The 445,770-nt window shown below is 63.1% G+C and carries 447 protein-coding genes, 9 tRNA genes and 3 pseudogenes (2 of these 459 cut by a window edge); 249 read left to right on the top strand and 210 right to left on the bottom strand.

Features of this window, described 5'->3' with window-relative positions:
• Positions 1-147: the 3' end of a nuclear transport factor 2 family protein gene (locus tag ACMC5O_RS09190; protein ID WP_187709032.1), read on the top strand. 327 nt of this gene lie to the left of the window's left edge; 147 of the gene's 474 nt are visible here — the last part of the coding sequence; the start codon falls outside the window, past its left edge; its stop codon occupies positions 145-147.
• 4 nt (positions 148-151) lie between these two features.
• Here the strand turns inward: ACMC5O_RS09190 and ACMC5O_RS09185 are convergent, their stop codons facing one another.
• From ACMC5O_RS09185 to ACMC5O_RS09170, 4 genes are read right to left on the bottom strand one after another with little or no spacing between them, the layout of a single operon-like run.
• Complete coding sequence (locus tag ACMC5O_RS09185; protein ID WP_187709033.1) at positions 152-493, bottom strand: DUF1801 domain-containing protein; 342 nt, start codon at positions 491-493, stop codon at positions 152-154.
• 18 nt (positions 494-511) lie between these two features.
• Entirely contained in the window at positions 512-1,795 is a 1,284-nt protein-coding gene (locus ACMC5O_RS09180; RefSeq protein ID WP_187709034.1) for a dihydrolipoamide acetyltransferase family protein, read from the bottom strand.
• Positions 1,795-2,799, bottom strand: a complete 1,005-nt coding sequence (locus tag ACMC5O_RS09175) for an alpha-ketoacid dehydrogenase subunit beta (RefSeq protein ID WP_222949960.1) — start codon at positions 2,797-2,799, stop codon at positions 1,795-1,797. The genes ACMC5O_RS09180 and ACMC5O_RS09175 overlap by 1 nt, the downstream gene beginning before the upstream one ends.
• An 8-nt stretch (positions 2,800-2,807) precedes the next feature.
• Complete coding sequence (locus ACMC5O_RS09170; RefSeq protein ID WP_187709036.1) at positions 2,808-4,076, bottom strand: 3-methyl-2-oxobutanoate dehydrogenase (2-methylpropanoyl-transferring) subunit alpha; 1,269 nt, start codon at positions 4,074-4,076, stop codon at positions 2,808-2,810.
• Positions 4,077-4,162: 86 nt separating this feature from the next.
• Here ACMC5O_RS09170 and ACMC5O_RS09165 point away from each other — a divergent pair, with 86 nt between their 5' ends.
• A complete protein-coding gene (locus tag ACMC5O_RS09165) occupies positions 4,163-4,447 on the top strand; it encodes a DUF3297 family protein (protein ID WP_187709037.1) in 285 nt (94 codons plus the stop codon).
• Here ACMC5O_RS09165 and ACMC5O_RS09160 read toward each other — a convergent pair.
• Positions 4,420-4,641 carry a hypothetical protein gene (locus ACMC5O_RS09160; protein ID WP_426692741.1) on the bottom strand — a complete coding sequence of 74 codons (222 nt, stop codon included), beginning with the start codon at positions 4,639-4,641 and terminating at the stop codon, positions 4,420-4,422. The two genes, ACMC5O_RS09165 and ACMC5O_RS09160, sit on opposite strands and share 28 nt — an antisense overlap.
• 234 nt (positions 4,642-4,875) lie before the next feature.
• Here ACMC5O_RS09160 and ACMC5O_RS09155 point away from each other — a divergent pair, with 234 nt between their 5' ends.
• The 4 genes from ACMC5O_RS09155 to ACMC5O_RS09140 all read left to right on the top strand — a co-directional run bounded on the left by ACMC5O_RS09155 (position 4,876) and on the right by ACMC5O_RS09140 (position 6,434).
• Positions 4,876-5,013, top strand: coding sequence for a hypothetical protein (locus ACMC5O_RS09155; protein WP_187709038.1), 138 nt, complete (start codon positions 4,876-4,878; stop codon positions 5,011-5,013).
• A gap of 64 nt (positions 5,014-5,077) precedes the next feature.
• A complete protein-coding gene (gene pspA / locus ACMC5O_RS09150) occupies positions 5,078-5,785 on the top strand; it encodes a phage shock protein PspA (protein ID WP_187709039.1) in 708 nt (235 codons plus the stop codon).
• A gap of 17 nt (positions 5,786-5,802) precedes the next feature.
• Positions 5,803-6,204, top strand: coding sequence for a PspC domain-containing protein (locus ACMC5O_RS09145; protein ID WP_187709040.1), 402 nt, complete (start codon positions 5,803-5,805; stop codon positions 6,202-6,204).
• A complete protein-coding gene (locus ACMC5O_RS09140; RefSeq protein ID WP_425506890.1) occupies positions 6,201-6,434 on the top strand; it encodes a hypothetical protein in 234 nt (77 codons plus the stop codon). Before ACMC5O_RS09145 ends, ACMC5O_RS09140 begins: the two co-directional genes overlap by 4 nt.
• A 208-nt stretch (positions 6,435-6,642) precedes the next feature.
• Here the strand turns inward: ACMC5O_RS09140 and ACMC5O_RS09135 are convergent, their stop codons facing one another.
• Positions 6,643-8,787 carry a TonB-dependent receptor gene (locus ACMC5O_RS09135; RefSeq protein ID WP_426692740.1) on the bottom strand — a complete coding sequence of 715 codons (2,145 nt, stop codon included), beginning with the start codon at positions 8,785-8,787 and terminating at the stop codon, positions 6,643-6,645.
• A 100-nt stretch (positions 8,788-8,887) separates the two neighbouring features.
• Between ACMC5O_RS09135 and ACMC5O_RS09130 the strand changes: the two are divergent.
• Both ACMC5O_RS09130 and xth read left to right on the top strand, forming a co-directional pair.
• Positions 8,888-10,091, top strand: a pseudogene (locus ACMC5O_RS09130) (threonine synthase).
• A 449-nt stretch (positions 10,092-10,540) separates the two neighbouring features.
• On the top strand, positions 10,541-11,332 hold the full coding sequence (gene xth, locus ACMC5O_RS09125; protein WP_187709044.1) for an exodeoxyribonuclease III: 792 nt from the start codon (positions 10,541-10,543) through the stop codon (positions 11,330-11,332).
• Between the two features lie 22 nt (positions 11,333-11,354).
• Here xth and ACMC5O_RS09120 read toward each other — a convergent pair whose 3' ends face one another.
• Positions 11,355-12,245 carry a universal stress protein gene (locus ACMC5O_RS09120; RefSeq protein WP_187709045.1) on the bottom strand — a complete coding sequence of 297 codons (891 nt, stop codon included), beginning with the start codon at positions 12,243-12,245 and terminating at the stop codon, positions 11,355-11,357.
• Between the two features lie 150 nt (positions 12,246-12,395).
• Between ACMC5O_RS09120 and ACMC5O_RS09115 the strand changes: the two genes are divergently transcribed.
• Together ACMC5O_RS09115 and ACMC5O_RS09110 are read left to right on the top strand one after the other, a co-directional pair.
• Complete coding sequence (locus ACMC5O_RS09115) at positions 12,396-14,840, top strand: cation-translocating P-type ATPase (RefSeq protein ID WP_426692739.1); 2,445 nt, start codon at positions 12,396-12,398, stop codon at positions 14,838-14,840.
• Between the two features lie 66 nt (positions 14,841-14,906).
• Positions 14,907-15,062 carry a hypothetical protein gene (locus ACMC5O_RS09110; protein ID WP_187709048.1) on the top strand — a complete coding sequence of 52 codons (156 nt, stop codon included), beginning with the start codon at positions 14,907-14,909 and terminating at the stop codon, positions 15,060-15,062.
• Positions 15,063-15,067: 5 nt separating this feature from the next.
• Here ACMC5O_RS09110 and fixJ read toward each other — a convergent pair whose 3' ends face one another.
• From fixJ to ACMC5O_RS09090, 4 genes are all read right to left on the bottom strand, one after another.
• Entirely contained in the window at positions 15,068-15,685 is a 618-nt protein-coding gene (gene fixJ, locus ACMC5O_RS09105; RefSeq protein ID WP_187709049.1) for a response regulator FixJ, read from the bottom strand.
• A gap of 2 nt (positions 15,686-15,687) precedes the next feature.
• A complete protein-coding gene (locus ACMC5O_RS09100; RefSeq protein ID WP_426692738.1) occupies positions 15,688-16,794 on the bottom strand; it encodes a PAS domain-containing sensor histidine kinase in 1,107 nt (368 codons plus the stop codon).
• A 66-nt stretch (positions 16,795-16,860) separates the two neighbouring features.
• A complete protein-coding gene (locus ACMC5O_RS09095) occupies positions 16,861-17,199 on the bottom strand; it encodes a hypothetical protein (RefSeq protein ID WP_426692737.1) in 339 nt (112 codons plus the stop codon).
• 100 nt (positions 17,200-17,299) lie between these two features.
• On the bottom strand, positions 17,300-17,887 hold the full coding sequence (locus ACMC5O_RS09090; RefSeq protein WP_187709052.1) for a CC0125/CC1285 family lipoprotein: 588 nt from the start codon (positions 17,885-17,887) through the stop codon (positions 17,300-17,302).
• Positions 17,888-18,029: 142 nt separating this feature from the next.
• Between ACMC5O_RS09090 and ACMC5O_RS09085 the strand changes: the two genes are divergently transcribed.
• The 8 genes from ACMC5O_RS09085 to ppsA all read left to right on the top strand — a co-directional run bounded on the left by ACMC5O_RS09085 (position 18,030) and on the right by ppsA (position 29,137).
• On the top strand, positions 18,030-19,034 hold the full coding sequence (locus ACMC5O_RS09085) for a L,D-transpeptidase (protein WP_426692736.1): 1,005 nt from the start codon (positions 18,030-18,032) through the stop codon (positions 19,032-19,034).
• Positions 19,031-20,410 carry an MBL fold metallo-hydrolase RNA specificity domain-containing protein gene (locus ACMC5O_RS09080; protein WP_425506891.1) on the top strand — a complete coding sequence of 460 codons (1,380 nt, stop codon included), beginning with the start codon at positions 19,031-19,033 and terminating at the stop codon, positions 20,408-20,410. Before ACMC5O_RS09085 ends, ACMC5O_RS09080 begins: the two co-directional genes overlap by 4 nt.
• Positions 20,407-20,877 carry a pyridoxamine 5'-phosphate oxidase family protein gene (locus tag ACMC5O_RS09075; protein WP_187709054.1) on the top strand — a complete coding sequence of 157 codons (471 nt, stop codon included), beginning with the start codon at positions 20,407-20,409 and terminating at the stop codon, positions 20,875-20,877. Before ACMC5O_RS09080 ends, ACMC5O_RS09075 begins: the two co-directional genes overlap by 4 nt.
• 74 nt (positions 20,878-20,951) lie before the next feature.
• Entirely contained in the window at positions 20,952-22,280 is a 1,329-nt protein-coding gene (locus ACMC5O_RS09070) for an alpha/beta family hydrolase (protein WP_246444346.1), read from the top strand.
• Positions 22,281-22,352: 72 nt separating this feature from the next.
• Positions 22,353-23,102 carry an ABC transporter ATP-binding protein gene (locus tag ACMC5O_RS09065; protein ID WP_187709831.1) on the top strand — a complete coding sequence of 250 codons (750 nt, stop codon included), beginning with the start codon at positions 22,353-22,355 and terminating at the stop codon, positions 23,100-23,102.
• A complete protein-coding gene (locus tag ACMC5O_RS09060) occupies positions 23,099-25,462 on the top strand; it encodes an ABC transporter permease (RefSeq protein WP_426692735.1) in 2,364 nt (787 codons plus the stop codon). Before ACMC5O_RS09065 ends, ACMC5O_RS09060 begins: the two co-directional genes overlap by 4 nt.
• On the top strand, positions 25,459-26,667 hold the full coding sequence (locus ACMC5O_RS09055) for an efflux RND transporter periplasmic adaptor subunit (RefSeq protein WP_187709058.1): 1,209 nt from the start codon (positions 25,459-25,461) through the stop codon (positions 26,665-26,667). The genes ACMC5O_RS09060 and ACMC5O_RS09055 overlap by 4 nt, the downstream gene beginning before the upstream one ends.
• Before the next feature lie 61 nt (positions 26,668-26,728).
• Positions 26,729-29,137, top strand: a complete 2,409-nt coding sequence (ppsA, locus tag ACMC5O_RS09050) for a phosphoenolpyruvate synthase (protein WP_187709059.1) — start codon at positions 26,729-26,731, stop codon at positions 29,135-29,137.
• Here ppsA and ACMC5O_RS09045 read toward each other — a convergent pair.
• Positions 29,121-30,635 (bottom strand): thymidine phosphorylase family protein, encoded by a 1,515-nt coding sequence (locus tag ACMC5O_RS09045; RefSeq protein ID WP_187709060.1) that lies wholly within the window; start codon positions 30,633-30,635, stop codon positions 29,121-29,123. The genes ppsA and ACMC5O_RS09045 overlap by 17 nt on opposite strands.
• A 148-nt stretch (positions 30,636-30,783) precedes the next feature.
• Here ACMC5O_RS09045 and ACMC5O_RS09040 point away from each other — a divergent pair, with 148 nt between their 5' ends.
• Together ACMC5O_RS09040 and ACMC5O_RS09035 are read left to right on the top strand one after the other, a co-directional pair.
• Positions 30,784-31,218, top strand: a complete 435-nt coding sequence (locus ACMC5O_RS09040) for a hypothetical protein (RefSeq protein WP_187709061.1) — start codon at positions 30,784-30,786, stop codon at positions 31,216-31,218.
• Positions 31,219-31,221: 3 nt separating this feature from the next.
• Positions 31,222-31,665, top strand: a complete 444-nt coding sequence (locus ACMC5O_RS09035; protein WP_187709062.1) for a universal stress protein — start codon at positions 31,222-31,224, stop codon at positions 31,663-31,665.
• Positions 31,666-31,674: 9 nt separating this feature from the next.
• Here ACMC5O_RS09035 and ACMC5O_RS09030 read toward each other — a convergent pair.
• Positions 31,675-31,750 (bottom strand) — tRNA-Thr (locus ACMC5O_RS09030).
• A gap of 118 nt (positions 31,751-31,868) precedes the next feature.
• Between ACMC5O_RS09030 and ACMC5O_RS09025 the strand changes: the two genes are divergently transcribed.
• Both ACMC5O_RS09025 and ACMC5O_RS09020 read left to right on the top strand, forming a co-directional pair.
• On the top strand, positions 31,869-32,018 hold the full coding sequence (locus ACMC5O_RS09025; protein ID WP_187709063.1) for a hypothetical protein: 150 nt from the start codon (positions 31,869-31,871) through the stop codon (positions 32,016-32,018).
• Between the two features lie 44 nt (positions 32,019-32,062).
• Positions 32,063-32,449 carry a PaaI family thioesterase gene (locus tag ACMC5O_RS09020; RefSeq protein ID WP_426692734.1) on the top strand — a complete coding sequence of 129 codons (387 nt, stop codon included), beginning with the start codon at positions 32,063-32,065 and terminating at the stop codon, positions 32,447-32,449.
• Here the strand turns inward: ACMC5O_RS09020 and ACMC5O_RS09015 are convergent.
• Both ACMC5O_RS09015 and ACMC5O_RS09010 read right to left on the bottom strand, forming a co-directional pair.
• A complete protein-coding gene (locus ACMC5O_RS09015) occupies positions 32,443-33,567 on the bottom strand; it encodes an acyl-CoA dehydrogenase family protein (RefSeq protein ID WP_187709064.1) in 1,125 nt (374 codons plus the stop codon). The genes ACMC5O_RS09020 and ACMC5O_RS09015 overlap by 7 nt on opposite strands.
• Before the next feature lie 3 nt (positions 33,568-33,570).
• Positions 33,571-34,734, bottom strand: coding sequence for an acyl-CoA dehydrogenase family protein (locus ACMC5O_RS09010; RefSeq protein WP_187709065.1), 1,164 nt, complete (start codon positions 34,732-34,734; stop codon positions 33,571-33,573).
• A 190-nt stretch (positions 34,735-34,924) separates the two neighbouring features.
• On the opposite strand from ACMC5O_RS09010, the gene ACMC5O_RS09005 reads away from it, so the two are divergent.
• Positions 34,925-35,401, top strand: coding sequence for a hypothetical protein (locus tag ACMC5O_RS09005; RefSeq protein ID WP_187709066.1), 477 nt, complete (start codon positions 34,925-34,927; stop codon positions 35,399-35,401).
• 61 nt (positions 35,402-35,462) lie between these two features.
• Here ACMC5O_RS09005 and ACMC5O_RS09000 read toward each other — a convergent pair whose 3' ends face one another.
• From ACMC5O_RS09000 to ACMC5O_RS08985, 4 genes are all read right to left on the bottom strand, one after another.
• Complete coding sequence (locus ACMC5O_RS09000) at positions 35,463-36,650, bottom strand: hypothetical protein (RefSeq protein WP_187709067.1); 1,188 nt, start codon at positions 36,648-36,650, stop codon at positions 35,463-35,465.
• Complete coding sequence (locus ACMC5O_RS08995) at positions 36,625-38,046, bottom strand: MBOAT family O-acyltransferase (RefSeq protein WP_187709068.1); 1,422 nt, start codon at positions 38,044-38,046, stop codon at positions 36,625-36,627. Before ACMC5O_RS08995 ends, ACMC5O_RS09000 begins: the two co-directional genes overlap by 26 nt.
• A gap of 171 nt (positions 38,047-38,217) precedes the next feature.
• The gene (locus ACMC5O_RS08990; RefSeq protein WP_187709069.1) at positions 38,218-38,757 is read right to left on the bottom strand and encodes a hypothetical protein; all 540 of its coding nucleotides are present in this window, start codon (positions 38,755-38,757) and stop codon (positions 38,218-38,220) included.
• A gap of 7 nt (positions 38,758-38,764) precedes the next feature.
• Positions 38,765-40,246, bottom strand: a complete 1,482-nt coding sequence (locus ACMC5O_RS08985; protein ID WP_187709070.1) for a flavin-containing monooxygenase — start codon at positions 40,244-40,246, stop codon at positions 38,765-38,767.
• A gap of 83 nt (positions 40,247-40,329) precedes the next feature.
• Here ACMC5O_RS08985 and ACMC5O_RS08980 point away from each other — a divergent pair, with 83 nt between their 5' ends.
• Genes ACMC5O_RS08980 through ACMC5O_RS08965 form a run of 4 tightly spaced genes read left to right on the top strand, consistent with a single transcriptional unit; the run spans position 40,330 to position 45,102 of the window.
• Positions 40,330-41,571, top strand: a complete 1,242-nt coding sequence (locus ACMC5O_RS08980; RefSeq protein ID WP_426692733.1) for an acyl-CoA dehydrogenase family protein — start codon at positions 40,330-40,332, stop codon at positions 41,569-41,571.
• A complete protein-coding gene (locus tag ACMC5O_RS08975; RefSeq protein ID WP_187709071.1) occupies positions 41,558-42,313 on the top strand; it encodes an SDR family NAD(P)-dependent oxidoreductase in 756 nt (251 codons plus the stop codon). Before ACMC5O_RS08980 ends, ACMC5O_RS08975 begins: the two co-directional genes overlap by 14 nt.
• Before the next feature lie 19 nt (positions 42,314-42,332).
• On the top strand, positions 42,333-44,420 hold the full coding sequence (locus tag ACMC5O_RS08970) for a 3-hydroxyacyl-CoA dehydrogenase NAD-binding domain-containing protein (protein ID WP_426692732.1): 2,088 nt from the start codon (positions 42,333-42,335) through the stop codon (positions 44,418-44,420).
• Between the two features lie 52 nt (positions 44,421-44,472).
• Entirely contained in the window at positions 44,473-45,102 is a 630-nt protein-coding gene (locus ACMC5O_RS08965; protein ID WP_187709072.1) for a cytochrome b, read from the top strand.
• Here the strand turns inward: ACMC5O_RS08965 and ACMC5O_RS08960 are convergent.
• Entirely contained in the window at positions 45,062-46,246 is a 1,185-nt protein-coding gene (locus ACMC5O_RS08960) for an MFS transporter (protein ID WP_222949891.1), read from the bottom strand. The two genes, ACMC5O_RS08965 and ACMC5O_RS08960, sit on opposite strands and share 41 nt — an antisense overlap.
• A 54-nt stretch (positions 46,247-46,300) precedes the next feature.
• Between ACMC5O_RS08960 and ACMC5O_RS08955 the strand changes: the two genes are divergently transcribed.
• Positions 46,301-46,708, top strand: a complete 408-nt coding sequence (locus ACMC5O_RS08955) for a MarR family winged helix-turn-helix transcriptional regulator (protein WP_187709073.1) — start codon at positions 46,301-46,303, stop codon at positions 46,706-46,708.
• A 7-nt stretch (positions 46,709-46,715) separates the two neighbouring features.
• Here ACMC5O_RS08955 and ACMC5O_RS08950 read toward each other — a convergent pair whose 3' ends face one another.
• A complete protein-coding gene (locus ACMC5O_RS08950) occupies positions 46,716-46,940 on the bottom strand; it encodes a plasmid stabilization protein (protein WP_187709074.1) in 225 nt (74 codons plus the stop codon).
• A gap of 124 nt (positions 46,941-47,064) precedes the next feature.
• On the opposite strand from ACMC5O_RS08950, the gene typA reads away from it, so the two are divergent.
• Positions 47,065-48,882: a translational GTPase TypA gene (gene typA, locus ACMC5O_RS08945; RefSeq protein ID WP_426692731.1), complete on the top strand. Its 1,818-nt coding sequence runs from the start codon at positions 47,065-47,067 to the stop codon at positions 48,880-48,882.
• On the opposite strand, the gene ACMC5O_RS08940 is transcribed toward typA, so the two are convergent.
• From ACMC5O_RS08940 to ACMC5O_RS08925, 4 genes are all read right to left on the bottom strand, one after another.
• Entirely contained in the window at positions 48,879-49,907 is a 1,029-nt protein-coding gene (locus ACMC5O_RS08940; protein WP_187709075.1) for a medium chain dehydrogenase/reductase family protein, read from the bottom strand. The genes typA and ACMC5O_RS08940 overlap by 4 nt on opposite strands.
• Positions 49,908-49,966: 59 nt before the next feature.
• Positions 49,967-52,405: a DUF305 domain-containing protein gene (locus ACMC5O_RS08935; RefSeq protein ID WP_426692730.1), complete on the bottom strand. Its 2,439-nt coding sequence runs from the start codon at positions 52,403-52,405 to the stop codon at positions 49,967-49,969.
• 115 nt (positions 52,406-52,520) lie between these two features.
• A complete protein-coding gene (locus ACMC5O_RS08930) occupies positions 52,521-52,700 on the bottom strand; it encodes a hypothetical protein (RefSeq protein ID WP_187709076.1) in 180 nt (59 codons plus the stop codon).
• Positions 52,700-53,095 (bottom strand): EVE domain-containing protein, encoded by a 396-nt coding sequence (locus ACMC5O_RS08925; protein WP_187709077.1) that lies wholly within the window; start codon positions 53,093-53,095, stop codon positions 52,700-52,702. Before ACMC5O_RS08925 ends, ACMC5O_RS08930 begins: the two co-directional genes overlap by 1 nt.
• 209 nt (positions 53,096-53,304) lie before the next feature.
• Here ACMC5O_RS08925 and ACMC5O_RS08920 point away from each other — a divergent pair, with 209 nt between their 5' ends.
• Both ACMC5O_RS08920 and ACMC5O_RS08915 read left to right on the top strand, forming a co-directional pair.
• Positions 53,305-54,123: a cell wall hydrolase gene (locus ACMC5O_RS08920; protein WP_187709078.1), complete on the top strand. Its 819-nt coding sequence runs from the start codon at positions 53,305-53,307 to the stop codon at positions 54,121-54,123.
• 181 nt (positions 54,124-54,304) lie between these two features.
• Complete coding sequence (locus ACMC5O_RS08915) at positions 54,305-54,808, top strand: response regulator (protein ID WP_187709079.1); 504 nt, start codon at positions 54,305-54,307, stop codon at positions 54,806-54,808.
• A gap of 15 nt (positions 54,809-54,823) precedes the next feature.
• Here ACMC5O_RS08915 and ACMC5O_RS08910 read toward each other — a convergent pair whose 3' ends face one another.
• Positions 54,824-55,777 carry a UDP-glucuronic acid decarboxylase family protein gene (locus tag ACMC5O_RS08910; RefSeq protein ID WP_187709080.1) on the bottom strand — a complete coding sequence of 318 codons (954 nt, stop codon included), beginning with the start codon at positions 55,775-55,777 and terminating at the stop codon, positions 54,824-54,826.
• A gap of 204 nt (positions 55,778-55,981) precedes the next feature.
• Between ACMC5O_RS08910 and ACMC5O_RS08905 the strand changes: the two genes are divergently transcribed.
• Complete coding sequence (locus ACMC5O_RS08905; RefSeq protein ID WP_187709081.1) at positions 55,982-56,617, top strand: PEPxxWA-CTERM sorting domain-containing protein; 636 nt, start codon at positions 55,982-55,984, stop codon at positions 56,615-56,617.
• Positions 56,618-56,699: 82 nt separating this feature from the next.
• Here the strand turns inward: ACMC5O_RS08905 and ACMC5O_RS08900 are convergent, their stop codons facing one another.
• The 7 genes from ACMC5O_RS08900 to ACMC5O_RS08870 form a co-directional block, all read right to left on the bottom strand.
• The gene (locus tag ACMC5O_RS08900) at positions 56,700-57,971 is read right to left on the bottom strand and encodes a pilus assembly protein TadG-related protein (RefSeq protein WP_187709082.1); all 1,272 of its coding nucleotides are present in this window, start codon (positions 57,969-57,971) and stop codon (positions 56,700-56,702) included.
• Between the two features lie 107 nt (positions 57,972-58,078).
• Positions 58,079-58,363, bottom strand: a complete 285-nt coding sequence (locus ACMC5O_RS08895) for a hypothetical protein (protein WP_426692729.1) — start codon at positions 58,361-58,363, stop codon at positions 58,079-58,081.
• Positions 58,364-58,365: 2 nt separating this feature from the next.
• A complete protein-coding gene (locus tag ACMC5O_RS08890) occupies positions 58,366-59,628 on the bottom strand; it encodes a DUF1996 domain-containing protein (protein WP_426692728.1) in 1,263 nt (420 codons plus the stop codon).
• A 112-nt stretch (positions 59,629-59,740) separates the two neighbouring features.
• Positions 59,741-60,829: a cell wall hydrolase gene (locus ACMC5O_RS08885; protein WP_426692727.1), complete on the bottom strand. Its 1,089-nt coding sequence runs from the start codon at positions 60,827-60,829 to the stop codon at positions 59,741-59,743.
• Positions 60,826-61,578: a WecB/TagA/CpsF family glycosyltransferase gene (locus ACMC5O_RS08880; RefSeq protein WP_187709086.1), complete on the bottom strand. Its 753-nt coding sequence runs from the start codon at positions 61,576-61,578 to the stop codon at positions 60,826-60,828. The genes ACMC5O_RS08885 and ACMC5O_RS08880 overlap by 4 nt, the downstream gene beginning before the upstream one ends.
• On the bottom strand, positions 61,568-63,058 hold the full coding sequence (locus tag ACMC5O_RS08875; protein ID WP_187709087.1) for an exopolysaccharide biosynthesis polyprenyl glycosylphosphotransferase: 1,491 nt from the start codon (positions 63,056-63,058) through the stop codon (positions 61,568-61,570). The genes ACMC5O_RS08880 and ACMC5O_RS08875 overlap by 11 nt, the downstream gene beginning before the upstream one ends.
• Complete coding sequence (locus tag ACMC5O_RS08870; protein WP_425506892.1) at positions 63,058-64,494, bottom strand: tetratricopeptide repeat protein; 1,437 nt, start codon at positions 64,492-64,494, stop codon at positions 63,058-63,060. The genes ACMC5O_RS08875 and ACMC5O_RS08870 overlap by 1 nt, the downstream gene beginning before the upstream one ends.
• Positions 64,495-64,594: 100 nt before the next feature.
• On the opposite strand from ACMC5O_RS08870, the gene ACMC5O_RS08865 reads away from it, so the two are divergent.
• The 5 genes from ACMC5O_RS08865 to ACMC5O_RS08845 are packed head-to-tail and all read left to right on the top strand — an operon-like array spanning position 64,595 to position 68,705.
• The gene (locus ACMC5O_RS08865; RefSeq protein ID WP_426692726.1) at positions 64,595-64,915 is read left to right on the top strand and encodes a polysaccharide biosynthesis/export family protein; all 321 of its coding nucleotides are present in this window, start codon (positions 64,595-64,597) and stop codon (positions 64,913-64,915) included.
• Positions 64,912-65,205, top strand: coding sequence for a polysaccharide biosynthesis/export family protein (locus tag ACMC5O_RS08860; RefSeq protein WP_426692725.1), 294 nt, complete (start codon positions 64,912-64,914; stop codon positions 65,203-65,205). Before ACMC5O_RS08865 ends, ACMC5O_RS08860 begins: the two co-directional genes overlap by 4 nt.
• On the top strand, positions 65,205-66,452 hold the full coding sequence (locus ACMC5O_RS08855; RefSeq protein ID WP_426692724.1) for a hypothetical protein: 1,248 nt from the start codon (positions 65,205-65,207) through the stop codon (positions 66,450-66,452). Before ACMC5O_RS08860 ends, ACMC5O_RS08855 begins: the two co-directional genes overlap by 1 nt.
• Positions 66,449-67,873, top strand: a complete 1,425-nt coding sequence (locus ACMC5O_RS08850; RefSeq protein WP_187709091.1) for a GumC family protein — start codon at positions 66,449-66,451, stop codon at positions 67,871-67,873. The genes ACMC5O_RS08855 and ACMC5O_RS08850 overlap by 4 nt, the downstream gene beginning before the upstream one ends.
• 31 nt (positions 67,874-67,904) lie before the next feature.
• Positions 67,905-68,705, top strand: coding sequence for a CpsD/CapB family tyrosine-protein kinase (locus tag ACMC5O_RS08845; protein WP_187709092.1), 801 nt, complete (start codon positions 67,905-67,907; stop codon positions 68,703-68,705).
• Between the two features lie 16 nt (positions 68,706-68,721).
• Here ACMC5O_RS08845 and ACMC5O_RS08840 read toward each other — a convergent pair whose 3' ends face one another.
• A complete protein-coding gene (locus tag ACMC5O_RS08840) occupies positions 68,722-69,537 on the bottom strand; it encodes a SurA N-terminal domain-containing protein (RefSeq protein ID WP_187709093.1) in 816 nt (271 codons plus the stop codon).
• Between the two features lie 60 nt (positions 69,538-69,597).
• On the opposite strand from ACMC5O_RS08840, the gene ACMC5O_RS08835 reads away from it, so the two are divergent.
• Positions 69,598-69,885, top strand: a complete 288-nt coding sequence (locus ACMC5O_RS08835) for an XrtV sorting system accessory protein (protein WP_426692723.1) — start codon at positions 69,598-69,600, stop codon at positions 69,883-69,885.
• Between the two features lie 3 nt (positions 69,886-69,888).
• Here the strand turns inward: ACMC5O_RS08835 and epsI are convergent, their stop codons facing one another.
• Positions 69,889-70,578 (bottom strand): exosortase-associated protein EpsI, V-type, encoded by a 690-nt coding sequence (epsI, locus tag ACMC5O_RS08830; RefSeq protein ID WP_187709094.1) that lies wholly within the window; start codon positions 70,576-70,578, stop codon positions 69,889-69,891.
• Positions 70,575-71,483, bottom strand: coding sequence for an exosortase V (xrtV, locus tag ACMC5O_RS08825; RefSeq protein WP_426692722.1), 909 nt, complete (start codon positions 71,481-71,483; stop codon positions 70,575-70,577). Before xrtV ends, epsI begins: the two co-directional genes overlap by 4 nt.
• Positions 71,484-71,579: 96 nt before the next feature.
• Between xrtV and ACMC5O_RS08820 the strand changes: the two genes are divergently transcribed.
• Positions 71,580-72,743, top strand: a complete 1,164-nt coding sequence (locus ACMC5O_RS08820) for a glycosyltransferase family 2 protein (protein WP_426692721.1) — start codon at positions 71,580-71,582, stop codon at positions 72,741-72,743.
• 102 nt (positions 72,744-72,845) lie between these two features.
• On the opposite strand, the gene ACMC5O_RS08815 is transcribed toward ACMC5O_RS08820, so the two are convergent.
• The 6 genes from ACMC5O_RS08815 to ACMC5O_RS08790 form a co-directional block, all read right to left on the bottom strand.
• Positions 72,846-74,069 (bottom strand): glycosyltransferase, encoded by a 1,224-nt coding sequence (locus ACMC5O_RS08815; RefSeq protein WP_426692720.1) that lies wholly within the window; start codon positions 74,067-74,069, stop codon positions 72,846-72,848.
• Positions 74,070-74,083: 14 nt separating this feature from the next.
• Positions 74,084-75,286: a glycosyltransferase family 4 protein gene (locus ACMC5O_RS08810; RefSeq protein ID WP_426692719.1), complete on the bottom strand. Its 1,203-nt coding sequence runs from the start codon at positions 75,284-75,286 to the stop codon at positions 74,084-74,086.
• A 20-nt stretch (positions 75,287-75,306) separates the two neighbouring features.
• Positions 75,307-77,460, bottom strand: a complete 2,154-nt coding sequence (locus ACMC5O_RS08805; protein WP_426692718.1) for an NAD-dependent epimerase/dehydratase family protein — start codon at positions 77,458-77,460, stop codon at positions 75,307-75,309.
• Positions 77,457-78,599: a glycosyltransferase family 4 protein gene (locus tag ACMC5O_RS08800; protein WP_426692717.1), complete on the bottom strand. Its 1,143-nt coding sequence runs from the start codon at positions 78,597-78,599 to the stop codon at positions 77,457-77,459. Before ACMC5O_RS08800 ends, ACMC5O_RS08805 begins: the two co-directional genes overlap by 4 nt.
• A 4-nt stretch (positions 78,600-78,603) precedes the next feature.
• Positions 78,604-79,536 (bottom strand): glycosyltransferase family 2 protein, encoded by a 933-nt coding sequence (locus ACMC5O_RS08795; RefSeq protein ID WP_426692716.1) that lies wholly within the window; start codon positions 79,534-79,536, stop codon positions 78,604-78,606.
• 109 nt (positions 79,537-79,645) lie between these two features.
• The gene (locus ACMC5O_RS08790; RefSeq protein WP_426692715.1) at positions 79,646-81,019 is read right to left on the bottom strand and encodes an oligosaccharide flippase family protein; all 1,374 of its coding nucleotides are present in this window, start codon (positions 81,017-81,019) and stop codon (positions 79,646-79,648) included.
• Between the two features lie 268 nt (positions 81,020-81,287).
• On the opposite strand from ACMC5O_RS08790, the gene ACMC5O_RS08785 reads away from it, so the two are divergent.
• Both ACMC5O_RS08785 and ACMC5O_RS08780 read left to right on the top strand, forming a co-directional pair.
• Positions 81,288-82,613 carry an O-antigen ligase family protein gene (locus tag ACMC5O_RS08785; RefSeq protein ID WP_187709108.1) on the top strand — a complete coding sequence of 442 codons (1,326 nt, stop codon included), beginning with the start codon at positions 81,288-81,290 and terminating at the stop codon, positions 82,611-82,613.
• Between the two features lie 5 nt (positions 82,614-82,618).
• On the top strand, positions 82,619-83,716 hold the full coding sequence (locus ACMC5O_RS08780; RefSeq protein WP_187709109.1) for an acyltransferase family protein: 1,098 nt from the start codon (positions 82,619-82,621) through the stop codon (positions 83,714-83,716).
• On the opposite strand, the gene ACMC5O_RS08775 is transcribed toward ACMC5O_RS08780, so the two are convergent.
• The 4 genes from ACMC5O_RS08775 to ACMC5O_RS08760 all read right to left on the bottom strand — a co-directional run bounded on the left by ACMC5O_RS08775 (position 83,670) and on the right by ACMC5O_RS08760 (position 86,105).
• On the bottom strand, positions 83,670-84,149 hold the full coding sequence (locus ACMC5O_RS08775) for a retropepsin-like aspartic protease family protein (RefSeq protein ID WP_187709110.1): 480 nt from the start codon (positions 84,147-84,149) through the stop codon (positions 83,670-83,672). The genes ACMC5O_RS08780 and ACMC5O_RS08775 overlap by 47 nt on opposite strands.
• Positions 84,150-84,158: 9 nt before the next feature.
• Positions 84,159-84,629: a CAP domain-containing protein gene (locus tag ACMC5O_RS08770; protein WP_426692714.1), complete on the bottom strand. Its 471-nt coding sequence runs from the start codon at positions 84,627-84,629 to the stop codon at positions 84,159-84,161.
• Positions 84,630-84,784: 155 nt separating this feature from the next.
• Positions 84,785-85,426 (bottom strand): L,D-transpeptidase family protein, encoded by a 642-nt coding sequence (locus ACMC5O_RS08765; RefSeq protein ID WP_246444355.1) that lies wholly within the window; start codon positions 85,424-85,426, stop codon positions 84,785-84,787.
• A gap of 4 nt (positions 85,427-85,430) precedes the next feature.
• A complete protein-coding gene (locus ACMC5O_RS08760; protein ID WP_187709111.1) occupies positions 85,431-86,105 on the bottom strand; it encodes a PEPxxWA-CTERM sorting domain-containing protein in 675 nt (224 codons plus the stop codon).
• 196 nt (positions 86,106-86,301) lie between these two features.
• On the opposite strand from ACMC5O_RS08760, the gene ACMC5O_RS08755 reads away from it, so the two are divergent.
• From ACMC5O_RS08755 to virB11, 10 genes are all read left to right on the top strand, one after another.
• Positions 86,302-87,336 (top strand): mannose-1-phosphate guanylyltransferase, encoded by a 1,035-nt coding sequence (locus ACMC5O_RS08755; RefSeq protein ID WP_187709112.1) that lies wholly within the window; start codon positions 86,302-86,304, stop codon positions 87,334-87,336.
• A gap of 277 nt (positions 87,337-87,613) precedes the next feature.
• Positions 87,614-88,759: a DUF1996 domain-containing protein gene (locus ACMC5O_RS08750; protein WP_426692713.1), complete on the top strand. Its 1,146-nt coding sequence runs from the start codon at positions 87,614-87,616 to the stop codon at positions 88,757-88,759.
• Positions 88,760-88,764: 5 nt separating this feature from the next.
• Positions 88,765-89,370, top strand: a complete 606-nt coding sequence (locus ACMC5O_RS08745) for a lytic transglycosylase domain-containing protein (protein WP_187709836.1) — start codon at positions 88,765-88,767, stop codon at positions 89,368-89,370.
• A gap of 8 nt (positions 89,371-89,378) precedes the next feature.
• Positions 89,379-89,675, top strand: coding sequence for a TrbC/VirB2 family protein (locus ACMC5O_RS08740; protein WP_425506918.1), 297 nt, complete (start codon positions 89,379-89,381; stop codon positions 89,673-89,675).
• 5 nt (positions 89,676-89,680) lie between these two features.
• Entirely contained in the window at positions 89,681-89,953 is a 273-nt protein-coding gene (locus tag ACMC5O_RS08735) for a type IV secretion system protein VirB3 (RefSeq protein ID WP_281389410.1), read from the top strand.
• 10 nt (positions 89,954-89,963) lie between these two features.
• The gene (locus ACMC5O_RS08730; protein WP_187709114.1) at positions 89,964-92,366 is read left to right on the top strand and encodes a VirB4 family type IV secretion/conjugal transfer ATPase; all 2,403 of its coding nucleotides are present in this window, start codon (positions 89,964-89,966) and stop codon (positions 92,364-92,366) included.
• A complete protein-coding gene (locus tag ACMC5O_RS08725) occupies positions 92,363-93,550 on the top strand; it encodes a type IV secretion system protein (protein WP_426692712.1) in 1,188 nt (395 codons plus the stop codon). The genes ACMC5O_RS08730 and ACMC5O_RS08725 overlap by 4 nt, the downstream gene beginning before the upstream one ends.
• Positions 93,547-94,329: a TrbG/VirB9 family P-type conjugative transfer protein gene (locus ACMC5O_RS08720; RefSeq protein ID WP_187709116.1), complete on the top strand. Its 783-nt coding sequence runs from the start codon at positions 93,547-93,549 to the stop codon at positions 94,327-94,329. The genes ACMC5O_RS08725 and ACMC5O_RS08720 overlap by 4 nt, the downstream gene beginning before the upstream one ends.
• Before the next feature lies 1 nt (position 94,330).
• Entirely contained in the window at positions 94,331-95,413 is a 1,083-nt protein-coding gene (locus tag ACMC5O_RS08715) for a TrbI/VirB10 family protein (RefSeq protein WP_187709117.1), read from the top strand.
• Positions 95,410-96,420, top strand: coding sequence for a P-type DNA transfer ATPase VirB11 (virB11, locus tag ACMC5O_RS08710; protein WP_187709118.1), 1,011 nt, complete (start codon positions 95,410-95,412; stop codon positions 96,418-96,420). Before ACMC5O_RS08715 ends, virB11 begins: the two co-directional genes overlap by 4 nt.
• Positions 96,421-96,430: 10 nt before the next feature.
• Here the strand turns inward: virB11 and ACMC5O_RS08705 are convergent.
• Positions 96,431-96,504 (bottom strand) — tRNA-Gln (locus ACMC5O_RS08705).
• A 159-nt stretch (positions 96,505-96,663) separates the two neighbouring features.
• Between ACMC5O_RS08705 and ACMC5O_RS08700 the strand changes: the two genes are divergently transcribed.
• From ACMC5O_RS08700 to ACMC5O_RS08690, 3 genes are read left to right on the top strand one after another with little or no spacing between them, the layout of a single operon-like run.
• Positions 96,664-97,728, top strand: a complete 1,065-nt coding sequence (locus ACMC5O_RS08700) for a Ppx/GppA phosphatase family protein (RefSeq protein WP_187709119.1) — start codon at positions 96,664-96,666, stop codon at positions 97,726-97,728.
• Positions 97,725-98,372 carry an RlmE family RNA methyltransferase gene (locus ACMC5O_RS08695; RefSeq protein WP_187709120.1) on the top strand — a complete coding sequence of 216 codons (648 nt, stop codon included), beginning with the start codon at positions 97,725-97,727 and terminating at the stop codon, positions 98,370-98,372. Before ACMC5O_RS08700 ends, ACMC5O_RS08695 begins: the two co-directional genes overlap by 4 nt.
• Positions 98,362-99,657 (top strand): NRAMP family divalent metal transporter, encoded by a 1,296-nt coding sequence (locus ACMC5O_RS08690; protein WP_187709121.1) that lies wholly within the window; start codon positions 98,362-98,364, stop codon positions 99,655-99,657. Before ACMC5O_RS08695 ends, ACMC5O_RS08690 begins: the two co-directional genes overlap by 11 nt.
• A 4-nt stretch (positions 99,658-99,661) precedes the next feature.
• Here the strand turns inward: ACMC5O_RS08690 and ACMC5O_RS08685 are convergent, their stop codons facing one another.
• Genes ACMC5O_RS08685 through ACMC5O_RS08675 form a run of 3 tightly spaced genes read right to left on the bottom strand, consistent with a single transcriptional unit; the run spans position 99,662 to position 104,249 of the window.
• Positions 99,662-100,372 carry a DsbA family protein gene (locus tag ACMC5O_RS08685; protein WP_426692711.1) on the bottom strand — a complete coding sequence of 237 codons (711 nt, stop codon included), beginning with the start codon at positions 100,370-100,372 and terminating at the stop codon, positions 99,662-99,664.
• Positions 100,359-101,741 (bottom strand): M48 family metalloprotease, encoded by a 1,383-nt coding sequence (locus tag ACMC5O_RS08680; protein WP_187709123.1) that lies wholly within the window; start codon positions 101,739-101,741, stop codon positions 100,359-100,361. The genes ACMC5O_RS08685 and ACMC5O_RS08680 overlap by 14 nt, the downstream gene beginning before the upstream one ends.
• Positions 101,742-101,798: 57 nt before the next feature.
• Complete coding sequence (locus tag ACMC5O_RS08675) at positions 101,799-104,249, bottom strand: Rne/Rng family ribonuclease (RefSeq protein WP_426692710.1); 2,451 nt, start codon at positions 104,247-104,249, stop codon at positions 101,799-101,801.
• Between the two features lie 449 nt (positions 104,250-104,698).
• Between ACMC5O_RS08675 and ACMC5O_RS08670 the strand changes: the two genes are divergently transcribed.
• From ACMC5O_RS08670 to ACMC5O_RS08655, 4 genes are read left to right on the top strand one after another with little or no spacing between them, the layout of a single operon-like run.
• Positions 104,699-105,556: an N-acetylmuramoyl-L-alanine amidase family protein gene (locus ACMC5O_RS08670; RefSeq protein WP_187709124.1), complete on the top strand. Its 858-nt coding sequence runs from the start codon at positions 104,699-104,701 to the stop codon at positions 105,554-105,556.
• Between the two features lie 47 nt (positions 105,557-105,603).
• Positions 105,604-108,204: a penicillin-binding protein 1A gene (locus ACMC5O_RS08665; RefSeq protein WP_426692709.1), complete on the top strand. Its 2,601-nt coding sequence runs from the start codon at positions 105,604-105,606 to the stop codon at positions 108,202-108,204.
• 42 nt (positions 108,205-108,246) lie between these two features.
• A complete protein-coding gene (gene prfB / locus ACMC5O_RS08660) occupies positions 108,247-109,374 on the top strand; it encodes a peptide chain release factor 2 (protein WP_426692708.1) in 1,128 nt (375 codons plus the stop codon).
• Positions 109,364-110,065 (top strand): methyltransferase domain-containing protein, encoded by a 702-nt coding sequence (locus ACMC5O_RS08655; RefSeq protein WP_426692707.1) that lies wholly within the window; start codon positions 109,364-109,366, stop codon positions 110,063-110,065. Before prfB ends, ACMC5O_RS08655 begins: the two co-directional genes overlap by 11 nt.
• Here the strand turns inward: ACMC5O_RS08655 and ACMC5O_RS08650 are convergent.
• Positions 110,057-110,263 carry a JAB domain-containing protein gene (locus ACMC5O_RS08650; RefSeq protein WP_281389477.1) on the bottom strand — a complete coding sequence of 69 codons (207 nt, stop codon included), beginning with the start codon at positions 110,261-110,263 and terminating at the stop codon, positions 110,057-110,059. The two genes, ACMC5O_RS08655 and ACMC5O_RS08650, sit on opposite strands and share 9 nt — an antisense overlap.
• 322 nt (positions 110,264-110,585) lie before the next feature.
• Here ACMC5O_RS08650 and ACMC5O_RS08645 point away from each other — a divergent pair, with 322 nt between their 5' ends.
• The 3 genes from ACMC5O_RS08645 to ACMC5O_RS08635 all read left to right on the top strand — a co-directional run bounded on the left by ACMC5O_RS08645 (position 110,586) and on the right by ACMC5O_RS08635 (position 111,918).
• Positions 110,586-111,380, top strand: coding sequence for a thymidylate synthase (locus ACMC5O_RS08645; RefSeq protein WP_426692706.1), 795 nt, complete (start codon positions 110,586-110,588; stop codon positions 111,378-111,380).
• 98 nt (positions 111,381-111,478) lie between these two features.
• Positions 111,479-111,619, top strand: a complete 141-nt coding sequence (locus ACMC5O_RS08640; RefSeq protein WP_187709127.1) for an entericidin EcnA/B family protein — start codon at positions 111,479-111,481, stop codon at positions 111,617-111,619.
• 158 nt (positions 111,620-111,777) lie between these two features.
• Positions 111,778-111,918, top strand: coding sequence for an entericidin EcnA/B family protein (locus ACMC5O_RS08635; protein ID WP_187709128.1), 141 nt, complete (start codon positions 111,778-111,780; stop codon positions 111,916-111,918).
• Between the two features lie 77 nt (positions 111,919-111,995).
• On the opposite strand, the gene rpoC is transcribed toward ACMC5O_RS08635, so the two are convergent.
• The 4 genes from rpoC to ACMC5O_RS08615 form a co-directional block, all read right to left on the bottom strand.
• Positions 111,996-116,270, bottom strand: a complete 4,275-nt coding sequence (rpoC, locus tag ACMC5O_RS08630; protein WP_187709129.1) for a DNA-directed RNA polymerase subunit beta' — start codon at positions 116,268-116,270, stop codon at positions 111,996-111,998.
• Between the two features lie 85 nt (positions 116,271-116,355).
• Complete coding sequence (gene rpoB / locus ACMC5O_RS08625; RefSeq protein WP_187709130.1) at positions 116,356-120,525, bottom strand: DNA-directed RNA polymerase subunit beta; 4,170 nt, start codon at positions 120,523-120,525, stop codon at positions 116,356-116,358.
• A 282-nt stretch (positions 120,526-120,807) separates the two neighbouring features.
• Entirely contained in the window at positions 120,808-121,626 is an 819-nt protein-coding gene (locus ACMC5O_RS08620) for an acyl-CoA thioesterase (protein WP_187709131.1), read from the bottom strand.
• The gene (locus tag ACMC5O_RS08615; RefSeq protein ID WP_187709132.1) at positions 121,626-122,258 is read right to left on the bottom strand and encodes a TetR/AcrR family transcriptional regulator; all 633 of its coding nucleotides are present in this window, start codon (positions 122,256-122,258) and stop codon (positions 121,626-121,628) included. The genes ACMC5O_RS08620 and ACMC5O_RS08615 overlap by 1 nt, the downstream gene beginning before the upstream one ends.
• Before the next feature lie 120 nt (positions 122,259-122,378).
• Here ACMC5O_RS08615 and ACMC5O_RS08610 point away from each other — a divergent pair, with 120 nt between their 5' ends.
• The 6 genes from ACMC5O_RS08610 to ACMC5O_RS08585 are packed head-to-tail and all read left to right on the top strand — an operon-like array spanning position 122,379 to position 127,115.
• Positions 122,379-123,815 carry an efflux transporter outer membrane subunit gene (locus tag ACMC5O_RS08610; RefSeq protein WP_343070216.1) on the top strand — a complete coding sequence of 479 codons (1,437 nt, stop codon included), beginning with the start codon at positions 122,379-122,381 and terminating at the stop codon, positions 123,813-123,815.
• Positions 123,816-123,837: 22 nt separating this feature from the next.
• Positions 123,838-125,013: an HlyD family efflux transporter periplasmic adaptor subunit gene (locus ACMC5O_RS08605; RefSeq protein ID WP_187709133.1), complete on the top strand. Its 1,176-nt coding sequence runs from the start codon at positions 123,838-123,840 to the stop codon at positions 125,011-125,013.
• Positions 125,013-126,545: a DHA2 family efflux MFS transporter permease subunit gene (locus tag ACMC5O_RS08600; protein ID WP_426692705.1), complete on the top strand. Its 1,533-nt coding sequence runs from the start codon at positions 125,013-125,015 to the stop codon at positions 126,543-126,545. The genes ACMC5O_RS08605 and ACMC5O_RS08600 overlap by 1 nt, the downstream gene beginning before the upstream one ends.
• 10 nt (positions 126,546-126,555) lie before the next feature.
• On the top strand, positions 126,556-126,819 hold the full coding sequence (locus ACMC5O_RS08595) for a hypothetical protein (protein ID WP_187709134.1): 264 nt from the start codon (positions 126,556-126,558) through the stop codon (positions 126,817-126,819).
• Between the two features lie 3 nt (positions 126,820-126,822).
• Positions 126,823-126,981 carry a hypothetical protein gene (locus ACMC5O_RS08590; protein WP_187709135.1) on the top strand — a complete coding sequence of 53 codons (159 nt, stop codon included), beginning with the start codon at positions 126,823-126,825 and terminating at the stop codon, positions 126,979-126,981.
• A complete protein-coding gene (locus ACMC5O_RS08585) occupies positions 126,978-127,115 on the top strand; it encodes a hypothetical protein (RefSeq protein WP_187709136.1) in 138 nt (45 codons plus the stop codon). The genes ACMC5O_RS08590 and ACMC5O_RS08585 overlap by 4 nt, the downstream gene beginning before the upstream one ends.
• 287 nt (positions 127,116-127,402) lie before the next feature.
• Here the strand turns inward: ACMC5O_RS08585 and ACMC5O_RS08580 are convergent, their stop codons facing one another.
• Complete coding sequence (locus ACMC5O_RS08580) at positions 127,403-127,867, bottom strand: Rid family hydrolase (RefSeq protein WP_187709137.1); 465 nt, start codon at positions 127,865-127,867, stop codon at positions 127,403-127,405.
• 256 nt (positions 127,868-128,123) lie between these two features.
• Here ACMC5O_RS08580 and ACMC5O_RS08575 point away from each other — a divergent pair, with 256 nt between their 5' ends.
• Positions 128,124-128,627, top strand: a complete 504-nt coding sequence (locus tag ACMC5O_RS08575) for a GNAT family N-acetyltransferase (RefSeq protein WP_187709138.1) — start codon at positions 128,124-128,126, stop codon at positions 128,625-128,627.
• A 51-nt stretch (positions 128,628-128,678) separates the two neighbouring features.
• On the opposite strand, the gene ACMC5O_RS08570 is transcribed toward ACMC5O_RS08575, so the two are convergent.
• Both ACMC5O_RS08570 and gntA read right to left on the bottom strand, forming a co-directional pair.
• Entirely contained in the window at positions 128,679-129,263 is a 585-nt protein-coding gene (locus ACMC5O_RS08570; protein WP_426692704.1) for a DUF1989 domain-containing protein, read from the bottom strand.
• Positions 129,260-129,949 carry a guanitoxin biosynthesis heme-dependent pre-guanitoxin N-hydroxylase GntA gene (gntA, locus tag ACMC5O_RS08565; protein WP_187709139.1) on the bottom strand — a complete coding sequence of 230 codons (690 nt, stop codon included), beginning with the start codon at positions 129,947-129,949 and terminating at the stop codon, positions 129,260-129,262. The genes ACMC5O_RS08570 and gntA overlap by 4 nt, the downstream gene beginning before the upstream one ends.
• On the opposite strand from gntA, the gene ACMC5O_RS08560 reads away from it, so the two are divergent.
• Positions 129,883-130,272, top strand: coding sequence for a hypothetical protein (locus ACMC5O_RS08560; RefSeq protein WP_187710017.1), 390 nt, complete (start codon positions 129,883-129,885; stop codon positions 130,270-130,272). The genes gntA and ACMC5O_RS08560 overlap by 67 nt on opposite strands.
• A 120-nt stretch (positions 130,273-130,392) precedes the next feature.
• On the opposite strand, the gene ACMC5O_RS08555 is transcribed toward ACMC5O_RS08560, so the two are convergent.
• Positions 130,393-131,772 carry a sensor histidine kinase gene (locus ACMC5O_RS08555; RefSeq protein ID WP_187709140.1) on the bottom strand — a complete coding sequence of 460 codons (1,380 nt, stop codon included), beginning with the start codon at positions 131,770-131,772 and terminating at the stop codon, positions 130,393-130,395.
• A 379-nt stretch (positions 131,773-132,151) separates the two neighbouring features.
• On the opposite strand from ACMC5O_RS08555, the gene ACMC5O_RS08550 reads away from it, so the two are divergent.
• A complete protein-coding gene (locus ACMC5O_RS08550) occupies positions 132,152-132,448 on the top strand; it encodes a hypothetical protein (protein ID WP_426692703.1) in 297 nt (98 codons plus the stop codon).
• 395 nt (positions 132,449-132,843) lie between these two features.
• Here ACMC5O_RS08550 and ACMC5O_RS08545 read toward each other — a convergent pair whose 3' ends face one another.
• The 7 genes from ACMC5O_RS08545 to rplJ form a co-directional block, all read right to left on the bottom strand.
• Entirely contained in the window at positions 132,844-132,990 is a 147-nt protein-coding gene (locus ACMC5O_RS08545) for a hypothetical protein (RefSeq protein WP_426692702.1), read from the bottom strand.
• Positions 132,991-133,074: 84 nt separating this feature from the next.
• On the bottom strand, positions 133,075-134,190 hold the full coding sequence (locus ACMC5O_RS08540) for an extracellular catalytic domain type 1 short-chain-length polyhydroxyalkanoate depolymerase (RefSeq protein ID WP_426692701.1): 1,116 nt from the start codon (positions 134,188-134,190) through the stop codon (positions 133,075-133,077).
• Between the two features lie 245 nt (positions 134,191-134,435).
• A complete protein-coding gene (locus ACMC5O_RS08535) occupies positions 134,436-134,816 on the bottom strand; it encodes a response regulator (protein ID WP_187709142.1) in 381 nt (126 codons plus the stop codon).
• Between the two features lie 452 nt (positions 134,817-135,268).
• Complete coding sequence (locus tag ACMC5O_RS08530) at positions 135,269-135,460, bottom strand: hypothetical protein (RefSeq protein ID WP_426692700.1); 192 nt, start codon at positions 135,458-135,460, stop codon at positions 135,269-135,271.
• Positions 135,461-135,766: 306 nt separating this feature from the next.
• Positions 135,767-136,363 carry a polysaccharide biosynthesis/export family protein gene (locus ACMC5O_RS08525; protein ID WP_187709143.1) on the bottom strand — a complete coding sequence of 199 codons (597 nt, stop codon included), beginning with the start codon at positions 136,361-136,363 and terminating at the stop codon, positions 135,767-135,769.
• 386 nt (positions 136,364-136,749) lie between these two features.
• Positions 136,750-137,124 carry a 50S ribosomal protein L7/L12 gene (rplL, locus tag ACMC5O_RS08520; RefSeq protein ID WP_187709144.1) on the bottom strand — a complete coding sequence of 125 codons (375 nt, stop codon included), beginning with the start codon at positions 137,122-137,124 and terminating at the stop codon, positions 136,750-136,752.
• A gap of 60 nt (positions 137,125-137,184) precedes the next feature.
• Positions 137,185-137,697 carry a 50S ribosomal protein L10 gene (gene rplJ / locus ACMC5O_RS08515; RefSeq protein ID WP_187709145.1) on the bottom strand — a complete coding sequence of 171 codons (513 nt, stop codon included), beginning with the start codon at positions 137,695-137,697 and terminating at the stop codon, positions 137,185-137,187.
• Between the two features lie 397 nt (positions 137,698-138,094).
• On the opposite strand from rplJ, the gene ACMC5O_RS08510 reads away from it, so the two are divergent.
• Positions 138,095-138,979, top strand: coding sequence for a hypothetical protein (locus ACMC5O_RS08510; protein WP_187709146.1), 885 nt, complete (start codon positions 138,095-138,097; stop codon positions 138,977-138,979).
• A 45-nt stretch (positions 138,980-139,024) separates the two neighbouring features.
• Here ACMC5O_RS08510 and ACMC5O_RS08505 read toward each other — a convergent pair whose 3' ends face one another.
• Complete coding sequence (locus tag ACMC5O_RS08505; RefSeq protein ID WP_187709147.1) at positions 139,025-139,315, bottom strand: copper resistance CopC family protein; 291 nt, start codon at positions 139,313-139,315, stop codon at positions 139,025-139,027.
• A gap of 191 nt (positions 139,316-139,506) precedes the next feature.
• On the opposite strand from ACMC5O_RS08505, the gene ACMC5O_RS08500 reads away from it, so the two are divergent.
• Together ACMC5O_RS08500 and ACMC5O_RS08495 are read left to right on the top strand one after the other, a co-directional pair.
• Positions 139,507-140,538 (top strand): glycosyltransferase family 87 protein, encoded by a 1,032-nt coding sequence (locus ACMC5O_RS08500; protein ID WP_187709148.1) that lies wholly within the window; start codon positions 139,507-139,509, stop codon positions 140,536-140,538.
• Complete coding sequence (locus ACMC5O_RS08495) at positions 140,538-141,965, top strand: hypothetical protein (protein ID WP_187709149.1); 1,428 nt, start codon at positions 140,538-140,540, stop codon at positions 141,963-141,965. The genes ACMC5O_RS08500 and ACMC5O_RS08495 overlap by 1 nt, the downstream gene beginning before the upstream one ends.
• On the opposite strand, the gene ACMC5O_RS08490 is transcribed toward ACMC5O_RS08495, so the two are convergent.
• Together ACMC5O_RS08490 and ACMC5O_RS08485 are read right to left on the bottom strand one after the other, a co-directional pair.
• A complete protein-coding gene (locus tag ACMC5O_RS08490; protein WP_426692699.1) occupies positions 141,926-143,386 on the bottom strand; it encodes a hypothetical protein in 1,461 nt (486 codons plus the stop codon). The two genes, ACMC5O_RS08495 and ACMC5O_RS08490, sit on opposite strands and share 40 nt — an antisense overlap.
• Complete coding sequence (locus ACMC5O_RS08485) at positions 143,383-144,501, bottom strand: glycosyltransferase family 87 protein (protein ID WP_426692698.1); 1,119 nt, start codon at positions 144,499-144,501, stop codon at positions 143,383-143,385. Before ACMC5O_RS08485 ends, ACMC5O_RS08490 begins: the two co-directional genes overlap by 4 nt.
• Positions 144,502-144,673: 172 nt before the next feature.
• On the opposite strand from ACMC5O_RS08485, the gene ACMC5O_RS08480 reads away from it, so the two are divergent.
• From ACMC5O_RS08480 to ACMC5O_RS08405, 16 genes are all read left to right on the top strand, one after another.
• A complete protein-coding gene (locus ACMC5O_RS08480; RefSeq protein ID WP_426692697.1) occupies positions 144,674-145,459 on the top strand; it encodes a DUF2569 domain-containing protein in 786 nt (261 codons plus the stop codon).
• 413 nt (positions 145,460-145,872) lie between these two features.
• Positions 145,873-146,055, top strand: a complete 183-nt coding sequence (locus ACMC5O_RS08475; protein ID WP_246444364.1) for a Flp family type IVb pilin — start codon at positions 145,873-145,875, stop codon at positions 146,053-146,055.
• Between the two features lie 62 nt (positions 146,056-146,117).
• Entirely contained in the window at positions 146,118-146,300 is a 183-nt protein-coding gene (locus ACMC5O_RS08470; RefSeq protein WP_246444365.1) for a Flp family type IVb pilin, read from the top strand.
• Between the two features lie 92 nt (positions 146,301-146,392).
• The gene (cpaB, locus tag ACMC5O_RS08465) at positions 146,393-147,301 is read left to right on the top strand and encodes a Flp pilus assembly protein CpaB (RefSeq protein ID WP_222949901.1); all 909 of its coding nucleotides are present in this window, start codon (positions 146,393-146,395) and stop codon (positions 147,299-147,301) included.
• A complete protein-coding gene (locus tag ACMC5O_RS08460) occupies positions 147,276-148,820 on the top strand; it encodes a type II and III secretion system protein family protein (RefSeq protein ID WP_426692696.1) in 1,545 nt (514 codons plus the stop codon). Before cpaB ends, ACMC5O_RS08460 begins: the two co-directional genes overlap by 26 nt.
• Positions 148,810-149,094 carry a hypothetical protein gene (locus tag ACMC5O_RS08455; RefSeq protein WP_187709155.1) on the top strand — a complete coding sequence of 95 codons (285 nt, stop codon included), beginning with the start codon at positions 148,810-148,812 and terminating at the stop codon, positions 149,092-149,094. Before ACMC5O_RS08460 ends, ACMC5O_RS08455 begins: the two co-directional genes overlap by 11 nt.
• A 12-nt stretch (positions 149,095-149,106) precedes the next feature.
• Positions 149,107-150,741, top strand: a complete 1,635-nt coding sequence (locus ACMC5O_RS08450) for a pilus assembly protein TadG-related protein (protein ID WP_187709156.1) — start codon at positions 149,107-149,109, stop codon at positions 150,739-150,741.
• A gap of 4 nt (positions 150,742-150,745) precedes the next feature.
• The gene (locus tag ACMC5O_RS08445) at positions 150,746-151,237 is read left to right on the top strand and encodes a TadE/TadG family type IV pilus assembly protein (protein WP_187709157.1); all 492 of its coding nucleotides are present in this window, start codon (positions 150,746-150,748) and stop codon (positions 151,235-151,237) included.
• Complete coding sequence (locus ACMC5O_RS08440) at positions 151,234-151,845, top strand: TadE/TadG family type IV pilus assembly protein (RefSeq protein ID WP_426692695.1); 612 nt, start codon at positions 151,234-151,236, stop codon at positions 151,843-151,845. Before ACMC5O_RS08445 ends, ACMC5O_RS08440 begins: the two co-directional genes overlap by 4 nt.
• A 9-nt stretch (positions 151,846-151,854) precedes the next feature.
• The gene (locus ACMC5O_RS08435) at positions 151,855-153,057 is read left to right on the top strand and encodes an AAA family ATPase (protein ID WP_222949902.1); all 1,203 of its coding nucleotides are present in this window, start codon (positions 151,855-151,857) and stop codon (positions 153,055-153,057) included.
• A 3-nt stretch (positions 153,058-153,060) separates the two neighbouring features.
• Positions 153,061-154,446: a CpaF family protein gene (locus ACMC5O_RS08430; RefSeq protein WP_187709159.1), complete on the top strand. Its 1,386-nt coding sequence runs from the start codon at positions 153,061-153,063 to the stop codon at positions 154,444-154,446.
• A complete protein-coding gene (locus tag ACMC5O_RS08425; protein WP_187709160.1) occupies positions 154,443-155,444 on the top strand; it encodes a type II secretion system F family protein in 1,002 nt (333 codons plus the stop codon). Before ACMC5O_RS08430 ends, ACMC5O_RS08425 begins: the two co-directional genes overlap by 4 nt.
• A 6-nt stretch (positions 155,445-155,450) precedes the next feature.
• Positions 155,451-156,422 (top strand): type II secretion system F family protein, encoded by a 972-nt coding sequence (locus tag ACMC5O_RS08420; protein WP_187709161.1) that lies wholly within the window; start codon positions 155,451-155,453, stop codon positions 156,420-156,422.
• Position 156,423: 1 nt separating this feature from the next.
• Entirely contained in the window at positions 156,424-157,806 is a 1,383-nt protein-coding gene (locus tag ACMC5O_RS08415; RefSeq protein WP_426692694.1) for a LytR C-terminal domain-containing protein, read from the top strand.
• A complete protein-coding gene (locus tag ACMC5O_RS08410; RefSeq protein ID WP_187709163.1) occupies positions 157,803-158,621 on the top strand; it encodes a tetratricopeptide repeat protein in 819 nt (272 codons plus the stop codon). Before ACMC5O_RS08415 ends, ACMC5O_RS08410 begins: the two co-directional genes overlap by 4 nt.
• Entirely contained in the window at positions 158,618-159,106 is a 489-nt protein-coding gene (locus tag ACMC5O_RS08405) for an A24 family peptidase (RefSeq protein ID WP_426692693.1), read from the top strand. The genes ACMC5O_RS08410 and ACMC5O_RS08405 overlap by 4 nt, the downstream gene beginning before the upstream one ends.
• A gap of 71 nt (positions 159,107-159,177) precedes the next feature.
• On the opposite strand, the gene rplA is transcribed toward ACMC5O_RS08405, so the two are convergent.
• The 3 genes from rplA to ACMC5O_RS08390 all read right to left on the bottom strand — a co-directional run bounded on the left by rplA (position 159,178) and on the right by ACMC5O_RS08390 (position 161,358).
• Positions 159,178-159,876: a 50S ribosomal protein L1 gene (gene rplA / locus ACMC5O_RS08400; protein WP_187709165.1), complete on the bottom strand. Its 699-nt coding sequence runs from the start codon at positions 159,874-159,876 to the stop codon at positions 159,178-159,180.
• A 3-nt stretch (positions 159,877-159,879) separates the two neighbouring features.
• Positions 159,880-160,311: a 50S ribosomal protein L11 gene (rplK, locus tag ACMC5O_RS08395; protein WP_187709166.1), complete on the bottom strand. Its 432-nt coding sequence runs from the start codon at positions 160,309-160,311 to the stop codon at positions 159,880-159,882.
• A 126-nt stretch (positions 160,312-160,437) separates the two neighbouring features.
• Positions 160,438-161,358 (bottom strand): AAA family ATPase, encoded by a 921-nt coding sequence (locus ACMC5O_RS08390; protein WP_426692692.1) that lies wholly within the window; start codon positions 161,356-161,358, stop codon positions 160,438-160,440.
• Positions 161,359-161,501: 143 nt separating this feature from the next.
• On the opposite strand from ACMC5O_RS08390, the gene ACMC5O_RS08385 reads away from it, so the two are divergent.
• Positions 161,502-161,939 carry a cupin domain-containing protein gene (locus ACMC5O_RS08385; protein WP_426692691.1) on the top strand — a complete coding sequence of 146 codons (438 nt, stop codon included), beginning with the start codon at positions 161,502-161,504 and terminating at the stop codon, positions 161,937-161,939.
• A 15-nt stretch (positions 161,940-161,954) separates the two neighbouring features.
• On the opposite strand, the gene ACMC5O_RS08380 is transcribed toward ACMC5O_RS08385, so the two are convergent.
• The gene (locus ACMC5O_RS08380) at positions 161,955-162,218 is read right to left on the bottom strand and encodes a PilZ domain-containing protein (RefSeq protein ID WP_187709168.1); all 264 of its coding nucleotides are present in this window, start codon (positions 162,216-162,218) and stop codon (positions 161,955-161,957) included.
• 180 nt (positions 162,219-162,398) lie between these two features.
• Between ACMC5O_RS08380 and ACMC5O_RS08375 the strand changes: the two genes are divergently transcribed.
• Positions 162,399-162,596, top strand: coding sequence for a hypothetical protein (locus tag ACMC5O_RS08375; protein WP_187709169.1), 198 nt, complete (start codon positions 162,399-162,401; stop codon positions 162,594-162,596).
• 140 nt (positions 162,597-162,736) lie between these two features.
• Complete coding sequence (locus ACMC5O_RS08370) at positions 162,737-163,228, top strand: hypothetical protein (RefSeq protein WP_187709170.1); 492 nt, start codon at positions 162,737-162,739, stop codon at positions 163,226-163,228.
• On the opposite strand, the gene ACMC5O_RS08365 is transcribed toward ACMC5O_RS08370, so the two are convergent.
• The gene (locus tag ACMC5O_RS08365) at positions 163,225-163,482 is read right to left on the bottom strand and encodes a hypothetical protein (protein ID WP_187709171.1); all 258 of its coding nucleotides are present in this window, start codon (positions 163,480-163,482) and stop codon (positions 163,225-163,227) included. The two genes, ACMC5O_RS08370 and ACMC5O_RS08365, sit on opposite strands and share 4 nt — an antisense overlap.
• Before the next feature lie 97 nt (positions 163,483-163,579).
• Between ACMC5O_RS08365 and ACMC5O_RS08360 the strand changes: the two genes are divergently transcribed.
• Positions 163,580-164,158 (top strand): PEPxxWA-CTERM sorting domain-containing protein, encoded by a 579-nt coding sequence (locus ACMC5O_RS08360; protein WP_426692690.1) that lies wholly within the window; start codon positions 163,580-163,582, stop codon positions 164,156-164,158.
• Between the two features lie 58 nt (positions 164,159-164,216).
• Here the strand turns inward: ACMC5O_RS08360 and nusG are convergent, their stop codons facing one another.
• The 5 genes from nusG to ACMC5O_RS08335 form a co-directional block, all read right to left on the bottom strand.
• Positions 164,217-164,756, bottom strand: a complete 540-nt coding sequence (gene nusG / locus ACMC5O_RS08355; RefSeq protein WP_187709172.1) for a transcription termination/antitermination protein NusG — start codon at positions 164,754-164,756, stop codon at positions 164,217-164,219.
• Positions 164,757-164,782: 26 nt separating this feature from the next.
• On the bottom strand, positions 164,783-164,980 hold the full coding sequence (gene secE / locus ACMC5O_RS08350) for a preprotein translocase subunit SecE (protein WP_187709173.1): 198 nt from the start codon (positions 164,978-164,980) through the stop codon (positions 164,783-164,785).
• A 97-nt stretch (positions 164,981-165,077) separates the two neighbouring features.
• Positions 165,078-165,153 (bottom strand) — tRNA-Trp (locus tag ACMC5O_RS08345).
• 50 nt (positions 165,154-165,203) lie between these two features.
• A complete protein-coding gene (locus ACMC5O_RS08340) occupies positions 165,204-165,644 on the bottom strand; it encodes an ion channel (RefSeq protein WP_187709174.1) in 441 nt (146 codons plus the stop codon).
• Positions 165,645-165,696: 52 nt separating this feature from the next.
• Positions 165,697-167,514 (bottom strand): fatty acyl-AMP ligase, encoded by a 1,818-nt coding sequence (locus ACMC5O_RS08335; RefSeq protein WP_187709175.1) that lies wholly within the window; start codon positions 167,512-167,514, stop codon positions 165,697-165,699.
• Positions 167,515-167,564: 50 nt separating this feature from the next.
• Here ACMC5O_RS08335 and ACMC5O_RS08330 point away from each other — a divergent pair, with 50 nt between their 5' ends.
• The 5 genes and pseudogenes from ACMC5O_RS08330 to ACMC5O_RS08310 all read left to right on the top strand — a co-directional run.
• Positions 167,565-168,116, top strand: a complete 552-nt coding sequence (locus ACMC5O_RS08330; RefSeq protein WP_187709176.1) for a regulatory protein RecX — start codon at positions 167,565-167,567, stop codon at positions 168,114-168,116.
• 136 nt (positions 168,117-168,252) lie between these two features.
• The gene (locus tag ACMC5O_RS08325; protein WP_187709177.1) at positions 168,253-168,795 is read left to right on the top strand and encodes a cold-shock protein; all 543 of its coding nucleotides are present in this window, start codon (positions 168,253-168,255) and stop codon (positions 168,793-168,795) included.
• Positions 168,796-168,806: 11 nt separating this feature from the next.
• Positions 168,807-169,250 carry a DUF192 domain-containing protein gene (locus ACMC5O_RS08320; protein ID WP_246444710.1) on the top strand — a complete coding sequence of 148 codons (444 nt, stop codon included), beginning with the start codon at positions 168,807-168,809 and terminating at the stop codon, positions 169,248-169,250.
• Between the two features lie 49 nt (positions 169,251-169,299).
• The gene (locus tag ACMC5O_RS08315; protein WP_187709178.1) at positions 169,300-169,683 is read left to right on the top strand and encodes an NADH:ubiquinone oxidoreductase subunit NDUFA12; all 384 of its coding nucleotides are present in this window, start codon (positions 169,300-169,302) and stop codon (positions 169,681-169,683) included.
• Positions 169,684-169,829: 146 nt separating this feature from the next.
• Positions 169,830-170,063 (top strand): annotated as a pseudogene (locus tag ACMC5O_RS08310) (DUF2155 domain-containing protein); the annotation flags it as partial.
• Between the two features lie 35 nt (positions 170,064-170,098).
• Here ACMC5O_RS08310 and aat read toward each other — a convergent pair.
• Together aat and arsC are read right to left on the bottom strand one after the other, a co-directional pair.
• Positions 170,099-170,854, bottom strand: coding sequence for a leucyl/phenylalanyl-tRNA--protein transferase (aat, locus tag ACMC5O_RS08305; protein ID WP_426692689.1), 756 nt, complete (start codon positions 170,852-170,854; stop codon positions 170,099-170,101).
• 49 nt (positions 170,855-170,903) lie between these two features.
• Positions 170,904-171,251, bottom strand: coding sequence for an arsenate reductase (glutaredoxin) (arsC, locus tag ACMC5O_RS08300; protein WP_187709180.1), 348 nt, complete (start codon positions 171,249-171,251; stop codon positions 170,904-170,906).
• Positions 171,252-171,453: 202 nt separating this feature from the next.
• On the opposite strand from arsC, the gene ACMC5O_RS08295 reads away from it, so the two are divergent.
• Together ACMC5O_RS08295 and ACMC5O_RS08290 are read left to right on the top strand one after the other, a co-directional pair.
• Entirely contained in the window at positions 171,454-172,014 is a 561-nt protein-coding gene (locus ACMC5O_RS08295) for a YMGG-like glycine zipper-containing protein (RefSeq protein ID WP_246444377.1), read from the top strand.
• 32 nt (positions 172,015-172,046) lie between these two features.
• Positions 172,047-173,393, top strand: a complete 1,347-nt coding sequence (locus ACMC5O_RS08290; protein ID WP_187709181.1) for a L,D-transpeptidase family protein — start codon at positions 172,047-172,049, stop codon at positions 173,391-173,393.
• Positions 173,394-173,399: 6 nt separating this feature from the next.
• On the opposite strand, the gene ACMC5O_RS08285 is transcribed toward ACMC5O_RS08290, so the two are convergent.
• Positions 173,400-174,107 (bottom strand): energy transducer TonB family protein, encoded by a 708-nt coding sequence (locus ACMC5O_RS08285; protein WP_426692688.1) that lies wholly within the window; start codon positions 174,105-174,107, stop codon positions 173,400-173,402.
• A 125-nt stretch (positions 174,108-174,232) separates the two neighbouring features.
• Here ACMC5O_RS08285 and ACMC5O_RS08280 point away from each other — a divergent pair, with 125 nt between their 5' ends.
• The gene (locus ACMC5O_RS08280; protein ID WP_426692687.1) at positions 174,233-174,811 is read left to right on the top strand and encodes a hypothetical protein; all 579 of its coding nucleotides are present in this window, start codon (positions 174,233-174,235) and stop codon (positions 174,809-174,811) included.
• A gap of 424 nt (positions 174,812-175,235) precedes the next feature.
• Here ACMC5O_RS08280 and ACMC5O_RS08275 read toward each other — a convergent pair whose 3' ends face one another.
• On the bottom strand, positions 175,236-175,406 hold the full coding sequence (locus ACMC5O_RS08275; RefSeq protein WP_426692686.1) for a hypothetical protein: 171 nt from the start codon (positions 175,404-175,406) through the stop codon (positions 175,236-175,238).
• 408 nt (positions 175,407-175,814) lie between these two features.
• On the opposite strand from ACMC5O_RS08275, the gene ACMC5O_RS08270 reads away from it, so the two are divergent.
• Positions 175,815-177,683: an ABC-F family ATP-binding cassette domain-containing protein gene (locus ACMC5O_RS08270; protein WP_426692685.1), complete on the top strand. Its 1,869-nt coding sequence runs from the start codon at positions 175,815-175,817 to the stop codon at positions 177,681-177,683.
• A gap of 208 nt (positions 177,684-177,891) precedes the next feature.
• Here the strand turns inward: ACMC5O_RS08270 and ACMC5O_RS08265 are convergent, their stop codons facing one another.
• Positions 177,892-178,731, bottom strand: a complete 840-nt coding sequence (locus ACMC5O_RS08265; protein ID WP_187709185.1) for a DUF2306 domain-containing protein — start codon at positions 178,729-178,731, stop codon at positions 177,892-177,894.
• 61 nt (positions 178,732-178,792) lie between these two features.
• Here ACMC5O_RS08265 and ACMC5O_RS08260 point away from each other — a divergent pair, with 61 nt between their 5' ends.
• Together ACMC5O_RS08260 and ACMC5O_RS08255 are read left to right on the top strand one after the other, a co-directional pair.
• Positions 178,793-179,269 carry a helix-turn-helix domain-containing protein gene (locus tag ACMC5O_RS08260; RefSeq protein WP_187709186.1) on the top strand — a complete coding sequence of 159 codons (477 nt, stop codon included), beginning with the start codon at positions 178,793-178,795 and terminating at the stop codon, positions 179,267-179,269.
• Positions 179,270-179,362: 93 nt separating this feature from the next.
• A complete protein-coding gene (locus tag ACMC5O_RS08255; RefSeq protein WP_426692684.1) occupies positions 179,363-179,989 on the top strand; it encodes a PilZ domain-containing protein in 627 nt (208 codons plus the stop codon).
• A 139-nt stretch (positions 179,990-180,128) separates the two neighbouring features.
• Here ACMC5O_RS08255 and ACMC5O_RS08250 read toward each other — a convergent pair whose 3' ends face one another.
• The 7 genes from ACMC5O_RS08250 to ACMC5O_RS08220 all read right to left on the bottom strand — a co-directional run bounded on the left by ACMC5O_RS08250 (position 180,129) and on the right by ACMC5O_RS08220 (position 185,711).
• Positions 180,129-180,950 carry an alpha/beta fold hydrolase gene (locus tag ACMC5O_RS08250; protein ID WP_426692683.1) on the bottom strand — a complete coding sequence of 274 codons (822 nt, stop codon included), beginning with the start codon at positions 180,948-180,950 and terminating at the stop codon, positions 180,129-180,131.
• Positions 180,951-180,963: 13 nt separating this feature from the next.
• The gene (locus ACMC5O_RS08245; protein WP_426692682.1) at positions 180,964-181,227 is read right to left on the bottom strand and encodes a hypothetical protein; all 264 of its coding nucleotides are present in this window, start codon (positions 181,225-181,227) and stop codon (positions 180,964-180,966) included.
• A gap of 136 nt (positions 181,228-181,363) precedes the next feature.
• Positions 181,364-182,467: an ABC transporter permease gene (locus ACMC5O_RS08240; protein ID WP_426692681.1), complete on the bottom strand. Its 1,104-nt coding sequence runs from the start codon at positions 182,465-182,467 to the stop codon at positions 181,364-181,366.
• A complete protein-coding gene (locus ACMC5O_RS08235) occupies positions 182,464-183,597 on the bottom strand; it encodes an ABC transporter permease (protein WP_426692680.1) in 1,134 nt (377 codons plus the stop codon). The genes ACMC5O_RS08240 and ACMC5O_RS08235 overlap by 4 nt, the downstream gene beginning before the upstream one ends.
• Positions 183,594-184,553, bottom strand: a complete 960-nt coding sequence (locus tag ACMC5O_RS08230; RefSeq protein ID WP_426692679.1) for an HlyD family secretion protein — start codon at positions 184,551-184,553, stop codon at positions 183,594-183,596. The genes ACMC5O_RS08235 and ACMC5O_RS08230 overlap by 4 nt, the downstream gene beginning before the upstream one ends.
• 65 nt (positions 184,554-184,618) lie before the next feature.
• On the bottom strand, positions 184,619-185,329 hold the full coding sequence (locus ACMC5O_RS08225) for an alternative oxidase (RefSeq protein ID WP_426692678.1): 711 nt from the start codon (positions 185,327-185,329) through the stop codon (positions 184,619-184,621).
• A gap of 94 nt (positions 185,330-185,423) precedes the next feature.
• Positions 185,424-185,711, bottom strand: a complete 288-nt coding sequence (locus ACMC5O_RS08220) for a hypothetical protein (RefSeq protein ID WP_222949905.1) — start codon at positions 185,709-185,711, stop codon at positions 185,424-185,426.
• 265 nt (positions 185,712-185,976) lie between these two features.
• Here ACMC5O_RS08220 and ACMC5O_RS08215 point away from each other — a divergent pair, with 265 nt between their 5' ends.
• The gene (locus tag ACMC5O_RS08215) at positions 185,977-188,739 is read left to right on the top strand and encodes an ATP-binding protein (RefSeq protein WP_187709189.1); all 2,763 of its coding nucleotides are present in this window, start codon (positions 185,977-185,979) and stop codon (positions 188,737-188,739) included.
• A gap of 222 nt (positions 188,740-188,961) precedes the next feature.
• Here ACMC5O_RS08215 and ACMC5O_RS08210 read toward each other — a convergent pair whose 3' ends face one another.
• The gene (locus ACMC5O_RS08210) at positions 188,962-189,297 is read right to left on the bottom strand and encodes a hypothetical protein (RefSeq protein WP_426692677.1); all 336 of its coding nucleotides are present in this window, start codon (positions 189,295-189,297) and stop codon (positions 188,962-188,964) included.
• 138 nt (positions 189,298-189,435) lie between these two features.
• Here ACMC5O_RS08210 and ACMC5O_RS08205 point away from each other — a divergent pair, with 138 nt between their 5' ends.
• A complete protein-coding gene (locus ACMC5O_RS08205) occupies positions 189,436-190,992 on the top strand; it encodes a winged helix-turn-helix domain-containing protein (protein ID WP_187709192.1) in 1,557 nt (518 codons plus the stop codon).
• Between the two features lie 544 nt (positions 190,993-191,536).
• On the opposite strand, the gene accC is transcribed toward ACMC5O_RS08205, so the two are convergent.
• Together accC and accB are read right to left on the bottom strand one after the other, a co-directional pair.
• The gene (accC, locus tag ACMC5O_RS08200) at positions 191,537-192,895 is read right to left on the bottom strand and encodes an acetyl-CoA carboxylase biotin carboxylase subunit (RefSeq protein WP_426692676.1); all 1,359 of its coding nucleotides are present in this window, start codon (positions 192,893-192,895) and stop codon (positions 191,537-191,539) included.
• Positions 192,896-192,898: 3 nt separating this feature from the next.
• Positions 192,899-193,384, bottom strand: a complete 486-nt coding sequence (gene accB / locus ACMC5O_RS08195; protein ID WP_187709193.1) for an acetyl-CoA carboxylase biotin carboxyl carrier protein — start codon at positions 193,382-193,384, stop codon at positions 192,899-192,901.
• 133 nt (positions 193,385-193,517) lie between these two features.
• Here accB and thiS point away from each other — a divergent pair.
• Positions 193,518-194,528 (top strand): annotated as a pseudogene (thiS, locus tag ACMC5O_RS08190) (sulfur carrier protein ThiS).
• On the opposite strand, the gene ACMC5O_RS08185 reads toward thiS, so the two are convergent.
• The gene (locus ACMC5O_RS08185) at positions 194,521-195,333 is read right to left on the bottom strand and encodes a class I SAM-dependent methyltransferase (protein ID WP_426692675.1); all 813 of its coding nucleotides are present in this window, start codon (positions 195,331-195,333) and stop codon (positions 194,521-194,523) included. The pseudogene thiS and the gene ACMC5O_RS08185 sit on opposite strands and share 8 nt — an antisense overlap.
• 46 nt (positions 195,334-195,379) lie before the next feature.
• Here ACMC5O_RS08185 and ACMC5O_RS08180 point away from each other — a divergent pair, with 46 nt between their 5' ends.
• From ACMC5O_RS08180 to ACMC5O_RS08170, 3 genes are all read left to right on the top strand, one after another.
• The gene (locus ACMC5O_RS08180) at positions 195,380-196,033 is read left to right on the top strand and encodes a protein-L-isoaspartate(D-aspartate) O-methyltransferase (RefSeq protein ID WP_246444384.1); all 654 of its coding nucleotides are present in this window, start codon (positions 195,380-195,382) and stop codon (positions 196,031-196,033) included.
• Positions 196,023-197,345, top strand: coding sequence for an erythromycin esterase family protein (locus tag ACMC5O_RS08175; protein ID WP_246444713.1), 1,323 nt, complete (start codon positions 196,023-196,025; stop codon positions 197,343-197,345). Before ACMC5O_RS08180 ends, ACMC5O_RS08175 begins: the two co-directional genes overlap by 11 nt.
• Positions 197,346-197,431: 86 nt before the next feature.
• Positions 197,432-197,617 (top strand): hypothetical protein, encoded by a 186-nt coding sequence (locus ACMC5O_RS08170; protein WP_187710020.1) that lies wholly within the window; start codon positions 197,432-197,434, stop codon positions 197,615-197,617.
• On the opposite strand, the gene ACMC5O_RS08165 is transcribed toward ACMC5O_RS08170, so the two are convergent.
• Positions 197,614-199,275, bottom strand: coding sequence for a thiamine pyrophosphate-binding protein (locus ACMC5O_RS08165; RefSeq protein WP_426692674.1), 1,662 nt, complete (start codon positions 199,273-199,275; stop codon positions 197,614-197,616). The two genes, ACMC5O_RS08170 and ACMC5O_RS08165, sit on opposite strands and share 4 nt — an antisense overlap.
• A 125-nt stretch (positions 199,276-199,400) precedes the next feature.
• On the opposite strand from ACMC5O_RS08165, the gene ACMC5O_RS08160 reads away from it, so the two are divergent.
• Positions 199,401-199,739, top strand: a complete 339-nt coding sequence (locus ACMC5O_RS08160; RefSeq protein ID WP_281389478.1) for a UrcA family protein — start codon at positions 199,401-199,403, stop codon at positions 199,737-199,739.
• Positions 199,740-199,749: 10 nt separating this feature from the next.
• Here ACMC5O_RS08160 and ACMC5O_RS08155 read toward each other — a convergent pair whose 3' ends face one another.
• Positions 199,750-201,177 carry an NAD-dependent succinate-semialdehyde dehydrogenase gene (locus ACMC5O_RS08155; protein ID WP_187709196.1) on the bottom strand — a complete coding sequence of 476 codons (1,428 nt, stop codon included), beginning with the start codon at positions 201,175-201,177 and terminating at the stop codon, positions 199,750-199,752.
• A gap of 161 nt (positions 201,178-201,338) precedes the next feature.
• Here ACMC5O_RS08155 and ACMC5O_RS08150 point away from each other — a divergent pair, with 161 nt between their 5' ends.
• The 9 genes from ACMC5O_RS08150 (at position 201,339) to ACMC5O_RS08110 (ending at position 207,397) form a co-directional block, all read left to right on the top strand.
• Positions 201,339-201,638, top strand: coding sequence for an SCP2 sterol-binding domain-containing protein (locus ACMC5O_RS08150; RefSeq protein ID WP_187709197.1), 300 nt, complete (start codon positions 201,339-201,341; stop codon positions 201,636-201,638).
• 3 nt (positions 201,639-201,641) lie between these two features.
• Entirely contained in the window at positions 201,642-202,022 is a 381-nt protein-coding gene (locus ACMC5O_RS08145) for an ACT domain-containing protein (protein WP_426692673.1), read from the top strand.
• 78 nt (positions 202,023-202,100) lie between these two features.
• Positions 202,101-202,742 carry a glutathione S-transferase family protein gene (locus ACMC5O_RS08140; protein WP_187709198.1) on the top strand — a complete coding sequence of 214 codons (642 nt, stop codon included), beginning with the start codon at positions 202,101-202,103 and terminating at the stop codon, positions 202,740-202,742.
• A gap of 8 nt (positions 202,743-202,750) precedes the next feature.
• The gene (locus ACMC5O_RS08135; protein WP_187709199.1) at positions 202,751-203,227 is read left to right on the top strand and encodes a GlcG/HbpS family heme-binding protein; all 477 of its coding nucleotides are present in this window, start codon (positions 202,751-202,753) and stop codon (positions 203,225-203,227) included.
• A 53-nt stretch (positions 203,228-203,280) separates the two neighbouring features.
• A complete protein-coding gene (locus ACMC5O_RS08130) occupies positions 203,281-203,988 on the top strand; it encodes a CoA transferase subunit A (RefSeq protein ID WP_187709200.1) in 708 nt (235 codons plus the stop codon).
• Positions 203,988-204,647: a CoA transferase subunit B gene (locus ACMC5O_RS08125; RefSeq protein WP_426693522.1), complete on the top strand. Its 660-nt coding sequence runs from the start codon at positions 203,988-203,990 to the stop codon at positions 204,645-204,647. The genes ACMC5O_RS08130 and ACMC5O_RS08125 overlap by 1 nt, the downstream gene beginning before the upstream one ends.
• Positions 204,644-205,510: a retroviral-like aspartic protease family protein gene (locus ACMC5O_RS08120; protein WP_187709201.1), complete on the top strand. Its 867-nt coding sequence runs from the start codon at positions 204,644-204,646 to the stop codon at positions 205,508-205,510. The genes ACMC5O_RS08125 and ACMC5O_RS08120 overlap by 4 nt, the downstream gene beginning before the upstream one ends.
• A gap of 21 nt (positions 205,511-205,531) precedes the next feature.
• Positions 205,532-206,398, top strand: coding sequence for an N-acyl homoserine lactonase family protein (locus tag ACMC5O_RS08115; RefSeq protein WP_246444388.1), 867 nt, complete (start codon positions 205,532-205,534; stop codon positions 206,396-206,398).
• Positions 206,399-207,397 carry an NADPH:quinone oxidoreductase family protein gene (locus tag ACMC5O_RS08110; protein WP_426692672.1) on the top strand — a complete coding sequence of 333 codons (999 nt, stop codon included), beginning with the start codon at positions 206,399-206,401 and terminating at the stop codon, positions 207,395-207,397.
• Here ACMC5O_RS08110 and ACMC5O_RS08105 read toward each other — a convergent pair whose 3' ends face one another.
• The 3 genes from ACMC5O_RS08105 to ACMC5O_RS08095 form a co-directional block, all read right to left on the bottom strand.
• The gene (locus ACMC5O_RS08105; RefSeq protein ID WP_187709202.1) at positions 207,398-208,408 is read right to left on the bottom strand and encodes a hypothetical protein; all 1,011 of its coding nucleotides are present in this window, start codon (positions 208,406-208,408) and stop codon (positions 207,398-207,400) included. It abuts the gene before it with no gap.
• Between the two features lie 117 nt (positions 208,409-208,525).
• Entirely contained in the window at positions 208,526-210,235 is a 1,710-nt protein-coding gene (locus ACMC5O_RS08100) for a vWA domain-containing protein (RefSeq protein ID WP_426692671.1), read from the bottom strand.
• Positions 210,236-210,330: 95 nt separating this feature from the next.
• Positions 210,331-210,876: an RNA polymerase sigma factor gene (locus tag ACMC5O_RS08095; protein WP_187709203.1), complete on the bottom strand. Its 546-nt coding sequence runs from the start codon at positions 210,874-210,876 to the stop codon at positions 210,331-210,333.
• Between the two features lie 140 nt (positions 210,877-211,016).
• Between ACMC5O_RS08095 and ACMC5O_RS08090 the strand changes: the two genes are divergently transcribed.
• The 7 genes from ACMC5O_RS08090 to nadA all read left to right on the top strand — a co-directional run bounded on the left by ACMC5O_RS08090 (position 211,017) and on the right by nadA (position 216,044).
• Complete coding sequence (locus ACMC5O_RS08090; protein WP_187709204.1) at positions 211,017-211,349, top strand: DUF1476 domain-containing protein; 333 nt, start codon at positions 211,017-211,019, stop codon at positions 211,347-211,349.
• 2 nt (positions 211,350-211,351) lie between these two features.
• On the top strand, positions 211,352-211,594 hold the full coding sequence (locus tag ACMC5O_RS08085; protein WP_187709205.1) for a BolA family protein: 243 nt from the start codon (positions 211,352-211,354) through the stop codon (positions 211,592-211,594).
• Complete coding sequence (gene grxD, locus ACMC5O_RS08080) at positions 211,594-211,911, top strand: Grx4 family monothiol glutaredoxin (RefSeq protein ID WP_187709206.1); 318 nt, start codon at positions 211,594-211,596, stop codon at positions 211,909-211,911. Before ACMC5O_RS08085 ends, grxD begins: the two co-directional genes overlap by 1 nt.
• A 249-nt stretch (positions 211,912-212,160) precedes the next feature.
• Positions 212,161-213,426 carry a glycosyltransferase gene (locus ACMC5O_RS08075; protein WP_187709207.1) on the top strand — a complete coding sequence of 422 codons (1,266 nt, stop codon included), beginning with the start codon at positions 212,161-212,163 and terminating at the stop codon, positions 213,424-213,426.
• A 43-nt stretch (positions 213,427-213,469) separates the two neighbouring features.
• A complete protein-coding gene (locus tag ACMC5O_RS08070) occupies positions 213,470-214,315 on the top strand; it encodes an MBL fold metallo-hydrolase (RefSeq protein WP_426692670.1) in 846 nt (281 codons plus the stop codon).
• Entirely contained in the window at positions 214,300-215,034 is a 735-nt protein-coding gene (locus tag ACMC5O_RS08065; RefSeq protein ID WP_187709209.1) for a DUF4230 domain-containing protein, read from the top strand. Before ACMC5O_RS08070 ends, ACMC5O_RS08065 begins: the two co-directional genes overlap by 16 nt.
• Positions 215,031-216,044 (top strand): quinolinate synthase NadA, encoded by a 1,014-nt coding sequence (nadA, locus tag ACMC5O_RS08060; RefSeq protein ID WP_187709210.1) that lies wholly within the window; start codon positions 215,031-215,033, stop codon positions 216,042-216,044. The genes ACMC5O_RS08065 and nadA overlap by 4 nt, the downstream gene beginning before the upstream one ends.
• Here nadA and ACMC5O_RS08055 read toward each other — a convergent pair.
• From ACMC5O_RS08055 to ACMC5O_RS08040, 4 genes are read right to left on the bottom strand one after another with little or no spacing between them, the layout of a single operon-like run.
• On the bottom strand, positions 216,041-216,460 hold the full coding sequence (locus ACMC5O_RS08055; RefSeq protein WP_187709211.1) for a RidA family protein: 420 nt from the start codon (positions 216,458-216,460) through the stop codon (positions 216,041-216,043). The two genes, nadA and ACMC5O_RS08055, sit on opposite strands and share 4 nt — an antisense overlap.
• A complete protein-coding gene (locus ACMC5O_RS08050; RefSeq protein WP_187709212.1) occupies positions 216,457-216,972 on the bottom strand; it encodes an MAPEG family protein in 516 nt (171 codons plus the stop codon). Before ACMC5O_RS08050 ends, ACMC5O_RS08055 begins: the two co-directional genes overlap by 4 nt.
• Positions 216,973-217,021: 49 nt before the next feature.
• The gene (locus tag ACMC5O_RS08045) at positions 217,022-217,441 is read right to left on the bottom strand and encodes a DUF4112 domain-containing protein (RefSeq protein WP_187709213.1); all 420 of its coding nucleotides are present in this window, start codon (positions 217,439-217,441) and stop codon (positions 217,022-217,024) included.
• Positions 217,438-218,922: an ABC transporter substrate-binding protein gene (locus tag ACMC5O_RS08040; protein ID WP_187709214.1), complete on the bottom strand. Its 1,485-nt coding sequence runs from the start codon at positions 218,920-218,922 to the stop codon at positions 217,438-217,440. The genes ACMC5O_RS08045 and ACMC5O_RS08040 overlap by 4 nt, the downstream gene beginning before the upstream one ends.
• Positions 218,923-219,028: 106 nt before the next feature.
• Here ACMC5O_RS08040 and ACMC5O_RS08035 point away from each other — a divergent pair, with 106 nt between their 5' ends.
• The 3 genes from ACMC5O_RS08035 to ACMC5O_RS08025 all read left to right on the top strand — a co-directional run bounded on the left by ACMC5O_RS08035 (position 219,029) and on the right by ACMC5O_RS08025 (position 221,660).
• A complete protein-coding gene (locus ACMC5O_RS08035) occupies positions 219,029-221,014 on the top strand; it encodes a transglycosylase domain-containing protein (RefSeq protein ID WP_426692669.1) in 1,986 nt (661 codons plus the stop codon).
• A 139-nt stretch (positions 221,015-221,153) separates the two neighbouring features.
• Complete coding sequence (locus tag ACMC5O_RS08030) at positions 221,154-221,315, top strand: Flp family type IVb pilin (RefSeq protein WP_187709216.1); 162 nt, start codon at positions 221,154-221,156, stop codon at positions 221,313-221,315.
• 186 nt (positions 221,316-221,501) lie between these two features.
• The gene (locus tag ACMC5O_RS08025; protein WP_187709217.1) at positions 221,502-221,660 is read left to right on the top strand and encodes a Flp family type IVb pilin; all 159 of its coding nucleotides are present in this window, start codon (positions 221,502-221,504) and stop codon (positions 221,658-221,660) included.
• Positions 221,661-221,723: 63 nt separating this feature from the next.
• Here the strand turns inward: ACMC5O_RS08025 and ACMC5O_RS08020 are convergent, their stop codons facing one another.
• Entirely contained in the window at positions 221,724-222,326 is a 603-nt protein-coding gene (locus ACMC5O_RS08020; protein WP_187709218.1) for a PRC-barrel domain-containing protein, read from the bottom strand.
• 177 nt (positions 222,327-222,503) lie between these two features.
• Between ACMC5O_RS08020 and ACMC5O_RS08015 the strand changes: the two genes are divergently transcribed.
• Positions 222,504-223,484 (top strand): zinc-dependent alcohol dehydrogenase family protein, encoded by a 981-nt coding sequence (locus tag ACMC5O_RS08015; RefSeq protein WP_426692668.1) that lies wholly within the window; start codon positions 222,504-222,506, stop codon positions 223,482-223,484.
• Positions 223,485-223,532: 48 nt separating this feature from the next.
• On the opposite strand, the gene ACMC5O_RS08010 is transcribed toward ACMC5O_RS08015, so the two are convergent.
• Entirely contained in the window at positions 223,533-225,104 is a 1,572-nt protein-coding gene (locus tag ACMC5O_RS08010) for an ABC-F family ATP-binding cassette domain-containing protein (protein ID WP_187709219.1), read from the bottom strand.
• Positions 225,105-225,490: 386 nt separating this feature from the next.
• On the opposite strand from ACMC5O_RS08010, the gene ACMC5O_RS08005 reads away from it, so the two are divergent.
• Positions 225,491-226,612 (top strand): ScyD/ScyE family protein, encoded by a 1,122-nt coding sequence (locus tag ACMC5O_RS08005; RefSeq protein ID WP_187709220.1) that lies wholly within the window; start codon positions 225,491-225,493, stop codon positions 226,610-226,612.
• A gap of 126 nt (positions 226,613-226,738) precedes the next feature.
• On the opposite strand, the gene ACMC5O_RS08000 is transcribed toward ACMC5O_RS08005, so the two are convergent.
• A tRNA-Ala gene (locus ACMC5O_RS08000) sits at positions 226,739-226,814 on the bottom strand.
• 72 nt (positions 226,815-226,886) lie between these two features.
• Positions 226,887-227,207 (bottom strand): TIGR02300 family protein, encoded by a 321-nt coding sequence (locus ACMC5O_RS07995; RefSeq protein ID WP_187709221.1) that lies wholly within the window; start codon positions 227,205-227,207, stop codon positions 226,887-226,889.
• Positions 227,208-227,305: 98 nt separating this feature from the next.
• On the opposite strand from ACMC5O_RS07995, the gene cmk reads away from it, so the two are divergent.
• Together cmk and ACMC5O_RS07985 are read left to right on the top strand one after the other, a co-directional pair.
• The gene (gene cmk / locus ACMC5O_RS07990; protein ID WP_246444392.1) at positions 227,306-227,974 is read left to right on the top strand and encodes a (d)CMP kinase; all 669 of its coding nucleotides are present in this window, start codon (positions 227,306-227,308) and stop codon (positions 227,972-227,974) included.
• Positions 227,975-228,085: 111 nt separating this feature from the next.
• Positions 228,086-228,505 (top strand): hypothetical protein, encoded by a 420-nt coding sequence (locus ACMC5O_RS07985; protein WP_187709222.1) that lies wholly within the window; start codon positions 228,086-228,088, stop codon positions 228,503-228,505.
• Positions 228,506-228,544: 39 nt separating this feature from the next.
• Here the strand turns inward: ACMC5O_RS07985 and ACMC5O_RS07980 are convergent, their stop codons facing one another.
• Positions 228,545-228,910: a hypothetical protein gene (locus ACMC5O_RS07980; protein ID WP_187709223.1), complete on the bottom strand. Its 366-nt coding sequence runs from the start codon at positions 228,908-228,910 to the stop codon at positions 228,545-228,547.
• Positions 228,911-229,098: 188 nt separating this feature from the next.
• Here ACMC5O_RS07980 and ACMC5O_RS07975 point away from each other — a divergent pair, with 188 nt between their 5' ends.
• Positions 229,099-229,290: a hypothetical protein gene (locus tag ACMC5O_RS07975; RefSeq protein ID WP_187709224.1), complete on the top strand. Its 192-nt coding sequence runs from the start codon at positions 229,099-229,101 to the stop codon at positions 229,288-229,290.
• 272 nt (positions 229,291-229,562) lie between these two features.
• Positions 229,563-231,134: a putative bifunctional diguanylate cyclase/phosphodiesterase gene (locus ACMC5O_RS07970; protein WP_222949907.1), complete on the top strand. Its 1,572-nt coding sequence runs from the start codon at positions 229,563-229,565 to the stop codon at positions 231,132-231,134.
• Between the two features lie 14 nt (positions 231,135-231,148).
• Here the strand turns inward: ACMC5O_RS07970 and ACMC5O_RS07965 are convergent, their stop codons facing one another.
• The 4 genes from ACMC5O_RS07965 to ACMC5O_RS07950 all read right to left on the bottom strand — a co-directional run bounded on the left by ACMC5O_RS07965 (position 231,149) and on the right by ACMC5O_RS07950 (position 234,778).
• Complete coding sequence (locus tag ACMC5O_RS07965; RefSeq protein ID WP_222949908.1) at positions 231,149-231,331, bottom strand: hypothetical protein; 183 nt, start codon at positions 231,329-231,331, stop codon at positions 231,149-231,151.
• Between the two features lie 115 nt (positions 231,332-231,446).
• On the bottom strand, positions 231,447-231,779 hold the full coding sequence (locus ACMC5O_RS07960) for a hypothetical protein (RefSeq protein ID WP_426692667.1): 333 nt from the start codon (positions 231,777-231,779) through the stop codon (positions 231,447-231,449).
• Positions 231,780-231,880: 101 nt separating this feature from the next.
• Positions 231,881-233,557: a DEAD/DEAH box helicase gene (locus ACMC5O_RS07955; protein ID WP_187709228.1), complete on the bottom strand. Its 1,677-nt coding sequence runs from the start codon at positions 233,555-233,557 to the stop codon at positions 231,881-231,883.
• A 42-nt stretch (positions 233,558-233,599) separates the two neighbouring features.
• On the bottom strand, positions 233,600-234,778 hold the full coding sequence (locus ACMC5O_RS07950) for an NAD(P)/FAD-dependent oxidoreductase (RefSeq protein WP_187709229.1): 1,179 nt from the start codon (positions 234,776-234,778) through the stop codon (positions 233,600-233,602).
• A gap of 363 nt (positions 234,779-235,141) precedes the next feature.
• Between ACMC5O_RS07950 and rpsA the strand changes: the two genes are divergently transcribed.
• The 6 genes from rpsA to ACMC5O_RS07920 all read left to right on the top strand — a co-directional run bounded on the left by rpsA (position 235,142) and on the right by ACMC5O_RS07920 (position 240,433).
• The gene (rpsA, locus tag ACMC5O_RS07945) at positions 235,142-236,887 is read left to right on the top strand and encodes a 30S ribosomal protein S1 (protein ID WP_426692666.1); all 1,746 of its coding nucleotides are present in this window, start codon (positions 235,142-235,144) and stop codon (positions 236,885-236,887) included.
• 107 nt (positions 236,888-236,994) lie between these two features.
• Positions 236,995-237,291, top strand: a complete 297-nt coding sequence (locus ACMC5O_RS07940; protein ID WP_187709230.1) for an integration host factor subunit beta — start codon at positions 236,995-236,997, stop codon at positions 237,289-237,291.
• 33 nt (positions 237,292-237,324) lie between these two features.
• Positions 237,325-237,411: transfer RNA gene (locus ACMC5O_RS07935), tRNA-Leu, on the top strand.
• Between the two features lie 122 nt (positions 237,412-237,533).
• Positions 237,534-239,141, top strand: a complete 1,608-nt coding sequence (locus ACMC5O_RS07930; protein ID WP_187709231.1) for a putative bifunctional diguanylate cyclase/phosphodiesterase — start codon at positions 237,534-237,536, stop codon at positions 239,139-239,141.
• Between the two features lie 103 nt (positions 239,142-239,244).
• Positions 239,245-239,418 carry a hypothetical protein gene (locus tag ACMC5O_RS07925; RefSeq protein WP_426692665.1) on the top strand — a complete coding sequence of 58 codons (174 nt, stop codon included), beginning with the start codon at positions 239,245-239,247 and terminating at the stop codon, positions 239,416-239,418.
• Positions 239,419-239,743: 325 nt separating this feature from the next.
• Positions 239,744-240,433, top strand: a complete 690-nt coding sequence (locus ACMC5O_RS07920) for an FkbM family methyltransferase (RefSeq protein WP_187709232.1) — start codon at positions 239,744-239,746, stop codon at positions 240,431-240,433.
• 10 nt (positions 240,434-240,443) lie between these two features.
• Here the strand turns inward: ACMC5O_RS07920 and ACMC5O_RS07915 are convergent, their stop codons facing one another.
• Positions 240,444-241,754 carry an MFS transporter gene (locus tag ACMC5O_RS07915; RefSeq protein WP_187709233.1) on the bottom strand — a complete coding sequence of 437 codons (1,311 nt, stop codon included), beginning with the start codon at positions 241,752-241,754 and terminating at the stop codon, positions 240,444-240,446.
• Between the two features lie 221 nt (positions 241,755-241,975).
• On the opposite strand from ACMC5O_RS07915, the gene ACMC5O_RS07910 reads away from it, so the two are divergent.
• On the top strand, positions 241,976-242,686 hold the full coding sequence (locus tag ACMC5O_RS07910) for a hypothetical protein (RefSeq protein ID WP_426692664.1): 711 nt from the start codon (positions 241,976-241,978) through the stop codon (positions 242,684-242,686).
• A 52-nt stretch (positions 242,687-242,738) separates the two neighbouring features.
• Here ACMC5O_RS07910 and ACMC5O_RS07905 read toward each other — a convergent pair whose 3' ends face one another.
• Entirely contained in the window at positions 242,739-244,253 is a 1,515-nt protein-coding gene (locus ACMC5O_RS07905) for a hypothetical protein (RefSeq protein ID WP_426692663.1), read from the bottom strand.
• A gap of 148 nt (positions 244,254-244,401) precedes the next feature.
• Here ACMC5O_RS07905 and ACMC5O_RS07900 point away from each other — a divergent pair, with 148 nt between their 5' ends.
• Positions 244,402-244,713 (top strand): hypothetical protein, encoded by a 312-nt coding sequence (locus ACMC5O_RS07900; protein WP_187709237.1) that lies wholly within the window; start codon positions 244,402-244,404, stop codon positions 244,711-244,713.
• Positions 244,714-244,822: 109 nt separating this feature from the next.
• Here the strand turns inward: ACMC5O_RS07900 and ACMC5O_RS07895 are convergent, their stop codons facing one another.
• From ACMC5O_RS07895 to ACMC5O_RS07880, 4 genes are all read right to left on the bottom strand, one after another.
• Entirely contained in the window at positions 244,823-245,440 is a 618-nt protein-coding gene (locus tag ACMC5O_RS07895) for a PEPxxWA-CTERM sorting domain-containing protein (RefSeq protein WP_426692662.1), read from the bottom strand.
• 145 nt (positions 245,441-245,585) lie between these two features.
• The gene (locus tag ACMC5O_RS07890; protein ID WP_426692661.1) at positions 245,586-246,632 is read right to left on the bottom strand and encodes a glutathione synthetase; all 1,047 of its coding nucleotides are present in this window, start codon (positions 246,630-246,632) and stop codon (positions 245,586-245,588) included.
• Between the two features lie 6 nt (positions 246,633-246,638).
• A complete protein-coding gene (locus tag ACMC5O_RS07885; RefSeq protein WP_426692660.1) occupies positions 246,639-248,477 on the bottom strand; it encodes a flavohemoglobin expression-modulating QEGLA motif protein in 1,839 nt (612 codons plus the stop codon).
• Complete coding sequence (locus ACMC5O_RS07880) at positions 248,474-249,259, bottom strand: N-formylglutamate amidohydrolase (RefSeq protein ID WP_187709241.1); 786 nt, start codon at positions 249,257-249,259, stop codon at positions 248,474-248,476. Before ACMC5O_RS07880 ends, ACMC5O_RS07885 begins: the two co-directional genes overlap by 4 nt.
• Before the next feature lie 230 nt (positions 249,260-249,489).
• Between ACMC5O_RS07880 and ACMC5O_RS07875 the strand changes: the two genes are divergently transcribed.
• A complete protein-coding gene (locus ACMC5O_RS07875; RefSeq protein WP_187709242.1) occupies positions 249,490-251,556 on the top strand; it encodes an alkaline phosphatase D family protein in 2,067 nt (688 codons plus the stop codon).
• A 3-nt stretch (positions 251,557-251,559) separates the two neighbouring features.
• Here the strand turns inward: ACMC5O_RS07875 and ACMC5O_RS07870 are convergent, their stop codons facing one another.
• From ACMC5O_RS07870 to ACMC5O_RS07850, 5 genes are all read right to left on the bottom strand, one after another.
• Positions 251,560-252,015, bottom strand: coding sequence for a D-Ala-D-Ala carboxypeptidase family metallohydrolase (locus ACMC5O_RS07870; protein ID WP_426692659.1), 456 nt, complete (start codon positions 252,013-252,015; stop codon positions 251,560-251,562).
• A gap of 150 nt (positions 252,016-252,165) precedes the next feature.
• On the bottom strand, positions 252,166-253,113 hold the full coding sequence (locus ACMC5O_RS07865) for an isopenicillin N synthase family dioxygenase (RefSeq protein ID WP_187709243.1): 948 nt from the start codon (positions 253,111-253,113) through the stop codon (positions 252,166-252,168).
• Positions 253,114-253,211: 98 nt separating this feature from the next.
• Positions 253,212-254,444, bottom strand: coding sequence for a NupC/NupG family nucleoside CNT transporter (locus ACMC5O_RS07860; RefSeq protein WP_426693521.1), 1,233 nt, complete (start codon positions 254,442-254,444; stop codon positions 253,212-253,214).
• Positions 254,445-254,493: 49 nt separating this feature from the next.
• Positions 254,494-255,063 (bottom strand): TIGR00730 family Rossman fold protein, encoded by a 570-nt coding sequence (locus ACMC5O_RS07855; RefSeq protein ID WP_187709244.1) that lies wholly within the window; start codon positions 255,061-255,063, stop codon positions 254,494-254,496.
• Positions 255,064-255,068: 5 nt separating this feature from the next.
• Positions 255,069-256,055: an adenosine kinase gene (locus tag ACMC5O_RS07850; protein ID WP_187709245.1), complete on the bottom strand. Its 987-nt coding sequence runs from the start codon at positions 256,053-256,055 to the stop codon at positions 255,069-255,071.
• Positions 256,056-256,138: 83 nt separating this feature from the next.
• Between ACMC5O_RS07850 and ACMC5O_RS07845 the strand changes: the two genes are divergently transcribed.
• The 7 genes from ACMC5O_RS07845 to ACMC5O_RS07815 all read left to right on the top strand — a co-directional run bounded on the left by ACMC5O_RS07845 (position 256,139) and on the right by ACMC5O_RS07815 (position 267,014).
• Positions 256,139-256,807 (top strand): queuosine precursor transporter, encoded by a 669-nt coding sequence (locus tag ACMC5O_RS07845; RefSeq protein WP_426692658.1) that lies wholly within the window; start codon positions 256,139-256,141, stop codon positions 256,805-256,807.
• A gap of 216 nt (positions 256,808-257,023) precedes the next feature.
• Positions 257,024-259,681, top strand: a complete 2,658-nt coding sequence (locus ACMC5O_RS07840; protein ID WP_426692657.1) for a TonB-dependent receptor — start codon at positions 257,024-257,026, stop codon at positions 259,679-259,681.
• Positions 259,682-259,805: 124 nt separating this feature from the next.
• Entirely contained in the window at positions 259,806-260,432 is a 627-nt protein-coding gene (locus ACMC5O_RS07835; RefSeq protein WP_426692656.1) for a TetR/AcrR family transcriptional regulator, read from the top strand.
• A gap of 336 nt (positions 260,433-260,768) precedes the next feature.
• The gene (locus tag ACMC5O_RS07830) at positions 260,769-261,158 is read left to right on the top strand and encodes a hypothetical protein (protein ID WP_187709247.1); all 390 of its coding nucleotides are present in this window, start codon (positions 260,769-260,771) and stop codon (positions 261,156-261,158) included.
• A complete protein-coding gene (locus ACMC5O_RS07825) occupies positions 261,155-262,429 on the top strand; it encodes an efflux RND transporter periplasmic adaptor subunit (protein WP_426692655.1) in 1,275 nt (424 codons plus the stop codon). Before ACMC5O_RS07830 ends, ACMC5O_RS07825 begins: the two co-directional genes overlap by 4 nt.
• A gap of 13 nt (positions 262,430-262,442) precedes the next feature.
• On the top strand, positions 262,443-265,622 hold the full coding sequence (locus ACMC5O_RS07820) for an efflux RND transporter permease subunit (protein ID WP_426692654.1): 3,180 nt from the start codon (positions 262,443-262,445) through the stop codon (positions 265,620-265,622).
• Between the two features lie 12 nt (positions 265,623-265,634).
• Complete coding sequence (locus ACMC5O_RS07815) at positions 265,635-267,014, top strand: efflux transporter outer membrane subunit (protein ID WP_187709248.1); 1,380 nt, start codon at positions 265,635-265,637, stop codon at positions 267,012-267,014.
• Between the two features lie 7 nt (positions 267,015-267,021).
• Here ACMC5O_RS07815 and ACMC5O_RS07810 read toward each other — a convergent pair.
• Positions 267,022-267,095: transfer RNA gene (locus ACMC5O_RS07810), tRNA-Cys, on the bottom strand.
• A 189-nt stretch (positions 267,096-267,284) separates the two neighbouring features.
• Between ACMC5O_RS07810 and ACMC5O_RS07805 the strand changes: the two genes are divergently transcribed.
• From ACMC5O_RS07805 to ACMC5O_RS07780, 6 genes are read left to right on the top strand one after another with little or no spacing between them, the layout of a single operon-like run.
• Positions 267,285-267,935, top strand: a complete 651-nt coding sequence (locus ACMC5O_RS07805) for a protein-L-isoaspartate O-methyltransferase family protein (protein WP_426692653.1) — start codon at positions 267,285-267,287, stop codon at positions 267,933-267,935.
• 20 nt (positions 267,936-267,955) lie between these two features.
• Positions 267,956-269,419 (top strand): TolC family outer membrane protein, encoded by a 1,464-nt coding sequence (locus tag ACMC5O_RS07800; protein ID WP_426692652.1) that lies wholly within the window; start codon positions 267,956-267,958, stop codon positions 269,417-269,419.
• A 41-nt stretch (positions 269,420-269,460) separates the two neighbouring features.
• On the top strand, positions 269,461-269,850 hold the full coding sequence (locus ACMC5O_RS07795; RefSeq protein WP_246444401.1) for a DUF2497 domain-containing protein: 390 nt from the start codon (positions 269,461-269,463) through the stop codon (positions 269,848-269,850).
• 37 nt (positions 269,851-269,887) lie between these two features.
• The gene (locus ACMC5O_RS07790; RefSeq protein WP_426692651.1) at positions 269,888-271,936 is read left to right on the top strand and encodes a prolyl oligopeptidase family serine peptidase; all 2,049 of its coding nucleotides are present in this window, start codon (positions 269,888-269,890) and stop codon (positions 271,934-271,936) included.
• Positions 271,937-271,973: 37 nt separating this feature from the next.
• Positions 271,974-274,733, top strand: coding sequence for a valine--tRNA ligase (locus ACMC5O_RS07785; protein ID WP_187709250.1), 2,760 nt, complete (start codon positions 271,974-271,976; stop codon positions 274,731-274,733).
• 12 nt (positions 274,734-274,745) lie between these two features.
• A complete protein-coding gene (locus tag ACMC5O_RS07780) occupies positions 274,746-276,200 on the top strand; it encodes an MATE family efflux transporter (RefSeq protein ID WP_426692650.1) in 1,455 nt (484 codons plus the stop codon).
• Here the strand turns inward: ACMC5O_RS07780 and ACMC5O_RS07775 are convergent.
• Positions 276,197-277,084 carry a diacylglycerol/lipid kinase family protein gene (locus ACMC5O_RS07775; protein ID WP_187709251.1) on the bottom strand — a complete coding sequence of 296 codons (888 nt, stop codon included), beginning with the start codon at positions 277,082-277,084 and terminating at the stop codon, positions 276,197-276,199. The genes ACMC5O_RS07780 and ACMC5O_RS07775 overlap by 4 nt on opposite strands.
• A 64-nt stretch (positions 277,085-277,148) precedes the next feature.
• Between ACMC5O_RS07775 and hemB the strand changes: the two genes are divergently transcribed.
• The 3 genes from hemB to ACMC5O_RS07760 are packed head-to-tail and all read left to right on the top strand — an operon-like array spanning position 277,149 to position 280,145.
• Positions 277,149-278,141, top strand: a complete 993-nt coding sequence (gene hemB, locus ACMC5O_RS07770; RefSeq protein WP_187709252.1) for a porphobilinogen synthase — start codon at positions 277,149-277,151, stop codon at positions 278,139-278,141.
• A complete protein-coding gene (locus ACMC5O_RS07765) occupies positions 278,141-279,580 on the top strand; it encodes a pyridoxal phosphate-dependent decarboxylase family protein (protein ID WP_426692649.1) in 1,440 nt (479 codons plus the stop codon). Before hemB ends, ACMC5O_RS07765 begins: the two co-directional genes overlap by 1 nt.
• A complete protein-coding gene (locus ACMC5O_RS07760; RefSeq protein ID WP_426692648.1) occupies positions 279,573-280,145 on the top strand; it encodes a GNAT family N-acetyltransferase in 573 nt (190 codons plus the stop codon). Before ACMC5O_RS07765 ends, ACMC5O_RS07760 begins: the two co-directional genes overlap by 8 nt.
• On the opposite strand, the gene ACMC5O_RS07755 is transcribed toward ACMC5O_RS07760, so the two are convergent.
• Positions 280,142-280,651 carry a hypothetical protein gene (locus ACMC5O_RS07755; RefSeq protein ID WP_426692647.1) on the bottom strand — a complete coding sequence of 170 codons (510 nt, stop codon included), beginning with the start codon at positions 280,649-280,651 and terminating at the stop codon, positions 280,142-280,144. The genes ACMC5O_RS07760 and ACMC5O_RS07755 overlap by 4 nt on opposite strands.
• Before the next feature lie 98 nt (positions 280,652-280,749).
• Here ACMC5O_RS07755 and ACMC5O_RS07750 point away from each other — a divergent pair.
• From ACMC5O_RS07750 to ACMC5O_RS07740, 3 genes are all read left to right on the top strand, one after another.
• Positions 280,750-280,826 (top strand) — tRNA-Arg (locus tag ACMC5O_RS07750).
• Positions 280,827-280,902: 76 nt separating this feature from the next.
• Entirely contained in the window at positions 280,903-281,349 is a 447-nt protein-coding gene (locus ACMC5O_RS07745) for a DUF2231 domain-containing protein (RefSeq protein WP_426692646.1), read from the top strand.
• Positions 281,346-282,701, top strand: coding sequence for a PQQ-dependent sugar dehydrogenase (locus ACMC5O_RS07740; protein WP_426692645.1), 1,356 nt, complete (start codon positions 281,346-281,348; stop codon positions 282,699-282,701). The genes ACMC5O_RS07745 and ACMC5O_RS07740 overlap by 4 nt, the downstream gene beginning before the upstream one ends.
• A 29-nt stretch (positions 282,702-282,730) precedes the next feature.
• Here the strand turns inward: ACMC5O_RS07740 and ACMC5O_RS07735 are convergent, their stop codons facing one another.
• A complete protein-coding gene (locus ACMC5O_RS07735; RefSeq protein ID WP_187709257.1) occupies positions 282,731-282,889 on the bottom strand; it encodes a hypothetical protein in 159 nt (52 codons plus the stop codon).
• Between the two features lie 220 nt (positions 282,890-283,109).
• On the opposite strand from ACMC5O_RS07735, the gene ACMC5O_RS07730 reads away from it, so the two are divergent.
• Together ACMC5O_RS07730 and ACMC5O_RS07725 are read left to right on the top strand one after the other, a co-directional pair.
• Positions 283,110-283,364 carry a hypothetical protein gene (locus tag ACMC5O_RS07730; RefSeq protein WP_187710021.1) on the top strand — a complete coding sequence of 85 codons (255 nt, stop codon included), beginning with the start codon at positions 283,110-283,112 and terminating at the stop codon, positions 283,362-283,364.
• A 49-nt stretch (positions 283,365-283,413) separates the two neighbouring features.
• Positions 283,414-283,761: a hypothetical protein gene (locus ACMC5O_RS07725; protein ID WP_187709258.1), complete on the top strand. Its 348-nt coding sequence runs from the start codon at positions 283,414-283,416 to the stop codon at positions 283,759-283,761.
• Here ACMC5O_RS07725 and ACMC5O_RS07720 read toward each other — a convergent pair.
• The 6 genes from ACMC5O_RS07720 to ACMC5O_RS07695 all read right to left on the bottom strand — a co-directional run bounded on the left by ACMC5O_RS07720 (position 283,688) and on the right by ACMC5O_RS07695 (position 291,236).
• Positions 283,688-284,035, bottom strand: coding sequence for a hypothetical protein (locus ACMC5O_RS07720; protein ID WP_426692644.1), 348 nt, complete (start codon positions 284,033-284,035; stop codon positions 283,688-283,690). The two genes, ACMC5O_RS07725 and ACMC5O_RS07720, sit on opposite strands and share 74 nt — an antisense overlap.
• A gap of 98 nt (positions 284,036-284,133) precedes the next feature.
• The gene (locus tag ACMC5O_RS07715) at positions 284,134-285,387 is read right to left on the bottom strand and encodes an N-succinylarginine dihydrolase (protein ID WP_426692643.1); all 1,254 of its coding nucleotides are present in this window, start codon (positions 285,385-285,387) and stop codon (positions 284,134-284,136) included.
• Positions 285,387-286,403: an arginine N-succinyltransferase gene (locus tag ACMC5O_RS07710; protein ID WP_426692642.1), complete on the bottom strand. Its 1,017-nt coding sequence runs from the start codon at positions 286,401-286,403 to the stop codon at positions 285,387-285,389. The genes ACMC5O_RS07715 and ACMC5O_RS07710 overlap by 1 nt, the downstream gene beginning before the upstream one ends.
• Positions 286,400-287,605: a hydrolase gene (locus ACMC5O_RS07705; protein WP_426692641.1), complete on the bottom strand. Its 1,206-nt coding sequence runs from the start codon at positions 287,603-287,605 to the stop codon at positions 286,400-286,402. The genes ACMC5O_RS07710 and ACMC5O_RS07705 overlap by 4 nt, the downstream gene beginning before the upstream one ends.
• 50 nt (positions 287,606-287,655) lie before the next feature.
• The gene (locus ACMC5O_RS07700) at positions 287,656-289,101 is read right to left on the bottom strand and encodes a Ppx/GppA family phosphatase (RefSeq protein ID WP_187709261.1); all 1,446 of its coding nucleotides are present in this window, start codon (positions 289,099-289,101) and stop codon (positions 287,656-287,658) included.
• A gap of 5 nt (positions 289,102-289,106) precedes the next feature.
• Complete coding sequence (locus ACMC5O_RS07695) at positions 289,107-291,236, bottom strand: RNA degradosome polyphosphate kinase (protein ID WP_426693520.1); 2,130 nt, start codon at positions 291,234-291,236, stop codon at positions 289,107-289,109.
• A gap of 162 nt (positions 291,237-291,398) precedes the next feature.
• On the opposite strand from ACMC5O_RS07695, the gene ACMC5O_RS07690 reads away from it, so the two are divergent.
• Both ACMC5O_RS07690 and ACMC5O_RS07685 read left to right on the top strand, forming a co-directional pair.
• Positions 291,399-291,746 (top strand): hypothetical protein, encoded by a 348-nt coding sequence (locus ACMC5O_RS07690; protein ID WP_187709262.1) that lies wholly within the window; start codon positions 291,399-291,401, stop codon positions 291,744-291,746.
• A gap of 73 nt (positions 291,747-291,819) precedes the next feature.
• Positions 291,820-291,966 carry a hypothetical protein gene (locus tag ACMC5O_RS07685; protein WP_187710022.1) on the top strand — a complete coding sequence of 49 codons (147 nt, stop codon included), beginning with the start codon at positions 291,820-291,822 and terminating at the stop codon, positions 291,964-291,966.
• Between the two features lie 62 nt (positions 291,967-292,028).
• On the opposite strand, the gene ACMC5O_RS07680 is transcribed toward ACMC5O_RS07685, so the two are convergent.
• Positions 292,029-292,844: a formylglycine-generating enzyme family protein gene (locus ACMC5O_RS07680; RefSeq protein ID WP_426692640.1), complete on the bottom strand. Its 816-nt coding sequence runs from the start codon at positions 292,842-292,844 to the stop codon at positions 292,029-292,031.
• On the opposite strand from ACMC5O_RS07680, the gene ACMC5O_RS07675 reads away from it, so the two are divergent.
• Entirely contained in the window at positions 292,843-293,064 is a 222-nt protein-coding gene (locus ACMC5O_RS07675) for a hypothetical protein (protein ID WP_426692639.1), read from the top strand. The genes ACMC5O_RS07680 and ACMC5O_RS07675 overlap by 2 nt on opposite strands.
• A 132-nt stretch (positions 293,065-293,196) precedes the next feature.
• On the opposite strand, the gene ACMC5O_RS07670 is transcribed toward ACMC5O_RS07675, so the two are convergent.
• Entirely contained in the window at positions 293,197-293,748 is a 552-nt protein-coding gene (locus ACMC5O_RS07670) for a DUF1003 domain-containing protein (RefSeq protein WP_187709264.1), read from the bottom strand.
• Between the two features lie 405 nt (positions 293,749-294,153).
• Here ACMC5O_RS07670 and ACMC5O_RS07665 point away from each other — a divergent pair, with 405 nt between their 5' ends.
• The 3 genes from ACMC5O_RS07665 to ACMC5O_RS07655 all read left to right on the top strand — a co-directional run bounded on the left by ACMC5O_RS07665 (position 294,154) and on the right by ACMC5O_RS07655 (position 298,690).
• Positions 294,154-294,804, top strand: a complete 651-nt coding sequence (locus tag ACMC5O_RS07665) for an AcvB/VirJ family lysyl-phosphatidylglycerol hydrolase (RefSeq protein WP_426692638.1) — start codon at positions 294,154-294,156, stop codon at positions 294,802-294,804.
• Complete coding sequence (gene mprF, locus ACMC5O_RS07660) at positions 294,801-297,335, top strand: bifunctional lysylphosphatidylglycerol flippase/synthetase MprF (RefSeq protein WP_426692637.1); 2,535 nt, start codon at positions 294,801-294,803, stop codon at positions 297,333-297,335. The genes ACMC5O_RS07665 and mprF overlap by 4 nt, the downstream gene beginning before the upstream one ends.
• Positions 297,336-298,132: 797 nt before the next feature.
• On the top strand, positions 298,133-298,690 hold the full coding sequence (locus tag ACMC5O_RS07655) for a hypothetical protein (protein ID WP_187709267.1): 558 nt from the start codon (positions 298,133-298,135) through the stop codon (positions 298,688-298,690).
• Positions 298,691-298,771: 81 nt separating this feature from the next.
• On the opposite strand, the gene ACMC5O_RS07650 is transcribed toward ACMC5O_RS07655, so the two are convergent.
• A complete protein-coding gene (locus ACMC5O_RS07650; RefSeq protein WP_187709268.1) occupies positions 298,772-299,491 on the bottom strand; it encodes a hypothetical protein in 720 nt (239 codons plus the stop codon).
• A gap of 171 nt (positions 299,492-299,662) precedes the next feature.
• Here ACMC5O_RS07650 and ACMC5O_RS07645 point away from each other — a divergent pair, with 171 nt between their 5' ends.
• A complete protein-coding gene (locus tag ACMC5O_RS07645; RefSeq protein ID WP_426692636.1) occupies positions 299,663-300,364 on the top strand; it encodes an SOUL family heme-binding protein in 702 nt (233 codons plus the stop codon).
• Between the two features lie 7 nt (positions 300,365-300,371).
• On the opposite strand, the gene cysD is transcribed toward ACMC5O_RS07645, so the two are convergent.
• Genes cysD through ACMC5O_RS07630 form a run of 3 tightly spaced genes read right to left on the bottom strand, consistent with a single transcriptional unit; the run spans position 300,372 to position 305,146 of the window.
• Positions 300,372-301,274: a sulfate adenylyltransferase subunit CysD gene (cysD, locus tag ACMC5O_RS07640; protein ID WP_187709270.1), complete on the bottom strand. Its 903-nt coding sequence runs from the start codon at positions 301,272-301,274 to the stop codon at positions 300,372-300,374.
• Positions 301,271-303,793, bottom strand: a complete 2,523-nt coding sequence (locus tag ACMC5O_RS07635) for a DUF2309 domain-containing protein (protein WP_426692635.1) — start codon at positions 303,791-303,793, stop codon at positions 301,271-301,273. The genes cysD and ACMC5O_RS07635 overlap by 4 nt, the downstream gene beginning before the upstream one ends.
• Positions 303,794-303,808: 15 nt before the next feature.
• A complete protein-coding gene (locus ACMC5O_RS07630) occupies positions 303,809-305,146 on the bottom strand; it encodes a proton-conducting transporter membrane subunit (protein ID WP_426692634.1) in 1,338 nt (445 codons plus the stop codon).
• Positions 305,147-305,217: 71 nt separating this feature from the next.
• Between ACMC5O_RS07630 and ACMC5O_RS07625 the strand changes: the two genes are divergently transcribed.
• Complete coding sequence (locus ACMC5O_RS07625) at positions 305,218-306,096, top strand: LysR substrate-binding domain-containing protein (RefSeq protein ID WP_426692633.1); 879 nt, start codon at positions 305,218-305,220, stop codon at positions 306,094-306,096.
• Positions 306,097-306,245: 149 nt separating this feature from the next.
• On the opposite strand, the gene ACMC5O_RS07620 is transcribed toward ACMC5O_RS07625, so the two are convergent.
• Positions 306,246-307,100, bottom strand: coding sequence for a sensor histidine kinase (locus ACMC5O_RS07620; protein WP_187709274.1), 855 nt, complete (start codon positions 307,098-307,100; stop codon positions 306,246-306,248).
• Positions 307,101-307,381: 281 nt separating this feature from the next.
• A complete protein-coding gene (locus tag ACMC5O_RS07615; RefSeq protein WP_426692632.1) occupies positions 307,382-307,855 on the bottom strand; it encodes an RNA pyrophosphohydrolase in 474 nt (157 codons plus the stop codon).
• Positions 307,856-307,953: 98 nt separating this feature from the next.
• Between ACMC5O_RS07615 and ACMC5O_RS07610 the strand changes: the two genes are divergently transcribed.
• The 4 genes from ACMC5O_RS07610 to ACMC5O_RS07595 all read left to right on the top strand — a co-directional run bounded on the left by ACMC5O_RS07610 (position 307,954) and on the right by ACMC5O_RS07595 (position 313,177).
• Complete coding sequence (locus ACMC5O_RS07610; protein WP_426692631.1) at positions 307,954-309,831, top strand: 2-oxoacid:acceptor oxidoreductase subunit alpha; 1,878 nt, start codon at positions 307,954-307,956, stop codon at positions 309,829-309,831.
• A 73-nt stretch (positions 309,832-309,904) separates the two neighbouring features.
• The gene (locus ACMC5O_RS07605; RefSeq protein WP_187709275.1) at positions 309,905-310,915 is read left to right on the top strand and encodes a 2-oxoacid:ferredoxin oxidoreductase subunit beta; all 1,011 of its coding nucleotides are present in this window, start codon (positions 309,905-309,907) and stop codon (positions 310,913-310,915) included.
• Between the two features lie 14 nt (positions 310,916-310,929).
• On the top strand, positions 310,930-311,919 hold the full coding sequence (locus tag ACMC5O_RS07600; RefSeq protein ID WP_281389422.1) for a metal-dependent hydrolase: 990 nt from the start codon (positions 310,930-310,932) through the stop codon (positions 311,917-311,919).
• 10 nt (positions 311,920-311,929) lie between these two features.
• Positions 311,930-313,177: an SAM-dependent methyltransferase gene (locus tag ACMC5O_RS07595; protein WP_187709277.1), complete on the top strand. Its 1,248-nt coding sequence runs from the start codon at positions 311,930-311,932 to the stop codon at positions 313,175-313,177.
• Between the two features lie 40 nt (positions 313,178-313,217).
• Here ACMC5O_RS07595 and ACMC5O_RS07590 read toward each other — a convergent pair whose 3' ends face one another.
• The 5 genes from ACMC5O_RS07590 to purF form a co-directional block, all read right to left on the bottom strand.
• Complete coding sequence (locus ACMC5O_RS07590; protein ID WP_187709278.1) at positions 313,218-313,748, bottom strand: fasciclin domain-containing protein; 531 nt, start codon at positions 313,746-313,748, stop codon at positions 313,218-313,220.
• 88 nt (positions 313,749-313,836) lie between these two features.
• Positions 313,837-314,109, bottom strand: coding sequence for a hypothetical protein (locus ACMC5O_RS07585; RefSeq protein WP_426692630.1), 273 nt, complete (start codon positions 314,107-314,109; stop codon positions 313,837-313,839).
• 99 nt (positions 314,110-314,208) lie between these two features.
• On the bottom strand, positions 314,209-315,558 hold the full coding sequence (locus ACMC5O_RS07580; protein WP_426692629.1) for a peptide MFS transporter: 1,350 nt from the start codon (positions 315,556-315,558) through the stop codon (positions 314,209-314,211).
• A gap of 50 nt (positions 315,559-315,608) precedes the next feature.
• A complete protein-coding gene (locus ACMC5O_RS07575; RefSeq protein ID WP_426692628.1) occupies positions 315,609-316,322 on the bottom strand; it encodes an SDR family NAD(P)-dependent oxidoreductase in 714 nt (237 codons plus the stop codon).
• Between the two features lie 17 nt (positions 316,323-316,339).
• A complete protein-coding gene (purF, locus tag ACMC5O_RS07570) occupies positions 316,340-317,797 on the bottom strand; it encodes an amidophosphoribosyltransferase (RefSeq protein ID WP_426692627.1) in 1,458 nt (485 codons plus the stop codon).
• 129 nt (positions 317,798-317,926) lie between these two features.
• On the opposite strand from purF, the gene ACMC5O_RS07565 reads away from it, so the two are divergent.
• Together ACMC5O_RS07565 and ACMC5O_RS07560 are read left to right on the top strand one after the other, a co-directional pair.
• Complete coding sequence (locus ACMC5O_RS07565) at positions 317,927-318,316, top strand: MerR family transcriptional regulator (RefSeq protein WP_187709849.1); 390 nt, start codon at positions 317,927-317,929, stop codon at positions 318,314-318,316.
• 2 nt (positions 318,317-318,318) lie between these two features.
• Positions 318,319-320,115, top strand: coding sequence for an acyl-CoA dehydrogenase C-terminal domain-containing protein (locus ACMC5O_RS07560; RefSeq protein WP_187709282.1), 1,797 nt, complete (start codon positions 318,319-318,321; stop codon positions 320,113-320,115).
• Here ACMC5O_RS07560 and ACMC5O_RS07555 read toward each other — a convergent pair.
• The 3 genes from ACMC5O_RS07555 to ACMC5O_RS07545 form a co-directional block, all read right to left on the bottom strand.
• Positions 320,112-322,784 (bottom strand): EAL domain-containing protein, encoded by a 2,673-nt coding sequence (locus ACMC5O_RS07555; RefSeq protein WP_426692626.1) that lies wholly within the window; start codon positions 322,782-322,784, stop codon positions 320,112-320,114. The genes ACMC5O_RS07560 and ACMC5O_RS07555 overlap by 4 nt on opposite strands.
• Before the next feature lie 96 nt (positions 322,785-322,880).
• On the bottom strand, positions 322,881-323,807 hold the full coding sequence (gene cysK / locus ACMC5O_RS07550; RefSeq protein WP_187709284.1) for a cysteine synthase A: 927 nt from the start codon (positions 323,805-323,807) through the stop codon (positions 322,881-322,883).
• Positions 323,808-323,867: 60 nt separating this feature from the next.
• Entirely contained in the window at positions 323,868-325,142 is a 1,275-nt protein-coding gene (locus ACMC5O_RS07545; protein ID WP_246444409.1) for an MFS transporter, read from the bottom strand.
• A 102-nt stretch (positions 325,143-325,244) separates the two neighbouring features.
• On the opposite strand from ACMC5O_RS07545, the gene ACMC5O_RS07540 reads away from it, so the two are divergent.
• The 6 genes from ACMC5O_RS07540 to ACMC5O_RS07515 all read left to right on the top strand — a co-directional run bounded on the left by ACMC5O_RS07540 (position 325,245) and on the right by ACMC5O_RS07515 (position 332,505).
• Entirely contained in the window at positions 325,245-326,981 is a 1,737-nt protein-coding gene (locus ACMC5O_RS07540) for a DUF885 domain-containing protein (protein ID WP_187709286.1), read from the top strand.
• A 41-nt stretch (positions 326,982-327,022) separates the two neighbouring features.
• Positions 327,023-328,390, top strand: a complete 1,368-nt coding sequence (gene radA / locus ACMC5O_RS07535) for a DNA repair protein RadA (RefSeq protein WP_187709287.1) — start codon at positions 327,023-327,025, stop codon at positions 328,388-328,390.
• 74 nt (positions 328,391-328,464) lie between these two features.
• The gene (locus ACMC5O_RS07530) at positions 328,465-328,992 is read left to right on the top strand and encodes a CvpA family protein (protein WP_187709288.1); all 528 of its coding nucleotides are present in this window, start codon (positions 328,465-328,467) and stop codon (positions 328,990-328,992) included.
• Entirely contained in the window at positions 328,989-330,299 is a 1,311-nt protein-coding gene (gene cysS / locus ACMC5O_RS07525) for a cysteine--tRNA ligase (RefSeq protein ID WP_246444411.1), read from the top strand. Before ACMC5O_RS07530 ends, cysS begins: the two co-directional genes overlap by 4 nt.
• Positions 330,296-330,721, top strand: a complete 426-nt coding sequence (locus ACMC5O_RS07520) for an iron-sulfur cluster assembly scaffold protein (RefSeq protein ID WP_187709289.1) — start codon at positions 330,296-330,298, stop codon at positions 330,719-330,721. The genes cysS and ACMC5O_RS07520 overlap by 4 nt, the downstream gene beginning before the upstream one ends.
• Complete coding sequence (locus ACMC5O_RS07515) at positions 330,718-332,505, top strand: cation:proton antiporter (RefSeq protein ID WP_187709290.1); 1,788 nt, start codon at positions 330,718-330,720, stop codon at positions 332,503-332,505. Before ACMC5O_RS07520 ends, ACMC5O_RS07515 begins: the two co-directional genes overlap by 4 nt.
• Here ACMC5O_RS07515 and ACMC5O_RS07510 read toward each other — a convergent pair.
• A complete protein-coding gene (locus ACMC5O_RS07510) occupies positions 332,502-333,053 on the bottom strand; it encodes a shikimate kinase (protein WP_187710023.1) in 552 nt (183 codons plus the stop codon). The genes ACMC5O_RS07515 and ACMC5O_RS07510 overlap by 4 nt on opposite strands.
• 74 nt (positions 333,054-333,127) lie before the next feature.
• Here ACMC5O_RS07510 and ACMC5O_RS07505 point away from each other — a divergent pair, with 74 nt between their 5' ends.
• The 5 genes from ACMC5O_RS07505 to ACMC5O_RS07485 all read left to right on the top strand — a co-directional run bounded on the left by ACMC5O_RS07505 (position 333,128) and on the right by ACMC5O_RS07485 (position 338,422).
• On the top strand, positions 333,128-333,265 hold the full coding sequence (locus tag ACMC5O_RS07505; protein WP_187709291.1) for a hypothetical protein: 138 nt from the start codon (positions 333,128-333,130) through the stop codon (positions 333,263-333,265).
• A complete protein-coding gene (locus ACMC5O_RS07500) occupies positions 333,255-335,000 on the top strand; it encodes a hypothetical protein (protein WP_426692625.1) in 1,746 nt (581 codons plus the stop codon). Before ACMC5O_RS07505 ends, ACMC5O_RS07500 begins: the two co-directional genes overlap by 11 nt.
• A gap of 49 nt (positions 335,001-335,049) precedes the next feature.
• Entirely contained in the window at positions 335,050-335,892 is an 843-nt protein-coding gene (locus tag ACMC5O_RS07495) for a tyrosine recombinase (protein ID WP_246444743.1), read from the top strand.
• 33 nt (positions 335,893-335,925) lie between these two features.
• Positions 335,926-336,867 (top strand): acetyl-CoA carboxylase carboxyltransferase subunit alpha, encoded by a 942-nt coding sequence (locus tag ACMC5O_RS07490; RefSeq protein ID WP_187709294.1) that lies wholly within the window; start codon positions 335,926-335,928, stop codon positions 336,865-336,867.
• A gap of 97 nt (positions 336,868-336,964) precedes the next feature.
• A complete protein-coding gene (locus ACMC5O_RS07485) occupies positions 336,965-338,422 on the top strand; it encodes a M48 family metalloprotease (RefSeq protein ID WP_426692624.1) in 1,458 nt (485 codons plus the stop codon).
• Between the two features lie 27 nt (positions 338,423-338,449).
• Here the strand turns inward: ACMC5O_RS07485 and ACMC5O_RS07480 are convergent, their stop codons facing one another.
• Positions 338,450-338,629, bottom strand: coding sequence for a Flp family type IVb pilin (locus ACMC5O_RS07480; protein WP_246444418.1), 180 nt, complete (start codon positions 338,627-338,629; stop codon positions 338,450-338,452).
• A gap of 85 nt (positions 338,630-338,714) precedes the next feature.
• The gene (locus ACMC5O_RS07475; protein WP_426692623.1) at positions 338,715-339,464 is read right to left on the bottom strand and encodes an SAM-dependent methyltransferase; all 750 of its coding nucleotides are present in this window, start codon (positions 339,462-339,464) and stop codon (positions 338,715-338,717) included.
• Positions 339,465-339,485: 21 nt separating this feature from the next.
• Between ACMC5O_RS07475 and ACMC5O_RS07470 the strand changes: the two genes are divergently transcribed.
• The 11 genes from ACMC5O_RS07470 to ACMC5O_RS07420 all read left to right on the top strand — a co-directional run bounded on the left by ACMC5O_RS07470 (position 339,486) and on the right by ACMC5O_RS07420 (position 346,286).
• Positions 339,486-340,241: a ComF family protein gene (locus tag ACMC5O_RS07470; protein ID WP_187709297.1), complete on the top strand. Its 756-nt coding sequence runs from the start codon at positions 339,486-339,488 to the stop codon at positions 340,239-340,241.
• Between the two features lie 14 nt (positions 340,242-340,255).
• Positions 340,256-340,513, top strand: a complete 258-nt coding sequence (gene grxC, locus ACMC5O_RS07465) for a glutaredoxin 3 (RefSeq protein ID WP_187709298.1) — start codon at positions 340,256-340,258, stop codon at positions 340,511-340,513.
• Complete coding sequence (locus ACMC5O_RS07460; protein WP_187709299.1) at positions 340,513-341,340, top strand: carbon-nitrogen hydrolase family protein; 828 nt, start codon at positions 340,513-340,515, stop codon at positions 341,338-341,340. Before grxC ends, ACMC5O_RS07460 begins: the two co-directional genes overlap by 1 nt.
• A complete protein-coding gene (locus ACMC5O_RS07455) occupies positions 341,337-341,753 on the top strand; it encodes a DUF1178 family protein (protein ID WP_426692622.1) in 417 nt (138 codons plus the stop codon). The genes ACMC5O_RS07460 and ACMC5O_RS07455 overlap by 4 nt, the downstream gene beginning before the upstream one ends.
• A 35-nt stretch (positions 341,754-341,788) precedes the next feature.
• A tRNA-Arg gene (locus ACMC5O_RS07450) sits at positions 341,789-341,865 on the top strand.
• Between the two features lie 24 nt (positions 341,866-341,889).
• Positions 341,890-342,159 carry a DUF6356 family protein gene (locus ACMC5O_RS07445; protein WP_187709300.1) on the top strand — a complete coding sequence of 90 codons (270 nt, stop codon included), beginning with the start codon at positions 341,890-341,892 and terminating at the stop codon, positions 342,157-342,159.
• Complete coding sequence (locus ACMC5O_RS07440) at positions 342,149-343,471, top strand: FAD/NAD(P)-binding protein (RefSeq protein WP_426692621.1); 1,323 nt, start codon at positions 342,149-342,151, stop codon at positions 343,469-343,471. The genes ACMC5O_RS07445 and ACMC5O_RS07440 overlap by 11 nt, the downstream gene beginning before the upstream one ends.
• Positions 343,468-344,091, top strand: a complete 624-nt coding sequence (gene folE / locus ACMC5O_RS07435; RefSeq protein ID WP_426692620.1) for a GTP cyclohydrolase I FolE — start codon at positions 343,468-343,470, stop codon at positions 344,089-344,091. The genes ACMC5O_RS07440 and folE overlap by 4 nt, the downstream gene beginning before the upstream one ends.
• Before the next feature lie 140 nt (positions 344,092-344,231).
• Positions 344,232-345,068 (top strand): hypothetical protein, encoded by an 837-nt coding sequence (locus ACMC5O_RS07430; RefSeq protein ID WP_187709303.1) that lies wholly within the window; start codon positions 344,232-344,234, stop codon positions 345,066-345,068.
• An 83-nt stretch (positions 345,069-345,151) separates the two neighbouring features.
• A complete protein-coding gene (locus ACMC5O_RS07425; protein WP_187709304.1) occupies positions 345,152-345,697 on the top strand; it encodes a hypothetical protein in 546 nt (181 codons plus the stop codon).
• A gap of 85 nt (positions 345,698-345,782) precedes the next feature.
• A complete protein-coding gene (locus tag ACMC5O_RS07420; protein ID WP_187709305.1) occupies positions 345,783-346,286 on the top strand; it encodes a PilZ domain-containing protein in 504 nt (167 codons plus the stop codon).
• Positions 346,287-346,343: 57 nt separating this feature from the next.
• Here ACMC5O_RS07420 and ACMC5O_RS07415 read toward each other — a convergent pair whose 3' ends face one another.
• Both ACMC5O_RS07415 and ACMC5O_RS07410 read right to left on the bottom strand, forming a co-directional pair.
• Positions 346,344-347,798, bottom strand: coding sequence for a hypothetical protein (locus tag ACMC5O_RS07415; RefSeq protein WP_187709306.1), 1,455 nt, complete (start codon positions 347,796-347,798; stop codon positions 346,344-346,346).
• 136 nt (positions 347,799-347,934) lie between these two features.
• Complete coding sequence (locus ACMC5O_RS07410; RefSeq protein ID WP_187709307.1) at positions 347,935-348,423, bottom strand: hypothetical protein; 489 nt, start codon at positions 348,421-348,423, stop codon at positions 347,935-347,937.
• Positions 348,424-348,520: 97 nt separating this feature from the next.
• Here ACMC5O_RS07410 and ACMC5O_RS07405 point away from each other — a divergent pair, with 97 nt between their 5' ends.
• On the top strand, positions 348,521-350,752 hold the full coding sequence (locus ACMC5O_RS07405) for a winged helix-turn-helix domain-containing protein (RefSeq protein WP_426692619.1): 2,232 nt from the start codon (positions 348,521-348,523) through the stop codon (positions 350,750-350,752).
• Positions 350,753-350,919: 167 nt separating this feature from the next.
• On the top strand, positions 350,920-351,219 hold the full coding sequence (locus ACMC5O_RS07400) for a hypothetical protein (protein ID WP_187709310.1): 300 nt from the start codon (positions 350,920-350,922) through the stop codon (positions 351,217-351,219).
• 12 nt (positions 351,220-351,231) lie between these two features.
• Here ACMC5O_RS07400 and ACMC5O_RS07395 read toward each other — a convergent pair whose 3' ends face one another.
• Both ACMC5O_RS07395 and ACMC5O_RS07390 read right to left on the bottom strand, forming a co-directional pair.
• The gene (locus tag ACMC5O_RS07395; protein WP_187709311.1) at positions 351,232-351,420 is read right to left on the bottom strand and encodes a hypothetical protein; all 189 of its coding nucleotides are present in this window, start codon (positions 351,418-351,420) and stop codon (positions 351,232-351,234) included.
• A 531-nt stretch (positions 351,421-351,951) separates the two neighbouring features.
• On the bottom strand, positions 351,952-353,532 hold the full coding sequence (locus ACMC5O_RS07390) for a spinster family MFS transporter (protein WP_426692618.1): 1,581 nt from the start codon (positions 353,530-353,532) through the stop codon (positions 351,952-351,954).
• Positions 353,533-353,617: 85 nt separating this feature from the next.
• Between ACMC5O_RS07390 and ACMC5O_RS07385 the strand changes: the two genes are divergently transcribed.
• The 3 genes from ACMC5O_RS07385 to ACMC5O_RS07375 all read left to right on the top strand — a co-directional run bounded on the left by ACMC5O_RS07385 (position 353,618) and on the right by ACMC5O_RS07375 (position 355,146).
• Complete coding sequence (locus ACMC5O_RS07385; RefSeq protein WP_426692617.1) at positions 353,618-354,112, top strand: superoxide dismutase family protein; 495 nt, start codon at positions 353,618-353,620, stop codon at positions 354,110-354,112.
• A gap of 69 nt (positions 354,113-354,181) precedes the next feature.
• Positions 354,182-354,460 (top strand): antibiotic biosynthesis monooxygenase, encoded by a 279-nt coding sequence (locus ACMC5O_RS07380; protein ID WP_187709312.1) that lies wholly within the window; start codon positions 354,182-354,184, stop codon positions 354,458-354,460.
• 5 nt (positions 354,461-354,465) lie between these two features.
• Positions 354,466-355,146 carry a glutathione S-transferase family protein gene (locus ACMC5O_RS07375; protein WP_426693519.1) on the top strand — a complete coding sequence of 227 codons (681 nt, stop codon included), beginning with the start codon at positions 354,466-354,468 and terminating at the stop codon, positions 355,144-355,146.
• Between the two features lie 50 nt (positions 355,147-355,196).
• On the opposite strand, the gene ACMC5O_RS07370 is transcribed toward ACMC5O_RS07375, so the two are convergent.
• From ACMC5O_RS07370 to ACMC5O_RS07360, 3 genes are all read right to left on the bottom strand, one after another.
• On the bottom strand, positions 355,197-355,535 hold the full coding sequence (locus tag ACMC5O_RS07370) for a hypothetical protein (protein ID WP_187709314.1): 339 nt from the start codon (positions 355,533-355,535) through the stop codon (positions 355,197-355,199).
• A gap of 539 nt (positions 355,536-356,074) precedes the next feature.
• A complete protein-coding gene (locus ACMC5O_RS07365; protein WP_187709315.1) occupies positions 356,075-356,719 on the bottom strand; it encodes a hypothetical protein in 645 nt (214 codons plus the stop codon).
• Positions 356,720-356,921: 202 nt separating this feature from the next.
• Positions 356,922-357,128 (bottom strand): cold-shock protein, encoded by a 207-nt coding sequence (locus ACMC5O_RS07360; RefSeq protein ID WP_187709316.1) that lies wholly within the window; start codon positions 357,126-357,128, stop codon positions 356,922-356,924.
• A gap of 354 nt (positions 357,129-357,482) precedes the next feature.
• Between ACMC5O_RS07360 and ACMC5O_RS07355 the strand changes: the two genes are divergently transcribed.
• Positions 357,483-357,689: a cold-shock protein gene (locus ACMC5O_RS07355; RefSeq protein ID WP_187709317.1), complete on the top strand. Its 207-nt coding sequence runs from the start codon at positions 357,483-357,485 to the stop codon at positions 357,687-357,689.
• 54 nt (positions 357,690-357,743) lie between these two features.
• Here the strand turns inward: ACMC5O_RS07355 and ACMC5O_RS07350 are convergent, their stop codons facing one another.
• Positions 357,744-358,295, bottom strand: coding sequence for a YybH family protein (locus tag ACMC5O_RS07350; protein WP_426692616.1), 552 nt, complete (start codon positions 358,293-358,295; stop codon positions 357,744-357,746).
• A 227-nt stretch (positions 358,296-358,522) separates the two neighbouring features.
• Complete coding sequence (gene uvrA, locus ACMC5O_RS07345) at positions 358,523-361,507, bottom strand: excinuclease ABC subunit UvrA (protein WP_187709319.1); 2,985 nt, start codon at positions 361,505-361,507, stop codon at positions 358,523-358,525.
• A 196-nt stretch (positions 361,508-361,703) separates the two neighbouring features.
• Here uvrA and ACMC5O_RS07340 point away from each other — a divergent pair, with 196 nt between their 5' ends.
• On the top strand, positions 361,704-363,764 hold the full coding sequence (locus tag ACMC5O_RS07340) for a M13 family metallopeptidase (RefSeq protein ID WP_246444426.1): 2,061 nt from the start codon (positions 361,704-361,706) through the stop codon (positions 363,762-363,764).
• Between the two features lie 77 nt (positions 363,765-363,841).
• Here the strand turns inward: ACMC5O_RS07340 and ACMC5O_RS07335 are convergent, their stop codons facing one another.
• Positions 363,842-364,900, bottom strand: coding sequence for a phytanoyl-CoA dioxygenase family protein (locus tag ACMC5O_RS07335; RefSeq protein WP_426692615.1), 1,059 nt, complete (start codon positions 364,898-364,900; stop codon positions 363,842-363,844).
• A gap of 99 nt (positions 364,901-364,999) precedes the next feature.
• On the opposite strand from ACMC5O_RS07335, the gene ACMC5O_RS07330 reads away from it, so the two are divergent.
• Positions 365,000-365,290 carry a hypothetical protein gene (locus tag ACMC5O_RS07330; protein WP_187709321.1) on the top strand — a complete coding sequence of 97 codons (291 nt, stop codon included), beginning with the start codon at positions 365,000-365,002 and terminating at the stop codon, positions 365,288-365,290.
• A gap of 6 nt (positions 365,291-365,296) precedes the next feature.
• Here the strand turns inward: ACMC5O_RS07330 and ACMC5O_RS07325 are convergent, their stop codons facing one another.
• From ACMC5O_RS07325 to thpR, 4 genes are all read right to left on the bottom strand, one after another.
• Positions 365,297-366,610, bottom strand: a complete 1,314-nt coding sequence (locus ACMC5O_RS07325; protein ID WP_426692614.1) for a surface lipoprotein assembly modifier — start codon at positions 366,608-366,610, stop codon at positions 365,297-365,299.
• A 9-nt stretch (positions 366,611-366,619) separates the two neighbouring features.
• Entirely contained in the window at positions 366,620-367,612 is a 993-nt protein-coding gene (locus ACMC5O_RS07320) for a hypothetical protein (RefSeq protein ID WP_187709323.1), read from the bottom strand.
• Positions 367,612-368,574: a hypothetical protein gene (locus tag ACMC5O_RS07315; RefSeq protein WP_426692613.1), complete on the bottom strand. Its 963-nt coding sequence runs from the start codon at positions 368,572-368,574 to the stop codon at positions 367,612-367,614. The genes ACMC5O_RS07320 and ACMC5O_RS07315 overlap by 1 nt, the downstream gene beginning before the upstream one ends.
• Before the next feature lie 97 nt (positions 368,575-368,671).
• Positions 368,672-369,205, bottom strand: coding sequence for an RNA 2',3'-cyclic phosphodiesterase (gene thpR / locus ACMC5O_RS07310; RefSeq protein ID WP_187709325.1), 534 nt, complete (start codon positions 369,203-369,205; stop codon positions 368,672-368,674).
• Between the two features lie 121 nt (positions 369,206-369,326).
• On the opposite strand from thpR, the gene ACMC5O_RS07305 reads away from it, so the two are divergent.
• On the top strand, positions 369,327-370,073 hold the full coding sequence (locus tag ACMC5O_RS07305) for a Bax inhibitor-1/YccA family protein (RefSeq protein WP_187709326.1): 747 nt from the start codon (positions 369,327-369,329) through the stop codon (positions 370,071-370,073).
• A 55-nt stretch (positions 370,074-370,128) separates the two neighbouring features.
• Here ACMC5O_RS07305 and ACMC5O_RS07300 read toward each other — a convergent pair whose 3' ends face one another.
• The 5 genes from ACMC5O_RS07300 to ACMC5O_RS07280 form a co-directional block, all read right to left on the bottom strand.
• Positions 370,129-370,644: a GNAT family N-acetyltransferase gene (locus ACMC5O_RS07300; protein ID WP_187709327.1), complete on the bottom strand. Its 516-nt coding sequence runs from the start codon at positions 370,642-370,644 to the stop codon at positions 370,129-370,131.
• A 27-nt stretch (positions 370,645-370,671) separates the two neighbouring features.
• Positions 370,672-371,532 carry a dienelactone hydrolase family protein gene (locus ACMC5O_RS07295; RefSeq protein ID WP_426692612.1) on the bottom strand — a complete coding sequence of 287 codons (861 nt, stop codon included), beginning with the start codon at positions 371,530-371,532 and terminating at the stop codon, positions 370,672-370,674.
• A 3-nt stretch (positions 371,533-371,535) separates the two neighbouring features.
• Entirely contained in the window at positions 371,536-372,168 is a 633-nt protein-coding gene (locus tag ACMC5O_RS07290; RefSeq protein ID WP_187709328.1) for a glutathione S-transferase family protein, read from the bottom strand.
• Between the two features lie 125 nt (positions 372,169-372,293).
• The gene (locus tag ACMC5O_RS07285) at positions 372,294-373,970 is read right to left on the bottom strand and encodes a M28 family metallopeptidase (RefSeq protein WP_426692611.1); all 1,677 of its coding nucleotides are present in this window, start codon (positions 373,968-373,970) and stop codon (positions 372,294-372,296) included.
• A gap of 86 nt (positions 373,971-374,056) precedes the next feature.
• Positions 374,057-376,165: a prolyl oligopeptidase family serine peptidase gene (locus ACMC5O_RS07280; RefSeq protein ID WP_426692610.1), complete on the bottom strand. Its 2,109-nt coding sequence runs from the start codon at positions 376,163-376,165 to the stop codon at positions 374,057-374,059.
• A gap of 187 nt (positions 376,166-376,352) precedes the next feature.
• Here ACMC5O_RS07280 and ACMC5O_RS07275 point away from each other — a divergent pair, with 187 nt between their 5' ends.
• Genes ACMC5O_RS07275 through ACMC5O_RS07265 form a run of 3 tightly spaced genes read left to right on the top strand, consistent with a single transcriptional unit; the run spans position 376,353 to position 378,518 of the window.
• Positions 376,353-377,573: an NAD-dependent formate dehydrogenase gene (locus ACMC5O_RS07275; RefSeq protein ID WP_426692609.1), complete on the top strand. Its 1,221-nt coding sequence runs from the start codon at positions 376,353-376,355 to the stop codon at positions 377,571-377,573.
• A 49-nt stretch (positions 377,574-377,622) separates the two neighbouring features.
• Positions 377,623-377,988, top strand: a complete 366-nt coding sequence (locus ACMC5O_RS07270) for an ArsR/SmtB family transcription factor (RefSeq protein WP_187709329.1) — start codon at positions 377,623-377,625, stop codon at positions 377,986-377,988.
• Entirely contained in the window at positions 377,985-378,518 is a 534-nt protein-coding gene (locus tag ACMC5O_RS07265) for an SRPBCC family protein (protein WP_187709330.1), read from the top strand. The genes ACMC5O_RS07270 and ACMC5O_RS07265 overlap by 4 nt, the downstream gene beginning before the upstream one ends.
• A 67-nt stretch (positions 378,519-378,585) precedes the next feature.
• Here the strand turns inward: ACMC5O_RS07265 and clpA are convergent, their stop codons facing one another.
• Complete coding sequence (gene clpA, locus ACMC5O_RS07260; RefSeq protein WP_426692608.1) at positions 378,586-380,931, bottom strand: ATP-dependent Clp protease ATP-binding subunit ClpA; 2,346 nt, start codon at positions 380,929-380,931, stop codon at positions 378,586-378,588.
• Positions 380,932-381,080: 149 nt separating this feature from the next.
• On the bottom strand, positions 381,081-381,278 hold the full coding sequence (locus ACMC5O_RS07255) for a DUF1192 domain-containing protein (RefSeq protein WP_187709332.1): 198 nt from the start codon (positions 381,276-381,278) through the stop codon (positions 381,081-381,083).
• 71 nt (positions 381,279-381,349) lie between these two features.
• Between ACMC5O_RS07255 and ACMC5O_RS07250 the strand changes: the two genes are divergently transcribed.
• The 7 genes from ACMC5O_RS07250 (at position 381,350) to queA (ending at position 386,449) form a co-directional block, all read left to right on the top strand.
• Complete coding sequence (locus ACMC5O_RS07250; RefSeq protein WP_426693518.1) at positions 381,350-382,330, top strand: NAD(P)H-quinone oxidoreductase; 981 nt, start codon at positions 381,350-381,352, stop codon at positions 382,328-382,330.
• Positions 382,331-382,434: 104 nt separating this feature from the next.
• Positions 382,435-383,133 (top strand): DUF1013 domain-containing protein, encoded by a 699-nt coding sequence (locus ACMC5O_RS07245; RefSeq protein ID WP_187709333.1) that lies wholly within the window; start codon positions 382,435-382,437, stop codon positions 383,131-383,133.
• Positions 383,134-383,164: 31 nt separating this feature from the next.
• Positions 383,165-383,410 carry an exodeoxyribonuclease VII small subunit gene (locus tag ACMC5O_RS07240; protein WP_187709334.1) on the top strand — a complete coding sequence of 82 codons (246 nt, stop codon included), beginning with the start codon at positions 383,165-383,167 and terminating at the stop codon, positions 383,408-383,410.
• A complete protein-coding gene (locus tag ACMC5O_RS07235) occupies positions 383,400-384,314 on the top strand; it encodes a polyprenyl synthetase family protein (protein ID WP_187709335.1) in 915 nt (304 codons plus the stop codon). Before ACMC5O_RS07240 ends, ACMC5O_RS07235 begins: the two co-directional genes overlap by 11 nt.
• A gap of 18 nt (positions 384,315-384,332) precedes the next feature.
• The gene (gene coaD, locus ACMC5O_RS07230; protein ID WP_187709336.1) at positions 384,333-384,836 is read left to right on the top strand and encodes a pantetheine-phosphate adenylyltransferase; all 504 of its coding nucleotides are present in this window, start codon (positions 384,333-384,335) and stop codon (positions 384,834-384,836) included.
• Positions 384,833-385,402, top strand: coding sequence for a peptidylprolyl isomerase (locus tag ACMC5O_RS07225; RefSeq protein WP_187709337.1), 570 nt, complete (start codon positions 384,833-384,835; stop codon positions 385,400-385,402). The genes coaD and ACMC5O_RS07225 overlap by 4 nt, the downstream gene beginning before the upstream one ends.
• Before the next feature lie 9 nt (positions 385,403-385,411).
• A complete protein-coding gene (gene queA / locus ACMC5O_RS07220; protein WP_187709338.1) occupies positions 385,412-386,449 on the top strand; it encodes a tRNA preQ1(34) S-adenosylmethionine ribosyltransferase-isomerase QueA in 1,038 nt (345 codons plus the stop codon).
• Here queA and ACMC5O_RS07215 read toward each other — a convergent pair.
• The gene (locus ACMC5O_RS07215) at positions 386,434-387,189 is read right to left on the bottom strand and encodes a TSUP family transporter (RefSeq protein WP_187709339.1); all 756 of its coding nucleotides are present in this window, start codon (positions 387,187-387,189) and stop codon (positions 386,434-386,436) included. The two genes, queA and ACMC5O_RS07215, sit on opposite strands and share 16 nt — an antisense overlap.
• 47 nt (positions 387,190-387,236) lie before the next feature.
• Here ACMC5O_RS07215 and tgt point away from each other — a divergent pair, with 47 nt between their 5' ends.
• Entirely contained in the window at positions 387,237-388,364 is a 1,128-nt protein-coding gene (gene tgt, locus ACMC5O_RS07210; protein WP_187709340.1) for a tRNA guanosine(34) transglycosylase Tgt, read from the top strand.
• Here the strand turns inward: tgt and ACMC5O_RS07205 are convergent.
• Positions 388,361-389,698, bottom strand: a complete 1,338-nt coding sequence (locus ACMC5O_RS07205) for a DEAD/DEAH box helicase (protein ID WP_187709341.1) — start codon at positions 389,696-389,698, stop codon at positions 388,361-388,363. The genes tgt and ACMC5O_RS07205 overlap by 4 nt on opposite strands.
• A gap of 95 nt (positions 389,699-389,793) precedes the next feature.
• Positions 389,794-390,216 (bottom strand): hypothetical protein, encoded by a 423-nt coding sequence (locus ACMC5O_RS07200; RefSeq protein WP_426692607.1) that lies wholly within the window; start codon positions 390,214-390,216, stop codon positions 389,794-389,796.
• A 204-nt stretch (positions 390,217-390,420) separates the two neighbouring features.
• Between ACMC5O_RS07200 and ACMC5O_RS07195 the strand changes: the two genes are divergently transcribed.
• Positions 390,421-391,212, top strand: coding sequence for a SapC family protein (locus tag ACMC5O_RS07195; protein ID WP_187709343.1), 792 nt, complete (start codon positions 390,421-390,423; stop codon positions 391,210-391,212).
• A gap of 164 nt (positions 391,213-391,376) precedes the next feature.
• On the opposite strand, the gene ACMC5O_RS07190 is transcribed toward ACMC5O_RS07195, so the two are convergent.
• The gene (locus ACMC5O_RS07190) at positions 391,377-392,210 is read right to left on the bottom strand and encodes an N-formylglutamate amidohydrolase (protein WP_187709344.1); all 834 of its coding nucleotides are present in this window, start codon (positions 392,208-392,210) and stop codon (positions 391,377-391,379) included.
• Between the two features lie 96 nt (positions 392,211-392,306).
• On the opposite strand from ACMC5O_RS07190, the gene cpdR reads away from it, so the two are divergent.
• A complete protein-coding gene (cpdR, locus tag ACMC5O_RS07185; RefSeq protein WP_187709345.1) occupies positions 392,307-392,684 on the top strand; it encodes a cell cycle two-component system response regulator CpdR in 378 nt (125 codons plus the stop codon).
• Positions 392,685-392,704: 20 nt separating this feature from the next.
• On the opposite strand, the gene ACMC5O_RS07180 is transcribed toward cpdR, so the two are convergent.
• Complete coding sequence (locus tag ACMC5O_RS07180) at positions 392,705-393,427, bottom strand: hypothetical protein (RefSeq protein ID WP_246444440.1); 723 nt, start codon at positions 393,425-393,427, stop codon at positions 392,705-392,707.
• A gap of 92 nt (positions 393,428-393,519) precedes the next feature.
• On the opposite strand from ACMC5O_RS07180, the gene ACMC5O_RS07175 reads away from it, so the two are divergent.
• Positions 393,520-393,594, top strand: a tRNA-Val gene (locus ACMC5O_RS07175).
• A 134-nt stretch (positions 393,595-393,728) separates the two neighbouring features.
• Complete coding sequence (locus ACMC5O_RS07170; RefSeq protein WP_426692606.1) at positions 393,729-394,205, top strand: DUF2267 domain-containing protein; 477 nt, start codon at positions 393,729-393,731, stop codon at positions 394,203-394,205.
• Here ACMC5O_RS07170 and ACMC5O_RS07165 read toward each other — a convergent pair.
• The 8 genes from ACMC5O_RS07165 to ACMC5O_RS07130 form a co-directional block, all read right to left on the bottom strand.
• Positions 394,198-394,962: a prolyl oligopeptidase family serine peptidase gene (locus ACMC5O_RS07165; protein ID WP_187709346.1), complete on the bottom strand. Its 765-nt coding sequence runs from the start codon at positions 394,960-394,962 to the stop codon at positions 394,198-394,200. The genes ACMC5O_RS07170 and ACMC5O_RS07165 overlap by 8 nt on opposite strands.
• 62 nt (positions 394,963-395,024) lie before the next feature.
• Complete coding sequence (locus tag ACMC5O_RS07160) at positions 395,025-396,551, bottom strand: CpaF family protein (protein WP_187709347.1); 1,527 nt, start codon at positions 396,549-396,551, stop codon at positions 395,025-395,027.
• Positions 396,552-396,661: 110 nt separating this feature from the next.
• Positions 396,662-396,922 (bottom strand): ATP synthase F1 subunit epsilon, encoded by a 261-nt coding sequence (locus ACMC5O_RS07155; protein ID WP_187709348.1) that lies wholly within the window; start codon positions 396,920-396,922, stop codon positions 396,662-396,664.
• Positions 396,922-397,107, bottom strand: coding sequence for a glutathione S-transferase (locus ACMC5O_RS07150; RefSeq protein ID WP_187709349.1), 186 nt, complete (start codon positions 397,105-397,107; stop codon positions 396,922-396,924). The genes ACMC5O_RS07155 and ACMC5O_RS07150 overlap by 1 nt, the downstream gene beginning before the upstream one ends.
• Positions 397,108-397,113: 6 nt before the next feature.
• Positions 397,114-398,643 (bottom strand): F0F1 ATP synthase subunit beta, encoded by a 1,530-nt coding sequence (gene atpD, locus ACMC5O_RS07145; RefSeq protein ID WP_187709350.1) that lies wholly within the window; start codon positions 398,641-398,643, stop codon positions 397,114-397,116.
• A 27-nt stretch (positions 398,644-398,670) separates the two neighbouring features.
• Positions 398,671-399,558, bottom strand: a complete 888-nt coding sequence (locus tag ACMC5O_RS07140; RefSeq protein ID WP_187709351.1) for a F0F1 ATP synthase subunit gamma — start codon at positions 399,556-399,558, stop codon at positions 398,671-398,673.
• 1 nt (position 399,559) lies between these two features.
• Complete coding sequence (gene atpA / locus ACMC5O_RS07135; RefSeq protein ID WP_187709352.1) at positions 399,560-401,089, bottom strand: F0F1 ATP synthase subunit alpha; 1,530 nt, start codon at positions 401,087-401,089, stop codon at positions 399,560-399,562.
• Between the two features lie 2 nt (positions 401,090-401,091).
• The gene (locus ACMC5O_RS07130) at positions 401,092-401,646 is read right to left on the bottom strand and encodes a F0F1 ATP synthase subunit delta (protein ID WP_426692605.1); all 555 of its coding nucleotides are present in this window, start codon (positions 401,644-401,646) and stop codon (positions 401,092-401,094) included.
• 196 nt (positions 401,647-401,842) lie between these two features.
• On the opposite strand from ACMC5O_RS07130, the gene ACMC5O_RS07125 reads away from it, so the two are divergent.
• Positions 401,843-402,325, top strand: a complete 483-nt coding sequence (locus ACMC5O_RS07125; protein ID WP_343070224.1) for a DUF1203 domain-containing protein — start codon at positions 401,843-401,845, stop codon at positions 402,323-402,325.
• On the opposite strand, the gene ACMC5O_RS07120 is transcribed toward ACMC5O_RS07125, so the two are convergent.
• Positions 402,308-403,153 carry an endonuclease/exonuclease/phosphatase family protein gene (locus ACMC5O_RS07120; protein WP_187709354.1) on the bottom strand — a complete coding sequence of 282 codons (846 nt, stop codon included), beginning with the start codon at positions 403,151-403,153 and terminating at the stop codon, positions 402,308-402,310. The genes ACMC5O_RS07125 and ACMC5O_RS07120 overlap by 18 nt on opposite strands.
• A gap of 71 nt (positions 403,154-403,224) precedes the next feature.
• On the opposite strand from ACMC5O_RS07120, the gene ACMC5O_RS07115 reads away from it, so the two are divergent.
• On the top strand, positions 403,225-404,265 hold the full coding sequence (locus ACMC5O_RS07115) for a bifunctional transcriptional activator/DNA repair enzyme AdaA (RefSeq protein WP_426693507.1): 1,041 nt from the start codon (positions 403,225-403,227) through the stop codon (positions 404,263-404,265).
• A gap of 5 nt (positions 404,266-404,270) precedes the next feature.
• On the opposite strand, the gene ACMC5O_RS07110 is transcribed toward ACMC5O_RS07115, so the two are convergent.
• Both ACMC5O_RS07110 and ACMC5O_RS07105 read right to left on the bottom strand, forming a co-directional pair.
• Entirely contained in the window at positions 404,271-405,797 is a 1,527-nt protein-coding gene (locus tag ACMC5O_RS07110) for a hypothetical protein (RefSeq protein ID WP_426693506.1), read from the bottom strand.
• A 52-nt stretch (positions 405,798-405,849) separates the two neighbouring features.
• Entirely contained in the window at positions 405,850-408,012 is a 2,163-nt protein-coding gene (locus ACMC5O_RS07105; RefSeq protein ID WP_426693505.1) for a primosomal protein N', read from the bottom strand.
• A 57-nt stretch (positions 408,013-408,069) separates the two neighbouring features.
• Between ACMC5O_RS07105 and ACMC5O_RS07100 the strand changes: the two genes are divergently transcribed.
• The gene (locus tag ACMC5O_RS07100) at positions 408,070-408,372 is read left to right on the top strand and encodes an antibiotic biosynthesis monooxygenase (RefSeq protein ID WP_187709358.1); all 303 of its coding nucleotides are present in this window, start codon (positions 408,070-408,072) and stop codon (positions 408,370-408,372) included.
• A gap of 3 nt (positions 408,373-408,375) precedes the next feature.
• On the opposite strand, the gene purC is transcribed toward ACMC5O_RS07100, so the two are convergent.
• The 4 genes from purC to ACMC5O_RS07080 all read right to left on the bottom strand — a co-directional run bounded on the left by purC (position 408,376) and on the right by ACMC5O_RS07080 (position 411,801).
• Positions 408,376-409,155 carry a phosphoribosylaminoimidazolesuccinocarboxamide synthase gene (purC, locus tag ACMC5O_RS07095; protein ID WP_187709359.1) on the bottom strand — a complete coding sequence of 260 codons (780 nt, stop codon included), beginning with the start codon at positions 409,153-409,155 and terminating at the stop codon, positions 408,376-408,378.
• Between the two features lie 86 nt (positions 409,156-409,241).
• Complete coding sequence (locus ACMC5O_RS07090) at positions 409,242-411,266, bottom strand: S9 family peptidase (RefSeq protein WP_187709360.1); 2,025 nt, start codon at positions 411,264-411,266, stop codon at positions 409,242-409,244.
• 101 nt (positions 411,267-411,367) lie between these two features.
• Positions 411,368-411,577, bottom strand: coding sequence for a hypothetical protein (locus ACMC5O_RS07085; protein WP_426693504.1), 210 nt, complete (start codon positions 411,575-411,577; stop codon positions 411,368-411,370).
• Between the two features lie 29 nt (positions 411,578-411,606).
• A complete protein-coding gene (locus ACMC5O_RS07080; protein WP_187709362.1) occupies positions 411,607-411,801 on the bottom strand; it encodes a hypothetical protein in 195 nt (64 codons plus the stop codon).
• 154 nt (positions 411,802-411,955) lie between these two features.
• On the opposite strand from ACMC5O_RS07080, the gene ACMC5O_RS07075 reads away from it, so the two are divergent.
• From ACMC5O_RS07075 to ACMC5O_RS07060, 4 genes are all read left to right on the top strand, one after another.
• Positions 411,956-412,894, top strand: a complete 939-nt coding sequence (locus ACMC5O_RS07075; RefSeq protein ID WP_187709363.1) for a LysR substrate-binding domain-containing protein — start codon at positions 411,956-411,958, stop codon at positions 412,892-412,894.
• Between the two features lie 342 nt (positions 412,895-413,236).
• Entirely contained in the window at positions 413,237-415,462 is a 2,226-nt protein-coding gene (gene parC, locus ACMC5O_RS07070) for a DNA topoisomerase IV subunit A (protein WP_187709364.1), read from the top strand.
• Between the two features lie 163 nt (positions 415,463-415,625).
• Positions 415,626-417,287 (top strand): putative bifunctional diguanylate cyclase/phosphodiesterase, encoded by a 1,662-nt coding sequence (locus ACMC5O_RS07065; protein ID WP_187709856.1) that lies wholly within the window; start codon positions 415,626-415,628, stop codon positions 417,285-417,287.
• Between the two features lie 140 nt (positions 417,288-417,427).
• Complete coding sequence (locus tag ACMC5O_RS07060; protein ID WP_426693503.1) at positions 417,428-418,777, top strand: L,D-transpeptidase family protein; 1,350 nt, start codon at positions 417,428-417,430, stop codon at positions 418,775-418,777.
• Positions 418,778-418,973: 196 nt separating this feature from the next.
• Here ACMC5O_RS07060 and ACMC5O_RS07055 read toward each other — a convergent pair whose 3' ends face one another.
• From ACMC5O_RS07055 to ACMC5O_RS07040, 4 genes are all read right to left on the bottom strand, one after another.
• Complete coding sequence (locus ACMC5O_RS07055) at positions 418,974-419,822, bottom strand: outer membrane protein (RefSeq protein ID WP_187709366.1); 849 nt, start codon at positions 419,820-419,822, stop codon at positions 418,974-418,976.
• A 115-nt stretch (positions 419,823-419,937) separates the two neighbouring features.
• The gene (locus tag ACMC5O_RS07050) at positions 419,938-421,131 is read right to left on the bottom strand and encodes a CCA tRNA nucleotidyltransferase (protein ID WP_426693502.1); all 1,194 of its coding nucleotides are present in this window, start codon (positions 421,129-421,131) and stop codon (positions 419,938-419,940) included.
• Complete coding sequence (locus tag ACMC5O_RS07045; RefSeq protein ID WP_426693501.1) at positions 421,122-421,703, bottom strand: CoA pyrophosphatase; 582 nt, start codon at positions 421,701-421,703, stop codon at positions 421,122-421,124. The genes ACMC5O_RS07050 and ACMC5O_RS07045 overlap by 10 nt, the downstream gene beginning before the upstream one ends.
• On the bottom strand, positions 421,700-422,272 hold the full coding sequence (locus ACMC5O_RS07040; RefSeq protein ID WP_426693500.1) for a DUF1285 domain-containing protein: 573 nt from the start codon (positions 422,270-422,272) through the stop codon (positions 421,700-421,702). The genes ACMC5O_RS07045 and ACMC5O_RS07040 overlap by 4 nt, the downstream gene beginning before the upstream one ends.
• Before the next feature lie 45 nt (positions 422,273-422,317).
• On the opposite strand from ACMC5O_RS07040, the gene ACMC5O_RS07035 reads away from it, so the two are divergent.
• From ACMC5O_RS07035 to ACMC5O_RS07010, 6 genes are all read left to right on the top strand, one after another.
• Positions 422,318-423,049 carry an SDR family oxidoreductase gene (locus ACMC5O_RS07035; protein ID WP_187709368.1) on the top strand — a complete coding sequence of 244 codons (732 nt, stop codon included), beginning with the start codon at positions 422,318-422,320 and terminating at the stop codon, positions 423,047-423,049.
• A complete protein-coding gene (locus tag ACMC5O_RS07030) occupies positions 423,049-423,474 on the top strand; it encodes a dihydroneopterin aldolase (RefSeq protein WP_187709369.1) in 426 nt (141 codons plus the stop codon). Before ACMC5O_RS07035 ends, ACMC5O_RS07030 begins: the two co-directional genes overlap by 1 nt.
• A 177-nt stretch (positions 423,475-423,651) precedes the next feature.
• Positions 423,652-424,311, top strand: coding sequence for an energy transducer TonB (locus ACMC5O_RS07025; RefSeq protein ID WP_426693499.1), 660 nt, complete (start codon positions 423,652-423,654; stop codon positions 424,309-424,311).
• 50 nt (positions 424,312-424,361) lie between these two features.
• Positions 424,362-425,183: a MotA/TolQ/ExbB proton channel family protein gene (locus ACMC5O_RS07020; protein WP_187709370.1), complete on the top strand. Its 822-nt coding sequence runs from the start codon at positions 424,362-424,364 to the stop codon at positions 425,181-425,183.
• 77 nt (positions 425,184-425,260) lie between these two features.
• Complete coding sequence (locus tag ACMC5O_RS07015) at positions 425,261-425,752, top strand: ExbD/TolR family protein (RefSeq protein WP_187709371.1); 492 nt, start codon at positions 425,261-425,263, stop codon at positions 425,750-425,752.
• Between the two features lie 17 nt (positions 425,753-425,769).
• A complete protein-coding gene (locus tag ACMC5O_RS07010) occupies positions 425,770-426,201 on the top strand; it encodes an ExbD/TolR family protein (RefSeq protein ID WP_187709372.1) in 432 nt (143 codons plus the stop codon).
• Between the two features lie 63 nt (positions 426,202-426,264).
• On the opposite strand, the gene metC is transcribed toward ACMC5O_RS07010, so the two are convergent.
• Positions 426,265-427,452, bottom strand: coding sequence for a cystathionine beta-lyase (gene metC / locus ACMC5O_RS07005; protein ID WP_426693498.1), 1,188 nt, complete (start codon positions 427,450-427,452; stop codon positions 426,265-426,267).
• A gap of 44 nt (positions 427,453-427,496) precedes the next feature.
• Between metC and ACMC5O_RS07000 the strand changes: the two genes are divergently transcribed.
• Positions 427,497-427,772, top strand: coding sequence for a DUF167 domain-containing protein (locus ACMC5O_RS07000; protein ID WP_187709373.1), 276 nt, complete (start codon positions 427,497-427,499; stop codon positions 427,770-427,772).
• Here the strand turns inward: ACMC5O_RS07000 and ACMC5O_RS06995 are convergent.
• From ACMC5O_RS06995 to ACMC5O_RS06985, 3 genes are all read right to left on the bottom strand, one after another.
• Positions 427,769-429,025 carry a metal-dependent hydrolase family protein gene (locus tag ACMC5O_RS06995; protein WP_187709374.1) on the bottom strand — a complete coding sequence of 419 codons (1,257 nt, stop codon included), beginning with the start codon at positions 429,023-429,025 and terminating at the stop codon, positions 427,769-427,771. The two genes, ACMC5O_RS07000 and ACMC5O_RS06995, sit on opposite strands and share 4 nt — an antisense overlap.
• Complete coding sequence (locus ACMC5O_RS06990; protein WP_426693497.1) at positions 429,022-429,771, bottom strand: ThuA domain-containing protein; 750 nt, start codon at positions 429,769-429,771, stop codon at positions 429,022-429,024. Before ACMC5O_RS06990 ends, ACMC5O_RS06995 begins: the two co-directional genes overlap by 4 nt.
• Positions 429,772-429,935: 164 nt before the next feature.
• A complete protein-coding gene (locus tag ACMC5O_RS06985) occupies positions 429,936-430,490 on the bottom strand; it encodes a lipocalin family protein (protein ID WP_187709376.1) in 555 nt (184 codons plus the stop codon).
• Positions 430,491-430,655: 165 nt separating this feature from the next.
• On the opposite strand from ACMC5O_RS06985, the gene ACMC5O_RS06980 reads away from it, so the two are divergent.
• Complete coding sequence (locus tag ACMC5O_RS06980; protein ID WP_426693496.1) at positions 430,656-432,077, top strand: hypothetical protein; 1,422 nt, start codon at positions 430,656-430,658, stop codon at positions 432,075-432,077.
• Positions 432,078-432,100: 23 nt separating this feature from the next.
• A complete protein-coding gene (locus ACMC5O_RS06975; protein ID WP_222949918.1) occupies positions 432,101-433,093 on the top strand; it encodes a M14 family metallopeptidase in 993 nt (330 codons plus the stop codon).
• 95 nt (positions 433,094-433,188) lie between these two features.
• Here the strand turns inward: ACMC5O_RS06975 and ACMC5O_RS06970 are convergent, their stop codons facing one another.
• The 5 genes from ACMC5O_RS06970 to ACMC5O_RS06950 form a co-directional block, all read right to left on the bottom strand.
• A complete protein-coding gene (locus tag ACMC5O_RS06970; protein ID WP_426693495.1) occupies positions 433,189-434,547 on the bottom strand; it encodes a hypothetical protein in 1,359 nt (452 codons plus the stop codon).
• 25 nt (positions 434,548-434,572) lie between these two features.
• Complete coding sequence (locus ACMC5O_RS06965; RefSeq protein WP_425506898.1) at positions 434,573-434,848, bottom strand: high-potential iron-sulfur protein; 276 nt, start codon at positions 434,846-434,848, stop codon at positions 434,573-434,575.
• 132 nt (positions 434,849-434,980) lie between these two features.
• Entirely contained in the window at positions 434,981-435,286 is a 306-nt protein-coding gene (locus tag ACMC5O_RS06960; RefSeq protein WP_222949919.1) for a hypothetical protein, read from the bottom strand.
• Between the two features lie 150 nt (positions 435,287-435,436).
• Positions 435,437-435,601, bottom strand: a complete 165-nt coding sequence (locus ACMC5O_RS06955; RefSeq protein ID WP_187709383.1) for a hypothetical protein — start codon at positions 435,599-435,601, stop codon at positions 435,437-435,439.
• A gap of 156 nt (positions 435,602-435,757) precedes the next feature.
• Positions 435,758-436,027, bottom strand: coding sequence for an usg protein (locus ACMC5O_RS06950; RefSeq protein ID WP_187709857.1), 270 nt, complete (start codon positions 436,025-436,027; stop codon positions 435,758-435,760).
• 457 nt (positions 436,028-436,484) lie between these two features.
• Here ACMC5O_RS06950 and groES point away from each other — a divergent pair, with 457 nt between their 5' ends.
• The 4 genes from groES to ACMC5O_RS06930 all read left to right on the top strand — a co-directional run bounded on the left by groES (position 436,485) and on the right by ACMC5O_RS06930 (position 439,926).
• Positions 436,485-436,799: a co-chaperone GroES gene (gene groES / locus ACMC5O_RS06945; RefSeq protein WP_187709384.1), complete on the top strand. Its 315-nt coding sequence runs from the start codon at positions 436,485-436,487 to the stop codon at positions 436,797-436,799.
• Between the two features lie 49 nt (positions 436,800-436,848).
• On the top strand, positions 436,849-438,468 hold the full coding sequence (gene groL, locus ACMC5O_RS06940; RefSeq protein WP_187709385.1) for a chaperonin GroEL: 1,620 nt from the start codon (positions 436,849-436,851) through the stop codon (positions 438,466-438,468).
• 213 nt (positions 438,469-438,681) lie between these two features.
• The gene (locus ACMC5O_RS06935; RefSeq protein WP_281389424.1) at positions 438,682-439,176 is read left to right on the top strand and encodes a sterol desaturase family protein; all 495 of its coding nucleotides are present in this window, start codon (positions 438,682-438,684) and stop codon (positions 439,174-439,176) included.
• A gap of 3 nt (positions 439,177-439,179) precedes the next feature.
• Positions 439,180-439,926, top strand: a complete 747-nt coding sequence (locus ACMC5O_RS06930; protein ID WP_426693494.1) for a sterol desaturase family protein — start codon at positions 439,180-439,182, stop codon at positions 439,924-439,926.
• Here ACMC5O_RS06930 and ACMC5O_RS06925 read toward each other — a convergent pair.
• Genes ACMC5O_RS06925 through crtY form a run of 3 tightly spaced genes read right to left on the bottom strand, consistent with a single transcriptional unit; the run spans position 439,889 to position 443,375 of the window.
• Positions 439,889-440,764 (bottom strand): phytoene/squalene synthase family protein, encoded by an 876-nt coding sequence (locus ACMC5O_RS06925; protein WP_187709386.1) that lies wholly within the window; start codon positions 440,762-440,764, stop codon positions 439,889-439,891. The genes ACMC5O_RS06930 and ACMC5O_RS06925 overlap by 38 nt on opposite strands.
• A complete protein-coding gene (locus ACMC5O_RS06920; protein WP_426693493.1) occupies positions 440,761-442,239 on the bottom strand; it encodes a phytoene desaturase in 1,479 nt (492 codons plus the stop codon). The genes ACMC5O_RS06925 and ACMC5O_RS06920 overlap by 4 nt, the downstream gene beginning before the upstream one ends.
• A complete protein-coding gene (gene crtY, locus ACMC5O_RS06915) occupies positions 442,236-443,375 on the bottom strand; it encodes a lycopene beta-cyclase CrtY (RefSeq protein WP_426693492.1) in 1,140 nt (379 codons plus the stop codon). The genes ACMC5O_RS06920 and crtY overlap by 4 nt, the downstream gene beginning before the upstream one ends.
• A 50-nt stretch (positions 443,376-443,425) precedes the next feature.
• Between crtY and ACMC5O_RS06910 the strand changes: the two genes are divergently transcribed.
• The 3 genes from ACMC5O_RS06910 to ACMC5O_RS06900 all read left to right on the top strand — a co-directional run.
• Positions 443,426-443,851, top strand: coding sequence for a DUF2141 domain-containing protein (locus tag ACMC5O_RS06910; RefSeq protein WP_187709389.1), 426 nt, complete (start codon positions 443,426-443,428; stop codon positions 443,849-443,851).
• A 120-nt stretch (positions 443,852-443,971) separates the two neighbouring features.
• Positions 443,972-444,916 carry a 4-hydroxy-3-methylbut-2-enyl diphosphate reductase gene (ispH, locus tag ACMC5O_RS06905; RefSeq protein WP_425506922.1) on the top strand — a complete coding sequence of 315 codons (945 nt, stop codon included), beginning with the start codon at positions 443,972-443,974 and terminating at the stop codon, positions 444,914-444,916.
• Positions 444,913-445,770, top strand: partial view of a polyprenyl synthetase family protein gene (locus ACMC5O_RS06900; RefSeq protein ID WP_426693491.1) — the 5' portion only. Its footprint extends 57 nt past the window's final position; the window shows 858 of its 915 coding nt (coding positions 1-858); its start codon is at positions 444,913-444,915; its stop codon lies beyond the right edge, outside the window. Before ispH ends, ACMC5O_RS06900 begins: the two co-directional genes overlap by 4 nt.

Here is a 445,770-nt window from a genome sequence, read left to right as displayed (position 1 = left end):
GTCGTGCTGCCCACGACCTACCGGTTCAGCCAAGAGGGTACAAGGATGGCCGGCAAGGGGAGCATGACATTTGTGCTGATCCGATCCGGAAGGGACTGGAAAATCGCGAGCTGGACCTATTCGGGAGCAACGCCTGCGGCGGAATAGCGGCTTAGCGTGCGTTCCGTAGGACAGCTTCTTTGATTAGCGCCTTGAACGCCGCCTCGTCGACCTGTTCGCCCTCACGGATGTCGATCGCGCGGCGGGTTCCGGCGTCGAGGCTGGCGTTGAACAGGCCGGCCGGATCGTCGAGCGAAGCACCCTGAGCGAAAGTCAGCTTCACCTTGTCCCTATAGGTTTCGCCCGTGCAGATGATCCCGTTATGCTCCCAAACGGGAACGCCGTCGGGGTTCGATGGCTTCCGCCACTTCACGGTTTCCGTCGCTTCGGGGTCGGCCTGCCGGATGAGCTCACGGACCTTGTCGAGCGTCTCGACGCGCCAATCTTTCGCCATCAACCCTTCCCAATCCGACTAGGAAAGCAATCGCAGCGGATTTTCGAGCAGTGGCTTCAACGCCTGCATGAAGCTTGCCGCGTCCCAGCCGTCGACAACACGGTGATCGCAGGACAGGGACAGGTTCATCCGCTTGCGGACTTCGATCTCGTTGTCGATCGGGACGAGCTTGTCCTCGATCTTGTTGACCGCGACGATCGCGACCTGGGGCGGATTGACGACTGGTGTCGAAGTGATGCCGCCCATCGGGCCGAGGCTGGAAATCGTGAAGGTCGCGCCGCTGAGCTCCTCGCGGGTTGCCTTGCCGGATCGCGCGGCTTCGGACAGGCGTCCGATCTCTGACGCGAGCTGCCAGATAGACTTCGACTGAGCGTCGCGGATGGTGGCGACCATCAGTCCATTCGGCGTTTGCGTCGCCATACCCATGTGCACGGGTCCGTGGCGCGTCACGACCATCGCCTCGTCGTCGAACGTCGCGTTGAGCATCGGCCAGTCCGCAAGCGCGCGTGACATTGCGGTGATCAGGAAGGGAAGAAGCGTCAGCTTCGGATTGTCGCCGCGGTCGCGGTTCATCATCTGCCGCGCTTCCTCGAGCGCAGTGACGTCAAACTCTTCGACCAGAGTGAAGTGCTGGATGCGACGATTCGCCTCCGCCATGTTCTCCGCGATCTTGCGGCGCAGGCCGACGACCTTGATCGTTTCGTCATTGCGCGGAGTACCGGCGCCGCGCGTGGAAACGCTGCCGCCGTTGTAGAGCAGGTATGCGTCGAGGTCGGAGTGGCGGACGCGGTCGCCTGTGATCTTCACCTGATCAAGGTCGATGCCCAGATCGCGAGCGCGAGCGCGGACTGCAGGGGAAGCGAGCACATGCGGTCCGCCTGCTTCCTTCTTCGCAACTTCGGGTTCGACCCGGGGCTCCGGAGCGCGCGGCGGTTCCTTCGGTGCTTCGACCGCGGTTGTCGGCAGCTCTTCCGCCTGCGCGGGAGTCGGTTCGGCGGCCCCATCGGCAATCGGTACTTCCTCTGCCGCAGGAGCGGGCGCCGCTTGGGACGGCGCTTCGCCCTCGGTCTCGATCACCGCGAGCACTGACCCGATCGGGATCTGGTCGCCAACCTCACCCGCAAGCTGGACGACCTTGCCGGCCACGGGAGATTCCATCTCCACCGTCGCCTTGTCGGTCATCATGTCGGCGATCTGCTGGTCCTCGGCGATGGTGTCGCCGACCTTCACGTGCCAGGCGACGATCTCCGCTTCGGCAATGCCCTCGCCGATGTCCGGCAGCTTGAACTCATATTTCGCCATCAGTCTGCCATCACTTTCTCAAGCGCAGTCTTCATGCGCTTCGGACCAGGGAAGTACGCCCATTCGTAGGCGTGCGGATAGGGCGTGTCCCATCCTGTGACGCGCTCCACCGGCGCTTCGAGATGATAGAAGCAGCGTTCCTGGACGAGAGCGCTGAGCTCAGCCGCGAAGCCGGACGTGCGCGGCGCTTCCTGAGCGATCAGGCAGCGGCCGGTCTTTTCGACCGACTTCTCGATCGTCTCGATATCGAGCGGGACTAAAGAGCGGAGGTCGATCACCTCGGCGTCGATGCCCTGCTCGTTCACCGCGGCGAGCGCGACGTGCACCATCGTGCCGTAGGCGAGGACGGTCAGCTCATTGCCCTCGCGAACGACCGCCGCCTTGCCGAGCGGCACCGTGTAATGGCCTTCCGGAACCTCGCTCGCTGGATGCTTCGCCCACGGCGTGACGGGACGGTCGTGGTGACCTTCGAACGGGCCGTTGTAGATGCGCTTCGGCTCGAAGAAGATGATCGGGTCCGGATCCTCCACTGCGGCGATCAGCAGGCCCTTGGCGTCATAAGGCGTCGACGGGACGACCACCTTTAGGCCCGCGATGTGCGTGAACAGGCTTTCGGGCGACTGGCTGTGCGTCTGGCCGCCGAAGATGCCGCCGCCGTAGGGAGTGCGGATGACCATTGGCATCGTCCACTCGCCGGCGGTGCGGTAGCGCATCTTTGCGACTTCGCTGACGATCTGGTCGTAGCCGGGGTAGATATAGTCGGCGAACTGGATCTCGATCAGCGGCTTGATGCCGTAGGCGGCCATGCCGACCGCTGTCGCGACGATGCCGCCTTCGCTGATCGGGGCGTCGAACACGCGCTGCTTGCCGAATTCCTTCTGCAAGCCTTCCGTCACGCGGAACACGCCGCCGAAGAAGCCGATGTCTTCGCCGAACACGACGATATCCTCGTCGCGGCGCATCATCACCTTGTGGGCGTCGTTGAGCGCCTGGATCATGTTCATCGTCGGCATCAGCGATTCTCGTCCAGCGCCTGCTCGCGCTGCTCCGCGATGTGCCACGGCACTTCCGCGTAAACGTCCTCGAACATGCTGCCGATATTGTCCTTGCCTTGCTGCGGAAGGATGCCGAGCTTTTCGGATTCCTTCTGCGCAGCGCGAACTTTGGCGTCGGCTTCCTTGGTCAGTTCGTCGTGGCGCTCATCGTCCCACTCGCCGAGCTGGATCAGGTGTGCCTTCAGCCGTTCGATCGGATCGCCGAGCGGCCAGGCCTTGGCCTCGTCGGTCGGGCGGTAACCGGACGGATCGTCCGATGTGGAATGGCCTTCGGCTCGGTACGTGAAGAATTCGATCAGGGTCGGGCCCTGGTTCGTGCGCGCACGCTCGGATGCCCAGCGAACGGCGGCGTAAACCGCGAGCGCGTCATTGCCGTCCACCCGAAGCCCGGCAATGCCGTAACCGACTGCGCGCTGGGCGAAGGTCGCGCGCTCCGCACCTGCGATTCCCGAGAAACTCGAGATCGCCCACTGATTGTTCACCGTCGCGAGGATCACAGGCGCGTTGTACACCGCGGCGAAGGTCATCGCGGAGTGGAAGTCGCCTTCCGCGGTCGCTCCGTCTCCGATCCAGCCCATGCAGATGCGGCTGTCGCCCTTGATCGCTGCAGCCATTGCCCAACCGACCGCCTGCGGAAATTGCGTGCCGAGATTGCCCGAGATCGAGAAGAAGCCGTAGGCCTTGTCCGAATACATGATCGGAAGCTGGCGACCCTGCAGCTTGTCGCCCTTGTTCGAGTAGATCTGGTTCATCATGTCGACGAGCGGATAGTCGCGCGCGACGAGAAGCCCCTGCTGCCGATAAGTCGGGAAGTGCATGTCCTCGCGGTCGAGGGCGTTCTGGGCGGCGACTGCGATCGCCTCTTCGCCCGTGCACTTCATGTAGAAGCTGGTCTTACCCTGCCGCTGCGAGCGGTACATGCGGTCGTCGAAGACGCGCACGGTAACCATGTCGCGCAGCATCTTGCGAAGCGTTTCGGGATCGAGCTTCGGGTCCCACGGACCGACCGCCCGATTGTCCTCGTCGAGAACCCGAACGAGCGCGGTCGTCAGAGGATGCGTCTCGGACGCCGCAGCGGAAACGTCCGGCCGCGGCGCGGAACCGGCTGCGGGCACCTTCATCTTCGAAAAGTCGGGCTTGTCGCCAGGCCGGAACGGCGGCTCGGGCACGTGTAGTGCGAGCTTCGGCCTGTTCGGCTTTAGGGGCGCTGGATCCTTGTCGCTCATGTGGATGAGGCGCTTAGTCCGGAGTCACGAATGCGGCAACTAGCGCGCGTTGACCTCACAAGCGCCGCGAGGCTAGGGCGCTGGCCATGGCCGAAGACAAGACCGAACTTCCCGACCGCCTCTCGCTCGATCCGCGCAGTCCTTATTGCGACGCGGAAATTCTCAAGCGCGGGGTGGGCATCCGTTTCAACGGGCAGGAAAAGACCAACGTCGAGGAATATTGCGTGTCCGAGGGCTGGATCCGCGTCTCGGCCGGCCGCAGCCGCGACCGCTACGGCAATCCGATGACGCTGAAGCTCAAAGGGAAGGTCGAGCCCTATATCGAGCCGTCGCTCGGTGAGACTCAGGACGGAGAGGCGCCCGAAGGATAGTGCGGATTGCGGCGTTCCCGCCGCTTGTCCCACATTTTCTTCGCCGCCCATCCGGCCCCTAGCGCAAGCGCCAGCGGACCGAGCCCGCGTCGCGCAACCGCGGCAACGCCCGCGCCCAGGACTGCGCCCCTCAGCCCGCGATTGCGGCCTGCCATCTTCTCTCCGACATACGCTCCGGCAAGCTTACCCAACATCTGAACATCCTTTCGAATTGCGCTTGGTGCACCAACGCGGCAGGTCTCGCGCGGGTCCCGCAGGGCCGGTTGGGAATCTTCACCAAGCCTAGGTGGCAAATCCCGCCAACTCGCCGCTGAAATGGATCCCGTCTTAGCATTTTTCGCAGTTTTCTGGGATTGGCACGGCTCTTGTATCGTACCTGGCACCGGCCCGCGACTGATGAAGCGGACCGGCAAAAAGGGAGATTACAAATGTCCGGTCAGTCGCAACTTGCTCGTACGCTTACTGCTCTTGCAGCAGCGCTCCTGATGAGCTCCGTCGCGGTCAGCGCCGCGGTCGGTCCGGCCCAGGCAGTCGCCAGCCCCGTCGCAGTTTCGGCCAATGCGTGAACTCGAGATCATCGAAGCGAAGATTCCGGTGAGGACGCCCCGGTTGGTTAGGGAGCCCGAAACAATGACTTCCGGCAGCACGCAGCTCGCTACCTGGTTCAACGGCCCGGTCTTCAGCCGCGCTAGGGATATTTTCGCGGCGAACATGACCGAGCTGTTGGATCGGGCCGAGGACCCCGCCCGGATGATCCGCATGATTATCCTGGAGATGGAGGAAACCCTCGTCGAGCTTCGTTCCAGCGCGGCGCGCTCGATCGCAGACGCCAAGGAGATGAAGCGTGCGGTCGGCCGGCTGGAAGAGCTGCAGATCGGCTGGAACGATAAGGCCGAGCTGGCGCTGTCGAAGGACCGCGAGGACCTGGCGAAGCAGGCTCTCGTCGAGAAGCAGAAGGCGGCCGAAATGGCCGATGGCCTTCGCTCGGAGATGGAGCAGATCGAGCAGGTTCTGCGAAGCTACGAAGTGGACATCACCAAGCTTCAGACCAAGCTTCGTGAAGCTCGCGCACGGCAGAATGCCATTGCGGCCCGGATTGAAAGCGCGGTGGCCCGCGCCAAGGCCCGCGAAGTGATGCACGGCAGCCGTACGCTCGATGCATTCGCCAAGTTCGAGGTGCTCGAGCGTCACGCAGATTTCGCCGAAGGCCGCGCGGAAGCGCTGGGGATGACCGGCCCCAAGAGCCTTGAGGAAGAGATCGCCGAGCTCCGCGCCGCCGAGAAGGTCGACGCCGATCTGGAAGCCATGAAGGCCGCGATCGCGGCACGCACCAAGTGAACGAAAGGGGAAGGGCAATGGCCCGCTACAACTACCGCTACTCGATGGACCGCCGTGAGAAGAAGGTTGCAGGTGTCTGCTCGACGTTTGGCGAGGTGTTCAACATCGACCCGACCTTCATCCGGATCGGCTTCGTCGCTGCCGCGATCCTGGTCAGCTGGAAGCTCGCTCTGATCGCCTACGTCGGCGCGGGCATCTACATGCACATCCAGCGCAACAAGGCGACCCGCGGATACGAGCGGAGCCAGCTAAGCGACTACGACCGCATGGAGAATGTGGCCCGGGTTCGCCCGACCGTTCACGCCCTGCGGACGCAGCTCGACGAAACCGACCGCCGTCTGATGGCGATCGACGACCACATCAACTCAACCAATGATGAGCTGGCGCGTGAAATCGAGGCGCTGCGGGAGGAGAAGTGATGGAACCGCTGACGATTAGCATCCTGGCCGGTGGCATCTTCGCCGGGCTGAGCGCAGCAAGTGTTGCGGCTCTCAAGGGATGGCAGGGCTGGCTCGAGTTGAGGCGTTTCGAGCTAACCCATGCCGCAGGAGACCGGATGCTTCCTCCCGCGGGCAACCGCATCGAGGTCGCCGACCTTCGCGAACGCGTCCGCAAGCTGGAAGCCATCGCCGCGGGCATCGACCTTTAAGAAAAGTTTCCCCGGCCGCTCGCTCTCCCCAGCAAGCGGCGAGGCGGCCCGGCCAACCCCTTGAGCCGGGCCGCTTCACATTTGGTTAGCCGTAGTACCAGCCATTCAGGATCGCGAGCGCCAGGGCGGCGCCAAGCGCCAGGATTGCCAACGAGATCCAGATCCGCCGCACGCGGTCAGTTTAGCCGAGATGGACGGCGTTCGTCTTCTAAAAGCCCAATCGAGCGGTCAGGCGGATGTCGCGCCCCGCAAGCGGCGCGAAATCCTTGAGCAGGCTCGTGCTTCGTCGCGCCTCGACGTCGAAAAGATTGTTTGCCGCAAGCGACAGCGAAAGCTCCGGATTGGCGGAGAAGGGATGCCAATCGACCGAGGCGTTCACGAGCGTGTAGCCCGGCGCGTCGGTCTCGATCGGGGCAGTGCGGTTGTGGTCAAACGCATGTTCGACTTCCAGCCGGCCATCGACCGTTCCGCGGCTGCCTTCGATCGCGCCGAGAATGCGGAGCGGCGGGATTAGGGGGGCGGGGCCATAGTCTTTCACCGTCGCATTGACTGCATCGGCCTGGAGCTCGCCCTTCCACTTTACGCCAAACGCTTCACCAAACTTCGCCAGCGCCTGGGCCTCGAAGCCGTAATAATTGGCTCGGCCCTGGAGATATTGGAAAACGGGAAGATCCCCTTCCGTTTCGCCCGTAGGCGCCTGGAAGATGAAGTTGGAGAAGCGGTTGTAATAGAGGCTGGCATTCAGCGTGACGGGTCCCGACTGGCGATGCAGCACGGCCTCGACGCCGACGCTAGTTTCGGGATTGAGATTCGGATTGCCGACTTCGAACGACTGGCTGGCGCCGTGCGGGCCGTTCGAGAACAGTTCGTCGATCGAGGGGGCGCGTGAGCTTCGCGACAAGGTCAGCCCTGCGCGCCAGCCGGGCGAGAATTCGTACTGACCGCCCAGCGAGCCCGACCAGGTGGTGAAGTTGCGTGAGCGGTCGGGCGTCGCGAGCTGCTCGTCGGCGTCGGCGGTGAGCTTGCTGAACTCCACCCGAGCGCCGCCTTCGACCCGGAGCGGCCCGCTAACCAGGGTTTGCAGGGTGAAAAGCCCGGCCTGGCGCTGCCTGCTGTCGGGCAGGAACTTCTCGTCGCCTTCGATCCGTGCGTTGCGGTCGAGGTACTGCAAGCCGCTCGTTCCGCCCCACCCCGCGCGCTCGCTCTGGATCAGCTCGAAGCGGCCCTCGCCGCCCTTGCTGAAGAAGCTCGAGCCGATTGCGCCCGTGTCGTCGAGCTCGTCGTGATGATAGTCGGCATAACCGCCGCGAGCACGGATTTGGCTGAAGAATCCACGGACCGGAATCTCCGCGCGGAAGTCATAGCGGGTCTGTTCCTGGTCAATCGTCGGCGCTTCCGCTTCCACGCCCGAGACCAGCGAATAGCGGATCGGCACCTGGTAGGTCGCGAGGTGCCGGGTGATAGACGCGCCGATGTTCAGCCCGCCATCGACATAGGCAAGGCCGATGGCGCCTTCCTTGGATTCGGCGGCGGAATTGGGAAGCTTGCCCTTGAGGTCGGCGAGCGTCTGGATTTCGGGATCGGGACTGGCCAAAGCCTGCTCGCGAAGATCCTTCGAAAGGATATGGCCGCCTGTCCGCAGGTCATCGCTCTTCTGCCAATTGCCATCGAGATGGACGACGAACTTGCCGGCGAGGGGAACGTCTACGGACCCGTTGATGAGGCGCTCGTTCGCCGCCGTGCCGTAGCTCGCGAGAGCGGTCACCCCGACGGCATTCTTGGGAAGACGGCGCGGAATGCGCGCGTCGATCACGTTCACGACGCCGCCGATCGCGGACGACCCGAACAGCAGGGCCGAGGGTCCGCGAAGGACCTCGATGCGCTCCGCTGTGACGGGGTTGATGGAAATGGCGTGATCCGGCCCGGACGACGACAGGTCGAGGCTGCCAATGCCGTCTGTGAGAACCCGGACGCGGTCGCCGGATAGACCGCGAAGAACGGGCGCGGACGCGGCCGGGCCGAAGCTGGTCGCGCTGACGCCGGGCTGGCGAGCAAGGGTCTCGCCAATGCTCGGACGCACTTCGCGAGTGAGGTCCGCCTCGTCGAGAACCGAGATTCCGCCAAGCACGTCGTTCGCCTTGCGGCGCACGCCGGTCACGACGACGTCGTCGCTGTGGTCGTGATGCGCGTCATCGGCGTTGCCGGGCTGCGGCGCGTCGGCCGTCGCAGCCGAAGAGTCGCCCGACGTGGCACTCGTCGCGGACACATCGGTCCCAGCGACCGTCGTTTCGGCCCAGGCGGGGGATGCAAGGAAGGAGAGGGCTGCCGCGAGGGCCAGTCGAGAAGAGATCATCAGTCCTGATTTGCTACGGATCGAATCGAATCACGCGTACGTCGGATGTTATACTATTACAACCTCGCTTCGACGAACCGCGCGGGCTACGGGGCGGCCCATGTATGTGACCCATCTTGAATGCTCGCTTACAGGCGAGCGTTATCCCGCGGGCGAGCCCCACAATCTCAGCAAGGCGGGAAAACCGCTGCTCGTCCGATATGATTTCGAGCGGGCACTACGAACGCTGACCCGTGAAAGCCTGGGTCAGCGTGAAGCCGGGATGTGGAAGTGGCGGGAGCTGCTGCCGCTGCCCGAAGACGCCGAGCCGGTGAGCCTGGGCGAGCCAGAGACGCCGATCGTTTCCCTGACGCGAACTGCGGCCAAGGTCGGAGCTTCTAGTCTGCTGGTGAAGGACGAGGGCCGCCTCCCAACCGGATCGTTCAAGGCGCGCGGCCTGGCGATGGCGGTCTCGATGGCGAGGCAGTTCGGGATCAAGAGAGTTCTCGCTTCCGACCAACGGCAATGCCGGCGCGGCGCTCGCCGCTTATGCCGCCCGCGCCGGAATGGAGGCCGTGGTGGTCTGCCCGGCCGAGACGCCCGAAATCAACGTGCGGGAAACGGCCGCTTATGGCGCGCGCGTCTGGGTCGCGGACGGTCAGATCGATGAATGCGGTCGGCTGATCCGCGAGGGCGCGGCGGAAGGTCGCTGGTTCGACTGCTCGACGCTGAAGGAGCCGTACCGCCTCGAAGGCAAGAAGGTGATGGGCTTTGAGCTGGTCGAGCAGCTCGGCTGGAAAGTTCCTGACGCGATCTTCTATCCGACCGGTGGCGGCACCGGCCTGATCGGCATGTGGAAGGCGTTCGACGAGCTGGAAGCTGTCGGTCTCATCGGTCCCGAGCGGCCGCGCATGTACGCCATCCAGGCGGTCGGATGCGCGCCGATGGTCCGTGCATTCGAGCGGGGCGACGAGTTCGCCGAACGCTGGGAAGGCGCGGCAACGGTCGCGACCGGAATTCGCGTTCCCAGCGCGGTCGGCGATTTCCTCATCCTGCGCGCGGTGCGTGAGAGCGGCGGCGCGGCGATCGCCGTCGATGAGCAGGATATCCTGCAGGCGGTCGAGGACGTGGCACGCGACGATGGAATGCTGCTGTGCCCGGAAGGTGGCGCTGTCCTGGCGGGGTGGCGTGCCGCGCTCGCTCGCGGCCTGGTCACGCTCGATGAAACGGCGCTGCTGTTCAACTGCGCGAACGGAAACAAGTACCCGCTGTCGGACAATTCGCGGCGGCTTCAGCTCGCGAGCGCGAAGGCGGAGATGCTCTGAAACGTTGGAGCCCCGCCGGCACTGATGGCTGGCGGGGCTCCCGTACTTCTAATCCAATGATCTGCGTCCGGTCGCCGATCGCCAACTTTCGTCCGCGTTCCGCGTCATCATGACGCTGATCTGCGGATCCGAAGTACGACGCGACAACCCGCGCCGTCGGAACAGGTTCCAACTGCTGTTGCGTGGAGCAGCGATTTCATTGGGGGAGGCGATTGCGCCGCAAAAGGAAAACCCCGCCAACCGAAGTTGGCGGGGTCCCATGCTTCGCTTCCCTTTCGGGTCCTGAAGCACATAACAACAATAGCTGGCGACGACGGATGTTCCAGCGGATTCTGCATGGGTCCGCATAAATTCTGTGGATGTAATGGTGGATAAACCTGTGCGACTCGCGACAAGGCGCCGATTCAGCCCGCGATCGAACGGAGAGCCTTCATGATGGTTTCACGCTGATGAGCAAGAAACGCGCGCTCCGCATCGCCAGCTACAACATCAACGGCATCAATTCGCGGCTGCCCGTGCTGCTTCGCTGGCTCGAGGAGATCCGTCCCGACGTCGTTGGATTGCAGGAGCTGAAATGCACAGATGAGGCCTTTCCGGCCAAGGACATCGAAGCGCTCGGCTATTCGGCGATCTGGCACGGGCAGAAGAGTTGGAACGGCGTCGCCATTCTGAGCCGTGTCGGGGAGCCGGTCGAGACAGGACGCGGCCTGCCCGGTGGTCCCGATGACGTCCAAAGCCGCTACATCGAAGCCGCGGTCTGCGGCATCCTCATCGCGAACCTTTACCTTCCCAACGGCAATCCATGGCCGGGGCCGAAGTTCGACTACAAACTGGCCTGGATGGACCGGCTGCAGGCTCATGCGAGGCACCTTCTCGACAGCGGATTGCCGTCGATGCTGATGGGTGACTTCAACGTCATCCCGACCGAGCTGGACGTCTACAAGCCGGAGCGCTGGGCGAAGGACGCGCTTTTCTCGCCGCAGGCGCGCGCGAAGTTCGCGGAGCTGGTCGACCAGGGCTGGACCGACGCAATCCGCAAGCTCCATCCGGGCGAGCGAATCTACACCTTCTGGCATTACTGGCGGAACTCGTTCCAGCGCGACGCGGGTATCCGCATCGACCATTTCCTGCTCAGTCCGCCGCTCGTCAAGAAGCTGAAAGCGGCAGGCGTCGATCGCGAGCCACGCGGATGGGAAAAGACTAGCGATCACGCTCCCACGTGGGTCGAGCTGGCGGTTTGACGCTCAGAGCGTGAGCGAACTTTTAATGCGCAATCAGCAGCGGGACCGGGGAGGACTTGAGCAGGCTGCGGGTCACTCCGCCGAAGACGAACTCACCCACCCGGCTGTGGTTATAGCCGCCCATCACGAGATAGGCCGCGCCGATGGCTCGCGCGTGGGCGACGAGCGCGTCCGACACGAATTCCTTTGACGAGGCTTCCTCTGTGAACAGCTCGGCGTGGATGTCGTGGCGCGACAGATATTCAAGCAGCTTCGTGCCCGGGAACGCCTCTTCCGCCTTCTCTCGGATCTGGAGGATTCTCACCTGCGATGCGACCTTGAGGAGGCCGACCGCCGAGCGGACTGCGTTCGCCGCTTCGTAGCTTCCGTCCCATGCGATCAGGGCCGTTCCAGCCGGGTCTGGCGGGGTGCCGTCGTCAGCCGGGATGAATAGCGGCGTCCGCGCTCGATGGAGAAGCTCGCCCAGCAAACCGATCGTCGGCCCGGCAAAATCGGTCCGATGCGGCTCGCGTCCGGTCACGACAAGGTCCGTAAGCGCGGCCCTGCTGACAATCTGGCTGGCGATATTGGCGGTGGTTTCGACATAGTCCCAGGAGACGTCTTCGTTCCGCAGCTTTTCGTGGAGACTCTTGCGGATCCGCACAGCCTCCTCATCGACCGCGGCGATCACGTCGTTCATGACGAAGACTCCGCCGAAGCTGTCGAACGCGACGTAGGATTCGATCGGCGTGATGTGCACACAGCTGAGATGGGCCTCGCAAGCACGGGCAAGGGCCAGTGCCGTCTGCACCCGCGAATCCAGCGATTTGTCGTTCTGGACATGCAGCAGGATGGTCTTGACGCCTGCCTGCACGCGCTGGCCGCCAGCGGCTTTCGTGGCCTGCTCGGGCTCCAAGTAAATCTGTGTCGTCATCGATCGTCTCCCGACTCTCGGCGCAAATCACCGATCGTCCTGAAGCATCGACATCTCCGGGCCTGAACGTAATCAGGATATTCACGTAAGTTCGGACCGCCCTTCGACGGATAGCGACCAACGATGGATCTTGCGGCGCATCTTCATGGATTGTCCGAGGAGGAAGCCGCTTCGCGCCTTGCGCGATACGGCCGTAACATCGTTCGCGAGCCGAGGTCGCGCGCTCTCCACCAGATCATCTTCGGGACGCTTCGGGAGCCCATGTTCCTGCTCCTTCTGGCTGCCGCAGCACTCTACCTCACGATCGGCGATCTGGCGGAGGGCCTATTCCTGACCGCTGGCGCAATGCTGTCCCTTGGGCTGGTGATCTTCCAGGACGCACGCAGCGAAAGGGCGCTGAAAGCGCTGAACGCGCTGGCGGAGCCGCAGGCGCGCGTCATTCGCAACGGGGTCACGCGGTCCGTCCCTTCTGGCGAGCTGGTCCCCGGGGATATCGTCCTGCTGGGTGAGGGTGGGCGGATTCCAGCCGATTCCGTCCTCGTCGATGGCGACGCGCTCGAGGTCGACGAGTCCGCGCTCACCGGCGAGTCCAGCCCATCCACCAAGAAGCCGGCAGGCGCCCAGCTGCTGTCGGACGAGCTACAGCCGCCCGGCGAGGCGGAAACGAGTTCTCTCTTCGCTGCGACCTTGATCGTGCGCGGGCAAGGTGTCGCGCGCATCGTTCGCACCGGCACGTCCACCGAAGTGGGTAGGATCGGCGTCGAGCTCGGTGAAGCGGTCGAAGAACCGACTCTCGTGCAACGGGACGTTCGCCGGCTGGTCGGCATCATCGGCGTGCTTGCAGTCGGCTTCTGCCTGGCCGTGGCCCTGGTCTATGGATTGCTTCGGGGCGACTGGCTGGCCGGCGCGCTCAGCGGACTCACGCTGGCGATTTCGCTCGTCCCGGAAGAATTTCCGATGGTCCTGACGATCTTCATGGCGCTCGGCTCGCTTCGGCTGGCCCGGCACAATGTGCTGGTCCGGCGGTCTGCCGTCATCGAGACCCTCGGCGCGACCACGCTCCTCTGCGTCGACAAGACTGGGACCATCACCGAAAACCGGATGGCGCTACGGTCGGTATGGCGCTCGGGCCAGCGCTTCGAGCTGTCGGGAGGGCGGCCGGCCGGCGCCGATCCCGTCTTGCGCGCGGCGCAGATGGCGTCCGCGCTCCGCCCGCACGATCCGATGGATCTTGCTGTGCATAATGCCTGTTCGGAGCGGCCGGCCGGCTCGCCACTCAGGTCCTATCCGCTGCGGCCTGATTTCCTTGCCTTCGTCCAGGTCTGGCCAACTGCGGGCGGTGGTGTGCTCTATGCCGCGAAGGGCGCCCACGAGGCGCTGGTGCCCCTATGCGATGAGGAAAAAGGGGACGGGGCTGAGGCCGCGGCCCATGAGCTTGGCTCCGAAGGCATGCGAGTCCTGGCGGTTGCCACTGCGCAGTTTGCAGATGACCCGCAGCTCGAGCCCGCCGCAATCCGCTATCGTCTCGAAGGGCTCCTGGGCTTCGGGGATCCGGTGCGGAGTGATGTACCCCAAGCGCTGGCTGAAGCGCAGCGGGCCGGCGTGTCGGTCGCGATGATCACCGGCGACTTTCCCGCGACCGCGCTGGCTTCTGCGCGAGCCGCCGGCATCTCAACGACTGGCGGAGTGGTCACTGGAGCCGACCTCGCCAAGGCGGCCGACGTGCCGGTCGAAGCACGCATCTTCGCGCGCATCATGCCGGGCCAAAAGCTGGCCCTCGTGCAGGCATTCAGGCAGGCGGGCCACGTCACTGCAATGACGGGAGACGGGATCAACGATGCGCCCGCGTTGGCGGCCGCGGATATCGGAATTGCGATGGGGCGGCGGGGCACCGACGTCGCTCGCGAGGCAGCGGACCTCATTCTACTCGACGATCGCTTCGCTTCCATCGTCCGAGGAATAGCGCTCGGCAGGCGAATCTTCGCCAACCTGCGCCGGGCGATGACCTACATCACCGCCGTCCACATCCCGGTGGCGGGGTTGGCGCTGATCCCGATCCTCGTCGGCCTTCCGCCGATGCTTTTTCCGATGCACCTCGTGCTGCTCGAGCTGCTGATCGACCCGCTTTGTTCGATCGTGTTCGAAGGGGAGCGCAGCGAATCCGGCGCGATGCTGCGGTCGCCGCGCCGCCGCGACGAGCGGCTGTTCGGGCGCCGCGAGCTTATGTTGGCGATCGTCCAGGGAACGGTGGTGCTCGCGTCGGTCTTTGCGTTCTACGCTTGGCTGAATGCGTCGAACGTTGGAGAGCAGATCGCCAGGGCCGGTGCCTTCGTTGCGCTCGTTACCGGTCACCTCAGCCTCGCGCTGGCCGAAAGCAGCTCGCTCGGTCAGCCGCTGTTGGCTCGGGGGCGAGCCGTGTTCTGGGCGATCGTCGCCGGTGCGGTCCTGCTCGTCACCGCCTCGCTGACGGTTCCGTTCCTGCTCGAAGTGCTGCGCTTCGCCATGCCACCCCTCTCGATCCTGGCGATGAGCATGTTCATCGGGCTGGTATCGGGTGGATGGTCCGTCGTCCTGCGTTCACGCCCAATCCACTGACAAGCGAGTCCCGGCCGTGCTAGTCTGCCGACCTCTCGACTCGTGGGCTGGTAATGGAGGGCTGCGATGGAGGCGTTCGTCGCACGCGAAAACATCAAGCGCTTCAAGGCGCAGCTGCGCTCAACCGAAGACGAGGAGCAGAAGGCGACGCTGCGCAAGTTGCTCGATGAAGAGCAACTCCACCTTCAGCAGGTCATCGAGGCCCGGCACACGGGCGGCTGAGGCCGCTAGGACTGCTCCTGCGCTGCAAAGGCGAGACGCAAGGCTTCGGAGAGGCTCCGGACCTCCAGCTTGGTCATCAGGTTTGCGCGGTGGATTTCCACCGTTCGGGGACTGATCCCCAGGTCGTATGCAATGGTCTTGTTCGGGAGGCCCTGGGCTAGTCCGTCCAGCACTTCGCGCTCGCGAGGGGTCAGGACCTGAAGCCTGACGGCGGCGTCCTTCGCCTTTTCGCGTCCTGAATCCGCCCTCTTCAAAACGGCGAAGCCGCTTTCAATCGCGGTGATCAGGACGTCTTTTTCGAACGGCTTCTCGATGAAGTCGATCGCTCCCGCCTTCATCGCCCGAACCGACAAGGGAACGTCGCCGTGACCGGTCATGATGATGACCGGCAACGGCACTCCGTGGCTCCTGAGAGCTTCCTGGACTTCGAGACCGTCCATACCCGGCATCCGGATATCGAGCAGGATGCAGCCGGGCTCCAGCGCCTTTGATTCCTTGAGGATTTCTACGCCAGACGCGAATGAGCGGACCCGATAGCCAGAAGTCTTGAGCATGAAGCCGACGGACCGGCGAACGGAATCGTCGTCGTCGACCACATGAACGACTCTCTCGGCGTCACTCATTCTCAACTCCCCGCAGACGGTAAGGTGAAGTGGAAGGCGGTACCGCCGCCGGGCCGCTCTTCAAACCAGATCCGGCCGCCATGGCTCTCGACTATGGTTCGGCAGATCGAGAGGCCGATGCCCATGCCCGCGCTTTTCGATGTCACGAACGGCTGGAACAACTCCGCGATGACGCTTTCGCTGATTCCGGGGCCGGTATCCTCGACGGTGACGGTCACGTAATCCTGAGGTTCAGCCGAGGTTCGGATGATCAGCGATTTCTGATTGCTGTCGATCATCGCATCGATCGCATTTCGAATGAGGTTGGTCAGCACCTGCTGGACCTGGATTCTGTCGACGAACACGAGGTCCGCGTCGGGATCGAGCTGGACCTGGACCTCGATCCCATGTTCGCGCGAGCCGACCAGCGCCAAGGCATTGGCCTCAGTGATCAGCCGCCCGAGGGATTCGACGCGTTGTTCCGTCTCGCCCCGGCTAATGAAGTTGCGTAGCCGGCGAACGATCTGCCCCGCTCGCACGGACTCTTTTGAGGCCTCGTCGAGAGCCTCCTGGACCGTATCCAGGGTCTCGCGGTCCGAGCCATTGCCGAGGAGGTCGCGGGCCGCTTCACAATAATTGGCGATGGCGGTGAGCGGCTGGTTGAGCTCGTGCGCGAGCGATGAAGCAAAGGACGCCATCTCGCTCACTCGTCCGACGTGGGCCAGCTCTGACTGCAGGTCCTGCAGCCGTCGCTCGACGTTCTGGCGCTGCGTGATGTCGTGGATGAAGCCGGTGAAAATTCGCTTTTCGTCCAGCCAGGCTTCGCCAACCGACAATTCGATCGGGAATGTGTAGCCATCTCGATGCCGGGCGGTCGTCACCCGTCCAATGCCGATGATCTTGCGCTCACCGGTATCGCGATAGTTTTCGAGATAGCTGTCATGCCGTTCGCGATCCGGCGAGGGCATCAGCATGGACACGTTTTCGCCGAGCACTTCTTCTTCGTTGTATCCGAACATCCGTTCGGCGGCGGCGCTGAAGGAGAGGATATGACCGGTCTCGTCGATCACGACCATTGCGTCGGGAACGGTGGCCAGGATCGACCGAAGATGGGATTCGCTATCGCGCATTGAGACTGAGCTGGCGCCCGTGATCCGGTCCATGGGCGCGGACAATATCACCCAAGATCAAATTCGCTACGCTTGAGCGGAACTTCGGTTCGTGCCGCCGATGCTCGCAACCGTGAAGGGCTGCGTGGCTCCGTTGGCATCCTGGACGGTAACCTGATCGTGCAGGCCGAGTGGAACAGCCGGCATCCGATAGACATCCTCGCCCCGTTTGCGAGGGCAGCGAAACACCCAATGCCCGTCGGCGCGCTCGATGTGACCGAATTGATCTGGCTCGGACGACCAGGTCCGCAGCACCGTCGCCCGCAGGGGGTCGCGCGCAAGTTCGGCCGCGTCGATGACGCCGAGTTCGTCGAGGGGAACGCGAATGAGGAATGCCCGGCTGGGCGATGCTTTCGTGGAACTCACGTTCGGCGAGAGTTCAAGTCGGACAGTCTTCCAGATCATGCTGCTGCTCGTAAGGGGCCGAAGGCGCAGGCGTAATACGCAATGCTCCTAGGAGACCGGATCACGGGCGCTTCGGCAGGACGATGGTCGGGCCGAGGTCCGCCATCACCTTGCGAGCGTCGAACACGCGAGTGTTACCGGCAGGGATCGCGCCGCGGCCGAGGGCGATCTCGGCCTGCGCCTCGAAGGACTCGACCGTCGTCACATCCATGCTGTCCGCCCAGAAGGGCCCATAGCCGGGATACCAGTCGTGCCAGCCGAACCCGGGCCGGTAGTAACGCCAGGACGGAAGCCAGTAGCCGTAATCCGGACCGTACCAAGGCCGGTAGAAGGGGTCCGGTCGGGCATAGGTTCGGACGTCATGTTCGGTTCGCCGGTCGACGACGGTGAACCAGTCGTAACCGTTCTGGGTGGTGACTTCGGCGGCCCGATAGAGGAGGTAGCCCTCCACCCGGTCGCGGGATGTCAGTTCATTGCCGTGAAATCTCACGATGTAGCGGTCGAGCGCCAGGCGCTGCTCGGAGTAGCCGCCGTGAACGCCGCCGGCCATTTCCGGCCTGTACGGCTGGTATGGAGTTGCGGTGGTGCAGGCCGTTGCCGTCGCGATTGCGAGGGTCAGGGCGAGGCTTTTCAAGGGACGACTGATCATCCGGCCCGTTTCGCACCGATCGGGTGGCGTCTCGAATAAGTAATCTTCCGTAAAAGAGCCGCTCCTGCGTCAGGAAAATCACGTATCCTGAATTTTGCATGCCGCCCGCATTAGCGGACCGGAGTGAAAAGGAGCGTTTGGCTTGCCGCTATCCCTGTACGGTGCGTCGCCGCGTTGCCGGTCCGTTGCAATCGCCATCGGAATGGGCGTGTTGCTTTGGGGCGGAGGGGCGTCCGCGCAGCGGGTCGACCTTGGATCGGGCTCGATCGTCGAAACCGTCAAGAAGCTGCATGCAGGCGAATACGTCTGGGCTCCGGAGATTGCGCCTGAAGGCCCAACCCTCCTGATCGTCAACCTTAAGACCCAGCGCGCGACGCTCTTTCGCAACGGCGTTCCGATCGGTGCGTCGACGGTGTCCACCGGCCGCCCCGGCTATGACACCCCGACCGGAGTGTTCACGATCCTTCAGAAGCACGTCGAGCATTATTCCCGAAAGTACGACAATGCACCGATGCCCTACATGCAGCGGCTCACTTGGTACGGCATCGCGCTGCACGGAGGAAACCTTCCGGGATATCCAGCCTCCCATGGTTGCATCCGCCTTCCGATCGGATTCGCGAAACTGCTCTATGGATCGACACGCCTGGGAATGACGGTGGTGATTACCGACGAGCCTACGACCCCTCGGCTCGCGTCCACGCTGTCCGCCAGCCAGCCATTCAGCGAAGTGAATGGGAGTGAGGGCGGAACTTTCGTCTGGCAACCGGAGCGCTCGCCGTCGGGGCCGATCTCGATTGTCGTCAGCGTGGCGGACGGCAGAGCGGTCGTGCTTCGGAATGGTGTGGAGATCGGATCGGGGCCGGTCACCGTCGAAGGCCCGATTACGGGAAGCTGGGCCTATGCGCTACGCTCCGTGGACGCGGCAGGCCCGCACTGGATGCGCGTGTCCTTGTCGAAAGGTGGCGAAGACGGACGGGTCCCTCGCGAGGAATGGCAGCGGTTCAAGGCGCCGGAATCCTTCCGGCGGGCCGTCGCCGGCATTCTCGAGCCGGGCACCACGATCGTGGTCACTGCGGACTCTCTGAAAGAAGGGGCGACCGGCACGGGCTTGACCGTCATCGAAGCCGAGCCGACGGAGAAACCGTGACGCTGAGCCTTACCAGCCTGGGCGGAGCCGGCACCGTGACCGGTTCTAAGCATCTCCTGAATTATGACGGCCGCCGATTGCTGGTCGACTGCGGGTTGTTCCAGGGCCCGCGCGAGCTTCGCGAGCTGAACTGGCGGCGGTTGGAAGTCGAGCCGGCGAGCATCGATGCGGTCGTGCTCACCCACGCTCACCTCGATCACAGCGGCTACCTGCCGCGGCTGGTGAAAGACGGGTTCGACGGGCCGATCTACGCGACTCCCGCGACGATGGACGTGGCGCGTCTCATCTTGCTGGACAGCGCCTTTCTTCAGGAAAAGGACGCCGAGTTCGCGAACCGGCACGGCTTCAGCCGCCATCGGCCCGCGCTTCCCTTGTACACTCGCGCGGATGCCGAGCTCGCCCTTGAGAAGTTCAGGCCCGTTGCATTTCATGAACTGCACGATCTTGGCGGGGACGCGTCACTGCTGTTTCGGCGGGCAGGGCACATCCTTGGAGCGGCAACCGCGGAGATCCGTCTTTCGGGCCAGACGATCGTCTTCTCCGGCGACCTCGGCCGCTTTGGCGATGAGACGATGGTCGATCCCGAGCCAGTGCCGCATGCCGACTATCTCGTGATCGAATCCACCTACGGCGATCGTCTTCATCCGAAGATCGATACACAAAAGGTGCTGCACGATATCATTGAGCGGACTGCTCGACGCGGTGGAACGATCTTGATTCCGGCTTTCGCCGTCGGCCGGACCCAGTCGCTGCTCTACCATTTGTGGGCGCTCAAGATGCACGGAGAGCTTCCGCTCATTCCGATCTATGTCGACAGCCCGATGGCGACCAATGCCACCGATCTGTTGTGCGCGCACATGGACGACCATCGAATGCAGCCGATGGTTTGCCGGGACGCGTGCGCGATCGCGACCTACGTCCGCGACACGGACGGGTCCAAGGCGCTCTCGGCAAGTCCGGTGCCAAAGGTCATCATCTCGGCGAGCGGAATGGCGACGGGCGGCCGGGTGCTCCACCACATCAAGGCGTTCGGACCCGATCCGCGCAACACCATCCTGTTCGCCGGCTTCCAAGCGCCAGGCACTCGTGGCCGGGCTATGGTCGACGGCGTTCGCGAGGTGAAGATCCACGGACAATTTATCGAGATCCGTGCGGAAGTCGCGGACCTGACCAGCCTTTCCGCGCACGCCGATTCCGATCAGTTGCTGCAATGGATTCGAGGCTTTCAGGGGCCGCCGCGCGAGACGTTCATCGTCCATGGCGAGCCGGACGCATCGGCTTCCCTGCGTGATCGAATCGAACGAGAGTTGAAGTGGAACTGCACGATCCCGGCAATGGGACAGAGAAGCGAATTGGCTGAGGGAGAATTGGCATGAGCGCGGCTCAAGAGGGCAAGGCCATTCGAATATTGGACGGCCAGAGGCTCATGGCCGTATCGACGGTCCGCCCGGACGGCTGGCCGCAGACGACAATCGTTGGCTACGCAAACATCGGACTGGTCATCTACTTCCTCATCTTTCGGGCAAGCCAGAAGTTCGAGAACATCTCGAAAGACAATCGCGTTTCGATTGCCGTTGCGCCTGAGCCCCGGAATTTGGGTGAGCTTCAGGCGGTCTATGCCGGCGCTACGGCATCGGAGGTTGTCGATAGGGCGGAGCGCGACCAGGCTTGGCGGTTGCTCGTGGAGCGCCATCCGAATCTCACGGACTACGAATTGCCGTCGACGTCAGTGACGGCGTTGATGCGGGCAAACTGCAAATATGTCTCGGTTCTCGATTACGCGACCAGCTGGGGCGCGGCCGAGAAATTCACGGTCGAGGAAGAAACCGCCGGGTCATCCTAGGGAAGAATCCGTACTGACTGGTTCCGGCGAGTTGTGGGAGAGGCTCCTAGCCAAGCCGCACCAAGGAGCCGGTCATGGGCACCATCGCAATCCCCGACCCTACGCCTGTAGTGGTCGGTTCGAGCCATCTGGCAGGACTTCTCGTCGTGCCCCCGGACGCGAAGGGGCTGGTGATCTTCGCTCACGGAAGCGGCAGCGGCCGCTTCAGTCCCCGCAACAACCATGTCGCCCGCAAGCTACAGGAGTTAGGGTTCGCCACACTCCTGCCCGACCTGCTGAAGCTCGAGGAGGAAACAGACCGCCGCAACGTCTTCGACATTCCGCTGCTTGCCCGCCGGCTCAGGGAAGTCACCGAATGGGCCGAGAATTCGCCGGCGACGGTTGGCCTCCCTATCGCCTATTTCGGCGCGAGCACGGGCGCCGGCGCGGCATTGCTCGCAGCGGGCTTTTCGGATTCTAGTATTTCTGCGGTCGTTTCTCGCGGCGGCCGGCCAGACCTTGCGATGGCGGCATTGCCGTCCGTCAAGGCTCCGACCCTGCTTCTCGTGGGAAGTCGCGACACGCAGGTCATCGAGCTCAATCGGACAGCACTCGCCGAGCTGCGCTGCAAGAAGAAGCTCACGATAATTCCTGGCGCATCGCACCTCTTCGAGGAACCAGGAACGCTCGACCTGGTCGTCGATGAAGCGGCGGACTGGTTCAGCATGCATCTGGGCCCGCCTGAGCTGAAGGTTCGGCTTCCGTTTGCTGATCGCCGTGAGGCGGGACGTATGCTCGGGCAGGCGCTTGCGAGGTTCAAGGATCAGAAGCCGCTGGTGCTCGCTCTCCCGAGGGGTGGAGTGCCGGTCGCCTATGAGGCTGCCAAATCCATCGGGGCCGATCTCGACGTTCTTCTGGTGCGCAAGCTCGGCGCGCCCGGGCACGAAGAGCTGGGGATCGGTGCAATCGTGGACGGCGACAAGCCGCAGGTCATCCTCAACCCCCAACTCGTTCGAATGCTGTCCCTTCCTCCTGGATACATCCAGCGGGAAGCCGAGCAGCAATACGTGGAGCTCGAGCGCAGGCGGCGAGAATATCTCGGAAGCCGCGAGCCGCGATCCGTGGACGGCCGAACGGTCATCATCGTCGACGATGGGATCGCGACCGGCGGGACTGTCCGGGCAGCGCTGGAGGCCATTCGCAAGAGAAAGCCGGCAAAGCTCGTGCTTGCTGTACCCGTCGCCCCGGAGGATTCGCTCAGGGAACTAGAGCCCGAATGCGACGAGGTGGTCTGCCTCGCGACGCCCGACCCATTTTACGCTGTCGGCTCGCAATACGTCGATTTCACCCAGACGACGGACGCTGAAGTGAAGCAGCTTCTCGACGAGGCGCGCGGTACGGAGCGGCCGGTGGAGACTACCTAGGTAGCTGCCCCTATTCGGCCGCGCCGGATTGCGGGATAAACCTAGCCGCGTTGAAACTGCTTGGGGCGGCCGGTGCATAGGCGGAGTGGCGAGTCATCGTCTGGCCAGCAAGCTGCGCGGCAGTGCATCTACCGTATCGAGAAGCTGACCAAGACCTACGGTTCCGGGCCTGCGGCCGTTCATGCGCTGCGGGGCGTGGATCTCGACGTCGACGAAGGCGAGATGTTCGTGCTTCTCGGCCCCTCCGGGTCGGGCAAATCGACCTTCCTCAACATCCTCGGCGGGCTCGATAGGGCTACCTCCGGCCATGCGCATTTCTTCGACACCAATTTGACCGACCTGGATGACGACGGGCTCACCGAATATCGCCGGGAGAGCGTCGGGTTCGTCTTTCAGTTCTACAATCTCATCGCGTCGCTCACCGCGCGCGAGAACGTCTCGCTGATTACCCAGATCAGCAAGGATCCCATGGATCCGGCGGAAGCGCTGGCGATGGTCGGCCTGCAGGATCGCATCGATCATTTCCCGTCGCAGCTCAGCGGCGGCGAGCAGCAGCGCGTCGCCATTGCCCGCGCCATCGCCAAGCGCCCGCGCGTGCTGCTCTGCGACGAGCCGACGGGGGCGCTCGACAGCGCCACCGGAGTCCGGGTGCTCGACGCGCTCGACCGCATCAATCGCGAGATCGGAACGACCGTCTTCATCATCACCCATAATGCCGTAGTGGCCGAGATGGCAGATGATGTCGTGCTGTTCGGTGACGGCAGGATCGTCGACCGCCGAAGCAATCCTGCTCGCAAGCCTCCGCTGGAGCTTCGCTGGTGAGACTGTCGCCGCTGACCATCAAGCTTTTGCGCGACGTCTGGCGGCTTCGAGCCCAGGCGGTCGCAATCGCGCTGGTCATCGCGGCAGGCGTCGGAATGGTGATCATGTCGTTCGGGATGATCCGGTCGCTCGAAGCGACGCGAGCGTCCTATTACGACATCTATCGCTTCGCCGATGTCTTCGCACCCATCCGCCGGGCGCCATTGTCGGCCATCGCAACCGTTCGCCAGATCCCGGGCGTCGCTTATGCGGAAGGGCGCGTCAGCGCTGGCGCGATCCTCGACGTGCCCGGGATCGCGGAGCCCGTTTCCGCCCGGGTTCATTCGCTTCCGGATCCGAAGGGGCTAAACCTCCTCGTCCTGCGCGAAGGCCGCCTCCCGAACCCGGGCGCGACTGACGAAGTGGTCGCCAACGAAGCGTTCGCGAAGGCCGCGCGACTGTCGCCGGGAGATCGTTTCTCCGCTCTGATCTACGGAAAGCGCATCGACCTGCGGCTAACCGGGACGGTGCTGTCGCCGGAATATGTCTATGCGGTCGCGCCGGGGCAGATCTTCCCGGACAACCGCCGCTACGGCGTGATCTGGATGAACGAAGAAGCGCTCGCCGGTGCGCTCGACCTTCGAGAATCCTTCAACGAGGCGCTGGTACGCCTCGCCCCCGGCGCCGACCGCGCCGAGGTCATCCGCAAACTGGATATCGTGCTCGACCGCTACGGGGCGATCGGCGCCTACGGCCGCGACCTGCAGATCTCCGACCGGTTCGTGTCCAACGAGATCGAGCAGCTGGCGACCACTGTCGAAATCCTCCCGCCGATCTTCCTGGCCGTCGCGGCATTCCTCCTGAACATCGTACTCGCCCGCCTGGTCGAGACGGAGCGTGAGGTCATCGGACTGCTCAAGGCCTTCGGTTACCGTGATCGGGCGATCTTCTTCCACTACGGTCAGCTGGCCGTTCTTCTGTCATTCGGCGGACTGGTCCTAGGCGCCGGTCTCGGGACCTGGCTCGGCCGCGGACTTGCGGGCATGTACCAGCGCTATTTCGTGTTTCCCTTCCTAGAATTCCGGGCCGGGGCCGATATCTACCTGATCGGTATCGCAGCGACCTTGATCGCTGTTCTCGCCGGTGCGGCCCTCGCAGTTACGCGCGCTGCGAAGCTGACCCCCGCCGAAGCGATGCGACCTCCAGCGCCGGCGGATTTTTCCGGCCGATGGACCGCGAACGCCGCGCGGGCGCTAGTACCCGACGAACCCAGCAGGATGATTCTGCGCGGCCTTCTCCGCCGACCCCTTCGAAGCATGCTTGCCGTCCTCGGACTCTCCTCTGCGCTCGCGCTCTACATCGCGTCGGCGAGCGCAACGGACAATGTCGACCGGATGATCGAGCTGGCGTTCGGAAAGGCGGAGCGCGAGGATCTGGTCGTCACCTTCGCCGAGCCACGCGATGCCCGCGCACTTTATGAGCTGAGCCGGCTTCCCGGAGTGCTCCGGGTAGAGCCGTATCGCGCCACCAGCGCGCGATTGGTTGCAGGTCATCACGAAGTCCGCGAGGGCCTCGTCGGTTCCCCGCCGCAAAGCGACCTCAGCCGTGCGGTCGACCTCAAGGGCCGCGTGATCGAGCCTCCGCAATCAGGCGTCGTCATCTCGAGCAGGCTCGCGCGCCGCCTTGACGTCCGCGCTGGCGATCCCATCCGGGCGATCGTGACAGAGGGCGAGCGGCCGGTCCTAGACCTGCCGGTCTCGGCCGTCATCGACACGCCGCTCGGCTCGTCAGCACGGCTGGACCGGGCCAATCTTAACCGCATGCTTCGAGAGGGAGCGACGCTTTCCGGCGCCTATCTTGCTGTCGACAGCAATTACGGAGACTCTGTGTTCCGGGCGCTGAAGGAGACGCCGCAGGTGGCGGGGGTCACTTCGCAACAGGCAATCGTTCAGGGCGTGAGGGATACAGTCGCAGAGCAGATGGGTATCGTGACCTTGTTCAACACGTTGTTCGCGGCGCTCATCGTGCTTGGGGTCGTTTACAACAGCGCCCGCATTAGCCTCTCGGAGAGGGCGCGCGATTTAGCATCCATGCGCGTCCTTGGTTTTCGGAGAGGCGAAGTCGCCTACGTCTTGCTTGGCGAGCTCGGCCTGCTCGTGCTGATCTCACTCCCGATCGGCATCGGCCTGGGCATCGCTCTGACGCGGTACGTGACACAGCAATTCAGTGCCGATCTCTACAGCATCCCATTGGGATTCAATCCCCAGACGCCCGCCGAAGGCGTGCTTGCAGTGGTGGTCGCGGCGGCCGCGACTGCATTGCTGATCCGAAGCAGGATCGACCGACTCGACCTCGTCCGCGCATTGAAGACGAGGGAATGATGCGAAATTGGCTGACGGGACCGAGGCTGTTGCTCGCACTGCTTGTCGCAGCAGTCGCGCTAGCCGTCTTCGTTGCGCTTCGAGAGCCCGCAGTGAACGTCGAGCTGGGTCGTGCTGAACACGGTCCTCTCGTCGTCACGATCGACGATCTCGGGGAGACGCGGGTGACCAACCTCTACGTCGTATCCGCTCCGATCACCGGGCAGCTCTTGCGCGTCCCGCTGAAGCCCGGCGCGCAGGTCGTGCCGAGGCAAACCTTGCTCGGGAGGATCCAGCCGGTCGAACCCAGTCCGCTCGACGCGCGCGCCTATGCCCAGGCCACGGCGGAAATCCGTTCGCTCCAGGCGCAGCTTGCCGCATCGCAGTCGCGGGTTTCGGAAGCTCGCGCCGAGCAGATACTCGCCGAGCGGGAGTTCAGCCGGGCGTCCGACCTCGCCAACCGTGGCTTCGTTTCTCGGGCCAACGTCGACCGGGCGCGCGCGGCACGGGACCGCAGCCGCGCTGCCTTCGCCGAGGCCAATCAATCGGTCGCGGCAACCTCCCAGGGCCTTCAGGCCGCTCGCGCCGCGCTGATGGTCGCGGGGACGAAAGCCAAAGGCGCTGGAGCGGTCGACGTGACGTCGCCCGTCCCGGGCTTCGTGCTCCGCGTCCCGCAGGAGAGCGAGCGGGTTGTGGTCGCGGGAACCCCCCTGGTCGAAGTGGGCGATCCCGATCGGCTGGAAATCGTCACGGACCTTTTATCAGCTGACGCGGTCCGCGTTCGGCCGGGAGCGGAAGTCTTCATCGAGGACTGGGGTGGAGATCGTCCGCTCAAGGGCCGGGTGCGTCTGGTCGAGCCGTACGGATTCACGAAGATTTCCGCTCTGGGGGTCGAGGAGCAGAGGGTCAACGTGGTCATCGATTTTGCCGAGCCGCGCGAAGCCTGGCTGCGTCTGGGCCATGGGTATCGCGCTACGGTTCGCATCGTCGTCTCAGCCGCCCCCAATGTCTTGAAAGTGCCGATCAGCGCGCTCTTCCGCTCGGGGCGCGAGTGGAGCGTGTTTGTCGTGGATGCCGGAGGAAGGGCACGCAGTAAGCAGGTCAAGGCAGGCCGGATGAATGACGAGGAAGCGGAGATCGTCAGCGGTCTGGCCGCCGGAGAACGCGTGATCCTCCATCCGAGCGACAAGGTCGACGAAGGCGTCAGGGTCCGCGAGCGCGACTAAGCTCCCAAGCTAAGTAGACTTCCGCACTGACAGGCGCGGCTGGCGCGGTGATTGTCGCGCCATGGCAGACAACGACTCCACTCTTGTCGAGGCCGAGGCGGTTTTGCAGACCGGAGCTTTCGTTCTGCCTTTCGAATGCATTGGGATGGGCGACGTCGCCATAGTCGGCGGCAAGAATGCCTCCCTCGGCGAGCTGATTGGAACTCTCGGTGCACAGGCAATTCGCGTTCCAGACGGCTTCGCGACGACCGCCGACGCTTATCGGCTGCACATATCCTCCAACGGAATCGAACCGAGGATCAGGGATCTGCTTGCAAGCTTGCACGCTGGCGAAAAGTCGCTGCGGGACGCTGGCGCGGAAATTCGAGCGCTCATTCTCGCGGGCACACTCCCGCCGCCGGTCGAGCAGCAGCTGCGCGATGCCTACTGCGAATTGGGCCGGAAGACAGGTCGGACAAATCCCGCGGTAGCTGTTCGCAGCAGCGCGACCGCGGAGGACCTTCCCGGCGCGAGCTTCGCCGGACAGCTTGAAAGCTTCCTCAACGTGCAGGGCGAAGACGCCTTCATCGATGCCTGCCGGCGCTGTTTCGCATCGCTCTTCACCGACCGGGCGATCACCTATCGCGAGGCGAAGGGCTTCGACCATTTGCAGGTCGCGCTGTCGATCGGTGTCCAGCTCATGGTCCGCTCGGACCTGGGCGGATCGGGCGTCATGTTCACGCTTGACACGGAAAGCGGCTTTCCGCGCGTCGTGACCATCAATGCCGCCTTGGGCCTCGGCGAGACCGTGGTCCAGGGTACCGTCGATCCCGACCGGCTGATGGTCTTCAAGCCTTTGCTGCGGAACGGATACCGGCCAATCATTGAGAAGGTCCGGGGAGCGAAGAACCAGAAGCTCGTTTACGGCGCGGATGGACGCGGGACGGAGCTCTTGCAGACCAGCGAAGTTGAGCGCGAAAGCTTTGTCCTGAGCGATGATGAGGCCCTGCGGCTTGCTCGCTGGGGCGTCGCGATAGAAGCGCATTACGGCCGTCCGATGGACGTCGAATGGGCAAAGGATGGGGCTTCGGGCGAGCTGTTCATAGTCCAGGCGCGTCCGGAGACCGTGCATGCGGCCAAGTCCGGCACCAGCTTTGACGTCTATACATTGCAGGCAAAGGGGCAGCGCCTGGTCGAAGGCGTCGCGATCGGCGGCGCAATCGTCAGCGGGAAAGCCTGCATCGTCCGAAATCCCGAGGACATCGAACGGTTCGAGGACGGTGCAATTCTCGTCGCAGAGGCGACCAACCCTGACTGGGTGCCGATCATGAAGCGCGCGGCCGGAATCGTGACGGACCATGGCGGACCTACAAGCCACGCCGCGATTGTCGGGCGGGAGCTCGGAGTGACGGCCGTCATCGGCACCGGCAATGGGACGAGCGTCCTTCGGGCCGGCCAGGAGATCACCGTCTCCTGCGCGGAAGGATCGCGCGGAGCGGTCTATTCGGGAATCCTGCCGTTCGTGCGGGAAACGATCGACGTCGGAACACTCGGCGAGCCGCCCGTGGACATCATGGTCAACATGGCCAATCCGGGAGCAGCATTCGAATGGTGGCGGTTGCCGGCGAATGGCGTCGGCCTGGCTCGGATGGAGTTCATTATCGGCTCTGCGATCAAGCTCCATCCGATGGCCGCAGCGCATCCGGAGCGACTGTCCGCCGCCGATGCGGAAATGGTCCGCGCCCTGAGCGAGGGCTTCACGACGCCCGCGGACTATTTCGTCGACCGGTTGGCCGTTGGCGTCGCAAAGCTCGCGAGCGCCTTCCACCCGTATCCGGCTATCGTTCGCCTCAGCGACTTCAAGACCAACGAATATGCGGACCTGATCGGCGGTGAGGCGTTCGAGCCGAAGGAAGAGAATCCGATGCTCGGGTTCCGCGGAGCGTCTCGCTATTACAATGACCGCTACAAGGACGGCTTCGCGCTTGAATGCCGCGCCCTGAAGCGGGTGCGCGAGGAGATGGGCTTCACGAACCTGATCGTGATGGTGCCCTTCTGTCGAACAGTGACCGAAGCAGACCGGGTCCTTCAGGCGATGGCGGAGAATGGTCTCCGCCGCGGCAAGGATGGTCTCCAAGTCTACATGATGTGCGAGATACCCTCGAACGTCATCCTCGCGGAGGAATTCGCCAAGCGGTTCGACGGCTTTTCGATCGGCTCCAATGACCTGACCCAACTGGTGCTCGGCGTAGACCGGGATTCAGCCGATCTCGCAGACCTTTTCGACGAGCGCGACGAAGCGGTGAAGCGCATGGTTGGAGATGCGATCGACGGTGCGCACCGGGCCGGAATCAAGGTCGGGATCTGCGGACAGGCGCCGAGCAACTATCCCGAGTTTGCGCAGTTTCTCGTCGAGAAGCGGATCGACTCCATCTCGCTGAACCCCGACAGTTTCGTGACGACGGTGCGGGCGCTTACTTCGAAAGCGTGATCGCATCCCCGGCGCTCGCCGCATAGTCGAGGGCGTAATTGAGTTCCGCCGCCGTCTCGGCGTGAAGGGTAAAAAGCGGGTCGCCGCGATTGACGGAGTCGCCCAGGCGAGCATGGAGCCGAAGCCCGGCGGAGGGTGAGTCCGGGGCGCCCGCGAACTTCGCAAGGCGGGCGATCTTCCGATTGTCGACGGCTTGCACCGTTCCTGACCCCGAAGCCGTCACGATCCTGTGCAACCGAGCCACTTTTGGCTCGCGAAAGCCGCCCTGGGCCCGGCAGATGCTTTCGAACCTCCGCAAGGCCGAGCCGTCATCGAGCAATTGCCGGGCGCGTTCGTTGCCGCGACCTCTGCCGACGGCTCCACCCAGCTCGAGAACCGCAGCGGCAAGCGTAAGAGCCCGATCGCGAAGGTCAGCCGGTGCATCGCTTTCGCCACGCAGGACCGCGAGCACGTCCATCATCTCGAGCGCCGGCCCGACCGACCGGCCGACAGGTTGACGCCCGTCCGAAAGCAGGCAGTGGGCGGCCACTCCAAATCGAGCCGCAATTCCTGTCATGCGCTTGGCCAAATCGTGACCCGCGGCCTGGCTCCTGACTTTGGCGGTTGGACCGACGGGTATGTCCAGCACCAGCCGCTTCGCTCCCGCCGCGATTTTCTTCGACAGGACGGACGCGATCAGCTGCCCTTCCGGGTCGATGTCCAGCTGCCGCTCGACCCCGATGAAGATGTCGTCGGCGGGGCTTAGCCTCAGCGCTCCGCCCCAGGCGAGGCAGCCTCCTTCGGCTTCCACGACCTTGCGGATCGTATCGAGGTCGAGGTCGACCTTCGTAACAGTCTCCATCGCGTCCGCCGTGCCTGCGGGGGATGTGATCGCTCGGGAAGACGTCTTCGGAATCCGGAGGCCGGCGGCGGCCGCGATTGCGACAACGATCGGCGTGGTCCGATTACCTGGGAGGCCTCCGACGCTGTGCTTGTCGATGACGTCGAATTCCCAGTCGAGCCGGTCGCCCGCGCCGGCCATTGCGGCGGTCAGCGCGAAAGTCTCCTCGTCGTCGAAGGGGACCGCTGTCCCGGCGGTGATGAATGCTGAAAGCTGGACGTCGCTGTATCTTCCGGCGACCACGTCTTCGACAATCCGGGCCAAATCGGTCTGCCCGAGCGATCCGCCGAAGATGCGCCCGCGTACCGATCCCATGGATTCGACCGGAGGGAGGTGGCTGATCCGAACTCGCTCGTGCTCGATCCCGCCGAGCAATTCCCAGGCGGCTTCGGACAGGCCGATCTCGTTCGGCGCGAGCAATTCGTCCGCGCCCTGGAAAAGAATGGCCGCGACTTCGCGCCCGTCGGCTTTTAAAAGGACCTGGGACCTCGGTGCGAGGCCTTCCGAACGGCATACGGGACAATCGCTCCGCATGACGACGATCGGCTCCCGCTGCGTATGAAGCCCGATCCGCTTCGTCCTCAGGATCGCTCCAGACTGCTCGTGGCGGTCGTCCATGGCTCTCGCTGTTTCCATCCTTGCGTGGCTACATAGGCCACTACGGGCTCACGCTACGCAATGGTCCTTATCCGGATCAGGGCAATTACGGATTCGAACGCGCGCGCTCCGGGCCTAGCCACTCAGCCTCTGTATCTGCGAGGCGACGATGCGCACGGAACTGAAGTTCGGCATTCCAGACCTCGAATTGCCGCGCCTTAGCGGGGGCAAGGTCAGTCCTGCTGCATTCGCGGGGCATGCCCTTGTCGTGCTCTTCTGCCCGCGGGGGCGGGCTGCGGAGACCGCCGCTCTCGACCAATATGCGACGGCTGCGTGCGAGTTCTCCGGCTACGACGCATGGCTGTTGACCGTGATCGAGCAGGATGGCGTCTCGCCGGAGCCGAAATGCCCCTGTGCGATCGTTTACGATCCGCACGGGACGGCGTGGGAAGCGTTCCAGAAGGTTGCCGAACCAGACTTGAAGCTGGACCGTGACCAGGGCGCGACGTTCCTGTTCGCTCGTGGCGGGTCGCTCCACCACGCCTGGGCGGGCGTCGCATCACCCGAGCTCGTCATCCAATCGCTGGCCCGGCGAGAGGCTTGAGCCATGTTCAAGCGCATCTTGATGGCGGTCGACCTGAAGCGGCCGGAATCGTGGGAAAAAGCTCTCCCGGTCGTCCAGTCACTGGCGCATTGTTATTCGTCCGAGGTCACACTTTGCGCGATTGCAACCGCCGCTGAGGCGGTCGAAACCGGGGAGTGGTGGCCCAACTCCTATCAGGAGCGGATTGCCGAGAAGTACTCCGAGCTTGACGAAATCGCTGCTCGGATGAGGGACGGCATCAAGGTCCATGTCGAGGTCGGAACGGGCACGGTCGACAGTGGGCTTATCGACGTTGCCGAACGGATCGGAGCCGACCTCATCGTCTTGTCGCCGCACCACTATTCGATGCTCGACCGGCTTCTGCCGACGCATTCGGGAGGTTTGTCCCGAAACGCGGGCTGCTCGGTGCTCGTCCTTCGACCTGGCAAGGAGCAGCAGGCGACGTGACGGCGGTGCTGGTGCCGGATGCAGGATTCGAACCCGCGACCTTCGGTTTACAAAACCGCTGCTCTACCAACTGAGCTAATCCGGCCCTCAAACGCGCCTATGGCCACCGAGGCCTAGCGCGGCAAGGCTTTACCGTCTGTTTACCTTGTTGGGAGCATCCTCACTCTGCCGGGCTTGTGTCCGGCGCGGTAAGGAACGAGCACATGGTTTGGATCGCAATGACCATGTTTATCGCGCTGATTGGTTGGGGCGCGCGCTACTTCGGTTGGGATGACCCGGCCGGGAAAGTGCAACTCGCCTTGTTCACGAGTTTCATCCTAGGCGCGGTCTGCGGATACAAATCGAAGGACTGACCTTCGCGCTTGGCGCTGTTGCCTCGCTCGCCTAACGCACTCGGGTGCGTAATCTTCCACCCTATGTCCAGCTTCTGAAGCTCCGGATCGAGGATGGCGATCATGGGCCGTTGGTCGTGATGCCGTTCCACGACGATGTCGTCGGACGGCCGGGATATCTTCATGGTGGCGCGATTGCGGGCTTGCTTGAATTTGCAGCGTTCACGGCGCTTGGCCGAGAGCTGGGCGACGAGGGTGTAGTCATGAAGCCGATTACGGTCACCGTGGACTACATGCGGGGCGGGACGGCACGCGAGACCTTCGCCGCGGCGATCATCGAAAGGCTGGGGGCCCGCATCGCCAACGTCGAAGCCTTTGCCTGGCAGAAGGAGCGCTCACGACCGATTGCGAGTGCGCGGCTCAATTTCCTGCTCGATCGCGGCGATCAGTAGCCGCTGAGCTCCGCGACCTTGTTGCGGTGATAGTAGACGTCGCCGAACAGCTCGCCCAGCACCGCTTCGCGCTTGAGATAGAGGCCGATGTCGTGCTCGTCGGTCATGCCAATTCCGCCATGCATCTGGACGCCTTCACGAACGGCTAGGGATGCCACGTCCGCTGCCTTTGCCTTTGCAACCGCAACCGCAAGCTCGGCCCTATCGTCGCCGGAATCGATGAGCTCCGCGGCCTTGAGCGCCGCAGCACGAGCGATCTCGATCTCGCCGTGGAGATGAGCGGCGCGGTGCTGAAGCGCCTGGAATTCGCCGATCAGCTTCCCGAATTGCTTCCGCTGCTTGAGATATTCGACGGTCATGGTCGAAGCGCCGGCGGCGACGCCGACCAGTTCGGCAGCAGCACCAGCGCGGCCTGCATTCAGGGCCCGCGCCAGCGGCGTCCACCCATTGTCGACCTCGCTGACCACCGCGTCAGCGTCGAGCTCGACATTGTCGAACTTGATTCGCGCCGCCTTGGAACTGTCGGCCAGAGTTACGCTGTCGACTTCCGCTGCTCCCTTCGGGACAGCGAACAACGTCAGCCCGTCGCGGTCGCCTGGCGAACCGGAGGTTCTCGCAACCGTTAGGATTACATCAGCCGAATTGCCGTGGACGACGAATTGCTTCGCGCCATTGAGGACGAAGCCGTTTCCCCGGCGCTCGGCCGAGAGGCCAGTCTTTTCAGGGCTATGTCCGCGAGACTCGTCGACCGCGAGCGCGAGGACGCAATCCCCGACGAGGATACCCGGATACAAACGCTCGGCATGCGCGGTTCCTTCGATCGCACGTGCGCCGGCTACAGCGGTTGTCAGGAATGGCGAGGGCGTCAGGTTGCGGCCGATTTCTTCAAGGACCAATGCCGCTTCGACCGAGCCGAGCCCAAGGCCGCCCTGATCTTCGGGAATGCAAATTCCGGTGAGGCCGAGCTCGGCGAATTTCTTCCAGAGCTCCGTGCCGTAGCCGTCGGTGCAGCCGGTGTCGCGCCAATGACGGAGCTGCTTCGCCGGCCCGCCCTCGTCGGCAAGGAATCCCGCCGCGGTTTCCTTCAGCATTTTCTGGTCGTCGGTCAGAAGCGGCATGCGTCAGGCTCCCGGAAGGCCGAGGATGTGCTTGGCGACGATGTTGAGCTGGATCTCGCTCGTGCCGCCTTCGATCGAGTTACCCTTGGTGCGGAGCCAGTCGCGAGCGTTCTTGCCGTTCTTCGAGCGCTCGCTGTCCCACTCGAGCGCGTCGGAGCCGCCCGCGGCCATCACGAGCTCGTGGCGGCGCTTGTTCAGCTCGGTGCCGGCATATTTCATCATCGACGGGCTGGCGGGATGCGCTTCACCGGCCTTGAACATCTCGAAGAAGCGCTCGCTCATCGCTGCGAAGGCCAGGGCGTCTACATCGAATGCCGCGATGTCAGCCCGAAGCAGCGCATTGTCGGGTTTGAGCGCCGCGCCCAGTGAACCCGCGCCGAGGCCGCCCATTCCGCCGAGCCCCATGCCCGCGATCATTTCGCGCTCGTGGCCGAGGAGATATTTGGCGACGTCCCAGCCGCGGTTCACTTCTCCCACGACCTGATCCTTGGGCACCTTCACATCGTCGAAGAAGGTTTCGCAAAATGGCGAGTAGCCGCTGATCAGCTTGATCGGCTTGGTCGACACGCCCGGCGTCGTCATGTCGAACAGGACGAAGCTGATGCCCTGGTGCTTGGACTCGGTCGAAGTTCGAACGAGGCAGAAGATCCAGTCGGCCTTGTCGGCATAGCTGGTCCAGACCTTCTGGCCGTTGATCAGCCAGTGATCGCCTTTGTCCTCGGCCTTGGTCGCCAGCCCGGCGAGGTCGGACCCGGCACCCGGTTCGGAATAGCCCTGGCACCAACGGATTTCGCCGCGCGCGATCTCGGGCAGGAAATGCTTCTTCTGCTCCTCGGTGCCGAACTTGAGCAGCGCAGGCCCGAGCATAGAGATGCCGAAGCTGGTGAGCGGGGAGCGTGCGCCAATCCGCGCCATTTCTTCCTTGAGCACCTTGGTCTCGGCGGTCGAAAGCCCGCCGCCGCCATAGTCCTTCGGCCAGTGCGGGACGGTCCAGCCCCTCTCGGCCATGAGCTCCATCCAGTGACGCTGGGCGTCGCTCTGGAAGGTAGGGTTGCGGCCGCCCCAGCAGGCGTCGGCCTCGGACCGCATCGGCTCGCGCATTTCGGCTGGGCAATTCGCCTCCAGCCAAGCGCGCGTTTCGGACCGGAAGATGTCGAGATCAGCCATGGGTCGCCCCCGAGAAGGTTACAGAGGTCCGTGACCTCTTAGTTTGCTCGAATCAAGCCGTGGATTCGACCGTAACCGGCCGGATGGCGGATGCCGTAACGTCGCGCATGAACGACGAATAACGGAGGGGTTCAGCATGGGGTTAGCCCAAGGGGTGCAAAAGGGCCCCAATCTCATCGGGAGAGCCGAAATGCGTAAGTTTCTGATTCTCGCTGCGACTGCAGCTTCTGCCCTTGCAGTTGCGACCCCGGCCGCGGCGCAGTGGTATCCGCCGCAGTACAACAACTATCCGCCGCAATATGGCTACGGCGGGTACGGCGGCTACAATAATTACGGCAATCTGCAGTACCGGATCGACCGCTTGCAGAACCACATTGCCCAGTTCGACCGGGCGAACGTGATCAGCAATCGCGAGGCGCGTAGCCTCCGCGCTGCGACGTTCGATCTCGAGCGTCAGCTTCGTTACGGCGGGGGTGGAGCCTATGGCGTCGAGCGTCGTCTCGCGCAGCTCGAACAGCGGGTCGATTATATCGCCAGCCGCACTCGCTACGGTCGCTACGGTTACAGCAACTACAACAATCAGTGGAACGGTGACCACAACTGGAACCAGAACCACAATGACCGCAACTGGCGCGATCACGACGATGATGATGACGACGATGATTGATCTCGTCTGAAGTCGAAACGCCCGGCGGCTCGTGCTTTGGCACGGGCCGCCTTTTTTGTTGCTAAGTGCAGTCCACGCGGCTGAGCGAGGGCGGGGCATCGGGGCGCAACCGAAATCGCGGAGTGAGCTCGGTCAGCCGGCGCACATAAGCGTCCGTAAAGACGGTCGCGCATTTGCGGCTGAGATGCGACCATTCGGGCAGGTTCCAGCCATGGGCGGAGACCGGAAGATCGTCGGCATGAATGCCGATGCTATGCGTGTTGCGCAGAAGGAAATCCCAGCCCTTCGCTTTGGGCACCTGGGCTTCCTCGTTCACGCGAAGCTGCGGCGCGGACGGCGGTCGGATGAAGACGACGTCGCCTCCGCGCGCCCGAATCTTGTCGACGGCAGCCTTGGCGCGTGCGTGTCCATTCGCAATCAGCTCCGGCGTGTACGGAAATTTCTCCTTGAAGCCCTTCCAGGCCCAGCGGGTGCGGGCTCGCCAGGCGGGATCATATTCGACGCGGTCCCAGAGGTGCGTTGCACGATGCTCGCCGACCTCCTGCAGCTTCCAGATGTCGTCCATCGGGCCCTCGACGCCGGGCCGGAAATCGCGGTCTAGCCGATGGGCGAGGACGCTCAGCCGGTAATTGGAATCGAGGAAAGCGATCCTCCGCTGGAGGACGTGATCGATCTCGTTCGAAACGATCCTGTAGGGCGCCCTAAACTCGTGCCACTTTTTGACGTAGCCGCCGTACCCGTCGAATGGCTGGAAGAACATCGTGTCGGCAAGCCCGACGATAAGGACGCCCTTGAAATTGGGGTCGTCCGCCATGTTTTCCAGAAGCGTCAGGGCGCTGGTGCCGTGGATGGCGAGCTGGATCGGGCGCACGCCGGTCAAGGCTTCGAAGCGGTCGAGGTCGGTGTCGAACAGGATCCGGGAATCGCCGACAATCGCCGCCTGCGCTCCGGCCGCGCGCAATTTCTCATTGCTCCACGCGATTTCGCTGTTGTCGAGGTCGCCGGCGTGAAGGCCTATGCGTTCGCGCGCATTCACCTCGAGTCCAATCGCGCTGACGATGAGTGCGCCCAGAACGCCGATGAGTATTCGTCCCCACGGCTGTGCGGGGACATCCCGGGTGGGAACCGGCTGCGCTTGTCCTGGCCGATCCGATGCGGTCAGCCGAAGGCCGGCCGGCAACGCGCCTTCGCGCTGGAGGATGCCCTTGGGAACGGAGCCGGGGTCAGAACTGGAAGTAGATGAAGGCACTGCCTTTCCCCTGTTCCGCTAGGACTGCCACCGCCATGATCGCGAGGAGGCCGCCAACCAGCCAGGCGGGCGTTCGCTCGACCGCGATCTCGAGCGTCTTGTCGCGCATCCACCAGTGGGTTCCGACGATCGCAGAGATGATCAGCATGGCGTAGATCATCGGCAGAAGCGCGATCATCGGGACCGGCTTCTCGGCCAGGCCGGCCATCGACTGCAGCATCGTCGACGCGCCACCGAAGGTCTTCGCCCGGAAGAACACCCAGGTGATGTTGACGAGCACGTAGGTCATCAATCCGAGGGCCACGAATGCCAGCGGTCCGGGGGTCCATCCGGCGAACCTCGCCCTGAGCCAGCGCTCGACGGCTAGATAGGTGCCGTGCAGGCCGCCCCAGACGACGAACGTCCAGGCGGCGCCGTGCCAAAGCCCGCCGAGCAGCATCGTGCCCATGAGCGCAGTGTAGGTGCGTACGGGACCGTGCCGGTTTCCTCCAAGCGGGATGTAGAGATAATCCCGCAGCCAGCTCGACAGTGTGATGTGCCATCGTCGCCAGAAGTCTGAGAAGCCAACCGCCGCGTACGGGAAGCGGAAGTTGTCCGGCATCGCGAACCCAAGGCACATCGCAACGCCGATCGCGGTCGTCGAATAGCCTGCGAAATCGCAGAAGATCTGGCCGCTGAACGCCAGCGTCGCGACCCAGGCATCGAGCGCCATCGGGACGCCCTCGTGGGCGTCGTAGACCTTTTCGACGACCGGCGAGAGAAACCCGTCGGCGAGCACGACCTTCTGGAACAGGCCGAGGATCATCAGCGACAGGCCGAAGTACAATTGGTGGGCGGTCGCTCTGCGCTTGCTTGCAAACTGTGGGACCAGCTCGGTCGGCCGCATGATCGGACCCGCGACGAGGTGCGGGAAGAAGGTCACGAACAGCGCGTAATCGAGGAAGTGCTGGGCCGGCTTGGCGCGGCGGAGGTAGACGTCCAGCGTGTAGGACAAGGTCGCGAAGGTGTAGAAGCTGATCCCGACCGGCAGGATGATGTCCCACTTGGGCGGCTGGTACGCAATGCCGACCGAGGCCGCGAGCGTGACGAAATTCTCGAGCAGGAACTCGCCGTACTTGAAGTAACCGAGCATGCCGATGTTCACGACTACCGACGTGATCATCCAGATCTTGCGCGTCCGTTGGTGCTTGGCGCGCACCATCCATTGCGCCGCCCACCAGTCGACGACGGTCGACACCCAGAGAAGGATGACGAACGGCGGGTTCCAGGCCGCGTAGAACAGGTACGACGCGACAAGCAGGTTTATCTTCTTCTGGTGCCAGCTGAAGAAAGGCGCGTTGTGCATAGCCAGCACGAGCGCGAAGAACACCAGGAAGGTCAGCGAATTGAAGATCATCGCGGCAGTCTGCCGCGATCACCGGCCCGAGCTTTCATGCACTGCGCCCCCGCAAGTGTGCACGCGTCGACCTACGAGACTCGGCAGGCGGACGGTCGCAGGCTCGCACGGTTCCTAACCGCACACAATAACTTGCGGTCTAGCTGTTCTTAATGGCCGCCTGAGGTCGGCTTAGGCGAAGTCAGCCTTATAGATATGCCACTTGCGCTGCTCTTCGGTTGAGCCTGGCACGTCGTTGACGCGGCGAAGGGTCATCGTGCCGCGCGATTTGAACTCCTTGCCGTCCTTCAGGCGGCCGTAAAGCTGCACGGTGTAATCGACGTAGCTGGAGCCCGCCGCGCCCTCCATGCCCCCTGGGGCGCCGATGTTCGCGTGGATTTCGCGATACTTGCTCAGGTCGAGCTTTTCGGCGCCTTCGGACCAGAGCTTGTTCGCGTCGGCGGACTTTCCCTGCTCCGCTAGTGCGAAATAGGTCTGAAGGACTTGCCCGGCACCCTGGGCGCTCTTCGGGTCGATCGGGCTTTCCAAGACCGGAGTGCGGTCGTCAGGCAATCCGCCGGGTTCGCCCGGCGCAGGCGGATTCAGCGGTGCTTCCGGAGCCGGCGTATTGGTCGCAGGCAGTTTCGTCTCGGGCGCGTTTGCGACCTCATCCTGCGGGGTTTGCTGAGAGCAGGCGGCGAGGAACAGGGCGGGGAGGACGAAGCGCTTCATGAAGCCATTACGCGCGAACGGCCGTAGCGTTGCGGCTGAACTCCAGGTCCGCGTCCACCGGAACGAAGCGCATCGCGAGGCGGTCCTTCACGTAATTCTGGGGGACGAGCCATGGCTGCCGGTTTCCCTGCTTGGGGAGGGAGGGGAGCGCGCGCTGTACATAGCCGGAGCTGAAGGAGATGACCGGAATGCGCTCCATCCCTTCCTTTGGCTCCCGCGGAGTGCAGACGTCGAAGCCACGGCGAGCCATGTGGTTGAGGATCTTGCAGACGGCGCGCGCGGTAACGTCGCTGCGTAAGGTCCACGACGCATTGGTGTACCCGAACGACAGGAAGAAGTTCGGCACGCCGCTCAGCATCATGCCCTTGTAGATGAGGCGCTCCCCGGGCGTGACCGGTTTGCCGTCTACCTTGAGCGCAATTCCGCCGAAGAGCTTTACGACCAGGCCGGTGGCCGTGATGATGATGTCGGCCGCGACGTCTTCTCCGGATTCCAGACGAAGGCCGTCTTTGGTGAATCGCTCGACGGCGCCTGTGGCGATGGAGACCTTGCCGGAGCGCATCGACGCGAACAGGTCGCCATCCGGAACGAGACAGAGCCGCTGGTCCCATGGCTTGTACTGCGGGGTGAAATCCCGGTCGACCGGATAATCTTCCGGAAGCTCCTTGCGGATCATGTTCTTAATGAACGCAGCCGCGCGCTCCGGCCGCTTTCGCGCCCGCGAGTACATGTAGATGGTCAGGAGCACGTTCTTCCAGCGGATCGCCGAATGCGCCGCCTTGCGCGGCAGGATGCGCTGGAGCACGCCGGCAATGCGGTCACGGGCGGGTCGCGAGACGATATAGGTCGGCGAGCGCTGGACCATCGTCACGTGTGTGGCCTTTTCGGCGAGCGAAGGCACTAGCGTCACCGCCGTCGCGCCGCTGCCGATTACGGCGACTTCCTTGCCGGAATAGTCGAGCTCTTCGGGCCAGGCCTGCGGATGGACGATCTGCCCGCCGAATTCCTTCTCGCCCGGCCATTCGGGTCGGTAGCCTGCTTCGTAGTCGTAATATCCGCCGCAAGAGAACAGGAAGGTGCAGGTGAGGCGGCGAGTCTGGCCTTGGTGCTCCGCCTCGACGGTCCAGCGCCCCTCTTCGGACGACCAGGAAGCGCCGACGACCCGGTGCCCGAACCGGATTTGCTCGAAGATGCCGAACTCATGCGCAGTGTCCTCGACATAGTCGCGGATCGCGGCGCCTTCGACGATCGCCTGGTCGGACGGCCACGGCCGGAACGGGAATCCGAGTGTGAAGATGTCGGAATCCGAGCGGACTCCCGGATAGCGAAACAGGTCCCAGGTCCCGCCGATGCGGTCTCGCGCTTCCAGGATCAGCCAGCTCTTGCCCTTAGAGAGGGTCTTCAGGCGATAGGCGGCATCCACGCCGGAAATGCCGGCGCCAACGATAATCACATCAACATGATCGGTCTGCGGATCGTCCCGAGCCATCGCCTATCTCTTGCAGCCCAAGCGCCCCAAGCTTAGCGGAAATCAGCCGCAAAAGCGCATGCGGAACAAGGAAAGGCAACGCCTTGGACTTTGACCTTACGGAACGACAGGCTTCTTTCCGCAATCGCGTCCGCGATTTCATGGACGCCGAAGTCCGCCCGCGAGTCGAGGATTACCACCGCGACCAGAAAACCGGCGATCGCTGGAAGGTGATCGAGGTCATCGAGGCGCTGAAACCGAAGGCTCGCGAGGCTGGTCTCTGGAACCTGTTCATGCCGCCCGGCGGCGCGCTCCAGCACGTGGACGAGAGCTTCCCGTTCGAGGGCGAGCAGCTGACCAACCTCGAGTATGCGCTCTGCGCCGAGGAGATGGGGCGGATTCACTGGTCCAGTGAGGTCTTCAACTGCTCGGCCCCTGACACCGGCAACATGGAAGTGCTGCATCGTTACGGCACGCGGGATCAGAAGGACGAGTGGCTGAGCCCGCTCATGCGCGGCGAGATTCGGTCCGCTTTCCTGATGACGGAGCCGGGCGTTGCGTCGTCGGATGCGACCAACATCCAGTGCGAAATCCGCCGCGACGGCAATGAGTACGTCATCAACGGCAAGAAATGGTGGTCGTCGGGCGCCGGCGATCCGCGCTGCAAGGTCGCGATCCTGATGGGCAAGACCGACACGTCGGCGAAGGCGCACCAGCAGCAGTCGATGATCCTGATGCCGCTGGACGCGGAAGGCGTGACCATCGAGCGTCACCTGACAGTCTACGGCTATGACGATGCGCCGCATGGGCACATGGAGATCAAGCTCGACAATGTCCGCGTGCCGCCGTCGAACCTGCTTCTCGGCGAGGGCAGAGGCTTCGAGATTGCGCAGGGGCGGCTCGGGCCGGGACGCATCCACCACTGCATGCGGACGATCGGCGCAGCCGAAGAAGCGCTAGAGCTGATGTGCAAGCGGCTGCAGAGCCGCATTGCCTTCGGCAAGAAGATTTCGGAGCACAGCATCTGGGAGCAGCGCGTCGCCGAGGCGCGGATCGAGATCGATTGCACGCGGCTGCTCTGCCTCAAGGCAGCCGATTTGATGGACAAGGCCGGCAACAAGGCCGCCAGGGCTGAGATCGCGATGATCAAGGTTAAGGCGCCGCGAATGGCGCTTCAGGTCATCGACGATGCCGTGCAGGCGTTTGGCGCCGCCGGGGTCAGCCAGGACACGCCGCTCGCCGCGAGCTGGGCGGGCATCCGCACACTGCGCCTCGCCGACGGGCCTGACGAGGTCCACAACCGCGCCATCGCAAAGCTGGAGTTTGCCAAACATGTCCCGGCTTAAAGGCAAGGTCGCCATCATCACCGGCGCCGCGTCGGGAATCGGAGAGGCGACGGCTGACCTGTTCAGGTCCGAAGGCGCGACGGTGGTTGCTGCCGACCGCGCCGAGGGTGTGGACATCGTCTCCGTAGATGCGGGCTCGGAAGCGGACGTCGAGCGGCTCGTCGAGCAGACGGTGGCCGATCACGGCGGCGTCGATATTGTCTTTGCCAATGCCGGTATTTCCGGCGGGCTCGCGGGCCTGTTCGAGCAGAGCACGGCCGATTGGGAGGAAATCCTTCGGGTCAATCTGATCGGGCCTTGGCTCGCGATCAAATATGCCGCTCCCCACATGAAGCAGCGCGGCGGCGGATCGATTGTCTGCACAGCCTCGGTCGCTGGCCTTCGCGCAGGAGCGGGCGGAGTCGCCTATTCGGCATCCAAGGCGGGCGTCATCAACTTGGTGAAGACGGCCGCAGCGCAGCTCTGCGACAGCAACATCCGGGTCAACGCCATCTGCCCCGGCCTGATCGAGACCGGAATGACGCAGGGCATTTACGACATGGCTCGCGCGGCCGGAAAGCAGGAGATGATCGGGCAGCTCAACCCGCTCCGGCGCGGCGGCGAGCCCAACGAAATTGCGCAAGTTGCGCTGTTCCTGGCGTCCGACGAGTCCAGCTACGTCAACGGCCATGCTTTGGTCGCCGACGGCGGACTGTCGATCAGCCACCCGTTCACGCGGCAAGCCTACGGCTGCACGTTCTAGAGATTCATTGGAGAGCATCATGGCTACGGTCACCGAGGACAATCCCACCACCACCACCAGCCCGATTTCGACGAAGCGCCACGGCGACGTCTTGATCGTCCTGTCTAACAATCCGCCGGTAAACGCCCTCGGCGCGGCAGTGCGCCAGGGCCTGGTCGCGGCGATCGAGGAGGCTGAGACCGACGATGCAGTGAAAGCGGTTGTGATCGCTTGCGAGGGCCAGACCTTCTTCGCCGGAGCGGACATCACCGAGTTCGGCAAGCCGCCGGTCATGCCGTGGTTGCCGGAAGTCGTAGACCGTATCGAAGCTTGCTCGAAGCCGGTCGTTGCCGCAATCCACGGGACCGCGCTTGGGGGTGGTCTCGAGGTTGCGCTTGGCTGTCACTATCGCGTGGCGCTCCCGTCAGCGAAACTTGGCACTCCGGAAGTGAAGCTTGGCTTGCTGCCGGGAGCTGGCGGGACGCAGCGGCTGCCGCGTGTCGCAGGCGTCCGCAAGGCGCTGGAAATGTGCGCGACGGGCAATCCGATCGGTGCGAAGGACGGGTTCGATTGCGGGCTCATCGACCGGTTGATCGAGGATGACTTGATTCCCCACGCCGTCGGGTATGCCGAGGAAGTTCGCGACATCCGACCGCTGCCGAAGAGCAGCGAGCGCGAATACAAGATTAACGAGTGCGACCCCTCGGTATTCGAGAATTTCCGCAAGGAGAACGCCCGCAAGTTCCGCGGCTTCGAAGCGCCGGACGCGAACATCCGCGCCGTCGAGTTCGCTTGCAAGAAGCCCTACGCGGAAGGCGTCATCGAAGAGCGCAAGCTTTTCATGGAGCTGATGAGCGGCGTGCAATCGCGCGCCCAGCAATATTTCTTCTTCGCCGAACGCAAGGCTGCGAAGATCGAGAACCTCCCCGAAGGCACGCAGCCGCGCCCGATCCAGAAAGTTGGCGTCATCGGCGCCGGCACGATGGGCGGCGGCATCTCGATGAACTTCCTGTCGGCGGGTATCCCCGTCACTATCTTCGAGATGAACCAGGAAGCGCTCGACCGCGGGTCGGGCGTGATGCGCAAGAATTACGAAGCGACGGCCGCGAAGGGCCGAATGACGATCGAGCAGGTGGAGAAGGCAATGGGTCTGCTGACCCCGACGCTCGACTTCGCGGCGCTGGCCGATTGCGACCTCATCATTGAAGCGGTCTTTGAGCAAATGGACGTGAAGAAGGACATCTTCACCCGGCTCGACAAGACGGTGAAGCAGGGCGCGATTCTCGCCTCCAACACGTCCTATCTCAACATCGATGAGATTGCCGCCGTGACGTCGCGGCCGCAGGACGTGGTCGGGATGCACTTCTTCTCGCCGGCCAATGTGATGAAGCTGCTGGAGGTAGTTCGCGGTGCAAAGACGGCGCCGGACGTGCTCGTCACGGTGATGGGCCTGTCGAAGAAGATCCGGAAGGTCGCGGTCGTCGCGGGCGTCTGCCACGGCTTCATCGGCAACCGCATGCTGATGCCGAGGCAGGTGGAGGCGACCAAGCTCCTGCTCGAAGGCGCGACACCGGAGCAGATCGACCGCGTCCACGTCGAGTTCGGAATGCCGATGGGCCCGTTCCAGATGGCCGATCTCGCGGGCGTCGACATCGGCTGGCACCGCGACCCGAATCGTATCGAGAACATCCGAGATGCGCTCTGCGCGATCGACCGCTGGGGCCAGAAGAAGGGTGCGGGCTTCTATGATTATGACGAGAAGCGCCGCCCGAGCCCGTCGCCGGTCGTTCAGCAGATCATCGAGGATTTCGCGAAGAAGCAGGGCGTCGAGCGCCGCCAGATCAGCGACGAGGAAATCGTGGAGCGCACGCTCTACACGATGGTCAACGAGGGCGCGAAGATACTCGAGGAAGGCATGGCGCAGCGGGCCTCCGACATCGATGTCGTCTGGGTCTACGGCTATGGCTGGCCGGTCTATCGCGGCGGCCCGATGTTTTGGGCGGACACGGTTGGTCTGCAGAACATCGTCGATGGCCTGAAGCGCCAGGAAGAGCGGATGGGAAGCGACTTCAGCTTCTCGAAGCTGCTGCTCGACAAGGCAGCCGCCGGCGAGAAGTTCACTCGCTAAAGTGAACCCCTGCCGTCCGACCGCGTTTCCGTCTGATTGAAGGGAGAAGCCGATGACGAGCGTCCCCGAAACCGCTCCTCAGCGCGCGGTGCTGCGCTATTCGAATACGGCCGTCGCATTTCACTGGATCACGGCCGCATTGGTCTTGTTGCAGGCCTATCTCGGCTTCCGGTTCGGGCTATCCGAGCCGGGCCCGGGTCGTGACGAGGTCTTCATCTGGCACAAGAGCGTGGGAGCGCTGATCCTGCTGCTGGTGTTGGCCCGGCTGGCCTATCGGGTGAAGAACCCGCCGCCGCCTTTCCCGCCCGAGCTATCGGCGTTTGAGCGCCTTGCGGCAGTCTGGAACCACCGCCTGTTCTATACCTTGCTCATCGCCATGCCGATCGTCGGTTTCACCGCCGTATCGGGCTTTGCGAACGGCCCCACGACGCCGCTGGTTGGGGGCATTTCGGTGCCCGTGATCCCCGGCATCAGCAAGGGTACCGGCGAACTGGCGGGAGAAGTGCATGAGATGGCCGCCTATTTGCTCGTCGCGCTAATCCTGCTGCACGTCGCTGCTGCGCTGAAGCACCAGTTTATCGACCGTTGGCGCGGTTCGGCCCGAATGCCGCCGTTCAAGGCTCCGCACGACGAGCCCGTGGTTATCGGGCAGGGTCGCGGCGAGACTCTCCAAGAAGGCTGAGCATTGCGAGCGCGACGGCGGCCGCGCCGGCTCCGGCGAGGAAGGTCATCGACCCGCCGTCGCGATCCCAGATGAAGCCGGCGGCAAGGCTCGCAACCAAAGTGCCGATGCCGCTGACGAAGTAGTAAGCGCCGAAGCTCGTTGCGCGAAGGTGGTCCGGCGCCGCATCCGCAATCATCCGGGCGAAGATGCCCTGCGTCAGGGCCATGTGCGCTCCCCACAACAGGATGCCGACAACCAGTCCGACGACGCCAATGTCCTGGCCCAGAAGGAGGTTGGCCACGACCAGGACGCTCATGCCGGCAATCAGGATGTGGCGGGGGCTAAGCCGGTCGCTCAGTGCTCCGGCGGGATAGGCGAGAGCGAGGAAGCCGAGGTTGAAGGCAACCAACGCCAGCGGCGACAGAGTGGCCGACACGCCGATGTCGAGCGCCCGAAGGATGAGGAAGCTTTCCGAAAACCGGGCAAGCGAGAACAGAAAGGCCACTGCCAGGAGCCGACGCATTGGCTTGTCGAGATCGCGGAACCCGCTGAACAGCGGCTGCTGCTTGCCGTCCGGAAGGTGAACCGAAGGCTCCTTCACGGCCGCGAGGGCCAGTAGGAAGGACAATGCGGCGGGGATTGCCGCGATCCAGAAGACCGCGCGGATGTTCTCGAGGAAGAGATACATCAAACCGATCGCGGCGAGTGGTGCGATCAGGGCGCCTACCGTGTCCAGCGCCTGTCGCAGGCCGAATGCCCGCCCGCGTATTTCCGGCGGCGTTTCGTCTGCAATGATCGCATCGCGCGGAGCACCGCGAATTCCCTTGCCGACGCGATCGGCGAAACGCGCGCCCATGAGCTCGAGTGCACCCTGAGCGATTGGGAAGAGCGGCTTGGACAGGGCGGCCAGACCGTATCCGAGCAGCACCCAGGGCTTCCGCTTCCGGCTTCGGTCGGAAAGCCGGCCGGACGCGAGCTTGGCGAAACTGGCGGTCGCTTCCGCAACTCCGTCGATCGCCCCGAGCGCAACTGCCGGAAGTCCGAGCGTCACCGTGATGAACGCCGGAAGTAGCGCGTGATAGATCTCCGAGCTGAGGTCCATCAGCAGGCTGACGAAACCCAAAATCCAGACGTTGCGGGGGAGCTTCGGTTTCGGCTGCACGCAGCTTGCTAGCTACAAACTTGCCAAGCGGCAAACCGTTGCTACTCTGCAATCATGTTGTGGGGCTCTTCACCGGCCGCGGTCGCGGCTCGTTACGTAGCGGTTTCGCAGCTGTTCCTTGCGGACGGGCCTGCTGAACGCGCGGATCGGGCACGCCGCATTCTCCTGTCCGCAGTGGCTTCGAATGAGCCCGCCACTCTCAACCAGGTGGCGAAGACCGTCGGGCGAGGCGCTCCGGCCGTCAGTCGCTCGGTCGATGCTCTCGTGCGCGTTGGCCTGGTCGAGCGGGCCGCCGACCCGGACAATCGCCGCAGGCTCGCCATGCGGCTCACGCAGGCTGGACGGGACGTGCTTCAGCAGCCGTCCGAATCCGGCGCCCTCGCGAGCAAGCTCGAACGGCTCGCGCCGAGCGAAGTTCGGGCGATCGAGCGCGCCGTCGAAATCCTCGAGCGCGCCAAGTAGCTAAGGCCTAACCTTTCCCGCGGCGGCGTCGGGTCTCCCAGCCCTTCTTGGCTGCCGCGCTGCGGCTGCTCGAGCGGCCAGAGCCGCTGTTCTTGCCGCCCTTGTCCTGCTTGTTGACCGTTGCCCAGGCCCGGCGCTCGGCTTCTTTCTTGCTTACGCCGCGCTTCTCGTAGCCTTCCTCGATATGCTCGGCTTTGCGGTCCTGCTTCTCAGTGTACGCACCGCGAGGCATGATAACTCTCCTTCGCTGACGATTTCGCGCCATAAACGCTTGACGGCGGCGCGCGTTGCCTCGCTGCGTTGCAACATCCTCGCTCATTCACTATGTCCGCGGCTCACATTTTCCGGGATAAATCATGAAGCTCCGTAACGTGGCGATCATCGCCCACGTCGATCACGGCAAGACGACCCTTGTCGACCAGCTCTTCCGCCAGTCCGGCACCTTCCGCGACAACCAGCGTGTCGAGGAGCGGGCGATGGATTCGAACGACCTCGAGAAAGAGCGCGGGATCACCATCCTTGCCAAGTGCACTTCGGTGGACTGGCACGGCACGCACATCAATATTGTCGACACTCCCGGCCACGCTGACTTCGGCGCCGAGGTCGAGCGCATTCTCAGCATGGTCGACGGCGTTATCCTGCTGGTCGACGCGGCCGAGGGGCCAATGCCTCAGACGAAATTCGTCACGGGCAAGGCGCTGGCGCTGGGACTCAAGCCGATCGTCGTCGTCAACAAGATCGACCGTCCGGATGCGCGCCCGGCCGAAGTGCTCGACGAAGTGTTCGAGCTGTTCCTGAACCTCGAAGCCAATGACGAGCAGCTCGACTTCCCGACTCTCTACGCGAGCGGCCGCGCCGGCTACGCGGGCCTTGCCGACGATGTCCGCTCCGGCGACCTGACGCCGTTGTTCGACACTATTGTCAGCCATGTCCCGCCGCCACGCGTCGACGCGGGCCCGTTCCGCATGCTCGCCACCCTGCTCGACCGCGATCCCTTCCTCGGTCGCATTCTCACCGGGCGGATCGAGAGCGGCAAATTGACGACTAACATGCCGATCAAGGCGATCGACGTGGACGGCAATGTCGTCGAGGAAGGCCGCGCGACCAAGGTCTTCGCATTTCGCGGCTTGGAGCGGGTGCCGGTCGAGAGCGCGGAAGCGGGCGAGATTGTCGCCATCGCCGGCCTCATCAAGGCCACCGTTTCGAACACCTTTGCCGATCCGGCGGTAAGTGCGCCCTTGAAAGCGCGGCCGATCGATCCGCCCACGCTGGCCATGAGCTTTTCGGTCAACGACAGCCCATATGCTGGCCGCGACGGTGACAAGGTGCAGAGCCGCGTGATTCGCGATCGCCTGGAGCGAGAAGCGGAGGGCAATGTCGCCATCCGAGTCACGACCGCGCGCGACAACGACAGCTTCGAGGTCGCCGGCCGAGGCGAGCTTCAGCTTGGCGTGCTCATCGAGACTCTTCGCCGCGAAGGATTCGAGCTGTCGATCAGCCGCCCTCGCGTTCTGTTCCGCGACGGCCCGAACGGTCTCGAGGAACCCTACGAGACGGTCGTGGTCGACGTGGACGACGAATTCTCGGGCACGGTCATCGACAAGATGGCGATGCGCAAGGCGGAGATGACCGACATGCGCCCGTCGGGCGGGGGCAAGACGCGCCTGATCTTCAGCGCGCCGTCACGCGGCCTGATCGGCTATCACGGCGAATTCCTGTCGGATACGCGCGGTACCGGCATCATGAACCGGTTGTTCGAGAGATACGGCCCTCACAAGGGTCCGATCAGCGGCCGCCAGAACGGCGTCCTCATCTCGATGGAGCAGGGCAAGGCCGTCGCCTACGCGCTCAACGCTCTCGAAGAGCGCGGCATCCTGTTCATCTCGCCGGGCGACGACCTCTACGAAGGCATGGTCATCGGCGAGAATGCGAAGATCCACGATCTCGAGGTCAATCCGCTCAAGTCGAAGCAGCTCACCAACTTCCGCGCTTCCGGGCCTAAGGACGAGGGCATCCGCCTGACCCCGCCCCGCCGGATGACGCTGGAGCAGGCGATCGCCTACATCCAGGACGATGAGCTGGTGGAGGTCACGCCTAAGGTCGTGCGCATCCGCAAGCGCTTCCTCGATCCGCACGAGCGCAAGCGCCAGTCGCGGAAGATGGAAGCCGCCTAGGCGGCAGCCGGAAGGTCGGGGCAAAGCACGACTTTGCCCTCTAGACCGCCTGCCTCAAGACGGCGATGCATGTCGGCGACCTTGTCGAACGAGATCCGTTCCGCGACGCGCGGCCTGATCTCGCCGGATTCCAGCAGGCGGAACAGATGTTCGAGGTCTTCCCGGAACCATTCGGGATGGCGCACGCGCATTGCGTTGATCGAATAGAAGCGTGCTCGCTTTCCGCCGGGAAGGAATCTCCAAAGGTACAGGCGGGCAATGCCCGACAGGATCGAAAACATTCCCTGCTTGGCCTGCACGCCCGCGGAATAGCCGATCGCGATGAGCAGGCCGCCTGGCTTCAGCGCAGCGAACGAGCGACGATAACCGTCCTCGCCGATCCCGTCGCAAACGACATCGAAGCCGCCGGGAAGGACTCGCGTGAAGTCTTCCTTGTCGTAGTCGACCGGTGTCGCGCCAAGCTCGCGGATCAGTGCGGCATGCTTGCCAAAGGCCCCGCCCCACATTTCGACGCCGGCAAGCCTTCCAAGCACGAGAGCGGCCTGACCGACCGCGCCGCCAGCGCCATGGACAAGGACACGATCGCCTTTCTTCACTTTGGCTGAGCGATGGAGGAGTTGGTACGCAGTCATCCAGCTGAGGATGAGTGTGGCAGCCTCCGCCGGGTCGACACCAAGTGGCACCCGGGTGAGGTTCTTCGCTTTCAGTAAGCGATAAGTCGCGTTGGAGCCGACCACCGTCATGTCGGCGACACGGTCGCCGAACGCAAAGCCGGTCACCCCTTCGCCGACCTGATCGACATCGCCGACGACGTCATAGCCCATGACGAAGGGCGGCTTCAGGCCGGCGGTCTGCGGGTAGAGGTGCTTTCGGATCAGCACTTCGGTGTAGTTCAGGCTCGAAGCGAGTACGCGGATTCTGACTTCGCCGCGGCCGGCCGCCGGTGTTTCGATTTCAGCGGTGCGCAGGTTCTCCGGTCCGCCATAGCGGCTGAGCTGGACAACTTTATTGGTCGGCCCGGTCATAGAGCCTGCCCCGCAAGATGTTTCGGCGCGCCGTCAGCTGCGCGTGCGCCAATATACTCTTATCTCAGCCGTTCCGCGATCCTTCCGAGGGCCTGGCGCAGCGCCGAGGCGCGCGTTGCCGTAGCCGGATCGCTGCTCGACGTGGGTACGCCTGAAGCCAGCCCGCCGATCCGCGAGGCGAGCTGCGCGTCGGACCTCTTATGGCCGATCTCCGTGGCAGCCTGCGTGAGTGCCTGCCTGAGCATGGCGATTTGCTCGGGGGGAAGCGCCTTCGCTCGCTCGAGCTGATCGAGATAGGCGAGGGCGATTACGGGATGGTCGGGCCAGGTCACGGGGAACTGCTGCTGCGGGTTGAACCGTCCGCCGTAATTGGCGAGCGCGGCCGCGGCGATTTCGTTCTGCGTCAGTTGTGCACTTGGGGTGAGCGCAAGCACATCGAGCCCGCGCGCGATCTCCGTTCCGTAGATGCGGCCGTTGTACCAATAGGCCGACCAGTAGCCGCCAAGGACGTTATGCTCCTTGTCGATCGGGCCGCGGTCGAAATAGGCGATCTCGACCGGTTTCGTGGAGTCCGTGAAGTCGATGATCGAGATGCCGCCCTGGTACCAGGCCTGCACGAAGATATCGCGGCCCGGGACGGGGATGATCGACCCGTTGTGCGCGACGCAATTCTCCTGTTCCGTCTGCGCGGCTGGCAGCTTGTAGTGACTGCGAAACCGAAGCTTGCCGTCGACGATGTCGTACACCGCGTCCGCGCCCCAGTTGCGCGGATCCTGAACCCGGCATCGAGCCCGCGACCCGCCGCCCCATTCGTCGGTGAACAGGACCTTGGTCCCGTCATTGTTGAACGTCGCCGAGTGCCAGTAGGCGAAGCCGGGGTCGAACACGGCGTCGATGCGCTTGGGTTTGCGCGGATTCGAGATGTCGAAGATGATCCCGTTGCCGGAGCACGCGCCGGCCGCCAGCTTGCGCGCTGGGAAGACGGTGATGTCATGGCACTGGTCTGTGCGGGCTGTTGAATGCTCGGGGTCCTCGTGGTCGTCGCCGCGGTAGAGGCCAGCGAGATTGCCGGTGGCGGGATCGGCGAAGACGGCCGGGCTGTCGATGATCCGCGCGCGGGACGGGTTCGAGACAGGGATCTCGACTACGTCGATGCGGAATAACGCGGTGCGGGGATCGCCCGCGACCTCGCCCACGCAGCCCTGGAGTTCCTTCTCGTCCCGGACGACCGACGTGCCGGAAACGTAGACGATGATGGAGCCGTCCTTGTCAGGGCCGGACACGACCGAATGCGTATGGGAGCCACGGCACGTCTGAACCAGTCCGACCTGAACGGGCAGCGCCGGATTGCTGATGTCGAAAATGCGGAGGCCGCGGAAGCGCTCGGCGCTCACGTCATCGATGACGCCCTGGCGCCCGCAATCGACGCGGCCGCGTCGCTGTTCGACCGACATGATCATCAGATTTCCGACGATCGAAAGGTCACCCTGGCCGCCGGGGCAGATGGTCGAGCTGACCAGCTGCGGCGCGCCGGCGGTGTCGATCCGGTAGATGTTGAAACCATGGTAGTTGCCGACGGCCAGTAGGTTCCCTGAAAAGGCCATGTCGGTGTTGGCGAAGCTGAGCAGCGGGAAGCGCTCGTCCTTTTCGTCCGCCGGTTTGTCGGCATTCGCCTTAGCGTTCTTGTCCTTCGGCTTCTCGGGCGGGAGGCCCGCAGGATTGGCGGGATCGAGGAATCCGGTCGGCTTGGGCAGCGACGCGACGAGCCGGAGGTTGCTGATTGCCTGGCCTGCATTTGCAAAACCGGGCTTGAGGCTCGATCGGGGGTCTTCGGCCAACGCTGGGACCAGCGCGCTCATGCGCTTGATCTCGGCCTTCTGGTCGTTGATCACCTCGTTCACGAACTCGAACAGGACAGGGTCGTAGGCCGAGCCCGCACGGTCGAGCAGCTTGTTTGCCATCGTGACCGCGCCCTCGTGGTGGGCGATCATCCGTTCGAGGAACATCCGGTCGAACGCGAGCCCTTTCGCACCCGCCAAGGCCGCCATCTGCTCGGGTGTGGCCATTCCCGGTACGCCGTGGTCGGTCATGCCGGATGCGGCGTGCATCATGTGCATCGCATGAGCATCGGGTCCCGACTGGCCGCGCTCGCGGAGCCAGGTTTTCATGAAAGTCATCTCGTCTGCCTGCGACGCGTCGATGCGGCGCGCGACGGCGATGACTTCCGGCCGATTGGTCCGATCCTTCACCAACGCCGCCATGTCGATGGCCTGCTGGTGATGGGTGATCATCTCCTGCATGAAGCGGACGTCGTCTGGCGAGAAGCGCGTGTCGGCGATGCGGATCGCATCCTGGGGATTGATCGGCCTAGTCGGCTGTCCAGGTGCTCCGGGCTGAAGGATGGGCGCGTTCTGCGCCAGGGCGGCCCCGGCAAGGACGGTGCCACAAAGCAGGAACGAGCGCGCAAAGGCGAACACGGACGGCCGACGCAAGATCATGGATGCCCCCTCAATTACTCATTGAGGTGGCGTAACACGGCAAATCAACATTGGGGAGCAGAGTCGGAGGAGCTGGGGAGGCACGACGCCGCCCCGGCACACAGCCGTCTAGCGACTATCTCAATTTCGAGATCTTGAGCTTGTCGGTTCGCGCGCGGTCCTTGATCGATTCCTCGCTGCGCGTAAGTGCCTTGGCGATCGCCTTCAGCGACATCCCCTTGCCCGCCAGTTGGTGTAGCTTCTGGATTTCGTCCTGCCGCCAGGGCTGGCGGTGCCGTTCAAATCGTTCAGCCATCAGCCTGCCATTCCCAGTACGGTTTTCCATTCGTCGTCGCGGACGGGCGCGACCGACAGGCGAGACTGGCGGATCAGTTCCATCTTGGCGAGCTTCGGCTCCGCCTTGATGGCCTTGAGGGTCACGGGACCGATCGCCTTCACCGGCTCGACCCGGACCGAGACCCAGTCGGTGTCCTTGGGGTCGGGCTGAGCCTCTCGCGTAATCCGCATGATCCCAACGACCGCCTTGTCGGTCATGCTCGCATAGAAGAAGGCTTCATCGCCTTTCTTCATCGCCTTGAGATGCAGGCGCGCGGCGTTGTTGCGCACGCCGTCCCACTCCGTGCCCCCGTCGCGGACGAGATCGTCCCAGCTGTAGCTCGAAGGTTCGGATTTCATCAGCCAGTACGCCATATCCGAACCAACTATCGCGCCACTCGGCTTCGCGAAAGCGGCAGTTTCGAACCGGCGAGTCGAGCCGATCCATCGGCGAGTTGAGAATTAACCGTAATGTTCCGCAGGTTAACCCGCTTGCGGCTCGACTCGCCGTCCCTAGGGTTGGGTTAAACGAATGACGCCCCTATCTGGCCGTTAACGATTTGAAGCGGGTGAGCCAGCGCGAATTGAGCGCGGCTCCGGGCAAGACGGACGACCAACTCCGCAGGATTGATCAGGCGCAGAATGAGCGCCCGGTAGCGGTCGACCGCCAGTACAAAGAGAAAGATTTGAAGAGGTTCTTGGTGGGCCGCGGCTTGACCGCGGTTGCGGGGCTATTCCTTGTAGCAGCGTCCAATTCGGCCACGGCAGCTCCGCTGTCGGCGGGAACGATCGACGCAGCTGCAAAGCCGCTGGGCGCCGTGACGCAGGTCGTGCGGTCTGCGGCGAGCAGCCTGAGCACTGCGACCACGGCGGTCGTCTCGACGGTTTCGGGCGGGGTCATCCAGGCTCGTCCGGCGACGGCGGTCACGATGAGCCTCGCGCCATCGATCAATCGCGAAGCTGCCTGGCTCTATCAGAACGGCTGGCCGCTCTATGCGCTGGTCGACCGCTACAGCACCGGCGCACCGCTAGACGAAGAGGCGACCTGCCTTGCCACGGCGGTCTATTTCGAGGCGCGCGGTGAATCGGTCGAGGGACAGCTGGCAGTCGCGCGCGTGGTGATGAATCGCGCAGCGTCCGGCCGTTACCCTTCCAGCTGGTGCGCTACCGTCAAGCAGCCGTGGCAGTTCTCGTTCGTCCGCAACGGTCAGTTCCCGTATGTCGACTCCGACTGCGACGCCTGGCGGAAGGCCCAGGGGATCGCACGCCTTGCCATGAGCAACGCTGTGCCCAGCGTGTCGAACGACGTGCTCTGGTATCACGCGAATTATGTCGCCCCATCGTGGGGACGCCGGTTGACCCGGGTCAGCCAGATCGGCGCACACATCTTCTATCGCGCTTAATTTCATCGAGTTTTTAAGAGGGGAGGGCCGGGACGCAGAGCGCGTTCCGGCCTTTTCTTTCATCTGGGCGGGCCACCGAGTCGGTTCGTCGTAAACTTCGTTCAACGGGGATTCGCAGCGGGCGATTTTCGGTCGAGCATCCGATCCAGTGACTTTCTCCATGGGGATGGGGAGGAATTCGGTGCTCAAGATCTTAATTGTTGAGGACGACTCTCAGCTCGCAACGACGCTGAAGTATCTGGTGGAGGACAATCCCCGATATAAAGTCGTCGCGATCGCGGACGATGCCGACAATGCTGTCGCTGCAGCTGAGCATTTCGAACCGGATCTCGCTCTCGTCGATCTGCACCTCGCGCGCGGCAGCACCGGTTTCTCGGCGGCGGTCCGGCTCGGCGACTTCGACGTGCCGTGCCTTTTCGTCAGCGGCAAGGCGCCCAACTTTCCGATGCCCGACCTTGCGCTCGGGTGCCTGATGAAGCCGTTCACCGCCGAAGAAGTGCATCGGGCCCTGAACCTGGCGGAAGACAAGCTTCGCGGCCGCGAGACCGTCCGGCCTCGCATTCCCCAGAATTTGAAGATTTACGAGACTCCCGCTGCTTCGGACGTCCCGGAGGCGGGCTTCATTCCCTCGCGTCGTTCACTTCGCACACGCTTTGAGCACTGGATCGCCGGTCAGCACCACTAGGTGCACCGGCAGGGGTCACAGGAACCGCCGGAAGTAATCGATGGTCTTCACCAGCCCTTGCTCGAGCTCGATCGACGGCTGCCAGTCGAGGACTTCCTTTGCCTTCGTGATATCAGGCTGACGCTGCTTCGGATCATCCTGGGGCAGCGGTTCCTGCACGATCTGGGAGCTTGAGCCGATCAACGCGATGACCTTCTCGGCCAGCTCGCGCACGGTGAACTCGTTCGGATTACCGATGTTGATCGGCCCGGTCGTCTCCGGCCCCGTTTCCATCAGCGCCATGAGACCGCGGATCAGATCGTCGACGTAGCAGAAGGATCGCGTCTGGCTGCCGTCACCGTAGATGGTAATCGGTTCGCCCTTCAGCGCCTGCATGATGAAATTGGAAACGACGCGTCCGTCGGCCGGGTGCATGCGCGGACCGTAGGTGTTGAAGATCCGAGCAACCTTGATCGGAACCCCGTTCTGCCGGTGATAGTCGAAGAACAGGGTCTCAGCGCAGCGCTTGCCCTCGTCGTAGCAGGAGCGGATGCCGATGGGGTTCACATGGCCCCAATATTCCTCGCTCTGGGGATGGACTGACGGATCGCCGTATACCTCGCTGGTCGAGGCCTGGAGGATCTTGCAGCCGAGGCGCTTGGCAAGGCCGAGCATGTTGATGGCGCCATGCACCGACGTCTTCGTCGTCTGCACCGGATCGTGCTGGTAGTGGATTGGCGAGGCCGGGCAGGCGAGATTGTAGATCTCGTCCACCTCCACGAAGAGGGGGAAGGTTACATCGTGCCGCATGAACTCGAAGCTGGGGTTCGAGTGCAGGTGCCCGATATTGTCCTTGGTGCCCGTGAACAGATTGTCGACGCAGAGCACGTCATGGCCCGCGTCAAGCAGGCGGTCACAGAGGTGGGAGCCGAGGAAGCCCGCACCGCCGGTCACCATCACCCGCTTTCGCATATTGTAGCTGCGAGCCATTCATTCCCCTCCGACACTGCGGCTGCCTCTAAGTAGCGAGTTCCGATCTCCGGTCGCAACCATTCCTCTTAGCACGGAGCCGAATCCCATTTTGATACAAAGAATGTTAATATCTTGTTGAGGAACATTAAGATTTCGTTTAGCGTTTGGATTGGGTGCTCATTCTAACAGGGATGGGTCGTCGCTCACTCAACGAGGTGAAATATGCGTCGCTCAGTTTTCAAATTCCTTGCTGCTGCCTCCATGGCCGCGGCCGCCGCGTCCCCGGCTCTTGCCAAGGACACCCGGCAGATCAATCTTCCGCCGTCCGGTGGCACGACTAACTCGCTGACCGTTGTGTCGGCTTGCGACCTCAGCCTCCCGACGCCGGACGCCATCGCGTGCGCCGGCTACTACTCGGGGAACCTGCTTAACGGCAGTGCAGAGGATATCGCCAACCAGCAGGCGGCGATCGACTCGCTTCCGGGTGACTTCCAGTTCGACGGTAACTGGAATGCCCTGGCCGACAACACGATCCTGTCGCTGACAAACGGCAATCAGCTGAACTTCGGCGAGACCATGTTTGGCCTGACGATCATCGGTGCCCACTTCGGCAACGTCGCGGGTCCGGCAGGCAATGTTTCGGTCTTCTGGCTGTTCGACTTCGGCACCACTGGCGCCAACTTCGTCACGCTGGACGATCCGAGCGGTTGGTCGAACGCCACGCTGTACACGACCGGCTCGCCTCCGGGTGTTCCGGAGCCCGCGACCTGGGCGATGATGCTGCTGGGCTTCGGCGCAGCGGGCACGGCGCTCCGCCGCAGCCGCCGTCGCACCGGCGACCTGCTTCAGATCGCCTAAGCACACTCGATTGAGTGAGCACGCAGCTGCCGGCCTTCGGGCCGGCAGTTTTCGTTTGTTTGTGTTCGCTATGGGCGGGCCGTCAGCCGACCAGCCTGACTTCGGTTCCGCGGAAGTTCATGACGCTCGAACCCGAGCAGCCCGACGCGATCAGGACACGGCCCTGGAAGATCAGGCGTCGTCCGATGAACCGGGAGCATTGAATGTCGGGTGTGTATGTCGCGTCGACGCGCAGCGTCTCCGACGGGAAATAGATCAGCCCTTTGAGCTCCGAAAAACTGTTCCCGCCGATGATGTTCTCGGTCTCATCGTGGGCACCTGCCGAGCGGCGGTCCTGAAAGATCAGAATTCCGGCGTTCGGGCCCTGGGTTGGGGCGGCAAGCTTGACCTTTGCATGACTGTCGATCTGAACCTTGCCAACTGACCAGGGATCGGTTGCTGCCTGCTCACTCGTCAGGAAGATCGTGCAGGCCTTGCACGTCACTTCGGCCGTCGGCCCGATCACCAGATTTCCGCGATTGAGGATGTATTCGCCGTCGGCCAGCAGCACCGGACCGTCGATGAGGACGTTTCCGTAGCAACCGGCGGGCAACGTGACCCGTCCGCCGTTCGTGGAGGCCGCGTCCGCGTTGATCGTCACGTTCGGGCAGCCGGTATTGGGGATCAAAGGCGGATCTCGCTCGGCAAGCGGGTCCTTCTGCCGCACGCTGTAGGCGCGCACGCGCGACGACTGGATGCCATCTGCGTCGATTCCGCCGAATGCGACGATATTCTCGGCCTGAATTGTCGCGGAGCCATCGGCCTGAATGGCCTTTGGGGACGACGCGTTGGTCGCCAGACCACAATCCATCTCAACGTCGGCGCTTGGATCAATTTGCAGTCCGGTTTCCGAACCGGAGCCGATGGCGAAGGCGCAGAAATCGCCATTCTCGACAACGGTTGCCGTGGCCTCGACTGAAATAACGGGTGCGCGTTTGAGGAAGAGCGAGGCGAACGTCATCCTCGTAGGACTTGCGATCCGCACCCTGACTGCGAACGGATCATCTTTGTAAATGTCCGGGGACTGTTCCGCCGTGACCGCACGTCGCGGATCGAGTTCCGGGTTCGAAGCGATCGAGCGGTCGACTGCCCCTTCCATGTCACCGGCCTGGATCAGCCCGTAGACGCCCGCGAGTGCAGCAGAGTCTGCGGCAGCCTGGAGCTCGCGCTTGGCGTAGACCCATTGGACTGTGTCCACGGCGAGTGCCGCGCAACCCAGAAAAATCGGAAGCCCGATCGCCGCCAGCGCCAGCACATTGCCGCGGTCATCCCTGAGCAGGGCCTCAAGAGTTGTGGTGACCCGTCGAAACGTCATGCAACATGGTTAGGCGGTCAGGGTTAAAGGACCTTTATCCTCGCCGATGGTGAGGTGCCGGAAGCTTTCCTGATCATTGATCCGGGCAAGGCCGGCGAACGGCTTTGTTACGGCTTTGGTTTGGGTTCCGGATGATCATGACGATCGTCGGCCCCCGGTGCTTTCGGTGGCACCGTCGTCGGGACATCGATCGGTTTTCCCATCGCGGCGTTGTTACCGCCTTCGGCCAGCGCGGGATGGCGCTTCATCGCCTGGATGAGGGCCTGACGCTCGGCGTCGTCACGCTGGATTTCCGTCATTGGTGGCTTATGCGATTCGCAGGCCGCGAGCGCCGCCGCCAAGACAAAGAGTGCAAGACCCCTTGCCTTGGCGGGTGCGATCGCCAGGATCATGACTACGGGACGGGCACGAGCCGCGGGCTCGCCAGCCATGTGAAACCCGCATACTGCTTCATCTGCTTGCCGTTGCCGAGGTTGCCACCCGAGCAATTGAGCATTTTGTTGATGCAGTTGTCCATCCACATGCTCATGACCGTATTGTCCCAGGCCCCGAACCAGTCGGCATGGAACGTAGTTCCTGGCTTCGACGGGGTCATTCCGGCCATAGTGTCCGAAGACAGGCTCCACGTCACGGTCTTTCCCGCTTCCCAAGTGCCCGAGCGGTCGAGCGTGTCGTCGACCGTGTACCAGGCACCAAGCGTGAACGCCGGTATGACATAGGGGTGCGTCGACGGACACTTGTAATAGCCCCAGTCACCGTAGCTCCCGTAAGAAACGTGGCTCCGGTGATCCGGGCTGTCGAGGTTCTTGCCGTCCCAGCAGTCGGGCGCCTTGATGACCGCTCCGATCTGCGCCCCCGTCGGGCAGTTCTTGGCGGCCGTTACGAGATCCGGATAGGTGCCGGGCACGGCGCCAGTTCCCTGGCAGTTGAAGTAGAGCGACCCGGTCGGAGTCTTCGCCGGATCGAGCATGTTGTATCCGAATACGAATTTCAGTCCGTTCGGGAGCGGAACGCAATTGCCCTCCGCTTGCGGGTCGCCGCTCGTCAGCGAGCATTTCGGATCCGTGATCGGCCGGCGCTTGTAGTAGATTGCGACGAAATCCGGACGGACCACGCTGCCGCGGCCGTTTAGCATGGCGGGCATCCAGTACGCCGAACGATTCAACGGCGACATGCACGTGCTATCGCCTGCTCCCCTCAAGGATGCATAGGTCGAGTAGGCGTCGGCGGTCGTATTCCCGTAGAACTGGTGAAGGTGCGACTTTCCCGGTTGGCCCGGGAAGACGATGGGATCGTCGTAACGCAGCTGTCCCGCATTGCAGATGAAGCGGAACGCGCCAACGACGTCCGGGGCGGCGGATCCGGGGACGGTCGCGCTCACCAGCTCCGTATTGATGTCGAAGTTGCTGGGGACCATCGTTTCCTCGGTGTAGAAACTGTTGGTCGTGGTCGACGTGGTGGTCGTGGTTGTCGTGCCGCTCAGACTAGTGTCCGTAGTGGTGGTGGTTGGCGCGGGATCGGTCGTCCGACCCTTCTTCTTGGTAAGCCTCAACGGATCGAACTGGCCGCCGGTAACTTCCGGCGCCACCATAGTGACAATCAGCAGAGCAGCGACACCACCTGCCAGGGCCTTAAAGGCCGAGAAATCTTCGCCCATCTGTTTTGCCTCCCCAGACAAAAGCAGGGGCACATTCGGGCTTCCGGAGTTAAGATATCGTCACTCCGTAGGAAACTCTGGATTAACCGTGTTTTCGGTCGGGCGCGGCGGATCAGCAGCCGGCGCCGGTTCCTTGCACGCGAAGGTCGTTGGACGAGAGCGCTTTCATCCGTTTTGCTCCATCGTCAGGGCAGCCCTGTGTCGTCTTCGATGTTGGTTTGGAAGAGGTGGGTGGTGCGCTTGGCTCGCCGTCAACCAGCAACGTTCCCTGGAGAGCGTCGGCGACGAGCTGCGGCTTGGGCTCGCCGCTGGTGATCAGATCTCCTGCCGATACCCGAAGCGGATCCTCGACGGTCGGGCCCGACAGCATTGGCCCCGCGTTTTGAACTGCATCCAGCGCCACTTCCACGGTCGTGGGCGACGGCGGCAATGGCTCCGCACCGCTGTAGCGCTGGCGGAAAGCGTTGATTGCGCCGAGGCCGCCCTTGAGGCGATAGAAGATATGCCGCCCGATCTGCACCGATTTGTCGAGCGAGTCGGCCCAATACGGAAGGACGTAGTCGGCATGATAATGGGTCGAGTGACCCACCGGCGCGAATACCTTTCCGGCAAGGGCCTGACTGGCGATCCTTTGAGCCTGTTTCCATAGGGCAGGGATCGGAATTCTCGCGAGCGAGCCATCGCAGGTGAACGTGAACTGGCAGCCGACCGGCCGGTCCGAGCCCTGATAGACGACGCCGCAAACGCTTGCCGGATAGGCAGGGTGACGCATCCGGTTCAGCACCACTTGAGCCACCGCTCGTTCGCCATCGGCGCCGTCGCCCGCCGCTTCGTAATAAACGGCTTGGGTAAGGCACTCGAGCGCGCGCTCTCGCGATGTGGAGTCGGCTTTGAGGGTGAAGGCGGCCGCGGCACTGTCGGGCCGCTCCGAGAATTCTCGCTTCGAATTTTCAGCGAGCGCTTCTTCAGGCGAGATCGGCCGAAGGAGATCGGGGGGCGGGATGTTCAATTTCACCGTCACCGATCTCGAAAGTGCGGATGGCTTGTTCGAGCGCGCGATTTCGAATGGTTGTGACCCTGATTGCGAGAGCAGGATCGCTGCCCCGATGATGAGGAAGAGGACTGCTGCGCCTATTCCGCCGAAAATGAACAAGCGCCGGCGCTGGCGCTTTCTCCATTGTCTCGCCGCTTCGACTTTCATGCGGTTCTTTTTCGCCATCGAAGGGCGAGCAAGAAGATGGCTGGGCCCTCGACGAGATACCGGCGCCACAGACGCCGGGGATCGGTTAGCAGGCGGTGTGCCCATTCCAGCCCCAATCGCCGGGCCAGCACCGGAGCGCGTTTAGTCTGCCCGGTTATGAACTCGAGTGCCGCCCCGATGCAGAAAGCCATTCCACTCGCGGTTCCAAGTTTCGCCGCTTCGGCGGCGATCATCTCTTGCTGGGGCGAACCGACGCAAATGAAGCTGAAGCGCGCCTTCTGATCCGAGATGAATTCCGCGGCCGTCGTTCGCGCATCCGGGTTCTGCATCAGGCCCATCGGCGGGCAATGCTGGACGAACTGAATTTTCGGGTGCGCTCGCTGGAGGCCTCGGAGAAGCGCCGGGTCGCCGCCGACAATGGCAATCCGGTCCCCGCTTTGGATCACCCTGTCGAACATGAGTGCGGTCAGGTCGCTCCCAGGCAAGACCGGCAGGTGCACGCCGCGCCATCTCGCGAGCAGACCCAGGACCTTGCTGTCGCAGATACAGAGGTCGGCCCTGCGGTACGCTTCCTCAAGACCGTCTATCTGGCCGCTCCGCTTGTGAAGGCGAACCATGTGATCGACATTCGGAGTGACGAGGTAGCGGAACGGAGCGCCGGACCGGGTCTCCTCGATTCGGGAAAGCAACCGGTCGACCGAAAGGACATCGAAAGCGACGTCCAGAAAGTTCTCGCGGTCAGTAGGCATCGCGGTCGAAAAGCACCGCGCGAACGGTCGCAATCATGATCCAGAAGTCGAGACCCAGTGACCAGCGGTCAATATATTCCTTGTCCAGCTCGACCCTACGCTTCGCGCGCTCGACCGAACGGATTTCGCCGCGAAGGCCCTTGACCTGAGCGAGGCCGGTGATGCCCGGCCGAACGCGGTGACGCCCCGCGTACCCGCGTACTGCATCCTGATAGTAGCGGTCCCCGACCCGCATCTCGAGCGCATGAGGCCTCGGCCCCACGAGCGACATGTCGCCTCTAATGACGTTGATCAGCTGCGGTAGCTCGTCGACGCTCAGCTTGCGAAGGATCCGGCCTACCGGAGTCACTCGCGGATCGTCGCGTGTCGTCGTCTCGCGCGCGCCGAGGTCCGACTGGTCCGCGAACATGGTTCGGAACTTGAGGACGTGGATGATCTCGTTGTTGAAGCCTACCCGCGGCTGCACGAACAGCACGGGGCCAGGGCTCGAGAGCCGAACTAGAAGTGCCGCGAGACCAATGATCGGCGAAAGGAAGACGAGTGCAATCCCACCAAGGATAAGATCTTCGCCTCGCTTCACGAACTGGTTGATGTCGCGGAACGGCCGCTGCCACAGGTTCAGAACTGGAAGCGATCCAAGGAGATGGACCCGATAATCCGGGGCGAGCTCGATCGCCTCCGGCGGTATTAAGGACACGTCGACCGAAACGGCGCTCAGTCCGTCTACGATTTCGTGCAGTCGCTTGGTCGGCAGGTTTGGAACGCTGATCAGTACCTGGTCGACTTCGCCTCGCCGCGCGAGCTCGGCCAGTTCCTTGTAGCCTCCGATTAACTTGAGATCGTCGAGCTTGCCGATCTTGGGCCTGTCGTCCGCGACTCCGACGAAGCGCAGGTGAGGCAGATCGAGCGCGCCCAGCAATTGGCGTATCATTGCGATCGACTGAGGATCGGCGCCGTAGAAGGCGATGCGCTGCTCGATCGATCCACGCGCCGCCATGCGGGTGAGGCCGATCCTGATCAGCGGCCGGGACAATGCGAGGCAGAAGAGCAGCGAGACGAGATACAGCAGGCTGACACCGCGGGAATAATTGCCGATCATCCCGAACTGCCAGACGAGCGCCGACGCGAGGAGGCTGCTGACCGTCGCGTCGACGAGCGCGTCGCCTTCCTCATGCATCAGATTGACGAGCGTGCGGCGGTAGGCGCGCCTCGAGGAACGGATCAGCAGGAAGCTCGCCGAGAGGATGGCGAACGCAAAAACGTGCACCGAGTATATGAGCCGCTCGCCGACGAGGAGTTCGTAAGCGATGAGCGACATGGGGACGCTCAGGGCAAGGCATGCCAGGTCGCTCGCGAGGATGATCGGCCCGACGATGTTCGATGTGAAGCGCACTGGCCGCTTGCGCGAGTCAGTAGCCCGCGCATCGACTGCGGGATCAACTGGTTTCTGCACCACGATTGCGTCGTCAGCAGGTGGCATCAGATGAATTCTCGCACCAGCTCCGCATCCTGTTGATGTCGGTATTCCTCATCCACCGCCTCGGCGGCGTCTGGTCCGTCGGACTTGGCGACATGCGCACGCAGTGCCTCGTAAAGGTCGCGGTTGGCGGGAATCTCATGAAACGCATTCCAGAGTGTCCTGTCCAGCTGGCGGCTGTCACCAGCAGCAGCATAAGCACGCGCAAGCAAGAGACGATCGCGAGCCGACTTGGGCAGGACGCTTACTAGCCTTTGGGCATCGCTGATCGCCGCAATTGCCCTACCAGCTCTTATTTCGAGGTTAATTCGCGCGCGCAGCGCATAGACGTGATCGGGCTCCAGCTTCAGGATCGTGTCCAGCATCTGCTTTGCTTCAGCAGTGCGGCCGCCGATCGCCAGCGAGTCCGCGATGATCGCATTGGCGCTGGAGTTGGCTAGGCTGATCGGAAGGATGGGCCTGCCACCGGCCAGGTCGATGGCATCCTGAGGGCTGCCGACCTCATTGAAATAGCCCGCATAGGCCAGCCGCTGCTGCGGGCCGGCCGCCCTGCTGAATTGCCGCGCGGCGGCGAGTGCCTCCGGCGACCTCCAATGCTCCGCCCACAACCAAAGCACGGAATCCACTTGTTCGCCGGGCGCATCGGGCTTCAGGAAAGGCTGTGCCGCTCGCAGGGCGCCAGCGATATCCTTCGAACGAAGCCTTGCGTCCACGGCAGCCAGACCGGCATCCACATCCTTGGGATCCAGCTGTGCGACCCGGCTTGCCGCGGACGCCACCCCCGGCCAATTCTCGTAGCGTTCGTGGAGCGCCATGAGGGCCTTCAGGGAGCCAGCATCATCAGGGCGAACGACAAGCTGCTTTTCTAGTAACGAGGCCGCTTCTTCATGCTTCCCGCGCGCCAGCAGGATGCGCGCCTTCAGCAACTTGGCGCCCGGTTCGAACGGGAGTGACCGGAGCAATGCGTCGGCCTGCCGATCCGCTTCGTCCAGGTTCTGGCGCCTTAGTGCCGCATAGCCGTGGGCGAGCTTGACCGCCGGTGCGTCGGCGGAAATGAGTTCAAGCTGCCGAGCCTGCTTCTCCGCCACGTCGATGTCGCCGCTGAGCAACGCCAACTGTGTCAAGTTTGCAAGGACCTGCGCGTTCGTGCGATCTAGTTCATGCGCCCGGGTGTAAGCATAATAGGCGTCGCCGAGCGACCCCAGTTCGACCTGGACCTTGCCGAGTTCCTCCCAATAAGCGGGCTCGTCGTCCTTGGCGGCTACGACCTCGAGCAATGCCCGTCGAGCCGCGAGCAGGTCTCCGGACGCAACTGCGGCCTGATATTCCTCAAAGCCCGCACGGGCTTTTGACTCTGATGAACTGCAGCCGGCGAGAGCTACCGAAAGCGCCGTGGCGGCAATGCAACAAGCCGCAAAAAACGGGCTTCGGACCTTCATAATTTGTATATACTACTCTGCGAGTTATCGTTTTGTAACCTAGCATGCTGAACGACGAGACGATCTCGCGTGTGCGCGCGGACTGGCGAAAGGAGCCTTGGTGCGTAAAGCCTTTGTCGCATTGATTGCTGGAATCCTCTTCCAGACTGTTCTGCTCCAACCGCTAGCCGCCCAAACGCGGCGGCCAGCGCCTGCCCAGGCCACGGCCGGGCCCGCGTATCGTATCAATCCCGGCGACGATATCGAGATCATGGTGTGGGGCGACGACCGTCTTCAACGGACCGTTCGCGTCCTTCCTGACGGCACGTTCGCTTTCCCCTGGTTGGGCAGCTCGTCGCGGCGGGCCAGCTGCCTGCGGATCTGGAGCGGGTCATCTCGGCGGCTCTTCAGCCACAGTATCGTGGAGCGGTCCCCCAGGTGACCGTCAGCGTGAAGAACCCGAATGGTTACCAGTTCTCGATCGTGGGCAAGGTCAAGGCGCCGGGCACCTATACTCCTGGCCGCTACGTCAATGCGCTGGAGGCCGTTTCGATTGCGGGCGGGCCGACCGAATTCGCGTCGATGAGCAACATTTCCATCCTGCGCAAGTCGGGCACGCAATTGCAGACCATTCGAGTTCGCTTGAGCAATGTCCTCAAAGGGGACACACAGGGTCTCACTGAAGCAGACATTCCGTTCATCCAGAGCGGAGATACATTGGTGGTGCCGTGATGAATGCATTCCGCAAGCACTGTCTCGCCGCGACCGCAGGGGTCTTCGCAGTCTGGAGCGCTCCCGCGCTTGCCCAGGCGGCGGATCAGCCGACCGAGGGAGCGCAGCCACAGAGGTCGGCAAGCTACATCGATCTGACTGCGGGCCTCGGCTACTCGAGCAATCCGTTCCTGGAGTTCAACGGTGACGGATCTGCTTTCGGGCGGCTCGGAGCGCGCGGCGTACACGCCTGGTCTAGCGAGCGCGCTTCGACGAGCATTGCGGCGTTTGCCGAGGGCTCCACTTATTTCAACAAGTATGATTTCAAGAGCATCTTCTCCGTCACCGGTGACACTCAATACAAAGCGAGCGAAACCATCCGGGTTTTCGCCTCCGGCGGTGTCAGCGGCGATCTTTCAGGCCAGCTGAGCAATCGCTTCCTGTACGTACCGCCCGTCCCGGAAGTGCCGGACGTAACACTGCCGCCTCCGCCAGTCACGGTGCAGGATCCCGATCTCTTCTCCTTCGCAGGACGTCAGTACCGTTTGTACGGACAGGGCGGTGCGGCAATCCGGACCGGTCCACGCACCAACATCACCCTTTCGGGGGGCGCATCGCGGGTTTGGTTCACCGGCGATTTTCTCAACGATTATACGACCGTCTTCGTCAACGGCGCCTACAATCACCAATTGTCGGAGCGAACTTCTATTGGGTTCAGCGTCGGAGCCGACCGCACCAATTATGACAATTCAAGCGACCATTCGACGATCATCAGCCCGAGGCTGACGCTGAGCACGCGGCTCAGCGAGTATTGGGACATCCAAGGTGGCATCGGGGTCAGCTTCTCGAGGTTCCAACGCGACGGCGAAAGCGATCATTCCGCGTCGCTCGTGTTCGACGGATCGATTTGTCACAGCTCGGAAACGGAACGGCTGTGTGGGCGAATTGCGCGGAGCTCGCAGAGTCTCTCACGCGCGGCGCTCTCGAACAGTTCGTCGGTCAACGTAGATTGGTACAAGAGGCTCGACGACAAGCAGACCGTCCAGCTGTCGACCGGGGTCACTCGATACGTCACCGACGATCAGCTTACGAGCAACTTCAAGTCGCATTATTTCCGCATCGCGGCGAGCTACAGCCGCAAGATCAATGGCCGCCTTTCCGGAGGAGCAGACGTGAGCGGGCGCTGGCTTCGCCAGAATGGTCCCGATCCTGATGGCGACCTGACCGGTTCGCTGTTCCTCCGCTATCGTCTCGGAGATCTTGGATGATCGAGCCCGGAACGCTCGAGCGGGCGGAAGGCGGCGGCGCCTGGCTGATCAACCACATGCCGGCCATTCTCTGGCAGCGGCGGATGTACGTGATCGTGCCGTTCATCGTCGTGTTCCTCGTCGGCCTGATCACGGCCTTCATGCTTCCTACGCTCTATCGGTCGTCGGCGACGCTGCTTGTGGAGTCCCAGGATCTTTCGACGGATATCGTCGAAGCTCCGGGCGCTGGTGAGATTGAGAAGCGCATCGCGAAGATTCGCGAACAGGTCCTTAGCCGCGGCGACCTCATCAGCCTGATCGAGCAGAACGATCTCTATCCGTCCGAGCGGCGAACGAAGCCAATGTCCTATGTCGTCGACAAGATGCGGAAGGCGACGACGGTCGGAGCATTGGCAGGCGACATTGGACAGAGCGGGACGAGCAAGGAAAGCACCATCGCGATCACGATGAGCTACGACTACCCGGATCCGGGCAAGTCCCAGGCCGTGATGCAATCCTATGTGACCCAGTTCCTGAAAATGGACAGCGACGAGGTGGAGGATCAGGCCAACCTGACTGTCCGCTTCCTTCAGGAACAGGCTGGCAGGCTGCAGACCCAGATCCAGCAGATTGAACGGCAGATCACTGCGCTGAAGACGACGAATGGCGTCGTCCTTTCGGGCGCCGGCGCGCCGGTCTTCATGGATACGGGAAGCTACACGGCGCAGATCACCAGCCTTGAAAACGAGAACCGGCAATTGGTTCGCCAAAGCAAGACTGGCGGATCGGATTCTCAATTGGCGCAGGCGGAGGCCGCGCTCGCAGTCGCGCAGTCGACCTACAGCGACTCTCACCCGGACGTCATCGCGGCGCGAGAGCGTGTCGAAATCCTGAGGCAGGCGGCGCGGAACAGTGGCTCCACGTCGAACTCGATCGTCCAGGACCAGATCCAGGCCAATAATGCGGCGATCGCGCAGCTTCGGGCCGCTCGCGATGCGCTGGTCAATCGGGCCAATGTGGCCGCGGCGGGCCAGGCAAGAGCGCCCGCGATCATGGAACGAGCGTCCCAGCTCGAGAACCAGGCCAATGCGCTTCGCGAGCAGTACAAGACTGTCGCCGGCAATTTGATGAGGGCTCAGGGTGGTGCGCGTCTCGCCAACGAGCAGCGTGCGGAGCGCCTGTCGCTTGTCGAGCCCCCGAACCTGCCGGATCGCCCGCAGTGGCCAAATCGACCGCTGGTAATTGGAGCTGGTGCGGCAGCCGGGCTGGCGCTCGGACTAATACTCGCGCTGCTCATAGAATTGCTCAACCGGCCGATGCGGAGCCCGGCCCAGGTTCAGTCCATGGGGCTTCCGATCCTCGGCGTGGTACCAATTCTTCAGACCCGGCCGAGTAAGAAGCGCTTCGGACTATTCAGGAAGCGTGAGGCTCGCTTTGCATAATCCGTTCCACGAGACTGCTGGAGTGTCTTCCGTGAGCGCTGAGCCAGCAACGACTCTGTCCGTAATCCCGATCCCGGGCCGCGAAGGCGCCGTGGAAGTGCCGTGGGATGGTGAAACTGCGCGGGCGCGCGGAGTGTTCGGTTTCGACAGTATGGATACCCGTTCGCGGAGCTTCAATCTGATCAGGGCGCGGCTGCTAGAAATGAACATGAAGCGCGGCTGGCGGATGATCGGCGTCGTATCCGCGACCCCGAACGTCGGAAAATCGTTCATTTCCGCCAATGTTTCCGCATCGCTCAGCCGCGATCCGCGGTTCCGGACCTACGTGGTCGACCTCGATCTTCGCAGAGGCTCGCTCAGCGATTTCTTCGGCCTCGCGCCGGAAAGCGGACTTCGCGACTATCTGCAAGGTACGCCCGGCGTGGACGCGCCGGCGGTTTATCACCTCGAGGGCGAACGGCTGCTGATCATGCCGACCATGGCAGGGAAGATTCATTCGGCCGAGTTGCTGGCGGGCGAGCGTGCACAGACGCTACTTCGATCGATGCGGGTTTCCGACGAGAAGAACCTCTTCATCGTCGATCTTCCGCCAGTGTTCGCGAATGACGATGCATCGACGGCCATGGGCCGTCTCGACGCATACATTGTTGTCGCTGAGGAAGGTAAAACAAAGCAGCGCGAAATCCAGGACGCGGTGAACCTGCTGGGCGACGCGCGTCTAGCTGGCGTGATCCTGAACAAGTACCGCGGTGGTGTTGTGAGCGAAGGCTATGGCGTCGACGATTATTACGCGGCCGGGTACGGCCAGGCGGAAGCCAAGCCTAAGAGCTAGAAGCGGCTCCTGACCCTTATTTGGTGGGTGGAGCGAAGCCCTGCTTATATTCGATCTTGGCTGATTGACGGATCGTCTTCAGGCGGTTCTGCATCAGCTTTGCCGCCTGTTCCCGACGCATTGTAGCGACCGCGACCGACTTGGCCTGTTCGCCGGTAATCGGCGCAGCCTCGCGCGAAACGACTACGCTCGCGACGCCCAAATTGCCCACCGGAATGATGAAGGGTTCGGTACCTGCCGCCGTTGCAAGCTGGCCGAACAGATTGGGCGGGATGATTGCCGTGTCGAGCCGGTTCTTCTGGCGGACGAACGTAATGCCCGCGCCAGTGAGGACTGCGGCGATATCATCGAGCGTCTTCGACTGATCCAGCTTGGCTCTCACGGCCGGGTCGGTCGGCATCTGGAAGCGCAGCTGCTCAAGGTTCCACTGCTCGCGGTTTGCGAACATTTGCGGTCTGCTCGCCTCGAACTTCTGGATTTCCTCGTCTGATGGAAGTTGCGCCGTGTCGATCTGCCGCGTTGCGAGCATGCTGATCAGAAGATCTTCAGTGAGCTTGCGCTGCCGGTTGAGAAATTCCGGTGTCTTGTCGACGCCGTCGGTCTTTGCCTGCTGCGCAAGAAGCCGGCGATCGATCATCGCCTGCAGGACGCGTGAGCGCATCGCGTTCTTATCGGCGCCAACGGGAGTATTCGCACCGGTCAACTCAGAGTTGAGCTCGGCCGCGGTTATTTCCTCGCCATTGACGATCGCAACCGTTTGACCTTCCGCCTTCTTGTTGCAGGCGGACAAGGCCAGAGCCAATCCAACGCCAATTAGTATCGTCGAACGCACGCTAAGCCCCCACCATTTGAAAATCGCGTGGTATAAGGTCATAGCATGGAGGAATCGCCCATGCCACAGGCCATTAGGGTGAGGGGGGACATGGAAACCGTCTACGACTGGGTCACAGTTGGAATCTTCGCCGGGCTTGTAGTTCTCTTCATGCAGCGTTCGACTTCCGACGAAGTGCAGCATGAAAATGACTCGCTACTGCTTTATCTGGGTGCCGGGCTTGGATGCGCGGTTGCCAATTATATCGGCAACAAGGGACTGCATTTCATTGCAATTCCGCTCATTCTCGCGACGCTCGGCTTCATCATCTACTACCTGAGGCCGTTCAAAACCTGGCCGAAGAGATGACGCTCAGGCGATGAATACGCGCCGCACCTGCGGCGAGACTGAATTCATCAGCGACAGGATAAACTCATCCATCGACGCAAGTGCACGCGCCTTGTCGTTTCCGAAGGTCGATACGCGAACCATGATTGCGTCCGGTATGATCCGGCGCAGATTGTCCATTGCAACCACCATCCGCTGCTCTCGCCAGCTTTTCGGGAGGCGATCCCCGATGCGGGTCCAGTAGACCAGTTGCTCGGTTCGCGAGTCACTCGTCGCAGACATGCTAAGGGTCGGAAGGGCGCCCCAGGGCAATCCAACGACATGCGGCTCGATCGCCGACAATTGGTACCCGCCGGCCGTGTAACAAATCTCGGGGCGATGGATTTGCAGAATGCCGGTCTGCGTGGCGCTTTGCGCGACGAGGAGCATGATCGGCGGACCGCTTCCATCCGAGTAAACGCGTGTGACGAGTTGGCTGTAAAGCGCGCGGATCATCTGGTCCTCGGGAGGGACCACCAGGCCGCTACTGGAAACATAGTTCCAGCGTCCGATCTTATCCGGGATGACGCTTTCGAGCTTCTGCTTGCCGAGATAATCCAGATTCTTGTTGGGCAATCTCGCCGCCGCCACGCCCGCGACCGATGCGAAAGCGAGCCCAAGGCCGAACTTGCGCCTTGTCATCATTCGCTCGGGCCGTCCGATATCGTCGCTCATTGCGCGGCCCTTCCGGTCCGGAGATGCAGGACGCGCGTGAAAATGCTGTCAATTACGAAGACTGTCACCAAGGCGACCGCAAACATTGTGAGCCCGGCAAAGTCGTGGAGGAATCCCTGCGCAGCTGACTCGCCCATGTAATAGGTGATCAGGATCAGGATGATCACCCGGACAAAATTCGAGAAGACGGCGATCGGGATCACTGACAGGGCAATGACTGCAAAGGACAGGAAATTGCTGCGGTGACGCAGATATCCATAGAACAGGCAGATCGCACCCAGGCTGATGATCGAGTTCAGCCCCGCGCACGCGGCCGCGACCAGCAATTCAAATTGGGCGATCTGGATGGTCACCCCTGAACTCGCGATTGGATATCCGAGTGCGTGGAGAAGACTGACCGCCCATTGCGAGATCGCGATCTTGATCGGTTGGGTGATCGCCGCGACGACCGAATCCGGCGGAGGCAAAGTCAGCGCAAGGTACACTAGCGGAAACCAGATCGATCTGAGCAGCTTTCCGCCCACCAGCAAATAGAGGCCGGTGATCAGCGCGCTATACATTGCGATCGCCTCGATCTCGAGTATGCCGGTTACCCGCGCCAGCCCGTAGATCGCCAAGAACGGAATGAGCAGAGAAAGTCCGAGCGCGAGACTACCTGGCTCCCGGACGGCGTGGCTGCCTCTCAATTCCCGCCAAAGGAGCCAGGCACCGGTTGCAAGGACGATGGGCCCGTGACCGCCTTGTTCAGTCGTCCAGTTGAACCGGGCAACCTGTATCATGGTGGGCAGCAGGATTATTCCAACGCCTGCTATCAGCACCAGATCGGCGAGGCCGATCGAGCGTACGAAGCTGGTTTGAGGTTGCGCCTTGGCTAAAAGCAAAAGGGGTGCCCGATCTCCGCACATTCGCCTGATTGATTGTGCGAAAGAAAAGCTAAACCTAGTCTAAACCCGCCGCAAGCTTTCCGGATTGCTGTCGAAAATGAATTTGGGACACATTTCGTGATCGGGATCGTGATTATCTTGCTGGCACCTTTTGCGGTGTTGACGGCATTCTTCGTCGTCGAATTGATCGCGGGTCTGCCAACCAGTCGATTTCGGCGCGCGGGCAGCAAGCGGGTTTCTGCGGTGGTCATCGTTCCGGCTCACGACGAAGCTCTGGTTATCGGGCATACGGTGGCAGCTTTGACGTCTGTACTGCCGGAGGGCGTTCGGCTTCTCGTCGTGGCGGACAATTGCTCGGATACGACGGCAGGAATTGCTCGCTCGGCCGGGGCGGAAGTGATCGAACGGAATGAAGCAGACCAGCGGGGGAAGGGCCACGCGCTTGCATTTGCCGCCGAGCATTTAGCGAGCGATCCGCCCGATGTCCTCGCCGTTCTCGACGCGGATTGCCGGATGGATTCCCCGAGCCTGTTGGCATTGGTATCGGCGGCTGGATCCGGAAGCCCCGTGCAGGCCGTCAATCTCCTGCGGCCGGACAAGGCAAGCTCCCCGCTGGTCCAGATTTCGACCTTTGCATTCATGCTGAAGAATTTGGTCCGGCAGCGCGGCCTTCAAAGAATCGCAGGACGAGTGCATCTCACCGGGACCGGGATGGCGATGCCGTACGCACTCTTCAGCGCGTCCGGCGAAGTGCGGTCTAGCATTGTCGAGGACCTGGCGCAGGGGCTCGAGCTTGCCGAATCCGGGCACCATCCCGAGTTCGTTGCCGATGCGACGGTTTGGAGCTGCGCAAGCACTGAGGAAGGGACGCTCACGCAACGGCGCAGATGGGAAGGCGGTTTCCTCGCGACCTCCTTGCGGCAGGCCCCGAAATTGATCCTCAAGTCAGTTGTGAAAGGCGACGTCAGGGGCGTGCTCGCAGGCCTCGACCTACTTGTGCCGCCGCTCGCGCTCTTCGCGCTCTTGAACGTTGCCGCACTGGCGATTGCCTCGCTCTTGTCCTTGGCATTGAAGCTGGATTGGTGGCCGGTTCTCCTTCAGCTCGGCCTTCTCGTCGTGGCGCTCCTGGCGATCTTCGTCGTCTGGCTGCGTGAAGGACGGCAATTCATTTCCCTTGGAGTGCTGGCGCGACTGCCTCTCTATGCAATGTGGAAGGTGCCGATGTACCTCGGCCTCGCCAAGCGCGGGGCCCCCGGGGATTGGCTCCGGACGGGCCGCTGAGGGTTAGAGTTTCCGGATCGCGACCATCACGGCAATCACGCATCCGGCAAGCGCCAGCACGACGGCTTCTCTGAGACCGAACGTTAGGGACAGCTTTCTCATTCAGTTCACCGCAACGCTCGAGCCAAAGTTGTCGTTGAACAGCCGACCCATCTGCATCGCAGACTTGCGCGCATCGAATTCCGCCAGCACCTTTGCCTTGCCACGCTCGGCAACGGCCCCGCGAAGCGCCTGATCGTTCAGCAACCGCTCGATCTGTCCTGCGAGTTGGTCCCAGTCCGAAGGCGCGAAGAGCAAGCCGGAGAGCCCATCGTCCACAAGCTCGGGAATGCCCGCGACCCTACTAGCGACGACGGGAACGCCGAGAGCCATGGCCTCCATCAGGACGATCGGGAGACCCTCCATGAAGCTTGGCAGAGCAAGCAGGTCACTTTGCGCAATCTCCGCCAGTGTCCGCTCTTCCGAAAGCCTGCCCAGAAACGTCACTGCGCTGGCGATTCCAAGTTTTTCCGCGAGAGCTTTCAACGAAGCTTGATCAGGTCCGTCACCCACCAACCGCAGCCGGATGTCGGCTCGTGCCTTGTGAAGTCTCGAGAAGGCCCGAAGGAGTCCGGCCTGTCCTTTCTCGGGAGAGAGTCGTCCGACACAAATGATGGTCTTTGCTTCGGAGTCCCGCGGTCCGCTTCGCGGCAGTTGATCGAAGGGGAGCCCGCAGCGGACGACGTGCATCCTTTCCCAATGCTCGGGCGCTACCAGCCGCATTCCCTGCGCCCTTCCGAAGAAGGAGACGCAAGCGACAAACTCAGCAGCTTCGATCTTTCGGCCGAGCATGAGGCCGGCCGGATAATCGGTTTCAGAAATCCCATGCATGGTGAAGCTCCACCCGATGCCTAGCAGGCGGGTGGCCAGTAGCCCGACGGTCGCGGCGGAGTTCGCAAAGTGATTGTGAAGATGCTCCGTATTCCGGAGGCGCAATTCACGCGCAAGCAATACGCTTTCCGCGAAATGGGCGAGCCCAAGGAACAGCCCGCGGGCCCCCGGAGCACGATGGCCAAGCGCCAAACCGAACGTCTTCAGATAGGCGGCGGGCCGGGTGACGAAGGTTGCAAGGTTTGCGGCGGCAATCGCCAGCGGCGACTGTGCGAGGACATAGAAAGTCCGACCAGCTTCGGCCTTGTCGGCATCGGCGCTGGCTTCGCCGGAACCGGGCTTGCGGATGCTGAAGGTATCGATGGCGACGCCTTGCTCGCGCAACGCCTCGACCTCGCGCCGGATGAAGGTATGCGAAGCTGCCGGATATTGGCTCGTGAGATAGGCGATGCGCATTTCCGGCCCCTAGCTCAGCGTTTCCGTGCGTAAGGATCAAGCGCACGCCGCATTGCCGAGTACCAGCTGTTGCCGCGATCGTAGAATTGCGCCTGCAAGCCAGCACAGGCGCGCTGCTTCGAGGCATACAACTGGGGGTCATCGCTCAGCTTCACGATGGCTTCGCGATAAGAAGCGGGGTCGTCGGGTTTGGCTTCTACGGATGCGTCGCGCAGATAATCGAGCGCGGGGCAGACCGCGGAGGTCACCAATGGACGCGCTGCGAGAATTGCCTCGGAGCAGGTCATCTCAAAGCCCGCCTCATAGTTCGTCCGGGTCGGAACGATGCAAACGTGGCTGGAGCTCATCAGTTCGCTGACCTTCTCCGGATTGCTGAAGCCGTGGCACATTACCACGCCTTCTAGGCCAAGGTCGGTAACGCGTTGGCGGAGTGCCGCTAGCGCGCCGCCGCTTCCGCAAATGTCGAAGCGATACTCCCCCGGCCGCGCAGCTTCGAGCGAGCGTGCAATCTCCACGATATCGAAGACGCCCTTGTTCTCTTCGATCCGGCTCATGAAGAACGTCCGGAACGGCCGCCGCGGCAAATCATCGGGCGGCGAGATGTCAGCGAACTGGGCCGGCGAATAGGTCGGCAGGTGATCGAAGATCGGTACCCGATCCTTGTCGCGGCCCAGAAGCTGCTCGATCTGCCCGCGAATATCCCGCGACGTCGATAGAATGCCCTTGGCGTGACGCAGGATGAAGATCCGGTTCAACTCCAGCAGAAAGCGCCACGATTTCTTGACCGGTCGGAACTGCGGCCAAAGCACCGCGTGATAGGAAATGACGATCTTGGCGCCGAGCCAGCGCACCGGGGCGAGCGTCCACCAGAAGTTCTGGTTGCCCGTGAGCATAAGAATATCGGGCCTGAACCGGAGCAGTGTCGGCAGGAGTCGAAGGTGCCAAAGCAGTTGTGCTAGATAATAGCGGGCCCCGCCCGCAGAAGTGATTGGGCGGTTGTCAAACGTGAACGATCCGAGCTTCGTCACTCCCGGCTCATTGCCGTACCAGGTGACCACATAGCTTGCCGCGTCGAGGTCGGACGCAACCTGAAGGAACTGCTTCAAATAGTCCGTCCCGAAATATACTTGCGCCTCGGCCTTGGACCATTCGCGATAGATCTCGGCCGCGTTCGCGGGACCGCTGAGGAATGCGATCTTCAATCGCTTTTTGATCATTTAGCCCCGCCCCCGCACAATCATCCTCGCGCCATCAGCCAAACCGCCAGCGACCCTCCGATGCCTTCATCGATCATGCGCTGCGGATCGGAAATCGGCGTCCAGCCAAGCTCCTTGCGCGTACGGCTCGTGTCGAACACGGCCTTCTGGGTGCGCGACTCCCAATCTGCATAGCTGGGAATTCTGCCGCCGTCGGGATGGCCGACCGCGAGCTTGATGGGCCATTTTGCAAAGTCCGCCAACCAGAACCGCCAGATCGGCCGTGGATGGACTTCGACCTTGTAGCCGGCGAGACGTTCAAGCCCGGCGATATAGTCGCGCGCTGAAAGCAGCGGAATGTCGACCAGATTATAGGCTCGGCCTTCGACTCCGGGCGCTTCCATTGCCCGGATCAGGCCCGACGCGACATCTTCGACGAGGACCAGCGGCAGCTTGTTGTTGCCTTCTCCCCACGTTTCAACGACGCCTTCCGACGACCATTTGCCAACCCCCCAGTGGAATGGATTTCCGCCGCGGCCGATGACAATCCCGGGACGTGCGATAACGACCGGAAGGCCGTCCGCGCGATGCATGTCGGTCAGCAGGTTTTCAACCGCCGCCTTGGCACGTGCGTAATAGTTGCGGCGCCTGATGTTCGGATCGAGCGGCGTCCGCTCGGTAATCGTGCCAGCGCGGCTGCCAGCGTAAAGTGAATCGATCGTGCCGGTGTAGATCAGCCGCTTGATACCGTGCTTGAGACAGGCGCGGGCGAGCGTTCGCGCCGGCTCAACTTCGCGCTCGATGAACTGGTCCCAGGTTCTGGCGTCCGACGTGGCGAGGTGAAACACAAAGTCGATACCCGCGAGTATGCGCTCGAGATCTTCCTCGGACCGCATGTCGGCCCGCACGATTTCCAGGCGATCGCTACCGAGCTCTTCGAGCGGGAGGCTCGATCCACGCGCGGCCGCTCGCACGGCATGGCCCTTGTCGAGCAACTGCTTGATCAACTGGCGCCCGATGAAGCCCGTACCGCCCAAGACCAGGATCGTCGGTTGGAGCCCGGGGGAGGGGCCGACCCGGGTGGTCTCGACGCGGCCCTTGAGCTTCGCCTTCCGGATGATCGTCTCGCAGGTTTCGATGACGGATCGGCCCGTTTCGCCAGTAATCCGGCTATCCAGGCCTGCAGGCGAGCGCAGCCCGTCGTAGAAGGCCGCGATGCTGTTCATGATCGACAGCTGGTACGGGTTGCCACGGCGGCGCAGCTTGGCCTTCGTCAGAATGTAATCGGCAAGTGTCGAGCGGGCCTGCGCACTCACCTGCGACGCAATCGAGACGCCTCGCTTGTGCCGGTCGAAATCGGGACTTGCGGGTGTCCGCCTGTCGATCGTGCAGATGTTCGAATCCAGGTCTGCGAGCGCAGTGCCGAGGAGGCCCCGCACGGCGATGGTGCGCTGGGGAAATCCCGGCCCAAGCTCGATATTGATGTCGGCTGCGGTGCGGCCGACGCGCGTGTGAATTCGCCAGCGGCGGTAAGCGCGTGCTCCACCTGGCAGGACGATGTCGCGATCGGCAGCAACCTGGATTTCATCCGGAACGCCCAGCAGGTCGACGAGTCCGGAGACCGGATGTGGACCGATTTCCAGCAACGCATTGCCCGGCTCGCGGAGCATCCAGTTGCCGAACGGCCCGAAGCGAATGAAGGCGAGCTCCGCAAAGTGGTTGAACGTCACATGGTCAAGCGGTCCAAGATCGCCGTTTCGCACATGGTCGCGCAGTCGCTGGAATGCGCCTTCGAAAAGCATGCTGTGGTTGACGCCGATCGTCAGGCCCTTCGCACCGGCGAGATCAAGGAGATCGCGCGTCTCCTCGGCCGAAACGCACATCGGCTTTTCGATGAAGACGTTTGCTCCAGCCTCGAGCACCACCTTCGCAAGAGGGTAATGCAGATCGGGCGGTACCAGCAGGTGGACGACGTCGACGCGCTGTTCAGCCAGCAGGGTCTGCAGCGAGGAATAGGCCGGAACGCCGAGGCCGGCCGCGAACGCCTTCGCGACGGTCGCGTTGGAATCGCAGACTGCGACAAGCTCGACCTCGCGCGCGTTCTGGATTCCGCGCACGTGGAATTCGGCAATGTAGCCGGTTCCCACGATCGCTGCGCGAACAGGTCCGCCGGTCACGACATTTGGTGCGGTCAAGCCTGGGCTCCCTGGCGGATTGGGTCGGCGGACGGATGTGCGCGGGAATTCCCGGACCTGTCCAGAACGTCCTCGAAGAAGTCAACGTACTTCCCGGCGACAACTTTCCAGCTGTATCGGGCATGCGCCCACGCTGCCGCTTCGGCATCCACCATGGGCTTGGTCAACGCGTTCCGGATCGCATTCTTCAGGGCCGCTTCCGACGTCGTGTCGACAAGCATTGCGTGATCACCGAGGATCCAGCGCGTGACTTCATCGTCATGCGCGACGATTGGAATTCCGCAGCTCAGCGCCTCGATGTAGACGTTGCCGAAGGACTCCTGAATCTTGGTATGCAGGAAGAGATCGGCGCTCCGGTAAAGATCGGGCATCTGCTCGTGACTGAAGGTCGTGCGAAGGAAGCGCCCGGGAAGCCGCTCAGCAGCAAGCCGGTCCACCTCGTCGCGCAGCGGACCGTCACCTGCGACGACCAGAAGGGCATCCGGAACGCCGGCGACTGCCCGCATAGCTTCGATGACCCGTTTGCCGGGCTCGAGCGCGCTGACCATCAGGATGATTTGACGGTCGACCGGAAGGCCCAGTTCGGCCCTGCGTGCCGGCCCTGGAAGGAAGCGTAGCGGATCGACCCCGTTCGGAATCAATGTCGAATGCCAGCGCGCGCTATTGCGCTCATAGTAGAGCGGATTGGTGCAAATCAGTCCGTCACAGGAGAAGAAACGCGGTTCCGGCCCCCGTTTAAGCGCGGGCCAGTCACCGTTCTGAGTCACGAAGACATGGGCGGGCCGGCCTCCGCTGCGCCGGCGGCGCAACGCCCAGTTTGTGTAGGGATAGCTGCAGGTCATTGTCACATCCGCCTGCTCGACAATTGGCAATCGCAGCAGGCCGGCCGCGAAGGTCAGTTCCTCGTACATGAACTCGTGCCGGAGGAACGGAAGCTTCGGCCAGTGCTCGAACCGCTCTCGCGAAACAGCGGGGACGTGGACGAAGTCATAGGCGCGGCCGGGCCGGACCTCACCGGAGCCAACTAGAGTGACCTGGTGGTTCCCAGCCGCGGCGATTTGCTGCGCGATGGATTCGAAGACGACTTCGGCGCCGCGGCCGAACCGGTGCAGGCCAGGAAGAGCGAATAGGATGCGCATGGGCCTAGCGGTGATCTATTTCGACGCCGACCGAGCCAAGCAGCTTGCCGATTGATTGCAGGATCTGCGCGAGACAGAAACGGAACTGCGGCTTTTGCCCACGGGCGAGCCGCGACAATTGCCGCATTATTGCTCGCGCCAGCGACGCGCTGCCGTGAACGAACATACGGGACCGCTTCATTCCACTCTTGATGCAGGCAAGAGCGGCGCTGTTGCCATGCCAGAAGTGGACGTAGAGCTGATAGCCGAACGTGGCGCGCTCCGCGGACTCGTTTTCGTAAACGAACCCGTCTTTCGAAAATCTGATCGACAGCCCTGCCGCCCGCGCCGCGCGGAAGAAGACCATATCCTCTCCGCCGATCACTCCAAATTCTGGGGAGAACCGGATTTTGGGATGATCCCTCAGCCACTGGCCAGACATCATCGTGTTGAACGTTGCAGCTGTCGGCATTTCGCTCGCGTCGGAGAGTTCTTCGACGCCAAGATCGAGGAACGGCTGTTCCGTGATCCACCGCGGGGAGTTTTCGGGAACACGGCGGACCATGCGTCCGGTAACCGCATCGGCTCCTGTTTCCTGTTGAAGATTGAGCAGCGCCTCCAGCCATTGCGAAGGCGGCTCGCAATCGTCGTCGGTCATGGCGATCCAGTCGCCGAGATCGAGGGCGGTCGCGACTGCAAGATTGCGGGCCAGAGAGATATTTTTACGGCCGGAAATCCGATACTCCAGCCCAAGCTCGAAGCGGTCGGCAAAGGCGTCCGCAACGACGCGTGCCTGTCCGTCAGGTGTGTCGTCCACCAGCGCGACGCCCACGGCCGCACGATCCCGGACCTGCTCGGCACACACCAGCAGGGCCTCGAGCAGGCGCGTGAGCAATTCATTGCGCTTGTAGGTGCAGATGGCGACCGCAATGGCCGTCCTCCCCCCTATCGCTAGCATGAATTCTCCTGCGCTACCCTTGGTCCCGGTCTAACCGTTCGGCTTGTGGGGCGCCATTTCGAAATCTGCCAACGGGTTAGCCGTGCCAGAATCGGACGGTCGCCGATTGTCAGACCTTGCCAGCAATTTGCAGGAGGAATTGCGGGATCATGCCCTGGATTCCACCTCCAATTCCAAGCAGACGCGTAATCTCTCCAATCGCCAGAGCAGTCGCGGCAAAGGCGAAGGTGAGCGCGAGATCATCGCGACCGAAATGCAGGTGCTCCTTGTGGCTCAGCATCCAGAGGGCCGCATATTTCACGATCTCGCCCAGGCTGATGACAGCAACGGCTCCCATGAAGCCGAAATAGTGAAATGCCAGCGGGACCCCGATCAAATAGCTGATCAGCTTCGCCGTGTTGGAAAGCGCGGGGTAGGCGGGGCGGGCCAGCCCCATCAGGATGGAATCGTTCGTCGAGGTCAGGATTCCGAACCAGACCCCGACGCAGAGAACAGGAAGGATCAGGCCTGCCTGCTGGTAACGCTGGTCGTAGAGTAGATCGACGACGATCCCGGAGATTGCCAGAAACGAGCCTAGGATGACTGCGGCGGCCAGGAGCAATGTCCGCCTGCCATGAAGCAGCTTCTGCCGGAGTTCCGGAGGCGCGAGACCTGCCGCAGCGACAGTCGGGAAGAGCACGAAATTGCTCGCCCGAGCTACGAACAGGCTGACCATATCGGCCAGGCTTCGTGCGATACCGTAAACGCCGAGTTCCGAGAGGCTGATCACCTTCGCGAAATAGAGGCGATCGAAATTCATGGCGAAGAAGTAGACGATCGACGAAAGGAACACCCACTTCCCGAACTTCAACAGTTGCCGGGCGCTCTCAGGATCGATCATGAATCGGTGGCGCATACCCGGGATGAAGAGGAAGCTCCCGATCAGCGTCGCTGCCCCAGTGATGACGCTTCCAAGCACAAGCGCCCAGACCGTCGGCGTGAGGATCGCAAGCACGACATGAGCGACCAGCGAAACAACGCCGATGCCAATGTCGAAAAGATTGATGCGAGCGACCTGAAGCTGCTTCTGGATCAGTGGGCGAGCTGTGGAATCGAACCCGGTGAAGACAAAGAACAGCGAGGCCACCGGCAGGATCGCAGCCAATTCCGGATATTCGAAGAAGCGGGCAAGCGGGACCGCGAGCGCCATGCAAATGGCCGCCAACACAACTCCCCTGACGGCCTGCAAAGTCCAGGCAGTATCGTAGAAATCGGGATGATCGCCACGCGGGTTGCTGACGATGTTCTGCATGATCCCGACATCGGAAAGCAGCTCGACGCCGGTCCGGATCGAATTCACGACTGCCATGAGCCCGAATATTGGCGGCGCGAGAAGCCGGGCGAGGATGACGTTGTTGGCCAGCCGCAGAAGCTGAGCGCCGCCGTAGCCAACGCTCATCCAGCCCAGGCGGACGACGATCGACTTCGGCACGCCCAGGAACATCAGTGCTTCATTCCCCCTTGGCCCGAGACCGGATCGTCCGTTGCCAGTCTAAACTCGATCGTGCCCGGTCTCACAATGGACAGCCGGGCTAGTGGCAATCAAGAGAATAATCCGTGAGTTGCGGAGGGGGCACGCAACCATTGGGTTCGCTGCGAAGGCCGGGCGAATTTTAAACGATTCCCTGCAATGAAAAGCGCTTACCGACCGGACTGAGCGGCGATATGATCGTTCATCGGATCGAGTGGGGAGCTAGCGGGCAGCAACTGGCGTGAAATGGATCTTCCTTCTTGCGCTGATTATCGGGACGCCCGCGCTTGCGGGCTTCTTGCGGTCGCAGCCGCGCTATATCGTGCAAGCCTGCTTCGTCCTTGGCGCTACGATGTTTTTCCTGGCTCCGCGGCTATGGGCCGCGCCAATCGCCTGGCCGCTTTGGCCGGGTCTGGCTAGGGGCATCGAAGTCTCATTTGTCGATGCCATTTCGATCGCGCTGATCGCGTCGACGAAAAGCGTTCGAATACCTCTCTCGTTGAAGCTGGCGTTCGGGATCTATTGTCTAGCTGTCCTGGTCTCGACCTTCGTCGCTTACCAGTGGATCCCGGCGACGTTTTACGCCTGGCAGCTCTTCAGAACCGTGCTCTTGTTTATCGCGGTGGCACATGCTTGTGCGACCGTCGAAGAGGCTCCCGTCGCCCTGATTTCCGGTCTCGGCTTCGGTCTGATGATCGAGGCTCTGGTCGTGATCTATCAATATGTGACGGGAAATCCGCGACCCGGAGGAAGTCTCGGCCATCCGAATTTCATCGGCCTCAGCCTCGATTTCGTGGTCTTTCCCGCTGTCGCCCTCATGCTCGGAACCCGCCGAACCTATTGGCCCGCAGCGACCGCGGGTGCCGGGCTCATCATCGCCGTGCTCGGCGGGTCTAGGGCTACGATGGGACTGCTCGCCATCGGCGTGATCCTCACCGTGATCCTTTCGATCCGCCACGGGAAGACGTCACGCAAGAATGCTTTCGCAGGCATGCTTGCCATGCTGCTCATCGCGGCCGTTCCGGCGATGTTATGGGCGGCCAATCGTCGGACCGATGCCGCGAAGGAGTCGAGCGACTACGAGCGGTCTGCGATGAAGCAGGCGGCCAAGATGATAATCGCCGATCATCCGTTCGGCGTGGGCGCCAACCAATATGTCCTGGTCGCGAATACGGGCGGATACTCGCAGCGGGCGGGTGTCGCCTGGAACGAGGACAATCGCGCCGCCGCGGTGCACAGCACCTATTATCTCGTCACTGCGGAAATGGGCTTCCTGGGACTGGTCGGATTCGCCGCGACGCTCGTGTCGATTATCGTTCTCGGGTTCCGATTGCTCAGGCGGCATGTGGCCGGCGAACATGGTGAACTCGTTCCGGGCCTGCTCGCGACGATGATCGTCGCGGTTGCGCACATCTCGTACGAATTCGTCTTCATGGACTTCGTGCTGCACTATCTCTTTGCGATTTCCGCCGGCCTTCTCGTGGCGATCGCGGCACGTTCCAGATCGGCAGCGAGGAGCGGTGTGGCGCGCGCCATTCCCGGCGGCGCGCTGGCGCAGGCGAGCTAAGCCGCGTGCGTGACGAACGGGCGATGGACAGTGACGCGACGGACGAACAATCCGTAGCCCCGATCCAGGCTCAGCCCAGGCTGTCCACCCGAATCCCGGTTCTCGACGGTTGGCGAGCGACGAGCATCCTGCTTGTGCTGGGTGCGCACCTGCTCCCGCTGGGGCCGAAGGTCCTTGAACTCAACGAATTGTCCGGCGCCATGGGAATGGCGCTTTTCTTCACTCTCTCCGGCTTCCTGATCGTGCAGTTTCTGGCGGCCGGCGCACCCCTTGGCATCTTCGTAATGAAGCGCCTCGCGAGGATCGTGCCCTTGTCCTGGGCTGCCATGCTATTCTTGGTCCTGTGGCACCAGTACGACCCGGTAACGGTCGCCCGGAACCTGCTTTTCGTCGCGAACCTTCCGCCGGTCAGCCTGCTGATCGGCGGCGAGCATCTCTGGTCCCTTTGCGTCGAGATGCAGTTCTACCTGACGGTCGCGACGATCTGCCTTCTTTTCGGCCGGCGCGGCCTCTATCTGGTGCCCGTCCTTGCGATTGCAGTCACCAGCGCCCGGATTGTCGCGGGCGAGCACATCAGCATCGTCACCTGGCACCGCGTTGATGAGATCCTCGCCGGCGGCACCATCGCGCTCGTCTACGCAGGATGGTTCGGGGAACGCGCGTCCGGCATCCTCAGGAAACTGCCAGTCTGGCCATTCGCAGTCGCGTTGATCGTCTGCAGCCATCCCGATGCCGGGCCGCTGCAATATCTGCGGCCCTATGCAGCCGCGATCCTGGTCGGCTCTTCGCTAACGGGCGCGCCGGCATTCCTGCAGCGGATCCTCGTGTCTCGGCCGATGGCCTATGTGGCTGAGATTTCCTACGCCCTCTACGTCATTCACGGCGTGCTCTCGCATACCTGGCTCGGAAGCGGCGAGCGCCTGGAAAAATATCTGAAGCGGCCGCTACTATTCGGGCTGACGTTCGCTCTTGCGCATGTTTCGACACGCTATTTCGAGCAACCGATTACGAGGAGGGTCCGAGAGTTCGGGAAGCGCCGCCAGGCGGCGAGGCTGGCTACGAATCCTTCTGGTCGCGCAGAAGCATCTCGCCCTTCCGGATGACGATCTCGTCGATGTTCTCGAGGAACGGCTGGCCGAGCAGCGAAACATCGGCGCCCTGAACGACAACGGCCTTGGCGTTGCTTTCACGAATTGCGCCAAGCTGGATTTCGCTCAACTCGACATATTGGCCGCGCACGATCCCGGACGCGCCTTGACCGATCAGCTCGTATTTCGAGGGGTCCACCTCGATGCCGATTTTCCGTGCATCGTCTTCCGTAAGCGCGATCTCGCTGGACCCGGTGTCGACAAGGAAATGGACGCTGCGACCGTTCACCTCGGCATCCGCGTAGAAATGACGGTCAGAATTGCGCTCCAGCGTGACTTCGATCGCAGCCGGACTGATCGTCGGGGCATCGCTCTTGTGAAGCGGCCAGAACACGCCAAGCGTGGCGCCGCCAGCGATCGTTGCCAGGAAGAGGACGCGTTCGATCATCGCCCGGTTTCAGATTGGACGTTCACCGAGGACATTCCCGGCCTGTGTGTAGCGGCAGACCAGAAAGTCCTCGTTGCGCCCGCGCTCGAGAGCGCAGCCAACTGCACCGGTCTTCTCCCAGATCAGCTGAGTATAATGGCCGACATCCTCGACGCGGCCGGTGCGGCTGTTGTTGGGGAAGACACCGGCCTTGTAGGCGCGCTTCTCAGAGGCCCACAAACCGACCATCGCTTCCGGTTGATAGTAATTGACCGTGCCTGCCCAGAGATTCTCGCCTTCGGGGCCCGACCACCAAGGACTGTCCGGCGAATGCTCGAACTTGCCGGTTCGGGCGAGATAGCGAGCCCAGTCGCGCGCTGAGCGCGCAAGCACCGGATCCCAGCTAAGGGGGGCAGCGCCGATTGCATCCCGCTCACGATTTTGCGCGGCGAGGAGTCTCTCATCGAAGTTCTGCCGCGGTCCGACGCCGCCCACGAGCATTGGACTGGCCGAAGCCAGTGCAAGTACGGCGGCAACGCGACGCAGGCGCGAAAGAGACATGGAGCAACCTCGGTTGAGCTCCTGTCTTTTCGCAGGGGATGGTCACCAAAGAGTTTACGCGGACGATGAATTGCGGCCGCGATACGGAATTCGCGTCAGGATGCGCGCTGCTCGTCGTCAGACACGATCACGACCTGATCGCCCCTGGAGACCTGTCCGTACAGCTTCTGGGCGAATTCAAGCGGCACGCCGATGCATCCGTGCGTCGCGGCTCCCCACCGAACGTCGCTCCCGTGGATCGAGACGCCGTCGTTCGTAAGTCTCAGGGTATAGGGCATCGGTGCATCCCCATAGGTCACGGACTTGTGGTCCTTGATCTTGGCGATCACCGGAAAGACGCCGTCCGGAGTTTCCTTCTCTTCGGCACCGTAGAGGATCACGGCCGTGCCAATCTCGTGCCCGGCCCGGAAAACCGAAATCAGCTGTTGCTTGAGGTCGACTCGGACCCAGACCGGTCCTTTTGGAACGTTGCGGTCATTCCAGATGAAGTCGCCGTAATGCATCCGCTTTGGGACATTGAGGATCGACTGGACGTCGCGGTCGATGGCGCCTTCAGCATGAGCCTGGAACAGCTGCGCCTTCGTCAGGAAGATGCGATCCTTTCCGCCCCATGTCGGAAGTTCATCGTCCGTTGAGGCAACCGGGGCTGGGCGCTCGATAATCCGGCTCGACCATGCCGCAGCGGCAGCCGTGGTCAATCCCGCGAAGGCGAGAGCGACGACCATCCCGCGTTTCATGATGCTATCCTGTGACGATCGCTGCGACGGTGCGGCGGCGCCGGCGCATCACCCAGCCGGTCAGTCCAAAGCCGAGCAGCATCGTTGCCCAGGTGCCGGGTTCCGGAACCGCCGGCGGCGGAGGCGGAGGTGGCGGCGGTGGAGGCGGCGGCTCTTCCGGCGGTGGCGGTGGATTCGGGCCTCCGCCTCCACCTCCCGGTGGCGATGGAGGAAACAAGATCCCGCCCCCTCCACCGGGTGGCGGAGGGACGAGCAGCGGCCCGAGCCCGCTGATGGTCGGGGCAAATTGTGCCGGCTCCTGGAGCGTCGGGGCCTGCGGTGCGATGGCCTCGATGAATTCCTTGGGTGGCTCAGGCTTTGTGATCTTGCCGAGCGCACGCTGCTGGGGCGCCGGGGCCGCAGCCTTCTTCGTCTTGGTCAGCTCGCCCTTGGTCCGGTCGCCCGGCGAACGATCGGCCATCATCGCAAGGAAGCTCTTGGCTGTCTCGAACCCGGGAAGGGACGTTTCCACGCCCATGTACGCGGCAATCGACAGTGGAGCGGCGAGGACAATGGCCACCGCCCCGCTGACAGCAAGCGCCGTGTTCCGCCTCTTTGCGGCAGCAAGCTTCTCGCGGCGGGCGCGGCTAGTCGCGCTCAGACGCCTTCGAGATTGGCTTGGGATACGTTTGGCCGCCATGAAAATCCCTGAAAAGCGAGCCATCCACGCGCTCAAAAATACGTGCACGACTCCAAGTAACCATTAACTCAAAATTAAGCTCCCGAATCAACCGAAGAGTTTAATTCGTCCCGATTTTGAACAGAAATGTGTCGAGCTGGCGCAGTATCATTCAGCGGGATTTGGCCGGCTGCGCAGTGAACGATATGGCTGTGCGATGAAAAGCCTTGTTCAGCCTGTCATTCTCGCCGGTGGTTCCGGCACTCGATTGTGGCCCATCTCTACGGGAAACCGACCCAAACACCTCCTGGAAATGGTCGGCAAGGGGACGATGGTCGAGCAAACGCTCGATAGAGTGGGGGATCCCGACCTCTTCGCTCCTCCAATGATTGTCGGGGCGGCCTCCCAGGCGGACGATGTCGGGAAGCTGGCGCCGAATGCTCGGCTGATTCTCGAGCCCATTCCGCGCGGGTCGGCGGCCGCAGTCGCGTTGGCGGCACTAGCTACGGACGAAAACGCTATCATGCTCGTCCTTCCGAGTGACCATTACATCACCGATCCTGCGCCGCTGTACGAAGCAGTGCGGCGGGGTCTCCCGGCGGCTGAGGCGGGACATCTCATCACCTTTGGAATTGAACCCGAGCAGCCGGAGACCGGTTACGGTTACATCACCGGCGGCGATCCGATCGGCAACGGCGTGCTCGAAGCGAGCTCGTTCGTGGAGAAGCCCGCGAAGGAGGTCGCGGAGCAGCTTATTCGCTCGGGGAAGGCTTACTGGAACTCAGGCATGTTCATGTTCAGCGCGGCTGCGATGCGCCGTGAGCTCCAACGTCATGCGCCGGAAATCTATGGCGCGGCGAAAGCCGCGATGGAACGAGCCTCGGTCGAAGGTCAGGGAACTACGCCCGACCGCGACGCCTTGGCCGGCTGCCCAGTCACCTCGATCGACTATGCGGTGATGGAGCACTCGGACCGGGTCGCCGTCGTCCCCGTCCGATTGAGCTGGTCGGACGTCGGAAGCTGGGCGGCGGTCTTCGACCTGGCACCCAAGGATGCGGACGGGAACGTCCTGGGTGGAAGAGCGCACTCCCTGGGGAGTCGTGGCTGCCTGGTTCGATCAGATGGACCCGAAATCGTCACGATCGGCGTCGAGAACCTTGTCGTCATCGCGACCGCCGACCATGTGCTCGTGGTCCCGCTTTCCGAAGCCCAGCGCGTCCGGGAAGCCGCCGAATTGATGAAGCGGCGCTAAACCAATCGACAAGCAGGTCGATTCATGTCGGGAGCGATACAATTCGAGTTAGCGCAGTCCGTGTAATCCAATGCTTAATCGGATGTTTACGTTACTCTTACGGCGTTCCTCGTTTCGACTGTAAAAAACACCGACACGTCGCGGATAGGTCGCAAGACGCTTGTTGCTGCGACTCCGAACAGGTCACATTCTCACGGTAAGCTTCGTTAATTTCTAGACCCGGAGGGGGGTCATTCCTGATTTGCGCATGAATTTGAGGACGCTTGCCGCGTCACTAATGCTGTTTGCCGTTCTTACGGGATGCAAGGTTTCAGCCAAAGACAACTCGAGCCACGATACGACGACGTCCGACACAGCAGCGCCGGCCCCAACGCCAGCGCCGCCGCCGCCCACGTCGCCGACCCCCAGCCCGAGCCTGCTCGGCGAAGCGGCGATCGCTTCGAACTTCGACTACAACTCCGAGTTGGTTCCGGCCGGTGGCAATGGCGCAATCCCGCCTTCAGCCAGCCCGGACGTCGTCGGAGCATTCCGCTTTATCTGTAATGCCGGCCAGGTGCTTCGCGACGATCCGATCGTCTATCCAGGCCAGCCCGGCAAGAGTCACCTTCACCAGTTCTACGGAAACACGGGCGCGAACGCGTCCTCTACATACAACTCGCTCCGCACCAGCGGCCAGTCGACGTGCATGTCTCCGCTTAACCGCTCGGCCTACTGGATGCCGGCGATGCTGGATGGAGCAGGCAACGTTGTCCGCCCAGACTTCGTGAGCATCTATTACAAGCGCCGGCCGAAATCCGACCCGAAATGCAGCCTCTCGAGCGGCGATCCGCAGGCTCAGGGCAATTGCGTCAATTTGCCGAACGGCCTGAAGTTCATCTTCGGTTACGACATGCTGACGGGCAAATCGCCGACCGGCTTCCTCTGGTTCAATTGCCAGGGACCCGGTTCCGTCCCCGGCAAGTACAAGACGCTTCCGGAGGCCGCGAAGAATTGCCCGGCCGGTGCGCAGCTGGGTGCAGTCATCGAGGCTCCGGACTGTTGGGACGGCAAGAACCTCGACAGCGCGAACCACCGCGATCACGTTGCTTACGCTAGCTATGGCGACTGGGGCTACTTCAAGTGCCCGTCGACGCACCCGTACGTCATCCCGACTTTCACTCTCGGAGCATGGTTCACAACGGACTCCAACGTGGGGAACTGGCGCCTGTCTTCGGACGAGATGCTCCCGAGCTTGCCGCGCGGGACCACCTTCCACGCCGATTTCTGGATGGCCTGGGATCCGACCGTGCACCAGATGTGGGAAGACAATTGTCTCGACAAGAAGCTCAATTGCTCGGCCGGCGATCTTGGTAACGGCTGGCAGATGAAGCAGTTCGCCGGCTTCACCTGGAACGCGAATCCACGATTGGTCGCGGTGCCGTGAGCTTGATGCGGCATCTCGCGCTCGCGTTCGGCCTTGTGTGGGCGGGCGCGGCGCAGGCCGACGTGATCGAGATCGGTCCGAAGGGGTCGGTCAAGACCCTGAGCGATGCTCCGAACGCGACCTGGATGTCGGACGAAACACAGCAGACGACCGGGATTACGGACGATGTCGCCATCTTCCCGGACGGTGCCGTGACCGTCCTCAGCGACCGCATCACGGGGAACTACGCACAGGCGTTGCAGGACATCGCCAAGGCCAACGACATCAGTCCGCACCTGCTCGAGGCGCTGGTCTGGCAGGAGAGCCGTTGGAACCCGACGGCCATGTCTCGGGCAGGCGCAATCGGTTTGGCGCAATTGATGCCCGGAACGGCGCGTGACCTTGGCGTCGACCCGCGCGACCCGATACAGAATCTGGCGGGGGGTGCGCGGTACCTTCGTCAGCAACTGAACCGTTTCGACGGCGACGTTGAGAAGGCGCTAGCGGCCTATAACGCGGGTCCGGGGCGGGTGATGACGGCACGGGGGATTCCGTCGATTCCTGAAACGCAAGCGTATGTGCGCGCCATCGTCGCGCGCCTCGCGGCCAATTCGATTCAAGAAGGAAAATAGTAGTGAAGATTGTCAAAGCGACGGTCGCACTTGCCGCTGCCGCCATGCCGTCAGCGGCATTCGCGCAGGCCAATCCGCAGGGCTCGGGCCCGATCGTGTCGGCGCTCAGCTGGCTGCAGGGCACTTTGCTCGGCAATGTCGCAACTTCGGTCGCCGTGATCGCGGTCGCCATGGTCGGTTTCATGATGCTGACCGGCCGCCTCAACTGGCGCGTCGGAGCTACGGTGATCATCGGCTGCTTCATCCTGTTCGGATCGGCAGCGATCGTGTCGGGCATCCAGTCGACCGCGGCGGTCTCGGGTTAGCCTAGGTGCGCGCGCCGCTCTTTCGCGCCCTGACCCGGCCGCAAATGTTCGCCGGAGTGACGTTCAATTTCTTCGTGATCAATGCCGCGGTCACAACGGAGCTTTTTCTCCTGACCCGCTCGTTCCTGGCCCTTCCGGCGGCGCTGGCGATCCATGCCGTCGGATATTTCCTGTGCCTGCGCGAGCCCCGCGTCTTCGATCTCTGGCTGACCAAGGTCAGCCGCTGCCCCCGGGTGCGCAACTACAAGCGCTGGGGCTGCAACAGCTATTCGCCTTAAGGAGGCGCTAATGAAGTGGACCGGCCCTGCGCAGTGGATGAAGCGGGAAGCAAAGGCAGGCGATCGCCTGCCGTTCGACCGCCACATCGACGACGCGACGATCCGGCTTCGCGACGGTGCGGTGATGCGCACGTTGCACATCGGTGGGATGGAGTTCGAGACCCAGGATTCCGAACAGCTCGACCATGCCCAGGCGGTGCGGGAAGTGCTTCTGCGCAGCGTCGTCGACGCACGCTTCGTGCTCTACCATCACGTCGTTCGACGGCGGGTGACAGTCGCCTCAGGCGGCGAGTTCGATTCCCCCTTCTGCGCTGCTGTCGGCAAGCAGTGGGATGCGCGGCTGGCCGAGCGCCGGCTGTTCGTGAACGAGCAGTTCCTGACCATCGTTCGCCGTCCGGCGCGGGGCAAGACGGGCTGGCCCGAGCGCCTGCAGCGCCGCTTCAGCCGTCGCACCGAAGACGATCACGGCGCCATTCGCGACCTTGAAGCCGCGACGGCTTCGTTGCTCGCCGGCCTCGAGCCCTATGGTGCGCGCCTATTGTCTACCTACCGGACCGACACCGGCGAACTCTCGGAGCCGCTCGAATTCCTTTCGAGCATCTACAATGGCGAGATGCGGCCGGTCGCCATGCCTCCGGACGGCAGCGACCTAGGGCATCACCTTCCGTACAAGCGCGTGAGTTTCGGCCTCGACGCGCTTGAAGTGGGAGGCGCGAGCGGACGCAGCTTCGCGGCCATGCTCTCGATCAAGGAATATCCGGCAGAGACCCGTCCCGGCCTGATCGACAACATCCTCCGGCTTCCGTGCGAGCTGGTCCTCACGGAGACCTTCGCTCCGGCCGACCGGCAGATTGCGCGCGAGCGAATCGACCTCGCGCTCCGCCGTCAGAAAGCCAGCGAGGAAGACAGCGGAACCGAGCGACGGGAGATGCTCTCGGCACGCGACGCGCTCGGGGCTGGCCAGGCCGGTTTCGGCGACCATCACTTCAGCCTTCTCGTTCGTGCGTCGGACCTCGCCGAGCTCGATACGGCGATGGCGAATGCTGCAGCCGGCATCGCCGACATCGGCGCGATCGCGGTGCGTGAGGACGTGAATCTGGAGCCGCTCTTCTGGGGCCAGTTCCCGGGCAACGAATCCTACATCGTTCGCAGAGCGCTCATCTCGACCGCCAATGCGGCCGGCTTCATCTCGCTCCACGGCTATCCGGTTGGTCAGCCGGTCGGCAATCACTGGGGCGATTCCGTTTCCGTGCTCGAGACGACCAGCTCGACCCCTTATTTCTTCAACTTCCACGAGGGCGATCTCGGCCACTTCTCGATCATCGGCCCATCCGGGTCGGGCAAGACGGTCGTGCTCAACTTCCTCGCCGCGCAGGCGCAGAAATTCGGTCCGCGCACGATCTTTTTCGACAAGGATCGTGGCGCCGAGATCTTCCTTCGGGCTGCGGGCGGCCATTACTCGGTCCTTCGCCCGGGCGAGCCGACAGGCTTCAACCCGCTTCGCCTGCCGAACACTCCCGAAAACAAGGCCTTCTTGCGCGACTGGCTCGGCGTGCTCCTCAACGCCGAGGGGCCGGAGGAGCTTGCCTCCATCTCGGCGGCGGTCGACGCCTGTTTCGATCACGATCCGGCCTTCCGCCGGCTCCGCTATTTTCAGGAACTGCTCGGCGGCCGTCGCCGGCCGGAAGCGGGCGACCTTCAGTCCCGTCTGGATCCATGGGTCAACAATGGCGAGCATGCTTGGCTGTTCGACAATGACGAGGACCATCTCGACCTGAGCGCGCGCATCTTGGGTTTCGACATGACCGCGCTGCTGGACAGCCCGCGCCTGCGAACTCCGGCGATGATGTACCTCTTCCACCGCATCGACGAGCGGCTCGACGGCGAACCGACCGCAGTGCTGATCGACGAAGGTTGGAAGGCGCTCGACGATCCAGTCTTCGCCGCGCGCATCCGCGATTGGCTGAAGACGCTTCGTAAGCGCAACGCGATCGTCGGCTTCGCGACGCAGTCGGCGCGCGACGCTCTCGACAGCCGGATTTCGTCGGCGCTCGTCGAGCAGACGGCGACGATGATCTTCATGCCCAACCCGAAAGCGAAGGCGGAAGACTATTGCGCGGGCTTCGGACTGTCGGCGCATGAACTCGACCTCATTCGCTCGCTGCCCGCACACAGCCGCTGCTTCCTGATCCGCCATGCCAACCATAGCGTGGTTGCGCGGCTGGACCTGGCTGGAATGCCGGAACTCCTGCTCGTCCTGTCGGGCCGTGAGTCCACCGTCCGGCGGCTCGACGCAATCCGCGCCAACGTCGGGGACGATCCCGCCCACTGGTATCCGCTGCTGACGCGGGCTCCGTGGCCCGGCGGTCCGGATGCGGACGATGACGTGCTCTACATCGAGGCGGCTGAGTGAGCGGTTGCCCGACATTCGACGGCGCCGGCCCGTCCGGCATCGCCGAGGCGCTGCGCGTCGTCGACTGCATGAGCGGCGAGGCGGCATCGTTCGCTTTCGCGCGCCTATTCGGGACGGATGCTCTGCTCGGCCAGGCGCTGACGGCGGCGCTGACCCTGTACATCGGCTTCTACGCTATTGGATTGCTGACCGGCCGGACGTCGCTTTCCTTGTCCAGTCTGACCCCGCGGATGATGACGCTTGGCATTGCGCTGACGTTCGCGACCTCGTGGGTCGCCTATCAGTCCGTGATCTGGAACCTGCTGGTCGGTGCCCCCGACCAGATCGCGAGCCTGCTCATCGGCACGAACGGAAGCGCGACTTCATTGTTCGCCGACCGGCTCGACAAGATCTTCGTGGTCGTAGCGCAGGCTGCCGCCGCGACCGAAGCCGCCACGAAGGGTTTGACGGACACCGGCTCGATCGCGTCCGGACCGGACCTGCTTTGGCTGTCCGCTCTCCTGCTCCTGCTGGGAACGGTTGGAGTTCTGCTTGTCGCAAGGATCGCGCTCGCGGCAATGCTCGCGCTGGGCCCCATCTTCATCATCTGCGGCCTATTCGAGGGGAGCCGCGGCTTGTTTGAGGGCTGGCTGAAGGCAGCTGTCCTGTTCGCTCTGACTCCGCTTCTGGCGGTCCTGATCGGAGGAGCGACCATCGCGCTGCTCTCGCCGATGCTGGACTCCCTTGCAGCAGCGGGCGGCCAGGTCCCGCTCCGGCTGACCACGACGCTCTTCTTGGCCGCTGCCGTCTACTGCGCCCTGATGGCCGTGACCCTCAAGATCTCGGCAACAATGGTTGCCGGGTGGCGGTTGCCGTTCGGCGCAAGCCGCGAGCGCAAGACCTCGACCACTTCTGTGGAAGCCGTTCCGGGTCAGTCGCAGGTTCCGTCCGTCGGCCTCGAACCGGCTGCCGCGACCGCAAGCAACAGCGATCCTCGCGTCCGCGCGATCATCAGCGCCGCGTCGGGCGGGGCAGCGAGTTACGACCGCGCTCCCGCTCCCACCTATCCTCTTTATTCGAGCGCGAGCCAGACGGTGGATGCCACCACTGCCCCTGCGCCCGCACCCCGCACCGACCCACGGCTGGGCAGTCTCAGCCGCCAATATCGACCACGTAACATGCAGTTTCAGAGGACCAGCTCATGACGAAAATCCCGGCCGCCTTCCTGGCCCTGGCGCTTTTCGCCGTTCCTGCTCACGCAGCCGATCCGCGGCTCCAGAGCGTCCATTACCAGGCCGACAAGGTCGTCAAGGTTCAGGGCCGTCTCGGCTACCAATCGATGATCGAGTTCGGCCAAGGCGAGCAGATTGAGAATGTCGCCGTTGGCGATTCCTCAGCCTGGCAGGTGACGCCGAACAAGCGCGCCAACCTGCTGTTCCTGAAGCCGCTGATGGGCAAGGCGAAGACCAACATGACGGTCATCACCGATCAGCGCACCTATCTCTTCGATCTCAGCGTCGCCTCGACGGGCAGCACGCCGATGTACAACCTGCGCTTCACCTATGGCGCATTGCCCCCGCCAAGTGCGGAAGCGCCGCAGAAGAAAATTGCCTACCCGCAACTCCTCGCGGATGCGTCTGCCGCGGCTCCGGCCGTCGCCGCGTCTGCCGCGGCTCCGGCCGTCGCTCATCCCAAGATGAACTATGCGTGGAAGGGAAAGGGCGACAAGGAACTGCTTCCCGCCCGCTACTATGACGACGGCCACTCGCTCTACCTTCAGTGGAAAGCCGGGGCGCCGATGCCCGCCTTGTTCGACCGCGACGAGGAAGGCCGCGAAGGTCTTCTGAACTATCGCCAGCAGGGCTCCTTCGTAGTCGTAGAGGGCGTCCCGAACACGCTGGTCATGCGGCTCGGCAAGGACACGGCCGTATTGATCAATCGCAACCAATCAAAGTCGGACTCCATCCGGTTGGCGGGGCGCTAAGATGAAGAATTCTCTCATTCTGCTCGAGAAGCAGGAGCAATCCGATCCACGTATCGAGCTCGAGCCTGAAACGCTTGCGCTCGCCAAGCGGAATTCATTCCCGCTCGTTGCCCAGCGCACCTCGAAGAAGGACGGAATGGGCCTCGCGATGGGCGCCGCCGGAGCGCTGATGATCGGTGCGGTGACGTTCGTCGGGTTGTCCGGCGGTCGCGAGAGCGCTCCCAGCCCCAAGGCTCCCGCCGCGGCCACGCTTCCGCAGACTACTCCGGGAGCGGTCGCGCTGCCGCCGGAGGCTGTAACCCAGCTTGCGCCCGGAGCACCGCTTGCCGCTCCCGTTCCGGGACAAGGCCCGGTCATGACCGGCGAGCCGGCGGTTCCGCCGCAGCTTGTTCCGGGCGAGCCACTAAACACCCATGGCGGCCCGACGCTAATCGTCGACAACAGTGGCTCGAATGCGGGCACGCCGGCGGCCCTCGCTCCCGGCGGTGCGGGCGGTGACGACGCATTCGGGATCGCCAGCACCGACGTCGCCAGGGCCACGCGGATGAGGAACCCGGCCCAGACCGTATCGCAGGGCACTCTGATCCCGGCGGTTCTGGAAACGGCGATCAACAGCGACCTTCCAGGCTATGTCCGCGCAGTCGTGAGCAGCGATGTCCGCAGCTTCGACGGTAAGAATATTCTCGTTCCGAGGTCTTCGCGCCTGATCGGCCAGTACAAGAGCGGCGTCGCGAACGGACAGACGCGCGCCTATGTCATGTGGACGCGCCTGATCCGTCCCGACGGCGTCTCGGTCGCGCTTGCATCGCCTGCCGTGGACGAAACCGGCCAGACCGGTCTTACCGGCAAGGTTGACAGCCACTTCATGAAGAGGTTCGGCTCGGCACTCCTGCTGTCCATCGTTGGAACGGCTTCCACGCTCGGAAGCGGCGGAAGCGCGCTCATCCTTTCCGGCGGGCAAAGCGCTGCGTCGGTGGCCGCCTCGCAGAACGGCCAGATTCCGCCGACGATCAAGGTTCGTCAGGGTCAGCCGATCCGGGTCTTCACGGCCAAGGACCTCGACTTCTCGACGGTGGCTGGATGACCGTACCAGCGCCTGCGACCGCGCCGGCGGACGTAGCCCACCTCGGCGTCTATCTTTCCGCCTATCTGGCGCCGTTCCAGCAATGGCTGGCCGACGAGAATGTCACGGAGATCCTCGTCAACCAGCCGGGCGAGGTATGGACCGAGAGCGCCGGGAAGGCCGGCATGGCGCGGCACGAGGCTCCGGGCATCGACGATGTCCTTCTCAGCCGGCTCGCGGCCCAGGTCGCGCGTTTCAGCCACCAGGGCATCAGCCGCGAGCGGCCCTTGCTGTCGGCGGTGCTTCCGACCGGCGAACGAATCCAGATCGTCAGTCCGCCAGCGACGCGGCGCCACTTCGCGTTGTCGATCCGCCGCCACCGGCTGCTCGACGTTCCGCTGACCGCTTACGAGCGCGAATCGAAGGGTGCCTCTGCAAAGCCTTGGCACGAGCGAGCAGAGGAAACGAGCGACGTCGACTTCCTCAGCCAGGCAGTGCGCGGTGGTGCGACGATCTTGATCTCCGGAGGCACCTCGAGCGGCAAGACGACGTTCCTCAACGCTCTTCTTCGTGAAATTCCGGAGCACGAGCGGGTCATCCTAGTCGAGGACACGCCGGAAATACGCCTCGGAAATCGCAACGGCGTGGGCCTGATCGCCGTGAAGGGCGAGACGGGAGAAGCGCGGGTCACCACCGACGACCTGCTCCAGGCCGCGCTGCGACTTCGCCCTGACCGTATCGTCCTCGGCGAGCTTCGCGGTGGCGAGGCCGTCAGCTTCCTCCGCGCGATCAATACCGGTCACCCGGGCTCGTTCAGTACTATCCACGCCAACTCGCCGCAGGGCGCGTTGGAGCAGCTCGCCCTGATGGTGATGCAGAGTGGCCTCGGCCTCTCGCGGCTGGATACAATCGCTTACGTCCGCTCTGTCGTCGACCTAATCGTCCAGCTCGACCGGCAAGGCGGCCAGCGCGGGATTGCCTCGATCGAACGCACGTCGGACATCTTCAAAAGGGAATTCGGCTCTTAAGTCGATCGACTGGATGCCCCGCGTGGATTCGAACCACGATTGACGGAGTCAGAGTCCGTAGTCTTACCATTAGACGACGGGGCAATGCCGGCAGGCGGGCGGGATAGAAAGAGCCCCTTCGACTGTCAACGCCGCTGGGGCGAACCGAGCCGTCCGCTTGCTCTTAATCGCCTTTGCCGGTTAAATGCGCCTCAAGTCAGCCACCTGATCCAGGTGGTGAAGGATAGAAACGGGCGTTTGTTCATGGCGAATGGTATCGCCAGTGCGCCGGCTCCATCGCTGCGGCAGGATTCGCAGCCAGGTGCGCCGGCCTCGGGAAAACTGCCGGAGCGGCGGTCCCATCACTCTCGTCATACTTACGGAGCGATCGACCTCGGCACCAACAATTGCCGCTTGCTGATTGCCCGGCCTGTCGACGGCGGATTCACGGTCGTCGATGCTTTTTCCAGAATCGTTCGCCTTGGCGAGGGTCTCTCCCGGACCGGAGAGCTATCTCAGGATGCGATGGACAGGGCGGTTGGAGCCCTTTCGGTGTGCGGGGAGAAGCTGCGGCGCCGCAACGTCTCCCTCTCGCGCTCGGTCGCAACCGAAGCCTGCCGGCGGGCTGGAAACGGCGAAGAGTTTGTCGACCGCGTTCGGCGCGAAACCGGCATCGTCCTCGATATCATCGAGCCGCAGGAAGAAGCGCGCCTTGCGGTGCTGGGTTGCCACAAGCTGCTGGAGCCGGGTGACGGTCCCGCACTAATCTTCGACATTGGCGGCGGATCGACCGAGCTTGTCCTGATCGACCAGGAAGAAGGCATTCCCCGAATCCGCAGCTGGTGGAGCGCGCCTTGGGGCGTGGTCTCATTGACCGAGAGCGAGGGAACGGTCGCGCTCGAGGGCCCCGACCGCGTACAAGCCTATGGCCGCATGCGCGAACGCGCCCGCCGCGCCTTCGCAGGCTTCGCTTCGGCCCTTCCGAGCGATGTGGAGGGTATTCGCCTTCTCGGAACCAGCGGGACGGTGACCACTCTCGCCAGCGTCTATCTCGCTTTGCCCGCTTACGACCGCCGAGCGGTCGACGGCCTGCACGTTCCCGTGGATGCGATGCAGAAGATCAGCACGATGATCGCGGAAATGGATCACAACGAGCGCGCTGCGCTGCCGTGCATCGGCCGCGACCGTGCCGACCTAGTCGTCGCGGGCTGCGCGATCCTGGAAGCGATCGTTGAAATCTGGCCGGCGGAGAAGCTCGGCGTGGCTGACCGCGGCATCCGCGAGGGAATCCTTCGGTCGTTGATGGCGCGTGACGGTCACATTCTGTGAAGCGCATCCGCACCGCCAAGGGGCGGAAACCGTCGTCGACCCGCTGGCTCGAGCGGCAACTCAACGATCCCTATGTACGGCGCGCCAAGGCAGAGAATTACCGGAGCCGCGCCGCGTTCAAGCTGACCGAGCTCGATGAGCGTTTCGGCCTGCTGAAGGGCGCGAAGGCGGTCGTCGACCTCGGCATCGCTCCCGGAGGCTGGAGCCAGGTCGTCCGCCGCAAGGTGCCGCAGGGCAAGGTGGTCGGCATCGACCTGCTCCCGACCGATCCAATCGAAGGCGTCACCATCCTGCAGATGGACTTCATGGACGAAACGGCACCGGACCGGTTGAAGGAAGCGCTTGGCGGCGAGGCCGACCTCGTCCTGTCCGACATGGCGGCCAACACCGTGGGCCACCAGCAGACCGACCATTTGAGGACCATGGCGCTTGTCGAGGCAGGACTATTGTTCGCGACCGAGGTGCTTCGGCCGGGCGGAGCCTATGTCGCGAAGGTCTTGGCAGGGGGCGCAGACAATCAGCTCGTCGCCGAGATGAAGCGGCATTTCACGGCCGTGAAGCATGCCAAGCCGCCGGCGAGCCGCAAGGATTCGTCGGAATGGTACGTCATCGCCCAGGGTTTCAAGGGGCGTGATGGCGACTAGGGCGCGCGTGCACCGAATCCGGAATTCCGGATTGCGGCACGCGCTTGTCGAAGCCGCGAACGAGCTTGGGCCGGGCGTCGTAACCGGAGCGGCCGACGACGATCCCAGCGGCATTGCCGCCTATTCGCAGGCTGGCGCGCAGTTCGGCTACGGCCTCCTGTGGACGATGATCCTCACCTACCCGCTGATGTGCGCGGTGCAGCTGGTAAGCGCGCACATTGGCCGGGTGACCGGAGACGGGCTGGCGAAAAACCTGTCCGCGAGCTTCCCTAGGGCTGCCGTCACTTTCCTGGTCGCGGCCCTGCTGATCGCCAATACGATCAATATCGGGGCCGATCTCGCGGCGATGGCTGCTGCGACCGAGCTGGTCATCGGCGGGCGCACGCACATTTTTGCGGTTCTCTTTGCACTGACGACCGTGCTGCTCCAGCTGTTCGTCCCGTACCATCAATATGCGCGCATCCTGAAATGGCTGACCCTCAGCCTGTTCGCCTATGTCGGGGTGCTCCTTTCGGTTCACATCGACTGGTCAGCCGCGCTGATCGGAATGGTCTGGCCGGGTGAGATAGACCGGACGACGATCGTCACGATCGTCGCCGTCTTCGGTACGACCATCAGTCCTTACCTGTTCTTCTGGCAGAGCGCTCAGGAAGCAGAGGAGGTCAGCGACACGGGAGACAAACCTCTCAAGGATGTCCCGCGAGAAGCGCCGGCGCAGTTTCGAAGAATCCGGCTGGATACGTTCGTCGGGATGGCGTTCTCCAACCTGATCGCACTCGCCATCATCCTGGCCGCCGCGGCGACACTTCATCAGCAGGGCATCACCCAGATCAACACTGCGGCGGAAGCGGCTGAGGCATTGAGGCCGATCGCCGGCCAGTTCGCGTTTGCCCTGTTTGCCCTCGGGATCATCGGAACCGGCCTGCTCGCTGTGCCTGTCCTGGCGGGCTCGGCGGCCTTTGCGGTCAGCGAGGCGCGGGGATGGAAGCACGGCCTGGAATACAAGCCACAGCAGGCCGTGCGCTTTTATGCCATCATCGTTGCCGCAACGATGGCCGGTGTCGCCATCGACTTCCTCCACATCAATCCGATCCGCGCCCTGTTCTGGAGTGCGGTCTTGAACGGCGTAGTTGCCGTGCCCTTGATGGCCGCGATGATGATCCTGGTCGGGCGACGCAAGATCATGGGCCGCTTCGTGGCGGAGCCGATGGTCCTGGCCTTTGGCTGGGCCGCAACCCTCGTCATGGCTGCTGCGACGATCCTGTTCTTCGCGTCGCTGCTTTGAGGATTCAGGCCTTCTTCTGGGCGGCCTCGACAGCCTTCTTCAGAGCGTCGTATCCGACCGCTCCGCTAAGCACTCGGTCCCCGACCACGAACAAGGGTGTTCCCGTCGCGCCGAGCTGGCTCGCGAGGCTGAAGTTTTTCTTGAGCTCCGCCTCGATCGCAACGTCCTGGCTCGGCGTCGGCGGGATGTTCGCGATGCGAGCGGCTGCCGCATTCGTTTCCGGCGCGGGTCTCCCCGCCGCGTAGAGGGCGTCGTGGAACTGCTGGAACCGGCCGGCCTTTGATGCCGCGAGCGAAAGACGTGCGGCCACGACGCTGTCAGGTCCGAGGATCGGAAGCTCACGATAGACGACGCGGAGCTTCGGGTTCTCGCGAAGGAGCTGGTCGACGTGCGGGTTGCTCGCTTTGCAGTAGGGGCAGGCGTAGTCGTAGAATTCGACGAGAATAACTTCCGGCTTCTCCGCGCCCTTCCACGACGATCCGAACGGCGTCTCCAACATTCCACGCGAACTGGCGAGCGTCGGCGCATATTGCCGATCGCGCAATGCATCGGCCGCATCGACCAGGATCTGGGGATCGTGAAGCATGCCCTGTCGCACGATGCGACCGCTCATGAATTGCGGAGCGGCGACGAGCAGGACCGCCGTTGTCAGCACGGACCCGACGACACCCCCCACGATCGCCGAGACCAGCGGCGATCCCTTACTCTCTGTCACGGCCCTTCTTGTCCTTCTTCAGCTCGATCTTCGACACCATGGCGATGTCCTGGGCACGAAGATAGTCCGGAGTTCCGGCGGGAATCCCGCGCATGGCCATTTCGGCACTCGCCAGCGCGAGCTTCGGATTGCCCTCGAGATTGTTGCGCTCCGCCGTTGCTAGCGCTGCCCGAGGCGTATCGCCTTCGCTGTCGTAGATGATGCCCAGCTGGTACCAGGCAAACGGGTTCTCGTTGTCGACCGCGACCGCTGTCTTCAGGATTCCCTTCGCCTCTTCCATGTTCTTCTGGTTCTCGGTCGAGATCAGCGCGTGGCCGAGCATGGAGGCGATCAGGGGCGCTCGCCCGGACTTTTCCGTGGCCTCCCTCAGTGGGGCAATGGCTTCCGCCGGCTGCCCGGACTCGAGCAGGATCTGGCCCTTCAGCTCAAGGAAATAAGGGTCGTGCGGGTTCGTCTTCAGCAGGGAGTCCGCTTCTGCCAGAGCTTTGTCCGGATAGGCGCCGAGATGGTAGGCGTAAGCGCGGGCGTAGTGCGCCGGCACCGTCTGGTCGGTTTCCGGATACTTGCTGATCGCCTGCTTCGGATTGATGAACCCGACGAGCTTCGCCTTGACCCGCTGGAACCGCGCCTCGAGCGCGGGGTCAGTCGGCTTGTTCCACGCCGGGTCCTTCTCGAACAGGTTGGTCAGGATCGAGATTCGTTCGCTCGATAGCGGGTGGGTCCGGTCGTAGCTGTCGGTCGCGTAGATCGCGAGGCGATACTCCTGGTTCTGGAGCTTCTTGAAGAAGTCGAGGCCGCCTTTGCCGCTGATCCCGGCCTTGTGCAGGTAGCTCGCGCCAGCGAGATCGGCGCTGGTCTCCTGCGCCCGGGTGAAGGCCAGGAACTGACCCATTGCCGCGCGCTGGCCCATCATCATCAGGCCAAGACCGGCGTCGCCTGCACCTGCCGCGATTGCAATTGCGCCGAGCACCATGGTCGCGAGGGTGATCCCGGTCGCTTCCTTCATCCCTTCGCCCATTCGGATGGCGTGTCCGCCGGCGACGTGGCCGAGCTCGTGGGCGATGACGAACTGAAGCTGGTTCACATTGTCGGCCCGGGTCAGGAGGCCCGAGTTTACGTAGACGTTCTGGCTGCCGGCGACGAAGGCGTTGATCTCGTCGTCGTTGAGAAGGACGACCTTCACGCTCTTGTTGTCGAGGTTTGCGGCCTCGACCAGCGGCTTGGCGATGTCGGCGAAAAGAGCTTCGGTCTCCGTGTCACGGAGAATCGATGGCCCTTCGTCGGCCGCGACTGCGGGCCTCGCCGAGGCAAGGCCAAGCACCAGCGCCAGCATCAGCATCCGCACGAAGCGGGAAAGCGGCGAGCTCATGCCGCCGCCTTCCCATTCGCGGTCTGAACGCTGGATGAAAGCAGTCCCTTCAGCGGATCACCCGAAGGTGCGTTGCCACCAGCCGCGACGAGGTCCGTCACCCGAGTCATCGTCCGCTTCGTCATTGTCGGCGGTAGGCGCGGCAGCTTCCGGCGCAGGCGCGGGAGCCTCCGCTGTCGCCTTCTTTGCACGCGACTTGCGAGCCGGCTTGGCGGGTTTGGCTTCCGCCTTTTCTTCGGCGGCAGCAGGAGCGACGACCGCCTCAGCGGTTGCGTCGACCTTCTTTGCGCGGCTCCTGCGGGCCTTGGGCTGAGGCTCGGCCGGGGCCTCGACCTCAGCGATCGGCGGCTCCTCCGCCGTCGGCGTTTCAGCCATCGGCGAGCGCTCCGAAGCCACCTCGGCTTCCTCGGTGTTCACGTCGACCGCGGACTCGGAGCGCTTGCCACGACGGCGACGCCGCTTCTTGTCGCCAGCGGGTGCAGCCTCTTCCACGACGCCCTGCTCGGGAGCCCGCGGCTCCTCGCCTTCGGCGGCCGGTTCGACACCGGCTTCGTCGGCTCCCTCGGCGCCTTCGCCACCTTCGCGGCGGCCACGGCCACGGCCACCCCGGCGCCTGCGCCGACGGCGGCGACCCGGGCGGTCCTCTTGCGAGCGAGAGGTCTCGCGCTCTTCCTGTTCTTCTTCCTCGTCCCCGTCCTCGTCGGCTTCATCTCCGAGCAGGGCTTCGACTTCTTCGAGGTCCTCCTCGATCGGAGTCGGCTCGGGGCGACGCTGCGGAGCGGTCGGACGCGGACCCGAGCTTTCGACGCTCATCCGGGCGCCTTCGAGGCCCTCGTCAATCGCGACTTCGATCGAGACGCCATAACGCGCCTCGATCTCGGCGAGCTCGCTGCGCTTCTTGTTGAGAAGATAGATCGCGGCCTCGCGCCCGGCGCGGAGCAGGATCTTCTCACCCCGGCCGCGCGCGGCCTCGTCCTCGATCATGCGGAGCGCCGAAAGGCCGGCCGAGGATGCGGTGCGCATCAGGCCAGTGCCTTCGCAGTGCGCGCAGGGCTTGGTCGAAGCTTCGAGCACGCCGGTGCGCAGGCGCTGGCGGCTCATTTCCATGAGGCCGAAGCTGGAGATTCGACCGACCTGGATGCGGGCGCGGTCGTTCTTCAGCGCCTCCTTCATCGCCTTCTCGACCTTACGGACATGGCTGTTCTGCTCCATGTCGATGAAGTCGATGACGATGAGGCCCGCCATGTCGCGAAGCCGGAGCTGGCGGGCGATCTCGTTCGCTGCCTCGAGGTTCGTGGCGAAGGCGGTCTGCTCGATATTGTGCTCGCGCGTGGACCGGCCGGAGTTGATGTCGATCGACACCAGGGCCTCGGTCGGGTTGATCACCAGATAACCGCCCGACTTCAGCTGGACGACCGGCTGGTACATGGCCGAAAGCTGGTCCTCGACCCCGTAGCGCTGGAAGAGCGGCGTCGCTTCGGAATGAAGCGCAACGCGCCGCACATGGCTCGGCATCAGCAGCTTCATGAAGCCCCGGGCCGCCTTGTAGCCATCCTCGCCCTCCACGATCACGTCGCTGATATCGCGGTGATAGAGATCGCGGATGGCGCGTTTGATGAGATCGCTGTCGCGATAGATGAGCGCCGGTGCGCTGCTCTTCAGAGTGCGCTCGCGGATCTCGTCCCAGAGGCGGGCGAGATAGTCGAAATCGCGCTTAATCTCGGTCTTGGTGCGCGACAGGCCGGCCGTACGGACAATCAGGCCCATGGTCTTGGGCAGGTTGAGGTCCGACATGATCGACTTCAGACGCTTGCGGTCGGCACCGTTCGAGATCTTCCGGCTAATGCCGCCGCCGTGCGACGTGTTCGGCATCAGAACGCAGTAACGGCCGGCGAGGCTGAGATAGGTCGTCAGCGCCGCGCCCTTGTTGCCGCGCTCTTCCTTGACGACCTGAACGAGCAGGACCTGGCGGCGCTGGATAACGTCCTGGATCTTGTAGCGACGACGGAGGTTCTGGCGCTTCTTGCGAAGCTCGTCGGCGGCGGACTCGTCGACCGGCGAGCGGTTCGAGCCGGTGCCGGCTTCCTCGGCGCCGTTTTCGCCATTGCCTTCGCCGGTGCCGTTCTCGTCGGCTTCGGCCTCAATGGCCTCAGCCTCTGTCTCCTCGACATCGCCCTCATCGTCGTCCTCGGCGGCGCGCAGGCGCTCTTCCTCGGCAGCGTGCTCGGCCTCCTCGCGGAGCAGGGCTTCGCGATCGGCCTTCGGGATCTGGTAATAGTCTGGGTGGATTTCGCTGAAGGCCAGGAAACCGTGACGGTTTCCGCCGTAATCGATGAAAGCCGCCTGGAGCGACGGTTCGACTCTCGTGACCTTGGCTAGGTAGATGTTTCCTTTGAGCTGCTTGTGCTCAGCGGATTCGAAATCAAATTCCTCGATGCGATTTCCGGTCGCGACTGCAACCCGGGTCTCCTCCGGGTGGCGCGCGTCGATTAGCATGCGCGTTGACATTGAAAATTCTCCGGGCGCGCGAGCCGCTCCGTTCCGGGCGGGCGCGCGCAATTGAAATGGCCATTCCAGTCGGGTGTCGGCCGACGGTCATGGTATCCTGTTGAATTGTTGCCTCTGCTGCGTGAACCATCCCGGATTTTGCGGGAGACGCGACCCGCCGCTCTTCAGGGAGCGGGCGAGAGGCGTTTCTTGGCATCATGCAGCGTCAACCTGTGAAGCCGCATCCCCTGCGGGAGCGGCGCTTGATCCTTTGCCGCCGTTTCGGGGCTTAGGATTAATGCCGGTTAGCATCCCCCGACGGGTGCCGCAACTGGCTGGGAGAGGTCGGAACCGCTGGAATCCAGCAATAATTGCGCGTTAACCATGTTCGCGTGATAGGATGACTGCGGCAAATGCCGGGTAAGGGAATAATGGCGCCAAGGTCGAAACGGGCGAGAGCGGCAGTGGGCGTGGCGATCAGCATCGCTGGCGTCGCGCTTGCGGCTGCGGCGTTCGGCGCAAGCCAGCGCTCCGCGCCTGTCCCCGATGACGAGAAGGCCCTCGTCGGCGAGGCACGCTCGAACAGCCTTACGGTCGAGCTGGGATCCGCAGTCGGCGAAGTGAAGCTGACGAAGGCGAGCGCACCCGGCCGGCCGATCGTCGTCCTCGATCCGGGGCACGGAGGCCGCGACCCGGGGGCGTCCGGCGTATCCGGCTCCATCAGCGAAAAGAGTTTGACCCTGGCCCTGGCGCGCGAGCTTCGCGACAAGCTTGCGGAGCGGGGCCGCGTTCGCGTCGCTATGACGCGCGACGATGATCGTTATCTAACCCTGGATCAGCGTGCGGAAATCGCGCGGCGGCTCGGAGCGAGTGCCTATCTCTCCCTCCATATCGACAGCGCGCCCAATCCGGACGCCCGAGGTGCGACCGTCTATTCGCTTTCGGATGTCGCGTCGGACGCAGAGACCGCGCGGTTCGCCGAGCGGGAAAACAAGGCAGGCGAGGGCCTGTCGAGCGAGCAGGACGGTTCGGTCCGTGGAATGCTCTCAGACCTAGCATTGCGCGAACAGATGAATTCGTCAGCGACGCTCGCCGAGCGGCTCGTCCGGAAGTCTGCGGGCCGATATATGCTTCGCCCGAATCCTCATCGTTTCGCGGATTTCCGCGTGCTTCGTCACGCACAGGTGCCCGCAGTGCTCTTTGAAGCCGGCTATATCAGCAATACCGATGACGAGGCCCTCTTGGCCCAGCCGGAAAAGCGGGCGCAGATCGTCGCAGCTTTGGCGCAGGCGATCGAAGCCGACGTCGCATCACGCATCGTTCGGTGATCCTTTCCCTTTCGGCCTCGCCCCAGAGGCGCTAGAGGCGATTACGCATGCGTGCCGACCGTCTCAGTGCTTCCCAGTTCCAGCTTCCGGACCTCGTCGCTTTTAACCAGCGCGTTCGTGAGCGCATCGACCCTTGGTTGGAGAAGAAGTGGGTCCGAAGGGGTGGCATCTTGCTGCTTGCCGGATTCGTTCTTTTTTCCGGGATATGGCTCTATTTTGCGAGCGGGCTTCCGTCGTCTGAAAAGCTGCTCGCCTACCAGCCTTCGCTTCCCACGAACGTCCGGGGTTATGACGGGACGCCGGTCCAGACCTTCGCCCGCGAACGGCGCGTGGAACTTTCCTACGAAGAATTCCCGCCGATGGTGGTTCAGGCGTTCATTTCCGCCGAGGACAAGACCTTCTTTCGTCACGGCGGCATCGACTATCCCGGCCTGATCGGCGCGGTCTTCGATTTCACGACAAAGACCGCGACCGGCGGCGGGCGTGCACGTGGCGGCTCGACCATCACGCAGCAGGTCGCGAAATATCTGCTCCAGGACAGCAGCTACTCGATCGGCCGCAAGGCGCGCGAAGCCATTCTCGCGTTCCGGCTGGAATCGACGCTCAGCAAGGAACAGATCCTCGAGCTCTACCTCAACTCCATATTTCTCGGCCGCAATGCCTATGGCGTGCAGGCTGCGAGCCGCGCCTATTTCGACAAGGACGTCAAAGACCTGACGCTGCCTGAAGCGGCCTATCTGGCGGTCCTTCCGAAGGCTCCGTCCAACTACGATCCGGTCCGCGCGACGCAGAAGGCGCTCACTCGCCGCAACTATGTTCTGCGCGAGATGGAGAACAACGGCTACATTACGGCCGATCAGCGTGCCGCGGCTTCCGCGACCCCGCTCGGCACCATTCGCTACGGAAGCAACGAGAAGTTCCGTCAGCAGGGCGGCTACTTCATGGAAGAAGTGCGGCGGACTTTGCTCAAGAGTTACGGCGACAACGCAAACGATGGCCCCAACAGCGTCTACGCGGGCGGCCTCTGGGTCCGAACTTCGATGAACCCGGTCATGCAGGACGCAGCGGCGAATGCCCTGCGCGAGGGTCTCGCGCGGTTCGACGGCGGCCGCGGCTGGCGCGACCTCGAACTCAGCGTGGACCTGAATGGCGACTGGGCCGCGCAACTCGATCGCGCAGCGGTCGGCACCGGCTTTGCGGACTGGAAGAAAGCCGTGGTGCTCTCGAAGGATTCGGCCGAAGCGAGGATCGGTTTCACCAACGGCTCGACCGGATCCCTTCCACGGTCGGTCGCCGACTTGCCCAAGCGAGGCGGCGGCGGAACGGCGTTCGACAATCTCCGGCCGGGCATGATCATCATCGTCAAGCAGCTTGGCGCCAGCAGCTACGCGCTCCGCTCGATCCCTGAAGTTGGCGGCGGCTTCCTTGTCGAGGAAGTCCGCACCGGGCGCGTCCTCGCCATGCAGGGGGGCTTCGATGTCGTCGGTTCCAGTTACAACCGGGCGACGCAGGCGATGCGGCAGCCGGGGTCTGCGTTCAAGCCGATCGTTTATGAGACCGCGCTCGAGAACGGCCTGAGCCCAGCGTCGATCATCGTCGATGCTCCGTTCTGTACGTCGCAGGGCCCGGGCCTTCCGCAAAAGTGCTTCGTCAATTTCGATCGCAAATATGCGGGTCCGAAGACATTGCGCTGGGGTGTCGAGCAGTCGCGCAACCTGATGACGGTTCGCGCCGCGTCGCAGACCGGAATGCCCAAGATCACCGCCAATGCCCGTAAGCTCGGCGTTGGCGACTTCCCCAATTACCTGTCGATCTCGCTCGGCGCCGGTGAGACCACCGTGGCCCGGCTGGTGAATGCTTATGCCATCCTCGCCAACCAGGGGCGGGCGGTGAAGCCGACCACGATCGACTTTGTCCAGGATCGGACCGGCAAGGTTATCTACCGGACCGACAATCGCTGCGCGGTCATGGGCAATTGCAATTCTGCGGATTGGGACGGCAAGGCCATGCCGCGGCCGCCGTCGCGCGACCGCCAGCTGCTGGAGCCGATGGCCGCGTTCCAGATGGTCCACATCATGGAAGGCGTGATCGAGCGCGGGACGGCAACGATCCTTCGCGACCTCAACCGGCCGATGTTCGGCAAGACCGGCACGACCTCCGGCCCGACCAACGTGTGGTTCGTCGGTGGAACCCCTGACATCGTCGGCGGCGTCTACCTGGGTTACGACCACCCGCGTCCCATGGGCCACGGCGCGCAGGGCGGTCGCATCGCAGCGCCGATCTTCAAGCAGTTCGCGGAAGTGGCTTTCAAGGACATGCCGAAGGTTCCGTTCGTGGCGCCACGCGGGATACGCTGGGTCCGTGTCGATCGTGCGACCGGCCGCCGCGTGTTCGGGTCGTTCCCAGTTCAGGAAGATCCGAAGTCGGCGGTGATCTGGGAAGCATTCCAGCCACAGACCGAGCCGCGACGATTCCGCCGTTCACATGGGCTCAGCATCGCTGGCCAGCCGGAAGAGGGCGACGAGAACAATCCGGACAAGATCGCCGAACTGGAGCGCCGTCCTCGCGTTGTTCGGGCCCAGTCACGACGGACGTCCCAGCCGCAAGCTGCGGAGGCGGCCTTGCAAAATCAGGGTGCCATCTACTAGCTCGCGCCTAAGTCCACGCGTTTACAACGAAAGCAATTCACCATGCGCGCCGAAGCGCAGGCTCACGCCGACCAGATCAATGCTGCGCTCGACCTCTTGCGTCGCTTCCTCGATTGGGACCGCGCGCTGAAGAGGCTCGACGAGCTCAATGCGAAGGTCGAGGAATCGTCGCTCTGGGATGACCCCAAGGCAGCGCAGGAAGTCATGCGCGAGCGGCGGCGGCTGGAAGAGGCGATCAACGCCACGCGCTCCATCGAGCGCGAGCTAGCCGACACGTCCGAACTCCTGGAACTTGCCGAGGCGGAAGGCGACCAGGCGCTCGCCGACGATGCCGTCCGCAGCCTCGGTGAGCTCGCCGACCGTGCGGAGCGCGACAAGGTCGCAGCGCTTCTCGCGGGCGAGGCCGATGCCAACAGCAGTTATGTCGAGGTCAATGCCGGCGCTGGCGGCACCGAAAGCCAGGATTGGGCTGAAATGCTCCTGCGCATGTACACGCGCTGGGGCGAGCGCCACGGCTACAAGGTCGAGATGATCGACCACCATTCGGGTGAGCAGGCCGGCATCAAGTCCGCGACGATCCTGATCAAGGGCGAGAACGCCTACGGCAACCTCAAGGTCGAGAGTGGCGTGCACCGGCTGGTGCGCATCAGTCCGTACGATTCAAACGCTCGCCGCCACACCAGCTTTTCGAGCGTGTGGGTCTATCCCGAAGTCGACGAGGACATCGACATCCAGGTCGAGGACAAGGACCTGCGCATCGACACCTATCGCGCGTCGGGCGCGGGCGGGCAGCACGTCAACACGACGGATAGCGCCGTACGCATCACGCACATCCCGACGGGAATTGTCGTCGCCTGCCAGAACGAGCGTTCGCAGCACAAGAACCGCGCGTCGGCGATGAAGCAGCTCAAGGCTCGCCTCTACGAAGCCGAGCTTCAGAAGCGCGAGGCCGAGGCGAGCGCGCAGAACGCGACCAAGACCGACATCGGCTGGGGTCACCAGATACGCAGCTATGTCCTCCAGCCGTATCAGCTGGTGAAGGACCTTCGGACCGGTGTGACATCAACGGCGCCGAGCGACGTGCTCGACGGCGATCTCGACCGGTTCATGGCCGCGGCTCTTTCCCAGCGCGTTACCGGCGAGCGCGTCGAGGTCGAGGATGTCGAATAGGGCGCTCATCGCCCTGCTTCTGATTTCAGCAATGGGCGCCTGCCGCCAGGCGCCCGAACAGCCACGTTTCCCGAAAGCCGACCGTCCTGTCGCGCCGATCGTTGGGGACTCCTTCTCCACCGAAGACGCGCGCGATCGGGTGGGCGAAGCCGAACAGGTCATCCAGCTTGCGGGGGTCGTACCGGGCATGTCGGTGGCCGATATCGGCGCCGGCGAAGGCTATTACACGGTCAGACTGGCGCCGGTCGTCGGTCGGCGAGGCCGTGTTCTCGCCGAGGACATCGTACCGGAAATCGAGGATCGCCTCGTCCAGCGCGTCCATCGAGAGAGTCTCGACAATGTCGCGGTCAAATTAGGGGAGCCGGACGATCCGAAACTGCCGCCGCATTCGTTCGACCGCATCTTCATGGTCCACATGTACCATGAGGTAGAATCGCCCTACGCATTCCTCTGGCACATGCGCGATGCGCTAAAGCCCGACGGCGAGGTGATCGTCGTTGATGCCAACCGGGAGCCCAAACGTCACGGAATCCCGCCCAACTTGCTGAGATGCGAGTTCGCCGCCGTCGGGTTGAAGCTGATCAGGCTCGAGCCAATCGCGGAGGGCGAGAATTATTTCGCTTCCTTCCGCATGGCCGGCCCCCGCCCGGAGCCGGGCCAGATCAGAGCATGCAAGGAAGGCCTAAAGTAGGGCCAGCCGTCGGAAGCTGCTCCAGTGCGCGGCGGAAAGCACGAAATGATCGAGCAGTGTGCAGCCGATGCCCTGGGCCGCGCATGCCAAGCGTCGCGTGGCGAGGCAGTCGGAAACGCTGGGTCGCGGATCGCCGCTGGGATGGTTGTGGGCGAGAAGAATACCCGTGGAGGCGTGCAATGCCGCGTTTGCGATGATTGGACGGACCGGGAAGTACCGCCCGTCTCATCGCTTTCGTGACGGAACAGGTGAGGGCAATTCCAGTCCGCATCGACGTGAGCAACCGCAGGCACTCCCGAGCGGGATCGGACTCTGCGAAGCACTCGGCGAAGACCGGGCGGGCCGCTTCAAGTCCGTCCAGCTTGAGAGGCTGTGAGGCACGCTGATAGCGCATCGAAGCCAGCTATGCGGTGCAACTCGCGATATCGACGGAAATCAGGTTCATTCCGGACGACCATTCTGGTCGTCCAAATGGACTATCTCGCTTGGTCTGGGTCAGATCCGAGGCTAGGCTTTCAACATGCGCCAATACCTCGACCTTATGCAGCGGATCCTCGACGAAGGTGTCGAGCAGCAGGACCGCACCGGAACCGGAACGCTTTCCCATTTCGGGGCCCAGATGCGCTTCGATCTTCGCGACGGCTTCCCGCTGCTGACTACCAAGAAACTCCATCTCCGATCGATCATCGTGGAGCTGCTCTGGTTCCTGCGCGGCGATACCAACATTCGCTGGCTGCAGGAGCGCAAGGTCAGCATCTGGAACGAATGGGCGGACGAGGAAGGCAATCTCGGCCCCGTCTACGGCAAGCAGTGGCGGCATTGGCAGACGGCCGACGGCCGCGAAATCGACCAGATCAAGAACCTGGTCGAGCTCATCAAGCGCGATCCGTCGTCTCGGCGCCAGATCGTCACCGCCTGGAATCCAGGCGAGATCGACCGGATGGCACTCGCGCCGTGCCACTGCCTGTTCCAGACCCAGGTCGCGGGCGGCCGCCTCAACCTTCAGCTCTACCAACGCAGCGCGGATTTCTTCCTCGGAGTTCCGTTCAACATCGCAAGCTATGCCCTGCTGACCCACATGCTGGCCCGTGAGACGGGCAACGAACCCGGCGTATTCGTCTGGACCGGGGGCGATGTGCATCTTTACTCCAACCACCTTGAGCAGGCCCACCTTCAACTGACGCGCGAGCCCCGGCGGCTGCCGCAGCTCATTCTGAAGGATCGGGGACAGTCGATCTTCGACTATGAGCCCGAGGACTTTGCGTTCGAAGCTTATGAGCCGCACCCGCATATCTCGGCGCCCGTCGCCGTCTGAGGACGGTTCGCCGCGAACACCCGAGAAAATTCCGGTGCCGGAATGGAGCGCTTCCGAAATCGGCGCGTTACTAGTGACCGTCAAACGAGGAGTTTCGTATGGTCCAGAAGATTCTGACGGCGGCGCTTATCACTGCCGCGCTGGCGACCGCGGCCTGCAACACGGTCCGTGGTGCTGCCCGCGACGTGAATTCGGTCGCGAATTGCACCGAGAACACAATGAACGGTGGCAAGTGCTAAGGCACTAATCGCTCACTTCGAACAAAAGGAATGTGCCTCGTCGGGAAATCCCGGCGAGGCATTTTTCATGCCTCCAGGGCGGCTGATTCATCCGGGAGTCAGTCGACAAATGCACAACTTGACGTCATGTCGTTTCGCAAACGCAATGGAGGGTGGACATGAAATCTAAACTGGTGACCGCGGCGCTGATCGGGACCTGCCTGGCGCTCGCCGCATGCAACACGGTTCGCGGTGCCGCGAAGGACGTGGAGTCCGCAGCGAACTGCACGGAGAATACGATCAAGTCCGGCCGCTGCTGATCCATCGCTGAGACCAAAAGAAAAGCCCCGCCGGTTTGCGCCGGCGGGGCTATCTTTTTGCCCTCAAAGGCTAGCGACTACTCGGTGAGATAGTCGCCGGCATCGGCATCCGTGCCGTGGCCGCTCGGAACGACCTCGGCCAGCGGGTCTTCGCCCGTTCCGGCCGTATCGTCACGCGGAGAGCGTGCCTTCTCGGCAGCACGCAGTTCCTCGGCCGAATTCGGAGCGACCAGCGCCTCCTGCATGCGACGGTGCGTCGCACGGAGAGCCGCGTCACGGCTCGATGCCGCAACCCGGAGCTCCTTCATGCTGGAGCCGGTGCCCGCCGGGATCAGGCGTCCGACGATCACGTTCTCCTTGAGACCGGTGAGCGTGTCGACCTTGCCCTGCACGGCCGCTTCGGTGAGCACTCGCGTCGTCTCCTGGAAAGATGCCGCCGAGATGAAGCTGCGGGTCTGCAGGCTCGCCTTGGTGATGCCGAGCAGCACCGGCTTGCCTTCCGCGGGCTTCTTCTTCTTGTCGAGCCGCGAATTGACCTCGTCCATCTCCTCGCGATCGACCTGCTCGCCCTTCAGGAACGTGGTGTCGCCGTCGTCGGTGATCTCAACCTTCTGCAGCATCTGGCGAACGATCACCTCGATGTGCTTGTCGTTGATCTTCACGCCCTGCAGTCGATAGACCTCCTGGATCTCGCTCACGAGGTATTCTGCGAGCGCCTCGACGCCGAGAGCTTCCAGAATGTCGTGCGGGTCCGGAGAACCGCCAACGAGGTTGTCACCGCGCTTGACGTAGTCGCCTTCCTGCACCTCGATCACGCGCGACTTGGGCACCAGCTCCTCATGCGGAGTCGAGCCATCGTCAGGAACAATCGCGATCTTCCGCTTGGCCTTGTAGTCCTTGAGGAAGTTCACACGACCCGAGACCCGGGCAATGATTGCCTTGTCCTTGGGCGTGCGGGCCTCGAACAGCTCGGCAACACGCGGCAGACCGCCGGTGATGTCGCGCGTCCTTGCAGCTTCGCGCGGCATACGGGCGAGCACTTCGCCGGCCTCGACCTTCTGGCCGTCCTCGATCGCGACGATGGCGCCGGCGGCCAGGCGATAGACGCCCGCCTCTTCTGCCTTGTCGCCGGTCAGGGTCAGGCGCGGATGCAGCGAATCCTTCTTCGACTTCGCCATGTCGTCGGTGACGACGCGCTGGGCGATACCCGTGGACTCGTCGACCTGCTCGGTCATGGTCCGGTTCTCGATGAGATCCTGGTACTTAACCGTGCCGGCCCGCTCGGTGATGACCGGGCTGAACGACGGATCCCATTCGGCGATCCGATCGCCCTTGGTGACGATGTGACCGGTCTCGCACAGCAGATGAGCGCCGTACGGAACGCGGTGCGTCGACAGCTCGCGGCCATCCATGTCGAGGATCGCGATCTCGCCCGAACGCGACAGCGAGATGTGCCGGCCGCGCGGGTCGGTGATCGTCGGCATGTCACGGAACTCGATCGTGCCGTCGACCGGCGCTTCGAGGTTCGACTGCTCGTTGAGCTGCGCCGCGCCGCCGATGTGAAAGGTCCGCATCGTCAGCTGGGTGCCCGGCTCACCGATCGACTGGGCGGCAATGACGCCGACAGCCTCACCGATGTTCACCGGCGTACCGCGAGCGAGGTCGCGGCCGTAGCACTTGGCGCAGACGCCCTGCTTCGAAGCGCAGACCAGCGGGGAGCGGATCTTCACGCCCTGCAGGCCGATCGCCTCGATCTGGGCGACCATCGCCTCGTCGAGAAGGGTACCCTCGGGGATGACCACATCGCCGGTCTTCGAGTCGACGACGTCCTCGGCCGTCGTACGGCCCAAGACGCGCTCGCCGAGCGAAGCGATGGTGGCGCCGCCCTGCACGATCGCGCGCATTTCAAGCGCACGGTCGGTGCCGCAGTCGTCCTCGATAATCACGGCGTCCTGCGAAACGTCGACCAGACGGCGGGTCAGGTAACCTGAGTTCGCAGTCTTGAGCGCCGTGTCGGCCAGGCCCTTGCGGGCGCCGTGGGTCGAGTTGAAGTACTCAAGGACGGTCAGGCCTTCCTTGAAGTTCGAGATGATCGGAGTTTCGATGATCTCGCCCGACGGCTTGGCCATCAGGCCGCGCATGCCGGCAAGCTGCTTGATCTGAGCCTGCGAACCACGAGCGCCCGAGTGGGCCATCATGTAGATGGAGTTCAGGTCCGCCTGGCGACCGTCAGGGCGCTTCGGCGTCGCTGAAATCTCTTTCATCATCGCGGATGCGACCTGGTCACCGCAACGCGACCAGGCGTCGATCACCTTGTTGTACTTTTCCTGCTGGGTGATCAGACCGTCCTGGTACTGCTGCTCGTAATCCTTCACGAGTGCACGCGTCTCCTCGACCAGCTTCACCTTATCGGCGGGGATGACCATGTCGTCCTTGCCGAAGGAAATGCCCGCCTTGAAAGCGTGACGGAAACCGAGCGCCATGATGGCGTCGGCGAACAGGACCGTCTCCTTCTGACCGGTGTGACGATAGACGATGTCGATGACGTCGCCGATCTCCTTCTTGGTCAGGACGCGGTTGACCGTCTCGAAGGGCACCTTGTGGCTCTTCGGAAGGGTCTCGCCCAGGAGCATGCGTCCCGCGGTCGTCTCGAACCGCTTCATGTAGGTGTTGCCCTCCTCGTCCGTCTGCGGGACGCGGCTGACGATCTTCGTATGAAGCGTCACGGCACCGGCTGCGAGAGCCTGGTGGACCTCGGTCATGTCGGACAGAAGCATGCCCTGGCCCGGCTCATCCTCTTTCTCAAGGCTGAGGTAGTAGAGGCCCAGAACCATGTCCTGCGACGGCACGATGATCGGCTTGCCGTTCGCGGGCGACAGGATGTTGTTGGTCGACATCATCAGGACGCGCGCTTCCAGCTGGGCCTCGAGGCTCAGCGGGACGTGCACTGCCATCTGGTCGCCGTCGAAGTCGGCGTTGAACGCGGCGCAAACCAGCGGGTGAAGCTGGATCGCCTTGCCTTCGATCAGTACGGGCTCGAACGCCTGGATACCGAGACGGTGAAGCGTCGGAGCGCGGTTCAGGAGAACCGGGTGCTCGCGGATTACCTCGTCCAGGATGTCCCAGACTTCCTTGCGCTCTTTCTCGACCCACTTCTTCGCCTGCTTGAGGGTCATGGAAAGACCCTTGGCGTCGAGGCGCGAGTAGATGAACGGCTTGAACAGCTCGAGCGCCATCTTCTTCGGCAGGCCGCACTGGTGCAGCTTGAGCTCCGGACCGGTCACGATGACGGAGCGGCCCGAATAGTCGACGCGCTTGCCGAGCAGGTTCTGCCGGAAGCGGCCCTGCTTGCCCTTCAGCATGTCGGACAGCGACTTCAGCGGACGCTTGTTGGCGCCCGTGATCGTCCGGCCGCGGCGGCCGTTGTCGAACAGAGCGTCGACCGCTTCCTGAAGCATGCGCTTCTCGTTACGGACGATGATGTCCGGAGCGCGCAGCTCGATGAGCCGCTTCAGACGGTTGTTACGGTTGATGACGCGGCGATACAGGTCGTTGAGGTCCGAAGTCGCGAAGCGGCCGCCGTCCAGTGGAACCAGGGGGCGAAGCTCCGGCGGGATGACCGGAATGACCTCGAGGATCATCCATTCCGGACGGTTGCCGGAATCGATGAAGCTCTCGACGACCTTCAGGCGCTTGATGATCTTCTTCGGCTTCAGCTCCGACTTGGTGACCGCGAGTTCATCGAGCAGTTCCTTGCGCTCGCCTTCGAGGTCGAGATCCATGAGCATGATCTTGACGGCTTCGGCGCCGATGCCGGCGGAGAAGGCGTCTTCGCCATATTCGTCCTGCGCGTTGAGAAGCTCGTCCTCGGTGAGGAGCTGGTTCTTCTCGAGCGGGGTCAGGCCCGGCTCAAGAACGACATAGCTCTCGAAGTAGAGGATGCGCTCGAGCTGCTTCAGCTGCATGTCGAGCAGCAGGCCGATGCGGCTCGGAAGCGACTTCAGGAACCAGATGTGGGCGACCGGAGCGGCGAGCTCGATATGACCCATGCGCTCGCGGCGGACCTTCGAAACGGTCACTTCCACGCCGCACTTCTCGCAGACGATTCCCTTGTACTTCATGCGCTTGTACTTGCCGCACAGGCACTCGTAGTCCTTGATCGGACCGAAGATGCGCGCGCAGAACAGGCCGTCACGCTCCGGCTTGAACGTGCGGTAGTTGATGGTCTCCGGCTTCTTGATTTCGCCGAAAGACCAGCTGCGAATCTTGTCCGGGCTCGCAATGCCGATCTTGATCTCGTCGAACGTCTCCGGCTTGGCGATCGGATTTGCGAAAGGCGTCAGTTCGTTCATCTCGTTTCTCTTCCTCTAATCCCCTCGGTTCCCGGAGGGGCAGGGATGGGGTGGCGGGACGCTAGGCCCCGCCGATCTCGTTCAATTATTCGGCCGCGATTGCCGGCGGCTCATCCTCGGAGGCGACCGAGTCCAGCTCGACGTTCAGGCCAAGGCTGCGCATTTCCTTTACGAGAACGTTGAAGCTCTCCGGAATGCCGGCCTCGAAGGTGTCGTCGCCCTTGACGATCGCCTCGTAGACCTTGGTGCGGCCGATCACGTCGTCCGACTTCACCGTCAGCATCTCCTGAAGGGTGTAGGCAGCGCCGTAAGCCTGCAGCGCCCACACTTCCATTTCACCGAAGCGCTGTCCGCCGAACTGCGCCTTACCGCCCAGCGGCTGCTGGGTGACGAGGCTGTAGGGGCCGATTGACCGCGCGTGGATCTTGTCGTCCACGAGGTGGTGGAGCTTCAGCATGTAGATGTAGCCCACGGTCACCTGACGGTCGAAAGGATCGCCGGTGCGGCCGTCGTACAAGGTCACCTGACCCGACGTGCTTAGACCTGCCTTCTCCAGCATGGCCGAAACGTCGCTCTCGCGAGCACCGTCGAACACAGGGGTGCCCATCGGAATGCCGCCTACCAGGTTCGACGCCAATTCGATGATTGCTGCGTCGTCGCGCGCGTCGATGTCCTTCGTATAGGCATCGCCGTAGATGTCCTTCAGCTTCGCGCGGAGAGCCTTCACGTCCTTGTCGGCAATGTCCTTGCCGCGCTCGTGCATGCTGTCGAGCATCTCTTCGATCTGGCGCCCGAGACCGCGCGAAGCCCAGCCAAGGTGCGTTTCGAAGATCTGACCGACGTTCATACGCGACGGCACGCCCAGCGGGTTGAGCACGATGTCAGCATGCGTCCCGTCTTCGAGGAACGGCATGTCCTCGATCGGCAGGATGCGGCTGATGACGCCCTTGTTGCCGTGACGGCCGGCCATCTTGTCGCCCGGCTGAAGCTTGCGCTTCACGGCAACGAAGACCTTGACCATCTTCAGCACACCCGGCGGCAGCTCGTCGCCACGCTCCAGCTTCTCGACACGGTCTTCGAAGCGGCGGGTGATGACGTTGGCCGCCTCGTCGTACTGGCCCTTGAGGGCTTCGATGTCGGCCTGGCGCTTGTCGTCCTTGACGGCGATCTTCCACCAGTCGTGCTTATCCGTCGCCTCGAGCATGTCCTCGTCGAGCGTCGCGCCCTTCTTGATGCTTTTCGGAGCTGCGGTCGCGACCTGGCCGAGAAGCATTTCCTTCAGACGGGCGAAGGTCGCCCGGTTGAGGATGCCGCGCTCGTCGTCGGCGTCCTTCCTCAACCGGTCCTTTTCCTCGGCCTGGATGGCGCGAGTACGGTCATCGATGTCGATGCCGTGACGGTTGAAGACGCGGACCTCGACGATCGTGCCCGACACGCCCGGCGGCAGCCGCAGCGAGGTGTCGCGGACGTCCGAAGCCTTTTCGCCGAAGATGGCGCGGAGGAGCTTTTCCTCCGGCGTCATCGGGCTTTCGCCCTTCGGCGTGATCTTGCCGACCAGGATGTCGCCAGGCTCGACCTCTGCGCCAATGTATACGATGCCCGCCTCATCGAGGTTGCGAAGAGCTTCCTCGCCGACGTTCGGGATGTCGCGGGTGATGTCTTCCGGCCCGAGCTTGGTGTCGCGGGCCATGACCTCGAACTCTTCGATGTGGATCGAGGTGAAGACGTCGTCCTTCACGATCCGCTCGGAGATCAGGATCGAGTCCTCGTAGTTGTACCCGTTCCACGGCATGAACGCGACGAGCACGTTCCGGCCGAGCGCGAGCTCGCCGAACTGCGTCGAAGGACCGTCGGCGATGATCTCGCCGGCCTCGACCGTGTCGCCAACCTTCACCAGCGGACGCTGGTTGATGCAGGTGTTCTGGTTCGAGCGCTGGAACTTCATCAGCGTGTAGATGTCGACGCCCGATTCACCCGCGCGGAGGTCGCCGGTGGCGCGCACGACGATACGGGTCGCGTCGACCTGGTCGACGATACCGGAACGGCGGGCGGCAATGGCGGCGCCTGAATCGCGGGCGACAGTCTCTTCCATGCCGGTGCCGACAAGCGGTGCGTCCGCCTGAAGCAGGGGCACAGCCTGACGCTGCATGTTCGAGCCCATGAGAGCGCGGTTCGCGTCATCGTTCTCGAGGAACGGGATGAGGGAGGCCGCGACGGACACAAGCTGCTTCGGCGACACGTCCATCAGCGTGATCTGCTCGCGCGGAGCAATCAGGAAATCGCCGTTGCGCCGTGAGGAGATGATTTCCTCGGCAAAGGTGTTGTCCTTGTTCAGCTCGGCGTTCGCCTGCGCGATCGTGTGCTTCGCCTCTTCCATTGCGGAGAGGTAGACGACGTCCTTCGTCACCTTGCCGTCGACGACCTTGCGGTACGGCGTCTCGATGAACCCGTATTTATTCACGCGGCTGAAGCTGGCGAGCGAGTTGATGAGGCCGATGTTCGGACCTTCCGGCGTCTCGATCGGGCAGATGCGGCCGTAGTGCGTCGGGTGGACGTCGCGGACCTCGAAGCCCGCGCGCTCGCGGGTGAGACCGCCGGGCCCGAGCGCCGAAACGCGACGCTTGTGCGTCACTTCGGACAGCGGGTTGGTCTGGTCCATGAACTGCGAGAGCTGCGAGGAGCCGAAGAACTCGCGGACCGCGGCAACCGCCGGCTTCGCGTTGATGAGGTCGTTCGGCATGACCGTCGACACGTCGACCGAGCTCATGCGCTCCTTAACGGCGCGCTCCATGCGGAGAAGGCCGATGCGGTACTGGTTCTCCAGCAGCTCACCGACCGAACGGACGCGGCGGTTCGCGAGATTGTCGATATCGTCGATCTCGCCCTTGCCGTCCTTGAGGTTCACCAGCTCCTTGACCACCGCAAGGATGTCCTCGCGACGAAGGGTGGTGACCGTGTCCTCGACGTCGAGGCCGAGGCGCATGTTGAGCTTGACGCGGCCGACCGCGGAAAGGTCGTAGCGCTCGGAATCGAAGAACAGGCCGTAGAACAGCGCGTCCGCGGTCTCGCGGGTCGGCGGCTCGCCGGGGCGCATGACGCGGTAGATGTCGGAAAGAGCCGAATCCGCGTCCTCGTTCTTGTCGGCCTTGAGCGTGTTGCGGATCCACGGACCCGTGTTCACGTAATCGATGTCGAGCAGTTCGAGCGTCTTCACGCCCGCCTTGTCGAGCTTCTCGAGGTTTTCGGCAGTAACCTCGTCTCCGGCCTCGATGTAAATCTCGCCGGTCTTCTCGTTGATGAGGTCATGCGCCGAATAGCGGCCGAAGATTTCCTCGGTCGGAACGACGAGCGCCTTCATGCCATCCTTGGCCACCTGGTTGGCGCGGCGCGGGGTGATCTTCTCGTTGGCCTTGAACACGATCTCGCCGGTCTCGGCGTTGGCCAGGTCGTGCAGCGGCTTCTGGCCTCGCCATGCGTCGGCGACATACGGGATCTGCCAGCCGTTCTTGCCACGGACGTAGCTGACCGTGTTGTAGAACAGATTGAGGATTTCCTCCGGCCCGAGCTGCAGCGCCAGCAGCAGGGTCGTGACCGGCAGCTTGCGCTTGCGGTCGATACGGACGTTGACGATGTCCTTCGCGTCGAACTCGAAATCGAGCCAGCTGCCGCGATAGGGAATGACGCGGGCGGCGAAGAGGAACTTGCCCGAGGCGTGGGTCTTGCCGCGGTCGTGGTCGAACAGGACGCCCGGCGAACGGTGCATCTGGCTGACGATGACGCGCTCGGTGCCATTGACGATGAAGGTGCCGTTCTGCGTCATGAGCGGCATATCGCCCATGTAAACGTCCTGCTCCTTGATATCGATGACCGACTTGGTCTCGGTCTCCGGATCAATCTCGAACGTAGTCAGGCGAAGTGTGACCCGCATCGGCGCGGCATAGGTGAGACCGCGCTGGCGGCACTCGTCGGTGTCGTACTTCGGCGGTTCCAGCTCGTAGCGGTCGAAGTCGAGGTGCGCGGTGCCGGCGAAATCCTCGATCGGGAAAACCGAACGAAGCGTCTTTTCAAGGCCTGAGACATAGCCGATGGCCGGGTCTGACCGGAGGAACTGCTCGTAGCTCTCGCGCTGAACCTCGATGAGGTTGGGCATTTCCGAGATTTCGTGGACGTTGCCGAAAATCTTGCGGATGCGCCGCGAGTTGGTCTTGAGCCCGCTCGTCGTCTTACGAGGTGCGTCGATCGCTTTGGTCGCCATTGTCTTCCCTGCGCTGGAGCTGAAGCTCACGCACGGGAAGCGAGAGCCCAGCTCAGTTCTCCGGCCTCGGCCGGAGTTGAGTTTGGAGCGCTACCCCCGTTCTTCCTCCCCAATTCGTTTGGTCCGTGCGCTGTTCGGACCCTGTCCCGGGGAGGACGGGAAAAGCCCCGGGACGCACGAAATCGTGCGGCGGAGCCGTCTATTTGTTGGATGAAGCCGATATAATCCAATTTTTCCCCTTGTGAAGGGGGTCTTGCAGGAAATTTCAGAGAGGTCGGGGTGTCAGGCCGGATCCCGGTAATAAACGAGCTGGTGGCTCGTCGCGAGCAGGCGGCCATCGCCGCTCCAAAGCTCCGCGGATTGATCGTGAAACCCGCGGTCGAAGATGCGGGCGTCCGCAGTTCCGAGGATTGGATTTGAGCCAAGTTCGGCGAGGTCGTTTTCCGTCGCGTGAAAATAGGATGTGAGGGTGACCGTTCCGAACGGCACCATTCGCTGCCGGACGTGGATGATCCGCCCGAAGAAGATGTCGGTGAGAGCGGCGAGCCCGACGAAATCCATCGGCCGCGGCGGGTCCGAGGCAATCCAGAGCGTTGATCGCGCCGAAGACGGCTCCTCCCGTTGGTTGGCCCAGAAGGGCTCGCCTTCCGCGAAGCGCAAATCGAAACGTTCAATCCAGCCCGAACCCGGCCAGGGCATGCGGGGAAGACTTTCGAGTGAAGGCACAATGGGCGGTTCGACGGGCCGACCGGCAAAAGTCTCGGGCCGCTTCCCAAACATCGCCGTCGCCGTCGCGACGCACTCGCCTGCCTGGAACATGGTCATGGTCCAGTGCTGGGTCGAGCGATTGGTCCGCGCCGGCCTGGCAGTGATCTGCATCTCGCCCTTCGCGATGGCGGCGCAGAAGTTGACCGTCAGCGCGAGCGGCTCGCCCTCCCGATCTGGATGGGAGAATGCCGACTTGAACAGGAGCGCTGCGACAAGGCCGCCGAAGGGTCCGACCATGTTCCAGTAGGCGTCGCTCGTACGTGCAATCCAGCTGTCGTCGCCCTCTTGCTCAAGGTCCGTGGCGATGTCGAAGGGGTGGCGTTCGTTCGCCACTAGCCCTTCGCCCGCGCTTTCTTTTTCGGCTTCTCGGGGCCGTAGAGTTGCAGAAAGGCATCGGCAGCGAGTGTCGAGGCTCGATTGATTTCGACGAGGTCTGGACCGCGGATGGCGCCGAGCAGCCTCTTCTCAAACATGTCCCACTCGTTAAGACCCTTCCAGTGCATGGCGGCGACCCACGGGTCAGCACGCTTCAGAAGTCCCTGATCCATCATCAGTTCGAACCGTCTTGCAAGGCGTTGCCAGGCCGGCTCCAGCACTCTTTCGAAGAACTCCTTGCCGAGCGTAGAGTCAGAGGGCTGATTGGCGACCATGCGGACGTTAGCAATCGGTACGGATGACAAGCGGCGCGTCATGTAGGCGACGCCGAGCTTGATCAGGCCTTCCCGAAGATCGTCCGATGACAGGAACTCATTCATCAGCCGATCGGCTTGATCGGTCACGTCATAGAGAAGGACCGCAGCCAACAACTGCTCCTTCGATTTAAAGTAGCCGTAAAGCGTGGCCTTCGAGCCGCCGAGCCGCTCCGAAATCATCGACATCGAAGTCCGTTCGAAACCGTGCTCCTCGAAGAGCTCGGAAGCGACCCTGACGATCTCGCGCCGCTTTTCGTCAGTCCTAACCCGCATAACCGCGCATCACCCTCTCATTCCCCAATACTGTACATGGCGGTTCAGTTTAGCGTTGACAAGGGGCGAATCGTAAAATAAACCGTACCGTACAGTTACAGATCAACGGGAATATTACTGATGATGCGGTTTTCCACTGCGCGGAGCGTCCGCGCGGCAATGCTGTCGGCCACCCTTTTGACGGGCGCGTGCGCGTCCGTTCCGGACCTCGGTGCAAAGCCGGAGATCAGCGCACCAACGACCTTCGCGTCGAGTGCCTCGCTCGGCGGTTCGCAGGCAGCGTGGCCGGCAGACGGCTGGTGGCTCCGATACCGCGACCCGCAACTGGCGCGCCTCATAGACGAGGCCTTGATCAGTTCGCCCGACCTCGAGGCGGCCGCAGCGCGTATGCGCGCTGCCGACGGCTTCGCGCAGAGGGCAGGGGCCGCGCTCAAGCCGTCCATCGACGCCTTCTCGCAGCCTGAGCTCGCTAAGCAGAGCCAGAACCAGAGTGTGCCGGCGGCGATGATACCCAACGGCTGGAATGACAGCGGTTCGATGGGCCTGAGCCTGTCACTCGACCTAGACCTGTGGGGCAAGAACCGCGCCGCGCTCCGGGCGGCCAATGCCGACGCAGATGCCGCGCGCTACGAAATGGAAGCCACCAAGCTCGCGCTGACCACCGGAATAGCGTCGACCTATGCGGAGCTGGCCTCGCTTTATGCTCAACGCGACACGCTCGAGGCCGCCCTCGCGATCCGTACGGAGACGGCCAGGCTCGTCGCCCAGCGGACCGCGATCGGCCTCGATACTCGTGCGGAGCTGAAGCAGGCCGAAGCCCGTATCCCGCAGACGCAGGCCGACCTTGAATCGACTGACGAGGCCATTGCGCTGACGAGGAACGCGCTCGCCGCCTTGGTCGGTAACGGGCCGGATCGTGCGCTGACGATCGAGCGCCCGGCAGTCGCCGCCCTGCAGGCGCAGGGCGTCCCGGCCGACGCATCGATCGAGCTGATCGCTCGCCGCCCCGACGTCGCCGCAGCCCGCGCGCGTGTCGAAGGCGCGAACGATCGCATCAAGGAAGCGAAAGCGGCCTTCTATCCCAACGTGAATCTGAGCGCCTTGATCGGCTTGTCGTCCTTCGGGCTCGGCAATCTGTTCAACAGCGGCTCCGGAATTGGAAGCGTGAGCCCCGCGGTTTCCCTCCCCTTGTTCCACGGGGGCGCGCTCCAGGGCCAGTACCGCGGTCGACGCGGTCAATATGACGAGGCGGTCGCTCTGTACGACCGCCAGGTCATCGAGGCGCTGCACGAGACGGCTGACGCCGTGACGAGCCAGAAGATGCTCGTTTCACGGCTCGCCAACTCGCGCCGCGCGCTGGCCGGTTTTGAAGAGGCCAACCGCCTCGCCCGCCAACGCTACGAGCACGGCCTGTCCACGTATCTCGATGTGCTCACCGCCGAAGAAGGCGTGCTCGAAGCACGGCTGAATGTCGCGCAGCTCGAAACGCGCGCCTTCTCCCTCGACGTGCAGCTGATCCGCGCCCTCGGCGGCGGCTTCAGCGCCTCAATCCACTGACAAGAAACAGGGAATTGAAGAAATGGCTGAACGTGATCCCATTGAATTGCAGCAGGCGGAGAATCTCGAAGAGGTTTCCGTGCCTGATGCGGAAAGAGCTGCCGACGATGTCCGCAAGAAGCGCCGGAAGAAGGTTCTACTCGCCCTTGTAGCCGCGAAGCTCGCAATCGCCGGTGGCGCATGGATGTTCTTCGACGACGCGCATGTCGAAACCGACAACGCCTATGTCAGTGCGGACTCCGCGCAGGTGACCCCGCTCGTTTCGGCGGCCGTTACCGAAGTCGCAGTCGTCAACACGCAGATGGTGCACAAGGGCGACGTCCTGCTTCGTCTCGACGACAGCGATGCGCGCCTCGCGCTTGCCAAGGCCGAGGCCGAGTTCTTTAAGGCCCGGCGCCAGTATTCGCAGATGGCCGCCAACGGCGGATCACTCGCGGCGCAGATCAATGCCCGCGACGCCGACGTCGGTCAGGCGCGTGCTCAGCTTGCATCTGCCGAGGCGAACTTCGGCAAGGCTCGCATCGACCTCGCCCGCCGTTCGGAGCTTGCCGAGTCCGGCGCGGTCTCCGGCGAAGAGCTGACGAATGCCCGTAACGCCTATTCGAGCGCCGAAGCGAACCTCGCGCTTGCCCGCGCCGGCGTCGCCCAGGCGGCCGCCATGCGTGGCGCGGCCCGCGAAAGCTGGGCTGCGAACGAAGCGCTGATTGCCGGCTCGACCATCGACACCAGCCCGGAAGTCGCCGCCGCCAAGGCCAAGCTTCAGCAGGCTCGTCTGGATCTTGAGCGGACCGTCATCCGCGCACCGATCGACGGCGTCGTCACGAACCGCCAGGTCCAGGTCGGCCAGCGCATTGCGGCTGGCACCCCCGTGATGACCCTCGTCCCGATCGGGAAGGTCTATGTCGACGCCAACTTCAAGGAAGGCCAGCTGGCGAAGGTCCGGCCGGGTCAGGAGGTTGAGCTTGTCTCCGATCTCTACGGCGGCGACGTCGTCTACCACGGCCGCGTCGCCGGCTTCTCCGGCGGTACCGGCTCGGCATTCGCGCTGATCCCGGCCCAGAATGCCACCGGTAACTGGATCAAGGTCGTGCAGCGTCTGCCCGTCCGAATCACTCTCGATCCTGCCGAGCTAGCGAAGCATCCGCTCCGCGTCGGCCTCTCCATGGAGGCCAAGATCGACGTTTCCGGAGGCAAGTGATGCAGACGGAGACGTCGGCGCCGGCGATGAGCAAGGGGACATTGCTCCTCGCCTGCCTCGTGCTGGCCTTCACCAACTTCATGGTGGTTCTGGACACGACGATCGCCAACGTGTCGGTCGCGCACATCGCGGGCGGCCTCGGCATTTCATCGAGCGAGGGTACGTGGGTCATCACGTCCTACGCGGTCGCTGAGGCGATCTGCGTTCCCTTGACGGGCTGGCTCGCCCGCCGGTTCGGAACGGTCCGCGTGTTCGCGCTAGGCATGGCCGGGTTCGGCGTATTTTCCCTCCTTTGTGGAATGGCCTGGAGTCTCGGCTCGCTGGTCGCTTTCCGGATCGGGCAGGGGCTCTGCGGCGGGCCTTTGATGCCGATCAGCCAGACTCTGCTGCTGAGCATCTTCCCGAAGGAGAAGCATGCGCAGGCGACCGGTATCTGGGCGATGACGACAATCGTTGCCCCGATCCTCGGTCCGATCCTCGGCGGCACCATCTCCGACAATTGGGGATGGCACTGGATCTTCTTCATCAACATCCCGATCGCGATCATCTGCGCGACGGGTGCCGTCGTCCTGCTCCGCAAGGCCGAGACGAAGGTGGAGAAGGCGCCGATCGACACCATCGGCTTGATGCTGCTCGTCCTCTGGGTCGGAGCGCTTCAGCTGATGCTCGACCTCGGGCGCGAGCACGACTGGTTCGGCAACAACTTCATCGTGTCGCTCGCAGTGATCGCGGCCATCGGCTTCAGTTTCTTCGTCGCCTGGGAATGGTTCGAGAAAGACCCGGCGGTAAACTTGAAAGTGTTCCGCTACCGCGGCTTCACCGTCAGCGTCATCGCTCTGGTGTTCGCCTACGGCACGTTCTTCGCCAGTCTCGTGGTCATTCCACAATGGCTTCAGGGCGCACTCGGTTACACCGCGACCTGGGCCGGCTATGCGACCGCCTTCAATGGCGTCGCGGCGGTCATGATGGCCCCGGTCGTCGCCAAGTTGTCCGAGAAGGTCGATCCGCGCCTGCTGGTGTCGTTCGGCGTGCTCTGGCTAGGCGCGACCTCGCTGATCCGCGTCTTCTGGTGGACCAGCGATTCCGACTTCTGGACGCTTGCCTTGCCGCAGCTGATCCAGGGCGCCGGCATGCCTTTCTTCTTCGTGCCGCTGACCTCGCTCGCTCTGGGCGCGGTCGAGGAAAGCGAAGTCGCCTCCGCGGCCGGCGTGATGAACTTCCTGCGCACCATGTCTGGCGCGGTCGCGACAGCAATCGCGACGACTGTCTGGTACGACGGAGCTCAGGCGACCCGGGCCGAACTGTCGGGCGTCCTCAACGGGGCCCAGCAGACCATGCAGTCGCTGCAGATGCACGGCTACACGGTCGAGCAGTCCCGCCAGGTCGTGAGCAATCTCGTCGACGGCCAGGCGACCGCACTCGCCACCGGCTCAATCTTTACCACCGCGGCAATCGTGTTCGCCGCAGCAGCGTCAATCGTCTGGCTTGCCCCGCGTCCCAAGCACGCGGTCGCCGCCGGCCATGCTCACTAGGAGAAAGGAAGTGTTGGATTTGATGTTTGCCGCTGCCCTGTCCGGCATGCGGACCGTTGAGGCGGCCGATGACGGCCAGCCTATGGCGATCGACTATTCGCTCGTTCCGGGCACGCAGCCGAGGGCGCCGGAGAGAGATTGGCGGATGTGGGTCGGTTCCGACTTCACCTCCTTCAAGGATGAGCGGGACTGCCCGATCTTCTTCCAGAGGGAGCTGCCTGGGTTCGGAACGCTAAGCGTCCGTTCACAGTGCGCTGTCGAAAACGAGGAATGAGAAATGACAGCGAAAACGGAGCGGAAGATCGCGGCGGCCGGGATGGCCGGCGCCGTCCTGGCGATCCTCGCGGCGATGCTCGTCCTGTCAGGCTTGATGGTCGGACTCGGCGCTCGCGACGACCGCGTGCTCATGACGGCATCGACAGGAAACCACCGATGAACGGTCGTGCGGCAAGCAGGCTGGTCGAGGCCCTGATCGTCGGGGTTGCAGCCAGCGCATGGTATCTGCTGAAGCGGCGTCCAGCGCCGGTGCGCTCGGCCTATCCGGACCTCGCCGGAAACTTCGCACTCTAATTGACCGGGGTCATGGTGCGCCCATCTGCGCAGCTTAGGGACCGTCGCAATTAAGGTTCGGGTTAGCGCACCATGGCATGAAACTCCTGAGCCTCTGCCTTGGACAGCCGCCAATGCACGGTCGACCCACACAAAAGCGCCAAGCGCCGCGGCTGCAAATGTCAGAACCAGCAGTCCGCCAATTAGAGCAGAACGTGCATCGGGTACCCATTGGTACGCTTATGGCTCGCCGCATGTCGGCTTTCCACCCAATGCGGACATTAGATCGACAGCGCACGGCCCGATATTTATCTCGACTTCTGTTTTGGAACGTGCGCGACAACTGCGATTTCGACCAGCGCGCCGGGCTGAAGCAAGCCAGAGGTTCCGATAGCACTCCAGGCTGGCGGCGGCGATTTCATGTACCGGCTTTTCACCTTGGCGAAGGCGTCGATCTGTGCGGTCGGATCGGTGTGATAGGTACGCAGTTCGACGACGTCATCCCAGCTTACGCCTGCGCGCTGCAAAGTCTTGCCGATCGCGTCGAAAGCCCTGACGAAAGCGTTCTCCATGTCCTTCTCGCCGGGAGCGAGATAGGCAGGCACTCCGGAAACATAGACGACGCCATTGCTGACGACAGCGTCGGCCCAGCCGATCTGCTCCTGTAACTGACGCTGTCGCGCATTTTCGGGCATGATCACGACCGCCTGTTGGCGAGCACCTCCTGACTGGGCGGCCGCGGCAAAGGCCGCAATCGTCGTGAATAATACCAAGTGATCCTCCTTTACGATGTCTAGAGTTGCCTCTGCGTGGCCGGGAGCGTCTACTGGCACTTAGGCGCCGAGTGCCGCCAAAATCTCGTCATCTCCGCTTCATCCATTTCTTCCAGTTCATGTGTACTGGCTCGTGTCTGATCGAAGCGCTCAGTCGGCTAGATGAACTGTCTCCGGCCTTCGACGAAGTGTCGGCTTTCGACCCGAAGCTGACATTAGAGTCGACGCCTCTCTGGCAACCAGTAAACGGTCACCCATGCATATCCCTACGCTTCGCACTGAGCGGCTCGTCCTCCGTGCACCTTCGGTGACCGATTTCGAAACCTACCGAGACTTCTATGCCGATCGGTCGGCTTCATTGTTCTACGGCGGGCCACTGACAGCAGCGCAGGCGTGGCGGAAACTCGCGTACGACGTAGGTCACTGGACACTGCGCGGCTTTGGCATGTGGTCGGTAGTCGAGCAGGCGAGCAGCACGATGGTAGGCGGGTGCGGGATCGTTTGGCCAGAGGGTTGGCCGAGGCACGAACTGACTTGGTGGATAGTGCCAGGCGCACGTCGCAACGGTTACGCGGAAGAGGCGTCAAGAGCTGCGATCCGGTGGGCTCAGGAAGTGCTTGGTTGGAGCGCTGTCGAAACGCACATGGATGATCAGAACGAGCCGGCAAAGCGATTGGCGCAGAAGCTCGGCGGCACGATCATATCGCGCGACATGTTTCCGGACGGCCTCGAACGAAACATCTACGAAATGGCGCCCTGAGATCGAACCTTGGATGTCCGCTTTCCACCCTTGTAAAACATTGCGCCAATTCTAATCGGCGATGGAGAATCCAATTGGCTTGAAGCTGCCGCCATTGCTTGAATAGGCGGAGCAAGCTGTGAGCCCGATCACCAACGGCATCTCCGCTCGAAAGCGAATAAAATCCCCCGCTCTGCTTACCGGGGGCTCCACCCTAATCCTGCCATCGATTCCGACGGGGACGTTCATGAAGACGTTGAACGCGATTGGGATCATGTCCGGCTCGATGCCGTAGGGCGCCAGCGCATCCGCCAGATTTCCGAAGCACCCGCGATGAACGGGCTGATCCGGGTAAAAGTGGCGAAAGGTCGCTTCGCTGCAAGGAGTTAGAAGAAAATCGTGGATGCCAACCGTATCCTCGATGATGGACAGCATTGGGCGGGATCGATTGGAGTACAGGATGCTGCCGACTGTGAGCCTGATCGTCTCCGCATAATCGACCGTCCGACCGCTCGATATGACCTCTCGCACATCGACAGAGTTGTAGGCGAGCAAATCGGCAACTTGCACGCCTTCGATGTCCGTGACGGTCAATGTCTGGCCTTCATCCAGGCGAAATGCGACGCCGCTCCTTGGCGGGATTAGCTGCGCGGTCACTGTCCTTCGTCATTGCTGCGGCTGAACGGACAGACCCAGTCACTGGCGACCTGTCGTCCACTATATTGACGAGCCGCGCTCAACTCTCCGTGGCGCGCCAACATCGGATTGATCGACCCCGCTAGCACATCGTCTCGTTCCAGGATCGCCTTGCGGAGACCCTCGTACCGACCCGTGATTCTCAGTTGCTCAAACTGGTCATGGAGGTTCAGTACGATCGTCGGGTATTGAAACCGTCGCGCCGGGCGACTTGCGCCGGGATGCAAGCCCACAGCGAAGAAGGCCTCCCCACCAAAGCTCAAAGAGAAATGGGGATCTTCGGGATCGGTGCTGACTCGCTGGTCCGGAGCGATCCCCCGCCACTCATCCTTGTCGCTCATCGATTGGAGTCGTTCCCACAGAGCGTCTTCGAACTCTTCCTCTGCAAGGTCCAAGGGCCCCTCGAAGACGAATGCCAAACTGCGAAACAATCCGCGATCGCGCTTGTATTCCTGGGCCCATTTGCGTGCGATTTCGTGCAACCGCAGGTCGTCCCATGAGCTGGTGATCGATCGACAAGCGATGACTTTTAATGTGCCGCGGCCAAGAGCGGACTTCGCGCCGACGCACGGAAAATCGCGTGACCGGACGAATTCCGAAAAGTCGTGTTCAATGGCGTGCTGATTTTCGTAAGACCAATGGTACATCAGCCATGAACGAGCGTTGGAAGGAAGGGTTGCCGGAAGCAACCCACGCGCATTCAGTCGAGCCGCTCTTACATCCGCTTCCCACCAGTTGTGGATATTTCGGCGCTGAGACGCGGCTTATCGCGAGCGGCGGAACGCAAAGTCTTCCAATTCGCTTCTGTTGTATGAAGTTGATCGGTGCCGACGAATCACGTGCTCAGGCGAAGCACTGCCGCGAGCTTGCGATGAGCACGAAAGATGCTGAGATCGAGCTATTGTTTCTTCAAACTGCCGAGGATCTGGAACGACAAGCGGACCGGCTCGAAAACTCGCACTTAGGCTAGGCTAACGAAGACCTGCCGCCGCACGCAACAATGCCAGAACGAGGTGTGGCAGCTTAGAATGTCGGCTTTCCACCCAAAGGCGAACATTGGAGGTAGAGTTAGTTGGGGCTTCGGCAGGCCTCAGGAGACGTGGGCGACGGTCACTTTCGTGCCGGGGTCCTGGTTAGCCACATCAACGGTGGCATCCAGCTGTTTCGCAAGCGCTTTGACAATCCCTGTGCCAAGTCCCGGTTTTGCGTCGCTCTCTGCGGCCATGCCGTTTCCGTTGTCACCCACCGTCAGCGTCCAACCTTTGTCGCTCGACGAGTAGTCGACTTGAATCTGGCCCTTCTGGTTCCGGCCGGGAAAGGCGTGCTTGAGCGCATTGATGACGAGTTCGGTGACTATCAAACCAAGACTGACAGAAACATTGGCATTCGTGACCGTGTCGTCGACCTTGGACGATAGGGAGATACGGTTTGCATCGTCGATCATTGACGCGCCGATGCTGGCGCACAAGTCGCTGAGATATTTGTTCAGTTCGACCTTATCCGCACTCTTCATCGCCAGCTGCTTTTGCAGCGTGGCAATGGACATCACCCTCTGATGGGCGTCCTGAAGATGGGTTCGAGTTTCTTCGGATTGCACTCGGCGAGCGCTTTGCATGAGAACGCTGGCGATGATTTGCAGGCTGTTCGCTACGCGATGCTGCAGTTCCTGCAGGAGGATCTGGTTGCGCCGTACCAGTTCGTCCTTGAGCTTCTCGGCCAAACGCGCGGAGGTGATGTCCGTGACCGCGAGAACAATCCGAGGCTGCTCAGCGTCGCCATACTCGAGTTTGTGTGCGTTGAGCACTAGGCAGGCAGGCTCGTGCCCTTTGCGCTTGAGGTCCATCTCGTAGGCATCGATCGAAGCCGCGTGGTCGAACGTGGCGCGAAGCAGCGAGTTCAGCTGGGGCACATCCCATTCACCGTCACCCAGAGCCGCGAGCTTCGTCCCGTTTACGGTGGCGGGATCGATCCCGAACGCGCTGCAAAACGATCCGCTTGCACCGATGACGGTCAGGTCCTCAGCGAGCAACAGCAACGGAGCCCTCGATGAAACAATCAAGGCTTTGCCGAGAGCCGTTACTGTGTCGGCCACGGGGATGGTTTCCGTCATTACCTTTGCCTTTTCCGCTGTCGCCAGTGCCGATCGAACGGCTCTGGACACCACTTCCTTGGTGAATGGCTTCACGATTAGCGGATGGTGAGGCATGCGCTTTACCACATCGGCTGGGCTACCGGTGATAAAGATCACGGGTATGGGAGGGCCATCACATATTCGGTCCACCGCATCGATCCCGCTTCCGGGGTTCAGCTGCACATCCGCGGTAATCAGGTCTGGGCATCTCATGCGCGCCGCCACGAGTGCCTGCTCTGTCGAACCTACGACGTCGAACGAGGTGAACCCGCATTCCGCCAATATGTCCTCGATGGACATCGCGATTAATGGATCATCTTCGATGACGAGTGCGTGCATTGCGGCGCTCCTTGAGTAGGGAGCGTGCCATGGCTCTCCAGCACCAATACCAAACTATGTGACTGGTGATATCCCTTCAACGGATCGGACCACTGATCGTTGCAATGCAGCGGGCGATTGCGGCGGATGGCATCGCAAGCCGACGGGTCTGAAAAGCAACCAAATTTATGGCTCCGTACATTTACGGAATGATTGCCTCGGCGGGCGGAGCAATAGCACGCTTGCGAGAGGTTGTGATGAGGCAGGACGACGCTGAATACTACCGAAGGCGGGTGTTTGCAGGAACAGCGTGCGGCGCGGGATGCGACCTGCAGTGCTGCGTGCGAACGTGCGGATCGGCCGCAACCACGCCTATCGTCGCTACTGAGAGGAGGTCACGATGAGCAGCAACTTAAGGTCGGGGACCGTCGGCTTTGCAGTTGGCATCGCCTTGGCGACAGTGGCAGCGCAGGCGGCGCAGGCAACACAAGCTATGCAAGCTGAGCATCAGATGAGCTCGCCAGGTCCGAGTGCTTCTGGAGAAACCATGGACCAGATGCACAAGATGATGTCCGATCCTGCCAAGCGCCAGCAAATGATGGAGCGCATGGCCCAGTGCCGGGACATGATGTCGATGATGATGGAACACATGAAACATGCGGGGATGAAGTCGGATCCGTCCGCCCCACCCAAGTGAGAATCCCGCCATTGCGGACACTCTTCGACCGCAATTGTTATTGGCGTCAGCCCAAGCAGGGGCGCTTATGAGGCTAACGGGCGTAGTTGCCGCGATAATCCTATTGGCACTGACAGCTTACTATTTCAGCCGCCCTCATGCGAGGTTCGATACTCCGACGCTCGACTTCAACCACGCGCGCTAATGCGTGCCGTGAATTTCCGTCTTCCAGCCAAAGCAGCCATTCGAGAGTCCCGAGAACTCCCTGCCTCGCCGAGGTCGGAAAAAGCGGCCCAGGCGCTCTGCTCGTCGTCGGTGCGCAAATCCAGCTTCCATTCGCGTTGAGGCCGTCAACTGGAAGATTATCCGATCTTGAACTTCGGAACAGCCATCTCCTCTGCTGCTGGATATCTGCTTTAAGCGCCGTGCTTCGCGATGCTCCGCTTCACCATCTCGTCGATAGCGTTGTCCTCTGTGCGGGCGTCTTCGACGCGTTTGCTTGCCTTACCCTCAAGGCGCCGCTTCCTATCGTCCGAGGGTTCGACTGCGCGCTTCTTCCGCATGATCTGACCCTTTCGTAGCACTTAGGTCTTAACACGTTCATCGGTCGGCGACACATGACGCCACACGCACGTGAATGAGGTTCATCACATCAAGCCCGCAGCGCGTAAAGCATCTTCGATTGTCTTGGTGACGCCGCCAACGAGAGGATGCGAGGAAGGACGCTGCGACGATTCTCTCCCACACGCGGCTTGCGGCTCGCGATGCATGAGGACCGCCATCTCCGCCGCCTGAGCCCCGACTTCGCCGGATAACCCCCAAAAACGGCAGATCTGTCGCGTCGAGGAAATGCCAGCTTCAAGCATGTAAGGGCCGGTGACTTCGTCGGACTGTTCTCCCACTGTGCTGAGGGGCGTCCCGTGTCCCATGCCGACGATAACGTATTCTTCGACCACCTCTCTCCCTTCGGTGTTGCACCATACGCGATGGGGATAGCCGCTAACATGGTCGGTCCGGGTGGGAGCTTTCCCTACTCCATGAAGGGCGCCCCACTGGTGCACGAGATCTGCCGCGTTCCTGGGGTCGACAGTTCTGTCACTGCTGCCATGCCACACCGACAGCGTCGGCCACGGTCCGGAGTGGCTCGAGGCGGATCGGACAATTTGGGAGAGTTCTCCCGCGGCCGGACTGCCCTGTCCCCGCATCCGGTCGAACGCTTCGGGGATCGACTGCGCAGTGCCAAACGGTAGCCCAGCGATTATTCCGCCGCCGGCGAAGACATCCGGATAGGTGGCGAGCATGACCGCTGCCATTGCTCCACCCGCCGACAGACCGGTAATATACACACGGGCAGGATCGGTGCCGTGGCGCGCTTGCATCTCCGCCACCATTTGCCTGATCGACAGAGCCTCCCCGCTATCGCGGGTAGCGTCCGATCGTGAGAACCAATTGAAGCAAAGGTTAGGGTTATTGGACCTTTGCTGCTCCGGAAAAAGCAGGGCGAAACCATGCTCTTCCGCCGCGTGCGACCAGCCTGAGCTCCGATCGTAAACCGCCGGATTCTGCGTACATCCGTGCAGCACTACAACGAGAGGTGAGCCCCTGCGAAAGGTGCCAGGGACATAAGCCTTCGCATGGAGCGCGCCGGGGTTCGATCCGAACTGCTCAAACCCTGCAAGTCGGCTGTCTGCTCCGCCTGGGTCGGGAAAATTCAGCACTCGCATGGAAGACAAGCGGGTGATTGTATCGTGAAGGCCGCGCATCACGCATCTCCTGACCGAAAACGCCGAACTGGTTGATCAGCTCAAGATAAGGCCATTGCTGCGCTGCACAATAGAATTGCTGCAACGCAACATAAATTCCCGAGGTCAGGGATTGTCGCCGGATCGATACATCTGGTTGGGCTCAAGGTCGCGCGCACCGAGACCGCTTTGGGAGCCGATTTCACGACGAGGCGGAGGCTCAGCTAGACAAGAAATCATGTCCACGGTGGACGTTAAATGGAATATTACCTCCCGCGGCCATCCAACTTTTCTCGCACTAGGTCGACCAAACGGTCGGTGTGGTATGGTTTCGGAAGGAAGGTCCCGTGGTCCGGTATTTTGCTGTCGGGCACCCGCGCTTGGCCAGATGTGACAATCAACGCCATTTCTGGACGATCGCTGTTCACCTTATTGGCCAATTCCAAACCGTCCATCTCGCCCGGCATGTTTACGTCGGTGAAGATCAACCCAATCCGGGGATGTTCAGCCAGCACTCGCAGTGCTTCGCGGGCGTCTCCCGCTTCCCACGCCATGACCCCGCTCTCGACGATCGCATCGGCCGCAACGATTCTTACGAGCGGCTCGTCTTCGACGACGAGGACTTCACGAGGTGTTGAATGGGACATGCTCCTCCTAACAAAAGGCTCATGTCCCCGTTCCAACTGTTTCGGAGGCGCCACTTAGGACTGGCGGGCTAGAGTTGTTCTCACATATTTCAACTTGGTGGTCGGCCGGATCCTTCAATCGCACTCGGATCGGCTGGGAGCCGCATCAAACTCGAACGTTATCTCCCCCGCAGTTTGTTCCTTGATCTGCCGCTCGTAACAAGCCGCGAGTTCTTCGTGAGCCTGACGCGCTGCGTCGGAGCTCGCCGTCTGAGCTCGGCTCCGTTCGATCTGTTGCCGCCGAAATAGGTAATTCAGATCCATGCCCGATCCTTATCTTCGCGAGTACACACCCCTCGCCGGAAGAAAGTGAACGCCGGATGAGCTTGCAAATAGACGGGGCAGTATGGTCTCGACACACGACGCAAGGCGAAAGAAGGTCGTGGCTTGCGCATCTGAGAGAAACACGAAGCCTAAGCGGAAAGGCGACTAGGAAAGGCGATCCGGAGCGTAGGCCGAAGCTCGGCCTTGTCGGCCAAAGCCTGATATTGCCGAGCCAATTCTGCATGGATTGCCGCCACGTTGGCCCGCTCGGATTTCGAAGCCAGCGCGCGCTCAGCGATCGCTCGCCGGCGATAATATTCAGTATCGTTCGAAGACATCATTTATCTCCCACAGGAAGGGCGGGAGTGTGAATTCAACTCTCAGCGCCGCATTGCCAAATGAGGGCGGCGATGATGCGGAATAGCACAAACCCCGGCTATTAGCCCGACCATATTAAGATCAGTGTCGGAGCTTAGCTTGTCCAACGAAAGGCGGTGCAGGAGCCTGATCGTCGCCGTGATCGTATGTCGTTGAACTGGGTTGCGGGTGGGGCGTGTTTCGGCGGACGAAGGCTTCAGCTTCCTGCATCGTGGCGAACAGAGGTTGTCGCTCTGTGATCGTTCCAGCCGTTGCGCCGACGTCCCGGTTTACGGCACGACCAAAGTATCTCCGCTTTGTATCGAAGGTATATCATTTTGAGGGAACCGCGGGAGGTTGCCTTTCAACGCCGCGCCAAGTCGCGAGTGGAGAGTTTCCATCGTCTGACCGTTCTTTCGAAGGATCGATATATCCCCGACCTGTGCAAACTCCGTTGGCCCGCCAGCGATGCTGATCGCCTCTAGTGCGTTCACATATCTGCCCGGTGTGAATGTACCGGGACTCCTCACCTTACCGACGACTGAGAACTGATACCCGGACGGATTCTTCACGCTAACAGTGACTTGGGGGACGACGCCTCGATACTGTGGTCGCAACGCTGCGGTAATGTACCGCTCGAGGTCGGAGGGGAGTTGGCCGCCTGCCATAACCTGCCCGACCAGCGGGAATGCGAAACTACCATCGGGGAGCACTCTGACGGTTCGCTGGAGGCGATCCTCGCCCCAGACCATGACTTCAATTTCATCGCCTGGATTGATCCGGTACGCGGGACCGGCCGGCGTTGCGGGTAGAGATTGCTGGGCAGACGCCGCAGCAGATCCAAGCGCGAACAGAGTTCCGATTATAGTGCCCGTTCGACTTCTCATTCGCATAACCTTCTAAATTTTTCAGAGACTTGCGTTCAGCTAATTGCGGTTAATTGCGAATGAATGGAGCTCTGGAAGCTGGTGCTGACCTACGTCGTTCCCTTCAGTGGTCCCGAACGACATAACCAAAGGGGAAGCTGCCCCTGTATCGCCGGCGCACTGATCTCGGTCGCGTACGCGCGGTACCGGGAATGGATCTGAACAATGCCATGAAGCCGAACTCGGGCAGGGTGGTTCGCGCAGGCTTCGGACGTCAAAGCACAACTTGATTGCGATCAATGGGAGGTGGTTTCTCCCTTGGACGAATAGAAAAGGGGCGACCCCAGTGGAGCCGCCCCTTCCCATCCACGGGCGCTTCAAGACACCCGCGAAAGTCGTTCAGAAGCTTACTTGAGCTCGACGGTGCCGCCGGCTTCCTCGATCTGCTTCTTGATCTTTTCGGCTTCGTCCTTGTTGACGCCTTCCTTGACGGCCTTCGGAGCCGATTCAACGAGCGCCTTGGCTTCGCCGAGGCCGAGACCGGTGATCGCGCGAACTTCCTTGATCACGTTGATCTTCTTGCCGCCGTCGCCCGTGAGGATGACGTCGAACTCGGTCTTCTCTTCGGCGGCCGGGCCAGCGGCGGCTGCAGCGGCCGGAGCGGCGGCAACGGCGGCGGCGGCGGAGACACCCCATTTCTCTTCGAGAGCCTTGGCGAGATCCGCGGCCTCGAGGACGGTCAGTTCGGAAAGCTGGTCGACCAGCTTAGCAATGTCAGCCATTTGATACTCCTTTGCGGGGCTTCAGCCCCATATGTCGTGCGTTGATTGAAAAGGTCGGCCTTAGGCAGCCTGAGCTGCGTAGGCACCGAAGACACGGGCAAGCTGTGCGCCGGGCTCGTTGACGGTGCGTGCGATCTTCGTCGCGGGCGCCTGGATGAGGCCCACGATCGTCGCACGCAGTTCGTCGAGTGACGGAAGGGCGGCGAGCGCCTTGATCCCGTTCACGTCGAGCACGGTGTCGCCCATCGCGCCGCCAACGATTTCGAACTTGTCGTTCGTCTTGGCGAAGTCGACGGCCACCTTGGCGGCCGCGACCGGATCGACAGACGTGGCAAGCGCGGTCGGGCCCTTGAGAAGGTCCCCGATCGGCTTGTAGCGCGTGCCGTCCAGCGCAATGAGTGCAAGCCGGTTCTTCGCAACTTTGTACTGGGCGCCGGCGTCGCGCATCTTCAGACGCAGGTCCGTGGACTGCGCCACCGAGAGACCGTTGTTGCGAGTAATCACAACGACGCTTGTCTCGGTGAAGACTTGCTTCAGCTCGTCGACCAGATCGGCTTTTTGCGAACGATCCATGCCAACTCCGTATTTCGCCCGAAGCAAGCTTCGAGCGAGGTTCAACAAAAACTCGAGCGCAAGCGCCCAAGCACTTCGTGTCCGTGGGGAGTGGGTTTCGCTGGCGTTGCTTAAAAGCACTTTGCAACGCACGACGGGACACCCGCGGGCGTCTCCGAATGATTCCTGTCCCCGTCTAGGCTGCAAATTAAGGGGCTAGCCCCAGCAACTGTCTCGGACGGTTGCGCGCACCCGAAGGTCCGCGCGAACTGCGCCAGTTAGACGAGAGCGCTCGCAAGTCAAGTGTGGCGCAAAACGGGACAGCCTCTTCAACCATCAAAATTAACCAACATTGACAGTCGATTAGACGAGGCAGAGCATCCGCCAGTCGAATCGACGATCAACGAGGGGAAACGAAATGCGCGTTCAAGGCGTGCGCCTGGCGGCAATTGCCGCAGCTTCGGCTTTGGCTCTTGCCGTTCCAGCTTCTGCAAATCACAGCTGGGGCGGCTATCACTGGGCGAGCACCACGGCGGGGTCGCTGACCCTAGACGTGCTGACCTCGAATACCGCTTATTGGGATTCGGCGATCGCCGGTTCGGTTTCCGACTGGAACAGCCCCGTGGTGGGTGGCGCTCCCGACGTGCTCACGCTCCGCAGAACGGCGAGCAGCGCTGATCGCAAGCGGTGCAGTCCCATCGCGGGCAAAGCCCTGGTCTGCAACTACGCGTATGGGAAGCGCGGCTGGCTGGGCATTGCCAGCATCTGGCTCAGCAACGGCCATATCAGCCAGGCAACGACCAAGCTGAACGACAGCTACTACCAACCGGGAAGCAGGTATGACACGCCGGCTTGGCGCAACATGGTGGCTTGTCAGGAAGTCGGTCATGACTTCGGTCTCGATCACCAGGACGAGACGTTCACGAACACCAATCTTGGTACCTGCATGGATTACACGAACGATCCGACGGGCACCGCCGGCACGAACGGCACGAAGAACAATGAGCGCCCGAACTTCCACGACTATGAGGAGCTCGGGATCATCTACAACCACGCCGATTCCTTCAATTCGGCCGTTCTCGGAGCGGCGGCGACGAATTTCGGCGTCCGTGAAGTAGGCAAGGCGGTCGCGCCGGGTCTCAGCTCCGCGCCGGCCGGCGACAGCCCCGGCGACTGGGGTCGCGCAATCCGGAGCGACGCCGCCGGACGTCCGAACGTCTTCGTGAAGGACCTTGGCGCGGGGCAGAAGGTGATCACTCACGTCTTCTGGGCGCTCGAAACCAAACGTTCCGAAATCCAGTAACAGCCTCGTTTCATTAGAGCGGCGGGCTATCGGCCCGCCGCTTTTCTATCTGACACTGAAAATCAGGCGGCCCGAACCTTCCACTCCCGCCGCTGATGCTCTCCAGCGAGCTTCATACTTGCCGGTGCCGAGGTCGGGCAGCGGGATCGAATATTCATAGGTCTCTTCCGCGGAATCCACCATTGTCGGCATATCTCCGTCCGGTCCCGAAATCGTGACCTCGAGGAGGCGCGCTGGCTTGGAAAAGCGGAGCCGGAGCTCGTCGACGGGCCCAGTTACCGTTGCACCGGACTTCGGGTTGGAGCTTACGATATGCAGGCTCGCTGCGGTCTGCATGGGTTCAGCTTCCGTTGGCTGCGGGCTTGAGCAGGCACCCAACGCCAACCCTATGGCAATCGTCCAGCGGGAAAGCCGCGCTCGTTCGGTCACTGCTCCCATGCCATCTTAGTAACGCAAAACGAACTGTAATCGGATACTTGGTGAGTTAGAACGGGGCAGCCGGCAGTTGTCGGGACGGGGGAGGGTTCGTGCGGTCTCGCTATTCGATACGGCTGCTCTACGAGGCCGTCGTCGTCGTGGCGCTGGCGTCCGCCAGCCTATGGGTGCTGTACCTGTTGAATTCCTTCCAGCCCCTCGGCGCCGACTTCGCGCCCGTCTGGACCGCTGCCGCCCATCTTTCCTCGGCTTACGACATTGCTGCGATCACGCAGGCACAGCCCGATTTCACGAACCTGGGCCAGCGGCCCTTCGCCTATCCGCCGACGGCCCTGCTTTTGTTCGCGGCGCTGGGACTGCTGCCGTTTTGGCTCAGCTACGCAACCTTCACTCTTGCCGGCCTGTGGGTGTTCGTTTGGGCCGCGCTTCGGGCCGGCGCGGCATGGTGGGTCGTTGTTTTCCCTCCACTGCTCTTGCTAGCCCATATCGGCCAGCCGAGCCTTCTGGTTGGCGGCCTAATTCTCAGCGGGCTGGTGTTTCCGGCCTGCCGAGGTGTCGTGTTCGGCATTGCAGTCGCACTCAAGCCGCAGCTCTGCCTGTTTCTCCCTCTTGTCTTCCTGTTCGAGCGTGATCTTCGCGGAGCAACGATCGCCGCCGGAGTGGCGGCCGCCCTGGCGATCCTGGCGACGCTTTCGTTCGGATCTGACGCCTGGACACAGTGGATCGCGGCTGCGCGGGACCTGGTCAGCGTCGCCACGTCCAATCCGAAATTATCGCACTACATGATCAATTCGGATCCGCTGCTCTTCGCCGTCCCCGCCTTCGCGCTCGTCTGGGTCATGCGCAATTCGGAGCCGGCGTTCCTATTTGCAGCACTCATCGGGGCCGCGTTGCTCGTGTCGCCTTATGCCATGAACTACGAGACTGCCTTGCTAATCCCAGCATTCGTCTCACGGGCAAGGCCGTCGCTCTGGATCTTCGCCGTCTTGCTCGTCCTTGTCTGTTTCGTAAGTCCCCTTCCTGTGCTGGTCCTGGCCCTGCTTGCGCTGGTCCTGACGCAGGCGCGAGATGTCGCTGGACGAACCGCCGCACCAGAAGCCTGCGCTGAGTCAGTGGTGTCGTGATGGTTGCTCGGCAACCGCTCATTCGTCCCGAGCGCTACGGCTTCTTCGACAAGCTGCTGTTCGCGGTTTTCGTGCTTTTCCTGCCGCCGCTGCTGGCCAGCAAGCCCGGCCTTTTCGGCGACGGGGACGTAAGCTGGCATGTGGCGGCGGGCCGCTGGATCCTGCAAAACCGCGCGATCCCGACCACGGACCCGTTCTCGTTCACGATGGCCGGCCATCCCTGGATCGCGCACGAGTGGCTGTCCGAAGTCATCTACGCGAGCGCGTTCGACTTCGCGGGATTTGCGGGGCTGGCGGCAATCGTCGCGCTGGCGGTCACGGCGCTTCACTGGATCGTCTTCGCCCACTTGAGGAAGCGGGTCGGGCCGGTCGCAACACTGGTATCGTTCCTTGCGCTCGACCTGATCCTTGCCAAGTTCATGCTGGCGCGGCCGCACGTGCTCGTCTGGCCGCTTCTCGCGCTGTGGACCTCACTGCTCCTGGATTACCGGGACAAGGAGCAGGTCCCGCCGCTGTGGTTCGCGCTGCTGGTCACGGTGTGGACCAACCTCCACGGGAGCTTCCCGATCGCGTGGATCGTCGCGGCCCCGATCGCACTGGACGCAGTGATGTCGGCACGCTGGTCTCGGCCGGTCCTGCTGGGCTGGCTCACTTTCGGGATCGCGAGCGTCCTTGCCATGCTCCTCAATGCGAACGGACTGACGCAGCTGCTGCTGCCGCTCAACATCCTGGGAATGAAGTCCGTCTACCTTATCCAGGAATGGAACCCGAGTTCCCCGAGCATCAGTCCGCTGTTCTACGTCGTCTTGCTGGGAACGCTGGCGGTGGTGATGCTGAGAGGCGCGAAGCTCCGGCTGGGAGAGACGCTGCTCCTCCTCTTCCTGCTCGGCTGGGCCTTTTCCCAGATCCGGCATCAGAGCTGGCTGGTGATCGTCGCGACCATGGTTCTAGCGCCGCACCTCACGGGGGAGCGAGCCGCCGAGCCCCTGTTCCCGGACAAGCGGGTTCGCCGGCTCTGGGCTGGGGGAGCGTTGGCGGTCGTCGCGCTTCTTGCGCTTCTTCGGTTGTGGGTGCCTTTCGAACCGAAGCATAGCCAGACCACTCCCCAACAACTCCTCGCGCACGTGCCCGCGGAAATGAGGAGGGAGGCCGTCTTGAACGGCTACAACTTCGGCGGGCCGCTCATCCTTGCGGGCATCAAGCCTTATATCGACGGCCGGGCCGACATGTACGGCGACGCGTTCGTCCTTGAGTGGTGGGATATCGTCAGCGGCGACATGCCGAAGTTCGACAGGGCAGTTCGCAAATACGATATTCGTTGGACGCTGCTGAGCCCCAAGGAACCGCTCGTGAAGCAGCTCGACGCCTCGCCGCAATGGCGGCGCTACTATTCCGACAAGGTCGGCGTCATCCACGTCCGGCGCTGAGCCCAGGCGATCCCTGCAAGGATGAAAAGGCCGGCGAGCGAAAGGATCGCGCCCAGCCTTTCAGCAAGGGACGTCGACAACCGTAGCTCGCAGTCCTGCCCCTTGTAGCCCAGCAATTGCGTGCCCGGTTCCGGCGCGGTTTCTACCTTCTGTCCCGTACATTCGACTTCCCACGTCGGGAAGTAGAACAACCGGCCGGTGTGCTGCTTCGAAAGTTCCAGCGCCCATCGGGACGGCCAGGTGTACGGCCGCTCGCCCGGCGGGAGCATCTCGGGAACGTCGGGATGCGCGGGAAGCTCAGCGGTGGTCACTTCCGGACGGTTGGGATGCACCGCGAGGAACAAGGCGGACGGAACGAGGACCGGAACGACCGCGGCCGCGATGAGCACTCGCGGGAGAACGAGGTGGGCAACACCCGTCGCGATCGCGAACTCGGCGAGGGGGAGCAGGCGGAATGGAAACTGGACCGTGTGCAGGACGGGCAGGGTCCAGAAGCCGGGGATCAACCCCGCCGCCAGGACCAGCATGATGGCGGCATAGGCGCCTCGCACCCGTTCGGTCGTGAAGAGCAAAACCACGATCGGCATGATCAGAATCAGCATCACAGCCGCGACTGCGGATCGCATGTCGGGGTTCGGGCCCGGCGCGCCCCACGCCCAGAGGCTCCAGCTCTCCGGGTTGAAGGTCGCGAGCCGCCACAGGTTCGCTGTGTCGCGATAGGGCTCGAGCAACACCGCGGGCAGGAGGAAGATCGCCGACAGGAGAATGCCCAGCGTCACCGGTATGGCCACCCGCAATAGCTTCCGTGGCTCCTTCCAGCACAGCCACACGGCATAAGGCGCGATAAGGAAGATGCTCGCGAGAAGCGCCAGCGGCACGTGGGTCAGGATCATCGCCGCATACGCGATTGCGCCCAGCACGAAGCGCCCCTCGGCCGCCCGCTTGACGCCCAGCGCAACCAGCGGAATCAGCGCGATCGCGGTGAACTCGGCGAGCGCTCCGCGGCCGTAGAAGTCGAGCACGTGATAGGGCATCGCCATGAACAGCAAGGCGCCCAGCAGCGGCGACTTCGCCGTTTCGCGAAGCCACGCGTACATCGTGAAACCAGCTAGGGCGAAGGCGCAGCAGAACACGGCGACAATGCTCCAGTAGGTCGAAAGCCCCGCCAGCCCGAACAGGGCGCAGGCGTAGAAGGCGAGGGGCGGGTAATAATAGAAGACCGGCGAGCCGAGCCCGCCGTGCGACAGAGGCAGCCAGCGCGGATAGAAATTGCCCTTCGCAAGCTCGGCCGTGAACTGGTCCGCCCACACCCAGTCGATCCAGAAGCTGTCGTGCGTCATCTGCGGCGACAGCAGCGCCGGGACGGTCAGTGCGACTGCCAGCGCGACGATGGCCGCGGCGTGCTTCGCGGAGATGTTCAAGGCGCTTCCCGCATCTTCGCCTTCCAATGCCGGCGGAAGATGTCGATGCTCGCGAGAACCACGCCGACCTGTGAAAGCGTGGTGCTGAAAATCATGCCCGCGCCCGCCCAGGAAATGATCGTCCCGGACCGGTTCAGGAGCATGGGCGTGATCGCGACGATCAGCGCCGTCATGTCGTAGGACAAGGCATAGGGAAGGCCGAGAAGCCCGCCGAGGCAGAGCGCCGCGACCCGGTCCAGCGGCTCCAAGCTCGTCCTGAACACCTTCCAGACGAGTACTGCACCGAGAACCAGCCCAACAAGCATGACCGGCGTCTCGAGCCCGGCCTGCATTGCCAGCGACGCCGGGGTAACGGAGCGAATGCCGATGCCCGTCTGCCGCAGGACCTCGGTGAACTGCGGCAAGGAGGCTAGCCAGTCGAACCAGGGCTGGACACCCCACAGCAGCAGGGTCGCGCCGACGGCCAGAGCGCCCGCCGCGAACGCACTTCCCAGCGCCCGCCAATCGCGCGCCGCGATGAAGGCCACCGGAAACAGGAAGACCATCTGCGGCTTGATGGCCGCGGCAATGCCGATCATCGCCCCGCGCATGACGGCCCCCGGCGCGGTCAGTCCGCCGAGGATCAATGCCCCAACGATCAGCGACGTCTGCCCGGTCGCGACGGCGATGACGATCGCGGGACTGAGGATCGCGAGCGCGAGCTCACGCCAGCCGATGAGCGTGCGGGCCGCGGCGAGGAACAGGATGCTGCTTATGACGACCCAGCTTCCAAGCGCCATCGGGAACGGCAGCAACCCGAACGGCTTCAGCAGCAGCAGGGTCGTCGGCGGGTAGGCGAACGGCCCGACCTTGCCGATCGCATCCACCTGCGACCTCTCCAGCGCGGACCAGTTGTAGACGTCGGCGATGGGCGCCTTTGCGGCGGCCCAGAAAACGGTGAAGTCGCCGGCGAAGCGCGGACTCGCCGCCATCTTCATGATCACCCCGACGATGATGACCGCGCCCGCGCACGCGAGCGTCAGGAGGAGGATGTAGCCCCAGATCAGCTTGCGCGCGTCGACCCCGGAGCCGCGATTGCCGGCTGTCTGCGCCGTGTCCTTCCCCCCGCGACCCATGCACTCTCCCCCCGTCGAGCGGACATGAGACTAACAGGGTCGCGCGGTTCAGCAATCGCCTCGCAAGCACTGCCCGTCAGCCCATTGTGGAACTTCGTCGCTCTCCCGACTTTACCCCTCGGTAACGCCTCCAGGCTTATTGAACGCTAACACGGGTGAGAGGGTTGAGATTGTGAGTTTCGACATCGTGCGCCAGCGCATCGACGGCCGCCTCCGCGCTAAAGCGGCGGCGATGCTCGTTTCGATCGAGGGCGGCCTCGACCGGATCATGATGGGCTGGCTGCTGGTTGCCGGACTTGCGACCGCCACCCGCATCGCCTTCAGCCCGGTCAAGGGCACGATCGGCATCGAGGGTCTTCTTCCCTTGCTCCTGCTGGTTCTCGCGCCTTTCGCATCGATGGTGCTCGCGCTCCGCTGGTTCGCCGACGGCGAAAACCAGCCGCAGCCGCGCACCCGCCTCGCGCGCGTGGGCAAGTGGCGGACCATCCCTGCCGAGCAGGCGAAGCGGCACCACCTCTATGGCGCCGGCGGAATCATGGTCTCGCTGCTCGTCGGAATGCTTCTCAACGTGCCGATCCGCGCGCTCGAATATTGGGCGTCGATGCCCCCGATCATGGGACCCGTCCCGCAGTGGCTGAGCGTCCTGCACATGATGATGACGCTGGACGTCGTCCTGCTGACCTCGCTCTACACCATCGCCTTCGTGGCCGCTCTTCGCCGAGTGCCTCTGTTCCCAAGGCTGCTGGTCGCGATCTGGCTTGTCGACCTCGCAATGCAGCTGATGATCGCCCAGGCGGTTACCGGCGCTCCGGGTCTCCCGGCGCAGGTCGGCCAGGCGCTTCACGCTTTGCTCGACGGCAACGTCAAGAAGGTGCTGATCAGCGTCGGGCTTTGGCTGCCCTACCTGCTTCTGTCGCGGCGGGTGAACGTCACCTACCGGAGCCGCGTTGCCGCCTGAAACTGATTCGGGCCGAGTCGGCTAACGACGCGGAAAACAACAGTAAATTCATTACGGCCCGGACACCCTTCCTGTGTCCGGCGGGCCTCAATCTGTCCGATTTTGAAACAGGTTATCCACAGAGTGGAAAATAGTTACCGGCAAATTAATGACCTAGAATCAACGGTTTAACTTTCGTTAAGGTGACGGATTAGTTTAACGAGAATTAAATCCTCATGCTTGACAGAGTCCTAAGGCGAGCGCAGCCCTTGTGACAGCCGAGCGGCCTTGGGGGGCAGTTCGACGGTGTCCTGTTGGGTCGAAGTTGCTTTTCGTGACCCTGACATCGGCGAAAGGCGTCAGCCACTTTCCTCAGATCGCAAAGGCGAGTTCCGCGCCACGGTGCGGAAAGTACTCGAGGGAAGGAAATACACATGTCGACTTTCATCAAGATGATCCGTGACGAGTCGGGCGCATCGGCGGCCGAATATGCGCTCATTCTCGCCATCGTTGGCACCGGCATCGCCGTTGCGGCCCTGTTCCTGGGCGGCACCATCGGCAACGCTGTCAACGGCGCGGGCAACTGCATCAACAGCCCGAGCGCAGCCAACTGCTAATCGGGTGATTTCAGCGCAGCCGCGCCTTTCGGGGCGCGGCTGTAAGCTGGGAGGGAAAGCAAATGACCGCATTCATGAAGATGATGCGTGATGAGAGCGGTGCGTCGGCTGCCGAATATGCCCTGATCCTCGCGATCGTGGGTACCGGCATCGCCATTGCCGCACTCTTCCTTGGCGGGGCCATCGGCAACACGATGAACGGTGCAGGCACCTGCATCAACAACCCGAGTGCCGCGAATTGTTAAGCGTTCGGGGGCCGTTCCTTGGGAGCGGTCCCCACTATCTTGTTGGAATCAATGATGGCATGATCCGCAGGGATCATTTGGCGGGGGCCTAGATGAGACGGCAGACGATGATAGCGCTGGCAGTGGCGCTGGTTCTGGGGATTTTGGCGGTCTATCTCGCCAACGCTTACATTGGCCGAACCGACCAGAGGGTCGCGGCACTTCAGACAGGAACGACCAAGGTTGCCGTCGCAGCCATTCCACTGGACTATGGAACCGAGCTTACGCCCGACAAGGTTAAGTTCGTCGATTATCCGAGCGCCAGCCTGCCCGTCGGCATCTTCTCGAATTACAACCAGCTCGCGCCCACAGGTAAGAAGCGCGTCGTGCTTCGACCGATCGCGGTCAACGAGCCGATCATGGCGACGAAGCTGGCAGGCGAGGGCCTTGGCCCGTCGATCGCCTACCTCCTGCCCGACGGCATGCGCGCCGCGGCAGTCCGCATCAACGACGTGTCCGGCGTCGCTGGCTTCGTCCAGCCGATGGACACGGTGGACGTCCTGATCACGCGCTCGCTCCCGGGCGCCGAGAATCGCCAGGTGACCGACGTCCTGCTGCAGGCCGTCAAGGTCATCGCCATCGACCAGAACGCACAGGGTGCGGACGGCAAGCCGATCGTCGCCAAGACGGCGACCCTCGAAGTCAATCCGACGGACGCGCAGAAGCTCGCGCTCGCGCAGCAGGTCGGCCAGCTCAGCCTGGTACTCAGGAAGCCCGGCGAACAGCAGGATCTCGGCCGCGTCGCAACCGTCAGCATGAACGACCTTCGCTATTCCTATTACGGTGGCGCTGCGCCGGCCGCCGCGCCTGCGCAGGTCACCAGCGCGGCCGCTCCGCGCCGCGTCATCATCCGCCGGCCCGCGCCTGTGCGCTCCGCGCCGCCGCGGCCTGTTACCAATAGTGTCGAAGTTGTCCGGGGCACCACGGGCAGCAATTATGAAGTGGGGGGTTATGGGTCGTGATCTTTTGGGGAGGGTCGCGCTTGCCGCGGTAGCCCTCGCGGCAGTTGGCGTCTCCACGCCGGTCCTCGCTCAGGCCAGCGCCATCACGGTCGCTGAAGGGGTCCACGCCGGCGAAGTCGCCGTTCCCGTCAACAAGAGCCAGGTGATCCGGTCGGATCGGCCCTACGCCAAGGCGCTGATCGGAAGCCCCGAGATCGCGGACGTCCTGCCGCTGACGGACAGCTCGCTCTACGTCCTCGGCAAGAAGATGGGGACCACCAGCCTCACGCTTTACGACCGCAGCAACACGCTGATCGCGGTCGTCGATGTCGTGGTCGGTCCGGACGTCATCACACTTCGCCGCCAGCTTTCCGAGCTGATGCCGGTCGAAGGCATTGGCGCCCGCATCTCAAATGACTCGATCGTTCTCGAAGGCGTCGTTCCCGATGCCGTCGCGGCCGACCGTGCGGTCCAGATCGCCGAGAGCTATGCTCCGGGCAAGGTCATCAACCTGCTCTCGATCGGATCGTCGCAGCAGGTCATGCTCGAAGTCCGCTTCTCCGAGATCAAGCGCTCGGCGCTCAAGAACCTCGGCGTCAGCTGGTTCTTTGGAAGCGACGGCGGCAAGCTCGACGGCGTGATCGGCGGCGGCGCTGCTGTCCGGCCGATCATCGACCAGGAAACCGGCGCGATTACCGGCAGCCAGAAGACGCTGGAAGCCGTTCAGGGAAGCTACGGGATCGTATCCCGCGCCTTCCGCGCACTCGGTTCCAACTTCGAGGTCCAGCTCGACGCGCTCGAGCGCAAGGGCGCGGTGACGACGCTTGCGGAGCCGACCCTGGTCGCTCTGTCGGGTGAGACCGCGAGCTTCCTCGCCGGCGGCGAGTTCCCGGTTCCGGTCATCCAGAATTCGGGTGGCGGCGGTGGCGCCGGCGGTGGCGGTAACAACAATGCTATCACCGTCGAGTGGAAGCCGTTCGGCGTCAGCCTCGCCTTCACTCCGACCGTGCTTGCCGACGGCGTCATCAACATGGTGGTCGCTCCGGAAGTCAGCTCGATCGATCCGTCCGCGGCGATCGTCATCAACGGCCTGTCCATTCCGGGCCTGCAGACCCGCCGGGCGAAAACGACGATCGAGCTCCGTGACGGCGAGAGCTTCGCGCTTGCCGGACTTCTCCGCCGCGACTTCCAGGATACGGTTCGACAGATCCCGCTGCTCGGCTCGATCCCGATCATCGGCAGCCTGTTCCGCTCATCCGGCTTCCAGAAGGAAGAGACGGAACTGGTCATGATCGTCACGCCGCGGCTGGTTCGCCCGGTTCGCGCCGGCACGCTCCGCGGCCCGACCGATCGGGTCAAGCCGCCGAACGAGGCCGACCTGTTCCTAGGCGGCCGCACGGACACCGGCGTTCCGGTCGCTCCGGAATTCAATCCGCCGCCGTTCGGGCAGCCGCTTTCGGCTACGCCGCCTGCCGCGCCCGGTGGATCGGCACAGCGCAAGCCGACCGGTTTCGAGAAGGAGTATGGACATGTCCTCTAGGCTGCTTCTCGCGCCGCTCGCGTTCGGCCTCCTGGCCGGCTGCAATACCGTCAACCCGCAGACCGGATCGGTCGACCCGGGCTTTGGTGAGGCGGTCAAGTACGATCAGGCCGTCCAGACGATCGATCCGGACCCTGTCTATGCGGCCGACGCCGCACAGCCGGGCGACCATGGCGACAAGGGTGCCGCCGCGGTGAAGCGCTATCGGACAGATACCGTGAAGCAGGTTGAACAGGTGCAAACCACCTCGGGCAGCGGCAGCGGTCCCAAGTAAGGATGAGGAGAGATGCGGCGCTTGCTTCGGAACTTTCTTCGTAGCGATACGGGCAGCGTCGCGCCCACCGTCGGGCTGTCGCTTTTTGCATTGATTGCCGCCGGCGGGCTCGCGTTCGATTACGCGCGTGTCGCGACCATGGACACGGAGCTTCAGAACGCTGCCGACCAGGCGGCGCTCTCCGCGGCCACCCAACTCGACGGCGAGACCGGCGCGAGGGATCGCGCACGTGCAGCGGCAAAGACGCTGATCTCGAACTCGACTCTGATGGCCAACGACAACGCGGCCTCGGGCCTCGCGGTCGGAATCCAGGACGCGAACATCACCTTCTACGCGACCTATACCAACCCGACGACGTTCACTCTGGCTACGGGCGACGCCGACGCGAACATCGTCCAGGTGCAAGTCGATGCACGCACCGCGAATTACGCCTTCACCCCGATCGTCGCCGCCTTCGCAGGAACGACGAATGCCAAAGCCGTCGCGGGCCTCAGCAGCGCGATCTGCGGCGTGGTACCCTTCTTCATCTGCAATCCAACCGAGCCTGTCGGCAATACGGACGTCAATCTTCCGCCCGGTGGCGTGAACCCTGGAACAGGTATCGTCATGGCCGAGGGCGGAGCTCAATGGGGTCCGGGCAACTTCGGTTTCCTCGACCAGTTGGGCCAGGGTGCCAACACCGTCGCGGAGGCTCTCGCTTCCAACTCGCTGCTCGGCAATTGCTCCGGCACCGAGCAAGTAACGACCGAGACGGGCAATATCCTGAACGCCGTCCGCGATTCCCTCAACATGCGGTATGACTTCAAGCCGGTAGCCGCATCGACCTGCAAGAGCCCGCCATGCTCGCCGTCCTCCAACTCCACGAAGGACGTCGTGCTGGATAACGGGCTCAGCACGTGCGTCTGGAAGCAGAACCCGGTCACCGCCGTGGCCGACATGGCGAGCACTACTCCGCCGCGCTATTTTCCGAACTCGCCGATCGCCGATCTTCCGACGGGTACCGTTCCAGGGATCATGGGATACCCACGCGATCGCTGCCATTATTTCAAAACGACAGCCAATCCGGCGACCTTCCCGTTTTGCACTTATGGCCGCGTCGGCGACGGCAATTGGGACCGGGGCGCCTATTTCCGCACCAACCATCTCGGCGTCGATTACACGACGGAGCCGGGCCTCGATGCGAATGGCGACGGGATCGTGACTCGCTACGAAACCTATATGTGGGAGGCGGCCGATCCGACAAATCGCCTGCCGACCACCGGCAAGCCTGGCAATGGCGGCACGACGGCCTATGGCCAGCCCCAGAACCGCTGCCTCGCTCCAGGCGTGGCTCCCGATGCCGCCGGCATCGACCGCCGTCGCATTACTGCTGCGGTGGTAAACTGCCGCAGGGTCGCCGCCACGACGGGCCTCAATGGAAAGAGGAATTTGCCAGTCGCCGGCTTCATCGACGTATTCCTCGTCGAGCCGAGCATCGACCGCAACAAATGCCCCGGCTGCACCGTCAGCTACGGCGGCACGAACTACGACAATGCGTACGGAAGCCGGAACGACATTTATGTCGAAGTCATCGGCGCCTCGGGCACGGGTGAAGGCGGCGCAATCCCACAAATCAGCCGGCGCGACGTTCCGCGCCTGATCGAGTAGCGCCATGATCCGGCGACTTGCCCGCCAAAATTCTGGCTCAGCGGCCGCCGAAATGGCGCTGGTGACGCCGTTGCTCATCGCCTTGATGCTGGGTTCGATGGAGCTCGGGCATTTCTTCTATTCCGAGCATGTCGTCGTGAAGGCCGTACGTGACGGCGCCCGCTACGCCTCGCGCCAGGGCTTCACCAACTTCACCTGTCCCAACACCATCAATCCGACGGTCGTGGACAACACGCGCAGGGTGACCCGAACCAACCAGGTTGCCGCCGGCGGCACGTCCCGCCTCGCCGACTGGACCCAGGACACGTCCGTCACGGTGACGGCGCGGTGCGATACCTCGGGAACTTACGGGGCCTTCTACGACGGCCTCGGCGGGGTTCCCGTGGTGACGGTCAGCGCGACCGTTCCGTACACGTCGCTGGTTTCGTTCATTGGGATCAACTTCGCGGGGCTGAATCTCAATGCCACGTCGGAAGCGCCGGTGATGGGCTTATGAGAAAGCCCGTAAACATCCTGCGGCGCGACGACGGGGCGACGGCGGCCGAGTTCGCCATGGTCCTGCCGCTTCTGATCCTCTTCCTGTTCGGCATCATCGACGTCGGCCGGTACATGTGGACGCTCAATCAGGTCGAAAAGGCGACCCAGATGGGTGCGCGGATGGCCGTCGTCACCAACATGGTTCCCGGGGGCCTCGCAGCCAAGAACTACGGGGTGATATTAGGGCAGGGCGCCTCTATTCCGACGTCACAGTTTGGCGCGGCGTCATGTTCTGCCCCGGCGGGAACACTGACATGCACCTGCGTGACCAGTCCCTGTCCCACTCTGACACCGGTCGACAACACGGCCTTTACTGCGATCACCACTCGGATGAATCAAATTGCCGAGAGCGTGAGTCCGCAAGACGTGACCATTAGGTATGACAATTCGGGTCTCGGCTACGCCGGCGATCCGACCGGACCAGATGTCGCCCCCATCGTGACCGTCAGTGCGGTCGGCGTGGGATTCCAGTCCCTTATCCTGCAGTTCCTGGGCATCAATTTGCAGCTCCCGACGGTGAGCGCATCGCTGACGCTGGAAGACGGGCAGGGAAGCTTTTCGAATTGAGGTGTGCAGGTGAGCGTGATCAACCCTAACGAAACCGCCGGATCGTGGAAGGCGCATAAACGGGAAACTGCGGTGCAGTTGTACCTGAGTGGCGCCGACGGCGATGCCGCTGCCTTGATCGGTGCCCGCGTCGCGGGATTTCCGCTGAGCCTTTCGCTCGTTCCTTCGTCGGACAAGATCGACCCTGAGGATCTGGCTGGCAGCGCCGCCGCGGTCGTCCAGGTCGACCCGGGCGAGCCTTCGTCCATGAAGCGTTTCGAGGCCCTTGCTGCTGCAACGCGCACGCCGCTGATTGCCGCCGCCTACGACCCGCCGCTTGCACTCGTCCGTGCGCTGGTCAGGGCAGGAGCGCACGATGTGGTGCCCTTGCCGCTCGACGTCGCGGACCTGGAGACGTCGCTGCTTCCGATCCGCGACCAGATGGCTCGCGCTACGTCGTCCGCACAGTCGGCGAACGGCAAGCTCGTGTGCGTCATCAAGAGCGTCGGCGGGATCGGCGCGACGTCACTCCTGACGCAGCTCGCCATCCGCGCCGCAGAGAACGAAGCGCATTTCGGCCGCGAAGTCTGCCTGCTCGATCTCGACCTGCAGTTCGGCAATGCGGCGTTCCAGCTCGGGCTCCGGCCGCATCTGACATTCCTCGACCTGCTGGAGGCAGGATCGCGGCTCGACGGCGAATTGCTTCGCGCGACAATGACTACTCATCCCAGCGGTCTCAAGGTCGTCGCGGCCCCTTCTTCGCTGATGCCGCTTGACGCTCTTTCCAGCGAGCAGCTGATTGAGATCGTTGAAATCGCGAAGCGCGAGTTCGGGACGGTCTTCGTCGACCTCCCCGCGAGCTGGACCAACTGGTCCCTGTCCGCGCTGGCGCAGGCAGACATGGTTCTTCTCGTCACGGAGATGAGCGTGAGCGGCCTCCATCGGGCGCGACGCCAGCTGGATCTGCTCCGCGACCAGGATCTTACGTCTGTCGACCTCAGGGTCGTGATCAATCGGTTCGAGAAAGGCTTGCTTCGCACCGTTCGCGAGGCGGACGTCCAGAAAGCGCTTGGACGTGATGTTGCTTACACGATCGCGAACGACCCGTCCGTGATGCATCCGGCCATCGAGCGAGGCGTCCCACTCTCGGACATCAAGCGCAAGAGCGCAGTCGGCAGGGACATCGACATGTTAGATGCCGGCATTGCAGCAGCCTTCGGGCGGGAGCGCTAAGAGATGTGGCAGGTCAAGAAAAAGGCGGGTTCGGCGGTTCAGACCGAGTCTCCCAGATCCGCGGAAGAACTGCGGATCGTAACCGTCGGTGACGCTGGCGCTTTCGCGAACCGGGATGCGCACACCGACCTGAAGGTCGAGCTTCACCAGCGTCTTCTCGACGTGATCAACCTCCAGGCGCTCGACCAGATGTCGCGCAGCCAGATCGAGGCGGAAGTCGGCGACATCGTCTACGAGGAACTGGCGAAGCAGAATCAGGCGCTCAATAACAGCGAGCGCAAGTCGCTGGTCAGCGACGTCCTCGACGAACTCCTTGGCCTCGGGCCGATCGAGCCGCTCCTCAAGGACCCGACGATCACCGATATCCTGATCAACGGGCACAACTCGGTTTTTGTCGAGCGCTATGGCGTGCTCGAGCACACGAACGTCCGCTTCAAGGACGAGCGCCATCTTCTCCGGATCATACAGAAGATCGTGTCGGCGGTCGGACGCCGCATCGACGAGTCCTCCCCGATGGTCGACGCGCGCCTCGCCGATGGCAGCCGCGTCAACGCGATCGTCCATCCTCTGGCGATCGACGGCGCCTCCATGTCCATTCGTAAGTTCGCGCGGGTGCCGATCAGCATGGATCGCCTGATCGAGATCGGGAGTGTGCCCGCACCAGTCGCCGAGGTTTTGAAAGCCGTCGTGAAGTCGCGCCGGAACGTCCTGATCTCCGGCGGTACCGGCTCCGGTAAGACGACGATGCTGAACGCAATGTCCGCGTTCATCGACAACCGCGAGCGCATCGTCACGATCGAGGACTCGGCAGAGCTTCAGCTGCAGCAGGAGCATGTCGTCAGGCTCGAGACACGCCCGGCGAACATTGAGGGCAAGGGCGAGATCACGCAACGCGAGCTCGTCAAGAACGCGCTTCGTATGCGGCCTGACCGTATTATCGTTGGCGAGGTGCGCGCCGGCGAAGCATTCGACATGCTTCAGGCGATGAACACCGGCCACGACGGATCGATGACGACGGTCCACGCCAACACGGCCCGCGACGCATTGTCCCGCGTCGAGCAAATGATTGGCATGAGCGGCATCGACATCCCGGCACGGTCGGCGCGGGCGCAGATCTCATCCGCACTGAATGTCGTGATCCAGATCGGACGCCTTTCGGACGGCCGCCGCAAGCTCCTTAGCCTTTCGGAGTTGACCGGCATGGAAGGCGACGTCGTGACGATGCAGGAGATCTTCCGCTTCCGTCAGACTGGCATTTCTCCTGACGGCCAGGTTCTCGGAAAGTTCGAAGCGACTGGAATCCGGCCGAAGTTCATCGAACAGGTCATGGCCCACGGCGTGACATTGTCCGCGGATCTCTTCCGTCCTGATGCGAAGCTCGAGGGATGACTGACGCCTGGCTCAAAGCACTGATCCTGGGCTGCACGTTTGGTGCCGTCCTCCTGCTTGTCGAAGTGCTCGTGGGCTGGATGGCGAACAGCCGTTCGGAAGGTAGGGCGATCAACCTCCGCCTGAGGATGATCGCGGAAGGCCGCGATCGCGAGCAGACCATGAGCCTGCTTCGCCGTCGCGACAGCGCGCTTCCGACCGGCCTTCCACCACTGCTCAAGCATTTCGGACAGAAGTTCGAACGGATGCTCGTCGCGGCTCAGGTTACGATCCCGACCGGGCGACTGATGCTGATGATCCTCATCGCGCCGATCGCCATCTTCTTCGCGATTCTGCTGGTCATGGCGCTTCTGGGCATTCCGGTCGCGCTCGGCCGAATTGTGATGATTGGTACGTTTGCAGTTGTTGTGGGCGCATTCCTTCCGCTGATGTTCCTTCAGTTCAAGGCGAACAGAACCCGCAAGAAGATGCAGGACCAGTTTCCGACGGCGCTCGACGTATTCGTCCGCGGTTTGCGCGCCGGACACCCGATTGCCGCCGCGCTGGATCTTTTGACCGTAGAGATGCCGGATCCGATCGGCAGCCAATTCGGCGTCGTCGTCGACGAAGTCACCTATGGCGCCGAGCTTCGCGACGCGCTGCAGGCGATGGCCGACCGGTGGGATCTTGAGGACATGCGGATGTTCGTCGTCTCGCTTTCGGTGCAGAGCGAAACGGGCGGCAACCTCGCCGAAATTCTCGACAACCTTTCGACGGTGATCCGCGAGCGGCACTCTATGTACCTGAAGGTTCGCGCGCTCTCGAGCGAAGGCCGCATGACGGCCATTATGCTGACCGTGTTGCCAGTGTTCGCCTTTGCCATGTTGTTCCTGATGAACCCGTCTTTCTATCTGGATGTTGCCGATGACCCGGCCTTCATGCCGAGCTTCCTCGGACTGATCCTGATGTACGTCATCGGCTTCATCACGATCCGCAAGATGGTCGATTTGAAGGTCTAGAGTCGTATGACCGCGTTGCTCACCGAATATCCGCTTCTCCGCCTCGGCATCCTGCTGGGCCTGTTTGCGCTAGTCGTCGTCGGTGGTTATTTCGTGACCGCTGCAGTGACCGCGAGGCAGCTATCGCGGCGTCGCCTGATCGAAGGACCCGACAGCGGTCATCAGGTGGTGGGGGCATCGCTCCGTTCGCAGGCCGCCGAAAGCGCTTGGCTTAGGCTCGTCAACGGGATCGAGAAGGCAGGCCTTTCGCTCGTCGACACACGCGACGATTCGCTACGAAAGAAGCTCGCCGCGGCCGGTTTCACAGCGCCCTATGCACCGCGCATCTACACGCTGGTGCGTCTGGTAATGGTGATCGGCCTTCCGGTTTTGATGTTCGCCATTTTGTGGTCAACCGGCTCGTCGCCGGGAATTTTCAAAGTCTACGCCATCGTCGTGATTTCTGCGCTTGCGGGCCTCTACCTCCCGTCGGTCTTCATCGCTGCAAAGGCTGACCGTCGGCAGCGCGAAATCATCAACGGATTCCCGGACGCCCTCGATCTTATGCTGGTCTGCGTGGAAGCGGGCCTTGGCATGGACTCGGCGTTCGCGAGGGTCGGCATGGAAATGACGACTTCGCATCCCAAGCTCGCCGAGCAGTTCGGCGCAGTCGTGCTCGAGCTTCGCGCAGGTCGAAGCCACGAGGATGCTCTTCGTCGGATGGCTGATCGTGCTGGCGCCGAGGAGATCCGGGCATTCGCCACGTTGCTGATCCAGTCCTCAAAGCTGGGCTCCTCCATTGCGCAGACCTTGCGGGTCTATGCAGCCGAGATGCGTGAACACCGCCGGATGCGAGCCGAGGAAAAGGCTCACCGCTTGCCGGTGCTTCTATCAATTCCACTCGTCGGGTGCATGCTGCCGGTGATGATCGGCGTGTTGATGCTCCCGGCTATCATCAGGGTGATCAGGACACTGGTGCCGGCAATGGCAGGAGGCTGATATGAGACGGGGGGGCAAATTCCTGGTTTCTACGACGATGCTGGCGGTTGCTGGCTGTGGAGGCCAGCAGGGCAAGCTTGAGATCCGCTCGACCCCAACGCCGCTAGCCCAGGGCCAGCGCGCAGTTCCGTACCGCATCGCGGAGGCTCGGGGGCAGCTCGCGCTTGGGAACGTGGCCCTCGCGCTCGAAGCCTTCCGTCTTGCCCAGCGCGAAGATCCGAACAACCCCGACGCGCTCGTCGGTATCGCAACCTGCTACGACCAGATGGGCCGTTTCGACCTTTCCCGCCGCAACTACGAGGCGGCGCTCGCACTGGCGCCCAGCAGCACGGAAATCCTTGGCGCATTGGCTTCGTCGTTGCAGCTGCAGGGGCGGACTGAAGAGGCATTGGGCGTCCGCCAGGAAATCGCGGCCCGGGCAGCGGCTTCGGCCGCACTTGAGCAAGCGGTTGCGGAAGTTCCCGCGCCGATGCGGAGCGCTCCCGAGACCGAGGCTGTCCAAACTGCCGCTGCAGCACCGGCGGTCATCGTCCCCGTCGAGCCGGTGCAAGTCGCGGCTGCTCCCGCCGTCGAAACGGCTCCTGCTCCCCGGACATGGGCGGCGGCACCGGTCGCGCTTTCCGTATCGACACCCGAGAGGGTTGGAGTCGACGTCCCGGCGATCCAGACCGCGCGTGTCGAGATGGTGGCTGAAGCCCCGGCACCGGTTCCGGCTGAGACTGCAGCAGCGCCGGCAGCCGCTTCGAAGCCCGCCGTGCAGACTGCAGCCGTAGGGCGCTCGGTCACGATCAAGCTTCCACCACCCCGACCCGTTCAGTCAGTTCCTGCGTCAAAGCCCGCAGCAGCTGTTCCGCTCGCTCCGGCCATGCCTTTGGACGAGCCGCCCCAGGAGGCCGTATTCGTGCCCTTGAAGCCTTACGTGCGGCCGGTCGCGGAGCCTGTCGTGGCGGAGGAGCGCGGCCCGCGCCTGGAACGCATGTCGATGGGTGAGATCGCGCTCATCACCGTGCCCAAGCCAGTATGGCAGCCGACCACGGTGGCGCGGAACGATCGCACCACCACGCTTCGCTTCGTCCCGCTTCGTCAGGCCTATGCGCTGCCGGTCAAGGTCCGGCTGCTGAATGCGGCCCGAGTGGATCGTCTGGCGGCACGCACCCGCGTCTGGCTCGCGGCTCGCGGGTGGCGCGGCCTCTCGATCGGCAATGCGCAGGCAACGCGAACGCGCAGCGTGATCCTCTATCCGGCGAACCAGCGTGCGCTTGCGCAGCGGCTCTCCGCCCAGTTCGGCTTCCCGATCGCACGTCGCGCTTCGGGGTCGCACATGGTCGTGCTTCTGGGAACGGACGCGGCCAGCCGCAAAGCCCTGCGTACAGTCCGCACATGATCGCCCTTGCGGTTGCGTTGGCATTGGCGGGCGCCAAGCCTGCACCCGCAGCCGTTGTCGTTCCTCCGGTCCAGCCGCTGAGCGAGGCGTCCTACGCTATCAAGGCAGGCCGCCTCGAGCAGGCGCGGCTGATGATCGGCAACGCGATCAAGGCCGGCGCGAAGGGTACGGAGATCGATCGCCTTATTGCGGACCTCGCCTACGCTTCCGGCGATTATCAGTCCGCGCTTCCAATCTACCTGCAGCTGCTCGTCGCCAATAAAGGTGACGGGGTCATGTACGAGAATGCCGGTGTCGCCGCGATGCGGCTCGGCGATTTGGCTCAGGGCGAGAAACTGCTCGATCGCGCCACCACCTATCCGACGGCGACCTGGCGGGCCTGGAACGCGAAGGGCGTTGCTGCCGATTATCGCGCTAATTGGGCCGTTGCCGACCAGGCGTACGCTCAGGCTGCCCGGCTCGCACCTGATCGCGCTGAAGTGCTGAACAATGTCGGTTGGTCCCTGCTGGTCCGCGGCCAGTGGAGAAATGCCCTCGCGAAGTTCGAACAGGCGGCAGCGATCGACCCGAAGTCTCCGCGCATTGCAGCCAATCTGGAACTCGCCCGCGCGGCAGTCACCGAGGACTTACCGCAGCGACGGGCCGGGGAAAGCGAAGGCGACTGGGCAGCCCGGCTCAACGATGCAGGAGTGATTGCAAGAGTGCAGGGTAACAATCGCAAGGCCGTCGCGGCCTTCACGCAGGCAATTCAGGCTCGCAGCCAATATTATGCGAGGGCGGCAAACAATCTGGCAATGGCGCAGGTCGCCAAGTGAACCTGGCAATCGAGGCGCCGCAGTGGCTGGCGCTCTTACTCTCGGCCCTGTTGGTCGCGGCCGCCGTTGAAGACGCAATCCGCCTTCGGATCTCCAATATCACGGTCCTGCTGGTCCTGATCGGAGCGATTGTGGCCGCGGTGCTCGTTGGTCCCGAAATCAGCCTCTGGAAGAATCTGGTCGTCTTCCTTGGGCTGCTGGCGGTCGGGACGCCGATGTTCGCAGCAGGCAAGCTTGGTGGCGGAGACGTAAAGTTACTCGCCGCCGCGGGTCTCTGGTTCGACTTCGCCGGGGGCTTGTGGATGCTGATCTGCGTAGCAATTGCCGGCGGAGTGTTGGCGCTGATCGTCATCGCACTCCGTGCGTTCGGCTGGAGCGAGGGGCTGCGCCAACGCGTCGTCCTGCTCCGGCCCAAGGCCGGTATCCCCTATGGCGTTGCGATCGCTGCCGGAGCGCTCATCGCAATGGCGCTCGAGAGGGTGTGACCTGACCCAAAAGAAAAAGGGCCGAGCTCCCCTGGGGAACCCGGCCCTGTAATCGTCAGTCGCTGGAGCCTTTAGGCGCCCGCGATTTCCGTGCTGTCGATCTTGAGGCCCGGACCCATGGTCGAGCTGATCGCGATCTTCTTCACGAACTTGCCCTTTGCGCCCGACGGCTTCGCCTTGACGATCGCGTCCATGAAGGCAGTGAAGTTCTCCTTGAGGTCGCCCTCGGAGAAGCTCGCCTTGCCGATGCCGGCGTGGATGATGCCCGCCTTCTCGACGCGGAACTCGACCTGGCCCGACTTGGCGTCGGTGACGGCCTTGGTGACGTCCATGGTGACGGTGCCGAGCTTCGGGTTCGGCATCAGGCCCTTGGGGCCCAGCACCTTACCGAGGCGACCGACGACGCCCATCATATCCGGCGTCGCGATAACGCGGTCGAAATCGATCTGGCCGCCCTGGATGGTCTCCATCAAGTCCTCGGCTCCGACTACGTCGGCGCCCGCCTTGGTGGCTTCCTCTGCCTTCGCGCCCTTGGCGAAAACGGCGACGCGGACGGTCTTGCCCGTGCCCTTCGGCAGGTTGACGACGCCACGGACCATCTGGTCGGCGTGGCGCGGGTCTACGCCGAGGTTGAGAGCAACTTCGACGGTCTCGTCGAACTTAGACGTGGCGTTCTGCTTCACCAGCGCCAGCGCCTCGTCCACCGCGTAGAACTTCTCGCGGTCGACCGAACCGGCCTGTGCCTTCTGCTTCTTGGTCTGCTTCGTCATGGCTTAGCCCTCCACAACCTGGAGGCCCATCGCGCGAGCGGAGCCTTCGATGATCTTCGTTGCCGCCTCGATGTCGTTGGCGTTGAGGTCCTTCATCTTGGCCTCGGCGATTTCAGCGAGCTTCGAGCGCTTGATGGTCCCCGCGCTGACCTTGCCCGGCTCCTTCGAGCCCGACTTGAGGTTCGCTGCCTTTTTCAGGAGGAAGCTCGCCGGCGGCGTCTTCGTCGTGAAGGAGAAGCTGCGGTCCGCATAGACGGTGATGACCGTCGGGATCGGGGCGCCCTTCTCGAGTTCCTGCGTGGCGGCGTTGAACGCCTTGCAGAATTCCATGATGTTCACGCCGCGCTGACCCAGCGCCGGACCGATCGGCGGCGACGGGTTCGCGATGCCCGCGGGCACCTGCAGCTTGATATAGCCTGTGATTTTCTTTGCCATGTCACTCTCGTTTCAAGTTTAGCGGTCCAAGCGATCGCACGAGGCGACCTCCCGCAGCTTTTCCGATGATGTGTCGGAAGCCGGGGCCCATAGCAGATTGAGCCCGTGAAACAATGCCCGAGCGCTCTAGCGCTGGTCCTTGAACTGCGGCGAGGGCTGCAATGCCCTGGCGATGGCGACCGCGCGAGCCGGCTCGATCGGCTTGGAGGGGTAGGCGTCCAGCACGATCGACGGGACCAGCCGCTGCGTCAGGTCGGAATAGGTGAAGCCGGGAAGGCCGTTTCGAGGACCGGTTGCCGCCACGATTGCGTCTACGTCGGCATCGGAAAATCCGAGCTCCGCCAGTCGCGGTCCGAGGAGCGCGCGCCGCCCGTCATCGTCCGGGCGGCCGAAGATCAGATGCTCGGCGGATCGGCGCTTAACTGCCGGATCGAGCGCTTCGTACCGGTTCGTGCACATGATGACTGCCGCTGGCAGCCGCTCGTTCGCCAACCGGTCGACGCCCCGGATGAAGGCGTTGACGCCACTCACGTCCTCGTGGTGCATTTCGGCGGTCTCGCGGGACTGCGCGAGAGCATCGGCCTCGTCGACCAGGAGGATGACGGCTCCTTCGTTGCTGCCCTTCGCCTTCATCGCCGAAGCTTCCTTCACCGTGTAGTCGAAGGCGCCAGAGATGAGCTGCGTCATCTCTCCAACTTTGCCTTTCCCTCTCGCGGAAAGACTCAGGGGCAGTAGGACGATGGCGATGTGCTCTTGTCGGGCGACTGCATCGCCGATTGTCTCCGCAATTTCGGTTTTGCCTGATCCAACGTCGCCCCCGAGGATGACAAGGGGTGGCCGGTGAAGAACCGATTCAACCAGAAGCTTTGCACCCGGATGATGGTGATCGCCCCAGCGCCTCAGTCCCCGAGGGTTGACCAGCAGGGACAGGATCTTCGTCAGCTTGGCTTTGTGCTCATCCAGGCCAACCAGACGATCTAGTCGCTCGCGGGCCGTTGGATGCGGATAGGTCATCTTCCGCTCGAACAATGTCGCGAAGTCAATCATGCTTTTCCGCCAAAACTGATTTGTGACTTCATATGGCTCCGCGGCCCAGATCGGCAATGGATTGACTACAAGAATCCAGCCTGTCGATGTGCGGCGTATTCGTGGTATGATATTTCCGTGGGGCAACCACGGAGGCAAGCGCCATGAGAAGGCTTGTACTTGTCGGTGTCGTTGCATTGCTTGCCGGATCCGCGGTTCATACCGAGGCCAGGCCGGCGCTGACCTGGGGTCCGGCGCCGCCATCGCTCCCGAAAGGCGCGAAGCTCGCGGTCGTGTCAGGCGATCCGGGGCAGGCCGGGCCGTTCGTCATCCAGCTGAAGTTTCCGCCGGGTTATGCCGTCCCGCCGCATCGCCATCCGACGGATGAACATGTGACGGTGGTCCATGGCGCCCTGACGCTCGGGATGGGGCCGGTGATGGATGAGGGCAGGAGAACGGTCCTGGGCCGAGGGGACTCGGCCGTCGCACCCGCCAACATGAACCACTATGCATCGACGACCCAGGGCGCGACGGTGCAGATCAGCGCACGCGGTCCCTTCCAGATCACCTACGTGAATCCGGCAGACGATCCGCGGCTTTAGATTAGTGGCGCCACGCTAGAGCGATCGTAGAAACTGCAGACCTGCTCGTCCCCCGGAGGCCCATCGTACCTCGCCCGCAAGCTTGCCGAGCACATCGTGTTGCAGAGTGATGACTTCCCCTACGTTGAAAGCGGCGGACGTCTGCAACTGGCACCCGTCTCTGGAGATGTCCGTGACCACCACCTTCTCCTCAAGGCCGTTGGCTCGAGACGCCAAGATTTCAAGCGCAATGTCGCGGTGAAGCTCGCCTTCAGATGACGGGAAGTTGGCGTTCTGCATCGTCGTTCCTGATAAGTCCGAAGCTCAAACAGCATAGCGGAGGTCTATGTCTGTTCGAAGAAATGGCTTCGGCAAGTGCCGTTCTGGGACTCCGTTTCGAGCGATCTTGCACGGCCCGGTCTGCGCAACCTCCGCCTCCTGGGATCGTTTGAGCGTCCACAGGGGTGAATTGGAGGAAGTGTGGAGTACGTCGACGTCGCAAGCCTCGTCAGTTTTTTCGGGCTGTTTTTCGGCATCCTGATGTTGACCGGTGGGCTCTACGCCAGGCGTGGCGACAGGCTTCGCCACAGGGCGGGCGCGGCAGTGCTCGCGGGATTTACCGCCTTGCTCGGCCTGCTGGCGCTCGGCGCCGGATTTGTCGGCATTTTGCGGGGTTAAGAATCCGGCCACTTGGCCCGGACGCAGTGTCCGTATATCGGTAGTCATCAGTTCTTTGGGGGGAGGGACTTACGAGAGCGGAACTCATCTTTGCGGCCGCCTATACCTTGTGCGCTCTCGTCGCGTTAAAGGCATCGAGGATGCGGTCGGACCCCGCCACCGCGGGCACGGCTCCATTCTGGCTACGGATCGCGATCGTGTGCGGCCTTTTCGCGCTGCTCAGGGCATTTGACGCTCAGATGGCGGTCAGCGCCGCTGTCCGCGATTTCTCGCATTCGGCCGGCCTGACGGACTGGAAGCGGCCGGGCCCGTACATCATGATCGCGGCGCTTCTCGCATTCGGCGCAGCCATAGTCGGCCTGTTCCTGTTCCGGTTCCGAACCCTGCACCGATCGGTGCCTCTGGGTGCCTTCGCAATCATCGTGCTGGCGCTTCTGGCGGTTGCGCATAGTGCATCGCTTCATTTCACCAGCGTCGTGCTGCAAGCCATGATCGGCCCTTTAACGGTCAGCCGAATCATAGAGGCAGCATTGCTCTTGCTGCTTGGATATTCCGCGATCTGGTTCATCCGGGATGCCGGTCGACCGGAGCAAATCTTGGTTGCTGATCGAGGCCTTCCGTCCCAGAATTAGACATGATCGCTTACTGCTGATTTCAGGCGATGACGTCGCCACGATTCAGGTGTAAAATCAAGTTGTTGCTTCACGAACATTGTGGAGGCGATGGTGAACGCGATCATGGCCGTGGCAATGACGGCAAACGAGGTCTGTGCGAGCTTCAGAAAACTGAAGAGGCACGGCCGACCAATGAGCAACGGGACGAAGCGGCGATAGGCTGCTGAAAGCCTGGACATCGCGAACCGACGCGCGATGCGCGGTTGCAGCACTGAATCCTGAAACGAAACGCGCCGAATTTCCGACGGTTAACTCGCTTGGGTTAATGTGTTAGTTAAGCTGTAATCGACGATAGTCCGGGGGGAGACCATGAGATCGAGAATGCTGCACGCCGCCGTTGCGGCGGCGCTGATGTGCACCGGCACCGCGTCTCGCGCCGCGGATTTCATTTTCACATTCGGAACCGACTCTTCCGATCCGATCCTCAACAATGCCGTTGCCGGAACAGTGACCGGACGGATCCTCGGTCTGCCGGATGACGGCACGGCAGCTGCGATCCAGGTTCTGATCGACAGCTATTCGCCCGACGGGTCGCTAGCCTATCCGATCGACGCAACCTCTTGGTTCTCGCAATTCGAAAATTCATTCACAGTGGATGGCGGAGTGATCATTGCCGCGGCATTCCACGCGGACAACGACTTCTTCAGCCCGTCGCTCGACCGGCTCTACATTAATATTCCCATCTATGGGTCGGGCGGCACGAACTACGCGTCGCTGGGCTCGAACAACGGAACCTCCATCTGGAACAATCAGGGTTTCGGCGCAGTCACGTTCACCCGGATTGACGGGGCCGTTCCGGAGCCGGCCACCTGGGCGCTGATGTTGCTTGGTTTTGGTGCGGCTGGAATGGCTTTGCGCCGGAAGCGCGCTCAACTGGCGATCGCCTGACGCGAGCATAAAAAAGGGCCGCCGAAGCGGCCCTTTATGAATTCGGGATCGACTAGTCTTACTTGACGCGTTCGACCTGTTCGAACTCAAGCTCGACCGGCGTAGCGCGGCCGAAGATCGAAACGGACACCTTGACGCGGCCGCGGTCGAAATCCAGCTCTTCGACGACGCCGTTGAAGCTTGCGAACGGACCGTCGAGGACTTTCACCGCATCGCCGATCTCGTAATCGACCTTGACCTGCGCCTTCGGTGCGGCGTGGGCGGCTTCCTCCTTCGTCGAAAGGATGCGCGTGGCTTCCGCTTCGGTGATCGGCTGCGGCTTTCCGCCGGGGCCAAGGAAGCCGGTGACCTTCGGCGTGTTCTTGACGAGGTGATAGACCTGGTCGTTCATCGCCAGCTTGGCGAGGACGTAGCCGGGGAAGAACTTGCGGTCCGACGTGACCTTCTTGCCGCGGCGGATCTCGGTGACCTTCTCGGTCGGGACTTCGACGGCTTCGACCTGGCTTTCGAGGCCGAGGCGCGTGGCTTCGGACAGGATTGCGTCCTTCACCTTGTTCTCGAAGCCCGAATAGGCGTGGATGATATACCAACGGGACATGATGCTTGCGGTTTCCCTGTTTCGCGTCAGCCGACGAGGCCGAGCAGGAAGCGGACGATCGCGCTGAAGAACGAATCGACCGCGAAGAAGAAGAGGGCGAGCAGCGCCGTCATGATCAGCACCATGATCCCGGTGCGGACAGTTTCGTTCCAGGTCGGCCACACGACCTTGGAAGCCTCGCTGCGCACCTGCCGGATGAATTCGCCTGGTGAGGTCTTGGCCACCTGAGATTTACCTCTTCGAGATAGAAAAACGCTCCGCGAACCCGAAGGCCGGCGGAGCTGAAAGCGACTTAGCGATACCGCCTCGAGTCTTCAAGGCTGGCAGGAGTGGAGGGACTCGAACCCACGGCCCTCGGTTTTGGAGACCGATGCTCTACCAACTGAGCTACACTCCTGCGGCCGGGCAGCGACTTATGCGGCGAACGGCGGACGCGCAAGGGCGCGGTCAGTCAATTATCTTGCGCAGGGTTCGGACCATGAAGGCGGTCGACCAGCCGATGAGCACGAAGCCGATCAGCGATTCGAGTGCGCCGACCAGCCGCCATTCCTCGGCGAAGTTGGATGCAGCCGTACCGAGCGTCGCGTAGCAGGACGCGGAGTAATAGAGCGCCTCTTCCATGGACCGGAGCGCGCCGACGTATCGAAAGAAGACCGCGAAAATCAGGATTTCGATGAAGTGCAGCACGAAGAGAAGCAGGCCGTAGGTTCCCATCAGCGCGGCCGCGCGAAGACCGAACTCGTTGGGAATCGATCTCTCGTCGTGAAGGTGCAGCGCCCTCGAAATGCCGACCAGGCCGGAGCTGTGGATGAGGACCATAAGCAGGACGAAGCCCGCAACCGCAGCGAGTTGCAGGCCGAGATCGACGACGATCACTTCATCAGACAAAGCCTCGCTCCTTCAGCCGAGCAGGCTCAACGCGAGACGCCTGCGGTTGTTCTCAGGCGGCGATGTCGAAGGGCTGGATTTCACCCGACAGATAGAGATTGCGCGCCTTGGTCCGCGACAGCTTGCCCGAGCTCGTGCGCGGCAGAGACCTCGGCGGAACGAGCTCGACGATCGGCGTGATGCCGGTGATCGCACGGACGCGCTCGCGGATGTCGTCGCGAAGACGGCCGCGCTCGGTCGGATCGGACACGCGGCAATGGACGAGAACGGCGGGCGTTTCTTCGCCTGACGGCCCGGTGATCGCGAAGGCCGCGATGTCGCCGGACTTGAAGCCGGGCAATTGCTCGACCGCCCACTCGATATCCTGCGGCCAGTGGTTGCGGCCGTTGATGATGATCATGTCCTTGGCGCGGCCGACGATGAAGATGTAGCCGTCGGACATGTAGCCCATGTCACCGGTATCCAGCCAATTGTCCTTGAGGCAGGCCTCGGTCGCTTCCGGGTCGCGGTAATAGCTATGCATGACCGAGGTGCCGCGGACGAATACTCGTCCGATGTCGCGGTCGTGGAGGACGTTGCCGTCTTCGCCTCGGATCTCGATCTCCATGCCTTCGACCGGCTTGCCGCAGTTGACGATAGCACGATAGCGGCGGGGGCGACCGTCAGCGCCGCTGGCTCCGCCATTGAGCACTGTTTCTTCGACCAGCTCGAGACGAATGCCTTCGCCGGGCGGCATGAGCGAAACCGCCAGCGTGGCTTCGGCTAGGCCGTAGCTCGGGCAGAAGGCCGATGCTTGGAAGCCCGCGTCCGCGAATGCGTCCACGAACGCCTGCATGACGTCGGGACGGATCATGTCGGCGCCGTTGCCGGCGATCCGCCAGCGCGACAGGTCGAACCGGTCTTCGGCGCGCGTCTGCGAAGACATGCGGCGGGCGCAAATGTCGTAGCCGAAGGTCGGCGAATAGCTGACGCTGGTGCCTGGATTGCGAGTGATCATGTCGAGCCAGGCAAGGGGCCGGCGCGCGAAATCTTCCGTCTTCAGGTAGTCGACGGACATCTGCATCGCCATCGGCGAGAGCATGCAGCCGACGAGGCCCATGTCGTGGTACCAGGGGAGCCACGAAATGCAGCGATCGCTGTCGAGCACCTGCAGGCCAATTCCGTGAGCGCGAAGGTTCGACAGGAGCTGGCGGTGGGTAACGGCGACGCCGTGCGGGAAGCGGGTCGATCCGCTCGAATACTGGAGGTAGGCGACCTCATCCGCATCGGGGAGCGGAAGCTCGGCGGTGCCGACTTCGATTTCTGAGAGGCTGTCCCAGTCGCGCGCGGGCACGCCACGGTCGGTGCCGGCCTCATCCGCATAAGTGAGCAATTCAGGCGCGCAGAGGAAGAGCGACGGGTCGCTGCTCGCGAGCATCACCTTCAGCTGTTCAACATAGGCTTCACGACCGCCAAAGCTGGTCGGCAGCGGGAGGGGAACAGGCCAAAGGCCCGCGTAGACTGCGCCGAAGAAGCATGCCGCGAAATCCGCGCCGGTCTCGGCCACGAGCGCAACCCGGTCGCCAGGCTTCAGGCCCATTGCGATGAAGCGCTGCGCATGGGCGAGCGAATCCTCGCGCAGATCCGAGTACGGATAAGAGCGCTTGAGCTGACCTCGAGCATCGTGGAAATTCATTCCGCGGCGGCCCCGGGCGGCATAGTCTAGAGCCTCGCCAAGCGTCGCGAAGTCCGCGATGCGGCGGGGTTCTGCGTCCAAAGTCGCGGTAGCGCCTGCAGGAGCGAGGTCGGCTACGATCGTGGTGTTCCGGTCGAGCAAGCCTTCACCCTGGTCGTTAAATGCCCGCCAAAAGGCGCGGCGGAACTCCCGCATCGCTGCGGGCCGGGTTGTAGTGGTGTGCGAGTGTGGCACAATTTGGGCCAATGTACGCTCGCAAGTCCGCCAGACCGCGCAAGCCGCTGAACGGAGAGCGGCTTCATGAGCTTGCTCTTTTCTATCTCGGCAAGTTCGCGACCACCCGCGCGAAGCTCAGCACATACCTGAACCGCAAGGTTCGAGAGCGGGGCTGGGAAGGCGAGGGGCCGCCCGAAATCGAACGGTTGGTGGAGCGCCTGGCTGCGAGCGGGCTGATTGATGACGCCGCCTACGCGCTTTCCAAGTCCCGATCCCTGTCTGAGAGAGGTTATGGCGCGTCACGGGTCCGCCAGTCCCTCCGGATGGCCGGAGTCGAAGAAGAGGACGGCGCTGCAGCCCGTGAACTGGCCGCAGAGGAAGCCGCGGCGGCGGCTCTGCGCTTTGCCCGACGAAGGCGCATAGGGCCTTTTGCGGATGGAATTCCTGAGCGAAAAGAGCGAGAAAGGGCTTTGGCGGCGATGATCCGCGCCGGACACAGCTTTGAGCTGGCCCGCAAGGTAGTCGACGCTGAGCCGGGTAGCGAGATCGACCTTGAAGAACTTCGCGAGAAAGGTAGTTAAGTCGGTTTCCCGACACTCTGACACATGTTAGTGGAGCGTTGTGCAGCGCAAGAGAACAGCAACGGCACCAGAGCCACAACCCGAGCCCGCGCCCGCGCCCGAACCCGCGCCCGTGGCCGTCGATGAGCCACGTGTGATGGACAGCGAATCCGAAATGGATCCCGTCGTGGGCCGCGTGAAATGGTTCGACGCGACGAGAGGTTTCGGGTTCGTGGTTAGCGACGCGCTGGACGGCGATATCCTGATCCACTTCAGCGTCCTTCGCGAGCACGGACGGCGGAGCCTTCCAGAGGGCGCACTGGTCGAATGCGTGCCGATGCGGCTCGACCGGGGCCTGCAGGCGAAGAGAGTCATTTCGATCGACGTCGGCTCGGCAGTGACTGCGCAACCTCGTCCGAACCGCTCGACGACCAAGGATGTTGACCGTAAGGCTTTGTCCGAAGCTGCAGGTGAGTTCGAGCCAGTAGAGGTAAAATGGTTCAATCGCGTAAAGGGCTATGGGTTCGTCAATCGGGTGTCGGATCCCGAATCGCACGACATTTTCGTCCACATGGAGACGGTCCGGAATTCCGAGGTCGGGGATTTGGAACCGGGACAACGGATCGAAGCACGCATCGCGGAAGGGAAGAAGGGCCTGACCGCGGTCGAGCTTCAATTGGGATCGTCGGACGAGCACTGACAGCTGTGGCAATTGCGGCGACCAGCGCCTGCGGTTCAGCAACCGCGACCTCTGATGCCCCGCTGGAACAGTCCCCCGCCGGGCTCGAGCAAATTCCGCTGACAATCAAGACCGCAAGCGGCGAGCACCGCTTCACCGTCGAAGTCGCGCAGACGCCGGAGCAGCAGGCACAGGGCCTCATGTTCAGGCAGTCGCTCGCCGCCAACCAGGGCATGATTTTTCCGCGCGACCCGCCCGGGGACGCAAGCTTCTGGATGAAGAATACGCTCATTCCGCTCGATCTCCTGTTCATCCGGCCGGACGGGTCGATCGTGCGCATCGCCGAGAATGCAGTTCCGATGTCGCTCGATCCTATTCCATCGCTGGAGCCGGTCGGTGCCGTGCTCGAGATCAACGGCGGCCGCTCTGCCGAGCTGGGAATCAAGCCGGGCGACAAGGTCACCTGGCGCCACTGACGCCCGTGATGCTTGCGCTCGCCGCCCCGAGAGGGCAGATGCGCGGCCCATGGGATTCTGGTCTCGAACATTCACCTGGTGGAACGGTGCCACCTGGGGCACCGGCCTCTTCACCCGCCTTCATGGCGAGGAAGTCGCTCGCGATGATGCCGGCAACATCTACTATCGTGACAAGAAGAAACCGGCTTCTCGCTGGGTGATTTACAACGGCTCCAATGACGGCAGCCGCGTGCCGCCCGAGTGGCAGGCATGGCTCAAGGGCACGATCGACGATGTGCCGGACAAGGCGCTGCCGCCGAAGCGGAAGTTCGAGAGGCCGGCAGAGGTCAATCCGACCGGCACAATGGCCGCGTTCCGTCCCGACGGTTCGCTTTCCAAGGGTGGCCTCCGTCCGGCATCGACCGGCGACTACCAGCCCTGGACGCCAGACTGAGCGTGAATCGACTAGCATCGACCGGTGTGCTGCTCGGGCTGCTTCTCGCGGCCGGCTGCCAGCGCGGGCAGGACGAGAGCCAGGGCAACCGGGTCCAGCTTCCCAAAGCGGCCGCCGGTCCCGGGCAGCAGGTCGGCGTTACGCCGATGCAGGACCGGGTCGCGGTGATCGGCCTGCTCAACAAGCGCAACGGCATCGTCCGGGATCTTCAGATGAAGCCGGGAATGTCGGTTCGTGTAAAAGATGTGATCGTCCGCCTGCGTGCATGTGAAGCGACTGCGCCATGGGAGAATGAAAAGCTGACCGGCGCCTTTCTTCAGCTCGACGTTCAGCAGCCGGATTCGACCTGGCGGCGGGTGTTCTCAGGTTGGGTTTACAAGGAATCGCCGTCGCTCAACGTCGTCGAGCATCCGATCTACGATGTCTGGCCCAAGAGCTGTGCGATGACATATCCTTCCGCAGCCCCCGAACCGGCCGCGCCGGTCGCTTCGAACAACCGGTCGAGCGCCAGAAGGTCTGGGACGGGAGACCGTGCGGAACCCGCAACCGAGCCCGCGACCGAACCGTCGACCCCAGAGACCGCACCGGCGACCGAGCCCGTGCCTCCTCCACCGAGCGCACCGCCGAGTAACGCCACATAGGCTTTGCGGGAGATGCTCACCGCGCCGAGCGAGGCGAGGTGGGACGTCATGAACTGGCAGTCGAGAAGCGTAAACCCGCCCACCTTCAGTCGCGCGACCAGCCAGGCCAGTGCTACTTTCGAAGCGTCGGTCATCCGGCTGAACATGCTTTCACCGAAGAAAGCTCGTCCGAGCTTCACGCCGTAGAGCCCGCCGACCAGCTCACCGTCATTCCAGACCTCGACAGAATGGGCATGCCCCGACCCATGCAGTGCGAGCATCGCGCGCTCGATGTCGTCGTTGATCCACGTCTCGTCGCGGTCCGCGCAGGCGGCAATCACCGCAGGAAAGTCACGGTCCATCGTAACGGTGAAGCGGCCGGACCGGATTGTGCGGCGCAGCGATTTCGAAAGGTGAAATCCTTCGAGAGGAATTACCGCTCGCGATCGCGGCTCGACCCAGAACAGTTCGGACGCCTGGCGGCTGTCGGCCATCGGGAAGATACCGGCGGCATATCCCTGCAGTAACAGGCGTGGGTCGAGGCGACTCATCGTCTGGGAATATGAGCCGTTTTCAGGACCTTGTCAGGAGAGGCAAAGCCTAGAGGATTTCGCGTACGAGATCCTGCGGACGACACAGCCGAACGCCCTTGTCGGTCACGACCAACGGCCGATTGATGAGGATCGGATGCTCCATCATTGCGTCGAGGATTTCGTCGTCGGTGACATCCGGTCGGGTCAGGCCCAATTCGGAGGCGATCGGTTCCTTCGCGCGCAATCCCTCTCGCGGGCTGATGCCTGCGCGTTCGTACATTTGCCGCAGCTCTTCGCGGGTCGGAGGGGCCTTCAAATATTCGACGACATTCGGCTCGAAGCCGGTTTCCCGAATGATTTCAAGGGTTTTACGCGAGGTCCCGCAGAGCGGATTGTGGTAGATCGTTACGTTCATGTCACGGACACTTTCTAGTTCCTAGTCCGGCTTTCGCAACGGGCGTAGCCGCTGATGCGGTCCAATCTCACGGCGAACCATTGTCGCGTTGCCGGAACGATGTTGCTCAATCGTCGTTTCCTCGCGCGTGACATGCACCGTTCGCCGGGGGTTTCCGGGTCCCGGGGCATGGTCCGGAAGATCAACAATCGGGAGAAAAACGATGCAAAAATCAATTCTGGCAGTCGTACTGGCTAGCTCGGTCTCGCTGGCAGCTTGCGCAACGGACAGCCGCACGGCTGGTGACGTCGCGCAGGGCGCGGCGATCGGTGCAGCCGGCGGCGCAGCCGTTGGCGCAGTGGTGCCGGGTGTGAACGTGATCGAAGGCGCCGCTGTTGGCGCAGCGATCGGCGGTCTCGCCGGCGCAGTCTGGGCCGACCAGAACAATGACGGCTATGTCGACGGCTACGTGTCGAATGGCCAGTATTATGCTGGCACCCCGCAGGGTTACGATCCGACGCTTCGCCGCGTCGCGACCGGCGCTCTCGGTGGCGCAGCGCTCGGCGCAGTTGCTGGCGCGGTCATTCCGGGCGTCAGCACGCTCGAAGGTGCGGTGATCGGTGCCGCCGTCGGCGGTCTCGCCGGCGCGATCTGGGCCGACCGCGACAATGACGGCCGCGTGGACGGTTATGTCTACAATGGCCAGTACTACAACGGTGCGCCGCAGGGTGCTGCGCCCGCGCCGACATATACTCCGCCGGCACGCTCGGGTGAGCGCGGCTAATCGCCGGAGTACATGTGAACATTAGGCGTACAGTGCGCACCGGTCCCCAGCGGCCGGTGCGCATTCTTTCGAGGTTCGGCGGCGGCCTTGCAGCGATTGCGTTCGCGGCCGCCGCTCCTCTTTCGCCCGCCGGCGCGCAGAGCACTTTGCCGATTGCCGCGGCAGCTGCCGCGAACGGCGTTTCCGATTTCTACAAGGCTCGTGACGGCCGCCCGCTTTGGTTCTCGCAGAACGGCCGCCAGGCCGACGTCCTGCTAGAGATCCTGGCCAGCGCCGAACTCGACGGGCTGAGTCCCGACCGATACCGCGTCGAAGACCTTAAGCGGGTCGTTCAGGCAGCGTCCGATTCAGGAAGCTCACGCGCTATGCGCCGCGCGGACAAGCTGCTGAGCCAGGCGCTCGTTGACTATGTGCGGGATGTCAGGACCGCGCCCCGCACCGACACCATCTACGTCGATTCCGATCTGAAGCCGTCGCCGCCGAGCGCGCGCGCGATCCTCGATGCGGCGGCCAAAGCGCCGTCGCTCGAAACCTATGTCGCGGAGATGCGGTGGATGAACCCGCTCTACGCTCAGCTTCGGCAGGCGTTGGCGTCCGGTTCCTACAGCCCCGAGCAAAGCGACCTCATCCGCTTGAACCTGCAGCGTCTACGCGAGCTGCCTGCCGGTGATGGCCGCTACGTGCTCGTGAATGCGGCGGCCCAGCGGCTCTTCATGTACGAGGGTGGCGAGGCCGTGGACTCGATGCGCGTCGTCGTCGGCAAGCCGATCTATCCGACGCCGATGATGGCGGCCTACATCCGCTTCGCGAATCTCAATCCATACTGGTACGTGCCCGCCGACCTCGCGGCCGAGCGCATCGCCCCGAACGTAGTCAAACAGGGCCTGCCCTACCTTCAGCGCCAGGGATATGAGGTGGTTTCGGACTTCGTCGGCGAGCCGCAGATTATCGATCCGACCACCATCGACTGGCAGGCCGTCGCCGACGGCCGGCAGAAGGTGCTCATCCGCCAGCAGCCAGGCGCGCACAATTCGATGGGCCGCATCAAGTTCATGTTCCCGAACAGCGAGGGCGTGTACCTGCACGACAATCCCGAGCGCGAGCTCTTCGAGCAGGCGGCACGCCTCTACAGCGGCGGCTGCGTCAGGCTCGAATCCGCGTGGCGGCTGAGCCGTTGGCTGTTCGGACGCGACCTGACATGGAAGGGCGCGGGGGCCGAGGAAGAAGTCAAGCTCGATAAGCCCGTGCCGGTTTACATCACATACCTGACGGCAGTCCCCGACGGCTCGCAGGTCGCCTTCCTCGACGACGTCTACGGCCGCGACAAGGCGCGGCTCGCGCGGCAGGGCGATGGCGGGCTGATAGCGGCCGCGCGCTAGTCTGCGTCAGAGAGACCAGTTCGCCACGTAATCGAGCCGGTAAGGGATCGGCTGCCCGTCCGCGTCCAGCGCTGGCCGAAACCGCAACCGCCGGTAGATCAACGGGCATAGGCCGCTGTCGACGTAAGGGTCGCCGCTGGAACGTGTCACCCGGCATTCCGTCGGAACTCCGCTCGTATCGAGCCGGAGCGAAAGCATTGCGCGTCCGTAGGGCAGGCGCCCGCCCGTAAGGTCACGATAGTCGCCGCGGTTGAGATTGCGGATCAGCCGGGCTGGCGTGTAGCCGCTGAAGTCTCCCGAACCGCCGCCTCCGCGGCCGGATCCAGCGCCTCCCGCGCCCGGCCCGGTTCCTGCGGAGGCTGCCCCTGATTGCGCAGCACTTTCCGTGCCGGCGACCGGCGCGGCGACGACCGGTGGCTTGGCTGGAACGACGATCTTCGGCGTCGGTGCTACTACCGGCGTTGGTTCGGCCTTTTTGCCGGCTGCGCCTTCCACTTCTTTTGCGCGATCGGCCTTGGGTTGTGGGGGAGGCGGAACCGGAGGAGGCGGGGGCAGCTCCTTGATGTCGAACGTCTTCAAACTTTCGACGACCTGGCGGACGCTATGGACGTTCAGTCCAGTCAGGATCACCGCGCCAAGCACGACGTGAACGATTGCGACGCCCGCAAGCGCCTTCGCGCGATCTTCCCGAGCAGTGGCGGTGTAACTGGCCATCGACGCGTTCCCGATGAGCAACGCGTATCATGCGCGAAAGTTTTCGGATGCAGCGATTGTAGCGTCCGCCTTCGACCCATTGCAGACATTACGAAGGCGTGAGAACGTGGGCCGGGGCGCCTGCCATGGACACCTTCGAATATATCACCGCGCTTGTGGCCGTCGTGATTGGTTTGGCCATCGCCGATCTTGCGACGAGCCTGCATCGCCTCCTGCGTAACCGCAAACGAGTTCGCTGGGATTGGGTGGCGCCGCTATCCGCTCTGCTAATCCTGGCTGAACTGTTCAACCTGTGGTGGCGCTGGCACGGCTTCAGCGGAACGACCGCCGGTCAGGTTGTTCCTTATTTTCTCGCACTAATCCTCATTTTTCTCGCCGCATGTATTACGCTTCCCGATGAGGTGCCGGCGGACGGCATCGACCTAGCTCACCACTTCGACGAGAACCGAAGGTACTTTTGGTTTGTCTATGCGAGTTATGTCGCGTTGTTGATTGCGCTTATCTCGATACGCGACCTGCACAATGGACTCACGGCAAGAGCCCTCCTTTCAAGATACTATTTTGATTATCCATGGCTCGTCGCGGCCTACGCGATGATCTTCGTTCGCAAGCGCTGGATCAACGGCATCGTGATGCTCGCGTCACTCGGTTGGCTGGTGATCGGCCTCAATCTCTGGGGACGAACGCCCGACCTGCCCCTCTGAGACCGTTGCTAATCAAACAAGGAGTGTGGCTCTCGGCCCTTCATCAGAACAATGTCTGCTTTCGACCCATTGCAGATATTAGAACGCCTGCCGGGGCTAGGGCTGAAGTAGACCGACGGGAAAATGCCAGTCCGCGGAGGCACGGAAAAAGCGGCCCAGCCCTTTAAGGGACCGAACCGCTTTTCACCCTCGCTTGTCACGAGAAGAGCGACGCTCAATCCGCAACCAACGGGACAGGGGGGCGTCCCTGCGGACCGTAACCGATAAAGACCTGGGGAGAGTATTGGTTCCTACGGCGAGTCCGCATGGCGCCGTCGTTCGTTTCATGGGTCGAGGCCTGTCGGGGCTGCGTCTAGCTTAACGGGTGCCTCGACGGGCCTCACGCGGGACGAGGGCAGCCGGGCTCACTTCTGAATGCGAGGCCTCAGGCCAGACGGCTCTCTTCGTCCTTCTCGGACGGGTCCGGTGAATTCGTGTTGGCGGCGAGCCTTTTGCGGCAATCGTTCAGGATCGCCCGGCACCGCTTGATGCTGTCTTCAAGCTCGCTGTTCAGCTCTCTGAGGCGAGCCACTTCATTTTCGTCTTCGGTCGACACTTCGGAAACCCAATTCACCTGACCCGAAGCAGAAACACCAAGGGGACGAGGCCGTTCCTACGGCTGCTCAGGGTCTTCCTCGCTGTCGCTTTGCGGCAACTCAACACGCCACCGCTCAAGCGCCTCGTTAGCGTGCTCCCCGCAGAAGAGATCACCGTCGAGAATGACGCCAGCGGCATTGAGGCAGCCCTCCATCGAACACTGCGGGAGCTCCTGCCTCGTCATGGGCACGCCATTACCGACTAAAGTCCGTATCGATCTACTACTTTTGTGTGTGGGCTGCTGCGCGAAGTTCGCCCCCTAATGTCCACTTTCGACCCAAAGCAGGCAGGACCTAAATCGCAGCGCTTGGGCGCTCATCGCTAACCTGTCTTGGGTTCGCCACGATCGGCTGTTAAGCGGCCGGCCATGCTCAACATCAACGGTATCACGGTGCGCCTTGGCGGACGCACAATCCTCGACTGCGCCAGCGCTGCAATTCGGCCGCGCAGTCGTGTCGGCCTGATCGGCCGAAACGGCGCGGGCAAATCGACGCTGATGAAGGTCATCATCGGCCAACTCGAAGCGGACGAAGGCAACATCGAGATGCCACGCCGGACGAGGCTCGGCTATATCGCTCAGGAAGCGCCCAGCGGTGCCGCCACGCCGTTCGAGACCGTTCTTGCCGCGGACGTGGAAAGGGCGGAACTGATGGCGGAGGCCGACACCTGCGCCGACATGCATCGGCTGGGAGACATCCATGACCGACTGCTGGCGATCGACGCCTATGGCGCGCCCGCTCGGGCATCCCGGATCCTGCTGGGTCTCGGCTTTGATGGGGAGATGCAGGGCCGCCCGCTCGACAGTTACTCCGGCGGCTGGAAGATGCGCGTGGCACTTGCCGCTTTGCTGTTCTCCAAGCCTGACGTCCTGTTGCTGGACGAGCCGTCCAACCACCTCGATCTCGAAGCTACACTTTGGCTTGAAAACTTTCTCAAGTCCTACGCGGGAACCTTGGTCGTGATCAGTCACGAGCGCGACCTGCTGAACAACGTGGTCGACACGATCCTTCATCTCGATCGGGGTAAGATCACGCTATACGCGGGCGGCTACGACGACTTTGAACGGCAGCGGGCCGAGCGAGCCGCGCAGCTCGCTGCCGCCAAGGCATCGCAGGATGCGCAGCGGGCGCGCCTTCAGGACTATATCGCCCGGAACAGTGCTCGCGCCTCGACAGCGAAGCAGGCTCAATCCCGGGCCAAGATGCTGGCGAAGATGCAGCCCATCGCAGCTATGGCGGAGGATCCCAGCCTCAGTTTCGTCTTTCCCAGCCCGACCGAGTTGAAGCCGCCGCTGATCACACTCGAGATGGCAGCCGTCGGTTATGCGGAAGCGAACCCTGTGCTGCGCTCCCTGAATTTGCGGATCGATCCCGATGACCGCATCGCGCTGCTCGGTCGCAACGGCAACGGCAAGACCACGCTGGCCCGCCTCCTTGCCGCGCAGCTTGCGCCGATGGAGGGCGCGATCAACGCATCGGGCAAGATGCGCGTGGGCTACTTCACCCAGTATCAGGTCGAGGAGCTGCATGGCGACGACACGCCGTTGCAGCACATGAACCGCGCGATGGAAGGTCAAACACCTGGCGCCGTGCGCGCGCACCTCGGACGCTTCGGCTTCTCGGGCGACAAGGCAACGACGGCGGCAAGCAAGCTTTCCGGCGGAGAGAGGGCACGCCTGGCGCTGGCCCTGATCACGCGCGATGCGCCGCACCTGCTGATCCTCGATGAGCCGACCAACCACCTCGACGTGGATGCGCGCGAGGCGCTCGTGCAGGCGCTCAACGATTATGACGGCGCCGTCATCCTCATCAGCCATGACCGCCACATGGTCGAACTGACCGCGGACCGGCTCGTGCTTGTGGAGAACGGAGCCGCCGTCGACTACCCGGGCAGCATCGACGACTACATTGATTTCGTGCTCGGCCGAAACCAGCCAAAGGCGGAAGCTAAGCCGAAGGCGATCAAAGTGGATCGCAGGGCCGCCGCCAACTCGCGTAACGAAGCCAGTGCTCTGAAGAGGGTTGCATCGGACGCGGAAGCGGAAAGTGCGCGCCTCGCTGCCCAATGTTCGGCAATCGACCGGGCAATGTTCGATCCGGCGGGCGCGGACCCCAACCTCGCGTCGCTGCCGATGAGCGAGCTCGCGCGTCGCCGAGCGAAGCTGGGGGCGGCGTTGGCTCTCGCCGAAGCGCGTTGGTTGGAAGCGAGCGAGCAGCTGGAAAGCCTTGCGGCCTAGCCTGCGAAGCGGGGCCAGCCGCATGTTCGGCCTGCCAAGCCAATGTCTGCTTTCGACCCATTGCGCACATTAGCTCAGCGGCTGCTATGCGCTCTTCTCGGATACTCCGGGACGACTGACGCCATCGGGTAAGCAGACTCTCGTTCAGCTGGCGAGAAGGTGCGTCGCTTGACCGGTGCGGAGTTCCTTGCTCTCCCGTCCATAGCGCTCAAAGATAGGGGCTCCACATCATCAGCCAGGCGCCTACACTGCCGACGGCAATGACGAGCACGCAAATCACCAGCAGCGCCGCCACGCCGTAGCAGGCAAGTTCATGCTGTCGCGCCTGTGCCTGGATGTAGGCTTCGGTGATGGCCAGCGGGACCAGCGAGTTGCCGAAGGCGATGAAGAAGTCGAAGGGACCGTCCATCGATTTGCCGATGCCCGCTCCGCCGGCCGCAATCGCCCATGCCATGTAACCCACGCGCATGAACCAGACCGCACTGACCACCGCGAAGAGCCGCAGGGCCCACCGCCGGTGCTGGACGAAGCGGCGGGCCCGTGAGGATCGCCAGGAGAGGCCCGCGAAGGCCAATATCGCCAGGGCGTTAGCGGAAATGCCGACCGCGCCGACAACTGTGACATAGGTGCCCCTTCCCCAGACCAGCCACAGTCCTCCGACCGCCAGTGTCGCTGCCGTCATCATGTAGATGCGCCCGTTCCAGCGATGGAAAGTCGGCACCCGATTCCGGATTGCCGGCACAAGCTGCATCAACCCGCCTGCGGTGATCACGGCCGCCAGGATCACGTGAGCCGCGAAGAACAGGTTCCCGGTGAAATCGCCTTCCCTGAACCCGTCGATCAGTGGCTTTCGATTCCACTCCGCCCAGTCGCCGCGAAGGGTCGTCGGGTAGTAGAAAGCCAGAATGAAGGTGAGGAAGAGGAGCTGACCGATACCGATGGCGGCAAAGCAGCCTTGCGCCGCTCGATTCAGCCATCGGCGAGATCTGTTCCCGGCGCAGAGGTCCGGAAGAGGAGTTTCCCGAGGGAAGGTTGATGCCTGGTTCATGGGGCGGTCTCCTTGCGGTCGATGTTCGCCCTCTGTATTATCTATCTATTACACCCGCTCCATGACCGTGGAGGACATTGGTATGATCGTAGGTTGCACGGTGAATGACGTGGACGCGGCGCGGAGTGCCACCGCCAAGCGAACGGCGCGCGCACTCGGCGCGATCGGCTATGTCCTGTACGGTATTGCAAAGTCCGCTCGGCACCGGCCGTCACGCAACGGCCGGCCCACATTGATCATGAGGGTCGAAAGGGAAATATCGGCATCACTGTCCGTCCGATCTCCCACCATCGTCGAGGTTGCGGCCGCTGCCGGCTGTACGCGTCAGACCCTCTACCGGCGACTGAGGGCGTTGGGCACGAGCTTTGAAGAGATCAGGGCCGATCTCCTTCGCCGTCGCGCCCTTCATCTGATCCAGACGGAGCGTCTGTCGATCAAGGAAGTATCTTATCAGCTCGGCTTTTCGGAAGCTTCCGCCTTCTCGCGGGCATTCAAGCGCTGGACCGGGATGTGTCCCAACGCAGCAAGGCGCAACTGACCCAACCAACCCCTGTCTGCCTTCCACCCGATGCGGACCATTAGCGACTCCTTAGGCTTCGCACGCGACGCTGGGCCCAACATGGCTCGATCATTGTCGCTGACTAGTTTCGTCATGGAGAACCGCCTGCCCTGGGCCGAGGGAAGCTCGGCGGCACCCGCGGGGGCCGGGCGGTTCGACCAGGCCGTCATCATCGTTGGAGGTCAGCGGAGCCCGTGCAGCATCAGGAGCGTATCGTCGCTCGGCGCGACCCTCACCGGCCAGATCCGCACGCAACAAGGTGAGCAGCTGGCGATCGAGTTGGGCACGGGGCAGCGACCCGCGGCGTCCGTCGAGTGGGTTCGCCGCGACGAGGCAGGCGTCCGTTTCAAGCAGCCGATCGACGTGCTCGCGCTAATCAATCGCGCGCTCATCAGCCAGCCCGCCGAACGGCGCAGCATGCCGCGCGTCGAGCTGCGCTGCGGCGTTCGACTGAAATGGGGTGCCACCATCTGCGACGCGATCCTGCGCAACATTTCGGCACGCGGCATGCAGCTGGAGGCCGATGGCCTGCCGCCAAAGGGTACGTATCTGTCCATTCAGATTGACGGGCTCAACGTACCGGCCGGCGAGGTTATGTGGCAGAAGGACGGTCTCGTCGGCATCCAGTTGATGGAAGAGCTGCGCTGGACATCGCTGATGCCCTGGATACGAAAAGTGAGCGCTGGCGGAACCGCGTAAGGACAGATGCAATGGCATCTGCGAGCGTGCTCGAAATGTCCGCTTTCGACCCCGTTCGGACATCAGCCTGTCGCCTCCCGGCCAGAGGTTCACGCCCCACTGAAGCGAGTGAGAATCGATTGCGAATAGCTGCAGCTTGTTACGATGGTTGGCCCGTCGCTAACAGCACCGAATTCTGACACCAGAACAGCTCCAGCTCCTGCGCGACGAGATCTGGCGCTTCCACCGGCAGCATGTGCCCCTCTGTCGAGAAGGTCACTTCCTTGCACCGGGGTATGCCTTGTGCGGTCTCGTGCTGATCGGATGGCAGCACGACAACATCCCTGGCTCCGTTGATCAGCATTACAGGATCACGAACTTCCGCCAGATGATCGGTGAACCGAAATTCAGCAAAATGCTCCAGGAAAGAGCGATGGACCCCCGGCTCGATCAGTCCAACGTCATCGAGCGCTGCGGACATCACCTCAGTGGGCCGCAAGTACATCTGAGTGAAGACCGTTTCCATGACGGTCCGGTCCCGCCCATATAATTCAAAGGTCGGCACGGCTTCTGGCGGTAAGCTTCGACCCGCGACGGCGGGGGCCGTGGCCAGCAGACCATAACCTGCGAAGAGGCCTGGATATCTGGCTGCCGTCACCAGCCCGATGAGGCCACCGGTGGAATGGCCCACAAACAGGGCGTTCGAAAGCCCCAACTCCTTTGCGAAATAGGCCAGGTCATCCGCGACTCGGTCGAAGCTCCAAGGGCTTGTCGCTGATGCCGACGCACCATGCCCCCGGAAGTCGAAGGCAACGACGTTGAAACCACGCGAGAGGCGAGCGAGCAATTCAGCGTAAACGGCGCCGGTGCTACTCAACGCATAGCCGTGCACGAAAACGAGATACGGCAGGACGGGATCTGTCCCGTGCACCTTATATCCGATCTGCGATCCGTCGATCGTCATGTGATGAATGGTCGGCATGGTCCTGCGCCCGTCACTCGCCCGAGTGTTTTGTTGCGTCGGTCACCATTTCGTCGTGCCCACTCTTGTCGCTGAAGAAGGCCGCCGCGAAGAGACCGCAACCAAGAAGGATAGAAAGGAACACGCCCCCGATCGTGGCTAGGACCATGTGGAAGGAAAGCTCTCCAGTGGATCTCAGATAAAGAAGTGCGCCGATGCTGAAGACGGTGCCCGTGACAATGATCAATTTGATTGCCCGCCGGAAATCGGCAGTGGCATTTTCTCTATTCGCAGGCATCGAAGACTCCTTGCTGAAATGAAAGTAGAGGGAAACCGACAGCGATCCACGGGCCGCAGCGACTGCTGAATCCGCTTGTGGTTTGCTTGGCGACGGCCTCGCCAGGGACGCAGACAAAAAACGCGGCGGCGCTGCATCAGCGATTCACCCGATTGTGCGCGAGACGGAACCAGCCAAGCGTGGCATACAGCAGCGTCAGGCTCACCAGCACGCAAATGCTTGGAGCGACAGCGGCGAGCGAAGCTCCCATCTGGTTTAGCGGCACGAACATGTGCACTCCCGCCGTTGAGGGAAGGAGATAAGCGAGCACGCGGACGAAGCCTGGCATCTGGTCGAGCGGCCAGGCCGTTCCTGACAGGAAGAAGAAGGGGGCGGAGGTGGGACCCAGGATCACCATCGCGCGCTCGGATCGATCGAAGTAGCTGCCAAGCCACAGGCCCAATGCCGCGACCGCTGCCGATAACACCGGAACGGCCAGCAGCAGGGACGCCGAGTTTTCCGCTCGCGGAATGCCTTGTAGCCAGAATATCCAGCCGAAAAGGAACAGGCAGGTCAGCACGCCCACCGAGCTGAACGCGGCCCAGGTACCCAGGTACTCCGACGTCGTCATTCGCCAGCTTCCCGAGCGACGTCTGCCACCAATTAAGGTGGCTGCCCCAAACATCAGCGTTTGCTGAACGATGATGACGACCACCGCCGGGAAGACGTAACCTTCGTAGCCGCCGGTCGGGTTGAACAAGGGTTCGCGGACAATAGTGATCGGGGGGCCTGCCCTGGCGGGCTGACCTGCATCCTCCAGTGTGTCGAGCGCAAGGTGACGGAGCACGTCGGTTATTGCGTCGCCGAGGGTGCTCGCACGCAGCATGTAGCCGGCATTGAGCCAGATCTTCACCCCTGCGCCTGGCGCGCCGGTGCGCAGCTGGCGTTCCAGTCCTCGAGCAATCAGCACAAGCCCGTCAGGACCGCCCCTGTGCATCAAATCCCGTGCCTCGGCGATGCTTGCTGCATGATCAATGACGACGATAGCGCGCGTTGCCTCCAGGTCCCGGACCAGCTGGCGGCTGAGTGCGCTTTCGTCCTCGTCGACTACAACCACCGGAAGCTGCTGCGCGACCTGATGCGAATAGGGAGCTGGATAGTAGAAGGCGTAAAGTACGACCGCGAGCAGCATGGTGCCGATCAAGGTGCGCGAGGTGAGGATGACCCGCCACGCGGCCCGGAAGGCCTGCAGGACGCTCATCGAGCTCGCTCCTGGCGTGCGACGAGAGCGATCGTGCCGCCGCCTGCGACGAGCACGTAGGCGAGCAGCGCCAGCGACGGGCGAGCAGCGGCAGTCGGCACCTGGCCGCCGAATTGTCCCATTTGAAGCGCAAGGTAATGGGTGAGCGGAAGGAGCTGACTCCAGAAGCTGGCGAAAATGCCGCCGCCATTGAGGGGCAAGGTGGCTCCAGCATAAGCGAGCGCGGAGCCGGCATAGACGGCGCAAACCGATAGAGCGGTCGCGGTCTCCCGCGTTGCGGCGACGAGCAGCGCGGAGATCGCTGCGGTTGCCAGGTAGAACAGGCTCTGGCCGGCCACCACAAGCAGCAAGCTGCCTTCCACCCGCCAACCTCGCGCCAGCGTGATGTAGAGCAGCCAGAGAACGCCCCACAGGCTTGCCGCCGTGAAATAGGGCGTCAACTTGCCGAGCAGAGCCGGGGCTAAGGGGCCGTTTGCCCCAGCCCAGCGCGCAAGGGAGCGGGCATTGAGTTCGCGACCCAACGCCATCGCGCAGGTGACCGCCGTCACGAGATGCAACACTGCAGGAAAGAGCAGGGTGCCGAGGAACCACTCGAAGCTGTTTGCCGCATTGGTGAGCGGAATAACTTCAATGGAGAGGCGGCGGGCCGGGTCTGGCGGGAGAGCATGACCTGAAAGCTGATCGGTCACCAGCGTCCCGGTTGCGTCCTTCACCGCTGCTTCGGTGCCGCGCGCAAGCTGTGATCCCGCCGAGAGGAAGCTGGCATTGTAGAAGATGCGCACCACCGGCGTGCGACGCCGGGCGATGCCGGCGCCGAGATCACGTGGCAGGTGGACGAACCCCATCGCCTCGCCTCGGCGAACGGCGTCGACCGCCTCGCGCTCTGAAGCCCGGATGGCGGCAATTTCCACCATTGGCGAAGCCTCCAGCGCACTCAGGACCGTGCGGCTGGCGACGCTTCGGTCGTCGTCCACGACGACGAGCGGAAGGTGCCTCATGGCGCCTTGCCAGAACATCGCTGCCACCAGGAACAGCAGAACACCGGGGACCAGCGTCAGGCCGGCCAGGTCCCAACGGTCCCGCGCAAGGTGTCGAAGCTCTGCACGCAGCGCGCGTTCGAAGGCATTCATTGCGGCCACTCGAACAAGACGCTCATGCCCGGCCGCAGACCCGGGACTGCTTCAGCGGGGCGCAGTCGTATTTCGAACGCGCGGACGTCATAGCCCGAGGCCTCGCGGGTCGCGCGCCAGGTCGCAAAATCGCCGCGGGGCGAGATCTTGTAGACCCGGAATTTGGCATCGCGACCCAATGCAGGGATGCGCCCGCGCAGCGTCACGCCCATGCCCAGCCGGTTGAACCGGTCCTCACGAACGCTGAGCGTTACCCACGGGTGATCGATATCGATTACCTGATAAGCAGGGATCACCGGGCTGACGACTTCACCGGGCTGCACGAGTTTACGCGAAACCTCGCCGTCGATGGGCGAGAGCAGCCGGGTTTCGCGGCCCAGCGCGGCAGCGGTCCGCAACGCCGCTTCGGCAGCACGGACCTGCGCGTCGGCTGCCGCTTTGTCCTGCGCTCGAGGACCGGCGAGAGCCTTCATATATTGCTGGCGAGCAGCTTCCGCCTGCCTCGCAGTGCTTTCGCGCGCGGTTGAGGCTTCGTCGCGACGCTGGGCAGTGACGTAGCCATCGGAAAAGAGACTCGCCATCCGCTGATTTGTCGCCGCGGCCAGCTTGGCCGCCGCCTGTGCAGCCTGCCAGTTGGCATGGAGCGAGGCGATATCCTCGCTGCGGGCGCCTTCGGCGGTCTCGGAGGCGTTTGCGCGCGCAACCTCCACCGCGGCCTGCGCTTGGGCCTGACTTCCGGTAATCTCAGGGTTCGAGAGTGTCGCGAGCAGAGTGCCGGCGCGGACGCGCTGGCCCTCCTCGGCGATCAACCGGTCAACACGAGCGAGAGCCTTGGTGGCGACGTTGACTTCGTCGGCCTCGACCATGCCCTGCAGCTGCTCGGGCGCTGGACGACTGGCGAGCCACAGTCCCAGCGCTAGTAGCGCGGCGACCACTGCCCCCCCGGCTGTCGCCACGAGGGGGTTACGCCTGTGCACGAGAGCCGTCTGAAACTGGTCCACTGATGGTTGTTCCATGGCGTTCACCCCGTGATGCTGATGGATGCCCAGCTTGCTTGGGGCGTTCCCGCCTCGTGCGGGAGGGCGGCACTGATCGTGCTCGGATCCACCTCGATCCCGGCCAAGCTGTCAGCGAAGCAATGATTGGTGTCGCGGTGGTGCGCTTCGTCGGCCCGAATGATCAGGACCACGTCACGCAGCGTCGCGTCGATGGGCAGGTTCCAGTAGCGTCGGGCGATCTCCGGCGCGGGAACGTTCTCCACGCGGCCGGCATCGATCTCCTCCAGGTACAGAGTGTAGCTGATCACCGCCTCTTCCTCGAAATAGCCGACTACTCGGTGCGCGGTTCTCGGGCTGACCAGGTAGAGTAGGAAGAAGAAGCAATAGAATGCCCACTGAACGGTGAGCACGACCATTCGCTCGAGCCACGTCGGCTTTGCGAGAGCGATGAACGTCATGAGGTGCATGCGCTCATTCTCGGCCTCGTCGATCAGGGTGGCGATCCAGCCGTTGTCGTCGCACATGCGGCGGAGGCATTTGAGATGGGTGAGTGTGCCCCCCACCATCCCCGGCACTGCCGCAACGGTTTCCAGTACGATGGCGCGGTTGCCGTAGCGCTTCGCGAAGAAGGTGTCGGCGCAGAAGCGCAGCATCCTGGTGAAAGCAAGCGCGATCGTGTCGCACGCACCCACAGCTTTGCGGTGGGTGGCCGGGGGCGTACCCTCGCCATTCATTGATCTGTCCTTTGTTGTCAGAGCGGGGAACGGTTTTGCGGCGGCTCTGCCGAGCCGGCGCGCTTCGGTCGAAGGGCCGGATTGCACGGTGGGTTCACCACAGGCGGGTCTCGGCGATCTCCATCTCGCGCACGATCTCGAGCAGCTCATGGGCGAGATCGTCAGCCGTACAATTGGCGCGGCGGTCTCCGGTGAATGATACGCCGATGACGGGCTCGTTCCTCCACTCGCCCTTTCCGACAAACCCCCATCCGCGCTGCCGGAGACGCTGCCAGATGCCATCCGTGCGCGAGCCGAAACCGATGGTTACAACGTCGGGAGCGAGGTCGTGGAGCATCGTGGTTCCGCCAGCTGCCGCGCAGATCTCCGCGAAGCGAGTCACTGCTGCGGAATGCGGAGAGGGCGAAGCCCGATGCAGAAGACGCAGGAATCTCCGGCGCGGCCGGGAGTGTGCCTGCGCCGCGGAAGGCCCAGGCGATTTGATGGCCAAATGCTCCAATTGACGGCTCCTTGATACGTTCGCTGCTGATACGGGAACCGGGGCCGAGCTCCGACTTAAAGGGTGTAAAAAGCCGCTAATTTGCGCATATGCAGAGCGCTAACCTATCGGCGGAGGCGCGAGTGGGCTCAGCTCTGGCGGAGTGGCGATGAGCGAGCGCATCCTCCGCTTCGGCCCATTCGAGCTTCGGCCCGAGCGCGGTCAGCTGCTGAACCGCGGCGCTCCGGTCGGGCTCGGCTCACGTGCACTGGCAATCCTGACGCTCCTGGCCGAGCGCGCCGGCGAAATCGTCTCCGTGGGCGAGATCAACAGCCACGTCTGGCCAAACCTTTTCGTCCAGGACAATAATCTGCGGGTGCACCTTACTGCGATCCGTCGCGCCTTTCGTGCGGCTGGCGCTAACGACGTGGAAATCATCAACGTGCCCGGGCGAGGGTACCGGTTACGCTCCGAGGTGACGATTGAAGGCGATTCCGGCGCCGACGCGGGAGCAGGCTCCGGGCTGCGTCCGATTCCCATTCCCCTACAGGTCAACCGCTTGATCGGTCGTGCAGACTGCGTGGCATCGGTGGTCGAAAGCGTCGGTCGAAACCGGCTGGTGACGGTCATAGGACCGGGCGGAATTGGGAAGACAAGCGTCGCCCTTGCGGGACTGCACGCCTTTCCTGCCGGCACCGCCACCTGCTTCGTTGATCTTGCCAACTGCGCCTCGGTCGAGCACGTTGCGACAGCAGTGGCGGCTGCCCTGCAGAGCCCGATGGGGAGCGACGCGACCCCGGCTGTATTGATCGAACATCTTCGCGACGCAGACCTGATCCTGCTCCTCGATAATTGCGAGCATCTCGTCGACATCATCGCCCGGGTAGCCGAGACGGTGATTCAATCGTGTCCGCGGGTGAAGCTGCTTGCGACCAGCCGGGAGCCACTGCGAGTACCCGGAGAGGTGCTGCTCCATCTCCAGCCACTTCCTGTTCCCAGCCTGGCCGAAACGGCCGGTGCGATCTCCGAGAGCCCGGCGGTGAGGTTGTTCGTGGAACGCGCGCAAGCAAGCGCGGACATGTTCTCGATCACGGCGGACAATGCCGAGCATGTCGCGGCCGTCTGCCGATCGCTCGACGGCCTGCCGCTCGCCCTTGAATTGGCTGCGGCAGCCGTGCCGATGGTTGGCATCGATGAACTTTCAACGGGACTGACACAGCGACTTTCGCGAGTGGCCTTCGGTCGACGAACACTGGCTCGGCACGAGACGCTCGACGCAATGCTCGACTGGAGCTTTGAGCTACTTTCCCCCGCTCAACGCGTGGTCTTATGTTCCCTTGGCAGCTTCCGCTCTTCCTTTGATTTGGCAGGCGCGGTGCAAGTCGCCGCTCTCGATGACTGTGGAGAGGAAGAGACTATCCAGGCGGTGCTGCAGCTCGCGGCGAAATCTCTGCTGGTCGTCGAGACGACATCCTCAGGCGTGGCATATCGTCTGCTCGAGACCACCAAAGTTTACGCGCGCCGCAAACTCAGTGCTTCAGGCCAGTCGGAAATCGTCGCGCGCCGTCATGCGGAATGGGTTCGCGGCTTGCTCGAACGTGCGCAGGACGACTGGTTGGTACTTGATCGTCCGGCTTGGTGGGGACGTTACGGGCAGGCGATCGATGATGTCCGCGCTGCGCTGGCCTGGTCGCTTGGAGAAGCTGGAGACAAGAGGTTGGGCATCAGCCTCACGCTCGCCTCAGCGCCGCTCTGGATCGGCCTCGCGCAGTTCGCCGAATATAACCGGTGGCTGCTGAAAGCGCTGGCGACGCTGGAAGAGCTCGGGGAAACGGGCGGGCCGGAGGAGATCCAGCTCCAGATCGGACTGTGCGTGCTGCTGTTCAATGAGGATCGGCCCGGTGAGCAGTTCGTGCGCGCCGCGACGCGGGTACTGCGCATCGGTGAAAAGATCGGCGATCCGTGGGCCCGGGCAACCGGGCTTTGGCTGCTGTCCGGGCACCGGCAGATCCTGAGCGATCATCCGGGAGCGCTGGCCCTCGCGCGTCAGATGCTGCCGCCGGACAGCGGTGATCATGATCCCGATCTGTTAGCCTTCGCCCGGCGGGTAATCGCCTTGATGACCTTCCGGGCCGGCCGGATCGCGGAATCCGCAGCCATCGGCACGAAGCTTGTCGCTGATTTGACCGATCGCACGGCCTACGGCGCCGTGCTTCGCTACGATCACTATACTGTGGCTCGAAGCAATCATGCCCTAACCCTGGCGGTGCAGGGCCAGTTGGACTCGGCGCTGAGCCTAATCATGGACGCGGTAGCCGACGGAGCGCGACTGCGGAATCCGGCCTCCTTTTGTTATCTGCTGAGCAGCGCAGCCTGCCCGGTCGCACTCTGGGTAGGCGACCACGAACTCGCCAGGATCTATGCGGACCTGCTTGCCCGGGAGGCGTCAGACAATCGCTTCACCTATATGGGCGAACTTGCGACCTGGTATTCAAGGATCTTGGAACTGCGCACCGGGCAGCTGACGAGGCCCCTAGTCATCGACCAACTGCCGAGGCCGCTGCCGCACGACAAGGACGTATTCATCACCACCTGTGCGGCGTGCTGCGACGAGGAAGCTGTAGCGCGCGCGGAGGCGCTTGATCCGCACTGGGCAACGGCCGAAATCCTGCGAGCGCATGGTGAAATCCAGCTGGCCTCCGGCGATGAAGTGGCAGCGCGGGCCCTCTTCACACGGGCCCTGTCTATCGCAGAGGAGCAGGAGAGCTGGCTCTGGGCGCTCCGAGCAGCCACTTCGCTCGCACGCCTCGAGCCTCCGGACAAGGCCGCGCCGCCACTCGAAGCCGCCCTCGCTCGGGTCGAAGGCGGTGCGCGGTCGCTCGATCTCCGTTCTGCACGGATGCTCTTAAGCGGCCGGGTCGGTGAGCCTTAATCCGGCATCGGCGCAAGCTGTCGACGCGAAGGGCGCCTGCATGCCGTCAATGCCGGCACCCCGCGATCTTATCTTCCTACCCAACCCTGTCGCGGCAGCTTTCGACCCAAAGCGGACAAGAGCTACCAGCCAAAAGGGCCAGCGCGACAGCGGCACCCGAAGCCCAAAAACGGCAAGTCCAATGCTTGCCGAGGGACGCATTGCGCCCCTCGGCGGTCGACTTCAGTGCGTGCCGCCGGTGCGTGAGGGATTGCAGCCCTCGCCGGGGAACGCGAAGCCATAGCGTTGATCCGGATCGCTCGGGTCGTAGAGCCCGAACTGCGACATGAAGTATCCGTACGACTGAACCTGTCCGCCGGGATCGATCCCGGGAACTCCGTCGGGAGTATCGTTCAGCCCCGAATATGAGCAACGCGAGTTGCCGTTGCTGATTGTGCCGGGTGTGTTCTGGCCATTGCCGGTCGGGGGTGGCCCAGTGATCTCACCCGCCAGCACCGGCGATGAGATCAGGCTTATTCCAATCGCTAGTGCAGTCGTCTTGAACAACAGCTTGGTCATTACTCTCTCCTAAAGAGACTAACATTTGAGGCTCCACTGTCGGGAGCGGCGCGTATGTTGCGTTGGCTTTGGCTTGTATGGGATGATCACGAGCCGATGATTTGCCGATAGTTCACCGATTATTGGGGGTGACTGGGGATGGACGCTTTACGCGAGCGAGGATCGGGTACCTTGGCGCCCGCGGACCTTGCCCGCATGACCGACTTTCGATTGGGCGACGCGGCCGTCAGTCCATCGCGTCGAACGGTGACAGGCCCAGGCGGCACCGCCGCTGTCGAGCCGCGCGTCATGCAGGTCCTTGTCGTACTGGCTGAGCAGCCTGGGGTGGTTGTTTCGCGCGAGACCTTGTTCGAGCGATGCTGGGGTGGCGTCTACGTCGGCGAAGACAGCCTCAACCGAGTGATCGGTTCACTGCGGAGACTGAGCATCGACGTCGCGCGCGGCAGCTTCGAAATCGAAACGATCACGCGGACGGGTTATCGGCTGATCGGAAAGGTTACCCAAAGCGCGCGGGCAAGCTCCGACCGAAAGTCCGGCCATTTCACCCGCAGAGAGTTAGCCGGCGGCTCGCTCGGCGTAGTGGCTCTTGGCGCCATCGGCGGATGGGCTGCGGTCAATGACCTCAAGGAAAAGCGGTTCGAGCAGCTCCTGCGACAGGCTGATAAAGGTCTTGCCGGCGACGATCAGTTCTTCCGACCGGACCTGGCGCTGCGCGCGGCGGAGGAGGCCGTGCGCATCCATCCGGATAGCGCCCGCGCCTTCGGCTGGCTCGCGCTCAGCCGCAGCTACTTCGCACAAGTCGCGCCGCCATCCCGATCCGCCGAGGCTGTCAATTCGGCAGTCGAGGCAACGCAGAAGGCGCTGGCGATTGACCCACAGGAACCGAACGCGCTGCTCGCCTTGTTCGAGGTCCAGGGATCAGCGCTCGACTGGTGGTCGCGCGACCGGTTGCTACGCCGCATCATCGCTCTGCGGCCTGTGAACACGATGGCGATCGGCGAACTCGCTTCGCTCCTGCAAGCGGCCGGCCTGACCCGCGAGTCCTGGGGGTGGAACGAACGGCATGTTCGCACCGCGCCGCTCTCGCCGGTGCTGCTTGGCAGGCGCGCACAGAAACTATGGATCTTCGGCCGGGTGGCTGCCGCCGACAATGTCATCGAACAGCTGCGGGTTCAATTTCCCGCGAGTGCGTGGGTTTGGTCGGTCCGGTTCATTCTTTATGCCTTCACCGATCGGCCGGCGGCCGCCCGGGAGATGCTCGAGGCCGATCCGAAGATGATCGCCGGGGCAGCCGAGAAGCAGATGTGGCAAGCCTGCCTCGATGCCCTAGAGCAGCGGTCTAACGGCGCAATTGCAAACGCCCGCCAAGCTTGCCTCGCCATGCCTCAGAACCCCGGCGGGCTCGCGAGCGGCGGGGCAGTCATGGTTCTCTCCGCGCTCGGGGATCTCGACACCGCCTTCGAAATTGCGAACGGCTACCTGTTAGGCCGGGGGAAGACGGTTCGACGCAGCGAGACGGCTTACGGCCCCGACGTGGGGGACGCCCTGCACAGAATCGATACCTATTGGCTGTTCATGCCGCCATGCCGCGCCATGCGAGCCGACCGGCGGTTCCTCCCCTTGTGCGCCGGAGTTGGATTGGTTGAATATTGGCGGCGCAGAGCCATCCAGCCGGATTACATGCGCGTTGATTGATTGCGTATCTGGAGTAGCAGGCGCACGTCGCTTGGTGACATAATTGGCCCAACCCCTGCCGGCACACTTTGGGTACGAGCCGCTCAACGATAAATGTCCGCTTTCGACCCATTGCGGACATTAGCTTCCTGCTGTTTGATGCGCCGGAGATAAGCCTGAGGAGAGCCGATGCGGGGTCTTGTCGTTATGTTCGCCTCATCGTTGCTTGTTGGCTGTCGCGGAAACGTTCCACCAAATCCGAATGACGACGCTGACTGCGCCGTTGTCGCTAACGTGTTCGCGGAAATCTTGGCCCAGGATGTTCAGCAAATGCGCGCAGTTACGCCCGTGAAGCAGTGGTATGCGCACGCCCTGTCCCGTGCTGACAATCGACGAGCAGAGATAGTCCGCAGAACCATCCGCCGGGAACCGGGAGCCTACAAGGCGACATTTGAGGCTTGTGCCGAACGAGCGGAAAGGGACCCGCTCTTCAGCCGTGTCCCCGCATAATCGCTAATGTCAGCTTTCCACCCATTGCGGACATTAGGGCCTCGGCGGATTCCGACTACTCTGCAGCGACGCGCTGCTTTTCCAGCCACTGTTCCAGCCACTTGATGGTGTACTCGCCGCGCAGGAATTCCTCGTCGCGAACCAGCGCCTGGTGGAGCGGGATGGTCGTCTTCATGCCCTCGACCACAAACTCTTCGAGCGCACGGCGGAGGCGCATGATGCAGCGCTCACGCGTGGTGCCGTAGACGATCAGCTTGCCGATCATGCTGTCGTAGTAAGGCGGCACCCGGTAGCCGGTGTAGAGTCCGCTATCGACGCGCACGTGCATGCCGCCCGGCGCGACGAAATTCGTCACGAGACCCGGTGAAGGCGCGAAGGTCATCGGATCCTCGGCGTTGATCCGGCACTCGATCGCGTGGCCCTGGAGGTGGACCTGGTCCTGCGTGACCGACAGGCCTTCGCCTTGAGCGACGCGGATTTGCTCACGCACCAGGTCGATGCCGCTGATCATTTCGGTCACCGGATGCTCGACCTGCAGCCGCGTGTTCATCTCGATGAAGTAGAACTCGCCGTTCTCGTACAGGAACTCAATCGTGCCGGCGCCGCGATAGCACATGTCGCTCATCGCCTTGCGGACGATCTCGCCCATCCGTTCGCGTTCTTCCGGCGTGATGACCGGGGAGGGGGCTTCCTCGAGCACCTTCTGGTGCCGGCGCTGGAGCGAGCAGTCGCGTTCGCCCAGATGGATCGCCGCGCCATTGCCGTCGCCGAACACCTGGAATTCGATGTGGCGCGGGTCGGCGAGGTATTTTTCCATGTAGACGGTGTCGTCGCCGAACGCGGAGCGCGCCTCGGACGCCGCCTGGCTCATCAGGCTTTCTAGCTGGTCGTCGGACTGGACGACCTTCATCCCGCGGCCGCCGCCGCCGGAAGCGGCCTTGATCAGCACTGGATAGCCGATTTCCTTTGCGAGCTCGTGCGCCTCGGCGACGCTGGTCAACGCGCCTGCAGACCCCGGAACGAGCGGAAGGCCGAGCTTAGCGGCGGTGCGTTTCGCCTCGATCTTGTCGCCCATGATCCGGATGTGCTCCGGCTTGGGGCCAACCCAGATGATCCCATGACTCTCGACGATCTCGGCGAACTGCGCGTTCTCGGACAGAAAGCCGTAGCCGGGGTGGATTGCGTCGGCGTGGACGATCTCTGCCGCCGAAATGATGTTCGGGATGTTGAGGTAGGATTCGGTCGCTGAGGGTGGGCCGATGCAGACGGTCTCGTCGGCCAGGCGCACGTGCATCGCGTCGGAGTCTGCGGTCGAATGAACCGCGACCGTCTTGATCCCCAGCTCATGGCAAGCACGGTGGATACGCAGCGCAATCTCGCCGCGATTTGCGATCAATAGCTTTTTAATGGGCATGGCCTAGCCGAGCACCACCAGCGTTTGATCGAACTCGACGGGCTGGCCGTCGGCGACGTTGATCTTCTTCACCGTGCCGGCTTTGGGCGCCACGATCGGATTCATCACCTTCATCGCTTCGACAATGAGGAGGGTGTCACCGGCCTTCACAGCCTGTCCGACCGCGACGAACGGCTTCGCACCGGGCTCCGGAGACATGAAGGCGGTGCCGACCATCGGCGACTTCACGGGATCGCCGCCGACGTCTTCCTGTGGAGCTGCCGGCGCGGCAGCAGCCGGAGCCGCCGCAGGCGCTGCAGCCGCTGGCGCCGGAGCGGCTACAACCGCCGTCGGCGCGTCACGCCGTACCTTGATCTTCCGGTCGCCATCCTCGACCTCGATCTCGTTGAGGTCATTGGCGGTCAGCATTTCCGCGAGCTCACGCACGAGGGCAGTATCGACACGCATCGATGCGCCCTTGTCGGCGCCGCCCTTGCCGGTCTCGGCCATTCCGAATCCCCTAATTCACGCCCACACGGGCCAACTCGCGCCGCGTCTTACCGCCTCGCGCGGCGGCGTCCAGTGAAAGCGCGCCTGTCTTCAATTGCGCGGGAGGCCGTACGTTCCTATCTGCCCCGTACAAATGACGGTTGATCATACAGTCCAGGTCCGCATCAACGGCGAGCATCGCCGGGTGAATGAGGGCATCAGCATTGCAGAGCTCGTCAGCGAGCTTGGCTTCGATCCCATTCGGGTTGCCGTCGAGCGTAATCTCGAGGTCGTTCCGCGATCGACCCTGCGCGAAGTGACTGTGCAGGACGGCGATGATTTCGAGATCGTCCGGTTCGTCGGAGGCGGTTGAATGAACGTCGAAGCCCCAGTGAAAGCCGACACGTGGACCGTCGCGGGCCGTACCTTCACGTCGCGGCTGATCGTCGGAACGGGGAAGTACAAGAGCCTCGAAGAAAATGCGGCGGCGGTCGAAGCGTCGGGCGCGGAGATCGTCACGGTCGCCGTTCGCCGGATTAACATCTCCAACCCAAACGAACCGATGCTGACCGACTTCATCGACCCGAAGAAGATCACCTACCTTCCAAATACGGCGGGTTGCTTCACCGCTGACGATGCCATCCGTACCCTTCGCCTGGCACGAGAGGCGGGTGGCTGGAACCTCGTGAAGCTGGAAGTGCTCGGCGAGGCGAAAACACTCTATCCCGACATGCGCGAGACACTCCGCGCGACCGAAGTCCTCGTGAAGGAGGGCTTCGAGCCGATGGTCTATTGCGTCGACGATCCCATCGCCGCGAAGCAGCTTGAAGAAGCAGGCGCGGTCGCGATCATGCCGCTGGGCGCGCCGATCGGCTCCGGCCTGGGAATCCAGAACCGCGTGACAATCCGCCTGATCGTCGAGGGCGCCGGCGTCCCCGTTCTGGTCGATGCCGGCGTCGGCACCGCGAGCGATGCCGCACAGGCGATGGAGCTGGGCTGCGACGGGGTCCTGATGAACACGGCAATCGCCGAGGCGAAGGACCCGGTCATGATGGCTCGCGCGATGAAAGCCGCGGTGGAAGCGGGCCGGCTGGCCTATCTTTCAGGACGGATGCAAAAGCGCCGCTACGCCGATCCCAGCAGTCCGCTTGCGGGACTTATTTAGCCGCGGTCACGATGTGCGCCGTCATCGGCGCGCCGAATCCGTCCGGTCCTTCATACTCGCGCATGGCCTTCAGCACTTTCTCGTAGACCCGGTCGAGCGCGTCCGGCCCATAGTCGTCCATCGCCAGCTCGACACCCATCGGAGAACCGTAGACGAGCCCTCGCGCACCGTCCTCGGCTGACGAGCTGCGGCTGTCCAAGGTGATCGTATCGAGCTCGATGTCGTTGAAGCCGGCCGAGCGGAGATCTCTCTCGATCCACTCAGGGTCGTAATAGCTGAACGGTCCGCGCGTCATGAACTGGGGCGGGTTGTCGGGAAACAGCTCCCGCATGCTCTCGTTCGCGATGTTGCTGAGAATGTTCCGGTCGATCCGGTCCCACACCGCAAACAAATAATGCCCGCCGTCGCGAAGCACTCTGCGCGCTTCGGTATTTCCCTTCACCTTGTCCGGGTAGAACATCACGCCAAACTGGCAGACGACCAGGTCGAAGCTTTGATCTTCGAACGGAAGCTCGAGCGCATCGGCCTGCCGGAACGTCACATTGCCTGAAGAAACGCGCGTCGCGGCCACGTCGAGCATCGCCTGGTTGAGATCCGTCGCGACGATCCGGGCGGCCGGGAGCGCCTTCGACAATGCGTCCGTGACGACACCCGTCCCGGCGGCGGTCTCTAGAATGTCCCCCGGCTGAAACTCGGCCGCGCGCTCCGCCATCACCTGCGCATAAGGACGGAAGAGCAGCGGCACCAAATGCTTCTCGTAGTTCGCGGGTACTGACCCGGAAAACCGTACGTCCATCGTAGCCATCGGAACGTGCCTCTCCGATCTCGGTTCTTGTGCTGGAGGCGGGCTTATGCCTGAATTCGCCGAACTCCGCGAGCGCATGGTCCAGCGCCAGATTGAGGCGCGCGGAATCACGGATCCTGCAATTCTTGACGCCTTTCGGGAGGTGCCGCGGGAGGCGTTCGTCTCCGCCGATTATGCCTCTGCCGCTTATGAAGATCATCCGCTTCCGATCGAGGCCCGGCAGACCATTTCCCAGCCCTACATCGTAGCGCTGATGATCGCTGCGGCGGGCATAAAGCCTGGTGACAAGGTTCTCGAGGTCGGCGCGGGTTCCGGCTACGCCGCAGCGGTCATGAGCCGCATCGTGCGCGAGGTTATCGGGATCGAACGGCAGCACGATCTCGTCGAGGTGGCGCGGGAGAGGCTCAAGCGGCTCGGATATGATAATGTGCGCATCGTCGAAGGCGACGGCACGCGCGGTTGTCCGAGCGAGGCTCCGTTCGACGCGATTCTGGCGGCTGCGAGCGGAAGCCACATTCCAAAGCCGCTGCTGGGCGAACTTGCGCCGGGAGGCCGCCTTGTAATGCCGATCGGCGACCCGGGCTGGGCGCAGGAGCTCGTGAAAGTGACGAAGCTGCCGGATGGAAGGATTACGCAGGAAAGCCTCGGCGGAGTCCGCTTCGTGCCCTTGATCGGCGAGGAGGGCTGGAGTGAACGTTGACGCAGACCTGCAGCTTCTGCCCGAATTGATCCGGCGAGCTGCCGAACCGCTGCCCGATCTGGACGATCCGGCCTTCGGAGCCATGTTCGACCGCTTCGGCGATGCGCGGGTCGTCCTGCTCGGCGAAGCAAGCCACGGAACGAGCGAATTCTATCGGGCGCGGGCGGCCATTTCCAAGCGGCTGATCGAGCGTCATGGCTTCAACATCGTCGCGGTCGAGGCCGACTGGCCCGACGCCGCTACAATCGACCGCTACGTCCGTCACCGTCCGTGGCGTGAAGGCGAACTCCGCGCCTTCGAGCGCTTCCCGACCTGGATGTGGCGCAACTCCGACGTCGACGCCTTCATCCGCTGGCTTCGGGAGTACAACGAACAACGTCAGTACGAGCAGATGGCGGGTTTCTATGGCCTCGACCTTTACAATCTTCAGGCATCCATGCGCGCGGTCATCGACTTTCTCGAAAAGGAGGATCCGGAAGCCGCGAAGATCGCGCGCCGGCGCTACGCCTGCCTGGAGCCATGGGCCGATCATCCAGCAACCTACGGGCGAATGGCCATCTTCGAAGGCTATGCACGCTGCCAGGCGCCGGTGCTGGAGATGCTGCGCGACCTAATGCAGCGCAATTTCGATTGCCTCACGATCGAGTGCGATGAGTGGCTCGACGCTGCTGCTAACGCTCGGCTCGTGAAGAATGCCGAGGCCTATTACCGCGTCATGTACGAAGGCGCGGCGGAGAGTTGGAATCTGCGCGACACGCACATGTTCGAGACGCTCAATCAGCTGCTCGACGCGAAGGGACCGCGGTCCAAGGCGATCGTCTGGGCGCACAACAGCCACATCGGCAATGCCGCGCACACGGACATGGGCAAAAGTCGCGGCGAGTTCAACATCGGCCAGCTGTGCAAGGACATGTTCGACGCGAAAGCGCGGCTGATCGGCTTCGGGACGCATACCGGAACGGTCGCGGCGGCGGACGACTGGGACGAGCCGATGCGGGTCAAGCAGGTGCGCCCGTCGCTGGAGGGCAGTCACGAACGTATGTCTCACGACAGCGGCGTGAGCCGGTTCCTGCTGGACCTGAGGACGGAGGAGATCGGTCGCGAATTGCGGCAAGCGCTCGGCGAGGAGCGCCTCGAGCGGTTCATCGGTGTCATCTACCGCCCAGAGACGGAGCGCTGGAGCCACTATTCCGAATGTGTCTTGCATCAGCAGTTCGACGCCTGGGTCTGGTTCGACGAAACCGAAGCCGTGACGCCGCTCCCCGGCGAAATGCGTCCGGGCGAAGAGGAGACCTATCCGTTCGGCTTGTAATCGCCGGATCGGACTCTTTTCTTGCAGCAAATCAGCAGTCTCGATCGTTAACCAATTGTGCCGATGCCAGTGTAACGGAGGATGTGATGGCGCATCGCCGGCCCAAGTCGCCGGGCAGCTTCCAGGATGAGCTTGAGGGTGTAATCGAACGCGTTGCGCCGACCGGTTCGAAGCTGCCTGCGAAGCACGACAAGCCGAAGGAGCGGGGCGTTTCAGACCCTGCCGGATTGAACGACCGGCTCTTCTGGAGAAGGCCGGAGGAGAGGGCTTAGGCCCCCGCTTTCTCCCGGATTTTCGAGATCGTCGTCGCGTTGGTGATTTGCTCGACGTCGGTCTTGCAGTGGATCAGGCGGATGCCCTTCTGCTCCATCGCCCGATCGAGCGCCGGGGCGAAGTCCGCAGTCTTGTCGACCGTCTCCGCCCAGCCGCCGAACGCTCGGGCGAGCGCAGCGAAATCCGGATTGTTGAGCTGGGTTGCCGAGAGGCGCTTCGGATACTCGCGCTCCTGGTGCATACGGATGGTGCCGTACGCGCCATTGTCGACGATGATGACGAGCAGGTCCGCGCCATATTGCGCCGCGGTCGCCAGCTCCTGTCCGTTCATCAGGAAGTCGCCGTCGCCGGCGACACAGACGACCGGGCGGTCCTTGAAGCGCAATGCTCCCGCCACCGCTGCGGGTAGGCCGTAGCCCATAGTCCCCGACGTCGGCGCGAGCTGCGTCGGCATGCAGCCGTAACGCCAGTAGCGATGCCACCAGCCCGAGAAGTTGCCTGCGCCGTTGCAGATGATCGTGCTCGGTGGGAGTTTCTCGCGCATCGTTGCGACGCACGGGCCAAGATCGAGCGTCACGCCTTCGCGCGGCTTGGGCTCCGACCATTCGAGCCATTCCTGATGCGCCTGCTCGCCGCATGAGAAACGGACGAGATCGGGGTCGTTCCACTCGTCGATCATCTCCGCGAATTCGCCCATGTCGGCGCAGATCGGCAGGTCGGCATGATAGACGTGACCGAGCTCGTTCGGGTCCGGATGGACTTGCACAAGCGTCTGCCCGGGATGGTCGGGCGTGACGAGCGCATAGCCGTCGGTCGTTGATTCCCCGAGGCGGGCGCCGACCGCAAGGATCAGGTCTGCATCGCGAATGCGTTGCTGCAGCTTCGGATTCGGCCCGTACCCGAGTTGGCCCGCATAGACTCCGCACTTGTTGTCGATGGCGTCCTGCCGGCGGAACGCGGCAGCAACAGGAATTCCGTATCGGAAGGCGAAATTTGCGAAGTGGTGCGCCGCTCTCGGGCTCCAGTCGGCGCCGCCGACGATGGCGATCGGCGAAGCGGCTTCCTTGAGGAGCTCGAACAAGGCCTGGATCGCGCCCGGATCGGGCTCTTCTGCAACTGGCGGGACACGAGGGCGGTCCGCTGTTTCGACCTGGTCGCGAAGCATGTCTTCCGGCAATGCGAGCACGACTGGGCCGGGACGTCCGGCGGTCGCGACGCGATAGGCTCGGTAGATATATTCCGGAATCCGGCGGGCATCCTCGATCCGCGCGGCCCATTTCGCGATCGGGCCGAAGAAGGCCGGGAAGTCGATTTCCTGGAAGCCTTCGCGGTCGCGGTCGCCGCGCGCGACATCGCCAATGAACAGGATCATCGGGGTCGAGTCCTGGAAGGCGACGTGAACGCCTGCGGTCGCGTTGGTCGCGCCGGGGCCGCGGGTGACGAAGGCAATGCCCGGCCGACCGGTCATCTTGCCGTCCGCGTCCGCCATGTAGGAAACCCCGCCTTCCTGGCGGCACACGACCGTGTCGATCTCAGGCGCATCGTGAAGCGCGTCGAGGACGGCGAGAAAGCTCTCCCCGGGGACGGTGAAAATGCGGTCGCAGCCCTGGATCCTGAGCTGGTCGACGAGGATCTGGCCGCCGGTGCGCTTGGTCATGGCGCGCCTCTAGCGAGCGCCGCTTACGTCGTCACCCCCGCCCGCCTCATCCGGACAATCACCTATTCTGATCAGTCCTGTGAACCCGTACTCGCATACTTCCGAAATAGGGAGAATTGCGATGACTGTACGTCACCGTTGGATGCGCAAGCTTATTCGCAATGGAAGCGACCGCGGTCGCGCAGGCGCCAGACGAAGGGGACATTGTCGTCACCCGTAAGCTGCCGCCCTCTAAGGATCGCCTGGTTCGAGTCGTTTACATCGGCGATATCAATCTCAAGGACGCGGCCGGGCGGACCGAGATGGAAAAGAGAGTGAGCAAGGCGGTCGACTACATGTGCGCCATTCCGTCGCCGATTCCCGGGCAGGAAAAGGCGATGACGGCTCCTTGCCGCGAGGAAGCGTGGGCCAGCGCGAGGCCGCAGATGGAAGGCGCCATGGCGAGAGCCAACGCCCATAAATAGCGACGAAAAGCTAAGCCTGGTGGATCGCCTTGACCACCTGGTAACTTTCCATCCCTTCCTTGCCACCCTCTGAGCCGAAGCCGCTGTCCTTCACGCCCCCAAACGGCGCGTCGGCAAGAGAGATGGCAAATGTATTGATCCCGACCATGCCGCTCTCGACGAGGTCGCCGATCAGGTTCGCGCGGCGGCCGTTTTCGGTGAATGCGAATGCCGCGAGGCCGAAGGGCAGTCGGTTGGCCTGTTCAATCACTTCCTCGAACGTGTCGAACGGGCGCGAGACAGCGACGGGGCCGAACGGCTCCTCGTTCATGATCTCGGCTTCGTTGGGAACGTCGGCGAGCAAAGTCGGCTGGAAGAAGAAGCCGCCATCGCCGCGCTCGCCGCCGGCGAGGACGCGCGCGCCCTTGGCCTTGGCGTCCTGCACCAAAGCCTCGATCGCGCCCGGGCGGCGGCTGTTGGCGAGCGGACCCATGCGGGTGTCCGCTTCAAGTCCGTTGCCGATCTTCACCTTCTGGGTGCGCTCGGCGAAGCCCTTCACGAAGGCCTCGTAGATGCCGCTCTGCACGTAGAAGCGGGTCGGCGAAACGCAGACCTGGCCGGCGTTCCGGAACTTCTGCGGAACGACCATGTCTAGCGTCTTTTCAAGGTCGCAATCGTCGAAGATCAGGACCGGTGCATGGCCGCCGAGTTCCATCGTCACGCGCGTCATGCTGTCGGCGCAAAGGCGCATCAGATGTTTGCCGACATTGGTGGAGCCAGTGAAGCTGACCTTGCGGATGACCCTGCTGGCGATGAGCGTCTCGCTGACGAGGCCCGATTCACCGTGGACGAGCTGGGCTACGCCTTTCGGAATGCCGGCATCGGCAAGAGCGCGGAAAAGCTCGGTGCCGACACCCGGTGTTTCATGCGGAGGGCGCGAGATGACCGTGCAGCCGGCGGCGAGAGCGGCGCTGACCTTCTTGGCGAGCAGGTAGAGCGGGAAGTTCCACGGCGTGAACGTCGCAACCGGGCCGACCGGCTGACGGATCACTCGCGAGACCTGGCCTGCCGGGCGGACGAGGGTCCGGCCGTAGTCGCGCTTGGCGTCTTCGGCGTACCAGTCGAACAGTTGTGCGGAGGCGAGCGTTTCGGCCTTGGACTCGGCAAGGATCTTGCCCTGCTCCTGAGTCATGGTCGCGGCAATCAGGTCGACGCGTTCGCGCAGGAGCTGTGCCGCCTTGTGAAGGATCGCCCCGCGCTTCTCGACATCCATCGAGCGCCACTCCGGCCATGCGCGATTCGACGCTTCAAGCGCCTCGTCGAGGTCGGCCTTGGTCGCGTAAGGCACCTCGGCGATCGGGCTCGCGTTGACGGGGTTGAGGACGGTGTGGGCGTCGCGGCCTTCGCCGGTTTTCCAGATGCCGTCGATGAAGAGTTTGAGGTCGGTTTCGTATCCCATGGAGCGCCAGATAGGCTTCCGCGCCGCTCTAGCCAAGGAGAGTCATTACGGATGCGATGCGCGGCGAGCAGCCGTGCGGCCATGCCCCCGGCATGGTCCGCGTGCGGCTGCTTGTTTCGCCTGCAACACGAGGCTACCGCTTACTGACAAAGGAGAAAGCAATGACCAAGCAGGAACTCGTTTCGCGCATGCAGGAAGGTCAGGCCTGGGTGCCGGGCAAGCGAGTGAAACTCGACTTCGGAAGCGAGGGCGTGATCCTGCTCGACGGCGCGGCCAGCCAGGTCTCTGAAGAGGATGGTGCGGCCGACACGACGATCAAGGTCAATTGGGAAGACTGGCAGGCGATGGCCGCTGGCCAGCTCGACGGCATGACGGCGTTCATGACCGGCAAGCTGCGCATCGAAGGCGACATGTCGAACGCGATGCAGCTCCAGGGCGTTCTCGCAAAGCTTCGCTCCTGATCCTTGGCCGGGGAGCGCGATCTTTCCCGGCTTCTGCGGGGCTTGAGGCCAAGGCTCTACCCGGATCGCTACGCATTCGCTGCGGTCGTGGAGCCTTCGCTTGGGGCCGGCCAATTTGCACTCGTTCGTGAAGGCGAAGGCCTGACTTCGATCCATCCTGATTCGCAGGGGGAATGGGCGCGGATCAGCCTGGAGATCCATTCGAGCCTCGATGCGGTTGGCCTGACGGGCGTGATGGCGTCGAGGCTCGCCGACCTCGGCATCAGCGTGAACATCATCGCAGCCCTGCACCACGACCATTTGTTCGTCCCTTGGGATCGGCGTGAAGAAGCACTGGAGTGCCTGCGAAGTTTGCAGGGCCAGGCCGAAAACCGGTCCGCATAAGCAGAGCTTATCGGTTGCTTCGCTGAATCCGCTTGTCGAACCGCACGCCGCGGCCAAGGGAGGAGCCCGGAGGCCTCAATGCTGAAACTGTTCTACTCGCCGGGCGCTTGCTCGATCGTCAGTCACATCGCGCTCGAGGAAAGCGGTGCTGAATTCGAGCCTGTCCGGGTGACTCTCGCCCAGGCCGAGCATCTCAAGCCCGAATACCTTGAAATCAACCCGCACGCTCGGGTTCCCGCGCTGGGGACCGGCCACGGCGTGGTCACCGAGAATATCGCGATCCTCAACCTGATCGCCGACCTGTTCGGCAAGGACGGCTCGGTGCCGCGTGACGATCCCTATGCGGCGGCTCGCTGCAACGAGCTTCTCGGCTGGTTCGCATCCACAGTGCACATTTCCTTCGCGCAAATCTGGCGCGCAGCCCGCTTCACGAGGGACGAAAGCATCCATCCGGCGATTGTCGCCGGCGGACGCGAAAACCTTGAAAACCAGTTCGCAGAAATTGAGGCCCTGTCGGGCGAAGGATGGCTTGCCGGCGGGCGATTCACGGCCGCAGACTCATACGCGCTGACCTTCTTCCGCTGGGGGAGAAGGATCGGCATGGACATGGCCGCCTTTTCGCGCTGGGCTGCGCATTTGGAGCGCTTGCTCGAGCGGCCGGCGGTTCAACGCGTGCTGGAACGCGAGGGCCTTGCGCCCGCGGAGTTTCAGCCTGCATAGGAGGCGCGATGCGAGCCACAAGTCTCGGTCTGATGTTGGCAATCTCGGCATCACCGCTTCAGGCTCAGCAGGCGGCGCTGGACGCACGCACGGCGCAGGCGATCGTTGCTGGATGCGCGGCTCACGCGACGGCCAGGAACCAAAGCCACGCGATCGCGGTGGTTGATGTGGGAGGACACCTTGTCGCCGCGCTGCGCATGGACGGCAACGGCAGCGGAATAATAGATTTCTCGCTAGCGAAGGCTCAGGCAGTCGCGGCCTGGGGATTCCCGACCGCGCAGATGGAACAGGCGGCGAAGGAAACGCCGGGCTTCGCCAATGCTCCGCATGTCGTGACGGTACCTGGCGGCGTTCCCATCTGGTCGGCCGACGGCAAGACGCGGATCGGCGGCGTCGGAGCATCGGGTGAGGAGCCTGCCGATGACGCCGCGTGCGCTGAAGCCGGCATTCGCGCCGCCGGCCTCAGGAGCAGCCGCGTCCGTTGAATCCTTGACCCTCATCCGCGCGAACGGCAGAGGCGGGGCCCAAGGAGTGGCGGATGAAGAAGATCTATTCCAGCGCCGAAGAAGCTCTCGACGGCCTTCTGTTCGACGGAATGACGATTGCTGCTGGCGGGTTCGGCCTGTGCGGCATCCCGGAGCGGCTGATTGACGCGATCCAGGCGAGCGGCGTCAAGGACATCACCATTGCCTCGAACAATGCCGGCATCGACAACGAGGGTCTCGGCAAGCTCCTGCGCACCAAGCAGGTGAAGAAAATGATCTCGTCCTACGTCGGCGAGAACAAGGAGTTCGAGCGGCAATTCCTGGCAGGCGAGCTGGAGGTCGAATTCACCCCGCAAGGCACGCTCGCCGAGCGACTGCGCGCGGGCGGTGCGGGCATCGCGGGATTTTACACCAAGACCGGCGTCGGCACCGTCGTCGCCGAGGGCAAGGAAACCAAAGTGTTCGACGGCGAGACCTACGTCCTCGAACGCGGCATCCGCGCCGATCTCAGCATCATCAAGGGCTGGAAGGCCGACGAAAGCGGCAATCTCATCTTCCGCAAGACCGCCCGCAACTTCAACCAGCCGGCGGCAACCAGCGGCAAGGTGTGCATCGCGGAGGTCGAGGAGATAGTGCCAGTCGGATCGCTCGATCCCGACTGCATCCACCTGCCTTCGATCTACGTGAAGCGGATGATCCTCGGCGCTCCGTACGACAAGAAGATCGAGTTCCGGACTGTTCGTCAGCTGGAGGCTGCATGATGACGACCCATGACTTGCTGACGAAGGGCTGGACCCGCGACCAGATGGCGGCGCGCGCGGCGAAGGAGCTTCGCGACGGCTATTACGTGAACCTCGGCATCGGCATTCCAACGCTCGTTGCGAACAACATTCCGGAAGGCATGGAAGTGACGCTCCAGAGCGAGAACGGGATGCTCGGCATCGGGCCCTTCCCCTACGAGGACGAGGTCGATCCGGACCTCATCAACGCCGGCAAGCAGACGATCAGCGAGCTTCCGTCGTCCTCCTATTTCGACAGCGCGGCGAGCTTCGCGATGATCCGGGGCGGGCACATCGACCTGACCGTGCTCGGCGCAATGGAAGTCAGCGAGAAGGGCGACATCGCCAACTGGATGATCCCCGGCAAGATGATCAAGGGCATGGGAGGCGCGATGGACCTCGTCGCAGGCGTCAAGAAGATCATCGTCGTGATGGAGCATGTCTCGAAGAACGGCGATCCGAAGTTCATCCCGGAATGCACCCTTCCGCTGACGGGCAAGAACGTCGTCGACATGATCATCACCGACCTCGCGGTATTCCAGCGGCCGGACCACGACAGCCCGTTCAAGCTGATCGAGCTAGCTCCGGGAGTGACCGCGGAGGACGTCCGCCAGAAGACCACGGCGCATTACGTGGAATGAGGTGGCTCGCATCCTTGGTGGCGCTTTGCCTGCCGGTGCCCGCCCTGGCGGAGGTCCCGGTGCAGATTGCGCCAACAGGGCATGCGACCGTGCCGGTGACCGGCAGCTTCGGAACGGCCCAGTTCGTATTCGATACGGGCGCGGAAGCGAGCGCGGTCTACGCGGATTTCGCGGACAGCGCAGGGCTGACCGTAGCGGGAAGCGAGACGCTTCAGGGCCAGACGGGCAGCGATGAAGTACCCCTTGTCTCGCTCGGCAGCATTGGCCTCGACGGGGTTCAGAAGGATGGCATCAAGGCCGTCAAGCTCGACCCGCGCGCCGATGGAGTGAAGCTCGCGGGCATTGTCGGGCTCGACCTGTTCGGTGATCGAACGGTGGACTTCGATCTTCCCCACAAGCGAATTTCCCTGCTTGCGCAGGGTGCCCGGCCCGCGGGTGAAGACACCCAAAGCGTCGCCGCATCGACGACCACGGGCAATCTCCTCACCGTGCCGGTCACGATAGGTGAGGTGACTGCGACGGCAGTGATCGACACGGGGGCGCGCAAGACGCGCATCAACTGGGCGCTTGGACGGTTGCTTGGGCTCAACCCGGCGAAACTGGCGAAGGGCGACGTCATCCAGGGCGCGACAAACAAGGCGGTCGAAACGGGAGCCACGCACATTTCCAACGTTCGCCTTGGCAGCCGCGTGCTGGCCCATGCTCCGGTGCTGGTCGCGGATTTGCCCGTTTTCGAAACGTTTGGCGTCGCCGGCCGGCCGGCGATGATCCTCGGCCTGGACTGGCTGGACAGGACGCGGATGGTGATCGATTTCCCGGGGCGGAAAGTCTGGTTCGAAGCGGTCGAGGTACCGGCTACCTGAAACTCGAAGAAGGAAGAGCGTATGCGGACGATCGTGCTTGGACTGCTTTTCGCAACCGCGGCCATGACGGCCTGCGCGCCCTCCAGCTCCGAAGCCAACAATCAGGCTCCGGCCGCTGACGCACCGTCGAAGCAATCCGCGGCGCTTTCACTGACGCGGCTCGACTGCGGCCATGCCGACTTCAAGGACATGAACGGCTTCTTCTCGGATCGTCCGGGCGTCTATCCGCCCGGCCCAGGCAAGGTCACGGACAGCTGTTACCTGATCCGCCACGGCGATCAGATCATGGTTTGGGACACCGGTTTGCCCGCCGAAACCAAGAACAAGCCGATGAACCAGAATGGCATGGTTGCCTCGATCGACCGAACGCTGGCGGACCAGCTCGGCCAGCTCGGTGTGAAGCCGGCAGACGTAGGCGTGCTGGGCATCAGCCACATGCACGGCGACCACATCGGCCAGGCAGCGCAGTTCACGAATGCGCGGCTGGTCGTGGGTAAGGGCGACTTTGAAAGGCTCGCCGGCAGGCCGGAGGATTCGCTCAAAGGCTGGCGCGGGGCCGGCAAGAAAGTGACGCTGGCGACAGCCGACGTCGACGTATTCGGCGACGGTAGCGTCGTCGCGCTTCACCTTCCGGGGCATACGCCCGACCATCTCGCCTTGCTGGTTAAGCTCGCGTCGGGACCGGTGCTCCTGACCGGCGACCTCTATCATACGACGATCGCGCGTCAGAAGCGGGCAGTACCGGGGTTCAATACGAGCCGGGAACAGACTCTCCAGTCGATGGACAAGTTCGAGAAGCTCGCAAAAGACACTGGCGCGAAGGTGATTATCCAGCACGAACCGAACGACATCCCGCTGCTTCCCGCTTTCCCGGAAGCGGCGAAGTAGGTGCGGGCTCTTCTCAGCCATGAGCCCGGCGGACCGGAAATTCTTCGGCTAGAAGAGCTTCCCGATCCGGAGCCGGGATCGGGCGAGATTCTGGTCCGCGTCCGTGCCGCGGCAATCAATTTTCCCGACGTCCTCATTATCGAGGATAAGTATCAGCTGAAGCCGCCCCGGCCGTTCGCGCCGGGCGGCGAGATTGCCGGCGAGATCGAGGCCATCGGTGAAGGCGTTCAAGGCTGGACCGTCGGCGATCGCGTCATCGCGGTCACCGGTTTCGGAGGCCTAGCCGAGAAGGTCGTCGTCCCGGCGCGCGCCGCATATCGGCTGCCCGAGGAACGCAGCTTCGAGGAAGGCGCGGCGCTGTTGCTAACCTACGCGACGTCCATCCATGCCTTGCTCGATCGCGGAAAGCTTCAGGCGGGACAGACTTTGCTCGTGCTAGGCGCAGCTGGCGGCGTTGGCCTTGCGGCGGTGGAGCTGGGCAAGGCTTACGAGGCGCGCGTCATTGCCGCTGTTTCCTCGGAAGAGAAGGCGCAGGCCGCGCGCGACGCCGGAGCGGACGAGGCAGTGGTTTATCCGCAGGGGCCGTTCGACAAAGATGGCCAGAAGGCGCTCGCCCAGCTCTTCAAGGAGGCGGTTGGGCCCGCCGGCGCGGACGTCATCTACGATCCCGTCGGCGGCGACTACACCGAGGCGGCGCTTCGAAGCATCGCATGGGAAGGGCGCTTCCTCGTGGTCGGTTTCCCAGCCGGCATCGCGAAGCTTCCTCTCAACCTGACGCTGTTGAAGAGTTGCGACGTTTGCGGCGTGTTTTGGGGCGCGTTTGCCGCCCGCGATCCGAAGGCCAATGCAGCGCACGTCGAAACTCTCTTCAAGCTGTGGCGGCAGGGGATGATCTCGCCGAAGGTCAGTGCGACCTATCCCCTCGAACGGGCAGGAGAAGCGATCCGCGCGATCGCCGAGCGCCGCGTAATCGGGAAGCTCGTCGTCACGATCTACTAGCTAGGGCGTCACTTCGCGGACGCGGATCGGCCCTGGCGGCGAGCATAACGCGTTGAAGCAGGCCGGGGCGAACCAGAGCCTAGAGGAGCCCTTCGTCCGACCATCGTCGCGAGTACGCATGGCGTAGGGCTTCAGTCCGAGGATTTCGGCTTTGACCGCCGGCGTGAAGATCCGGTCGAAGTCGCTCTCGACCTCCCGACGCGAGCGGTAGGTCCTGGCTCCGCCTTCGGTGTTCACGGTGAGGGGAAATCCGACGAGCTTGCTGACTGCACGCCGGTCATCCGTCCTCAGTGCCGACTGCAGCCGCGACAGGAAATCGCCGTAGGTGTCGACTGTCACCAGCGGCGAGGACTTCCCGACGGCAACCTGCCGGTTCGCGCGATCCGATAAATCCGGTGAACGTATCCGCGACCCGGTTGCCACAATGTCCTGCGCGCCCGACTCAGCCGCATATCCTTCTCTCTCCGGCGCTGGAGCGGGCGGCGGTGGCGGGGGAGCCGGAGGAGGCGCCGCGGCCATTGCCGGCGCGGGCTCTTCATTGGCTACCTTTTGCGCGACTGGGGCCAACGTCATGGGCGCCGGACTGGGTTGGGCCTGTCGCGCTGCCGGCGCCTGTGGTTCGCTCGGAGCCTGATCGGCGACGGCTTGATTCTCGGAAGGCTCGAATGCCGCCAGGTTGTCCGCTGTGTCAGCCGCCTCCTGCGTCGGTTGAGCTGCTATTGAGGCGGTCGGTTGCTGAGGAGCTGGCCGCGGACCGTCGCGAAGCGTCGCGAGCGCAATCGGCAGGCCGACTACGGCTAACATTGCGGCCGTCGCGAGGGCACTCGCCGGGCCACGATGCGTGTTTGCCCATCCGAACAACCCCGGCCGCTCGCGTCCAGCCCGATCACGGGCCGTTTCCTCGACCCCGTCAAATTTCCGAAGCGCAGTATCGATCGCCGCTTGCCGCGCCGCGGGCCGCGGCGGCGGCGCCTTGGGCAGCAAAATGGGACCGTCGTTGCCGATCGCCATCTATCGCGGTCCATCGAAGAGCAGCATCGACAAACTCATAACCACAATCGCGGCCTCGTCGAAGGCGTCTTTTGGGCGGCCGCCGGCGCCGGGGGCTCGCGCCGGCGGCCACAAGCCCTAGCGCTCCAGCTGCGCCATGGTCTGGGCGCTCTTCGCGGCACGCACCAAACCGACAAACTCGGACCGGTAACCGAACTCGTCGGATCCCCGCGAAGCATTGGCGATCCTCAGCACGTCATCATAGCTGAGCGACCCGGTGTGCTTGCCCCCGCGGAGCAATTCCGCGAATCCGGCGACCGCAGTCGCGAACCTTGCGTCGCGCGGTGCGGCTTCGAAGCTGCGGGCTTCCATGCGCCGGTCGATCGGCGTCGAGATCAGTCGGCTCGTGTCCGACTTCGGCAGCTTGTACCGGATTTTCACGAAGCCGATCTCGTTGCTTCGGCTCGCGATCGATGCCGCCGTCTTGCCGTAGCGCAGGTCGGTCATTGTCCGCGGACCGCCGACCGGAACGATCTCGTAGAGCGCCGTGACGGTCTGGCCCGACCCGACATCGCCCGCATCGACCTTGTCATTGTCAAAGTCTTCGCGGTTGAGTGCCCGCGTCTCGTACCCGATCAGCCGATACTCGGCGACCGCCGCCGGGTTGAACTCGACCTGGATCTTCACGTCCTTGGCGATGGGGAACAGGGTAGAGCTTGCTTCCTCGACCAGCGTCTTCCGGGCCTCCGCGACCGTGTCGATATAGGCCGCTATCCCGTTGCCGTTCTGGGCCAGTGTCTGCATCAGCGCATCGTTGTAATTGCCCATCCCGAAGCCGAGTACGGACAGGAACACGCCCTTGCCGCGCTCGCGTTCGATATAGCCTTTGAGCTCGCCTTGGTCGGTGATGCCGACGTTGAAGTCGCCGTCGGTGGCCAGGATGACGCGATTGACGCCGTTCGGGTCGTAATTCTCCTTGGCCAGTTCGTAGGCCTGGCGGATGCCCTCTGCGCCGGCCGTGCTTCCGCCCGCTCCAAGCCGGTTAATGACCGAGCGAATCTTTTCCTTCTGGCTGACCGGCGTCGGTTCGAGCGCGGTCCCGGCATCACCTGCGTAAGTGACGATTGCGACGGTATCGCGCTCGTCCAGCTCGTCGAGCAGCATGTTGAGCGACTTCTGCACCAGCGGCAGCTTGTTCTCCTCCTGCATCGATCCCGAGGTGTCGATCAGGAAGACGAGATTGGCGTGCGGCCGCGTGGCGCGTTGCACCGAATAGCCCTTGATCCCGATGCGGACGAGCTTGCGGCCCGGCGACCAGGGACTGGGGAACATTGCGACGTTGGTGCTGAACGGCTGCGCGGTGCTCGCCGGCGGCGCATAGTCGTAGGTGAAATAGTTCACCATCTCCTCGGTGCGAACCGAGGCCGGCTGCGGCAGGACATTCTGGTTCAGCGAAGCGCGCACCCAGGAATAGGACGCGGTGTCGACGTCGATCGAGAAGGTCGAGACCGGGTCTTCACGCGCGATCTTGAACGCGTTCTCGACGAAGTTCGTGAACTTGTCGCGGCCGACATCGTGATAGGGCGGTGCCCAGATTCCAGGCGCCCGCTGCATGGCAGGAGCTGGCGGCGGAGGCGGCGACGGCAGTGTTCCGACGCGGAATTGACCCTCGGCCTCCAGATTTCCGACCTTAATGCGCGAGCCGGTCACGACCATGTCGTTTGCTTTATTGTCTTCGGCGACCGGTTCCTGTTGCACCGCGTCAGCCGTCTCGACTCCGCGCCCTGCGCATGAAGCGAGCAGAAGTGCTCCCAGCGCCAACCCGACGGGACGGTATGTGCACCCCATGAAAACCTCCCTCAAAACCAGCGGGCAAGATTGCTCGCCTGATCCTGAGACGTGCGTTCCCGGGATTTCCTTTGAGGGGTCTCGAAAAAATCTTCCTAGGTGTCGGTTTCCCCGGCCGCCGAGAGGATCCGGCGCACCTCATGCATGCGCCAGGAGACCGTCGCTTCCGCAACTTTGAGGATCGCAGCGGCTTCCGCATGGGAGAGCTGCTGCCCGGCGACGAGCACCGCCGTGTCCCTGAGCGCGGGCTTCAACTTGGCGATTGCGCTCTTCAGCCAGATTGCATCGTACAGGTCGCGGCCGTCGGGGGCCGCTGCGATCCCCGCGAGTACCGCCATCTTCTCGGTGAAGAGTCGAAAAGAGCCGCGCCTACGCCGCCAATCCCGGCAGGCGTTGAAAGTGATTCCGATCAGCCAGGTCGTGAATTTCGCTTCGCCGCGAAAGCTTCCGATCTTCTCGACCAAGGTGCAGCAGACGTCTTGGGCGATGTCGTCGGCATCCGCCCGGGATCCCGTCAGATGCCAGGCGAGCCCGTGGATCCGGTCGTAGTGCCGTTCCAGCAAGGCGGCGAACGCCTCGCGGTCGCCCGCGCACGCGGCGGAAACGAGCTTGAAATCTGGATCGCTGCCGATTTCCCCCACCCGTAGCCGCCCGCGATGACCCTCTCGCCGACAGGATTATTACAAAGTTGCCCTGACGGAATAGCTGTTTGGGCTGCTATGCGCGTTGCCTCAACGGCCTATCCCCCTTATTTCGCGGGTCAAACAAGCAAGGGACACCAATGACCCAGTTCAACGATCGCGAGCGCGCCTTCGAAACCAAGTTCGCGCACGACGAGGAAATGAAGTTCCGGGTGCTCGCCCGCCGCAACCGCCTCCTTGGCGAATGGGCGGCGCGCAAAATGGGCCTGTCGGAGGTCGAGGGGCAATCCTACGCCAAGGACGTCGTTCGTGCGGACTTCGAGGAAGCCGGCGAGGAAGACGTCATTCGCAAGGTGCTGGGCGACCTCACCGCGGCCGGTATCGAGACCAGCGATGCGGAAATCCGCCAGACGCTGGAGCACAAGACGGTCGAGGCCAAGCGCCAGCTGATCGAGGCACTCGGAGGACAATAATCGTGCCGATGGCGGCAAGCGACATTGAACGGCTCATCCGCGAGGCCATTCCCGACGCCGAAGTGACGATCAGGGACCTCGCGGGCGACGGCGACCATTATGCGGCCCGGGTGGTGAGCGCGAGCTTCGAAGGGCTCCCGCGAGTCAGGCAGCACCAGCGCGTCTACGCTGCGCTGGGCGGACGTATGGGCGGCGAATTACATGCGCTGCAGCTCGAAACGGCAGCGCGACAAGGAGAAGAGTAATGAGCGATGCAAACAATCGCATCGGCGAGATCGTGAAGAGCAATGAAGTCGTGCTGTTCATGAAGGGCACGCCGTTGTTCCCACAGTGCGGCTTTTCGAGCCGTGCGATCACCATCCTCGAGCATCTCGGCGTCCCGTTCGAGAGCGTCGACGTCCTCCAGGACCCGGAGATCCGCCAAGGCATCAAGGAATTTTCCGACTGGCCGACGATTCCGCAGCTCTACGTGAAGGGTGAATTCGTCGGCGGATCCGACATCATGCTGGAGATGTTCCAGAGCGGGGAGCTTCAGCAGCTGATCGGCGCCGAGGCGAGCTAAACTCGGGACAAACAAAAAGGGACGGTGAGCGGGACCAGAATAACCGCTGCACCGTCCCTTTCGTTGGCGTGGGACCAAGTGGACCCCAATAATGTAGCAACCGCCGTGCCAATTCGAATAAACGGCAGAAAACTGGTATTTTCTGAATTTTCAGTCGGGGGCGTCCGATCAAATGTGTAAAATGCTCCGACAATTTGGAGGCCGAACTGCGGTTGGCACTTTGTCGCTCCGTCTGTGTTGGACATGTCCATGAGCCGCGACGATCCTGAAATGACCAACCCGTTTGAGCCCGAGCGCCTGATTTGCGACCTTACGCAGAGCTGGTCGGAGGTCGGCGGCGGCGTCGGGACCTATTTGCGTCACAAACGGAGCCACATTCTCGGCAAGACACAGCACCGCCATCTCCTCATTGTCCCGGGTCCCGAGGACGCGGTGAAGGAAGAGGGCAGGGCGATCACCGCGACAGTCCGCTCGCCGCGAGTGCCGGGGAGCCCGAACTACCGCCTCATGATACGCAACGGTGCGGTGCGTGAGTTGCTCGAACGATTCCGTCCCGACCTGATCGAATGCCAGGACAGCTACAACCTTCCGTGGGCGGCGATCGCGCATCGCAAGCGCTTTCCGGAAACTGCATTGGTCGGTGGCTATTTCACCGACTTTCCCACGGTTTATGTCGAACGTCCCTTCTCCAAGGTCATGGGCGACACCTTGGCCGGCGCGGCAGGGCGACTTTGTTACCGCTACTGCGGCCATCTCTATCGCCGGTTCGACGCGGTGTTCGCGCTTAGTGAGAACGGCGGTGCGACGAAGCTGCGGTCCTACGGGGTCGAGAATGTCGGCATCGTTCCGTTGGGCGCCGAGCTCGGCGATTTCGGCCCGTCGCGGCGCGACGACAGACTGAGGCGTTCCCTCGGCGTCGGCGAGCAGCAGCCCCTGCTCATTTACGTCGGCCGCCTCGACCTGGAGAAGAAGCCGCAGATCGTCGTCGACGCTTTCCGAAAGCTTCCCGAAGCCCTGGGCGCCCGGCTTGTCCTCCTCGGCGAAGGGCCGCTCCGCGAAGATATTGCGGGGCTCAACAATCCACGGATCGTGACTCCCGGGTTCGTCCGCGACCGCCAGCAGCTGGCACGCTGGCTCGCCAGCGCCGACATCTACGTATCTGGAATGGCCGACGAGACCTTCGGTGTCTCGATCGTCGAGGCGCAGGCATCGGGACTCCCGGTCGTGGGCGTGGAAGCAGGTGCAATGGTCGACCGCGTAACCGATGAGATTGGCCGCCTCGGTCCGGTCGACGATTCGGACGCAATGGCGGCCAACATCCTGTCGATCTGGAACTCGGATCGCGGACGGATGAGCGCGATCGCGCAGGCCGAAGCTCGCCAATATAGCTGGGATTCCAGCATGGCCGCATTGTTCGGCCGTCTCTACCGCCACGCGTTCAAGGCGAGCGTCGAGCGGCAGTTGCAGTCGCGCGAACTCGCCCGTCACGCCTATCTCGGCGTGCCGGCCGAGTAACCCGCCCCTTTGCCGGTGACGGCGTCCATGGCAGAGCGGTCCCGTGGACGCCCCCTACGAACTCCTTGAGACGCTTGAACCCGGCATCGCCCGGGTGCTCGCGCACAACCCTTCGGCGTTCACTTATTACGGCACGCAGACCTACCTGGTCGGCGAACAGGAAGTCGCGATCGTCGATCCCGGCCCTGATCTTTCCGATCATGTCGAAGCCTTGATCCGGGCGATCGGGGGACGCCGCGTTGTCGCGATCATGTGCACGCACACGCATCGCGACCACAGTCCGGCGTCGCGTGCGCTGGCAAATCTGACGGGCGCCCCGATCATCGGCTGCGCACCGCTGGCGCTGGAATCCGTTGGGCCGCGCGCGGACGCCGCGTTTGACGGGGAATACACACCGGATCGAGTGCTTCAGGACGGCGAAAGCGTCGAAGTCGATGGACGTTCGATCGTCGCCGTCGCCACACCGGGTCACACGTCGAACCACTTATGCTTCGCGGTTGGCGGCGCGCTCCTGACCGGCGACCATGTGATGGGCTGGTCGACGACCGTCGTCGTTCCGCCCGATGGTGAAATGGCGGCCTACATGGCCAGCCTCGACAAGCTTCGGCAGCGCGAGGACCGCGTGTTTTACCCGGCGCATGGCCCGCCGGTGACCAATCCGCAGCAATATGTGCGCGGTCTGATGGGTCACCGTATGCAGCGCGAGAAACAGATCCTTCGGCTCGTCGGCGAGAAGGCACGCGACATTCCGGATATCGTCGCGAAAGCCTATCCCGGCCTCGATCCGAGGCTGGAGACTGCGGCGGGTGGTTCGGTTCTCGCGCATCTGCTGGACCTCGAGAAGCGCGGGCTCGTTGTGCAAAGCGAACAGCAATGGACAAGAACCTGAGGATCACGCCGAAACAGACAGCGATAGCTCTCGTCGTCTTCGTCCTCGTCGCTTGGGTCGCGACCTGTCAGTGGCGCGCTTCCGAAGAGCGAAGACGGGATGAGGAAATCGCAACCGCAGAAGGGCTTGCACAGGTCGTATCAAGCACGTTCGCGGGCCGAACGGATCTCAAAGTGTCGAACGTCAGCGGGACCATTGACGTCACCAGCGTCAACCACGGGACGATCTTCAATTCGAAGATGAAGGCCACCTTGCCTTATTCGGTCGACTACTTCGTCGATCTGTCCGGGCTCGGTGCCGATGACGCACGCTACGATCCGCAGACGAAGACCTTGATGGTAAGGATTCCGGACGTTCGGGTTGCCGAGCCCCATATCGATTTGACCAAGGGCAAGGTCGGCGATGCGGAAGGATTTTGGGTGTCGCGGAGAGCGAGCGCGAACCTCGTCAATCGAACGCTCAAGCTGACTCGCGAAAAGGCCGCGCAAAACGCCCGCAAGCCGGAGTATCTCGATCGCGCCAAGCAGGAAGCACGGGAACGTATCGCAGCGCTCCTTGACCTGCCCCTCAAGACCACCCGGTATGACGACGTAAAGGTGGTGGTCCGATTTGCGAGCGACGAAGACGCCGACGATCCTTCCTATCTGGACCTCTCGCGACCATATAATGAAGTGATCGCGGAGGCTGAACGCAGAAGGGCTGTCGAGGGGAGTAGATGACGATTCAATCGCAAAGCCTGAAGGGTATCGATCTCCTCGCCGAGATTGAGCGGCTGAAGCGTGAGCGCAACGCCGTGATCCTCGCGCATTATTACCAGAAGCCCGAAATCCAGGACCTTGCGGACTTCGTCGGTGATAGCCTCGATCTTTCGCGCAAGGCCGCGGCGACAGATGCCGATGTTATCGCTTTCTGCGGCGTCCGCTTCATGGCCGAGACGGCGAAGATCCTGTCTCCCCAAAAGACGGTGATCCTGCCGGACATGGACGCCGGCTGCTCGCTTGAGGACAGCTGTCCGCCCGACCAGTTCGCTGCCTTCCGGGCCGCGCACCCGGACCATATCGCGCTGACCTACATCAACTGCTCGGCGGCTGTGAAAGCGCTCAGCGACATTATCGTCACCAGCTCGTCGGCAGCGGTCATCCTCGACCAGATTCCGAAGGACCAGAAGATCATCTTCGGCCCTGACCGGCACCTCGGCGGCTATCTCGCCCGCAAGTTCGACCGCGACATGCTCCTCTGGCCGGGCGTGTGCATCGTCCACCAGGCGTTCAGCGAGACCGAGTTGCTGAAGCTCAAGGCCGAGTACCCGGACGCCCCGGTTGCGGCGCATCCGGAATGCCCGCCGCACATTATTGACCACGCCGACCATGTCGGCTCGACAAAGTCGATCCTGGACTTCGCGCTGAGCTCGCCGGCCAAGACGATCCTCGTCGCGACCGAGCCGCACATCATCCATCAGATGGAGAAAGCGGCGCCGGACAAGACGTTCATCGGCGTTCCGGGCGGCGACGGGAACTGCAACTGCAACATGTGCCCGTACATGGCGCTCAACACGCTGGAGAAGCTCTACGTCGCGCTCCGCGATCTCCAGCCGCGCATTGAGCTCACGCCCGAAATTATGGACCGCGCGCGCGTGCCGCTCGAGCGAATGCTGGAGATGGCGGGCCGGACAGTCGGGCAGGGCGACGTCGGCAAGCCGATCATCGATCCGAGGATCAGCGGCGACTAGGTCGCGACGCGAGCGATCCCCTCAAGCGTAACCGCATTATTATTGGGCAAGGTCGCGCAGCCGATGGCGGTGCGCGCGTGGCGGCCTTTCTCTCCAAGCCGCTCGACGATCAGCTCCGATGCAGCGTCGATGACCTTGTGCACCTGAGTGAAATCGTCCGTCGCGTTCACCTGTCCGCGAAGGAGCAGAATGCCGCCGATGTTCGCTTCATCTTGCGCGGCGATCGACAGGACGGCGAGCAGGTTGGCGGCAGCGCGGCGTGCCGCTTCGCGCCCGTCTTCCAACGATAATTCGGCCCCAACCTTGCCGGTGATCATCGTTCCATCACGCGCGGAGCTGATGGCGGACAAGAAGACGAGGTCGCCGAACTTGGTGAAGGGCTCGTACAGCCCGACCGGATCGGGCGGCGCCGTCACCCGGCGAGCCGCATCCAAAGCACCGCGACGTACATGAAAATGTTCATGTAAGCGGTCGAGGAGAAGCCGGGAGCCCGATAGAGCGGGCGGATACGATAGCCGATCCAGAAGATCGTCCGGCTAATCACGAACGTGATTGCGACCGCGGGAACGTAACTGATCCGATCGATCGGCAAGCTCACCGACAGCGCGGTAATGCCGACCAGGAAGCAGACGAATTGCTGCAACGTGTTGTCGGCAACGCGACCGTTGACCACCATCTTCTCGCTTTCCTTGCCGAGCGTCGGATCGATCGCTTCGCTGAGGAAGCGCTCGTTGCCGACGGCGACGAGCATGAAGAACAGCGGCAGCACCGCAACGACCGACCACCGCAAGGCATAGGCCAGCCGGTCGCCATTGTTGTCGACGACGTGCGGCTCCGGAAAATATGTTGCAATCGCCCAGACGAGCGCGACCATTCCGACGACGCCCGAAAGCGCGCCGATCGCGACGGTCTTCTGATCCTTGGTCATGTGCCGGCCCCCGCAAGCAGGCCGGCTTCATAGCACAACTGCTCTTCCGTCAGGAGGAGCGGGTCGCCTCGGCGTTGACCGTCGCGCCGGCCGGATGGTGCTTGTCGAGATGGCGCTTGATGATCCGCAGGTTGCGCGTGTTCGACTGGAAGAAGAAGTCCGGAATCGCGCCAACCCACGGGATTAACCCGAGCAGCCAGTCGACGCCAACATTCCCCGCCATGCGCGTCATCTGCCACTTGGTCATGCCGAGATTGCGCGCTTCCCAGGTCATGTAGGCGCCGAGCACCGCGCCTGCGGTGCTACCCGCGATCGGCACGAGATCGAGGATCACATCCAGACCGACCGCCTTCTTGGTCCCCGGGATGACGAACAGGCGCTCCATGATCTTCTCGAGCGCTTCGACCCGTTGCCGCACCGACGCCGGATCCGTTCCGAGGTGGCGTAGCGGCGATCTCTTGTCGGTCATTCTCCGCGCTCCCGGCCCAGTCGCTCGCCAAGCGACGTCAGCGTATGAAGCGCGAAACGGTTGGTTGCGAAGCCTTGCACGCGATCGGAAACGAGCGACCAGCGAATCGGAGCCGTCAGCGAGATAAACAACTGCTCCTCGTCCATCCGCTGGCCGGCCTGCGCGAGAAGGGCGTTGCGCTGTGCGGCGACCGTCGCGACCCGTGCGCCCTCCAGCAATTTGTCGGCTTCCGGATCGCAAACGGGAACTTCGCCACAGCGGAACGAGCGAAGATACCAGGCCGGCGAGATCGACGGAGCCACGGCGTCGAGCAGCCTGAAGTCCGCTGCCCGTCCGGGAGCCGCGGCCTCAACCGTGATTCCGAGCGCACCCCAGTCGCTTGCCAGCCGGCTCAGCAGAATTTTTGCTCCGGGAGAATTGGGCAGTTCGATCCGGATGACAGGCTTGTCGAGCCGCCCGAACATCTTTGCCGCTCTTGAGGCGAGATCCGCGCGTCGCTGGTCGATCGGCGTAGCCATCCATTGCGGCACGGCTGGGTCCGCAAGCCCATCGAGGCCGGGCTCGAGCAGCGTTGCCCTTGGCAGCAGGCCGGGCACGTTCAGTGCGTCGATGATCGCCTGGCGGTCGATCGCCTGGCTCAACAGCCGACGGATCTCCGGATCGGCGGCGGGGCCGCTCGCCCGCGCCGGGACCAGCCCGAACAGGCCGGCCGCGGGGTCGAACCGAAGCGCGTTCTTCGGCATTTCGTCCGCGCGCGTGTAGGGCAGGTCCCCGAACGTGCCGCCAACCACCAGGTCGGTGTCGCCTTTCAGGAAAGCCTGGACGGCCGCGGCGGCCGGCCTGCCGGACAGGGTCACTTCTTCCCGCGCGGTCGTTTCCTCATCCTCGTTGGAGGTAGTTCTCACCAGGTTGAGCGCATTGGGCTTGCTGTCCTCGGCGATCTGGAACGGTCCGGTCCCGACCGTTTCGCGGACGATTGCGAATTCGGGTTGCGCGAGGAGCTGGAGCAGATGCGGGCGCGGCGCCTTTAGGCTGATCTCGATGACCCGGTCGGTCATCGGGACGATCTCCTCGATCGCGCCCAAAGTATCTTTGAGTGAATTTTTGCTCCGGGCCGTGACCTGGCGGCGAAGCAGCCGCGCAACTTGCTGCGCAGTGATCCTGCGCCCGTCCGGCCATTCCGCCGTCTGCAGCCGGAAAATGTAGCTCAGCCCATCGTCGGTGACGTTCCAGCGCTCTGCGAGGCCAGGGACGATCTGACCGGAGGCATCAAAGCGAACGAGACCTTGCGCGACGTTTGCAAGAAGCACCGACTGCGGCTCGGTCAACGGACCGTTTGACGGGTCGACGATTGTCGGAGGATCGCCGATGACGACGACCTTCGTCTCTCCGCGGTCCGCCCTCTGGCAGCCGGCGACCGAAATGGCCGCGAGGATCAGCGATGCCGCAGCACAGGCGCGGCGGAATAACGGCAACCGCATGACTGCCGTTTAGCTGTAAGGCCGCATTCAGCAAATCTCTGGATATACCCGCCCGACTGTTTTAGTAATGTAAGTCACCTGAGGTTTTGCGGGTTCGGGAACGAGCGTGGTCGATAATGAGGGGATCTGGAGCCGCGGCGGCTCCAACGTCGAGGATCTGCCGGATCCCTTCGCGCCGGCCGGTGCACCACCCCGTGTCGGCCCCGATGGCCTTCCGCAGGAAAAGCCCAAGCGCCGGCGGCGCTGGCCGCTCGTGCTGTACGCAATCTCGGCAGTCTTCTTCGTCACCCTCATCTGGCTGATCGTGACCGCTCCCTTGTCGCGAGCGCTCGAGCCGCTCGATGATCCGGCGATCCTGCTCGTTTCGCAGGAGGGACAGCCGATCGCCCGCCGTGGCGCGATCAAGGAAGCGCCGGTCGACGTGACCAAGCTCAACAAGCTCACCCCCGCCGCTTTCGTCGCGATCGAGGATCGCCGCTTCTACAGCCACTGGGGCATCGATCCGCGCGGGATCGGGCGGGCCTTGGTCGCCAATATGCAGGCTGGCGGGGTCCGCCAGGGCGGCTCAACCATTACCCAGCAGCTCGCGAAGACGAGCTTCCTGTCTTCGAACCGGAGCATGAAGCGGAAGGCGCAGGAGGTGATCATCGCCTTCTGGCTCGAAGCCTGGCTGACCAAGGAGGAAATCCTCTCCCGCTACCTCTCGAGCGTCTATTTCGGCGACGGCGTGTACGGGCTACGTGCCGCCTCGAAGCATTATTTCGGCCGGGAGCCGGAGAATCTGAGCCTCGCGCAGTCGGCGATGCTTGCCGGTGTGGTCCAGGCTCCGTCGCGGCTCGCGCCGACGAACAATCTCAAGCTCGCGCAGGCGCGCAGCAAGCTCGTCCTGAACGCAATGGCGGACACCGGCGTGATCGGCCGCGGGCGGGCAAAGGCCACGTGGCCGGCTCGCCCGATCTATCGCTCCTCCAAGATTCCGACCGGAACATATTTCGCCGATTGGGTGGCGCCCGAAGCGCGAGATGCATTCGAATCCGACTTTGGCGAAGTAAAGGTGAAGACTACCCTGGATGCGGACCTCCAGCGGCTCGCGGTTCGCGCCGTTTCCCGGGCAGCGACCGGCGACATGCAGGCGGCTCTCGTGGCCATGCGTCCCGACGGCCGCGTCGTCGCGATGGTTGGCGGCAAGAACTACGGTGACAGTCCGTTCAATCGCGCAACGCAGGCGCGACGGCAGCCGGGATCGGCCTTCAAGCTGTTCGTCTATCTCGCCGCCCTCCGCGCTGGCTGGACGCCCGACAGCAAAATCGAGGATCGGCCGATCACGATCGATGGCTGGACTCCGGCCAACAGCGACGGTGTCTATCGGGGTGAGATTACCCTACGCGAGGCCTTTGCCCGCTCGAGCAATGCGGCAACGGTACGTCTTTCTGAAAGCGTCGGCCGTGCAAACGTTCTTCGGGCAGCGCGCGAGCTCGGCATTACGACTCCGCTGCCGAACAGTCCGAGCGTCGCGCTCGGGACAGCGGGTGTGAACCTGCTCGAGCTGACATCGGCCTACGCCGCCGTCGCCAGCGGGCGTTATCCGATTCGCGCGCGAGGGCTTCCCGCTGACGAGGAGGCCGGGGGCTTCTCCGGGCTGCTTCAGGGCGGCGGGCGAATGGACAACCGTCGCGACTGGGCGCCGATGCTCGACCTTCTCTATGCGGCTGCCAACAACGGCACCGGCCGGCGCGCCGCGCTTGCGGTGCCAACGTTTGGAAAGACAGGAACCAGCCAGGACAATCGCGACGCCTTATTCGTGGGTTTCGCAGGGAATCTCGTGGTCGGCGTCTGGGTCGGCCGCGACGACGACAAGCCGCTTGGCCGCAATATCAGCGGCGGGACGGTCCCGGCGCAGATCTGGCACAATTTCATGGTCTCGGCCGTGGCGGTCGACGGTCGAGCCGGGCCGCCGCTACCTGGCGAGTTCAAGATCCCCGAGCAGGTCAGGCCGCGCAAGGAGCGCGAAAGCCCGCTTCCAGAGGAATGGAGCAAGGGAGCCGAGCCCTTGCGAAAGGTTCTTCGCGAGATTGAGAAGCTATTCGAATGACGCGAAATAATTAACTTTTGGAAACTTGTCCTTTTAAGTCTTTTTCAACCCACGGCTTCTAATTCTGCTGTCAACCTTCGCGGGACTGCGAGGGTGGAGGAACGACGAGTTCCCGGGAAACAAGGACAGGAGACCAGAGATGTTCAAGCGCTTCGTCAAGCTGATGAACGACAGCAAGGGTGCAACGGCCATTGAATACGGCCTGATCGCAGCTCTCATCGCCGTTGCGGCGATTGGCGCGATGCGTGGTATCGGCACCAAGCTGAACACGACTTTCGGTAACGTTTCGAACGCTCTCTAAGAGCTGTTTTCGAAAAGTTCGGGCGGCGGCGTCGAGAGGCGCCGCCGCTTCTTTTTGTCGGTTAACGCGCGCTAACCTGCGCGCTTAATGCTTTTTCAACTCCCCGCGCCCTAAACCCATGGCTGACCTACGCAGCGTCTGCGGGTTGGGTGCGTGTCAGTCCCTAGTGGACCCAGGAGATCGGAAATGTCGAAGTTTCTGAAACTGATCAAGAATGAGAAGGGTGCCACGGCCATCGAATATGGTCTGATTGCGGCCCTCATCGCGGTTGCAGCGATCGGTGCGATGCAGGGCATCGGCACCAAGCTGAACACGACGTTCGGCAACGTTTCGAACGCTCTCTAAGAGCTTCAAACGTACCAAGTGAGCGGCGGCGTCCTCGCGGACGCCGCCGTTTCTTTTTTCAGCCTACCAGGCTTCGCGCATCCGTTCCCGATCGTACGCCCGGCTACGGTCGGACCCGATGTCACGGCGATCCTGCCAGCGCTCGTTCCTGTCCCAGCTGCCGGAACGCTTCAGCTGATCCTCAGTCATGTCGACGTGATAGCCGCTGAGCCGCGTGTCAAACTTCAGCTGATCCCATTCGATCGGGAAGTAGCGGTCGTCGAGGCCCAGGAAACCGCTGCTGTACTTCAGCACCGCGTAAACGACGCGCCCGCGGAACTTGTCGACCATGAAGTTATGGATCGACCCCAGCCGCTCTCCGTTGCGGGCGTAGACCGGAGTGCCCTCCACCTTGTTCGAGGAGATAAGCCGCTCGGTCTCGTCGGTCGGAATGCCGCTCTTGTAATCGTCGGACCCGAACGAGCGATCGTTACGATAGCGACTCCGACTGCCAGAAGTTTCATCGCCGAGCAGGCTTCCCCAGCTTCCTGAGCGCCGCCGCATTCTCGGTTCGTCTCGCTCTCCGCCGAAGAAGGCGCGATCGGAGCCGCGGTCCCTTTCGTCGAAGTCCCGATAGTCGCGTTCGCGGGTCATGAAGTCGTCGTCGCGCCAGTCTTGACGAGGCATGTTGTCCTCCTTTTCTCTTGCTGGATCTGGCTAGGTAGCCCGTTTGCGAACCGCCACACCCTTCAGAATCAATGACTTGAGACGTTTGCCGTTCCGCCACCGGTCGCGGGGCAGGGGCCTGCTGTCGATTGCCGTAACGCGCGCGGCTATACGCGGGTCATGGCGGGAATTTCGGCTATGTCCGCAATGGTGCTTGGGAGAGCGGGAGAGCCGCTGGCCCTGGAATCCCGGCCTATCCCCAAACCGGGGAATCACGAACTGCTTCTGGAAGTGGCCGCCTGCGGGGTTTGCCGGACCGATCTGCATGTCGCGGACGGCGACATTCACGGGCCTTTGCCGATCGTTCCCGGCCACGAGATTGTCGGACGAGTGATCGAGATCGGCCCCGAGGCCGGCGACTTCGCCATCGGCGATCGTGTCGGAGTCCCGTGGCTCGGAGGGACGTGCGGACACTGTTTCTTTTGCCTGGGAGGGCAGGAAAATCTCTGCGATGCGCCGACCTTCACCGGCTTCAGCCGGGACGGTGGGTTCGCGACCCATGTTGTCGCAGACAGCCGCTACTGCTTTCGGTTGCCGGAATCGTTCGGAGACGTGGAAGCGGCGCCATTACTGTGCGCTGGCCTGATCGGGTACCGCGCGCTCAAGCTTGCGGACAACGCAGAGCGTCTCGGTTTCTACGGCTTCGGAGCGGCTGCCCACATTCTCGCGCAGCTGGCCGTCTGGCAGGGCAGGCGCGTCTTCGCCTTCACGAAAAGCGGCGACCAGAAAGGCCAGGAGTTCGCCCGCTCGCTCGGCTGTGAATGGGCCGGCTCCTCGAACGAGAACGCTCCCGAAGAGCTGGACGCGGCGATCATCTTTGCCCCGGTTGGACCGCTCGTCCCGCTGGCGCTGAAGCGGGTCCGCAAGGGCGGGCGCGTCGTTTGCGCCGGGATCCACATGAGCGACATTCCCGGCTTTCCCTACGAGGACCTGTGGGGCGAGCGATCCATCCTGTCGGTCGCCAATCTGACCCGGACGGATGGCATCGAATTCCTCGAACTCGCCGGGAAGGCGCCGATCCGGACGCAAACCACGGTGTTTCCATTGAGCAAGGCGAATGAGGCCCTGGACCGACTGCGAAGAGGAGAACTCGAAGGGGCGGCGGTTCTGTTGCCCTAGTGCCTCATGTGCGCTTTCGACCCATTGCGGACATTTGAATCGCTCTCCTCAGCCCAAGCAAATCTCGCGCTCGATGCCGACCTTGTCGAGAAACGAGCGGTCGTGGCTGACTACGATAAGAGCGCCATCATATCGTGAAATCGCGTATTCCAGAGCCTCGATGCTGGATACGTCCAGATGATTGGTGGGCTCGTCGAGCAGCAGGAGTTGCGGCGGCGCGGAGCCCATCACGCACGCCAGCCCAGCCCTCAACCGTTCTCCGCCGCTGAGAGAGCTGGCTAAGCGCAGCGCGTCCTGATTGCGGAACGCAAACCGCGCCAGCACGCGATGCGCGTCATGGTCCGAAAGACCTTGCCAACGCTTCACATTCTCGAGCAACGAGCGATCGTCGCGCAGCAGGCTGACATGCTGGTCGAGATAGGCATGAGGAACGCCAGTCCGCACGGCGCCTCCGCTGGGCTCAAGAGCGCCGGTGATTAGCTTGAGGAGACTGCTCTTCCCCGCCCCGTTCTTTCCGTGGATCGCGACGCGCTCGGCGCCGGTCATGCTGAAGCTGAGCGGGCCCAACAAGTGGCGGTCGCCGATCTGGAGCACGACCTCCTCGAGCGATAGAACGACCCGGCTCGCCGGTAGCCCGGACGTGGGGAGCGAAAAGGATAACGGCGTTATCCGGTCCAGCGCGGCCCGTGCGACGTCACGCGCCTGGTCCGCTTGGCCGACGCCGCGGGCCACGACCCGCTCGGAGCGGCCCGCCGTCGCCTCCGCGCGACGCTTGGCGAGTCCCAACGAGATCTTTGGCGCGCTTCCGCTGGCGGCGTAGGCGCGGCCTCTGGAGTCGCGGCGCGCCTGCCGCTCGCGTGCCGATTGAGCCGCCCGTTTGGCCGCGCGAAGCTCGGACTCCGCGCGCTCGGCTGCCTGTTCGGCGCGGTCGCGCTCAGCACCGCGCATCGCCTCATAGGCGGACCAGCCGCCCCCAACCACGCGGATGCCGACCGGCGAAAGCTCGACGATGCGGTCCATCTGCTCCAGCAACGCGCGATCGTGGCTGGCGACAAGCGCTCCGCCGCTCCAGTTCGCAAGCATTGCCGACACGGCTTGCCGGCCAGCCGCGTCGAGATCGTTCGTCGGTTCGTCCAGCAGGATCAGGTCCGGCCCCTCCAGCAGAAGCCTTGCGAGCGCGAGACGCATTCGCTCGCCGCCGCTGAAGCTGGAAATCGGCCGATCGAGCGATGGCGAACCAAGTCCGACGCCCGCCAGCGCCTCGCCGATGCGCTGAGGCAAGAGCCAGTCGGCGGCGGCGAAATCCTCCGCCGTTCCCTGTCCCCGCTCGATCCGGTCAAGACGTGCTAGCGGCTCCGCCACCCGCAGAAGGTCTGCTGCGCGGCCGGATCCCTGTTCAGCGATCTGGCGCAGCGCTCCTATCTTTCCTCCGACCGAAATCGAGCCTGACCTCGGCCTCGCTCCCTGGACAATCGCCTGGAGCAGCGTGGTTTTTCCGGCCCCGTTCCGCCCGACGAGACCCACGCGCTCGCATCCGAGCGCCAGGGTCAGATCGGAGAAAAGCAGCCGCCCGTCAGGCGAGGAGAGCGAAACGGAGTCGAGAGTGAGTAAAGCGGACATGAGGAACCCGGACAGACATGGAGGGCAAGGTGGTGCGGCTCCGGTCCTGGTTCATCTCTTCCTCCGAATTTCAGCGCGCGTGCCTACAGAGCGCATCTCCGCTAGGCAAGGCGAACAAGATAGTCGGCCAGCGTCCACTTTCGACCCATTGCGGACATTAGAGTACCCCGGCGGCCACTCGCGCGCCGAAGCGGTCGTCGTTGGGTAGCCTTTCCTTTCCTAACCGTAGTTAAGTGCGACGGCTGATGACCGCGAACCGCTGCAACTTAACTAAAGACAAGTTGCTGGCGCACGCCGTTGGTGAGACACGGCGTCCGCGCTGAATGCACGTGACCGGTGTCGCGGAGTTTGGCCCCGTGCATCCTCGCAAGAGGAAGGGGGCTATCATGCTCAACCGGCATCGAATCTCGCGCCGTGTCTTGTTGACCGCAATTTCCACGACGTCTTTGCTCGCCATCGGCTCGCCGACTTTCGCAGCGCCAATCACGAAGCACGCAGGCGTCGCAAGCATCAGCATCTACGCGACCGGCTTCAACAATCCGCGCCAGCTCAAGTTCGGTCCGGATGGCAATCTCTATGTTGCCGAGGGTGGTCCAGGCGGCACAGGTTCGACCGTCGGGCAATGCGACCAAGTCGTCTTTCCGGTCGGTCCGTACAAGGGAAGCGCCACGGGCGGCCGAATCTCAAAGGTCGTCAATGGCGTGCGTACGACGGTGACGGACCGCCTTCCCAGCAGCTCCGCCAATGAAATCATCGGTGGTGACGTCGAGGGCGTCGCCGACATCGACTGGATCGGTAACACTCTGTACGCGCTCGTGGCCGGTGGGGGCTGTTCGCATGGAATCGCCAACCATCCGAACGGCATCTACCGAGTGAGCAGTAATGGATCGACGACCCTGGTCGCCGATCTTGGCGCCTACCAGCAGTCGAATCCGGTCGCGAACCCGGAAGCAGATGACTTCGAGCCCGACGGCACGTGGTACAGCATGATCTCGGTGCGGGGGGCACTCTATGCGGTTGAGCCCAACCACGGCGAACTCGATAAGATCACACCAGATGGTAAGATTTCGCGCGTCGTCGATATCAGCGCGAGTCAGGGTCATATCGTTCCAACGGCAATTGCCCAGCATGGCGTGTTCTACGTTGGCAACCTGAACACCTTCCCGATCCAGACGGGCTCTTCCAAGATCTTGAAGATCACCCCGTCCGGTCAAATCGACACGGTCGTCTGGGACCTTACCACGGTTCTTGGCGTCGCCTTTGACAATCGAGCCCGAATGTACGTTCTGGAGATGACGGTCGGAGCGCCGTTCCCGACGCCGGGGACGGGCCAAATCGTACGCATTACCGGATTCGGGAAGAAAGAGCTGATAGCAGACGGGCTGGTGCTTCCTACCGGCCTGACCATCGGTCCTGACGGCGCGCTCTACGTCTCAACCAAAGGTCTGGGTTTCGCACCCTCTCTGCCAGAAGGACCTGGGGAGGTGCTAAGGATTGTACCCGGTTGATCAAGCCGGTCCCTCGGACGGAAATGAGGCCGGAGCTACGTCCGCTTTCCACCCAAAGCAGACATTAGGCCGATAAGGAAAAAGGGCGCCGATGAAAGCGCCCTTTTTTATCCTGTATCAGAAGGATGGTGGAGCCGAGGGGGATCGAACCCCTGACCTTCGCAATGCCATTGCGACGCTCTCCCAGCTGAGCTACGGCCCCGATCCTTCACGCGCCTTAGGCGAAGTTTTCACGCCTGAAAACGGGGAATTTGGCTTCCCCGGGCGCGACTTTCTAGCTTTCGTCGTCTTCGGAGACGGGCTCGACGCCAAGATCGTCGTCGCCGGTGTCCAGGTCGACTTCCTCGTCCGCGCTGGGCTCTTCTTCCTCGTCGACTGCCAGATCCTCGGCCTCGAGGTCCTGGTCGGTCGCCACTTCCTTTTGCTTCGCCTCAACAGCCTCGAACGGCATCGGCTGCTTGGACTTCAGCACGGGCTCGGGAACCCATTCGGTGCCGCATTCAATGCAATGCACAGGCTCCTCGTTGCCGAGATCATAGAAACGGGTCGAGCACTTGGGGCAAGTGCGCTTGGTGCCCCATTCGGGCTTCACCATGTGGGTCTAACTCCAGTCAAATTCAGGTGGCCGCGAAACGGCGGCAGCGTTCGGGCGCGCGCCTTGCCATAGGCTATCCGCCCTGTCAAAGCGCCCGCTTGAATAGGAATTTCGGAATTCAGGACGGGTCGCGCAAGGGGTTCGTCATTGCCGTCGACGGACCGGCTGCAAGCGGCAAGGGCACGATTGCCCGCGCGCTCGCGAAGCATTTCGGCTTGCCCCACATGGACACGGGCCTTCTCTATCGGGCCGTGGCTCTGAAGATCTGGCGCTGGGGCGGCGATCCGAACATCGAGTTCGAGGCGCTCCGGGCGTGCGACAATCTCGGCTTCGACCCGGACGACGAAGAGCTGCGGAGCGAGCCGATATCCCGGATCGCTTCGAAGATTTCTTCCTATGCCTCGGTTAGGGATGCCCTGCTTCAGCGCCAGCGCGATTTCGCCGCGCAGGAGGGCGGGGCAGTGCTCGACGGCCGGGATATCGGTACGGTCATCGCGCCTGAGGCGGACGTCAAACTGTTCGTGACGGCCAGCGCGGAAGTCAGGGCCCAGCGCCGCGTGCGCGAGCTGCTGGAGCGCGGGATGCCGGGCCATTACGATGACGTGCTGCTGGACATCCGTGCTCGCGATGAGCGCGATGCCACGCGCGAAATCGCACCGCTCCTCCAGGCTCAGGATGCGGACCTTCTCGACACCAGCGACCTTACCGCCGAGCAGGCCATTGCGGAGGCTATCCGGCTGGTCGAGCACAAGCTCGCGAACGCCTGAACTCCGTTTGACTCTCCTGCTGTTGAGGCGCAGCACGTCCGCCGGCGCGTTCGGGGGAATTCTGCGCCGGTAGTGCTCCCCACCTGCGTCCATTCGAGCAGGGGAAAGCCAATGAAATACTTGATGAAATATGCGGCCGCAGCGGCGGCAGGGGCAATCGCCGCGACGTCAATTGCCTATGCCCAAGCCGCGAGCCCACCTCGGGCAATCATCTCCATCTATCATGCAGCGCCCGGACATCAGCAGGCGCTTCTTGAGTGGCTCGCTCAGCAGGACCGCATCGCAGCGGCTGCGGGCATTCCGGCGAGCCAGATCTATGCGCACACTGATGGCGACAGCTGGGACTATCTGATGATCGCTCCTGTGACGACCGATGCCCAGGATCAGGCCGCCGACGCCGCCGCTGCGAAGATGGGACTGCCGAGCGGGCCGAAAGTGGGCCTCGAGCTCCGCAAGCACATCCAGTCGCATACGGACACCTACGTCGTTGGGCCGCTGACGGCTGCCCAGATGCTCGATCGCTTGAAATAAGGGGAAGCCGGAGCGCCCGGTTTCGGCCGGGCGCCTTTCCTAGAATTTCATCGAAAGGCCGATGGCCGCCCGTTTGTTGCGCTTGGGCGCCATGTTCTGCGGCACGTCCCCGACATATCCGCGCATCTTGGGCGAGGTCTGGAAGATGCCGAGCCCGAGCACGGTGCCGCGCGCAATTTCCTTGCCGGCGATGATCCCGCGCCGCTGCTGCCAAATGCCATTGGGCTCGGCATAATCGATGACGGGGAACGAGAAACCCCGCCTCGCGATCTGAATCGGAGCTTCGCCGCCGACCCGCGAAAGAGAAGAAAGCGCGCTGGTGTTGGAGCTGCCGGCGGGCTCTGCGGCCGCCGGGGCGGTGCACGCGACTGTCGCTACAACTGCCAGGATCCTCAAGCGCGCCATGCGCGATCCTCCATCCATCCCCGCGGATAAACCACTGGTCGGGAAAGAGAGTTCCTCAAGAGTCTGCAGTGCAACGTTGCGGGACACACGTCCGCCGCATGAGCGTCACGAGCAAAGCGATATCCTCCCCTCGGGACTCGCTCGCGAATCCCGGCTTCCGAAGGAAATTGAGCAGGATTGGATCAGTCATGCAATTGTCGAACTTCTACCGCCAATCGTGGGATCGCGCGGACGAAGGAAAGCGCGGGCTATTGCTGGGGACGCGCCAGCAATTCAATGTGCGGCGCGATGCCCGTGCTTCTCCCGACTGCCTGACGACCGCCTACGTGGCGCGGTTGCGAGAGATCGGCGACATCATTGCTGGTCGGAAGTCGCGTTAGGGCTTGCGCCGAACCGCCCACACCAGCGCCGAGACACTGCTGATCAGTGCCGCAATCGCGAGCAGGGCGGGCGGATCGAGAACGAGCACTCCGGACCTCCTTTTCAGAGCCCGACACCGACTCCGCGCGCCCTTGTTCCCTATATGTTCCATATCTGCAATAGGAAAATTCCTAGCGCCTAAGTAGCAGAATTTTCACCTATGTTCGGTAATTCCGGAGCGGTGGACTGAGTGAAAAGAGGCCAGGACGTGCCGGATTCGAGGAGCAAGGCTGTGAGGATAGCAAGCAGCCATTTGATAACCAGCTGCGCCACCGCGGCGGCAATCATCCTGTTTGTCGCGCTCGGCAGCCAGGTCGTGCCCGCGGCCTTCGATGGCCTGCAGGTCCAGGCCCACGACAATGCGCTCTCGGTCGCATTCATCCTCAACATCGCCATCATCCTGTTCGGCTGGCGGCGCTCGAAGGATTTGAAGGAAGCACTCGATGCCTATGACAAGGCAGAGCGGCTGGCGGAACGCAACGCCAATACCGATCCTGCCACGGGCCTCGCCAATCGCCGCGAGCTGATGAGCGCGCTGGAACTCTCGCTGGCGGCGAAAAGCTCGGGTGTGCTGCTCCTGCTCGACCTCGACCACTTCAAGCGTGTCAACGACCTTCACGGTCACCTTGCCGGCGACAAGCTGCTCAAGATCGTCGCCGATGCGCTCGTCGACGAAGCCCCGGCGGACAGCTGCTGCGCCCGCATCGGCGGGGACGAGTTCGCAATCCTGCTGGACGGCGCGAGCGCCAAGGAAGCCGAGAAGGTCGCGCAGGGCATTCTGTCGCGGCTGTCGAAGCCCGTGGACCTGGGCACCGTCCGGGTCTTCGTTTCCGCTTCGATCGGCCTGTCGCAGGTCCGCAAGCTTCAGAAGGAGGAGGACGTCCTGCGCGAAAGCGATTTCGCACTGTACGCCGCCAAGCGTGCAGGCCGGAACTGCTTCGCCTGGTTCGATCCGGAGCTTGAGCGCGAGCTCACCGACCGTGTGCAGCTGGAAGAAGACATTCGCAGCGGCATCGAGAACGGCGAATTCGTCCCGTTCTTCCAGCCGCTGATCGACCTCACCTCTCGCGAGCTCGTCGGGTTCGAGGCGCTGGCCCGCTGGCGTTCGCCCACCCGCGGATTCCTGGAGGCCGAGACTTTCATCGAGGCGGCGGAGAAGACCGGCCTCATCGGCCCGCTGACCATCAGCGTGGTCGAGCAGGCGCTGAAGGAAGCGCGGGACTGGCCGCCGCACCTGAAGATCGCGATCAACGTCTCGCCGGTGCAGTTCCGCGACCCGCAGCTCGCCCAGCACATCATGAAGGTGGTGACCGAGGCCGGTTTCCCGGCGCACCGCCTGGAAGTCGAGATCACCGAGGCGTCCCTGCTGGAAGACCGCGAGCAGGTGCTGGCGACCATTGGCAGCCTGAAGAATGTCGGAATCAGCATCTCACTCGACGATTTTGGCACCGGCTACGCCTCGCTTTCCCAGGTCAACACGCTGCCAATCGACCGCATCAAGATCGACAAGAGCTTCATCAGCACCATCGTGAAGAGCGAGCAGACCGCGGCGATCGTCAACACGATCACCAGCCTTGGCCACACGCTCAATGTTCCGATTACCGCCGAGGGCATCGAGTCCGAGCAGGTGCGTAACGAGCTCGGCAAGTATGGCTGCGCGGAAGGGCAGGGTTATCTGTTCGGCCGTCCGCTCTCCGCCGATACCGTCCGCACGTTCCTTGATATGAAGGAGCGCAACGACGGCCGCGAGTCTCCTTCCGAAAGCGAGGAAGAGGCTCGCCCGAAGATCCGCCGCAGCTGGTAAAGGCGGCCCCCCTCCTAGGCCGCCTTCTCCCCGCCGCTCCACTGCTTGACGCGCCGTCCGCCGCACCACAATTCCTTGACCGTCTCGCCATGCCCTTCGGCTTGACGGATGGCGATCGCGTCATCTTGTGCGGCGAACCCCTCGACCCGGCCGAAGCGACCCCGGCGATCGAGGAAATATAACCTGTAGTACGGCACGGGATATCTCCAGCCCGGAGCGGAGGTCATCCCGCTTCGGGACCCGTCCAGAATCGGCCCGAAATGGTTAACGAATTCTTTCTTTCGGAGCTATCTAACTGACTTATCCACCGTTTTAGCGAGCAGTCCGCCTTCCGCCGGCCGATGCCTGGCCAAGACTCCGGTTCGAAATACAGTTGTAATAGCTGATCCAGTCGATGCGCCCGGTCCGCCGGAACGAGGCGCGGCGATTGCAGAACTGCACCTTCCACGCGGGCGGCTTGTTCTTCTTCACGAAGCCGAGCGAGCGTTTCATCGCCCGCTGCTGCTTCTCGATGCAGCTCTCCTGCCACTGGCAGACGAAGCCGATGTTCAGGAAGACGGGATCGCGAAGGGGCGGAAGCTTCGCATCGGCGCCCGACCCGGCGAACGCCAGGGCGACGGCAATGCCAACCAGCGGCAGCTTCATTCAGTGTCCCTCGACCACCCGGCGCGACCCGGACCCGACCATAACGCGCCAAGCCGGACATCGTCAAAGCGGACTCGATGCCGTTGCACTTACCGCGACTTCTATCTTGATTTGTCAGCTTGCCATTTGGGCTTCACGCGCGGGTGGCTCTTTGATGGTCGCACCTGCGGCGTTGGCGCTCCTCCGCGAGGCGGGGCCTGCTCGATCACCAAGCCTTCATCCTCTGGCGCGATCGTGGCCCGGCGCAGCGCCTTGATAAAGCCCGGCGTCGCGCGCTGGGTTACCTCGAAATAGCTTTCGTTCGCCGCCACCCTGATCGCTCCGATGTCGTTGCGGCCGATATGACCGTAGCGGCAGATGACCGGCAACAGCCAGCGGGGGTCGGCGTTGTGGCGCCTGCCGGCGTTGATCACGAACCAGGTCGATCCCTCGAACCCTGCTCGTGGACCCGGCTCGCGCTCTTCCTTTCCGCCTGATGCGAGGATGTCCTCGGGTGCCGGAAGGTCGGTGCGCAGCGCTCGAACGAGCGCGCCGGCGATTGCATCCGGGGTCAGCTTTTCCATCAGCTGCGCGGCAAGCTGCTGGTCTTCTTCATCAAGCTCGACCGGCGCGGAGAGCGCTTCGAGGAGGCGGTCGCGATCTTTCGTGCGAATCTGGTCGGGGGTCGGTGGCTCGATCCATTCGGCGTCGATGCGCGCCCGCTTCAGCATTGCGTCCACCGCGCGGCGCCGGCGGAACGGGACCATCAGCACGGCGATGCCCTTCCGCCCGGCTCGGCCGGTCCTGCCGGATCGGTGCTGAAGCGCCTCCGCATCGCGAGGAAGCTCGACGTGAATGACCAGCGAGACCGAGGGCAAGTCGATGCCCCGGGCGGCCACATCGGTCGCGACGCATACGCGCGCTTTCTTGTCGCGAAGGCTCTGGAGTGCATTGTTGCGCTCGCTCTGGCTATGTTCCCCCGACAAAGCGACGGCGTGGAAGCCGCGCTCGGTCAAGCTTGCATGAAGGCGACGGACCGCGTCGCGGGTCGCGCAGAACAGGATCGCGGTCTCGGCTTCATGCAGTCGAAGCAAATTGACCACCGCATGCTCGATGTCGGTTGGGGATACCGCGACGGCCTGATAGGCGATGTCGGCATGAGCCTCACTCTCGCCGATCGTCTCGATGCGCAGCGCATCCTTCTGGTAGCGGCGCGCCATCGCCACGATTGGTCGCGGCATGGTGGCGGAGAATAGTAAGGTCCGGCGTTCATCGGGCGTTGCGTCGAGGATTTCCTCCAGCTCTTCCCTAAAGCCCATGTCGAGCATCTCGTCGGCCTCGTCGAGGACTACGGCCCGCAAGGCGGAAAGATCGAGCGCGCCCCGTTCGAGATGATCGCGAAGACGGCCGGGCGTTCCGACGACGATGTGAGCGCCACCCTGCAGCGCGCGACGTTCCTTCATCGGGTCCATACCGCCGACGCAAGTTACCACGCGAGCTCCCGCCGGCGCGTAGAGCCACTGCAATTCCTTGCTGACCTGGATTGCGAGTTCGCGGGTCGGCGCGATCACCAGGCCGAGCGGTTCGCGGCTCCATGGTGCCTTGTCGCCTTCGAGCAATTGATCCGCGATCGCCAGGCCGAATGCCACGGTCTTGCCCGAACCGGTCTTGGCGGAAACGATCAGGTCGCGGCCATCAGCCTGTTCCTCGATGACCGCCGATTGGACCGACGTCAGCGTGTCATAACCGCGCGCGGCCAATGCCTCCGCGAGCGCGGAGTGAATTCTTGAATGTTGCATGGCGCCAGCGCCTACGCGGAATCGCGCCGGAGCGGTAGGGGACTAGAGAGATTGCGCAGCGGCGTGCGCGCTGGCCCAGGCCCATTGGAAATTATAGCCGCCAAGCCAGCCGGTGACGTCGACCGCTTCGCCGATGGCGAGAAGGCCGGGGACGCGTTTGGACTCCATCGTCTGCGATGACAGTTCGGCAGTGCTGATGCCGCCGATCGTGACTTCGGCCTTGGCGAAGCCCTCGCTTCCGTTAGGCGCGAATTGCCACTCGGCGAGGCGGTGCTCGGCGGCGTCGAGTGCGCGGTCGGGTATGTTTCCAAGCTCAAGGCCAATCCCGAGCTGGTCGGACAGCGTCTCCGCAAGCCGGTCGGGAAGCGTGCGCCCGAGCAACCGGCGAAGCGTGATACGCGGATCGTCGCGCTTTGCCTGACGAAGCCAGCCGGGGCGAAGATCGGGCAGGAAGTCGATCGTCACAGGATCGCCATGCCGCCAATAGGATGAAACCTGCAGGATGGCGGGCCCGGACAGACCGCGATGGGTGAACAAGGCAGCTTCCCGGAAGCTTCCGTTTCCGGCGCGGGCGACGACCTCGGCGGAAACGCCGGATAGCGTCTTGAACAGCGCCTCCTCCCCGGAAAGAGTCAGTGGGACGAGCGCGGGGCGCGGTTCGACGATCTTCAAGCCGAAGCTCCGTGCCACGTCATATGCAAAGCTGGTCGCACCGAGCTTTGGGATGGACAGACCACCGCTGGCGAGCACGAGTGCGGGCGCCTGCGTCACGTCTTTGCCGAGACTGACCTGGAACGATCCGTTACGGTGCTCGACGGTCGCCGCCTGACCGAATGCGGTCTCCACCTTTCCGGCGGCGCATTCGTCGAGCAGCATCGCGACGATCTGCTTCGATGAGCCGTCGCAGAAGAGCTGGCCGAGCGTCTTCTCATGCCAAGCGATGCCGTGCCGATCGACCAGGGCGATGAAATCCGCTGGCGTAAACCGGCTGAGCGCGGACTTGGCGAAATGGGGGTTGGCCGAGAGAAAGTTGCTGGCGGTTGCACCGATGTTCGTGAAATTGCAGCGGCCGCCGCCGGAAATCAGGATTTTCCGGCCAGGCTCCGGCGAGTGATCGACGAGCAGGATGCGGCGCCCGCGCTGGCCGGCCAGCGCCGCGCAGAACATTCCAGCCGCTCCGGCACCGATGATGATTGCGTCGAACGAGCTGGTTTTCGGCATGGACAAAGCCCTATGCGGCTATGTTCAGTGTCCGCAATGGCTTCCCGCGCTCCGCAAGCCGTCACCGGCGCGCATCGCTCCTTGCCCCCACGCCCCCTCTAGAGTAAGGCCCCCGGCGTCCGGCGGGCGGCTATTCCCCTCTGGACAGCCCGTCTCAATTGGCGAGCGCGTGCGGTGAACCGGCTTTCCGGCACCGGAACGCGCTTTTTGCATGATGGGCTGTCTTCGGGACCAGCCGCTCCAAAGGACGCCACCACGGGATGAGCCCGCGGCGGCAGTGCATTGAACCAGGTCCGCATGTGAAGGCTCGCCATGGTGGCGCGCTCGCGGCAGGCCGAATGAATACGAAAGACTATCCACTTTATGGCAACCACGACATTTCCGACCCGCGACGATTTCGCGGAGCTCCTCAACAAGTCGCTCGGCGGAGAGAACGAGACTTTCGAGGGCAAGGTCGTCAAGGGCACGGTGACCGCGATCGAGAACGACCTCGCGGTGATCGACGTGGGGCTCAAGTCCGAAGGCCGTGTGGCGCTGCGCGAGTTCGCCGCGCCCGGCCAGAAAGCGGAAATCAAGGTCGGTGACGAAGTCGAGGTCTATGTCGACCGCGTCGAGAATTCGCAGGGCGAAGCGATGCTGTCGCGCGACCGCGCTCGCCGCGAAGCCGCCTGGGACAGCCTCGAAAAGGAATTCGAAGCCGGCAACCGCGTCGAAGGCGTGATCTTCGGCCGCGTCAAGGGCGGCTTCACCGTCGACCTCGGCGGCGCCGTGGCCTTCCTGCCCGGTTCACAGGTCGACATTCGTCCGGTCCGCGACGTCGGACCGCTGATGGAGGTCCCGCAGCCGTTCATGGTGCTCAAGATGGACCGCCGCCGCGGCAATATCGTCGTGTCGCGCCGCGCCATCCTCGAAGAGACCCGCGCCGAGCAGCGCAGCGGCCTGATCCAGAGCCTCGAAGAGGGGCAGGTGATCGACGGCGTCGTCAAGAACATCACCGATTACGGCGCGTTCGTGGACCTCGGCGGAATCGACGGCCTGCTGCACGTGACCGACATCAGCTACAAGCGCGTCAATCACCCGAGCGAGGTGCTGAACATCGGCGACACGGTGAAGGTGCAGATCATCCGCATCAACCGTGACACGCAGCGCATCAGCCTCGGCATGAAGCAGCTCGAGACGGATCCGTGGGAAGGCGCGGCGGCCAAGTATCCGGTCGGCGGCGTGTTCCAGGGCCGCGTGACGAACATCACCGAATATGGTGCGTTCGTCGAGCTCGAGGCCGGCATCGAGGGCCTCGTCCACGTGTCCGAGATGAGCTGGACCAAGAAGAACGTCCACCCGGGCAAGATCGTCTCCACCTCGCAGGAAGTCGAAGTGAAGGTGCTCGAGGTCGATCAGGAGAAGCGCCGGATTTCGCTCGGCCTCAAGCAGGCCCAGGCGAACCCGTGGGAAGCTTTCGCGGCGACCCACCCGGTCGGCTCGACCGTTGAGGGCGAGGTCAAGAACTCAACCGAGTTCGGCCTATTCATCGGCCTCGAGGGCGAAGTCGACGGAATGGTTCACATGTCGGACATCGCCTGGGGCGTGTCGGGCGAGGAAGCTCTCCAGCTGCACCGCAAGGGCGAGACCGTTCAGGCGCAGGTGCTCGACGTCGACGTCGAGAAGGAGCGCATCAGCCTCGGCATGAAGCAGCTTGAGCGGGGCGGCGTTTCGGCCGGTGCGGCCGGCGGCAGCAGCGCCAAGAAGGGCGAGATCGTCACCGTCGAGGTTCTCGAGGTGAAGGACGGCGGGCTCGAGGTCCAGATCGCCGAGGGCGGCGCTTCGGGCTTCCTCAAGCGCACCGACCTCGGCCGCGACCGCGACGAGCAGCGTCCGGAGCGCTTCCAGGTCGGCCAGAAGTTCGACGCGATGATCATAGGTCTCGATCGTTCGAAGAAGCCGAACTTCTCGATCAAGGCGATGCAGATCGCCGAAGAGAAGCAGGCGGTTGCCCAGTACGGCTCGTCGGATAGCGGCGCGTCGCTCGGCGACATCCTCGGTGCGGCCCTGAAGGAAAAGCAGGCTGCTTCCGAGACTGCGACCGAGAAGAAGACCTCGAAGAAGAAGTAACAGTGTAAGGGGCGGCGACACTTGCGCCGCCGCCCCTTTCCTGACAGCGTGCATCCGCCTCTTGGGGAGAGGCGTCAGTCATTCGAAAACATACCTGCGGGGATGAGATGATTCGCTCGGAACTGGTGCAGAAATTGTGCGGCGATTTTCCCGACCTGACCCAACGTGAGGTCGAAGGCGTCGTGGGTGCCCTGTTCGATTCCATTACCGACCAGCTTGCAAAGGGCGGCCGTGTCGAGCTTCGCGGCTTCGGTGCATTTTCGACGCGCCAGCGCGACGCCCGTGTCGGGCGCAATCCGCGCACCGGCGACCCGGTGTCGGTCGACGCCAAGCGCGTGCCTTACTTCAAGCCGGGCAAGGAAATGCGCGAGCGCTTGAACTTAGGCGAGGTTACTGCCGAGTAGCCGGGGCGCCCTACCGTACCCGCGGCTGGACAAGCGGACGTGGCGGAACGGTAGACGCTGGGGACTTAAAATCCTCTTCCCGTAACGGGAGTGTGGGTTCGATTCCCACCGTCCGCACCAGCATCGAAATCCAGTGATGCCGGGGGCATCACGATTTCGAGGCTCCGTCGGATGGCGAGAAGGGGCATTTGTGCCCGCCTCTCAACGTAAATTATTAATCTTGTGCGCGTAACGAACCGTCTGTGTTCACGCGTTCGCTCTCGCTGAGAAGCCGCGCGCCGCTGGATAGCGCGCGCCACGACTGGGTCGTGCTTGGGACGGTCATCGCGGCCGTCGTCCTGCTTATCGGTAACGGCACTTCGTTCTTCCGTGAGCTGGCGCGAGCCCAGGCCATTCTCGGCCCTGGTGCGCAGGTCGCGGCAATCGCGCTGACGTTGAACGTCGCCCTGATCCTGTTCGGCTGGCGGCGTTACGTCGACCTGCAGCACGAAACGGAGCGCCGCATCGAGGGCGAGCGGCGAGCCGCTATCGCGGCGTCGACCGATGCGGTCACTGGCCTGCTCAATCGCAAAGGCTTCGCTGACGGCACCGAGGATCTTCTCGAGAAGGCCGAACAGGAGAATGCATCGCTCCTGATCGTGTCCCTGCAGCTGCATCGTTTCCGGTCGATCTATGACCGGCACGGCTACGATACTGGCGACGCTCTGCTCCGCGGCATTTCCGGGACGATCCTGGAAAATGCGGGGGAGGGCACGGTGGTCGCGCGCATGGGCGGCGACGAATTCGCTATCGCCAGCCTCCTCAAGAGTGAGGCTCGCGAAGAAGCGGAGAAGCGTGTCGAGTCCTTGCTCAGGCTCACCACTCGGCCGTTCGATATTGACGGGAAAATGATCCAGGTCGGCGCATTTGCCGGCATGGCCGCGGCCCGTCCGGGCGAGGTGCGTGTGCCGGACCTGCTTCGGCGCGCGGATATCGCCCTCGATGATGCGAAGTCGGGACGCGTCGTCCGGCCGATCTGGTTCGATTCCGCAATGGAGCGGGCGCTGATGGCGCACGGCGAGATCGAGCAGGGCATCCGCTTCGGCCTCGAGCACGAGCAGTTCCTGCCGTTCTTCGAGCCGCAGGTGGACCTGCGCACCAGCGAGATCACCGGCTTCGAAGTGCTTGCACGCTGGCGTCACCCGCTCGCGGGCATCATCTCGCCGGACCAGTTCATCCCGGTCGCCGAGGAAATCGGTGTAATTGATCGCTTGTCCGAGCAGGTGATCCGGTCGGCGCTGATCGCGGCGCGGGACTGGGATCCGTCGATCAAGATCTCCGTCAACATCTCGCCGTCGCAATTCTCGGATGGCTGGCTGGCCGAGCGTATCGTCCGCATCCTGACCGAGTGTAATTTCCCGGCCGATCGGCTGGTGGTGGAGATTACGGAGACGTCGTTGTTCGGCGACATGGATCTCGCGCGGAGCATCGTCACAAGCCTCAAGAACCAGGGCATCCGCCTGGCGCTCGACGACTTCGGGACCGGCTTTTCGTCGCTCTCTCACCTGCGCTCGCTTCCGTTCGACATCATCAAGATCGACCGATCCTTCGTGACCAACATCCACGAGAGCGGGCAGAGCGCTGCGATCGTTCGCGCGGTGGCCACGCTCGCCGACGCGCTCGAAGTGCCGATCCTCGTCGAGGGCATCGAGAACGAGGCGGCGCACGCCGCGGTGCTGGCGATCGGCTGTTCGAGCGGACAGGGCTGGTACTTCGGAAAGCCGATGGAGGCGGACCAGGCGGCCCAGCTCGTTGCCCGCCGGTCGGAGCCGTCGACGAAGGCGACGAATAGCTCGACCCGAGCCGCCTAACCCGATTTCGCAATCCTGAAGAACGTCCCGTTTCGAAACGGCGGGAGCGCATGTCTGCGCGGGGGCGTTGTGTGCATGGTTAAAAGCATCTTAAGAAGTTCCCATGCGTACCTTGCGTCCCGCGATTGCAATCGACCCACGCCTCTTCGGCAGGCGCATGCCCGGCTTCATCCTGGGCAGCGCCAAAGAAGGCGGCTTGGTCATCAGCGATGATCTCAAGCTGTTCGCGACAACCTTCGCGATCGGCTTCCTGTTCGTTTCCGTCCTAATCTTTTGATCCCGAGCCGTTTCGAAGCCAGCGTAGTTCGCTGATTCAGCTGAAGGCGGATCCGTTGACCGCGCGGGCGGCGGTAATGGCTTGAGACTGTCATTGCGGCGCAAGACGCCCTGCTTGATAAATGTAATCGATCGGTCCGCCGCGTCGGAGCTATGCCCGTGATACTCGGGTTGCTTTCGGGGGTTGTGGGGTATGGTAAGAGAGCCGGACGAAACCGATTGGTGGGTAATGACCGGCTGTCGAGGCAATCCCCCGAAGAAGCTCGAAAGTGCGCCTTCAGGCCGGGTAGCCTCGCCGACCGGCAAGAAGGGAAGCTCCTGCAAGGATGAATTGGCGGCGGCTTCTTTCCCGTAGGCGATACATCAGTCCCGAAGAGGAAGCCTACCGCCGGTTGCTAGCCAAGGGCTGGCGGCCGAAGGCGATCGTCGACGTCGGCGCCTATCAAGGAGATTGGACGCGTCTTGCTCGCCGGGTGTGGGCCAGTACGCCCGGCTTGATGGTCGAGGCCCAAGAGAGCAAGCGGCCGTATCTCGAGGCGCTTTGCAGCAAGGAAAGCGGCCTACGGTTTGAAATGGCTGTCCTTGGCGCAAAATCTGGCAAGTCCGTTGAGTTCTACGAGATGGAAACCGGCTCATCGATGTTTCCCGAGCGGAGCGACGTGCCGCGGACGGTCACGACGCTCACCACACGAACGCTCGACGACCTTACGGCCGGATTGCCCGACGGCCTGTTCCTGAAGATTGATGTGCAGGGGGCCGAACTGGAAGTTCTCGAGGGTGGGCAGGCAACGCTTGCGCGTTCTGGCCTTGTGCAGCTGGAATTGCCGTTCGTGGCTTACAATGAGGGTGCGCCGCCGCTCATGAAGACCCTCGGTTATATGGCCGATCGCGGTTTCACGCCGCTGGACATCAGCGGGTTCAGCCGGCCCAACGGTGTCGATCTCGCCCAGATCGATATGCTTTTCGTACCGGAAGATTCTTCGCTTCGGCGCCAGTTCTTTCACTTCCGCCAGTAAGGGCACTCGCTCAGTCGCAGGCGAGGTGGAGCTTCCATCCCAGCCAGGCTGCCACGATGCTTCCGAGCGCCACCAGGAACAGTGTTTCCGCGACGGACACGCCGACAAGAACGAGGCCTGTGAGCATCAATGTGGCAACGACCATCGCTCCGGAATTGACGATATTGTTGGCAGCAACGGTCCGCGCGGTCTCCGACTTGGGGACAGTGGTCGTGAGGAAGGCGTAGAGCGGGACCACGAACATTCCGCCGGCGATCGCGATTCCGAGCAGGTCGAGAACGACCGCCCATCCGAGCGGATGGCGCAGGAATTCGCGTGTGCCGACGAGCTCGGGCGATGCCGACCAGTCCTTGGCCAACACGTAAAGAAGCAGGACGAAGACGCCCATCATCAATGCGGACGAAGGCGCGAAACGGGCGGAAACCTGCCCTTTCAACATGCGGTTGATTGCGACCGAACCGATTGCGACGCCGACCGAGAAAACCGCGAGGAAAAGGGTGGCGACGCTCTGGTTGGCGTAGAAGACGTTCTTCACCAGGGGCGGGAATTGAGCCGCCAGCACGGCACCCATAGCCCAGAAGAAGCTGATCGAAAGGATTGCGAGGAAAAGCCTCCTGACGTGCAGCGTCGCGCTCACCAGCGTGACCGAGGCGCGCACGATGTGCCAGTCCATGCCTCTATGCGGATAGCCGGGAATTTCCGCATCGTCAGCCGCAAGGGCTTGAGGAACGAAACCGCCTGCTATCCGGCCGATCAGCGCGACCAGCAGGACACCGACGGCCGCGAACTCTGCGTGGAAGGTTCCGTCCGGGCGCTGCACCACGAGGATTCCGCCGAGGATCGTTCCGCCGAGGATGGCGATATAGGTTCCGGCTTCGACCAGCCCGGTGCCGCCGAGCACCTCATCCTTGTTCAGATGCTGCGGCAGGATCGCATATTTGATCGGCCCGAAGAAGGTCGAGTGCACGCCCATCGCGGTCAGCGCAACGAGCAGCAGCGGGATGTTGTGGAGCAACAAGCCGCCCGCGCCGAAAAGCATGATGGCGATCTCGGCCGATTTCACGATCCGAACGATCTTCGCCTTGTCCATCGCGTCGGCCAATTGTCCCGACAGGGCCGAAAGCAGGAAGAATGGCAGGATGAAGAGGCCGCCCGCGATCGCGCTGAACGCCGCTTCCTGCTCCGCGTCGCGGTAGATGCCGTAGATAACGAGCAACACCATCGAGGTGCGGAAGAGGTTGTCGTTGAAAGCGCCAAGGAACTGCGTCGTGAAGATCGGCAGGAATCGCCGAGTGCGCAGTAGGTGAAGGGAGTCCTGCATCAGCTAATGGTCAGCCGACTGGGCCTCTTACGCGAATCCATCGCGACGGCTGTAGCGGCTCTTGGGCCGGGGGCAAGGCGGAGTGGTTAAGCGGGGAGCGGCCACGAGCACAACGGGGCCGTGAAACCGATACGCTTCCGTTCCAATATTCAGCTGTGCGACAGCAGCACAATGCTTTGGAGGCCGCTCCACAGCGGTTTTACAGAGAGGGAGCATCATCGATGCACAGGTTGGTTGTTGCGGCGTTGGGAGTTGCAACAGTTTTGTCCGGCTGCATGGTCCGGGAAGCGCGGATCGCACTCGCGCCCGGGTTGGCTGAATCTGCTGAGCGCATCGAATTGACTGGGATGGGAGGAGGCCGAAGCGGGGACTTTCAGCTCGGCCAAGGATCGGGAACATTCACCAGGTCCGCCGAGCGTCTCGGAGTCTTCGACCCCCTGCTGGTGAGGCACCGCGGCGGAGGCGCTTTTCGCCTTCGAGAGTCGACTGACGGGATCGAACTGGCCGGCCGCTGTTCCTATCGCGAGGGCATCGTGAACGCCGGCCCCGTATCGGTCACGCCTGGCCGGCTCGTTTTCCACTGTGACTTCGCGCGAGGCGGACGTCGCATTGATGCGTCTTTCAGGATCGCCGACCCGAAGTCGGCGCTGGGAATGCTGCATGGACGCGACGAGCGCACTGGAATGCTCGTCTATGAAGGGCGGGAGATAGCTGTCCGTTCGATCCATCGGGACATTGCCGGAGGCCTGCCCACCTCCACTGCGCTGGGGTACAGTTTCTCGGCTGACGGCCGTGAGATCGGTGCGGTTGACCTGAACGGTCTCAACAAGACCTTGTATGTCCCGCGAAGCGGGCCGGACCGCGAAGCGGTGATCGTGGCATCGGTAGCGCTGTCTACCTTTTGGGATCCCGCGATCGTGCAACAAGACTGAGCAGCGGTTCGAATGGTCGTTTTCGGCGGGAAGCAGACACTGAAAAGCATTTCTAACGCAGGAGATAATCGGGTCTGACACCCCGACTGCGCCAGTATTCCGTCAGACCGATTCCGTTGCATAGTGCGAGGAAGCGCGGATCCCTCCGCATGCTCGCGCAAGGCGGGGTGAAGAGCCATTGGACTCCGTTACGCCAGGCTGTGTCGTTGGCGATTTCCTTGCCACCCTCACTTTGGGGCACGATCTTCCCGCGCCAGAGAAGGAATCCGTCGGCAATTTCGAAACTGGCGTCCACCTCACCGAGCGCCGCTAGAATCATGACTGCATGTGCGGCAAGTTCACCAGCTTTCCTGGCTGCATCGAGGCACGCATTGCGAGCCGTTGTGATCGTCATCGCTGATCGCTGGTCCAGCGCGGGGAGGCACGCTCCCCACAACGTGGCCAAGGCGGGGTCGAGCATATTCGGCTCACCCTTGAGCATCGCCAACGCGGCTTGCGCACGGTCCGTCAGCGCGAGAATCAGGAACCGAACCCACCACGTCCCACCGTCTGCGGGATAGAGGGCCCGCACCTGGTCCACGACCTTGTCAGCCTGCGCAACTCGCCCGGCAATCCAGAGCTTCAGTGCTCGCCGACCGAGCAAATCGGCCGAAAGCGGCTCGATCCTCAGAGCACGCTCGTTCCAGCTCCATGATTCCGCGTTGAGACCCGCCGACTGCAACAATCCGACAAGCTCGGTGATCGCGATCACGTTCGAAGGGTCGATAGTGATGATCTGCCGAAGCTTTCGGTCTCTCGATGCCCAGTCTAGGGTGGATCCCTGCAGCTCGAACATCGCGAGCAGCGCGTTCGGTTCTCGCGGATCGATAGAGAGCGCCTTCCGGATCGCTTCCTCGGTTGCGGGAATCCAAGGACGCTCCTCCGGTCCACCGGACAGGCTTTGAGCGTGCAGACTGCGTACGAGCGCCAGCAGGCCCCATGCCTTTGCGTCCTTCGGTCGGATCGCAACGGCCTTCTCAAGGCTCCGGGCGACGCCGTCGTCGAAGCGAAGATTTCGAACCGCCTCATGCGCTTGCTTCATTAGGCGTTCGAACTCGCGATCCGATCCAGAGCGGCCGGTCAACCATATTCCTGCCGCGCCGGCTGCGGCGATGGCAGCAGCGCTCGAGGCGAACAGTGCGCGCCGCGAGAAATTCGAAGGGGGAACTAGTGCGGGAGTTGATTGCAGAAGGGGCAGGATATCGCCGGAAATGCGATAGCCGGTCCGCGGGATGGTTTCGATTTCGAAAAAGCCGGGCGCGACGGCGGCCGGGATACGCTTCACCCGGGCCATGACGCGGTTAAGGCTTTCATTGCCCACGAGATTGCCGCCCCAGCATTGGTCGAATAGCTGGTCGCGCGTTACGACATCGCCGTCGGCGTCGAGCAGTAGCAGGAAGGCCTGCATGATCAGCGGCTGGAGGTGGATCGATCCCGCTGGTCCCGCGACCAGCCGCCGCGACGGGCTCACGTGTAAAGACCCGATCTGAAAATCGGATCGTACGGCGAGATCTCTTAGTTTCAGCATTTGCGGTTCGCTGCCAGGCGGCCCACCTTGATCACTGTATGATCACAAGTTGGTTTCTAGATGATCATCGCAATCCAAAGCAATTTCCATCCCTCTGCTCCCGCTCGACCAAGCGCCGGAATCAGTCGTGGGTCGGGCGAAGGAGGATATGATGAGAAAGCTTGGACTATTGATCGCTTGCGGAGCGGCCGTGCTCGGAACTGCTGCCATGGCTCACGATACGGCAACAGGCTTTTCAAGCCGTGGAGCTTGCGAAGCTGCAAGCGCGAGCATGAGCAATGCCGAGCAGGATTGGCTGGTCGAAACCTTTCCTCAGCTCTTCGACACGGCCGGGGAAGCGTCGAGCTTCCTGACAAAGGCCTGGACATGCGATCTCAATGCATCGGACGGTCAGTTCTATATCACCGACCACATCGAGGAAATTCTCGGCAGCAGATGGTTCGATCGGCGCAACCACTAGCCTTCAGGGCCGTCGCGACGGCGCTGGAAGGCCTCAGCGGTGACAAAGCAAAGGCGGTCCGACAGGGTGGACCGCCTTTGCCTTCGACACACCCTTCGGAAACGGCTCGCTACGCCAGTTGGGCGAAGTTCGGGCGCCGATTGCGCCGAAGTGCGTAACCCGCGATGGCGAAGCCGAACAGCATCATCCCCCAGGTGGCGGGCTCCGGGACCGGAGGTGCGCCAGGGGTGTAGATGGCTGCGTTGGAGAAGCCCTCGGGATGGTCGAGGATTATCGAACTGGCGCCCTCGGTGCCGAAGTCGAACAGCCAGAAGACCGACACATTACCGTCGGTACCGTCAACGTTTCCGAAATGCGCGCCGATAATGGTCAGGCCGAAAAGCGTCTGCCCGAAGTCGAGCACGTTGCCGCTCACCAATTGCATGATCTTGGTGGCGTCAACTGCCGCCCAATTGCCATCCCATTCGAAGTCACCGGGAAGCAATTCGATCGCGTCCTGGGCGTTCGCAATGTCTGTCGGGCTGCCATTGATGAGATTGCCAGCGAAATAGCCCGAGCAGGCAAGGGCGTCGGGGTTCGTCATCGTCGCGTCGCACACGCTCGTTACCGAAAGGAGACTGGAAGCGCTTCGATCAGGAAGGGTTGATCGGGTTTCCTTGGCGTAAGCGGAACTCGAAACCGCGACAGCGGCTGCGGATAACAGACCGATCATTAAGCGACGCAACATCACGCCTCCTCACTGGACACCGATACAAGCGTCCCCAGAGAGAGGGCCCGCCGCGCCAGTAAACAGTCGTTAACCATCTAAGTTCCCGCTGTTATTACATGATTCGAGTGTGTCATTTTTGGACAACATGCCACTCTAAGTGAGCTTACAAAATCGCCAGGTGCCGGTTGTCGAATGTCTGCGCGTACTGGCTGGCGATATCGACCTTGCGTTCGATCGCCTCGACTACGGTCTCCGAGAAGTCGACGCCGGCGAGCTTCGAGCAGGATTCGAGGTTTCCGGGCGAGAAGACGTTCACCTCGAGGATCTTGTCGCCGACGATGTCGACTCCGACCAGGAACATGCCGTCGGCCAGCAGCTTCGGGCGGATGATTTCCGCGACCTTCAGCTCGGTCTCGCCGATCTCTACCGCTTCAGCCTTTCCGCCGGCGTGGATGTTCGAGCGGATGTCGTCCTTGGCGGCGACACGGCGGAGAGCGGCATATTTGCCGTCACGCTGGAGCGGCTTGCCGTTCATGATAAACAGGCGGATGTCGCCCTTCTTCGCGGCGGGGACATAGGCCTGCGCGATGATGTAGCCGTCGCGGCCGATCGCCTCGATCATCTGGTTGAGGTTGGATGCGTTGTTCGGATCCAGCTTGAACACGCCCGACCCGCCGGAGCCCTGTAGCGGCTTCAGGATGATGTTGCCTTTGTGCTCCTTGGCGAACGCCTTGATGTCGGACGCATGCTTGGTGATGAGTGTCTCCGCGCGCGCTTCGGTCGGGAAGCTCTGAAAGTAGAGCTTGTTGATCGCCCGGCCGAGACTGTCCGGATCGTTGAGCACGATCACGCCGCGCTTGGCAGCCTCGCGTCCGAATAGGATTCCGGGCTCCATCGCCCATGGCCGATCGCTGTCGATCGACGGATCGTTGCGGAGCATGATCACGTCGACGTCGCCGAGGTCGACGCGCTCGATCTTGCTTTCATTACTGCTCTTCAGCGCTTTGAAGAACTCACCGCGGTCCTTGTACTTGCGCTTGGGCAGGAAGCGCCCATGCGCGAACAAGGTGTCATCGGGATTGAGGACGAAATCCTCAGGCGTGATGTAGCAGACGCCATGGCCCCGCATCATGGCCTGGTGGGCGAGCACGGTCGTTGTGTAATTCTCGTACTCGCGCTCGATGTCGTTGACGAAGAAAGCAATCAGCAATTGGGTTCACTCCGGATCGAGAAGCCGGTCAAAGGCGAGGCCTTCGCGAAGCCGGGCGATCCGACTTTTTGAATCATCCCGTTCAAGGAAATCGGGGACGAATACCGGCGCGTGAAGAAGTCCGCGCAGAAGCAATTCCTCAATGGCATCGACATGCTCCGGCGCGATTTTGCCCAACCAGAACGCGTCGAGCGACGCGCCGGTTGCGACGCGGTCCATCACCGCCCGGAAACCCTTGAGATAAATGGCGTCTTTCGCGAACCCGCCCGAACGGAAGACGCGTGCGCACAGATCGAACGCGACCCGTTTGCTGAATCCGAGGTCGTTCGTCAGCCGGCGATAGACGTCGATGAACTCCGCGCCTTCGATCATCGCTTCAACGGCGACCACACGGCCAGCCAGAAGCCGCAGCCGGGAGCTGGTCAGCCCGCCTACGGCCCATTCGGCGAAGACGCCGAGCCCCTCCTGGATTCCCTCATATTGCGCGAGACCGGTGCGGAAGATCGAAAGGCCTTGGGTTGAGCCGTTGAAGTAGGTCAGCAAATGGACGCTGACCTCATGGGAAAGAAGGGCGTCGAGACGCGATTCAGCCATCGACGTTGCGCTCGAGATCAGCAGCCGGTCGCCGGAGACCAGCAAACCAGATACGTCGTCCCGAACCTCGACCTTCGCTTGAAAGCGTTCGTCGATGGAACGGTACCGGCTGACGAGATCATTGGCCGCGGCGGCGACATCATGCGCGCCGATCTTCTTCCCGCGAGTCATGCCGGGCTTCACTGCGCCGAGGACGGCGTGTGCATCGCTCAGCAACTGCCGACTGACGGTGCCGTACAGGAGCATCGACGCGGGCCGGAACCCGGGCGTGTTGCGGGTCGCCAGCAGGGTGAGCTGGTAGTCGATCTCCCGCCTTTTCTCGCTGAGCAGACGCTCGAGCAAAGGGTCCTCGAGGCGCGACAGGTCGATCTCGTAAAGCTCGCGCTTGGCGATGTCCGGGTCGACCGTCAGCGGCCGGTAGCGGAACTTGGGCGGCTTCTCTTCACATTGGGCGAAGAAGCGCGCCATCGCGTCCTGCGAGTTGATCGGCGACAGCGACAGCAGGAAATCGAAGCTGTTGGCGATGTTGTCGAGCTTCCGGTCCGCCTCCAGGGCGGCCTTGAGGAATGCACTTCGTCCGAGTGAACGATGGTGCAGCGGCGGCGAGGATCCAGCGGCTGCCATATAGGCCGCGGCGGAGCGAAGGATCGCATCGGTTAGTGCGATCGCAAGGTCGTGGGTCAGCTGCGGATAGAGAGTGCCATCGGGCGCCCGGTGGATTTGGGGAATACACAGGTGGATGCGATCTGTGTGGTCCAGCTCCCCGAACAGACTGTGTTTAAGGTGGGCCGCCTTCACGTCCGGATGGCGCAGCTCGACCTTGATCTTCTCGATAGCCTTCGAAAGCGTGTTGAAGGCGACCCGCGCCCCCTTGCTTCCGGAATGCCCCACGCAAACATCGAAGTCGGGGAGCCGGGGGGAATCCTCCGCGTGCGGTTTCCAGTCTTCGTCGGCAAGCTCGAAAACGATGACCGGGCCGAGCTTTTCCCGGATGGCTGGAAGAACGGCATCGAGCGCCGCACGCGCCTCCGCATCTTCATCCGGAGACCAGATCAGATAGGAGGGACTGTTCATCGCCATCCGGCGGGCAATGCCGTTTTCGGGGTCCGATGAGCGGTGGAGGACAATGAAGGGCAGCCAGCGGTCGAGGTGGATGCGGCCGGCTTCGCCGACTTTCTTGCGCAACTCGCCACGGGGCCCGAAGCTCGCGAACCCGTCGGACGCCAGGCGGAGGGCGGCGCTGCCTGTCATCCCAACAGCCGGTCCGAGGTTTCGGCCATGAAGGCGACGAAGCGGCGCATTGCGGCAAGCTCGGCGGGGTCCGGCTCACCGGTCCATTCGTCCATGAAGAACTTCTTGAACTCGACCGCGATGGCGCAACCGCGTTCCGGGTAGCGCTCGTGGACAAAGCGGGTCTGGTTGCCCTTGCCCTGGAAAGCGACGTTCTCGCGGACGTCGAGCTTTCGCCCGTTGAAGTCGAATTCCCGCAGGGACTCCATCAGCGGGTCAATCAGGAACGCCCAATGATCGCGCGGCATAGAGAAGGTGCCGATGTTGATGTCGGGTGCGTCTTCCTGCAGCTGCGGAGCGCCGTCGGGCCCGTCGCGCCGGTGGTTGTAGCTGTGGATGTCGAGCAGAACGAAGCGAGGGTGGTGTTCCGCGACGCCGTCGAGCATCTCACCCAGCTGTCGGTAATAGTCGGCGTGCAGGTCGAGCGATCGTTGGACCAGGCCGTCATCGGGCTGTCCGGGCTTCCAGAGCTCAAGGCCCCAGCATTGGTCAGGCGTGCAATAGACGGCGCCCTCCGCCGGACGGTTGAGGTCGAACTCGAAGCGCGAGCGATGGACGATTGTGTGCGCGGGCACGTCTAACACGGCCTGCCCGGTGAACGGATCTTCCTCGCGCAGCCGTTCGGCATCGCCGAGCGCTACGGCCTCCGAGATTTCCGGCCGGAGGTCGTGCCCGTCATGGATCGCGGTCGCGACGATGCGGCCCGGCCCAGGCCGAATTGTCCAAGGTTCTGTAGCTTCCATTGGTGTGAAAGCGCATGGACCCTGCGTGAGTTTCCTAGGACGTCAGTCGGTGATGAACTCGTAGGCGTCGCCTTCACCGCGACGGGCGTTGATTCCGCGAGCGCGGCGGGACCCCGCATCTCCCGTAAATCCTCACCCGGCTGCCACGCCGTTTCGCGCACTGGAAGCATGAAGTCGGCTGTTGGTCGAAAGCCGGCTGTGCTCGAGGCAATTGTGACTAGCATCGCCCCATGACCAAGCTCGACAGACGCTCGTTCATTGCCTCCGCAAGCGCGCTCGGCGCAACGCTCGCTTGGGCAAAAACCGCCGCCGCGAAATCGCGCACAAACTGGACCGAACGGCGCGATCTCTATCCGGATGGCGTCGCCTCGGGTGACCCGGACGATCGTAGTGTCATCCTGTGGACGAGACGTCCGTTCGAGAGCGGCGATCGGCACCTCCTGGTTGCCGAAGTCGCGCTCGATCCCGACTTCAAGCGGGTCGTCTCGACGGCGCGCGCGCCGGTGCTCGCCGAATCCGACTGGACCTGTCGCGTGCTCGCTGCGGGGCTGAGGCCTGCGACCGTCTACTGGTATCGCTTCACCGATGAGAGCGGTGCCGGAAGCCGCATCGGCCGGACGATCACTGCGCCGACCGACGACGACGCTCGTGCCGTGAGCTTCGCCTTCGTCTCCTGCCAGAGCGTCAACGAGGGCGCTCAGAACGCCTATCGCCGGATGATCTGGGAGGACGAGCGAAAGCCAGAAGCCGAGCGCCTCGGCTTCGTCCTCCACCTTGGCGATTTCATCTACGAAGTCGTCGAATATCCGGAAGAGGTGGCGCACCGGTACGGCCGGACCGTCTACGACATCGGAAAGATCCCGAATTCGCGGAAAGTTTACAACTTCCACGTTCCGACCGATCTCGCTGGCTATCGCGTGGTCTATCAGGCGCACATCCGCGATCCGGATATCCAAGATGCCCGCGCGCATTTCCCGTTCGTCTGCATGGGCGACAATCACGAATTCTCGTGGAAAGGCTACCAGAGCTTCATCCAGTACGACGGCGATCCCGAGCCTGCGCAGGAGCTGCGCGTCGCCGCAAATCAGGCGTGGTGGGAATATATCCCGTCGCGGGTCCGCAAGGCATCGGGACCGGGTCTCGAGGCGTTCAAGGGGCCGAAGGTCAAGAACGCGCCAATCACCAAGTTCGACGTTGACGGCCTCGGAGATGAGCCGAACAACGTCGCGGCACTAGCCAGCATGACCGCCTATCGCGCGCTTCGGTACGGTCGAAACGTCGAGCTGATCATCACCGACATGCACGCTTACATGATGAAGGATCCGACCTCTCGCCCGGAGGTCGCGGCGCTCGACCCTCCGGATTTCCCGAACATGTTCCCGCAAGACATCTTGGAAGTGCTGGACGGCGGAACTGTGTTCAACGGCGGCAAGCCACCTGAAGTCATCATGGTGGGCGACAAGGCGGTCCCGAATTTCCGCAAGGACGAGCCGCCGATGACCTTGCTTGGGCGGCAGCAGAAGGCTTGGTTCAAGAGCAAGCTCGCGGAGTCCAAAGCGACCTGGAAAATCTGGGCGGCGACGAACGGCACGCTCGACTTCCGCGCCGATCCGCAGAACCTTCCACCCGGGCTTGCGACGAAGCCGTGGCCGAGCACCGGCTACGCCTGCTCCGGCGGAGGCGACATGAGCGGCAGCTACCACGAGCGGGCAGAGCTCTACGACTTCGTCCGCGACCGGAAAATCGGCGGGCTGGTCACCGTGTCGGGCGACCGCCACAGTTTTTGGGCCGGTTATTCGGCCAAGGCGCTTCCGCCGCAGAAGTTCGAGCCGATTGGTATCGCATTCATCACCGGTTCCATCTCCGCGCCGGGCATGGCGGAAGCGATGGAATATGGCCTCAAGAAGCATCCGCTGCGGCCGTTGTTCGCCGTCCAGCGGGAAGGAGGCAGGTACGAAGCGACCTGCAATCTGACGCTGAAACGGGGCGTCCGCAGCGCGCTCGAATATGCGAAGTCGGGTGACATCGAGACGGCTCGCCGCCTGACTAATCCCGACAATGCGCCGCACCTCGAGTTCATCGACATGGGCGGCCACGGTTATTCAGTCGTCACCGCAACGACCGACAGGGTGCAGACCGAGTTCGTCTGCATTCCGCGTCCAGTCACTCGCGCGACCACGCCCGACGGCGGTCCGCTTCGCTATCGCGTCCGGCACACGGCGGATTTGTGGAAGTCGGGGGAACGGCCTCGGCTGAAGCAGGAAGTGATCGAGGGCGATCCCTCGCTGTCGATCTAGCGACTAGCGTTCCGCAAGCTGCGGCGGCGGAAGGTCGATCCGCAGCGTGCCGTGATCGTCGGCAAGGATTTCCGGATATTTCGGCTTCTCGGGCTGCTTCACCATCGCCGCGGCGACCGTCACTTCAGGCTGAATCGGTACGATCGAGGTGTTTGCGAACGCGAAATGGCTGTGGTCGCCCTCATCGAGGGATTCCACCATCACATAGCCCGCGCGCTGGAGGGCGGCGGCGATCATGCCGTGAGTCACGCCCGGCTTGCGGGCGACATCGATCGCGCGGCCCTGCAGGTGATAGCTGTTGGCGACGCCGCCAACCTGGCGATTGTGCTCGACGCTCCGATAGATGCTCGTGATCGCGCCGAAGCTTGCGGCAACCGCGGCGGCCTTCGAGACGTCGAGGCGCGCTTGAGGCGGCGCCGGGACATCCGACGGCCTTGCAGCTAGTGCTGGCGATGCCATGGCCGCAACGGCCCACAGGCAAGCGGATAGCCGGTACATCAGACTCGTCACCGTCCTGCTTCGCGGAAGCGGGCGGAATGACCCTCGACGGCGCCTGAGTCCATGCCGTTATATGGTGGCTCGTCCCGAAGTGGGACGAAACGTTGAAAATCAGACCAGCTTGATCTCGCGCAGACGCTCTTTGAGATATTCGTCCGCAGTGATCGGAGGCCACTTGGGCTGCTCGCCGGCCGGCACCGTGCCCGGCAGCGGCTCGATCAGGTAATCCGAGCGGAAGTGCAGAAAGAAGGGCATCGAATAGCGCGCATGGCTAGCGCGATCAGGCTGCGGATTGACCACGCGGTGCGAGGTTGAGCGCAGGCGCCCGTTGGTCAGCCGCTGGAGCATGTCGCCAATGTTGATCACCAACTCGCCTGGCTTCGGCGACACCGGGATCCAGCGACCGTCCTTGGTCAGCAGCTCGAGGCCCGCTTCCTCGGCTCCGAGCAGGAGAGTGATCGTGTTGATATCCTCATGCGCACCGGCTCGGATGTGGTTGCCGGTCGGCTCGCTCTGCGGCGGATAGTGGAGAGCGCGCAGGATCGAATTTCCGTCGCGAACCGTGTCGGCGAAATAGTCCTCGTCGATCTTCAGGTAGCGAGCGATCGCGCGAAGCACCTTTAGACCGGTGCGATCGAAGGTCGCGTAGAGTTCGCTGAACGTGTCCTTGAAGCTCGGAACTTCCGATGGCCAGACGTTGTCCGGCATGTGCCCGCGGAACTTGTGCCCCTCCGGCAGGTCCCGGCCGACGTGCCAGAATTCCTTGAGGTCGTGCGCCTTGGCGCCCTTGGCGGTCTCGATCCCGAACGGCGTGTAGCCGCGCTGCCCGCCGCCGTCGGTCAGAAAATACTTCTTCTTCGTCTCTTCCGGCAGGGCGAAGAAAGCCTTCGCCTTCTCCTCGGCGCGATGGATGAGCTCGTCGGGTATGCCATGGTCGGCGATGATCGCGAACCCGTAATCCTCGAAGCTGCGGCCGAGCTTCTTGGCGAATTCGTCGGGGTTGCGATCGGCGTCCTTCAGCGACACGGACGCGATCTGGTCGGCAGTAATGGTGGCCATGATTGTCCTCTAAACTCCAATGCGGCCGAAGCGAAGCAGTGCGGAACGGCGGCGTAATGCTGAATTGCGTCGCTTCCCGTGCTCCGCGTTGACGAAGATCAAGGAAGCATCAGGCTCGCGAGCGCGGCGCTCATCAGGTTCGCGAGAGAACCGGCCAGCAGGGCGCGGATGCCGAGCCTTGCGATCACGGGGCGCTGGTTCGGAGCCAGGCCGCCGGTCACCGCCATCTGGATTGCGATCGAACTGAAGTTTGCGAAGCCGCAGAGCGCAAAGGTCACGATCGCCCGGCTGCGGTCGTTGAGCACAGCGGCGTTCATCTGGCCGAGATCGATGAAGGCGACGAACTCGTTGAGCACCAGCTTCGTGCCGAACAGGCCGCCGGCCGCGTTCGCCTGTTCCCACGGAACGCCGATCAGGAACATGATCGGCTGGAACAGATAGCCGACGATCCGCTGGAAGCTGAGGTCCGGAATCCCGACCATGTTGCCAAGCCCGCCGAGCAGGCCGTTGGCGAGCGCGACGAGGGCGACGAACGCGAGCACCATTGCGCCGACGGCGACGGCGAGCTTCACGCCCGTCTGAGCGCCCTGGGCCGCGGCCATGATAATGTTGGCCGGCTTCACGCCCTCTTCGAACGTTTCCGCCACGTCGACGTTCGCGTCTTCCGCGGTTTCACTGTCGCCAAGCTCGTCCGGCATGATGATCTTGGCCATCAGGATTCCACCCGGGGCGGACATAAAGGCCGCCGCGAGGAGGTAGGGCAGGTAGCTCTGGCCGAGCAGGCTCGCGTAGGCGGCGAGGATGGTCCCGGCGACGCCGGCCATGCCGACGCACATGACCGTGAACAGCCGCGACGGGGGCAGGGCCGCGAGATACGGGCGAACCACCAGCGGCGATTCCGACTGGCCGACGAAGATGTTGGCCGCAGCGCTCAAGCTTTCGACGCGGCTGATGCCGGTCACCCAGCCGATCGCCCCGCCGACCCAGCGGACGATCCGCTGCATGATGCCGAGATAGTAGAGGATCGCGACGAGGCTCGCGAAGAAGATGATCACCGGCAGAGCGGCGATCGCGAAGGTGTTGGCGAGGGGGTTGCTCGCGCTCGGGCCGAACAGGAATTCGGTGCCCCTGTTCGCATAGCCGAGTAGGTTCGCGACGCCTGCAGAGAGCGAATGGATCCCGGCGCGCCCCCAGCTGGTCCAAAGCACGAGCCACGCAATCGTAGCTTGCAGCGCGAACGCAGCGCCGACGACGCGCAGGCGGATCGCCTTGCGGTTGGACGACAACAGAAACGCGATGGCCAGGATCGCCGCGATCCCGGCGATGCTCATCAGATTCTGATTCACTAGGCGGCCCCTCCCCAGAGCACCGAAAAAACTCTTACCAGACCATGCCTTGCGTAGCGCGCCCGGCGGCTTCGTCCAGCAATTCCAATGCTTCTTCCGGCGTCGTCGCGACCAGCAACTGCTTCCGGCGCGAAGCGGACAGGAACCCGCTCTCGGTTGCATGGTCGATGAACTGGATCATCCCGTCCCAGAAACCGGCAACATTGAGCAGGCAGAACGGCTTGGCGTGATAGCCGAGCGCATTCCAGCTCCACGCTTCGAATAATTCGTCAAAGGTACCGATGCCGCCTGGCAGCGCGATGAAGGCGTCGGCGAGGTCGGTCATCTTCGCTTTGCGCTCATGCATGTTGGGCACGCGGAAAAGCTCGCTGATACCCGTGTGTGCGACTTCAAGATCGACCAGCGCATCCGGGATGACCCCGTATACGTGGCCGCCGAGCTCGAGCACGCTGTCGGCGATCAGTCCCATCAGGCCCAGCCTGCCGCCACCGTAAACGAGGTCGACACCCTGGTTGACCATCGCCGCGGCGGTCGCACGCGTCGCGTCCGCGAAAAGGGGATCGGTCCCCGGCGCCGAACCGCAATAGACTGCGAGGCGCTTCACGTTGTTCATAGCTGGACCAGCTCTTTGAGATTCGCTTCCGGCCGCGCACCGAAGTGCGAGATGACTTCGGCAGCCGCTTGGGCGCCGGCCTCGAGACAGCGTTCGAGCGGACGTGCCCGGCAACGCGCGGCGAGGAAACCGGCGGCGAAAAGATCCCCGGCGCCGGTGGTGTCGACCACTTTTTCAACCGGCGCCGCCGGGATCTCGACACGGCTCCCAACCTCGATCGCCATCGCGCCTGCGGGACCTCGTGTTACGACAAGGGTCGCGACCAATGGCGAGAGCTTGGCGAGTGCGCCATCGAGATCGCCCGCGCCGGCAAGCAGCATGGCTTCGTCCTCGTTGGCGAACAGCACGTCGACCATCCCCCCGTCGATCATCCCGAGCACGCCTTCCTTTCGGCCGGGGATGCACAGGCTCTCGGACAAGGTGAAGGCCACCGTGCGCCCGGCCTCATGCGCGATCTGCGCTGCGCGGAGCATTGCGTGGCGTGGGCGCTCGGGACCCCAGAGATAGCCTTCGAGGAAAGTGATCGAGGCGGACCGGATCATCTGCTCGTCGAGCCGTTGCGGAGCCAGCTCATGGCTCGCTCCGGGGCACGTGTTCATGGTGCGCTGCGCATCCGGTGTGACCAGGATCAGGCAGCGGCCGGTCGGAAGGCCATCGCTGATCGGCGGAGTCTCGAAGCGGACTCCGAGCGAAGTCATGTCGTGCGCGAAGATTGCGCCGAGCTGGTCATCCGCGACCTGGCCGATGAACCCCGCGTCGAGTCCAAGGGCTGCGACTCCCGCCATGCTGTTTGCGGCCGAGCCTCCGCTAATCTCTCGCGCGGGGCCCATCGCCGAATACAAAGCTTCAGCCTGTTCCGGGCTCAACAACTGCATTGAGCCCTTGGTGAGTCCGTTCGCGTCGAGGAAGGAATCCTCGCACGTCGCGATCACGTCGACGATCGCGTCGCCGATTGCGACAATGTCCAATGCTCCGGGATTCACGGGGGCGTCGCGTAGCGGCGGCTAAGCCGTTCGGTCAATTGCCGTTCTTGAAGTTCCGCGCAAACCGGCTAGGCCAACGCGCCATGACGACCGAAGTCCAGGCGGCTGCCAATGCGCCGCAGTCCGCCCGATCAATCCCCTTGTCGCTGTTCGCCTTCGCCATCTTCTATGGCGGCATGGTCTGCATCGCCGGCGTTCTCGGCAACAAGCAGGTCGCCCTTGGCCCGCTTGCGGTCGAGGCGGGTATTTTCGCCTTCCTGCTGCTGGTCGTGACGTCGAGCTCGGTTGCCGAGCTTCATGGCCGAGAGACCGCGAACCGGCTGGTGTTGATCGGCTTCATTCCGCTTCTCGTATCGCTCGCACTCAGCATCATCGTGCTTGCCGTGCCGGCATCGCCCGACATGGCGCCGGACCGCCTCGATGCGTTCAACACGATCATGGGCGGAACGCCGCGGATCTGGCTCGGCGGAATCCTCGCCTACGGGATTTCGACGTTCCTCAACGTCACTATCTTCAGCCGCCTGAAGGCGAGGGAAGGGGCCAAGCTCCTGTGGCTCCGCGCGGGGATTGCGAGCGTGCTTAGCCAGATCGTGGACACGCTGATCTTTATCACCGTCGCCTTCTACGGTGTGTTCCCGATCGCAGAGCTTTTGATGGGCCAAATGATCGCCAAAGTCGTTCTATCGGCCGTTCTCGTGCCGCCGGCGGTCTATGCTTTCGTCGCTCTTGGGCGGAGGCTCGACGCCCGCTGAGGCCCGCCACGACGGCCTTGGTTTCATGGCGACGTGTCGAATCTACAACAGTCTCCCAGATTCGAGAGTCGGCAGGTTACGGCTGTCATTCCGCTGTCTTAAAGGGCCCTTAGCGGCGGGGGTCGCACCAAGGCGTAAGCCTCGGGTCTGCAAGTTCATTTTTCATCGGGGTCTTACGTGAAGAAAGCATTTCTGCTGTGTTCCACGGCGGCATTCATGATGCCTGCCACGGCTTACGCTCAGTCCACCGGCTCGGTCGAATTCGACAAGGAAGCCATCGTCGTTACCGGAAGCCGCACCAAGGACGTCGGCGGCATCCAGACGCCTGACGCGGCGAAGTCCAAGGCGGTCGTCACCCAGGAAATGATCAGCCGCAGCGGTCCGGGCCAGACGGTTCTCGACACGATCAACATCGTCCCCGGCGTGAGCTTCCAGAACAACGATGCGTATGGCAATTCCGGCGGCACGCTGACGATGCGCGGCTTCGATTCGACACGCATCAGCTACACGCTCGACGGCATCCAGCTGAACGACAGCGGTAACTACAACATCTACTCGAACTTCTCGATCGATCCGGAACTCATCGAGCAGGTCAACGTGAATCTCGGCTCGACCGACGTCAACTCGCCGACCGCATCGGCCGTCGGCGGAACCATCAACCAGCGCACCCGCGTCCCGTCGGAAAACCCGAGCGGCCTCATCAACGCCTCGCTGGGGGAGTTCGACTATCGCCGCCTGTTCGCAATGGTCGACACCGGCACGTTCACGAAGTGGGGCACGCGCGCCTTCATCGCGGGCAGCACGTCAAAGTACGACAACCCGTTCAACAATTACGGGAAGCTCGACCGCCAGCAGTACAATGCGAAGATCTACCAGCCGCTGGGCTCCGGTGGCGACTTCGTCTCGATCGCGGGCCGTTACAACCAGGATCGCAACAACTTCTTCGGCTCGCTGCCGCTGCGCTGGGATCCGAGCCGCACCGTCGGTTCGGGAACGGGCAACCGCTTCCCGCGCAACAACGACGAGCGCGAGTATGACATCAATTATCCGTGCACCACGGCCGCGCCCCGCTTCGAAACCGTCGCCCAGATCCGCGTGGCGGGCTACGTTGACCCGGATGCTCCTAACACTTGCGGCACCGAGTTCGACCGGCGCTACAACCCGTCGAACAGCATCAACATCCGCGGCAACTCGAAGTTCTCGATTACCGATCAGCTGACCCTGACCGTCGACCCGAGCTTCCAGTACACCAAGGCCAACGGCGGCGGCACGTCCTCCGCGCGTGAGTTCGGATACGACATCAATCCGACCGGTGGGCGCGCCAACTGCTCGACTGCGGCGCCGAACGCGAACATCAACTGCGTCGGCGGCTACTTCGGCGGCAGCCCGTACCTGAATGGCGTCGACCTCAATGGTGACGGCGACACGCTGGACCAGGTCACCGTCCTGACGCCGAGCCAGACCCGCACGCGCCGCTATGCGGTCGTCGCGGGCCTCGCGTACGAGATCAGCAACGACCACGTCGTCCGCGTCACGTACACGCACGACTATTCGAACCATCGCCAGACGGGCCAGGTCGGTTTCGTGAAGGCCAATGGCGAGCCGGTCGACGTCTTCCCGGTGAACGATCCGATCGCGGCAGCGTCGGGCGTCAACCTCCAGAAGCGTGACCGCCAGTCCTACGCCATCCTCGACAAGTTCGCGGCCCAGTATCGCGGCCAGTTCGGTCCGCTACGCGTGGTGATCGGCGCCAGCATGCCGTTTTTCAAGCGCGACCTGGAGAACTTCTGCTTCACCTCGTCGGCCAGCGGCTTCGTCGAGTGCAGCGGACAGGACGAAGCGCTCGATGCGGTCATCGCAGCCAACAATCCCTACTCGTTCAACCCGACCACCGGTGTGATCACCGGCTTCGCGCCTCCGGGCCACCGCGTCCTGAAGTACCACAAGTTCCTTCCGGACGTCGGCGTGGTGTACAACGTGACGAACGCCGTTTCGGCCTTCGCGAGCTACACCAAGAACATCTCGGTCCCGAGTACGGACAATCTGTACAACGCCTTCTACTTCCCGGCGGGAACGGCGCAGGCGAAGCCGACTCCGGAAACGACGGACTCTTGGGATGCGGGCCTGCGTTACAGCAGTTCGAAGATCCAGGCGTCGCTTGCCGGCTGGTACACCAAGTTCAACGATCGGCTGGCCTCGGCCTACGACCCGGAACTGGACAAGACCGTCTACCGGAACCTCGGACGCGTGGATAAGTGGGGCATCGACGGCGAGATCGCGTACGAGCCGATCCGCGAACTGACGCTCTACGCCTTTGGCTCCTGGATGCGTTCGAAGATCAAGGAGAACATCCAGATCGGGCGCTTCGGAACCGGTGCGAACCAGGTCACCGATTGCGACAACGTCCCGGCAGGTGCGGCTCCGGCGGACATCATTCGCAGCTGCGCCTTCACGAAGGGCAATTATGAGTCCGGTTCGCCAAAGTATTCGTTCGGCGGTTCCGCCGTCGGCCGCTTCAGCATCTTCGAGCTGGGCGCGACCGTGAAGCGGACCGGCCCGCGGTACGTGTTCGACACCAATGTGCCGACCTATTCCGGTGCGATCGGAAGCGCGGCTGCCGTCGAGATCTTCCCGGCCAAGGCGCCGGCCTACACGCTCGTAAATCTCGATGCCCGGATGAAGCTGACGATGCTGAAGGGTCTCGAGAAGAGCTACTTCCAGCTCAACGTCTACAACCTGTTCGACGAGTTCTATGTCGGCGGGTTCAACGGCGGCCTGAACCAGGCGTTCAGCGGCACCAACTATGGCAACCCCAACTTCGTCCAGATCGGCGCTCCGCGCACGATTTCGGGAACGCTCAGCCTGGCATTCTAAGCCTCGGTACAAGCAAAAAGGGGGCGGCGTTTCACCTTCGGGTGGGGCGCCGTTTTCCTTTGCTCCGTGTTAAACAAAAGAAACAACTGGATTTTCGGCGCGGGCATATTATGTACCGTGCGATATGAATAAGCCTGAAGTCGTTTCCATCTGCGCTCCCGCCTGCCGTGGGCGTCCGCGCGAATTTTGCGTGGATGCGGCCTTGGCGCAGGCGCTCCGCGTATTCTGGGAAAAGGGCTACGACGGCACTTCGCTGAACGACCTGACGGAGGCGATGGGGATTACCCGCCCGAGTCTCTATGCCGCGTTCGGCAACAAGGAAGCGCTCTTCCGCAAGGCGCTTGATCTCTATGAGACGGAGAAGCTCGCCTACATCCGGCGCGCGATGGATCAGCCAACTGCGCGGGGCGTCGCCGAGGTCATGCTGCGCGGCTCGGTCGATAATGTGACGAGCTCCAATGAGCCCCACGGCTGCATGGGCGTCATTACCTCGGTTGCCTGTGGGCCGGAGTCGCAGACGGTGCGGGAGGAAGTCGTCAAGCGCGGCGAAGTGGCGAAGAGAGCGCTGATCGAACGCTTCGAGCGCGCCAAGGAGGAAGGCGACCTTCCGGCCCACGTCGATGCCGAAGGCCTGATGCGCGTCCTCATCGCGATGCTCCAGGGGATCTCTGTCCAGGCCAACCAGGGCGCCACCCGCGAGGAGTTGGACAAGCTCGTCGAAAGCGGCCTCGCCCTCTGGCCGAGCGCCTGATTTATACCTCCCAAAAGATTTTTTATCGGTCAGTATAGAATTATCGCTTGACGGGCCCTACCTGGCTTTATACTGAACGGTACAGAAAGATTGGAGCCATGTTCCGGCACCGCTCTTTTGACCCATCGACAGATAAAGGGGCGATGCGTCTGAACAGGTTTCCAGTCTTCCCGCGGGGCTGACACCCGCCAGTTTTCGTAACGAACCATAGCTGACCCACGTCGAAGCCTGGCGCTTCGTCGAACGGGATTTTTGCGCGCTGTGAAGAGCCGGCCGCCGGGAGCATCGCTCCGGCGAATGACCGTGCTCGCCCGCCGCTAGTGAGAGGAGCAAAGCATGGCCTACCTGGCAAAGATCGAAACACAGGATTCACGGCCGGTCGCGCTCCCTGCGATCGCGGCAAACAACAATACGAGGCCGAACTTCTCGCCTCTCGAATGGTCGATCATCCGTCTCGCCCGGATCGACCGGCTGTGGACGATCCGCACCGCCGGCCGCCTGCGCCGCTTCTGGAACTGGTTCGTGGGCCGGGGAAATCCCGAGCTCGCCAATCCGAAGCTCGAGGCGCTTCGCCGAATGGCCGTCCTCACATGGCATTTCGGCTTCACCGTCCCCGGTGAAGACGTCTCCGAATTCATCTCCGCCGGCTTCTCGCCGGACCAATACGAACTGATGGCCGCCAGCATCAATGCGGCCCTCAGCAGCCCGCGAAGGATTCCCGCATGAACATGTTCACCGAAGTGAAGGCCGACGACGGCCTCCAGCGCACCCTGCGAGTGAAGCTCGCAGGCCGCCCTCTCTGGCAACGCGCCGGGCTCATCGGAACACCCCTCGTCGCCCTAGCCGCGGCCGTCACCTTCTGGAACAGCGATCCCTCCCCCGCAGCTGCTCCACCACTCCCCTCAGTGACGGTCGCGGCACCCCTCGAGCAGAATGTCAGCTTGTGGGACGATTATGTCGGCCGGTTCGAGCCGAGCCGAAGCGTCGAGGTCCGTCCGCGCGTCTCAGGCCAGATCATCGCCGTGCACTTCACGGACGGAGCGATCGTCCAGAAGGGCCAGCTGCTCTTCACGATCGATCCGCGTCCGTTCACGGCCGCGCTCGCCGAGGCGAGGGCAGGGGTTGCGACCGCACGCAGCGAGCTCAACCTCGCCGAGACCAACCTAGGCCGCGCCCGTCGCCTGCTCGAAGCGGACGCGGTGTCGCAGGCCAATGTCGACCAGCTTACCGCTCAGGTGCAGACCGCCCGCGCTGCCCTCGCGGCGGCCCAGGCTCGGGTCCAGCAGCGAGCGCTCGACGTCGAGTTCACCCGCATCCGCGCTCCGATCAGCGGCCGAATCTCCGACCGCAAGATCGACGCCGGAAACCTAGTTGCGTCGGGTGTCGACGGCGGTACGCTGCTGACGACCATCAATGCGCTCGATCCGATCTACTTCACGTTCGACGTTCCGGAATCCCTCTACCTGAAGGATTCGCGGGAGCGGCGGGCGGGAGCTCAGGGCGACGTCGCCGAAATCCGCTTGCAGGACGAAGCCACCTACAACTGGCGCGGAAAACTGGACTTCACGGACAATGGCATCAGCCAGAATTCGGGAACGATCCGGGCGCGCGCGGTCGTTCGCAATCCCGACCTGTTCCTGACGCCTGGCATGTTCGGAAACATGCGTCTCGCCGATGGCGGGACGACTCCGGCGTTGCTGGTGCCCGATGCGGCAATCCGCACCGACCAAGCGCGCAAGATCGTGCTCACGGTCGGCAAGGACGGAACCGTCGCCGCCAAGCCGGTCGAGACCGGCCCGCTTGTCGGCGACCTTCGCGTCATCCGGTCCGGCCTGACCCGCGCCGACCGCGTCGTCATCCAGGGTGTCCAGTTCGCCATGCCCGGCAGCAAGGTAAAGCCGCGCGTCACGCAGGTCCGCGTTGCCGAAGGCGCAGCTCCGGCGGCCGCACCCCCATCCAGCCCGAGCGCCTCACAGGCGACTTTGGCGGCCAGATAAAAGAAGCCCTCCAATGCAGCTCAGCCACTTCTTCATCCGGCGCCCGATCTTTGCCGGCGTGATCGCGATCATCATTACGATCGTCGGCCTGTTCGCTTATTTCGGACTTCCGGTTTCGCAGTTTCCGAACGTCGTTCCCCCGACGGTGACGGTCAGCGCCAACTATCCGGGCGCGTCCGCCGAAACCGTCGCTGACACGGTCGCCGCGCCGATCGAGCAGCAGATCAACGGCGTCGACAACATGCTCTACCAGTCGTCGCAATCGACCGGCGATGGACGGGTGACGATCACCGTCACCTTCAAGCTCGGCACCGACCTCGACACGGCGCAAGTGCTTGTCCAGAACCGCGTTGCGCTGGCGCAGCCGAGCCTTCCGGAGGAAGTGCGCCGGCAGGGCGTCGTCGTCCGCAAGACTTCGCCGTCCTGGCTGATGGCCGTCAACGTGCTTTCGCCCGACGGCTCGCTCGATCGCGGCTATGTGTCCAACTACGCGCTGACCCAGCTCAAAGATCGCCTTTCCCGCGTCGACGGCATCGGCGACGTCTCGATCTTCGGCGCCCGCGATTATGCGATGCGCGTCTGGATCGATCCGGGCCGCGCCTCCACGCTCGGTCTAACGGCCGGCGAAGTGGTCGACGCGTTGCGCAGCCAGAACGTGCAGGTTGCCGCCGGCACCGTCGGTCAGCCGCCGTTCGACACCGGCGCGGCGCAGCAGCTAAACGTCGAGACCCAGGGCCGTTTCAAAACGGCCGACGAGTTCGCAAACATCATCATCCGGACCGATCCGAGCGGCGCGATCACAAGACTTCGCGACGTCGCCCGGGTCGAGCTCGGCGCCGAGGATTACGGCGTCAACGCCTACCTCTCCGGCAAGGATTCCGTGATCCTCGGCATTACCCAGCGTCCGGGCACCAATGCGCTCGCGGCGGCTGAAGGCGTCAAGGCCCAGCTCGCCGAGGCTTCGAAGATGTTTCCGAAGGGCCTCGAATACCGGATCATCTGGAACCCGACCGAATTCATCAGTGAATCGATGACGGCCGTCCAGGAAACGCTCCTCGAAGCGATGCTGCTGGTCGTGCTGGTGATCATCGTCTTCCTGCAGAGCTGGCGAGCGGCGATCATCCCGATCGTCGCCATCCCGGTCTCGCTGATCGGCTCCTTCGCGGTGCTGGCGGCGCTCGGCTACTCGCTCAACACCTTGTCGATGTTCGGCCTCGTGCTCGCCATTGGAATCGTCGTCGACGACGCGATCGTCGTGGTCGAGAACGTCGAGCGAAATCTCGAGCACGGCTTGAGTCCGAAGGAAGCGGCGCACCGCTCGATGGACGAGGTGTCGGCCGCGCTCGTCGCGATCGTCCTCGTGCTTTGCGCGGTGTTCGTTCCGGTCACCTTCCTGACCGGCATCACCGGCGAATTCTATCGCCAGTTCGCGGTCACGATCGCGGCCTCGACGATCATCTCGCTGCTGTTGTCGCTGACTCTTTCTCCGGCGCTTGCCGCACGGCTTCTGAAGCCGCGAAGCGATCATCGCGCTGAAGCGGGTGTGATGGGCTTCGTCCATCGCGCAGGCGACTGGTTCAACACCAACTTTGCGCGGTTGAGCGAGTGGTACGGCAACTTCACGCGCCGGATCCTCAACGCTCCAAAGCGCGCGCTGACCGTCTACGCGGGCCTCGTCGGACTGACGCTGGCCGTCTTCTGGTACACGCCGTCGGGCTTCATCCCGGCGCAGGACCAAGGCTATGCGCTCGCCGCCATCCAGCTTCCCCCCGGAAGCTCGATCGAACGTACGGACGCGGTGCTCAAGAAGGCCGTCGACAAATTGCTCAAGGTGCCGGGCGTCGACCAGGCCGTGATGTTCTCGGGCTTCGACGGAGCGTCGGGGACCCAGGCGTCCAACGCCGGCGCAGCCTATGTCACATTCAAGCCGTTCGACGAGCGGGCAGGGACCGACCGCACCGAGCTCAACATCGAGAATGACATGCGCGCGGCGCTTGCGGACATGGACGAGGCGTTCGTGTTCGTCATCCCGCCGCCCGTCATCCAGGGCGTCGGCAACGGCGGCGGCTATCGCATGATCGTCCAGGACCGGCAGGGCGCCGGCTACCAGGCGCTCGAGCAAGCTGCCCAGCAGTTGATCGGGCAGGCGCACCAGGAAAAGGGCCTCGCCAACGTCTTCACCTTGTTCAACACGGCGACGCCCCGAGTCTATGCCGACGTCGACCGGGCGAAGGCGGACATGCTCGGCGTCCCACCTGAGCGCGTGTTCGAAGCGCTGCAGGTCTATCTCGGGTCGGCCTACGTCAACGACTTCAATCTGCTCGGCCGCACCTTCCACGTGACGGCGCAGGCGGATGCCCAGTATCGCGACGACGCGTCCGACATCGGCCAGCTGAAGACCCGCTCGAACAGCGGGGCGATGGTGCCGATCGGGACGGTCGCGACCTTCTCGGACAAGACGGGCCCGTATCGCGTGACGCGCTATAACCTGTACCCCGCGGTCGAGGTCGATGGCGACACCGCGCCCGGTTACTCTTCGGGCCAGTCGCTCAAGACGATGGAAAAGCTAGCTTCCGGTCTACCCCAAGGCTTCGCGACGGAATGGACCGACATCGCGTACCAGCAGAAGCTTGCGGGCAGCATTGCCGCGGTGATTTTTGCTCTGTCGGTGGTGTTCGTATTCCTCGTGCTGGCAGCGCAATTCGAAAGCCTTCTGCTTCCGCTGTCGATCATCTTGATCGTGCCGATGACGTTGCTTGCGGCCATGACCGGTGTGAACCTGCGCGGGCTGGACAACAACATCCTGACGCAGATCGGCCTGATCGTGCTCATCGCGCTCGCCGCGAAGAATGCGATCCTGATCGTCGAGTTCGCCAAGCAGGCGGAGGAGCGCGGTCTCGCCGTCATCGATGCGGCGGTCGAAGCGGCGCGCTCGCGGCTCCGCCCGATCCTGATGACCAGCTTCGCCTTCATCCTCGGCACCGTGCCGCTGGTGATCGCGAGCGGGCCGGGTTGGGAGCTTCGCCAGGCGCTCGGAACGGCGGTCTTCTTCGGAATGATCGGAGTGACGGCCTTCGGCCTCGTGTTCACCCCGGTGTTCTACGCCGCGACGCGGTCGCTCGGCGAAATGCTGAAGCGCCGCCGCGGCGACCGGCCCTCGGACGAGCAGTTGACGCTGCTTCCGGCGGAATAAAGGAACCTCTCAATGAAGACGTTTGCGACACTCGCGTCGGCGCTCGCCTTGGCCGCTTGCGCCACCGGCCCGGACTATGTCCGCCCGGCCGGCACGACGGCCAAGGCCGGCCCGTTCGTCGCGGCCAATTCGCCGGCGATCCAGCCGCTCGCGCCGGTGCCGGACAATTGGTGGCGGCTTTACAACGACCCAGTCCTCGACGGCCTGATCGCCGACGCTCTGGCGCACAATACGGACGTCCGCGCTGCGGTAGCCCGGCTCGCCCGAGCCAGGGCGTCGCTTCGGGAAACCAAGGTGGGTCGCCTGCCACAGGGCGGAGTGAATGCTTCGGCAACACGCGGCCGCGATGAGGGTAACTCCGACGCCTCGACCAGTTACTCGGCGGGCCTCGAAGTCGCCTACGAGGTTGACCTGTTCGGCCGCGTGGCTCGCGGTGTTGAAGCAGCGCGCGGAGACGTCGGTGCTGCAGAAGCGGATGCGGACGCTGTTCGTGTTGCAATCGTGTCCGACACGGCGCGGGCCTATGCCGACGCGTCGAGCGCTGCCGAGCGTCTCGCGGTCGCGGAGCACATCGTCGAGCTGCTCGACCAGTCCCTGCGCCTCACCGAGAAGCAGGTCGAGATCGGCCAGACGACGCGGCTCGACACCGCCCGCATCGCCGCGCTCCGCAACCAGCGGCAGGCAGAGATCCCAGCGATCGCCGCAGAGCGCGACGGCGCGCTGTTCCGGCTGGCGACCTTGACCGGACGCGCGCCATCCGAACTTCCCGCCACCGCCGGTGCGCGCACGTCATCGCTCAAGCTCGACCATCCGATCCCGGTCGGCGACGGAGCACAGCTGCTTGCGCGCCGCCCGGACATCCGTGCGGCCGAGCGGAGGCTGGCGGCCGCAACCGCGCGGATCGGCGTCGCCACCGCCGAGCTCTATCCGCAGATCACACTCGGCGGATCGCTCGGTTCGAGCGCGGGAAGCATCGGCAATCTCTTCAGCAATCCCGTCGGTTTCCTGCTCGGCCCGCTGATCAGCTGGTCGTTCAGCGACCATGCGCGAGCCCGTGCTCGCGTGGCGGGCGCCGAAGCAGGCAGCCAGGAAGCGCTCGCTCAGTTCGATGGAACGGTGCTTCGCTCGCTCGAAGAAACGGAAACCGCCCTGTCGATCTATGCCAACGCACTCCGCCGGCGCGAGGCCCTGCAGGCGGCGCGCAACGAGGCCGAAGTCGCAGCGAAGATCGTCCGCGCCCAGCAGCGCGAGGGGCAGGTGGATTCGCTCGCCTTGCTCGACGCCGAGCGGACGTTCGCGGAATCGGAAGCCAAGCTCGCCGACATCAACGGCCAAGTCGCGTCCGCGCAGATCAACCTCTTCCGTGCCTTGGGCGGGGGCTGGAGCGCTTAGGGAAAAGTGGAGGCCCGAGCCGGAATCGAACCGGCGTGCAAGGATTTGCAGTCCTCTGCGTAACCACTCCGCCATCGGGCCGGAGCGCTGCCTTTCCCCGCCTTTTCGAAGCTGGTCAACCCTCCGCGCGGCGATGGCGTGTCGAAACGCAGCCGATCCACCAGTCCGCCCCCACTTTCGACCAACGGCGACCGGCTACCCTTGGCGATGAGGGATTGGGCGGATAAGACCAGCCTTGCATCCAAGGTGTATTAGCATAATATAACAGTCATGACCGTTCACGCTCCCGTTCCAGATTTTGCGGCCGCGCGTCAGGCGATGGTCGATTCCCAGCTTCGCCCCGTCGGCGTGAACGATCCCGCCGTGATCGAGGCGATGTCGGCCATCCCGCGCGAGAAATTCGTGCCCGACGAGCAGAAGCCGTTGGCCTATGTCGACGGCCCCATTCCGCTCGGCGACGGGAGGGCGCTGCCGCCCCCGGCCGTGCTTGGTCGGCTGCTGACTGCGCTGACCGCCCTGCGCGGCGAACGCGCGCTCGTGGTGGGCGCCTCGACGGGTTATTCCGCCGCGGTCCTTGCGAAAATGGGCCTGAAGGTCACTGCGCTCGAGTCATCGGCTGCGCTGGCAGCGATCGCTCGCGGCAATGGCGTCGAAGCGGTCGAGGGGCCGCTCGCCAAGGGTCACGGCAAGGCTTCGTCCTACGACCTCATCCTGATCGACGGAGCAGTCGAGCAAATCCCGGACGCCTTGGTCGACCAGCTGGTCGAAGGCGGACGGATCGGCGGGGCAATTGTTGAGCAGGGCATTACCCGGCTATTCATTGGGCGCAGGGTAGGCGGGGGCTTCGGCTTTCAACCGATCGCCGATGCATCGACTCCGGTCCTTCCCGGTTTCGAGCGGCCCAAGGCCTTCACATTCTAGATTCTGGAGCTTCGCGACACGTGATCCGCAACATCGCCTTCGCAACGATTGCCGCGGCCTTGCTGGCCGGCACCGCGTCGGCCGACACGCTGCGTGAGGCGCTCGTGTCGACCTACAATGCCAATCCGACGATCATGGCGCAGCGTGAAGCCCTGAAGGGCACCGACGCGACTGTCGCGATCGCCCGGGCGGGGAGCCGTCCGCAGGTCAGCGCAACCGCCGGGTTCAACCAGGATCTGACCAAGACCGGGGGCGGCAACGGCCGCAACTTCTCGGCCGGAGTCGATGTCAGCTACCCTTTGTTCAACGGCGGTAGCGTCAGTAGCCAGATCAAGGCCGCCAAGACCCGTGTCGAAGCGGGCCGGGCGACGCTTCGAGCCGTCGAAGGCGATGTCTTCACGGAGGCGGTCGCTGCCTACATGGACGTGATCCGCGACCGCGCGATCGTCGAGCTGAACACCAACCAGGTTCAGGTTCTGTCGACCAACCTGCAGGCGACGCGGGATCGGTTCGAGATCGGCGATCTCACCCGAACCGACGTCGCACAGTCGGAGGCGCGCCTCGAGCTCGCCCGCTCGAACCTCGCGACTGCTCGCTCGCGCTCCGCCGGGAGCGAGGAGAATTACCGCCGGGTGATCGGCCATTCGCCGGATACGCTGGCGCCTCCGCCGCCGCTTCCGCCGCTCCCCAAGTCGCCGGAAGAAGCGGTCCACATCGCGCTGGCGAGCAATCCCGATCTGATCGCGATCAACCAGCAGGCTCGCGCAGCCGGGCTCGACGTCAACGTTGCCAGCGCCACCCGCCTGCCGACGGTCGAAGCGTTCGGCGCGGGCCGCTACACTGACTATCTCGGTACCGAGCAGGACCAGTTCGGTCCGTTCGCAGCTGGAAGCACGACCGCGACGAGTGCGGGCGTCCAGGCGCGTATTCCGCTCTACCAGGGAGGTCTGCCGGCAGCACGTGTGCGTCAGGCTCGGGCCATCCAGTCGCAGATCCTCGAGCAGGCCGTTGGAACGGAGCGCACGGTCGTTGCGAACACCCGCTCGGCCTTCGCCGCCTACATGGCTGCACAGGAGGCAATCCAGTCGAACCAGACTGCCGTTTCTGCGAACGAGCTTGCGCTTGAAGGCGCTCGCGCGGAGCAGAGCGTCGGCACCCGCACCGTCCTCGACGTCCTCAACGCAGAGCAGGAGCTTCTGAACTCGCAGGTCGCACTCGTGACGGCTCGCCGCGACGCCTATGTCGCCGGCTTCCAGCTTCTGAACGCAATGGGTCAGGCGGAGGCGCAGGACCTCGGCCTCGACGGCGGTCCGCTCTACGATCCGCTCGGCAATTATCGCCGCGTCGCGGGCAACTGGAACGACTGGGCTGGCGAGAAGGTCACGGCGCCAGTCTCGACCCGCACCGTCACTCCGGCCGAGCAGGCTGGAACGCCCGTCACGCCGCCGCCAACGACGCAGAGCGTGACTCCGCCGAAGCAATAAGCGATATCGGCTAAATGATTGCGTCTGGCCGCGAACCTTCGATGGAAGAAATCCTCGCGTCGATCAAAAAGGTGATCGCGGAGGACAAGGATGCACGCGCTGCGGAAACCACCGCAGATCAGATCGAACAGGACAATGAGCACGAAGGTGAAGACGTCCTCGAACTCAATGAGGAGCTAGCGCCCACGGCGGACCTCGGCCCGCCGCTTCTCAAGGATACCGCAGCCGCCGCCAGCCGCAGCGCGTTCGACCAGCTGAGCACGGTCGCTGCGTCCGTGCCCGCTGCCCCGCCACAGGCCAATCCGCTCGAAGAGATGATCCGCGAGATGCTCCGCCCGATCCTGAAGCAATGGCTGGATGATCATCTGCCGCGACTGGTGGACGAGCATGTTCGCCGCGAAATCACGCGCATCACGGGGCGGCCCGTCTAACTCTTGCGCCACGCGGAGGCTTTGCTACGCCTCCGGCATGATCAAGACGTCGCTGTTCGTGGCCGCTTCCGCCGCCTCTCTCGCCCTCACTTCGCCTGCCACTGCCCGACCGATGACCGCCACTGACATGCACATGATGCATCGCGTTGGCGCTCCGGAGCTCTCGCCGGACGGCAAGTGGGCGGTGTTCACCATTTCCGACACCGACTTGGCGGCGAACAAGCGAAACAACACCCTCTATCTACTCGACCTGACTATGTCGGGAGCGGCACCGAAAGCCGTGACGGGCGCGCAGAAGGGTCACGACGCCGTGTTCGGCGTGGACGGCGCGCTCTACTTCCTGATGGCGGTCGGCGAGCGCGACCAGCTTTTCCGGATGCCGATCGGCGGCGCTCCGCAGCAGATGAGCGACTTCGGCGCCGACGTTGCCGGGTTCAAGCTCGCTCCCACCGGCGACCGCGTGATCGTCTGGGCCGACCAGAAGGACTGCCCGGACCTCGCCTGCGCGGCGACGACCTTCCCGGCAAAGCCTGCGGGCACCGGTCGCACTTACGATAAATTGTTCGTTCGGCACTGGGATAGCTGGGCCGAACCCGGCACCAGGTCGCGCATTTATTCCTTCCCGATCGAGGGCGGAAAGCTGACGGGCGGGGGTGTTCGTCTCACCGACAATCTTGAGGGAGATACGCCGTCCAAGCCCATGGGCGGCGGCGAGGAGATCGCGTTCGCGCCCGACGGCAGGACGGTTTACTTCGCGCTTCGGGAGGCCGGTCGTATCGAGCCGCTTTCGACCAATCTCGACATCTTCGCGAGCCCTGCCGACGGCAGCGCTCCGCCGGCCAACCTGACCGATGCCAACGAGGGCACGGATAACCTGCCCGCTGTCTCGCCGGACGGGCGGACGCTCGCCTACTTCGCGATGGCCCGCGCAGGCTACGAAGCCGACCGCCAAGTTCTCCAGCTCCGCGACCTCGCCACGGGCCAGACGCGCGCTCTAACTCAAGGCTGGGACCGCTCGGTCGGCTCGATCGAATGGGCCCGCGACGGAAAGAGCCTGCTCGTGACCGCCGAGGACACGCTCGAACAGCCAGTGTTCCGCGTCGATGCCAAGAGCGGCAAGGTGACGCGCCTTACCCGCGACGGGCACTTCGGCAACGTCCGCGCGCTACCGAACGGCGGCGCAGTCGCGACCATGAACAGCATCATGGCGCCGGACGAGATCTACCGCCTGGATCGCAGCGGCAAGGCCGTGAAGATGACCAATGCCAATGGCGCGCTCCTCGCTGAGCTCGACCCGGTCACTTTCAAGAAGTTCAGCTTCGCCGGCGCCAACAACGATACGGTTTGGGGCTGGACCCTGAAGCCGGCCGACGCGACCGGGAAACTGCCAATCGCTTTGCTGGTCCACGGCGGACCGCAGGGCACGTTCAGCAACAGCTGGTCGTACCGCTGGAACCCGCGCGTCTTCTCCGGGCCGGGCTATGGCGTGGTCACAGTCGATTTCCACGGATCGACCGGTTACGGCCAGGCCTTCACGGACTCCATCAACAAGAATTGGGGCGGTTGGCCGCTGGAGGACCTGCAGAAGGGGCTCGCCTACGTCACTGGGCATGAACCACAGCTCGACGCGGGCAATGCCTGCGCGCTCGGCGGCTCATACGGCGGCTACATGATGAACTGGATCGAAGGCCGCTGGCCCGACCGGTTCAAGTGCCTCGTCCAGCATGACGGAATCTTCGACGCTCGCGCCATGGCCTATGAGACGGAAGAGTTGTGGTTCGACGAATGGGAGCACGGCGGTAAGCCGTACTACGAGGATCCCGCGGCATTCGAGCAGTGGAACCCGGTCAATTACGTCAGCGCCTGGAAGACGCCGCAACTGGTTATCACCAGCGAGAATGACTTCCGCGTCCCTTATACGCAGGGGATTGCGGCGTTCACGGCGCTCCAGCGGCGCAACATCCCGTCGCGCCTGCTGATTTACCCGGACGAGAACCACTGGGTGCTGAAGCCCAAGAACTCGATCCAGTGGTATGACGAGGTGTTCGGCTGGATGAACCGCTGGATGGGCAAGCCCGCGCAGTAAGGTTGATGCTGCAGCGCGGCATCGCTAACCGCCGCGCATGAGCGAATTGCCGAAAACCTTCGATCCGTCCGCGATCGAGCAGCGCTGGTATGAGCATTGGGAGTCCAAAGGACTCTTCCGGCCCGCGCGGCCGGACGAGGAGCCGTGGACGATCGTCATGCCGCCGCCCAACGTCACGGGCTCGCTGCACATCGGCCATGCACTCGACAATACGCTTCAGGACGTTCTGACCCGGCGCGAACGCATGCGCGGCAAGGACGCGCTCTGGGTGGTCGGGACGGACCATGCCGGAATCGCCACGCAGATGGTGGTCGAGCGCAATCTCGAAAGCCAGGGCGTCAAGCGCGCTGAGATCGGCCGCGAGGCCTTCCTTGAGCATGTCTGGGAGTGGAAGGCGCAATCGGGCGGCTCGATCACTCGCCAGCTTCGCCGTCTCGGCGCGTCATGCGACTGGGCGAATGAGCGGTTCACGATGGACCCGGGCTTTTCGAAGGCCGTCATCAAGGTTTTCGTCGAGCTCTACAATCGCAAATTGCTCTATCGCGCCAAGCGCCTCGTGAACTGGGACCCCAAGTTCCAGACAGCGATCAGCGATCTCGAAGTCGAGAACCGCGAAGTGCAGGGCCACATGTGGCACTTCAAATATCCGCTCGCCGACGGTGAGACCTATACCTACGTCGAGAAGGACGAGGACGGGAACGTCACGTTCCAGGAGACACGCGACTACATCTCGATCGCCACCACACGACCCGAGACCATGCTCGGCGACGGCGCGGTTGCGGTTCATCCGGACGACGTGCGCTACCGGCCGATCGTCGGCAAGCTTTGCGAAATCCCGGTTGGGCCGAAGGAGCATCGCCGCCTGATCCCGATCATAACCGACGACTATCCGGATCCCAATTTCGGTTCGGGCGCGGTGAAGATCACCGGCGCGCACGACCTCAACGACTATGGCGTCGCCCAGCGCAACGGCATTCCGATGTACCGGCTGATGGACGGCACCGCGCACATGCGCAGCGACGGGCCGTCCTACGAGGAGTCCGCGAAGCGTGCCGTCGAGATCGCTCGCGGGGCGACGGCAAGCCCCGAAGAGGTGGACGCGCTGAACCTCGTGCCCGAGGAATATCGCGGGCTGGATCGCTACGACGCTCGAAAGGCCGTGGTGGCCGACATCGACGCCGAGGGCCTGATGGTAACGGTCGAGGACAAGCTCATCATGCAGCCTTTCGGCGACCGGTCGGGGCTGGTGATCGAGCCGATGCTGACCGACCAGTGGTACGTCGACGCCGAAACGCTGGCGAAACCGGCGATCGAGGCAGTGCGGTCGGGCGACATCGCGGTCGTGCCGGAGACCTGGAAGAAGACTTGGTTCAACTGGCTCGAAAATATCCAACCCTGGTGTGTTTCCAGACAGTTATGGTGGGGCCACCGCATCCCGGCATGGTTCGATGCAAGTGGCAATGTTTTTGTCGCGGAAACATTTGAAGAAGCGCAACAACAGGCTGGCGAGGGCGTCGAGCTCCGCCAGGACGAAGATGTTCTCGACACCTGGTTCTCCTCGGCGCTGTGGCCGTTCGCGACGCTCGGCTGGCCGGATGCGACCGACGACCTGAAGCGACACTACCCGAACGACGTCCTCATTTCCGGCTTCGACATCATCTTCTTCTGGGATGCCCGCATGGCAATGCAGGGTTTCGAGTTCATGGGCGAGCGCCCGTGGAAGACGCTCTACCTCCACGGCCTGGTCCGCGATGCCAAAGGCCAGAAGATGTCGAAGTCGAAGGGCAATACGGTCGATCCGCTGGGTCTGATCGACAAATACGGCGCCGACGCCTTGCGCTTCACGATGGCGGCGATGGAAAGCCAGGGCCGGGACATCAAGCTCGATGAGAAGCGGGTCGAAGGCTATCGCAACTTCGCGACCAAGCTGTGGAATGCCGCGCGCTTCCTGCAGATGAAAGGCGTTGGCGCGAGCCAAAGCATCGCCGCGCCCGAGGTCGAGCTTCCGGTCAATCGCTGGATCATTGGCGAGGTCGTCGAAACGCTCGCCCTGCTCGACAAGGCGTTTGACGAGCTACGCTTCGACGACATGGCGAACGCCATCTACCACTTCACCTGGGGCACCTTCTGCGACTGGTACCTGGAGCTGGTGAAGGGCGCGTTCGACGAGGAAACCAAGCGTGTTGCCGCCTGGGCGTTCGACCAGATCCTGGTCATGCTCCACCCGTTCATGCCCTTCGTTACCGAAGAGCTGTGGAACGCGAACGAGCGGCCTTACGAATTGATCGTGGCGAAGTGGCCGGAGCCGCAGGCTCAAGGTGACCCGCGCGCGAAGGCGGAAATCGAATGGCTGATCGATGTCGTCAGCGAGGTTCGCTCAGCTCGCACCGAGCTCAACGTGCCGCCGTCGGCCAAGCTGCACCTATTCGCGACGAACGCGCCGGATGAGATCGCCGATCGCCTCGATCGCCTTCACGCCATGCTGACGCGTCTGGCGCGGCTGGAATCGATCCAGCTTTCGCCGTTCGACGGTGCTGGCGCGGCGCAGGTCGTGGTTGGAGGAACGACCTATGCCCTTCCGCTGGGAGGCGTGATCGACCTCGCAGCCGAGCGCGGACGCCTGTTGAAAGCCGTAGGAGCCGCCGAAAAGGAACGCGACAATCTTGCCCAACGCCTGAATAACCCGGCCTTCACCGAGCGCGCCAAGCCGGAGGCCGTCGATAAGGCCCGTTCCGACTATGCCGAGAAGTCCGCTGAGGCCGAACGTTACCGCGCTGCGTTGGAGCGGCTCGGCTAGAGGAGTTTCTGAATGGCGGACGCGGCATTGCGCGGACGGGGCGACCTGACGCAGGGCAGCATTGGTCCGACCCTGCTCAAGTTCGCCATCCCGACGCTCGCCTCGTCGATCCTCCAGTCGCTGAACGGCACGATCAACGCGATCTGGGTCGGCCGCTTCCTCGGCGAGCACGCGCTTGCCGCGACGTCCAACGCCAACATGGTCATGTTCCTGCTGACCGCCTTCGTGTTCGGCTTCGGAATGGCTTCGACCATCCTCATCGGCCAGTATTGGGGCCGGAAGGACGTCGACGAGGCGCGCAAGATCTTCGGCACCGCCGCGGGCGCGTTCGGGATCATCACCATCCTCATAGCGATAGCGGGTTGGTTCCTGTCTCCAGCCATTCTCCACGCGCTCGGGACGCCGGGCGACGCGGAGCAGCTCGCGCTCGAATATCTGCGGGTGATTTTCCTCGCCATGCCGGCGCTGCTGCTGTTGACCCTCCTGATGATGGCGCTGCGCGGGGCAGGGGACAGCCTGACGCCGCTCTGGTTCATGATCGTCGCCGTCGTCCTCGACAGCGGCCTCAATCCGGTCTTCATCCTTGGCCTCGGCCCGATCCCGCGCATGGGAATCGCTGGCTCGGCCATGTCGACGCTCGTCGGCAATTACCTCGCCCTGATCGGCCTACTGATCTACATGTACGCGCAGGATTTACCGCTCCGGCTGCGGGGGCGGGAGCTTTGCTACCTCTGGCCCAATTTTGCGATCCTCAGGACGATTGTCACCAAGGGTCTGCCGATGGGCATTCAGATGGTCGTCATCTCGATGTCGGCACTGGCGCTCGTCAGCCTCGTAAATCGTGAAGGCGTAGATACGACCGCAGCGTTCGGCGTGGCGATGCAGCTGTGGACCTACGTGCAGATGCCGGCGATGGCTCTCGGTGCTGCGGTTAGCGCGATGACTGCGCAGAACATCGGCGCGGGCCGCTGGGACCGGGTCAATGCGATCACACGGTCGGGGGTCATCTACACATTGCTGATCACCGGGGCGCTGATCGTCCTTCTGACGCTGGCGGATCGTACCGTGCTGGCGCTGTTCATGGGTAGCGACAGTCCCGCTCTGCCGATCGCCCGCCACATTCACATGCTGGCGACCTGGAACTTCCTTTTGTTCGGCGTGACGATGGTTCTGTTCGGGACCGTGCGCGCGAACGGCGCGGTGTGGGCGCCGCTGATCATCCTCGCCGTCGGCCTGGTGGCGGTCAGGTTCGGATGGATCCTCGCGACCTACGAATGGCTGGGTGCCGACGCGCTGTGGAGCAGCTTCCCGGTTGCTTCGGCTGCCAATATGCTTCTGGCCGTCGCCTACTATTTCAAGGGCGGCTGGCGAAAGGCGCGAATGGCCGTCCAGCCGAGCGTGGACGAGTGCATCGAAGAAGCGGAGGCCACTCGCGAACCGGGCGGCGCGCTCAATCCGGCAGGCTAATCGCGCGGGGCAGCGATCGTCACGCCATCCGGCAGTGCGCTGATCTTGAGAGGAGTCTCGGCGCCGACTTCGCCGTCGATCGAGACTTTCATCCTCGGCTTAGTGCTGAGCGTGAACTCGCTGGCGACGAATTCGCGGACCGTCTGGTGCCGTGCCTTTAGTTTGACGGCAGACGCGAAATAGCTCCAGCCGAGCTTGGCTACGCTCCGGCCGGTGACGACCTGTACGACGATCTCGCCGCTCTTGAGGTCGGCATTCTCGATCAGCTCGATCCCGCCGTGAAAGCGGCCATTGGCGATGCGCACCTCGGTTGCCCACATGCGCACCGTGCGCTTGCCGTCCTCCAGCTTGACCCGGAAAGCGCGGAAGTTGGCCGCCGACCATCCGGCCCAGATGAGGTAGCCGAGCCGCCCGAGGGTGCGCTTCAGGCCGTGCGGCACGCTTTCCGCGACCTTTGGCGCCAGGCCCATCGCCGCTGCGTTGAGGAAGTAATCGCCATTGATGCAGCCGACATCGATCTCCCGCGCTTCGCCCTTGGCGATCACGTCCACCGCGCCGTCCAGGTCGAGCGGCACGCCCATCGTCCGCGCAAAGCTGTTGGCGGTGCCGAGCGGAAGCAAAGCGAACACCACGTCCGTGCCGATGAAATAGTCGACGAACGAGGACAGCGACCCGTCGCCGCCGCCGACGATCACCATCGGCGCCTTCTCCAGCGCCTGCTTGACCTCTGTCTCCATGGACTTGGCGGTCTTGCATTTCTTGGCGGCGAGCAGTTCGATCCCGGCGGCGATCAGCTTGTCGCGCGCCTCCGCAAAGAGGTCGGCGCCCTTGCGGCTCCCCGCGTTGACCACGAGGATCGCTTGCTTCGGTAGAGATTTGCCCATCCGTGACCTCAATGTTCGGCGTGCCCTTTCTTTCCCCCGCACTCCCAGTCTATCTGCGCGCGCAATGACAGCGTCCTATCCAGCCCTGCGCATGCGCCGCGGCCGTTCGAGCCCCTGGATGCGCGACATGCTTGCCGAGAATCGGCTGCATCCGAGCGACTTCATCCTGCCTCTCTTCATTTGCGAAGGCTCCGGCTGCGAAGAACCGATCGGGTCGCTGCCGGGCGTCAGCCGCTGGAGCATCGATCGGATCACCGCCAAGGCCAAGGAAGCAGCGAGCCTCGGAATCCCGTGCATCGCGCTGTTCCCGAACACGCCGAGCGAGCTTCGCACCGAAGATGCGCGTGAAGCTCTCAACCCCGACAACCTCATCTGCCGTGCGACCAAGGCGATCAAGGATGCGGTGCCGGAGATCGGGGTCCTGACCGACGTCGCGCTCGACCCTTATACGGCGCACGGTCACGACGGGATCGTCGACGAGACCGGCTGGGTCATCAACGACGATACCGTGTCGATCCTCGTCGACCAGGCAGTCGTGCAGGCCGAGGCTGGCGCGGATATCATCGCGCCGTCGGACATGATGGACGGACGCGTCGCCGCGATCCGGTCGGCCCTGGAAGAGGGCGGACACCATAACGTCGCGATCATGGCCTATGCGGCAAAGTACGCTTCGGCCTTTTACGGACCGTTCAGAGAGGCGGTTGGCTCGCTCGGCCGGCTGAAGGGCGACAAGCGCGGCTACCAGATGAACCCCGCCAACATCGAGGAAGCGCTGCGGGAGGTGGAGCTGGACCTAGCGGAAGGCGCAGACTTCGTAATGGTGAAGCCGGGACTGCCCTATCTCGACGTCGTCCGCCACGTGAAGGACGCGTTCGGAGTGCCGACCTTCGTCTACCAGGTGAGCGGCGAATATGCGATGATCGAGGCGTCCGCTGCTGCGGGCGCCGGCGACCGCAACGCACTGATCCTGGAAACGCTGATGGCCTTCAAGCGCGCCGGAGCTACCGGCGTTCTTACCTACCACGCACTCGACGCCGCGCGGCTGATCCAGAGCTGATGCCGGAAGACCTGCGCACCGCAATCCTCCGGTTGCGCGAGGCGGCTTCCCCGCTGGAGCCGGACGCCGAGGCTCGCCGTTCGCTTGGAAAGCAGGCTCTGGATCATGCCCTGGCCTATCTCGAGCAGGTCGAGACGGCATCGACCAACCGGCCCTGGTCGGAGGTATTCTCGCAGCATCTGGAGCCCGAGTTTGCCGAGCAGGGTCGCGATCCGGCACGAGTGCTCGATTACGTTGCGGAATGCGTCGACCGGCCGGGTTTCGCCACCACATCGCCAAGGTTCATGGCCTACATCCCGGGCGGGGGACTGTTCCACTCGGCGCTAGGCGACTTGCTTGCGGCCGCTTCGAACAAATATTCGGGTTTCGCCTCGGCAAGCCCCGGTGCGGTGCGCATCGAGAATGCCTGCACGCAATGGCTGGCGAGCGTCATTGGCTATCCAGAGACCGCGGCGGGGACGCTGACCAGCGGCGGAAGTATTGCCAATTTGACCGCCGTTGTCGCCGCGCGAGAAGCTCGCGATCCGGACGGCGGCGGCGCGGTCTATACGACCCGCTTCGCCCATTATTGCATCGAAAAGGCGCTCCACATCGCGGGAAGGGGCCGATCGCCTCGCCGGCAGATCGAGACCGATGCGAGCCACCGCATGTCGGTCGCGGCGCTCGAGGAAGCGCTTGAGGCGGACGTGCGCAACGGCATCCGCCCGTGGCTGGTCGTCGCGTCGGGCGGGACGGTCGACACGGGCGCAATCGATCCCCTGCCGGAGATTGCCGAACTCTGCCGCAAATACGGCGCATGGTTTCACGTCGATGGGGCTTACGGAGGGCTGTTCGCGCTATGTGACGAGGGCCGCGAGCTGCTCCAGGGCATCGACCAGGCCGACAGCGTCGCGCTCGATCCGCACAAGACATTGTTCCTGCCCTACGGGACAGGCGCAGCGCTGGTCCGCGACGGGAGGCACCTGACCGAGGCCTTCAGCGCCACCGCCCATTACATCAGCCCTCTCGGCGAGTCCGAAGTCGGGCCGTCGCCCGCCGATCTGTCACCCGAGCTGACGCGCCATTTCCGCGCAATGAGGCTTTGGCTTCCGCTGCAGATCGCCGGCGTCGCCGCCTTCCGCGCCGCCCAATCGGAGAAGCTTGCGCTCGCCCGATATTTCCACCAGCGGCTGTCCGAGATCGACGGCTTCGATCCCGGTCCGGCGCCGGACCTGTCCGTCGTCGCCTTCCGCTATGTGCCTGAAGGCGGCGATGCGGACGAATTCACGGAGCGACTGCTCAAACACCTGCAGCAGGAAGGCCGCGTCATGATGAGCGGCACCCGGATCGACGGCACCTACTACATCCGCTGCGCGATCCTCTGCTTTCGCACGCATGTCGAGCATGTGGACCAGGCCATAGATGCCATTGTCGAGGGAGTGAAAACACTGAATGGCTGAGATTGTCGCGGAGACCGAACGGCTCCGCCTGCGTACATGGGATCCGGAAGACCTCGACGAGTTCGTCCGCCACACCAACACCGAACCGGTCATGCGGTGGCTCGGCGGCGTCTGGCCGCGTGAGAAGCATGAGGCCGCGCTTGGCCGCATCGAACGGTACCAGCGCGAATTCGGCCACACCTTTTGGATCGTCGAGCGAAAATTCGATGGCGCTCTGCTCGGCTTTTGCGGGTTGAAGAGGGTGAACAGCGAAGGCGCTCCGAACCCCGGCGATTTCGAGGTGGGCTGGCGCCTGCGCGAGGATGCGTGGGGGCAGGGCTATGCGAAGGAAGCCGCAATCGCGAGTCTCGACCTCGCGTTTGAGACGTTCGGAGCACCGCACGTCGTGGCGCTCACCGTCCGGCAGAATGAGGCCAGCCAGGGCCTGATGAAGCGCCTACGCATGAACCGCCGCGAAGACATGGACTTCCAGAGCACCGACATGCCCCCGGAGCTGAACCCGGTGATCACCTATAGAATTGATGCGGATGAGTGGCCTGCAGCCAGGGCCGCTGCACTCGGTTAGAGGCCGAGGCGCTTCTCGATCGCGTCGATGCGGTCGGACTGGTTGCGGTCGATCGCCGATACTGTCTTCGCGGCCTGCTGGATCGCGGCGAGGTTGCCCGCGGGAATCCCGCCCTTCGTTTCGAGAGCGATGGACGCGAGCGCGTCTATGTCCCCCAGCGCACGAGTCGTCGGCGCTCGCGCGGCCTGTGCGGCAGACAGGGCCTGCTGCGCCGCGATCCAGCTTTCGCTCTGTTGCTTGCCGGCAGCCTCGGCGAGCCGCTCGGCATCACCCACCGCGCTCTGGAAGGCGGAATCGCCCGCCTGCGCCTGGTCGACCAGGAAGGCGAGATGGGCGGAAAGAGAGGCGTCGGCCGGTCCGACCTGCACTTCGCTGGGAATCGGGATGCGCGGATCGATCGCCTCGGCGGCCCGCGGCGCCAGCGATGGCGTCGGGCCTTCAGGGGAGGTCGAGCAAGCGCTGACGAGGCCAAACGACGCGATTACGAGCGAAAAGCGGGTCCGCATGGGCCATGCTGTAGGAGCGGGCCTCATCGCCTGCAATCTCGGGCTTGCCTCTCCGGCATCAGCCTCCTATGTCGCGCCCCTGCCGTTTCCACGGCCGCGCGCCCGTAGCTCAGCTGGATAGAGCATCAGACTACGAATTTGAGGGTCGGACGTTCGAATTGTTCCGGGCGCGCCATTTTCCTCACGTCATTGTTGTTGGAACCGCTAGGCGGCTTGGCCGTAGTGCGCACGCCACTTGAGAGGCGATGTGTATGGCTGAGTATCTTCCCGGGGATGAGCCCGTTCGGGTTAGCCACGGCGCGCTCGACACGCTTCATGCGCTCTTGGGTGCGCTTCCGATCGCCTATTTTCTTTTGGCCTTCCTGATTGACGTGACCTACGTCCGCTCGACCTATTTCATCTGGCCGATCTTCTCGATCTGGCTGATCGTCGCCGGCCTGGTTGCGGGCGGCCTCGCGGTCCTCATCGGCATCTTCGACTGGCTGGCTAGCCGCCGCTCGACCCGTGCGCGAGGCTCGGGATGGCATATGCTCCTGACGCTCGCCGCCTTGCTTCTCGGCCTCCTCAATGCCTTCGTCCACAGCCGGGACGGCTGGACCGCCGTCGTACCCGAGGGGATCATCCTCTCCGGCGTCACGACATTGCTGCTGATCGTTGCGGCCTTCCTGGGCGTCGTGACGTCGAGGAGGGCGGCATGATCGGCATCCGAAGCATGTTGCTGGCCGGGCTCGCCGTGTCGGCGCTCGCCGCTTGCAGCGATCCCAAGTTCGACGATTCGAGCCAGTTCGGCTCGAACCCCGTTCTCCCCGAACCGAAGCAGTTCCTGGTCCCGCCGATCAACGTCATCCCGGGACCCGGCTGGGAGAAAGGACATACGCCCGACGTTGCGACTGGCCTTGAGGTGAAGCCCCTGGCGACGGGGCTCAGTCATCCACGATTCCTGTATGTCCTGCCCAACGGCGACATACTCGTCGTGCAGGCGAAGCCGCCATCCGAGCCGGTCAAGAAACCCAAGGATATCGTCTTCAACTGGGTGTGGGGAAGTGCCGCAACCAGCAAGGGCGGGGCGCAGCCGGCCAGCAAGATCACTCTCGTCCGCGACGCGAACGGCGACGGGAAGCCGGAGCTCGAGACCACGCTTCTCGACAATCTGAACGCGCCGTTCGGGGTCACTTGGGTCGATGGCACGCTCTACGTCGCCAACACCGATGGCGTGGTGGCCTATCCTTATGTTCCGGGGCAGGTGAAGGTCGGTGGTCCCGGCCGCATGCTGACGCCGCTTCCGGCCGGGATCATCAATCACCACTGGACCAAGAGTCTGGTGGCAAGCCCGGACGGGTCGAAGCTCTACGCAACGGTCGGATCCAACAGCAATATCGTCGAAAACGGGTTCGACGCCGAGCTGGGCAGGGCGGCCGTCTGGGAGATCGACCGGAAGACCGGTGCAGCGCGCGAGTTCGCGAGAGGGCTCCGCAATCCCAACAGTCCAGCCTTCTATCCGGGGACGAACACCTTCTACGTTGTCGTGAACGAGCGCGACGAGCTCGGCTCGCATCTCGTTCCCGATTACCTGACCTCGGTCCGCGATGGCGGTTTTTACGGTTGGCCCTATTCCTATTACGGCCAGCACCTCGATCCGCGCGTGCGGCCTCAGAATCCGGAAATGGTCGCAAGGGCGATCAAGCCGGATTACGCGCTCGGCTCGCACGTCGCTCCGTTGGGGCTCGCTTTCTACACGGGCGACCTGATGCCCCAGTTCAAGGGCGGGGCCTTCATCGGCGAGCACGGAAGCTGGGACCGCTACACGCCGTACGGCTACAAGGTCGTCTATGTCCCGTTCTCGGGCGGGCGGCCGTCAGGAAAGCCGGTCGATGTCGTCACCGGCTTCGTCGACGCGAAGGCGGACAAAGGATTCGGCCGGCCGGTGGGAGTCGCGGTCGACAGATTCGGTGCTTTGCTGGTCGCTGACGATTTCGGGAATGTGGTCTGGCGGGTTACGCCGTCAGGATGGCGTCCGAGCGAGCAGCCTCAAACTGCACACGCCACCTGATCTTTTATTAGAAAGTTTCTGCAGGCCTTTCAGGCGCTGGCAGGAATAATCGCATAAACCTGGGCACGTTCCGCGAAATCCGCGGCGAGCTTGGAATGCCAGGCACGGGCCTGTTCCGTCATTGCTCGTTGTGCCGCCATACGCTCTTCAACTGCCCTGCGACGATAGTAACGCTCGTTCGACTCCATGGTCCACGCCTCCCCAAAGGCTCCTTCCCCACAGATGCACGATGCGTACGGATCACTAAGACTAAGTTAATATCCACAGGGAGTCCGACGAACCGCCGGTTTCGTCCCGCCCTGACACAGGTTGTGGCGGAGGGGCGACAATACTGCCGCAATTGCGGATTATCCCCGAAACCTAACGACTCATCGCTCGTTGGAAGGCGAAAGGCTGGAAGGAATGAAGATGTTGAATCCGATTGAATCCCGCCGCGACCCGTTCAACCCCGCTGTTCGCGGCTATCACGCCGTGTACCGGGAGAATGAAGTGAATCACTGCCCGGGTTGCGGGCGCACGCACTGGTATCTTGGCCGCATGCTCGCCGAATGTGCGTTCTGCGGAACCGCGCTTCCGCTGCAGGAAGCCTATTGCAACGGCAATCGCGCCACGGTCATCGGCTGGAGCTCGCGCCCCAGCTACCAGGAGCTGCAGGCGGCCTGAGTCGCTGAAGTAATTTCCTGTTAAGCGCGGGCGCGATTATATTGCCCGCGTGAACAGGCTTATCGCCCTGACGATTGCAGCTTGGGCCGCGGTGGCGCCAATGCCCGCCGTGGCCCAAGGTGCGTCTGGCTTCTCGGTCGTCAACGCGACCGGCCTCAACATGTCCGGCCTGACGATCAGGCGTTACGGCACTGAGGGGTGGAGGAACCTCGGCACCGCTCCGTCACCGGGCGGGCGGGGGACCATCAACTTCAAGGATCCCGATTGCGCGTTCGACATCCAGGCGACGCTTCAAGGTGTCGGCCCGGTCGTCTGGTCCGGCGTCAATCTCTGCGAAGTAAAAACCGTGATCCTGAACCGAAACGCGTCGGGCGCGATTTGGGTCGATTACGAATGAGCTGATGCCGCCGCCGCGCAACCGGCGGCGCGTGACGGCCAATCTTCAGGGCAGCAGGCGCAGGCGTCACCGAATCCAGAAGCTTTGCGCCGGCGATGAACACGACGCCCGTGCAGGCGATCGCCAGAAGCACGCCGCCGTTGCCCGGATAGAGTTCGAGATAATGGCGAGCCCGTTCAACAGCACCCACAGCGATTGCGTAGGTCACCAGCCAGGCTTCGGTACGGGTCTTGATCGTGAACAACCGACCAATTTTGCTGAGCATCGTCATCATTAACACCTGAACGAGTCAGGCGCAGTTTTGAGCCGTTCCCACCCTAATGAACAGGGTTACGATAGGGTTAAGAAGGGGATTCTGTCTCGTTTCGGGATTCAGGCGAGCTGGGTCAGATCGAGCCCTTCAAGAAGCGCCTTTCGAGCGGCTTCAACATCCTTGATGAGTGCTGGCTTCTGCAGGTCCGCTGTGTCGATTTCGACCGGCCAATTCCGGCGGACGACCTCGGAGAGCCGGTCCAGCTTGCCGTCGTCGACCATGAAGCGCGGATCGACGGTTTCAGGGTCCGCGACGACGCGGAGGCGCAGGCAGGCGGGGCCGCCGCCGTTGGCCATCGACTGGCGCACGTCGACGACCTCGACGCGGCGGATCGGACCGTTGCTGGCGACATGCTTTTCCAGCCAGGCCCAGACGGTCGGAGTCTCGCGGGCCTCGGTCGGGACGACGAGGGTCATCTCGCCGTCGGGAGGCGACACCAGCTGCGCGTTGAAGAGGTAGGATGTGATCGCATCGCCGATCGGAACGTCGGCCGACGGCACTTCAACCAGCTCGAAGCCGGGGAGGCGCTTTTCGCAGAAAGCGAGCACCGCGTTGCGATCCGCGAACGCCAATTCGTGCGCGAACAGGACGTTCTCGTTGGCGACGGCGACAACGTCATTGTGGAAGGCGCCGGCGGCGATGGCCTCCTCGGACTGCTCGACGAACAATGTGCGATCCGGGTCGAGCCCGTGCAGCTGTGCAATGGCCTTCGAGGCTTGCAGATGCTGGCGGGCAGGGAAGGCTCCGCCAGTCACGCCGTAGACGAAAAGCTCCAGCCCCTGCTCGCCATGCTTCGACGTCAGCCGCATGTGATTGGCCGCGCCCTCGTCGCCGAACGCGGGCGGAACAGGGTCGTGAACCGCGAAATGCTTTCGGTCACCGAACGCGATGCGGAGCTGCGCAAGCGTGCCCGGCCATTCGTGGCTGCGGTGCGGCATGGTGCGAAGGTTCGCGACCGTCAGGTGCGTCTTGCCGTCGTTCGTGTCGGGTGCAGGGGAGACGGTCGCAGCGTTCGCGGCCCACATCGCCGACGCCGACATGGCGGCCGCCGCAAGCACCGGCTCGCATTCCTCGATTGTCGTCCCGAGCGCCGAGAGCCAATCGCGGTTCGGCCGTGAAAGCGGGACGAAGATCCCCTGCGCAAGCCCGAGCGCAAGGTTGGCGCGCATCTTGTCGAGGCCCTGCAGCGCAGCAGCGCGCGGCTGAGAAATCTGGCCTGCATTCTTCGTCGAGGCGAGGTTGCCGAAGCTCAGCCCCGCATAATTGTGCGAGGGGCCGATGATCCCGTCGAAATTGATCTCGCGCAGGGCCATCAGCGCTTCACGGCGAGGACCGTGTCCCCTTCCTTGACGCCGAGCAGTTCGGCGGCCTCGGGATCGATGCAGAGACCCTTGCGGCCAGCGCGACGCGTCGATGCGAGGCAGGCCCTGAAGTCCTTGAGCCGGCCGAGTGCGAGGAGCATCTTCGTCTTCCCGCCCGGCGCGATCTCCTCGATCGTCTCTTCGTCGGATTCCTCGATGGTCCGGATGTCGTCGGTGTGCGCGGTGACCGTCGGGCCGCCATCGAAGATGTCGATATAGCGGTCGAAGACGAAATTCTCTTCCTCGAGCATGCGCAGGGCCGCCCGGCCGGTCGGATGCGGAAGGCCCATCACCGCCCGCGCCTGCTCGCTCAGAAGCGACACGTAGATCGGCGTCTTCGGCATCAAATCGGCGATGAATTGAGTCCCGTGCACCGCATTGAACTCGTCGGCCTCCGGAAAGGTCATGTCGAAGAAGCGGCCGGCGAGACCATCCCAGAACGGCGAATTGCCGCCCTCGTCCATGACCCCGCGAAGCTCGGCGAGCACGCGATCGCCGAAGCGCGCGCGATGCTGCTTGATGAAGAGGTAGCGGCTTCGCGCGATCAGCGATCCCCAGCCGCCTGCACGCGCCTGCGGATGGAGGAACAGGCCGCCGACTTCCGATGACCCTTCGAGGTCGGTCGTCAGGGTCAGCATCTGGTTACGGAACGTCTTGCCCAGCTCGGGGCTGGTCTGGGTCAGGGTGCTCACATGATAGGAATAGAAGGCCTGCCGGACCCCGACCTGTCCGAACACCTGGCAGGTGCCCCGGATGATCTTGGCCTTGGGGTCTTCAAGGACGAAGACGTAGAGGTCGTCCGACTGGATGTCCTCGGTTCGGGAGAAGCTTTCCTCCGACCGCGCGAGCTTCTCGACCAGGGTCGCGCGGTCGGGCGGAAGGTTGGTGAAGCCGCCGCCGGTCAGTTTCGCCATTTCGTAGATTGCCCCGAAATCGTCGGGGGTTGCGGGACGAACGCGGAACGTCATGTCGCGCCTCCGGCAAGCCGCAGGATGGTGAGCGCCGACAAGGCCGCGCGCTCCTTCAGGCTTTCGACGATCAGAAATTCCTCCATGCTGTGGATCTTGCCACCGCGCACGCCCATTGTGTCCACCACGGGCACGCCGCACGCGGCGATGTTGTTGCCGTCGCAAACGCCGCCGGTCGATTGCCAGCCGATGGCCTGGCCGAGGTCGGAACCGGCCTGCTTCACCAGGCCGAACAAAGCCTCCGCTTCGGGAGTCATCGGCTTCGGCGGACGGGCGAACCCGCCATGAATGTGGATTTGAACCTCGCGCTCGCTCGAAACGAGAGCGATCGCCTCGTCGATCATTGCCTGGGCGATGCGCTGAAGTTCCGGCGTCGCGGGACGCATGTTCACGCGCAGGATGGCGATATCGGGGACGACGTTCGACGGCGACCCGCCGTCGATCCGTGCCGGGTTTACCGACAGACCCGGTTGGCGCATCGCCTCGAACAGCAAAGCGAGATGCGCAGCGGCGGTCAGGGCGTTGCGGCCATCCTCGGGATTGCGGCCGGCATGGGCGGAGCGACCGTGAATGGTGATTGCAAAATTGCCGCTGCCCGGCCGTGCGCCGGCGAGTGTACCGTCGGGCAAAGCGGATGGCTCGTAAGTCAGCGCTGCCTTCTTGCCGCGCGCTGCCTCCGCAATCAGCGGAGCCGATCCGAGCGAGCCGACTTCCTCATCGCTGTTGATGATGACTTCGTAGCCGAGGTTGGTCGCGCCACTTGTTTCAATCGCCTTCAGCGCCGCGAGCATGACCGCAATGCCGCCCTTCATGTCGGCTGTGCCGGGTCCGTTGATAACCCCTTCGTCGAGCCAGCGCGTTTCCTGGAACGCGTGATCAACCCCAAACACCGTGTCCATGTGCCCGGTGAACAGCAGCTGGACCGGAGCTTCGGGCCGCACTTTCAGGTGCAGGTTGCGGCCATGGGCGATGGCGATCGTCTTGCCCGCCGCGTCCACCGCGTCGACCGGGGCGGGATCGACAAGCACCGCGCTTCCAGGAAGGGCCGAGAAGGCATCGCCGAGCAGGCTTGCCATCCGCGCAAGCCCGTCGAGATTGCGCGAGCCGCTGTTGACTGCGGACCATGCAAGGACTTGCTCGAGCATCGGCTCGGCGGATGCTCGTCCAACGGCCTGTTGCTCAGTGGAAGTAAGCGCCCCCATGCGGGAGGCTCCTAGCGGGAGGCACGCGCGAACGCCACACCACTTACCGGTCAGATGAACGCCGCGACCTCCGCCTTCCGATCGAGGGCGTCGGCAAGCCGCTGGAGCCGCCGGCGGACAGCATCGCCCGCGAGCGATTCCTCGCGGTGCGGTACGCATAATGTGACGGCGGTCCTGCTGAGGTTGAGGCTGGTCTTTTCCAGTACCGAGGCAACGCCGCCACTGATCCGCTGGCCGAGCCGCATCGCCAGCCCCCAGCAGTGCGCGCGCTCCAGTTGCTCGGGCTTGCAGAGCTGCGTCAGGCGCGAGTCTGGCAGGCGTTCACGCCCAAAGTTCGACGACAGAGCCTGCGCCATGATCACCCGGCCCGGCGCATCGACCGCGGTCCAGTCGCCGTGGAGCGCCATTTCGACGCCGCGGTCAGCCCGGAACATCGGCGCGGCCTGCCATGCGACGTCGGCGAGCAGGCATGATGCGAGGTTCAGTCGCTTTAGCTTAGGCGGATCGTCGAACAGAGGTGAGATCCATTCGTGGAGTAGGCCTCCGTGCTCGCCGAAGCGACGCTCGCCGCCGCCCGCATCGCGAGCGGCCTCGACCAGTGGATCGAGCTGCCGCATTTTCTCATCGAGCTGCGAGTAGAGCAGCCCTTCACGCAGCCCGAATGCCGAAACGATCAACTCGCTCGGCTCCAGCGTCCTGACGATCTGCTCAAGCAACATGGCCGCAACCGGAGCGCTTGCGAGACGTGCGCTCGAAAGGCCGCCCTCGAAAATGGTTGCGAGATCCGCCAGCTTGCGAAGCTCCGCCGCGCGCTCGGGCTTCATTCGATAATGGTGCATCGCTGGCAGTGGAAAATCGGTCGTGATCATGTCCATCTTCGCGAGCGCACGCCACGAGCCGCCGACCATGTAGAAGGGCTTGTCACGGGCTGACTTCAGGAGCCCGGCGTCCTTGATTCCCCGTCGAAGGACGTCCCGCGCGGCCTGCTCGCCGGACTTGCCGAGCCCGACGCGCAGCACGCCAAGCGGAAGCGATGTCGCGTGGCCCGTTTCGCCATCGCCGACTTCCGTCAGCTCAAGGCTGCCGCCGCCGAGGTCTCCGACCACTCCGCTGGCACCGGGGAAGGCGGACAATACGCCCAAGCCGGAATAGCGCGCCTCGTCGAGCGCGCTGACGATCTCGCATTTGAGGCCGAGCTTCTCGACCTCGCGCACGAAGTCCGGACCGTTCCCGGCGTCGCGAACGGCCGCGGTGGCGACCACGCGAGCGTCCTTCACGCCCATGTGCCGAAGCAGGAGCTTGTACCGGCTCAGCGCCGCGAGCGCCTTTCGCTCGCTGTCGTCGGAGAGATTTCCGTCGTCGCGAAGGCCCGCGCCCAGTCCCGCCATCACCTTCTCGTTGAAGATCGGTGTGGGGGCGCGCTGCCGCCCGGAATAGACGACAAGTCGCACGGAGTTCGAACCGATATCGACAACTGCGACGGGCTTGCGCGCCAAGGCCGCTACCGGCCCCGCTGGAAGCGCAGCTTCGGAACCTTGCGGCCTTTCTTCAGCGCCTGCCCGCGGCCGGACAGCGACGGGTTGCTCATGAAATATTCGTGCAGGTTGAAGGCCTCGTTCGGCTTGGGCCGCAAGCGCTCGTAGGATCCGTCGGGCAGACATCGCCAGCTCTGCTCATTGTCGATGAGGTTGGCGACCATCACCTGGTCGAGCAGCTGGGCGTGGACGGTCGGGTTCTCGATGGGGAGCATATATTCGATCCGCCGGTCCAAATTGCGTGGCATCCAGTCCGCCGAGCTGATGTAGACCCGCGCTTGCGGGTGCGGCAGCTCGTGCCCGTTTGCAAAGCACCACATGCGCGCATGTTCCAGAAAGCGCCCGACGATCGACTTCACGAAGATGTTTTCCGACATTCCGGGAACGCCCGGGCGAAGGCAGCAGATGCCGCGGACGACAAGGTCGATCTTCACCCCGGCGCGGCTCGCGTCGTAAAGCTTGTCGATGAGCATCGGGTCGACGAGGGCGTTCAACTTCGCCCAGATGCCGTTCGGTTTCCCGGCCCTGGCGGCGGCGATCTCGGCATCGATCAGCTTCAGCAGCTCAGCTCGCATTCCCTGTGGCGAGATGACGAGCTGACGCAGGTTCTTCGGCTCGAGATAACCAGTGATGTAATTGAACAGCTTGGCGGCATCGCGGCCAAGCTTGGGGTCCGCCGTGAAATAGCTGACGTCCGTGTAGATGCGAGCGGTGACCGGATGATAATTGCCCGTCCCGAAGTGGCAGTAGGTGCGATAGCCCTTGGTTTCGCGCCTCACGACCATCGACACCTTGGCGTGGGTCTTCCAGTCGATGAAGCCGTAGACGACCTGCACCCCGGCGCGTTCCAGCGCATTGGCCCACATGAGGTTCTGCTCTTCGTCGAACCGCGCCTTGAGCTCGACGACGGCGGTGACGGCCTTGCCGGATTCGGCAGCGTCGATCAGCGCCTTGATGATCGCCGACTGCTTGCCTGCCCGGTAGAGCGTCTGCTTGATCGCGACGACGTCCGGGTCTGCGGCCGCCTGCCGAACGAACTCCACCACGACCTCGAAGCTCTCGTAGGGGTGGTGGACGAGAATGTCCTTCTCGCGGATCGCGGCGAAGCAGTCGCCGCCATGCTCGCGGATGCGCTCGGGGAAGCGCGGATCGAACGGCGTGAACTTGAGGTCGGGGCGGTCCTCTTCGACGATCGCCGCGAGGTCGGTCATTCCGATGAAGCCGCGCGTCTCGGAGATGATCGCGGTTCCTGCATCGAGACCTTCCTTGACGAAGCGCACCAGCCCGTCCGGCATGTCCGGCTCGATCTCCAGCCGGACGACGCGGCCGCGACGGCGGCGCTTGATGGCGGTGCGGAAATATCGAACCAAGTCTTCCGCCTCTTCCTCGACCTCGATGTCGCTGTCGCGGATGACCCGGAACGCGCCGCCGCGAAGCAGCTCATACTTCGGGAACAGATATTCGGTCTTCCGCCGGATCAGCGTCTCCAGCGCGATGTAGCGCGCTTCGTGGCCGGGGATGCGGATGAAGCGGGGGACCGCGACCGGAAGCATCAGCAGCTCGCGCATATGCGCTTTCCCCCGCTTCAGCTCGAAGATCAGCGAAAAGCCCTTGTTCGGGATGAACGGGAAGGGGTGCGCAGGGTCGATCGCCTGCGGCGTCAGCAACGGGAAGATCTGCTCGCGGAAATGCTGATCGAGCCAGTCCTCTGCCTTCTTGTCGAGCGGTTCGTCGCCGATCACGACGACCTTCGACCTCGCGAGTGCCGCCTGGAGGGTGCGCCATACCTCTTCCTGGTCGTCGAGCAGCCGGTCGGCCTCTTTCTCGATCGCGGCCAGCTGCTGGCCCGGCGTCAGCCCGTCGGCGGAATGTTCTTCGACCCCGAGAGCCTGGTGCGCCTTGAGGCCCGCGACACGGACCATGAAGAATTCGTCGAGGTTGCTCGCCGAGATCGACAGGAAGCGCAGTCGCTCCAGCAACGGATAGTTGGCGTTGCACGATTCCTCGAGGACCCGGCGGTTGAACGCCAGCCAGCTCAGTTCCCGGTTGAAATAGACCGGTTCCGACATTGCAGGTTCTGCCGCAGCAACGGGCATTTCCGTCGGCGCCGTGGAAGCCATTCGCCTCTCGCGTTTAACTGCCGGCATATGTTGGTATTAACAGGCCGGGCGGTGGATGTCGCTGAACTGAAACAGAGTGACATTACAAACGTGTGACGACGGTGTGAAAATAGGCGTGCGTCAGAAGGAGAAGCAACCGTGGCCAAGGACAAGGACGACAAGAAGAAGTCGAAGTCGAAAAAGAAAAAGGCCGACGGCAAGGCGAAGGTCGCGAAGGTCCTGAAGGGCGCGAAGAAGATCGCCCAGAACCCCATGGCTGCGGAAATTGTTGCCGCGACTCTGGTCGCAGCAGCCGCCGCGCTTCGGAATCCGAAGAGGGCCCAGGCCCTCGCCGTCGAGGCCGCCGACGACCTCAAGAAAGCCGCAAAGACCGGGGTGGATGGCGGAGCGCTCTGGCAGCTTGCGCTTGATGTCGCGCGGCGAAGCATCGACGCAATCGGCGTGGAGGCTGACGAGCCGAAGAAGGGCGGCGCAAAGAAGAAATAGCGACGCCGTCTGACCGAGCTTATGGACTCCCCAGTGTGTTATCACTATAATACACTTTGAAAGGAGCAATTCGATGCTCGAGAACCCGGTAGCGAAACGGACGGCGATTGCAGCGGCCATCGGCGCAGTCGTGGCCATCCCGCTTCCATTCATCGGCCCGATTCTCGGCGCCATCGTCGGCGGCGGGATCGGCTATTTCACGGCGGACAAAAAGGCGTGATCCGACTGGTTCGGTAAATTCCTAATGTCCGCTTTGGGTGAAAAGCGGACATTGAGGCACTATTAGCGAACGTCTCGTGCAAGACGGAACCCGACCCCGCCGCTACGGTAGGCATTCAGGGCGGGCCCTGGTCCTGGCGGCGGAGCAAAGCTTCGTGCGGCTGAACGGATCCAGCGGACCTGCTGCGCCCAATCGCCTCCCCTCAAAACCCTGTGAGCACAGGTCAGCTTGCCGTTGAGATCCGCCAAATCCCCCGTGGCCTCAATGTGCTCCGAGTTGACGTAAGCCGAGCCATCTATTGGCGTTTGCGCGTAATTGGGAGCGAAGCAATCCTCGACCCATTGCATGACGTTCCCATGCATGTCGTGGAGCCCGAAGGCGTTAGCGGGAAAGGCACCGACGGGCGAGGTATTGACCCACTTGTCCCTTCCGCTCGCCAGACCGCCGCAACATTCCTCAGTACCGTGGTTGGCAAATTCATGGCTAGCACCGGCCTTCCAGGGATAGGAAGTAGTGATCCCTGCGCGGGAGGCATATTCCCACTCGGCTTCGGAGAGCAGTCGGTAACGCTTGCCCGATCTGCGGCTTATCCAGCGTGCATAATCCTTGGCATCCTGCCAGCTGACGCAAACTACGGGATCTCGATCGGTCTGCGAGAACCCGACGTCATTCCAAGAGGCTTTCTTCTCGCCGTCTGGGCCCTCTTTGCCCGTCCACTGGCACCCGAGCGGCGTCGCGCGCCGTGTAGCCCGTACGAACGCAGCCCATTCGGAACGAGTCACGTGGAACTTGCCTGCGGCGAAGCTGCGCACCCTTACCGCGTGACGCGGCTGTTCGAGAGCGTCGGCGGCCGGGTCCGAAGCCGCAGAGCCCATCATGAACTTGCCACCTGGAATAACCACCATCTCGGGGCAGCCAGAGCAATCGCGAAAGCTACTCGGCTGTGTCGAGGCCCTAGCGGACGCGGCAGGAGCGCAGGCAAAGGCGCTCCATCCCGCCACGGCGCTGATCACCAGACTTCTTGTGAACATGCGCTACCTCCGGCCGGATACTGTGCAGTACCACTGCCTGGCTGGCGTGACCATCTTGGGAGCGTGACTGCTCATGTGCGCAAGATGCAGACAAGTGCCCGCAAACAGACGGGAGCAAACCCAGCACAGCTAATGTCCGCAATGGGTCGGAAGCAGACCTAAAAGACGCTAAGGGTCCTGAATGGGTGGGCGGACGACCTCAGGACACTGGCTCCTGTGTGTCTTTGAGGGCTTCCAGCACCGCATCCGGGTCGGCAGGTGCAGAGAGAGCGTCAGCATGCTGATCCGATCGGTTGGGCATGCTCGGGTCATCGCGGCGCAGCTCTTCTAAAAGTCCAATAATCTTCGCGGATTTTTGCTCGCTGAGGATCGAAAGCTCCAAGGTGAGTTGGTCGCGTAGTCCGGCCAACTTGTCCTCTCGGCGCTGGGTCGTGAGGATGAGGACCGTCATATATAAAGCCGTGAGCGTCACGGCGCCCTGCAGCCAGAAGAACGGAGGTTCATCTAGCGGCCTTCGCCCAGCGTCAATCAACCCAAGATTGATCCCAATCCACCCGAGGACCAACAGTGTCAGCAGTGCCAAGAACGCCGGCTGCCCGGCACGCCGGGTGAGTTGCTCGATCAGACGCTGTAGGCGCGTAGCATCCGCCTCATGCGTGGCGTGGAAGCGAGCAACCGCTTGGATCGTATCCTCGACGTGAGCCGGAACGGCCTGGCTCACCTCAGGTGCTGATTGGGTATCGTGTGTCACTGATTAATCCTCCAAGGTTTCACGGCAACAACGATCCAGTTGGTCAGAATCGCGCTTTTTTAATGGCTTGCAGGATCACTGCCGGGTAAGTCTTAGCCAATCACGTCGTTCAGAGCGAAAGCAGGCCTAAGTCGCCAATGTCCGGAATGAGTTGAAAGTTGACGCTACGCTTATGGCAACGCTGGGTGGAAAGCGGACACTGCCAGCGAGGAGGCCCTTCAGAGGAGGCGAGGAACTCCACGCAATACTCGAGGACCGACGTGATATACATACTGAGCTATGCGCCGCTCATCGCCTTCCATGCGAATTGTGGTGCCATCATCGAACGATGAGGCAGCTGTGCGTCGAGAACGCTTCCGAGCCGCAGGATTGGCTGCGTTGCTGATTGTGCTCTGCAGCGCAGGTTTGTTGCTCGTTCTCTTCAATACGCATCACATCGGTTTCGAGGACCGCGTCACGCAGAGGCGCGAGCGAGAGGCTGCAGTCTTTTTTTCCGGCGACGCCGGTTTCCTGGGCGAAGGAAGAAGTGTCGCCGGAGTGTTCGAGAGCTTCGGGCTCCCGGTATATGGCGTCTCTTCCCTGGCGGAATTCAGGGAACGGCAAAGCGTCTCAGAAACTGCTCAGATCGTGAACGATGCGGTTCGTGCCGCCAAACGGAGGTACGGCGCTGACCGCATTCTGCTGGTCGGTCACAGTTTCGGGGCGGACGCGGTCGGAGTTGCCGTGCCGCAACTCGCACCGGACGTTCGGAACTCACTTACGGCCGTCGCACTGATCGTGCCAAGTCAGCCCATCTACCTGAGAGCCGACCCCACGGGAATTTCATACCGAGGACCACCCGACGCCGAGCTCGATCCGCTGTGGTCCGTTAGATGGGTTCCGATTACCTGCATCAAGGGTGAGCAAGAAACGGATAGCGCCTGTCCCGCCCGGCCCGCTCCTAACGTCCGGGTCATCACGCTTCCCGGTGGGCATGCACTGCATCATGATATGAGCCGGCTCGCGACGGCACTGGAGGAGGGGCTTGGAAGCGCCGCAGTGAGACCTGTGCCTTGAGCAGCGCCGCACCGAAGCTCGCGCCCCCACGACTGACGTTGCAGGTCGGCGCCTTGATACTTGCTTCGGTGATCGCGCTTCTCGCGTTCGAAGTGATCGATCACATGGCGCGGGACCTGCACCCGGCTGAGCTCCGCCACGCAATAGGCGCAATTGGGCCGTGGCGCGTGGCCGCGGCGTTGATGCTCACCTGCGCCAGCTACGTGACGCTGAGCTTTTATGACGCTTTCGCCTTCAGGCTTCTCAAGCGCAATCTAAGTTGGCGGCAGACGCGCTTCGCCGCCTTCTCCAGCTATGCCATTAGCAACAATCTGGGACTCGCGCTGATTACCGGAGGCTCTGCCCGCTACGCGCACTACAGCCGCTTCGGGCTCACCCCGAGCGAGATCACACGCGTTGTTCTGCTCTGCTCCGGAGCTTTCTGGACGGCGCTTTTGCTACTCTGCAGCCTGGTTCTATTAACGGGGCCACCGGGGCACAGAGCCCCTTTACCGGCGCCCTTGGACGTCAGACTCCAGACGGTTGCCCTGGCCATGCTGTTCGTGCTGGTCGCGACATGGTGCCTGGCATTCGGTGTGAAGCGCGTGCGGCGGTGTCTCCTCGGCACTGGCGAAATTGACCACGCGGCACTGATCGCACTTCAAACTGTCGCTATTGTTGACGTACTCTTCGCTGCGGGTGCCTTGTTCATCCTCGTCGCTGGTGACAGCGCGGACCTGCAACAGCTGGCTCTGGCCTATGCTCTCGCGATCGTCGCCGGCGTCGCGTCCCATGTTCCAGGCGGCATGGGTGTTTTCGAAGCATCCTTCCTTTTGCTGGCGGGGGGGCAACAGGCGAAGTTGTTCGCGGCGGTTCTGCTCTACCGCCTCATTTACTACCTTCTGCCGCTCACGGTCGCTCTGATCATTCAGGGTGCCCGATGGGTCCCGCGCATTGCTCCGACCACGCAGGCTTCAGCCACCGCCGTAGCGCGTCTCGGACGCACGTCGATTCCGGCATTAGCAGCGGCTTTCACCGCCTTCGCAGGTATCGTACTGCTTCTATCTGCTGCCACGCCTGCCGTCCCCCATCGCCTCGTCTTCGTCGAGCGCTTCATCCCGCCTTTGCTCGTGGAGACGTCGCACTTTCTAATCAGCCTGCTCGGCACAGTGCTGCTTCTGCTGGGCCCGGCATTGTTCGCTCGCCTTCGAAGTGCGCTGATACTCGCGACCGGCCTCTTGGTCGCCGGCGCGCTCCTCTGCTTCACCAAGGGCATCGACTATGAGGAGGGCATCGTCCTCGTCATCGTTGCAGCCTTCCTGCAGATGAACGCTGGTAGCTTTTACCGGAGCGCAGGTATCGGCACTGCCCCGCTCGGAGCACTATGGTGGGGGGTGGTGCTCTCCGCCGTCGCCATTGTGGGAGTGACTTTATTCGCCACGCAATTGCGTGGTGTGGCTGAACTCACCTGGTGGTCATTTGAATTCGGTCACGAAGCATCGCGGTCTTTGAGAGGCCTGCTTGCCGCAACAATCCTGCTCGGCGCTGTCGGCTTGCGGCAGCTTCTTACGATACCCGCACCCGGCGGGTCCGGACCGTTGCTTCCGGACAAAGTGCTCGAACGCTCATTATCCGGGGCGGAGCGCACCGATGGCATGCTCGCTCTCACTGGGGACAAGCAGTTCCTGGTTGCTCCGGAGCAGGACGCATTTCTGATGTACCGGGTGCAACGGCGCACTTGGGTCGTCATGGGTGACCCAGTCGGCCCTAAGGAGAGGTGGGCGGACCTGGCCTGGCGGCTGAGGGAGAGCGCCGACCGTGAAGCGGGCCTCGTGTGTTTCTACGAGATCTCCGACCGCATGCTTCCGATCATCGTTGATCTTGGCTTGGTCCCCATCAAGTATGGCGAGGAAGCTCTGATCGACACGCGGTGCGCTCCCCGTTTCTCGCGCTCCGTTCGCTCCTCGATTCACAGGGCCGAACGGGAAGGTCTCGAGTTCGCAGTCCTCCCGGCAGCCGAGCTCGATCATTGGTTTCCTGTTCTCAAGGACGTGTCGGACGACTGGCTCAGTCAGAAGCACACTGATGAGAAGACCTTCAGCTTGGGCAGGTTCGACACGGATTACCTTCGCCACTTCGACTGTGCTGTCGTGCGCAAGGACGACAACGTGGTTGCCTTCGCGAATCTGTGGACTTTGCCCAACCATCGGGAAGCTTCGATCGACCTAATGCGCCGCCGTCATGATGCGCCCGCGGGAACGATGGAGTTCCTGATCGCCAAGTGCATCATGCTGGCGGCCGAGCAGGGTTTCGAGAGATTCAGCTTGGGAGTGGCGCCTCTCGCGGGCTTGGCTAATCGGCCCTTGGCGCCTCGCTGGGCGCGGCTGGGCTCTACGGTCTATCGGCACGGGCAGCGCCTCTACAGCTTCAAGGGCCTTCGTGAGTTCAAGCAGAAATTCCGGCCGCAGTGGGAAGGCCGGTACGTCGGAACGCTCGGCGGGTGGCGCGGATGGCTATCGCTCCTCGACACCGCGCGGCTGATTGGCGACTGAGGGCTGCAAGTTGCGGCGAAAATGAACCCGTTTTCATCCGCGTTCCAGCGCCGCGCCAGAATGAAAAGCGCATAGGCTGCACCGGCGATTGGTCCAACAAGGAGTTTTCGAAATGAGACAGCTTCTAATTCCTGCAGCGGCGCTGGCCTTGCTCGCGAGTCCTGCTGCCGCAGCCTGGGCGGGACAGCCCGCAACCGCTTCACATGAGAAAGCCGCCTCAACCAGCAAGACGCCGTCGGCCAAGATGGGCCGGGCCGAGTCTCAGTGCCTTAAGAATGCGCGCTCGAAGTACGAGGCGGGCTCGACGCGGAACCGTGCCGAGGCAAAGTGCAGGCAGGGCTCGCATATGAAGCACCGCAAAGCTGCACGGCCAACCGAACCGGCTAAGCAAAAGGGCTGATCTGTTGGTCCTGCACCCGCGGCTTTAATGGCGGTTAGGGCGGCCTGCTACTTCGGCAGGCCGCTCTTCCTTCTGGGAAGATTGGGGTGAAGTCTCGCAACTGACCACCCCTGGATCTCGTAAGGGCTGAACGTCGCCACGAACGATGTTGGTATCATCGCCCCTCTTGGGCGGACGATTCCGATCACGGTGCTCGTGGCAGATGCAACAGCGTCATCGGAGGAGTCGGCAAAAGTCATTTCGGAGATCGCGCGAGCGGCAACAGAGCATTTCCACGAATGCCCTTTCAGTCATAAACTGCTTTGGGTGGAAAACAGACGGTTGAACTGTGCGCTGATCCTTAACCCTTGCGCGCCTAGAGCCCCTCCACCTTCACGCGTACTCAGGGGTTTGTGAGATGAATGGTCGGATACTCGGCGTGTGTGCGCTGCTAAGCGCCGGTGCCGCGCGGGCGGAACCAGTCAGCGAAACTTATGCGACCGTCGGTGAGTGGGAAATTACAGCGGGAAACCACGGAGCATGCGTGATGCAGCGCTCTTATCTACTCAAAGACAACGGTGACCAGCAAACACTCGTCGTCTTCTACGATGCGCAAAAGAAAGGCGCCGTGCTCGGATGGGGCACCCGCAAACCAAAGCTTCCGCCCCTCAGTGACTCGCTCGACTTCGACCTCTCTTTTAGCCGGAAAGGATCGTCGCTGAACGAGACGTGGGGAAGCCAGCCATTTCAAATCGAAAAGGTCGGCGATGAATACAGATATAGCCATGTCTTTAAGGGCTCTGCAGACAGCGACCGCTTTCTTCGCGATCTCGGTTCCAGCGAGATGCTGGCGTTATGGCTGGGGCCAACCGTGATGATGGCCCGCTATCTTAACGCATCAGAGGCGGTCGAGAAGCTGCGCGAATGCTCGTCCAAAGTCGTGGGATTAGATACCAGCGCTCGCTTGCAAAAATAGCCGCTCCTGAAGTCAGCTCGGAGGTGACAGCGGACGCTCGCCTAATGGCAACTTTGGGTCGAAAACAGACATTCGGAAGCTTCAGCTCTTGGCGGCACCGCTGCCGGAATCGATCGCCCTTTTCGGAACAAAGATGGACTCGCACAGATCGATCTCGGCGAGGAATTCCTTTGTCAGATTGTCGGGTTGGACTGGGCTGATTCCCAGTTCGTCGGCGATCTTCTTCGAAACAGGCATGTTCCCTGCCCAGGTTCGATCTACCGAATATGCCATCGCCAGATTGCGGTAGATCGCCCGTCGGTCGTCAATCGACACCGGCCCGGCGAGTTCGTAGCCCTTGATAGCGAGCCATGCCTCGCCCTCCTCCTCTAGGCGCTTTGAATTGCCGTCGAGCTCGTCGTAGAACTCGGCATATTTCTGGCGGGCCTTCGCCGGCACATAGGCGAAGATGGTTCCATCCCGAGAGTCCCAGGCGCTGCGATAGGGCGCCATGGTTGGGGCTCCGTAGACGCTGATTTGCGGCAATTCTTGACCGTCCTGCGCCTTTCGAACCCAGTTCAGCAGTTCCTTGATACGCCGCATATTGCAGGCGCTTCCCCGGCTTCGAACGTCGTAGACGAACAGGTTCAGGCCGATCTCGTGATCGATGGTCCGCCTGAACTCGCGGACTTCGGCACGCATTTGCAAATTCTCGGCAAGCTGCTGCGCGCCCAGCGCCAGCAAGACGCCAAGCACGATAACGCCAACCTCACCCGCGAAAACGCGCCAGCCTTTCAACGGACGTGGAAGACGAATGCGCATGCGCTCGGGCCCTCAAGCGTTGCGGCAGCGTAACAGAAGCGTTTGTGGTCGCAATGGATTGAAAGGGATCTTCGCTAATGTCCGCAATGGGTCGAAGGCAGACTTTAGACACCGTACTGTTTTTGGGGACGGAACGCAGGCTCCACGAAGCCTTCTCCACCTTTATAAGTATTGCACGGCTGCAATGTCGCACCCATCTCGATCTCGCCAGCAAAGTGGAACTTGACAGTGAATCCTCTCAGTAAGGTCATAACAGGGACTGCGGCGGCCGCACTCGCTGGCGGAATTGGCTACTATCTGTATGAGCGGAACACGGAGCAGCCGAGCTTTCAACTCATCCTGAAGGATGGGCGCTTTGAAATCCGGGATTATCCGAAACTCCTGGTTGCGGAGACGGTGTCGCGCGGCTCCCGAAATGGCGCCCTCAAAAACGGTTTTCAGAAGCTCGCCGCTTATATCTTCGCGAAGTCGCGGGGCGGCGACAAAATCCCGATGACTGCGCCGGTGGTACAGGATCGTGAAAAGATTCCAATGACCGCTCCTGTCATGCAGGATGAAGCAGGCCAAGACGGTTGGCGGACGCGGTTCATCATGCCCGCAAGTCACCACCGTGAAACGCTGCCACAGCCGCCAGAAGGCGTGACAATCAGCGAGTTACCGTCCCGCAGAGTGGCGGTCATCCGCTTCAGCGGCCGTGCCGACGATAATGCGGTCGCCCAGATGGAATCTACCTTGAGAAAGTGGATGTCATCGCGCGCCCTTCGCGCAAGCGCGCCCGCCGAGTACGCCTTCTATAATTCGCCCTTCATCCCCGGGCCTCTAAGGCGCAACGAAGTACTCATTCCCATCGAGCTGGCTGAAGCTCACAAGTAGCCATCGATTAGAAGTAGCCTTCCGCTTTCTTCCGCTCCATTGCTGCCGCCTCCTCGTGGTCGATCAGGCGGCCGGCACGCTCAGAGGTTCTGTCGATCAAGGTCTCCGCAATGATCTGTTCCACGGTCATAGCCGGACTTTCGATCGCCGCGGTCAGAGGATAGCAACCGAGCGTCCTAAACCGAATCTTGCGAGCACGCGGCGTTTCGCCAGGCTCGAGACGCATGCGATTGTCGTCGGCCAGGATAATGCTCCCTCCACGCTCGACGGTCCGGCGCTCCTGGCTGAAGTAAAGCGGTACGATCGGGATTCTCTCCCTGTGGATGTAGAGCCAGACGTCAAGTTCGGTCCAATTGGACAATGGATAAACGCGGATCGATTCGCCTCTCGCCTTCCTGGCATTAAGAACGTTCCAGATCTCGGGCCTCTGGCGTTTCGGATCCCAGCGATGTGTGGCTGTGCGGAGTGAGAAAATGCGCTCCTTGGCTCGGGCCTTCTCCTCGTCTCTGCGAGCTCCGCCGAACGCCGCGTCGAAGCCGTACCGGTCGATCGCGCGTTTCAGCGGCTGGGTAAGCATGTTGTCGACATAGATGGATGTCGGCGTATCGAACGGGTTGATTCCCCGCTCAGCAGCCTCGTTGCTCGACTCTACGAGCAGTTCCAGCCCATGCGCGGCCGCCATCCGGTCGCGGTGCGCGAGCAGGTCGCGGAAGTCCCAACCCGATGCGATGTGCAAGAATGGAAACGGCGGACGTGCCGGGTAGAATGCTTTCAGCGCGAGCTGGAGCAGTACCGAGCTATCCTTGCCAACCGAGTAGAGCAGAACGGGTCGTTGCGCCTCGGCGACCACTTCACGAAAGATGTAAATGGACTCTGCCTCGAGCCGATTGAGATGGCTTAGCGCGTTCACGCGTCGACTAGTCGCGCACCGAGGGTTTCGCCTTCCTGTTCCTCGATTTTCAGGCCCGGTTTCGCGAACTCTTTGACTGTGCGCCAGCAGCGAAATCGCCCTGTGTTCGGTTCGACTGCGATGAGCTGCACCCAACCATTGCCGAACAGGCGCTGGAGGATGGCGTTGCGATCGATGATCTCCTCCAACCGGTCGAGCGGCGCCTCGACGATGGTCAGCAGCCTCTGCGGGACATGATAAGGTACGCCCTGATCATCGTAGAGCGATTGCCGCGGCAGCCCAACCCGAAGATCGCCGCCATTGCCCTGCACGACGCCAATCCCACCTAGGACGTTGTGGGTGATCTTATCGCCTGCCCCGAACCGGCTATTGTCGACGGTGGAGAAAAGATATTGGCAATTGATCCATTGAGCCACGATCATTGGCGCGGTGAGGATGACCTCGAGTGCAGCTCCAGTGGGGTCGCTCGCCCAGTTGTAGCTGTGCAGGAACACCCGTCCCTCAAGATTTGCGTCTTTGGTCAGTTCTCTCGGCCCGACGATGAACGCGGCATTGCCTGCCAGGCCCCACTCGGGACGGACCTCGCCCCAATGCTGGGATCCGACGAGCAGGTCGCGAGCGGAGCGACCAAGCCTTTGGCCGCGTTCTTCCCGGCACCGGTCGCCGGCGGTTGAAAGGTCTGCCTTGAGGTTGGCCAGATCCTGCTCGTGGGTCGCGGGAATGAGCTGCGTATCGAAGACTCTCACGAAGTCGCGCGTCGTGTCGTGCTCGGCTCCAACGAATACGGTGTCAGCCGGGATTTCGACGGAGTCTTCCGCCAAAGCTTTGCGGACGTCCGCATCGTTCAAGATTGCCGCTAGCAGCCGTGCGTTTTCGCCGCCCCGATGTCCGCCGCAGGCCCCGCAGTCCAGGGCGCTCGCAAACGGGTTGTTCACGGCGTGACTTCCGTGACCGACCAAGACGACAAGCCGAGCCAGGTTTGTTCCGAGGCCAGTCATCGAGAAGAGCGACCGAGCATAGTCGACCTGGTCGGAAAGAGGGATCCTGCTTCGGTCTGGCGCGAAGCAACTCTCATCACGCCCGCTCAGCGATTTCAGGGAGGGACCGACGCAGCTTTCGACCATCCGCGCGGCTGCAAGCGGCCCGGTCGCCTCGGCAGCGGCGAAGGATGTTCCGATCCCATTCTTGATCGCGTCGAAGATGCGCTGTGCAGAGGATCGTCTGAGCTTTTTCGCCCATGATTTCCGGGCTCTGGTTTCCTGCCCAACTGCAGGCCCTTTGACGACCGCGTGCGCGGGCCTGAGGAGGACTGGGAGCAGATTCCGGCTGGAGGCCCCATCGGCAGACGTCAGCGATATTGGAAGACCGAAAAACCCGGCGTAGCCCAGCGTCTCGTAGGTGCCCTGGCTTTCGATGGCACGACGGAAAGGTTCCGAACGAACGTCGATACAAAAGACGAGCTGCGCCGTCGGCCGGCCATCGGCAGGCGAAGTGCTGGCGCTGCCGCGGATACGCTGGACGATAGAGCCTCGAAACGTGCGCTCTGCCGCCTCCATGAACATGAGACCCAAGTCGTCCTCATGGAGAGATCCAATTTCCCGCAGTGCGCAGCGGCCTTCCGCATGCAGGCTCCGCTGGTCCGCGCCGATGTCGAAATGGCCCAAGAGTTCCTCGGTTGCATCGACATGAAGCTCGTCCGCCCGCCAAGTCCAGCGATCGGGTGCGCTGCGCAGAACGAAAGTCCACAAGGCAAGTAGATCCGCCGCGGAAGCAGGCGCATCCTCGACCAGGTCTCGACCCGCGTACTCATTCCGCCAACGAATGTGGCCAGCCCAGCCAGGGAGGCGTGCGACCAGTTTCTTCAGCACGGCGCCCCATTGATGAAAGGGGATGCCGAGTTCGCGCAGACCGGCTTCAATCTCGCGGAGGGGGTCTTCAGCAAACTCACCCGGGGGAGATGCGTCGGTGACGATCTCCGCAAGGCGCCTATCGGCTGACAGAAGCGGGATAACGGCTCGATAGAGACCCGCGCGACGGCCGGGCATCAGAGAACCTGAGGTCTGGGAGAAGAAGGCGCCGCACCATTTGGCGATCAGCGCGTCGGCGGGAGCGAAGCGGTCCTCGTCCTCAAATTGCGAGCGCGGCTCGATGTCCAGCAGCCGAGCCAATAGCAGGTCAAGTTTCGAGACATTGGGACCGATCAGGGCGAACGCTTGTTCGAGTCCGCCGAGCCGCGTGATGGCAACATCACGTAGCGCGGAGCGGTCGATCCGCCCGTTCTCGACCAGTTGACGCCAAGAGTTGAGCGGTAGCGTCGCTCGCGCATTGAACGTCCGCGCCGCATCCTTCACGGCCTCAGCAAAGGGGCGATCCTCAAACGAGCACAGAGGATTGACCGCAATTGCGGATTGAAGCGGCCATAGTGGCGGGACGATCCGCCCAGCTTCTTCGACCAGCCTGGCGACATCGGGCGCGGCAGCTAAATGCTGGAAATTGCCTGCGGGGATCGGTTTGTTCATGATAGGGTCTCCGTTTTACCGGGCGTGAAGCACGCCCGCGTTCAGCAGGACGAGGTAGAGAGGTCGGGGAAGGCCACGGGCGGCGAAGCGTTGCTGGACAATCCAGCCGATCGCGATGACCGCCGCGATGGCGATCGGAACGGCGATGGGCATCTGGTGCGATGCAGGCCCCTCCAGGCGGCTATCAAGTGTCTCCGCTACCAGCAGGCTCATTCCGAGCAGAGGGACCACCAAGGCGATCGCCACCCATCGCGTTTTGCCGGCGGCTAAAATCGCCACGGCGAGCGTCATCAGTGCAAGGAACATGCCCACGAGGCTGACCTGCTCGAGCGGGGTAACGAGATACATCACCGTAGCGGCGGCCGAGGCGCCGAGCAGCACGAGCACTGCGGTTCTGGCACTGAACTCAGCGCGGTCGCGCCGCACAGGCAGGCCGATCGTGGAACCCGCGTTGAGGAAGAGCCACGATTTGAACAAAGCGTGGCCGATAATGTGCCAGAGCGCCGCGCCGTATGCGCCGAGGCCGCAAGAGAGCACCAGGAAGCCCATTTGCGCGACGGTCGATCCGGCAAGCACTCCCTTCACGTCGGCTCGGACGAGCATGATGCCCGTCCCGTAAATGGCCGCGAGCAGTCCGGCTGCGATTGCGGCGAACTGAGCGATCGGCGTCGCCTGAAGCACGTCACCAAAGCGAATAAGCAGGAAGCCGCCAGCGTTGACGAACCCGCCGTGCATGAGTGCGGAAACCGGCGTTGGAGCCGACATCGAACCAAGCAGCCATCCGGAGAACGGGGGCAGAGCCGAGCGCGCCATGGCGGCAATCAGGATCAGCAGGCTCGCGGTTATGGCGATTTGCGGGTTGCCCCCCGCCGCTGCTGCAGCCACGCCCAGCTCAAGCGAACCGGAATTCCAGTAAAGCAGCGCGAGTGCCCCAAGGAGCGCGACGTTCGAAACAGCGAATGCAACATTACATCTACGACGCGCCTGCATCGCTTCACTGCAGCCCGCGACATGCCCCACGAGATTGGCGAGAACGGCACCGCTGACCAACCAGGCTAATGCGAACGCGATGATGTTCGGTGCCCAGGCGAGCACAAGCAACGTTGCTACGAAGCATGCCACGAGAAGCGCGTAGCGGGATTGATGGGCGTCAGCTCTCATGTGTCGCTCTGAGAACTGCAGAACCACCGTGCTGATGAACAGCGTCAGCGCAGACATCGAGAGTGCAAGGATGTCGACGGCCTGGCCCGCCGCAGCCACGCCGGCGAAGGCGAATGAGCCCAGGATCAGAGCGGCAAAGCTGACTCGCGATGCGACCGTCAGCCAATCGATGCGGGTGATGAACTGGATCATGCGACAGCAGGTCGCTCAGAAGTTACAATTGAACAAACGAGTTATTGCAATGCCAATGATTGATGACGTAAATGATGCTGATGCTCGCGAGGAACTTGGATCTCGATCTCCTGCGCTGTTTCAGTATCATCGTTGAGGAGGGGGGATTTACGCGCGCTGGCGTTCGGCTAGGGCGGACACAATCGACTATTAGCCTCCAAGTGAAGCGCCTCGAGGAACAGGTTGGACGAACCCTGTTCGAGCGAAGCCCAAGGTTGCTGAAGTTGACGCCTGACGGCGAGCGGCTGCTCGGTCCTGCCCGCGAGCTTCTCCGGCTTCATGACCAGACGATTGCCAATCTTCTCGAGCCGGAAGTTGCCGGAACCGTCACGCTGGGCGTTCCAGAGGATTTTGCCACCGCACATTTGCCCAACGTCCTCCAGCAATTCGCCGAAGCGCATCCTTTGATCGAGCTCGAGGTGACTTGCGACCTTACCCTGAACCTCCTCGACCGGTTCAAAGGGGGCGGCTTCGATCTCGTTCTCGTGAAGCGCGAACCCGCTGCGCCGATCGAAGGCGTGCGCGTGTGGCGCGAAGCGCTCCTGTGGGTGGCCAGGGAAGGCTACCGCGTCCGTGACGGAGAGGTGATCCCATTGGTCGTCTCGCCCGAGCCGTGCGTATATCGCAAACGCGCGACCATGGCGCTGGATGCGGTCGGGCGGCCTTGGCGGATTGCCTACACATCCACCAGTCTCGGAGGTGCTCAGGCCGCGGTCAAAGCAGGGTTGGGCGTGACGGTATTACCGAGGGAGATGATCCCAAAGTCGTTGATTGCCGTGCCGGCCGACGCGGGCCTGCCGGAGCTCTATGAAACGGAAGTTGCCCTACTCAATCGGCCGAACATCTCATCGCCCGCGCGTAGGCTAGCGGAGCATATTCAGGACGCCTTAGAACGCGAGCGTCGCCAGTAGCGCTCAAGGCCGAACGGGAGAAAGAATGCCTGACAGTGGATTGCCAGTCCGAAAATGTATGAGACGAGGCGGGCAGTTTATGTCTGTTTTGGGTCGAAAGCGGACGTCCCTTTCGGGTGGAAAGCCGCCACTAACTCCTTATGCAGCGACTAACGTGCGCGGATCGTGCATCGAATGCCGTCGGCCTCGTACTCCAACTCAGCGCCCATTGCGGCGCGCTTCAAAAGCCGCGAGCCGAAACCACTCGTGGTCGGACGTGTAACGGGTGGGCCATCATGCTCCTTCCACTCGATCACAAGTGTGCCGTCATTTGTGGTCCAAGTCACAGCGACGCGTCCCTTGGGGTCGCTCAACGCCCCATATTTGACCGCATTGGTGGCGAGTTCGTGCAATGCGATTGTCAGTGACACCACATCCTGGCTTCCCAATGAGCGCGCGGGTCCGGAAAGACAGAATGGATCTTGTTGACCTCTGAATGGCTGAACAGCAGCCTCAACTACCTCCCTAACATCGGCGGATGGGCGCGCCACGTGACTGTTCAGAAGTTTGTTGGCTGCTGCGAGCGCGTGCAGCCGACCAGCGAATTTGAGGAACTCTGGGGTTTCGCTCCCAAAACTCTGAAGCGCCATTGACTGCACAATCGAGAGCGAGTTCTTGAGTCGATGCGACAGTTCTGAGGCAAACAGCTGCTGATTTTCGGCTCGCTCCTTCGCATGAGCTAGCTCCACGACTAATCTGCGCTGTTCACTGCGCCGATACAGTTCCGTCGTGCCGAGAATGACGGAAGTAACCATGAAGTAGCCCGTCATTGCGATGATGTCGTCTGGCGCAAGTGTCCGCGTTTCCGGCCAAAGGATGAAGCGCCACGCCAGGGCACCGCCGACGACCATCGTCGTAAAACCTGCCCAGAGGCCCGCTGCCATCGTCACGACGCAAACGCCGATGACAACCGAGAAGGTCGGCAGCAGGTCAGGCTCAAACGGAAGCAGCCATCGGATACCCACTGCTACTGCGCCTACTACGCCACCGATGATGAACTGGCGAAATAGCGGTGTCTTAGCGGCCGTTAGGGAGTGCGGAGGGCCTAGCCCTACAGGCGAGCTTTCGCTCGAGCCTGCACCACCAGAAAACTCTGCCCAACGGTTCATTGCCACCCCGCACCATGCCAGCGACGCAGAACAGGCGACTCAACCCTCAGGAACTAGCGTATAAGTGTGAGCGATACGGCTGCGCAACAAAGCTGGGATCGATTTTGCTAATGGCAGAAATGGGTCGAAAGCTGGCGCTAGAGATAGTCCGCGAAATGTTGCAGAATGCGCCGGTACAGGTCGCGTTTGAACGGCACGATCAGGTCGGGGAGGTGGTCCGGGTCGATCCATTTCCAGTCGCGGAATTCGGGATGCTCGGTGGCGATGTTCACGTCGCTGTCTTCCCCAAGGAAGCGCGCGAGGTACCAGTCCTGTAGCTGGCCCTTCCACTTGCCGCCCCAAAGCTTGTCGCGAAGCTCTTCGGGGAGATCGTAGCGGAGCCGGTCGGGATGCGCGCTCAGCCGCTCGACAAGGCGGGGCGGGATCCCAGTTTCCTCTTCGAGCTCGCGTAGCGCGGTCGCCCAGGGCTCTTCGCCCTTGTCGATGCCGCCCTGGGGCATCTGCCAGGCATCGTCCGTATTATCGATCCGCGCCCCGACAAAGACTTTCCCTTCGCTATTGAGCAGCATCACGCCGACCCCGCGGCGGTAGAGATGATCGTCGTCGGCCATGAACCCGCCTTAGCGCGAGCATTAGAAGTGGCGAAAGAGGCGTCAGAGTCTTAAAGAGGCGCGCAGAAGAAACTCTCAGCGTTTGTAAGGACTCGCACGTGGCCACCGCCACCCATCTCATCACTGAGGAAGAAGCCGCCTCGCACCCAAGCGCCGAGGCCGTCGTCGTCCGTTTCGCGGGCGACAGCGGCGACGGCATGCAGCTCACCGGCGGACAATTCACACTCTCGACGGCGCTCGCGGGCAACGACCTCGCGACCTTCCCCGATTTCCCGGCGGAGATCCGCGCTCCGCAGGGGACGACGTTCGGAGTCAGCGCCTTCCAGATCAACTTCGGCTCGACCGCGATCGAGACCGCGGGCGACCAGCCCGACGTGCTGATCGCGATGAACCCGGCGGCGCTGAAGGTGAACGTCGACCAGCTTCGCGAGGGCGGGCTGATCATCGCCGACGAGGGCGAATTCTCGGCGCGCAACCTCGCCAAGGCGGGCTATGCAGAGAACCCCCTGGAGGACAGCAGCCTCGCCAAGTGGCAGCTGGTCCACTTCAACATTTCGCAGCTGACGCTCGATGCCGTGAAGCCGTTCGGCCTCGGCAACAAGGAGGCGCTGCGCTGCAAGAACATGTGGACGCTGGGGCTCGCGCTCTGGATGTTCGACCGCGACCGGCAGCCGATCGTCGACTGGCTCAACGCCAAGTTCGCCAAGGCGCCGGAGCTCGCCGAGGCGAACATCGCGGCGCTGAATGCCGGCCACGCTTATGGCGAAACGGTCGAGATCGGCGGCGTCCACCGGCACCATGTCGCGCCCGCGCCTGCGGAGCCCGGCCTCTATCGTACCGTCACCGGCGCGGAATCGCTTGCACTCGGTCTCGTCGCGGGTGCGAAGCTTGCAGGCTTGCAGATGTTCTTCGGAGGCTATCCGATCACGCCTGCGTCGGCGCTTCTGCATCACCTGTCGCGCCTGAAGGAATTCGGGATCACGACCTTCCAGGCGGAGGACGAAATTGCCGCCATCTGCTCGGCCATCGGCGCGAGCTATGCCGGCCAGCTTGGTATTACCTCGTCGTCGGGCCCGGGCATCGCGCTGAAAACCGAGGCGCTCGGCCTTGCGATCATGACCGAGCTTCCGCTGATCGTGGTGAATTCGCAACGCGGGGGGCCGTCTACCGGCCTTCCGACCAAGACCGAGCAATCCGACCTCTACCAGGCGGTCTACGGCCGCAACGCGGATGCTCCGCTGCCGGTCATCGCCGCGCGCTCGCCAGCCGACGCATTTGAATGCGCGATCGAGGCGGTGCGTATCGCCACGCGCTACATGACGCCGGTCATGCTCCTGACCGACGGTTATATCGCCAATGCGGCGGAGCCGTGGAAAGTGCCGGACATGAGCGGCTACGAGCCGTTTCCAGTCAGCTTTTTCGACAAGGCTCCGGCGGAAGGTGAGGCCGTCATGCCGTTCGCCCGCAACGGCGACCTAGCACGTCCGTGGATCAAGCCCGGTACCGAGGGCCTCGAGCACCGCATCGGCGGCATCGAGAAGCAGCCGGGCACCGGGAACATCGACTATTCGCCGGCCGCTCACCAGGAGATGACAGACACACGCGCGGCTAAGGTCAACAAGGTCGCGGAGAGCATTCCCGATCAGGACGTCTGCATCGGCAAGGCGGGCGCGAAGCTTGCGGTCGTCGGCTGGGGCTCGACCTTCGGGCCGATCCACCAGGCGGTGCGCCGCGCGCTGAACAAGGGTCAGGACGTCGCGCACGTGCACATCCGCCACATCTGGCCGATGCCGTCGAACATGGGCGACTTGCTCAAGAGCTTCGACAAGATCATCGTTCCGGAGATGAACACGGGCCAGCTCAAGACCGTGCTCCGCGACCAGTTCCTCGTCGACGCGAAGCCGCTCAACAAGGTCAGCGGCCACCCCTTCCGCATCGCCGAGATCGAAGCGGCGATCGAGAAGGCGCTGTCATGAAACCGATCAATCCCTGGCCGATGATCATCATGCTGATCCTCGTCTGCGTCTTGATCTACTGGGTACTGTACCGATGAACGAACTGACCAAAGTCACCACCGCCAAGGACTGGGCGAGCGACCAGGAGGTCCGCTGGTGCCCGGGCTGCGGCGACTATGCCGTTCTGAAGGCCGTGCAGCGGACGATGCCGGACCTTGGCGTCGCGCGCGAGAAGACGGTGTTCGTCAGCGGCATCGGCTGCTCCAGCCGCTTCCCCTACTACATGGCAAGCTACGGCTTCCACACGATCCACGGTCGCGCTCCGGCCTTCGCGACGGGGATCAAGCTCGCCAATCCGGAGCTCGACGTGTGGGTCATCACCGGTGACGGCGATGCCCTGTCGATCGGCGGCAATCACACGATGCATGTGCTTCGCCGCAACCTCGACTGCCAGATCCTGCTGTTCAACAACGAAATCTACGGTCTGACCAAGGGTCAATATTCGCCGACCAGCCGCGTCGGCACGCGCTCGCCCTCGACGCCGTTCGGATCAGTCGATCGGCCGGTGACGCCCTGCATGTTTGCGCTCGGTTCGGGTGCGCGGTTCATCGCTCGCGGGATCGATGTTCATAAGAGCCTGCCGGACGTGCTGAAGGCGGCTCACGCGCACAAGGGCGCGAGCTTCGTCGAAATCTACCAGAACTGCGTCGTCTACAACGACGACGTCTTCGCCAGCTTCACCGAGCGCAGCGTCGCGCAGGAGAAGCAGCTCTGGCTGCAGCCCGGCGAGAAGATGCTGTTCGCCAACGGCGAAAAGGGCCTCGCGCTCGACTGCGACCGGCTGTGCCTGAAGATCGTCGATGGCAGCGATCCATCGGTCATCGTCCATGATCCGAAGAACAAGGGCATTGCGGCGATGTTGATCGAAATGCCGCAGGGCTTCCCGGTTGCGCTCGGCGTCATCTACGAAGACCCCGCTCCGACCTTCGAAAGCGCGGTAATCGAGCAGAACGCCGCCGCCGCATCGGGCAAGAAGGCCGATCTTCAGGCCTTGGTCTCGAAGGGCCAGACCTGGCAGGTCGAGAAAGAGCCGCACAAGCTCTGACCCGCTAGCCCAGCTTGGACAATCTCACCCACTCGATGGCCGGCTGGGCGCTGGGCCAGGCCGGTCTCAAGACGAAGACGCGCAAGGGCCTCGCCGCGCTGATCCTCGGCGCGAACATGCCGGACATCGATGTCTTCTTCGGCAATGCTCCGTGGGACCCGCTGGCGATCCACCGCGGCTTCACGCACGGAATCATCGGCGGAGTGCTGGTCATGCCGCCGATCCTCGCGGGATTGCTGTGGCTGCTCGACCGCTGGCAGGTCGGCCGCGGCAAGGGCTTCAAAAGCGGGCTGACGATGCACTTCGGCTGGCTGCTCGCATTGTCTTACATCGGCGCCGCCACGCATCCATTGCTCGACATGCTGACGACCTATTCGGTTCAGCTGCTCTCGCCTTTCTCGAATCGTTGGTACCACGCCGACGGCCTGTTCATCATCGACGTCTGGGTCTGGCTCGCGCTCGCGCTCGGCATCGGAATTTCCAAGGTGAAGGAGAAGAAAGGCCGTCCGTGGACGCGGCCGGCGCGGATCGCTGTTGCGTTCGTGCTATCCTATGTCGGTGTGAACCTCGTCATCACGGACAGGGCCAATGCCTCGGTCCGGGAATGGGCCGGGAGCCGCCCGGTCGAAGCGATCTTCGCCTCGCCGCCGCCGGTCGAGTTCTGGCGCCGCGACCTCGTCTGGCGAGAGGGCAATTGCTACCACCGAAGCAAATATGATCCGCTCGGTGGCGGGTTCGGGATGGTGACCACCTGTCAGCCGACGAACATGGGCGATCCGCTTGTTCGCGAGGCTATCCGGCAGGATCCCCGGCTTCGGAAGTTCCTGAAATGGTCGATCCTTCCGCAGGCCGATACGATCCGGGAGCGCTGCCAGGTCCGCGTTGCGATCGGCGACGCCCGTTACGGAGAGGGCAGGCGGTCGCGGCTTGCGCGTGAGACGGTCTTGCCGGTCGCCGCGCCGGGCTGCGCGCAAAACCTCGACAATAGCCGCTCGAATTCATAACTGGCGCGTCATGAGCTCGCGTGGTGCGCATCTGGTGCAGGGCGACAAGCGGTTCACGACAGGCGGCGGCCTGCTCGCGCGGCTTTTTGCGCCCGGATTCACCACCGTCCTCGACCTGATCGACCGGAAGCTTGAGAGCGGCGGCATCGACGCCACTATTCCGGATGGTACGCGCCGGCGGTTGGGATTCCGTGGGGCCGGCCCGGCAGCGCGGATCGAGATCAAGAGCTGGCTCGCCGTCGTGCGCCTGGCCATTTCCGGATCGGTCGGCTGGTACAAGGCGTGGGAGCTTGGCGAATGGACGTCGCCGGACCCGGTGCCCCTGTTCCAGCTGTTCAGCTCGAACGCCGTCTCGCTGGGCGAGCTCGGCAGGGCAAAGGGGCCGTTCCGCTGGATCAACGCGCTTGCCCACCGCCTGCGCGACAACGACCCGCGCCGAGCGAAGGAGAACATCTCCGCCCATTACGACCTTGGCAATGACTTCTATTCGGCCTGGCTCGACCAGACGATGACCTACAGCTCGGCACGGTTCGGGTCGGCTGAAGAGACGCTGGAGGACGCCCAGCTCCGCAAGGTTCACGACCTGCTCGACCGGCTCGGAATTGGCGAGCAGTCGAGGCTCCTGGAGATCGGTTCGGGCTGGGGAACGCTTGCGATCGAGGCGGCGAAGCGCGGCGCGCAAGTCGTCGGCCTGACCCTGTCCGCCGAGCAAAAGGCCTGGGCGGAGCAGCGCATCCGCGAAGCGGGCCTCGCCGACAAGGTAGAGATCAGGCTGCAGGACTATCGCCAGGTCGCAGAGCAGTTCGACGCCATCGCCTCCGTCGAGATGGTCGAGGCGGTCGGCCAGCGCTGGTGGGGCGCCTATGTCGACTGCATCGCCCGCAACCTGAAGCCCTGCGGCCGAGCCGCGCTGCAGTTCATCAGCATGGATCACGGCCTGTTCGACCGCTACGCACGCAACGCCGACTTCATCCAGACCTACATCTTCCCGGGCGGCCAATTGATCGACGAACCCCGGTTCGAAGCGCTCGCGAAGCAGCGCGGCCTCTCATGGGAGGCGCGCGTGGGATTCGGCCTCGACTATGCCGAGACGCTCAAGCGCTGGCGCGACCGCTACGACGCCGCCGTAGCGGCCGGAAAGCTGCACGAGTTCAACGCCGCCTTCCACGGCCTCTGGCGCTATTACCTCATGTATTGCGAGGGCGGCTTCCGCGGCGGCGCAATCGACGTCGCGCAGGTAACGATGGTGAAGGCCTGACCGCCGCGTAGCCCGCTCACCACGCGGCGGGAGGCTAAGCTCAGCCCGGAAGAACGACCGTATCGATGACGTGGATGATGCCGTTCGATTGCATCAGGTCCGTCTTGGTTACGGTTGCAGTGCGATTGTTCTCGTCGACGAGGATGACCTTGTCGCCGTCGAGCTTCGCCGTAAGTTGCGAGCCTTCGACGGTGGTGAGCTTTGCAGAGCCGCCGCCGGCCTGAATCTGCTGCACGAGCGCGGCGGCAGTCACCTCACCGGCCACCACGTGATATGTCAGGATCTTGGCAAGCTGATCGCGATTTTCCGGCTTCAGAAGATTCTCGACCGTTCCCGAGTCGAGCTTGGCGAAGGCATCGTTCGTGGGCGCGAAGACCGTGAACGGTCCTTTGCCGGCAAGGGTATCGGTTAGCTTCGCAGCCTTTACCGCGGTTACCAGCGTCTTGAAGTCAGGCGAGGCCGAAGCCGCCGCGACGATGTTGCCCTTGGGTGAGCCGCTGCCGGCGAATGCCGGAGCTGAGATGATCAAGGCGGCAGCCGCTGTGGCTGCGAAATAGCGGGATAACGACATTGGGAAGTCTCCAGAATTATCTTCGGAGGTTCCCAGTTATGACTCGTTGGCCGCCCCAGCCATACGGCACTTCGGGCATTCCCCGGGCTCAGGCCTTCGCCCATTCCTTCGATTTCTCGACGATCGTCACCTCGCGAAGGAGCGCGTCGACGCTCTCGGTCAACTCCGGAAGGAAGCTGATCTGGTGCCGTGCCCCGCGATAGGATTCGACCATCAGCAGCGCGTCGAGCAGGATCGGGACGACCACGCTCTCGGGGTCATCCAGTTCCGCGAGTGCCCGCAGCTTCTCGATTGCCTTGCGCCTTGCTGCTTCCGGATTCGACAGCGCCGCCGTCCGTCCGATCATCCAACCCATTTTCATGTGACCTCCACTTGAGGGCCACGATACGCCTTGCTGCACTGCAGTGAAGTTCGAGCGGTCTTACTGGCGGAGCGTCTCGCCGATACCGCTGTTAGACGATCAGTTGGAACAGAGGCCGAGCGCCGTCGCCAACGATTTCCTCACGGCGAGGATCAGCAAGGAGCCGCCGAAGGCGATCCCAGCGACTAGCGTCCAAAAGGCGACGTTGCTCATTTCCCCGTAGAAGCTGCCGACCCATCCCATTAGCACGGTGCCGAAGAAGAGGGAGAGGAATGATCCGCCGATCATGGTCGAGTTGACTTTCGCAGGAGCGGATTTCGAAATGATCGCGAGCGCCACTGGCCAGTACCACATGAACGCAAAGCCCATTCCGAAATAGCCGGCAAGCGCCCACAAGACCGAGACCTTGCCGTCGGCATCCGCCATGAGGCAGCCGGCGACGAATAAGAGCGCCGATGCGCCCGTCATCGCGAAGCCGATGAGCAGCTTGGTGAGGGCCTCCGGCTCGACGTTCCGGCGCGCTTGCGACGCCCAGAGCCCGACGAGGACCGGCGCGATAATGATGCTCGCGAAGCTGTCGACGGAATTGAACCAGCTTGCCGGAATCGGACCGAGGCTGACCTTCTCGTCGATCCATACGATCCCGACGTTCCAGATCATGGTGTAGGATATCAGGGCGGGGATGAACGTCGCGATCAGGAACAGGATCGCCCAAACCCTTTTCTTCTCAGCGGTGGTGAGCGGCGGAAGCTTGGATCGCGCGGACTTTTCCGCTTTGCTGTTGGGCAAATAGCGCTGGCCGCCGAGATAGATGGCGAGAGCCACAAGCATGAGGACTGCGGCGAGGGCGAACCCGGCATGCCAGCCGTAGATGGCGGCGACCGTTCCGGTCCCAAGCGGGCCCGCGACTGCGCCGATGTTGATGCCGGTCGAGAATATCGTGAAGCCGCGTTCGCGAAGGGATTCGGAAGTGGGCGGATAGAGCTTGCCGACCTGCGCTGAGATATTCCCCTTGAGGAAACCGGACCCGGCGATCAGCAGCAGCAGGGCGAGCAGAAAAGTATCGTCCCGCGACATTGCGAGATGGCCGGCCGCCATCAGCAATGCTCCAAGCGTAACCCCTCGCTTCGTCCCGATGAACCGGTCCGCGATCCAGCCGCCGAGAAGCGGCGTGAAGTAAACGAGGCCGCCGTACCAGCCGTAGATGAGGGATGCGAAGGCCTGATCCGACATCGGCCCGCGGAATTCGAAAGCATGGCGGAGCGTCGCAAGACCGATGACGTGCTCGGCATGGCCGGGAAGTAGAAGCTGCTTGACCATGTACAGCGCCAGCAGCGCAGTCATGCCATAATAGGAGAACCGCTCCGCGAGTTCGGTTACCGAAAGGATCGCAAGCCCGGGCGGATGGCCACGGAGCGTCTTGCCCGTGATGCTGCTTTCCTCGTGCATGCTTGCCCCCTCCGGGGACCGTGCGCTTGCGAAGAGGAAGTTGGCAAGCCCTAGGGCGCGCGCACCAGCTCGCCGGTCTGCGCAACCGATGCCAGGCGTTCCAGGATGAAGGCCGCGACGGCTTCAGGCGGCTTCACGCTCTCCGGCTCTTCGCCGGGGAAGGCTAGCTGGCGCATGCGGGTGCGGGTCGCGCCCGGGTCGACGATCTGCACGCGGATCTTGCCGGTATGCTCCGTCTCGTCGGCATAAGCGCCGAGAAGGTTCTCCAGCGCTGCCTTGGAAGAGCCGTAGGCCCCCCAGAAGGCTCGCGGTTCGTGGCCGACGCTCGACGTCACGCCGATCACGTCCGCCCGCTCGGCCTTGCGCAGCATCTGGTCGAACGCGGCGATCAGCGCTTGGTTGGAGCCGACATTGAGCGTCAGAATCCGCGAATATTCCTTGGGGTCGATATGCTCGACCGGAGTGAGCGAGCCGAGCATGGCCGCGTTGAGGACGAGGATGTCGAGAGCGCCCCACCGCTCCGACACGGCTGCGCCCAGCTTGCCGATGGCTTCGCCGTCGGTGAGGTCGAGCGGCGCGATCGTCGCGCTCCCGCCAGCCGCATGGATGCGGTCCTCGACCTCTTCCAATGCCTTGGCGGTGCGGGCGACGAGGATGACGTGCGCGCCCTCTCGGGCGAGAGCTTCGGCAGTCGCGGCGCCAATGCCGCGGCTTGCGCCGGTGACAAGCGCAAGCTTGCCGGAAAGCGGTTTCGAATCAGACATGGAGGCGCGTGTAGCGGCTAGCGCGCGGCGACCAAAGACAGGGTCGAGCCCGGATCGTTTTCCTCAGCGTCGGTCAGCCGCGTCGGATACTCCCCGGTGAAGCAGGCGTCGCAACGCTGCGGCTGCTGAGCGTTGCGCTGGTCGCCAAGCGCTCGGTACAGGCCATCGATCGAGATGAAGGCGAGGCTGTCGGCGTTGATGTAATCGGCCATGCCCTCGACGCTCATCTGCGCGGCGAGCAACTTCGCCCGCTCCGGCGTGTCGACGCCGTAGAAGCAGCTGTGTCGCGTCGGCGGCGAGGCGATGCGCATGTGCACTTCACGGGCCCCGGCATCGCGCATCATCTGGACGATCTTCACGCTGGTCGTTCCGCGCACGATGGAATCGTCAATGAGGACGACGCGCTTGCCGCGGATAAGCGCGCTGTTGGCGTTGTGCTTCAGCTTCACGCCCAAGTGGCGGACTTCCTGGCTCGGCTGGATGAAGGTCCGGCCGACATAGTGCGAGCGGATGATGCCAAGCTCGAACGGAATGCCGCTTTCCTGGCTGAAGCCGATCGCTGCCGGAACTCCGCTGTCCGGAACCGGAACCACGAGGTCGGCTTCGACCGGGGCCTCGCGGGAAAGCTCCGCGCCGATCTTCTTCCGGACTTCGTAGACGGATGTGCCGTCGACGATCGAATCCGGGCGCGAGAAATAGACGTGCTCGAAGATGCAGGGGCGGGGCTCTGCCATCTCGAACGGGCGGAAGGAGCGGATGCCGCTACCATTGACGATCACTAGCTCGCCGGGATCGATCTCACGGATGAAGCTTGCGCCAATCACGTCGAGCGCGACCGTTTCCGAAGCGAAGATGGTCGCTTCGCCCAGCTTGCCCATGACGAGCGGACGAATGCCCAGCGGGTCCCGGCAGGCAATCAGGCCTTCTTCCGTCAGGACGACGAGCGAATAGGCGCCTTCGACCTGCTTCAGCGCGTCGATCAGCCGGTCGGTAGGGCTCGCGGCCTGCGATGTCGCGACGAGGTGGATGATCACCTCCGTGTCGCTGGTCGACTGGAAGATGGAGCCGCGGCGGTTGAGCGTGCGGCGCAGCTTCATCGCGTTGGAGAGATTGCCGTTATGGGCAACGGCGAAGCCGCCGTCGTTCAGCTCGGCGTAAAGGGGCTGGACGTTTCGGAGCGCGGTTTCGCCGGTCGTCGAATAGCGAACGTGCCCGATGCCTGCGCGGCCGAGCAGCTTGCGCATGATATCGTCTTTGTCGAAATTGCCGGCCACGTGCCCCATCGCCCGGTGCGAATGGAAATGGGCGCCGTCGTAGCTGGTGACGCCCGCCGCTTCCTGGCCGCGATGCTGCAGGGCGTGAAGCCCAAGCGCGACGAAGCTCGCGGCGTTATCGGCACCCCAGATGCCGAAGATTCCGCACTCTTCGTGCAGTGTGTCCCCGTCGAGGGGTTCGAACGGATTTGTGGTGAGCATCGTCCCCGAGCCAGCGCTGCTAGAGCCGTCATATAGGTGTGGGGTGGCGCTTTGTCGCCCCCTGCCTGAACCTCAGTTGAAATCCTCACGCCAGTTGACGTTTACGTGAACGTAAAGCATAGCGCCGCCATGGACGCGGAGAGGCGTTTCTATTCGATCGGGGAGATGTGCGACGCGTTCGGCGTCACCGCCCGCGCGCTCCGATTCTACGAAGACGAAGAGCTGATCGCGCCCGAGCGGCGCGGCACCACGCGGCTCTATACCGATCGCGACCGCGCCCGGTTGACCTGGATCCTCCGCGGCAAGTCGGTCGGCTTCAGCCTCAACGACATTCGCGAACTGCTCGACCTCTACGATGTCGGGGACCAGCAGCACACGCAAATGCTCGCCACCCGCGACCGCTGCCGCGAGCGGGTCGTCGCGCTCCGCCGCCAGAAGAAAGACATCGACGCCACGATCGCCGAGCTCGAAGAGTTCTGCGGCTTCCTCGACGAACGCCTCGACCAGAAGGACAGCTAGACATGCCGACCTACACAGCTCCGGTGCGCGAAACGCGCTTCATCCTCGAGGACGTGCTGGAGATCGGGCGCTTTTCGAACCTTCCGGGCTTCGCCAACGCGTCGCCGGATATCGTCCAGGCGATCCTCGAAGAGGGCGGCAGGTTCTGCGAGGAAGTGCTCCAGCCGCTGAACCGCGTCGGCGACGAAGAAGGCTGCAAGCGCAACGACGACGGGTCGGTGACGACTCCTCCCGGTTTCAAGGATGCCTGGGATCAGTTCGTCGCCAACGGCTGGACGACTTTGTCGGCTCCCGAGGAGTTCGGCGGGCAGGGCATGCCCCACGTCGTCTCGACGGCGATTTCCGAGTTTCTCTGCTCGGCCAACCACAGCTTCGAAATGTACAACGGCCTGACGCAGGGCGCGATTGCAGCGCTGCTGGTGAAGGGTACCGACGAGCAGAAGGCGAAATATCTTCCGAACATGGTCAATGGCCGCTGGACCGGGACCATGAACCTGACGGAGCCGCACTGCGGCACCGACCTCGGCCTGCTCAAGACGCGCGCCGACCCCAACCCGGACGGCAGCTATTCGTTGACCGGCACCAAAATCTTCATCTCGTCGGGCGAGCACGACCTCAGCGAGAACATCATCCACATGGTGATCGCCAAGATCGCCGGCGCACCGGACAATGTTAAAGGCATCTCGCTGTTCCTGGTGCCCAAGTTCCTCGTCAACGAGGACGGCAGCCTTGGCGAGCGCAACGGCGTCTCCTGCGGTTCCATCGAAAAGAAGATGGGCATCCACGGCAACTCTACCTGCGTCATGAACTACGATGGGGCGAAAGGCTGGCTGGTCGGTGAGGCCGAGAAGGGCCTTGCCGCCATGTTCATCATGATGAACGCCGCGCGCCTTGGCGTCGGCTTGCAGGGGCTGGCGCAGGGCGAGGTCGCCTACCAGAATGCGGTCGCCTACGCCCGCGAGCGCCGGCAGGGCAGGGCGCTCCACAAGGACGCGCAGGATCAGAGCGCCAAGGCCGATCCTCTGTTCGTCCATCCCGACGTCCGCCGGATGCTGATGGAGATGCGGACGTTCAACCAGGCAGCGCGTGCGCTGATCCTGTGGGGAGCGTTGCAGGTCGATCTGTCGCGCAAGGCGCCGACCGAGGAAGAGCGGCAGGCGGCCGACGACCTCGTCTCGCTCATCACTCCGGTCATCAAGGGCTATCTCACCGACAAGGGCTTCGAGGCTGCAGTGCTCGCGCAGCAGGTGTTCGGCGGCCACGGCTACATCCGTGAGCACGGCATGGAGCAGTTCGTCCGGGATGCCCGGATCGCGCAGATCTACGAGGGCACCAACGGGATCCAGGCGATGGACCTCGTCGGACGCAAGCTGGCCAAGGACGGCGGCCGTGCTGTGCGCGCCTTTTTTGCAGCCTTGGCGGAGGACATCGCCGTCGCGAAGGCAGCCGGCGACCCGGCTGGTATGGCAGCCGCGCTCGAGCCGGCAGTCGGAGAGCTTCAGCGTGCGACGATGTGGCTCGCCCAGAACGGAATGACCGATCCCGACAATGCGGGGGCGGGCGCCTATCCGTACATGGAGTTGATGGGCCTCGTCGTGCTTGGCTGGATGTGGCTGAAGATGGTGCAGGTCTCTGGCCCGCTCGCCGCCAACGGCTCGGGCGATCGCGACTTCCATGAGGCCAAGCTGATTACGGCGCGCTTCTATGCCGAGCGTGAGCTTCCGCTAGCGTCTGCGCTCCGCCGTCAGGTCGAGGCTGGCGCCGAGGCAATCATGAAGCTTCCGGAAGAGGCCTTCTAGGACGCTGCTTTCTGACCGACGTACCAAGGCTGGAGCATCTGGACGTCGTTGAGCTTTTCCTTCTTCGGAGCGAGCCTCGACATCACGAAGACGTCGTTGAACTGCACGCCGAACTTGCCGGACTGAGCCCAGCGGACCGTGCCCTCGATCGGGCCTGCGCCGACGATGTCCATCGCAACGCGTGTGCCCGGAGCGACCGCGCGGCTGCATTCGACCAGCGCGCCCATCGCCGAGATGTTGCGGAGCCTGACCTCGCAGACTTCTCCGTCGATCGACGCCATCGCCCGGCGCATTAGCCGCTGGCGGGGCTCGCGCAGGGACTGATAGCCGTCGGGAACTACCGTAGTCTTTGAGGCCAGCGCGCGCGCCGACTCCCCTTCCATGGGCTTGCCGAAGATGTAGCCCTGGATGTGGCTGCAACCGAGATCTCGTATCAGGTGCAGGTCGTCATGGGTTTCGACGCCCTCTGCGCAGGTCTCCATCTGCAGGCTGTCGGCGAGCGTGACGATTGCGCGGATGATGGCGCTGTTTCTGCTCGTTTTCGACGCCGCGCCGCGGACGAAACTCTGGTCGATCTTGATCTTGTCGAACGGCGCTTTCTTCAAATAGCCGAGCGAGCTGTAACCGGTGCCGAAGTCGTCCAGCGCCAGGCGCACGCCAAGATCCTTCAGCTTGCCAAACGTGTCGTCGGTGGACTCGCCTTCCGCGAGGAACACGCCCTCGGTGATCTCCAACTCCAGCCTGTTCGCCCGGACGCCGGTGCGGGTCAGCGCGTTGGACACGATCTCTACGATTCCCGGATCGTTGAACTGGATCGGGGATAGGTTGACCGCGATGCGCACCTGGTCGGGCCAGCGGGCCGCCTCCTCGAGCGCGGTCTCGAGCACCCAGGTCCCGATACGCGGGATGAGGCCGCATTCCTCGGCCAGCGGAATGAACTTGTCGGGCGAGATCCGGCCCCGAACCGGGTGATCCCATCGCACCAGCGCCTCGAAGCCGGAGATCTCTTCGCCGGCGGTGCGCACGATCGGCTGATAGGCGACCCAAAGCTCGCCTTTGTCGATCGCCTGCCGAAGGTCGTTCTCGAGCACCTGGCGGTCCGATGCCTCCGTGTGCATGGCCTGCTCGTAGAAGCAGTGCTTGCCCCTGCCAGCATCCTTCGCCGCGTAGAGCGCGAGATCGGCGTCGCGGACCAGGCTGTCGGCTGTGCAGCGTCCAGGATCGCCGATGGCGATGCCGACCGATGCGCCGATGACGACCCGGTGTCCTTCGATGCTGTAAGGCCGCGAAACCTGCTCGATCATGGTCCGAGCGAGGGATTCCAGAAGTCCGATGTCGACCTGGCCCGGGAGCACGGCCTTGAACTCGTCCCCGCCGAGGCGCCCAACCTGCCCGTGATCACCCATCGCCAGTTTCAGCCGGTCCGCGACCTGCCGGAGCAGTGCGTCGCCGACCGGGTGGCCGAGCGTGTCGTTGACGTTCTTGAATCGATCGAGATCGATCAGGAACAGCGCGCAGCCTTTTTGCCGGCTCGACGCGTTGCGAAGCGCCTCGTCGAGCGTCTGCCGCATCATCGCTCGGTTTGGCAGGCCGGTCAGGGAATCGAAGCGAGCAAGCCTCGTGATTTCCTGCTCGGACCGGCGCTGCTCGGTGAGGTCGGTGCCGATGCCTCGAAAGCCGAGGAAGCGGCCGCGCTCGTCGAAGATCGGATTGCCGGACAGCGACCAGTGAATGTCCTCGTCGCTGGCCGCCGTCACCACCACGTCGGAGAATGGGAATCGCGCCGAGAGGTGGAAACCGAGCGTCTTGCCGTGGCTGGTCTCCGCCGACAGCAGGTCGGAAAATTGCCGGCCCAGGAGCTCCGGCGCTTCGCAGCGGAAGTCGTCCGCAAGCTGCTGCGAGACATAGGAGAGCGTGCCTTCGGCGTTGGTTTCCCAGAACCAGCCGCGGCCGCTGTTTTCGAATTCCTCGACGAAGTTGAGCGCCTTGCGGGCTTCGGCATCGAGGTTGAGCCTCCGGCGGCCGGCCCGCATGAAGCTGCGCGAACCGGCAATGCTGTAGGCAACCAGCGCCAGCGACAGGATCTCCACCGCGACCGGCACTAGCGGGCCTTGCGAGAGCATGATGGCTGCGAACGCCGACGTGAGCATGTTGGTGATGATCAGTGGCGGGGACTGGATGGAAACGACCGCGCCCATGGCGATGCCGGCGCTCATTGCTATCGGTGCGGCGGCGATCGGATAGATAAACTGATCGTCCTGAACCGAGATTCCGAACCAGGTCCAGAGCACCCCGACGATGGCGAGATAGACGCAAAGGCCGCGAACGACCGTATGCGATGAAAGGTTGAGCCGCTTCCGGTTCATCAGCAGCGCGGCCGCAACGATGTCGCAAAGGATGACGAGCGCTGCCGGAATCAGGGGGTTGTCCGAGGAAATGCCGAAAACACGCGTCTGGAAGAGCGCCGTGCATGCGCCGACGATGAGTAGGTGCGTGACGCCGAGCAGAAGGGCGACATGATCGAGACCGCCAACGCGCCAGTCGGACAGCGAAGCTTCGTCGCTGGTTTCGGGCGCGCGCACGCCAAACCAGAGCGCCTCCCTTATGGAGACCGTCTGGGCTTCTCCTCCGACATTTTCGACCGCTCTCGCGAACCGAGCTCTGCGCATTCCAGGACCTTCATCGCGGGTTTGCCCCGCTAACGAAGGTTTTTAAGCCGGAGGGCGTTAACACCCCGGCTAAGGAACAAGGTTAAGGGCCCTTTACTAACTTTCCTCAGGAAGGAAGTCCGGCACCGATAAATAGCGCTCGCCGGTGTCGTAATTGAAGCCGAGGACGCGCGAATTATCGCCCAATTCCGGTAACTTCTGCTTGATGGCGGCCAGCGTCGCACCCGACGAGATGCCGACCAATATGCCTTCTTCGCGAGCGGCGCGGCGCGCCATTTCCTTCGCGTCCGCCGGATCGACCTTAATTACTCCGTCAAGCAAACTCGTATCCATGATCGCCGGAATGAATCCTGCACCGATTCCCTGGATCGGGTGCGGGCCCGGTTCGCCGCCCGAAAGGACGGGCGAAAGCGTCGGCTCGACCGCGAAGACCTTCAGGCCGGGCCATTCCTTCTTCAGCACCTCGGCGCAGCCAGTGATGTGCCCGCCGGTGCCGACGCCGGTGATCAGGGCATTAGGCGGATTGTCGCGGAAATCGGCGAGGATTTCCTGCGCGGTCGTGCGGCGGTGGACTTCGAGGTTCGCCGGATTCTCGAACTGCTGAGGCATCCACGAATTGGGCATCGCCTCGATGATTTCCTGGGCGCGCGCGATCGAGCCCTTCATGCCCTTCTCGCGCGGGGTCAGGTCGAAGCTCGCGCCATAGGCCAGCATCAGGCGGCGGCGCTCGATGCTCATGCTGTCGGGCATGACGAGGATGAGCTTGTAGCCTTTCACTGCAGCAACCATCGCGAGGCCGATGCCGGTGTTTCCAGAGGTCGGCTCGACGATCGTCCCGCCCGGCTTCAGCTTGCCGCTGCGCTCGGCGTCTTCGACCATCGAAAGCGCGATACGATCCTTGATCGATGCGCCGGGGTTGGAACGCTCGGACTTGATCCAGACCTCGGCCTTGTCGCCGAACAGGCGATTGATCCGGATGTGCGGCGTGTTTCCGATGGTCTCGAGGATGCTGTTCGCCTTCATGCCGAGGCTCTCCTTCTGGTTCGAGGCGGCTAGTTCGGGTTTACGCTCTTTACTTACAAGTCAGGCCCCGCCCGCAATGACGGTTGCTTCTTCGGGCGGAGGTTCGTCGGGAAGCTCGAAAGTGCGGGCGCGCCGAAGCTCAGGGAACAGGCCGGCCCAGATCAGGGTGACGACGATGGCTGCAGCGCCGCCGGCGACAGTCGCAGCGACCGGTCCGAGCAAAGCGGCGGTGAATCCGCTCCGGGTCTCGCCAAGTTCGTTGGAAGCCGAAATCGCAAGCGTGGACACGGCGGCAACGCGCCCGCGCATTTCGTCGGGCGTGTGGAGCTGGATGAGCGACTGGCGGATATAGACGGAGAACATGTCGGCCGCCCCGAGCAGCGCTAGCATCGCTAGCGACAGCGGATAGAAGGTCGAAAAACCGAAGATCGCCGTCGCCGCGCCGAACACGACGACCGCCGACAGCATCTTTACGCCGACATCGGTCCTGAGCGGGCGGATCGAGAAGAAGATTGCCGTGAGCGTCGCACCCGCCGCCGGAGCCGCACGGAGCGGCCCGAGCCCATCGGCGCCGACCTGGAGGATGTCGCGGGCATAGACGGGCAACATTGCCGTTACCCCGCCGAGAAGCACCGCGAACAGGTCTAGCGTGATCGCTCCGAGCACCAGCCGATTGCGGCGGACGTAGGCTAGACCGTCGGCCATCTGCTTGAGCGGGCTTCCGGGCTTCAGCGCCGAGCGCTGGATCGGTCCTATCGTGAACAGGCAGACCGTCGAGAAAGCAAACAGGATTGCGCTGAACGCGTAAGGAAAATGGGGCGTGACATCGTAGAGGATGCCGCCGATCGCCGGGCCAGCGATCGCACCGGTCTGCCAGGCGGCCGAGCTCAGGGCGATGGCTTGAGGGAGGATCGCTTTCGGGACGAGATTGGGCGCCAGTGCTCCGAGCGCAGGACCCGCAAACGCCCTCGCGACGCCAAGCAAAGCGGCTACCCCGAACAGGATCGGGATGCTGATGAACCCGCCCCAGGTCGCGCTGAACAGGATGAGCGCGCACAGGCATTCCAGCGAGATGACCGCCCGGGCGATGTAGCGGCGATCGAGCCGGTCGGCCGCCCATCCGCTGATGGGCGTGAGAACGAACAAGGGCACGAATTGGACGAGCCCGACTAACCCCAGCTGGAACGCCGCTTCGCGGATGTCCATCGTCTCGCGGGCGATATCGTAGACCTGCCAGCCGATCACGATGACCATCGCCATCTGCGCGATCGTCGTCGCCAGGCGCGAAAGCCAGAATGCACGGTATGCGGGGATACGCAGCGGAGCAGGGATCACGAGGCTGCCCCTAGTGACGGATGTGCGACGCCGCAATCTGCCCATGCGCTTGCCGTCCCTGGTGGCGGGCTCTACGCGGGCCGCGCCAAGGAGAGAGGTGTAATGCGCAAATTCCTGATCGCGTCGGCTGCTGTTGCGGCCGTGGCACTCGGCGGCTGCCGGGTGCAGGAGACTTCCAATCAGACCGGAACGTTGGCCGAAACGCCGTCCGGCGACTGGCCGGCCTTCGTCAACGGCTTCATCGAGGCGGCGTTCAAGGCCAACCCCGGTTTCGCGGTAATGCAGGGCCGGCACGAATTTGACGGTCAGATCGCGGACCTGTCGCAGGCCGCAATCGATGGCGAAGTCGCCCGCCTGAAGAAGGTGATCGCCGACGCGGAAGGCTTCTCCAACGACAAGCTGACCAAGGAGCAGCAGTACGAGCGCGACTACCTAGTCGCGGTGGCCAAGGGCCAGCTGTTCTGGATCGATCCGGCCGGCGCCGACCAGCTACACAACAATCCGGCCGCCTACCTCAATTACATCGACCCGTCGGTCTACATCACCGTGCCCTATGCGCCGAAGGAACAGCGGCTGAAGGCGTACATCAAGTTCCTCCAGAACGTCCCTCGCGCGACCGAGCAGATGCGCGCGAACATCAAGACGCCGATGGCGACCAGTTTCGTCGACTATGCGGCCAAGGCGTTCGGCGGCTTCGTCGAATATTATCCGGGCGACGGAACGGCAGCCTGGAAAGGTGTCGGCACAGACGAAGACCAGAAGGCGCTGAAGACCGCGTCCGACAATGCCGTCAAAGCGATGAAAGACACCGTAGCGTGGGTCGAAAGCCAGCGCGCCTCCGCCAAACCGAACTTCGCGCTGGGCAAGGAAAAGTACCAGCGCATGCTCGCCGACACGGAGATGGTGACGACCCCGGTCGCGGAGCTCGAGAGGATCGGCCGAGCGGACCTCGAGTCCAACCAGAAGCTGCTGAAGGAAGCCTGCGCTCGCTACGCGGCCGGGGCGACCATCGAAGGCTGCATGGCCAAAATGAATTCCGACAAGCCGGTAGGCGGGCCGGTCGCCGAGGCCCGGCGCCAACTCCCGATGCTGAAGCAGTTCATCGTTGACCACGACATCGTGACCATTCCCGGGCCGGAAGAAGCCAAGGTCGAGGAAGCGCCAGCCTACAACCGGCAGAACGCGGCCTACATCAACATTCCCGGGCCGTACGAAAAGAACCTGCCGTCGGTCTATTACATCGCGCCGCCCGATCCGACCTGGACCAAGGCGATGCAGGATGCCTACATCCCTGGAAAGTCGGACCTTCTGTTCACTTCGGTCCACGAGGTGTGGCCGGGTCACTTCCTCAACTTCCTCCACGCCAACCGTTCGAAGAACATGTTCGGCCGGGTGTTCGTCGGTTACGCCTTCGCGGAAGGCTGGGCGCACTACACCGAGGAAATGATGCGCGTGTCGGGTCTCGGCGACGGCAAGGACGAAGTGCTGATCGGCCAGCTGTCCAACGCGCTGCTGCGCGACTGCCGCTTCCTGTCATCGATCGGCATGCACACCGGCTCGATGACCCAGCAGCAGAGCTACGACCTGTTCCGCAATCAATGCTATCAGGACGAGGGCAATGCGAAGCAGCAGGCGGCGCGCGGGACCTACGACCCGGCCTATCTCAACTACACGATGGGCAAGCTGATGATCCGCAAGCTGCGCGACGATTGGGCCGCCAGCCGTGGCGGGCAAAAGGCGTGGAAGCAGTTTCACGACCAATTCCTCAGCTTCGGCGGTCCGCCGATTCCGCTGGTCCGTCAGCAGATGATGGGCAGCAAGGCCGAGGCGGTATTTTGACGCCTTGTGTTCCTGCTTCGTTCCAGTAGGATAGGAGCAGGATGGCCAAGCCGAAGACCCGTTACGTCTGCCAGGCCTGCGGGTCGGTGACGGCCCGCTGGCAAGGCCAGTGCGCGGACTGCGCGGAGTGGAATACGTTGGTGCAGGAGGCTGCCGAGGTCTCCAGCATCTTTGCCGCCAAGCACAACCTCCAGGGCGGCGGGCGGCAGATTCAGCTGGTCGGCCTCGATCATCCGGTCGCGCTGCCGGAGAGGATCTCGACGGGTATCGCCGAGTTCGACCGTGCGATCGGTGGCGGAATCGTTCCCGGCTCGGCGATGCTGGTCGGTGGCGATCCGGGCATCGGCAAGTCGACGTTGCTTTTGCAGGTTTGCGCCGATCTCGCGTCGAAGGGCCGGAACGTCATCTATGTCTCGGGCGAGGAGTCAGCTGAGCAGGTTCGCTTGCGCGCCGTGCGGCTCGGCCTCGGTAAGGCGCCGGTCCGGCTCGCGGCGGCGACTTCGGTGCGCGACATCCTCACGACCCTGGGCGACAATGGCGGTGCCGATCTGCTGGTCATCGATTCCATCCAGACGATGCACTCGGACCTGATCGAGGGCGCGCCCGGCACGGTCAGCCAGGTCCGCGCCTCCGCCCAGGAGCTTGTCCGTTTCGCGAAGGAGCATGGCACGGCCGTCGTGCTCGTCGGCCACGTCACCAAGGACGGAACCATCGCCGGCCCGCGCGTGCTCGAGCATATGGTCGACACGGTGCTCAGCTTCGAGGGCGAGCGCAGTCATCAGTATCGCATTCTCCGCGCGATGAAGAACCGCTTCGGGGGTACCGACGAGATCGGCGTGTTCGCGATGGAGCGGGAAGGGCTGACCGAAGTCCCGAACCCGTCGGTCCTGTTCCTCACCCAACGCGGCGAGCCGGTCAGCGGCACAAGTATCTTTCCTGCTCTCGAGGGCAGCCGCCCAGTGCTGGTCGAAATCCAGGCCCTGACTGTCCGCCTCGCCAGCGGTGCCACACCGCGCCGCGCTGCGGTCGGCTGGGACAGCGGCAGGCTGGCGATGATCCTCGCCGTGCTCGAAGCGCGCTGCGGTCTCAGTTTCGCTACTGCGGAAGTTTATCTCAACGTAGCGGGCGGTTACCGCCTGACCGATCCGGCCGCCGACCTTGCCGTCGCCGCAGCGCTCATTTCGGCGCTGTCCGAACGCCCGATCCCCAACGAATGCATCATCTTCGGCGAGATCGCCCTTTCTGGCGAGATCCGCCAGGTCGCGCATTCCGGCCTCCGCCTCAAGGAAGCTGCAAAGCTCGGTTTCGAGAAGGCGCTTGTCCCGTCCGGAGTAAAGGGCGCAGACGGCATCGCGACCGCGCACTTCGGAAACGTTCGAGCGTTGGTGGACCAGATTCTGGGTCGCTGACCGACGAAGAGGATTACGCCCTGAGGGATCGACGGCTCGCATTGCCTGAAAGACTTCGCTAGCGGCGCTCTGGAATGAGCGCGCTCGACATTTTCGTCATCGTCCTGCTGGGTGGGGGAGCCATGATCGGCTTCGTCCGCGGGCTGGTGCACGAAATGCTGTCGCTGCTCGCTTGGGTGGTAGCGATCGTCATGCTCCGCATGTTCCACACACCGGTGTCGGAAGCGCTGGTCGGTCCTGTCGGCACGCCGACCGGCGGGGCGGTGCTTGCCTTCGTGATCCTGTTCCTGCCGAGCTTCCTGTTCATGAAGCTGCTCGCGCGGTCGCTTGGGAAGAAAAGCCGAACGTCGGTCCTCGGGCCGTTCGACCGGGTGCTCGGCGGCGGCTTCGGGATGCTGAAGGGACTGCTCGCCGCGACCCTCTTCTTCCTGGTCGCCAACCTCGCGACTGACCTCATCTACGGGCCGGACGAGCCGAGGCCGGAATGGATGCGCAACTCACGCACCTATCCTTTACTGAACGCCAGTGGCCGCGCCGTGGTCGACTGGGTCGAAACGCGGCGGAAGGGCTCCGCGAAAAGCATCGAGGACAATAAAGAGTGATCCGCCTTCATGACACGATGAGCCGCGAGAAACGGGCGTTCGAGCCCGCCGACCCGGAGCGGATCACCATGTATGTCTGCGGACCAACGGTTTACGGGCGCGCACACATCGGCAACGCCCGTCCGGCGGTCGTGTTCGATACGCTGGCGCGCCTGATCCGGCACGAATATGGCGCGGACAGCCTGGTCTATGCCCGCAACGTCACCGACGTCGACGACAAGATAATTGCGTCGGCGGAGAAGCAGGGCGTCGACCCTTCGGTGATCACGAAACGGTACGAGGATTTCTACCTCGCCGACATGGGCGCGCTTGGCGTGAACCCGCCCGACATTGCGCCGCATGCGACGCAGGAAATTCCGGCGATGGTCGCGATGATCGAGCGGCTTATCGAGACGGGTAATGCCTATGAGGCGGAGGGGCACGTGCTCTTTTCCGTCCCGAGCGATCCCGATTACGGCGCGCTGAGCAAGCGCGACCGCGAGGCGATGATCGCCGGAGCCCGAGTCGAGGTCGCGCCCTACAAGCGCGACCCGGCCGACTTCGTCATGTGGAAGCCGAGCGGGGAGGGCGTGATCGGCTGGGATTCGCTGTGGGGCAGGGGCCGCCCGGGCTGGCACGTCGAATGCTCCGCGATGATCGAGCGGCATCTCGGCGAGACGATCGACATCCATGGCGGCGGGCTCGACCTCATCTTCCCGCACCACGAGAACGAGATCGCGCAGAGCCGCTGCGCGCATGAAGGCAAGCCCCTCGCGCGATATTGGGTGCACAATGGCTTCGTCGACATGGGCTCGGAGAAGATGTCCAAGTCGCTTGGCAACATCATCACGCCTGCGGAGCTGCTGGAGCAGGGCCATCGCGGCGAGACGCTTCGGCTGGCCTTGCTGTCGGCGCACTATCGCCAGCCGCTGGCCTGGACGGACGATCTGGTCGCGCAGGCCAAGGCGACGCTGGATCGGCTCTATCGTTCGGTCGGCGATGCTGAGGCGGGCGACGTCGATGCCGGTGTGGTCGATGCGCTTTCTGACGACCTCAACACGCCGCTCGCATTGTCGAGGCTGTCGGCGATCGAAGATCCTGCGGTACTCAAGGCCAGCGCTGCCCTGCTCGGATTGCTGCAGGCCAGAGCGGACGAATGGTTTCAGGGCGGAGGCGACGCTGGCGAGATCGAATCCCGCATTGCCGAGCGGGCAGCAGCCAAGAAAAACCGCGACTTCGCGACGGCGGACCGCATCCGCGATGAGCTGAAGGCCGACGGCATCCTGTTGGAGGATTCGGCCTCCGGCACTACTTGGCGCAGGGAATGAACGCTCCGCTCTACACGACCGACATCCTGCGGCTGGCGGCATCGCTGCCTACTCCGCGCCAGCTCGATCGGGTGGACGGGACATCTGAACAACGTTCGCCGACCTGCGGGAGCACGCTTCGGTTGCAGGTCCAGCTCGATGAGCAGGGTCGTATCGCGGAAGTCTCGCAGGAAGTTCATGCCTGCGCTTTCGGGCAGGCTTCCGCATCGATCCTCGCTGCGAACGCTGCGGGAAGATCTTCTGAAGAGGTTGTCGAGGCGCTGACCGACCTCGAAAGCTGGCTCTCGGGCAGCCGCGTAGATCCCGGCAGCTGGCCCGGGCTCGACGCGCTTGCCCCGGCGCGGTCACGTCGCTCACGGCATGGCGCAATCCTGCTTCCGTTCAGGGCACTGGCCGCCGCAATGACGGGCGCCCGCGGATGAATGACGTTCCCGAGGTCGTCACCGGTAACCTGCTGGTTGACGGCGCGCTTATGCTCGGAGCGGCGCTCTTTTTCGTCACTGTGTTCCGCAAGCTCGGGCTCGGTGCGACTCTCGGCTACATCGTCGGCGGAGCGATCATCGGTCCCTACGCGCTCGGCCTGATCGGCGAAGCGGATTCGATCATGGCGGTGTCGGAAATCGGCATCGCGCTCCTCCTGTTCCTTGTCGGACTGGAGCTCAATCCGGGCAGGCTCTGGCGACTGCGCAAGGACATCTTCGGCCTCGGGCTGATGCAGGTGATGGTCTGCGGATTGGCATTGGCCGTTCTCATCCATTTCACGCTGGGGTTCAGCATCGAAGCGAGCATTGCCATCGGCCTGCCGCTCGGCCTGTCGTCGACCGCGCAGGTGCTTCCGATGCTGCGTAATACGGGCCAGCTCAACCATCCGCGCGGCGAGCGCGCCTTTTCCGTCCTGCTGTTCCAGGACCTGTCGATCGTACCGATGATCACGATCATCGCCGCCATGTCGCGGGCGCCGGTGGATCCGACCGCGCCGTCGGGCGGAATGCTGGCGCTCTATACTGTGGGCGCGATCGTCGGGCTTGTCCTGGCCGGGCGGTTCCTCCTCAATCCCTTGTTCCGACTGGTCGGCCGCCTTGGCGAGCGCGAGCTGTTCGTCGTCGCAAGCCTGTTCGCTGTGATCGGGAGCGCCGCGCTGATGCACTGGCTGCATCTATCGACCGCGCTCGGAGCCTTCATCGCCGGCGTGATGCTCGCGGAATCGCCTTATCGCCACGAGCTGGAGAGCGATGTCGAGCCGTTCCGCTCGATCCTGCTTGGGCTGTTCTTCCTTTCGGTCGGGATGCTGATCGACTTCAACGCCGTCGCCGCGCGGCCCGGACTCGTGTTCGGCCTCGCGCTGGGAATCATCGTCGTAAAGGCCATCGTGATCGCCGGCCTCGCCTATTTGTTCGGGATGAAAAAGGGCCGGGCGATCTGGCTCGGCCTGCTGCTCAGCCAGGCGGGCGAATTCGGCTTCGTCCTGTTCGGTCAGGCGGCAAGCGCGCAGCTGATCACCCGGGAAGCCGCGTCGCTGTTCGCGGCGGTCGTGACCCTCACCATGGTCTCGACTCCGTTCCTGATGAGGGTGATCGAGTGGATCCTGGAGCGGCTGCCCGAGCCCGCGGTCGATCTGGACGGCCCCGAGTTCTCGCCTGAAACCAACGTCATCGTCGTTGGCTATGGCCGGTTCGGCCAGACTGTCGCGCAGATGCTGATGGCCAAGCGCATTCCGGTGACCATCATCGACAGCAAGCCGTCGCAGATCGAGCTGAGCGAGGAATTCGGGACCAAGGTCTATTACGGAGACGGGACCCGCGTGGACCTGCTCCGCACGGCCGGCGCGGAAACCGCCGAAGGCATATTGTTCTGCCAGAACCCGAAGGAACTGACCCGCGACAAGCTGGAGGCCGTGTTCACGTCCTTCCCGCATGCCGCGATCATGGTTCGGGTCTACGACCGGCTGCAGGTCATCGAGTTCGACGGGCTGGATCTCGCAGTGTGCGAGCGCGAGCTTTACGAGAGCGCGATCTCGATGGGCCGGGAGTCCCTGATCAAGCTCGGCATCCCCCGTCGCGAGGCGGAACGGGTCGAGCGCGAATATCGGGAGCGGGACCTCGAACGGCTGGATGCGCAAACGGTCACCGGCGACCTGCACGCGAAGTTCGACCGCAGTTTCGGAGTCGACCGGCCCCTTTCGGACGAAGCGAAGAACCCCGCCTAGGGCTTTGCAGCGCCGTCGAGGTGCGATTCGAGCGCGCTGACGATCGATTCGACGACGTCGTGATGCGCTCCGGCGCCGCTGGTGATCCGGATGTGCGCCTCCGCGTAAGATGGACCCCGGTCCTTCGCCAGGCGCTCCAGCGTCCCCTTGGGGTCGCCGTTGCGGAGCAGTGGGCGCGTGTCCCTCCGCGCCGTCCGGTCGGCGAGCACATCGACCGGCGCATCGAGCCAGACGGTGATCGCGCGCTCGTTGAGTAATTTGCGGGTGCGCGGGTCGACGAAGACTCCGCCGCCTGTGGCAATCACTTTGACCTCGTCGTCGATTAGGCGGGCTACGAGCCGGCGCTCTCCGTCCCGGAAATCAGCTTCGCCGTAGCGGTCGAAAATTTCAGCGGCCGAATAGCCTGCAGCATCGGCGATCGCTGCGTCGGTATCGATGAAGGGAAGGCCCAGCCGCTTCGCCAGGCGGCGTCCGACAGTCGACTTTCCCGCACCCATCAGGCCAACGAGAACGATCGGACGGTCAAGGCGGTCTGTCAGCTTTCCCACGCTCGGGGCTATACAGCGGGCGGGCGGGGCGGCAAAAGCGGTCGCATTCCCGACCCAAGCAAACGCGAGTTAAGATGCCGCGAGCCGTGATTGTCCTCCTTGTCCTCGTCCTTCTCGTCGTTGGACTGATGTTCTTCTTCTCCAGCCGGGCAGGCGAAGTTCCGACCAAGACCATCGAGACCGAGGTGACCGCACCGGCCAATGCCAGCTAGCCGACTGCTCGTGGCCGCAGCCGCGGCTGCAATTGCCCTTCCAGCGCTCGCACAGGATGCGACTCCGCAGTCAAACGCCGCGGCTCCTGCGCCTGCGCCTGCGCCGGGCCCGGCTGCTCCGCCGGGATCCGCAGGTGAAAGCGAAACCGGAGTCGTCGAGCTAAATGCCGATCAGCTGACGGAGGTCGAGCCGCCTCCTCCGCCTGTTGAATATCCGGCCTTTGCACGGCGCGACCCGCGGCTCGTGGGGCGTCTCGACCCGGTCGAGCTTGGTCTCGGCGCCAGTCCGTGGCGTGGAGCGAGTGGCGCATTTCTGGGCTCGCTGATGCGGCGGATGGATACTCCGCTCGCGTCGCGCTGGGCGCATATCGCACTTCGCAACGCGCTTCTCTCAAAAGCGCTCGCACCGCGGAATATAAACCCCGTGGACTGGGCCGCCGAGCGTGCCTGGCTCCTTCTGAAGATGGGCGAGGCGGACGCGGCGCGGATGGTTGTGTCCGGTGTGGACACGGACCGATTCACTCCGCGCATGTTCCAGGTCGGGGTGCAGAGCGCGCTGGCCAATGCGGATCCCGCGGCGCTCTGCCCGCTTCAGGATGGCATCCAGAAGACCGATCGCAACATCGTCCAGATTGTCGACGCCATGTGCGCAGCGCTCGCGGGCGAGCCGGAGACCGCCAACGCGCAGATCGACGCAGCGCGGCGGCGCGGGCGGATGCAGGGCATCGATCTCGAGCTTGCGCAGAAGGTCATCGGCGCCGGGGCGAACACGAATCGCGCAGTGGACATCGACTGGGGCCCGGTCGATCGCATCGACAATTGGCGGTTCGGTCTCGCGACCGCGACTGGAATGACCTTCCCGGACCGGCTCATCAAGGGCGCCCCGACCCAAATCCGCGCCTGGCAGGCGGCGTCGCCGATGATCGCTCCGCAGGACCGTCTCGCATCGGCGCAGATCGCTGCGGGGCTCGGCGTCTTCTCGTCGCAGTCGCTCGCCGACCTCAACGCGCTGATTTACGATTCAACCGACCCGGACGACATTCCCGGAACCGCAGCCTTCCAGCTGCGGCAGGCCTTCATCGGCAAGGACCAGGACACGCGGCTCGGCGCGATGCGGAAGCTGTGGAGCGCGTCGTCCGATTACCTGGAGCTTCAGGGCGCACGCGCCATGCTCGGCCGCGCGTCAGCGATGGTTGAGCCGACCGCGGACCTCCAGTCGGACGCTCCGAACCTCATCGCATCGATGCTGGCCGCTGGCTACGACAAGGACGCTGGCCGCTGGGCCCGCGCGGTCAGCCAGATGGACGACCAATATGCGGACCAGGCTTGGGCGATGCTGGCGCTTGGCGCTCCCGACGGGACGCCCGTCGATCTCGGTGTCCGCCGGATCAATGCCTTCATCGACCGCGACAATAGCGACGGGAAAAGGCGCAGCGCTTTGCTGATCGCAGGCCTCGCCGGGCTGGGACGGATCGATCAGGAAACGGCGAGCCGGCTGAGCACCCGTTTCGGGCTTCGAATCGGGCATCGCTCGATCTGGACCCGGATGATCGACCGTGCGGCGTCGCTCGGCCAGGCCGGGACCGTGCTCGTCCTGACCGGCACCGGGATGCAGTCGGCGACCTTCGACGAGACCCCGCCCGCCCACGTCTTCCACTCGGTCGCCGCCCTGAAGCGCACGCGGCTGGAGTTCACGGCGCGAATGATCGCGGCGGAAGCGCTCGCGCGCACGTGACCTTGGGGTGAACCTCGAAGACAAGGCGCTGGTTGATCGCTTCCTCGACATGATGGCTGCCGAGGCAGGTGCATCCCGGAACACCTTGGCGGCTTATCGGACGGATCTCGAACGAACCTCGGAATCGCTCGGCGGAGTCCTTGGCGACGCGGATAGCGGCGCGCTGTCGGAGCTCGGCAAGAAATGGAGCGACCTCGCGCCATCGACGGTGGCCCGCCGGTCAGCGGCACTGCGGCGCTTCTACGGATTTCTGTTCGACGAGGGCATGAGAAAGGACGATCCGTCGGCCGCGCTTCCGCGCCCCGCCTTCGAGAGGCCGCTTCCGAAAATACTCGATTCCGACGAGGTCTCGGCGATGTTCCAGGCGGCCGAAGATCGCGCGTCGAGCGGCGAGCATCTCGCCCTTCGCAACCTCGCGCTTCTCGAACTGCTCTATGGATCCGGCCTTCGGGCGACCGAGCTGGTCAGCCTTCCACGCGGTGCGGTGCGCGTCGGTCAGCCGTTCCTGATCCTGCAGGGGAAGGGTTCGAAGGAAAGGCTAGTCCCAATCTCCAGCCGCGCCGAGCAGGCGGTCGTCCGCTGGCGCGAGGAAGTGCCGTCGTCGTCGCTCTGGCTTTTCCCGAGCGGCAAGTCCCATCTCAGCCGGATGCGCCTTTACCAGATCGTCCGAACCATGGCGGCAGACGCGGGAATCCCGCCCGAGCGCATTAGCCCGCACGTGCTTCGCCATGCCTTCGCGACGCATCTCCTGTCCGGTGGCGCCGATCTTCGCGTCGTCCAGTCGCTGCTCGGCCATGCCGACATCGCGACCACGCAAATCTACACGCACGTCGACAGCGCGCGGCTGATCGAACTGGTGAATACCCGCCATCCGCTCGCCGACCGTCGTTGACGTAACGGAACCTCCACCCTACCCGAACGCGCAATGCAGACGTACCTCGATTTCGAGAAGCCGATTGCCGAGCTCGAAGCCCGCGTGTCCGAGCTCAAGGAAACGGCGAACTCCGGTGAGCTCGACCTGGACGCGGAGATCGGCAAGCTTGAGGCCAAGTCGGCCAAGCTGCTGCGCGACACCTATTCCAAGCTGACCCCCTGGCAGAAGGCGCAGGTTGCCCGGCACCCGGAGCGCCCGCACTTCAAGGATTATGTCGCGGGCCTCACGAGCGATTTCGTGCCGCTCGCGGGGGACCGGTCGTTCGCGGACGATCCCGCGATCGTCGGCGGGCTCGCGACGATCGACGGCCGCAAGGTCCTGCTGCTTGGCCATGAGAAGGGCGACGACACCGCCTCGCGCCTGAAGCACAATTTCGGGATGGCGAAGCCGGAAGGATATCGGAAGGCCATCCGCCTGATGCGACTTGCCGACCGCTTTGGTTTGCCGGTCGTCAGCCTGGTCGACACTCCGGGCGCCTTTCCCGGCGTCGAGGCCGAGGAGCGCGGGCAGGCTGAAGCCATTGCACGCTCGACCCAGGAATGCCTCGAGCTAAAGGTGCCGATGATCGCCGTAATCGTCGGCGAGGGTGGAAGCGGCGGCGCGGTCGCAATCGCGGCTGCGAACCGCGTGCTGATGTTTGAGCATGCGGTCTATTCGGTGATCTCGCCGGAGGGCTGCGCCTCGATCCTGTGGCGGACCGCGGACAAGGCCGCCGACGCTGCCGAGGCGATGAAGATCACGGCGCAGGACCAGCAGGCGCTGGGCGTCGTCGACCGGATCGTGACCGAGCCGCTCGGCGGTGCGCACCGCGATCCCGACCTTGCGATTCGGAACCTCAAGGAAGCGATTATCGAGGAGCTGAAAGGCTGTTCCGCGCTGGGCGGGGGCGAGCTCCTGCGGCAGCGGCGCGCCAAATATCTGGCTATGACCTGACGGTCACAACAGGAACCCACCGCCTTAATCTCACGTTCAAAGACGCGAGGGTCAGTTACGTGGCCGTAGCGAATGTGAAAGGTTGGTTATGCGTTCCATGTTCCTCCTGCTCGGCACTGCCGCGATGGTGGCGTCGCCCGTAGCGGCCTCGGCCCAGATCGCCGGCCGTGGGATCAATCCGCGCTATGTGCAGGAAGCCCAGCAGGATCACCCGAAGCTGGTGGAGGAGTTCGGCGGCGCCGAAACCGGGTCGCGCGCGGCGTACATCAACAGTGTCGGCCGCCGCGTCGCGGCCTATTCGGGCGTGTCCCCGGGCGCATACCGCTTCACTCTCCTCAATTCGGCGGTCGAGAACGCCTTCGCCGTGCCCGGTGGCTACGTCTACATCACTCGCCAGCTGATGGGGCTGATGGACAATGAGTCCGAACTGGCCTTCGCGCTCGGCCACGAAGTTGGCCACGTCGCCGCCAACCATGCGCAGGCGCGAGAATCCTATGCGCAGCGGAGCGGAATCTTCGGCGTGCTTGGTGCCATCCTTGGGAGCGTAATCGGCGGCGGATTCGGAAGCGCGGTTGCGCAAATGGCGACACAGCGTTCCCAGCTGGCGACGCTCAGCTTCTCGCGCGATCAGGAGTATCAGGCGGACACGCTTGGCCTGAGGTACCTCGTCTCGGCAGGCTACGACCCTGCCGGCGCAGCCGGAGTCCTTTCGGCAATCACCCGGGCAACTGCGCTTGAAGCCCGAGTGCAGGGCCAGGACAGCCGCCAAACGCCGGAATGGGCCAGCACTCACCCCCTCAGCGTGAATCGCATGCAGCGCGCGCTCGCCGAAGCGCGGCAGACCGGGCGGTTGGGGAGCGGACTTCGCAACCGCGACCAGTTCCTGAGCCAGCTCGAGGGCGTCTACGTCGATGACGATCCCGCGCAGGGCGTCATCGAAGGCCGGACTTTCACCCATCCCGACCTGCGGATCTTTTTCGCAGTGCCGCAGGGTTATCTGATGCAGAACGGCACGACCGCCGTCTCGATCAGCGGAACGGCCGGGAAGGCGCAATTCAGCGGCGGCCGCTACAACGGCTCGCTCGAAAACTACATCACCCAGCTGCTCAGGGAGCTTGCGGGCAACGAGGTCCAGCTTTCCGTGCCCCAGCCGCAGCGGACCATGATCAATGGCATTCCCGCCGCCTACACGACGGGGCGCGCGGCAACGTCGTCAGGAACGGTCGACGTCAGCGTCTTCGCCTACCAGTGGAGCCCGAACACGGTTTATCACTTCGTGATGATCACCCGCGGCGGGCAGGGTGTCGGTCCGTTCGTGCCGATGGTGGAATCGATCCGGCGGATCACTCCAAACGAAGCCGCCGCCATCCGTCCGAGGATCATCGACGTGCATACCGTCGCGCCGGGCGAGACGGTGCAAGCGCTCGCGAGCCGAATGGCCTATCGGACCTTCCAGCTCGATCGATTCCTGGCGCTCAATAATCTGGCCGTCAACTCGAGGCTGGTGCCGGGCCAGAAAGTGAAGCTGGTCGTTTATGGGTCCCGGCGCGCCTGAACGCGGCCCCTGGCGCCGGGAACTCCGTTACGAGTTCTGCACTGCCTGTGAGATGTTGCTCCACATGCCACCGGCGCCGCCGCCCATTGCGCGAAGGCCACCCATCATCGCGATGACGATGAGTGCAGCGATCAGTCCGTACTCGATCGCCGTTGCGCCCTTCTGGTCGGTGCGCAGTCGCCGAAAATTCCTTCGGATAGCGTCCACGCCACCCTCCTCTGGTCCACGTCCACGACAGCCGATTACACCATTACGGGTTAACAACTGATGCGGCGCAGAGGTTAATACCGCTTCATCCATTTCCCGGAACAGCGGACGTCCAGGCGGCAAAGTGGAGCAGCTCGAACATCTCGGTGACACGGCCATCCTCGGCTCCGGACAGGAACTGTCGGCTTGCCGCGGCGATCGCTTCGCGGGTCAAAGGGCGACGAGCGCGCGATGCGAGGATGTTGGTCGCTCCCATTGAGCGCAGGTCGCGAACAAGGTCGGCCAGGCCCTTGTAGCTCACCTGGACGCGGTCCACGTCGACCACCGGCATTGTGAAGCCTGCCGACGACAGGAGCGAGGTGAAACCGGCCGGCTCGATGCGCGGATGCACGTGCGGCGTCGCGGCGCCCATCTTCTCATCGGCAGCCCGCATGGCGGATCGGAGGGCGGGCAAAGTGTCGCCCCCCGGAACCGCACCGATGAACAGGGAATCCTCGCGCAGAGCGAAGCGGATGGTCAGGAGCGCGCGCGGAAGATCGTTAACGGTATCCAGCTCCCCGACCGCGACGCACAGGTCGTACGAGCCGGGTTCGAGCTGCATCAGCCCATCCGTTTCGAAGAGGTCGACCTGGTCCGCGATCTGCAGGAGCCGTTCTCGCCAGCCCGGGTTCGGCGGACCGACCAGAAGCCCCGAGCGAAACCGACGCTGCACTAACGACAGGCGCTCGATGATGTCCTCGAACGCACGTTCATGCAGGAACAGCTCCAGCCCGCGCCGGAGCGCGCGTTTCCGGCGTAATGCCCGCAGCTTCTGTTCGAATAGCTCGTCTGCCACGGGGCGCTTGTGCGGCGGAGGATGAGCGGCGACAAGGACGGAGTGAGGGCGGGTGAGACTATTCGGTTCGCATTGAAGCAGGTGCTGGATTTCGCCCTGCCACCCCGTTGCGCGGGCTGCGGCACCATCGTCGCCGACCTGCACAGCTTCTGTCCGGAATGTCGGACCAGGGTCGAATTCCTCGGCGAGAGCGGCTGCTCGACCTGCGGAATCCCGCTGGAGGCCACGGACGCAGACACGTGCGGCTTTTGCATCGCCAAGCCGCCTCGCATCGGGCGCACACGGGCGGCGCTCGCCTATGACGAGCTTTCGCGAAGCATTGCGCTGCGCCTGAAACACGGGCGGAAAGTCGCGCTTGCGCGAACGATGGCGCGCTACATGGCGCCGCTGGTCCGATCGGATGGTGAGCCTCTTCTGGTGCCGGTTCCCTTGCATCGAAGCTGCCTGTGGTCGCGCGGGATCAACCAGTCAGCGCTGGTCGCCCGGGAACTTGCCAAGATGACCGGCCCGCGCACTGATCCCTGCCTCCTGAAGCGCGTGAAGCGGACGCCGGCGCTCAAGGGCATGAGCCCTCGCCAGCGACGGAAATTGGTCGCGGGCGCATTCAAGATGAAACCCGAGGCGGACCTTCAGGGGCGTACCATCGTTCTCGTCGATGACGTGCTGACGACCGGAAGCACCGCCAATGCCTGTGCGCGAGCGCTTGAGCAGGCAGGCGCCGGTCGCGTCGAACTGGTCAGCTGGGCGAGGGTGATCAAGCCGATGCAGTTGAGTTGAGCAGGAGCGAACGAGTGGCCCGGGTGGAGATTTATGTGAAGTCGACGTGCGGCTTTTGCTTTCGGGCGCTTCAGCTGCTCGAATCGAAGGGCGTCGACTATGAAGCGCACGAACTGACCTGGGGTAGCCCATTGCGGGAAGAGATGATCCAGCGCGCCAAAGGACGCACCACCGTGCCCCAGATTTTCATCGACGGGCAGCACATCGGCGGGTGCGAGGATCTCTATGCGCTGGACCGCGACGGCAAGCTGGAGCAATTATTGGCGGCCTGATGGTCAAGATCGCACTCTTCCAGTCGAATACGGGCATCGACCCCGCCGCCAATGCCGCGCGCATGGTGGACGCAATCGATCGCGCCGCGGACGCCGGCGCCGCAATGCTGTTCACGCCCGAAATGTCGGGGCTCCTCGATCGCGACCCCGAGCGGGCCGCGCACAACGTGCGGCTCGAAGAGAATGACGAAGTGCTCGCCGCGGCGAGAGAAGCGGCCCGCGAGAAGGAAATCTGGGTCCACATCGGTTCGCTCGCGGTGCGTACCGAGGGACGGCAGCTCGCCAACCGTGCCTTTGTAATTGACCCGCGAGGCGAGGTCCGGGCGCGCTATGACAAGATCCATCTGTTCGACGTCGATCTTCCCACGGGCGAGAGCTGGCGCGAGAGCAACGTCTACAAGCATGGCAGCGAGGCGGTGATCGTCGACGGTACGCCCGTGGGAAAGCTGGGCCTTACCATCTGCTACGATTTGCGCTTCCCGGCGCTGTTCGCTCGCCTTGCGGAGGCTAACGCCGATGTGATCGCAGTTCCGGCAGCGTTCACGGTCCCGACCGGAAAGGCGCACTGGGAAGTGCTCCTGAGGGCGCGCGCGATCGAAGCCGGCGTGTTCATCGTGGCTGCAGCGCAGTCAGGTCATCATGAGGACGGTCGCAACACCTACGGCCATTCGCTGGTCATCGATCCGTGGGGCGAGGTGTTGCTCGACATGGGCGAAGGAGCCGGTGTGAAGACGGTCGAGGTCGATCTGAGCAGGATCACGGACGTGCGCAGCCGCGTCCCGGCGCTCAGCCATCGCCGGCCCATCCACGAGGCGGTCGCGCGATGATCGTATTCGATCTCAAGTGCCTCGACGGCGGAGAAGTCTTCGAGGGCTGGTTCAGCTCCGGTGCCGACTTCGACGAGCAAACCGAGCGCGGGTTGCTGCAATGCCCTTATTGCGGGTCGGCGAAGGTCGAGAAGGCGCCGATGGCGCCGCTCGTCGGCCGGTCGGATGGGCCGCGCTCGGACGTGAAGGGGATGATGGCCGAATTGGCAGCGCTGCAGACGAAGATGCTCAGCAATTCGGAATGGGTCGGCGACAAGCTTCCGGAGCAGGCGCGCGCCATGCACCTAGGAGAGATCGAGCCGCGCGCGGTCCATGGCAAGGCGACCGCCGAAGAGACAAAGTCGCTGATCGAGGAAGGGGTGCCGCTTCTCCCTCTCCCGCTTCCGGTGGTGCCGCCCGGCCAAGTGAATTGATAAAGCCGCGCCTCTTGCCTATTCCGGCGCTCGGCGGCTCCGTAGCTCAGCAGGATAGAGCGTCGGTTTCCTAAACCGCAGGTCGGGGGTTCGAGTCCCTCCGGGGCCACCAAATTGGTTCACAGCGGACAGGGCAATGGCTGTAGAACAGCACAAATCGAAGGGCGGAAACCTCTTCACTGACCATCCACGATCTCTCGGAATGACGTGGGCTCAGCATGGCGCCGGAGCGGCCAAGATCGGTTTCGAGCTGCTGGCTGTAGGGGGTGCTTGCCTGATCCACGCGATTGTACCGGGCTGGTTCACCGAAACGGCAGGCAGGAAGATTGTCGACCTCAGCGAGCACATCAAGAAGCGGCGCATAGGGGCGAAGAACCCGGAGCAATGGTCTGACTATGACATCTGACCGGCACCTGCCGGTCGCGATCGTCGGTGGCGGATTTTCGGGCACCATGGTTGCGGCGCATCTCGCGCGCAAAGGCATCGAATCCGTCCTGATCGACGGCGCGGGCCGAGCCGGCCACGGTGTCGCCTATTCAACCCGAGAACCAGCCCACGTCCTCAACGTCCGCGCCGAGGTGATGAGCGCCTGGGCGCACGACCTCGACCATTTCGTCCGGGTTGCGGAGGCGGACGGCGGGCATCGCCGCGACTTCGTTCAGCGGCAGCAGTTCGGGCGCTATCTGCGCGGAATCCTCAAGGACACGATCGACAGCGGCTGCCTGCGGCTGGTCGAGCGACAGGCCGTTGAAGCCGAGCCGGGCGAGGACGGCTGGACGCTCCAGCTGGACAATGGCGAAGAGCTCCGGGCGAGCGGACTCGTCTTGGCGATAGGCAACCAGCCGCCCGAGCCGCTGCCGTTCGGACGTGACAGCTCGCGGGTCATTCACAATCCGTGGAGCGGGGACGCCCAGGCGGCGGTCGAGGACCTGGCCGCGAGCAACGAGGACGTCCTGCTGGTCGGAACCGGCCTGACCATGGTCGATGCCGTGCTTTCGCTCGACGCGGCCGGGCACCGCGGACGGATTGTCGCGCTGTCGCGGCGGGGATTGATACCGCGCGGGCATACGGACTCCGCCCCGGCACCGGTCGCCGCCGAGGACGTACCGCACGGTCATGTCCGAACGATCTGGCGCTGGCTCCGCAAGCGCGGCGCGGAAGTCGGCTGGCGCTCGGCCGTCGACGGGCTCCGGCCGCACAGCCACCGCCTCTGGCAGAGCCTTCCGCTGCACGAGCAGAAGAGATTTGCCCGTCACGCCCGGCCCTGGTGGGACGTTCATCGTCATCGCATCGCCCCGGAAGTCGCTGAGCGACTGCAAGGGCTGATTGCCGAAGGCCGGCTGCAAATCGTCGCTGGCCGTATCCAGTCTGTGACGGACGATGATCTTGGGCTGACAGTGGCTTACCGGCGGCGTGGGGCGTCGCGGCTCGACGAAGGCTGCTTCGCCTATATGATCAACTGTACCGGGCCGCTGGGAACCATTTCCCGCACGCGGGATCCATTGCTCAAGGGAATGCTCGCCGATGGACTGATCCGCCCCGACAACCTCGGGATTGCCCTCGACGTTGACGAAAGGTCGCGCGTAGCCGGATCCAACCGGGCCTGGGCGATGGGGCCGCTGACCAAAGGACGGTATTGGGAAATCATCGCGGTTCCCGATATCAGAGGGCAGGCGGCAGCGGTCGCGGACGATATTGCGATGGAGCTTGGGCGATGAGCGCGTTCGAACATGGCGAGCCGGAGGACGGCGACCTCGTCGAATCCTCTTCAACCGGCAAGATTCCGGAAGACGTGAGCGAGGCCATTCGGACCCTCATCCGCTGGGCCGGCGACGATCCCGAACGCGAGGGTCTACTCGATACTCCCCGGCGCGTTGCCAAGGCGTGGAAGGAATATGCGCGGGGTTATGAGGAGGATCCGGCGGTCCATCTCAGCCGCACGTTCCACGAGGTCGGCGGCTATGACGAGATCGTGCTGCTGAAGGACATTCCGTTCCAGTCGCACTGCGAGCACCACATGGCGCCGATCATCGGCAAAGCGTCGATCGCCTATCTGCCGGGCGACAAGGTGGTCGGCATCAGCAAGCTTGCGCGGGTACTCCACGGCTTTTCCCGCCGGCTGCAGGTGCAGGAGCGGCTGACGGCGCAGGTCGCGGACGCGATCTGGAATCATCTTCAGCCGAAGGGCGTCGCGGTCGTGATCGAAGCGAGCCATGCCTGCATGACCGCTCGCGGCGTTCAAACCCCCGGCGTGATGATGACTACCAGCCGGATGATGGGGACTTTCCGCGCCGACGAGCGGAGCCGCCGCGAAGTGCTCGCGCTGATGGGATACTAATCCGCGTTTACTTTCGATTAATTACAGATAATCTCCCGCGCCGGACGACCTCGCCCACCTGTCGAAATGACGGGGCCGACCAACCGAGCGGGCGGCCAATTGTGGCAGACCCCTCGTGTAGCTGAAGGGGGTACTTCCACATGAGATTGATGACGTGCACCGCCATCGCCGCCGCGATGATCCTATCTCTTCCGGGCTGTAAGCAGCAGGAAAGCGCCGCCGGCAACGAAGCTGCTTCAACCGAAGCGGCCGGCAGCCTTGCAGCGCTGAACGGCACCTGGAAAACCGATCGCGAAAGCGTGAAGTTCGAGCAGAAGCCCGACGAATATCTGCTGAAGGATGGCAGCTACAGCTGCAACACCTGCATCCCGCCGCTGACGACGCCGGCCGACGGTCAATTCCATCCGGTCAAGGACCGGCCGTACTACGACAGCATGTCGGTGAAGGTCGTCGACGACAAGACGGTCGAGTTCCATCGCAAGAAAGGCGACAAGGAAGTCTCTTCCAACGTCCTCACGGTCTCCGCCGACGGCAATACGGCAACGGCAAAGTTCCACGATGCAACGGTAACGCCCGCAGTCGACGGGCAGTCGACACTTAAGCGGGTTGGGCCTGCTCCGGCCGGTGCTCATGCCATTTCGGGTCAATGGACGCCGGAAAAGGTGAACGAGTATTCCGAAGAGGCGCTCAACGCGACGTACAAGATCGAGGGCAACAAGGTGAGCTGGTCCGGCCAGGGACAGTCCTACACTGCTGAAATCGGAGGTCCGGCGGTTCCGATCACGGGAGACATCGGAGGAACCACCGTCCAGGTCACTCAGGACGGCGGTGCGCTCAAGGAAACCTTTACCCGCGACGGCAAGGTCGTGAACGAGACGGCGACGACGGTATCGGCCGACGGAAAGTCGCTAACTTGGGTGAGCAGCGATCCTCGAGACGGCTCGAAGGTCACTGGCACGGCCAACAAGACCAACTGAGTTGGGGAGGCGCGCCGGGCGGTTCGGGGGATCCGTCCGGCAGCTCCCATGGAGACCATCCTCGCAATCCGCGTTGAATGGCCATGGCAAAGAAGCCTGAGCGCAAGCAGAAGCTGAAGGTCTTCGTGACCCCGATCGGCTTCCACGACGCTTATGTCGCGGCGCCAAGCCAGAAGGCCGCGCTCGAAGCTTGGGGCGCGGATTCGAACATCTTCGCGCAAGGGATCGCGGAGCAGGTCACCGACCCGAAGCTAATGGAAAGGCCGCTCGCCAGTCCCGGCAAGGTAATCAAACGGGTGCGGGCAAGCGCGGACGAGCACTTCGCCGAACTGGACCGGGCGGCGCCGAAGAAGGCGAAGGACAGCGGCAAGGTCGTCGCGCTCAAGCCGAAACCGAAGTCCAGGCCGAAGCCGAAACGGGACGAGCTCGAGGCTGCCGAAAAAGCGCTCGAGAAGGCCGAGAAGAAGCAGCGCAAGAAGCTCCGCGAGATTGACGATGAGCTGCAGGCGCTCGAGCGCAAGCGCCGCGATCTACAGCGAAAGCATGAGGCCGAGCGGGACTGGCTGTCCGAAAAGGCGGAACAGGCTCGTTCGAGCTACGAACGGGCCATGCGCGACTGGAAGGGCTAATCCGGCAATCATCGCAAATCCCGGCCGCCAACAACCATTTGTTCACCCTCATGGCGCATCAGGAAGGCGGGAAGAGCGTATATAGATGACTCTATCAGTCCAACTTGCTGAACCGCAGACCGACCGCAGGCGGGCGAATCGCGCTGCCCTGCGCCTTAACGCCACGATGCGCGAAGCCGGCCGAAGCCGGGTCCAGGCGCGGCTGATCGATATTTCGACTCACGGATGCCGGATCGAGTGCGCTTCGGGCGCGTCTTCCGACACGTGGGTATGGCTCAGCATCGCGGGGCTGGAGACGCAATATTGCCGCGTCGTCTGGCGCCACCAGGAATTTGCAGGGCTGGAATTCGTGACTCCGTTGGCCGAGCCGGTGCTCGAGCGGCTGCTGTCCGACCAGCATCACTTGAGCGAGGCATCGATCAACGAACTGCGCGACATCGCCAGCCGCACTCACCGCCTTGCGAACAAGGACAAGAATACGGACGCCGAACTTCTCGCCGAGCTGTCCGACAAGTGCGCGGTCGAAGCGGTGATCGAGGGGCTACGGCTCGGCGAGGCCGAAGCGCAGTCCAACAACTCCAGGAAGTAATAACGGACAAAGAAGAGGGGCGCCGCCCGGGTGAGCGACGCCCTTAATTGTTCGTGATCAGGCGGCCTTTGCCTGCCCGTTGAGGATCGGCGCGATTCCGCCTGCTTCCTCGATTCGTGCGGCGAGCGACCCGCGCGGCAGGTCTTGCTTCAGCGCCCAGGCGAGGACCGCTTCGAGCTGCGAGATGGTCGCATCGTCGCACATGCCGTCGAAAGCGAGCTTCACGACGGGCTTCATCGGCGAGCGGAGCTGGATCTTCAGCCCTTGGTCTTCGACGAGCTTGAGATATTCGTCCGCGCTTTCCTCGGCATCGAGAGCGAAGTCGTAAGCTGCGCTCAGGCCTTCGTAGAGAGCGAGGTTGCTGCGGATCTTTGCCATCCGGGCTTCGTCGGCCTTCGAACGGACTTCGGCCAATTTGTTCTGCAAGGTTCCCTCCGGTCCACTGGTTACGACAACAGCATCTTTGGCGATCGCTTCGGCAGATTTCTCGACAGGTTCTTCGGCAATTTCCTCGTCATGGATGGGGTCTTCGACCACTTCTTCCACGACGGCTTCTGGTTCCGGCGCCATCTCTTCCTCGAATGCCTCTTCGGCCTCGACTTCCGGTTCCGGCTCCGAAGCGACTTCGGGTTCGGCTGATGCTTCCAGCTCGGCTTCCTGCTCGACGGCTTCCGGCTCGGACTGAAGCTCGTCCTCGGTGGAGGGGAGCTTCGGATCCATCTTCACGATGTTCCCGTAGAAGCCCTCGACGCCGGCCAGGGCATCGAAAATCTTAGCGGAGAAGCCAGGGCGCCTGGGTTTCGCTTCGGGTTCCGGCGCCGGCTCGGGCTCGGCTTCAAGGACTTCGGCTTCGGGCTCGACGACCTCGGCTTGCGGCTCTTCGAGCTCGGCGGATTCCTCGACCAGCTCAGCGGCCGGTTCAGCCGCTTCTTCGACAGGCTCGACGATTTTCTCTTCGGCGACTTCGGCAACTTCGGCGTCCTCGGCCGCCACTGGCTCTTCGGCGGCAGCGCCGGCGCCTTTCAGGCTGACGAAGCCATAAACGTAGTCGATCCACTTTCCGGTCGAACTGAACGGCAGCAGCGTGATCCAGCAATGCGTCGTCGAATCGCCTGACGGGAAATTGTCTTCAAAAGCGATCGGCTGGCGTGAGCTGGCGACGATCGGAAGCTGGTTGGCGATGCAGGAGAGAAGGGAGGGGCGCGCAGCCTCGCTGATCCTTTCGATCTTCTGGTTGCCGTCCTTCAGGGCGTGGCCAAGGTGGCGGATATCGGCATCGTCGCCGCCGCCCATGACTTCGAGGAGGATGCTGCAGGGCCCCGCGTCGGAGATTTCGAGGGGGTCAAGGTCGCGGATCGGCGGAAACGGGCGGTCTCCGCGAATGGAAAGCCAGTAGTTGAAGACCGTAGCGTGCCGGCGCCGTTCCGCAGGAGAAATCTCCTTGAACGCGTCCAACAGCGCCTCGGCCGATGTATTGTCAACTGCCTTCATGTCGCCAACGGGCGCACCCATCGAACCCTCCGCGTATCTACCCCGCGCATGGTTTGCCCGCGTGACTCTTAGAAAAGGTTAAAGCGGTGGCGACTTTGACGAATTCTGGGGACAGCCGACGAGTATCCTTGGCTGCCCCCGCAGGCCTTCAGCGCCCTCAGAATGAGCAGTTGTTCGGCTGTGGCTCATCGTTCCGCCTGGTCGATCCAACCGGAAGGAATTGCGTCGCGACCGTTTCCGCAGCCGCTCCGGATTCATTCTTCAGCAAATGAGCATGGTCACCGCTGTCGACGAAGCCCTCGCCGGCGCGGTAGATTTTCGGCTGGCACAGGGGATCGTCGCTTTCGTACACGGTGATCTCACCGAGGGTCACCGTGATCAGGCTCGGCCCCGGGTGCGAGTGCCAGCCGCTCTGTCCGCCGATAGCGATCGAATTCCGGACGACGTAGATGTCGGAGTCGTCCTTCGTGTCGATTTTGACGTCCCACTTGTCTGTCTTGTCGCCCTTCACCTCGAGCGGTGGGAAGGCGCCTTTGAATGTTTGCACGGCGCTGAAGCCGGAGGCCGGGGTTGCAAGCGCCGGCGCGGAAATCCAAGCCGAAGCGAGCAGGGTTCCGGTAGCAAGCAAGATTTGGTGATGTTTCATCGCTGCTCTCCCACATAATTCCAGTCACGAAGACTGTGCTGCTGGATGTTAATCTGCTAGGTCGGCAGCATGATTTATTGGTGATCTATTGCCGATCATGGACGATCTTGTACATCCAACGACGAGCGCGCGCATCGATCTCGCCAACGAGCGGGATTTCGACATTGGAAATATTAGGATCAGACCGGCAGAACTTGCCGTAATAGCCAATGACGAGCGTCACGAGCTGCAGCCTCGGGTGATGCAGGTCCTTGTTGCGCTTGCGCAGGCCCGTCCATCGGTCGTGTCCCGGGACAAGCTGATCGAGCAGTGCTGGGAAGGCCGCATCGTCGGCGACGACGCACTCAACCGCTGCATTCTCGCTCTGCGCCATCTCGCGCAGGAGATCAATCCGCAGCCATTCGCGATCGAAACCGTGGCTCGCGTTGGCCACCGGCTGATCGAGAACGGCGCCGAACGGGAGGCGGCACCGCAAACAAGCCGATCAGGACGATGGCGCCTGGCCGCGGCTGCGCTGGTCCTGTTCCTCGTCGCTATAGCGGGGCTCGTGTTCTGGCAGCAGCGCGGGATCGCTTCGGAGTCGGCCTCGATAGCGGTCTTGCCGTTCCGGAACCTGTCGAGCGGCGAGCCCTATTTCGCGGAGGGCGTAGGCGAAGAGATCATGGGGCAGCTCGCTCGCGAGCCTGCTTTCCGCGTCGCAGGCAGCGCTTCGGCGGCGCAGTTCAGCGGCCCAGCCGACCCGCGCAAAATCGGGCGTGCGTTGAACGTCGACTATATCCTCGAGGGCAGCGTGCGGCCGGACGCCGACCGGGTGCGCATCAATGCCGCTCTCATCCAGACGAAGGACGGAGTGCGGCTCTGGTCCGAGACGTATGACCGAAAGCTCGACGACATCCTGGAAGTGCAGGGTGCGATCGGCCAGGCGGTGGCGAGCGAGCTTCGGAGAGCGCTGGTCCATTCATCGGCCGCGCGCGTGCGGGTGAATGGCAAGGCGTACGCGCTCTATTTGAATGCGCGCGGCATTCTCCGGTCGGGCAATCCGGAGTCGGGCCGCGACGCTGTCGATCTGTTGCGTGAGGTCATTCGGTTGGATCCCACCTTTGCTCCCGCCTGGTCGAGCCTGGCGCAGGCCTTGATGCTCGATGGCTCGACTAAGGGAGACGAAGGGCTGGTCGCCGTGCTGCCGCAGGCCCGAGATGCGGTGGGTCGGTCCTTGCGCCTGGATCCCAACGATCCCGATGCGCATGCAATTCTCTCGATACTGCTCGGTTCGGACGGTCCGGAAGCCATCGCGCACCAGCTACGTGCCGCGGCGCTCGATCCCACGTCCGGAGAGGGTCTCCTGCGGCTCGGGCTCTCGCATCAAGCATCGGGCGAGTGGGCGGAAGCGACAGCAGCCTTCAGCCGTGCTCATAAGCTAGACCCCGTCTGGTCAGACCCAGTGCGCGTCATGTTGGATCATGTGGCGCAATTGGGCGACCGTCGCGCCGCCGAAGCCGTAATCAATGAAGGGATGACCGACGATCCAATGATCAGGCAATTCGCGCTTGCCCGGGTCGCGCGCCTGGTCGGCGACTTTTCGGAAGGCGCGCGTGGGTGGTCGGCGCTCGCAGAGGGGCAGACGCGATGGGCGTCGCCGTCCAAGCTGAGCCTGCAAGATACGTTGTTTATGCTGAACCTATCGAAGGACCGGCCTTCGCGCCCGGCAAGGCCCTTCGTCGGACAGGCCCGTGTAATACCTGCGCGAATCTGGATAACCGCTCCCCCGTCACCCGCGGAGTGGCAAAAGCGGAATCGGTCGTGGGCCGCCGAACTCGTATATCGCGATCAGAACGTGATAGCCGCGAAGCTGATGTTGCGCGCCGGACGGGCGCGCGAACTTGCCGCCACGTTTGACACGCCCACGGGACTGCTGGGCGTGCGCCACGGACAGGCGCTTGGGACCTGCTATCTTCAGAGCGCTGCCATTGTCGCGGCAGCACTGCGCGATGTTGGCCGTCGCCCTGAAGCCGACGCATTGCTCCGCGAAGCCGATGGGCTGATCCGGCGAGCCTATGCTCGTGGGAGGGTCCCGCTGTGGTTCGAGGACGATGCGGCCGGTGTCTGGGCCCTGCAGGGTAAACGCGCGGCCGCGGTTGCTGCGCTTGAACGGGCCCTGCGTCGGGGCTCTGTCCACGCGACGCGGACTGATCTCCTAAAACTGGAGGATGAGCCGGCCTTGCTTCCCCTCCGCGGCGATCCGGGGTTCGAAGCCGTGCGGTCCAAGTACGAAGCGCATTTTGCCAGGGAGCGGCAGGAGACAGCGCGGGTACTCAAGATTGCGGTCTGAGACCGCGTCCGGAGCAGTTCGATCGGATCGTGGTCTGTGTCGATCCGGAGCCGATCGCCGGATCGCGCGGACGCGATGGCGAGACGCGGTCGAGAATTCCGCGATGGTGCACTTTAGTTTGCAATCTTGATCAAGGTTGTGGAAGGAGGAGATGATTGGAGTGAGCGATGATCTTTCTTCTCGCCGCCGTCGTGCAGACCGTAACCGTGCAGCGTTCGGACGTCATCGACCTCACCATTCCTCAGCCGTGCGAGCAGACGAAGGCGGACCAAGAGGTCGTCGTTTGCGCGAAGCGGGGTGAGAGTCCTTACAGGTTGGGGGAACTGCCGCCGGCGAAGCGCCAGGCGCTGCCTGACGCGCAGGTGAAGATTGCGGGCGGCGTGAGCGCGGGGGCAGAGACTGAAAGCATCGATGTCGGAGGCTTTTCATCCAACCGGCTGATGTTGCGGTTCAAGATGAAGTTCTAAGGTCGGACCGAGTCAGTTATCACCGTAACAGATGTCGCAGATGGCGACTTCATCGGTAATCACACTCTCGTTGACCCCGAAGGAATTGTGGTAACTTGCACAGATCGCAAGCGGTGGAGGTCTATAGTTCACCGGCGGCTGCAATTCCTTGGCGAGCGTCGCTTTGTGCCAAGCTTCGAACTCTTCTTGGGAAAATGCCATCGCGACCTCCGATCAAGTCGGATAGCAGTGGCTGGTTAATCAAGATCGTATGAGAGGAAGCGGCCCGGTCCGGGGGGGCATTGGCCGGGCCGCTCCAGGCTACTCAACGGGGATGGGAAGCATCCGGGGGTCGAAAACCCCTGAAATCCGCCAGAGTTCCTACAGTTAATGGGAGCAGAGCGCTGGACCGCGCCCTTCGAAGCGGTCCGGACCGCCATTTGGGGGCGCCGACCGGACCGCTTCCCCTACCGTTACAATGGGCAACGCACGGAAGGGGAGCCGCGCCACCGCCCTCCTGAGCCGGTGGCGAGACTCGGGCGATTCCGTAGCGCAAGGCCACGGAAGTCGCGACTAACAAAAATCAAGAATTGCGAGGGGTAGGACCCGCACCCATCGGAGGTGTCGAAGCTCTAAGGGCGGCGAGTCCCGTGCGCATTCTACACCTCCGTGAATCACGACGAAGTTATCCTCGGATAAGGGAAAGAAGATGGATTTTGCCGACTCGCGGCCTGTGAGCGGGTCCGTAGTGATCTAGGCAGTCGCAGCGCGCTGTTCGCGGGTTGCTTCCAGTTCGCCGATCTTGCGCGAGGCAATCCAGAGCGCCGCCAGTGTGAACGGCGGGACGACGTAGAGCGAGAAGATTCCCGTCGCCAGGCTCCCGGTCAGCGCAGCGACCTTCCCGGCGAAATACGGCCCCAGCGCGAGACCGACCAGGGACGTGCCGAGCACGTAGGTCGCGCCCGCTGTTCCGCGCATGCGTGGAAGAACCACGTCCTGAAGCGTTGCTATCGCTGCTCCGACCCAGAGCGCGCTGCAAAGGCCGACGTATGGGGCAACGATGTAGAAGTTCGCCAGATTGTCCGTCGTGAAAAGGAAGAAGACGGCGGGTGCGGGAAGGATGATCGCGGCCATGTTCACGTAGAGACGGCCGGCGGCGTGACGCTGCCGGAGCTTGTCGCTGACGATTCCGCCAAGGATCACTCCGATTGCCGATGCGGCTGCCGCGCTCCAGCCGAAGATGGTCGAGACTTCCTCCGCTGCCGTAACGCCTTGCATGATCATCGCTGCGTCGGTTGGGCCGGTATAAAACGTCCTGAGGACGTAAGGCGGGATCCAGAAAGCCACGGCGTAGGTCATGAAGCTGATGCTTCCGAAGGCGATGGTCAGCGTGACGACCATGGGCGTTCCCCACAGCAGCCTGTGGGTGGCAGGATCGCGGCGCTTCAGCGACTGGGTCCAGCTGAAAATCGCGTAAATGCCAGTCCACCATGCGATCCATTGCGGCCAGTCCCCCGTCAGCGTCGCAAGTGCGAATGCGCCAGCAGCGCAAACTGCGAGGGCGATGAGGTTCGGAACGAGGACACCGAGCCTCGCAGCGCTGATCAGCGTCAACGGCGGGAGGATCGCGGCGAGTTCGCGCCCGAATTCACTCCACGCGTTCGGGCGGACAATGTCGGATGGATGGCCGTCGATCGCACCGCGCAAAGGTTCCCTCAGGCTCCAGATCCAGGCTGCGAGAACGAGGCCGGGAAGGCCGACCGCGAGAAAGGCCGCCTGCCAGGGCGCGAGACCGAGCGGGGCGCTCAGCGCATCAGGAAATCGCCGTCCCCATTCCGCCAGCACGTACCCGCCGATGGGGAGTGCGATTCCTCCGCCGATGTAGAGGCCGCTGGAGTAGATCGACAAGGCAGTCGCGCGGCGTTCCTTCGGGAAATAGTCGGCGATCATCGAATAGGCGGCGGGTGACGCGCTCGCCTCGCCGATGCCGACGCCGATGCGTGCGGTGGCGAGCATGCCGAAGCTTTGGGCAAAGCCGGACATTGCGGTCATCGACGACCAAAGCGCGAGGCCGATGGCCATCAGTCGGCCGCGGTACCAGCTATCTGCCAAGCGACCGAGCGGTATGCCGAAGAGTGAATAAAAGACCGCGAAGGCCGTGCCGTAGAGGAAGCCGATCTGCGCGTCGTCGAGCTTCAGGTCCGCCTTGATGCTCTCCGCGAGGATGGAGACGATCTGGCGGTCTATGAAGTTGAAGACGTAGACGACGACGAACAGGATGAGCGCGTACCAGGCGTACGCGGTCACACGGGGGCCGCCAGCTTCCTTATTCATAGCTCGCGCTCTCCCTCACGAACTCGACAAAGATGACGGGGCGGCACAGAAACGCAAGCCGGCCTATTGCTTGAGGGAGAAGCCCATGTTGCGTTCGAGTCTGCTTGTATTTGCACTGGCCGGTTGCGTTCCGATGGCCCCGCCAGATGCCGTGGTCGCGACAGCAAACCTTCTCGACAGCAATGGAGCAGCGATTGGGACTGTGCGCATGTTCAGCGAGCCGACGGGGATCATGCTGCGCATCAACGCGAGCGGATTTCCAGCCGGACAGCATGGCGTCCATCTCCACTCGGTCGGAAAGTGCGAAGCGCCGAAGTTCACGAGCGCGGGGCCGCACTGGAACCCAACCGAGAAGAAGCACGGGCATCGGAATCCCGCCGGCTACCACATGGGCGATCTCGGGAATCTCGGCGTCGGAGCGGACGGAAAGCTGGTCGTCGCGTTGCTCGTGCCTGAAGCAACTCTCGACGGAATCCGCGACGCGGATGGAACGGCACTGGTGCTGCACGCGAAGGCGGACGACGAGGTAACGGACCCAAGCGGGAACAGCGGCGACCGCATCGCCTGCGCGGTGCTCTGAGTCGTCTTTCGCGAGGGTGCGCAGAGGTCTATTAAGCGCGGCGCTGACCTCATCGAAAGGGGGTGCGCAATGACCGCATTCAACACGGTTCGATTCAACCTGAAGCCCGGGCGCGAGCAGGAGTTCCTGGATGCGCATCAAAAGGCCGACCGCAACTGGCCGGGCCTGAGGCACGCCAACCTCATCAAGACCGGCGACCAGAGCTACTGCATCATCGGCGAATGGGACGACATGGACAGCCTCGCCAATGCGCGGCCGTTCATGCTGCAGACGCTGGAGACGTTCCGCGACACGCTGGAGGGTGACACCGACCCGGTTTCAGGGCCGGTCGTGCTCGAAGTGAAGTAGCCCGCCTGACGCGGGTTAAATTCTACGACTGGAAGTACTCGCCCTTCTGCATGAAGGTGCGGGCGATCCTCGATTACAAAGGCGTGCCGTACGAGCGCGTGACCCCGCTCGGCTCGACGATGCTGAAGCTTCGGCGACGGGGGAAGACGGGCAAGGTGCCGGCCGTCGAGATCGACGGGGAGTTGATCGTCGATTCCACAGACATCGCCTATGCTCTCGACGAGCGCTTTCCGGACCCGCCGCTGCTGCCGACGGACGCGCGCGAGCGCGGGCTTTGCCATGCGCTGGAGGATTGGGCGGACGAGAGTCTCTATTTTATCGGGCTTTATTATCGGTGGTTCGAGGCGGAGGGACGCAAGGCGATCCCGGCTGCGTTCGGCCAGTCCTTGTCGGGGCGAGCCCTCTATTGGTTCTACCAGCGGCGGATCCTCGGGCAGGTGCGAGGGCAGGGCACACTCCGCAAATCGCCGCAGCATGTCCGCAGGGACCTCGAGCGGCACCTGGATGCGATCGAGGGGATGCTGGCGGCACGACCGTATTTGTTGGGCGACCGGCCGTATCTTTGCGACTTCGCGCTTTGGGGGCAGCTCAATTATCTGAACCGGACGCCGGTCGGCGGACAGGCGATCAGGCCCCGACAGACGATTGGGTCGTACATCGTGCAGATGAAGCCGGCGGCCGAATAAAGAAGCCCGGCCGGATCGCGCCGGCCGGGCCCTTCGGGAGAAGAAGTGTATTATTTCTTCTGCTTCAGTTTCTGGCGATTGACGATGTCCGCAAGCGCCTTCGAGCCGCTCTTGGCGGTGCAGGTCGCATCGCCGTTCTTGCGCTGCTCGGCGAGTGCGGCGACGGAAAGGTCGCAGACGTTTGCGGCGACGCTGATCGGCGCCTGTACGGTGACAGGAACGCTGAGGTTGTTCAGCGCCGCGATCTGAGTGTCGTTGAGGAAATTGTTGAGCAAGGTCACGTCCTGAACGGTGACGTTGACGAGGCCCTGCGAGTTGCCAACCTGGCCGACTGCCGGAGCGGAAAGGGTCGCCGCGGCAATCGCGGCGGCAAAAATCATCTTACGCATGTTCAACTCCTGTCTGGGCAAAGAACAGACGCGGACGGTCCCGCGCTTCTGCCCACCTCAATTCCGAGGTGTGCGAGGTTGAACGGCCAAGTACTTGATTGTTTTCGTCTTTGCGGTGGGTTGAGGCATCGTTGAGGCATGCCGCAACCGGCACAAATCTATCGCTTCCTCTCAAGGCGAATAACCAGGCGCGACTGAGCCCAGAGCTCGCAGGGGTGCCCGTCGACCATGTTTTTCGCAGCCTCGATCGCTGTCTTGTCATCCTCCGCGGCGATCCACTCCGCGGACGAGACTTTCCCCACCCCATCGAGGCAATAAAGCCTGTAGGTTCCCACTGTTCTAAACCTTCGTATCCGTGCCGCCGAAGCGACGTTTCGGATGGCCAACGAGCCGTTACGCAGACGGTTTGACCGGTTGCGACGAGCCGTTGCGAGGAGTCGCCGATTGGCGGATTTATTGGATTTCTTTCGGGTCCGGACATGCAAACGGCCCGGCCGGATCGCTCCGGCCGGGCCGCATGTTTTACGCGTTACAGGCGGTTAACCGCGGTAGGTGTTGGCGCGGCGGATTCGAACTTCGCTGACGGCGCCGCGATAGTCGACGTTGCAGCGGAAGCTCAGGTCGCCGGTCGCTGCGTAGCCCTGGTTGTGATAGCCGTACGCCTGGCCATTGGGCGGATAGGATCCGCCGTTGCTGTCGATCAGGCCGGAGACGCGGAGGCCACTGCGGCGGCGCTCAACGTTGGTGATCGCGGTGACGCGCATGTTCATGCCGTAGCCCTGGTTGTAACCGCGATTGTTGTTGTAGCCGTAGGCGTTGCCATAGGGCTGGCCGTAGCCATTCTGCGGGCGATACTGCGCGTTGGCCTGGGTCATTGCTGCGCTCGCGCATTGCTGAACCGCGGTGCGGTCGCTCACGTTGTAGCGATTGCCGAGCAGCTGGCCGATGATCGCGCCGAGACCGCCCTGGTTCTGGTTCTGGTAGCCATATCCATAGGCCTGCTGACCATAACCCTGCTGATAGCTCTGTTCGGGGGGATAATATCCGTAGCCCGGCTGGCCGGGAGCTGGCTGCGGGTAGGCAGGCTGCTGCTGGGGATAGCCGTAGGGGTAGGGCGTCTGCGCCATCGCCGGAGCCGCAAGGCCGCCAATCACCGCAGTTGCGGTCAAGAGTTTCGTGAACATTGTCATGGAAAAATTCCTCGTCTCGCCCAGGAAATGCCGGCGAGTTCAAATAAAGAACGAACATCGGCACGAAGAGATGCATGAACCTAAAACAACAAAGCCCGGACAGCGGCGAGGACTAAAGTCACTCAGCAGCTGCCCGGGCTCGGCCCCTTGCGAGCAAGAACGCGGGCGGGGAATACTTCCCCCGCCCTCTGACCGATTAGACCGTCTGTAGATTCAACGCACAGGGAGCGTTGTTATTGGTGCCCGTCTCATAAGAGAGACGCTGGCCAACCGTCGGGAGACGATCCTTTTCCCAGCCAATCGCGCTCTTTTCGAACGGGATGATGTCGCTTCCCACTTCCGGCTTGATTTCGCCGTGGCCCTTGATGGTGTCGAACGACTTTACGGTGCCAAATAGCTTCATGCTGAGTTCCTTTGTGGGCACACGCCAAAATTGGCGCGGTGCCTGCTAGGAGACGTTAAAGAGGGAGGAAGGTGCGACTTAGCGCCAAAAACCGTCGATTGCGACTGGTAGCCACACGTAAATGGACTTCTATTCGGCAAATGACAAGTGGCAATCCCAAAATAAATTCAAGCAAACTCGCAATATAATTCATCCATGTTCGTTCAGAGATAACTAGTAAATCTGTACGAGATGCCTTATATCATCCTCGTAATCTGTTGATAAGTACGCATCCAAATGATTGGATAAGCTGTCTTGTCCTTCAGACCACGGGACGTTCAATCGGGAATGTTTCGGCAATCAGGACATTTTCCCATGAAATATTTTGGAACCGTCAAGTCGTTTGACGAGAAAACCGGTCACGGCTTCATCATTCCCGAAACCGGTGGCGAGGCTCTCCGGTTCGCGCAAGGCACGGGGTCCTGGACCCACGTAGCTCCGCCGCGGGCAGGCCAGCGCCTGTCGTACGATGTGCACCACACCAACGGTATGCCCAACGCCGTAAACCTCGCTACGATCTGAGCCGCGCTGCGACGCGTCCGGAAGCGAAACTGACCGAAGCTCACCTCCCGGGATTTACTCCCGTGCCGGGCGGTCTCTCACGAGCATTTCGTGGAGCATGCGCCACTGGCCGTCGGCTTCCTTCCGCCAGATCATGACGCCGCGATACCAGGTCGGCTGGTCGTTGCCGGCGGCGTAGCGGGCGCGGATCTGGACGTAGGCGAGGTTGCCCTGGATTTCGGTGCGGATGGGCTTGATCGCGGTGTCGTGAAGCGGGCCGAGCGTGCGCGCGACCTCCGTGAGCTCGGCGCGGCCGGTGACCGGCGCTCCATCACCTTCCTGGAACACGGCGTCCTTCGTATAGTCGCCGACCCAGGCCATCGGGTCATTGCCCTGGAGATGGGCAATCAGCCTCGCTTCGGCCGCGCGAAGCTCTGCCGTCGCTGAGGGCGCAGCGGGCGCTTCTTCCTTTGCCGGTGAGCAGGACGTGGCCGCAGCCAGCGCGACAAGCGCGATCATGAGCTTCATCGTCTCCTTCCCCCTGACACGAAATGCCGAGCGCAGGCGAGCGCTTTTGCCGTAGCAGATGCGAACCAGTGCGTAGAGCCATTGAACGCCGGTCGGCATGCGAGCGAACAGTCTAAACCAAGCAGCGAGGGGCGTCAGGAAGCGAAGCTGGTCTGAAGCTCACCACGATTTGGTTTACAAACCAGTCCGAGACCTCACCAGTGAAGAGCGGCGCAAAGTCGCATTTACGGCCGCACAAGCTTGGGGCGCCGATACCATATTCGATGACTTGGTTCGTGCACTGACGACCAATGACAACTCTGCATTCGACTAACTGGCAGCGGTTCTCACTTCGCCGCAATCAAATCCGGCTGATCCTCATCCGCTAACGCCTTCGCCGTCTTCCGCTTCGTCTTCTTCGGCGCGCTCTCAACCACTTCTGGCTTCACGCTCGCGCGTTCCAATAGCGGCTTCAAATACTGGCCCGTGAATGAGTTCGCGCTCGCGGCGATCGCTTCCGGCGTTCCCTCAACCACAATCTTCCCGCCATTCACGCCTCCGCCAGGGCCAAGGTCGATCACGTGGTCGGCGGTCTTGATGACGTCGAGGTTGTGCTCGATCACGACGACTGTGTTGCCGGTCTCGACCAGGCGGTGGAGCACCTCCAGAAGCTTACGCACGTCCTCGAAATGCAGGCCGGTGGTGGGCTCGTCGAGGATGTAGAGCGTCTTGCCGGTGGCCCGCCGCGACAATTCCTTCGACAGCTTCACGCGCTGCGCCTCGCCGCCGGACAAGGTCGTCGCCTGCTGCCCGACCTTGATGTAGCCGAGGCCGACTTCCTGAAGCATGCGCATCTTGTCGCGGATGCCGGGGACGGCCTTGAAGAATTCGACCGCATCCTCGACCGTCATGTCGAGGACGTCGGCGATCGACTTGCCCTTGAACTTCACCTCCAGCGTCTCGCGGTTGTAGCGGGCGCCGTGGCAGACGTCGCAGGTGACGTAGACGTCGGGCAGGAAGTGCATCTCGATTTTCAGCAGGCCGTCGCCGGTGCATTTCTCGCAGCGGCCGCCCTTGACGTTGAAGCTGAAGCGGCCGGGCTTGTAGCCGCGCGCCTGGCTTTCCGGCAGACCGGCGAACCAGTCGCGGATCTGGGTGAAGGCGCCGGTGTAGGTCGCCGGGTTGGACCGCGGGGTGCGGCCGATCGGCGACTGGTCGATGTCGATGACCTTGTCGAGGTTGGCGAGGCCGTCGATGCCGTCGCACGGGCCGCAGACGATGCGCGCACCGTTCAGAACGCGGGCGGCGCCGGCGTAGAGCGTGTCGATGGTCAGCGAGGACTTGCCCGAGCCGCTGACGCCGGTGACGCAGGTGAAGGTGCCGAGCGGGAACTTCGCTGTCACGTCCTGGAGGTTGTTGGCGCGGGCGCCCTTCACGGTGACGAACTTGCCGGTGCCCTTGAGGCGCTTCTTCGGGAGCGGGATTTCGCGGCGGCCGCTCAAATAGTCGGCGGTGATGCTGGTGGTGCAGGCGAGAAGCTCTTCGAGCGTTCCCTGGCAGACGATTTGGCCGCCATGGACTCCGGCGCCCGGGCCCATGTCGATGACATGGTCGGCGTGGCGGATCGCGTCCTCGTCATGCTCGACGACAAGCACGGTGTTGCCGAGGCCGCGAAGGCGCTTCAGCGTTTCGAGGAGGCGGTCGTTGTCCTTCTGGTGAAGGCCGATCGATGGTTCATCGAGGACGTAGAGGACGCCCGAGAGGCCGGACCCGATCTGCGACGCGAGGCGGATGCGCTGGCTCTCGCCGCCTGAGAGCGTGCCCGACGTGCGGTCGAGGTGGAGATAGTCGAGGCCGACATTGTGGAGGAAGCCGAGGCGCGCGTTGATCTCCTTCAGAATAACGTGCGCGATTTCCCGCTGGACTGGGCTGAGCTTGTCCTCGAGGCTGCCAAACCAGGCGAAAGCGTCGGCAACGGAGCGGCGTGAGGAGAGGGAGATGTCCTCGCCGGCGATCTTCACGCTGAGCGCCTCGGGCTTGAGGCGGGCGCCTTGGCAGACCTCGCACGGGCGGCTGGCCTGGTAGCGGCTGAGCTCCTCGCGCATCCAGGTGGATTCGGTCTGCAGCATCCGGCGATTGAGGTTGCCGATGACGCCTTCGAACGGCTTCTTCACCTCGTAGGACTTGCGGCCGTCGACGAAGCGGAGGGTGACGGCGCGGCCCTTGGTGCCGTGGAGAATGACGTCCTGCGCCTCCTCCGGAAGCTGGCCCCAGGGCGTTTCGAGGTCGAAGTCGTAGGCGCGTGCGAGCGAGCTCAGCACCTGCATGTAATAGGGCGAGGGCGGATTAGACTTTGCCCAGGGGACGACCGCGCCCTTCTTGATCGAGAGCGCGTGGTTGGGGACGACGAGGTCCTCGTCGAAGATCAGCTTCTCGCCGAGGCCGTCGCAGGCGGGGCAGGCGCCCTGCGGTGCGTTGAAGCTGAACAGGCGCGGCTCGATCTCGGCGATGGTGAAGCCGCTGACCGGGCAGGCGAACTTCTCGGAAAAGAGGATGCGGCCGGGGGCGCCGTAGTCGAGCTTCATGCCCGACTGCTGCTCGGGCTCGGCCGGCGGGTCGGCCGGGTCGAGATAGGCAAGGCCCTCGGCGAGCTTCAGCGCGGTCTCGAAGCTGTCGGCGAGGCGCGGCTCGATGCCTTCGCGGACGACGATGCGGTCGACGACGATTTCGATGTCGTGCTTGTACTTCTTGTCGAGCGCCGGCGCGTCCTCGATGTCGTGGAACTCACCGTCGATGCGGACGCGGGTGAAGCCCGCCTTCTGCCATTCGGCGAGCTCCTTGCGGTACTCGCCCTTGCGGCCGCGGACGACGGGCGCGAGCAAGTAATGGCGGCTGCCGTGGGGCAGCGACATCACGCGATCGACCATCTGGCTGACCTGCTGCGCCTCGATCGGGAGGCCGGTCGCCGGCGAATAGGGAATGCCAACGCGCGCCCAGAGCAAGCGCATGTAGTCGTAGATCTCGGTGACCGTTGCGACCGTCGAGCGCGGGTTGCGCGACGTCGTCTTTTGCTCGATCGAAATGGCGGGCGACAGGCCGTCAATATGCTCGACGTCCGGCTTCTGCATCATCTCCAGGAACTGGCGGGCGTATGCCGATAGGGACTCGACGTAACGACGCTGGCCTTCGGCGTAAATGGTGTCGAACGCGAGCGAGGATTTGCCCGAGCCGGAGAGGCCGGTGATGACCGTCAGGCTCTCGCGCGGGATGTCCACGTCGACTGCCTTCAGATTGTGCTCCCGCGCGCCGCGGACGGAAATATGGGTCAGCATCAGCCGGTTTTCGTTCCGTTTATGTTCTGGTTAAACGAGCCACCGCTGATGGTCAACGCGGCTTATCCGAATGTGGGTGCGGCGGATGGATTCCGCAACTCATCGACGCCAGCCGCACCTTTGTCGACGGCGGGTGGCGGCTCCGCGCTCGAGTGGAGAACTAGCTCCAATCAAATCAAGCGTTTGGGGGCAAGTCATGATTCTCCGTTCTTCTCGCCGTGCGCCGCGTCTTTGCGCGATGCTGCTCGCGTGCAGCGCCGTCGGAGCGGTTTCCGCGTCGGCTCAACCGCCGGCATCCGCCGTATCCACAACCGAAATGGCAGGATCGGCGCGCGTTCACTTCGGCACTTGGGGCGTCGACCTCTCGACCCGCGATCTCTCGGTGAAGCCGGGCGACGACTTCCAGCGCTACGCCGCGGGCAAGTGGATGGACGAGACCGACATTCCTGCCGACAAGTCGTCGAACAGCATCGGCTCCGAGATGAGCGATCGCAACCAGGAGCAGCTGCGCGAGATCGTCATGGGCGCCCCAGCCGACAGCCAGCTCGGCGCCTTTTACAAGAGCTACATGAACGAGGCGCTGCTCGAGCAACTCGACATGAAGCCTCTGCAGACCGACCTCGCCCGCGTTGACGCGATCCAGAACAAGGATCAGTTCCGAAGCTTCATGGCGTCGACGGTCAAGGACTTCGGATCGACCTTGTTCACCCTGCAGGTCATCCCGGATCTCGACAATCCAACGATCAACATCCTCGCCGTTGGAACGTCCGGAATGGGCCTGCCGGACCGCGATTATTATCTGCTGGACAAGTACAAGCCGCAGCGCGACGCCTATCGCGCTTACATCGAGCGGACTCTCGGCCTGGTCGGCACGGCCGATACGTCCGCCAAGGCCGACCAGATCATGGCCTTCGAGACGGAAATAGCGAAGTTTTCGTGGAGCCAGGCCGATCTTCGCGACATCGACAAGCTGAACAACCCGATGACCCCGGCTCAGCTGGCTGCGTACGCGCCGGGGATCGACTGGAACCGGTATTTGACCGAGTCCGAGACGATGGCGCCGAAGATCCTCGTCGCCGACAACACCGCGATCAAGGCGCTGGCAGCCCTCTACGCGAAGACTCCGCTTGAGACGCTCAAGACCTGGCAGCGCTTCAAGGTTGCGAGCCAGGCCGCGCCCTATCTCTCCAAGAGGTTCGTCGACAGCAATTTCGAGTTCTCGAAGGTGCTGACCGGCGCGAAGGAGCTTCGGCCACGCTGGCGCCGCGGCATCGACCAGGTCGACGGCCGCCTCGGCGAGCTTCTCGGCCAGACCTATGTCGAGCGGTATTTCCCGGCGCAGTCGAAGGCGATGATGGAGCAGCTCGTCCAGAACCTGAAGCTGGCTGCCGCCGAGCGCATCAAGGCCAACAGCTGGATGGAGGAGTCGACCAAGCAGGCGGCGCTGAAAAAGCTGGCCAAGATGGACGTGATGGTCGGTTATCCCGAGAAATTCCGAGACTATTCGAAGCTCGAAATGCGGCCCGACGACCTTTACGGCAACGTGAAGCGTAGCTCAGCATTTGAGTGGGAGTATCAGCTCGCGGACCTCGGCAAGCCGGTCGACCGGAAGAAGTGGGCCATGAGCCCCGCGACCGTTAATGCCTATAACGGCGGGCTCGAGAACAAGATCGTCTTCCCGGCCGGAATCCTCCAGCCGCCGCTGTTCGATCCGACGGCGGACGCCGCCGTCAACTACGGCGCCATCGGCTCGGTGATCGGTCACGAGATCATGCATGGCTTCGACGACCAAGGCCGCAAGATCGACGAGAATGGCGCGGTCCGGGACTGGTGGACGAAAGCGGATGCCGAGCGGTTCAAGGCGCTCACGACGGAGCTGGGTAAGCAATACGCCTCTTACGAAGCGGCTCCTGGCGTCTTCATCAACGGCGACCTGACGATGGGCGAGAACATCGGCGACATGTCGGGGCTGGAAGTCGCGCACCTGGCGTACAAGATGTCGCTGAACGGCAGGGAGCCGCCGGTTATCGACGGCCTCACCGGTGACCAGCGCTTTTTCCTGGCATACGCGCAGGGATGGCGCGGCGAACAACGCGACGAGTCAATCAAGACGCAAGTCGCGTCCGATCCGCACAGCCCGCGGCGATATCGCATCATCGGGCCGTTGCGGAACCTCGACGCCTGGTACGCGGCATTCGGTATCGGGCCGGATTCAAAGTTTTACATCGCCCCGGACAAGCGCGTCCGGATCTGGTGATCGGCAGCTCGTTCCCCGACTGCCGAGGGGAGTGCGCGGTCGAGCATCGTCGGCCGCGCGCTTCCTTTTCCTTTAGGCTATAGAGGCCAACGACCTGCGGACTGCCAGTGCTGCTTCGCCCAGCCGCGCCGGTCCATCCAATCCACGATCTTCTGCAACCACTCGGCGCGGCGCATGGCGATCGGCTTCCATGAAAGCAGGTCCAGCCCCGTCCACGGGAGGAATGGTGAACGCCTGCTGTATGCCCAGATCTCGATACGCAGGGTAGGCCGGTCCGACGAGGCGCGTGCGTGGAATCCGCAGGTATCGACCGCCACCAAGGTGTTCGCGGGGACGCTGAAATGCGTCGGCTGGGGAAGTCCGAGCTCAGGCAGTTCTTCTGGCGAAATTCGGAACGATCCGCGTTGCGAAAGACGATCGCCGGTCTTCAGGACCTCGACGCTTTTTCGGTGTTCCCATGAGATCCGCTCGTCCGAGAGGCGGTGCGAGCCCGCGACGTAGGTCAACGGGCGTCCGTCCTCCGGCACGTCGGTGAGGAATATCCAGGCTTTGAGCGAGGGCTGGAACGTGTCTGAATGCAGCTGAAGCTGCGGGTCCGGCGGGCCGTCGGAAACGCCCCCGGCAATCGCCTGGAGATAGTAAAGCGGCGTGCTTCGGGTGCTCGCCACGTAGGCCATAAGGCCCTTCCAATTCGCGCTGTCCAGGACAGCGGCGAGGCCTGGCAGGCGGCGCAAAACGCGCGGCCCGATCGGGATGCGCGTAGTGACAGTGTCGCCCTGCTGCTGGCTGCGGCATTCCAGCCTGGGATCGAGCAATTCCGTCTGAATTTCCTCGAGCAGGCGAGGCGGAAGGAAGTCGCGCACGACGACGAAACCGTTTCGGTCGAACTGTTCCTTCCAGTCGGCCGGAAGGCGTTGGGCGAGGCGCGCACGGCGCGAGCGGGCCAGAGCATGCGCCAGCTTGAGACGCCAAACATGCAGTCCGGAGGCATTCAGTCGCTGCGAACCGAGGATCGGATTGTCCGCGAAGCTCTTTGCCCCGGTGAGCAAAGCCAGGACCCAGAACGGCGCACGCCACCATTGAGATCCGGCTCGCGCGGGAGGTGCGGGTAGTGCGACGACTTTGATCGGGCCCATCGCTTCCTTAGGAAGTGATCCAGCATCCGATTCTAATTGTTCTGGTAATATTCGGGCCGAACTGAACACTGTACCGATCTGAGTTCGAGTATTTGAGGAATGATCGATCATATAATCGTCGCGATCCTGATCCAACTCATTGTGAGATTTATTTCAGGAAGTTGGACCGCTGGCACCGCAGCGGCATTCACCTGGTTCCTTTCGAGGGAGATCGCCCAAGCGGAGTATCGCTGGATCGAGCAGTTCGGCGGAGGGCTGCGCGCGAACATGCCTTGGTGGGGCGGGCTCGATTTACGCGTTTGGCAGAAGCCCGATCCATGGCTCGACTGGATCGTGCCGACCGGCGTTTGCGTTGCAGTCGCGGTCGCGGCGCGCAGGATCAAGCGATAGGGTCGGCTAGAACGGACGAACCACTCCGAACTCCGTCCGAGTGCGCTTGAAATCGTGAAATTCGATCGTGCTGTGATTCCGTTCGATCACCAGCCGCGTGACCGGAGCGAAGCCGGCGAAGGTAAACTGGCGCAGGGTCGCGCCCAGACTCAACCGATAGTAACGGTCGCTGCGCTTATCGGGGAAGAGCGCGAGGCGATCGTCTGCCCGAAGCCGGCCGAAATCCACTCCTGCCGTAAATGTCGTTCGGCCAATGTCGCGCCACGCCATCACGCCCGCTCGCCAGCCGCGCGTGGAGTATGCGGGGTCCCTCGCAACCTCCCGGTCGGCGGACAAACTGAGCGCGGCGCCCATGGACGCGGACAAGGCGCGTTCGAATGCGATCTCGCCCGAGAAGCGCTTGCCGTCCTGCAGATCGTTCTGCTGATTGTTGTTGAGCGTCGCGCTCGCTCCGATCCGCAACTGGCTTCGACCATCTACCGGTAGGGTCCAGGTTCCCTTCACCCGTGCGGAGCGGAGATACGGGTCCTGCCCGAACCATCGCTGGGTAGCGCCAAGCTCCAGCTGGACGCGGCTTCGGCCGGCAAGGAACTCGGGCCCGGCCGCCACGTCGAGCGCAATGTCGTTGAATTCCGACTTCTTGTAGAGGTCTGCGAACCCGCTCGCGCGAACCAATATGCTTGATCCCTCGCCGAGGCCGAACCGGCGGTAGGCTTGCCCCCGTAGCGCGAGTCCGAGTCCGGACTTGGCTTTGCTGTCGTCATCGATCTCGAAGTCGCCGAGAACTGTCCCGAGCGTGTCCGACCGGGTTGACCGACTGATGTTGCTGTCGGGAGCAATCGTGATCTCGAGGCTTGCGCCCATCGGGCGAGCGCTGCGCAGAGCATCCGAATATCGGTCGACGAGACGAGCGACCCTCGATGGCAGCCCTGATGCCTGAGCCGAGCGTAGTTCGCGCCAGGCAGCGTCCTTGTCCCCCATTAGGTCGAGCGCGCGCGCGAGTTCCAGCCGCGCGCCGATGGCGTCCGGGCGCTCGTCCAGGAGCGTCCGGAACAGGGTTGCCGCGCTTTCCAACTGCCCAGCCTTGGCCAGCAATTTGGCGTGCCGGAACAGGGCCTCGGCGCGGACCTGCTTGTTCGGATCGTGCGCGAGCGCTTCGTATGCTGCCTCCGCAACGCGAATGTCTCCCCGTTCCTGCGCCGCATCCGCCAGCGAAAAGACCTGTTCCATGTTGAGCCGGATCGTGCGCGGGGCCCCGGCCGGAGCCGCTGGCGCTGCCAAGGCCGCGACCGCACCGGCGAGTTCAAGCCAGGGTTCCACGGGCAGGCCTCAATTGCCCCGCTTGGCGATCCAGGCGCCGAAGGCCTGGTGGGTCTGGCCGTCCGGGGTAACGGACTCGCCGCCCCTGTCGAACACGAACGGCAACGCCCAGGCGCCGATCGTCTCCTCGGCAGACGGACCCGTGAATCTTCCGAGGAAGAAGTTCTGGCCAAGGGCATTGGTGTCGAATCTGCCCGAATATGTCGTGCTTCCCGCGGAATAGACCGTGTCCCGGAACGCCCAGGTCCCGATCTCCACGGGATTCATGCCGTCGGGTAGCGAGAGGGTCATCGAACCGCCGAGAGTCCCCGCACCGAAGTTGAAGTTCAGCTCGACGGTCCCGTCTACGTTGAGCGGGAAATAGCCGCCGTAAAGATTGTCGGCGACCATGATGTCCGTGCTACCTGCGGAATAGCCTTGAAAGGTTGCAGAGCCCGTCGTTGGGACGGCGCCTTCGGGGGTCGGGATGCCGAACGCGACGTAACCCCAGCGCGAGGCCGCGGACGAGCCCCAGCTTCCGAGCTCAGAATAAGTGAAGCCCCGATCCCTCGCGCTCGTAGTTACCAGGAACGCGAGGTTCATCGCGACGTCTTGCGGCTGGAAGTAATTGTTGTCCGACGTCGGGCCGACGATGCCCTTGTAGTGGACAAGTTGGTCCCAGCCGGCGCCCGGAAGCTCGATCTCGTAATAGCCGCCCGCGTTGTACCGGATGTGCGCCTGGTCGCCGTCGTTGGTCGAGATCGGTCCGAACGTCGCGGTCTTGCTGTCGTAGGTGTCGAGGTTGCCGCCCGGGCCAGCGACCGAGGCTCCGACCGACGCATATTCGATTGGCGCTGGGTTGGCGAAGATCCTGACCGGCGGCGGTGTTGGTGGAGGCGGAGGCGGAGGCGGTGGGGTAGGCGTGGACGCAACACTCGTTCCGCCACCACCGCTGCCTCCGCACGCCGACAAGGCGAGTCCCGCGGCTGCTGCGAACATCCAGCGATTTGACCTGCTCGTCATCACTGCCCCCTTTTGGCGATCCACGCGCCGATCGCCTGATGAGTGCCGTCCTGAAAATTGAATGGGACCGCCCAAGCGCCAATGGTTTCCTCCGCGCTCGGTCCCGTGAACCGGCCGAGGAAGAAGTTGTTGCCGGACAGGCTGGTGTCGAAGCGACCGGAATAGGATGTGCTTCCAGGTGAGAAAACGGTCTGGACGAAGTTGTAGTCGCCGACTGGCACCGGGCCCCATCCGCTACTCAGGGCCATCGACATGGAGCCGCCGAGCGTTCCAGCGCCAAAGTCGAAATTCAGCGCGACCGTTCCTTCGACGGCGATAGGAAAACCGCAGTCGCAGGATGTAGCCGGGAGGTCTGTCGCACCGAGGATCTGACCCTGGAAACTTGCGGCGCCGGTGACGGGAACACCATCCGCGGGAGTGGGCGTTCCGAAAGCAACGAAGCCCATGTCGACCGTCTGAGCAAAGTCCAGGTCAGGCCGGGCCCACTTCGCCATCTCCGAGTAGCGGTAGCCGCTGTTTCGGGAACCGGTGATGACGAACGACCGGTTCATCTGCGATTGCAGCTCGAAGACGGTGTTGCCGGAGGTCGGATTGGTGATGGAGTCGTCGTGAATCAGCCGGGAGAATCCATCACCGGGCAGCTGCACTTCATAAAAACCGTCCGCTGTGTAGCGAATTTTCGGCTGACTGGATTCCGCGCTCGTTATCCCCGTGAATTGAACGTCGTAGGGAGGGGTGGAGAGGTCGCCGATGTTGGACCAGACCCCGACGGATGCGTAATCCTGCGGCGTTGGATTGGTGAAGATCGTGACAGCCTCTGCCTGGGGCGGCGGAGGCGGTGGCGGCGGAGGAAGCGGCGTCGGCTCCGGCCGGAACGCGGTGCCGGTGCCACCGCCACCGCACGCGCTGAGTGCCAAGGCGGCAGAGGCCGCGAACAGCTTCGTTGCACCTCGAATTTCCATTTCGTCCTCCCGCAATGCGGAAGTTCGAGAGGTATAGCGGTCGCGGCCTGACCACGATGATGATCTGCCGATGTTTTCATGATCATCTCGTGATGGCTCAAAGCAGGGCGAAGTCGGCCACCTCCTCATAATGCGGGCCGTGCCGTGACAGCTTGCTTTCGAAAAGGATGAAGCGGTCGACGTCGAAGGGCTCCGAATGCAGGTCGGAAGTGCGTCGCAGGAAGGCATCCACCGCTTCCGAGTTGCGGCGGTTCCAGCGTGCGAGCGTGATGTGTGGCAAGAAAACTCGATGCTCCGGTTCCAGCCCGACCTGCTGAAGCGCGCGCTCGACCTTGGCGGCGAGGCCGACAACCGGCGTTTTCGGTTCGATACCCGCCCACAAAGCGCCGCCGTTCCGCTTCTCGAATTTGCCGGTGCTGCTGATGCGGATCTGGAAGTTCGACGAGCGAACGCGATCAAGTGCGGCGGCGATGTCGTTCGCCACCGGACGCTCGACTTCTCCAATAAACCGTAACGTCAAATGAAGTTGCTCGTCGCCAACCCAGCGCAGCGCAGGACTGTCGTCCATCGCGTCGATCAGCAGGTCACGGGCGTCTTCGGGCGGCCGGATAGCTACGAACAACCGGTGCATTGCTTCCTTTCATCCAGATGAACGGTTGTTCAATCTGTCCGGTTTCGCTTGAAAGCCCTTCTAGTATCCACGATATTCGTTTCGGGAGCACGGGCCCTTAGCCCGTCCGATAGGAGAGAGAATGCAGAACCAGTTTGACCCACGCACGACGACCGGCGTGAATACCACCGCAACGGTTGGTGTTCCGCGCGCGGCCCGCGACGCTGGGCTCCGGTCCTACATGCTGTCAGTTTACAACTACATGGCCTCGGGCGTGCTGCTGACCGGCATCGTCGCCCTGCTGTTCGCACCTTATGCTGCGGACGTTCTCGTCAGCGCGAGCGGTCGTGGCCTCAGCGGCCTCGGCTGGATCATCACGCTGTCGCCGCTGGCCTTCGTCATGGTCATGAGCTTCGGCATCAATCGGATCTCGACCGGCACGCTGCAGTTGCTGTTCTGGGCGTTCGCCACGGTGATGGGACTGTCGATGTCGACGATCTTCATCGCCTATACCGGAACATCGATCGCGCAGACCTTCTTCGCGGTGGCCGCGGCCTTCCTCGGCCTCAGCCTCTACGGTTACACGACCAAGAAGGATCTCAGCGGTTTCGGCACGTTCCTGATCATGGGCGTTGTCGGCCTTCTGGTCGCGATGCTGATCAACCTGTTCCTACAGTCGCCTGCGATGCAGTTGGCGATCAGCGCGATCGGTGTGCTGCTGTTCGCGGGCCTGACCGCCTACGACACGCAGAAGATCAAGAGCATGTACGCCTACGTCGCGGGTACCGACATGATGGGCAAGGTCGTGATCATGGGGGCGCTGAACCTCTATCTCGACTTCGTGAACATGTTCACGTTCCTGCTGCAGTTCATGGGCGACCGCCGCTAAGGCATCGCTCGCAGCGAGAAATAAGAGGGGCCGGCGGGAAACCGCCGGCCCTTTTTCACGGGCGGCGTTGGCGCCAGCCGCCGGCGTCCAGCTCGAGATAGATGCTGTCGCACCACTGGTCCGCGATCAGCCATGTGCGTTCCTTCCGTCCGGTCTCGTGAAAGCCCAGTCGGCCAAGCAGCTTCAGCGAACTGCCGTTTCGCGGGTCGACATCGGCGTCGACCTTGGGCAGGCCATGAACGCTAAAGGCACGGTCGAGCACGGGCGCGAGCGCTTCCCGCGCGAAGCCGCGTCCCCAATGCTCGGGATGGAAGATGAATCCGATCTCGGGAAAGCGCCAAAGTCCGGCCTTGCCGATCAACTGACCTTCAAACTCCACGATGAAGTCCTCGCCCTCCGAAGGCTGAATGGCGATCATCGAGGCGAGCCAGTCGCGCGTCTGATCCAATTTCTGATGCGGAGGCGACGACCAATAGGCCATGGCTCGCGGATCGCTGAGGATCGCGTGCAGCCCTTTGAGATCGTCCGCTCGGGCGGATCTCAGCAGAAGACGTTCGGTGCGGAACTCCATGGCTCCGCGTAGCAGCAGGCCGCCGGGCTAGGCGAGATGCTGCTTGAAGAAGGCCAACGTCCGCTTCCACGCCAGTTCGGCAGCGTCCTTGTTGTACCGCTCCGCGGACGTGTCGTTGTGGAAGGCGTGGTTCACCCCGTCATAGAGGTAGAACTTCACCGGCTTGCCCGCCGCGCGCAGCGCCTCGACCCAAGGGAAGGACGTGCGGTTCACTCGCTCGTCCAGCCCCGCATCGTGGATCAGCAGCGGAGCCTTCACCTTCGAGGCTTCGGACGGATCCGGGGCAGGGCCATAGAATGGCACTCCGGCATCGAGCTTGTCTCCGGCCGCGACGGCGAGGCGGTTCACGAAACCCCCGCCCCAGCAGAAGCCGACCGCGCCGACCTTCCCGCCGCGGCTCGATTTGGCGAGCTCGTCGAGCATGGCGACCGCATCCGAGACCGATTTGTCTAGATTGAGCTTGCCAATGGCATCTCGCGCCGCGTCCTCATTCGAAGGCGTTCCGCCCGACAGCGACAGAAAATCCGGCGCGACCGCGCGGAAACCGGCGACGCCGAGGCGGCGTGCCACGTCGCGGACATAGTCGTTGAGGCCTCGATTTTCGTGAATGACGAGCACCGTCGCCTTCAGCGATCGGGTCCGAGGCTCGGCAACATATGCCTTGTACCCGCCGACCAGGTCTTTCGTGCGCGTGATAAGTCTCTTGTCGTCTGCGGGCACGATCGCCGCTGCAGCAGGGGAGGCGGCGATCGCGCCGATCAGCGCGTCGGCGGCCGCCACGCTTCCGGCAAGCGCGACCATCCGCGTCATGAAGACACGACGGTCGAAACCCTCGTGCGTGAAGCGATCGTAAAGAGCGATCGCGGCCTTCCTGAGCTGCGGGTCCATCGCTTAAGCCGGTTGTGGCTGCTGGGCCTTGGCTACCAGCTGGCTGTCGATGTCGCGGGCTCGGCGATAGGCGTCGCGATCCGTCATCCGCCGCGCATAATCGACGAAGGTCGGTCGGGCCTCGAGCAGGTTGAAGGCGAGCATGAAATTGACGTTGGCGCCGACGAAAAGGTCGGCGGCAGTGAAGTGGTCAGCGGCGATATATTCGCGGCCCGTCAGCGCCTTCTCCAGCGTGTTGATGGCTAGGTCGTAATTGCCGTAGCCGAACATGCGTTGCCGCTCCGGCGTCGGCTCCCATCCCGCTGCCTTGTTGCTGAAGGCGGCTTCCACTGGCCCCGACGTGAAGAATATCCAGCGATAGTAATCCGCGCGATCGGACGGCGGTGGGGCCAGGTTCGCCTCCGGGAAGGCGTCGGCGAGATAGCAGCAGATTGCGGCAACCTCGGTGACGACCTTACCCTTGTGCTTGATCGCCGGAACCTTTCCCATCGGGTTGATCGACAGATAGGGCTCGGCCTTCATGGTCGAAGCGTAGTCGAGAATTTCCGTGTCGTAGGGAGCGCCGACCTCCTCCAGCATCCAGCGGACCGTCTGCCCGCGCGATTGTGGATTGGTGTAGAAGACGAGGTCAGCCATTTCCGCTCTCCCTGATTTAGAACAAAGCGCGAACTACTCCTCTGCGCGGCTACGCTCAAGTCTGCCGGGCATGGACGCCGAAAGTTTCATCCCGAGGACGGTCCAGCCCGGCGCAGGCTTGTTTCTTAGCCGCGTTCTCCGCCGCTTCCGGCGCGATCCGCCCCGCTCTGGTCGCGGGTTGCACGGAATTCGCTGTCAGACGACCAGTTCGGCCATTCGCGCGAGTTGGCGAGCCGTTCACCGAGCATGTGAAGCAGCTGGGCGTCCTCGGCCTGGCCGCGGAAGTCCCAGACCGACTGAAACTCGTCGTCCGGCTGGTGATAACGCTTCTCGGTGTATTCGCGAGCGATCGCCTCGCCGCGCGCCGTTCCTCCGTTCACCAGATCGTTGCCGGCTTTGAAGCTGATCGCCGGAACGCCGGCCTTCGCAAAGGAGAAGTGGTCGGAGCGATAGAAGCCACCGCTTTCAGGATGAGGATCGGCGGTGAAATAGCGGCCCTGCTTCTTTCCTTCGGCGATCAGGTCGTCCAGCAGGTCGAGTTTGGCAGTTCCCGAGATACTGAAGTTCTTCTCGGGGCCGTTCAGGCCCATCGAATCGGTGTTGAGGACGCCCACCGTCTTGCTCAGCGGATAGAGCGGATTGGCCGCATAATATTCCGAGCCGAGGAGACCTTTCTCTTCTGCGGTGACCGCAAGGAAGACGACCGAGCGGTCGGGACGCGGGCCCTTGGCGAAGGCGCGGGCCTGCTCGATCAAGTGCGAGATGCCCGACGCGTTATCGAGCGCGCCATTGTAGATGTTGTCGCCGTTCGCATCCGGCTTGCCGATGCCGAGATGGTCCCAATGCGCCGAATAGATCACCGTCTCGTCCGGGTGCGCCTTTCCAGGAAGCAGCCCGACGACATTGTGCGACGTGATTGTCTCGACTTTGGCGTTTGCAGTCGCGCTAACCGTCGATTTGAGGTCGAGCGGCTGGAAGTCGCGGCGCTTGGCGGCCTGCTTGGCCTGCTCGAAATCGAGCCCGGCCTTGCGGAACAATTCCACCGCGACATCGCGCTGGATCCAGGTCTCGAAAGGAGTGTGTGCGGCGGCAGGGTCTTTCCGGACGATGTCGAACTGGACGTTCGTGTTCGAGTTCTTGACCGTGTTCCAGCCGTATGAGGCAGGCGCTGTTTCGTGGACGATCATGACGCCGGCAGCGCCGCGCCGCGCCGCTTCCTCATACTTGTAGGTCCAGCGGCCGTAATAGGTCATCGCCTTGCCGCCGAAATCGCCTTCGCCTCCCTCGAAATCGGGATCGTTGACGAGCACGACGATTACTTTGCCCCGCACGTCCTGGCCTTTGAAGTCGTCCCAGCTGCGCTCCGGCGCCGACACGCCGTAGCCGACGAAGACGAGGGGCGCATTGTCGATGCGGATTTGGTTCTGACCATTCTGCGGCGCACGAACCGAAATCTCATTGCCTTGAGTGAGGCGCATGCCGCCGCCGGCATTCTGGATCGTCACCATTGGGTCGCCGGCAATCTCGGACTGCAGAAGCGGCACGCGCTGCGTCCATTGGCGCTGGCCATTCACGACTTCGCCGCCCGGCTGGAGCCCGGCCGCTTTGAACTGGCCAACGATGTAGTCGATGGTCTTCACCTCGGCGCGCGTATTGACGCCGCGGCCCTCGTAAGCGTCCGACCCGAGCGTCTGGATGTGCTGCGACAGGCGCTGCGGGCTGAAGCTGCCCGTGTCGGCGGCAACGACGGGAACCGCCACAAGCGCGATTGCGGTCGCGGCGAACAGATGAACGATTTTCACTCCACACTCTCCCCAGAGGCACAAGGCAGGAATCGGCGGCACGTCAGGAGATGACCCAGCCGCCGAAACAGTTGCAAACCCGATACTTATTGCGCGGCGGCTGGGGAAGTGCCGTTGGTCGAAACGACGCTGCTGGCGTCGGGTTTCTTCCGGAAGCGATCGAACCAGGCGATGATAGCGCTCGCTTTCGCGGCGGACTGGCTTGGTCGTGACGCAATTCCGCCGTGGCTCGCCTCGGGAACTTTCACGAGCGCCGTCGGCACGCGTTGGAGCTTGAGCGCGGAGTAGAGCTGCTCGGCCTCGCTAACCGGAGTGCGGTAATCGGACGCGCCGACGACAACGAGCGTCGGGGTCTTCACATTGGCCATCAGGCTGAGCGGTGAGCGCGACCAATAGGCCTGGTAATTCTCCCATGGCAGCGAGCCCATCCAGTACGGGGCGAAGAAGGGCGTTCCATCCGAGGTCAGCGACATGCTGGTCCAGTTGGTCACCGGCTTCTGCGATGCCGCCGCCTTGAAGCGATTGGTCTTGCCCACGATCCAGGCGGTGAGGATGCCGCCGCCCGATCCACCGGTCACGAAGAGGTTGTCGGGATCGGCCACGCCGCTTGCGACCGCGGCATCGACGGCCGCCATGAGGTCGTCGAAATTGCTCGCCGGATAGGTCTTCTCGATCCCGTCCGCGAAGCCCTGGCCGTAACCGGTGGACCCGCGGGGATTCGTGTAGAGCACCGCATAACCGGCCGCGGCATATTGCTGATAATCGGTCGAGAAGTGCGGGCCGTAAGCGGCGTAGGGTCCGCCGTGGATCTCAAGGATCGTCGGCACGCGCTGACCCTCCTGATACGTTGGCGGCAGGAGAAGCCAGGACGGCACCTTTGCGCCATCCGGTGCGGTCGCGACGAACGATCTCAAGGTGCCCAGATTCTTTGCGCCGAGATTGAGATCGTTGAGCCGGGTGAGCTGTCGCTTTGCCCCGCCGCTCGAGATCGCGACGTCCGCCGGCCTGTCGAACGTGCTGGTCGTGAAGGCGATCGTGCCGTTCTTCGCGACGGTGAACGCCCCGCCGGCATAAGGCCGATCATAGCCTGCATCAGCGGCTTCATGCGTGATCGGCCGAACGCTTCCGTCCAGCCCGATGCGCGACACGGTGAGTGATCCGCCTTCTTCGTATCCAGCGTAGATTGCGCGGCCGTCCGCGGACCAGTGGATCTGGTTGATCCCACGGTCGAGGTTCGGCGCGATCAGTCTTGGAGAGCCGCCATTGGCGCTCATCACGTACAGGCTGGCCTGCTCATATCCCTTCATGTGATCGTCGAAGCCGAGATAGGCGATGCTCCGGCCGTCCGGCGAGGCCGCAGGAGCCGCGTCCGGGCCGTTGCGGCTCGTCAGCGCGGTGACGTTGCCCGTGTCGAGATCGAGCTTGTACACCTCGCTGTCGACGACGGTCATTTCCCAGTCGGGCTTGCGGACCGCGCTGAACAGGATCGCGCGACCGTCCGGCGTCCATTCCGGAGCGCCGTCATGGTACGCGCCGAAGGTGAGCTGGCGCGGTGCGCCGCCGTTCGCATCGACCATGAAGATCTTGTCGAAGCCGGGCTTCAGGTAACCGGCGTCGTCGGTTCGGTAGGTGACCTTGTCGAGGATCTCGAGCGGCTTGGCCCATTGCGCGCCCTCCGGCTTGTCGGGAGCCGAGCCGAGCTTTGGACCCTCATCGGGGACGTTCATGAGATAGGCGATGCGGCGGCCGTCCGGTGACCAGGCGATGCCCTGCGGGCTATCGGGAAGCCCGGTGACCCGGACCGACTGCCCGGTATCCATCCAGCGCACGAAAAGCTGCGGCGCTCCGCCTTCGCCCGTGGAGGCATAGGCGAGGCGGCGGCCGTCCGGCGACCAACGCGGGCTGAAATGATCGCCCGTTCCCGCGACAAGCGGCCTTTGCTCTCCAGTCGCGACGTTGATCAGCCAGATCGACGAGCGCGCCTTGTCGGTCATGATGTCGGCGGAGCGGCGCACGTAGGCTACCGTCCGGCCGTCCGGGCTGATCTGCGGATCCGACGCCGCGCTCAAGTCGAACAGGTCGCGGCCGGTGAAGACTGGGCTCGGGCCTTCGGCCGGAGCGGCTGCCGCCGGCGGGCTTAGAACTGTCGCTGCAAGCAGGAGGGCGAAAGGCGCAAGTCGGCGGGCATTGGGCATGAAAGGAGCTCCCCTCCGGATGAAGGCGCGCACGATTCAACTTTCGCGGGCCCGCGACAAGCGTCTTCGAAACGAACGTGCCGAAGCTCCTTGAAGCTGGTATGAGACGCGCCGCCAGCGCCACCGCCGTGGACGACCCGAGAGTATCCCTGTGCCGTCCGCCGCAAGGACCATGAAAGGCACATCCATGGCGAAGATCTTGTGCGTCCTCTACGACGACCCCGCCGACGGCTATCCGACCAGCTACCCTCGCGACGACCTGCCGCACATCGAGCGCTATCCCGACGGCCAGACGTTGCCGACGCCAAAAGCGATCGACTTCCAGCCTGGGCAATTGCTCGGAAGCGTTTCGGGAGAGCTTGGCCTGAGGAAATTCCTCGAATCCGGTGGCCACCAGTTCGTGGTCACATCGGACAAGGACGGGCCGGATTCCGTGTTCGAGCGCGAGCTCGTCGATGCCGATATCGTCATCTCGCAGCCGTTCTGGCCCGCGTACATGACCGCCGAGCGCTTCGCCAAGGCGCGGAACCTCAAGATGGTCGTGACCGCAGGCATCGGGTCGGATCACACGGACCTGCAGGCGGCCGCCGAGCGCGGCGTGACCGTCGCCGAGGTCACCTACTGCAACTCGATCAGTGTCGCCGAGCACGTCGTCATGATGATCCTCGGGCTGGCGAGGAATTACCTTCCGTCCTGGGAAGACGTGAAGGCGGGCGGGTGGGACATCGCTGAATGCGCCGCGCGATCCTACGACATCGAGGGAATGCACGTCGGGACGGTCGCCGCAGGCCGTATTGGATCGGCGGTGCTTCGCCGATTGAAACCGTTCGACGTGCATCTGCATTACACCGACCGGCATCGGTTGCCGCCGGAGGTCGAGCAGGAGCTTGGCGTCACCTTCCACGAATCCGCTGCGGACATGGTCCCGCATTGCGACGTCGTGACCATCAATGCGCCGCTGCATCCCGAAACGGAGAACCTGTTCGACGAAGCAATGATCGCCCGGATGAAGCGAGGCGCCTATCTCGTGAACACGGCGCGCGGAAAGATCGCGAACCGCGACGCGGTAGCAGCCGCGCTCAGGAGCGGCCATCTGGCGGGCTATGCCGGCGACGTCTGGTTCCCGCAGCCGGCGCCCCGTGACCATCCGTGGCGGACGATGCCGCATCATGGGATGACGCCGCACATTTCCGGGACGTCGCTGTCAGCGCAGGCTCGTTATGCGGCGGGTACCCGGGAAATCCTCGAATGCTTCTTCGAGGGTCGGCCGATCCGCGATGAGTATCTGATCGTCCAGGGCGGCAAGCTCGCGGGCACGGGTGCGCACAGTTACAGCGAAGGTGATGCGACTGGCGGGTCGGAAGAAGCCGCGCGCTACGAAATGCCGAACCCGATCCCGGCTCAGTAAGTTCAACCGAAAGGTTGACAATCAAATAGGCGGGTCCTAATTCAACCAAATGGTTGAACTTGATGAGCCGCGGCTGGATGTCGTCTTTCATGCTCTCGGCGATCGCACTCGTCGGGTCATGCTCCGGGAGCTCGCGGGTGGGGAGCGCACCGTCGGTCAACTGGCCGAGCCGTTCGATATTTCCCTCGCTGCGGCGTCAAAGCATATCAAGGCACTTGAGAATGCCGGCCTGATCCGACGCGAGGTTCGTGGCCGCACCCACTGGTGCAGGCTGGAGCCCGGTCCGCTTGCAAGCGCTGACGAATGGCTGCGCTTCTACGAGCACTTCTGGACTGGACGTATCGACACCCTGGAGCGCCTGCTTCGCGAAGAGGTCGCTTCTCCCAATTCCAAATCAAAAGGAGAAAATCGATGATCGATTGGACGACCAAGGATGCGTACGGCGTACTCGTCGAGCCCACTACGCTGAAGATAGAACGGGTTCTGCCCGGCCCTATCGAGCGAGTGTGGAGCTATCTTACGGACAGCGAGATGCGCAGAAAGTGGCTTGCATCCGGCGAGATGGAGCTCGCGGTCGGAGCGCCGTTCGAGCTAGTGTGGCGCAACGACGAACTCACCGATCCGCCCGGACAACGGCCGAATGGCTTCGGCGAAGAGCACCGCATGGAAAGCCGGATCACGGAAGTAGACCCGCCGAAGAAGCTGTCGTTCGAGTGGGGCACGACCGGCGGAGTGACATTCGAGCTCGAACCCGATGGCAACGGCGTGCTCCTGACCATCACTCATCGGCGCCTGCCAAGCCGCGACATGCTGCTTAAGGTCGCAGCAGGCTGGCACGCGCACCTCGACGTGCTGGAGGCGGTATCGGCTGGCGAACGGCCGGCGGAGTTCTGGCAGAACTGGGAGCGTCTGAAGGACGATTACGACAGCAAATTGCCTGCCTGAGATCGTTTGAAGGCAAGATAAAAGGGCCGGGAGACGATCCCGGCCCTTGGTTCATTTGAAACTTGCCTTATTCGGCTGCCGTAGTCTCGTCGCCGGCTTTGCCCTTGGCCGTTGCCTTCGGTTTCGCCTTTCCGCCCTTCGGCTTTGCAGCCTTCGGAGGTGCCGGGACGATCTCGAACGACGGGGCATTGTCCTTGATGCGGACCTTGACCTCGCCGCCGTTGACCAGCTTGCCGAACAGCAGCTCTTCGGCGAGCGGCTGCTTGATCTTCTCCTGGACTAGCCGGGCCATCGGACGAGCGCCGTAGAGCTTGTCGTAGCCGCGGTCCGTCAGCCACTTGCGCGCCTCGTCGTCCAGCTCGATGTGGACGCCGCGGTCGGCAAGCTGCAGCTCCAGCTGGAGGATGAACTTGTCGACGACACGGGCGACAACGGCCGGTGGCAGGTATGCGAACGGAACGATCGCATCCAGCCGGTTGCGGAATTCCGGCGTGAACATCTTCTTGACCGCATCCTCCTGCGCATCTTCGCGTGAAGCGGCGCCGAAGCCGATGCTCTCACGCGCCATGTCGGACGCGCCGGCATTCGTGGTCATGATCAGGACGACGTTCCTGAAATCGACCGTCTTGCCGTGGTGGTCGGTGAGTTTTCCGTTGTCCATCACCTGCAGGAGGATATTGAACAGATCGGGGTGCGCCTTCTCGATCTCATCGAGCAGCAGCACACTGTGCGGATGCTGGTCGACCGCGTCGGTCAGCAGGCCGCCCTGGTCGTAGCCGACATAGCCCGGAGGAGCGCCGATGAGGCGGCTCACCGAGTGCCGTTCCATGTACTCCGACATGTCGAAGCGCTGGAGCGGAATGCCCATGATCGATGCCAATTGGCGAGCGACCTCGGTCTTGCCGACGCCGGTCGGACCGGAGAACAAATAATTGCCGATCGGCTTGTCGGGCTCGCGAAGCCCTGCCCGCGACAGCTTGATCGCCGAGGCGAGCTTCTCGATTGCAAGGTCCTGCCCGAACACGACGCGCTTCAGGTCGGCCTCGAGGTTCTCGAGGACGCGCTTGTCGTCGGTCGAAACCGACTTCGGCGGGATCCGCGCCATGGTTGCCACCACGGCTTCGATTTCCTTGGTCGTAATGACCTTCTTCCGGCGTGACGGCGGGACGAGCATCTGCATCGCGCCGACCTCGTCGATCACGTCGATCGCCTTGTCCGGCAACTTGCGGTCATGGATGTATCGCGCGCTGAGCTCGACCGCCGACTTAATGGCGTCAGGCGTATAACGGACGTTGTGGTGGCCCTCGAACGAGGAGCGCAGGCCGGCGATAATCTTGATCGTGTCTTCGACCGTCGGCTCGTTGACGTCGATCTTCTGGAAGCGCCGGAGCAGCGCCCGGTCCTTCTCGAAGTGGTTGCGGAACTCCTTGTAGGTCGTCGATCCGATGCAGCGGATTGCACCCGACGAGAGTGCGGGCTTGAGCAGGTTCGATGCGTCCATTGCTCCGCCGCTGGTGGCGCCAGCACCGATCACCGTGTGGATCTCGTCGATGAAGAGGATCGCGTTCGGGAGCTTCTCGAGCTCGGAAACGACCGATTTCAGCCGCTCCTCGAAGTCGCCGCGATAGCGCGTGCCCGCCAGCAAGGCGCCCATGTCGAGCGCATAGATGGTCGCACCCTTTAGCACGTCGGGAACGTCGCCCTCGATAATCTTGCGTGCGAGGCCCTCGGCAATGGCGGTCTTACCGACGCCGGGATCGCCAACGTAGAGCGGATTGTTCTTCGACCGGCGGCAGAGGATCTGGACCGTGCGATCCACCTCGGCGCTGCGGCCGATGAGCGGGTCAACCTTGCCGGCGCGGGCCTTCTCGTTGAGGTCGATGGTGAACTGCTTGAGGGCAAATTCCTTCTTGCCCTCCTTCTCGCCGCTCTTCTCTTCGGCGCCGCCGACCTCGCGAGGTTCGGGGGGCGTTTCGCCCTTGCCGACGCCGTGGCTGATGTAGGTCACGGCATCGAGGCGGCTCATGTCCTGCTGCTGCAGAAAATAGACGGCATAGCTCTCCCGTTCGGAGAAGAGCGCGACGAGCACGTTGGCGCCCGTGACCTCGTCACGGCCCGACGATTGGACGTGCAGAATCGCGCGCTGGACGACGCGCTGGAAGCCGCTCGTCGGAGTCGGGTCGGTGCCGGTGTCGGCGACCAAGGCCCCAAGCTCATTGTCGAGATAATGCTTCACGGCCGCGCGAAGCTCGTCCCGGCTGACGCCGCATGCGGTCATGACCTTGGACGCATGCTCGTCGTCGATCAAGGCGATCAAAAGGTGCTCAAGGGTCGCGTACTCGTGACGGCGACGGCTGGCCTCAGCCAGTGCGTTGTGCAAGGTCTGTTCGAGTTCGCGAGCGAAACTGGGCATTTAGGTTTTACTCCTGCCCGGTCCCCGGAATGGGCCGGGCTCTTCACGAATGTCATACGCGGCAAACGAGCAATCAAGAGGCTTGGGCCTCATTATCCCCAATTTATCGCGCCTAAAGGTTATCCCGGCCTGTAGGACCGGAACCCGCATTACTTCTTGAACAGCTCTTCGGCGGCGGAGCGGTGTTTCGTGGCTCGGTCGATATGGGCTTCGACGCGGGCAATCTCGGCTTTCAGAGCCTCGATGCGGGCATGAAGCTCCTCGATCGAGATTGGGTCGAGATCCTGCTTTGCAAGCTCTACCAGCGGGTCGCCCGGCTTGCTCGGGAAGAGTTCCTCGAGGTCCATCGGTGAAACGTTGACCGATGCGGCCGTGGTGTCAATAAGCGCGCGCAGTGACCAAAGCCGTTCCAGCTTCCATGAAGGCGATCGTCGCCCCCCAGCCGGATGGCGCGGAGGAGCTTGCGGTAGTCGAACGGCCGGTCCCGCGGGTCGGGGCAGGCGAAGTCCTGATCCAGGTCGCAGCCGCGGGCGTGAACCGTCCAGATATCCTTCAGCGTCGCGGTCTTTATCCGCCGCCGCCTGGCGCGCCTGACATCCTTGGCCTTGAGATCGCGGGTACGGTCGTCGAGGCGGGTGAGGGGGCCGGCGATCTGATCGGAAAGAAGGTCTGCGCGCTCGTCGCCGGTGGTGGTTACGCCGAATATTGCGTTGCGCCCGCCGGGACCTGCTTCGTCGTTCCCGAAGCGCTTTCGCTGGCCGAAGCAGCCGCAATGCCGGAGACCTTGTTCACAGTCTGGGTGAACCTGTTCGAGCGCGGCTATGCAGCGGAGGGAGACACGGTGCTCGTCCACGGCGGGACGAGCGGCATTGGCACGATGGCAATCGCGCTCGGCAAATTGTTCAATCTCAAGGTCATCGTGACCTGCGGAAGCGACGAGAAATGCGCGCGCGCGCTGGAGCTCGGTGCTGCGGCCGCGATCAATTACCGCACGCAGGACTTCGCTGCGGAGGTGAAGAGCTTCACCGGAGGGCGCGGTGTCGCAGTCGTCCTCGACATGGTCGGCGGCGATTATTTGCCCCGCAATCTCGCCTCGCTGTCCGAGGAAGGACGCCATGTCTCCATTGCTTTCCAGCGCGGAGCGAAGGGCGAGGTTCTGCTTCCGGATGTCATGCGGCGCCGGCTGACACTGACCGGCTCGACGCTCCGGCCGCGCTCGGTCGAGTTCAAGACGATGGTCGCGGACGAGATCACGCGGACCGTATGGCCATATGTCGAGGGCGGCCGGCTCAAGCCTGTCATTGACAGCATTTTCCCCCTCGATCGCGCCGCCGAAGCCCATGCGCGCATGGAAGCCGGGGACCATGTTGGCAAAATTGTCCTGGATGTCGCGAACTGACCGTCTTTGCCTTGCCGTAGGGCACGGGTCGGTTTACATCGCCCGCAACGCTGGCCGCTCCGGAAGGGGCGGCCCTTATTGTTTCTAAAGACCGGAGAAACCCAGTGGCCCAGCCCCTGATGCCCCATGCGACCGCCGCCTGGCTGGTGGAAAATACGTCGCTCACGTTTGAGCAGATCGCCGAGTTCTGCGGGCTGCATATCCTCGAAGTCCAGGCCATTGCCGATGACACGGCCGCGACCAAGCTGACCGGTCGGGATCCCGTGCGTGCAGGCGAACTGACCCACGAGGAAATCGAGAAGGGCCAGAAGGATTCGAGTTACGTCCTTCAGATGCACAAGGCGCCGGACCCGGTCCGCCGCACGCGCGGTCCGCGCTACACGCCGGTGTCGAAGCGTCAGGATAAGCCGGACGGAATCGCCTGGATCATCAAGAACCATCCGGAAGTCAGCGACGGGCAGATCGGCAAGTTGATCGGCACGACCCGGACGACCATTGCCGCGATCCGCGAGCGTTCGCACTGGAACATGGCGAACATCACGCCAAAGGATCCGGTGACGCTCGGTCTGACGAGCCAGCGCGAGCTGGATGCGGCGATCGCGAAGGCGCAGAAGGCCGCAGGCGGCGCGGCGCCGACCGACGAGCGCTTCGAGAGCGACCGCGACGCGCTGATCGTGCAGCTCCGCGCCGAGCGCGAGCAGCATCATCGCGACGCGGAGGCCGCGCTTGCGGCTGCCGAAGCTGGTGAAGATGCTCCGTCCGACGAGATCGTCCCGGGCATCCGCGACCCGTTCAAGCGTTGATTTAAGCCTGTCGGAGGGTCATTCCTCGTCCATGGACGCGCCCGAACAACAGAGCGAACTGAGCTTCGAGGCGGCGCTTGCGCGCCTTGAGGAAATCGTGCGCCTGCTCGAGCGTGGCGAGGCTCCGCTCGATCAGTCGATCGAGCTTTACCAGGAAGGGGACCGGCTTCGCCGTCATTGCGAGGCGCGCCTGAAGGCGGCTCAGGAACGGATCGAGCAGATTGCCTTTGGGGCCGACGGGCGGCCATCCGGCGTCACCCCCTTCGATGCCGGTTGAGACGGTCGACCGGGCGCGGCTCGAGCTGGACGCCGAGGCCGAACGGATTCGCGGCGAGATTGATGAGCTGTTCGGACGTCTGCTCGTGTCGCGCAACGATGGCCGCGACGATCTTTACGCGGCGATGCGCCATGCAGCGATCGGTGGCGGAAAGAGACTTCGACCACTCCTGACGGTTGCCGCATCGCGGCTGTTTGGCATTGCGCGAGATCGGGCCCTGCGTGTCGGAGGAGCGATCGAGGCGATCCACGTCTATTCGCTGATCCATGACGATCTTCCGTGCATGGACGATGACGACGTTCGTCGCGGGAAGCCGACCGTCCACAAGATGTTCGGCGAGGCGGCCGCGGTTCTCGCCGGGGACAGCCTTCACGCACTTGCATTCGAAATCCTTGCCGATCCCGAAACCCATGAAGATCCTTTCGTCCGGTCGGACCTTGTCCTGGCGCTGGCAAAGGCCTCGGGGCCTTCGGGCATGGCGGGAGGCCAGATGATGGATCTCGCCGCCGAGGGAAAATCGCTCGACCTTTCGGCGATCACTAGGCTCCAGCAGCTGAAGACCGGAGCGCTCATCGAATATGCGGTCGAGGCGCCCTGTATCATGGGCCGGCTGCCTTCGGAGGCGAGGACGCCATATCGCGGTTACGCCCGCAACATCGGGCTCGCATTCCAGATCGCCGATGACCTCATCGACCATGCGGGCGACGCCGACGCGGCCGGCAAGCGCACCGGCAAGGACGCGGAGGCGGGGAAGGCGACCTTCGTATCGGTCCTAGGGCCCGAGCGCGCTGAGCAGCAGGCGCGCTTCCTCGTCAGCCAGGCAATCGAGCATCTCGCGGACCATGGAGCCGAAGCCGATTTGCTGCGGGCGCTCGCGCGGTTCGCTATAGAGCGGAACCACTGAGGCGGACTGGGGAGTAGCATGACGGAACGCATCGGGGTTTATCCGGGCACGTTCGACCCGATCACGCTCGGGCATATCGACATCATCCGGCGCGGCGTGCACCTCGTCGACCGGCTCGTCATCGGCGTCACGACAAATCCGTCCAAGGAGCCGATGTTTTCACTTTCGGAGCGGCTCGCAATGGTTCGGCGCGAGGTTGCCGGTCTTGCCGACGGCAAGATCCAGGTCATCGAGTTCAACTCACTGCTTATGGATTTCGCGGAATCGCAGGGCGCTTCGATGATCATCCGGGGCCTGCGAGCAGTCGCGGACTTCGAATATGAATTCCAGATGGCGGGCATGAACCAGCAGCTGAACGACGATATCGAGACGGTCTTCCTGATGGCCGGCGTGTCGCTTCAGCCGATCGCCTCACGTCTGGTTAAGGAGATCGCGCGCTATGGCGGCTCGATCGACAAGTTTGTCACGCCGTTGGTTGCGGCGGACGTGAGAAGGCACCTCGAGGGAGAAGCGGGCGCATGATTGGCCGGGTTTTGTTTACGATTTCAGCATTGGCGCTCGTTGCGGCGAAGCCCGCCGATCCGCCGGCCAAGCCGATGCTTAGCGTGATTGCGCCTGCGGAGGTGGCCAACGACCCTTCAAACAAGCTGATCCTGGAGCTCAGCACGGGCGGCAGGGTCGTCATCATGATGCGTCCCGACGCCGCGCCTGAGATGGTAGGGCGGGTCAAAACGCTTGTCCGCCAGGGCTTCTACAACGGTCTGATTTTCCATCGCGTCGTTCCCGGGTTCATGGCGCAGGGCGGTGATCCGACCGGTAAGGGCGATGGCGGCTCGCCGCTTCCCGACCTCAAGGCCGAATTCAACTCGCTACCGTTCCTGCGCGGCACGGTAGGCGCAGCCCGTACCGACAAGCCCGATACGGGGAACAGCCAGTTTTTCATCATGTTCGCGCCAAATGCTACGCTGAACGAGCGGTACACGGCGTTCGGTCGCGTGATAGAGGGCATGCAGGCCGTCGACACGATTGCACCGGGGGAGCCGCCGGAGCAGCCGACAAAGATCGTCCGCGCGACCCTGGGCGGCTAAAGCGCGCGAATGCGCGTCGACCTTTTCGATTTCGACCTTCCTGCAGAGCTGATCGCGCTGAGGCCCGCCAGGCCGCGGGATTCAGCGCGGCTGCTGCTGGTGGATGGCGAGGTTATATCGGACAAGGCCGTGCTCGATCTGCCCAACCTGCTTCGGCCGGGTGACACGCTCGTTTTCAACGATACCCGCGTGATCCCGGCGCAGCTCGAAGGCCGCCGAGGCGAGGCCCGGATCGGAGCGACGCTCCACAAGCGGGAGGGGCCGCGCGATTGGTGGGCGTTCGTACGCAATGCCAAGCGCCTGCGTGTCGGAGACGTCGTCGAATTCGGGAACGGCGTCCACGCGACCGTTGCGGACCGGGACGAAGAGGGCGCCGTTCTCCTCCACTTCGAGGGTGAGGACCCCGTCGAAATCCTGCTCGAGCGCGCAGGTCGAATGCCGCTGCCGCCCTACATTGCCTCGCGCCGGCCTGCGGACCAGCAGGACCGCGACGACTACCAGACCATGTTCGCGCGGGAAGAGGGGGCAGTAGCTGCGCCCACAGCGGCGCTGCATTTCACGCCAACGCTGATCGAGCGGCTTGAGGAAAACGGCATTCGCCGCGAGACGCTGACGCTGCACGTGGGCGCGGGGACCTTCCTTCCGGTGAAGGCGGAAGACACCATCGAGCACAAGATGCACGCCGAATGGGGCCGCATCGACGAGGAAACTGCCGAGCGGCTCAACACGGTGCGAGCTTCGGGCGGCCGGCTGATCGCAGTCGGAACCACGTCGCTTCGCTTGCTGGAGAGCGCCGCGGACGAGAGCGGCATCATCCATCCCTTCGAAGGCGATACCGCAATCTTCATTACCCCCGGCTATCGCTTCAAGGCGATCGACGGCCTCATCACCAATTTCCACCTTCCGCGCTCCACGCTCTTCATGCTGGTCAGCGCACTGATGGACCTCGAAGTGATGAAGCGCGCCTACGCCCATGCGGTGGAGCAGAAGTACCGTTTCTACTCCTACGGCGACGCGAGCCTTCTGCTTCCTCAGGTGGCGAAATAGCCCGACAAAAGCCGCGCCGTCAGTCCGAGTGAGATCACTACGAGTAGCGGTCGGATGAGCCGCGCTCCGAAGCGGATTGCGCTGTGCGAGCCCAGCCAGCCTCCGGTCATCGCGCCGAGGGCCATGCACAGGCCAAGAAGCCACAACATTTTCCCGCCGAGAGTGAAGAACAGGACGCTCGCCACATTGCTGGTGAAGTTAAACAGCTTGGTCAGGCCGGTCGCGCGGGTGAGGCCATAGCCTCGAAGCGCGACAAGGCTGGTGCTGAAGAAGGTTCCGGTGCCGGGCCCGAAGAAGCCGTCGTAGAAGCCGATCGCTCCGCCTACCGGTGCATAGCCTCGCTCGGTAACCTGGTGATGCGCATCCTCGTCGGTCATTCGGGGGCTGAACAGGACGTAGAGCGACACTGCAATCAGCAGCAGCGGAATGATCAGCCCCAGCACCTTGGTGTCGATCGCCTGGACGAGCAGTACGCCGGCGGTCGCGCCGACGAAGACCAGGGCGATCGTCAGCTTGTGCCGGTGCCAATCGACAAGGCCGGCGCGCGCATAATTGCGCGTCGCGACTGCGGTCCCAAAGATCGACTGGAGCTTGTTGGTCGCCAGCGCCTGGATCGGCGACGCACCCGCGAAAAGCAGCGCCGGCAGCATGATGAGCCCGCCACCACCTGCGACCGCATCGATGAAGCCGGTCAGGACGGCGATGACGGTCAGGGCGGGGTAGACCCACGGCTCGATCATCCGGCGGTCCTAGCCGCGCCGTCCGGCGGTCGCTAGGAGCGCGCGAAATGTCTCGCTTCTCCTTTCAGATTTCCGCCACCGACGGCGCTGCCCGTACCGGCACGATCGCGATGCAGCGCGGCGAGATCAGGACGCCCGCCTTCATGCCGGTCGGGACAGCGGCGACAGTAAAGGCGATGAGGCCACAGGAAGTGCGCGCATCCGGCGCGGACATTATTCTCGGCAACACCTACCATCTGATGCTGCGACCGGGGGCAGAGCGCGTCGCCCGGCTCGGCGGGTTGCATCGGTTCATGGGGTGGGAGCGGCCGATCCTCACCGACAGCGGCGGCTATCAGGTGATGAGTCTGAGCGAGCTGACCAAGGTGAGCGAGGAAGGCGTTTCTTTCGCGAGCCATCTCGACGGGACGCGGCACATGCTTTCGCCGGAGCGCTCGATCGAGGTGCAGCGGCTGCTCGGCTCGGACATCGTGATGGCGTTCGACCAACTCGTGCCTGCCTCCGCGACGCGTGAGGAAGCGGCTGCCGCGATGGAACGCTCGGTGCGCTGGGCGAAGCGCTCGCGCGACGAGTTCGACCGCGGCGGCGAGCATGCAGAGTCCGCCGCCCTCTTCGGAATCCAGCAGGGCGGACTCGATGAACAACTGCGCAAAAGTTCAGCCGATGCGCTGATCGACGTCGGTTTCGATGGATATGCGGTCGGTGGTCTAGCGGTGGGCGAAGGGCACGAGGCGATGTGCGCCTGCCTCGACTATGCCCCGGGCCAGCTTCCGGCAGACAAGCCGCATTACCTGATGGGCGTCGGCAAGCCCGATGACATCGTCGAAGCAGTCCGGCGCGGAATAGATATGTTCGATTGCGTGCTTCCGACGCGGTCGGGACGCACGGGGCAGGCGTTCACCGCGGACGGTCCGCTCAACATCCGCAACGCAAAGTTCGGCGAGGATCAGGACCCGCTCGAGCCCGGCTGTCCATGCCCGACCTGCACCAAGTTCGAGCGGGCGTACGTCCACCATCTAGTACGCTCGGGAGAAATCCTCGGCGCGATGCTCATGACGGAGCATAATCTCTGGTTCTACCAGCGGCTGATGCAGGGCCTTCGTGACGCAATCGCCGAAACGCGATTGTCCGCCTTCGCGGCCGAATTTCTGAAGCGCTATCGAGTCGCGCGCTAGAGCGCGCCGACCGACAGGAAGGACGGCAGGGGCCCGTTCCAGTCAGGCTGGATATCCTCGACCACCGGCGAGCGTTCTTGGCGCTCTTCGGGCAGGTCCCGCTCTTCGGGTCGGGGCCGCTCCGCGCGCTTCGTACGGATCGGCTTCTTCTCGGCAGGCTTCTTATCGCTGGATTTCTTCTCGCTGCGCTTCGACTCTGCCGGGTCCGCCTCTTCCTTCTTCGGTTCATCCGCGCGAGCGAACTTCACGCCAGTCAGCTTCTCGATGGCGGATACCGCCTCGGCGTCCTCTCGAGTCGCCAGCGTGATCGCGATACCCTTCATGCCGGCCCGGCCGGTGCGGCCGATGCGATGAATGTAATCGTCGGGCTGCCAGGGCACGTCGAAGTTGATGACATGACTGACGCCTTTGACATCCAGCCCGCGCGCGGCGACGTCTGACGCGACGAGCACGTTGATCTCGTCATTCTTGAAGCGGTCGAACTCGGCGATGCGGTCTGACTGGTCCATGTCGCCCTGAATCTGGCCCACCGCGAACCCAGAGCGCTTCAGGCTTGTCGCCAGCTCGCGAACGGTCGACTTTCGATTGGAAAAGACAATCGCGTTCTTGAACTCTTCGTGACGAAGGATGTCGCGGAGGACTTCACGTTTCTTGTCGGCGCGAACATTGATCAGGCGCTGTTCGATGTTGACATTCGCTGTAGCGGGTCGAGCAACCTCGATGCGCTTCGGCTCATTGAGGAACTTGGCCGCCAGTTTCTGGATTGGCGGCGGCATGGTCGCTGAGAACAGCAGGGTCTGTCGATTTTTCGGCAGCTTCGAGCAAATTTCCTCGATGTCCGGGATGAAGCCCATATCGAGCATCCGGTCCGCTTCGTCGATGACCAGAAGCTCGCAGCCGTTAAGCAGGATCTTGCCGCGCTGGAACAGGTCCATCAGTCGGCCCGGCGTCGCGATCAGGACGTCGACGCCCTTTTCGAGCGCCTTCACCTGGTCGCCCATCTGAACGCCGCCGATGAGCAGGGCCATCGATAGCTTGTTGTACTTGCCGTACTTCTCGAAATTCTCCGAGACTTGCGCGGCAAGCTCGCGCGTCGGCTCGAGGATTAGTGAGCGCGGCATGAGCGCGCGGCTGCGGCCGTGAGCGAGGATGTCGATCATCGGCAGCACGAAGCTGGCCGTCTTCCCAGTGCCTGTCTGGGCTATGCCGATCAGGTCGCGGCCCATCAGGACCGACGGGATCGCTCCGCGTTGAATCGGTGTCGGTTCCGAATAGCCGCTTTCATCGACGGCGCGGAGCAATTGGTCAGAAAGGCCGAGGTCGGCAAAAGTCATGCAAGATCCGGAAGAAGAGCGATGAGTAGCCGCATTCGTTGCGGCACTTCCCATGAGATTGGGGCTAAGGCGCGCTTTTCAATCTTGTCAAGGAATCAGCGCGGAAACTTCGGCACGAGCCGGCGAAAACGCTCGATACGACAGCTACGGCCGATGCGCGAGTGGATGCCGTCGCGCCGGACGCAAATCTTGCCGTCCTCCGGGGTCAGATAGAAGCCGTTGTAGAAATCGAGCGCCGGGCAATCCTCGGACAATTCGGCCCGGAACCGCCTCCGGTCGAACAGCAGGAAATCGACCGTCTCACGTCCCGAAAGCGCGGCGCCGCGGATGCTGCTCGCATCCAGGCATTTCGGGCCCTTCTTCTCTTCAAATGCGAAGGGCTGAACGGGGCGCGGACGGACGGGGATCCGCATGATCACCTCCTGCTCGACGACGAGCGTGCGCACATGGTCCGACTGCTCGGCGGTTGCGAAGCCGAACATCGCCGGCAGCAGCGAAAGAAAGAACGCGAATGGCATTAAGATAGTTGTATCCCCGGACATGGTCTTGCGGGCAGTCCGTTGAACAATCAATGAATTGTCCGGGTAACGCCCGAGCCGATCTCTCCCCTATCGGCGCTTGCGAAAGCCAAGGGCCATGAGTACAGCGCGGCGACGATTTCAACGGCCCGATGGAAGTGCGCATCTGCGCGCTCGGGCCGGCACCCAGGAGAAACTCGTAAAATGGCGACTGCCGCGCCCACACAGGAATTGCCGCTTTTCTACAATCAGCTCGAAGCTCTGAATGCCGGACAGCATGGAAACATGAAGATCCGCCGGATCGAGAGCGCGCCGGAGATGGGTTCTACCCATGCGGTTCCGGTTACGGTCGATGAGTTCGCGCTTCTGCAGCGCTTCTACCCGATCGTCTTCTCCGTCGGCGGCGAGCCGGTTCCGTTGGCGCTCATGGGCCTCAACGAAGGTGCGAACGCATTCCTGGATTCGACCGGACTTCCGCACGATCCGAGCGTCTACATTCCGGCCTACATGCGCCGCTATCCGTTCCTTCTGGCGCGCCTGCGGCCCGACAGCGACGAGCTGTCGCTGTGCTTCGACCCGACGTCGGGTGCGGTCGGCGAGTTTGCCGAAGGTGAGGCGCTGTTCGACGGTGAGCAGCCGTCCGAAGCCACGAAGGCGGTTCTGCAGTTCTGCGAGCAGTTCGAGACGGCCGGCCAGCGCACTGCGGCCTTCATCCAGGAGCTGAAGAACAGCGACCTTCTCATGGACGGCGAAGTCGCCATCCAGCCCGAAGGCGCTCCGCAGCCGTTCGTCTATCGCGGTTTCCGCATGGTCGACGAAGAGAAGCTGCGCGAGCTTCGCGGTGACGAGCTTCGCAAGATGAACCAGAGCGGCATGCTCGCGCTCATCTACGCGCACCTCTTCTCACTATCGCAGATTCGCGAGGTGTTCGCTCGGCAGGTCGCACAGGGCAAAGGCCCGATCGCCGCTCCGCAGCCGGTTCCAGCCGAGGCGTGAATGACGCGCGGCGGGCCGAATTGAATTCGGCCCCCAGCCTAACCATCTGAAGGACGTTCGCCGCCGCCTGGCCCCCCTCCTTGCGGTGTGCGGACCACGTGCCCAGCGGGTGCGTTTCCTCCCTGAACTGGGCCGCCCCGCCTGCATGGCCGGGGCGGCCCTTTTTATTCGGCGGCTTCGGAGAAGCGGCGGTCCAGCAGGAATTGGCCCAGCCGCATCGCCAGCTCATCAAACAATCGAGCAACCTTTGGAAAGCCAGAGCTTCGCCGCACCGAGTTGGACTGAAGATAACAGCGGCGGTCGATCTCGATTTGCAAGGCGTGAACGGCTCGGCCGGGCGATCCGTGCCGCTGAACGACATGCCCGCCCGCGAAGGGCTGGTTGACCCCGACCCGGAAGCCCATCGAAGTCACGATCTTCACCGCCTCGGACGTCACCCACGGGCCAGCGCTGTGCCCGTAGCGATCGCCAATGATCACCGACGGTCCGCTATCCGGTGAAGGCATGGAATGGCAGTCGAGCAGCAACGCGCAGCCGAACCTGTCGAGCAGGCAATTCAGCTGCTCCTCGATCGCACGATGATATGGGCGATGCGCCTGCGTCAGCCGCTCCTCCAGCTCGTAACGGGGGATCGGCTGCCGCCACAGCGAGCCGTGGGAAGCCGTTCGTCCCGGCACAATTCCGAGTCCGCCGCGGGCGCGGGGGCTAAGCGAGGGAAGAGGCCCGGAGCGGACGACCGTCGGGTCGATCTCGTCTTCGGCTCGATTGCAGTCGATCGCGGCTCGGGGGGTTTGCGCAACAACCGCGCCCACGCCCTTGTTGATCGCGCTCTCGACCAACTCGTCCACCAGTGGATCTTCAAGCCCGGCCAGGGCCGTCTCACCCCCCTTGCTCAGCGAAATCAGCCAGTTCGGATAGTCGCGACCGGCGTGAGGCACCGAAAGAAGCACCGGGACTTCGGCGTTGCACGGATGAATGGCCGGCGGAGATAGCGGCATCGACGTCAATGAATCCTGTCTACGACTGTCGCGTTTCGGGTCAACCGGAACCCATCACGCTGGAAAATCTTAAACGTTCCGAGCATAAGGTCCCGCATGGCGAAAATACTACTGGCAGAAGACGATACGTCGATGCGCGAATATCTGCAGCGCGCGCTGCAGCGTGTCGGGTACGAGGTGTCTGCCGTAGGGTGTGGGACGGAAGCCATGCCGCTCCTCGAAACCGACCATTTCGACCTTCTGCTGACGGATATCGTCATGCCGGAAATGGACGGGATCGAGCTTGCCCAGAAAGCGTCGGCAATCGACCCCGAGATTCGCGTGATGTTCATCACGGGCTTTGCAGCGGTCGCCTTGCAGGGTGGGCGAACGACTCCTGGCGCCAAGCTGCTGTCCAAACCATTTCACCTGAAGGATCTCGTTGCCGAGGTCGACCGGATCTTCCAGACGGAAGATCAGCACGGCCGTCTCTAAGCAGATGTGCTCGGCCGCCTTTAAGCGGCTTTCGCCTCATTCAGGGTAATCCAGGTAGCGGTCGCCGCAGCGACTAGCTGACCGTCCTTGTCGTGCAGCGCGCTTCCCACGCGGTGCTTCCTGCCCTCGCTGTCGATTGGCCAGCCAGTCACGATGAGCGGTTCGCCCGCGTGGACGGCTCGATGAAGCACCGCCGACATCCGTCCCAGCAGAGCCAGGCCCGCCTTGTCCTCGGTCGCAAAGTAACCCGGGCAGTCGAGCGCGGCCCAGAGGAACTCCGGCCGGACCAGTCCGTCTTCGCCGGTCACCGAATCGTCGGGCGTCCAGGTCGCTGCGACACGATTGGCGTGATCGTGGAGCGCGCCCGGGAATATTCGCATGCCGTCGCCGGCTTCACGATCCGGCCCGCAGACGAAGCAGCCCGGGAAGATATGATGCGAATGGCCCGAGAAGCGCGGCTCGGCATCCTGCGCTTCCGTGAGGGTCGGCGGTGGCGGGACGTCTATTTCGACGGGCCCCTTCGCGGCGGTCACCACTATTTGGTCATCTTGCAGGAGGGAGGCCGAGATGCCGTCAGTCTCGAGCGTTAGATCACGGTCCAGGGGAGGCGGCGCCTTCAACGTTACAGTGCAATTGGAGCCACCAAGGGCAGCCGCCACGAGACCCGCCACGTAACCGCCGTTTCCGGTCTTCGGCGGACCCCGGAACCGTCTTTCGATGCGAACCGTGCCCATGGCGGTCATCTCTCATCTCGGCGCTCGCCGCGCAACTGCAAGACACTGTTCGCGAAGGGTTGCGCGGTCCGCCGCCGCTCTCTACATGCCCGCTCCAGAGTGGGCGTGTAGCTCAGTGGTAGAGCACTGTGTTGACATCGCAGGGGTCGCAAGTTCAATCCTTGCCACGCCCACCATTTTTCCCTTCAACACCGTTTTCTGACCGCGCCCCAATGCGCGTCTGAAATGCGTCGGGTTGCGGAACGCGCCGTTGCGCCTGAACGTTCGCAATTCGGCGTATCTCACCAACCGTGTGGAAGGAGAGGGGGCCATGAGCGCGAACGGCCTCGAAGTCTTCGATAAGACACTGGATATCACGCACGTCTGGCTGAAGGAGATCATGGCGGATCTTGGGCCGGATAAGCAGGTCGCCTGGAAGGTGCTCTCAACCGTCCTTCACAAGCTGCGCGACCGGCTTTCGATCAACCTTGCGGCCCATCTGGGGGCCCAGCTGCCGCTGCTGATCCGCGGTGTCTATTACGACCAGTTCGAGCCGGCGAAGATGCCGGCGGTGTGCCGCACCCGCGAGGAGTTCGTGGACGAGGTCGCGGAGTGGCTCAGCGACACTCGACCGGTCGATCCCGAAAAGGCGGTCAACGCGGTCTTCCGGACGTTATCCAGGCATATCTCGCAAGGTCAGGTCGACCACGTGAAACAGGCGCTGCCGAAAGGGCTGAGACAGATGTGGGATGAGGCCGAAGCGATCGTCGTCGAAGCGACCGTCCTCGAGGTGACGCCGGTTATTTAGCGGGCTTGGCCGGTAACGGCTTCCGCTGCTCCAGCAGCCACATCCAAAGCGCCGGGTCGTTGTAGGCGGGCACCCATGACCAGTGATCGGTGTTGGGATAGATGGTCAGGCGAGGCGCTGCTCCGCACTTCTTGAGAGCGTCCACCATTTCAAAGTCCCCGCGCGTGTCGACGGCGTCGTCATGGTCGCCGTGAAATGCCCAGACAGGGACCTCCTTCGCATTGCAGGCCTTCTTGGGGTCTCCGAAGGCTGCCACGGGCGCCAGAGCGGCAAAATGCTCGGGATGGGTTGTGCCCCATTCCCAGGTCGCGATTCCGCCCAAGCTGAGGCCGGTCAGGTAGACCCGCGAAGGATCGACCCTGAGGGTTTTCATCGCATGATCGAGGATCGCTTCGAGCGGCGGAACCGGCCAATATTCACCAATCGTGTCCGACTGTTCGGGTAGCTGCGGCGAAATGACGATGAAGGGGAAGGCAGGGTTCTTCTCCACGAGCATGGGCGGTCCGTGCTTCTTGACGACATTGATGTCGGTCCCGCGCTCGCCCGATCCGTGCAGGAAGATGACCAGCGGCCAGCGGTCCGCTCCGCTCTCATTGTAGCCCTTGGGAATGAACAGCAGGTAGGGGAAGCCGCCTTCTGCGACGGGAGCCTGCACGGTTTGCCCTTCGACGGCCGGCGGCTGGGCAGGTGTCTTTTTCGCATCGACGGCCGAAGGCAGGCTCAATGCAGCCAGAGCAACGGCGACCCAGAAACGCATGCGGCGGCTCCTTCATCAAGAACCGCCGCAGCGTTGCACAGCAATAAGCGAAAGACGATGCCTTAGAGGCAGGCCTCGAGGTACGGTTGGTCGAAGCCGAACTGCTTGGCCTTCTCGAGCGTGTACGGACGTAGGCCCATCGAGCGATATTCGCCTAGGATCTTTCCGTCCGCTGTCTCGTCCAGATACTCGAACTTAAACAGTTCCTGGGTGACGATGACCTCGCCCTCCATGCCGATCACCTCGGTAACGTTGGTCGTGCGGCGTGAACCGTCGCGAAGGCGCTTCACCTGCACGATCAGGTCGACGGAATCCGCGATCTGCCGCGAAATCGCTTCCTTCGGGATCTTGATGTCGCCCATCATGACCATGTTTTCCATACGAGCCAGGCATTCGCGCGGGCTGTTGGAGTGAAGCGTGGCCATCGAGCCGTCGTGACCCGTGTTCATTGCCGCCAGAAGGTCGAAACACTCCTGGCCGCGAATCTCGCCGAGGATGATGCGGTCAGGACGCATACGCAGGGCGTTAATGACGAGGTCGCGAATCGTGATGGCGCCCTGCCCCTCGAGGTTCGGTGGACGTGTCTCAAGCGGAAGCCAGTGCGGCTGCTGAAGACGAAGCTCGGCCGCGTCTTCGATCGTGATCACGCGTTCGCCCGGGTCGATCATCTTCGACAGGGCGTTGAGCATCGTCGTTTTACCGGAACCGGTACCGCCGGAAATGATCACGTTCATCCGCGCTGCGCCAGCGATCTTCAGCACCGTCGCCATCTTCTCGGACATGGAGCCGAAGCCCTTCATCATGTCGAGCGTGATCGGCTTTTCGGAGAACTTACGAATTGAAATGGCGGTGCCGCGAAGCGAAAGCGGCGGAATAATCACGTTGACGCGGCTGCCGTCCTGAAGGCGAGCGTCGGCGAGCGGCGTCGTCTGGTCCACGCGGCGGCCGACCTTGTTCACGATGCGCTGGGCGATCTGGAACAGATGCTCTTCGTCACGGAACTGGATCTGCGCCAGTTCGAGCTTGCCCTTGCGTTCGACGAAGCACTGCTCGGGACCGTTGACCATGATGTCGCTGATGGCCGGGTCGGCCAGGAGCTCCTCGAGCGGGCCGAGGCCGAGCAGTTCGTCGACGAGGACCTTCTCGAGAGCGAACTGCTCGCGGCGGTTGAGGTTGATCTTCAGCTCGGTGAGCACTTCGCTGATGATCGGGCGGAATTCTTCGGCGAGCTCGTCCTTGCTGAGCGTGGCGGCGGCTTCGGGGTCGACGCGCTCGAGCAGGCGCGGAAGAACCTGCTCCTTGATTCGGTGGACGGAGGCTTCGAAGCCCTCAGACCTGCTGCTTGCTGCGTCTCCGCTGGCGTTCTGGCGGCTGTTCAGGCGGTCCATCGCCGCGGTGCCGGCTTCGTTCGGCTCCTGAAGGCCGCCGTCAAGACTGGCGGTCAGGTCGCTGACGGGCGGGAATTGTTCGGCCTCATCCGGGACGGATGGCGCTGCCGCCGCTCCACCGGAGGATTTCATCGGTTTGGCGACACCAAATTGTGGACGACCGTTGCCGCCCGCGCCGCCACGTTTGCCGAATGCGTTCATTCTACCCGTTTCCTGCGGTTCCGCCGAAATCAGGTTTGGTGAATAGGACTCAAACTTTTAGAAAAAGCTAACCGCGTTTAGCTTGTCCGCTTCCGAAGCGGGTCGCGCAATCAGGCGCCTGCACTCTCCGCGAGCACCGTAAGGCCACGCTCGCTGACCTCTGCGAAGCCTCCGGTCACAGCGATCTTCTCCGGCTGGGCGCCCTGAGAGCGATAGACTGACAGGTCGCCGTCACGCAGGGTCGTCATGTAGGGCGCGTGACCAGCAAGAATGCCGGAATCGCCCTCGGTGCCCGGAACGACGACCATGTAGACGTCGTCCGACATGACCAACCTGTCAGGCGTCACGAGTTCGAACTTCAGATCGGCCATTACTTCTTACCCTCAATCGCGGCGTCGAACGCGCCTGCGGCAGCTTCGAACTTGTCGCGGCAGCCCGTGTTGCAGAAGCCGACGACCTTGCCCTTGTAGAGCGTCAGGCTGTCGGAGCTGACCGGCTTCCCCGACCAGGGACACACGTCATTCACGCAATCCTCGAGGCGAAGTTGGTCAGCCAATTCCCCTTAGGCCTCCTGAGCGAGCTTCTCGGCCTTGGCGACCGCCTCGTCGATGCCGCCGACCATGTAGAACGCGGCTTCCGGCAGGTGATCGTACTCGCCGTTCACGACCGCCTTGAACGAGCGGACCGTGTCTTCGACCTGCACGAACTTGCCCGGGATGTTGGTGAACACCTCGGCGACGTGGAACGGCTGCGACAGGAAGCGCTGGATCTTGCGGGCGCGGCTGACGACCAGCTTATCCTCTTCGGAAAGTTCGTCCATGCCGAGGATCGCGATGATGTCCTGCAGCGACTTGTACTTCTGCAGCGTCTCCTGGACCGCACGAGCAACCTCGTAGTGCTCCTGGCCTACGACGGCCGGGGTCAGAACACGGCTGACGGAGTCGAGCGGATCGACGGCCGGGTAGATGCCCAGTTCCGAAATCGCGCGCGACAGCGTCGTGGTGGCGTCAAGGTGGGCGAAGGAGGTGGCCGGCGCCGGGTCGGTCAAGTCGTCGGCCGGAACGTAAATGGCCTGCACCGAAGTGATCGAGCCCTTATTGGTCGACGTGATGCGCTCCTGGAGGGTGCCCATGTCGGTTGCAAGGGTCGGCTGATAACCCACGGCCGAAGGAATACGGCCTAGAAGCGCCGACACTTCCGAACCGGCCTGCGTGAAGCGGAAGATGTTGTCGACGAAGAACAGGACGTCCTGGCCTTCCTGGTCGCGGAAATATTCGGCCTGCGTCAGACCCGATAGAGCGACGCGAGCGCGGGCTCCCGGCGGCTCGTTCATCTGGCCGAACACGAGCGCGACCTTCGATCCTTCAGGCGTCGGGTTGCCATCGGCGTCCTTGGCGATGACGCCCGCGTCGAGGAACTCGTGATAGAGGTCGTTACCTTCGCGGGTGCGCTCGCCGACGCCGGCAAACACGGATACGCCGCCGTGGCCCTTGGCGATGTTGTTGATCAGTTCCTGGATGAGCACGGTCTTGCCGACGCCCGCGCCGCCGAACAGGCCGATCTTGCCGCCCTTCGCGTACGGAGCGAGCAGGTCGATGACCTTGATGCCGGTGACCAGGATGGCAGCTTCGGTCGACTGATCGACGAATGCCGGAGCATCGGCGTGGATCGAGGCGGTCATGTCGCTGCCGATCGGGCCGCGCTCGTCGATCGGCTCGCCGATGACGTTCATGATACGGCCGAGCGTCTTCGGGCCGACGGGAACGCGGATCTGCGAACCGGTCGCCTTGACGGTCTGGCCGCGGGTCAGGCCGTCGGTGGAGTCCATGGCGATCGTGCGAACGACGTTCTCGCCGAGGTGCTGAGCAACCTCGAGGACGAGGCGGTTGCCGCCATTGTCGGTCTCAAGCGCGGCGAGGATCGGCGGAAGCTCACCCTCGAACGCGACGTCGACGACGGCGCCGATCACCTGCGCGACGCGGCCGACGAGGTTGCCGGTCTGCTGCTCGGCAGCTGCACCGGAGCCGGACGCGGGCGCGTCGGCCTTCTTGGCTCGGCTGCGGGGCTTGGTCTCGGGAGCGGCGGTTGCCATGTCTGTCTTCCTTGGCTTCGTGTTCGGTTAGAGCGCTTCTGCGCCGGAGATGATTTCGACGAGCTCGGTCGTGATCGCGGCTTGGCGCTGACGATTGTACTGAATCGACAGGCGGTTGATCATGTCGCCGGCATTGCGGGTCGCATTGTCCATCGCGGTCATCTGCGAGCCGTAGAAACCGGCCTGGTTCTCGAGCAATGCTCGATAGATTTGGATCGCGATATTGCGCGGCAGCAGGTCGGCGAGGATCTCTTCCTCGTCCGGCTCATACTCGACCGCAGCAAGCGACGCCGTGCCAGTGCCTGCGTCGTTGGCGGCGGGCACTGCGACCGGGATGATCTGGTCGACCGTCGGCTCCTGAACGAGCGTCGAGCGGAAATTCGCGTAGGCGAGGTGCACCACGTCGATTCCGTCGGTCGTATAGCGGTCGATCAGGTCTTTCGCGATCGCCTGTGCGTCCGCATAGGTCGGGGCCTTCATTCCGCTCGTATCGTACTGGGCGATGATGCCCTTCGGATAAAAGCGCTGGATGACCGGACGGCCCTTGCGGCCAACGATGTAGAAGAAGACCGTCTTGCCTTGGGCGGCTAGCTCGTCGGCCTTGCGGCGAGCAGCGCGGACGACGTTGCTGTTGAAGGCGCCTGCCAGGCCGCGGTCGCTGGTGGCGACCACGATCAGATGCGTGTCTTCTTTGCCCGTTCCCGCGAGGAGCTTGGGACTCTGCGGGCTACGAGCGACTTTCGACGCGAGCGAGGACACAACACCGTTCATGCGGGTCGAGTAGGGACGGCCGGCCTCGGCGTTCTGCTGCGCACGGCGCAGCTTCGCCGCGGCGACCATCTTCATCGCCTTGGTGATCTTCTGCGTCGACTTCACCGAGCCGATGCGAAGCTTGAGGGCCTTTAGGCTGGCCATCTTATGCGAACGTCTTCCCGAACTCGGTCAGCGCGTCCTTGAGCTTGGCGGCGGTGTCGTCGTCGAGCGCCTTGCTGTCGCGGATCGCCTTGAGGATGTCGGCCTTCTCGTTGCGAAGGTAGCTGAGCATCGCGGCCTCGTAGCGGACGACGTCCTTGGTATCGACCTTGTCGAGGAAGCCCTGCGTGCCCGAGTAGATCGAGGCGACCTGCTCTTCGACCGGCATCGGTGCATATTGTGGCTGCTTCAGCAGCTCGGTCAGGCGGGCGCCGCGAGCGAGAAGCTTCTGCGTCGAGGCGTCGAGGTCCGAGCCGAACTGAGCGAAGGCGGCCATCTCGCGGTACTGCGCGAGCTCCAGCTTGATCGAGCCGGCGACCTTCTTCATCGCCTTGGTCTGCGCGGCCGAGCCGACGCGGCTGACTGAAAGACCGACGTTAATCGCCGGACGGATGCCTTGGTAGAACAGGTCCGTCTCGAGGAAGATCTGGCCGTCGGTGATCGAGATGACGTTGGTCGGAATGTAGGCCGACACGTCGCCTGCCTGCGTCTCGATGATCGGCAGAGCGGTCAGCGAGCCACCGCCGTTGTCGTCATTCATCTTCGCTGCACGCTCGAGCAGGCGGCTGTGGAGATAGAAGACGTCGCCCGGATAGGCTTCGCGGCCCGGCGGGCGGCGGAGCAGGAGCGACATCTGGCGGTAAGCAACCGCCTGCTTGGAAAGGTCGTCGTAAACGATCACGGCATGCATGCCGTTGTCGCGGAAATATTCGCCCATTGCGGCGCCGGTGTAGGGCGCAAGGAACTGCAGCGGAGCAGGCTCGGACGCGGTCGCCGCGACGACGATGGAATATTCCATCGCGCCATTCTCTTCGAGCGCGCGGACGATCTGCGCGACGGTCGAACGCTTCTGACCGATCGCAACGTAGATGCAGTAGAGCTTCTCGCTCTCCTTGCCCGACTTGTTGATTTCCTTCTGGTTGATGAAGGTGTCGAGCGCGACGGCGGTCTTGCCGGTCTGGCGATCGCCGATGATCAGCTCGCGCTGGCCGCGGCCGATCGGAACCAGGGCGTCGAGCGCCTTGAGGCCGGTTTGCACAGGCTCGTGAACCGACTTCCTCGGAATGATGCCCGGAGCCTTCATTTCAACGCGGCGGCGCTCCGCGCCTTCGATCGGGCCCTTGCCGTCGATCGGGTTGCCGAGAGCGTCGACGACGCGGCCAAGCAGGCCCTTGCCGATCGGAACGTCGACGATGGTGCCGGTGCGCTTGGCGGTCGAACCTTCGCGAATGGTGGAGTCCGAACCGAAGATGACGACGCCGACGTTGTCGGCTTCGAGGTTGAGCGCCATGCCTTTGATGCCGCCGTCAAACTCGACCATCTCGCCGGCCTGGACGTTGTCGAGGCCGTGGATGCGGGCGATGCCGTCGCCGACCGACAGCACGGTGCCGACTTCGGATACCTGCGCGTCGGCATCGAAATTCGCGATCTGGTCGCGGATTACGCGGGAAATTTCAGCGGCGCGGATGTCCATATTCAGCCTTTCATCGCCTCGGCGAGTTTGTTGAGTTTGGTGCGGATGGATGCGTCGATCATCTGGCTGCCCATCTTGATCACGATCCCACCCAGGATTTCAGGGTCGATGCTCGTTTCGATCGCAACGTCGCGACCGGCGCGAGCGCGAAGCTGCTGCTTCAGCGCCGAAAGTTGGTCGTCCTTGAGCGGGTGCGCAGTCACGACCTCGGCAGTGGTCTCACCGCGGTGCTCGGCAGCGAGGCGGCGGAACGCACGGATCACGTTCTGAAGCTGGTTCTTGCGACCGTTCCTGGCGAGCACGCCGAGGAAATTGGCCGTTATCGGATCGAGCGAGAGCTGCTTGGCGACTGCCGCGAACGCCTTCCCGGCCTCCGCGCGGTCGATCAGCGGGCTCGAAGTGAGCTCCGCGAAATCGCGCGAATCCACCAGCGCCTGCGCCAGAAGCCCAAGGCTCTGACCCACCGCATCAATCTGCCGTTCGTCGCGAGCCAGGTTGAACAAAGCAGACGCATAGCGCCCCGCTAAGCTAGCCTGTATGCCGCTGGATGTTTCCACCGCGCTTAAAGCTCCAGAACTGGAATTTGCCCCATGAAAAATGGGGCGCTGCCGCAGGTTAGACCCGCACGCCCCCATGAGTTGGCGCGCCACTAGCAGGGGGTCTTCCAGGATGCAAGGCGGGTGGGCGCGGTTTGAACGCAATCGGCGGGAAGCAGCGCTCTGCGCCAGGCGGTAATGGATCTCCAACAAGGAGATGATGATGACCTATCGCGTTACCGGCCTGGATCCTGCTCCCTACAAGCCGCTGTTCGGCATGAGCGATGACGAGCTCGCCGGCCGTGGGATCGTCCGCATGACGGTCAGCAGCCCGACCTTCCCGTGCCGGGTTAGCCTGACCGACCGCGAGATCGGGGAGTCAGTGCTTCTTCTCAATCATGTCAGCCACGACGTCGACAATCCCTACCGCGCCGCCCACGCCATCTTTGTCACGGAAGGCGAAGAAGAAGCGGCTGAATATATCGACCAGATCCCGCCCGTCTTCGAAAAGCGAATCCTCTCACTCCGCGCATTCGACGACAATGGAATGATGGTCGATGCCGCGCTTGCCCAGCCGGGCGAGGCCGATGGCGTTATCCGCCGCCTGTTCGACAACAAAGCCGTCGATCACATTGACGCGCACAACGCGACCCGCGGCTGCTTCTCAGCCCGGATCGAGCGCTCAACGGCAGCTGCTTAGGTCGGCCACGACCGGGAAATGGTCGGATGCCGGCCGGCCGCCTTCGTAATGCCAGGCGAGCACCGCGTAGCGTTCGATATTAAGCTGCGGACTGACGAATACGAAATCGATCCGGCTGCTTTCCTTCGGAAGCGTCTGGAAATCATTCCAGGTTCCTTCCGGGCCCACTGGTATCGAGCGGGTCGCGTCGTGCGCATCCCGAAGGCCGAGCGCTGAATGGGTCATTGCCTGCACGGGCGGTGTGCCCGGCTCGGTATTGAAATCGCCGGTGACGATGACTGATTCGCCAGGCGCCTTTTTCGCGGCAATCCAGCGAAGAATCTGCCGTGCTCCTTCGAGGCGCGCTACTTTCCCCTCATTGTCCAGATGCGTGTTGACCGCGACGAAGCGCTTCCCGTCGCTGCGCCGGACGAGATGCGCCCAAGTCGCGGTACGGCTGTAAGCTGAGTCCCAACCTTTCGACGGCTTGTCCGGTGTCTCTGAGAGCCAGAAGGTGCCGCTCGACTTAAGCTGAAAGACGGTACGATCGAAGGCGACATTGGAAGACTCGCCCATAGGACCGCTTTCACGAGGCAGCCCGAGAAAGGAGTAATCGGGAAAGGCATGTTCGAGGTCGGCCTGCTGCCCCCGCACCACTTCCTGCAGCCCCAAGATAGCCGGCTTCATCATCTTGATTTGTCCGATGAACTGGTCGCGGCGGGCGGACCAGCGGTTGATCCCGTCGGATTCGAGATCGAGGCGAGTGTTGTAGGTCATCACCCGCAGCGGAGGGCAGGTTTTTGCTGCAGGCGCAGCACCGATCGTCATGGCGCCAACCGCCGCGATCACTATCTTCCTAGTTTGAAAGCAAGCCATGGGAAGCAGGACCTAGACCGCCTCGCTATGCTACGTCCATGTTGATGAAAACCATAGATGCAGATGCGGCCTGGGCGGCCTTCGAGCGCCGCGACCGCAGCTGGGATGGCCGAGTAATCGGAGCAGTCCGGACGACCGGCATCTACTGCAAGCCGAGCTGCCCAGCGCGGCGCCCGAAACGCGAGCATGTCGAGTTCTTCCTTGACGCCGCTGGAGCGCGGGCAGCCGGCTATCGGTCCTGCATGCGCTGCAAGCCGGACGAGGTGGGTCGCGAGGCTCTTGCGGTTACCAAGGCGGTGAAGCTGATCGAGCAGGCGGAAGAGGCGATCAGCCTTTCCGACCTTGCCGAAGCCGTCGGCTATGCGCCTCACCATTTCCAGCGCGTCTTTACGCGCGCCCTCGGTGTCTCTCCAGCCGGATACTGGCGGGGACTTCGCGCAAAGCGCGCCGCCGAGGCTCTTGAGGAGAGTGATCAGGTGACTGAAGCAATCTACGAGGCCGGCTATTCCGGTCCGAGCCGTTTCTACGCGGACGCCAAGGAGCGTCTCGGAATGACTCCTTCGGCATGGCGCGATGGCGGCCGTGGCGAAACCATCCATTGGACGGTCGTCGACAGTGCGCTTGGGCCGCTGCTGGTGGCAAAGACGCCGAAGGGCATTTGCCGCCTAACTTTCGAGGAAGACGAGAGTGCGCTGCGCCGGAACTTCCCGAACGCCAATCTCGTGGCGGACGATGGATCGATGGCCGACCTGATCGAAGGTGTTTTGACCGCCATCGATCATCCGCAATCGGCTCCCGAGCTTCCGATCGATGTGCGTGGGACGGCATTCCAGGAGGCCGTCTGGCGCGAGCTCCGCAAGATTCCGCTCGGCCAGACCCGCAGCTACGCCGATATCGCGAGAGCGGTCGGTCAGCCGGGCGCAATGCGCGCGGTCGGGACTGCCAACGGCTCGAACCCGGTCGCCGTGCTCGTTCCCTGCCATCGCGTAATTCGCTCGGACGGCTCGCTTGGCGGCTATGCCGGCGGCCTGGACCGCAAGCGTAAGCTTCTGAAGGCCGAGGGCGCCGACCCGCTGCTGATCTGAGGACGCTAACGCTTCGCCTTCTGTCGCTTTCTCTCGTCTTCCTCGAGCATGACGAGGGCGCCCTTTCCGTCGCCCGCCTTGATCTTCTCCATGATCTCGAGGTTACGGCGTTTTTCCCTCGGGAAATGTGGACTGAAGGCTATGGGGGCAAACAGGTCCTTCGCGTCGGCCGCGTCGGTATCGCGGAGTAGTTGCCGGACCGCTGTCAGGCGGAGATCGTCATCTTGGGGAACTAGGTCGACCGCGAACAGCAGCCCGTCGATGGCCTGTGCGGGCGGGGGCACGCCTTCCTCTACAAAGCTCTGGTAATAGTACATGAGCGGCTCCGGCGAGTTGAGGTCCAGCCGGTTGGCCTTCGAGAAATGGCTGCGGATTGCGGTCCAATTCGCCGACTTCGGATTTTTCTTTGCCAGCTCCAGCCCGGCGCGGCCCTTGTAGATCAGCGCCTTGAAGGACTTCGGATTCAAGGCCAGGGCCTGGTCGGCGGCAACCGATGCTTCTTCGTATTTTCTTGCCTGGAATTCAGCCTGCGCGAGAGTTTCCATTACGATCGCACTGCGGGGGAATTTCTCCGCTGCCGATCTTGCTCCCCCGAGCACCATGCGAGCCGCAGCCGAATCCTCCATCTGCGCCTCCAGCTTCATGCGCACCGGAAGAATTTCCTGCTCGTCATCCCGAAGAGTCCGCACCTCAACGGGGCCGACCTTGATCATCGAAGCAGGGATGATGCGGGTCGGCAGGGTGTCTCGACCGCGATAAGTGTTGAGCTCCTTCTCGAGCTTCTTGAGATCCCCAAGCGACTGTTTCGCGGCATCAAGGGCCGGAACGCCCTTCTGGATCAGGTCTACATACTTGGTCGTTTGCCCGCGCCGCGACGGCTCGAACGCCAGATAATGGGCGAGCAGCCAGCCGCTGCTGTACTGGGAAATCCATTCCTCGTCGGTAGTCTGATTATAGATGCCCCCGAGCATGTCCGGCAGCGACATTCCGCGAAGGAGGCGCAGCCACGCGCCGCGGTAATGCGGCGGCTCGCCGAATTCCACCGAGCCATCCGGAAGCAGTTCGGCCGGAGCGAAGAACTCCGCATAGCCTTCGACCATCCACGTCGGATAGGCGGCTGTTGCGTCCTGAAGCATCAGGTGATGCAGATATTCGTGGAAGAAGACGGTCCTGCCGTCGAGATCCCAGCGATCCCGCTTCGGTTCGCTGTTGGCGAAGGAAACGGGCCCAGACGCGCGGCCGAAGTAGACGCCCGCGATGCCGCCGATCCCGGTAACGTTCGAGACTTCCTGCGAATCCCGCAGCGTGTAGAGCGTAAGGCGGCTGGTTGAGGTGGGCGGCGGGTCCTTCATCTGGCGCACGGCCCGAACGGCGCTGTCGAAGCGCTCCAGCTCCGTCGCATAGGCGCGCAAAGCATCCGGCTTCTGCTTGGAATAGATTATGAAGTGGTTGGTTCTGGCCTCGTTCCACTGGGCCAGTGCTTGCGACGGCGCGAGTGCGAGCGCCGTCAACGCTGCAAGCCTTAGAAACATTTGTGATTCCCCTCAATCAACAAGGGGAAATTAGCGCAGCGAAAACAGCTGTCTAGAGGAAGCTGTAGGGGTCGACGTCGACGCTCACGCGGACCTTCGGGCTCCATTCGATTTTGGCCAGCCAGTCGCGGATGACGTCCTGCACGTCGAGACTTCGGGCGGCGTGAACGAGAAGGCGTTGGCGGTGCCGGCCGCGAAGCATCGCGAGGGGGGCGGGGGCAGGACCGAAGACCGCCATTCCATCCACCTTGGGTGCGGCATTTCCGATGCGACGGGCGACGGAATCCGCTTGCGAGGAATCCTCTGCGGACACGACGATCGCGGCCAGTCGCCCGAACGGCGGCATCGCGGCGTCGCGGCGGGCTTCGGTTTCAGCGGCGTAGAAGCCGGGCGCATCTCCGGAAACGAGCGCCGCAATGACCGGAGCTTCCGGATCGTGCGTCTGCACCAACACCCGGCCCGGCTTGTCGCCGCGGCCGGCCCGGCCCGCGACCTGCTGGATCTGCTGAAAGCTGCGCTCTGCTGCGCGGAGGTCGCCGCCGGCAAGGCCGAGGTCGGCATCGACGACGCCGACCAGGGTCAGGTTGGGGAAGTGATAGCCCTTGGTGACGAGCTGGGTGCCGATCACGATATCGATCGCTCCGGCTTCCATCTGGGCGACGAATTCCGCGGCGCGTGCCGGGGACCAGATGGTGTCGGACGTGACGATTGCGGTCCGCGCATCCGGGAAGAGCGCCGCCACCTCATCGGCAATTCGCTCGACGCCGGGACCGCAGGCAACGAGGCTGTCCTCCTCGCCGCACTCCGGGCAGACCTTGGGCGGCGGCATGACGTGCCCGCAGTGATGACAGGCAAGCCGGGCCATCAGCCGATGCTCAACCATCCACGCGGTGCAGTTCGGGCATTGGAAGCGATGGCCGCAATGGCGGCAGAGGGTCAGCGGAGCAAAGCCGCGTCGATTGAGGAAGAGCAGCGACTGTTCGCCTCGTTCCAGATTGGCTTTCAGTTCAGCCACCAGGCTTGGCGCCAGCCACCGCCCGCGTAGCGGCGGATCTTCCGTCAGATTGATTGCCCGGATTTCCGGCATGCTCGCACCGGCAAATCGCCGGCTGAGCGTCACCTCGCGATAGCGGCCGATTTCGACCATGTGCCGCGTCTCGATCGCTGGCGTGGCGGAGGAAAGGATGACCGGAACGTCCTCGAACTTCCCGCGCATCACCGCGACGTCGCGCGCGTGGTACGGGACGCCTTCCTCCTGCTTGAAGCTGGGTTCGTGCGCCTCGTCGACGACGATCAGGCCGAGCTTCGCGTAAGGCAGGAATAGCGACGAGCGAGCGCCGACGGTAACCTTGGCCTCGCCGCTGACGATCGCACGCCAGGCGCGGCGGCGTTGCGACGAGCGAAGGTCCGAATGCCAGGCCACCGGCTCACAGCCGAAGCGGCTGGTGAAGCGCTTCAGGAACGGCTCGGTCAGCGCGATTTCAGGAAGCAGGACGAGCGCCTGTTTCCCTTGCCTAAGACATTCGGCGATCGCTTCGAAATAGACTTCTGTCTTGCCCGACCCGGTTACGCCATCGAGCAGGACCGGATCGAAGCCCTTGCCGATGGCGAACGAAAGACTTGCCGCCGCCTCGACTTGTTCCTCGTTGAGCTCGGGCGGCGCGAATTCCGGATCGGGGACGGGCAGGGGCCGGTCGGCCTCGACCGCGACTGATTCCAACGCGCCGGCATTCACTAGTCCGCGCATCACTGCATCGCTGACTTCGGCATGGTCGGCGAGCTCGCGGACGGTGCCCTGGCGACCTTCGATTGCGGCCAGGGCCTTAAGCCGTTGCGGCGTCATTCGGTCGGGCTGAAAGCCGGTCGGGCGGTACTCCGTCAGCTGTCGAGGGCCCTCGAGCGCACTTGACGAAGGAAGGATCATGCGGAGCACCGACGCGAGCGGCGAGAGATAGTAATCCGCCGTCCACTCCGCGAGCCGCCGCAGCGGGGTAGCGATCGGCGGGACATCCAAGGTTCCGATGATCGGCCGGAGTCGATTGTCACCTACCTCTTCAGTCGGTAGCCGCTCCGGCTCCCAGGCGACGCCCAGAAGTTGCCGCGGCCCGAGCGGCGCGACCAGAACCGTCCCTGGCTCGACGTGCATGTCGTCGGGCACTCGATAGTCGAGCGGCCCGAGCGCTGCATTGAGGGTAACGACACGGGCGCGGTTCATCGGCTAAGGGGACTTCGGGGTTGCGGGACGAGGACCTCTAACAAGAGGACTAGTCCGATGATTGCAAGACGCTGGCACGGGCGGGTGCCCGGTTCGAAGGCCGGAGAATATCTCCGGCTGATGAACGATGTAGGCTTGGCCGATTACCGATCAACCGAAGGGAACCGCGGGGCGTGGTGCCTGCACCGCCGCGCGGGCGATGTCGTCCATGTCGAGATGTTCACCCTGTGGGACGATCTCGGGGCGATCCACCGCTTTGCCGGGGACGACATTGCGAAGGCGAAATTTTACGACTTCGACCCCGACTTCCTCCTCGAACTGGAGCCCGAGGTTACGCACTTTCAGGTGATCGAAGGCTGAAGCCTACTTGCCCCGCTTCTTGCGGTGCTGGTCGAAATCGAGGACCGACGTCTCGTCGTCGGCCGGCAGCAGGCCGAGGCGGCGCGCGACTTCCTGATAGGCTTCCTCGACGCCGCCGAGATCCTGGCGGAAGCGGTCCTTGTCGAGCTTCTCGTTCGACTTGACGTCCCACAGTCGGCAGCCGTCCGGGCTGATCTCGTCAGCGAGGATGATGCGGGCATAGTCGCCGTCCCACACCCGGCCAAATTCCAGCTTGAAATCGACCAGGCGGATGCCGATCGCGGCGAACATGCCGCTGAGGAAGTCGTTCACGCGGATCGCCATGTCAGCGATGTCGTTCATCTCTTCCTGGCTGGCCCAGCCGAAGCAGGCGATATGCTCTTCGGAGATCATTGGATCGCCGAGCGCATCGTCCTTGTAATAATATTCGATAATCGTCCGCGGGAGCTGCGTGCCCTCCTCAATGCCGAGGCGCTTCGTCAGCGACCCCGCAGCGACATTGCGGATGACGACCTCGATCGGGACGATCTCGACCTGGCGAATGAGCTGCTCGCGCATGTTCACTCGGCGGATGAAGTGCGTCGGAACTCCGATCGTCTGCAGCGCGAGGAAGATGTGCTCTGAAATGCGGTTGTTGAGAACGCCCTTGCCGCTGATCGTCCCTCGCTTCTGCGCGTTGAACGCGGTCGCGTCGTCCTTGAAGTACTGGATGAGCGTGCCGGGCTCGGGACCCTCGTAAAGGATCTTTGCCTTGCCTTCATAGATCTGGCGGCGCCGGGCCATTGCTGTCGCTTTACTCCACCCCCCGGGGATCGGGGAGGGGCGGCTATAGGCGAGCCGTCCCCCTCCCGCAATCAAGCAGAGTTGCGTTACTTGCTGGCTAACGACTGATCGAGCGTGTTCACATACTTGCTTCCGTTGAGCACTTGGATGGTGGAGCCTTTCAACCCATCTCCGATGGGCTCTGCGCGGCCTCCCAAGCATGGCTGGAGGAAGTTTTCGGCGACCGCATTGAACGCGATGTTGTTGGCTGGTCGGGCAAAGCCGTGGCCCTCGTCAGGGAAGAGGACGTAGGTAACGGGAATGTTCTTCGCCTTCATGGCGTCCACGATCTGGTCGGACTCCCGCTTGTTCACGCGAGGATCGTTCGCGCCCTGGCCAATCAGGAGCGGCTTCTTGATCCGGTCCGTATAGGTCAACGGAGACACTTCCTTCAGGAGCGCTCGACCTGCTTCGGTCGTCGGATCACCCATCCGCTGATAGAATTGCTGCTTGAAGGCTTCCCAATAGGGCGGAATGGTCTCGAGCAGCGTGAACAGGTTCGACGGCCCGACGATATCGACGCCGCACGCGAACTTGTCCGGAGTGAAGGTCAGGCCTGCAAGGGTCGCATAGCCTCCATAGCTCCCGCCCATGATCGCGACCTTGTCGGGCGTGGTGACGCCATTCGCGACCGCCCAATCGACGCTGTCGATCAAGTCGTCGTGCATCTTCTTGCCCCATTGCAGGTTCCCGGCCGCCAGGAACTCCTTACCGAAGCCGGTGGAGGCCCGGTAATTGACGGAGAGGACGGCATAGCCGCGGTTGGCGAGCCACTGGTGGTAGGGATTGTAGCCGAACTCGTCCCTCGCCCAAGGTCCGCCGTGGACGAACAACACCATCGGAGCGGCGCGATCCGGCTTGCCGTCGCGATTGGCGTCGGCGCTGGCCGGAAGCGTCAAGTAGCTCGGCAGGGTCAGCCCGTCGCGAGCCTTGATCTCGACTGGCCACATCGGGACGAGCGGAGCGCCGACGAGCTCGGGACGGCCGGTGTACAGTTTGGTCAGGGTCCCGGCCTTGCGGTCGAACAGATAGACAGCGGAAGGCTCGACGACCTTGTCCGCGCTGACGATCCACTTATCGTCCGCGTCGGTCCTCGCCTGGACGTTCGGCGAAGCGCCCAGCTTGTACTTCAGCCATTCGAGCGTGGCGCCGATGTCCTTGTCCAGCGCGCTCCATTCCGGCTTCAGATATTCCGCCTGATAAGCCTCGACCTGAAGGGTCTTCGGATTCGTAAGCGTGCCGCTGATGTCGGCCTTCGGACTTTCGCCGATAACCTTCGTTTCTCCGCTCGCGACATCCTGAGCGATAAGGGCCGCCGTGTTCCTGCCGCGGCTGTCGATCCAGTAGAGCGTCTTGTTGTCGGCGGTGAATCCGGCGGGATTTGTCGTCAGCGCGTCTTCGAGGCCAACGGTCGCGAACGGCTTGGTTTCGATCTTCCCGTTGGAGATTCGGTAATAGTCCATGCCGCCGTCGTCGCGGGACTTCAATGCCATCCTCAAATGAAGGTCGTTATCGGCAAGGAAGCCGCCGTAGCCGGTGTTGCGCTGCACGAGCGTGAGCTTGCCGGTCTTGAGGTTCAGGCTGTGAACGTCGTGCCATTTGGGATCGCGGTTGTTCAGGCCGACGAGGATCCGGTCCTTATGCCGGCTCGAGATGCCAACGACTTCCGCGCGAGTCTTCTTAAACGGCGTGAGGGTGGTCTGCTTTGCGGTCGCGACATCCACTCCATAGAGCAGGAAGTTCTCGTCGCCGCCCTTGTCCTGGATGAACAGAATCTGTTTCGAATCCGGGGTCCAGAAATATGAGCGGATTGGGCGCTCACGCTCGTTCGTGAGCGGCTTGGCGGCATCGATATTGTCGACAGGTGCTACCCAGATATTGAGGACGCCGTCGCGCGGAGCGGTGAAGCTCAGCCATTTTCCGTCGGGAGAGATGCGGCCGTAGGCCTTGACCGGATTTCCGAAGAGCTTGGTCCGCTCTATCAGCGGCGGGTCGGAAGGCTCGGCTGCAATGAGCGTCGATGAAGTGACGAACGCTGACGCAAGAAACGTTACTCGGATCGCTGTTCGCATGAATGCCCCCTCAGATTGATGGGGCGAATTCTGCACTCAAGATCTTGGGGAGGCGAGTCTTTCTTAATCTGAATTAAACACAGTGAGGAACGCGGCGCGTGCTAGTCCGCGTTCCTCACCATTGCATCACGCTCATCCGACATCCTTCGAAGGCGTGACGTTGCGAGCCAGGGGGCGTTCCATTCGAAGCGGTGCACAGCGGCAAGGCTCTTGCTGACTTCGCGACCGATCGTGGCGAACAGCCGGTCGAGACCAGCATTCAATTCGTTGCGACCGGACTGGTATTGGCGGTCGAAAATTTCATCGATCATGGTGATCACCCTTTCCTCGTTCCTTCTGTTTAGAGCGCGATCGGCAGCTCGCTGCTGTCGTTCGCGGCCTCCTTGAGCGCCTTCTCGATCAGTTCGAGGCGGTGCTCGGCATCGAGTCCGGCCCAAGCACGGAACGCGTCGCTGGAGCTCCGCGAATGTGCTGCGGCCGCCTGGAGCGCGGGCCCGTTCTCGACGAACAGGCGTGGATTGAGTCCATAAGCCATGTTTGCGTCCTCCTTTTTCGCCGCCGCCGGTTCGGGGGGTTGGGGAGAGGATCCCATTTGGTCCGGCGGCGGCTTGTGATCTATCTACGGATTCGATCGTTTCGGGGCCAATCAAAGCCTCGACAAAGGGCATAAGCTGGGCTTATGTAAACGGATGCGACGCCTGCCACCCCTCGCTGCCGTTCGGGCCTTTGAAGCCGCAGCCCGCAATGAGAGCTTCACCGCTGCTGCGGCCGAGCTCGGGCTGACGCAAGCCGCCGTCTCGTATCAGGTTAAAGCATTGGAAGAGCGGCTCGGTGCTCCACTGTTCGTGCGAGAACGTGGACGCGCCCGGCTCACCCCGCTGGGCCACCGGCTTCTTCCGACGCTAAGCCAGGCCTTCGACTCTATCGAGGCGGCTTTCACGACCCAGCGCGAGGAGGACGAAAGCCTACTGACGATCACGACCACCCATACGTTTGCGAACACCTGGCTGGCGTGGCGGCTCGGCGCATTCCAGATGGCTCACCCGGAGCTTGCCGTTCGCATGTCGACCAGCAACGACATCGTCGACCTGAAAGCCGGCGACGCAGATATCGCTATACGTGCAGGCCCCGGTCACTGGCCGGGTCTCGAGACCCATAAGCTTTTCGAGTCCCAGTTCACGCCGATGGCGAGCCCGGAGTGCCTGGCCGCCGAAGAGCGCAAGTTGGGCCGGAAGCTGCAGCCGTCGGACATGCCGACCGCGCACATCATCAATCCGGGCGACGACTGGTGGCAGCAATGGTTCTGCGACAATGGCGTTGCTCCCGACGAGAAAGCCCTTAGGCGTCCCGGCATTCGCCTCGACAACCAGGCGAACGAAGGTCATGCGGCGATGGCGGGGCAGGGCTTCGCGCTGCTGACACCGTTCCTGTGGCAAGGCGACGTCGCGGCCGGGCGTCTGGTGGTCCCGTTCCCGGAGAGCATTTCGGCGCGCGGTTGGGCCTATTGGCTGGTGCTCCCTCCGGAGCGGCGCATGGTGCCCAAGGTGAAGCGGTTCCGTGAATGGCTGCTCGCGGTCATGGAAGAGGCGAGGCAACCCGCTCTTTCAGACGCGGCGATGGAGATCTGAGCTGCGCTAGTCGTCGCCCTGGTCGTCTCTTCGATCGGGTTCGACACGGCCGACAAGTCGCTGACCTAGCCATACCTCGCAGTGCACGGCCTGGTTGAAACGCCGAGCGGATTCGAGCGCCGCAGCGTCATCCGCGGCGTCAATCCATTCGGCGGCCCAAACTTTTCCGGCCCCGTCGAGACAATAGACTCGATAAGCTTCCAATCCTGCGCCCCCCGGCGATAGCCGTTTGTATCATCGAATGAAAAGGCGGTTCAATTCGACTCCGCAACGATCAAAAGTTCGCTCGCAATTGCCGCTTAACGGGTGACGGCGGTCCGATCCCGTTGCTAAGCGTGGCGGATGGACCCGAATTCAGAATCCTCCGTCATCGATACCCCATTCGACGCCGCTCTGTCGGAGCGTTACCTCGTCTACGCCCTCTCAACGATCACCGCGCGTTCGCTTCCGGACGTCCGAGACGGCCTGAAGCCGGTCCATCGGCGCCTCTTGTGGGCGATGCGTCTCCTGAGGCTCGATCCGGCCGGCGCGTACAAGAAGAGCGCCCGTGTCGTCGGCGACGTTATCGGCAAATACCACCCGCACGGGGACCAGAGCGTCTACGATGCCATGGTCCGCCTCGCGCAGGATTTTGCGCTTCGTTATCCGCTGGTCGACGGACAGGGGAATTTCGGCAACATCGACGGCGATAACGCCGCTGCCTATCGCTACACCGAGGCCAAGCTGACGCCCGTCGCCATGGCTCTAATGGCCGGCATCGACGAAGGAGCGGTCGACTTCCGCCCGACCTACAACGGCGAAGAGGAAGAGCCCGAAGTCTTCCCCGGCCTGTTCCCGAACCTGCTCGCCAATGGAGCGAGCGGCATTGCGGTCGGCATGGCGACCTCTATCCCGCCGCACAATGTAAGCGAGCTGATCGAGGCCGCGATCAAGTTGATTGAGGAGCCCAAGACCGACGATCGCGACATCCTGCAGATCGTAAAGGGTCCGGATTTCCCGACCGGCGGCAAGCTCGTTGACGATCCGCAAACGATCGAACGCGCCTATGTCAGTGGCCGCGGTTCTTTCCGCCTTCGCGCGACCGTTGAGAAGGTCGCCGAGAAGGGCGGCGGCTGGCACTTGTTGGTCACCGAGATTCCGTACGGCGTTCAGAAGAGCAAACTCATCGAGCAAATTGCCGAACTGATCGGCGAAAAGAAGCTGCCGATCCTCGCGGACGTGCGGGATGAAAGTGCCGACGATCTGCGCATCATCCTCGAGCCGCGCGCTCGAACCGTTGACGCCGCGCTCCTGGAAGAGAGCCTCTACCGGCTAACGGATCTTGAGGTGCGGTTTCCGCTCAATCTCAATGTGCTCGACGAGAACCGCACGCCGGTGGTGATGAGTCTCAAGGAGGCTCTCTCGGCCTGGCTCAAGTTTCAGATCGAAGTGCTGGTCCGCAAGAGCCAGGTCCGCATTGGAAAGATCGACGACCGTCTGGAGCTCCTTGACGGCTTCCTTATCGCCTTCCTCAACCTCGACCGGGTTATCGAGATCATTCGCACTGAGGACGAGCCCAAGCCCGTGCTGATGACGGAGTTCTCGCTCTCGGACCGCCAGGCCGAAGCGATCCTCAACATGCGGCTGCGCTCGCTCCGCCGGCTCGAGGAGATGGAAATCGGTCGCGAGCGCGAGAAGCTCGCGAAGGAACGGGAAGAGTTGGTCAAGCTGGTCGCCGAGTTCCCTCGCCAGCGGCGGCGCCTCAAGAAGGATCTTGAAGCCCTGAAGCAGCAGTTCGGGGACTATCGCCGCACGCGCATCGAGGAAGTCGCTGCGACACGGGAGATCGACTGGTCGGCAATGATCGAGAAGGAGCCGATCACCGTCATCCTGTCGCAGCGTGGCTGGATCCGGGCTATGCGCGGCCACGTCGCACTAGACGACGCCGAGACGCTGAAATTCCGCGAAGGCGATGCGCTCGATACGATCTTTCATGCGCAGACGACCGACCGGCTGGCGCTCTTCGCCGCCAATGGCCGTGTCTACACGCTCGGCGGCGACAAGCTTCCCGGCGGGCGTGGCTTCGGCGAGCCAGTGCGGCTTTCGATCGACCTCGACGCGGAGGTCGATATCGTTGAGCTAATGGTGATCCGGGCCGACACGAAGCTGCTGATCGCTTCCAGCGACGGAAAGGGCTTCCTAACGAGCGGCGAGGCCACGCTCGCGGAGACCCGCAAGGGTAAGCAACTCGTCAACTTGCGATCGGGCGCGAGGGTCGCGGTCGTTCGCCAGGTTCCGGAAGGTGCCGATGCAGTCAGTGTCGTGGGCGAGAACCGCAAGATGCTCGTGTTCCCGATCTCGGAATTGCCCGAGCTCGCACGCGGACAGGGCGTAACGCTTCAACGATACCGCGACGGCGGTCTCTCCGATGTGATCGCATTCCGGCTCACCGACGGCCTGAGCTGGGCGCTGGGTGGCGAAAGCGGTCGAACCCGCACCGAAACGGACCTGAGCCCGTGGCGCGCAGCGCGCGGTGCGGCTGGGCGGATGCCACCTATCGGTTTTCCCCGCTCGAACAAGTTCGACTGACCGACAATATTAACCAGGGTTAACTCGGTTTACCTCTGCGCCGGATACTCCGAATTAACCTACTCGCCGTAAACCGGCTTCTATGCAGGCTGCAGTCAACCGCCTGCCGAACCGCAAAACCGGTCGGCAGGGGGAAAATCACCATGCTAAGGCGCACCTCGCGATGGGTGACGATGCGGCATTGCTCGGCGCATTGCCCATCGCTGCGGCCGTGATCGGCGATCAGGACGGTTGCCTGAAAGTCCTCGATTATAACGACCGGTTCATGGAAACCGTCGAGCTGTCGACCTGCAGGGCAATCGACTGGAATGATGCGGACTGTTTGAAGGATGGCGCGATCGCCGAGGTCCTTCGCGAATTCTTTGGTGATTTCTCGTCGCCCGGGGAGCTGGATTTCCGCGACGGTGAGGGCGTTTCGGCCCGCTATTTCAAAATGAAACTTGCGCCATTGCCGCAAGGCAAGGGTTCATTCCCTCGCTGCCTGCTGAGCCTCGTCGACCGCACGGTCGAAGCGCAGGCGGAACGCTCGCTGCGCGCCGAAATGCTGCGCGACAGCCTTACAGGCCTGCCCAACCGCCTCGCCTTTACGGAAAAGGTTGAGCAACTCGACCACGACGGAAAGCGTGACGTCGAGCATGCCGTCCTTGTCGTCGACATGCTGCGCTTCTCGCGGATCAACGAGAGCATGGGCAGCCTCGCCGGCGACGAGCTTCTGATCACCTTCGCTCGCAGGTTGATGTCCGCGCTTCGTGGCGGCGACGTGCTGGCGCGCACGGGGGGCAATGAATTCGGCGTATTGGTGACCTTGCGCCGCGGCGTTGTCGACGCTCTCGCAGCGGCCGATCGCATCCAGGAGGTGTTGGCGGCTCCGTTCAAGATCTCGGACCTAGAGATCCGCGTCGAATGCGCCATCGGGCTCGCGCTGATGACTGCGGGGCAGGACGCCGAAGAGTTGTTCCGCAACGCTCAGTTCGCAGTCAAGCAAGCGAAGCAGGTCGGCAAACCGCAAGTCTACGAAGCGAGGCAGGCCAGCGAAGCTCGCCGACGCTTCTCGATCGAGACGGAGCTGCGTCGCGCACTCGACAAGGACCAGCTGAAGCTGTTTTACCAGCCGCTCATCGACCTCAAGTCCGGCCAAGTCGCGGGTTTCGAAGCTCTCGCGCGCTGGGAGCATGAGGATCGCGGCGAGATCAGTCCGACGGAGTTCATTCCCGTCGCCGAGGAATCGGGGCTCATCCTGCAGCTAGGCCGCTGGGCGATGCACACCGCCGCGGACACGCTGGCAGACTGGGACCGCAAGGCCGGCGAGCCGCTACCGCTTTACGTTGGCGTGAACCTTTCCGCGATTCAGGTCGCCCGGGACGACATTGCAGCCGTCGTCTCGAGCGCCCTGAAGTCGAGCGGACTGAAAGGCGATCGCCTCACCCTCGAACTCACCGAGAGCTCGATCGTGCAAGACCCCGCACGCGCGACCCGTGTGTTCGACGCACTGAAGTCGCTCGACGCAACGGTCGCGATGGACGATTTCGGCACCGGCTATTCGAGCCTCGCCTATCTCCAGCGGCTGCCGATCGACGTGCTGAAAATCGACCGCAGCTTCGTCACCGGCATGATGGTCGATCCCGACAGCGTGGCGATCGTCCGCGCCGTGCTTAGCCTGGCCGATGCGCTCGGCATGTCCACGACGGCCGAGGGCATCGAGACCGTCGAGCTTGCAACGACGCTGGCGACGCTGGGATGTGCAAGCGGGCAGGGCTTCTACTTCGCCAAACCGCTGGAGGCAGAGGCAGCGCTCGAATACTGGAAATCCCGCAAGCGCCACTAGTCGCCGGCACTTGAAATCCGCCCCGCAATGCTGTGTTCACGAGTACACAGTCAGTCTGCGTAATTGCGTGAGGGGGTCAAAAAGTTGAACCTCCGACACCATACGGGCATTGTTCAGCTAGGGCTGGGTAGAGGGACATCGTGAGTATTAGCTTTTTGAAATCGATCACCTTTGCGTCCGCAGCTGCGCTTGTTGCGCCGGGAGCCGCTGTTGCTGCCGACCAGGCGGCGGTTCCAGTCGCGGCCACGCAGGCCCTCGCGCTCCCGACGGCGGGATCCGTGGCAGCCATCTATAACCAGTACAAGATGAAGCCGATCTGGTTCCGGAACGGTGCACCCACCGTTGCCGCCACTCAGCTGGTGCAGATTCTTCGGCGTTCGCCGCTGGATGGCCTCGGTTCGGGTCCGCAGCTGGCCGACCAGATCGAGGCGGCGATGCGGTCGACGAACGGCAATCCGGCGGCAGTCGACGCGGCCGAGCAGCTGATGTCTTCGGCCTGGGTCCTCTACGTCCAGACGATCAAGCGGCCGACGCCGGGCATGATCTATCAGTACGAAGTGCTAAAGCCGCAGGGTGGTCGCACCGACCAGATTCTGCTGGGCGCCGCAGCCGCTCCCTCGCTGGAAGCGTACATCAGCTCGGTCGCCGCGGTGAATCCTATCTATTCGGGAATTCGAGACGCGGAATGGGCGCGAATGCAAGCGGCTGGAACGATGACGCCGGATCCCAAGATCCTGGCTAATTTGGAACGCGCGCGGTCGATTCCGTCGCGGGGCCGCTTCGTGCTTGTCGACGTCGCGTCGCAGCGCCTCTTCATGTACGAAAACGGTGCTCCGGTAGATTCGATGAAGGTCATCGTCGGCGATACAAAATTGCCCACGCCGATGATTGCCAGCGTGATGTATTACATCACCTACAACCCATATTGGAACGCGCCCGACCATCTGGTGAAGGGGCCGATCGCCGCGAAGACACTGGCCGGCGGCAAGAAGTATTTCGACAGCATGGGTTATCAGGTGATGGCGGATTGGTCGGCGAATTCAGCGACCGTTCCCTTTGAAAGCGTGAACTGGAAAGATGTCGCGGCGGGCAAGACACACGTGCGCGTTCGGCAGGACCCGGGCCCCAAGAATTTCATGGCTCAGCTGAAATATCCGTTCGCCAATCCGCAGGACATCTACCTGCACGATACCCCCGAGAAGGGGCCGTTTAGCCTTGCGAACCGCGCTCGCAGCAACGGCTGCGTCCGTCTCGAGGACGCTCAGCGCTTCGGTCGCTGGCTGCTCGGCCGTGAACCGAGCCCCCCGGGAACGACGCCCGAGATTCAGGTTCAGCTGCCACGCGGCGTTCCAATCTACATCACCTACCTGACTGCGCAGCCGACCAGCGGCGGACAGATTGCATGGGTGAAGGACGAATATGGCTGGGACCAGCCCGGTGCGCAGGTCGCGTCGACCTACATCAGCCCGGCCGCACGCGCCGCCAACTGATCCGCGCAAAGCCTTTTGAAGACCGGTCTGGCCTCTTGGTGCCCCCAAGGCCGTTTCGACTGACGGACCAACCGGCGCCCTGTCGTCAGAGCGCTCCGAGTTCGTCGCTAGCCGCGCCGCGTTCCGCGCCATGTTCAGACAAAGAAAAAGCCGGCCCGGGTTTCCCCGGACCGGCCTCTTTCTGTTCGCCTGACGCTTAGCCGCGCTCGGGAGCGGGCGGCGGAGGCGGTGGCGGTGGCGGCGGAACCGGGCAAGCCTCGGTCGCCAGGATAACCGAGCCGTCCGGGCACGTCTGCGTCGCCGGAGGCGGCGGAGGCGGCGGGGGTGGCGGCGGAGGAGGCGGAGGAGGCGGCGGAGCTGCACCGAAGTTGTAGATCAGGCTCGCCAACAGGCTGTGCGAACGCCAGTGACCCGTGAGCTGCGAATCGCTGTCGGCGAACTTAAGCTCGCGCGTGTTGTAGAAGCGATACTTCACACCAACGTCGATGTTGTCGCTTACCGCCGTGCGGATGCCAGCGATGAACTGCCAGGCAAGAGCCGAGTCAGAATCGCTGAACCCTAAACCCGTTGCCGGGATCGTCGGAAAGGTGCCCGAGAAATCGGTCGAGATCTTGACTCGAGCCATGCCGACACCCGCACCGAGGTAGCCGGTAACGCCATTGTCGTCGCCGAAGTCGAGCAGCAGGTTTGCCATAGCCGAAAGTACGCTTCCGCGGCCGTCAGCATCGAGAATGCAATTATTGATGTTGGTGCAAGCACCCGGGCCGAGCACCACCTCGTTGATGCTGGCGCGCTTGTAACCGAGTTCACCCTCCGCGCGGAGCATCCCGAAGTCGTAACCGCCAATCAGGTCGCCATCGAACCCCGTGTCGTAGTCGGGTGCGATCGCATTGTTGATATGAGTGGCAGCGTCGTCGAAGTCGAGCTTCGTGTCTTCGGCGAGCATTCCACCGAGCTCGACGCCAACATAGCCGGAGCCGTCGCGGGCGGCTGCCGGTGAGGCGATTGCCACGGTCGCGACCGCAGCAAGCAATAATTTACGCATGAAAAGACCCCTTTTTGGCCAAGTTGGGCTGGGTCGGTCATGCATCGGAATATGTGGCGGCGCAACAGGATGGCGGTCTCGCGCCACCGGTGTTGCATTTACGACACGACTTGCATCAGCCCCGCGTGGACAAAAGGGCCTGGTCGACGATCCGCTCGAATTCCGCGCCTTGAGGGAAATCTTGTACCACCCATTGCCGCTCGATGGCCTGCAAGGTCTTCGCGACCACGGGACCTTTGGGAAGTCCGCGTTGAATAAGCATGCCGCCGCTGATCGGTAGCTTAGGCGCGTCCCAATGGGCGATGCCGGCGGCGAGATCGGCCTTTCCAGCCAGCAGCAGCCGATCCGCCGCACATTCCGCGCCATTATAATACGCAAGCTCGCGGACTTTCGCGGGGATCTCTTCACTAGCGGCGCAGGCGAGTCGCTTGCGTGCCTTGTTGGAGAGCTTCAGCCGCGCGGCAACCTGCCCCGAAACCTCGGGATCGCGAGGCAATAGCGAGGCGAGACGCCTGAGCGGGTCGGGCTTCATGCGGGCTTTACGCTCCGCTTCGACGAGTGATTCCAGTCTCGCCAGCGCAGGTCGCTCAATTTCGGGGACGACGGGCCGCAGGATATCTCGATCGAGCATGACCTTCACCGTTGCTGCCGGGTTCTCGACTGCGAGCAGCTTGAGAATCTCATCGGCAATCCGTTCGCGCGACAAAGCCATCAAGTCGTTTGCACGGCTCGTGCAGGCCACAAGTGCTTCCGGGTCCGGATCGCCCTCACCGAAGCGCGCGTGAAACCGGAAGAATCGGAGGATGCGAAGATGGTCTTCGGCGATGCGCTCGAGAGGATCGCCGATGAACCGCACTCGACGGGCAAGCAAATCCTCCTTGCCATCGAAATAGTCGTAAATGTCGCCGGTGACCGGGTCCGCCGAAAGCGCGTTTATCGTGAAATCCCGCCGCGCGGCATCTTCTTGCCAGTCGTCGGTGAATGCGACCGTCGCGCGCCGGCCGTCGGTCGAGACATCGCGGCGAAGGCTTGTGATCTCGAACGGGCTGCCGCTGCTGACGGCCGTTATGGTGCCGTGATCGATCCCGGTCGGCACCGCGCGAATCTTTGCGGCTTCGAGGCGCTCGACGACTTCTTCCGGCTTCAGCCTCGTCGCAAGGTCCACGTCGCTGACCGGCAGGTTCAGAAGGTCGTCCCGGACGGCGCCGCCGACGAAACGGGTCAGCCCCTGATCGGCGCCGAGGGCATCGAGGAGCCGCGAAACGCCGCGCTTCCTGCGCCACTTTGACGCATTGATCCTCAGTTCCATTGCAGCCTGCGCGACAGGTTCACGATCATCGACGCGGTCGCCCCCCAGATCCTCCGCTCTCCCCACATGATCTCGTAGTAGTGTCGCTCGCGGCCCTGGAACAGTGCGCTCTTGTATTGCTGGTTCGTGGGATCGAGGACGAACCCAAGCGGCGCTTCGAACCAGTCGGCGACCTCGTGCTCGTGGGGGCTCAGCGGCTGGTCCGGTTGAACCACGGCGAGCACGGGCGTCACGACATAGCCCGTGACGGTGCGGTAAGGATCGATCGCCCCCACGATCTCGGCCGCCCCCGGATCGAGCCCAAGTTCCTCCCAGGCCTCGCGAAGGGCGGCTTCGACGCTGTTTTCGCCCGGGTCGATGCGGCCGCCGGGGAAGGCGACTTGCCCGGCATGCGTCCGCATATGCTCGCGGCGGACGGTCAGGATCACTCCCGGGTCCGGCCGGTCTGTAATGCCGACGAGAACCGCTGCTGGGACCGACGCGAGAGCACGCTCCTCCGGTAGGTCGCCCTCAAGCAAAGGCAACACAGAAGGCTGCGTAAGCGCCTCGCGCAGGCGGTCAATCAGGCTCATGCTTCGGGCGGCGATAGCGGGAAGAACTCTCCATCGCTCCATACGCCGGGCGGATCGTGATTCTCGGCAAGGGCGATTTCGGCGAGCTCGTAGTAGATCGCGCGCGATAACTCGGCTTCGAGCCCGTGGCGGACCCCGAGGCGCGGCGAGGGGCCGTGCTCCGATACGACAATGCTGATCGGATGCTCCGGACCCGCGATAACGGCGTCGCCGCTGTCCAGGCTGAAGGCAATCTGCCGATCCTGGCCTTCTCCTTCGGACTGCATCTCAACTGCCCGGAAGGCCGTGGCCTCGACATCGATTTCCAGCTTCTCGACAGGGGTCACTAGTACGTGGCTGCCGTCAGGCTCGCGCCGGAGGACCGTCGAGAACAGCCGGACCATCGCCGGCCGGTTGATCGGCGAGCCCTGATGGTACCAGGTGCCGTCGCGCGCGATGCGCATGTCGCTATGTCCGCAGCGCTCAGGGTTCCATTGCTCGACCGGAGGCAGCCGCCGCTCGTCGATCAGGTTCTGAAGACCGGAGAGGCTGACGCCTTGCAATTCGATAGGGGGACGGCTTTCGGGCACGGCTCGTCATTGCTTCGGCGGGCTCGCGATGACAACAGGGCGTCCATGAAGGGCAAGCCGCGAACGGCAATCGTTACTGGAGCGGGCAAGCGCGTTGGCGCGGTCATCGCCTCGGCACTCATTGCGGATGGCTGGACCGTCGTCGCGCACGTTCATCACGAGAGGGACGAGGTTCCGGTTGGGGCAGTGAGCGCCGTCGCGGATTTGGGCGATCTTGAATGTGGACGGGCGATCTTCTCGGCGGCCGACGGTCTCCCGCCTGTCCGGCTGTTGATCAATAATGCCGCCCGATTTGTTCGGGACGACTTCGGTGCATTGAGCGCCGCAGAGCTAGATGCCCATATGGCGGTAAACCTGCGCGCTCCCATCTTGCTGACCGAGGCATTCGCCCGAAGGCACGATGGCGACGACGGCCTCATCATCAATCTGCTCGATTCGAAGCTGGCCGCGCCGAATCCCGACTTCCTCAGCTACACCTTGTCGAAGCAGGCGCTGGCCGGCTTCACCGAATTGTCCGCTCGAGCGCTTTCCTCGCTGGGAATCCGAGTAAACGGAATCGCGCCCGCACTGATGCTTCGGTCGGCGGGGCAAACAGACGAAAACTACGAGCGTGTTCACTCCCGCAACCCGCTTCAACGGGGCGTGGAGCCCGACGACGTCATGTCGGCGATCAGATATCTCGTCTCTGTTCCCACGGTGACCGGAGAGGTGCTCGTGATCGATGGCGGACAGCGGTTTTCGCCGCCAGCGCGAGACGTCCAATTCCTGGAGGACTAATGAGCGATACACGACCCAAGCTTCAGGGACTGGTCCCGGAAGCGCTCCGGCCCCGAACCGCGCGAATCTTTCTCGATTCGCTTGAAGTCATGGCGGACATCGGATTCCATGATTTCGAAGTCGGGGTTCCACAGCGTTTGTTGGTGTCAGTTGAAATCTGGCTGGATCATATTCCGCCCGCCGACTGCGACGATCCGGCCTTCGCGTGGGATTACGATTTCCTTCGCGAGCAGGTTCAAGAGCTGGCGAATGCCCGCCGATATAATCTCCAGGAATCTCTGGCACATGCAATTTACGACCGCGTCGCCGCGCTGCGCGGAGTGCGCGCGTTGCGCGTCGTTACGTCGAAGCCGGACGTCTATCGGGAAGCTCGTGCGGTCGGCGTCGAACTCGCTTCGTTCAGCGGCGGCGCGCCTGAGCGGTGAGACAATGTGACAAGTGTGGAACAAAATCCGTTGCGCCGCACTTGAGCCGAATATAAGGAGGCGCGCTTGTCGCCCATGTTACGTTGATACATGGACGGCGTCCCTTCCTCAGGCCTGGTGCAGGGGTGCCGCCTAGTCTGAACCAGTTGATGCGGTGTCCAGGAGAATTGCGCGTTAATGTCATACGCCCAACACAAACAGCTTAGCGGCAACCGCACGGTCGCGATCGTGGTCGTGGCACTGATCCATGCGTTGCTCGGTTATGCAATCGTCACGGGCCTTGCCTACAATGTGATCAAGAAGGCGGCCGAGGACCTCAAGACGTTCGACGTCGAAGAGGAGCCGCCGCCACCCGAAGAGCCGCCGCCGCCGCCGCCGGACCAGCCGGAGACACCTCCGCAGGTCGTGGCGCCGCCGCCGCTCGTTCGTACCAACATTGCTCCGCCGCCGATCGTTCAGACGGTTCGCGAAGCGCCGCCACCAGTGATTACGCCGACTGCGCCTCCCGCGCCGCCGGCCCCTCCGGCGCCGCCCGCGATCGTCACAAAGGCGCAGAGTGCTCGCGGCGATCTCCAGTCGCTGTTCAGCGGGGACGACTATCCCGCCGATGCGCAGCGCAACGACGAGCAGGGTACGGTTGGCGTTTCATTGAATATCGGTACGGACGGCCGCGTCAGCGGTTGCACTGTAACCTCGTCGAGCGGCTCGCGGTCGCTTGATAACGCGACGTGCCGGATCCTGCGCAGCCGCGCACGATTCAGCCCGGCGAAGGGCAGCAATGGCCAGCCGATGCCGGATACCTACAGCAAGCGGATTACCTGGCGTCTCGAGGGCTAAGCTTTCGGCGCTGATTTGAAACGAATTTTTCGAGAGGAAAGTAGACGGATATGTCAATTCTCGCACTTACGGCAGCCGCTGCCGCAGCTCCTGCAGCCAACAAGAATCCTTACGGACTTTGGGAGGCGCTTCAGCAGGGCGGTGTCATCGCCTGGTCGGTGTTCATCATCCTGGTCGGTATGTCGATTTTCTCATTCTACATCCTGTTCACCAAGCTGATGCAGCAGCAGAAGATCATCAGCCAGGGCCGCAAGGTCCGCGCCAGCTTCTGGAATGCTCCGAACCTGCGCGAAGCCGCGACCAAGCTCGAAACGCGAAGCGCTTATCGCGCGATCGTCGATGACGCGCTGATCGCTCAGGAGCAGCACGACAAGCTGACCGACCCGATCGACCGTCACGACTGGATGGGCAACAGCCTCGCCCGCAGCCAGGGTGCCATCGGCGCCCGTCTCGGTGAAGGTCTCGCCTTCCTCGCGACCGTCGGTTCGACCGCTCCGTTTATCGGTCTGTTCGGTACCGTCATCGGCATCTACCGCGCGCTCATCAAGATCGGCGCGTCGGGTCAGGCTTCGATCGACGTTGTCGCCGGTCCGGTCGGTGAGGCGCTCATCATGACTGCTCTCGGCCTGGTCGTCGCCGTTCCTGCCGTGCTTGCCTACAACTGGCTGGTTCGCCGCAACAAGTCGATCATGGAGGACCTCGCGGCCTTCACGAACGACCTCCACGGGTACCTGATGTCGGAAGGCCGCGTTAAGCCGCGTCTTGGCGGCCCAGCTCCGAAGACTGACGCCGGCCGCACGGCCGCTGCCGCCACTGCTCGCACGCAGGAGCCGCTGCGCACCGGTGCGACCACCACGGCCGACCGCGTCTAATCTGTCTACGGGATCCCGTGCCGGCCGGTGCCGGCACGGACTCGTGACGACTTTGAATTGAAGAAGGCCAAAACGCTATGTCTATGGGCGTTTCCCAAGAAGGTGAAGAAGACACGCCGATGTCTGACATCAACGTGACGCCTCTCGTGGACGTCATGCTGGTGCTTCTGATCATCTTCCTCATCGCGGTTCCCGTCGTGTTGCAGACGGTTCCCGTCTCGCTTCCGAAGGTTAAGTACGAAGCCACGACGACGAAGCCGGAAAACGTGAACCTGTCGGTTCGCGGTGGCCCGGGCGGAACGTGCGAAGTCTATTGGAATCTCACTAAGGTGAATTCCGACGAGCTGCTGCAGCGCGCCGTTAAAAAGCTTGAGGACACGATCAGGGACGTTGGCGGCGTTGAGAACATCACCGAGGAGAATATGCCGGAAGCGCATATTCGCGGTGACATCAACACACCTTACCGCTGCATCGGCGGTGCGGTGTTTGCTATGCAACGCGCTGGTTTCGCTCGCGTCGGCTTCATTTCCGAGCCGCCCGCGGGTGAAGGCACGACGACGCGCCTGTAATTTAGGAGCTTATCGCCATGGCGATGCAAACCACCAGTGACAACACCAGTGGCGAGCCGATGATGGATATCAACATGACGCCGTTGATCGACGTCATGCTGGTTCTCCTCATCATGTTCATCATTACCATTCCGATCCAGACGCACGCGGTGAAGCTCGACCTTCCGGTCGATCAGCCGAACACGCCCCCGCCGCCGATCGACCCTGTGAAGAACAAGGTTGTGATCACGGCCGGTGGTCAGATCCTGTGGAACGGTACGCCAGTGCAACCGGAACAGCTGCGTCAGTATCTCGAGCTCTCGCAGCAGATTCAGCCGATTCCCGAGCTGCACCTGCAGCCGGAGCCGGAAGCCCGCTACGAGCTAGTTGATCAAGTGCTTGCGATCACGAAGAAAGCCCACGTCGAAAAGATGGGCTTCGTGGGCAACGAAGCCTATATGAAGTTCTAAGGCGGCTTTCCGTCTACCCTCTTGAGGCGGCCCTTCTGGGCCGCCTTTTTTCGTATTGAGGCCTCAGCTTGCTGGATGAATGGCAAGGGCCTGGGCCAGATCCGCGATGAGGTCGTCGGGATCCTCGAGACCGACGTGAAGGCGCACCAGCGGACCGCCGTAATCACGTTTGGATGCGGTGCGGATGGGATCGGGCTCTGCCGGGACGGCGAGGCTTTCGAATCCGCCCCAGCTGTAGCCAATGCCGAATAGCTCCAGGCTCTCGACCAGCCGGTCGCGCGCTGCGTCTCCGCCCCCCTTCAAGGCGAAACCGAACAGGCCTGATGAACCCAGGAAGTCGCGGCGCCAGAATTCGTGGCCGGGACAATCGGCGAAGGCGGGATGGATGATCCGCTCTACCTGCGGCTGGTCCTTCAGCCAGTGAGCAACCTTCACGGCGCCGAGCTCATGCTGCCGAAGCCGGACGCCGAGGGTCCGAAGCCCGCGAGCGGCGAGGTAGGCGTCGTCGGGACTGACGTACTGGCCGAAGCTTCGGCCCGTCCGGCTCAGCCGTTCCCAATGCGACGGGGCTGCGGTGACTGCGCCCATCATCAGATCGGAATGTCCGGAGATGTATTTGGTGCAAGCGACGATCGCGAGATCGACGCCCTTGGCGATCGCCGGGAAAAAAAAGGACGTCGCCCAGGTGTTATCGAGCAAGGTGGTGAGTCCGCGCTTCTTCGCCATGGCGCAGATGGCGGGCACGTCCTGCACCTCGAACGTCAGCGAGCCTGGGCTTTCCATGAAGATCGCCCGCGTCTTGTCAGAGATCATCGCCTCCAACTCTTCTGGCGTGGCGACCGGATCGTAATAGCGCGTGGCGATGCCCAGCCGCTTGAGTTCACGGTCGCAGAAATGGCGTGTCGGACCGTAGGCGCTGTCCACCATCAGAAGCTCGTCGCCGGGACCGAGAACGCTGGTCAGCGCGATCGAAACCGCGGCGGATCCGGAGGGGAACAGGCGCGTCCCGGCAGCGCCCGGCTCGAGATCGGTCAGCGCTTCGGCGAGCGACCATTGGGTCCAGGTTCCGTTGCGTCCGTAGCTGAGCCTACCGTCCTCGGGCGGATAGGCGGCGTGGATTTCCTCGACGCTATCGAAAAGGATCGTCGAAGTTCGCGACACCGGCACGTTGACCATGCCGCGCAGCCACTCCTTGCGCCGGCCGCCTAGAACGAGCTTTGTGTCCGGATGCATCGGCTTCTTGTCGCTCATCGACTGCAACCTAGCCCAAGCGCGTTCGGAAGGGGAAGCTGACCTTGTCGTGCCAGATTGCAGTCCGAGTGACGCCGCGTTCCGCAAATCCGGGCTTCGGCGGCTGGCGGGCCGGAACCGACGGGCGGGAAGAGCTGGAGGTCCGCGTCTCGGAGGCTCCCACCGATGGCGCTGCGAACTCGGCCGTCATCAAGCTGCTGGCGAAGGCTCTCGGAGTCCCGCGTTCGGATGTCGATATCGTCAGCGGACATGCGAGCCGGCACAAGCGAATTGCCGTGGCGCTCGATGCGGACGAGGTGAGGCGAAGGCTTGGCAATTAGGGCGCGCGGACGACTTTTCCGCCCTTGATCACCAGTTTCACGTTGCGAACCATCGAGATGTCGCGGGTCGGGTCGCCATCGACTGCAACCAGGTCGGCGAGAAGCCCCGGGCCGACCGAGCCGCGATCGGTGAGATGGAATATCGCCGCGTTTCCGGACGTGGCCGCAACCAGCACATCGGCGGTGCGCATTCCGGCGCGCCGCATCGCATCCATCTCCAGCCAATTCTCCCCGTGGGAATAGACCCCGACGTCGCCGCCCATGCAGATCGGTACGCCGGCTTTCTTCGCCAGCTGGAGAGAGTGGCGGTTCTCCTGGACGCTTTGCGGTGCGGGTTCCTGACCGTCCCACTTCTCGAAGTAGCGTGCATAGGCTTCCGAGGCGGCGAGCGTCGGGCAAAGTGCGACGTTTTTCTGCTTCATCAGGCGGAACACCTCTTCGGTGCCGCCATAACCATGCTCGATCGTGTCCGTACCGGCGAGAGCGGCGCGGCGCATGCCTTCGGGCGTCGTCGCATGGACGGCGACGGAGCGCCCAGCATCGTGAGCGGCCGCGACGCCCGCGCTCAACTCGGCCTGCGACAGGGTAGGGCGGCTCGGCTCGCCCTTGCCCCAGTGATAGTCGGCGTAGAATTTCACGACATCTGCGCCCCCTGCGATCTGGTCGCGAACCGCGCGCACAATTTCCTCGACGCCGCTGACTTCCTGGGCGCCCTGCGGGATCGCCATTCCCGGCTCATATCCTTTCGGCCCGTATGCACCGCGGGCAACGATGGCCTTGGTCGCAACGAGGAGGCGAGGGCCGGGGACGATGCCCTGGTCGATCGCCTGGCGGAGGCCCGCGTCGGCGAAGCCCGCGCCTTCGGTGCCGAGGTCGCGTTCGGTCGTGAAGCCCGCGTCGAGCGTCTTCGCTGCGTGGACGACGGCACGTGCGGTTCGCAAAGCAAGCGGCTCGTGGAGCACCTGATCGTCCCAGAGCTTTTCATTGTAGGGATGGAGGAAGAGGTGTGAGTGGCCCTCGATCATCCCCGGCATAAGGGTCGCGCCCGGAAGTTCGATGACGCGGGCATTGGCGGGCGCCGCGACCACGGGCCCAGCGGCGGCGATCCGATCTCCCTCGACAAGCACCGACCAACCCTCGTGAGGCTGCGCATTGACGCCGTCGAACACGCGGGCAGGTTTGAGCAGGAGCGTGTCCGCCTGCGCCGGGGCCGCACCCACGAGCAATGCCGCGAGAAGCAATTTCCTGATCATCGGCGCCTCAACACCCAGTCGAGTCCGTTCGCAACATGCTTGAGGAAGTACGGCTCCGAATAGCTTTCGGTCGTGTGGCCCATCGCCGTGTAGAAGACGCGGCCCTCGTTGATCTGGCGAGTCCACGAGATCGGGTTGGGATTGATGTCCTTTTCACCGATCGAAGTGGGATCGAGCGTCACCAGCACCTTCGAAACGGGGTCATAGTCCTCGAAATAATACCATTCGTCCGTACGGTCGGCGGTTCGCGGCAGTCCCTGGACGGCCGGATCCGACGGGGCGACGATGGTGACCCGTCCCTTCGGAGTGCCGGTGGGATGACGGGCGAAGTGACCGCCGATCATCCGCCCGTACCAGGGCCAGCTGTAGTGAGAGTCCGCCGCGGCGTGGATGGCGACAATGCCACCGCCGTTGCGGACGAACTGCTGGAGCGCATCGCGGCGATCGCCGACCAGCCATTCCGAATCCGGCTTCTTCGGATCGGTCGTGCAACTGAGCATCACGATCGCCTTGAAGCGCTTCAGGTTGGTCGCGGAAAAGACCGTCGGATCTTCCGACGCGATCACCGCGAGCCCGCGCCGCGCGGCCATGGCACTGACCGCCTTGACGCCCGCTGGTATGGAATCGTGACGATATCCGGTCGTGCCTGAGTAAATCAGGATCGCGCCATTCGCCTGAGGGCCCGCAAAACCGGGCGAGGCCAGCAGAAAAAAGAAAATCAGCGCCAAGAAGGCTCGGAAGTTCACCAGGTTCACTCCCCAACGCGCGCAGGCAGGCGCAAACGCGAGTCGGAACTCACGATTTGATCGAGATACGACGGAACCGGCCATTCCTACTGTGGAACACAGAAACCCCGCTGTAGGAAAGGGTTTCCTCCGTGCTATGCGGCAGGTGGGTTCAACCGACGCAGTCAGGGTTGCTTGGTGCGAAGTAGCATCGACGTGTCGTAGCCCAGGTCCTTCGCACGTTCGATCAGCTTCTGGACTTCCGCTTCTGCCGGTGTCGCTTCGCGGGTCAATATCCACAGATATCGCCCGGACGGCTCACCCACAATCGACCAGCCATAGTCGTCAGCGTGATCGAGCACCCAATAGTCTCCGTAGAACGGACCGAAAAAGCTGACTTTCAGCTTGGCTTTGGTTTCGTCATCAACCACTTTGGCATGACCTCGTGCTTCGCTCGACTTGCCATCGGGCTTCCGGCACCGGTTGACCACGTCGATGCTAGCATCCGCCCGGAGCGAATAATCCGCGGTTACGCCTTCGCATCCTTTCTGGAAGCTCTGTTCGTAACGGGCAATCTCATACCAACGGCCGAGGTACTTCTGCAGATCGACAGGCTTGTTTGGCTGTGGAACGGAACGGTTCCCGATTGGGTGCCGGGAAACCAGGGTCGAGCATGCCGCAAGGCCGATGGCAGCCAGGCCGAAACCCCCAAGTGCCAACAGTTTTGAAATCAGTCTCACCGCCGCCGAACGATGAACGTGATTGGTCGTTCCCCTCTCGAGTGTCCGCACGGGGCAATGTCCGCTTCCCACCCAACGCAGACATTAGCAGGCTAGTGTCCGCTTTCGACCCATTGCGGACATTCACGGAATCATTGTCTATACCTCCATCAGAGAGTGAACAGCATGGGCCAGGAAATCCGGGGTCGCGAGTTTTCCGCAGAGGATCTCGCACGGTTTCGAAGGCGGCTAGCGCAAGAGACCGGGTCACTGCGCGAAACCTTCGCTGCCGGCCGATCCTCAAGCGCCGGACCCTTCATTGGTCTGGAGCTCGAAATCTGGCTGATCGACCACAATTTCTTCCCGGCGCCACACAATCAATTGTTTCTCGAACGCCTCGCCGACCCATGCGTGGTTGCCGAGCTTTCGCAGTTCAATATCGAGATCAATGCGCCTGTAGAGCGGCTTGAAGGCCCCGGCTTCCATCGCATGCACAAGCATCTGTCGGAGACTATGCGTCGTTGCGCCGCCAACGCTCATGACGACATCGACACGGTAATCGCGATCGGGACCTTGCCGACCCTTCGACAGCAAGACCTTTCACTCGAAGCAATGACGCCTTCCCATCGCTACCAAGCCCTCAACCGCGAAGCGATGCGCCTTAGGGGCGGCATGCCGTTGAATGTAGACATCGATTGCGCGCTTCCCGGCGGCCATCCTTTCCTCGCTTGCTTCAAGCACGTGATGCTTGAGGCGGCAGCTACGTCATTCCAGCTCCACCTCCAGGTGCCGCCGGACTTGATATCGCGCACCTACAATGCGTCGCTGATGTTGACTGGCCCGCTGGTCGCGATCGGCGCGAACTCGCCCTTCTTGTTCGGGCAGCCGCTCTGGAGGGAAACACGGATTCCGATTTTCGAGCAATCGCTTCAGCAGCCTCATGGTCCCCAACGGGTCACATTGGGAACGAAGTATGCTGGGACCGATATCACCGAGTTGTTCGAGGAGAATTTGAGAGATTATCCGGTCCTTTTGCCGGTCGAGCCCCAGGATCCCGTGCGCTGTTATTCCTGCTTGCGCCTGCACAATGGCACGATATGGCGCTGGATCCGGCCGATTGTCGGTTTTGACCCGGACGGAACGCCCCACATCAGGATCGAGCAGCGCGTCCTTCCGGCCGGGCCAACGGTGCGCGACATGATGGCCAATGCCGCACTCTATTTCGGCGCAGTCCACGTGCTCGCGCGTGAGCTCGACAATGCTGAAGCGATGCTGCCTTTTGCATCAATGCGGGAGAATTTCTACGAAGCTGCTCGCTTCGGTCTCGACGCCGAAATTCATTGGCTGAACGGGACCGGGAAACGCTCTATCCGCGGTGTTCTGAGCGAGATCCTCCCACTGGCGGCCGAGGGACTGGCCGCGCAGGGGATGGATGATGACCTCATTGATCATTATCTCCATATCATCTCGTCGCGGCTGGCTTGCGGTCGCAATGGTGCGGATTGGCAGCTCGCCCATTTCGATCGGTACGGAGACCTCCACAAGCTAACGGCTGCTTATGTCGAGAACCAGAGGACCGGGAGACCGGTTCACGAATGGGCCCTTTAAGCGACATGGCGAGGACAACCGGCTTGGCCATACTCGACGCCCTCCCCGACGGCTTTCTCGACTGCCACGCGCGCGATCTGCACCAGGTGTTGGACGGGCCAACGCTCATCGAGCTGGCGGGCGAACGCGGATCACCCCTGTTCGTTTCGATCCTGCTGCATGGCAATGAGGACTCGGGCCTGGGCGCAATTCAGCGCGTCATGAATGGCTACCGGGGTCGGGTGCTCCCGCGCTCGCTGATGCTGCTGATCGGGAATGTTGAGGCGGCGCGCCATGGGCTGCGCCGGCTGGACGATCAGCCAGACTATAATCGCATCTGGCCCGGAACGCCGAACCAAGGCGACACGCCGGAAGCCGGGATGATGGCCAAAGTTCATGCGCGGGCGCTGGCTCGGCACGCCGTGGCCGCCATCGACCTCCACAACAATACAGGCCGCAACCCACATTATGCCGTCGTTTGCAATTTCGATCCTCCCACGCTCGGTCTGGCCGCGTTGTTCTCGCGGCGCGCGGTCTGCTTCCGCGGCATCTTGGGCAGCCAGACCGCTTCGTTCGCCGGCCTAATCCCGGCAATCACCGCCGAATGCGGACTGCCGGGCGAAGCAGCCAACGCACAAGCAGGAGCCCGCTTCCTCGACGAAGCGCTGAATCTCGACGAGTTGCCGAACGGCGCAAATGAACGGATTATGCTCGAGCTCTACCACACGCTCGGCGTTGTTCGCGTAAGAGAGGACGTAAGCTTCGGGTTCGGAGTGGGCGAGGCCGAAGTTCGCTTCGACCCGGCCCTCGACAAGAACAATTTCCGAGAGTTGAAGCCCGGAACAGTGTTGGGGGAAACCCGGCATCAAATGCCGCTACAGATGATTGATGAGAGGGGGCTCGATGTAGCGGCGCATTATTTCGAAACAAGCGGGGGCAAGTTGAAACTCCGCAAGCAAGCTGTGCCCGCCATGCTCACGGTAGTGCCGCGCATAGTGAGGCAGGACTGCTTCTGCTATCTCATGGAGCGCCTTTGAATTTCTTCACATCTGACTCCGGTTTGAACTCTTACCGGGCCGGCCTATAAACGACCAATCCTGAGCTAGGCTTATCGCGCATCGCCGGCGTTGTTTTAGAAAGCGACCCAAGTGAAGAGTCGGAGGGCGTTGTTGTCACGCGCGTTAGCGCCCGCGAAGTCATAGTTGTGCCGGCGGCCATTGAATTTGCCGTAGAGCGTGTATTGAACACCCAATCTCGCATTGAACCTCGGGCCCAGGGGGGAATTTTCGGCGCCCCACGGTGTGAAGTCTATCTGGCCGAGCACCCCATTGCTATCGGGCCGGCCATTGCCGTCGTACAAATCGAAGTCTCGAGAGCCGCTGATGCTGAACGGAGACACCGTCACACCGACCTTGTCGTGCCAGTTATAGCGAACCGCCGCACGCCACTCGTTCAGGTCATAACGCCCGCAGTTTGTGTCGGTGCCGTCGCCGACGAGTACAAGCGCGCAGCTCGCGCGCAGGTTGCCTCTCTCATGCTCGAAGCGGACATGGGCGCTGAATGAGTCGGATTTACCCATCGATTTTAGCCACGAGCTGTCGAGTCCCCAGTCGGTGTAACGGTCGGTTAAACCACTCGAGCGATCGCGCTCCGGGAAGATCGCCGCCTTAAGTACATTCGCCCCGACTTCGAAGGTCCCGCCAGCGAGGTCGGCCTGATAGGCAATGCGTCCGTAGGGCGCGATTCCGTGAAGCGAGCCGGGGTCTTCCGGATCCATGCCGACGAAATCGAGGAACCCGCGGGATGGACTCGAATAGCCTCCGACTTCGGCATAGAATTTGTGGTCGAACCAAACATAGGCGGTGAGTCCCAACGCGTTTCCGGCCAGAGGATCGTCGATCAACTCTCCGGCTCCCGGTGTCTGTGAGACCGCGGTCTCCGTAAATGGAAATCCCCATGCCGGTAGTGTATTCCAAGGATCCTGGGCGGTCGGATTGTTGTTCAGTGTCAGCCCGAGGATCGAATCCTGGCCGAACAGCTTGGCGTTCGTGACGGCGCGAATGTCTATGTTGTCCCACGACCAAGCATGTTCGACGCCGTCATAGGTGACGAGCTGGGCAAAGCCGCCAAGATGTTCACCGATTCCGCCGGCGACAAACAGACTAGCTTGATCAAGCACCAGATTGTTGTTGCGACTTAAGTGCTCCGGCGGTGGAACCTGATCCTTCTGCGTATGCGTCCATGAGGCGATTGCCATCGCCGAGAGTGGCACTGATTTATGCATGCGCAGCGTATAGCCGCCCAGTTTGAACTCGCGCCCGAACTGAGTGAGTTCGGGTCCGAAGCCGCCTACGTGGCAAGCGGCGCAATTGCGTCCTGTCTGCTCTGCAAAAGCGGGAACGGCTTGTGCCGGGCGATGGAATGCCAAGGCGATTCCGAAGAGGACCGCTCCTGGGAGAAAGGTCGATACCCAACTGACCCGTATCGTCATGCCGCCGCCCCTCTGGCCATGATGTTCAGCTCTTCCGAACGTAAAGGATGCACCAACCAGCAGGGCTGACCGGTCCTTCGACTTGCTGGCAATCAGTCGGCGGCTGCCAGAGCGCGCATGTCTGGCAGCGCTGCCCGGATTTCGGAATCGGCTGATAGTGGGCTTGCTTCTGCGTGAATTTCTTGGGCGCTGCTGATGCAGCGTAGCTCACGCCCGATGTGACCAAGGCGCTAGCTCCGACCGCAGCGATGTTGAGGAGGTCCCTGCGAGAAACTAGCCCAAACCTCTCGTGCTCTGACATGGCAACAACTCCGGCGCTGTGTGCTAGTTGGCCCTAATCGGAGTGGCTGCGAAATAAGTAGATTCGCGTAAGCTCAGATGTGTCTGACCGGTGAACTCATGTCCGCTTCTTACCCATTGCGGACATTGAGGATCAGCCTCGGAACGGCGGTCCCTCGCCTCGGCGGAAAAGTATTTCCTGACGAGCGGCCGGCGTGAAGCCGGATATATCGGCTGTCCAAAGTATGTCGCGATCCCTCCAAGCGAACGAAAGAGCCTCTGCCGCTCTCTGCTGCAACATCTCGCTTGCAGTGTTGTCGCGCGCCATCGCCACCAGGTCAGGAAGCGCTTCATCGAGCGAAGCAATCATCAAAGCGGCATAGTCGCGCTCCCAGTCTTCTGCGTCTGGGCTGCGGAAGATCGCGAGTGCCTCCATTGGGGTCTTCGGAACAGAGAGCATCAAAGCACCTCACAGAAGTGGCTCCACGCCACCTAGCCCTGAGCATCTCAAGCCAGTGACGATGCATTTTGCAATGTCTGCCCTCGACCAAAGCAGACATTGCAACAAGCCGAAGCCGAGTGCGTTTAGCGGGCGATGAGTGACGAAGACCTAGTTCAGAAGGCGCGGAACCGGGTGGCGCAGTGTCGTCGTCTTGCGGCGATGATCAATGATCCACACACTGAAGGCGTCCTCAGGCAAATGGCCGATGAGGCCGAAGCGGACATTCGCACATTCGAAGCTCGGCGAGGCCAACAGGATAACGAGCGACAGCAAGCCTGAATCGCGCTGCTGGCTCCAAAAGCCCCTGGCGTCTCACCCATCGCGATTGCGCACCTATCGACACAGCGTCGCTAATGTCCCTTTCCACCCAAACTTGCCGCGACAGCATCGGGCCACGGCTGCCACAACCACCCGTCGACCGCTTGAGCATTATGGTAATCTGAGAATTCCACCGACAGCGCGCAATTCGGCGGGCTTTATCAGCCTCTGGTGCGAAATGCTGACCGAGTGAAGTGCGCCTTCCAATTGCTGCTGCCAATTCTCAAGGAATTGAAACAGGACCGGAAAATCCGGCGCCAGATCATACTCCTGCCAGACGAACAACTGGAGCAGTGACTGCGCATCCGGCCGATAGTAATAAATCTCCGCCGTCGTGAGCCCGGATCCGCCCATCTGCTCGACGAACGCGCGATCGGTCATGCCGGCGCAGTGCCATCGTGGGGCCCTTTAGAAACCAGATCATACCCGGGGGTGCCGAAGCTGCGCGGCGAACGTGGCGCTGCGCTGGACGTCAGGCGAGCGAGGATCGCACGCTGGACCTCGGGCTCGAAACTTGGCCGCAACTCTGCCTTGAATGGGTGATCGCTCGGAAAGACTTGTCGCGACACTGTAATCCTCCTTCCAAACTGCCGCTCCTAAGGCTCAAGGGCCTGTTGGCCCGCTGGAATTTTTGTCCGTCAGGCGCTCCCGTCAAGATGTAAAAGAGCCGCTCCCGGGGCGAGTTCCTGCGGAATTTGGCACTTCGTGCCAACGAGCGCCAAAAATTTTCGTTCCGGGTCTTGAACGAGGGATTTCGAACTCCAAAATCCGCCGCCGCCTGGCGTCCTCAGCGGATGCCCGGCGATGACATTCACGTTTTGCAACTGGAGGTTAATGCATGCATTTCCGCCCCTTGCACGACCGGGTGGTCGTCCGCCGTATCGAGGCCGAGGAAAAGACCTCGGGCGGCATCATCATTCCCGACACCGCAAAGGAAAAGCCGCAGGAGGGCGAGGTTGTCGCCGTCGGCCCAGGCGCCCGGGATGAGAACGGCAAGCTCGTTGAGCTGTCGGTCGCACAGGGCGACCGCATCCTTTTCGGCAAATGGTCGGGGACCGAGGTCAAGATCGACGGCGAGGATCTGCTGATCATGAAAGAAAGCGACATCCTCGGAGTGATCGAGGTGGAAGCTGCGCTCAAGCGCGCGGCTTAACCCTCGCGACTTCCAACAAGCTGAAACTATAGAAAGGAGTTTGGGCAGAATGGCTGCCAAGGAAGTGAAATTTGCGTCGGACGCGCGCGATCGCATGCTGCGTGGCGTGGATACTCTTGCGAACGCAGTGAAGGTGACTCTGGGTCCGAAGGGCCGCAACGTGGTGATCGATAAGAGCTTCGGTGCACCGCGCATCACCAAGGACGGCGTGACGGTCGCGAAGGAGATCGAACTCGCCGACAAGTTCGAAAACATGGGTGCTCAGATGCTGCGCGAGGTCGCCAACAAGCAGAACGACCGCGCTGGCGACGGTACCACCACCGCTACCGTGCTCGCTCAGGCAATCGTCCGTGAGGGCTCGAAGGCGGTCGCCGCCGGCATGAACCCGATGGATGTCAAGCGCGGCATCGATTTGGCCGTCGCTGCGGTCGTCAAGGACCTCGAGAGCCATGCACGTACCGTGGGCGCGAACCATGAAATCGCGCAGGTGGCGACGATCTCCGCCAATGGCGACGAAGAGGTCGGGCGCATCCTCGCAGAGGCCATGGAGAAGGTCGGGAACGAGGGCGTGATCACCGTCGAGGAGGCGAAGAGCCTGGAGACGGAACTGGAGACGGTTGAAGGCATGCAGTTCGACCGCGGTTATCTGTCGCCCTACTTCATTACCAACTCTGAGAAGCTCAAGGTGGAACTGGACGATCCCTACATCCTGATCCACGAGAAGAAGCTCTCCAATCTCCAGGCTCTGATCCCGCTCCTAGAGAAGGTCGTCCAGTCCGGCCGGCCGCTGTTGATCATAGCCGAGGACGTCGAAGGTGAGGCGCTTGCGACGCTTGTGGTCAACAAGCTGCGCGGCGGCCTCAAGGTCGCGGCGGTCAAGGCGCCGGGCTTCGGCGATCGTCGCAAGGCGATGCTGGAAGACATTGCGATCCTGACAGGCGGCAACGTCGTTAGCGAGGAACTTGGCACAAAGCTCGAGAACGTCACGATCGACATGCTCGGACGCGCCAAGAAGGTCGCGATCGACAAGGATAATACAACAATCATCGACGGTGCCGGCGCCAAGGCGGACATTGAGTCCCGCGTTGCGCAGATCCGACAGCAAATCGAAACGACCACCAGCGACTATGATCGTGAGAAGCTGCATGAGCGCCTTGCCAAGCTCGCTGGAGGTGTGGCGGTCATTCGCGTCGGCGGAGCGACGGAAGTCGAGGTCAAGGAGAAGAAGGATCGCGTCGATGACGCGCTCCATGCGACCCGCGCGGCCGTAGAGGAAGGCATCCTTCCTGGAGGCGGCATTCCGCTGCTGAGAGCGATCAAGGCGCTCGACGGGTTGAAGACAGCGAATGACGATCAGCAGTCGGGCGTCGACATTGTCCGCCGTGCGCTGCGGGCTCCCGCGCGCCAGATCGCGGAGAATGCTGGCGAAGACGGTGCCTACGTCGTTGGCAAGCTGCTGGAGACCGACGAGTATGGGTGGGGCTTCAATGCCGCCACCGGTACCTACGAGGATCTCGTCAAGGCAGGTGTCATCGACCCGGCCAAGGTCGTCCGCACAGCGCTGCAGGACGCGTCGTCCGTGGCTTCCCTGCTGATCACCACGGAAGCGCTCGTTGCGGAGGTACCCAAGGAAGAGAAATCGCCGTCGGTCCCCGCGATGGACTTCTGAAGAAGGACGAGGAGCGCAGCCTGGCTGCGCTCCTCAATCCTACTTGGTTTATAGTGGAGAGTGCATCCACACTAGTATAGGACTTCACCCGGTCCAGTCATTGGCGCCAAGTCCGCTTTCCACCCATTGCGGACATTCGGATCGGCCTAAGGGCGTTTCATACGGCCTAAAGACCGCTTCGAACCCGGTGTCGGCAGGTCTATAGGACGCCCAGTGACTGTCGCCGGCATATTTCTGTTTTTGGGCACCATTCTTGCGATGGAGGCCGTTGCTTACGCGGCACATCGTTGGGTGATGCATGGGCCGGGCTGGTTCCTGCACGCGAGCCACCATCGCCGTAGGGATACGCTGTTTGAGCTCAACGACCTGTATGCGCTGATCTTCGCAATTCCCTCGATCGTCCTTCTGCTTGGAGGCGTGCAGCTTGGCTGGGGAAGCTGGGCCGTGTGGGTGGGTGCGGGCATCGCGGCCTACGGCGCGATCTATTTCGGGTTTCACGACGTCATCGTCCATCAACGCATTGACCATCGTTACGTAGCGCGCTCGACCTACATGAAGCGGATCATTCAAGCGCACCGATTGCACCACGCAACCAGCGGTAAGCACGGCTCGGTGAGCTTTGGCTTCCTGTGGGCGCCGCCTGCGGACCGTTTGAAGCGGCAGCTTGGCGAGAGCAAGCAAGCGACTGTCCGCGAGCCTCGTCGCTAAAACATGCTGACCGCACTGATCCTTTCCGTGTTCGCGATGACAATTATCGTTGGCGTCCGCTATCTGGCGGTCAGCGGAGCATTTGCGTGGCTCACGGAGCGTCGGTTGCCAGGCTTTTACGACGACCGCAGCGATCAGATCCGCAAGGAAATCGGTTGGTCCCTTGCGAGCGCCTTCATCTATGCGGCGCCCGCTGGTTTGCTTGCGTGGGGTTGGCAGGCGCGTGGTTGGACGCGCATCTATGCCGACGTCACAGACTATCCGTTGTGGTGGCTACCAGGATCCGTGGTCGTCTGCCTGCTGCTTCACGACAGTTGGTTTTACTGGACGCACCGGTTCATGCATCGGCCTCGCATCTACAAGAGAATGCATGCGGTTCATCATGCAAGCCGGAATCCAACCGCGTGGGCGGCGATGAGCTTCCATCCATGGGAATCCATTACGGGGGCCGTGCTGGTCCCCTCGCTCGTCCTGCTCATTCCGATCCATTATGGGGCCTTGCTCGCGGTGCTGCTGATCATGACGGTGATGGGGGTCACCAATCATATGGGTTGGGAGCTATTCCCGAACTGGCTTGTCCGTGGGCCCGCCGGTCGATGGTTGATAACCGCCAGCCACCACCAGCGACATCATGAAAAACATCTCTGCAATTACGGATTGTACTTCCGGTTCTGGGATCGACTGTGCGGCACGGACCGCGGTCTTGGGGAATTTATGATCGACCCGTCGCCACGGCCTCTGCGAAACTAGGCACGACATACGCCAGCTTCTGCATCTTGCCGACGGTCACGCGCTGATCCCAGGCAGCGCTGCCCAGTCGGCCGACGCGACGCCCGATCGCTCCGTAGATGCGCAACGCAGACAAGACCGCAAGGCGTGAGCGGAACGGAAGCTTTTCTACCCCGAGACGAGCGCTCTCTTCGTAGATCGAAACTCCGTCGATCAGCCGTTTGACGATCGCCACGAGTGCCGTCTCATTCTCCGGATCGAAAAGGGTCGTTCGAGTAATTCCGAACTCGGCCATCCAGTCGCTGGGCAAGTAGCATCGACCAGCTTCCAGGTCCTCGCGTACGTCGCGCGCGATGTTCGAAAGCTGGAAGGCGATCCCGAGGTCGGCGGCTCGCTCCAGCGTCTCCTCATCATCCGCCGGCACACCCATCAGAATGGCCATCATGCATCCGACGGCGCCGGCGACATAATAGCAGTACGTCGCGAGATCCTGTTCCGTGACGGGCTGCCAGCCGGACTCATCGAGAGCAAAGCCGCGCAGATGATCTTCGAGGAAGCGTTCGGGGATCGGACATTCGGAGAGCAGCAGCGACAGGGCCTGGAACGGCAATTCGGCCGTGGCTTCGCCCGCGACCGCCCGATGCGTCTTCCCGCGAAGGACAGCGACGTTGCCACGGAAGCCGCCGGCGAAACCGTAGGTCTGACCGTCACAGACGTCGTCACAATGCCGGCACCAGCAATAGAGCAGCCACGCCCTTTCGCGGGTGGTGCGGTCGAACAGCCGGCTGGCGGCGCGAAAGGACTTGGAGCCGCTTTGAATGACCTCGTACGCGCCGGCAACGATCTCATCGCGAGTCATGCGGCAAGGTCCTTGATCATCAGTCCCGCCGTTGCCTTGGCGCTTCCAACCACGCCGGGGATCCCGGCACCGGGGTGAGTCCCAGCTCCAACGAAGTAGAGGTTGCCGATGACGTCGTCGCGATTGTGGACCCGAAAGTAGGCGCTCTGAGTCAGGATTGGTTCGAGGCTGAACGCGGATCCCAGGTGGGAGTTAAGCTCGTGCTCGAAATCGGCGGGCCCGAAATGAAAGACTTCGCCGAGCCTGTCCCTGAGACCCGGGAGCATCCGCTGCTCGAGGATTTCTAGAAGGCGGCGCGAATATGCCGGCCCTTCGACTTCCCAGTCGATGTCGGCCCGCCCGAGGTGGGGCACGGGCGCCAGAGCATAGAATGTCGAGCGGCCGGCGGGCGCCATCGAGGCATCCGTCGCGGTCGGATGATGCAAATAGATTGACGGGTCTTCAGGGAGCGAGTTGCCGCCGTAAATCTCTTTCAGCAGCTCAGCATAACGGGGGCCGAACAGGATGCTGTGGTGCGACACCTCGGGCCAATTACCATCAGTCGAAAAGTGGACCACGAAAAGAGACGGCGAGAAGCGCTTGCGCTTGAGCTTGGCGGAGCTGCGCTTGGCCGAACGATGTCGAAGCATGTCGTAGGTTCGAACGACATCGGCGTTTGAGGCGACCGCATCGAACGATTCCTCCCAACCGCTCCGAGTACGAACGGAAGTGGCGCGATCCTCCTTCGTGGCGATGCCGGCGACAGGGTCGCCCAATCGAACTGAACCGCCAAGCCTCTCCAGATGCTTGACCATGCCGGATACTAGCTGGTTAGTTCCGCCTTTTGCGAACCACACTCCGCCGTCGCGTTCGAGCTTGTGGATGAGCGTATAGATCGCGCTTGCCGTCATCGGATTGCCGCCGACGAGCAGGCTGTGAAACGACAGCGCCTGCCTCAATTTCTCGTTGCGGACGAAGCGCGAAACGATGGAGTAAACTGATCGCCAAGCTTGGTACCGCGCGAGTTTCGGAGCCGCGTGCAGCATGGACTTGAAGTCGAGAAAAGGAACAGCGCCGAGCTTCTCGTATCCCTCGGCGTAAACACCTTCCGAATAACGCAGGAAACGCTGGTATCCTGCGACATCCGCGGGCTCCAGAGCAGCGATCTGCCGGCCAAGTTCCTCGTCGTCATTGACGTAATCGAACGTCGTGCCGTCCGGCCAAGAAAGGCGGTAGAAAGGCGACACCGGGACGAGGCTGACATCGCGCGCCATGTCGGCGCCGGTCAGCTCCCAAAGCTCCCTGAGGCAGGCTGGGTCGGTAATGACCGTCGGGCCGGCATCGAAGACGTGGCCGTCCTTCTCCCAGGAATAAGCACGGCCGCCGGGCTTGTCGCGGGCCTCGATTACCGTCGTGTCGATCCCGGCCGACTGCAATCGAATCGCTAGCGCCAGCCCACCGAAGCCGGAGCCGATGACCGCGGCTTTCCGCTTCATGCCGCGCTCCTGCGCAAAGCCGACAAAGCGCGGCCGATCGAAACCGGAGGCTTGCCGCTGAAAATGCGGACCTTGTCGAAGCCCGAGAGCTGGGCAGCGTAAAAGCGGGAGATGACCGCCGGCGGTAGCCGGTAGAAATGTTCGAGAACGCGGTACGCCTGATCAGGCTCGGCCGCGTAGAAGAGCATGCGGTTGAGAAGTCGGAAAAAGGCTCTGTCCTGCCAAAGCTGCTGTGCCCGTTTGTGGAAAACCGCGTGCAGCGCCTCACTCGTGAGCTCATCTTGCTGGGCGAGGAGCGCAGCATTGGCGACCGCATCGGGGAGCGAATAGCTCGTGGTCGGGTGGAAGAATCCGCCGCGAAGTCCAAGGCGCGCCACCTGTCCGCTTCGCCAGAGCGTCTCGACATCCCCGCCGAGCACGATGGGCAGGACGCCGCTCTCTTCATCTAGGACCTCTGGAGAACCCCCGCCCAACCTCATGGCCAGCTGATCGATCCGGCCCCGCAATGCCGCCTGATCCAAAACCGGGGTGCGGGAGTAATAAGTATCCTCGATCAGCAGATCGGTCGGGCTGACCGGCAGCTGATAGATGAAGCGGTAGCCGTCGACCTGCTCGACGGTCGCGTCCATGATAATAGGGAGCGACATGCCGTGCGGCCGGGGGAAGCGGTAGTAGCGGCCGACGAACTTCTGCCACCCCAGCTCGAGGCCTGACATCGATGACGGGCCTCGTGCATCAATTACCGCGTCGGCCTCGATCGTTTCGCCGTCCAGCGTAATCGCGCACGGCTCCACGGCCTGGATCCGCGCATTCAAGCGAAACTGTTCGGGACGCAACCCGGCGCGGACGGCGTCGTCGAGGTGGATCGAACGAATGCCGGTGTAACCGACGTCGATCTTTCTGCTGCGCCTGGGGAAATGGACCTCGTGCGCAGGCCAATGGGTCGCCTCGACTCCCTGGAGCACCCAGCGGACCTTTGGCGGGACGTCGGATTCGAAGAACGACCAAGTGTGGTTTCCGCCGAAAGTTTCGCCCTGCTCGACGAGTAGCAGCTCGGTCCTCGGTCGACGTCTCGCGAGCGCGAGAGCGGCGAGAGAACCCGAGAGCCCTCCGCCTGCGATTATGATCCGGCTCACTTCATCACCCGCGTGGCGAAATCCTCCGGCCGCTGATAAGCAATTGACGAATGACACGATTTGCCACGCTTCTGGTCGCTATTCCGCTGATTTCGGCGACTGCTCCTGCCGCTACGGTCGAAGTCGATTTGACGGCGCTTCGTAACACGCACGGAGCCATTCGCTTGTGCATGACCCGAAACCCGGCGCACTTCCCGAACTGCAAGGCAGATCCCGACGCGTTCAAGCAATCTGTTCCGGCGGACATTCGAAGGATCCAGTTCACTGGGGTGCCCGCCGGTCGCTATGCCTTGTCCGTTTTTCATGACGAAAACGCCAACCAGAAGCTCGATACGCTGGTCGGAATCCCAAGAGAGGGCTTCGGCTTCTCGCGAAATCCTGGGATCCGCTTCGGGCCGCCGCGTTTCGAAAAGGTGAGCATTGAACTTACGTCCGGCTTCACTCGCACGAGCGTGCGCATGCAATACCTGCTTTAGCCCATATAGATTCGCGGAATTCAGAGACTTACCCTGCAATGCTGGGGGTATATGCTGTTTCGGAAGGCGATGCTCGACTTGCGTTCTACCGACATTCCCCGAACTTCCCCAGGCTCCCAATTGCTTGCGGAAGAAAGGCCGGAAATCCGTGTCATTCTCGCGGCGCCGCGAGGTTTTTGTGCAGGGGTGCGCAGGGCAATCGACGCAGTCCGGGATGCTCTTGCCAAGCATGGAACCCCCGTCTTTGTGCGCCGTGCAATCGTCCATAATCTAGAAGTCGTCCGATCGCTGGAAGCGGAAGGGGCCGTGTTCGTCCAGGAGTTGGACGAAGTGCCGGCCGGCGGCGTCGTCGTTTTCTCAGCGCATGGCGTGTCGCCGGCGATCCTGGCCGATGCCCAGAAGCGAGGGCTGATCGCTTATGACGCCGTCTGTCCGCTGGTCGCAAAGGTCCACCGCGAAGTCGAGCGCCACCAGCGCCGAGGACGTCAGATCATCCTGATAGGCCACAAGGGGCACCCGGAGATTGAGGGCACCCTGGGTCACGTCTCGTCCGTCCGCAAGCATGTCGTAAACAGCGTCGACGAGGTCGAGAACTTGCCGATCTCAAGTCATGAACCGGCCGCCTATGCCGTCCAGACGACCTACTCGGTCGATGACGCGCGGACCATCATTCAGGCTCTGCATCTTCGCTTCGCCGACCTTGTTGGCCCAGCTTCCAGCGACATTTGCTACGCGACCACCAACCGTCAGGCGGCCGTCCGGGAAGTGGCCCTGCAGAGCGACGCGATCATCGTTGCAGGAGAGCAATTCTCTTCGAACGCTTGCCGGCTGGCCGAGGTGGCGAGCGCCCACTGCAATAATGTGCAGCTGGTCGCGGGGTCCGATGAAATCGACTGGAGCGGCCTGCCGAAGAGCGGAGTGATTGGGATTACTGCGGCCGCATCAACTCCTGAGACCAGCGTGCAGTCAATTCTGTCCGCGCTGGGCGCCCGGTACCGCATGATCGTGGAAGAGCTCGGCTCCGGGACCGAAACCACCGTCTTCAAACGCATGGCGATCGCATGAGAACAGCGGAAATTGCACGGGATGTACCCCGAATAGACCTACCGCTTGCGAAGATTGCGGCGGACATCGACGCATTGTTCGAAAGAGTGCTGGTTATACCCTCCGATCCCAGCGCCCGACTTCTGAATGCGATGCGTCACGCCGCAATAGGTGGAGGCAAACGCCTTCGGCCCCTCTTGGCGTGTGCCTCCGCCGACATTTTCGGCGTATCCCGGCATCTATCCGTCCGCGCGGGACTCGCCGTCGAATGCATTCACGTGCACTCGCTCATTCACGATGACCTTCCTTGCATGGACGACGACGATCTGAGGCGCGGAAAGCCAACAGTGCACGTTGCATTCGATGAGGCGACGGCCGTACTGGCGGGCGACTCATTGCTCGCACTCGCATTCGAGATCCTCTCCGACCCCGAAACCCACCCTTTGGCGGAGGTGCGTGTGGAGCTGGTCAGAGACCTTGCGCACGCGGCAGGTGCCTACGGCATGGCGGGGGGCCAGATGCTCGATCTCATGCCGATGGAGCAGCCTGCAGACATGGAGGCAATTGCTCGGCTGCAGAGGTTGAAGACGGGAGCCCTGATTGGGTGGTCGGTTGAGTGCGGCGCCATCCTCGGTCGTGCTGGGACCGAGGAACGAACCAGTCTGCGGGGCTATGCGCAGAATTTGGGATTGGCCTTCCAGATCACAGACGATTTGCTCGACGTTTCAGGCGATCCTTCTTCCGTGGGGAAACGCCTCCGCAAGGATGAGGCGCAAGGCAAGGAGACCTTCGTCACACTGCTCGGCGAGGAGCGTGCCCGTCACCAAGCTCAAATTCTCGTCGATCAAGCGATCGAGCACCTCCATGCATTCGGA

Origin of the sequence: Sphingomonas sediminicola (genome assembly GCF_049991885.1) — a bacterium.
GTDB classification, from domain to species: domain Bacteria; phylum Pseudomonadota; class Alphaproteobacteria; order Sphingomonadales; family Sphingomonadaceae; genus Sphingomicrobium; species Sphingomicrobium sediminicola.
Note: the sequence above shows the minus strand (reverse complement) of the source record. Positions and strands in the feature narration are given on the sequence as shown.

Excerpts from the sequence above, each read along its gene's own strand:
- ACMC5O_RS09025 (WP_187709063.1), top strand. The coding sequence starts at position 31,869 with ATGGTTTGGATCGCAATGACCATGTTTATCGCGCTGATTGGTTGGGGC.
- ACMC5O_RS07975 (WP_187709224.1), top strand. The coding sequence starts at position 229,099 with ATGCAATTGTCGAACTTCTACCGCCAATCGTGGGATCGCGCGGACGAA.
- ACMC5O_RS07785 (WP_187709250.1), top strand. The coding sequence starts at position 271,974 with ATGAGCGAATTGCCGAAAACCTTCGATCCGTCCGCGATCGAGCAGCGC.
- ACMC5O_RS07010 (WP_187709372.1), top strand. The coding sequence starts at position 425,770 with ATGGCGATGCAAACCACCAGTGACAACACCAGTGGCGAGCCGATGATG.
- ACMC5O_RS07560 (WP_187709282.1), top strand. The coding sequence starts at position 318,319 with ATGCCGACCTACACAGCTCCGGTGCGCGAAACGCGCTTCATCCTCGAG.
- ACMC5O_RS07590 (WP_187709278.1), bottom strand. The coding sequence starts at position 313,748 with ATGTCGTTATCCCGCTATTTCGCAGCCACAGCGGCTGCCGCCTTGATC.
- ACMC5O_RS07845 (WP_426692658.1), top strand. The coding sequence starts at position 256,139 with ATGACGACCGAAGTCCAGGCGGCTGCCAATGCGCCGCAGTCCGCCCGA.
- ACMC5O_RS08635 (WP_187709128.1), top strand. The coding sequence starts at position 111,778 with ATGAAATCTAAACTGGTGACCGCGGCGCTGATCGGGACCTGCCTGGCG.
- ACMC5O_RS08295 (WP_246444377.1), top strand. The coding sequence starts at position 171,454 with ATGCAAAAATCAATTCTGGCAGTCGTACTGGCTAGCTCGGTCTCGCTG.
- ACMC5O_RS07905 (WP_426692663.1), bottom strand. The coding sequence starts at position 244,253 with ATGCTGAAACTAAGAGATCTCGCCGTACGATCCGATTTTCAGATCGGG.
- ACMC5O_RS08940 (WP_187709075.1), bottom strand. The coding sequence starts at position 49,907 with ATGACCGGGCCGACCAATAAAGTTGTCCAGCTCAGCCGCTATGGCGGA.
- rpsA (WP_426692666.1), top strand. The coding sequence starts at position 235,142 with ATGGCAACCACGACATTTCCGACCCGCGACGATTTCGCGGAGCTCCTC.
- ACMC5O_RS08225 (WP_426692678.1), bottom strand. The coding sequence starts at position 185,329 with ATGAATGGCGAGGGTACGCCCCCGGCCACCCACCGCAAAGCTGTGGGT.
- ACMC5O_RS08575 (WP_187709138.1), top strand. The coding sequence starts at position 128,124 with ATGCATATCCCTACGCTTCGCACTGAGCGGCTCGTCCTCCGTGCACCT.
- ACMC5O_RS08590 (WP_187709135.1), top strand. The coding sequence starts at position 126,823 with ATGACAGCGAAAACGGAGCGGAAGATCGCGGCGGCCGGGATGGCCGGC.
- ACMC5O_RS08385 (WP_426692691.1), top strand. The coding sequence starts at position 161,502 with ATGAGAAGGCTTGTACTTGTCGGTGTCGTTGCATTGCTTGCCGGATCC.
- ACMC5O_RS08745 (WP_187709836.1), top strand. The coding sequence starts at position 88,765 with ATGCGGCATCTCGCGCTCGCGTTCGGCCTTGTGTGGGCGGGCGCGGCG.
- ACMC5O_RS07090 (WP_187709360.1), bottom strand. The coding sequence starts at position 411,266 with ATGCGAACAGCGATCCGAGTAACGTTTCTTGCGTCAGCGTTCGTCACT.
- ACMC5O_RS07195 (WP_187709343.1), top strand. The coding sequence starts at position 390,421 with ATGGCGACTGCCGCGCCCACACAGGAATTGCCGCTTTTCTACAATCAG.
- ACMC5O_RS08170 (WP_187710020.1), top strand. The coding sequence starts at position 197,432 with ATGGCGCATCGCCGGCCCAAGTCGCCGGGCAGCTTCCAGGATGAGCTT.
- purC (WP_187709359.1), bottom strand. The coding sequence starts at position 409,155 with ATGGCCCGGCGCCGCCAGATCTATGAAGGCAAGGCAAAGATCCTTTAC.
- ACMC5O_RS08140 (WP_187709198.1), top strand. The coding sequence starts at position 202,101 with ATGCTGAAACTGTTCTACTCGCCGGGCGCTTGCTCGATCGTCAGTCAC.
- ACMC5O_RS08425 (WP_187709160.1), top strand. The coding sequence starts at position 154,443 with ATGACTGACGCCTGGCTCAAAGCACTGATCCTGGGCTGCACGTTTGGT.
- ACMC5O_RS07565 (WP_187709849.1), top strand. The coding sequence starts at position 317,927 with ATGGACGCGGAGAGGCGTTTCTATTCGATCGGGGAGATGTGCGACGCG.
- typA (WP_426692731.1), top strand. The coding sequence starts at position 47,065 with ATGAAGCTCCGTAACGTGGCGATCATCGCCCACGTCGATCACGGCAAG.
- ACMC5O_RS07495 (WP_246444743.1), top strand. The coding sequence starts at position 335,050 with ATGATGGCTGCCGAGGCAGGTGCATCCCGGAACACCTTGGCGGCTTAT.
- ACMC5O_RS07830 (WP_187709247.1), top strand. The coding sequence starts at position 260,769 with ATGGCCTACCTGGCAAAGATCGAAACACAGGATTCACGGCCGGTCGCG.
- ACMC5O_RS08615 (WP_187709132.1), bottom strand. The coding sequence starts at position 122,258 with ATGCGGGTTAGGACTGACGAAAAGCGGCGCGAGATCGTCAGGGTCGCT.
- ACMC5O_RS08455 (WP_187709155.1), top strand. The coding sequence starts at position 148,810 with ATGTCCTCTAGGCTGCTTCTCGCGCCGCTCGCGTTCGGCCTCCTGGCC.
- ACMC5O_RS07205 (WP_187709341.1), bottom strand. The coding sequence starts at position 389,698 with ATGACTTTTGCCGACCTCGGCCTTTCTGACCAATTGCTCCGCGCCGTC.
- atpD (WP_187709350.1), bottom strand. The coding sequence starts at position 398,643 with ATGGCAACCGCCGCTCCCGAGACCAAGCCCCGCAGCCGAGCCAAGAAG.
- ACMC5O_RS09135 (WP_426692740.1), bottom strand. The coding sequence starts at position 8,787 with ATGATCTCTTCTCGACTGGCCCTCGCGGCAGCCCTCTCCTTCCTTGCA.
- ACMC5O_RS07405 (WP_426692619.1), top strand. The coding sequence starts at position 348,521 with ATGGACGATCTTGTACATCCAACGACGAGCGCGCGCATCGATCTCGCC.
- ACMC5O_RS07315 (WP_426692613.1), bottom strand. The coding sequence starts at position 368,574 with ATGGAAATTCGAGGTGCAACGAAGCTGTTCGCGGCCTCTGCCGCCTTG.
- ACMC5O_RS07200 (WP_426692607.1), bottom strand. The coding sequence starts at position 390,216 with ATGCCATTCGCGTTCTTTCTTTCGCTGCTGCCGGCGATGTTCGGCTTC.
- ACMC5O_RS07030 (WP_187709369.1), top strand. The coding sequence starts at position 423,049 with ATGAGCGATACACGACCCAAGCTTCAGGGACTGGTCCCGGAAGCGCTC.
- ACMC5O_RS08485 (WP_426692698.1), bottom strand. The coding sequence starts at position 144,501 with ATGGGTCGCGGGGGGAAGGACACGGCGCAGACAGCCGGCAATCGCGGC.
- ACMC5O_RS09015 (WP_187709064.1), bottom strand. The coding sequence starts at position 33,567 with ATGCCGCTTCTGACCGACGACCAGAAAATGCTGAAGGAAACCGCGGCG.
- ACMC5O_RS07775 (WP_187709251.1), bottom strand. The coding sequence starts at position 277,084 with ATGGGCAAATCTCTACCGAAGCAAGCGATCCTCGTGGTCAACGCGGGG.
- ACMC5O_RS08215 (WP_187709189.1), top strand. The coding sequence starts at position 185,977 with ATGAGCGAGCGCATCCTCCGCTTCGGCCCATTCGAGCTTCGGCCCGAG.
- ACMC5O_RS07290 (WP_187709328.1), bottom strand. The coding sequence starts at position 372,168 with ATGGCTGACCTCGTCTTCTACACCAATCCACAATCGCGCGGGCAGACG.
- ACMC5O_RS07835 (WP_426692656.1), top strand. The coding sequence starts at position 259,806 with ATGAATAAGCCTGAAGTCGTTTCCATCTGCGCTCCCGCCTGCCGTGGG.
- ACMC5O_RS07885 (WP_426692660.1), bottom strand. The coding sequence starts at position 248,477 with ATGACAGGCAGCGCCGCCCTCCGCCTGGCGTCCGACGGGTTCGCGAGC.
- tgt (WP_187709340.1), top strand. The coding sequence starts at position 387,237 with ATGTCTCGCTTCTCCTTTCAGATTTCCGCCACCGACGGCGCTGCCCGT.
- ACMC5O_RS07415 (WP_187709306.1), bottom strand. The coding sequence starts at position 347,798 with ATGGGTGCGCCCGTTGGCGACATGAAGGCAGTTGACAATACATCGGCC.
- ACMC5O_RS07190 (WP_187709344.1), bottom strand. The coding sequence starts at position 392,210 with ATGCCGCTATCTCCGCCGGCCATTCATCCGTGCAACGCCGAAGTCCCG.
- ACMC5O_RS07165 (WP_187709346.1), bottom strand. The coding sequence starts at position 394,962 with ATGCGTTTCTGGGTCGCCGTTGCTCTGGCTGCATTGAGCCTGCCTTCG.
- ACMC5O_RS08935 (WP_426692730.1), bottom strand. The coding sequence starts at position 52,405 with ATGATCTTGCGTCGGCCGTCCGTGTTCGCCTTTGCGCGCTCGTTCCTG.
- ACMC5O_RS06950 (WP_187709857.1), bottom strand. The coding sequence starts at position 436,027 with ATGACCGATCGCGCGTTCGTCGAGCAGATGGGCGGATCCGGGCTCACG.
- ACMC5O_RS07355 (WP_187709317.1), top strand. The coding sequence starts at position 357,483 with ATGAAATATTTTGGAACCGTCAAGTCGTTTGACGAGAAAACCGGTCAC.
- ACMC5O_RS07650 (WP_187709268.1), bottom strand. The coding sequence starts at position 299,491 with ATGCGCATTCGTCTTCCACGTCCGTTGAAAGGCTGGCGCGTTTTCGCG.
- ACMC5O_RS08380 (WP_187709168.1), bottom strand. The coding sequence starts at position 162,218 with ATGCAGAACGCCAACTTCCCGTCATCTGAAGGCGAGCTTCACCGCGAC.
- ACMC5O_RS08990 (WP_187709069.1), bottom strand. The coding sequence starts at position 38,757 with ATGAAGCGCTTCGTCCTCCCCGCCCTGTTCCTCGCCGCCTGCTCTCAG.
- ACMC5O_RS08965 (WP_187709072.1), top strand. The coding sequence starts at position 44,473 with ATGACGAGCGTCCCCGAAACCGCTCCTCAGCGCGCGGTGCTGCGCTAT.
- ACMC5O_RS07950 (WP_187709229.1), bottom strand. The coding sequence starts at position 234,778 with ATGCCGAAAACCAGCTCGTTCGACGCAATCATCATCGGTGCCGGAGCG.
- ACMC5O_RS08550 (WP_426692703.1), top strand. The coding sequence starts at position 132,152 with ATGAGCAGCAACTTAAGGTCGGGGACCGTCGGCTTTGCAGTTGGCATC.
- ACMC5O_RS08390 (WP_426692692.1), bottom strand. The coding sequence starts at position 161,358 with ATGATTGACTTCGCGACATTGTTCGAGCGGAAGATGACCTATCCGCAT.
- ACMC5O_RS07240 (WP_187709334.1), top strand. The coding sequence starts at position 383,165 with ATGGACGCGCCCGAACAACAGAGCGAACTGAGCTTCGAGGCGGCGCTT.
- ACMC5O_RS08260 (WP_187709186.1), top strand. The coding sequence starts at position 178,793 with ATGACCGTGGAGGACATTGGTATGATCGTAGGTTGCACGGTGAATGAC.
- ACMC5O_RS08640 (WP_187709127.1), top strand. The coding sequence starts at position 111,479 with ATGGTCCAGAAGATTCTGACGGCGGCGCTTATCACTGCCGCGCTGGCG.
- xrtV (WP_426692722.1), bottom strand. The coding sequence starts at position 71,483 with ATGTGCGGAGATCGGGCACCCCTTTTGCTTTTAGCCAAGGCGCAACCT.
- ACMC5O_RS07100 (WP_187709358.1), top strand. The coding sequence starts at position 408,070 with ATGATTGCAAGACGCTGGCACGGGCGGGTGCCCGGTTCGAAGGCCGGA.
- ACMC5O_RS07515 (WP_187709290.1), top strand. The coding sequence starts at position 330,718 with ATGAATGACGTTCCCGAGGTCGTCACCGGTAACCTGCTGGTTGACGGC.
- cpaB (WP_222949901.1), top strand. The coding sequence starts at position 146,393 with ATGAGACGGCAGACGATGATAGCGCTGGCAGTGGCGCTGGTTCTGGGG.
- ACMC5O_RS09035 (WP_187709062.1), top strand. The coding sequence starts at position 31,222 with ATGTTCAAGCGCATCTTGATGGCGGTCGACCTGAAGCGGCCGGAATCG.
- ACMC5O_RS08950 (WP_187709074.1), bottom strand. The coding sequence starts at position 46,940 with ATGCCTCGCGGTGCGTACACTGAGAAGCAGGACCGCAAAGCCGAGCAT.
- ACMC5O_RS07820 (WP_426692654.1), top strand. The coding sequence starts at position 262,443 with ATGCAGCTCAGCCACTTCTTCATCCGGCGCCCGATCTTTGCCGGCGTG.
- ACMC5O_RS07470 (WP_187709297.1), top strand. The coding sequence starts at position 339,486 with ATGAGCGGCGACAAGGACGGAGTGAGGGCGGGTGAGACTATTCGGTTC.
- ACMC5O_RS09110 (WP_187709048.1), top strand. The coding sequence starts at position 14,907 with ATGGAGGCGTTCGTCGCACGCGAAAACATCAAGCGCTTCAAGGCGCAG.
- ACMC5O_RS07825 (WP_426692655.1), top strand. The coding sequence starts at position 261,155 with ATGAACATGTTCACCGAAGTGAAGGCCGACGACGGCCTCCAGCGCACC.
- ACMC5O_RS08910 (WP_187709080.1), bottom strand. The coding sequence starts at position 55,777 with ATGGCTCGCAGCTACAATATGCGAAAGCGGGTGATGGTGACCGGCGGT.
- ACMC5O_RS07275 (WP_426692609.1), top strand. The coding sequence starts at position 376,353 with ATGGCGAAGATCTTGTGCGTCCTCTACGACGACCCCGCCGACGGCTAT.
- ACMC5O_RS08020 (WP_187709218.1), bottom strand. The coding sequence starts at position 222,326 with ATGCCTCGTCAAGACTGGCGCGACGACGACTTCATGACCCGCGAACGC.
- ACMC5O_RS07705 (WP_426692641.1), bottom strand. The coding sequence starts at position 287,605 with ATGGGGGCGCTTACTTCCACTGAGCAACAGGCCGTTGGACGAGCATCC.
- ACMC5O_RS08605 (WP_187709133.1), top strand. The coding sequence starts at position 123,838 with ATGGCTGAACGTGATCCCATTGAATTGCAGCAGGCGGAGAATCTCGAA.
- ACMC5O_RS08265 (WP_187709185.1), bottom strand. The coding sequence starts at position 178,731 with ATGAACCAGGCATCAACCTTCCCTCGGGAAACTCCTCTTCCGGACCTC.
- ACMC5O_RS07715 (WP_426692643.1), bottom strand. The coding sequence starts at position 285,387 with ATGGCCCTGCGCGAGATCAATTTCGACGGGATCATCGGCCCCTCGCAC.
- ACMC5O_RS08700 (WP_187709119.1), top strand. The coding sequence starts at position 96,664 with ATGGCGAATGGTATCGCCAGTGCGCCGGCTCCATCGCTGCGGCAGGAT.
- ACMC5O_RS07180 (WP_246444440.1), bottom strand. The coding sequence starts at position 393,427 with ATGACCGCCATGGGCACGGTTCGCATCGAAAGACGGTTCCGGGGTCCG.
- ACMC5O_RS08585 (WP_187709136.1), top strand. The coding sequence starts at position 126,978 with ATGAACGGTCGTGCGGCAAGCAGGCTGGTCGAGGCCCTGATCGTCGGG.
- ACMC5O_RS08285 (WP_426692688.1), bottom strand. The coding sequence starts at position 174,107 with ATGGCCAGTTACACCGCCACTGCTCGGGAAGATCGCGCGAAGGCGCTT.
- ACMC5O_RS08015 (WP_426692668.1), top strand. The coding sequence starts at position 222,504 with ATGTCCGCAATGGTGCTTGGGAGAGCGGGAGAGCCGCTGGCCCTGGAA.
- ACMC5O_RS07910 (WP_426692664.1), top strand. The coding sequence starts at position 241,976 with ATGCACAGGTTGGTTGTTGCGGCGTTGGGAGTTGCAACAGTTTTGTCC.
- ACMC5O_RS08270 (WP_426692685.1), top strand. The coding sequence starts at position 175,815 with ATGCTCAACATCAACGGTATCACGGTGCGCCTTGGCGGACGCACAATC.
- ACMC5O_RS08090 (WP_187709204.1), top strand. The coding sequence starts at position 211,017 with ATGACCCAGTTCAACGATCGCGAGCGCGCCTTCGAAACCAAGTTCGCG.
- ACMC5O_RS07255 (WP_187709332.1), bottom strand. The coding sequence starts at position 381,278 with ATGGACCTCGAGGAACTCTTCCCGAGCAAGCCGGGCGACCCGCTGGTA.
- ACMC5O_RS07050 (WP_426693502.1), bottom strand. The coding sequence starts at position 421,131 with ATGGAACTGAGGATCAATGCGTCAAAGTGGCGCAGGAAGCGCGGCGTT.
- rplK (WP_187709166.1), bottom strand. The coding sequence starts at position 160,311 with ATGGCAAAGAAAATCACAGGCTATATCAAGCTGCAGGTGCCCGCGGGC.
- ACMC5O_RS07410 (WP_187709307.1), bottom strand. The coding sequence starts at position 348,423 with ATGAAACATCACCAAATCTTGCTTGCTACCGGAACCCTGCTCGCTTCG.
- ACMC5O_RS08730 (WP_187709114.1), top strand. The coding sequence starts at position 89,964 with ATGAAGTGGACCGGCCCTGCGCAGTGGATGAAGCGGGAAGCAAAGGCA.
- ACMC5O_RS08335 (WP_187709175.1), bottom strand. The coding sequence starts at position 167,514 with ATGCGGGAGTTCCGCCGCGCCTTTTGGCGGGCATTTAACGACCAGGGT.
- ACMC5O_RS07215 (WP_187709339.1), bottom strand. The coding sequence starts at position 387,189 with ATGATCGAGCCGTGGGTCTACCCCGCCCTGACCGTCATCGCCGTCCTG.
- ACMC5O_RS07280 (WP_426692610.1), bottom strand. The coding sequence starts at position 376,165 with ATGCCCAATGCCCGCCGACTTGCGCCTTTCGCCCTCCTGCTTGCAGCG.
- ACMC5O_RS09100 (WP_426692738.1), bottom strand. The coding sequence starts at position 16,794 with ATGCGCGATAGCGAATCCCATCTTCGGTCGATCCTGGCCACCGTTCCC.
- ACMC5O_RS07500 (WP_426692625.1), top strand. The coding sequence starts at position 333,255 with ATGCCAGCTAGCCGACTGCTCGTGGCCGCAGCCGCGGCTGCAATTGCC.
- ACMC5O_RS07365 (WP_187709315.1), bottom strand. The coding sequence starts at position 356,719 with ATGTTCACGAAACTCTTGACCGCAACTGCGGTGATTGGCGGCCTTGCG.
- arsC (WP_187709180.1), bottom strand. The coding sequence starts at position 171,251 with ATGAACGTAACGATCTACCACAATCCGCTCTGCGGGACCTCGCGTAAA.
- ACMC5O_RS08905 (WP_187709081.1), top strand. The coding sequence starts at position 55,982 with ATGCGTCGCTCAGTTTTCAAATTCCTTGCTGCTGCCTCCATGGCCGCG.
- ACMC5O_RS09175 (WP_222949960.1), bottom strand. The coding sequence starts at position 2,799 with ATGAACATGATCCAGGCGCTCAACGACGCCCACAAGGTGATGATGCGC.
- ACMC5O_RS07920 (WP_187709232.1), top strand. The coding sequence starts at position 239,744 with ATGAATTGGCGGCGGCTTCTTTCCCGTAGGCGATACATCAGTCCCGAA.
- ACMC5O_RS07815 (WP_187709248.1), top strand. The coding sequence starts at position 265,635 with ATGAAGACGTTTGCGACACTCGCGTCGGCGCTCGCCTTGGCCGCTTGC.
- ACMC5O_RS08535 (WP_187709142.1), bottom strand. The coding sequence starts at position 134,816 with ATGTCCCATTCAACACCTCGTGAAGTCCTCGTCGTCGAAGACGAGCCG.
- ACMC5O_RS08155 (WP_187709196.1), bottom strand. The coding sequence starts at position 201,177 with ATGGGATACGAAACCGACCTCAAACTCTTCATCGACGGCATCTGGAAA.
- accC (WP_426692676.1), bottom strand. The coding sequence starts at position 192,895 with ATGCCCATTAAAAAGCTATTGATCGCAAATCGCGGCGAGATTGCGCTG.
- ACMC5O_RS08450 (WP_187709156.1), top strand. The coding sequence starts at position 149,107 with ATGCGGCGCTTGCTTCGGAACTTTCTTCGTAGCGATACGGGCAGCGTC.
- ACMC5O_RS07580 (WP_426692629.1), bottom strand. The coding sequence starts at position 315,558 with ATGCACGAGGAAAGCAGCATCACGGGCAAGACGCTCCGTGGCCATCCG.
- cysK (WP_187709284.1), bottom strand. The coding sequence starts at position 323,807 with ATGAAGGCGAACAGCATCCTCGAGACCATCGGAAACACGCCGCACATC.
- ACMC5O_RS08690 (WP_187709121.1), top strand. The coding sequence starts at position 98,362 with ATGGCGACTAGGGCGCGCGTGCACCGAATCCGGAATTCCGGATTGCGG.
- ACMC5O_RS08675 (WP_426692710.1), bottom strand. The coding sequence starts at position 104,249 with ATGTCAACGCGCATGCTAATCGACGCGCGCCACCCGGAGGAGACCCGG.
- ACMC5O_RS07045 (WP_426693501.1), bottom strand. The coding sequence starts at position 421,703 with ATGAGCCTGATTGACCGCCTGCGCGAGGCGCTTACGCAGCCTTCTGTG.
- ACMC5O_RS07955 (WP_187709228.1), bottom strand. The coding sequence starts at position 233,557 with ATGCAACATTCAAGAATTCACTCCGCGCTCGCGGAGGCATTGGCCGCG.
- ACMC5O_RS07635 (WP_426692635.1), bottom strand. The coding sequence starts at position 303,793 with ATGAACAAACCGATCCCCGCAGGCAATTTCCAGCATTTAGCTGCCGCG.
- ACMC5O_RS08530 (WP_426692700.1), bottom strand. The coding sequence starts at position 135,460 with ATGATGTCTTCGAACGATACTGAATATTATCGCCGGCGAGCGATCGCT.
- ACMC5O_RS08330 (WP_187709176.1), top strand. The coding sequence starts at position 167,565 with ATGTACGCTCGCAAGTCCGCCAGACCGCGCAAGCCGCTGAACGGAGAG.
- ACMC5O_RS08835 (WP_426692723.1), top strand. The coding sequence starts at position 69,598 with ATGCCACAGGCCATTAGGGTGAGGGGGGACATGGAAACCGTCTACGAC.
- purF (WP_426692627.1), bottom strand. The coding sequence starts at position 317,797 with ATGCTCACCACAAATCCGTTCGAACCCCTCGACGGGGACACACTGCAC.
- ACMC5O_RS07980 (WP_187709223.1), bottom strand. The coding sequence starts at position 228,910 with ATGGCGCGCTTGAGGATCCTGGCAGTTGTAGCGACAGTCGCGTGCACC.
- ACMC5O_RS09090 (WP_187709052.1), bottom strand. The coding sequence starts at position 17,887 with ATGATCAGTCGTCCCTTGAAAAGCCTCGCCCTGACCCTCGCAATCGCG.
- ACMC5O_RS08765 (WP_246444355.1), bottom strand. The coding sequence starts at position 85,426 with ATGAAACGCGGGATGGTCGTCGCTCTCGCCTTCGCGGGATTGACCACG.
- ACMC5O_RS07530 (WP_187709288.1), top strand. The coding sequence starts at position 328,465 with ATGAGCGCGCTCGACATTTTCGTCATCGTCCTGCTGGGTGGGGGAGCC.
- ACMC5O_RS08180 (WP_246444384.1), top strand. The coding sequence starts at position 195,380 with ATGCCTGAATTCGCCGAACTCCGCGAGCGCATGGTCCAGCGCCAGATT.
- ACMC5O_RS07680 (WP_426692640.1), bottom strand. The coding sequence starts at position 292,844 with ATGATGGGCTCTGCGGCTTCGGACCCGGCCGCCGACGCTCTCGAACAG.
- ACMC5O_RS08600 (WP_426692705.1), top strand. The coding sequence starts at position 125,013 with ATGCAGACGGAGACGTCGGCGCCGGCGATGAGCAAGGGGACATTGCTC.
- ACMC5O_RS07575 (WP_426692628.1), bottom strand. The coding sequence starts at position 316,322 with ATGTCTGATTCGAAACCGCTTTCCGGCAAGCTTGCGCTTGTCACCGGC.
- ACMC5O_RS08280 (WP_426692687.1), top strand. The coding sequence starts at position 174,233 with ATGGACACCTTCGAATATATCACCGCGCTTGTGGCCGTCGTGATTGGT.
- ACMC5O_RS07710 (WP_426692642.1), bottom strand. The coding sequence starts at position 286,403 with ATGACGTTCCGCGTTCGTCCCGCAACCCCCGACGATTTCGGGGCAATC.
- ACMC5O_RS07895 (WP_426692662.1), bottom strand. The coding sequence starts at position 245,440 with ATGTTGCGTCGCTTAATGATCGGTCTGTTATCCGCAGCCGCTGTCGCG.
- ACMC5O_RS09155 (WP_187709038.1), top strand. The coding sequence starts at position 4,876 with ATGTCCGGTCAGTCGCAACTTGCTCGTACGCTTACTGCTCTTGCAGCA.
- aat (WP_426692689.1), bottom strand. The coding sequence starts at position 170,854 with ATGAGTCGCCTCGACCCACGCCTGTTACTGCAGGGATATGCCGCCGGT.
- ACMC5O_RS07225 (WP_187709337.1), top strand. The coding sequence starts at position 384,833 with ATGATTGGCCGGGTTTTGTTTACGATTTCAGCATTGGCGCTCGTTGCG.
- ACMC5O_RS07390 (WP_426692618.1), bottom strand. The coding sequence starts at position 353,532 with ATGAATAAGGAAGCTGGCGGCCCCCGTGTGACCGCGTACGCCTGGTAC.
- ACMC5O_RS08240 (WP_426692681.1), bottom strand. The coding sequence starts at position 182,467 with ATGAGCGTCCTGCAGGCCTTCCGGGCCGCGTGGCGGGTCATCCTCACC.
- ACMC5O_RS08025 (WP_187709217.1), top strand. The coding sequence starts at position 221,502 with ATGTCGAAGTTTCTGAAACTGATCAAGAATGAGAAGGGTGCCACGGCC.
- prfB (WP_426692708.1), top strand. The coding sequence starts at position 108,247 with ATGCGCGCCGAAGCGCAGGCTCACGCCGACCAGATCAATGCTGCGCTC.
- ACMC5O_RS07385 (WP_426692617.1), top strand. The coding sequence starts at position 353,618 with ATGTTGCGTTCGAGTCTGCTTGTATTTGCACTGGCCGGTTGCGTTCCG.
- ACMC5O_RS07360 (WP_187709316.1), bottom strand. The coding sequence starts at position 357,128 with ATGAAGCTATTTGGCACCGTAAAGTCGTTCGACACCATCAAGGGCCAC.
- ACMC5O_RS07760 (WP_426692648.1), top strand. The coding sequence starts at position 279,573 with ATGGCTGAGATTGTCGCGGAGACCGAACGGCTCCGCCTGCGTACATGG.
- ACMC5O_RS08040 (WP_187709214.1), bottom strand. The coding sequence starts at position 218,922 with ATGCGGTTGCCGTTATTCCGCCGCGCCTGTGCTGCGGCATCGCTGATC.
- ACMC5O_RS07675 (WP_426692639.1), top strand. The coding sequence starts at position 292,843 with ATGAACTTGCCACCTGGAATAACCACCATCTCGGGGCAGCCAGAGCAA.
- ACMC5O_RS07295 (WP_426692612.1), bottom strand. The coding sequence starts at position 371,532 with ATGGACCCGCAGCTCAGGAAGGCCGCGATCGCTCTTTACGATCGCTTC.
- ACMC5O_RS09045 (WP_187709060.1), bottom strand. The coding sequence starts at position 30,635 with ATGGACGACCGCCACGAGCAGTCTGGAGCGATCCTGAGGACGAAGCGG.
- ACMC5O_RS07020 (WP_187709370.1), top strand. The coding sequence starts at position 424,362 with ATGTCAATTCTCGCACTTACGGCAGCCGCTGCCGCAGCTCCTGCAGCC.
- nadA (WP_187709210.1), top strand. The coding sequence starts at position 215,031 with ATGACGATTCAATCGCAAAGCCTGAAGGGTATCGATCTCCTCGCCGAG.
- rplA (WP_187709165.1), bottom strand. The coding sequence starts at position 159,876 with ATGACGAAGCAGACCAAGAAGCAGAAGGCACAGGCCGGTTCGGTCGAC.
- ACMC5O_RS07075 (WP_187709363.1), top strand. The coding sequence starts at position 411,956 with ATGCGACGCCTGCCACCCCTCGCTGCCGTTCGGGCCTTTGAAGCCGCA.
- ACMC5O_RS08130 (WP_187709200.1), top strand. The coding sequence starts at position 203,281 with ATGAAGAAGATCTATTCCAGCGCCGAAGAAGCTCTCGACGGCCTTCTG.
- ACMC5O_RS07420 (WP_187709305.1), top strand. The coding sequence starts at position 345,783 with ATGACTCTATCAGTCCAACTTGCTGAACCGCAGACCGACCGCAGGCGG.
- ACMC5O_RS06965 (WP_425506898.1), bottom strand. The coding sequence starts at position 434,848 with ATGTCAGAGCACGAGAGGTTTGGGCTAGTTTCTCGCAGGGACCTCCTC.
- ACMC5O_RS09165 (WP_187709037.1), top strand. The coding sequence starts at position 4,163 with ATGGCCGAAGACAAGACCGAACTTCCCGACCGCCTCTCGCTCGATCCG.
- ACMC5O_RS07925 (WP_426692665.1), top strand. The coding sequence starts at position 239,245 with ATGCGTACCTTGCGTCCCGCGATTGCAATCGACCCACGCCTCTTCGGC.
- ACMC5O_RS07125 (WP_343070224.1), top strand. The coding sequence starts at position 401,843 with ATGATGATGACCTATCGCGTTACCGGCCTGGATCCTGCTCCCTACAAG.
- ACMC5O_RS08645 (WP_426692706.1), top strand. The coding sequence starts at position 110,586 with ATGCGCCAATACCTCGACCTTATGCAGCGGATCCTCGACGAAGGTGTC.
- ACMC5O_RS08075 (WP_187709207.1), top strand. The coding sequence starts at position 212,161 with ATGAGCCGCGACGATCCTGAAATGACCAACCCGTTTGAGCCCGAGCGC.
- ACMC5O_RS07555 (WP_426692626.1), bottom strand. The coding sequence starts at position 322,784 with ATGCGCAGAGCTCGGTTCGCGAGAGCGGTCGAAAATGTCGGAGGAGAA.
- radA (WP_187709287.1), top strand. The coding sequence starts at position 327,023 with ATGGCCAAGCCGAAGACCCGTTACGTCTGCCAGGCCTGCGGGTCGGTG.
- ACMC5O_RS07320 (WP_187709323.1), bottom strand. The coding sequence starts at position 367,612 with ATGACGAGCAGGTCAAATCGCTGGATGTTCGCAGCAGCCGCGGGACTC.
- ACMC5O_RS07875 (WP_187709242.1), top strand. The coding sequence starts at position 249,490 with ATGACCAAGCTCGACAGACGCTCGTTCATTGCCTCCGCAAGCGCGCTC.
- ACMC5O_RS07870 (WP_426692659.1), bottom strand. The coding sequence starts at position 252,015 with ATGGCATCGCCAGCACTAGCTGCAAGGCCGTCGGATGTCCCGGCGCCG.
- ACMC5O_RS08050 (WP_187709212.1), bottom strand. The coding sequence starts at position 216,972 with ATGACCAAGGATCAGAAGACCGTCGCGATCGGCGCGCTTTCGGGCGTC.
- ACMC5O_RS08165 (WP_426692674.1), bottom strand. The coding sequence starts at position 199,275 with ATGACCAAGCGCACCGGCGGCCAGATCCTCGTCGACCAGCTCAGGATC.
- ACMC5O_RS08610 (WP_343070216.1), top strand. The coding sequence starts at position 122,379 with ATGATGCGGTTTTCCACTGCGCGGAGCGTCCGCGCGGCAATGCTGTCG.
- ACMC5O_RS08250 (WP_426692683.1), bottom strand. The coding sequence starts at position 180,950 with ATGCCGACCATTCATCACATGACGATCGACGGATCGCAGATCGGATAT.
- ACMC5O_RS07400 (WP_187709310.1), top strand. The coding sequence starts at position 350,920 with ATGATCTTTCTTCTCGCCGCCGTCGTGCAGACCGTAACCGTGCAGCGT.
- ACMC5O_RS09185 (WP_187709033.1), bottom strand. The coding sequence starts at position 493 with ATGGCGAAAGATTGGCGCGTCGAGACGCTCGACAAGGTCCGTGAGCTC.
- ACMC5O_RS07795 (WP_246444401.1), top strand. The coding sequence starts at position 269,461 with ATGGAAGAAATCCTCGCGTCGATCAAAAAGGTGATCGCGGAGGACAAG.
- ACMC5O_RS09120 (WP_187709045.1), bottom strand. The coding sequence starts at position 12,245 with ATGACGACACAGATTTACTTGGAGCCCGAGCAGGCCACGAAAGCCGCT.
- ACMC5O_RS06910 (WP_187709389.1), top strand. The coding sequence starts at position 443,426 with ATGACACGATTTGCCACGCTTCTGGTCGCTATTCCGCTGATTTCGGCG.
- ACMC5O_RS06920 (WP_426693493.1), bottom strand. The coding sequence starts at position 442,239 with ATGAAGCGGAAAGCCGCGGTCATCGGCTCCGGCTTCGGTGGGCTGGCG.
- ACMC5O_RS08495 (WP_187709149.1), top strand. The coding sequence starts at position 140,538 with ATGGTTGCTCGGCAACCGCTCATTCGTCCCGAGCGCTACGGCTTCTTC.
- ACMC5O_RS08210 (WP_426692677.1), bottom strand. The coding sequence starts at position 189,297 with ATGACCAAGCTGTTGTTCAAGACGACTGCACTAGCGATTGGAATAAGC.
- ACMC5O_RS08720 (WP_187709116.1), top strand. The coding sequence starts at position 93,547 with ATGACGAAAATCCCGGCCGCCTTCCTGGCCCTGGCGCTTTTCGCCGTT.
- ACMC5O_RS07900 (WP_187709237.1), top strand. The coding sequence starts at position 244,402 with ATGATGAGAAAGCTTGGACTATTGATCGCTTGCGGAGCGGCCGTGCTC.
- ACMC5O_RS07015 (WP_187709371.1), top strand. The coding sequence starts at position 425,261 with ATGTCTATGGGCGTTTCCCAAGAAGGTGAAGAAGACACGCCGATGTCT.
- ACMC5O_RS08795 (WP_426692716.1), bottom strand. The coding sequence starts at position 79,536 with ATGCTAGCGATAGGGGGGAGGACGGCCATTGCGGTCGCCATCTGCACC.
- ACMC5O_RS07460 (WP_187709299.1), top strand. The coding sequence starts at position 340,513 with ATGGTCAAGATCGCACTCTTCCAGTCGAATACGGGCATCGACCCCGCC.
- ACMC5O_RS08760 (WP_187709111.1), bottom strand. The coding sequence starts at position 86,105 with ATGGCGGCCAAACGTATCCCAAGCCAATCTCGAAGGCGTCTGAGCGCG.
- ACMC5O_RS09070 (WP_246444346.1), top strand. The coding sequence starts at position 20,952 with ATGGGCACCATCGCAATCCCCGACCCTACGCCTGTAGTGGTCGGTTCG.
- ACMC5O_RS08815 (WP_426692720.1), bottom strand. The coding sequence starts at position 74,069 with ATGCGCATCGCCTATCTCACGAGCCAATATCCGGCAGCTTCGCATACC.
- ACMC5O_RS08445 (WP_187709157.1), top strand. The coding sequence starts at position 150,746 with ATGATCCGGCGACTTGCCCGCCAAAATTCTGGCTCAGCGGCCGCCGAA.
- ACMC5O_RS07490 (WP_187709294.1), top strand. The coding sequence starts at position 335,926 with ATGCAGACGTACCTCGATTTCGAGAAGCCGATTGCCGAGCTCGAAGCC.
- ACMC5O_RS08440 (WP_426692695.1), top strand. The coding sequence starts at position 151,234 with ATGAGAAAGCCCGTAAACATCCTGCGGCGCGACGACGGGGCGACGGCG.
- ACMC5O_RS08410 (WP_187709163.1), top strand. The coding sequence starts at position 157,803 with ATGATCGCCCTTGCGGTTGCGTTGGCATTGGCGGGCGCCAAGCCTGCA.
- ACMC5O_RS09145 (WP_187709040.1), top strand. The coding sequence starts at position 5,803 with ATGGCCCGCTACAACTACCGCTACTCGATGGACCGCCGTGAGAAGAAG.
- ACMC5O_RS07270 (WP_187709329.1), top strand. The coding sequence starts at position 377,623 with ATGGTTGAACTTGATGAGCCGCGGCTGGATGTCGTCTTTCATGCTCTC.
- epsI (WP_187709094.1), bottom strand. The coding sequence starts at position 70,578 with ATGAGCGACGATATCGGACGGCCCGAGCGAATGATGACAAGGCGCAAG.
- ACMC5O_RS07340 (WP_246444426.1), top strand. The coding sequence starts at position 361,704 with ATGATTCTCCGTTCTTCTCGCCGTGCGCCGCGTCTTTGCGCGATGCTG.
- ACMC5O_RS07505 (WP_187709291.1), top strand. The coding sequence starts at position 333,128 with ATGCCGCGAGCCGTGATTGTCCTCCTTGTCCTCGTCCTTCTCGTCGTT.
- hemB (WP_187709252.1), top strand. The coding sequence starts at position 277,149 with ATGACAGCGTCCTATCCAGCCCTGCGCATGCGCCGCGGCCGTTCGAGC.
- ACMC5O_RS07265 (WP_187709330.1), top strand. The coding sequence starts at position 377,985 with ATGATCGATTGGACGACCAAGGATGCGTACGGCGTACTCGTCGAGCCC.
- ACMC5O_RS08460 (WP_426692696.1), top strand. The coding sequence starts at position 147,276 with ATGAAGTGGGGGGTTATGGGTCGTGATCTTTTGGGGAGGGTCGCGCTT.
- ACMC5O_RS07140 (WP_187709351.1), bottom strand. The coding sequence starts at position 399,558 with ATGGCCAGCCTAAAGGCCCTCAAGCTTCGCATCGGCTCGGTGAAGTCG.
- ACMC5O_RS08770 (WP_426692714.1), bottom strand. The coding sequence starts at position 84,629 with ATGCTCGTGGGCGGCGTCGGACCGCGGCAGAACTTCGATGAGAGACTC.
- parC (WP_187709364.1), top strand. The coding sequence starts at position 413,237 with ATGGACCCGAATTCAGAATCCTCCGTCATCGATACCCCATTCGACGCC.
- ACMC5O_RS07105 (WP_426693505.1), bottom strand. The coding sequence starts at position 408,012 with ATGAACCGCGCCCGTGTCGTTACCCTCAATGCAGCGCTCGGGCCGCTC.
- ACMC5O_RS06960 (WP_222949919.1), bottom strand. The coding sequence starts at position 435,286 with ATGCTCTCTGTTCCGAAGACCCCAATGGAGGCACTCGCGATCTTCCGC.
- ACMC5O_RS07615 (WP_426692632.1), bottom strand. The coding sequence starts at position 307,855 with ATGGCCGACGACGATCATCTCTACCGCCGCGGGGTCGGCGTGATGCTG.
- ACMC5O_RS07485 (WP_426692624.1), top strand. The coding sequence starts at position 336,965 with ATGTTCCTCCTGCTCGGCACTGCCGCGATGGTGGCGTCGCCCGTAGCG.
- ACMC5O_RS07880 (WP_187709241.1), bottom strand. The coding sequence starts at position 249,259 with ATGGAAGCTACAGAACCTTGGACAATTCGGCCTGGGCCGGGCCGCATC.
- ACMC5O_RS08245 (WP_426692682.1), bottom strand. The coding sequence starts at position 181,227 with ATGCCTGCGAATAGAGAAAATGCCACTGCCGATTTCCGGCGGGCAATC.
- ACMC5O_RS06930 (WP_426693494.1), top strand. The coding sequence starts at position 439,180 with ATGCTGACCGCACTGATCCTTTCCGTGTTCGCGATGACAATTATCGTT.
- ACMC5O_RS08125 (WP_426693522.1), top strand. The coding sequence starts at position 203,988 with ATGACGACCCATGACTTGCTGACGAAGGGCTGGACCCGCGACCAGATG.
- ACMC5O_RS06995 (WP_187709374.1), bottom strand. The coding sequence starts at position 429,025 with ATGATCAGGAAATTGCTTCTCGCGGCATTGCTCGTGGGTGCGGCCCCG.
- rpoC (WP_187709129.1), bottom strand. The coding sequence starts at position 116,270 with ATGAACGAACTGACGCCTTTCGCAAATCCGATCGCCAAGCCGGAGACG.
- virB11 (WP_187709118.1), top strand. The coding sequence starts at position 95,410 with ATGACCGTACCAGCGCCTGCGACCGCGCCGGCGGACGTAGCCCACCTC.
- ACMC5O_RS08525 (WP_187709143.1), bottom strand. The coding sequence starts at position 136,363 with ATGAGAAGTCGAACGGGCACTATAATCGGAACTCTGTTCGCGCTTGGA.
- ACMC5O_RS07865 (WP_187709243.1), bottom strand. The coding sequence starts at position 253,113 with ATGGCCACCATTACTGCCGACCAGATCGCGTCCGTGTCGCTGAAGGAC.
- ACMC5O_RS09160 (WP_426692741.1), bottom strand. The coding sequence starts at position 4,641 with ATGTTGGGTAAGCTTGCCGGAGCGTATGTCGGAGAGAAGATGGCAGGC.
- clpA (WP_426692608.1), bottom strand. The coding sequence starts at position 380,931 with ATGCCCAGTTTCGCTCGCGAACTCGAACAGACCTTGCACAACGCACTG.
- ACMC5O_RS08930 (WP_187709076.1), bottom strand. The coding sequence starts at position 52,700 with ATGGCTGAACGATTTGAACGGCACCGCCAGCCCTGGCGGCAGGACGAA.
- ACMC5O_RS07915 (WP_187709233.1), bottom strand. The coding sequence starts at position 241,754 with ATGCAGGACTCCCTTCACCTACTGCGCACTCGGCGATTCCTGCCGATC.
- ACMC5O_RS07425 (WP_187709304.1), top strand. The coding sequence starts at position 345,152 with ATGGCAAAGAAGCCTGAGCGCAAGCAGAAGCTGAAGGTCTTCGTGACC.
- ACMC5O_RS07630 (WP_426692634.1), bottom strand. The coding sequence starts at position 305,146 with ATGATCCAGTTCATCACCCGCATCGATTGGCTGACGGTCGCATCGCGA.
- ACMC5O_RS08955 (WP_187709073.1), top strand. The coding sequence starts at position 46,301 with ATGTTGTGGGGCTCTTCACCGGCCGCGGTCGCGGCTCGTTACGTAGCG.
- ACMC5O_RS09010 (WP_187709065.1), bottom strand. The coding sequence starts at position 34,734 with ATGGCTGATCTCGACATCTTCCGGTCCGAAACGCGCGCTTGGCTGGAG.
- ACMC5O_RS07330 (WP_187709321.1), top strand. The coding sequence starts at position 365,000 with ATGATCGATCATATAATCGTCGCGATCCTGATCCAACTCATTGTGAGA.
- ACMC5O_RS08045 (WP_187709213.1), bottom strand. The coding sequence starts at position 217,441 with ATGACCGACAAGAGATCGCCGCTACGCCACCTCGGAACGGATCCGGCG.
- ACMC5O_RS07840 (WP_426692657.1), top strand. The coding sequence starts at position 257,024 with ATGATGCCTGCCACGGCTTACGCTCAGTCCACCGGCTCGGTCGAATTC.
- nusG (WP_187709172.1), bottom strand. The coding sequence starts at position 164,756 with ATGTCCCGTTGGTATATCATCCACGCCTATTCGGGCTTCGAGAACAAG.
- rpoB (WP_187709130.1), bottom strand. The coding sequence starts at position 120,525 with ATGGCGACCAAAGCGATCGACGCACCTCGTAAGACGACGAGCGGGCTC.
- ACMC5O_RS08470 (WP_246444365.1), top strand. The coding sequence starts at position 146,118 with ATGACCGCATTCATGAAGATGATGCGTGATGAGAGCGGTGCGTCGGCT.
- ACMC5O_RS07115 (WP_426693507.1), top strand. The coding sequence starts at position 403,225 with ATGAAAACCATAGATGCAGATGCGGCCTGGGCGGCCTTCGAGCGCCGC.
- ACMC5O_RS08775 (WP_187709110.1), bottom strand. The coding sequence starts at position 84,149 with ATGATCGAACGCGTCCTCTTCCTGGCAACGATCGCTGGCGGCGCCACG.
- ACMC5O_RS07745 (WP_426692646.1), top strand. The coding sequence starts at position 280,903 with ATGGCTGAGTATCTTCCCGGGGATGAGCCCGTTCGGGTTAGCCACGGC.
- ACMC5O_RS07055 (WP_187709366.1), bottom strand. The coding sequence starts at position 419,822 with ATGCGTAAATTATTGCTTGCTGCGGTCGCGACCGTGGCAATCGCCTCA.
- ACMC5O_RS07035 (WP_187709368.1), top strand. The coding sequence starts at position 422,318 with ATGAAGGGCAAGCCGCGAACGGCAATCGTTACTGGAGCGGGCAAGCGC.
- uvrA (WP_187709319.1), bottom strand. The coding sequence starts at position 361,507 with ATGCTGACCCATATTTCCGTCCGCGGCGCGCGGGAGCACAATCTGAAG.
- ACMC5O_RS08120 (WP_187709201.1), top strand. The coding sequence starts at position 204,644 with ATGAGGTGGCTCGCATCCTTGGTGGCGCTTTGCCTGCCGGTGCCCGCC.
- ACMC5O_RS07695 (WP_426693520.1), bottom strand. The coding sequence starts at position 291,236 with ATGCCCGTTGCTGCGGCAGAACCTGCAATGTCGGAACCGGTCTATTTC.
- ACMC5O_RS08135 (WP_187709199.1), top strand. The coding sequence starts at position 202,751 with ATGCGAGCCACAAGTCTCGGTCTGATGTTGGCAATCTCGGCATCACCG.
- ACMC5O_RS07735 (WP_187709257.1), bottom strand. The coding sequence starts at position 282,889 with ATGGAGTCGAACGAGCGTTACTATCGTCGCAGGGCAGTTGAAGAGCGT.
- groES (WP_187709384.1), top strand. The coding sequence starts at position 436,485 with ATGCATTTCCGCCCCTTGCACGACCGGGTGGTCGTCCGCCGTATCGAG.
- ACMC5O_RS08655 (WP_426692707.1), top strand. The coding sequence starts at position 109,364 with ATGTCGAATAGGGCGCTCATCGCCCTGCTTCTGATTTCAGCAATGGGC.
- ACMC5O_RS07445 (WP_187709300.1), top strand. The coding sequence starts at position 341,890 with ATGGCTGTAGAACAGCACAAATCGAAGGGCGGAAACCTCTTCACTGAC.
- cpdR (WP_187709345.1), top strand. The coding sequence starts at position 392,307 with ATGGCGAAAATACTACTGGCAGAAGACGATACGTCGATGCGCGAATAT.
- ACMC5O_RS08875 (WP_187709087.1), bottom strand. The coding sequence starts at position 63,058 with ATGCCACCTGCTGACGACGCAATCGTGGTGCAGAAACCAGTTGATCCC.
- xth (WP_187709044.1), top strand. The coding sequence starts at position 10,541 with ATGAGCAAGAAACGCGCGCTCCGCATCGCCAGCTACAACATCAACGGC.
- ACMC5O_RS08790 (WP_426692715.1), bottom strand. The coding sequence starts at position 81,019 with ATGTTCCTGGGCGTGCCGAAGTCGATCGTCGTCCGCCTGGGCTGGATG.
- ACMC5O_RS09170 (WP_187709036.1), bottom strand. The coding sequence starts at position 4,076 with ATGAGCGACAAGGATCCAGCGCCCCTAAAGCCGAACAGGCCGAAGCTC.
- ACMC5O_RS07520 (WP_187709289.1), top strand. The coding sequence starts at position 330,296 with ATGAACGCTCCGCTCTACACGACCGACATCCTGCGGCTGGCGGCATCG.
- coaD (WP_187709336.1), top strand. The coding sequence starts at position 384,333 with ATGACGGAACGCATCGGGGTTTATCCGGGCACGTTCGACCCGATCACG.
- ACMC5O_RS08030 (WP_187709216.1), top strand. The coding sequence starts at position 221,154 with ATGTTCAAGCGCTTCGTCAAGCTGATGAACGACAGCAAGGGTGCAACG.
- ACMC5O_RS06970 (WP_426693495.1), bottom strand. The coding sequence starts at position 434,547 with ATGACGATACGGGTCAGTTGGGTATCGACCTTTCTCCCAGGAGCGGTC.
- ACMC5O_RS08315 (WP_187709178.1), top strand. The coding sequence starts at position 169,300 with ATGGGATTCTGGTCTCGAACATTCACCTGGTGGAACGGTGCCACCTGG.
- ACMC5O_RS08475 (WP_246444364.1), top strand. The coding sequence starts at position 145,873 with ATGTCGACTTTCATCAAGATGATCCGTGACGAGTCGGGCGCATCGGCG.
- ACMC5O_RS07065 (WP_187709856.1), top strand. The coding sequence starts at position 415,626 with ATGGGTGACGATGCGGCATTGCTCGGCGCATTGCCCATCGCTGCGGCC.
- ACMC5O_RS07625 (WP_426692633.1), top strand. The coding sequence starts at position 305,218 with ATGATGCTGATGCTCGCGAGGAACTTGGATCTCGATCTCCTGCGCTGT.
- ACMC5O_RS09180 (WP_187709034.1), bottom strand. The coding sequence starts at position 1,795 with ATGGCGAAATATGAGTTCAAGCTGCCGGACATCGGCGAGGGCATTGCC.
- ACMC5O_RS07605 (WP_187709275.1), top strand. The coding sequence starts at position 309,905 with ATGAACGAACTGACCAAAGTCACCACCGCCAAGGACTGGGCGAGCGAC.
- ACMC5O_RS08100 (WP_426692671.1), bottom strand. The coding sequence starts at position 210,235 with ATGGGGTGCACATACCGTCCCGTCGGGTTGGCGCTGGGAGCACTTCTG.
- metC (WP_426693498.1), bottom strand. The coding sequence starts at position 427,452 with ATGAGCGACAAGAAGCCGATGCATCCGGACACAAAGCTCGTTCTAGGC.
- ACMC5O_RS07995 (WP_187709221.1), bottom strand. The coding sequence starts at position 227,207 with ATGGTGAAGCCCGAATGGGGCACCAAGCGCACTTGCCCCAAGTGCTCG.
- ACMC5O_RS07780 (WP_426692650.1), top strand. The coding sequence starts at position 274,746 with ATGGCGGACGCGGCATTGCGCGGACGGGGCGACCTGACGCAGGGCAGC.
- ppsA (WP_187709059.1), top strand. The coding sequence starts at position 26,729 with ATGGCAGACAACGACTCCACTCTTGTCGAGGCCGAGGCGGTTTTGCAG.
- ACMC5O_RS08420 (WP_187709161.1), top strand. The coding sequence starts at position 155,451 with ATGACCGCGTTGCTCACCGAATATCCGCTTCTCCGCCTCGGCATCCTG.
- ACMC5O_RS08360 (WP_426692690.1), top strand. The coding sequence starts at position 163,580 with ATGAGATCGAGAATGCTGCACGCCGCCGTTGCGGCGGCGCTGATGTGC.
- ACMC5O_RS09005 (WP_187709066.1), top strand. The coding sequence starts at position 34,925 with ATGCGTAAGTTTCTGATTCTCGCTGCGACTGCAGCTTCTGCCCTTGCA.
- ACMC5O_RS08680 (WP_187709123.1), bottom strand. The coding sequence starts at position 101,741 with ATGAGCTCGCCGCTTTCCCGCTTCGTGCGGATGCTGATGCTGGCGCTG.
- ACMC5O_RS08415 (WP_426692694.1), top strand. The coding sequence starts at position 156,424 with ATGAGACGGGGGGGCAAATTCCTGGTTTCTACGACGATGCTGGCGGTT.
- ACMC5O_RS08505 (WP_187709147.1), bottom strand. The coding sequence starts at position 139,315 with ATGCAGACCGCAGCGAGCCTGCATATCGTAAGCTCCAACCCGAAGTCC.
- ACMC5O_RS07380 (WP_187709312.1), top strand. The coding sequence starts at position 354,182 with ATGACCGCATTCAACACGGTTCGATTCAACCTGAAGCCCGGGCGCGAG.
- ACMC5O_RS08895 (WP_426692729.1), bottom strand. The coding sequence starts at position 58,363 with ATGATCCTGGCGATCGCACCCGCCAAGGCAAGGGGTCTTGCACTCTTT.
- groL (WP_187709385.1), top strand. The coding sequence starts at position 436,849 with ATGGCTGCCAAGGAAGTGAAATTTGCGTCGGACGCGCGCGATCGCATG.
- ACMC5O_RS07805 (WP_426692653.1), top strand. The coding sequence starts at position 267,285 with ATGACCGTTCACGCTCCCGTTCCAGATTTTGCGGCCGCGCGTCAGGCG.
- ACMC5O_RS08900 (WP_187709082.1), bottom strand. The coding sequence starts at position 57,971 with ATGACGTTTCGACGGGTCACCACAACTCTTGAGGCCCTGCTCAGGGAT.
- ACMC5O_RS07655 (WP_187709267.1), top strand. The coding sequence starts at position 298,133 with ATGAATGGTCGGATACTCGGCGTGTGTGCGCTGCTAAGCGCCGGTGCC.
- ACMC5O_RS09040 (WP_187709061.1), top strand. The coding sequence starts at position 30,784 with ATGCGCACGGAACTGAAGTTCGGCATTCCAGACCTCGAATTGCCGCGC.
- ACMC5O_RS08665 (WP_426692709.1), top strand. The coding sequence starts at position 105,604 with ATGCGTGCCGACCGTCTCAGTGCTTCCCAGTTCCAGCTTCCGGACCTC.
- ACMC5O_RS07305 (WP_187709326.1), top strand. The coding sequence starts at position 369,327 with ATGCAGAACCAGTTTGACCCACGCACGACGACCGGCGTGAATACCACC.
- ACMC5O_RS08010 (WP_187709219.1), bottom strand. The coding sequence starts at position 225,104 with ATGTCCGCTTTACTCACTCTCGACTCCGTTTCGCTCTCCTCGCCTGAC.
- ACMC5O_RS08870 (WP_425506892.1), bottom strand. The coding sequence starts at position 64,494 with ATGAAGGTCCGAAGCCCGTTTTTTGCGGCTTGTTGCATTGCCGCCACG.
- ACMC5O_RS08545 (WP_426692702.1), bottom strand. The coding sequence starts at position 132,990 with ATGCGGAAGAAGCGCGCAGTCGAACCCTCGGACGATAGGAAGCGGCGC.
- ACMC5O_RS08995 (WP_187709068.1), bottom strand. The coding sequence starts at position 38,046 with ATGATCTTCAATTCGCTGACCTTCCTGGTGTTCTTCGCGCTCGTGCTG.
- ACMC5O_RS07790 (WP_426692651.1), top strand. The coding sequence starts at position 269,888 with ATGATCAAGACGTCGCTGTTCGTGGCCGCTTCCGCCGCCTCTCTCGCC.
- ACMC5O_RS09075 (WP_187709054.1), top strand. The coding sequence starts at position 20,407 with ATGAGCGCGGCTCAAGAGGGCAAGGCCATTCGAATATTGGACGGCCAG.
- ACMC5O_RS08975 (WP_187709071.1), top strand. The coding sequence starts at position 41,558 with ATGTCCCGGCTTAAAGGCAAGGTCGCCATCATCACCGGCGCCGCGTCG.
- queA (WP_187709338.1), top strand. The coding sequence starts at position 385,412 with ATGCGCGTCGACCTTTTCGATTTCGACCTTCCTGCAGAGCTGATCGCG.
- ACMC5O_RS08970 (WP_426692732.1), top strand. The coding sequence starts at position 42,333 with ATGGCTACGGTCACCGAGGACAATCCCACCACCACCACCAGCCCGATT.
- ACMC5O_RS08150 (WP_187709197.1), top strand. The coding sequence starts at position 201,339 with ATGACCAAGCAGGAACTCGTTTCGCGCATGCAGGAAGGTCAGGCCTGG.
- ACMC5O_RS07985 (WP_187709222.1), top strand. The coding sequence starts at position 228,086 with ATGAAATACTTGATGAAATATGCGGCCGCAGCGGCGGCAGGGGCAATC.
- ACMC5O_RS08890 (WP_426692728.1), bottom strand. The coding sequence starts at position 59,628 with ATGGGCGAAGATTTCTCGGCCTTTAAGGCCCTGGCAGGTGGTGTCGCT.
- rplL (WP_187709144.1), bottom strand. The coding sequence starts at position 137,124 with ATGGCTGACATTGCTAAGCTGGTCGACCAGCTTTCCGAACTGACCGTC.
- ACMC5O_RS08555 (WP_187709140.1), bottom strand. The coding sequence starts at position 131,772 with ATGCACGCACTCGTCATCGAAGATGATCCATTAATCGCGATGTCCATC.
- ACMC5O_RS07300 (WP_187709327.1), bottom strand. The coding sequence starts at position 370,644 with ATGGAGTTCCGCACCGAACGTCTTCTGCTGAGATCCGCCCGAGCGGAC.
- ACMC5O_RS07455 (WP_426692622.1), top strand. The coding sequence starts at position 341,337 with ATGATCGTATTCGATCTCAAGTGCCTCGACGGCGGAGAAGTCTTCGAG.
- ACMC5O_RS07110 (WP_426693506.1), bottom strand. The coding sequence starts at position 405,797 with ATGTTTCTAAGGCTTGCAGCGTTGACGGCGCTCGCACTCGCGCCGTCG.
- ACMC5O_RS08510 (WP_187709146.1), top strand. The coding sequence starts at position 138,095 with ATGCGCGTTCAAGGCGTGCGCCTGGCGGCAATTGCCGCAGCTTCGGCT.
- ACMC5O_RS07155 (WP_187709348.1), bottom strand. The coding sequence starts at position 396,922 with ATGGCCGATCTGAAGTTCGAACTCGTGACGCCTGACAGGTTGGTCATG.
- ACMC5O_RS07540 (WP_187709286.1), top strand. The coding sequence starts at position 325,245 with ATGCGCAAATTCCTGATCGCGTCGGCTGCTGTTGCGGCCGTGGCACTC.
- ACMC5O_RS08325 (WP_187709177.1), top strand. The coding sequence starts at position 168,253 with ATGGACAGCGAATCCGAAATGGATCCCGTCGTGGGCCGCGTGAAATGG.
- ACMC5O_RS08800 (WP_426692717.1), bottom strand. The coding sequence starts at position 78,599 with ATGCGCATCCTATTCGCTCTTCCTGGCCTGCACCGGTTCGGCCGCGGC.
- ACMC5O_RS07370 (WP_187709314.1), bottom strand. The coding sequence starts at position 355,535 with ATGCGTAAGATGATTTTTGCCGCCGCGATTGCCGCGGCGACCCTTTCC.
- ACMC5O_RS07755 (WP_426692647.1), bottom strand. The coding sequence starts at position 280,651 with ATGCGGACCCGCTTTTCGCTCGTAATCGCGTCGTTTGGCCTCGTCAGC.
- ACMC5O_RS07685 (WP_187710022.1), top strand. The coding sequence starts at position 291,820 with ATGCTCGAGAACCCGGTAGCGAAACGGACGGCGATTGCAGCGGCCATC.
- ACMC5O_RS07960 (WP_426692667.1), bottom strand. The coding sequence starts at position 231,779 with ATGAAGCTGCCGCTGGTTGGCATTGCCGTCGCCCTGGCGTTCGCCGGG.
- ACMC5O_RS07940 (WP_187709230.1), top strand. The coding sequence starts at position 236,995 with ATGATTCGCTCGGAACTGGTGCAGAAATTGTGCGGCGATTTTCCCGAC.
- ACMC5O_RS08205 (WP_187709192.1), top strand. The coding sequence starts at position 189,436 with ATGGACGCTTTACGCGAGCGAGGATCGGGTACCTTGGCGCCCGCGGAC.
- ACMC5O_RS07395 (WP_187709311.1), bottom strand. The coding sequence starts at position 351,420 with ATGGCATTTTCCCAAGAAGAGTTCGAAGCTTGGCACAAAGCGACGCTC.
- fixJ (WP_187709049.1), bottom strand. The coding sequence starts at position 15,685 with ATGAGTGACGCCGAGAGAGTCGTTCATGTGGTCGACGACGACGATTCC.
- ACMC5O_RS07730 (WP_187710021.1), top strand. The coding sequence starts at position 283,110 with ATGTTGAATCCGATTGAATCCCGCCGCGACCCGTTCAACCCCGCTGTT.
- ACMC5O_RS07235 (WP_187709335.1), top strand. The coding sequence starts at position 383,400 with ATGCCGGTTGAGACGGTCGACCGGGCGCGGCTCGAGCTGGACGCCGAG.
- ACMC5O_RS07765 (WP_426692649.1), top strand. The coding sequence starts at position 278,141 with ATGCCGGAAGACCTGCGCACCGCAATCCTCCGGTTGCGCGAGGCGGCT.
- ACMC5O_RS07160 (WP_187709347.1), bottom strand. The coding sequence starts at position 396,551 with ATGAACGCATTCGGCAAACGTGGCGGCGCGGGCGGCAACGGTCGTCCA.
- ACMC5O_RS08755 (WP_187709112.1), top strand. The coding sequence starts at position 86,302 with ATGAAAAGCCTTGTTCAGCCTGTCATTCTCGCCGGTGGTTCCGGCACT.
- ACMC5O_RS07025 (WP_426693499.1), top strand. The coding sequence starts at position 423,652 with ATGTCATACGCCCAACACAAACAGCTTAGCGGCAACCGCACGGTCGCG.
- ACMC5O_RS08115 (WP_246444388.1), top strand. The coding sequence starts at position 205,532 with ATGCGGACGATCGTGCTTGGACTGCTTTTCGCAACCGCGGCCATGACG.
- ACMC5O_RS08235 (WP_426692680.1), bottom strand. The coding sequence starts at position 183,597 with ATGAATGCCTTCGAACGCGCGCTGCGTGCAGAGCTTCGACACCTTGCG.
- ACMC5O_RS07740 (WP_426692645.1), top strand. The coding sequence starts at position 281,346 with ATGATCGGCATCCGAAGCATGTTGCTGGCCGGGCTCGCCGTGTCGGCG.
- folE (WP_426692620.1), top strand. The coding sequence starts at position 343,468 with ATGAGCGCGTTCGAACATGGCGAGCCGGAGGACGGCGACCTCGTCGAA.
- rplJ (WP_187709145.1), bottom strand. The coding sequence starts at position 137,697 with ATGGATCGTTCGCAAAAAGCCGATCTGGTCGACGAGCTGAAGCAAGTC.
- pspA (WP_187709039.1), top strand. The coding sequence starts at position 5,078 with ATGACTTCCGGCAGCACGCAGCTCGCTACCTGGTTCAACGGCCCGGTC.
- ACMC5O_RS07720 (WP_426692644.1), bottom strand. The coding sequence starts at position 284,035 with ATGATGACGATGCTCAGCAAAATTGGTCGGTTGTTCACGATCAAGACC.
- ACMC5O_RS08880 (WP_187709086.1), bottom strand. The coding sequence starts at position 61,578 with ATGCCTACTGACCGCGAGAACTTTCTGGACGTCGCTTTCGATGTCCTT.
- ACMC5O_RS08750 (WP_426692713.1), top strand. The coding sequence starts at position 87,614 with ATGCTGTTTGCCGTTCTTACGGGATGCAAGGTTTCAGCCAAAGACAAC.
- ACMC5O_RS07080 (WP_187709362.1), bottom strand. The coding sequence starts at position 411,801 with ATGGCTTATGGACTCAATCCACGCCTGTTCGTCGAGAACGGGCCCGCG.
- gntA (WP_187709139.1), bottom strand. The coding sequence starts at position 129,949 with ATGTACCATTGGTCTTACGAAAATCAGCACGCCATTGAACACGACTTT.
- accB (WP_187709193.1), bottom strand. The coding sequence starts at position 193,384 with ATGGCCGAGACCGGCAAGGGCGGCGCCGACAAGGGCGCATCGATGCGT.
- ACMC5O_RS08925 (WP_187709077.1), bottom strand. The coding sequence starts at position 53,095 with ATGGCGTACTGGCTGATGAAATCCGAACCTTCGAGCTACAGCTGGGAC.
- ACMC5O_RS08810 (WP_426692719.1), bottom strand. The coding sequence starts at position 75,286 with ATGATCAAAAAGCGATTGAAGATCGCATTCCTCAGCGGTCCCGCGAAC.
- ACMC5O_RS08540 (WP_426692701.1), bottom strand. The coding sequence starts at position 134,190 with ATGCGCGGCCTTCACGATACAATCACCCGCTTGTCTTCCATGCGAGTG.
- ACMC5O_RS07595 (WP_187709277.1), top strand. The coding sequence starts at position 311,930 with ATGAGCTCGCGTGGTGCGCATCTGGTGCAGGGCGACAAGCGGTTCACG.
- ACMC5O_RS08855 (WP_426692724.1), top strand. The coding sequence starts at position 65,205 with ATGAATGCATTCCGCAAGCACTGTCTCGCCGCGACCGCAGGGGTCTTC.
- ACMC5O_RS08105 (WP_187709202.1), bottom strand. The coding sequence starts at position 208,408 with ATGGCGATCGGCAACGACGGTCCCATTTTGCTGCCCAAGGCGCCGCCG.
- ACMC5O_RS07335 (WP_426692615.1), bottom strand. The coding sequence starts at position 364,900 with ATGGGCCCGATCAAAGTCGTCGCACTACCCGCACCTCCCGCGCGAGCC.
- atpA (WP_187709352.1), bottom strand. The coding sequence starts at position 401,089 with ATGGACATCCGCGCCGCTGAAATTTCCCGCGTAATCCGCGACCAGATC.
- thpR (WP_187709325.1), bottom strand. The coding sequence starts at position 369,205 with ATGCACCGGTTGTTCGTAGCTATCCGGCCGCCCGAAGACGCCCGTGAC.
- ACMC5O_RS08005 (WP_187709220.1), top strand. The coding sequence starts at position 225,491 with ATGCTCAACCGGCATCGAATCTCGCGCCGTGTCTTGTTGACCGCAATT.
- ACMC5O_RS08885 (WP_426692727.1), bottom strand. The coding sequence starts at position 60,829 with ATGAAAGTCGAAGCGGCGAGACAATGGAGAAAGCGCCAGCGCCGGCGC.
- ACMC5O_RS08850 (WP_187709091.1), top strand. The coding sequence starts at position 66,449 with ATGATCGAGCCCGGAACGCTCGAGCGGGCGGAAGGCGGCGGCGCCTGG.
- ACMC5O_RS08185 (WP_426692675.1), bottom strand. The coding sequence starts at position 195,333 with ATGGCTACGATGGACGTACGGTTTTCCGGGTCAGTACCCGCGAACTAC.
- ACMC5O_RS09055 (WP_187709058.1), top strand. The coding sequence starts at position 25,459 with ATGATGCGAAATTGGCTGACGGGACCGAGGCTGTTGCTCGCACTGCTT.
- grxD (WP_187709206.1), top strand. The coding sequence starts at position 211,594 with ATGAGCGATGCAAACAATCGCATCGGCGAGATCGTGAAGAGCAATGAA.
- ACMC5O_RS07170 (WP_426692606.1), top strand. The coding sequence starts at position 393,729 with ATGAGCGCGAACGGCCTCGAAGTCTTCGATAAGACACTGGATATCACG.
- ACMC5O_RS08370 (WP_187709170.1), top strand. The coding sequence starts at position 162,737 with ATGCGGTCGGACCCCGCCACCGCGGGCACGGCTCCATTCTGGCTACGG.
- ACMC5O_RS08715 (WP_187709117.1), top strand. The coding sequence starts at position 94,331 with ATGAAGAATTCTCTCATTCTGCTCGAGAAGCAGGAGCAATCCGATCCA.
- ACMC5O_RS08985 (WP_187709070.1), bottom strand. The coding sequence starts at position 40,246 with ATGGCTCGGGACGATCCGCAGACCGATCATGTTGATGTGATTATCGTT.
- ACMC5O_RS08430 (WP_187709159.1), top strand. The coding sequence starts at position 153,061 with ATGTGGCAGGTCAAGAAAAAGGCGGGTTCGGCGGTTCAGACCGAGTCT.
- ACMC5O_RS07860 (WP_426693521.1), bottom strand. The coding sequence starts at position 254,444 with ATGAGCATCGCCGGGATCGCGGCGATCCTGGCCATCGCGTTTCTGTTG.
- ACMC5O_RS07250 (WP_426693518.1), top strand. The coding sequence starts at position 381,350 with ATGAAGGCGATCGTCGCCCCCCAGCCGGATGGCGCGGAGGAGCTTGCG.
- ACMC5O_RS06980 (WP_426693496.1), top strand. The coding sequence starts at position 430,656 with ATGGGCCAGGAAATCCGGGGTCGCGAGTTTTCCGCAGAGGATCTCGCA.
- ACMC5O_RS07085 (WP_426693504.1), bottom strand. The coding sequence starts at position 411,577 with ATGATCGATGAAATTTTCGACCGCCAATACCAGTCCGGTCGCAACGAA.
- ACMC5O_RS06925 (WP_187709386.1), bottom strand. The coding sequence starts at position 440,764 with ATGACTCGCGATGAGATCGTTGCCGGCGCGTACGAGGTCATTCAAAGC.
- ACMC5O_RS07585 (WP_426692630.1), bottom strand. The coding sequence starts at position 314,109 with ATGAAAATGGGTTGGATGATCGGACGGACGGCGGCGCTGTCGAATCCG.
- ACMC5O_RS07350 (WP_426692616.1), bottom strand. The coding sequence starts at position 358,295 with ATGCCGACCGGCGTTCAATGGCTCTACGCACTGGTTCGCATCTGCTAC.
- ACMC5O_RS07430 (WP_187709303.1), top strand. The coding sequence starts at position 344,232 with ATGAGATTGATGACGTGCACCGCCATCGCCGCCGCGATGATCCTATCT.
- ACMC5O_RS07440 (WP_426692621.1), top strand. The coding sequence starts at position 342,149 with ATGACATCTGACCGGCACCTGCCGGTCGCGATCGTCGGTGGCGGATTT.
- ACMC5O_RS08065 (WP_187709209.1), top strand. The coding sequence starts at position 214,300 with ATGGACAAGAACCTGAGGATCACGCCGAAACAGACAGCGATAGCTCTC.